Here is a 461,373-nt window from a genome sequence, read left to right on the forward strand (position 1 = left end):
GTATGCGACATAAGAAAAGAAAATTCAAAATAAACGGGTATGTATTATTTAGTGCGTTAATCCTCATTGTTCTTGTTTTCATTCAAACGTTCCTATTAACTCAACCCAAGATAACAAGTAAAAATGATGATACTACGCAGACATCGACTAAAAATTCAACTGCAAAAAAAGATTCCCCGACCAAGTTAGAAAAGGAATCAACACACATGACTATTTCATCAAAAAAATATGCTTACTCAGCAGACAAAATCAGAAAATATATAACTGGAGAAGAACCTTACAAAGGTGAAAAATTAGTATTCTTAACCTTTGATGATGGCGTTAATAATCAAATAACCCCACAAGTCCTAGATGCATTAAAAAAGTATAACGTCCACGCAACTTTTTTTCTTGTAGGAAATACCCTAACTTCCGAAAATCAAAACATAGTGAAACGCGAAGTTGCAGAAGGACATTCAATAGGCTTTCATAGTTCAACTCATGATTATGCAACGTTATATCCAAACGGGATTGTCAACACTGAAGAAATACAAGCGGAAATAGCAACCATGAAAAACTCTCTTAAAAAAATATTGGGCGAAACATTTCAAACAACTCTCTGGCGATACCCAGGAGGTCATATGTCATGGGGAGGTACAGAAAAATCTGATGAATTATTCAAACAACTTGGCATCCATTGGATTGACTGGAATGCGATGGTTGGGGATGCGGAGCCGTTAGACAGACAGCCTACTACAGTCGCAGAAATGCTCGCTTTCCATCAACATTCACTTGAGGTTTATCCGGATTATAATATTAGAGTAGTCTTAATGCATGATTCAGTAGATAAGGAATTAACAAAACAAGCATTGCCACAATTAATAGAGTTTTATCAAGCAAATGGTTATCAATTTGGCGTGTTATATTAAAGCAACTCGGAGCACTAAAGGAAGCATTTCTGGTCTTAGCCAATGTTGATTTTTTGTTTAATTACACACAAAAACACCCTCTTGCTGAGCAAGAGGGTGTTCGTTTGTCGAATAGTAAAGATTAACGACGGATTTCTTTGATACGAGCTGCTTTTCCGTGTAATGCGCGTAAGTAGTAAAGTTTTGCACGACGTACTTTACCGTAGCGAACCACTTCAATTTGAGCAACACGTGGTGTGTGTAATGGGAATGTACGTTCCACACCAACACCATTTGAAACTTTACGTACTGTGTAAGTTTCGCTGATTCCAGCACCACGGCGTTTAATTACAACACCTTCGAATAACTGGATACGTTCACGAGTACCTTCGACTACTTTCGCATGAACGCGAACAGTGTCACCAGGGCGGAACGCAGGAATATCCGTACGTAATTGTTCTTGTGTTAATTCTTGAATTAATGGATTCATTTTATCCTTCTCCTTATTCCCAAATATTCTTATGGTCACTTCTGCCACAGCGGAATATTGTAATAGTTAGAGCGCATTGCACTCACCAAATTAGTTTACCACAGACAAAATAAGCTGTAAAGAGAATTTTCTTGAAAGTTCCCTTATTTTTGCTCTTCTTGTTTAATTTCCTCTAATAACTTCAACATTTCAGGCGTCATTTCTACTGATTCCAACATGTCAGGTCGACGTAAAAAGGTCCGTCGTAATGATTCTTTTAGTTGCCATTCTGCAATTAATTTATGGTTACCATTCGTTAGCACGGCAGGGACTTCCATATCGTTGAAAATAGCAGGTCTGGTATATTGTGGATGCTCTAATAAGCCAGTGGAATGTGAATCCGTTTGTGCAGAAAGATTGTTACCTAAGACATCAGGTAATAAACGGACTGTCGCATCAATCATGACCATTGCGCCTAATTCGCCCCCTGTTAAAACGTAATCCCCCAATGAAACTTCATCTGTAACCATCGTGCGAATTCGCTCATCATAGCCTTCATAATGTCCACAAATAAAAACTAAATGTTCTTCTTGTGAAAATTCCTCGGCCATTTTTTGATTAAACGGTTTTCCTGCTGGATCTAATAAGATGACCCGTTTTGGTTGCTGGTTTGTCTCTTCTTCAATTGCTTTTAGGTTATCATAGATCGGTTGTACTTTTAAAAGCATCCCCGCGCCACCGCCATACGGATAATCATCGACCGTTTGGTGTTTGTTATCTGAAAAATCGCGAAAATTAGAGACATTCAATTCTAATAACTGCTTTTCCCGAGCTTTCCCAATAATTGATTCCCCCATTGGTCCTTCAAACATTCTAGGAAAAAGAGTTAATACATCAATTCTCATCGTCAATCAATCCTTCTGGAATGTCCACATCAATCCGTTGATTTTCGACATCGACTTTTGTAACAACGCCTTCAATATACGGTAAAAGTAAATCTTTTTTCTTTGGTCGTTGGACGACCCACACATCATTCGCACCAGGAGATAAAATTTCTTTAATTTTTCCCAGTTCACTACCGGTTTCATCATAAACAGTGGCACCAATGATTTGGTGATAATAAAATTCGTCCTCTGCCAATTCAGCGAGATTGTCTTTTTCAACTTTTAAAATACCGTCACGATATTTTTCAACATCGTTGATATTTGGATGTCCTTCAAAGCTTAAAATGTCAAAATTCTTATGCTTGCGGTGGGACTTCACGACCAATTCAATTGGTGCTTTTTTCTCTTGAAATAGCAGTAACGTTGCCCCTTTTTGATAACGTTCTTCTGGAAAATCCGTTTTCGAAATGACCCGAACTTCCCCTTTGATTCCTTGTGTGTTCACAATTTTTCCTACATTTAAATAATCTGTCACGTGAAAGCCTCTCTTCCTTGTATTTCATCTTTCCTATTCTACCATTTCTTACGCGCAAATTCTATGAAAAAACAAAGGCCAACTTTTCCAGTCAGCCTTTGTTTTTATTAATTCGTTAAACCAGTTAATGTGCCATAAATTAAAAATAAATTCAATAACGTCAAGGCAATAGCAATAATCCAAGCTAAAAATTTCACCCACGCTGGATTCGCAAATTGGCCCATTAATTTTTTATCACTTGTATACATCGTTAAAGGAATAATCGACACTGGCAAAGCAATACTTAGGAAAACTTGCGTATAAAGTAACAAGTCTTCAACAGCCGTTTCGCTACCGCCATAAATAATGACACAGATAATGACTGGCACAATTGCTAACAAACGAGTTAACACTCGTCGTGCCCACAACGGCATTTTTAAATGGATAAAGCCTTCCATTACAATTTGTCCTGACAGCGTACCTGTAATCGTTGAATTTTGACCCGAAGCCAGTAAAGCAATTGCAAAAAGAATACTTAACACTGGGCTAGCAATATTACCAACAATATCTGGATTTTTCAGAGCATCAAATAAATCAACAAATTTACCTAATTCACTGTTGGTTCCATAAAATAATGCTCCTCCTAAAATTAACAACAAACAATTTACGACAAAAGCGACAGTTAATTGAATATTTGAATCCCAAGTAGTGAAACGAATTGCTTTGGCTTTCTCAGCATCATCGTTACGATCAAATTTCCGTGCTTGCGCAATGGAAGAATGCAAATATAAGTTATGAGGCATGACTGTCGCTCCAACGATCCCCAAGGCTAAAAATAACATGGATTTATCTGTCGCTATTTTTGTGTCTGGAATAAAACCTCGTAATACTTCACCAACATTTGGATCTGCTAATGCCACTTCATAAGCAAAAACAAAAAAGATAACTGCAATTAAACAAGAAACAATTGCTTCGATTTTGCGAAAGCCTAACTTTGTCAGTAGCAAAAGTAATAAAACATCAAACGTTGTTATCAACACACCAATTAATAATGGAAAACCAAATAATAATTGCAAAGCAACGGCACCACCAATTACCTCAGCGATATCTGTTGCCATTATGGCTAACTCCGTCACCACCCACAAGGCAACGCCCGTTCGTTTACTTGTATGCTCTCTAGTCGCTTGGGCTAAATCCATTCCTGTCACGATTCCTAAGCGCGCAGCCATACTTTGTAGTAACATGGCAACTAAACTAGAAAGCAAAATCACACTAAGTAACGTGTACTTATATTCCGCTCCGCCAGCAATTGACGTAATCCAATTTCCTGGATCCATATAACCAACAGCCACTAAAGCGCCAGGTCCGCTATAGGCTAACAAAGTTCGCCAAAAGCTTGCGTTTTTAGGTACCTCGACGGTATTATTTATCTCTTCTAAACTAGGTCCATTTGCATAATTAAGCATTTTTTCCGTTTTCTTTTCTTTCATCCAACATCCCTCAATCTATCTTGTTCAAACATTTCACTTTTAGGTACACCTAAAACTAGTTAACATAATTATAGTCTTCTTATTCTTCGTTGTAAACTGTTACATTTTAATTTTTTAAGCACTTTCGCTATAAATCGTTTGGTTTTTACCAAAAAATCCCTTACACTTATTTTATCATAGATCGGAGGTTATGAGGATGAAGTTAGATATGGTCGGTATTATCGTCAACGATATGACACAAGCACTCTCTTTTTACCAAACGCTAGGTTTTAACGTGCTGGGAGAAGCTTCGCCCGATTACACAGAATTACAAAACAATGGCGTCAGGATTTCTTTAAATTCACTACAAATGATTACTGGTGTCTATGGGTTTGCGCCTAGTCAGCAAGGCGATAAAATCGAACTTGCTTTTCTTTGTGAAACGGCCGCAGAAGTTGATAACACCGTGAAAAAAATGAGCCAAGCTGGTTACATTGTTTTTAAAGAACCTTGGAATGCACCTTGGGGCCAACGATACGCAATCATTAAAGACGTGGATGCAAATTTAATTTCACTCTTTGCCCCTCTATAATATTACTAAAAGATGCGCCACTTTCGTTTCTTTTACTCTCTTTCGAAAGATCAGTGCAGAATGGGTCTTAAGTAGGATGTCTTTTCTGTCTCTTTTTTTGTATAATAAACTTATCAAATGATGCGTATCTTACAACTTTGTTCGTTTGCAGAAAGAACAAACGATGTTTTTTATTGATGAAAAGTTATATACTAAAAGTACGATGAGTATAACTAAAGGAGATGAGAAATGTGAGTGTTACCCTATCTAGAAAAATTGTTAATATTATTTCCATTTTGGGCATTGTTGCAACCATAATTGCAACCATCTATTTTATCCGATTAGGTGTCTTCAAGGACATCAATGCACTAAGAGGACTAGTAGGGCAATCTGTCATTCTCGGTCCGATTATTTTCATGTTAATTCAGATTATTCAAGTGGTTATTCCGATTATTCCTGGTGGTGTTAGCTGTGCTGCAGGGGTCTTGATTTTCGGGCCAACAATGGGCTTCGTCTATAATTACGTTGGTATTGCACTTGGCTCTATTATCATTTTCTTATTAGGTCGTAATTATGGGAAACCATTCATTATGAGCCTTGTCAGTGATAAAACATATAACAAGTATATCGGTTGGTTAGACAATGAAAAACGTTTTGAACGATTGTTTGCTTTAGCAATTTTCTTCCCGATTGCACCAGATGATGCGCTTTGTTTAATGGCCGGTTTAACAAAAATGTCTGTGAAAAAATTTACTCTGATTATTTTATTAGCAAAACCTGCTTCTATCTATTTATATAGTCTTGCGTTAATTTATGGCGGTACATTTTTAACTAGCTTACTGGGAATGTAAAATAAATAAAAAAGCGAACGGACTAAATCAAAACTCTGCCTGTGTCAGTTTGATTTAGTCCTTTTATTATGGAATTTTGGTAGAAACTGGGGGACTTTTGATGTTTAGTTATTTTAAAAATAGTATTGTGAATACGCTAGATTTTCTTAAAGGGACAACGGCGTATTTTCGCGATGTGCTCTTGATGCACGGATTTATGTTATTCGTTCTATTGCCTTTATTGACAAGTTTGTCCAAATTGGTACTCAAAGAAGGTGGGATTGATTATATTTCCTACGATAACTTAGGGGCAATTGCTACGCAACATCCCTATGTCCTTTTGACTTTTCTACTAATTGGGCTGTTAATTTTACTGGCGCTCTTTTTTGAATTTACCTTTTTATTGCTTAGTGTTTATTTTATTAAGAAAAAGCAACCAATTACTCTAACGCAATTATTGCACGGCACCTTGCTTCAGATAAAAAAAGTTCGAGGAATTACCTTTCTGTTTTTCCTAGCATATTTCTTTTTGATTTTACCATTAAGTGGGTTAACCTTCCGCTCTTATTTATTAACAAGAGTTAAGATTCCAGCCTTTATCTTAGATTTTATTTTTGCAAATCGCGTCATTATTATTATTGGTTTCGTATTGTTAGAACTGATTATCTTATATTTAGCGATTCGACTTGCTTTTGCCCTTCCAGAGTTGATTTTACGTGATGTTGGTTTTCGTGAGTCTTTAAAACGTAGTTGGCAAATTACAAAGCGACGCTTTTTCCAGATTTTAGGACAATTTATTATCATTGGTGGAACTGTTTTAGGGATTTTTACGGCTGGCTATTTCTTGATATTTTTAGGTCAAACCGCAGTCGAAACGTTTAAACCTGAGTGGTCTTTACCTAGCGCTGTCATCGCTATGACGCTCCTTCAGGTTATGATGCTCTTAAACTTGGTGTTGTCTAGTGTTGCTATTTTTTACATTATTGTTGATGATATGGAGGATGAAGGGATTTTGCCTGACACGCCAGAATGGTTCACCCCGAAATCAGAGGTTCGGGTAGAATGGACCACCTTCAGAGTCGTTCTTTTTTGTTTGATTGCAATCATCTTCGGAATTGGTGTAGGCACCTATAATACGAATTACCTAAGTCATACACCTGACCGAAAACCGGTTACCATCTCCCATCGTGGTGTTAATGGTAACAATGGCGTTCAAAACACCTTGGACTCTTTAATCGAGACCAATAAGGCAAAACCTGATTATGTTGAAATGGATATTCAAGAAACCAAAGACCATCAATTTATTGTCATGCACGATTTTAATTTACGGGCGTTAATGGGTGTTAATAAACGACCAAATCAATTAACACTTAAAGAATTAACGAACATGAATGTCACAGAAAATGGTCAAACTGCTAAAATGGTTTCTTTTGATGATTATTTAGCCAAAGCCAATCAATTAAAACAACGTTTATTAATTGAAATCAAAACCACGCCTCAGGATAGCCCTGATTTAGTACAGCGCTTTGTCAAACAATACCGTGAAAATATTTTAGAAAACGGCCATATCCTTCATACCTTAACCTATGATACGGCGATGGCCTTAAAGAAAGAAGAACCACGCTTTTATGTAGGCTACGTTATTCCTTTCAACATTGTGGGACCGCCTAAAATGCCAGTTGACTTTTTTACTATGGAATACAGTACAATGAATCGTAACTTTGTAAATGCCGCTCATCATGATGGGAAAAAGGTTTATGCTTGGACAGCAAATGATGAAGATGTTATGACGCGAATGATTTTTTATGGCGTCGATGGTATCATTACCGATCAGCTCAGTCTACTGAATGAAACAATGAAAACCGATTTAGAAAACCCAACATACTCCGATAAACTGTTGAATTTCGCTATTGGAATGGGTTAAAAAAAGAGCGTGGGACAAAAATCACTTTGGATTTTTGCTCCACGCTCAAAAACTGATAAACGGCGGGAACAGAAGCAACTCCTTCGGAAATAAGCCGGAATTATCCAAAAATTAAAGAACAATTTTCGGAAATTCCTTCTTATTTCTCGGAGTTAAACGCTTCTGTCCCGACCTCTTTTACGTTCATGTTAGTTGTTTTTACCAAAAATTCTTAAGAAAGCTAAGAATAAGTTGATGAAGTCAAGGTATAATTGTAATGCGAAGAAAACGGCCATCCCAGTACCTGCTTGATCACCTGTTTGCGCATAGACTTGGCGTATACGTTGGTTATCGTAAGCAGTAATCCCTGAGAAAATTAGGACCATTAAAATGGAAATAAAGAATTCTACAGCATTACTGTGTAAAAGGAACATATTTAGCAACATCGCAATGATAATTCCGATTAAGGCACTATAAGCGGCATGACCAACTGCTGATAGGTCTTTCTTCGTAAAGACACCTACTAATGACATCGCGCCAAAGGTAGCTGCTGCACTTAAAAATGCGCCGGCCACTGTTCCACCAGTATACATTAATAACGTCACGGATAAAGTGACACCATTTAATAATGCATACGCAACAAATCCTGCAATCGCAATAGTTGGATTCTTCTGTGCTTTTGCGCCTAGATATAAAACTAAGCCAATTTCAACAAGCCAAATCATCCAAAAAGCTAAGCTTGATTGGAATAAAGTAGCTAGAACAGGTGAAAAGACAGTTGTCATTGCATAAGCCATGATTGCGCTAATACCAATTCCTAACGCTAAAAATCCGTAAATTTTGGCATAAAATTTATTCAAACCTGTGCCAGTTTGGATATATTCTTGATTATTCATAAGTTAAAGTCCCTTCTTTCTCTGTTAGTTCATCAATCGTCACTTGGGGTGGTTGAACCATCACCACTGCATCTAACACGCGATTTTCTTGCTCATTAACAGCCTCAACTGAAATGGTAATCACATCTTTCATTTTGTCAACTTTGATTACTTCTAATTGGAAAGTTAATGTTTCGTAATGAAAAACGGGTTCCACAAAGTTCACAGAGAAATTAACAACATGTGAACCTGGTCCTGGTAAATGTTTTGAAATCGCACTAGTGATAATTCCCATCAGCATAATTGATGGTACGATTGGTTTTTCATATTCTGTTTTTTGGGCATAATCATGTTGGATATATAAAGGATTCGCATCATTGGTCAAGCCCAAGTAAAGTAATAAGTCCTTGTCTTCAATTGACTCTGTCAAGGACAACGAATCTCCCTCTTCGATATCTTCGATGGTTTTGCCTAATTTTCTCGGTTTTCCGATATTCAAATTAGTACACCTCCGTTATTGATAAGATAATTGTACCAAAATGTACTTAAAAGGCAAGCTAAAAAGTAGTCCTTAAAGGATGTTTAAACAAAACCAACTTATCTACCATGTTAGCATTCTAAAAACAAACAACGGAACAGGAGCAGCTTCTTATTTTTTGAAGCCAGATACCCCTGTCCCGATTTTTTTTATGTTCTCTTATAAAACGTTTCTAGTTGTGTTACTTAGTAATGTTTCGTAGGCTTGTTCAAATTTCTGAACGTCGCCAGCGCCCATAAAGACAACCACTGCATTTTCAAAATCTAGTAAAGGCGACACATTATCTTCGGTAATTACTTGTCCACCTTTTTGAATTTTTTCACCTAAATCTTCAATGCGTACCTCGCCTTGTGTTTCACGCGCAGAGCCAAAAATATTACATAAGAATACTTCATCTGCTAAATCCAGTGCTTCAGCAAATTCATCCATTAAGGCAATTGTTCGTGTAAATGTATGTGGCTGGAAGACAGCAATAATTTCTTTATCAGGATATTTTTGACGAGCGCCATCAATCGTTGCTTTAATTTCAGCTGGATGGTGCGCATAATCATCAACAATAATCATGTCACTGACTTTTTTCTCGCTAAAACGACGTTTTACACCTTTAAAACTTAGCATTTCTTCTGCGACTTTTTGCATATCAAGTTTTTCAAAATAAGCCACAGCAATCACACCTAGCGCATTCATGATATTGTGATGGCCAAATGCTGGTAAGACAAAATGACCTACAAAATCATCCTTGTGATAAACATCAAAAGATGAGCCTTCCGTTGTTCGTTGAATATTTCGGGCTTGGATATCATCCTCTTCGCTGACGCCATAATAATAAACTGGCACTTCTGATTCTAACTGACGAAGATACTTATCATCACCATAAGCAAAAATTCCTTTTTTGACTTGATGAGCCATTGTTTGGAACGCTGAAAAAACGTCCTCAATGCTCTTGTAGTAATCTGGATGATCAAAATCGATATTCGTCATAATCGCATAATCTGGTGAATAAGCCAAGAAATGACGGCGATATTCACACGCTTCAAATGCAAAGAAATCAGCATCTGGTTCGCCGTGGCCAGTGCCATCCCCTATTAAATAACTAGTTGGATTGATACCACTTAATACATGTGCTAGCAAACCAGTCGTACTTGTTTTCCCGTGTGACCCTGTTACAGCAATGCTTGTATACGGTTCGATAAAACGAGCAATGAAATCGTGGTAACGAATTACTTCTGCGCCTAATTCGATGGCGCGGGCGATTTCCTCATGGGTATCTGGAAAAGCATTTCCAGCAATAACAATCATGTCTTTATCAATATTATCTGCATTAAATGGTAAAATAGGGACACCTGATTTTTCAAGATCCCGTTGTGTAAAGAAATACTCTTCTACGTCTGATCCTTGAACGTTGTAGCCTTTTTGGTGTAAGACCAACGCTAATGAGCTCATGCCAGAACCTTTGATTCCGACAAAATGGTATAATTTGTTCTCTTGATTTCCCATTATAATCCTCTTCTCTGTCACTATATAAAACATACCTTTTTTAAAAAAATTTCAATCATACGAGATTCATTATCGTATAAAACAAAAAAATAATCAACTATTAAAACAGAATAAAAAACTTACATGTTTCAATTCCACATGCAAGTTTCATCTCTTAACTAAAATATTTACTGTTTTCTAATACAGAACTTGAATCTTCTAGCATCCCACTTAATGGTTTATCCAAGATACCCTTTTTCTTTTCTTCTGTCACAGGTGCTTCCGGCTCCACTTGAGCATTCGCTTTAGCTAATTTTTTCCCATAAGCCGTTTGACTTTTAGCATTTTTCTTTGCGGCATTCAAACGGGAACGCGAACGTAAATCCAACGCATCTTCGCCAAAACGTTCTAAGTCTGGTTTGATTTGTTGATATTGTCGTCTAGTTAAAGGAATCTCAGGTTCTGAGGTTGGAATATTAAACTTCCGCACCGTTGGATCTTCTTCCGTATCTTTCACTTGAAAAGCCGTTGGTTCATCATCAAGAATGACATATGAACGCCGATCTTTTTTCATTGCTTTTAGCAACTCTTCTTCAGTAAAACTAGGTTCCTGTTCCTCAGGAATCACAGAAGCCGGGATATATTTAGGAACAAAATAAGAAGGTGTCGTTTTCTGCACTAATGGTGATGCGGCAGGTCTACTTGGTTTCGCTACGACTTCTTTTTTTTTATACGTTTGTGTCCAGCCATTTCCTTTTGGCGTCCCAAAAAGGCTATTATTTTTTTTCGTTGCTTGTTTATTTTTCGTTGCTTTACTAGCATGTTTTGTGTAGTCTGGCAAATTAGAACGATGACGTGCTAATTGCTCTTGTTGTGCTGCTGTTAATTGTTGTGTTTGTTTATTTGTAGTTGATTGATTCGTTGTTGGTTGTTGGACGGATGGTGTGCTTTGTCTGGTATCTTCGGCAGATGTTGCAGTTCTTCTGCTACCTGACATTGCTTTACCAATCAGATCATCTTGAAATAAGTTACGTTCATTATCTGTTGGTAATTTTACGCCCTGTTCATCATCATATGCTGGAAAACGGAAATGTTTTCTCTTCACTTGAGCATTATCCATTGCGGTCATTCCTTTTATTTTTCTTTCTCATTAGTTTAACACATTCTCAATGAATACTAAAGAACTTGCCTGAATTTTTAAGAGAACAAAAAAAGAAACCTCCGTTTAAAAAGGTTTCTTTTTTGTTTATTTATCTAGTTGTAATTTGGCAAAGTCCGCTTTGACTTGAATGAATGACTGAAACAATTGTAAAAACTGAAAGAGTCGCGCCCGATTTTCAAATTCACTCCTTGTTTGCGGCAATGGTTTTGTGCGATAGGTTTCATAAACGGTCTTAATTCGATTCATAATTTCTTGTCCATCATTATTCTCTGCAAATGTTTCTGCCGTATATTCCAACAATTGTTGAATATAACGAACTTGTTGCGCATCAACAGTAATATCTTCTAATAATTCCAACATGTTTTTTAGAATATTACTTTGCATTTTTCTCATCGCAAAGTATTCTAAATAATACGTATTGGTAGACAGCAATTGATTCTCGGCATGATTTTTGGCCCACGTCTCGCCTGTGCGAATAAAGGTTTTTAAATCTGCACAATGCATGACCAAATTTCGCTCTCCTGCAGCGTTGTTTAAATGTAGCGCCATTTCCCTTAAAATTTTACGAAACATTGTTTCAATGACTTCTTGGTCTTCTCTTAAACGTTTTTCTGTATCAGGCATATAAGAATTAGCTAATAACGCTAGTCCCACACCAATACTCATTAATAAAAACTCATTTCCAATAATCGCCCAAGAAAGATTTTTTTCGACTAAATAATGAGTTACCAAAACGGAACTCACAACAATCCCATCAGATAATTGAAAATACACAGCTGCTGGAATAAATAATAACAAAAAAATACCAAAAGCAATCGCTGTAAAACCTAAAAAAGTAAAACAAATATACGCTAAAATAGTTGCTAAAGCTAAGGATAACAAACGATAAATTCCTGTCATGACAGATGTTTTTTTCGTGCTAGTAACACTTAAAACTGAAATAATCCCTGCCGAAGGGGCATAAAGTAATCCCAGTTTTTCCGCAATAATCATTGCTAATGCAGCGCTAATGGCTGTCTTGACTGTTCGTAAACCAATTTTCATGCATACTCCCCTTAAAAAATAATAATTCTTCACTTTTCTCTAGTAATTTTACCTCTATTTCGGTTATCATTAAAGAGAAAAGTTATTTAGGAGCGAATATTTATGATAGTGGGTCGATTTCGTTTAGGCATGCGAACGTTAAAAACAGCAATTGCTGTCATGCTGTGTATTCTTTTATTTCAATTTTTCCATCGTGGCTCACCTATGATTGCCTGTTTAGCAGCTGTTTTTTCATTAAGACAAGATTTAAATACCAGTTTGTCTTTTGGAAAATCGCGCATTATTGGAAACACATTGGGTGGCTTTTTAGCTTTGCTTTATGTATTAGCACAAGATTATTTTCCTAATCAACACTTAGTAGAATTACTGCTACTACCACTTTTAGTCATTATCGTCATCGTTGTTTCTGATGGGATTAATAACAATGCTGGGATCATTTCTGCAACTGCGACACTTTTAATGATTTCTTTAAGTATTCCGCAAAGCGATTCCTTTCAATATGCAATGGAACGTGTGTTGGATACATTCATTGGGACCTTTATAGCGATTGGTTTAAACGTCTTTTTACAACCTAAGCCAGCAGAAGAAGCCCATGAAATTTCTGAAGATTTAGCTGAATTAGAAAAGAAAGAAAAAGAACTAGAAGCTTTACGCCAACAAGTTCGAGCGCGGATTGCTGCAGAAGAAAACACTGACGACAAGGCAAATAAATAAAGAAACAGCCGATTGAAGAGAATAACAATCGGCTGTTTCTTTATAGTTCCCAATTCGTTTTTGCTTGAAAGTTGGCGGCTGCACCAATCAAGTTGGCATCATTTTGATAATGGCAGGTCACGATTTCTGGAACAAAATCTTTTAATTCAAAGGTCTGTAAATGCGTTAGCATCCGGCGATTAATCTCTGCTAATAAGCCTTCTTTAGCAGAAACACCGCCTCCAAGTACAATCATTTCAGGATCATAAGAAAACTGTAAGCCGAATAATCCTTGTGTTAAATAATCATAAAAATTATTGACTTCTTCGCGAGCAACCTCATCCCCTCGTTGTGCCAGTTCAAAAACTTCTTCTCCTGTCACCGCCTGTTTTTCGACTCCAATTCGTTCACAATAGCGCTGAGCCATTTTGACAGCTGTGCCAATTTCACTGAATGTTTGGCCATTACTTAAAAAGTTCAGTCCAAACTCGCCTCCATATAAATGAGCGCCTTTGTACAATTCGCCATTGCGAAAAATCGCTCCGCCAATTCCTGTCCCAATAACGACAAAAAGCACTTCTTTTTTCCCTTTCGCCGCGCCTTCATATATCTCAGCTAAACCAGCACAATTCGCATCATTTTCGATAGTCACTGGTAACCCAAACAACGCTTCTAATTCTTCATAAATGTTAAAATGATGAATATATGGAATGGCGGAAATCCCTAAAATCTGTTGACTTTTTTCGTCAACTACTCCAGGTGAACTAAAAGCAACACCACTAATCGACTCATTTCTTTTGTCTGCATAAACCGAATATAAATGCGCTTTCATTTCTTCCCAAGAGCCAGGTGTTGGAAAGCTCCCTTGATTTGTTAATTCTTTGCCTGTCCAAACGCCGTATTTCACGGAAGAACCGCCAAGATCAAATGCTAAAATTGCCATATTTATCCATCCTTTTCTACTTCTGTTTTCTTATTTCTTCGATACGTATACGGTCCATGATAGGTCTTATCAGGATTTTTCGTCAAGCGAAATTTCAACGGAACATAGTCAATGCCGCCTTTAACAAAAGGATGACATCGTAAAATCCGTGCTACCCCCATCGTTGTTCCTTTGACACTTCCATGTGTATGAATTGCATCAATCATATATTGTGAACACGTTGGGTAATAGCGACAACGTGCAGGCAATCCTGGAGAAATAAATCGTTGATAAAAACGAACACCGCCGATTAACGGATTTTTCATAAAGTGCCTTCTTTCTAACTAATTCTTACTAAAGAATAGCTTGTTTTTTCATGTTTGGCAAGTCTTAGTTACGAGAAATTACACCAGGTGCACCTATGACGAATTCTTACATTTCTGTTGCTATCCAAATGAAAAAAAACGTGCTACACTATAAAAAAAGGAATGGAGGCTTAGTAAATGGGATTAAAATTTGAACGTTCCAATGACTTAGATAAACTCTTCGATTCTTTCGCCGTTGATCCATTAAAGAAAGAAGTACCTCTTGAAGAACTGGCAAAACAACGACAAGAAGTAAAAAAAGAAGAAGCAAAAAAACAAGCAAAAGAGTAATTTTGCTTGTTTTTTTCTATAGAAATTTTTCAATTGCTGTCCAAGCTGCTTCTTTTCCTTCTTTTGTTTCAGAAGAGAAAATAATAAAGTCATCTTGTTTATCAAAATTCAAGGCTTTTTTGATGACACTCTCGTGTTTGTTCCATTTGCCCCGCGGAATTTTGTCTGCCTTAGTTGCCACAATAATAACTGGCAAATCATAGTATTTCAAAAATTCATACATTTGGATATCATCTTGGGTCGGCGGATGACGTAAATCAATTAAAGAAACGACTGCACGTAATTGCTCACGTTGCGTAATATACGTTTCAATCATTTTTCCCCACTTTGCACGTTCTGTTTTAGAAACTTTGGCATAACCATAGCCAGGAACATCCACAAAGTGTAAGGCGTCCTCAATTAAATAAAAGTTTAGCGTTTGCGTTTTACCAGGTTTGCCTGAAGTTCTTGCTAAATTTTTACGATTAATCAAGGTATTAATAAAAGATGATTTCCCAACGTTCGAACGTCCAGCTAAAGCAATCTCCGGTAACTGAGATTCAGGGTATTGTTTAGGGGATACCGCACTAATCACGATTTCTGCATTATGTACGTTCATTGTTTTCCTCCGTTCTTCTATTCAGTCTTTCATTCAAAAGCTTAACAAAAACAGCTCTTTCGGAGATCCGCCGAAAGAGCTGTTTTCAGCTTCAATCTTATACAGCTTCTTTATCTTTTTTGTTATAAATAATTGTTGGTTTACCGGTACCTTCAGCGGCCATTTTAGTAATGATAACTTTTTCAATGCTTTCATCTGAAGGAACATCAAACATTACGTCCATCATAATTTCTTCAATGATTGAACGAAGTCCGCGTGCGCCTGTATTACGTTCAATGGCTTTGGCTGCAATGGCTTTTAATGCTTCTGGTTCAAATTCTAATTTAGTGTCATCAAGAGACAATAATTTTTGATATTGTTTCACCAAGGCATTCTTCGGTTCTGTTAAAATTCGAACCAAATCATCATTCGTTAATTTATCAAGCGCAGCCATTACAGGTAAGCGTCCAATAAATTCTGGAATTAAACCAAATTTCAATAAATCTTCCGGAATAATATGTTGCATGATGCTTTCTTCTTCATTTAAAGCAGAATTAGTTTTACCAAAACCAATAGTTTTTTCGCCTAAGCGGTTTTTAACAATGGTTTCAATTCCATCAAATGCTCCACCAACGATGAAGAGAACATTCGTTGTGTCAATTTGGATAAATTCTTGATGTGGATGTTTGCGGCCCCCTTGTGGTGGTACACTTGCAACTGTTCCTTCAAGAATTTTTAGTAAGGCTTGTTGAACACCCTCACCTGAAACATCTCGAGTAATCGAAACATTTTCACTCTTACGGGCAATTTTATCAATCTCATCAATATAGATAATGCCCTTTTCCGCACGTTCAACATTATAGTCAGCAGATTGTAGTAATTTTAAAAGGATGTTTTCAACATCTTCCCCTACATAACCTGCTTCTGTTAAACTGGTCGCATCAGCGATTGCAAAAGGTACATTTAATGTTTTTGCTAACGTTTGAGCCAAGAAAGTTTTACCTGAACCTGTTGGTCCAATTAAACAAATGTTACTTTTTTGCAATTCAACGTCATCTTGAGTTGCAGCTGTTTCTGATTGATTCACACGTTTATAGTGATTGTAAACAGCAACAGAAAGTGTGCGTTTTGCACGTTCTTGTCCAATAACATATTCATTTAAAACATTTAAAATTTCTTGGGGTTTTGGCACATCCGTTAATTCTCGGACTGCTTCATCATAAAATTCTTCATCAATAATCTCTTTACATAGATCAATACATTCATTACAAATATAGACACCCGGACCAGCAACAATTTTTTTTACTTCTTCTTGTGTTTTCCCACAAAATGAACAACGAACGGTCCCGTTATTATCCGTATTGTCGTACATGTTCGTCACCCCTCTAAAAATCAAAAAATGACTGTCATCACAGTCTCTCATCATAATAGCACAAACCACTTTAAAATGCGAACATCTCAGATAGAAAGTTTTATTGTTCTTAGACTTCTTATGGTATACTACATTATATAAAAGCACTTTCATAAAAAGTGATTGTGTTGAAACAAATTGGAGGAATTGTGATGTTAGAACAAATTTTACTAGGTACCTATACTCGAAGAGCCAGCCAAGGCATTTATAAAATTGCATTAGATACGACACAAGGTCGTTTAACAGAAGCGACACTTTTGTTAGAAGAAACGAGTCCTACCTATCTTGCTCTGAGTCAAAAGGGCGAACTTTTTAGCGTCACTAGTGTTGACGGTGAAGGTGGCACTGCCGCTTATCAACCAGAAATGGACCATTTTAACTTATTGAATAAAGTAACTGAGGAAGGTGCGCCGCCATGTTATGTAGCTGTTGACGAAAACCGACAACTTGTCTATGCAGCAAATTATCACCAAGGTATCGTTCACGTGTATCGTATCTTAGAAGATGGTTCTTTGGAAGATGCTGACAAAGTGATTCATACAGAGCCAACTGGTCCTCATGAAAACCAAAACAATGCCCATGTTCATTACACAGATTTGACGCCTGATCAACGCTTAGTCGTCTGTGATCTAGGAACCGATCGTGTGTATACGTATAATGTTAGCTTAGATGGAAAGCTTTCTGAAATCGCTCAATTCGTGACTGAGCCAGGGACTGGTCCACGTCATTTAGTGTTCCACCCAACAAAATCATTGGCTTATTTATTTGGTGAATTAGATAGCACTGTTTCAGTTCTTTCATATGATGAAACAGATGGTTCTTTCACTGAATTACAAAAAGTTTCTACTTTACCTGCTGATTATGATGCGTTTAATGGTGGTGCTGCGATTCGTATTTCTTCTGATGGCCGTTTCCTTTATGCTTCAAACCGTGGCCATAACTCGATTGCTGTCTATGCTGTTTCAGAAAACGGCGAAGCGATTGAACGAATTCAATTAATTTCAACAGAAGGCGATATTCCAAGAGATTTCGATTTAGATTCTTCTGAAGATTTCGTTGTTGTCGCTAATCAAGACTCTGATAACTTAACACTTTATCGTCGGAACCAAGAAACTGGCTTATTAGAAATGATTCAAAAAGATGTTGCCGTTCCCGAATGTGTTTGTGTTTTATTTGTATAATTAAGTTGACTATTTCCTTGGAAAATAACAGGAGGTCGGGACAGAAACGTTTAACTCCGAGAAATAAGAAGGAATTTCCGAAAATTGTTCTTTAATTTTTGGAGAATTTCGGCTTATTTCCGAAGGAGTTGCTTCTGTTCCCGCCGTTTATCAGTTTTTGAGCGTGGAGCAAAAATCCAAAGTGATTTTTGTCCCACGCTCCCTGTTTTCTTATTTTAAACGATGGATTAGTTCTCCAATTCTTTAACGTATAAATAAAAAGAGCCAAAGTCTAAGCGATTCATTTGTAAAGATTCATGAATTTTTGTGAACCCTTTACTTTCGAAAAATCGAATCATTCTATGGTTTGTATGATTAGTTTGAGCATACATTTTACGTCTTCCTTCCCAGACTGCTCGTTTCTCCAATTCATGGAACAACAAACTGCCATAACCCTTGGCAATATAATTAGGCGAAGTTGCAAAGCGCTTTAACCAAACAAAGTCTTGTTCCTGCTCCATACATAACGTTGCCATTGAAAAAATCATTTCTTCGTGCACTAGCAAATACAATCGTTTTTTTGTAATGTCTTCTTGGATATCTCCTTGAGAAGGATAGTCCTTTGTCCACTGTGTAATGCCCACAACATCCATGTATGCCTTTACTTCTGTTAAAAATTGAAGAATCATCGGTAACTCTTTCTCATCAGCCACTCTAATTTTCATTGTTTATTCTCTTAATAAGGTAACAATAGAATCGACAAGATAATCACACTAATAATGCCAATGATGGTCGGTACACTCGTCCGTTTTAAAATTCTGATGGGACTAACTCCTACTGTTGATGCGACAATCATGACAACTGCTGCTACAGGAGAAATCGTTCTAGTTAAATTCGCGATCATCTGCATTGGCAAGGAAATTAAAATACCATCAATCCCAGCTTTTTCGGCAATCCCAGGGATTAGTTCGATAACCGCATAAAACATTGCCAGACCACCACCGCTTAAAATTCCAAAAAGGGTCGTTGCACCGCTGAAAATTAAGGTCGTAACGATTCCTGCTGAACTTGACGCTTCGACAGATGCCATAATACTATCAATAATTCCTAACGTTTGAATCGCAGACGTGAATAATGAACCGCCTACGACAAGCATCACAACTTGACTAAACCCTTGCCCCATTCCTTTAAACATCTCGACAGCCGTATCTTGAACCTTTTTAAAAGATTTCAAGCGAAGCGTCTCAACCAATACAGCAATGAAGAAAGAAATAAATGTAAGAACAAAAATATCCATCGTTATTCCTTTAATAAACATTCCTGCGATTCCCACTCCAACAATTAATAATAGCGGTAATATTGGCAATATTGCATAAAATTTAGGAACATCAAATTCTTTTTGTTTGCTTAAGCCCTCTTCATTTAATGAAACATAGGCAGCCTCACCTTCTTTTTTATCGCAGTATTTTTGCCAGAAGTACTGTGCAACCGCAATGATTAATAACGATGGCAGCGAAATTTTGGCATTCCATACAACATAATTTAACACATCATAACCAAGGGTATTTGCGGCGATTACGTTATCCGCGCCTAAAGGTGTTGGCATGATAGTTGCCGTCATTGCAATCACACCTGCAGCAGTTAATGATGAAATCCCCATGCTGGCTAGCATCGGATATAATATAGACATTAAAATAATCGCTAAGCTTGATGCACTAGGAACTACTAGTGACATTAAATTTCCAATTAAAAAGACCACAGGGACAAATAACGATTTACGTTTAATCTTCATTAATGGTTTCACCAAAAAGTTGACAGCCATCTGATTGGCCCCGATTGCATTCATATAGCCTGAATAACCAAAAAGAATCATAATTACAATTCCTGCTGAACTCACTTGTGCAATAATTGTATCTTTAAACTTCAAGAAAATATCAAATAATCCAAAACCGGTTCCTTCTCCTGCAGGATAAATGGGATGTCCTAACATCCATGCACATGCAAGTAGAACAAGCGCACCAATAATTAAACTGAGTGCGGGATGATAATTTTTTACAATCAAATAGGCTACAACAACTAAAACGACCAATACCAATAAACTTTCAATCATACTTATCCTCCTTCAGTTAATTAACCGCTTTCATTTTTTCGACAACCCATTTTTGAAAAGCTTCAACATTTACATCTATACAGGCAACGGCATTCACGTTTTTATGATACTTCATTTTTAAGTCCGCAACAGTAGCTCCCGCAGCTGGACCTTCCAAAGCAACTTCAATGAACGTTTCAGTTGTCTCAAATAATTCTGGTGAAGTTAAATAGGCAATCGCACAGACATCATGCATTTTCAAACCTGTAGTTAGACTGCCGCCTCTATAATGACGGAAAAGACCATAAAACATTTCCCCCACTCTGCCAAGCGCTCTGATGGCTGTTACTTCATGATTCGTTAACACAGCTTGACTTGTAACATCTAATCCTACCATTGTTAGCGGGACACCTGATTGGAAAACAATTTGTGCAGCGTGTGGATCGACATACGTATTAAATTCGGCACTTGTATTTGTATTTCCCCTTGCTAATGAGCCACCCATCATGACGATTTCTGCAATATTTTCTTTGACTTCTGGATAGAGGGTCAGTAACAAAGCAATATTCGTTAATGCAGCAATTGGAACAATGGTCAAAGGAACATCACTAGACAGAATTTCTTTTCGCATAGCTTCCACTGCATGAATATCTAAACACGTAGAGATAGGTTGCGGAAACTCAAAGCCATCCATGCCAGTCTCCCCATGAATCTCAGCAGAATCTTCCAATTGAATAAGTAACGGACAATTACACCCCTTGGCTACAGGAACCTTTTTCCCAAAAAAATCGACAAGTTTCAAGGCATTATTTGTTGTTTTTTCTACATCTACATTCCCTGCAACCGTCGTTATTAAGCGAACTTCTAGGTTAGGATGATTCAGTGCAATCGCTAAAGCTACAGCATCATCAATTCCTGGGTCCGTATCAATAATGATCGGTCTTTTCTTTGTATCCATTTTTCTTCCTCCATTCACATTTAGGAAAAACATTTCCGGAAACGTTTTCTTAATTTGAGATTAACAGCGCTTTCATTAAAAGTCAAGCAGAATTTCTAAATAATAAATAATTAGGCTTTTTCTTGACTTTCTGCTTTTAGAATGCTTACTATAAAAAAGAGTTCAGTGAAAGGACGAAAATGATGAATATTAAAGATATTGCAAAATTAGCTGGCGTTTCCGCTTCAACTGTATCCAAAATTATAAATAATAAAGATCAAACTATTAGTAAAGAAACCCGTGAGCGTGTCTTAAAAATCGTTCGAGATTACAACTACACACCTTACTCAGCAAATCTCGTCACAAATAGTACTACAAAAACCTTCGTGTTATTATTAAATAGCCATGAAACTTTTGAGGCTTGGGTTACGAGCTTTATTGATAAAGCTCAAGAAAATGGCTATAACTGCTTGATTTTAAATAGTCACGGTAGTTTAGAACAAGAACTGAAAAATATTACCTCGCCAACTTTAAAACAAGCCAGTGGCATTATTTGGGACCCAATCAATGAAAACAGTAAACAATACGCGAAATTTATAGAAGAATTAACGATTCCTTACTATTTCGTCAATCACTCAACTAACGAATTGCCTTCTCTAGCGAGGCTTTATGAAGAAGCTAGTTATGTTTTAACCCGAGAATTATTACAGAATAACCATAAAAAAATTAGTTATTTCGTCACTAACCAAAAATATAAAGAAGCAATTATTGCAGGCTATAAAAAAGCCTTATTTGATGTCAATTTACCCTTTAGTAAAGAAAATATTTTAACTACTATCCCTGCTGATTTCAGTAATCAGCTTATCACAGATGGGATTACGGGTATCCTTACTGATGACTATACCCAGGCTGTTTTTTTGGAACAGCTTTTAAAGCAGAGCGGTTTGCGAACCCCTGATAATTACTCTTTACTCGCAATTAAGCGAAAAATTGATCGTTCATTTTTACCTGATCATATTTCTTCCGTTTTATTAGATACAGAGACGTTTGGCAGCCAGTTAGCCTTATTATTGCTTAACAAACGCAAAGAAAAAACAGCCTTGATTAATGAGGCTGAAAAATTGGTGCTAGATCACAAAAATACATTAGGCATGTCTAGTGTTAATCCACATAGCAAAATGATTGTAGTGGGTAGTTTAAACGTTGATAATTATCTGTATTCAACAAATTTACCACATAACGGCAAAACAAATTTTTTGTCTAGCTATGCTAAATTCCCCGGCGGAAAAGGATTAAATCAAGCTGTTGGCTTAACCAAACTGGGCCATCAGGCCACCTTAATTGGTTGTTTAGGCTCAGACACAGATGCGAATTACTTATATAAAGAATTAGAAAAATACCACGTTACGACAGATGGTATCACACGTATTCAAGATACTGAGACTGGTCAAGCTTATATTTATGTTGAGACAAGCGGCGACTCCATGATTTCAATCTTACCTGGTGCAAACACAGCGCTTACGCCTAAAAAAATCGCACAGCAAAAACACCTATTTATGGATGCCAGTTTTTGTCTCATTCAAACAGAAATTCCTTTGTCTGCTGTAGAGAAAGCTTGTGAAATCGCCCAACATTCAGGCGTACCGATTATTTTAAAACCAGCTGCTATTCATCATATTCCAGTGAATATACTAGAAAAGGTTGATTTTTTCATTCCCAATGAAGATGAATTATTGGAACTTCAACCAGATACTGGTACATTAGAAGAGAAAGCGGCGTACTTCTTAGAAATGGGCGTAAAAAATGTCATTGTTACTTTAGGAAAAAAAGGCGTGTTATTAAAAACACCCCAAGTATGCCACTATTTCCCTGCAACAGAAAATATAGCTGTGGATAGTACTGGTGCCAGTGACAGCTTTATCAGCGCGCTCGCCTCCTATCTTTCGAAAGGTTATCCGACTGAAGCAGCCATTCAAATAGCAATTCAGGCTGCAGGATTTTCAGTTTCTAAAGAAGGGGTGATTGATTCTTTAGTTGATCATGTCACTTTGGAAAATTATTTGATAAAAAAAGAACCCACTCTTTTTGCTCATCGTAACACCTGTGTCGACTGACACAGGTGTTTTCCTGCTGAATATCTTGTTATTTTCTCATAAACCAATGAGAATTGTTCTTTTTTATTACAATTTATTAGGTGAACTATTATAATAAAAGAGAAGTTATTACTAAGGAGTGAGTCTCATCAAAACACAAGATGCCATAAAAACATTTTTACTTTCAAAGAAAACACAAAAAAAATTGGCTGTCTTTTTATACTTAGCAAAACAAACGAACCTTGATTTATCTAGTGTTGCCCGAAAATTCGATCTTTCTACTAAAAATTTATCAATTTATCTTCGTGAAATTCAAGAAGACTTAGCAACCCTTCCTGAAAATACCTTAGAGATTCAGATCCATCACGGAAAAATTTCATTACATACGACTTCCAATGATTTTCTTTCCCACTATTTTTTATTATTTAATTATTACTGTGTCCATTCTACTGACTTCATTCTTTTTCAAGCAATTATCAAAAAAGAAAACAATTCTGTCTGGAAAGTGAGTCAAGAAACTAATTTTAGCTCATCTTACATTTACAAACGGTTAAATAACATTAATAAACTATTTGGTTTGTATGGAATTTCCGTCCATTTTTCCCCCTCCGCGAGTAAAGTGATTACAGGTTCTGAATTTCAAGTCCTATATGCTTTTCTTGATGTCTACTGGACCATCTTTTTAAATACCTTAGCCTTACCACGTTATACCTCTACTTATTTTGAAGATATACTGACGCAACATATTAAACCAGAAATTCTTGAACGCTTGGAACACGCTTCTCTACTAAAATTAAATTTACTTTTACACATCGCAAAATATCGCTTTCCATATACTTGTGAAGATGATCTCCAAAAAGAATTTGAAGAACATCCTTATTTAAGGCTTTTCTCAGACTCAAAACAAACTATTTTTTGTTCCCAATCAAATTTTTCAGAAGATCAACAGTGGGTTGTAGATATCATTGCACCCATTGCTATTGATAATTTTGATTCAGCAAAACGAGCCAAAGATTTACTGGCTGCTCTAAATGAAATTTCTTGCCCAGAATATTTCTACGTTGATTCTTTATTAACCAATTTTTGCGAAGTTTTTCAAATTCCAAAAATGCGTGAATTTGATCGTCATTACTTCTTACTTATTTTATTTAAAAATATTATCTATAACCAATTATTTATTTCACAGCAACCAAATACCGCAATTCTAGATTTTTTAGTCAATAAAAATAGTACTTATCAAAAAGATTTACAGAAAGAAATTTATGCTTTTTATCAAAACTTTTCAGCGCATTCCCCTTATCAGTTAAGATTTAAGGATCAGGAGAACCCAATTTGGACATGTGAATTGTTGTTACGAATTTATAAGCACTATAGTCCCCGCAAAAAAATTAAAATTGGTGTTGCATATTCTCGCGATTTTTACATTGCTAGCTTTATTATGATGAAAATCAAGCAAGCATTTAGTGAGGATATTATTTTTGAACGAACCGATTTTTCTAGTTGTGATATTGTGATTACTGACTATCCCTTATTTGATTTACCAAAAGAAATAGACCGAATTTACATTTTAGAAGAAGAATTAACCCGAGAAGATTGGGAACTAATTTTCAGTAAAATAAGTATCGCCATTTTTGATTTGCAATATTAAAACAAACATCAAGCGCCAACCTGTCTCACCAGCCATAATGAAAACAAGCAACCTACAAACCACTTCTGCCAGTTTTAGTCTGACAGAAAATAGTTTGTAGGTCGCTTGTATATTGCTGTTCTTTTCTATGTTACCTTCAAAGACAATCTAGTAACGTACTTCAGTCCTTAAAGTGCTACGCTTCCACCGCTGATCAGTTTTTAAGCCTGAGACGAAGATCCAAAGTGTTTTTTGTCTCAGGCTCTTACATTTTTTCAACAAAGGTATTGCTAGGCGCTACTTGAAGCTGAAAACTATTTTCTCTATCGAGATTCCTCATCAGTAGACTCAAATTTAAAACTTTTTTCTATAAAAGCGACTTCTTTTGCGTATGTTTTTACAAAAGAAGAATAGTCTTTGGAATCTTTGACCTTTTCCAATTGGTCAACAGAGACTTCTAATTCAAATCCTGTTCCATCTTTAAAGAGATAATATTTTGAGATGTCTGTATATCCTTGATTCCGTTTTAAAATATAGCCGGTTTGTACATCAGCAATTTTATCAATTGGATATGCTTTGATAAACTCTTTACTTGTATCTAAATAATCAGAAAGACTGTTGATAAGATTGCCAGAAAGGTACATACCTGCCGATGTATAATAGTCTCTTTTTTCATAAAAACTGATATTGCCTAGATATTTTGTATCTGGATACTCCTCTGTAGAAGGTAAAATTAAAAAGTTCTTTCCGCCACTGGTTTCAATATCGGCATCGCCGATAATTTCTATTTGGTAGCCTTGATTAAATAAAAGTTTATTTTCTTCTATTGTGACTTTTAGTGGTTTTTCTAAATCAACAGGTCCAGTTGTGGTAAGTCCAGCTTCTTTTAAAGGATAAACATCTTCTGATGAAGCGGAGTAATCCCAATAATCATCTTTCTCCGCAAGATCAATATATACTATAAAGCCAATTGCTACAGCAATGCCTATCCAAATAATTTTTTTGTTCTTTTTTTGTTTTTTCTTTTTTTTCGTCTGTGGTTTTACCACTTTTTTATTGGGGTTAGGAAGTTGCTTTACTGTGTCTGTTCTTGTGACAGGAAAAAACGACCATTTTGGCTTTTGAAAAAGCGCATCATATGTATCATAAAAATTCTTTTGTTTAGCCATTTTTTCTCTCCACTAATTTTTTTGATAAGGCAATTTCCTCAGATGCTTCGGAGACTAATTTTTCGTAATCATCTGTGATACTTTCCGACAACACTCTTATGGTACTTAAGATACCATTGGTTGCAAGTGTTATTTCTTCTGTTGACAATTTATCTTCTTTAATGCTTAAAAACCGTTCTGATGCTCGTAAAATCTCTGGTACCTTATGATATAAAAAATCACTAAAATGAGTAATTGCTTCAGGATACTTCACTAAGTGTTTAAAGATGCCCTTAGCGGAAGCAACACCCAGTTCTACTTGTTCAATTTTTTTTAAATTTCGTGACTTATTCGTTAGTTCGTTTAAATAAATAATTTGTTTTTTTAATTCGTCCATAATTCTTTGGTACATCTCTAGGTCACTGTCCGTTAGATGGTGCGTCGTTTGATATTTTTTTAGATTTTTTTTATAACGGAAATACGTACGACCATTTCTATAAATAACCCAACCAATGTACCCAGTCCCCACTAACAAAACCATTATCCCATTCAAATCATGTACTCCTTTTTAAATTAGTATATATTACTGAACACATTGTCCAGATTAAAATTGACAAATAAGTATGAAATGTTACTCCCCCACTTACTTGTGCACTTTTATTGTATCATATAGGAAAATTGTTCCGTTCCGCATTTAGACAAATTGTCTAAATGTCTAACGAAATCTTTTTTGGTTTAATATGTAGCAAAAAACACTTGCAAGAATTGATTACTTCTCACAAGCGTTTTTTATTGTCTAAAACAACTATTTACATTTCATTTTATTAAATAGTGAATAAATAAATTACTGCAGCTAATGAAGCACCTAAGATAGGTCCCACAATTGGCACCCAAGAATAAGCCCAATCAGAATCACCTTTTGTTTTCACAGGAATAATTTGGTGCGCTAAACGAGGTCCTAAATCACGTGCAGGGTTAATTGCATAACCTGTAGGTCCGCCTAATGATAGACCTAGTCCTAAGACCAAAATCCCAACAAGCATTGGGTTAATGCCAGCCGCTAAGTCGTTTTGAGAAAAGGCTAGTAAACCAAAAACCAAGACAAATGTGCCGATAATTTCTGTTAAAACATTGGCTGGATAGTTACGGACAGCTGGACCAGTGGCGAAGGTTCCTAAAATAGCACCTTTGTCTTCTGTAATGTTCCAATGGGGTAAATAAGCTAACCAGACAACTAAACCACCAATAAAACCGCCTAGGACTTGAGCTACGATATAAGGTAAAACCATGCCCCATTCAAAGTTTCCAGTAATTGCCATCGCAACTGTTACAGCAGGATTTAAATGCGCTGGACTCATATACCCAGACATGTAAACAGCTAATGTAACAGCAGCGCCCCAACCTAAAGCAATAACGACCCAACCAGAAGCAAAGGCTTTGCTTTTCTTCAAGTTAACTGCGGCACAGACGCCATCCCCTAGTAAAACTAAAATCATCGTTCCGAAAAATTCACCGAATAATTGTGTCATCATCGAAGTTCCCATTTTTTCTTCACCCTACTTTCAAATTTTTTAAATCTGATTCTTCAATTACTTTTTCTAATGTTTCAATGTGTCGTGCTCTTTCTTCCGCTGTCCATTGATAATGCTGTGCCATTTCTTCAATGACTCCCGCTTTCACTTGGTCCAAACGATCACGCATAAATAATAAGTGGTTGGTCCGTCGCAATAAAAAGTCGACGGGTGTTAAAGCCATTTCTTCTTCCATCGCATAGTTTAAAGAGACAGTTTCTGTTAAGGTTAAACCAGGAATTACTTTGGCATCATCAATCATTTCAAAAACAGTTGGTACGTTGGAGCCATATAAATGAGCTAAGTATAGTGCATCCTTTTCACTTAACCCTTTAGATACGCCATGTTTTGCCAACGCTTCTAATTCTTCGTCTACCGTTGCAGGGTTCAATTTCCCGCCTGAAACTGGATAGTTTTTAGAATCAATTAAGGTGAATTCTTTCTGGTATTCTTCTGCTAAGATGGTTTGAATCATTTTCATCGCACCTTCTGCCATTTTACGATAATCTGTTAATTTCCCACCAGCCAAAGTGAGCAAGCCATCCGCTGATCTTTCCAATGAGCTGCCTCGAGAGACAGCTGAAGGATTGACTTTATTTTCCACCAAACTGTCTTCTAGATGGTTTAGGACTTCTTCAATTTCTCGTTTATCTGTTTGATTTTTTTGGTATCTGTCAACTACATCAATGACTTCATCAATACTTTTATCTGAAAGTTTGCCATTGTTTCCCCCGTTATAATCTGAGCCACCGTTAGCAGAAATTAAAGGTCGTAAGCCAGCCCAGCTGGCTTCAATATCATCAATTGTCAATTGTACCTCTGGATAACGATTATTGACTACTTCCAATAGGTAATCCACATCACTTTGTTCTACTGTTGGATGTTGAAAGTCTCCATGGTAATCTGTATCCGTCGTCCCAAAATATGTTTTTTCTTCTCTTGGAACAACGAAGACCATGCGGCCATCTTGTTTACCTGTATCAAAATACGTTGGTTGAGGAACATTTAAACGGCTTTTGTCGACAACTAAATGAACCCCTTTGGTTGGACGCATTTGTGGTGTAAATGAATCATTTTTGTCTAAGCCTCTTAATTTATCTGACCAAGGACCAGTAGTATTAATCACAACATCTGCGTGAATCTCAAACTGTTCGTCAGTTAGTAGGTCCTTTGCTTGAATGCCAGTAATTTTACCTTCATCATTGTATAAAAAGCCCACCGCTTGAACCCGACTCACAGCATGTGCCCCGTCAGCTACTGCTTGTTTAATATTTTCAATAACTAAACGAGCATCATTATTTCGGTAATCTAAATAAACACCGCCACCTTGTAGACCTTCACTTTTTAGTTGTGGCTCACGTGCCAAAACCTCGTCTTTTGTCAACAGATAGTTGGCGTACTTGGTACCTGTTACATCAGCTAACTGATCATATAAATCCATTGCTATTTTGACAGAAAATAGATTAAATGTTGCATTTGGCTCATCATAAATCGGCAATAACATGGGATCCGCTTTAGGGATGTGTGGCGCAATGGATTGAACGACGGCTCGTTCTTTCACTGTATCTGCCACCACCTCCACGTCAAACGTTTTCAAATAGCGGATACCACCATGAACTAATTTGGTTGATCGTGAAGAGGTGCCCTCTGCGAAATCCTGCATTTCAATTAACCCTGTCTTCATTTTAGCGGCACTGGCTTGCAGGGCAACGCCTGCGCCAGTAATGCCACCACCAATAATTAAGACATCTAAGTGTTGTGTTTTTAAAGCGTCGATTGATTGTCGGCGTGTTTCTATTGAGAAAGTCATAGAAAATTCCCCTTTTCCATTTACTTATTTTTACGTTTGAATTGTTGGGTAGCTGCTACTGCTTGTTGCCAACCTTCATATAAATCTTCTCGTTCTTCTTCCGCCATAATTGGTTCAAATTGTTGTCCTTCTTCTTGGAATGCTTTGATTTCTTCTAAGTCTTTCCAGAAGCCAACCGCTAAGCCCGCCAAGAAAGCTGCGCCTAAGGCCGTTGTTTCTAAGTTATGGGCTCTTTGAACAGCAGTGTTTAAAATATCTGCTTGGAATTGCATCAAGAAATCATTGTTTGCTGCTCCACCGTCTACTTTTAAGACAGGAATGTCTATGCCTGTATCTTCTTTCATCGTGTCAATAATGTCACGAACTTGATACGCAACTGCTTGAAGTGTCGCTTTGACAAAATCTTCTCTCGTGGTACCGCGTGTTAATCCAAAGACAGCCCCACGCGCTTGTGAATCCCAATATGGTGCGCCCAAACCAGTGAATGCCGGAACCACATAAACTTCATTGTGCCCTGTTGACGCTTTGGCTACTGCTTCAGATTCAGCAGCCGTTTGCAACATTTTTAAGCCATCTCGTAACCATTGAATCGCTGAACCAGCCACGAAGATACTTCCTTCCAAGGCATAATATACTTTGCCGTTAATGCCATAGCCAATAGTGGTAAGCAGATTATTTTTAGAAAGTTGAGGTTCTTCGCCAGTGTTCATGACAATAAATGAGCCTGTTCCATAGGTATTTTTAACCATCCCAGGTTCAAAGGCCATTTGACCAAATAAAGCGGCTTGTTGGTCACCAGCCATCCCAGCGATAGGAACTTCACTTCCGTAAAAATGGTAATTTTTTGTTAATCCATACACTTCAGAGTTCGAAACGACTTTCGGTAACATCACTCGTGGGATATTTAAAAGATCCAAAATTTCTTGATCCCAATCTAAATCATGGATATTAAACAACATCGTCCGGCTTGCATTTGAATAATCAGTGACATGAGTATCTCCCGTTAATTTCCAAACGAGCCAAGTGTCAATTGTTCCAAACATCAATTCTCCATTTTCTGCACGTTCTTGCGCACCTTCTACGTGATCTAAGATCCAACGAACCTTCGTTGCTGAGAAATAAGCATCAATGATTAACCCAGTTTTTTCATGAATCATTTCGCTGTAGCCATCTTCTTTTAGTTGATCAGCAATAGGTGTCGTTTGGCGTGATTGCCAAACAATTGCGTTATAAATGGGTAACCCAGTTGCTTTGTCCCAAACAACGGTTGTTTCCCGTTGGTTTGTAATCCCAATTCCGGCAATATCCGTTGGTTTCACTCCTGACTCAATTAGAGAACCTGCAATAACGGATTGAACAGAATTCCAAATTTCATTGGCATTATGTTCCACCCAGCCTGCATTAGGAAAATATTGAGTAAATTCCTTTTGTGAACTACCAATTTTGTTTCCTTTTTTATCAAAAATAATTGCACGAGAACTAGTCGTTCCTTGATCAATCGCCATAATGTATTTTTCTTCTGCCATGATAATTCCTCCTAAACGTTTTTGAAATCGTTTTCTTTATGTCCCTATCTTACAAACAAAAGACTAACTAAACATGTCAAAAACTTTTTTTATTTTAAAAAAATTGAAAGGATTTCTACTAAAACCAACAAAGACAACGCTTTCAATAATACTTTTATTATCTCTAATTTTTCAATAAAAAGAAACATTTTTGTTTAAAAAAGCCTAATTTTCGACTTTTAGTTGTAAAAAGGCAGGTGCGAGGATCAGACAATTTCCGTCACACCAACCTTTTGTTTATTTCTCCCGCAAGGTGCGTATTTTCTTTTTTAATTGTTGCACATCATAGGTCGAACTTAATTCTGACAAAACATAGACTTCCGGTGTTCCTTGATAGCTCGTTTGCTGATAATTGGTCACAATTAAATCATATGTTTGTTCAGGCTGATACCTCTCCACCAGCGTGCCATTCATATTTTTAAGACTAAGCATTAATACTTGTGTTAACGCCGCTTGATAAAGAGCATCCATTGCTAAATGAATTCCAATTTTTATTTCACCAATCATTTTAAATTCAATTAATGCCAACACGCTTAAATATTTGACCAGAGAAAGTTCATGCAAACTATCTCCTGGTTGATACGTTTCATCAAAACAAGCTAAAGCTTTTTCTAATAACGTTGTTGAAAAAGAAGCTAATTCCCGACTAGATAATTGCTGTTCTTTTTCCCAGATATGGGCCCGATCAAAGACTTCCAATTCTCCTTTAAAAAAATACAGTTTTCCATGAATTTGTGAAAAATAGTAAGCCATGGTTTTCTCAAGAGTAGGTTCAAATTTATGGGGCCGATAATACAAGACCACATTTTCCAAGATAAACGTATCAGCTAAAGAAACAGCGGAACGACGTCCCCGAATTAAGGAATATTCATCAAAAGCTGATTCTGGTATGACCGACATTGTGATTAGAAAAACAAAATGAATCATGCTTTCTCCTTCGTCTAATTCTAATGAATAGCGACTAGAAAAACGGAAAAACAATTGTCGAACTTGCTTAAATAACGGATCTTCTTTAAAATCAATCATTTTCTTTCTCAATTGTTGATATTTTTTTGAAGTGACCGCTAGGCGCTTTTTCGTAATACTCAACCAAAGGCTAACTTTTAACGCATTATGTTCATTAAAAGTAAAACCTAAGCCAGTCTCAATCCCTTCAATTATCCGTTTATTTAACGGGGACATCGTTTTTTTCTGGTGTGTTTCATAGGGAGTAATATACCAATACAACTGAAAGTAAAAGTAACGAATCTGCAATTCTTCGCCCTGTAGTTGTCCATTTTTTATTTGCAAATCAAAGGCGGCTAACAATTGATTGAGTTCCTTAATCTTTCGAAATAAAGAAGACTCACTAATCATAAATTTAGTCGTTAATTGAGCAATAGAAAACTCTTTATTACGATATAAATAATCTAAAAGTTGAAATTTAAGAGACTCTTTTACAAATGCTTCAATTAAATGATTCAACGAAAAAAAATCCGATAAGGTGATTGATAGCTGTTGGCCATCATAAGTAAGCTGACAATCCTGTCCAAAAGGTTTCAAAAAATAATGTAAATCCTCTAAGTCTTTTTCAAAGGAAGCTTTTGTGACCGCTAAGAATGCTGTTAAATCAGAGACTGAGCAGGTGCCGCCTGCTAAGATGGTTTGTTGCACCGTTAATAATTGTCGCATCGCTTTCTTTTCTAATAACGTCTCAACTTTCATCGTTCTCTCTCCAATAAGCCGAAGCACCCATCAAATTTGTAATATCATAAATATTGGTTAAGGAAGGTTGATAAAAATAATCTTTTTGTAATAGGTCTGTCAGTGTCTGACCTGTTTGGATACTTAATGCTAACGTATTTATTTTTTCTAAACAATTGTTTTTTGAACAAAGCTGTGCCCCAAGGACCCGTTGCGTCACTTTATCATAGATTAATTTGCCTAAAATTTCTGTCCCATGTTGTAGAGGCGGCGCTGGCTGTCTAACAATTACGGAAGCAAGTGTTTGCGGAAAAAATAAACCTTCCGTTTCGGTTAGACCTGTACTAGCAAGGTAATAGTCCCCCACTTTTGTTCCCATTGTTCGTAAAGAACCAATGAATCGGTGCGTTTTTTCTTCTAAATTGTTGGCGACTACTAAGCCAGTTCGTACCGCATTGTTCACTAACGGAGCATAAAAAGTTTCCGCGACTGGTTCATTCATAACTGAAATGCAATCACCGATGGCAAAAACATTCGGCACTGAAGTTTGTAAATAAGCATTCACCGCGATTGTCTGATCCAGATTCCGTTGAATTTTTTTATCTAAATAGGCTAATTGAGGATGTAAGTTTAAAGCAAAAATCCCACTGTCACAAGAAATTTTCTGTTCACTAGTTTCAAGAACAATACCATTTGCTGTTTCTTCAATTCCTAGGACCGTTTCTTCAAAATGGAAAATTACTGCTTGTTTTTCCAAAGATTTTTGAACTTCTGCGACCATTTCTTTATCAAAATATTTAGGCAATAGATTTTCTAAACTTTCAAAGACATGGACAGTTTTCTTCATTTTCACAAGAAAATCAATTGCTTCTACTCCAATGGGGCCTGCACCAATGACAGCTACTGTCTGGCTTTTTTCCAGTAATGGAACAGCCGCTAAAGCACCTGATAAAAATTTATATTTGAGTAATTTTTCTGTTTGACTACCACGAATTTGCGTGGAAAATTGGCTCGCGCCTGTCGCTAAAATCAATTTATCATAAGAATACCACTGTTGTTCTTCCTTTTGCGTCCAAGCAATCAATTGGTTCTCAACATCCATTGCCACGACTTCTCTATTTAAAAGCAACTGAATCTTTTGACGACGTAATTCCTCTTCCGTTATGTAACGTGCTTCGTGTAATTCATTGATGGTATGATTAAAATACGCACTTAAGCCACCAGATAAATACCCCACTGTTGCTTGTTTGTCAATTAAAGAAATTTCTGCTTGGGGATATTTTTTCCTTGAAGCAATTGCTGCGGAAATACCTGCGAATGATGCACCAATAATCACAATTTTCATTTGTTTCCTCCTCTGTCAGGACCTACTATACTTCTCTCAGTTTATCATGATTAAAAAGAATGCTAAAGCAACAACTATAGTTTTCCCTTAAAATAATTATTTTTGCTGAGCGCATTGCTTTTCAAGCACTTTCATTTTCATTTATAATAAATGTTACTACTGTTTGAGGAGGAGTTTTCATGTCTGCAACAAAAGAGCAATTGGAACTATTTTTATTTTATTTATCTGAAACCCATACAAAAAGTTTATCTTTACATGACTTAGTTACAAGTCGACCACGCCCAGAAGAAGCGCGTATTTTATTAAATATTAACGAGGTTTTTACTTACTATCATAGCGCTCGTGTTCTCTACACAAGTGTTCCTGCTCTTGAAAACAACAAGTCTGAGCCTTTTTTCCAAGCCTTCGAAAATTTTTATTTTGAATTAAAACAACATTTTTTCAATGAAGAAGATGAAACCAATCAATTGAATGAACGTCTAGAGGAAATGAAAGTTGCCTTTGAACAATTGACGGATGACTACAATGTTCTATAATAGAAGAGAACAATTCGTTGAGAAGGGGTCCTTATGAAGCAAGAAGAAGTGATTGAACGTTTAAAAGAAGAACTAAATTTGCCATTTTTTAATGGTACGCTAGAAGAAAAGAACTATTCTGAAGCAGATTATCAACAAATCAAGAAAGAGTTAATTCAATACTTTGATGATTATGTGCGAAATGTTGAAAATTAACAAGCTAAAACAACCTTTGATTTTAATAAAATCAAAGGTTGTTTTATTATCAAAATAAAAAAATAACAAAAAAACCACCGGCAGTTTTGCCGATGGAAAAGGAGTATTTACTCAATAAGAGTAAAATGAAAAATAAAAAGGTTGTTGTTGGTATGAATTAATAATACAATACACTTTCTCTTTTGTCCATAAAAAAGACATGAAAAAAATATTAAATTCGTTAGTTATTTTTATTAGTTTTTTATTTTTTCAAAAGAATGTTGCTCATTCGCGTAATGGCAAAGGTTAATTCATCCGTTGCTTGATCCTGCTTTTCCTCTGAAGTATTAAATAAATCTGCATCAATACCTGTTTCTGGATCTGTTGCTAAAATCATTTCATTGCATCCTGCTACATATTCTGTATAAGCATGTTGAAATTTTTTGTGAATACCAAGTACTTGTGGTGTTGGTTTTAATGTTCCGACTTTTTTGAGCATTAATTCATATTTTTCAGTACCTTCTTTAAATTTTGCTTGAATTTCTGCAATTCGTTCGGCTGTTAAATCATTCACTTTATTCTTATCGATCGCTTGACGAACTTCTTCGTAATATGGATTCATGACTTCGCCAATGTCTTCTGTTGTTTTAACGATATCATTAATTGTTTGAACGTAAAATCCTAAATTTGGTCTCATAACCATCCCTCTTTTCCCTTTTCTCTTTCACTCCATTTTACACTTTTTCTATTCCATCTGACAAGTGGCACTTTTTCAGTCTTCATTCTTTTGATTTTTAACAGAGAAAACATAGTGAGGCATCGTTTTGCCACGGTATGTTTTAATGTATCGATCCCTAACAAGCATCTGGTTTCGAATAGCGACATTCATAGAGGCTAAGTTCGTATCACGAATCGTTGAAATAACTTCTGGAAAATTTAATACATCGAATGCGTACTGTTTTGCCGCTGCGGCAGCTTCAATCGCATACCCTTTGTGCCATTCTTTCACACATAAATGATAACCAATTTCTGGATAGCTCTTACCTTTTACTAATTGATTGGTGAGACCACACTCGCCGATGACTTCGCCTGTTCGCTTCTTCTCTAACGCCCATAAGCCGTAGCCGTATTCTTGATAGGACTGTAAGTTCCACTTTAGCCAGTTTGCGACCTCTTCATCAGAAAAAGCGTGTTCATAAGCATACATCACATTTTCATCTTGCAAAAATTTTTTCAATTCCACTTCATCTTCCGACTGCCATTCTCTGACAATAAGTCGTTGTGTTTCGAAAATAATTTTCCGTTTCAAGCCCTTTCACTCCTTACATAAAGAAAAATTGACTGGTTTAAGTACCAGCCAATTTTCTTTTCTTATTTATTAAGCACCTTTACCTGCTTTACGTTGGAAGAACTTCACAATTTCCACAATTGGGATGATAGCAAAAGAAGTACCTGCTACAATTGCCCATTGATATGCATCTAAATGTGTGACGCTGAATAAATCATTAAATCCTGGAATAACAATCGTTGCAGCTAATAGCAAGAACGAAACAAGAATCCCATAGTTAAATGATTTGTTGCGGAATAAGCCAACTTTGAAAATTGATTGATAAATCGACTTCACATTAAAGGCATGGAACAATTGAATTAATCCCAAAGTAGCGAAGGCCATGGTTAAAGCATCGCCGTGTTGTAAATCATACAACGCTTGCGCCGATAAGTTTGTGTTAGCTGCGGTATGTGCTGGGAACATAATTGACATTTTGTACACAATCAAAGTCAATGCCCCTTGCGTAATCCCTTGATAAACAACACTGCTTAAAACGCCGCCAGAGAAGAAGTTCGATTTTTTACCACGAGGTTCATGGCTCATCACATCACGTTCTGCTGGTTCCACACCTAACGCAATCGCTGGGAAAGTATCTGTTACTAAGTTAATCCACAATAAGTGAACAGGTAACAAGGTATCCCAATTGAGCATTGTTGCAATAAACAAGGTTAATACTTCCCCTAAGTTAGCTGAAAGTAAATATTGAATCGTTTTTTGGATATTTGAGAAGACTTTACGTCCTTCTTCTACCGCTACAATAATTGTTGAAAAGTTATCATCGGCAAGTACCATATCTGAAGCACCTTTTGATACTTCTGTTCCGGTAATTCCCATACCAATCCCGATGTCAGCAGCTTTTAAGGCTGGGGCATCATTTACGCCATCACCAGTCATAGCAACCACTTTTCCTTCTTGTTGCCACGCTTTAACAATCCGAACCTTGTGTTCTGGTGAAACACGAGCATAGACAGAGTAGTGTCCCACGACTTGTGCGAATTTTTCATCTGACAATTCATTTAATTCAGCGCCTGTAATGACTGCATCGTCGTCGCCTTCTTTGATGATGCCTAAACGTGCCGCAATTGCTTCTGCTGTATCACGGTGGTCACCCGTAATCATAATTGGACGAATACCCGCTTCTTTCGCGACTTTTACAGCATCTGCAGCTTCTTTTCTTTCTGGGTCAATCATACCGACTAAACCAGCAAATGTTAAATCTTTTTCCACAAGTTCAGAACTCATTTCGGCTGGAATCGTCTCAACATATTTATAAGCCATTCCTAAAACACGTAAGGCTTGTTTCGCTAATGAGGTGTTTGTTTTCAAAATTTCTTGACGTTTTGTTTCATCTAATGGACTTGTTTCTCCATTTGATAAGATTTCCGTACAACGTTTCAATAATTCATCTGGTGCACCTTTGACAGAAACTAGGAAGCCACCTGTTTTTAATTCATGAACAGTAGTCATTAATTTACGATCAGAGTCAAAAGGAATCTCTGCCACACGAGGTTCAGCTGCTACTTTTTCGGTTACATTAAACGCATGATCTAAACCAAATTGTACTAAGGCAGTTTCTGTTGGGTCACCAATTAATGAACCATCTTGAGCGATTTTTGTATCATTCGTAAAGTTCATGATTTTTAAAGCCATATTATCGGCAGGGATTTCTGTGGAAGCAGATAAAACTTGACCATCTGTATACAACGCTTCAACGGTCATTTGATTTAAGGTTAACGTACCTGTTTTATCTGAACAGATAATATCTGTACTTCCTAATGTTTCAACGGCTGGTAACTTACGGACAATCGCATTTTTCTTGGCCATTTTTTGGGTACCTAAAGCCAAAATAATCGTGACAATCGCTGGTAATCCTTCTGGAATTGCCGCTACAGCTAACGAAATTGACGTTAATAACATGTCAATCCATGAACGACCATTCATCATTCCTACCACAAACATCACCGCTGCAATGACTAAAATGGCAATTGTTAACATTTTACCCAATTGGTTTAAGTTTTGTTTTAAAGGCGTTTCCGTTTCTTGTTCGCTTGCTAGCATGCCAGCAATTTTACCGACTTCTGTATTCATTCCTGTGCCAACCACAACGCCAAGACCACGTCCATACGTCACATTACTATTGGAATAAGCCATATTGATTCGGTCACCGATACCAATATCGGTTCCCTCTAAGATGGTTACTTCTTTTTCAACTGGAACAGATTCACCGGTTAACGCTGCTTCTTCAATTTTTAAGCTATTCGCTTCCAATAAACGTAAATCAGCTGGAACGACATCCCCTGCTTCTAATAAAACAATGTCGCCTGGTACTAATTCATCACTTTTAACAGTAATGACGTGTCCATCACGGCGAACATTCGCATTTGGTGAAGACATTTCTTTTAATGCTTCAATGGCTTGTTCCGCTTTGGCTTCTTGAATGACCCCAAAGATGGCGTTCAAGATAACAACCACTAAGATGATAATCGAGTCTACCACATCATGGGAAAAGACGGCTGAAATGACCGCTGCCGCTAATAAAACAATAATCATAAAATCTTTGAATTGCTCAAAGAATTTCACGGCAAGTGATTTTTTCTTCCCTTCATCTAGCACATTTTCCCCGTACGTTTCTAAACGCTTTTGAGCCTCCTGTGCACTTAATCCATCAGTTGTTGTGTTCATTTTCTCCAAAACAACTGTGTCGTCTTGTGCGTAAAACGCTTCAGACAATTGTGTTTTCTTTTCTTCTGACATGTTCTTCCTCCTCTATTTTTTGCAGCATCCTTCAAGTACTATTTTACATTTCATCAAAAATAAATGAAAAAAAATAGACTTGTGTATGCTACTTCGTCGAACATACATAAGTCTCACCGTTTAAGACAACACCAGAAATTGCTTTCGGAGTTGGTGATGTTGTCACAGCATAAATACTGTCAGTTACTCCCTCATGAAAAAACTATTTAACATTGATTGGAGAACCAATGTTATGAATAATTACTTAATTAGTATACCGTTTTCCACTCTTTTTTTCAAATAAAAGTTCTGCTCATTTGAAAAAAACTGAAATCCTTTCATTCGGATTCCAGTTTCTTGATTTGTATTCGTAAAATACGCTGTTGTCCCCGCTTTCTCGACCAACTAATAACCCAAGAAAGTAAGAAAAGACTAATCACGGTTCCTTCACGAACAAAAATCGGCAAATGATAACTAATGGACAATCCTAGTGCTAAACTGACACAAAAAATATCAACTAAATAACGATAAACCTGAAAACTATAGCGCGTTCTTTCAGAAATAAGTGTACAAAATTTTTCAATGGGAAATTGCAAAACACCTAGCGCAACTACCTGTCCTGTCCCAATTCCTGCTATGATTGTCCCTAAAATAAATAGAACAATTTTAACCAAATAATTTTGAAAAACAAGCGAACCAAATAATTGATATAAGAAAAAATTAATGACAAAACCAAAGCCAATTAACGCCACCAAAATAATCAAATAGTCCTGAATTTTACGCTGCTGATCTAACAACCAACACGTGCCTAAAAAAGCGAAATTAATAGCTGTGGTAACCGTCCCGACTTTTAAATGAGTAAGTGTTGCAAAGGTCACATTAAACGCATTAAAACTGCTAACCCCGATGCCTGCTTGAATTGTCAAACTGATGCCCAATGCACTAATTAAATAAAAAAGAAACGATAGCACAATTTTTTTCTTCCACATTATAAAAACTCCTCTACTCTTGATACGTCTATTATGTGCTACAATAGAAGAAACAAATAGGAGATATCTCCTATTATAAGGAGAAAAAAATGCTTAAAACAGCCTACCAACAATCACCGAAACAAGAATTAGCTAAAAATACGCCTTTTTTTAATGAAACTGATTTAAAACACAGTTTTATTATCGATTTTGAAAATCAAGAATTCATTCATCATCAAGCAGAGCCATTAAATTATCTTTTTTATTTAATCAAAGGAAAAGCGAAAATTTTAAAAACAGAACGCAATGGCCGCCAATCCATTGTTCAGTTTTTAACGACAGGTGATTTAATTGGCGATTTAACATTAGTTCAAGCGGAAACGATAACCAAGGACGTTATCGCCTTAGGTGAAACCTGTTGTTTGGCTATTCCTTTAGCTTACGCAGAAACTGTTTTAAAAAACAAGGTGCTTTTTATGCAGCAACTCAGCCATTATCTAGGGAAAAAAATGCTCCAACGGGTGGACCACTTTACAACGAATCAGACCTATGAACTAAGTTATCGGCTAGCGGAATTGCTATTGGTTGCCGCTAATCACGAAGATGTTTATAAAGAAAAACATACTGAGATTGCCGAATACTTAGGGGTTAGTTATCGCCATCTTATTTATACCTTCAAACAATTTCGAGAGCGCGGCTTTATTCAAAAACAAGGAACTGCTTATCACATCAACCGCTTAGCGTTACATTCTTTTGTGCAAAAAATGAAGAGTTAAAGTGGTGGATTGTTGACAAATAGTGCGCTTCCCGCTACCCTATTCTTATTAATAAGAAAGAAGGGACAGCAATGGAGCAAGCATCATTTACTGTATCTAGTTGGCAAGAACAACCGATTGACAATCTTAATGAAAATTTCCCAGTGAATCAAGCGAGCGCTACTTATCAATTGTCAGGCGCCTTATCTGGGACAGCTTCTGTGGAATACTTAATGACTTATCAAGGCTCTTCAATGGCTGATGGGCTTGAAGCTGTGGCTCAAGTGGTCGGTTTCCTACATTTCGAAGGAACTTATTTAGGAAAAAAAGGCACCTTTACTGCTTGCGAAAAAGGGACGTTTACACAGGGTCTTTTAGACTGCCCAGGTGAACTATTTCAAGCATCAGGTGAGCTTGCCGGTTTATCCGGTCGCTACACTTATGAATTTAGTCAAGAAGAAGCGCTTCTTCATTTAGACTTTGTATAATAAAAAATTTCAAGGAAAGTTGGTGACATTATTTTACTTATTTTAAATTTGGCGGTTGTAAAAGACAATGGGTGTTTTTGATTAGATTAAACTTTTAAGGAGAAAAATCATGAAAAACACCCGAAACACCGTCCCATCATTACTAATTATTATTTTGCTTGTGGGATTTCCACAAATCAGCGAGTCGATTTTCACACCTATTTTGCCAGCGCTTAGTTCTGCTTTTAACATTCACGATAGCGTGGCACAATTAACCATGAGTATTTATTTTGTTGCCTTTGCCGTTGGCGTTTTATTCTGGGGAATTCTATCCGATACGATTGGACGTCGCCCAGCTATGTTATTAGGAATTTTATGCTATTTAATTGGAAATATTGGCCTTTTTTTGAGTCCGACATTTCCTTGGCTGTTATTCTTCCGTTTAATTCAAGCATTTGGTGCAAGCGTTGGTTCTGTTATTACCCAATCAATGATGCGGGAAAGCTTTAACGATCTTCAAAGAGGGAAAATTTTTGCTCAAACAAGCGCTGCCCTATCGCTATCTCCTGCCATCGGACCCTTAGTCGGCGGACTTGTTCAAACCTATTTTGGCTATCAGCATGTCTTTAGCACCTTAATTGTCATGGCTGTTCTATTACTTTTCTATAGTTTTTATCGTTTACCAGAAACCTTTCACTTAGGAAATGCCTTAACGAAAGCGCCTTTTTGGTCCGTGGCGAAACGCCTTTCCTTCGACTCGAAAGTTTGGTGCTACGGCTTATTGATTGGGGGCATTAATGGTTTATTGTTTAGCTACTATGCAGAAGCTCCGTTTATTTTCATCAATCACTTTGGCTTTAGCAGTGTCCAATATGGCTTTCTTGGTTTAGTTTTAGCTGTGTCTAGTATTCTTGCTGCGGTTCTTATCAATTGGTTGCTAGGATATTGGTCAGCGGAAAAAATTGCCTTTGCTGGTTTGCTGCTAAGTATCTTTGCGGCTTGCTGTTTATTAATAATGACACAATTTGAAACAATCATTGGCCTTATTTTGTTTATTTTTCTCTTTTTCTTAGGGATTAATATTACTTTGCCCAATGCCTTAAGTATGGCCTTAAAAGGCTATGAATCTGTAATTGGTACTGCCAGTGGAATTTTTAGTTTTGTCTATTACTTGTTTGTTAGTTTCTTTACCTATTTGATTAGTTACTTTCACAATGGTACCATTTGGGTCTTACCGCTTTACTTTTTAAGTTTTGCTTGTCTGTTAGCTTTCAGCTATTATGTCATTGTTTATCGTAAAACTTTAAAATAAAAATCAAAAACACACGAATATTTCGTGTGTTTTTTTTAGCTAAAAAATTGATTTTCTAAACTATATTGCTTCCCTGAAACAATATCATATTGAATCAGTCGGTATTCCTCATATAGTTGTTCTTGCTTTATATTCATTTCTACTGTTTTTTTCCATTCCCCACCGAGATAGTAATTACCCTTTTCAAAAGCAGGCAATTGTTCTTGTACCTCATTTAACATAGCGTAAAATCCCGATTGCGGTAAGCCGCTTTGTTGGAAAAGTGAGGGAGCAAAATAAAATGGACTAATGGTTGCTTGATGCTGATTTTTTTCTGTTAACTGGTTCGCCGTATCATACATTAGAAATTCTGTCTGGTGAAGGGCTGCCCCTTCATTCAACGCTTGAATGTTTTCATCATAAATACTTGGTAAGTGATCTCCCCAAAAAACGACTAATGTGCGTTTGGGCATTTTTTCGATTTCTTGTAGGAAATTTTTCAAAGCTTCGCTACTGTAGGCAATATCTTGCAAGTAATTATTGAGCGCGACTTGATTGCCGTTTCCTTGAGAAAAATAATTGGACGTTGTGTATTTATTTTCATAGGGCATATGTGTTTGCATAGTAACTAAATGAATGAATTGCGGTTGCTCTTTTTCTTTAAGCAGTGTCGTCACTTCCTGATACGCTGCTTGATCTGAAATGTAAGGATTATTTTCTAGTTTATCCGTATAGTTCATTGTTTTTTCATTGATAAATTGATCAAAACCTAAAATTTTATACACATCTTTTCGTTTATACATAGATGTATTGTACGGATGAATAGCCGTTGTTTGGTACTTTTGTTCCTTAAGTAATGAAACAATGGAAGGCAATTCCGTCATCTTAGGAATCATCATTGTATAAGGTGTAGTCATTTGGGCATTCATTAATTCCATCGAAAAACTTGTTAGGGCTTCAAATTCAATATTCGCAGTTCCGCCCCCGTAGTTTTGTGAAAGCATCTGGCCACTGTAAGTTTTATCAGCGATTTGCTGATAATCAGCTAAAGGATTACCAATAATGGACAAGCCTTTCAGATGATCTGGATTTGAAAAACTTTCACTCATGACAAACACAATATTGGGTTGCTCATTGCTCGGCACTGTTTTCGCCTCGGCCAACTTTTGATACTTCTGAGTAATTTCTGAAATAGCTTCTTTTGAATAACCCTTTGGTTGGTCCATAGCCTCTACTTTTAAATTATATAGAAAACCACCAATAAATCCCGTATTGTAGTAATTCATTTTTTGGCTGTAAGGAATCCATAACGCGGTTTTATTATAGGCTTTACGTAACAAATTTTGCGGATTGTTAAAATCACCAATATATGAAAATAGACCAATCGAAAGAACAAGACTTAACACACGAATCGTTTGTTTTTTCTTCGATAAAAAGAAACTTTTATAAAAGGCTTTTCCTAAGAAAAAAAGTGCTACACAACATAACGCTACCACAAAAATAAACGGCCATAAACCAACCATTTCTTTTAATAAACTAACTTCTGTAATCATTTTTAAGTCGTCTGGGTAAATAGGTTCGACACGATAAAACATCTTTTGATAGTCCGCAAATCCTAAAACACCTATTATGACACTATATAAAAGAGCGCCAACTCCTAATGAACCTGCCAAACTACATAAAAAAAGTAAAAAAACACTTAGCACAAAACAACCTAAGAAAAACTTTTCCGTATGCCACGAAAAAGCAAACTTGAAGGCTAAATCAACAGACAAGTTATTCTGACACCATTGCAGATATAAATTACTAAAAATAATTAATAAGATGACCCCGATTCCATACAAAAGGTAGCGGTAGGGCCATCGTCTAAATTTCTCAACTCTCTTTTTCACATCGATCTCCTATTCAAAAACTAGTAATGTATTTATTTTATGCTTCTTGAAAAAGAATGTAAAGAAGTAGCTAGCAAAGAAGTCTAAGGAATGGTAAAGAAAAAATGTTATTTGTTGCAAAAATAATTTTCCAGTGGTATAGTAACAATGGAATTTCGTTATCAGTTATCGTCGCCTTTTTAGAGTACTTTATGAAAGGAGAATAACTATGACTTACAAAGTAAAAAACATTCAATACCGTATTCAATTAGACACAGACAAAAATATTTTCATTGTTTTTGATGCAAAAAATGAAAGTAAAACAGCAACTGGTCACACAATTGAAGAAGCAATTGCACACTTAAAACAATTAAACTAAGGAGTGACAAACATTTCCATGCAAGACCCTTTAGGTAGTTATTTAAGCTAAAAGCCGTTTAGTAAAGAAAAAATACTAGACGGTTTTTTTGTATCCTCTTCGCCTTTTATTTTTTACATAGTATACTGAAACAAACGGAGGTGTTTTTAGATGACCATCATTGCAAACTATATACGCCAGCAATCCCAACATCAAACACAGTTAACAGAAATCTACCAAGCAATTTTAGCGGTTGTTCCTCAGGAGACTACTGAAAAAATTGCTTATGGAATGCCGACCTTTTACTTAAATGGCAATTTAGTGCATTTTGCGGCGGCCAAGCAACATTTAGGTTTCTATCCTACGCCATCAGCCATCCAACGTTTCAGCAAAGAATTACGCCCTTTTAAAACCTCGAAAGGTGCCATTCAATTTCCCTACACGCAAGAGTTACCTCTTTCGTTAATACAGGAAATAGTTAAATTCCGTGTACAAGAAAACATGAAGAGCGTGGGACAAAAATCACTTTGAATTTTTGTCCCACGCTCAAAAACTGATAAACGGCGGGAACAGAAGCAACTCCTTCGGAAATAAACCGAAATTCTCCAAAAATTAAAGAACAATTTTCGGAAATTCCTTCTTATTTCTCGGAGTTAAACACTTCTGTCCCGACCTCTTCATGTTCTTAAAATTTTTTCCATCGCTTTTCCCTTGGCCAATTCGTCGATTAATTTATCTAGGTAACGGATTTTTTGCATTAAAGGATCTTCAATTTCTTCCACGCGATAGCCACAAATTACGCCTTTGATCAATTGGGCGTTTTCATTAAAATTGGGTGCTTCTTCAAAAAATGTTTCCATCGTTACTTTTTGAGCCAATTGTTGTTGCAAGCCTTTTTCATCATAACCAGTTAACCAATAAATAATTTCGTCAACCTCCGCTTGCGTTCGATTTTTACGTTCTGCTTTTTGGATATATAGCGGGTAAACACTGGCAAAGGTCATTGTATAGATTTTCGGTTTTGTCATTGGTTTTCCTACTTTCTGAAGTATTCTCTCTTCAGTCTACCATAGGCTTGCTGGAAAAAGAGGCTATTTTGTCTTAGTAATCAAATTGACGATAATAACGACGAATCTCTAATGGGTGACAATTTAATTTTTCTACATGCGCATCAATTCGTTGCGTTACCGCATGCATTAGGAGAAATGAAACAACTCGACCACGATATTTTTCACTAATTCCTGGAAGTTCATACGCTTTCGAATCAATAATTGTATAATTGGCACAGATTTTCGGCAATAATTTTGCTACTCGTTCTGCCAATGGTCGCTGCTCGTCTTCTCCAATAAACAACGTTACTGGCGTAGTTTCATCTACAATTTCTAGCGTTCCATGTAAGAACTCTGCTGCATGAATTGATTTTGAACGAAGCCAACTTTGCTCTTCCCAATAGCACATTGCATAAGAATAGACCGCTCCCCATTGGTTTCCTGCGCCAATAAAATAGTGAATGCTATCATGACGATGTTTTTCCGCAAAAGCTAAGCCAAACGCATCGGCACTTTTTTCGGCTTCAGCTAAACCTGTAGGCAAATATTCTTCCAATTCTTGGTAATAATTTTCGTAATCTGTAAATTCGTTGTTTTTTTGCATTAAACGATCAGCTACCATAAAGAACTTGATTTGCTCAGTTCCTGGGGCTGGATAAGTCACCACATAATCACATAAATCTGCTAAAAGACTATCTTTTGCATCAATAAAACCAAATAGCGTTGCGCCGACCTTTTTGATTTCTTGAACGGCTTGCACCACTTCTTGTGTTGTCCCAGTAACGGAAGACAAGATGACGAATGATTTTTCTGTTAAACGTTTATTGCCTGTTGTGTAATACTCAGCAGCATGTTGAACATAGATTGGTAAATTACTTTTTCCATTCGCATAAGTAACTGCTTGCATGGCTGAAGCATAAGTACCGCCGATTCCTAAATAATAAACCGCATCAAATCCTTTCGTCCAAACTTGATCAACAACTTTTTCAACATCTGAACGCAAGGCTAAGGCACCTCGTATGTCTTTGATTTGTTGTTCTTCATTAAATTTTAACATGGCTGATTTCCCTCTTTCTTTGCTATTTTACTTTTTAGGACACAATCAAAATCATCAAAAATCCGTTGAGATAAATCAATTCCTTTACTTGTAGCTACTTGATACGCCAAATATTGAAATGGAATAACTAACAATAAAGGACTAATTTTTTCTTCGACATCACTTGCTAAACCTAACGTATTTGATGCTCGCGTTGAACGCGTTGTAATTGTGTAACATTGGCCAACATAACTGGCTAGATAATTTTTCAAGGCTTGGCTACGTGCTTGAATAGGACTTTGATTCTCAATAAAAAACAAAAGATGTGTAGTATCCGCTTCAAGATAAGGCCCATGCATATAGGCTTCGACTTCAAATCCTTGGGAAGGTAAGCGAACTGTTTCTGTAAACTTCGTATCAAACTCTTTCGCCGTACCAATATTGGGCCCATAACCAATTGCGATAAATCGTGTCCCCTCTGTTAATTCTTTTTTCGTTTTTTGCCAAAATTGTTCGGTTTTATAAATCACCGAATCGATTTCCTGAATTGCTTTGGCAAGTTTTGCTAATTCTTCTTCAACCTCTACTTTTGTTAATTGATGCTTTTGATAGCCCAGTTTCAAACCAAATAGAAATAAATTTAAAAGTGTTGCCGTATAGCCTTTTGTGACAAAACCAACTGTTTCAAGCCCCATTTTTAAATCCAGGACTTCATCCACAACCTCCGTAATCGGGCTGGTGACATCACTTGTCAAGGCCACTGTTTTTACAGACGTTTGGTTTTTAATTTTTGCAATGGCATCAATTGTTGAAGCACTTTTACCACTTTGCGAAACCGCTACGACCAGATCAAACCGATCATCCACTTTGCCATAATGAGCAAAATTGAACGGCTCTTGGATTTCCACATAAATAGGCGCCACTTCTTCAAGGTAAACTTTAGCCGCCTGACAAGCATTATGTGACGAGCCAGTTGCTAAAATTAGACAGTGCGTGACCTTTGAAAAGTCTGTATCAGTTAATTGAAATTGGTTAAGAATCTGAGTTAGGGCTGCTTGCTCCTCATTTATATAATCCAGCATCGTTTTCATATTTTGCCTCCTAAAATAGACCAATTAATGAGCCAAGAATTCCGACAATTGCCATGCCACCTAAAATCGCTAAAGGTTTTACTTCTTTTTTCAATAAATAAAAAACAAAACCAAAGGATGCAAGCGGTAATAATTTAGGCATGATATCGTCAAAGATACTTTGAACCGTGACTGCATTTTTGCCACTTCCGCTGATTGTAATCGGGATAGTTAAATCAATCATGGAGGCGGTCATAGCACCTACCACCATCAAGCCAATTATTGAAGCGCCTAATGTGAGACTTTCCATCATGCCATTTGCTTGAATTTTTTTGAGAAAACCAGTTCCTAATTTATAGCCCCAACGATTCAGTAAATAACGAACAATCACATGAGGAACGTTAAAAATGAGTAAAAATAGAATTGGCCCTAACACATTCCCTTGTAAAGCTAACGAAGTTCCAACACCTGTTGCAATCAAGCGTAAGGTTCCCCAGAAAAAGGAATCACCTAAACCAGCTAAAGGTCCCATTAACGAGGTTTTAATACTATCGATTGTTCCAACTTCAAAATTTTCGTCCAGAACATTTTCTTCTTCCATTGCAGCATTAATTCCTAAAATAAACGTCACGATATGCGGCGTAGTATTAAAGAAAGCAAGATGCCGTTTTAAAGCTGCCGCCATCTCTTCTTTTTGAGGATATAATTTCTTTAAAATAGGGATCATGGCATAGACATAAGCCATATTCATCTGACGTTCATAATTCCATGAAAATTCCATTTGAAATGAACGCCAAAAGACTTGATTAAGTTCTTTTTTTGTAATTAAGTTTTCTGTCTTAGTTTTAGAAGTCTTCGTCATCATCAATTACCTCCCCACTTGTTGTTTGTATTGTTTCATTCTTTCCTTTGGCATAATTCATGATATTCACAACAATTACTGCTGTAATGGCACCCAAAATTGCTACTCCTGTTACAGGTAACTTAAAGTAAGCCATTAAGACAAAGCCTAAAAAGAAATATGGCGCCACTTGTTTGTTAATCAGTAAGCGTGCAAGCATCGCAAATCCTAGCGCTGGAATAATCCCCGTTGCAACAGACAACCCATGTTGAATAAATTCAGGGATCAGATCAAGTAAGCTTTTAATGGTGTTACTGCCCACGGCAAATGAAATAGTTACAATGAGCGCTAGCATGAACGATAAGCCAAAGCCTGCAAGTAAATGCATGCGCTCCACCCCTTTATATGCTCCTTCTTCAGCATACTGATCAGCTTTTTGACTCATGATTGGGATGAGCAAACCCAAATAAATATTTTTAAGAATCAACGTTAACGTTGCGATTGGCAAGCCTAAGACTAAGGCTGTTTCTGTTCCTGCGCCAGCAGTAATAGCAAACGCTGTACCAAGAATCCCACCAGTCACTACATCAGGTGGGATTGAGGCGCCCACTGAAAAAGAACCGATGAAAGCTAACTCTAAGGTTGCGCCCATGATTACGCCCGTTTTGACATCACCTAATACAATTCCGACAAATAAACCGGTTACAATTGGTCTTGAAAGCAACGAGGTACCTAAAGCATATTCCGACTGCGCAATAAAAGCGATGCAACCTAAAAGAATCGCTTGTCCTATCATTTGTATTTCTCCTTTCTACAAGACATTTAATGCTGCTACTTTTTTGTCATTTGGGACTTGTCGAATTTCAACTTCACAACCATTTGCGACCAATTCTTTAACCATTTTTTCTTCATCCGGTGTGATATTAATTGCTTTAGAAATGTTTCGAGTATTTTCCCTTACTTTCATCCCTCCTAAGTTAATTTCTTTTATTTCTGGACAAGCAGTAGCCAATCGATAAGCATCCTCCACACTCTCAACTACAATAAAAAGTTTGTATTTTTCTGTAACACCACTTTTTAGTGCGGCAATCGCATCTTCAATCGTTTTAATGACCAGTTTTACTCCTGCTGGTTTAGCTAGCTTAATGGTTGTTTTTCGAATATCATTTTTAGGTACGTCATCATTTGCGATTAAAATACAATCGGCGCCTAAGCCTTGGGTCCATGAAAAAGCCACTTGACCATGTAACAAGCGATGATCGACTCTTAACAATTTAATCATTTCATTTCCTCCTAAAATTCTTCTTCTAAAATTTCTTTACTAGATAACTCATTACAATAACAAAGACTTTCTTGTCCGTTTTCAACGGCACGTTTTACTAAATCAACTAATGAATCAACAGTATTTATTTGGGTATATATTTCAATTAATGTTGCTAAATTTAATCCTGAAATTAAATGCATTGCTTGTTTCCCCACATAATTAAAGAATTCGTTATTCACGCTTCCGCCAAATAGGTCTGTAATCACAATTAATTCATTTTGTTGATTGTTCTTTAAAATGTCTTTGACCGTCTTGGCTAAATCATAAGGTTGTTCCATATAAGCGCAAAGACATTCCACATTCTTTGTTTCACCACAAATTAAAGCTAATGATGTCTGAATCCCTGCAGCGAAATTACCATGTGTTGCCAGAATAATTTTACGTTCCATTTTCTTCACCTCACTTACTTCTTTATATAGCAAAAAGAGTGCCAAAAAAGTGGCACTCCCTCCTTTTTATTTTAAAAATCGCTTTCTGCGTTGTTAAACTCCGTTTTTCCAAACAACACATCATAGACATAAAAAAGCTCCGATTCAGGTATATTGACACTATAAACTTTTTCAATGACACTAAACGCCTCTTTTAACTCTTGCAAGACCGTTCTTTGACACTGCTTTAGTTGTTCGGCGCCATTATAATTTTCAATAGGTTCATTCCGGATTAATCGTTCAATTAAACAACTGACATGGACATATACCGCTAATTTACGATCATTTTGAATTGTTTGTTGCCACCGCTCTTCTAATTGAATTAAAAAGACTTCTACTTGTCGAATAATTTTTTCTGTATCTAAAATCGTCACTGATTGAATGACCCGATCTAATGAAAAGTTCCGAATCAACTCATGATTTACATAAGACAGCATATCTTTAGTTAATTCTCTCTTTGTCCATTCTAAAAGGGTCGTAATTCCTTTTCCTGCAATCAACTCTTCTAAAGAGATGTACGGGAGGTCATTTGAAGACGGGTTGTTTGTACCGATGATGCCGACAATCTCATATTCTGGAAAACTTTCTTTGATCGACTCTGCATTACGTAATTGATTATATTCACAAGGAATAATCTTTAATTGTGCTTCCGCAGGTAAACTTTTTTCAAGTAAATCTCTAATTTTAACGGCTGTGCCAATTCCGGTACTACACGTTGTTAAAATGACACGTTCCGTTTTATTTTCAGGTAATATGATTTCCCATTCATTTGGATGAACCGTTAACGCTTTTTGGGGCAATTCTTCAAAAGAAACTTCGTCTTTAATGGCTTCTCCTATAGATAGAGCCAAGCTTGTTGTCACATTATTCATTAATAAAAAAGGACCTTCTTCTTCTGCCGGAAAATACTGATAAATTTCTTTCAATGAACCCATATCAAAAAGAATTACTAAACCATTCCTCGTTTCTTGACGTTCCATATAGTGAATTAAGTGTTCGGAAATTTTTTTGGGAGTAACATCTAACGGCATGTCAAACGATTGAAAAATTGGCACATTTAACAGCCGATTTGCAACATTCGCAATACTACTTGCTGTGGCATATCCGTGGGCAACAATCACCGCTTTCGGATAGTGACTTTCCTTTACTGAACCCGAATAGTGAAGATAAATGGTGACAATAATTCGATCCATCTGGGATAGTTCAATATCTAATGAACGTTTCACTAAAGTTAACAGTTGTTCAGCGTAGCCATAACTAGTTGCTAATTTAGTTTGAACTTCTGTTAAAAGTTCGTCAATGACTGTTGTAGGTTCTTTTTCTGGAAACCAATCAATACATCTTCGTTGAAACAGATAGGTGCTTAATGCATAGACTAAACTGCCATTAAACCGAATTTGATAAGACGATTCAATCGTTTCCAATAATTGACGGATATTTTGCGTAATAAACAATAGCATTTCGTGATTTTTCTCTCGCTTCTTTTCAAATAATAAATCATCGAATAAGCGTTCAATTTCTTTCGAGATGTCGTTATTGGCAGTGGAAAGATGATGATGGTGAGAGACATAAAGACGAAGGATTCGTTCATAACTCTGGATAATTCTTCTTTGCGCAAGCTCTGTTTCCTCTAACAAACTAATCAGATTTGTTTGCTCATCTAAACGAATAGGCAATTCATTTTCATTAGGAGCTAGTTTGATTGATTGATCCAGAAATTCTTTCGGTAGATCGTGTAAAGTGATTGGAATAACACGTTTATCAAGATTGGCGGCAAAGCTGCGTGCAGTAATAATTTTTATATTATTTCTTAATTCACCTACATTGCCTACATAATGGTGGTTTTCTAAAAGTTGGATAACTTGTGGCGTGATAGTAACTGCTTTTTGAATAGCTTGCTGTTCCTCATAAAATGCTCGCATAATTAATTGTTTTCTTTCCGCTTGAGTGCGTTCAGCAAGACTTGGGATTTTAATTTGAATAGGAATTCGTCTTAAAAATGTCGTTAAAAAGGTGCTAGAAATTTCTTCAGTTGTGGCAAAGCACAACCGACACGTAACAGGAATGGGCCGATTGGTTTCACCCATCCGATAAATAATACCCTGATCTAAAAATGTAAACAATTTTTCCTGCCCTTCAGGACTCAAACGATGAACTTCATCTAAAAATAAAACGCCCCCTTCTGCACTTTGAAAGGCTCCAATTTTATCGGAATCTGCTCCCGTAAAAGCGCCTTTAAGATGCCCAAATAATTGACTAGTTAAAAGCTCTGGATTGTTGGCATATTGCGCACAATTAACTGTCACAAAAGGTGCTGAATCGTCAAGTAGTTCTTTTGAAAGACAAAACTGATAATATAAGGATGCTAAAAAACTTTTACCCGTACCACTTTCACCTGTAATTAAGACAGGCAATCCACCGCCAGGATAAAGCGCTGCCATTTTTAATTGTTCGATGGTCTGGGCTAAACTACCTCGATAACCAATGACCGACTGAAAAAAATCACTTTTGCGATCAAAAACAGGCTGTTCATCGATCATTTCTTGGAAACTTTGATAAACAGTTCTTTTTAAAAGATAGTTTTGTTGTTGAAACGCTTCTTTATGAAAAAAGTAAACTGGTCGTGTATTGATCTTAACTAGAATCCCTTCTTCGTTTAACTGATTTAAATAGTGACTAGCTGTATTTCGTTTGATAGAAAATGTCGTTGCAATATTGCTTGCTGTGAAAATTTCACTGACTAAAGATGGTTCAAAAAAAGCTGTTTGATTGCGTAAATAATCAACAATTTGCATTTTTAACATAAAATCACCTCTCATTTATCATAACGTACCTAAAAAAAACGTCAATATTCAAAATTTCTTTTGTTATTTTTCTTTATATAAGGAGCCCATTTTTTATGTTATTTAATCACAGGAACCTGATTCTATCATTGCAGAATAGGTTTTCATTCAGTATACTGTAAATAGAGGAACAAGAAACGAATTGGATAATTAGGCACTGAAAGAACGCACCACCGTTCTGAATGTTTCGAAACACACAACAGGTTATCGAAATGGCCATTGGAGAAAAATTCCTTTTTCTCCGAGGTTAGCGATTGTGACATGTTGCAATCGTTTTTTGTCCTTAAAATGTTGAGAAAAAGAAAAAAGGCACTTTGCATGTCAGCACCACCTGACAAACAAAGCCCTTCATAGACAGCACAACCTATCTATTCCAGTTGCCTTTTTTGCTAGTTACACTAGCTAATTTTAGTGTACCCGATTTTCAGTGAAATTACTAGCATCTTTAAAATTTTTACTGAAACGATCAGCCTGTGCAATGAACTAGTTTTCTTCAGCGGCGGCAACCACTGAGAAGCTTTTTCTCAAATTTTAAGTGAATAATGTATCATAAACTTTTTTGGCATATCCATCCGTCATATTACATACAAAATCTACCGCCATTTTCAAACGATAATAGTCTTTTTCTGCTTCTGTAGCGTTCTTTGCTTCTCTTCTATACAACGCTTTCGCGCTTTCCGAAATATTATTAAAGATTCGCTCCTCATACTTATTCATGGAAACTTTTTCGTATTTTAGTACGACTGGAACAAATTCATCTAGTAAACGATTGATGATATTGAAGCCCAATACCTCTTGATCCAAAATTGTTTTTGTTTGAAAAACATAGGCTCTAGAAAAGTTTTTTAATGCCTGAAAGCATTTCACTTCATCACAATCTTCAATGATAATTTCATTTTGATAGATACCACTCATAATTAAGTCATAATGATTAGCAAAATTTTTCGCTACGCTTTGACAAACAGCTCTTTGTGTCTTTCTCAAAAATTCTTGTAAGGTAGCTTCTTCTGTTTTATCTTTTTCTAACATTAAAATTTTTTTTGTTCCTGTTTGCCCATCAACAAACTGCTTTAAATCTTGATAGCTGTATAAACCATAATTATAGGCATCTTCGATATCTGAAAAAGTATAGGCGATATCATCTGAAGCTTCTAACAAAAAGACTAATGGGTGTCGCTTATTTTGTGTTCCTGTCGCAAATTTAATGGCGTTAAAGACTTGTTTTTCCGAGTAAAAATAGCCAACTTTTTTAGACAAAAGCTGTTGCTTATTTAATTGATCTGAAGATGCCGTATATTTGATAACTGTGTCTAATGTCGTGGCGGTTAGTTTCATTCCTGCTTTAGAAGTCCCATTATCATGATGCAGTTTTGTTAAAAGTCGGATGGTTTGAGCGTTGCCTTCAAAGTTAAGAAAATCATTTTGTTGTTGCTCCGAAAAATCAGACCAACAAGCATACAAAGGACCATTTTTTTCAAACCAAATACGAATGGCTTCTTCTCCAAAATGTCCAAAAGGGGGATTGCCGATATCATGGATTAATGCAGCTGTTTCTAACAACCGATAGCATTCTGATAATTCCATAACCTCAATGTTTCGTTCGTTCAACTGTGAAATAACTAATCTAAGTATATCCCTGCTATGCATTGCCACTTCTAAGCTATGTGTTAAACGTGTTCTTACAAAATCATTACGTTCTAAAGGAAAAACTTGTGTTTTGTCTTGTAAGCGTCTAAATGCATCACTTTTAATTACTCTACGATAGTCACTATCAAAAGATTTACGAAGTTCTGTGGCTAAATCAACTTGCTTATTTAACCAGTCATTTTGATATTGTTTACCATTATCAGAAATACGATATGTACCAACCAACTGACGCCAATTCATTTTCATTTATTACCTCCTCCAATTACTCTACCTTCTCTAAATAAGAGACGTAAATATTTTTACATTTACCAATATCACTGAATTCCCGATTGTTATACGCCTTATCCTTTTTCAATTTAAACCGCACTTTTTCGCCTTCTTGAAAAGTTCCCCACGTAAGAAAAAAGAATAGCCAATGGCTTTCATCCTCTGATAGCGTGTCTAAACCTAAACTTTTAGGCTCAATTAAGTTAGGTAATTTAAAACAGTCATACACCCCTTTTGCTGTGCCATACACAGGACGATGAGTGCTAAGAATCGTTTCAAAATATCCCTTTTCATCAGGTTTTAAATAACTTGCTTGCCGAATCAGTTGTGTCAGTTTATTTTGGAATGGCTGAATATTTTTCTCAACGTTTAGTTCAAAATCTGGCTCAGCTTGTACATCTGTGTCATGAGATAACTTTTTTAATAAGCAGTTTATTTCATTAGTACTTGTCTTATCATTAAACGCAATCGCCAAACGCTCACTACTAATAACACCTTTCATATCTTTCATAGAAAAATTATTTAACGCAATTGGATAGTGTTTATCTGATAGCATCCAAGAAGCACCCATTTCGTTTAAACATGGAATACTCTGATAATAATGATCAGATAAAAAATACAGCATGACAGGTTGATTGGTTAGCTCCCTTTTAATCGTGTCAAAAATTAATTCTCCTGGCTGTACACCTGTTTCAATAGTGGAACTATAAAAAATATCCTGTGTTCGAAACCCAAACTTTTTCAATAATTGGATAAACGCATCCACATATTCTTGATCCTTTGAACTATGACTAATAAAAATCTTTTTCCCGTTGCTCACTACTCAACATCCTCCAAGTTAAATTTGTGTTTTCATTTTTTTGTGAAATTCTATACTATTTCTTTAAGCGTACAGCGTTATCTGAAACCAGTCAATACTAAAATTATAAAATAACAATTATTTTGTTTTATTAACTTTTTATATAATGTTGTTTTGTTAATGTTTTGTTATTTTTAAACAAGTGATTATAGAGCGATGTACGGTTGAAGTTATTTCTAATCTATTTTTTTCAATATTTTTATAAATATAAAAAAAAACACGCCTTTCTTTGCAGAAAGGCGTGTTTTTACGTCCGAGTATAAGGAGAATTGGTTCATTAACCAATTGTCCCTTTAAGCGTTATTCATTAAATGAATTATTTGTTTTTTAAGTTGTAGAAAGATTTTAAGCCTTTGTATTCAGCTACATCGCCTAATTGATCTTCAATACGTAATAATTGGTTGTATTTAGCAATACGGTCAGTACGGCTTAATGAACCAGTTTTGATTTGGCCAGCGTTTGTTGCAACAGCGATATCAGAGATTGTTGAATCTTCTGTTTCACCAGAACGGTGAGATACAACTGCAGTGTAGCCAGCTTCTTTAGCCATTTCGATTGCTTCAAATGTTTCAGTTAAAGTACCGATTTGGTTAACTTTGATTAGGATTGAGTTAGCGATACCTTTTTCGATACCTTCAGCTAATTTAGTTGTGTTTGTTACGAATAAATCGTCACCAACTAATTGAACTTTATCGCCTAATACTTCAGTTAATTTTTTGAATCCGTCCCAGTCGTTTTCGTCTAAACCGTCTTCGATTGAAATGATTGGGTATTTAGAAACTAATTCTTCGTAGAACGCGATCATTTCTTCAGTTGTTTTTTCGCCTTCGCCTGAGTCAGCTAAAACGTAAACGCCTTTTTCTTTGTCGTAGAATTCTGAAGAAGCAGCATCCATAGCAAGAACAACGTCTTTACCAGGAACATAGCCAGCTTTTTCGATAGCTTCGATGATTACTTCGAAACCTTCTTCGTTTGAACCTAAGTTAGGAGCGAAACCACCTTCGTCACCTACTGAAGTAGCTAAGCCGCGACCTTTTAAGATTGAAGCTAATGCGTGGAATACTTCTGCACCCATACGTAAAGCTTCTTTGAATGTAGGCGCACCTACAGGCATGATCATGAATTCTTGGAAATCAATACTGTTGTCAGCATGTGATCCACCGTTGATGATGTTCATCATTGGAGTTGGTAATACTTTTGTATTGAATCCGCCTAAGTAGTGATATAAAGGCACTTCTAGGTAATCAGCAGCAGCACGAGCTACGGCGATAGACACACCAAGAATAGCGTTAGCACCTAATTTACCTTTGTTAGGAGTTCCATCTAAATCGATCATTGCTTTATCGATAGCCATTTGATCGCGTACATCGTAACCGATGATTGCTTCAGCAATGATGTTGTTTACGTTATCTACAGCTTTAGTAACACCTTTACCTAAGTAACGAGCTTTGTCGCCATCACGTAATTCAACTGCTTCGTATTCACCAGTTGAAGCTCCTGAAGGAACCATTCCACGGCCGAAAGCTCCGCTTTCAGTGTAAACTTCTACTTCGATTGTTGGGTTACCGCGTGAGTCTAAGACTTCGCGTGCGTAAATATCAGTAATAATTGACATGTTTTGTCTCTCCTTTGAGTTTGTATTTATACTAAGGGGATTCCCTCATGTATGATTGTAGTTAATTCTCGCAAACTATGCAAACATTTTTTTGCAAAAGTCATTGAGAAAACGTTACCGTTAGTGATTTCTTATTTTACAGCATCTAATAAAGCTAGGAATGAGTCTGCTTCTAAGCTTGCGCCGCCGACTAAAGCACCGTCAACGTTTTCTTTTGCCATATATTCAGCGATGTTTTCTGGTTTAACAGAACCACCGTATTGAATACGAACAGCTTCAGAAACTTCTTTGCCGTATAATTTTTCAACTGTTGAACGAACAACACCACAGATTTCATCTGCAATATTAGCATCTGCAGATTTACCAGTTCCGATTGCCCAGATTGGTTCGTAAGCGATAACCATTGAAGCAACTTGTTCGTTTGATAAACCAACTAAGCCGTTAGTGATTTGACCTTCGATCCATTCCGCTGTTTTACCAGCTTCATACGTTTCTAAAGTTTCACCACAACAGAAGATTGGTGTCATACCATTTGCAAAGATTGCTTTGGCTTTTTTATTGATATCTTCATCTGTTTCGTGGAAATATTCGCGACGTTCAGAGTGTCCGATAATCACATAGTTTACGCCTAAATCTGCAATTGCAGCTGGTGAGTTTTCACCAGTGAAGGCACCAGCGTTTTCCCAGTAGCAGTTTTGTGCAGCTAATTTCACTTCAGAATCTTTTAGGTTCCAAGCTAAAGGAGCTAAGAATAATGCTGGAGATCCAATCACAGCGTCAACAACGTCGTTTGATGGAACAGCATTTTTTACTGCTTCTGCAAAGCTTTGTGCTTCGCTTAAAGTTTTGTTCATTTTCCAGTTACCAGCGATAATTGGTTTGCGCATGAAAAGCACATCCTTTTCTTTTTTTAAAAATATTGTCTTTTAAACTGATTATTTATCGTTAATAGAAGCTAAACCTGGTAAAGTTTTGCCTTCTAATAATTCTAAACTTGCTCCGCCACCTGTTGAGATGTGAGAGAATTTGTTTTCGTATCCTAATTGAATTGCTGCAGCAGCAGAGTCCCCGCCACCGATGATTGTTGTTGCGTCTTCTAAATTAGCAATCGCTTCACAAACACCAATTGTTCCTTTGGCAAAGTTACTCATTTCAAATACGCCCATTGGTCCATTCCAAACAACTGTTTTCGCACCTTGTAATTCGTTAGCAAATAATTCAATTGTTTTTTCACCGATATCCAAGCCTTCTTCATCATCTGGGATTTCAGTTGAAGGAACCGTGTGGAAAGGAGCGTCATTGCTGAACTCTTTAGAGACAACTGTATCAACCGGTAAAACTAATTTGTCGCCAGCTTTTTCCATTAAGCTTTTCGCTAAGTCCACTTTATCTTCTTCAAGTAAAGATAAACCAACACTATAGCCTTGTGCTTTCATGAATGTGTAAGCCATACCGCCACCGATTAAAATTTTGTCGGCTTTTTCAATTAGGTTTTCAATGACAGCAATTTTGTCAGAAACTTTTGCGCCACCCAAGATTGCTACGAATGGACGTTTTGGATTTTCAACAGCTTCGCCGATGAATTTAATTTCTTTTTCCATTAAGAAACCAGCAACTGTTGGGATACCAGTTGAAGCAATTCCAACGTTTGAGGCATGTGCACGGTGTGCAGTACCAAAAGCATCATTGACAAATACATCGCCTAAAGAAGCCCAGTATTTACCCAATTCAGCGTCATTGCCGCTTTCTTTTTTGCCGTCAACATCTTCAAAACGAGTGTTTTCAAATACTAAAACGTCGCCATCTTTCATATTGTTAACAGCGTCTTCTAATTCTTTACCACGTGTTTCTGGAACAAAAGTAACTGGTTGACCTAGTAATTCGCTTAAACGTTCAGCCACTGGTTTTAATGATTTGCCAGCTTTGTCTTCTTCTGTTTTTACACGACCTAAATGAGAGAAAAGAATTGCTTTTCCGCCATTTTCAATTACGTATTTGATTGTTGGTAAAGCCGCTACGATACGATTATCGTTTGTGATCACGCCATCTTTTAACGGAACGTTAAAGTCAACACGGACAAGGACTTTTTTGTCTTTTAAATCTACATCTTTAATTGTCTTTTTAGCCATGAGTAGACCTCCTGTATTGTCAATTTTAGGATTTTTCTTTTTTAAAAAAAGAAAGCGGAGAAGCGCGTTGCTTCCCCGCTTATTATTTCACAATTGTTCAAATTTCACTAATGATAAGAATGAATCTTATAAGTTAGCGAAGTATTCTAAAGTACGAACTAATTGAGCAGTGTATGACATTTCGTTGTCATACCAAGCAACAGTTTTAACTAATTGTTTGTCGCCAACTGTCATAACTTTTGTTTGAGTTGCATCGAATAATGAACCGTAAGTCATACCTACGATATCAGAAGAAACGATTTCGTCTGTGTTATAACCATAAGATTCGTTAGCAGCTTTTTCCATTACTGCATTCACTTCATCAACAGTAACTTCTTTGTCTAATACAGTAACTAATTCAGTTAATGAACCAGTAGCTACAGGAACACGTTGAGCAGCGCCATCTAATTTACCGTTCAATTCTGGGATTACTAAGCCGATTGCTTTAGCAGCACCAGTTGAGTTAGGTACGATGTTTGCAGCAGCAGCGCGCGCACGACGGAAGTCGCCTTTAGGATGTGGTCCGTCTAATGTCATTTGGTCACCTGTGTAAGCGTGGATAGTTGTCATTAAACCTTCAACAACACCAAAGTTGTCATGTAAAGCTTTAGCCATTGGAGCTAAGCAGTTTGTAGTACAAGAAGCGCCTGAAATTACAGTTTCTTCTCCAGTTAATGTTTCATGGTTTGTGTTGTAAACGATTGTTGGTACATCGTTACCACCAGGAGCTGAAATAACTACACGTTTTGCACCAGCAGTTAAATGTTTTTCAGCAGCTTCTTTAGAAGTAAAGAAACCAGTACATTCTAAAACGATGTCTACGCCTAATTCGCCCCATGGTAATTCTTCAGGGTTACGGTTAGCTAAAACTTTGATTTCTTTGCCGTTAACGTTGAATGAACCTTCGTGAACTTCAACTGTACCGTTGAAACGGCCTTGAGTTGTGTCATATTTTAACAAGTGTGCTAACATTTTAGCATCTGTTAAGTCGTTGATTGCAACTACTTCGATTCCTTCTACATCTTGGATACGACGGAAAGCTAAGCGTCCGATACGTCCAAATCCATTAATACCTACTTTAACTGTCATTAAAGATTTCCTCCTTATGAAAATCAAAAATTTTTTATTTTAAAGGGTTACCCCTTTTAAAATCTCGTTTGCAGCAGCTTCATCTGTGATGAGCCACGTTTGTTTTGGTGCATTTTTCATATATGCGCGAATGGCTTTGGCTTTCGTTTTGCCGCCCGCAATTGCGACGACATAGGGAATTTCTTGTAAGTTTTTTAATTGAAGGCCAATTCGTGGAATTTTATAGACCACTTTTCCTTCTTCATCAAAGAAATAACCAAACGATTCTGCCACGGCATTTTTTTGTTTGAGCATAACCATTTCGTCATCAGACATTTTTCGGCGTGCCGCCATGTGCAACGCTCGACCAATACTGTGCACCACACAGTTGGCATGACTAATTAACGTAAGAACTTCTTGAATCGAGGGTTCTTGTAATAAACTATTATACGTTTCACGACTCAATTGTTCTGGGACATATAACGCCCGGTAGTTACCACCCGTTTTGTTGGCCATTACAGCACTAATTGAATTGGCTTGGACAGAAACTGCTTCACCAATCCCTCCTCTGGCTGGAACAAACAAATTATGACGTTTTTCAGTTTCTAATGATCCCATATTTTCGGCCACCATGGCCATTGTTGTCCCACCCATAACCGCAATTGTATTCTCACCATTTGGTAAGAGTAAATTCAGCGTATTGGTTAAGACATCTCCAAAGTCCGAAAGAACTTTCTTTTGGATATCACTATCTCCTGCAACAACGATACAACGTTGAATGCCAAAGTACTGTGTCATTTCTTTTTCGATTTGGTGCATGCCAAGCAATTGATTCATGACTAATTCTAAGCCTTGGTAGACTTCCAAACCGCGTTCTGTTAATGTCATTCCGCTTTTTGAAGGTTCAATCAGGTTGAGCTGCTTCAAAACATCTGTTTCTGTACGCAAGACTCGCTCTGTAATTCCCATCGTTTCTGATAAACTTCTACGTCCAATAGGTTGCATCCAATAAATATTGCGAAGAATTTGGAATCTTTCTTGTAATACATCGAGCATATCTGGAGCAACTGCTTCAATCATTTTAAATTCTTTTAACATGATGCGCTCCTTTTGTGGGTCGAAATATGTCCAAGTAAGACTGAAAACGACCTATGAACTTTAAAAAAATAGAATTGATGTTCGTTTTTCCTACTATTTATTCATAACAGTATTAAAAGTACTTATCAATTACACACTTAGTGTACCAGTTTTTTTAGGTCTTTTCAATAAAAATGATTCTTTTTTCATCGTTTTCTTTCAAATCCAAACAAAGCATTCGTTTGCGAGAAACAATAGCGACTTATTTCCGAATAATTAGATTTAATTAAACCAAAAGCAAAGGAATTCACGAACGTCTTTCAATTAACTTCTTGTTTAAATGGGAATTTCAGGTCCTCACACAAAGCATTTTTTTACTTATTTTTCAAAAAAAGCAACGAAAGAATAGACACAGCCATTCTCTCGTTGCTTCATATCCTTTTATTTGTAATCTTCTTCGTAAAAACGTCCTAAAATTTTAACATTATCTGAGATGCTGACAAAGGCATTCGGATCGCTTTCTTTCATGGCTGCTTCTAAACTTGGCAACTCAAAGCGTGTCACAATAGTTAGCAAAACAGTTTGGCGGTCGTGGCGATATGCCCCTTCCGCTTCATGAATAATTGTAATACCACGGCGCATTTTCTTTTGAATCTCATCCACGACTCGATCTGGGTTTTTAGTGACAATCATAACTTGCATTTTCTTTTGCTTAGTATAAACAGCATCTGTGACCTTCCCACTTACAAAAATTGATAACGCACTGTAGAACATGTACTGCCAGCCAAATAAATAACCTGCAACGAAGACAATTAGTGCGTTAAAATAAATTGAAATCGAGCCAACTGAACGCCCCGTTTTTTTCCGAATGGTAATGCTTAGAATATCTAAGCCCCCAGAAGAAACCCCGTTTTTTAAGACAAAACCAATTCCTGATCCAGAAATCGCCCCACCAAAAATAGCACAGATAATTGGATCTTGGGTCATCACCGTTTGCGGAACAATATGCATAAATAATGAAGTTAAAGTCACGGTAATGAAAGTAAAAATTGTAAACTTCTTACCTATTTTTTTCCACGCAATAAAGAATAACGGCACGTTTAAAAGATACAATGTAATGGAGACAGGCACATTAAAACCGACAATTTTTGTTGAGAGGGTTGTTAAAATTTGTGCCAAGCCTGTTAAGCCACTGGAATAAATATTTCCTGGTTGATAGAAAAAGTTCATGGCAATTGATGCAAGAATAGCATAGACAATCGACACAGAAAATTTTGTTGTATAGTCATGAACTGGCAGTCCGTCATAAATTTTTTTCATAAATAATAGCCTCGTTTCAGGTTTTCAATAAATTACATTTCTTTTCATATTATACGTGGTTTACCGAGAGAAAAAAAGAGATTCCTATAATAATTACGGAAGATTCATCAAATGTTTATAGAAATGAAAAAAGAACGAAATCTTAACGATTTCGTTCTTGGGTTGTTTCATAATGGGCTCTTGGTCCACCAATATATTTAGGACGAGAATATAATGCTGTAACATGGGCCGCACCTAACGTTCGAATGCTCAAGCGAAGAGGAACTTGCACATGTTTTACATGCATACCGATAGATGTATCGCCAATGTCAATCCCTGCTTGAGCAACAATATGTTCAACTTCCACAGGTTCATCAAATTTTTCAAAGGCAGCCACTGAACAAGAACCGCCAGCATGTAATTGCGGTACTACCGAGACAATTTCAAAGCCTTTTTCTTCAGCCACACGACGTTCCATCGCTAAAGCACGATTAATATGTTCGCATCCCTGGACAGCCAAAGAGATGCCTTTTTTATCTAATTGTTCAATTAAGGTTGAGACAATCCATTGTCCTACTTCGGCACTGGAATTTTTACCAATGACGCCACCTACTACCTCGCTGGTGGTACAACCTAAAACAAATAGGTCCCCTTTTTGTAAATTTCCTGCTGTAATGACTTCTTCTGTAATTGTCACTAACTGTTCTTTTAACATTTTTTCATCGATAGTCATTTGTTCATCCTTCTTTCTTCTAAACGACCATTTTTTGGTAACACACGTTTTAATGTTTGACTAAGAGGCAATGCTACAATCACCCCAAATAAGGATTGAATGATATTCCCTGGTAAAGAGGCAATCCCCGCACCCACGCCGTAAAGCCAGCTAGTCGCTAAAGCATACCCGCTAATCATGAGGAGACTGGCTAAAAGTAATCCTAGCGTTTGCATCTTTTTATTTTTATTAAAGAAGTGCCCTGCTAACCAACCTTGTCCGCCATGAATCAATAACGAAAAAACGAACCATTGTGGATAGCCTGACAATAAATCAATTAAACCACCGCTTAAAGCTCCGACTGTCAAGCCACCAATCGGACCAAAAAGTAAACTAGCAATGTAAATCCCTGCATCCGCCAATGTAACAAAGCCATTTGTTGCTGGGACGGGGATAATAAAGACCATTGACACAGCCACTGTTAAAGCGGTAATTACTGCATATAGACTAATTTTTCTTGTCATTATCCGCCACACCTCCTGCTAGTAATCCTTCATGCCACACACTTCCAAAAGCTGCATTTAGCTGAACCCCAGAAACAATGGCTTCATGAACGTATGTTTTTGCTAAATCAACTGCTTCAATTAAAGGATGTCCCTTAACTAAGTTCGCACCAATTGCAGAGGCAAAAGAACAACCGGCACCATCAATAGTGTGGGCCATTACTTTTTCTTTGACCAATTGAATATGTTGTTGTCCATCATAAAAAAAGTCACGTGCTTCTTGGCCAAGCCAACGATTACCGCCTTTAATCACCACCGTTGCCGCTCCTAAAGAGTTTAACTCTTCCGCCGCTTGTTGAACTTCTTCGACGGTTGTTAATTTTCTGCCAATGAGTAATTCTGCTTCTTTTAAATTAGGCGTTATAATCGTTGCGAATGGAAAAAGTTTTTCAATCAATAACTGCATGTATCTTTTTTCATAAACTGAAGTCGTTTCTTTAAAAGCCAAGACAGGATCCAACACCACCGGCAGACCTGCGTGCTTTTTCAAAAAGGTTGCAATTTGTAGCATACTTTCTTCACTGTGAATCAAGCCAATCTTGATGCCGTCTAAACTCCCGGCAGGTATGGAAGCGAGTTGCTCTTTCACCAAAGAAGTCTCAAGGTCATGAATCTGAAAATGATTCTTGGGGGCTGTAGCAAGGCAAGTTAAAGTTGATAAGCCAAAGACTTGATGATTTTCAAACGTTTTTAAATCTGTTTGAATCCCGCCACCTGAAAAAGGATCGGAACCGCCAATTGTTAAAATTATTTTTGTCATTTGTTTCGCTCCTTTATACACTCAGTTATCATACAAAGTTTTCTAAAAAGAAAAAACAGCCAATTGGCAGATTTTTATCTCAGCCACTTTTTAAGTCTTTCGTTATCTTTTTCCTTTCCAAAAAAAGAGTGACCTCATCCGTCAATGAAGTCACTCTTTCTTTGGATTTAACACTTATTCGTCAATGGCTGTTACATCAATGTTTAATTCAAACAATTGTAATGGAGAAACTAAACTTGGTGCGTTGTTCATTGGGTCAATTGCTTTCCCGTTTTTAGGGAAGGCAATCACTTCACGAATATTTTCTTCCCCAGCCAATAGCATTGCTAAGCGGTCTAGCCCTAAAGCAATCCCTCCATGTGGCGGGAAGCCGTAATCTAATGCGTCTAGCAAGAAACCAAATTGGTCTTGTGCTTCTTCTTTTGTAAAACCTAACGTTTCAAACATTTTTTCTTGTAATTCTCGTGTATGGATCCGTAATGAGCCACCGCCTAATTCGTAGCCGTTTAAGACAACATCGTAAGCTTCCGCATACACAGAGGCTGGGTCTGTTGCTAAGCGGGCCACATCCTCTGCTTTTGGTTGTGTAAATGGATGATGAGCAGAAACATAGCGACCAGCTTCTTCATCATATTCAAACAACGGCCAATCCACAATCCACAAGAAATTGAATTTCGATTCATCAATTAAACCTAATTCTTTACCTAAACGTGTACGTACCGCCCCTAAAGCAGCGGCTACGATTTCAGGTTTATCGGCACCAAACATTAAAATATCACCGACTTCTGCATTGGTAGCAGCAATTAATTCATCACTAACTTCTGTTAAGAATTTAGCAATTGGTCCTTTTAAGCCATCTTCTTCAACTTTTAACCAAGCTAAGCCTTTTGCGCCAAATTGACTCACATACTTACCTAAGTTATCCATATCTTTACGAGAATACTTATCTGCGGCGCCTTTTGCATTCAAAGCCTTCACATGTCCGCCATTTTCCAACGCTGCTTGGAAAACTTTGAAGTCTACGTCTTTCACTACATCTGCAACATCAATTAATTCCATAGCAAAACGAGTGTCGGGTTTATCGCTACCATAGCGTGCCATCGCTTCGTCATAGCTCATTCGTGGAAACGGAACAGAAATCTCAATTCCTTTTGTCTCTTTCATCACTTCAGCCAACATATTTTCTGTATATGTTTGAATTTCTTCTGGTGTTAAAAAGGTCGTTTCGATATCGATTTGTGTAAATTCTGGCTGACGGTCGCCTCGTAAATCTTCATCACGGAAACAGCGAACGATTTGGTAATAGCGATCGAAGCCTGCTCCCATTAATAATTGTTTAAAGAGTTGTGGTGATTGTGGCAAAGCATAAAAATGACCGGCATGGACACGAGAAGGAACCAAATAATCGCGAGCGCCTTCTGGTGTTGATTTGCCTAAATAAGGAGTTTCAATGTCTAAAAAGTCATGATTATCTAAATAGTGACGGATTGTTTTCGTTACTTGGTGACGTAATTTAATGTTGTTTGTCATTGATGGACGACGTAAATCTAAATAACGATATTTCATGCGCAATTCGTCATTAACGTTATTGTCATCTTCAATGGTAAATGGCGTTGTTTTAGCAGTATTTAAAATCGTAATGTCAGTCGCCATCACTTCAAACTCGCCAGTTTTCATTTTGGGATTAATCGCTTCTTTATCACGATAAACGACTTGACCTTTAACTTCGATGACGTATTCACTACGACATTTATCAGCAATTTCCCATGCTTCTTTTGACTTTTCTGGGTTAAAGACCACTTGGACGATTCCTTCACGGTCACGTAAATCAATAAAGATAACGCCTCCTAAGTCACGACGTTTTTGAACCCATCCTTTTAATACAACTTCTTTTTCAATAAATTCGGCAGATACATTGCCGCAATAGGTTGTGCGTTTTGCCATTTCTCAATCTCTCCTTTTTATTCTTCAATCATTTTTGTCATCATTTCGTCATACACTTCATCAAATGAATCATGGATAGCACTTAACGGGAAGGCTTTTTCTTCGCGTGTTGCCATTGATTTTACGTTGACAATGCCTTCATTCAATTCATTTTCACCGATTGTTAAAACTAATTTTGCTTGTAATTTATCGGCCGTTTTAAATTGCGCTTTTGGTTTGCGATTCATATAATCACGATCAGCTGAGAAACCAAAGTTACGAATGCTTTGAACAAGTTGCAAAGCTGCGACGTTGGTTTCTGAACCAATGCCAACCACATATGCGTCTAATTCAGATAACGCTGGAATCACAACTTCTTCAGCTTCCATTGTTAACAACACTCGCTCAATGCCCATACCAAAACCAAAACCTGGTGTGTCTGGGCCGCCTAATTCTTCAACTAAACCATTGTATCGGCCCCCTGCACAAATTGTTGATTGCGCACCCATTTTAGGCGCTTCACTCATAATTTCAAAAATTGTGTGTGTGTAATAATCCAGGCCGCGAACCATATTACTATCAATTTCATAAGGAATTTCTAGTAAATCTAACATATCAGTTACTGCTTCAAAATGTGCTTTAGATGGTTCATTTAAATACTCTAAAATGGAGGGCGCTTCTGCGACAATTACCTTGTCTTTTTTATCTTTGCTGTCTAACACCCGCAATGGATTTTCATGTAAGCGACGCTGTGAATCCTCGCTTAATTCTGCCATATGGGGCTCTAAATAATCGATTAATGCTTGACGGTACGTAGCACGTGTTTCTTTATCCCCCAAGGAATTAATAACTAATTTGATTTGTTGGATGCCTAATTGTTTGAAGAAGTCCAAAGCCATAGCCATGATTTCAACATCCAATGCTGGGTTTTCACTACCAAATGCTTCCACACCAATTTGATGGAATTGACGCAAACGACCAGCTTGTGGGCGTTCATAGCGGAACATCGGCCCCATGTAATAGGTTTTATATGGTTTCGTATATTCCGGACCATATAATTTATTTTCAACGAAGGCCCGAACAATTGGCGCTGTCCCCTCAGGACGTAGCGTCACGTGACGATCTCCTTTATCATAAAAATCATACATTTCTTTTGAAACAATATCTGTAGTATCGCCAACACTGCGAGATATTACTTCATAATGTTCAAAAATCGGGGTTCTGATTTCTTGGTATTGATAATCTTTAAAAATCAAACGAGCTGTTTCTTCCACAAATTGCCATTTTTCAGAAGTTCCTGGCAAAATATCGTTTGTTCCTTTTGGTTTTTGATAACTCATTGTCTTTCTCTCCTTCTATCATTCCACAAAAATGTGTGCGCCATTTTCTTTTTTCTAAAAATGAAAAAAGCCCTTGTATGTTGAACATACAAGGGCGTAAAAGTCTCTTTTACACGGTACCACCTAGTTTTGAAAGATTTTACTCTTTCCTCAACGATTAACGCTCGTAACGGGACGGCTTTTCTTCCGTCCATCTCCAGAATGTCTTTCACTTTCACTGTTGAAGTTGCTCTCAGCCACGGCAACTCTCTCTTCGCAGACAGATGAAACTTACTCGTTCCTTCGTAGATTTTTAATATTATCTATAAACTACTAAAGTTCTCTTAGAAAGTCAAGGGGTTCCGACAGGAAAATCAATTATTTTTCTCGTGTATCAATCACAATGGTCACTGGACCATCATTGGTCAACGACACTTGCATATCCGCGCCAAATTCTCCTGTGGCTACCGCTATTCCTTCTGCTTCTAATTGTTGATTAAATAATTCATACAAAGGAATCGCCACATCTGGACGAGCCGCTTCAATAAAACTGGGACGATTGCCTTTTTTAGTTTTTGCATAGAGGGTAAATTGAGAGATACTCAAAATTGATCCTTCAATCTCTTGAATACTGCGATTCATTTTTCCTTCGTCATCTTCAAAAACACGTAATTTACTGATTTTGCCAACAACATAAGCCACATCTTCTGGCGTGTCTTCTTGATGGATGCCCACCAGCACCATGAAGCCTTGTTTGATTTGTCCCACTATCTGCTCTTCTATCGCAACTTGTGCTTGACTGACTCTTTGAATAACTACTTTCATCTTTTTTGCCTCACTTTTAACACTTACCCATTGGTTCGACGAACACTATAAACATCTGGTACACTTTTAATTTTGTCAACGATGGTTTTTAAATGAGAAAGGTTTTGAATTTTCACAGTGACATGAATCTGGGCCATCTTATCTTTGGATGGACGAGCTTCAACGCCAACTAAATTTTTTGTCATCGAACTAATGACTTGTAAAACATCACTTAGTAAGCCACTACGATCATAGCCGTAAATCTCCAAATCGGCAGCGTATTCTTTGCGACTGTGCTCGGTATCTTCCCATTCAACTTCAATTAGACGTTGTGCTAATTCTTCTTGATGTTGTACGTTAGGACAGTCCGCACGATGAATTGAAACGCCCCGTCCTTTGGTAATGTAACCAACGATTTCATCACCAGGCACTGGATTACAACAGCGGCTTAAACGAATCAATAGGTTGTCCACCCCTTGAATCACGATGCCACCTTCATGACGAACTTTCATTTTTTCTGATTCTTTTTTAGCTGGCTGATTTAGCAACTCTTCCGCTTCTTGACGTTGGCGTTCCAACTCTTGTTCGCGGCGTTCTTTTTCTGTTAAACGATTGCACACTACTTGCGCACTTACTTCGCCATAACCTACTGCCGCAAATAAATCATCTTCCGATTGAAATTTAAATTTATCTAAAACTTCCGCCATTTTATTCTTCGTTAAAAATTCTTTTGGTGTAAAGCCGATTTCTGTCATGTATTTAATGACAGCATCATGCCCTTTAATAATATTATCTTCACGGTCTTGTTCTTTAAAGAAACGTTTGATTTTATTTTTAGCTTTACTTGTTTTAACCATTTTCAGCCAGTCGCGACTAGGTCCGAAAGAATTCGGTGATGTTAGGACTTCAATAATATCCCCATTTTTTAGGACATAGTCTAACTGTACCATTTTGCCGTTGACCTTCGCACCGGTTGTTTTATTCCCAATTTCAGTATGAATGCTGTAGGCAAAATCTAGTGGTCCGGAGCCTTTTGGCAGTTCGGTTACATCTCCACTTGGCGTAAAGACATAGACTTTGTCGCTAAAAATGTCTTCTTTCACACCTTGCATAAATTCAGAAGCATCATAGCTTTCATCTTGTAATTCAATAATTTCATGGAACCAATCGACTTGCTTCGTCAGTTCATCTGTTTCAATTTTTTCCGCTTTGCCTTCTTTATAGGCCCAGTGAGCCGCCACCCCAAATTCGGCGATTTGGTGCATCTCATGGGTTCGAATTTGGACCTCTACTGGATTCCCTTTTGGCCCAATAACTGTCGTATGGATAGATTGATACATATTCGCTTTTGGCATAGCAATATAATCTTTAAAGCGACCCGGCATTGGTGTCCAACGTGTATGAATCGCCCCTAACACGGCATAGCAATCTTTAATGGAATCGACAATAACACGAATGGCTAATAAGTCATAGATTTCATTAAATTGTTTCTTTTGGTCCTTCATTTTACGATAAATTGAATAAATATGTTTTGGTCGACCATATATTTCTGCGTAAATTTCTAAATCTTCCGTAGCTAAACGAATATCTTCGACTGCTTCTGCCACATAAGCTTCACGTTCATCGCGTTTGCTTTGCATCAAATTAACAATTCGATAGTATTGGTTGGGGTTAATATAACGTAAGGCCGTATCTTCTAATTCCCATTTAATTCGACTAATCCCTAAGCGATGTGCTAAAGGCGCATAAATTTCTAAAGTTTCTTGTGCAATCCGTCGTTGCTTATCTTCACGTAAATGTTTTAATGTGCGCATATTGTGCAAACGATCGGCTAGTTTCACCATAATGACCCGTAAATCTTGCGCCATTGCCAATAACATTTTCCGATGGTTTTCGGCTAATTGTTCTTCATGAGATTTATATTTAATTTTTCCTAGTTTCGTCACGCCATCGACTAACATCGCGATGTCTTCGCCAAATTCTTCTTTTAAATCGTCCAGTGTTACGTCCGTATCTTCGACAACATCATGTAAAAATCCTGTTGCTACAGTATGGGGATCCATATGTAATTCAGCCAGAATGCCTGCCACTTGAATCGGATGGATGATGTAAGGTTCACCTGATTGTCGGACTTGACCTTCGTGTGCTTTTTCAGCATAAGTTAATGCTTTTTGAACCAACTCAACATGTTCTGGTCCCATATAGGTACTTACAATTTTGATGACCGCTGGGCCTGTCAGTATTTCTTCTTTTGGCATGGTATTCACTCCTCTATGAAGGTGACCTTTGGATAAAGAACACTTCGTTCACTTTTTATCTATTTTAATAAAAAAGAAAAGTACCACTTGAAACAGTAGCACTTTCAACAACTCTATTATACTAAATTTCCCTTAAATTTCAATCACTGTCGCTTTTTTACTCTCTGTTTATTCAAAGAGAATGCCTACAAGAATTTTACAGGCGGGCTTTCGTTTAATTTAAAAGTTCCATTTGGTAGCTAACTGCACTTAAAAGATACAACGGTGCTGTTTCTGCTCGTAAAATTCTCGGACCCAACCCACAAAGTTTCGCCCCAGCCTGCAGAAATTGTTCAATTTCTTGCGGTGCAAAGCCACCTTCAGGTCCAAAGAGCACACACAAACGTGCGCCTGGCTGGCAAGTGGATAATACTTGTGCTAATTGACTTTTTTCTCCTTGTTTTGCTGATTCTTCATACGCAACCAAGACTGTGTCATATGAGTCAAATTGCGCAATGATTTCTTGTGTTTTTTCCACCAAAGAAACACTTGGTGTCTGCTGCCGATGCGATTGCTCCGCCGCTTCTGTGGCAATTTTTTGTAATCTTTTTTCTTTGGCTGCTCTTTTTTTGTGGTCCCATTTGACAACGGAAGTTTTCGCAGGAAAGCCGATAAACTGATTGCCACCTAGCTCCGTGCCTTTTTGAACAATCCATTCTAACTTGTCCCCTTTTGGTAACCCACACGCAATCGTCACTTCAATTGGCAATTCTTTGTCCATTTCTTCTTTACTAATTTCTTTAAAGTAAACAGATGTTGAATCAATTTCCACAATCTCAGCTAAAATGGCAGTTTTATTTTGAAATACTAAATAACAACGATCATTCGGCGTCATTCGCATAACTCGCACAATATGATGATAGTTTTCATCTGCGACTTTATACAAATCTTTTTCTTGATAATCTTCTTTCATGAAATACCGTTGCATTTTACTCTTCCTCTGGTTTCTTCAAGATAATCGCATACCAATCGCCTTGATTAAAGAGTTGGTCCACCACAAAACCGACTTTCGTTAGTGCTTCTAAAACCATTGCTTTTTTATCTTCAATAATTCCAGAAATAATGAAGGTACCGTCTTGTTTTAGCAAACGCCAAGCATCTTCAATCATTAACACAATAATATCTGCCAAAATATTTGCGACGATTACATCAGCAGAATGGTCAATCCCTTTTAGTAAATCATTGGCTGACACATGAACATCGGCCGCAATGGGATTTAAATCCATATTTTCTTTTGCCGCTGCAACTGCTACTTCATCTAAATCATATGCGTAGACGTCTTTAGCCCCTAAATAGCGACTTGCAATACTCAAAACACCAGAACCCGTTCCTACATCTAGAACTGTTTCGCCACCACGTAAAACAGTTTCTAAAGCTTGCAAGGTTAAACGAGTCGTTGGATGCGTGCCTGTACCGAACGCCATCCCCGGATCCAATGTGATAATTTTTTCTGCTTCATCTTGTGCGTGATAGGCTTCCCAACTTGGCACAATCGTTAAGAATCGTGTGACACGGACAGGATGATAATATTTTTTCCAAGCAGTTGCCCAGTCGCTTTCTGCTACTTCACTAATTGTCATTTCGTTTTTACCAATGGATAAGCCGTACTCTGGCAAGCGCAAAATATTTTCTTTCATAAATGGTAAAATTTCTGGTAAGAAGGTTGTTTCAGGAAAATAAGCCATCACAATCGCCCCTTCTTTAATGTGGGTGAATTGCTCTTTATCTAAAATTTCCCCATACAGATCACTTTCAAAATTTTCAATGTCCAACGCATCTTCAATGGCCACACCACTTGCGCCAGCTTCCATCATAATGTTTGAAATTGCTTCAACTGCTTCGCTAGCCGTTTCTACTTTTACTTCTGTCCACTTCATGTTCTCACCTCTAAATTAATAACTTGGATACGCAATCCATTGTTCTTTTTCTGTTTCTGCCACTTTTTTAATCATCGCTTCAAAATCTGCTGGCTCCCAATGCAATTCAAAAACTTCCGCTGTTTCATCTGATAAAAAGTCTAACAAATCACTTTGCCCTTCATCTAAAACCACTTTTAAATAGTGAATGAATCCGTCTAAAACTGCTTTACGTAGCCCTTTTTTTCCTTCATAAGGAATTGTGACTAAATACTCTTCGTCATCAACGACTGACTTTTGCGGATTGTAAAATAACAAGCCATCTTCAAATTCAATAAATTCTTCTTCTGAAAGCGTACCATCAACATCATCAATCGCCACTTGCTCATTGTTTTCTGCATATAAACGAACAATGACTTCGATGGTATGGTTTTTGCGATCCCAATCAAGGCCTACTTCGTAATCTCCTAAGTGTTTTTCAAGTTGTTCCTCTAAGTATGTGAGCATTGTTGCTTTTTTCATTTTCTTCATCCTTCCAGCCAAAATCTATTTGGTCTACTGCTGTTCTTTTTTGTTTAGAAATATATGGATTGCCAGCCACGACGTATCTTAAAGGCAACTCTGTCCAACGACCTTTATTGGGAATCCCAATTCGTGGTAGTGCCTCAATTTTTTTCGGAAATTTTCGTTTTTCTGGCACGAGCCGTAACGAACTAGAAAAAATCGACTGCCCATATAATTGCTTATCAATTCCTAAGGCTGCAACTAATTTACCTGGTCCATTGGTCAATTCCACGCCTTGACGTCCTTGGCGATTTTCAATCATTTTATCGACACCTTCAACAGGTTCAATCGCGCGGATCATCACCCCTTGTGGTTTGCCTTGTTCTTGTGTCACCATATTTAAAATTAAATGCGTGTGCATAGTATATAAATAAATCGTGCCTGGTTTGTCATACATGGCTTGTAAGCGTGGCGTTTTTCTCAAGCCAAAGCTATGGGCCGCTTCATCATCAGGACCTAAATAAGCTTCTGCATCCACAATGTACCCACCTAAAACGCCTGTTGCTGTTTCGTGCTCTAAATACATCCCTAACAAGTATTGTGCCACTTCTTCAGTTGTTTTTGTGTTAAAGATATTTATCGTTTCTTTCATTTCTTTCACCACTCCCTATCATACACGAAACCTTCCGCTATATCCATCTAAAACCCAAAAAACCACCAAAAAGCGAATGTACGTTCTTTATGTTATAATAAGATGATTATGAAAAAGGAGGTCCTTTTATGCAACAACCTTTAGCCTATCGAATGCGACCTCGTCACTTAGACGAAGTAGTTGGTCAACAACATTTAGTCGGCCCTGGTAAAATTATTCGTCGGATGGTCGAAGCCAAAATGCTTTCATCGATGATTCTTTATGGGCCGCCTGGCACTGGAAAAACCAGTATTGCCAGCGCAATCGCTGGTTCAACAAATTATGCCTTTCGCATGTTGAACGCGGCCACAGACACCAAAAAAGATTTACAAATCGTTGCTGAAGAAGCCAAAATGAGTGGCACAGTGATTTTACTGCTTGATGAAATTCACCGATTAGATAAAACAAAACAAGATTTTTTGCTCCCTCATTTAGAAAACGGACGAATTATTATGATTGGAGCCACTACCGAAAATCCATATATTACAATTAACCCTGCGATTCGTAGTCGCACGCAAATTTTTGAAGTAAAGCCCTTAACAGAAACAGACATTCAGCAAGCGATTCAAGAAGCCTTAACCGATAGCACACGTGGCTTAGGCGATTATCCCGTCCACTTAGAAGAAAAAGCATTACAACATTTGACACGCGCAACGAACGGTGACTTACGTAGTGCGCTAAATGGACTAGAATTAGCTGTTAAATCAACACCCAAAAATGAACAAGGCGAAATTAAGATCACCTTACCGATTATTGAAGAGTGCGTGCAACGAAAAGCCTTAACCCATGATAAAGATGGCGATGCCCATTATGACGTGATTTCCGCTTTCCAAAAGTCGATCCGAGGAAGCGATGTAGATGCTGCACTTCATTATTTGAGTCGCTTAGTTGAAGCAGGTGATTTACCGATTATTTGTCGTCGTTTAATGGTCATTGCTTACGAGGATATCGGTCTTGGGAATCCTGCGGCCGCCGCTCGGACAGTCACCGCTGTTCAAGCCGCCGAAAAGCTAGGGTTTCCAGAAGCTAGGATTCCTCTAGCTAGTGTCGTCATTGATTTATGTTTATCGCCAAAATCAAATTCTGCAGTCACAGCGATTGATGCTGCTTTGGCAGATATTCGACAAGGCTCTGTGGGAGATGTTCCTGATCATTTACGTGATGCCCACTATGCTGGAGCCAAAGAATTAAACCGTGGCATTGGTTATCAATACCCACATAATTTTGAAAACGGTTGGGTCAATCAGCAATACTTACCTGACAAATTAAAAGAGGCACGTTATTACGAACCGATTGATATTGGTAAATATGAACAAGCCTTACATCAGCAACTCAAGCGTATCCAAGAATGGAAACAGAAAAAATAACAAAATAATACGCTTTCAAAAAAAGAAACAATCTCGTTGCCGATTTTGAGAGAGTATGCTATTATAAAGATGGTAAATCTGTGATGTACGCGTTGTCCTTTCACTGTGTTGACCGAACATTTTTATTGATATCTAGGGATCCTGCTTGTATCAAAGTTGGTAACATGCCTTTTCTTTTGGTAGTTCAATACTGCGATCGAGGAACCCACCTGCTTATCTTGCGGGTTCAATACTCTAGGACGATTACCGGCATCGACGGATTTTACCATTTTTATGAAGATCTCTAAACAATTTGCTCTGGCAAGTTGTTTTTTTTTGGAGGACAAGATGATTCGTATACTCGTACTATTACTCGCCGTTGTCACAGGCGTAGCCAGTTATTATTTGATGAAGAAAAGTGCAGCTTTTTTACCACTCTTAAAAAAAGAAACTGCAACAGAAAGTCAACAGTTTATCGAACGTTTTGGGCGTTATTACTTGATTATCGCCATTCTAGGTGTTCTAGCGGCTATTTTTAATCGCCCGTTATTGTCAATTGGTTTTATCTTTTTTGTTTTATTACTTTCAACGTTGTTTAGTTTAACTTTTGCAAAAAAAATGTCATAAAAGACGATGAATTTAAAACTTCGTTCAAAAAGATTTTTTTGAACGAAGTTTTTTTTACAAAAAAATGCCAATATTCAGAAAAAAAAGAAGCGGTTTCAGTTTCTTTTTTTCTTTGTTTGTTTTACAATTATTATAGAAACAATTAATGATTTTTTTTACGCTGAAAGGAGCGGTTATTATGTTACAACAATATCAAAAAATTATGATAGCAATCGATGGTTCTGACGAAGCAGACTTAGCCTTTAAAAAAGCGGTCAACGTCGCTAAACGAAACGATGCTGAATTACTATTAGCACATGTTGTTGATACGCGCTCTTTCCAATCAGTGTCCTCTTTTGATGGTGCGCTAGCAGAAGAAGCAATGTCAATGGCAAAAGAAACCTTAGACACCTACCAACAACAAGCGGTGGATATGGGACAAACAAAAGTCTCTAGCGTTCTAGCCTATGGTTCTCCTAAGAACATTATTGCCAAAGAATTACCAAAAGAATACAACATTGATTTAATTATGTTAGGAGCAACTGGATTAAATGCCGTTGAGCGTTTATTTATTGGCTCTGTCTCTGAATCAGTTATCCGTAACGCTAGCTGCGATGTTCTCGTTGTACGGACGGATTTAGACAACAAATTACCAAAAAATGAAGAAAAATAAAGAATAAAAAGAAACTGAGCCAACTATCACTTTTGATAGTTGGCTCAGTTTCTCTTTATTGACCTATTAAGCACACCTTGTGAGAGCGTCTCACAAGGTGTGTTCGTTTAATTATTTTAGACGTTCTACGTCACGGGCAATCATTAACTCTTCGTCAGTTGGTACTAATAGAAGCTTGATTTTTGAATCATCAGTTGAGATAACTGCTTCTTCACCGTGTACATTATTTTTGTCATCATCGATTTCACAACCAAACCAAGTCATACCATCAATAATATCTTTACGAACACCAACAGCATTTTCACCGATTCCAGCAGTAAAGACAATCGCATCAACGCCATTCATAACAGTGACATAGCTACCAATGTATTTACGAATACGATCGATAAAAATGTTGTATGCTGTTTGAACTTCAGGTTTATCTAGATTTGATTGAATATCGCGCATGTCGCTTGATAAACCATTTGTTAAACCTAATAAACCAGATTTTTTGTTTAAAATATCAACCATGTCTTGTACATCAGTCAAGCCAAGTTTTGTCATTAAATAAGGCAATAGTGACGCATCAACATCCCCTGAACGAGTCCCCATTGTAACGCCAGCAAGAGGAGTGAAGCCCATTGATGTATCGACTGATTTACCACCATCAACTGCAGTGATTGAAGCACCATTTCCTAAGTGACAAGTGATAATTTTCAAGTCTTCAATTGGACGACCTAGCATTTCTGCAGCACGTTGAGAGACATAACGATGACTTGTTCCATGTGCCCCATATTTACGAGCAGCAAATTTTTCATAGTATTCACGCGGTACACTATATAAATAGTTGTGTTCTGGCATTGTTGTGTGGAACGACGTATCAAAGACTGCCACGCTAATGATTTCTGGTAAGATATGTTTAAATGCTTTAATCCCCATTGCATTCGCTGGATTGTGTAAAGGTGCTAATTCAGATAAAGCTTCAATTTTTTCTAATACTTCGTCTGTAATAACAACAGAATCTTTAAATTCTTCTCCACCAGCAACTACACGGTGACCAACACCAGTAATTTCATCATAAGAACCTAAAATGTTTAAGTCGATTAATTGGTCTAGTAACATTTTTACTGCCACTTCATGGTTATCAATATCAACAATTACTTCATATTTTTGTCCTTCACCATATTTAATTGTGAAGATAGAATCTTTTAAGCCAATACGTTCAACGATTCCTTTAGCGATCACTTCTTCATTTGGCATTTGGTATAATTGCCATTTTAAACTTGAACTACCTGCATTAATTGCAATTGTTTTAGACATAATTTTCTCCTCTTCGTTACTATTTTATTTTAAATTTGAAGCTTTCCAAGCTTCAAATTGTTTAAAGAACTCCGTTACTTTATTGATATCTTTCAAAGAGGCAAGTTTTGCTAACAAAACTTCCTTCACTTGCTCAGCATCTGCACCCTTGTTTTGAACAAGCAAGATACTTTTACGTGATTGTTCTGACTTAAACAATTCATCAGGTAACTGTATCATTCCTTGTAAATAGACATTTTTTGTCAACCAATTTTTAAAGAATTCACTTTGCTCAGTCTCTAAAATATTGGTCGGGATTAAGAATAAGCCAAACCCTGCTGGCTTCACGTATTTCATGGCTTGTTCCATTAATAAATGATGCGCATAACTATGGCCTTCCTCCGCAGCAGCAGCAAATCCCTTTGCTCGCTCATCATTTGGATAATAGCCAATCGGCAAGTCACTTAATGCTAAATCAACTGGATCCAATAACAAATCTTGCAATCCGTCTTGATGGAACAACTGAATATTGGCTTGTGACCAAGCATTGTTCACAGAAGATACTGCCAAAAGTGTTTCATCGATATCCACACCATAACCAGAAACTTTGTAACCAGCTGTTTCAAGGTTCAGCAGAACCGTTAACAGTAAATTTCCCATTCCTGAAGCAGGATCTAAAATTTTTAATGGCTCTGATTTATTTGTTAATTGTTCTACTAAATAAACAAACAAAAAGCCAATACCGTCTGGCGTCAATTGATGATTTGCTTGAAGCTGCTCTTTTCTCGTTCCTTTTAACAAAAGTAATTGGGACAAGCGTCGCACATCTTCAGGAGCTAAATCAATTTTTTTAATCGTATGATACAGCGTTTCTAATTGTTTCACTGTCTCTGGATTAGGTACTCCGTCAAGTACTCGTACTTGAAAATCATCTAAAATATTTTCACCATTTTCAATATACGCATCTAAAAAAGAAGTATCCAATGACTGTTGCAATAACTGGATTGCTTGTTCCATTGGCTCGAAAGCCTCTTCAATTTTTTCTGGGAACAAATTAGCACCTCTATTCTATTCAAAATGTAACAACTTCCATACCTGTTTTATTTTAACGAAAAAAGAAAGAATAATCAATGCCTTTACTGTCTTTCTTCTAAAATCTAATAATTTGTAGAAAAACAACGCTATTCCAGTATTGTTTCCGCTTTTTTTTGATGAGAAACTCTCTCTTGATATTGGTATTTTCGACCAGATTTGTTTAATAAAACAGTTATTCTTAATTGTTCATTTTTGTATGTATAATCGAGGGTTACTTGCGCGTATACGAGCCTTTCTTCTGTTTTTAACTTTCGTCTATTTTGTTTAACATCTGCAAGAAATAAATGAAGGATACTTTTCCCTGCATAGTATTCCTGGGTAGCTTGCGTAAATTTTTGTGTTAACTGACGTTCTTCTAGTAACTGAAGGGCGAGAAAACTCATCAAATAAACAAATGCCATGGCCGTGAACAATAAGTTTCCTGAATATTTTTGCCTCATTAAAATTCTCCCTTTATCGGAAAAAAACTATCAAATGTTTTTCCAGAAGTAAAAGTAACTTCCAAAGTAAACGATTGTCCTTCATTTTTAAACTGTCCATTTTTGATACCAATTAACAGCGGTTGATAGCCTTTACCATTGACTCGCTTAATAATTTTATCTTCTTTGATTTGAATTGAAATAGTCTTGTTTGTTTCTGAGTCGAGGAAAGAAATCTCTTGAGCAGAGCCTGTTTGGAAAACGAGCTTTTGACATTCTTTTTCTAATTGAATTAAAAAAATATGCCAGGATTTCGAATCATTGTTTTTCAAATATTGATTTCCGATAAAACTTTGTTGAATCATCAACTGAAACAATTGACACATACAACTTAAAACGACTAGTGCCACTAAACACTCTAACATTGTAAAACCCGTATATTTTTTATTGACCAATCAAAATCGCTCCTCTTGAATCTGTGACTTTTAGTATCCTTCTTCCCTCGTTCTCCATCAAAGAAAATCGGTAAGTTTCTCCTTGATATATCCGCTCTTTGAAACGTAAATCACCCGTCTGCTCTAAAAATAAAATTGCTTCGTATCCTAGACGAGTGCGCGTTAATTCTTGCTCCCGTTGATAATTTTGCTGAATTAATTGTGTAATAGTCAGGGAGAATATCCCTGCTATCATACATACAATACTAAAACTAACGAGACTCTCTAATAAAATAAAACCGCTATAAATAGTTAATTTTCTTCGTATATTTGCCACTCCCCATCTGAAATTGTAAAATAAGTTGCTGTTTCTTTTCAGTCCAAGTAAAAATATATTTCACTAAACGGCCATTGTTCCCTGACGAATGAAGAAAACTGAGTTTGCTTGGGCCACTCACTGTCATTTTTTCAGGTACAGCTAGCGAAGTCCTTCGAGCTGATTGGTTCAATTTATCAGGAAATGAAAAGCTTTGTTGTTCTTCAAAAAACCAAACTTCTTGTGTTTCCTCTAAAACAATTGCTTGCTGTTGCGCAAAACGAAGTTGTTTTTCTACCGTAGCAAGAAACTGTTCAATTTTTAATGTTTCTTGCCAGCGGTGAATAGCGAGTGTTGGGAGCATAGTCATAAAGCAAACAATCGTCAAACTAGCAAGTGTTTCCATTAATGTGAATCCTGCTGACTTGTTCATTGCTTTTCTGCTGTATATTTATCTAACTGCTCTTTAGTAATGTAGCCTTCGTTGACTAATTCATTTAAGGAAGGCGTCTTATTTTTTTCTAGTGTGTAGAGCTCGATTTGTGATTCTACAATTTTTACGATTGCTTCATTGCCTTTTTTATCAACTGTTTCTTTATGTTTCGCTAAGTTAGGAACAAAAAGTAAAATCAATACGGAAATAATCAATAAGACAATCAACATTTCTAATAATGTAAACCCTGCGTATTTTTGTTTCTTTTTCATTATAAAACTCCTTCCATATTGCCATAAATAGGCAACAACATTGCCCCATAAACACCGATAATTAAACAAGCAATTATGATAAAAATAAGTGGTTGAACGAGAGTAATGACTCGTTCAATTTTTTTGAAAAAACCTTGGAAACAGACATTACTATAAACCATCAACTCCTTGCCTAATTTTCCTTTTACTTCTCCTTGTTGAATCATTAAACCCAATGCTTTTGTAAAAAAAGGATAAGCAGCTAATTGTCTATGTAAGGTTTCACCAACTAGCAGTCCTTCACTAATTGCTCCAGCTAATTCTTACATTAAGGGGTAATTGGTTGTATGGCGCATCAAATCGATGACCTCTTTCATTTCTAATCCTTGCGCAAGCAACTTCCCCCATTCTAGTGCAAAAAAAGCACTGACGTATTCCCGATAAAGGCCACGGATAATTGGCAGTTTCAGATATACGAAGGCCCGCTGAATAGCAGACTGATGCTTCAAATAACGGTTTAAAATGAAGAAACTAAATGAGAGGACAAAAACTAAGGTAACCAGAATGTATGGACTGTAAACAATCAGAAGAATCCCAATATTTTTAGAATAACTATTGGCATCATTTTCCATTAATTGGGGCAATAAAAATTGCCGGATACCAACAATGACGAGAATCAAAAAAACAATCAGGAGCAGCGGGTAACTAATTATTTTATAGAACTGTTGCCGATATTTTTCCGTTTGAAAAAAATGTTCGGAAATCGCTTGTAGTGTCCCTACCAAATCCCCGTGTGCAGTAGCAAACGACAATTGTGCCGAGACCATTGTTGAAAACCCTAATTCTTCGACTAAAGCTTGTAAGGCAATGCCTGAGGAAAAGCCTTCAACTAAAAAAGTTATACTGTGCTGAGGTAAGGCGTTTGATTTTTTCATGAAGGAAAAACTTTCTTGTATATTAAAACCATTTGCAAGCAAATCCGCTAATAGTTTCAGAAAAAGCTGCTGTTGTTTTTTCGTTAATTTATTCGATGGCTTGAAAATACGTTTTTTCTGTAATAAACCCATACGCCCACGCCTTTCTTAGATTCTTTTGCCAACTACTCTTTATAACAGCTTCCTTAAAGAAGAAATAATCATAAAGAATTCCCGCTACTTGTTCCTTATTAATCGTGGTTGTCAAAATCTGTTGATAAATGATACCTTGCAAGCATTCAGCCAATTCATGCTCTGGGCCACCTAATTCTATCAAACGCCGTTGCACCCCCAATAAGTTACGGGCGTGAATTGTCGCAAAAATAGTATGACCCGTTAAGGCGGCTCGAATAACTGCTTGAGCCGTCTCGCCATCACGAATTTCACCAATAATCAAAATATCAGGATGATGGCGTAAGCAAACTTTTATCAAGGCTTCGTACGTTAACTGAATTTTTTCATTTGTTTGCAACTGTAAAAACTGCTTTTCCTCAATTTCAACAGGATCCTCAATCGCTATCACTTGTTGTTCGCCACTTCTTTGTTTAGCCACACGATACATGGTTGTTGTTTTCCCAGAACCAACTGGCCCACTGAATAAATAAAGTCCTCGTTTCTGACAAGATGCTTCAATTTCATTCAGCTGGTGGGGAAAGAAAAAATGTTCAGCTTGTTCACCAAATCGGTGCAAAAAACGAATTACCAAGCTCTCTCGATTCTGAAAATCTCCCACAGATGATAAACGCAAGCGTTGCTTCGCCTCGCCAATTAGATAAGTTGTCGCACCTAATTGTGCTTTTCGTCTTTCTCCGACATCCATGCCGCCTATAAATTTAAAGTGGAAAATTAACTTTTCGCCTATTTCTGCGGAAACTTGTGTGTAAAGTGTCCGTTGCATCCCTGTCCGAAAAGAGATAGCTATTTCGGTATCATTGGGTAAAAAATAAACGTCTTGCGCCCCATGAAGGACGCCCCATTCAATTAATTGATGAGCCAATTTTTTTACATTTTCAGTCATTCATTTCCTCCTCTCACTAATAAACTACGCATTTATTTTATGATTTCAGCAAAAAAAAAGAACCTTCACCAATAAGATGAAGGTTCTTTTTTTGAAGTTTGCGCTGTCCATCTATCTTCCCCAAAATAGTGGAACTCCTAGACACTTAATATTATACTAAAAAAATCTTGCGTTTCGTTTTCAAAAATTTCTCTGAATCACAAAATTTTTGAGAAAAACTATGATAATCCGATTGGATCGTTTACGTTTTTGGCTTCGTTTTTTGTTTATTAACTAAATAAACTGGAATTCCTAAAAGCGTAATCCCTATACCAATCAATGCTAGAATAGGCTGTGTAATACTCGTTGTAACCAAGATAAAGATACCACCTAGACTTGCGATAATTGGAATAATTGGATAGCCAGGAACTTTATACGGTCGTTTTAATTCAGGTTCTCGTTTTCTTAAAATAAAAACAGCTAAGAAAATTAATAGATTAAACAGCCACATAACAAAAACTAACATATCCGTCAATAAATCGAAGGTTCCGAAAAACATCATGATAATGGCTACTGCTAACTGGAAAATTCCAGCAACGTAAGGAACAACAAAGCGTTTAGACAACTTTTGAAACTGACGACTAAAAGGCATCAGATTATCTAAGGCTAAGGCATAAGGAATCCGAATCCCTGTCATTGTGTAGCCGTTTAACGCACCATATACAGAGATTAAAATCCCAATAGTTACGATTTTGCCGCCAATTGGTCCAAAAATAGCCACAGAAGCATCCGAAGCTGCATTCAAATTCCCAGCGATTTGCTCAATTGGTAATGTTTTTAGAAATACAAAATTAATTAAAGCATAAATTAAAGTAATCAATAACAAACCAAAAATAATGGCTTTAGGCAAGTCTCTTTCTGGTCGCTTCATTTCACCAGCCACGTTACCCACACCTAGCCAGCCATCATAAGCAAACATGGTGGCGACTAAGGCGCCACTAAAAGCAACTAAAAAGCCAGTATTCGCTGTTGTTTCAACAGGAAAAAGTGAAACAGCTACCTGTCCTGGAGTAAATAATCCTACTAAAGAAATCAAGGCAATTGGAATCAGTTTTACCACCAATGTCGTTGATTGGACCAAAGAAGCAATTTTTGTTCCTAATAAATTAATTATCGTGATACTGGTTCCCGCAAGAATGGCAATTGGAATCAATAAATTTGCCGATAGATGAAACAAATTGATTAGTTGTGTACTAAAAATAATGGATAACGCCGAAATGTTGGCAGGATAATAAATGATACTTTGTGCCCACCCTAAAAGAAAACCAGCTAATTTACCATATGTATATTCAATATACTTCACTGCGCCACCTGTTTCAGGGATTGCTGTAGCAAGTTCGGCGCTGGTTAATCCTGCACAAATGGTTAAGGCACCACCTAACACCCAAGCAAAAATAGCTAAACTAGCTGACTGTGCGTGTCCAACGACACTCGCAGCTTTAAAGAAAACACCAGCGCCAATCACCGTACCCATTACCGTGGATAACGCACCAAACGTTGTGATCTCTCTTTTTAATTGCTTTTTCTCCATAGACTCCCTCATTTCATTTAAACTAAACAAGCGTAACAAAATTTCCACTTTTTTGAAAAGATAACGAAAATAATAGCTGTTTTCATGAAAAATTCTGTAACGATCTCTTTTCAGTATAGCTATTTCTTTTAGAATTTCAAGTTTGAAAACCACAAAAAGAAAATTTGTCATAAAAGTTTTAGAGCATTCATCTTTTGTTTATAAACAAGAATTGAGAAATTTACGATTTTTCATTAAGTAAATATCCACCCGCATAGCGGGTGGCTTTTTAATAGCCCTAGAAGGGCTCGCTACCTGCTGCTCCCTTTAAGGGAGCTTTTTTTAGAGACCGCCAACCGCTACCATTCTATTCTTATCTAGTTGTTACTTCCTAAATGGATCTTTATACTCTCTTTTGTTTATACTATCCCTTACTCGATCTTCTGCTTCTTGTTCTCGTATATACTTAGCTATCGTTTTTTGGTTCAATCCTACAGTGCTCACATAATAGCCTTTTGACCAAAAGGATCGATTTCCATAATTGTATTTTAAATTCGCATGACGTTCATGAATGATTACTGCACTTCTTCCTTTTAAGAAACCCATAAAACCTGATACACTCAACTTCGGCGGAATTCTTACCAACATATGGATATGGTCGGGCATTGCATGTGCTTCAATGATCTCGACTTCTTTCATCTCACACAATTTCCTTAGTATTTTCCCTATATCTCGCCTCAATTTACCATAGATTACTTTTCTTCTATATTTTGGTGTAAACACAAGATGATACTTACAATTCCAACGAGTATGTGCTAAACTTTTATCGTCGTTCGACATTCAAAAACTCCTTTCGATTTGATAACGGTTGGTAGCCTTTATCTATTATATCGAAAGGAGTTTTTATCGCTAAAGCTCTGGCCTCCACGCGCAGTACGCGTGGTTTTTTTGTCGAAATCTCTTTAGAGATTTCAACTGACTAAAGTCATAAATAAAAAATCGAATCAAAAAGAAACCTTTCTGATCCGATTTTAACTACGTTATTGGTTTTTGACTTTTTCTTTTTTCATTTGTTTGCTGCGTAATTGTCCGCAAGCCGCATCAATATCTGTTCCGTGTTCTTTACGAATAACACAATTGATGCCATTCTTTTTGAGTACATCATAAAATTTTAAAACCGCTTCTTTAGAGCTTCTGCTATATTGATCGTGTTCACTCACTGGGTTATACGGAATCAGATTAACATAAGAAAGTTTTTTCTTATTCCGTAGTAAATCTGCTAATTGTTGAGCATGTTCTGGTCGGTCGTTCACTTGACTCAACATAATATATTCAAATGTAACACGTCGGTTGGTTTTTTCAATGTATTCATCAATTGCTGCCATTAATTTTTCAATTGGAAAACTACGATTAATCCGCATAATTGATGTACGAACTTCGTTGTTAGGAGCATGTAATGAGATTGCTAAGTTTACTTGTAGTCCACTGTCTGCAAATTCACGAATTTTTGGCACTAAACCACTTGTTGAAACTGTAATATGACGGGCACCAATGGCCAAACCTTTATCATCATTAATCGTTCGTAAAAAGTTCATGACATTGGCATAATTATCAAATGGTTCACCAATTCCCATCACAACGACATGGCTAACACGTTCATCCAACCCACGTTCATCGAAATAATGTTGCACCCACATAATTTGGGCAACAATCTCGCCAGCAGTTAAATCTCTTTGTTTTTTTAATAGCCCACTAGCACAAAATGTACACCCAATATTGCAGCCAACTTGAGTGGTCACACAAACAGATAATCCATATTCTTGACGCATTAAGACTGTTTCAATCATATTTTTATCTGGTAATTCAAATAAATATTTCACGGTACCATCTTGCGCTTCTTGCACAATGACTTGTTTTAATGGATTTAATGAAAAATTTTCTTCTAATAAAGTCATCAACGATTTAGAAATGTTCGACATTTCACTAAATGAAGCAACACGTTTTGTATACAACCATTCCCACACTTGTGTTGCGCGAAATTTCTTCTCGCCATGGGCTAAAAACCAGTCCACAAGCTGTTCTCTCGTCAGTCCATAAATGGATTCTTTCTGCATTTCTTTTCCTCATTTCTGCTATTACATTCGCTTCATAACTATAACGTATTCTCACTTTGAATGCAATATCACGAAGAGCCTCAAAAAAAATCGTTAAGCGTGCATGCTTAACGATTTTTTATAATTAATCTTTCACTAAGTGATAAACTTTTTTGAAGTAGAACGTTCTGGCAATTAAATAGTAAACGACCTGAATCAATAAGAAAACGCCTAAAACTTCCCAGCCAGCTAATTGCATTGGCTGATCTAAGACAGCGTACATTGCTTTCAAAGCAACAGCTCCATGAATAAATGAAACAACAATTGGGGTAAAGAATAAAATACCTACTTGTTGGTAAATCATTTTCTTCAATTCTTTTTTCGTCAAACCAAGTTTGTAAATCATCTTGAATTTTTCAACGTCCGTATTCATATCACTGTATAAACGGAAGTATAAGAAACTACCCGCCGAAACAAAGAACACGATACCGATAAATAGTCCGACAAATAGAACTGGCGTATAATATTGCGTAATGGCTGCCGACATTGCAGCTGTTCCTACTAACATGGGATACTTGTCACCAATAATATTTTCTGCTTTTATCAATTCTTCACGATTGGTTCCTGCTTTGGGCTGCCAAATTGTTTCTGTTTCCGCTTTGATTCCATCTGTTGAGGTACTATCTGGGATAACAACCACACCGCCAAAAGTCGGTAATACATTGGTTTCTTCTGTTTTATCAATGTTTAAAACTTGATCATTTCCCAATTGAACAGATTTGACATCTACTGATGCAGCAGAAGGAGCATCTTTTTGTGATAAATTAACTACTTTCTCACCTGTTAAAGTTGGTTCATCTATAAATTTTGCGAGTTTATTATATTCAGATGTTTTGATTAATTGGATACCGGCACTTGTTTTGTACATTGTGTAATCAATCTGATCAAACTGAATATTTTTTTCTTGGAATGTTTTTGTCGCAAATTGTTTCATTTCTTGATTTTCTGGGTTGGTCGAATCAGACAATGTCAGTTCGTACGGTACAGAACTTATTCCTTTAAAAATCATCTCGTTCACGCCGTATAACGTTCCAATGGCAGCAAAAGCGACCGTTGATATCACCGAAACCAAGAAGAACGAACGTGCATTATCTTTCATGCGGAATGCTAAATCTGATAAAACGACCATATTGGTTTTTTTCCAAAAGATTTTTGGTTTCCGTTTTAAACGTTCAATGACAGAAACACTCAATTGGTCAAATAAGAATTTTGTCCCTAAAATAACTAAGAAAATTACTGGGAACATCACCATTAAAACTAACTGTCCCTTAGCAACTAAAGCAATTCCGTAACCGACAACTAAAAGCATCACGGCTAAGAAAGATTTAACTTTAGAGCTTTTGATTTCACCTTTACCCATTTCCCCTGCTTTTAATAGCTCTTGAAGTGTCGCTTTTGGCAAGCGGAATTGAATAAAGAAAGAAATTACTAAGAACAAGACCGCAAATGAAATGACAGTAATGATAAACGGCATCACTGGCAAATAAAAACCTAAACCTAGATGCATCAATAAATTGCTAATCCATAAAATAAACTGTGAAAATCCAACACCTAAAATGCTACCAAAAATTGTAGCAAAGAAACCAATCACTAAGTTTTCAATAAAAATCATTTTCTTTAACTGTTTTGGACTCATCCCTTGAATCATCAAGGTTCCAAACTCTTTTTTCCGAGATTGGATAAAGACATCCATCGAGTATAAAACGAATAAGAAAGAGAAACCATAGATTATAATAGCCGCAGCCGTCATTCCCATTTGTGCTTTAGGATTTAAACCATTAGCTAAGGCTGGGTGAAAGACAAAACCAGTGAACGTAAAAAAGATCATCACAGAAAACATTGTACTTAGGAAATAAGCCAAGTATAAATGCTTATTTCGAATCGTGTTTCTTATAACAAACTGATTAAAATTCATTATCGACACCTTCAATCTCAGCCAGTTTCACCATGATTAAATCGTAGAACTCTTTTTGATTGCCATTTTGGACAATTTCATCAATTAATTCACCATCTTTAATAAAGACGATGCGCTTGCAATAACTTGCGGCTAGCGGATCATGGGTCACCATTAAAATAGTCGCCGCTTCTTCTTCGTTTAATTGTTGTAACAAGCCCATCACATCCTTAGATGATTTCGTATCTAAGTTTCCTGTTGGTTCATCAGCCAATAATAATTGTGGATGATGAATCATTGCCCGAGCAACGGCGACCCGTTGTGCTTGTCCACCAGAAATTTCTGCAATTCGTTTTTTCAACAGATGATTGATACCTAAACGCTCACTTAATTCTGCTAATTGTCGTTTCATTACAGAGACTTTTTCTCCATCAAGTGTCAATGGCAAAATAATATTTTCTTCAACAGTTAATGTTGGCATTAAATTAAAGCTTTGAAAAACAAATCCTAATTCTGTACGACGGAATTTAGCAATTTGTTCTTGATTCAAATTGTTTGGATTTTTTCCATTTAAAAGTATTTCACCGTCTGTTGGACTATCGATTGTTGCCAATAAATTTAAAAGTGTACTTTTCCCACTTCCAGAAGGTCCCATAATACCAATAAATTCACCATCTTGGACAGTTAAATTAATCCCTTTTAAAGCTTCATATTTAATTTCGTTTCCGTAAACTTTTTTCAAATTTTGTACTTCTAACATATTTTCCACTCCTATTCTTCTCACTCATTTAGTGTATCGAAAACGAAAAAAAACGACAATAGAAAAGAATAACAATGAACTTACATTACTGTAAGTGCACTGTTATTCTTTTAAAAGTTATGCTTCATATTCAATCACATAAGGATGAATCTTCGTATTATAAATAGCTTCTGAATATTCTACGCAACGACCTGTTGGGCTTAACGAACGCCGAATTCTTTTTAAGCCCGTTGTTTCAGTTGTTTGCAACATCTTTTGCTCTGCTTCTGTCAAAGTTGCAACTTCAAAACGGTCTTCAAATTTATAAATTTCAATGGCATGTCGATCCATCAAACGATACAAGGATTCTTCTTTGTATTCAGTCAATGATACGTCTTTCATGGCAGCTGGCAAATAGTAATTAAAATAAATATAGGGTTGTTCATCGATTAGATATAACCGTGAAAGGTGAACCACTTCTTCTCCTAAAAATTGATAAGCCGGCATCTCTTTTGACAACGTCAAGTTTTCAACTTGTAAAACTTTTTTGGTTACTTTCTGACCTGATTCATTCAAAAATTCAGTGAATGTCCCTGCTTTTGATAGTTTATTATAGGGACGATTGCTTAATACAGTTGTGCCTCGGCCACTTTTTTTCTCAACAAATTCTTCTGTTGCTAACATTTCGATTGCCCGCCGAATCGTAATTTTACTAACGTTAAACATCTCTTCCAATTCTGTTTCTGTTGGTAAAAACGTTCCTACTGGATACTTGCCACTCAAAATATCTTCTTTAATCTGATCTGCTACTTCTAAATAAAGCACGCTCTTTCTTCTCATGATACGCTCCCTCCCAACCGCACTATTCCTTTCTATTTTACCAGAAAATGATGATTATAACATGATGCTTTGCTGAAATTATAAAAAAAGAACAAAAATAGATAAATTTATCTATTTTTGTTCTTTTTGTTTATTGTTCTGGCGTCTCAGTTGCTGCCTCTTCTGATTCCGCTTGTAGAAAGACTTTTCTTGGTTTACTACCTTCTGATGGTCCAATAACTCCGTGTGCTTCCAATTCATCTACTAAGCGAGCCGCACGATTATAGCCAATTCTAAAACGTCTTTGTAGCAATGAAATACTAGCTGTTTGCATTTCAACCACCAAGTTTTTCACTTCTTCAAACAACTCATCTTGAGGAGCTTCGCCACCGCCTGAAGTGGTCGGTTCATCTGTTGGCATCATGCTTTCTTGATATTCAGCTTCTTGTTGGTCCGTTACAAACGCAACCACTCGTTCGACTTCTTGATCAGAGATAAAGGCCCCTTGGATACGAATTGGTTTATTTTCTCCCATTGGTAAGAAGAGCATATCGCCTCGACCTAATAGTTTCTCCGCCCCGTTGGTATCAATAATGGTACGCGAGTCTGTCCCACTTGAGACCGCAAAAGCCATTCGAGAAGGGACATTTGCTTTGATGATTCCTGTAATGACATCCACACTTGGCCGTTGTGTCGCTAAAATCATATGAATGCCCGCTGCCCGTGCCATTTGGGCTAAGCGGATAATCGCATCTTCTACTTCGTTACTTGCCACCATCATTAAATCAGCTAACTCATCAACAATGACAACAATAAATGGCAGAATCGGACGATTTTCGCCATCTTCCGCATTTTTCTGTTGAATTAGTTGATTGTAACCAGTAATATTTCGGACGCCTGTTGCTGCAAATTTTTCATAACGAAATTCCATTTCTTGAACTACTTTTTGCAGGGCTTGGGCCGCTTTTCTCGGATTAGTAACCACTGGCGTTAATAAATGAGGAATCCCGTTATACACATTCAATTCTACCATTTTCGGGTCAATCATCATTAATTTTACTTCATGGGGTTTCGCTTGCATCAAAATACCTGTGATGATGCCATTGATAGCAACCGATTTCCCACTCCCTGTCGATCCCGCAATTAATAAATGCGGCATTTTTGATAGATCCGCAGTTTGAACCATCCCTGAAATATCTCGACCTAAAGGTACTTCTAATAGTTTATCTGGATGACTTGGTTGTGCCTCAACAATATCTCTAAAGGATACTGTACTAATTGCACTATTAGGAACTTCAATCCCGATTAGTGATTTCCCAGGAATCGGGGCCTCCATACGAACATCTTTGGCTGCAAGCGCTAAAGCAATGTCATCCGTCAAGTTAACAATTTTGCTAACTTTTACCCCAACAGCGGGTTGAACTTCAAATTTTGTGACAGATGGTCCTAAACTAGCTTTGACTACTTTAGCATCAACACCAAAACTCTTGAAGGTTTGTTCTAAGACGCCAATATTTTTTTCGATTTTTTCATATTCACCACTTTGATCCGTTGCTTGAATTGTATCTAACAAATCAGTTGGTGGTAGTTGGTAATCACGATCTTCCGCTTCTTCAGAAATTTCAAATTCGAGAACACCAGCTTCATCTGACGCCTCTTCTTCCTGCTCTCGTTGCGGTTTTGTTGCTGCAATTGGTGGTACAGGCATCGCCTGATTTTGCTGTTGAAACGAATCAATTTGAACAGGCGTTGGTGCGGCCGGTTTTTCCACCATTGGTTGGTGGGTTTCAACTGGTGTTTTTGTTAAGCGCTCGGCTGCCGCTTGTTCCATGCGTTCCCGCTCTTGTAATTTTTGTTGGGCAGCAGCTTCAATTTTTGCTTGGCGTTCTGCAGCTTTGGCTTCTTTCTTCGCTGCTCGCTTCGCCTCTTTTTCTTCTTGTCGCGCCTGTGATTTTGCCGAAACATGACTTAGGCGATCTTGAATACTTTGGAAATGATCAACAATTTGCTGAAAATCCCACATACTCATCAAGAAAATACCCGCTAACAGTAGCAATGTAGCAATTAAATAGCTGCCAAATTGTGCCACCAAAAAGTACGTTCCTTGATAAAGCAGCGCGCCAATCATACCGCCCCCTACGTTTTGCGTCACTTGGTTGGCTTTTAAATCACTTTGCAAAAACTCCCAAGTGTTACCTAAAATATCTGGTTGACTGCCACTAACATTTCGAAACATAAAGGCATGGAAAAATAACAAAACACTAATATAAATCAGAACAGCCCCAAAAATAGGGCGCCCTCTTTTTAACGGAAAATCTTTCCCATAAATCATGACTAATAAGCCATACAGGATTAGTAAAATCGCTGCAAATGGAAAGGTATTACCTACAACTAAGCGTAAACAATTCGCTAATAACGTGCCTAAAAACCCTAAGCGAAAGAGTCCAAAGACACCGAATAAAATAAAAATCAGGCCAAGAAACATATAATTTAAACGTTCTTGTTGTTGCTGTTGTTTTTTAGTCTTTTTCTTTGTCGTACTTTTTTTCTTATTTGTTGCTCTTTTTTGTGCCATTTAACTTCCCTCTTTCCATCACTTCTCATTATACATAAAAATGGAATCGAACAAAAGTGCCCACCTCATTTTACTTGAAAAATCATGGAAATTTTTTAAAAACTTTCATTTAAGAAAAATGAGCGTGGGACAAAAATCACTTTGGATTTTTGCTCCATGCTCAAAAACTGATAAACGGCGGGAACAGAACCAACTCCTTCGGAAATAAGCCGAAATTCTCCAAAAATTAAAGAGCAATTTTCGGAAATTTCTTCTTATTTCTCGGAGCTAAACGGTTCTGTCCCGACCTCATTATTTCTTATTTTGCTGATTCTTAATGGTATAAGTCGAAACGACCTTTAGCCATCATTTCTTTGGTACCACCTGTTTCAAAGAGCGCTTTGTTCATGATAATTTTTTTCATGAATGAAGCTGGGTATCCTTTAATGTCTGTTTTACCAACAATTCCTAAAGCACGTGTATTTCCGACAGAACAAACAGAACCTTGTGATTTAAAGCTGAAAGGTTTAGTTGCTTCCCCTTTCAATTGTGCTTGAATATTTTTAGCAGCATGAGCGCCCATCTTCAAGGCGATTTGTGCTGTTGTTGGGTAAGGTCGATTGGTTTCTGTATCCATAACTGCTGAGCAATCACCAATAATATAGACGTTGCTATGGTTCGCATCTGTTAAATCTGGTTGAACCATGACACGACCACGACGAGCTTCAAAGCCAGAATCGCCTACAACGTGGCTTCCACTAACACCCGTTGTCCAAATAATTGTTTTGGCAGAAAGTTCTGCCAAGTCGCCTGCTTCGTTATCTTGATAAACAACTGCGCCTGGTTTGATTTCTTTAATCGGTTTACCTAATAATAAATGAATAGCTGAATCTTTTAATAATTGCACACCATAGTTCGCAAGTTTTTCGTTAAACATCGGCAATAGGCGAGTAACTGCTTCGACACAATAAATTTGGATTTGATCTGCTGAGACACCTGCGATTTCAGCAAATTTTGGTTTGTTTTCAACAAGAGAACCTAATAATTCAATCCCTGTAAAGCCTGCTCCGCAGACAACAATTTTTAAGAATTCTTCGTTTTGAGTTGCTTTGTATTGACGCATTTGTTCTTGGATATGTTCATACACGTTTAAAGCCGTTTTCACATCTACCATTTGTAGAGCATGTTCTTGCACACCAGGGATACCAAATGATTCTGATTCAAACCCAAGAGAAACAACTAAGTAATCATAATTGATTGTTTGACCATCTTCTAAAGCAACTGTTTGTGTTGCAGCATCAATTGTTTTAACTGTTCCTTGGATAAAGGTTGTCATTTTTTCATCGACAACATCCATAATATTGTATGTGATTTTTTCAGCTGGTTGTGTTCCAGCAGCAACTTCATGCAAGTCCGTTGCTTCGTAGTGATAGTTGTTACGATCCACTAAAGTAATTTCGACGTCTTTGGCGCCTTTTTGTAATTCGCGTAATGTTTTTAGGCCTGCATAACCAGCACCTAAAATAACAACATGTTTCTTATTCATTTTGATTCCCTTCCACTCTATAAAAAATTTACAGCCACCACAAACCTATGGCAAAAAATAGCACTTGTGCAGTTGCTCCCACAGCTAAGATCTTCACAGCACAAACAAATGTTTTACTCTTCACTTGTTCCTTCAATAAGGCTTGGGTTTGTTTCCGTACAAAAGGTAAAGTTAAAAGCATGAGTAACATTGTTGGCGGGGTTAATCCTAAACCGACAGCTAACAAAATGGCTAACATTGCTATTGTATTTAATCCGACGAATAATTTCAAAGAACTTGCTTTGCCAAGGTAATGAACTAATGTATATCTCTTGTTATTTTCATCTTCCTCTAAGTCACAGATATTATTTGCTAACATTAAGTTAGCAATGTAACAAGTGTTAGGTAAGGCGACTAAGAAAATCCCCCATAAATTAGCTGCTGACCAATTGAAAACTTCAAACGTATTAATGTAGACACAAATAAGGGTAATCATGAACCCCATTGTAAATCCTGAGAAAACTTCCCCTAATGGTAGACTGGACAAAGGTTTCGGTCCCGATGAATAAAAAATACCAATTAAGTAACAATAAAGACCCATAATTAATAGCGGCCAGCCGACAATGAATGACAACCCAATCCCCATCAAAGCAGAAACGAGAATCATCCAAAAAATCATTTTGCGTATTAATGGCAAAGATAAATTTTCTCGACCGATAATATTCGTTTTTTCCTTATAATCATGAACTTCTGTGGCATGATGGTAATCATTATAATTATCTAAAATATCGACCGCCATATTAAAAATAAACATCGCAATGAAAAAAATTAAAACATAACCAACATGGAGCCGCCCATATTGGTACCAACTAAAACAAATTCCTAACAAAAATGGCAAAACACTCGCTGTTTTTGCTTTTAATTCTACTAATTCAAAAAATATTTCTCGATTCAAACTATCCCTCCGCTACTTTTTTACAAACTTTGTTACTTTTAAAACTTAATTACTGTATTTCTGTCGCCAATTCGTATACAATCAAATAGTATTGAACCACTGAAAGGATCGTAGTATATTTATGAACACATTTTGGAAGTCGTTTCCTGACGTTGAACGTTCTTTAACGGAAACATGTGAATTAATTGAACAAACGTTGCATACACGCAACGAAGACATTGAAGAAGCCTTAGTAACTTTGGCTCGTTCTGGCGGCAAATTATTACGCCCCGCTTTTTTCTTTCTTTTTGCTCAACTGGGTGATGAAGAAAAACAAGAGAAACAACAACTATTAAAAATAGCTGCATCTTTGGAAATCCTACATATGGCTACGTTGATTCACGATGACATTATTGACGATTCTCCATTGCGCCGAGGCGCTGTGACTATTCAATCACAATATGGTAAAGACGTGGCTGTTTACACAGGTGATTTACTATTCACTGAATTCTTTACTTTGATTGCAGATGCCATGAATGGCTCTGAATTTATGAAAATCAATGCACAAGGAATGAAACGGTTATTACTTGGTGAACTCGATCAAATGAGTCATCGATTTGACCGCCGCATGTCGATTCCTGCTTATTTAAGAAGTGTCAACGGCAAAACAGCCGAACTTTTTTCACTAAGCTGTCTTGAAGGGGCCTATTTCGGTCATAGTTCAAAAGAAGTCCAACGTTTAGCTAAACGAATTGGCCGTCATATTGGCATTGCTTTTCAAGTCTATGATGATATTTTAGATTATACTGCCGACACGGAAACCTTGAAAAAGCCCGCTTTAGAAGACTTGTCACAAGGTGTTTATACGTTACCTCTTCTCTTCGCTTATCAAGCAGCACCTGACGTATTCAGCCCTTATTTGGATAAAGGACGTGCCATTACCTTAGAAGAGGCAGCTGAAGTTGCGGCGCTAGTCAATGACTATCATGGCGTTACAGAAGCACAAGCTTTTGCTAAAAAAGTAACCAACAAAGCAATCACTGATATTCAACAATTGCCTGATGGCACAGCAAAAGAAACCTTACTTTCCTTAACTGAGCTCTTATTACATCGTTCATTTTAAACGTTTTATAGAAGAATTGCCATTAATTGAAATAGAAAAACGACTGATTGTTTGCTTTAATCAACAACCAGTCGTTTTTTTATTCCTCGAAAGAACTAATGCCACGATCAATTCGGTAAAGTTTCTGATAATGCGCATTGGTTGCAAGTAATTCTTCTGGCGTACCACTCATCTCTAATTGGCCATCTTCAATAAAGATCACTTGATCCATCAAAGTTACGCCTTGCAAATGGTGGGTAATCCAGATGACGGTTTTATCTTTTAATGCCTCAAAAAAGGTTTCCAGCAATTGCTGTTCTGTAATTGGATCTAAACCAGTAGTTGGTTCGTCTAATAACACAATCGGTGTATCTTGCAAAAGAATCCGCGCTAGTGCCAAGCGATGTCGTTCGCCACCAGAAAAACGCAAACCTGCTTCATCCACCATTGTTTGTAAACCTTCTGGTAATTGGGTAACCATTTCTTTTAAGCCAACTTTTTCTAAAACTGCCCAAACTTCTGCTTCGCTTGCTTCTTCTCTACCAATCCGAATATTATTTAAAATGGTTGTTCGAAATAGGTACGGTGCTTGGTGCATAACCCCAATATATTCAGTCATCGTCTCACCAAATGCCTCAGTTGGGATATTTCCTAAAAGGATTTCTCCCGAAGTAGGCCGTAAATCACCACGAATGAGCGAAGCCAACGTACTCTTTCCGGAACCACTGCGCCCTAAAATCGCTAATTTTTGTTTTTCAGGAATTGTTAACGATAAGTCATTTAATACCTTTTTCTCTTGATTTTCATATGCAAAAGACAAATGTTCTATCGATAAACTGGTGCCATTTGGCTGAACAGGCGCTTCTGTTGAGTCATCTTCCCCTTCAGGAAGCTCATTAAAACGACGAATGGAATCCTTATAAATCGTTGTTTCCTGTGCTGCAGCAGGTAGCGGAGCAAAAGCATCAATTAACGGAAAAACGGTTAAAACAAAGGCCCCAATCCAATTGGCTGCGCCCCCATGATTACCTGGAAACCGCACACTTGTCCAAGCTAAGACAGCAATCGCAATCACACCAAACAGAAGTTGTAAAACAAAGTCTCGGCCACGGTTAAATTGCTTCATTTTTTCATCTAATGCACGAACGTTTGCTTCATCTGTTTCATAACGAGCAACGAATTCAGAGCCACGTTGACTAAATACCCAATCAGACACACCTAGAATATTGTCGGTTAGTGTTTGATATAACTCATTTTTGGCATATTTATGTTTTTCTTGACGCGCACCATTCACTAGAACTGAAACAAGTGGTAATAGAAAAACAACCACTCCTAACATCAGTAACATGCATAAAGCAAACCACCAAGAAAAGAAACCTAATGCAATCACTAAAAAGATATACAAAATCCAAGCAATAACGGTTGGGAAAATCGTTCGTAAATACAAGTTTTGGATATGATTAATATCCTCCGAAAGCAAACCTAAGATATCCCCAGTGCGATATTTTGTCTTAAAGAAAATCGCATCTTTTTCTAGTACATTATAAAGTTTCAAGCGCAGATCAGAGGTCATTTTTAACACCCAGTTATGACTCGTTAGACGCTCCACATAACGAAAAACAGGACGGCCAATCCCGAATGCTCTTGTTAAAACAATGGGAATATAAATTAATAAAATATTCTCTGGTAAGGAAGCCGCACGACTGATTAAGTAACCAGACGTAAACATTAATGCCCCTGCGCTAAAGAACGTCAAGAAGCCTAAAAGTAAGGCAAAATACAAGGTTTTTTTATAGCGTTTTAAGAAAGGACGAACCCATTGATCGTTTTTCCAAACGTCTTTCGTTGTCGGCTGTTTTTCCATCATTGGCGTCCTCCTCTCATTTGCTTCATTAATTGAACATAGTAGCCATCTTTTTCAATCAACTCTGCTAGCGTTCCTTGTTCCACTAATTGACCTTTTTCCATCACTAAAATGTAATCCATTTCTTCCATCCAATGCAGACGATGTGTCGCAAAGAAGACAAGATGATTGTTCATTAATGGCAACATGCGCTCTTTCATTTCAACTTCTGTTTCAATATCCAAATGCGCTGTCGGCTCATCAAACAGCAAGACGTGGCGTTTTTGATCGACAAAGGCGCGGGCCAACGCTACTCGTTGCGCTTGTCCCCCACTTAACATTCGACCACTTTCCCCAATCAAGGTATGAATTCCTTCAGGAAGATCTTTAACCAGATCGTCTAAGCCAACTAACTGAATCGCTTGCTGAATCGCCTCATCTGTTGCTTCAGGTGTATAAAAGCGAATATTGTTTGCCAAAGTATCCTGGAAAATATATGGCGCTTGCGGAATATAAAGGATTTGTTTTTGCCAGTCTTTTTGTAAAAAATGTGGAATCGTTTGGCCATTTATCGCCAATTGACTCGTTTCTTCTGTTGGTAATAAAAAGCCACTTAATAAATTAATTAACGTTGACTTACCAGAACCACTCGCCCCGATAATTCCAATCTTTTTACGACCATCAACAGAGAATTGTAACGATTGAATCGCTTCTTGCGTTGCATCTTCATAGGAAAAATTTAACGCTGTGACTGACAACTGACTTTCTTGATGCCAATCATCTAACGTGAGCACATCGGTTTGTTCTGCTTCTGGCAATGCTAATACCGCTTGGATCGCTTGAAAAGAGTTTTTTCCATCTAAGGTTGCGTGATAATCACTTGAAAAATCACGAATCGGTAAAAAGAACTCAGGTGCTAAAATTAAAGTAACCAAGGCAGGAAATAATAAAATCGTGCCGTTTAATAAACTTAATCCAAGGAAAACTGCCACAACAGCTACCGATAATGTCGTAAAAAAGTCTAACGCAAAGGTTGATAAAATAGCAATTTTCAACGTACTCATGGTCGCTTTTCTGAATCGTTCACTTGTATGGTAAATACTCCCAGCATATTTTTTACTCAACCCAAACAGTTTCAGTGTGTCAATTCCTCGCAAGGAATCAATAAAATGATTGGAAAGCATTTGAAACGCCGCATATTGCTTGTCCGCTTTACTTTGTGCTGCATAACCTAACACAATCATAAAAATAATAATAATCGGAAAAACAATCAACAATGTTACGCCTGAACGAATATCTTGTGTAAAAACAAAGGCCAAAATAATCCAAGGAATAATCATCATATTCATCATTTTTGTCAAAATCAATTGTAAATAATTTTCGGTTTGACTGATGCCTTCTAAAGCCATGGTAACCATATTTCCAGTTCCATTTTTTTGAACAACATTTGGCCCCAAACGGAAAATTTTGGTTAATAATTGTTCGCGTAATTCTTTCGAGCGTTCATAACTAAATGTATCGAGCATTCTCTCACGAAAATACGTAATAACATGTCGACCAAGATAAAAAATAAAAAAGAGTAAAATACTCTGTAGTTGTTGGTTAAGATGCCCGCCACTCCAAAGGCCGACAATGGCTTTTGAAAGAAAAAAAGCTTGCCCAATTATAAAGACTGCTTGCAGGAAAGAAAAACCTGCAAGCAAGACAAGAATTTTTTTGATTTTAGGCATCTGTAAGATGTCTTTATCAATCATAGATTTAATACCCCTCTGGTACGGCTGTCTGTGAAATACGTTTTCTGAAAATATAATAGGACCAAGCAGTATAAGCTAACACGAATGGTAAAATGCTTAAAGAAATCCACGTCATAATTTTTAGTGTATATGGTGTGCTTGTTGCATCTTTAATCAACAAATCAAAACCTTCACTACCAATCATAACACGTGGGAACAAGCCACTGAACAAGAGAGCAACTAGTACAACTAATGTTAAACCACTCGCTAGAAAAGCTAACATCTCTTTGCGTTTAAACACCCCAACATTAGCAATGACCGTTAAGACCACAATTGCTAACGTTAAAATTAAAGTGACCGCAAAGTTCTTTTCATAAAAGTCCGTTTTGAAGTACATCAACACTGCAAAAACAACTAAACCGACATATAAAACGCCGTATAAGATTTCTGCATAATTTCGAGCACGTTCACGAATTGGGCCTTCTGTTTTTAAAGCAATATAGTTCATGCCGTGTAAGTAGCAAAGTAATGTTAAGGCTACTCCACCAACAATTGAAAACAGATTAAAATAATCCGTAAATTGCGCATGCATATTGCCGTTTGCATCTAAAGGCATCCCTTGGACTAAGCTGATAAACAAAATACCAAAGAAGAACGGTACAAGGAAACTACCAATTGATAGCGTCCAGTTCCACATCCGACGACGTTTACCTTCCGGCATGTTGTGGCGGAATTCAAAGGAAACTCCGCGAATAATTAAGCCAAATAAAATCGTAAATAGAATTAAATAGTAGCCACTAAATAATGAAGCATACCAATATGGGAAAGAGGCAAACATTGCGCCGCCCGCTGTTAATAGCCAAACTTCGTTTCCGTCCCAAACAGGTCCAATTGTTGCAACGACTTGATCTTTTTCGTCGTCATTGTGTGCCAACGTTTGAACGGCCATTCCAACACCAAAGTCAAATCCTTCTAAGAAGAAGAAACCTGAGAACAAGACGCCGATAAGGACAAACCATAATAATTGTAGTGTACTCATTCGCCAAATACCCCCTTATCAAATGGATCCAACGCTGGTTCATTTTCTTTCGCTAATTTTTTCGCTTCATAGTCTGGTCCTTTACGTAATTCTAAAATAACCAAGTAAACCATGACACTACCTAAACCAGCAAATAATAAGAAATAAATGACATTTGACGTAATTAATGAAGCAACCGATACATTTGGTGAAACACTTTGTTCAATCGTAAATAGTCCATAGACAGTCCACGGATAACGACCTAATTCAGTGACTAACCAACCTGTTGTATTCGCAAGGAATGGTGCGAACGTACATAAAGCAACAACCCACAGCATCCATTTCTTCTCGTACAGCGATGGTTTTTTCTTCCTTGTAAAGAATAGTCCTAAGGCAGCAACCAATAACATTAAGGCACCAAAACCAGCCATGATACGGAAGCTCCAGAATAAAGTGTTAACTGGTGGATAATAATTTTTATCATCCCCATATTTTTCTACCAAGCGCTTGTTGACTGTATCCATCCCATCAACCGAACCTGATAATTTGTTATACGATAAAATACTTAGCATATATGGAATATCGATACCAAAAACTTGTTTATGTTCTCGTTCATCTGCCCAAGCAATCAATGTCCAAGCAGCAGGATCATCAGAGTCTTCATAGGCCCCCTCCATCGCCGCAAATTTCATTGGTTGTCCTTCAATTAGAGCTTTCATTTGCAAGTCGCCAGCTAATAAAACGCCGATTGAACCGAACAAAGTAACCCATAAGCCAATGCGCATAGATGCTTTGTGGAATGAAATATCCCGTTTTTTCAACAATTGGAAAGCAGCCATACCAGCTACTGCCATGCCGCCCAATGTAAAGGCGCCCATGATAACGTGTGAAAATTCATACCAAACTTTTGGATTGCTGATGACAGCTACAAAGTCCACCATTTCAGCACGGCCATTATTGATGACATAACCTACTGGATGTTGCATAAAACTATTAGCAACTAAAATCCAGAAAGCAGACATCATCGAACCGAATACGACTAACCAGATAAAGGTTACGTGAACTTTCGGATTCATTTTATCCCAAGTAAAGATCCATAAACCTAAGAATGTTGACTCTAAGAAGAAAGCTAAGAGCGCTTCTACCGCCAACGGTGCCCCAAAAATATCTCCGACGAATCGAGAATAATCAGACCAGTTCATCCCAAACTGAAATTCTTGAATAATCCCGGTTACAACCCCAACAGCGAAGCTTAATAGGAATATATTTCCCCAAAACTTGGCCATTTTACGATAACGTTCCTCTTTTTTCACAACGTACATTGTTTCCATAATTGCTACAACAAGTGCTAATCCTATTGAAAACGGTACGAAGAAAAAGTGGAAAACTGTTGTCATCGCAAATTGGATTCTCGCCAATGTTACAATATCAAACATATTATTTCCTCCCTGATTTGCCTCCACACAAAGAAACAAGCTTACCTGAATTGTTCATTTCCATTAGCGATGACTCCTTTTATCTACGAAACTAAAAGAAAATTCAAGTGAACTTTTCCAAAAAGTGTGAAAATGCATGTAATATAGAATAATTCCAATCTAAGTATACAACTTTCTGAGGCAGAAACCAAACAATACAGAAGCATTTCTCACAATTTTTTTAGGTGCTACCAAGATTTCTTCCCTTTCTTCTATCAATAAAAAAAGCCCTTCCTAAAAAAAGGAAGAACTAATCTCAATCTATCAACATTTTGACTTATCACTTGATTAGTTTTCGAAAATCGAAGCAGCTCGTCTTTGATGATAAAAATTCTAATCTTGTGATAAAAATTACGGATTGCTTGTGGTGATAGTTTGTTTTTTAACAACATGGCTCTAAAACATCCACCGGTTCCCGCAGTCCCCACTTTAGGTATTGGTACCATTCTAAACAACATGACTCTAAAACCTCGGAGAATTATTTTTTTCTCCATGATTCCGTATTCGCATCACTTATCCATAGCTAGATTTCAGTTTAGAAGGTCTGAATTTTTTCTTCACGTTTATTATACCAAACTTTCTCCTTCTTGGCGGAAAAACCCACCATTATTCAATGGTGGGTTTTCTTTATTTAGTAGCTGTAACAGCGAGCCAGATTTCACTATACTTAGCTTCTGCTGGTCCTTGATATTGCGTAAACGAAATTTCTGGTGCTGCAACGACTTGGTAACCAGATGAAGGCAACCATTCAGAGAATATCCTTGCCCAGGTTTCTTGTAAAGTTTGTGGGAAAGGACCTTCATTTGGAAAAACCGCCCATGTATGAGCAGGTACGCTTAGTTGCTCCAAATCTTCATAGGTATTTTCTTGCGAAGTGGCAAAGCCAATCATGTGTGTCATTTCTCCACCTTCTGTTGTTCGTCCCTCTTGAAAGTCAAAAGAAGCATTTACTACTTGATGAGGATATACATCATCAAATGTATGCATTTCCGCTCGTTGTTGTGGTGTAATGCGCTGTGCTAATTCCATGATTGCTTGATTTTCCCCTTGATACTGCAAGGGAACCTTCTGACTAACTCCGACTATTTGAAACGCTGGTTTTTCAATCAATTTAACATCCATTGATTGTCCTCCTTTAATATCAATATAGAAAGAGAATTTAGGGAACGTTTTTTGGATTTGTGTTTTCATTACTTCAGAAGGGGCTTGTCCTGACCAATCGCGAAAGGCTCTTGAGAATCCTTCAATACTTTGATAACCATATTTAAAAGCTACATCTGTCACTTTTTCACCAGCAAGTAATGCTAAATTTGCTTCCGCCAAACGTCTCTTTTTAATATACTCAGCCAGACTCATCCCCGCAACAAACGAAAAAGTTCGTTTAAAATGGTAAACAGAAATCCCTGTCTTTTTTGCCAATTCATCGAAGGATACTTCTTCCGTTAAATGTTCTTCAATATAATCCATTGCTTGATTTAAATTTGCGAGCATCCGTGTCCCTCTCTTTCTATTTGAAAGTTTACTAAAGACCAACAAGGATGACTTGATTATTTAGAGCCAACATTCGTCAAATCGCTACTCTTGGTTCATAGCGGCTTTTAAGGCCTGTGCTAAAGCACTTTCTTCTGGTTCGTCTGGTTGTGAATATTTTTTCATCAAACGACGTTCTTCATGTTTAGTCATTTTTTGTTTTCGTTCTTTTTTATCGGGAATTTTTTCAGTAATCGAACAGAATTTACATTTGAAAGAACGACCATTTTTTCCTTCTATGATGACCATTTTTTTATGGCATTGTGGGCAACGGTGATTGGATACTTTAGGATCTTTTCGCCGACGATAAGAACATTCTTGGTTTGTACAAACGTAAATCTTCCCATCTTTCGTATTTTTTTCCCGTAAGTTTGAGCCACAATCTGGACATTTTTTTTGCGTAATGGAAAAATCTTGATATTTTTTCTCGCTTTGTTTAATTTCACGGACTAATTTTTTCGTATCCTCTTCAATATCCTTTAAGAAAAGTTGACTCTTTTGTTGACCCGAAGCGATTGCTTCGAGCGACTTTTCCCATTTTTCCGTTAGTTCAGGTGTCACAAGTGATGGATTCACCAAGTCTAATAGTTGCTTTCCTTTGGCAGAGACACTTAAACCGCTATTGGTTCGTTCCATCAATTCTGATTTAATCAGTTTTTCAATGATTTCAGCTCGCGTTGCCGGTGTGCCTAAACTGTGTTTCTCCATTTTTCCTAACAACGTTCCTTCGGTTAATGGTTTTGGCGGCGACGTTAATTCTTTGTTAATGGTAAAGTTTGGCGCAACGGTCATGCCTTTTTGCCATCGGACAGTGGATAGCGGCTGTTCGGCTGTTGTTTTCCAGCCAGCAACAACTACTTTATTTTGATGAAAGACAAATGTTTCTTTTCCAAAAGCGACTGTAACTTTTGTTTGTTTGGTTTGATTTGGCTCAGCAAACAAACCTAAGAATCGTTGAACAATCATTTGATAGATTTTTTGTTCATCATTACTTAGTTTTTCATAACGAGGACGTTGTTCAGTTGGAATCAACCCATGGTGATCCGTGACTTTTGCATTTTGGAAAACTTTTTGTTGTTTAACAACAGCCCCATTTTTAAGGTAGCCTTTCACTTCTGGTGAAAAATCAGCAATAGCTTGAAGGCGCTCTTTCATCGTTCTTTTCATATCCGTCGTTAGATATTTGCTGTCAGTTCGAGGATAGGAAACAATTTTATGGGTTTCGTATAAACTTTGTACAAGAGATAACGTTTTCTTTGCAGAAAATTGGAATCGCTGATTGGCTTCACGCTGGATTTCGGTTAAATCAAATGGTAATGGCGCATTTTCTGTTTTAACTTTTTCTTGGATATCGGTAACTAAGCCCTTTTGTTTTGAGAGTTCTTTGACTAATTGTTCTGCTTCCTGCCGTTCTTTCAAAGCGTATGGATTTTTTTGGGTCATCTTTGCTTTTTCTGATTCAACAGTTAACGAGATAGTAAAATAAGTTTGAGGCTTAAATTGTTCAATCGTTTTTTCTTGTTGGCGCACCATTGCTAAAGTTGGTGTTTGAACACGACCTGCGGATAAGTTATCTTGATATTTCACTGTCAAGGCCCGTGTGACGTTTAGCCCAACTAACCAGTCAGCTTTTGCGCGCGCCAAGGCAGAGTAATACAAATTATCGTAGTCTTTCGCTGGGCGAATTTTCTTAAACCCGTCTTTAATGGCTTTGTCTGTTTGAGATGAAATCCATAAGCGTTTGACTGGTTTGTTAAAACGGACATATTCTAAAATCCAGCGGGCTACTAATTCACCTTCACGACCAGCATCGGTGGCAATCACGGCTTCAGAAACATCTTTACGATTAGCTAATTGTTTAATCGCTTTTAATTGATGTCCCGTTTTCGGTAACGGTTTAATCCCTAAATTCTTAGGAATCATCGGTAAAGTTTCCATTTGCCACGTTTGCCATTCTTTGTTTAAATCTTCTGGCATTTTTAGTCCTAAGAGATGGCCTAAAGCCCAGGTGACAATCACGTTGGGTCCTTCATAATAATTCTTATTTTTTTGATTTGCTCCTAAAACGCGGCTTAAATCTTTTGCTACGCTAGGTTTTTCAGCAATAATTAATTGTTTTGCAACCACTAGTTTCGCTCCTTTTTGAGTGCTATCTTTTCGTATTATACCAAATATTAGCTCGATTTTCTCTAAATTCCGAGAATAGAAAAAGAGTTTAAAGAAAATTCCCTGAGGTTTTTCTTTAAACTCATGCGTTTCAAATAACTTTCCGTTTGCAGAATTTTGTTTTGCCAAAATGATTGGATATTGTGGTAAACTCAGCTTTATTTTCAAAAGTAACTGCATGATGATTTTCTAGTAATGCTAAACCGAAGTATTGTTGTAAATCTTCATCGCATTCTTCACACCAGCGTTCTTCCCCATCATTCCAGAAAGCCGTTAAATAATTAGGCTTTGTGTTGACGTATGTATAATTCTGAGAAAGTTTTTGCCAAACTTCCACATAATATGTCTCTGCATCGGTCAAGTTATCGAAGGTTTTTTCTTGAACAATGTCCTCTTGCCAATCATCAAAAAACCACCAAGGTTCATTGTCGCCATACATTGTAATTACTTGATACATTGAACCGCTCCTTTTTTTGCTACTGTAGGTATCATAGTCACTTTCTGAAAAAGTTGCAAGGATTTGGTTTCGGACTGAGAAATTTTTGAAATTTATTTTATCTTGCCACTTCTAAAGAAGCAATAAAATCTTCAATCATGCGACGATAACTTTCTTCCGGCGTGGCTTCTTCGCGTTGAAAATAACCTAAAAAACGTAAGGTAATATAGCCATGGATTAAACTACGTAATTCTCGGCTTTTATGCAGTCGTTCTTCATTATTAAATGGATAAAAAGCTAAAAGTTGTAAGATAATTTGATTGGTTTCATGGATGCCTTCAATTAATTGTTGGTTTTGCGTTTTCGGCACACTGATAAGTAATTCATAGACTGCAGAATTTTCAAAAGCAAATTGTTGGTACGTTTCAGCATATATCCGAATTGCTTCTGCGCCACTCTTACCCACTAAGGCTCTTCTCAATGCATCATTTAATTCTTGAATTAACAAGTCCACTAGAGCATTTTTTACTTCAGCAATATTTTTAAAGTGATTATAGAGTGAAGGATACTTGATGCCTAAATCAACGGCTAAATTTTGAAAGGTTAATTGTTGAACGCCCAATTCTTCCGCTAGGTTGCGGGCACTTTCAAGGATTTTGGCTTTCGTTAAATTCCGTTTTTTTGCCATCTTTCTGACGCCTCCAATTCTTAAATTTTGGACAAGTATTAGTTTATCATATCTATTGACTCTTTTTAAACTATAAATTATAGTTTATAATAATAATTTGTAAACATTATTTTTGAAAGAAGGCTGTTTGGCATGCATATTACCAACCGTTCTCATTTGGCCGATCGTTATGGCAAACGAACCAGTGCAGAATTTTTATTACACGAACGTCCTATTTTATCTTTTCCTATTTCTTTAGCGGCCATTCCTAAAGAAGCCCGTTATTTATCCTGGGAATTAATTGATTATGACACGATTCCTCTAATCGGTTTCCCTTTTATTCATTGGTTAGCTGCCAATGTTCCTGTAACCAATGAGATTCCTGAAGACTTTAGTCGAACAGCACTCAAGCCTACCATTCAAGGAAAAAATAGTCTTGCTTCTCCTTTGGGGAAACAGATGATTCCTGCGCTTGCCACTGAAACGTTACCTGAGTTAACCGAACGTTATCTGGGGTTAAGCCCTCGCTCTGGTGTGCACACCTATACGTTATATGTGTACGCTACAAAAAATCCACTAAATTTAAAAGAAGGCTTTTTTGCGAATGAATTGCATCAAGCATTGAATGATCAACTACTCGCCAAAGCCAAATTTGAATTTCTTTACTAGAAAGTGAGGAAATAGAATGTATGAATTAATTAAAAGTAAAATTTTCCGTCCAAGACAACCTTGGGAAAAAAATCTGCTCGTTTTATGGTTTGGCACATTTATGGCTGGTATTGGCTTTAGCTTAGTGATGCCATTTATGCCTCTTTATATCAACACATTAGGTACTTTTACCCACCAACAATTGAATTTTTGGAGCGGAATCACGTTCTCCTCCACTTTTTTAGTCACGACCATTGTTTCTCCTTGGTGGGGCCGTTTAGCCGACCGAAAAGGACGCAAGTTAATGTTATTACGCGCTTCATTAGGGATGGCTATCGTCATTAGTTTAATGGGCGCAGTCACAAGTGTTTATCAATTGATTGGCTTACGCTTATTACAAGGTGTTTTTTCTGGTTATATCAGTAATGCGACTGCGTTAGTTGCTACAGGCACACCTAAGGAAAAAAGCGGTCAAGTGCTTGGTACTTTAGCCACTGGTTCTGTTACCGGCACGTTGCTTGGTCCTCTTTTGGGCGGTGTCACTGCGTCTATTTTCGGTTATCGGCCAACCTTTTTCATTACTGGTACGATTTTATTACTCGTTTTTGTTTTGAGTCTCGTCTTTGTCCATGAAGAGTTTGTGCCAATTGAAAAAAATCAAGCCGCATCTGGGAAACAAATTTTAAAAAAACTAGAACATCCCCACGTGATTCTTGGAATGTTTATTACGACATTAATCATTCAAGCTTCCAATAATTCAATTAGTCCCATCATCAGTTTATATATTCAACAATTGTTGGGTGGTCACGGAAATGTCACCTTAATTAGCGGAGTCATTGCTTCTATTCCAGGGATTGCAACGTTAATAGCCGCCCCACGTTTCGGCCGGTTAGGCGATCGTATTGGCAGTGAACGCATCTTGACAATTGGTTTAATTTTAGCCATTTTCGTTTACCTACCAATGGCCTTTGTTCAAAATGTCTGGCAGCTTGCCATGCTTCGTTTCTTAGTTGGGATTTCCGATGCCTGTTTACTACCAGCTGTTCAAACGTTGATCACTCGTTATTCCCCAAGTGACGCTGCAGGTCGTATTTTCAGTTACAATCAATCTTTCCAAGCGACAGGAAATGTGATTGGTCCTATGATTGGTTCAAGCGTATCTGCCGCTTTCGGTTATCGTGGGGTCTTTATTTCCACTTCTTGTCTGGTTCTCATTAACCTTCTATGGGTTCGTCGAAGCACCGCCGAATTAAAAAAAGAGAAAAATGATGACTAAGTTATACACAGAAAAGTTATCCACAATTTGAATTTTTAATTTTTCTCTTTCTCTTATTTTAAAAAAAATAGGCATATAAAATAAAAAAGAAAAGCGGATATTTACTGGTTTTATGACCAGCATATCCGCTTTTCTTTTGGTTAACTATACGCTTTTTGTTTCACAACTCGTGAAACTTTTTAGACGTATTGTAGTTCTTTTTCATCTTGGTAGGCGCGATCAATTAAGCCGCCCCCTAAGCATTCCATTCCATCATAAAAAACAACAGCTTGACCTGGAGTGACTGCACGCGCTGGTTCCTTAAACGTAACGGTTGCTTTTGTGCCATCTTCAGATAAGGAAACATGCACTGGAATATCTGCTTGACGATAACGGAATTTAGCCGTACAGTCAAACTCTTTTGGCATTGGTGTATCAACAGTAAAATGAACCTCACTGGCTTCTAAATGTGTTGCATATAGTTTTTCATGGTGAAATCCTTGTCCCACATATAATGTATTGGTGGTTAAATCTTTCCCAATCACAAACCATGGTTCTTGTGTTTTACCGCCGCCACCAATTCCTAAGCCTTGGCGTTGACCGATAGTATAATACATCAGACCATCATGTTGTCCTTTGATTTCGCCATCTTCTGTCACCATGTTGCCTTTTTTAGCTGGTAAATAATTACTCAAAAATTCTTTGAAATTCTTTTCACCAATAAAACAAACGCCCGTTGAGTCTTTTTTCTTGGCTGTGGCTAATCCAGCACGTTCAGCAATTGCACGAACTTCTGATTTTTCCATGCCACCCAATGGAAACATTGTTTTTGCCAATTGGGCTTGTGATAATTGGCTTAAAAAATAAGTTTGGTCTTTATTATTGTCAATTCCACGTAACATATGCACTACGCCATTTTCATCTGTTTCTACTTGCGCATAGTGGCCAGTTGCAACATAGTCAGCGCCTAGTTGCATAGCATAATCTAGGAATGCTTTAAATTTAATTTCTTTATTACACATGACATCTGGATTTGGTGTCCGTCCTAACCGATATTCTGCTAAAAAATATTCAAACACACGGTCCCAATATTCTTTTTCAAAATTGACCGAATAATACGGAATCCCAATTTGATCCGCTACTTTTGCGACATCTTTATAGTCCTCAGTTGCGGTACAGACACCATTTTCGTCTGTATCGTCCCAATTTTTCATAAAGATCCCAATTACATCATAGCCTTGCTCTTTTAAAAGCAACGCTGTGACAGATGAATCGACACCGCCACTCATGCCTACCACGACACGCGTTTTGCTGTTATCTGCCATTTTATCACCATCATTTCAATTAGATTCTGAAATCATCCACGATTTGAAGGTCGTAACTTTTCAGTGCTTTTCATTATACTATTTTTTTGAAATAAGTAAAGCAAGCCGGGCGTATAATGAGAAAATACTTGGAACAAAGACACAGCCAACAAGCTGTTGCTTTCAAATAAACAGAAAACCTGAAGGAACAAGCTACTTTCACTTGTTTCTTCAGGTTTCTCTAAGTTATTCTACTTTCTCTAATACACCACGGCTAATTAAGCCATCCATTAAGAAAAAGTATTTTTCTTTACTCATTTCATGTTGTTCATTCTTGAAAATATTCATTGGTTTTAAACCATTTGCCGTTGTAATGGACATTTTCAACTCTTTTAGATCAGCAGTGATCGTAATTTTCAATTTGAAGCCTTCATTTCTCTGAGGCGTTGGATCTAAGGAACGAATCAATTGAAAGTTCCCTGATTTTGTTTCAGTAAAGCCGTTATCTTTTAATGTATAGCGTTTTGCACTAGGATGTACTTTGTAAAAAACTGTTGAGCCTTCAACAGCAGCCGTTGTTGTAAATGCCATGGGTTCCACCTCGTTATTTTCATTGTTATCTTCATTATAGCGAAAACCTGTAGCTGCCGCAATCAGATTATTTTTTCAATTGTTGAATCACTGCAACTAGTACTTCAGAAAAAGTCGCAATTTCTTCTGGTGTGTTCCCGTAGCCAAAACTAATCCGGATTGATTCTTTAATAGCTGAGGAATTTTCTCCATACATCGCTGTCAACACGTGCGAAGGATCCACAGTTCCCGCTGTACAAGCCGAGCCTGTTGAAATCGCAATACCTCTTAAGTCCAAATGCATTAAGAGCAAATCACTGGGAATTCCTTTTAAATGAAGATTTAAGACATGCGCTAAACGATTCGTTGGTTCACCATTAATTGAAAAATCAATATTGGCTTCTTCTAACGCTTTTAAAATAATCGTTTGAAAACTTTGATAGGCTGTTTTTCTTGCTTGCTTTTCTGTAGAAGTTAGTAACGAAACGGCAGTACCCATGCCAATAATTCCAGCTAAGTTTTCCGTGCCCGCACGTCGTTTTTCTTCTTGTTCCCCACCATGTAAAAGAGGTGGTAATTGGATTGCATCGCTTTTAAATAAAAAGCCTACGCCTTTTGGACCATTGATTTTATGAGCGGAAATACTTAATAAGTCGATCCCCAATTCATGAGGTAAAATGACTTCACTTCCATAAGCTTGGACGGCATCTGTATGAAAAATCGCCGAATGATTTTTAAGAATTGCACCAACTTCAGCAATCGGTAATCGATTTCCAATTTCATTATTGCCATACATCATTGAAACCAAGATCGTTTCTTCGCGTAAAGACTTTTTGAATTGATCCATTGAAATCTGACCATTTTCATTCACAGGTAAGTAAGTCACTTCAAAGCCTAACGTTTCTAAGTATTCCATCGTTCGTAACACAGCGGGATGTTCAATTGCCGTAGTAATAATATGTTTTCCTTCCTTTTGACGAGAAAAAGCAACTGCCAAGATGGCTGTGTTATCCCCTTCTGTGCCACCACTATTAAAAATAATTTCGTGGGGTTTGGCTTGTAAGCTCTCGGCAATCGTTTGACGCACTTCTTCCAGAAGACCGTGTGCCTTTCGTCCAAACTGATGAATACTTGATGGATTGCCAAAAGTCGTTTGCATATTTTCAGTCATCGCTTGAATGACCGTTGGATGAAGCGGCGTTGTTGCCGCATGATCTAAATAAATGGGTTCCAAATGACTCGTCCCTTTCCTTATGTTCTGGCGTTATTCTAGCATAAAAAGCTTAAAACACAAAATCAGAATACTTTCTCTTCTATTTATTAAAGAGATAAGAAAAATAGGCCCAACACTATTAAAGTTGTTAGACCTATTTCTAGTTTAAGGAATCACTTATTCTCCTTTTGGTTCTAAACGGAATAATGGACTCATTGGTTTATTTTCATGAATACGAAGTAACGCTTCCCCCATTAATTCAGCGCAAGAAATAATATTCAAGGTTGCTGGTTGGCGGTCTGCTGTCGTATAAACAGAGTCAGTAATACTAATTTCCTTAATTGGCGCATTTTCTAAGGTTGCTTTTGCGCCTTCTGATAACAAACCATGCGAGGCGCAAGCATACACTTCTTGCGCACCATTTTTCATTAAAACTTCCGCCGCTGTGGCTAACGTTTGACCAGTATTCAAAATGTCATCAACAAGAATACATTTTTTCCCAGCGACATTCCCAATAACGTAACCTTCTTGACGCACCCCATCAATCTCTTCATGGTCGACAATTGCTAAGGTCGCATCTAAGTACTCCGATAAACTACGCGCGCGTTGAACGCCACTGTTTTTAGGCGAAACAATCACAATTTCTTCCCCTACTAATGCTTGTTGACGATAATAATGAGCAAACAAAGGCATTGTAAATAAATTATCTACTGGGATATCAAAAAATCCTTGGACTTGAACAGTATGCAAGTCTAATGTTAACAAACGTGTTGCGCCTGCCTCTACCAACATATTAGCAACTAATTTCGCAGTAATGGGTTCTCTTGGTTTCGCTGTGCGGTCTTGGCGAGCATAACCATAGTAAGGCAAAATAACATTAATTGTTTTTGCGCTAGCACGTTTTAATGCATCAATTAAAATAAGCAATTCCATCAAATGATCATTTACAGGAGCATTCGTTGCTTGGATGATGTAGACATGATCGCCACGAATACTTTCTTCAATATTAATTTGAATTTCGCCATCACTAAATTGGCGCACGGTGCTTTTTCCTAATTCTGTTCCTACTGATGCTGCGATTTTTTCAGCAAGTGGTCGATTTGCATTTAAACTGAAGATGCGTAAGGTGTCATCTTGATAGTTTTCGGTCATGATATCCTCCGTCAATATAAAATAATAGTCGTTTTCATTCATATTCTACCATTTTTTGTCATAAAAATCATGGGATCCTCCTTAATTTATTGAAAGAAACGGTTTTCTTTGTGAAAAAAGCGCTTGTATTTAGGTGCGCCTAAAAATTATTTGCATTTTCTTAAACTATCCCTTATACTGATTTTAAGGCAAACCTAAAAAGGAGGAATTTCATGAGAAAAAGCTTTAACTTAGCTGTTCAAGCGTTAACCGTTCAATATCAAGGACGGACCGCTTTAAATAATATCCACGTTACTATTCCCTCCGGTAAAATTACTGGAATTATCGGACCAAATGGTGCTGGAAAGTCAACATTTATTAAAGGGTTATTAGGCTTGATTAAAACAAAGGAACGTGATGTTTTGTTAAATAATCAAGCGATTGACCAACAAAAAACAACCATTGCCTATGTAGAACAACGTAGCGCCTTGGATCTTAGTTTCCCAATTAGCGTTTTTGAAACGGTCTTGCTAGGAACCTATCCAAACTTGGGACTATTAAAACGCCCAGGAAAGAAAGAAAAGCAAGCAGCCATGGCTGCATTAAAAATGGTGCAATTAGAAGACTATGCGCAACGCCAGATTGGCGAACTTTCTGGTGGCCAATTACAACGTGTGTTTATCGCCCGTGTTTTGGCCCAAGGTGCTGAGGTGATTTTTTTAGATGAACCTTTCGTCGGCATTGATATGTCTAGTGAAAAAGTGATTATGGATATTCTCAAATCATTAAAAAATCAAGGTAAAATGATTATCATTGTTCACCATGATTTGCACAAAGTGTCCCACTATTTTGATGAATTAATCGTTTTGAAAAACCGGCTAATTGCTGCGGGTCCTGTTGAACAAACATTTACTGCAGAAACGCTCCAAGAAGCATACGGTGATTTGTTAGGTGATTTATTAATACAGGGGGTTGCAAAATGATTGCTGCATTTATTGATGGTTTATTCCGTTATCAATTTTTACAAAATGCCCTTTTGACGTCTGTAATTGTCGGACTCATTTCAGGGGTAATTGGTTCATTCATTATTTTACGTGGGATGTCTTTGATGGGTGATGCGATTTCACATGCTGTTTTACCAGGGGTCGCTGTTTCTTATATGTTTGGTTTCAATTATATTTTTGGCGCTTCTATTTTTGGCTTATTAGCTGCATTATCAATCGGCTTTATTACCCAAAAAAGTCCACTAAAAAATGATACTGCCATTGGTGTTGTCTTTAGTTCTTTTTTTGCTTTAGGGATTATTTTTATCTCTTTTGCAAAAAGTTCCACCGATTTATATCATATTCTGTTTGGAAATGTATTAGCGGTCGCAGATACCGATATTTTAATTACTTGTGTCGTCGGCGTGATTGTTTTGATTTTTGTGGCATTGTTTTATAAAGAGTTGCAACTCACTTCTTTTGATCCCACAATGGCTCAGGCCTATGGTTTAAATATTCAATTTTTCCACTATGCATTGATGTTTTTACTAACATTAGTCGCTGTTTCTTCTTTGCAAACCGTCGGAACTATTTTAGTCATTGCCATGCTGATTACGCCAGCGGCAACAGCTTATCTATTAACAAATCACTTACCGACAATGATTGGCTTAGCCTCTACTTTTGGGATTTTAAGTTCAGTGATTGGCCTATTCTTTAGTTATTCTTATAACTTAGCTTCTGGTGCGACGATTGTTTTAACCGCCGCCTTATTCTTTTTATTGGCTTTCTTTTTCTCACCAAAGAAAGGCCTAGTATTTGTAAACCGTGAGAAAGAAATGGAGGAATCAACGAATGAAAAAATTTAGTTTATTTTTTTTAACACTTTTAGCAGGGTTAACGTTAGCTGCTTGCGGGAATCAAGCCGCTGAAAAGAAAGAAAAATTAGCAATTGTGACAACGAACTCGATCTTATCCGATTTAGTGAAAAATGTTGGGCAAGACAAAATTGAGCTGCATAGTATTGTGCCAATTGGGACAGACCCTCACGAATATGAACCGTTACCAGAAGACATTGCGAAAGCTTCTGAAGCGGACATTTTATTCTTTAACGGCTTGAACTTAGAAACAGGCGGAAATGGCTGGTTTAACAAATTAATGAAAACGGCCAAAAAAGTTGAGAATAAAGATTACTTTTCTACAAGCAAAAATGTTACGCCACAATATTTAACAAGTGCCGGTCAAGAACAAACAGAAGATCCGCATGCTTGGTTAGACATTGAAAATGGCATTAAATATGTAGAAAACATTCGTGACGTGTTAGTAGAAAAAGATCCAAAAAATAAAGATTTCTATACAGAAAACGCGAAAAATTATACCGAAAAACTTAGCAAACTACATGAGGAAGCCAAAGCTAAATTCGCTGATATTCCTGATGATAAAAAATTATTAGTTACAAGTGAAGGTGCCTTTAAATATTTCTCCAAAGCTTATGATTTAAATGCCGCTTATATTTGGGAAATTAACACAGAAAGTCAAGGAACACCTGAACAAATGACCACGATTATTGATACCATTAAGAAATCAAAAGTACCTGTGTTATTTGTTGAAACCAGTGTCGATAAACGTAGTATGGAACGGGTCTCAAAAGAAGTGAAACGACCAATTTACGATACACTTTTCACAGACTCTCTTGCCAAAGAAGGAACAGAAGGCGATACGTACTACAGCATGATGAACTGGAATTTAACAAAAATCCATGATGGCTTAATGAGTAAATAAATAATAAAGAAGAAAGAACCAAGTTGACTCCCCCTCAGCTTGGTTCTTTCTTCTTTATTTAACTAATTCCTCAATATCAATTACTCGATCCACAATTTCCTCATAAAAATCTGCTTCATGGGAAACCAGAAAAACCGTTCCTGGGTAAACGTGAATTGCTTCTTGTAAACTTTTTTTGGCCGCTTCATCAATATGATTGGTTGGCTCATCTAAAAATAACAGATTACTAGTTTGCATCATTAGTTCCGCTAGTTTTACTTTTGTTTGCTCACCACCACTTAACAGGGCTAACGACTGCATTGCTAACTTATCTGGTAAACCTGCTCTAGCCAAATGACTTCTTCGCTCTTTAATCGTTGTATCTGGAAAACGATCTGATAAATAGTCTAGCGGCGTTAACTGCTCATTAGGCCACGCTAAGTCTTGGGTAAAATAAGCAATTTTTGTATTCAGCGGATAATGAAATTCTCCATCTAATGAAGGAATCACTTTCGTCAACGTTTTAATTAATGTTGATTTGCCAATCCCATTAAAGCCTTTCAATGCGACTTTTTCACCGACATGAACCATTAAATCTAACGGTTCTAACAAAGGTTCCCGATAGCCGACAACTAACTTCTGAGTCGTTAGTGCTTGCGTTGCAACTAACCCTTGATAAGGAAATTCAATCGCCGGCTTAGTCAAGGAACCAGGCGGAGTCAATCGTTCCAACCGGTCCAATTGTTTTTGTCGACTTTTAGCCATCGTTGCTCGATTTCCAGCTTTGTATTTACGAATGTAGGCTTCCATTTTTTCAATTTTTTCTTGTTGGGCCTGATACTGTTTCAAATAGGTTTGTTTATTCTGCTCTTTTTGCGCAAAAGATTTTTCTACATTTCCAGTATATTTGGTTAACTTGCCAAACTCAATGTCTGCGATGCAATTCGTCACTTCATTTAAAAATTGATAATCATGGGAGACTAATAGAAAGCTTCCTTCAAAATTATTCAGATAGCGAACAAGCCATTGAATATGCGTATCATCTAAATAGTTGGTGGGTTCATCTAAAAGTAACACATCAGGGGCCTCTAACAATAATTTTGCTAAAATCACTTTTGAACGTTGACCACCGCTTAGCTCCCCTAACTTTTTATCCAAACCAATTGCTTGTAGTCCTAACCCATTGGCTAAATCCTGAATAATCGTGTCGATTTGGTAAAAATTACTTTCATCTAAATCTGTTTGTAATTTGCCTGCTTGTTCTAAAAGTTTTTCCGAAGCCGTTTGACTGTATTCTTCATAAAGCTTTGTCAGTTTCGCTTCTTTATCAAAAAGTTCTTGAAAGGCTTGTTTCAAAAAATCAACCATCGTTAGTGATTGTTCTACAGAAACGTACTGATCCAAGTACCCAATCTTACAATTTTTTTGCCACTGAATCGTTCCTTCGTCTGGCAATACTTCCCCCGTTAAAATTTTAATTAAGGTGGATTTGCCGACACCATTTTGGCCAGTTAAGCCTAAATGATCCCCTTTATTCACTTGCAATGAAGCCTCTTCATACAAGACCTTTTCGCCAAACCGATGCGTTAAATGTTCAATAGTTAAAATACTCATTTTCGTCACTTCTTTCTTGTTAACTGATTATTTTGGGACAACAAAAAAAGAACCACGTCTGCACGTCGTTCATCCTGACAGAAATCCCGACAACCGCTTGTACGTACACTCAAATAAGACTAGCTTTTCTAGTCAAAAAATGTGCTATCAAGCGATGAAGAAATTAATTGCTCGGCTCCACAACAGTGCTTCATCTGTTCTTAAACTATCGGGAGCTACTTTTCTTGTTAATTTATCAGTTAAAACAAAAAACATGTGAATCACCTTTCTTATGCTTGTATTCTATCATAGTATGACAAGAAAGCAAGCCACGTTGGTTTATAACGAAAGGAGCCCACAAACAATCATTTTGTCGGCTCCCTATCCCTATTATTCTGATAAATAATTTAATGCATAGCGTACGTGGTACTCTGCTGCTAAAAGTAAGGCACGTTCATCAATATCAAATTGTTCATGATGGTGTCCAAAATGAGTAGCAGGATTTTCAGGGTTTCGTGAACCGACCCGTCCATAGATACCAGGAATTACCGCTAAGTAATCAGCAAAATCATCCGCCCCTAAACTTTTAGGATGATCGGTCACAACATTTTCAAAACCAACAATTTCACTGGCTACCTGCTGTGCACGGTTGGTTGCTTGTTCTTCATTAATTAATGGATTCGCTGCCGCATAAACAGAAAAATCAGCAATTTCTGTGCGATGAGACTGGGCAATTTCATGGGCAATTTCTTCGACTCGTTGTAAAACAAATTGGCGCGTTTCCTGACTAAATGTTCGAACAGTACCTTCAATGGTTGCCTGGTTTGCTACAATATTATAGCGTGTTCCTGCTTGTAAAACGCCAATTCCTACTACGACAGAATCTAAAGGATCAATCTCGCGAGCTACAATTTTTTGTAATTCCACAACGATACTGGCCGCTGCTAAAACAGCATCCCGGCCATTCTGTGGTTGGGCGACGTGACTACTTTGACCACTGACTTCAATTTTAAAAATATCACAAGAGGCGTTGGTGGCGCCTTTGGTAGCGACTAATTTTCCGACCGGCACACTGGAATCTAAATGAATCCCAAACACTTGGTCGATTGCTTCTAAATAATTTCCTTCCACAAATTGTCGCGCGCCTGCACCAATTTCTTCAGCTGGCTGGAAGGCCAGTTTAACCGTTCCTGAAAAGGTATCCTGATGTTTTTTGAGCACTTTAGCTGCACCTAGCAATGCTGCCGCATGACCATCGTGTCCACAAGCATGATTGAGTCCTGGATTTTTAGAAGCATAGGCAGCACCTGTTGAATCTGGCAATTCCAACGCATCAATATCTGCACGTAACAAAATCGTTTTGCCAGCGCCAAGACCTCCTTCAATGGTTGCTAAAACACCCGTTTCCCCTACTTCTACAAAAGGAATAGCTAAGGCTAGTAGTTCTTCTTTAATTCGCTTAATCGTTTCATATTCTTTTAAACTTGCTTCAGGGTATTGATGAAAATGACGTCTTAAATGGATTATCCATTCCTTTTCTGTAGCAATAGCTTCTTGGATTGTTTGAATCGTTGTTGTACTCATTATAAATGCCTCCTTTATTTTTTACCAAATGTTTCCCAGGCTGGAACATTGGCGCCTTTTGATGTTTCTGCAATGACCTTTTTCGTTTCTTCTTGTTGATATTCTTCTACAACTTTTTGATAAAGTTTATTCTCTTGATCTTCTTCTCGGGCCACGACAATGTTCACATAAGGTTTCGCTTTTTCGTTTACAGGTTCTAAGAAAATAGCATCTTTATCTGGTGTATACCCAGCATCGACAGCCATGCCGCTATTAATCACTGAAGCATCGACATCTTGTAAAGCGCGCGCTGTTTGCGTAGCATCTAATTCAGTTATTTTCAATTGGCGTTTATTTTCAGTAATATCACTGACAGTCGGTAGTTGCTGTTTCGCAGGATCAACTTTTATCAGTCCTGCAGTTTGTAATAAAATTAACGCCCGCCCACCATTCGTTGGGTCATTAGGAATAGCAATTTCTCCGCCGTCTTTAATTTTCGTGATATCTTTCAATTTATTGGCGTAAATTCCCAATGGTGCATTGACTGTATTGCCAATTGATACTAATTTCGTCCCATGTTCTTTATTGTAATTGTCTAAAAAGATTTGATGCTGAAAGGCATTTAAATCAATTTCTTTTTCTGCTAATGCTGCATTGGGTTGCGTATAGTCTGTAAATTCTACCAATTGTAGATCAATATTTTTCTTTTTCAAACGGTCTTTGACCGATTCCCATTCATCATTTTTTGTTCCTACAACCCCTAGTTTAACGGTTTCTGTCTTAGTATCCTTCGCAGACCCCGATGCACAACCTGCAATCGTAAAAGCTAATACCCCAATAAGTCCAATTAATTTACTAAATTTTTTCATTTGTCATTTCTCCTTTTTTCTAATGTGATGTTTTTTTGATTAATTGATTACTAATGGCTTGACTGATAAATACCATAATTAAAATAATTAACGTGGCCATAAATGTCACATCGGTTTGAAACCGATTGTATCCTCGAGTAATCGCTAAGTTGCCCAGACCACCGGCTCCAATCGCTCCTGCCATGGCTGTTAATCCAATCAAATTAATAATTGTCACCGCTGAAACACGAATAATACTTGGTAACCCTTCAATTAGATAAACCCGAAAAATAATCCCTAAGGGACTCGTCCCCATGGCTTCTGCCGCTTCAATAACGCCAGGATCCACTTCTAATAACGCATTTTCAATTTGGCGCGCGAAGAACGGGATTACGCCAATAACTAATGGGACTAACGCTGCGGTTGTACCAATTGTTGTTCCTGCCAAAATTCGTGTTAACGGTTGAATCAGTGCGAGCATAATAATGAAAGGAATAGAGCGGCAAACATTAATAATTTTTTCTAAGACACTATACAGGGGTGGATTTTTCAAAACACCACTGGGGCCAGTACTGACAAGCACGACACCCAACAAGACTCCTAACACACCAGCAATCAAGGCTGTCCAAAAAACCATGTATACTGTTTCCCATGTACTTTGAAGAAACTCTTGTTTTAATTGGACAACATTCGGAAAATATTTCTCAAATAATTGATACATTCTCAGTTCACTCCTTTTTTAAATCACCTGTAAGTTCTGCTTTTGCTTCGTTTGCTGATAGGTTTTCAAAACATTGGTTCGCACGCCTTGTTTCGCTAAATAAGTAAGGGCTTGTTGACGCTGGGCCTCATCACCAGAAAGCACCACAATTAAATGGCCAATAGGAACGTTTTGAACAATTTCGACATTGCCATAAAGGATATTTGTATATACCTGATATTGGCTATACAATTGTGCAATTAATGGCTCGTTCGTTTGATCTCCCACATAAGAAAATTCAATTAATTCTTGATTTTTATCTAAATCAGCTAATTTAGGATGTTCAAGAATCGTGGTTAATGCTTGGTCGATATGAGTTGCTGTCCGGATAAAATCTTTGGTTAAAGGTTGTTGGGGTTGACTAAAAATCGAAACAATATCGTTTGATTCGACAACGCAGCCATTTTCCATCACCGCGACTTTATTACAAATTTCTTTAACCACTTGCATTTCATGGGTGATTAAGACAATCGTCAAGTTCAGTTCTTGATTTAACTTTTTTAACAAGGCTAAAATCTGTCCCGTTGTTTTTGGATCTAACGCACTCGTCGCTTCATCACAAAGTAAAATTTCAGGATCATTTGCTAAAGCGCGGGCAATCGCAACCCGCTGTTTTTGCCCTCCTGATAGTTGACTGGGGTAAGCGTCCCGTTTTTCACTTAGTCCAACTAGCTCTAATAAATGGCTGATTTTTTGACGCCGTTCACTTTTACTTAGCCCAGAATATTTTAATGAAAAATCGATATTACTAAATATGGTCCGCTCTTTCATCAAATTAAAATGTTGAAAAATCATTCCAATCTTTTTTCGTTGTTGTCGTAATTCCTTTTTAGAAAAAGTTAAAATATTTTCTTTGTTAATAATAACGGTGCCCGCTGTTGGTCGTTGCAATAAATTAATTACCCGTACTAGCGTACTTTTTCCAGCACCGGAATAACCAACAATTCCGTAGATATCCCCTTTATCAATTGTCAAAGAAACATCTTGGACAGCCTGAATTTCTTGTTTTTTTTGTTGAAATGTCACACTGATATTTTTTAGTTCAATCATTCTTTATCCCCCTTCATTCTTACCAACCTGCATTTTTTCATAAAAAAGAAAAAAGCATCCTCAACGACACAACTCAAGTTGTATCGTTGAGGACGCTTTTTTGCGTGTTACCACCTCATGTTCAGAATTTGCTCACACAAATTCCCTTTTCAAGTACGGAACAATATGTTCGATACCCTAGCTCGATAACGGGAGCCCCCGTCGCCGCCTTGTGTTTAACACTCGGAGCGCTTGCTCAATAGCCATTTTCCAAAACGTCTTTGTCACCTATTCTCAGCTACCTAGGCTCTCTGTTAAACAAATCAAGTCTTGTACTTACTATATCACTGCTTTTTTATTTCTATTCATTCTAAACTGATTTTCATCTGTTTTCAAAATTAAACAGACTAGAGTTACTACCCCTTCAAGCATCGAGTAATCGCAGATAATAGCTACTCTCTCTCTTTGCATCAGTCGTAGTGCTCAACAGGATTTGACTGTGACGAGAATCGTAGGAACACTTTCGTGCAAATGATACAACCTGCCCTTCGGTCATCTTGTACTGTTCATCACTTACAATGGCCATACTGCGTCGAGTAATCGCAGACAGCATCTACTCTGTCGCTTCGCGCCAGTCGTAGTGCTCAACAGGATTTAACTGTGACGAGAATCGCAGCTTTGGCGAGAATCGTAGGAACACTTTCGTGCAAATGACACAACTTGCCCTTCGGTCACCTTGTACTGTTCATCATCTACTCTGTCGCTTCGCGCCAGTCGTAGTGATTCACAGCAAAAAGCCCTTCACTAGCGTTTTGCTAGTAAAGGGCGAATGATTCGCGGTACCACCTTTTTTCGAAATATAACTGATTCTTTATATCTCATCTCTTATCCAAGTCTTTATTAACTTGGTGCACATGGTAACGGGTGCTTAGCCGAAATTGCTTACTTATCAGCAATTTATTCTCAGAGACCATCTTCAACTTTTCTGAACCTTGTCCCTTTTCACCAATCAGGACTCTCTTTTGAAGGTCATCAAAATTTACTCTTCTCTTCAACGAATGAATAGTTATCTGTGATGTTGATTTACACTTTACTAGAGAAAAAAGAGATTGTCAACAGTTTTTCTTAGAAAAAAATCATTTTTCTTTTTTTACGAAAGAGCAATTGACAAACTTTCGTCTATACGTTATTCTATTTCTTGTGCACGAGATTTGTACGATTTTTCAAAAGGAACTTTGACGATTACTCGTCGCAGTGTAGCCTTTGAAAATGAACTCTATGGGTTTCACTTCGTTGCAATCCTCGAGTTAGTTTAGCCTTTGAAAGTGCCGCCTTAGCTCAGTTGGTAGAGCACCACCATGGTAAGGTGGGGGTCGCCGGTTCAAGCCCGGCAGGTGGCTTTTTGGTAAAATCCCAACTCTTTAATAAAGAGTTGGGATTTTTTTGTTTTGCCTACCCTTAGTGTTCTGTCAAGATGAGAAAATAACAAAAGCAATTTCTTCATTCCACTCGTTATGGTATATTTTAATTGTTAAATAATTATTGGAGTGGAGTACAATGATGAAACAATTACCTACAGAATCAAAAAAATTTGATTTAAAGAATTGGTGTATTGAAAATAAAGCCTATCTTCTATTGATCATTTTAATTTATCAAGTGGCAGTTTTATCCATCGGCATTATCAATTTCCCTTACTTAGATGATAATGCTCGCCAAGTCGCTGGAATGACAGATTTTGGTACGACTTACGCACGTTGGGGCAGTGAATTTCTCTCATGGTTTGTTCAAGGAAGTCGTCATTTGACAGATCTGGGCTTGACCACACCTATTCTAACAGGTCTTATCTTATCTCTCACAAGCATACTGGCTATTTATATCATCAATGACCAAAAAATTAGCTGGGGTTCCTCTTTAGTAGCTACTTTAATTGGCCTCAATCCTTGGTTCCTCCAATGTCTTAGTTTCAGGTTTGATAGTCCCTATATGGCACTGAGTATTTTTTGTTCGTTTCTTCCTTTTTATTGGTGGCAGCGTAATTCTTTTACGTTTTTCTTGGTTTCTGTCTTTTCACTGTTTGTTATGTTTAATACTTACCAAGCCTCGTCAGGAATTTATATAGTTATCGTCTTATTCCTTACTTTCAAGCAGTTACTTGCTGGAGAAAATTTCATTGCTCTTTGTAAAAAAGTCGCACTTGCTGCTATCGCTTATCTACTTTCTATAGTCAGCTACCTTATCGAGTTAAAATTTGTACCTTCCGCAACAAACAACATTGGGGGCAGTCAGGCCTTACCAAGTTTGCACGATATTCCAAGTGTGGCTTATCAAAATAGTTACCATTATTTTTCAGAGCTATTGAACCAGAGTAATCGTTTATGGCTTTTATTACTGCTCCTACTGCTTGTTTTATTTTTTATTAGTCATCTATCAAATAGCAAAATCAACTTAGGCTTAAGTTTCCTTTATTGTATCTTGTATTTAGGACTTGCTTCTCTCTTAAGTTTTGGTATTTTTATTGTCTATTCAAGAAATATCGCAGGTGATGCGCCTCGCTATATTTATGGATTTGCTGTTTTCGTTACAATCAGCATGTTAAGTTTATTTAACAATCGACAAGTGAAAGCAATTTATCTAACTTCGTTACTTGTGGCCAGCTTGTTATCTTATTATATTTTATCGTTTGTTTTGGTGTATTCTTCCACATTAAACTATCAAAAAGAAGCATTCAATCGCCAAGCAGCTATTTTAACAGATGATTTAAAAAATGTTGTAACAAACGAACGAAAAAAAGTTTATTTAAATACGTTTTTCAAAAATTCAACTGTTTATGCTAATACAAGTCGAAACTACCCAATTCTTTCAAAAATCGTGCCACCAAATGACGGTCTATATTTCCCTAATTACGTTTGGTTCAATACTTCATCGAATTTAGGAGTAGAGATGGCACCACTGACCGATACGGATATGTCTAAAAATCAAAAAGTAGTAAGTAATCACTTTTATGACATTTATACAAACAACAAAGAAATATTTGTGTTTATGGAATAATTTGTTCCATCCAAAAACACTTCTTTTGCAATAAACGTGACTGTATGGTTTGATTAAGATGGATTAAGTATTCTTTCCGGGTACATTTAGTACTTCCTGAAACTTGCTTATTTCCCATTTTTCTTATGAAGTAACAAAATTTTTGAGAAAAAACAGCTCGTTTTCTATGTTATGATAGAGAAGTGAAAATCACCAGAAAGGTTGTTGCGGACTATGAGAACTCGTCAGAAAAAATTATTTTTATTTTCAATGATTTTATGGTTAGTTGAATTTTTAATTACACGGATTTCTGATTCTTTTCCAGGAGCAACGCCATTGTTCGTTGTGATTTGCTTGATTCAAGGAATTCTTTTTACTTATTTCTGTCTTGCTTTTTTCTATTATCCGCAATAATCAGTCAAGAAAAGCAATTAGAGCAGATTCAGCAAATTTCTGAAACCGAAAAAATGGCACGTCCTCGTTTTTAGGACGTGCCATTTTTTAAAGCATTATTTGTGTAAAAGCCGTTCGTATCGCCTGTTGAACTTTTTGAACAGCAGCGATTTGATGGCCTTTTGCTTCAGTCAATTCTTTTTCAATATATTCAGGATAGTAGGTTGCCAAATAACCCAAGACCCAGATAGTTGGATCTGAAATAACCGTCTCTGCTAATGGATACAAATAGGTAAGATGCAATCGAATTTCTTCTTCCAAATGCTGCAGCATAATTGGATCATCATTTTCTAAGCGATTCCTAAGTTCAGTATAAATTTCGGAATAGATTGGCGTATTTAACGGTCCAGTTTTTCCTTCTAGTAAGACTGTCTGAGGCTGATTGTCATACCAAAGAAAGGTCAGTGGTTCTGAAAATTGCAACAGTGCTAATTCTTCAATGAACCATTCCCGAGCAAAATAACTAAGTGCTTGGTTCATAACTAAATCTTTTGCGACTTCCACAAATACTGGTTTAGGCAAATATAAACTGGTTTTAATGTTCGCTAATTGTTGATAAACGGGCAATTGATCGCTTACTAACAAGTTCCTTTTAATTGCTTGAATTTGCTGCGTTTCTAATTGTTGATACGCCTCTTCCACTTGCATTAATTGCTGTTCTAACGTTTTTTGTTGTGCTAGCGTTATTTTTTTAGTTTGAAGTAATTGCTTCAATAAAATATACCCTTCAATAAAGCGACGACTTTGACTATAAATTTGCATATAAATTGCCGCTGTTTCAAGGTTCTCAAAATAAGTCTCTTGGAACGCTTCTGCCAATGCTAGTGCTTCGTCAGCTTCACCCATTTCCAACAATAATTGGACAATTTTTTGGTTTACTGGCGGCGTTTGTTGTAGCTGATAGGCTTGTTGAAAATTTTCTAAAGCGGCAATCTGATTATGTTCTACAAGTGCTTCTTCTCCTTGTGCAATAAAACGTTCATAGTTTTTTGGAAATTCATGAATGGTACTCATATCTAACCTCCTTTATTTCTTATAAAGCAGATGAGCCTGGGACAAAAATCACTTTGGATTTTTGCTCCAGGCTCAAAACCTGATAACCGGCGGGAACAGAACCAACACTACGCGTTGTTCGGAGCTAAACGGTTCTGTCCCGACCTCGATTTTAACTATTCAAACGGACTTTTTTAGTAAAGATTACGAATAATAATTGCCGTTTCTAGGTCGCCCTCAGCGTTCATTTTCTCCGCCTTTTCTTCTAAACTATACCCAGCAAAACTTTCGTTTGTTAAAACATCTGCTACTGTAAATTTAGCAACTTTTTCAATACTGACTGCATCTGGTGCTACTTCTTGCACGCTATCCCAGCCTGTATCAATAAAGACTTTTGTATCTTCTGTAATCGCTTCGTTTGCTTCTAACGCCTGCATAATTTCTTTTAACTGTGCATACGTCATAACCTCGACTTGATTTTCCATTTAAACGCCTCACTTTGCCATTCCTTTTTAAGGATTGGGTTTTAATTTTAGACTTTTTCTTTAATTGTTTTTAATGCGTGATATAAGGCATATTTCATTGGTTTGGCTTTCCATTGGAAATTGCCCATTAATTCTTCGACATGACCGCCAAAGGATTGTTTGAATTTAAGAACCCCATCACTTCCATCAAAGACACCGTCAACGCCATAAAAATTATATTTGGGAATGTTATTTTCTACTGTGTAAGTTAACATTTTATGTTGAATTAAATACGGTGCATAGTATTGTTTATATTTTTCATACGTACCACTAAACAAGTAAACAACTTCTTGTGGATGAACAATGAATAAGGCGCCTGCTAAAATTTCAGGTTCATCTGATGTTTTCATTTCTTTAGCCTCGTCAATCCGTTTGCGCACGGTACGAACTTCATCTTCAAATTCACGTTTCTGGTTATTTTTTTTACGGCTTTTAGGATTGGCAATTAACGCTTCATTGACTTCGTTGAGCGTCTCTTGTAATTTGCGTAATTTCTCATGAAGATTTTCTAAATAAGTAGCAAAGTTTAGTTCCGCTACCATAAATTTCGCTCGTTCACCAAACTCTTCATAAACAGCTTGGTAATAAGCTAAATCCTTATCTTCAAAATTACGTCGTGCACTTGTTTCTTCCGTTAATTTCTTAAAGAGAGGTAACTCTTCGTAACGAAGTTCTCGGGTTGTCACTCCATATTCCCATGTTTTCTTGATGTCATATTTAGCATCTTTTCCATAAGATTTCCAAAGATCTTCTTCTGTTAATCCAGCCATATCTTTGACAAACAGCCAACGTGGCGCGCCATCAAAATTGTGCACATCAAACCCTTGGTGTTCAAAACCAATTGATGTGAAATAGTCAAATGTTTCTTGATTGACCTTTTCAACTTCACCGCCATTAAAATCACGTAAACAAATTTGTTTATTGGGAGTAAAGGTTAAATAAAGGCCATCATTTTTTTTCACATATTTTTTTAAGCCTGTGAAAAAGGCTTCTACACATTTTTTATCTGTATAATCCATCAAAATTCCGCCGTCAATGTCGAAAGCATAACCAATTTTGACTTTTTTCTTGCTTAGGATACACGCAGCAATTAGTTGGCCTTCTCGTTTGACGCCAACGTATTCACAATGCCAGCCACGTCGTTCCAATAAATGTTTCATTTCGGGTGTTTCTAAAAAGTTACCTGCAGGATGTGTCATTGCAAAGGTAGTAAATTCTTGTTCAGTTAATGTACTAAACTGATCCATATCAAACAACTCACAATCTTTTTTTGTTAAATAAATTAGCACTTTTCAGCTTAACCTACTTTTTGCTTTCTTTCAAACAAAGTTACCTAACTGGCTAATTCTTATTTTTCGGTTCTTATTAATTATATCTAATTTTGCTAAAATGCAAACAGTTTTCAACGGAAAAAAAGAATTTCTTTGGAATCTTTCATTTTTGACTAAATATCTTTCTTTTATAAAAAATATCTGAGACAAAAATCTAAAGTGATTTTTGTCTCAGATATTAAAACTCATGAAAACCCGTTGAACATCTTTCTCTCAGGTTCTTGATTTACTCAACAGTTACACTTTTGGCTAAGTTCCTTGGTTTATCAACATCGTAGCCTCTTTGTAAGGTTGCATAGTACGCTAATAATTGACCTGGAACAATGCTAACTAAGGCAGAAAGTAACGGATGAACATCTGGAATAATCAGTTGGTCCTGTGGTTTTGCCAAGGATTCCAAGGCAATCACAATATTTCTTGCTCCACGACTTTCGACTTCCTTTAAATTGCCTCTTGTATGGGCTGCGACTTTGGCATCTGTCACAATCCCAATCACAGGTGTTCCTTCTTCAATTAAGGCAATCGTTCCATGCTTCAATTCACCTGCCGCAAAGCCTTCTGCTTGAATGTAGGAAATTTCTTTCAACTTCAAGGCCGCTTCCATCGACACATAATAGTCGACTCCTCGCCCGATATAGAAGGCATTTCGAGTATACGTCAGATAATCTTCCACTAAGGCTTTCATTTGTTGTTTTTCATCAATCAAGGTTTCCATGACAGCTGCTACCACGCTCAATTCGTGAGCCACATCAAATGAGACGGCTGCTAATGTTTGGCGTTCTTCGCCAATTGCTTTTGCTAAAATAGCTAAGACAGCGATTTGAGCAGTATAAGCTTTGGTGGAAGCGACAGCAATTTCTGGTCCTGCGTGTAATAACAAGGTATCGTCCGCTTCACGTGATAATGTTGAGCCAGCAACATTTGTTAATGTAAGTGATGGATGCCCTAATTCATTAACCTGTACCAGTACTTGGCGGCTATCTGCCGTTTCACCACTTTGACTTAAGAAAATGAAGAACGGTTTTTCAGATAAAATAGGCATGTTGTAGCCAAATTCGCTTGATAAATGAACTTCCACAGGAATACTGGCAATCGTTTCAATTAAAGATTTTCCGACCCAACCTGCATTATAACTTGTTCCACAAGCAATAATGTAAATTCGATCACATTGATTAATTTTTCCAAGTAACGCCTCATCTAAAGTCACTTTTTCACCTTGAGTATACGCTTGAACAATTTTGCGCATCACTGCAGGTTGTTCATCAATTTCTTTGAGCATATAAAACGGATATGTTCCTTTTTCAATGTCATTTAAATCTAATTGCGCTTCAAAAGGTTCTCGGTTGATTACTTGTCCTTCTGGCGTTTCGATTACTACTTTGTCCGCTGTAACAGTTACAATTTCACCATCAACAATCTCAACAAATTGATTGGTTTCTTTAATCATCGCCATCGCGTCACTACAAATAACATTAAAGCCTTCACCTAGACCGATAAGTAACGGGCTTTTATTTTTCGCTACGTAGATAGTATTGGGGTCCATTTTATCCATTAAAGCAAAAGCGTATGAACCTTTAATTTCGGCTAAAGCCGCTTTAAAAGCATCTTTTGTTGAAAAACCATTTTCAGCAAAATGAGCAATTAATTGAACGACGATTTCAGTATCTGTATCACCAATTAAGTGAGCACCACTTAAAAATTGTTCTTTTAATTCTTCAAAGTTTTCAATGACACCATTATGCACTAATGCAAAGCGTTGATCGCTTGAAACATGGGGATGTGCATTGGCGACAGTTGGTTCGCCATGAGTGGCCCAACGAGTATGACCAATACCAACTGTTCCATCGATTTCTGGCGTTAATTTTGCTGCTAAATCGGCAATGCCCCCAACTGCCTTAACTACATGGGGCTGTTGGCTTTGATCATTCACACAAATCCCAGCAGAATCATAACCTCTATATTCCAATTTTGTTAATCCTTGAATCAAACTTTCCGTGACATTTTCTTTTCCAATCATTCCGACAATTCCACACATAATGCTAATTCCTACTTTCCAATTGAAATTCTGTATTTACTAGGTCCTGTTTAACTAGCAAATCCCATTATATGTTTCTACCTGCGTGATAACCGCTTTGTTCTAACTTCACAATTAGTTTTTCTTTGTTATCTGTAGAGTGCAGTCCCTAGAGCCACCCGCCGAATCTTCGATAAGCTCTCTCCTCGTCACCTGAACGTTCAGGTCTGGCGCTATCCTATATTGGTCTATATACCTCCTTTGTAAATATATTCCGTAGAAACATAAACAATCATACAATTAAAAGTAGGTATTTGTCAACAAAAATCTAAAAAAACGAAAATTGGTCTAGTTCTTTAAAGTTGTAAAAAAAGAATCTAGTACACTCATAGTAAGAGAAAGTACTAGATTCTTAATAATAAAAAAATATCCGTTCTATTTATAGAACCTTATCAATTTGTTATTTATTGGAATGGATTATAAAACCGGCCACCATTCACATGGAACAACCAGAAACTGATTCCTAATAAGCATAAGGCAAGTATCATTACCGAAAAATCACGCAGATGAAAAGGTTGTTGCGCATACCACGTTCGATTTTTCTTTTGACCAAAACGCCTTAATTCCATAGCGGTACTCACAGTTTCAATTCGATCTAAACTAGATAGAATTAAGGGTAAAACGATTTGTGCTACGCCTTTGATTCGTTGGCCTAACCGTCCCTTTTTAGACATCTCATAGCCTCGCGCTTGTTGTGCTAAAGAAATATTAAAAAAATCTTCTTGGATATCGGGAATATAACGAATAGCCAGCGCTACTGCATAACTAATCCGATAACTCACACCAATTCGATTCAAGCTGGAGGCAAATTCACTAGGATTTGTTGTTAATAAAAAGATTAATGCCAACGGAATCGTACAGAAATATTTTAAAACTAAATTAAATTCATAAAATAATTCTTCTTGTGTCAAAGTAAACCGTCCGATTCCTTCCCAAATCACGGTACGTGACTGATATAAATCAACCCCATATTCAGGTGCAAAAAGGTAAACCGTTAAGATATTTAACAAAGAAAAAATAGCAATAAATTTAATAACAAAAGATATTTGATGCCATTTAATATTTGATAATTTTAACAAAACAAGCGAAACCACAGACATTCCTAACAGATAACGAGTATCATACGTGGTCATACAAGCCACAGAGACAACGATTAAAAAGACTAATTTGCTTGTGCCATTTAAGCGATGAATCCAGGTTGAATCAGGATGATAGCCTAACATTTGTCGTTCACTCATCCAAAACGCACCTCACGATCGTAAGCAACAAATTTTTCCGTAAATAGCAAGGGATTTTCCAAGCCTAACGCTTTAGCAAAGGTAAACAAGCTCGTTTCTTTTAAAGAAGCTGCTTGAATTAATTTTTCATCTGTTAAAACAGCAACTGGAGTCGCATCTGCTAGTAAACGTCCATCACAAACTACTAACGCACGTGTTGTATATTCCAACATTAAGTGCATATCGTGAGTGATCATTAAAATAGTCACACCTAAGCGGTTCAATTCTTCTAAAAATGTCATCATTTCTGTATAATGTTTAAAATCTTGTCCAGCTGTTGGTTCATCTAAAATTAATAATTCAGGTTCTAAAACTAAGATTGATGCAATAGTTACCCGTTTTTTCTGCCCAAAACTCAACGCAGAAATCGGCCAGTTCCGGAAGGGATACAGCCCACAAATATGTAAAATATTCTTCACACGTTCCTCAATTTCTGCTTGTGGCACATCTCGTAAAACTAATCCTAAAGCTACTTCTTCAAAAATCATTTTTTTAGAAATCATTTGATTGGGGTTTTGCATCACATAACCAATTTTATCTGCACGTTCTTTGATTGAATAATTGGAAAAATCCTGTCCTTCCCATAAAATCTTGCCCGATTGAGGCGTGATGAACCCGCAAATTATTTTAGAAAGTGTAGACTTCCCGGCACCATTTTTTCCTACAATGCTGATCATTTCTCCATGATGAATAGTTACTGAGAAGTCATCTAACACTTTTTCACCGTGACGATCATATTGATAGGACACTTGTTCCAAACGTAATAGTTCAGCTCCTTTGACTGCACTAACTGAACTAGGTTGGACAGACCACTGTGTCATTTTAGGCAAAACCGTTTCGCCTGATACTTCGGCTAATTTGTCTAAATGACTAACTTGTGTTAAATCAATCCCAGCATATTTCATGGCTGTAACGTACAAAGGTTCACGAATCCCTTGTTGGGTCAACGTATCTTGACGTAACAATTCATCTGGTGTTGTATCAGAAATAATTGCGCCCTCATTCATGACAATAATTCGATCAACTGATTCGCAAAGAACGTCCTCTAAGCGATGTTCTATTATTAAAACGGTCGCTTTTGTTTCTTGTTGAATGGTGTCAATCAAAGTCATTGTTTCTTGTCCCGCTCGTGGGTCAAGATTAGCCAAAGGTTCATCAAAAAGTAAAATTTTTGATTGGTTAATTAGAACGCCCGCCATAGATACACGTTGTTTTTGACCACCTGACAAATCTTGTGGACGGTGTTGCAATAACTGATTCAGCTCAACAATCTCGGACCATTTGTGGACCGCTTTTTTCATTTCTGCTTGTTCAACTGCATCGTTTTCTAAAGCAAAAGCAATATCCTCAGCAACCGTTAAACCGATAAACTGCCCATCGGTATCTTGCAAAACAGTTCCTACATCAAAAGACAAATCAAATAGACTTGTTTCTTGGATATTTTTACCAGCAACCGTAGCTGTTCCTTGAATCTCACCTTCATAAATATTGGGAATTAACCCGTTGATACATTGCGCCAATGTTGATTTACCACTACCACTAGGCCCAACGATTAAAACCTTTTCTCCTTCATAGATGGTTAATTGAATCCCCTTTAATGTCGGTTCAGATTGGCTATGATATTGAAAGGAAAAATTATTAAAAGTAATGATTGGTTTTTTCATTCGGCCTCACCTCAGTTTCTCCATAAAAGAAAGGGTCTGAGCATTAGCAAAGTAATTACTAGGGCAGACCCTTAACCATTTAAATTATTTCGACAGTTTCTTAATCTTTTGATAAACTGCCTTTCTTTGTTCTTGTTGATGCATAAGCTTTCATCAACAATGTTCCAATAATCCCCACAGCGACAATATTTGAAACAGTCGCGAATACTCCTTGTGTAAACACTTTACTTGCGGGTTCACTATAAATCAAAATATCCAAGCTAGGCGCGATTAAGCCCCAAACGACGATATTGCCAAAGGCTTGGAAAATATTGAAACGCACCATGTCATTTGTTGTAAATTCACCATGTTGAAGATCCATTTTACGACCAGCGAAGCCAAAAATAATACCAATAATTCCTGAACAAATAATCCAGCTCCACCAAGCGCTACCATACGTGGTAAAATCTTTTAATGTGTGACCAATCAAACCAATTAGCCCTCCAGCTACTGGTCCAAAAACAACTGACATTAAAGCAAGAAATGGATACGACGTTTCTAAGTTCGTATTAGGAATCCCAGTTGGAATCACAACGAATCGACCTAAAATAACAAAAACTGCAGAGCCAATTCCAATTGCTACAATTGTCTTGACGGACATTTTTTCTTTCATTTCGCTCCTCCATTCTATAACTCCATTGATTTACAGCCGCTCCCTTCTTGATTTTATCGAATAAAAAAAGAAGATACGCGGTGCATCTTACTTCTAAAATAGTACCCTTTTAACCGCTCTATGTCAATGATAGACGGAGCTTATTAGCTATTTTCTTTTTTTGATTTCCAACAAAGAAACCAGACACTTAACGCAAGCTAGCATTAAGTGTCTGGTTTCTAATTGGTTCTTATTCAACGCCGATTTCTGCACGTACTACTTCGGCAATTTTATCAACGTAATAATCAACTTTTTCTTGTGTTGGCGCTTCGGCCATCACACGTAACAATGGTTCTGTTCCAGAAGGACGAACTAAAATACGACCTTCGCCATTCATTTCTGCTTCTGCTTGTTCGACAACTGCTTTGATTGCCGGAACTTCCATTGCACCATTTTTATCTGTGACACGAATATTGACTAATTTTTGTGGATAAATCGTCACTTCATCCGCTAATTCAGATAATTTTTTGCCCGTTTGCTTCATAACATTCAACAATTGAATCCCTGAAAGCATGCCATCACCTGTTGTGTTGTAATCTAAAAAGATCATGTGACCAGATTGTTCGCCACCAAAATTGTAATCATTTTTACGCATTTCTTCTACAACATAGCGGTCACCCACTTGCGTTACCACATCTTTTAAGCCAATTTCTTCTACAGCTTTATGGAAACCTAGATTACTCATCACCGTTGTAACGATTGTATCTTTTTTCAAACGTTTTTTCTCAGCTAAATATTTAGCACAAATATACATGATTTTATCACCATCGATAATTCGTCCTAATTCATCGACTGCAATAATTCTATCACCGTCGCCATCGAAAGCCAAACCAGCATCTGCGCCTTTTTCAACAACCATTTCTGCCAAAGCTTCAGGATGAGTGGAACCCACACCATCATTGATATTCAATCCATTAGGACTTGTTCCCATTGTATAGAAATCTGTCTCTAAATCCGCGAAGACACGATTGACTGCTGTTGCAGTTGCTCCGTTGGCCGCATCTAAACAAACAGTCATATCTGCTAAATCGCCAGGAATACTTTGAACTAAAAATTGCGAATATTTTAGTAAGCCTTCTGGAAATTCATCTAATGAGCCTAAGCCTTCTGCAGAAGGTCTTGGTAAGGTGTCTTCTTCTGCGTCTAACAATGCTTCAATTTCTGCTTCTTGATCGTCTACTAATTTGAAGCCATCTGCCCCAAAAAACTTAATCCCATTGTCTTCCGCTGGATTATGTGAAGCTGAAATCATTACGCCAGCGGATGCTTTTTGTAAACGAGTAAGATATGCTACACCAGGTGTTGAAATCACCCCTAATTGGAAAACTTCAATCCCGACTGATAATAACCCAGCAATCAATGCTTGTTCCAACATCTCACCTGAAATACGTGTATCGCGGCCCACGAGAACACGAGGTTTTCTTGAACTATCTTCATGTTGACTCAACACATAACCACCGTAACGCCCTAATTTAAAAGCTAATTCAGGTGTTAACTCCTTATTTGCAATTCCTCTTACACCATCTGTTCCAAAATATTTACCCATTTTGATTCTCCTTAGTCACTTGATTCTCTGTATTTTCAGTTGAACCAGCAGTTGTACTTTCTACTGTTGATCCCTCACTTGTTGTTTCAGAAGTATTTGATTCTACTTGACTGGATGTACTTGGTTGTACTGCTTGGCTACCTGAGCCAACCGTTGTTGAACTTGCAGGTTCCCCTGAAGTTTCATTTGTATTTGATGACTGTTGTTGATTGTACACGGGGCTCAAAGAAACGTCAACCTCATCTGGTGTAACTACGTATTCTCCATCAACGGGAATAGTCACTGATTGTTTTGTTTCTTTGCGAATATCAGAAATATCTACCGGTACCTCAATTGATTCTAGCGTATCTAAAATTGATTGCGGGCCACTGACCCTAACTTGGTACGTTGATAAACTATAATTGTAATGAGCGATCCCAGCAGGTGGCGTACCTGTCATACTAACATTCAGTGGTACATCTTTCGTTGGCGCGGTTAAGCCTACTGTTACTTTGACTTGTGGTGCTGGATTTTCGATACTTAGGACTTGACCTTTGGCATCTAGCGCTTGGACATTTACCGTTTGTTTAATCGTATCAATTGTTTGTTTGGCACTTGAGACTGGCGCAATCACTTTGTCAATTGCTTTCGCTGTTTCTTCTCCAGTTGTTACTTCTACAGTTTTTGGATCTACAGAAATATTTTTTACTTTGTAGCCTTCTTTTTCAATGTTATCAGAAAGTTGTGCTTCTACATCGAATTTTTTTGTTACTCTCTTTTCAATCGTTACAGTCACTGTTTTCGGTTCAATTTCAGCTGTAACAGCTGAACTTAGTCCCCGAACTGTCAAAGGCACTTCCGAAGTCCCTAATGGCAATTTGGTTAAGTCTGCGACCACTTGGAAATTTCGTGTGTCAGCATTTGATTCCATGTTTAATTGAATGCGGTTCGCACTACGTAAATGAACATTTACACTCTCTTCAAATCCAGAGACATAATATTTGTCTTTATCGTATTGGACTTGGACAGGAATATTATTCAGTGTTTCACTATACGTTTGGCTTGAACCTGAATTGGAGGGATTATTGCCTGTTGCATTGGCATTAAAAAATAACAACAATGCAAACAGCAATGAAAGCAAACCATTAAACCAGCTTTTTTGGGAGGCTTTTCTCATTTGCGTTTAACCCCCTTTGTTACATCATCGATAAAATGCTGCAAAGCACTTTTTTTATCTTCCGATGATTCCGAAATTAACTCCTTACGCAAAATTGTTAAATACTCTTCTTGCGTTAGTCCAGGAATTAATTCATTGTTCAACGTCAAACTAACGTCACCAGTTTCTTCAGAAACAACAATCGTAATGGCGTCACTGACTTCACTGATACCGACTGCGGCTCTATGGCGCGTTCCAAATTCTTTTGGAATTAAATTGCTTTCTGATAGCGGTAAATACGCACTAGCAACAGCAATTTTTTCATTTTTGATAATCACTGCACCATCATGTAGTGGTGTATTTGGAATGAAAATATTAATCAGTAATTCACCAGTAATATCGGCATCCAAATCAATACCTGTCTCAATGTATTCATCTAAACCAGTATTGCGTTCAATGGTTATCAAAGCACCAATTTTCCGTTTTGACATGTACTGAATGGCTTTGTCAAAGGCCTGAATAATACGCTCATCTTCTTGTTGCGCACCTTTATTCGGGCGGAAAAACGAACTTCTCCCTAGATGTTCCAGCCCTCTTCGCACTTCTGGTTGAAAAATAACAACCGCGGCGATTACACCATACATGATGACTTGATTCATTAACCAAGATAATGTATGTAGACCAATTATCTCACTTAGAATGCGGATAATGATAAAAACAGCGACACCTTTTAATAGTTGAACTGCTTTTGTTCCACGAACAAGCATGATTAATTTGTAAACGAGGTACCATACGACTAGGATATCTATGATATTGATAACAAAATCCTTAGATAAGAAATCCGTTGAGATGACTTGCTGCCAATAATTCAAATCTAATAATTGATTCAATTGAAACGACATCATACCCCTCACTTCTCTCTCAAGATTTCCTAACAAGTATACCACATTATTTTCTTTCATCACAGAACGCAAGCGGAAACATCAAAAAAATTTAGGAACTTTTTCAAATAACCTGAAATTTTTCATCAAAAAATCGCATTTCTAACTAAAAAACGTGTCTAAGCAAAAAGCTCAGACACGTTTTTTTGACTTCTATTTAATCTTGCTCACGTTGTTTTCTCTTGGCTGCTCGTTCTGCGCGGCGGGCAGCCCTTCTTGCTTCCGCTTCCGGATCAACTACGCATTCTTTTTTCACTCGTGGCTTCTCGTTCTCTGGCGCAGTTATTTCTGGTTCACTTTGTTTTTCAAGTTTTGCTCGAATTTTTTCTTCTTGACCAGCTAAACGAGCATAATTATAGAACCGTCTCTTAGCATCATTAATTGTTTTATTAAATAACAATTCCGCTGTATCTGGTTGACTAGATTCTAAGGATGCAAAGCGAACTTGTTGGCGCATAAACTCTTTCATTAATGAAAAATCTGGTTTTTTGAAATCCAATGTCATTGGTTCTTTGCCTTTTTCTCGCAATAATGGATTATAGCGATATAAAGACCAGTAACCTGAATGAACTGCGTCTTTCGCTTCTTTCAACGTTTGACTCATCCCACCTGCTAAACCATGTGTAATACATGGTGTATAAGCAATAATAATCGATGGTCCAGGGAATTTTTCTGCTTCTTCAAAAGCTTTAATCGTCTGCATTTGGTTTGCACCTGAGGCAATTTGAGCGACATAGACATTTTCATAAGTCATTGCCATCATCCCTAAATCTTTTTTAGAGGCATATTTCCCACTGGCAGCAAATTTCGCAATCGCTGATGCCGGAGTTGCTTTGGAAGTTTGGCCACCTGTATTGGAATAGACTTCATTATCTAGAACTAACATATTTACATCCGCGCCACTAGCTAACACGTGGTCAATCCCGCCGTAGCCAATATCGTAAGCCCAGCCGTCCCCACCAATCATCCACTGACTTGGTTTAACAAAAAGATCTTGATCGTCATAAATTGCTTCCAATAAAGGTTGATTCGTTTTTTCTTCAAGCAAAGCTGCACGTAATTTAGCTGCACGTTGTTGCGTACCTTCACTTTCGGACAGATGTGCTATCCAATCTTCCATCAATAAACGTAAAGAATCACTGGCTACAGAAAAAGCTTTGGTCATTTTACTAGCTAAACGTTCGCGACGCGCTTGCGTTGCTAACAACATGCCGTAACCAAACTCGGCATTATCCTCTAAAAGAGAATTTGACCAAGCTGGACCTTGTCCTTGTTCATTAGTAGTGTAAGGTGTCACACCCGCTGCAGCACCCCAAATCGATGAGCAACCTGTTGCATTAGCAATCAGCATTCGGTCACCAAACATTTGCGTCAATAATTTAACATAAGGCGTTTCGCCGCAACCAGAACAAGCACCAGAAAACTCTAATAAAGGTTTATTAAATTGCGAACCTAAAACAGTATTCGGTTTTGCTGGGTTTTCCTTTTGACGTAACGTCATAGCAAACGCCCAGTTCATAGCCTGCTCTTTTTCTTCTTCATAAGGTTTCATTACTAAAGCTTTGCCTTTAGCTGGACAAGCTTCAACACAAAGTCCACAGCCAGTACAATCTTTGACTGAGACTTGGATACGATATTTCAAGCCGTCGGCACCACGTATATCACGCACAATGAATCCTTCTGGAGCTTCAGTCATTTCTTCTTCATCGGCTAAGAATGGTCGTATCGCCGCATGGGGACATACAAAGGCACACTCATTACACATGGTACACCGATCGCTAATCCATTCAGGTACTTCTAATGCCACCCCACGTTTTTCAACTGCCGCAGTTCCCAAAGGCATCCGCCCATCTGTCATCCCATTTTTCGCTAGTGTCGCAACAGATAACGCATTGCCTTCTTGACGATTAATCGGTTCAACAATTTCATGAACAAAATCACTAACATTTTCTGAACGTTTTCGCGGTTGAACTTCAAGCGTTCTCCACTCTGCTGGAACAGGTACCTGATGCAACAATTCAACGGTCTTATCGATTGCTTGAATATTTTTTTCGACAACTTTCATGGACTTATGACCATAACTTTTCAGTGCTTCTTCTTTTAAAATTGGCAACACTTGCTCAAAAGGCATAATTTCCGCTAATTTGAAGAAAGCTGTTTCCATTGCGGTATTAATTCGCCCGCCTAGTCCGACTTCACTAGCTAATTTTACTGCATTGATTGTATAAAACTGAATCTCATTTTCAGCTAGATACCGTTTTAATTGATTTGGTAAAAATCGTGCTAGTTGTTCATCATTCCAAATGGTATTTAAGAGGAAAGTCCCGCCCTTTTTTAACCCTTTTACTAAATCATAGGTATGCAAATAAGCGGCTGTATGACAAGCCACAAAATCAGAATGTTCAATGAGGTACGTTGAACGAATAGGCGTCTCGCCAAAACGTAAATGAGAAACGGTCAACCCGCCTGATTTTTTTGAATCATAATAGAAAAAGCCTTGCGCATACTTGTCTGTATGATCACCGATAATCTTAATTGCTGACTTGTTCGCCCCTACTGTGCCATCAGAACCAAAGCCCCAAAATTTAGCTTGATAGGTTTTCGGATTCGTCAAATCAAGTGGTTTGCCAACTTCTAATGAAGTATAAGTTAAATCATCATCAATCCCAATTGTAAAACGCTTCTTCATGGCAGAACGTTCTTTCATTAATTCATCAAAAACCGCAACAATTTGATTTGGCAGTACATCTTTAGAACCTAAACCATAGCGTCCACCAATAATTGTTGGGCGAATGTCCGCTTCATACATCGCACTTTGGACATCCAATAATAACGGTTCGCCACCAGCACCGGGCTCTTTCGTCCGATCCAAAACAGCAATTGCTTTAACTGATTGTGGTATTTTTTCGAGAAATGTTTCAACTGGAAATGGTCGATAAAGATGGACATTAAGGAAGCCAACTTTTCTTCCTTGTTGTTGTAAATAATCAACAGTCTGTTCAATTGTTTGTGCAACTGAACCCATTGTGACAATCACTTCTTCTGCATCTTCTGCGCCATAATACGTCACCAAATCATAATTGGTTCCCCGTAACCGGTTAATTTCTGTCATATATTTTTGAACAATACCAGGTAATTTTTCATAATAAGGATTAATTGTTTCTCGTTGTTGAAAGTGAATATCTGGATTTTGGTTCATTCCACTAACGGAAGGGTGATTCGGGTTCATGCTCCGACGACGAAATTCGGCTAATTTCTCTTGGTTTACTAAGGGTGCTAATTCTTCATAGTCAAGAACTGCCACTTTTTGAATTTCATGACTTGTTCTAAAGCCATCAAAAAAGTTCATAAATGGAACACTCGCTTCAATCGAAGCCAAGTGAGCCACTGGTGCCAAATCCATCACTTCTTGCACACTGCTTTCTGACAACATAGCAAAGCCTGTTTGGCGTGCGGCCATTACGTCTCCTTGATCACCAAAAATATTTAAAGCATTCGTGGTTAAAGCTCGGCTCGCCACATGAAAAACAGATGGTAATAGTTCTCCAGCTATTTTGTACATATTAGGAATCATTAAAAGTAACCCTTGTGAAGCCGTATAGGTCGTGGTAAGCGCGCCTGTTTTTAAAGAGCCATGGACCACGCCGGCAGCACCAGCTTCCGATTGCATTTCGACTACTTTCACAGGTTGACCAAAGATATTTTTCTCACCTTCGGCCGACCACTGATCAACAAGTTCAGCCATCGTTGAACTTGGTGTTATTGGATAAATGGCTGCTAATTCTGTAAAAGCATAGGAAATATAAGCTGCTGCTGCATTCCCATCCATTGTTTTCATTTTCCGCATGTTTTTCTCATCCTTTATATCTAAAAAATAGAATAGTTGCACGCATATTCTTGTTTATTATAGCGTAAAAACCAAACATTTGAAACATTTTTCACAAACATTCTTTAGAGTTTCCTTTTCCAGTTACAAATTGTCTCTATGTTTTTATATATAATTAGTTTATAATAACAACTGAAAATAACGATCTACAGAAAGGGAGAATATGTTGAAAACTCTTCAAAAAAATAAATTTATTATCCTTGCTTTTTTACTACTAACCATCATTTTTTATTTTATCCCTTACGCTCACGATGAATGGATGTGGGGAAGTCAAGAAGGGCTTGATTTATTAAAAAACGGCTTTCAAGGATACAATGGACGCTACTTTGGGAATATCTTCGCTTTAATTATTACTCGTAGTGTTTTAATTAAAAGCTTGTTTATGAGCGGCACAATTCTATTATTACTTACAGTACTAACAAAATTCACTAACCTAAGTTTAGATAGAAAAACAACTACAAATAAAAAATTTCTTTTGATTTTTGGCTTAGCTCTACTTATATTAATTCCCACAAAACTTTTTCAACAAACTTATGGATGGCCGGCAGCCTTTGTGAACTTCGTTCCTCCTGTTATTAGTTTAGTGGTTTTTTTCATAATAGTGAATTACTTATTTACTAATGAAACAGCTAATTTAAAACACCCTGTTCTAACAGGTATTGTTTTAAGTCTCGGGACTCAATTTTTTTCTGAAAACATCAGCGTTTATATCACATTCCTTGCAATTGCTTTATGTATTTATTCATGGAAAACCAGAAAGATGATTGATTCGTTCTTACTTGCTTTTCTAGTTACAAGTTTCCTTAGTTTGATTATTATGCTAATTAATCCAGCTTACTTAAATGCTGCCAATAATACTGATGGCTATAAAAAAATTAATTTATCGCTTTCATATTTTTACTATAAAACAATAGGACCGATGGCAGAAAATATTTTTCATCAAAATCGTTTCATTAATCTTTGTATAGCAACGTTAACTTTATTAATCTCTAAAAAACAAGATAAAGATATTTTACAATCAAAGGCAACGCAGCTGATAAATAAAGGAGCTCTATTTTTTATAAGTACTTATACGGTTTTCTCTGTCTTTATTTATCCTTATTTCACAATATCCTATAATCGCAGTCAAGATTTCACTGCACTATTAGCTTTACTATACTACCTTTCAATATTTATATTTATACTCATTCAATTTAAAGGTAATTTAAAAGCAAAACTACTTTTCTTGTTCTTATCTATCGTATGTACAGCTGGGCCTCTTTTCATTGCTGAGCCCATCGGTCCCCGGTCATTTTATATTACGTATGTTTTTTGGATTATACTTATTCTGCAATTTATCGCTTATTATTTTAATTTACAAAGTGAAGAAGAAAACAACCATGAAATACTCTTTATAACGAAAATTCTTAAACAAGGAATTCTTGTCTTATTAATCTTTTATACCTTGATGTTTGCATACACCTACAGGGTAGAACAACAAAGAAAAGAAATTATTGACGAGGCAATCGCTAATAAAGAAACTTCCGTAAAATTACCTTTATTACCAAATGGAGAATACTTTTGGGAGAAAGGAACAACCTCAGAATATTGGATGCGCCGTTACAAAACATTTTATAACATTCCGCAAGAAATAACGATTACATTCGTACCGATGGAAACAAAATAAAAAAAGAGCCCTAGGGCTCTTTTTTTAGTACAACTCCAAATATTGTTCTCTTTCCCATTCAGAAACGGTTTGACGGAAGGCTGCCCATTCCATTCGTTTCGCTTCTACAAAATTGGCAAAAATATGACGACCTAATGCATCAATCATTACTTGATCTTTACGTAATTCTTTGATGGCATTGTGTAAGGTTGATGGCAAATCTTCAATTTGTGCATGTTGACGTTCTTCCTCATTCATCACATAAATGTTACGATCAACTGCTGGCGGTGGCGTAAGTTCATTACGAATACCATCCAAACCTGCTTGTAATAAGACAGCCATTGTTAAATACGGATTCGCTGAAGGATCGACAGAACGTAATTCTAAACGAGTCGATAAACCACGAGATTCAGGAACTCGAATGAGTGGTGAACGATTTCTGCCGCTCCAAGCTACATAAACAGGTGCTTCATAACCTGGTACCAAGCGTTTATAAGAGTTCACTGTTGGGTTACATACCGCAGTATAGGCACGGGCATGTTTTAATAAACCACCTAAGAAATGATACGCAGTTTGGCTTAAGCCCATCTCTCCTGACTCGTCATAAAAAACATTACCTTCTTCATTAAATAATGACATATTGCAGTGCATACCAGAACCATTAATTCCAAACAAAGGTTTTGGCATAAATGTTGCATGCAAGCCATGTTTACGCGCAATAGTTTTCACAACTAATTTGAACGTTTGAATATTGTCACAAGCATCAACTACATCAGCATATTTAAAGTCAATTTCATGTTGACCAGGTGCTACTTCATGATGTGAAGCTTCCACTTCAAAGCCTAAACTTTCTAACTCTAAAACAATATCACGGCGACAATTTTCACCTAAATCGGTTGGCGCAAAATCAAAATAGCCACCTTTATCATTCAAGTCAGTGGTAATTTCACCATTCTCATCTAATTTAAATAGGAAAAATTCTGGTTCTGGTCCTAAGTTAAAAGAAGTAAAGCCTAATTCTTTCATATCTGCTAAGGCGCGTTTTAAATTACCGCGGGGATCTCCGGCAAAAGGGGTACCATCAGGATTGTAAATATCACAAATTAAGCGCGCAACTTTTCCATGGTCGCTTTCCCACGGAAAAATCATCCATGTAGATAGATCAGGGTATAAATACATGTCACTTTCTTCGATACGAACGAATCCTTCAATGGATGACCCATCAAACATCATTTTATTATCTAATACTTTATCTAGCTGACTCACAGGAACTTCAACATTTTTAATTGTTCCCATAATGTCGGTAAACATTAGTCGTAAAAAACGTACGTTTTCTTCTTCTGCAATATGTTTAATCTCTTCTGCCGTTTTGGCTTTTCTTGTCATCGGTCTGATCCCCATCCTTCATTTTTATTGGCTGCTGAAACGTTAAAGCCTTGGTACATTCGATTGGAACGGATTTTGCTGAGTAAGTCCTCCTTGCGAAAGGATTTCGTCGTATAAAATCTGACGAACATCTGCATCGGTTAACGGACGAGTTGCCTCGGCGGTGTTTTTTTGTTCCTCTAATTTCATTTCATACACACGCTTAATCCCTGCCATGTTCAATCCATCAGATAAATAATCTTTAATTTCTAACAAAACATCAATATCATTTAAAGAATACATGCGTCGGTTGCCCTCACTACGTTCTGGATGAATCAATCCCTGTTCTTCATAGTAGCGAATTTGTCGAGCGGTCAAATCCGTTAGTTTCATAACTGTACCAATTGGAAAAACTGACATGGAACGGCGTAACTCTTTTTCTCTCATCTCCATCCTCCTCTCTTAGTTATTTCTTAGAATAACAATAGAATGACAAATTGTCAAGAACTTATGTTAGATTTTCTAACATAAAACAAAAAACCTGATAAATATGGACTTTTCCATCTTTTCACGGCTGATTTTCTCCTACTAATCAAAAAAATAGAAATGATTTGTTTTTACAAATCATTTCTAATCAACTTACCATTTTTTATTCTTTTTCGGATTCAACCAACCATTTAGACTCTTTTTTCGCAAAGCCTTTCACGATATACCGATTTTCATTTTCAGCATATTCTTCTGAAACCATTAGTGTCATCCGGCGAAGTTCACTTAATAGTTGTCCGTCAGTTGGGCTAATTTCTAATTGATAAGGCTCGAGTAATTCCATCATTTGGGCACGGATAGCTTGAACCAGTCGTTCTTTATCTTCAGGAATTTTAGTCGAGATCAATACATTGGGAAATAAGGTTGGGACAAATTCTTTACTGTCCACTTGATCTCTTTTATTATAAACCGTCAAGCACGGAATATTTTCCAACGCTAATTCTTTCATCAATGTTTGAACTGTGCGTTCATGTTGTAAACGATCTGGCGCACTTGCATCCACCACATGGAGCAGTAAATCCATCGTCCGACTTTCTTCCAATGTCGACTGAAAGGCTTCGATCAGTTGTGTTGGTAAATCTTGAATGAAGCCAACCGTATCTGTCAGAGTAACTTCCATGCCTTGAGGCAATTGCCATTTTTTGGTTAAAGGATCTAACGTTGCAAACAATTGATCCTCTGAATAAGTTCCTGCTGTTGTCAACATGTTGAGAATGGTTGATTTGCCAGCATTGGTATAACCAATCAAGCCAATTTGAAATAGTTCTGAATTTTGTCTTTTCTGGCGGCTTCGTTCACGATGAGCAGTGACTTCTTTTAACTCACGACGGATGCCTAAGATTTTATTCCGAATGTGTCGGCGGTCCGACTCTAATTTCGTTTCACCAGGCCCGCGTGTCCCAATACCTCCTCCAAGTCGGGACAACTGTTTTCCTTGACCAGCCAAGCGAGGCAATAAATAATCCAATTGTGCTAATTCAACTTGTAACTTTCCTTCTTTGGAGCGCGCACGCAAAGCAAAGATATCCAAAATTAATTGTACACGATCAATTACTCGCACAGCTAACGCTTCAGATAACAGTTGATTTTGACGCGGTGTGAGCTCATGATTAAAAATCACAAGATCCGCTTCATAGGCATCTGTTAATTGAATTAATTCTTCCAATTTCCCCTTACCAATTACGGTTTGTCGATCGACTTGTGGTCGTTTTTGTGTTAAAACAAACACCACTTCTCCATTAGCGGTTTCCGTTAAATTCGCCAGTTCTTCCATTGATGCAGAAAATGTCTGATAATTTTTTTCCGTCTCAACTCCTACTAAAATAACTTTTTCATGAGTGGTCATCGCCTACTCACTCTCCTTCTGTTGTAGCCATTCCGCTACTTCTTTTTCCAACTTGGGCAAATCTGTTGGCTGCTGAACCAAATCCCACCAATGCGCAGCCATTCGATTTCTAAACCAAGTCAATTGACGTTTGGCATATCGCCGCGATTGCTGTTTGACTGTTTCAACCGCCATCTCTAATGATTGTTCACCGGAAAAATACGGGAAAAATTCTTTATAGCCAATACCTTGAGCTGCTTGTGCATGTGGTTGCTGAAACATCTGTTTTGCTTCTTCCAACAGCCCTTCTGTCATCATTTGATCCACCCGCTGATTAATACGTTCATATAATAAAGCGCGATCTGTTTCCAAACCTAACAAATAATAATCATAGAGACGAGCTGGTTTTTCCTTTGGGGTCAAAATACTATAACCGGTTTTGTCAAAGACCTCTAACGCACGAATCACTTTTTTGCGATTATTAAAATGAATGCTGTTAGCCGCTAGAGGATCTTTTTGTTGTAATAACTGCCATAAGGCTTGATTCCCTTTTTCTTCCGCAAATAAATTGTACGTTTCTCTAATTTCAGGCGAGTCATCTATCTCACGACTTCCTAGTTGAAAATCATAAAGAAGTGATTGAATATACAACCCTGTTCCTCCAACGATAATTGGCAGTTTCCCTTTTTCAGTAATTTCTTTGATTTTTTGACGACCCTCTTTCTGAAAATCAGCGGCAGAATATGTTTCGCTGACTTCACGGCAATCAATTAAATAGTGAGGAATTCCTTCTTTTTCTGTTTCTGTGACTTTAGCGGTGCCAATGTCTAACGAGCGATAAACTTGCATGGAGTCACCGCTAATAATTTCACCATTAAATTTTTTTGCTAAAGCAATACTTAATGCTGTTTTCCCCACCGCGGTGGGTCCTACAATAACTAATACTTTCTCCAATTATGTTTCTCCTTCTTCTTGCCAATTTTGACGAGCAAATTTTGCTTCCTCAGGAAAATCAGTATGAACACCCGCCAATTTTAGCTGAAAACAATTTTCCATTTCTTCCATCCGATTAACAGTCCACGGCCGCAGCGGTTTGCCAATTGTGATAAGTTCTTTTTCATGAGCCAACACCCAAGACATTTTTGGATGTAAACTATCGACAAGCGCGAATGCCGGTCCCGCTTGACTTAAATCCTCTGCAGATTCATAAATAAAGGCAATTTCTGTCTTAGGATCAGCTTTTTTTAATTTAACTAAACTTGGAAAATAAAAACTGGAATATAAATAACGAAACGGCCAGTTTTTTTGCTTCATTTGTTGGACGACTTTTTTCTCAATTCCTTCATAATGGATAATATCGGTTTTAAGTTCAATATTCAAAAAACCATTGAATTGTTCTTCTACAAGACAATTTAAAACATCTTCCAATGTTGGAACACATTGAACAGAAGGATTTTTCTGAAACCAGCTTCCAGCATCTAGTTGTTTTAATTCGTTTAATGTTAACTGTTGGATTTCACCATGACCATCTGTCGTACGATCCACTGTTTCATCATGCATAACGATTAAATAACCATCTTTAGATAGGTGAACGTCTAATTCAATTCCTTCAGCACCAACACGAACAGCCTCTCTGAAAGCAATACACGTATTTTCAGGATGGGTGCCCTTACTTCCTCGATGTGCAATAATATCTGTCATTCTCTCACTCCAATCTTGTTTATTGTACCATTGGAGTGAAGTGGGTTCAAATATAGGAAAAACGAGATACAGTCATTCGACTACTACCTCGTTTTTTATAAGTAAAATGAATATATTCATTAATCAATCTCTTTTAACTCTGATTCTTTAGTCTCATTTTTCTTTGGCAAACTGTATATATTTTCTACAAAATACAAGGGACGTTTCTTAGTCTCTAAAAATACACGGCCAACATACTCCCCTAAAATCCCTACAGAAATCAATTGGCAGCCACCTAAAAATAATATCATAATCATTAATGAAGGGAAGCCTGAAGTATCCGCACCAAATATCAATGTTTTAATTAATACATATATCATGTAAATAAACGCAACAAAAGAAACTAAAAAGCCAAAATACATTGAAATTTTTAAAGGAGCCGTTGTATAAGAAGTAATTCCTTCAATTGCCAATTTCAATAATGCGCCAAAACTCCATTTTGTTTCACCATGTAATCTCTCATCCGCATCAAATTCAATTGCAACCTTTTTGAAGCCTACCCAATTATATAACCCCTTCGTATAACGTTGAGATTCTCTCATTTGCTTCAGCGCCTCTACTACCTTGCGATCAAGTAACCGGTAATCTCCTGCATCTGGTAAAACAGGCGTATTGGCTAGTTTTCCTAATACTTTATAAAACCATTTAGAGGATGTTTTTTTGAACCATGACTCCCCTTTGCGTTGATTTCTTTTAGCATAGACATCTTCATAACCTTGCTGCCAAAGATCAATCATATCAATAATTGTAGCTGGCGGATGTTGTAAATCAGCGTCCATTGTAATAACAGCATCATGTGTAGAATAATCAAAGCCCGCACTCATTGCTATCTCTTTTCCATAATTTCTGGACAAATCAATTAAAGAAACATTATCCGTTTGTTCAATTAATGATAAAACTTCACTCACAGTGTTATCTTTGCTTCCATCATTAATAAATAATATTTCAAAATCAACTTCGTTTCTTTTTTTTTCTAAAGTTTCATTTAATTTTTTATATAGAGGACGTATATTATTTGCTTCATTATACGCGGGTATTGAAATTAAAATTTTCTTTTTCACAGGTTAAATCCCCCAAATTTAATACTTGCATACAAATTTTAGCATACCATATTAAACTTTTTTTATCTATGACTACTTCGTACAAATTACTTGAAAACTTCTTGAGAACTATCAGCTCTCAAGAAGTTTTATTTATTCTTTTAATTCATAATTAACATATTTATCCAAACCGGACTGAATACTATATTTCGGTTCATAACCAATGGCACGTAATTTAGATATATCCGCTAAGGAATCTTTGATGTCCCCAGCTCGCGCTTCTTTATATTCAACTGGCAAAGCGACTTTCATAATATCATTTAAAGAAGAAATTAACTCATTTAAATCGGTTGCTTTCCCTGTTCCGACATTATACACTTCCCCAAGTGATTGGTCAGAATGAGCGACAAGATTCAATGCTTGAACCACGTCCTCAACAAAGACAAAATCACGGGATTGTTTTCCATCACCAAAGATATTGAATGTCACTTCTTGATTGGCTAATAAGCGTTTGTAAGAGTCCATCACAATCGAAATAACGCCAGAATAAGGCGAATTAGGATTTTGGTTTGGTCCATAAACGTTAAAGAAGCGAACAGCGCTTGTTGGAACATCATATAAATGACAATAGTTTAAAACATATTTTTCAGAAGCAAATTTATCCACAGCATAAGGCGTTAACGGACGAATTACTGATTCTTCCTGTTTTGGTAAAGTTGGCTCATCGCCGTAAACCGCTGCAGAAGAAGCAAACACCAAACGTTTTAAATCTTTCTGGTATTTCCGAATTAATTCCAGTAATTGTAACACACTCTCAAAATTCACTTGGTGTGTTTCCACTGGACGTGCTACTGAGTCTGCTACACTAGCAATCGCGGCTAAGTGAAAAATGTAATCGAACTGATACTCTTGTAATACTTTTTCCATTAATTGTTGATCAGTCACGCTACCTTCAATGAACGTGATGTTTTCAGATGCGTTTAAATTTTCAGTTTGGCCCATTGATAAATCATCAATGACCACAACTTGATTGTCTTTACTATAATAATTTGCTAAGGTTGAGCCGATAAAGCCGGCACCGCCTGTGATTAGAAATGATTCCACTTTATTAATAACTCCTTACTATCTTAGTTAAATATACCCAATAGTTTTATTATTTAATTAAAATTGATACACCATCAAACAATTCGACAGTTCTGCTGATTTAATAACTTTTGCTTGTTGGTTGGCATATTTAGATCTTCAACCTAATTTTACCACATTTTCTATTGTCTTTGATGGTTTTAAATATATGACATGCTGTTTTTTACTTATTTGAAATTTTAATAACAGCTATCTTGTTTTCTTTTTTCAAATTTGCTGTATACAAAGCTTCGTTTAACCCTCATTTGTCCATCCAACCTAATATTTTACTGTTAACCATTATTTTTGGCACGCTCTAAACAACTACTCGTATATTTACCCTACGTTTGATTTTCACTGATCAGTTATAGTTATGCGACTCAAGGATTATGTCGTAGTTAAGAGCGCTATTCCCATTTGCAACACTCCCCATATAATCAGCTTTAACATTAAAAAGCGCTCCATTCATTCCATGCTATATAAATAGCTAATATCATTTTTGCTTTGCACCTGGCTCATAAAGATAGCTATCCTTATGGGCCTCACCCTAGATGTGAAGGAGAAAGTATTGTTTGAGTAAGTCAAAGTGGTTGGAAATAGTGTATAACATTAAAGTATTCCCTAGCTTTCAACTGATTCACAAAAGTGATTGAGTTATTCGCTAACTGTCCATCATTCATAGTAGTATATTCTGCATCGTTTGCCATAATCGTATCTTTAAATTACTGCATCTACAAAGCAGTTTACTTCTCGAGTGGCTTGGCTCTGATTAGCAAATACACTAAAATAATATCCAGAAATCTCTATTCTAACTTCTTGTGCATTTTTTATTTGTGTTGAAGCAGTTTCTCTCACAATAATTATTCCTTTGGTTAATCTTAACAGCCCACTCCTTCTTCACACTATATTTCTTCATAGTTTGCAGTTAAATATATGTTCCGTGGATACATATCGACAAAATTTTGGGTGGTTTATTAGTCCTGTTACATTAATTAGCCCCATAAGTACATCTTTCTATTCATTTGAAGAGTTTCCTAAACTTGAAAGCTCTTCAGATATAAACAAAGTTTCGGTAGTTTTTTCAATGGCTGTTAACAATTTGTTATCACTTAAATTTGTTTCTTTCATTTCAGTCGTTGTAACTTCTTAGTACGGTTCTACGTAATTATCTGCTGATGTAGCTCACTTGAATTCTCAGTAGTTTATGAAAAATTTATTTTTATAACTGTTGAATGTTCTATCTCTTTTTTATGGACTTACGGAAATCAGCAATACGAGTATTTGAAAACAGAGCTCCTACCATTAATAATGTGTTCATTGACAGATTTTTTATTTAAGTAAATATCTTTGTATCTTTCTACTCCGTAATTTTGATTTCTTTTTTATACCTATTGTTACTATAGTGATTTTCTAACACTTTTATCGAACGGTCAAGAACTAGTATATTTTATTTATTCAAATTCATTACTTTATTTAAAAAAAAATGAAAAATTTTTCTATTAAATCAGAAAAATTCTCCATTTTCTCAAATTATTTTTTTCGCTTAATTATTTTTATGAATTGTTCGATAAAATTTGAAACAATATCTTTGTTAAAAAACATTAATGCAATAAACATTATAAATTCAATAACCATTAATAATACAGCATCGACTAAAAACAACAAAATAAATTGAATAAGTAAAATCACATGATTGCCTATTAACCTTGACCAATCGATTTTTATATGAACAAATGAACGAGTATCATAAATTCTTACCATCCAGCCAGCGAAGAGACTGATGGCTGATGCTATCCCGATACCCATTAAGCCAAATGCTGAAATAAAAATATAATTACAAATAATACTTAAGATACCTGATATTATAGATGTATTCATTAGACCTTTTGTTTTTTTCTCGGCAACGTAAAATTGACCATAAAATCCAATGAATCCTGAATAAATAGCAGATAATAATAGTAAAGGCGTTACTTGCCAACTATCATAATAAGCTTTAGCAACTAAATTGGCTGTAAAAAATTTTAAAAAGACAAGAATTCCTGAAGCCACTGTAAATAGCAGAAATGAATATACCTTAAATATTTGTCCGTGAAATTCGTGTTTATTTTTAGAATCTTTTTCTTCCACTAATGAAATTTGCCATGCCTGAGAAAAAACAGATTGAATCATAGAAATTAGAGAGGGAATTTTGTTAGCTACAGCGTAAAGACCATTTGCACCTGCACCTAAAAAAAACAAAATAAAATATCTGCTTGAGCTGTTAACAAACCACCAAAGAACATCATTTGGAATAGTAGGCAATGAAAAAATCAACATATCTTTCATATACGTAAAATCTACAGCTGATAATTTTAAATAACTAAAATAAGGTGTTGTTATTAACAGATATATTAAAGAAACAATTTCTGCCACTACTAAAGCAAGTAAATACCCTTGCAAGCCCATATGAAAATTAACTAAAAAGAGAATGTTAGTAACGCCAATAACTGCTGTCTTTAACATTCCGTTGAATGCAAATACTTTTACTTGTCCATTTCCTCTAGCAAACTGAGCTAAAATCTGTGTTAAAATTTGTAGAGATAATAATAAAACAAAATAGATTAACGCATTTTCCAAAACATTAAAAAAAGACAATGCAACATATAAAGCAAAGGATAAGACGATTCCTATTAATGAAATCACAGCTGAGTTTGACACTACAATACTTTTATTTGCATTCTTATCTAAAGTAAATCGTAAAACTGCTACAGCAATTCCACCAGAAACAATTGGCAGTAACAAGCTAGTCGTCGTTGTAACCAAATCTACAATTCCATACTCTGTAGTAGTTAAATAGTATGTGTATAGAGGAACCAAGATAAATGAAATCATCTTACTTCCTAAATTACCTGCAGCAAAAACAACTGAGTTCCCAGCAAGCTTCTTATATTTTCCCATAGCAATCAATGCCTCCATTATAGAAAGGAATAGCTACCTTGTTGAACTACCCCTAAATAATACCTTTATTTAAATTCTTTTGATAGATAGACAATTCTTCCTAAAAATAACCAGAATATTAAGGAACCGATGGAGTTTACTAAAATAATGTCATTTAAAAACATTCCTGAAACTGCCACAGCTAAAACACTTAATACATAGGTAGCATACCCTTGTTGAAAGAAATTATTAACTTTACTAAAAGAAAAAGCTACAATTTCAATAATTCTCGATACAAAAAAGCTAACAAAAGTTACAACTCCTAAAGATCCAGTAGATGCCAACAAATTAATATATGAATTATGTGTATATTTTTGTGTTTTAGCAATAAACGTTTGTGGCAACATATCTGATGCGTAAGGTAACATGTTCCTAGGAGAAACCCCTACTAACCAACTTGATTTAAATAATTCGATACCACTTTTCCAAAGTGCCAAACGCCCATTCGAAATATCATCGTTATTTTCAACATCTGGACGAGTTAAATCAACTGGTTTTTCTTTGACTGGATTTTTTGTTTTCACTTCCTTAAATAGTTCAGGAATATAAGAAAGAATCCATTTAAACAAATCAACAGATAAATAGATTATTCCACAACCTACTAAAGATAACAAAATTGCACATAAAAATTTCACAAGAACATGCTGCTTGTTTATTCTTTTAGAATAAAAAACTTTAAAGAAGGAATAAACGAAGAAAACAGATATTAAGACTAACACTCCAGTCCTAGATCCTGACAACACAATATATAAGAACTGTAAAATAATATTTATTTTCAGTAATAAACCAAGCCATTTATTTCCATAACTTTTTCTGACTAGATATGCAAAAGAGAGTATAATAACAACCACACAAACAGTTGAACCAAAGTTAGGGTCTTCAAAAACCCCAAACAGTCGGCCTTCATAGAAACCTATACGTAGGAAACGAGATCTTGTTTGTAGTTGAACAGTATAACTATATTGAAAGAAAAACATTATTAAAGAAACTAACGCTAAGACAAACCATGCACTTGTTAGTAAACCAGTGAATTTTTTGATTAATCTTGGAAAAATTTCGTTGTCTTGTGCGACTTCGTAAACAACTAAAAAATAAATAGATTGCCAAACTAACAATTTAATATTTCCTGTAATTCCATATCTTCTATTAACAATTGAAGAAATAAATATTACAACCAAAAAACCAATTAACCACCAATTATAATTCCACTTCTTTTTACCACGTACAATGTTGACTAAATCAATTAATATTATAATACTACCAAAAATTGCACCCGCAGCATATAAAAGATTATCAACAATAGATGGCAATAAACTGTATGGCCCTATTGCTCTGAACATCAACAGAATTAACATAAAAAGAATATAATACTCTTTGCTTAACTGATTAAACCTTTGCACATTTGATTTCATTAAATTTCCCCCTATCATTTCACTTGATCAATTTCTTGAAGGATTCGATCCCCTATATCTTGACTTGCATGACCAGTTTCAAAAACATTATATATTTTTTTGAAGCGTTCAACTTTTTCAAGATAATCACTATTAGAAAATTTATAAACTTGGTTTATTAATTCTTCTTGATTTGTTGAAACTGGAAAAGGTAAATTATCCAAATCAATCAGTAAGCCTCTATCTTTAGAGTACTCTTTATAGTCATACGCATAAATAAAACATTTTTTTTCTGAAATCAGTGCTTCTCCTGAGCTAGAAGAATAATCAGTTATTAATGTATCTGTAGCACATAAAAGTTCCTGCATATCTTCATAATCAGATGCATCGATAATATTTTGAGGAAGGCTTCCCCCTAAAATTCTTTCTTTATTTTTTGTGTCGTTGGGATGTAAACGCACTAGCATTACATAGGAATTTTTAAATCTCTTTTCAAAAGTTTGCGTTAGTCGTTCCAAAAATGTTATGTCCACTTCTAAATCATATCCTTGACGAAATGTCGGTGCGTACATCACAATTTTTTTATGATAATCTATATTGTAGTGATCATAGACTTTACGGACCAGTCTCTCATCATAGTTAATAAATATATCACCACGTGGTGTACCATTTCTAAACATTTCACCTTCATACCAGAAATTATACGGAACATCCGAAATCGTATTGGCACTTTCAAAAATCAATAAATCACACATCTTAGAATCTTTTTTTGCTCGTTTGACATATTTAGGTGGTAGTTTATCCTCCACTAAACGTTCCATCATTTTCAGAGAGAAACTTGCATGCCATGTTTGAATATAAAACTGATTCTTTCTCTTTTTAGGATATATATTTTTACGACAATTATCTATCCAGATTTTTGCTGTATGTAGCTCATACAATGCTCTAAATGAAGTCAAGGATACCAACCGTATAGAAGATGGAAAAGCTTGCGCGTTCTTCACCCGTTTTTCATCAATAAGCCATACAATATCTAATGCTTCGTTTTGACTAAGTAAATATTCACAAATGTACTTTGGATTGTCTCCATACCCCTGTCCGTTAAAATTACTAACAACAATTTTATTTCTTTTTATTGGAACAAAAAACAAAACAGGATAACAGATATAAAAAAAGGTTGTCCTAATAATTCTGGGAATTACTCTTTTCCGCCAGTAGTTTATTTCATTTTTATACTTTTGTTTCATTTTAGCACTCCAGTTCTTTGCTATCGGATGAAATAACAAGATTCCTTATTTAAAATCTTTTAGTTCTTTTTTTATTTGAGTAGTTGAAATCTCAGGAGTTCTTTCTAAATAAGCAACTTCAACACCCGTTTCTTCAGCTAAATAGTCAAATTTACCTTCCCAGTCGTTCCCCATTACAAAGGTATCAATATCATATAACTTCATATCTTTTACTTTTTGATCCCAGTTTTCTTCTGGAATAACTAAGTCAACGTAACGGATGCCTTCTAGTATAGATTTCCGTTCTTCATAGGAAAAATAACAGACTTTGTCTTTACTATTGAGATTAAATTCATCTGTAGACAAACCAACAATCAAATAATCTCCTTTTGACTTAGCTCTCTTTAAAAGATTTACGTGCCCGTAATGCAATAAATCAAATGTCCCATATGTTATTACTCTTTTCATAATCTATTCTCCTCTATTCTATTCTCAGTTATTTTTTCATTTCTAATAAAATACGATTTCCTATATCTTGACTCGCATGTCCCGTCTCATAAATGTTATGTTCTTTTTTAAAATCACGGACTTTTTTTACATAATCAGAGGCCGAAAAATCTTTGATAGATTTAAGCAACTCTTTTTCTGTTAAAGCAAACGGAAAGGGCAGCTCTTTAAAATCCATCAACAATCCCCGATCCTTTAGATATTCTTCATAGTCATAGGCATAAATAAAACATTTTTTTTCCATAATCAACATTTCTCCTAAAGTTGAAGAATAATCTGTCACCAATGTATCTGTTGCACATAATAATTCTTGCATATCATCATACGAAGAAGCATCTATCATTCCTGTAGGAAGTCCTTCGCCAATTATACGATTTTTGTTTACTGTATCATTTGGATGCAAGCGAATCAACATTACAGCATCTTGATTAAATGTTTTAGAATAGACTTGAATAATTTTAGAAAGTAATTCATTATTCATTTCTAAATCATACTCTTGCCTAAAAGTAGGTGCATACATAATTATTTTTTTTGAAGAATCAATATTAAAATAGCTATATACTTTTTCGATAATGAGCTTATCATAGTTTACTAACAAATCGTTTCTAGGAAGACCGTTTCTAAAAGTCTCTCCCTCATACCAAAATGTATCCTGTACATCAGGAATCATATTAGAAGTTTCAAATAATAGTAAGTCACACATTTGAGAATCTTTTTTTGCTGTTTTTACGTACCTTGATGGCAATTTAGTTTCAACATATTTTTCAATTTGTTTTAATGTAAAGCCAGCATGCCAGGTCTGAATATAAAACTGATTCGCTCTTTTTGGGGGATAAAAACTTTTTCGACAATTGTCAATCCAAATTTTTGCAGTAAACATTTCAAATAATGCTTGAAATGATCGAACATGAACAGTACGAACACTATTTGGACAACCACCGTTTTCTTTAACCCAATGTTTGTCAATTAACCATACTATATCAACCGGTGCCTTAGCTTCCAACAAATAATTACATATATACTTTGCATTATCCCCATAGCCTTTACCATTAAAGTTACTGACTACAATTTTATTCTTTTTAATTGGAAAAAAAATTAAAATCGGATACAGTAAATAGAATATACTATTTGCAAATATTCTTGAAAAGACCCTTGTTTTCAAATAAAGCCACTTATCCTTTAATTTTAAGACCACTTATTAAATCCACCTCTCAGTATAGCTACTTATTAACCTTTCTTAAATACCTCTGTTGCATTTTAGGAAAAACTTTATAAAGCATTGGGTGTATTCGAAGAAATGTTAAACTTAATTTTCTATTTTTAGTAAAATAGGGGTTAGCATAAATAAACTTTTGATTTTCTTTTAAAAAGCCTACTATTCTTTTAGTTATCTCAGGGTATTCTGACTCACTGTCTGATTTCATCATCTTGTCCAAAACATAAAAATTAGCCGCACATACACGTTTGAATGCAAGGTCGCTATATTCTGGCATAATTTCTTGAATAGTATGCCATGCTTGTTCCCAAGAATCAATACTTTCTAAGTCTCGAATATTAAACTTAGAAGCGGTAATGCTTCCTTCTCTATGAACGTAAAAATAATAACTAGCAGTATCTACAACTACCTTTTTACATTGATTTAAAACATCCATAATTACATAAACGTCTTCGTGGGCCTTACCAACTGGATATCTTAAGTCATCAAATATATTCCTCTTATATAGTTTAGCCACCGCATAAACAGATGCTTGTTTACCGATTAAAATCATTTTAGTTGCTTCTTTTTGGGTAACTACATATTTTTCAGAAGGAGTTATCTCAGGCTCTTGACCAGAATAAACACTTGTTACCCCCACAATGGATAAATCAGCATCTTCCTGTATCATATTTTTGTACAATACTTCTAGCATATGTGTATCAATATAGTCATCACTATCTACAAAAGTTAGATACTTCCCTTTAGCAACATCAATCCCTGCATTTCGTGCAGAACTTAATCCACCATTTTCTTTATGAATTACTTTTATCCGCTCATCTAATCTCTTTAATTCGTCACACATTTCTCCTGATGAATCTGTAGAACCATCATCTACTAATAATAATTCAAAATCAGTAAAGGTTTGTGAAAGTATTGATTCAACACATTTTTTCAAATAATTTTCGACATTATAAACAGGAACAATTATACTAATTTCTGACATCTTTAACTCCTTACTTCCCTAAAATTTTTCGATACATAAAATTATATAATGGACCATTTACTAAATATAGAAGTAAACCCATTTTTTTGGCACTACTTGTTTTAGTATTTTTCATTAACTCAACGAGATTTTTTCTAATCCTTTTTCTAGAAAAATCCAGATATTTTTTATTGATTTCCCCTCTAGGTTTACTTGTTATTTTAAATCCTGTAGATAAATATCCATCTAATACTTTATCTAAAGCTAGTGACGATAAAGCAGGATACTCCTCTACTATTTTATTTAACAAAATCTCCCGTTGAGTAACATTATCGTATTGTTTCTCGTTAAATTTTTGATGTACTATACTCGAATGATTTTGGTAATAATAAATCCCTGGCATGGCTAAGTAATTAACGGCTTTGGCTCGTTTCATAACCTCATAGGTAGGCACTATGTCTTCATATAATTTACCTTCAGGAAAACGTACTTCATCAAAAAGGTGATTGCGGTATATCTTATTCCAAGCGTAAAAATCTATTCCTTTATCAACAAAGAGAGAGCGGATGATTGCCTCTTTGTCAGTAATTATTTGCTCTTTAGGAATCAAAGAAATTTCTTTGGTTTCGTTACCCTTTATCAGACCAAACACTACTACATCTATTTCAGGAGAATCAAAAGCTTGGACCGCTTTATCTAAAATGCTTGGTAAAAAATAATCATCACTATCTAAAAAGGCAATAAGGGTACCTTCGGCATACTTCAAACCATAGTTCCTTGCAGAAGCAAGTCCACCGTTTTTTTTATGGTACACTTTTATATTTTTATGTTCTTCTGCTAATTTTTCAGCTAATTTGCCACTGTCATCAGAAGAACCATCATTAACCAAAATTATTTCATAAGGAACTGATAAATCTTGGTTCAAAACGCTAGTTACTGCACGAGTTAACGTGGTCATCACATTATATACTGGAATAACCACGCTTAACTTTAAATTTTCTTTTTCCACACTTTTCCCTCATTTTATTAATATATTTTAACGTTCTCATGCTCAAGGAAATTTACATGTACAAAATGATTGAGCACAATAGATCTTTAAAATATCTCTATAGATATTTCAAGCTCGTCTAATTGTATTATATTTATTAGCTGATATTGAATTCTCTCATGATATAAATAGATAGTTCCTAATTAATTGCATAAACTTTATAATCTTCTTTAGTAACATAAGCCAAGATACATAGCATCTGTTTTTGACTTCTGGTATATGGTATAGTCATAGTAATTCCTTATAACTGTCAAACAGCCTATAAAATTAATTTTTAATAAATCTTATAGCTTTCTTTTAATAATCGCGGGCCAGCTTTATGTCCTTCTCCATTGACTATGGAACACGCTGTACCAGAAAAATTAAGTTTTTATTCTTGCATCAACGTTATCTGGAATGTTTATTTTTCGGGATACTAAACATCATCACTATAAGAAAAGCAACACATTCTATAGTAGCTTTTTTCAACTCTATAATTCCTTATTTTTACAATCCCTAGATTTTTATTATTCTTTATCAACTTGATATGCTTATTTTTTTAATGTACTTGTTAGTAACAAAAATCAATCGATCTCTACTACCATTCTCATTAACTATTAATTTCCAATTTTTATAAGTTTGCTTTCCGATACTTTCTATCGCATTCAAGATATATATTGGAATTATAAACAGGCATAATAGCTGATACAAGTATCTTTTCCATCCATTCACCCCTGCTCTTACTTTATTGCTTACTAGGTAAATAACACCCCATATTATCTCATACGCATACATATATTTCAATTAATCTTTTATAATGATTATCCACAGTTTTATCTCTCTGTAATAAAAACATACTAAGATTAGAGGGGAAATGCATTGACGGATGAATTTCCCCTCTATTGCTCTTTTAAGCGTAGAGTTGTAAGTGAAAGGATGACCGAACATAACCAGTCCCACACAAAAAAACAGTCTCCTTCACTAGAACAATTAAGCAAAAAGTATTCTAGGAATTAGTAAACTCTCTGCAGGACTCATTATTGGTGTATTAGGAGACATTCGCCGTTTTTTTCTCACAAATAACTAAACGCTCTTACCAACTTCTTCACTTTTACGGATTTTTATCCGTTCGTCATGTGTCTGATGCCATGAGTTTCCTCATTTTTAATGGGCAAACAAGAAAATTATTTGATATTGTTGAAAACCGACAACTGCCTTGCTTAGAACGTTATTTTAATCGTTTTCCACTGTCTGTGCGGGAAAACGTTCAAATAGAAAAGATCCAGAGGATTTTATCCTCTGGATTTGACATGATTCTATAATTCCTCTTTCCCGATATTATTTGACAAAGAGTCTTTTTAAGTTACTTAACTAATTCACTTTTTGTACATAACGTTTATTTGAAGTGATATACCCTTGTGGTGTTTTTAATCTTGGATAACCATTTTTACTATATTCAATTCCTTGCACTCTAATAGTAGTTCCTTTTTTTACTGGAGATCCAGGTGTTTTAAATTCTAAATCAGTATAATAACGATCATTGACAAGCATCACAATTTTTACTGGATTTTCTGTATAGTAGTTGTCAATATTACTGATTGCTGCTGAAACGATATCTTTTCTTGCCGTTAAATATCCCTTTCTTGTTACCAAGCGGGGATATCCATTAGATGAATATTCAATTCCTTGCACTTCTACTAGTGTATTCTTTTTCACTGCGGCACCTTTGCTTGTAAAGTCGGCGTTGTTATAAAATGTTTCATCTTTCATTACTACTACTCGACCTGGATTAACTGTGTAATACTTATCAATATTACTGATTGCTGCTAAAACGATATCTTTTCTTGCTGTCAAATATCCTTGAGGTGTCACTAACCGAGGGTACCCAGTTGATGAATATTCAATTCCTTGCACTTCTACTAGTGTATTCTTTTTCACTGCGGCACCTTTGCTTGTAAAGTCGGCGTTGTTATAAAATGTTTCATCTTTCATTACTACTACTCGACCTGGATTAGCTGTGTAATACTTATCAATATTACTGATTGCCGCTAAAACGATATCTTTTCTCGCTGTCAAATATCCTTGAGGTGTTACCAAACGAGGGTACCCAGTTGATGAATATTCAATTCCTTGCACTTCTACTAGTGTATTCTTTTTCACTGCGGCACCTTTGCTTGTAAAATCGGCGTTGTTATAAAATGTTTCATCTTTCATTACCACTACTCGACCTGGATTAGCTGTGTAATACTTATCAATATTACTGATTGCTGCTAAAACGATATCTTTTCTTGCTGTCAAATATCCTTGAGGTGTCACTAACCGAGGGTACCCAGTTGATGAATATTCAATTCCTTGTACTTCTACTAGTGTATTCTTTTTCACTGCGGCACCTTTGCTTGTAAAGTCGGCGTTGTTATAAAATGTTTCATCTTTCATTACTACTACTCGACCTGGATTAACTGTGTAATACTTATCAATATTACTGATTGCTGCTAAAACGATATCTTTTCTTGCTGTCAAATATCCTTGAGGTGTCACTAACCGAGGGTACCCAGTTGATGAATATTCAATTCCTTGTACTTCTACTAGTGTATTCTTTTTCACTGCGGCACCTTTGCTTGTAAAGTCAGCGTTGTTATAAAATGTTTCATCTTTCATTACTACTACTCGACCTGGATTAGTTGTGTAATACTTACTTAAGTCAGGTCCGCTACTACTATTACCCATATCTAAAAAATTACTATAGGTCATGGAAATATCAAATGGACGCCCTTCATAGTTAGCTAAGCCAGGGAAATACATTTGCGAAGACCATTGCCAAGCACCATGGTCATTATTCCACTGCATGGAACTATCTGGAGTATATGGATATTGCGCTACCCATACTCTGTCTCTTCCGAAGGCGGAAGTATCGATATAACCAGCAGTTAACCACCATTTGCCGACATACAACGCATCATTTTTATACCCCAGTGCCTTTAATTGCTGGTTAAACGCAACAGAATTAGCATGGGCGTTTCGCCCATTGTTTGTGAGCGTTGGATCTTCCGCATCATTAAACATTATGGTATTTTTATCTAAGCCAGAGTTAGCCGCCGCCTGAGCAAAATATCTTGCTTCATCTTGTGCTGTCGCAGCAGAGACATACATACTATAGTGATATGCTGAAACTTTTAAGCCCGCAGCTTTGGCATTTCTAATTTGGCCCGCAGCATATGGATTAACATACCAAGTTCCTTCTGTCAATTTAACCGAAACACCTGTTACACCATAGCTTTTAATTTTTTGATATTCAGCTACTGAAATGTCTCCATTCCAACTAGAAACGTCAATAAAATTCTTGCCAGGCAAATTAGGATCATTCGCATAGACGTTCGCAACTGTTGCTCGCGCTACCCTAGAAGAAATGCCGTTTTTCATAGCATATGTTCCTTTTTTATGGTTCGTTCCTTCACGTGCTGCTTCTTGATAATCCGCTTCATCTTGGTCAATGGTCTTTTTTTCTACTTCAGAGCTTTGTGATGCTTCTGTTTTACTATCTGTTGTGTTTGTTTCTGAAACAGAAGAATGTTCTTCCGTTGTACTATTTGTTGAAGAATCAAGAGACTCTTCTTTTGTGCTTGAAGCAGAACTATCTCTTTCAGAGGTATTTTCTTCTGTAACAGAAGATGTATCCTCCGTTGAATTAGTCGTTGTTTCTGACGTAGCTTGAGTGACCAAGCCAGTCTCCCCCGTTGTTTCTGTTTTTACAAGCTCTTCTCCTGATGCAATCACACTAAAACTATTTAATAATACGGTACAAATTAACATACCTGAAATGATTTTTTTCATGAAACTCTCCTTATATATATAGTAATATGTATCTTTCTTAAACACTTGCCATTCGCTCTTAAAAAATGTGTATCCTATAACCTCCAACTAATTGTTTTCACATTTTAAAACTAACACCAATTATTATCTCATACCTTTATTTCAAATTCAATTACGCTTTTTTAACATTCCTATATCAATTTTTTACTTTTAAATGGTAAAAAGATGAAAACAGATCTTTAATCGATTGTTTTCATCTTTTATTTATTTTTTAAGATATTCTGTGTACGATTTTTTAGTATCAACAATTAGTGCTTCATGATGGGGTTGGCGATCTTCCTCTGGTGGGCAATTGCATATAATCCCCAAAAACCTCTGTTAAGTAGCGCTTGTAGCCCACTGGTATTGGCATTTTTGTATCTTCAAACGGAACAAAAATAGCAGATTTAAAATCTTCTATTTGTTCCACTTTTCCTTTTCCTCCCTATTCATTCTTTGCATATTTAAATGTTGTATAGAATAAAAAACGCATTAAGTAAAATGAACTTTTAATAACTGAAAACTGTTCATTTTGACGCAAAATTTTCCAAACCCAACTGATTGTATTCCATTTGTTAGAAGATGTAGAGGTGGTTAGCTTACGATAAATGGCTAATTTTTCGTTAATAAAATAGACCGTATTTATTTCTTTCAAAATGTTTAACCAAGTAGCATAGTCTTCATGTTTTAAATCCGGCATTAAATGGCGTTTAAGCAGATTAGATTCGACTACGACCGTTAAACAGCCGATAGTATTTGTTTTTAAAAGATCTTGATAGGTTTGTGGTCCCTCACTAAAATTACGCTCATGCGTAATGTTGCCATTTTCATTACATACAAAATAAGAACTACATGTAAATAAAAGTTTTTTTTCTTCCATCCACTTGATTTGAACTTCTAATTTATTAGGAAGCCATAAATCATCACTATCTAAAAAGGCAATATATTGTCCCTTTGAAGCTTCAATTCCTTTATTTCTGGTCTTTGCAATGCCCATGTTCTGTTCATTTTTCAGTAAAAAGATTCTTGAATCTTTTTCCATAAAGGCAAGTGCAATATCAATAGAATCATCTTTACTTCCATCATCAATGAGTAATAATTCCCAATTCTGGTAAGTTTGTTCCAGAACGCTTTCAATAGATTTTGATAAAAATTTGCCTGCATTGTACATGGGCATAATAATTGAAACAAGTGCTGTTTTCATTTGTTCACTCCTCGTTGCATTTTATGTAAGAATGTAACAATTTATATTATCGCATAGCTCTTTTATTATTTCAACGTTCCTTATTTCCAAAAAAAGTTTGAGACATAAGCTTAAATAACTTATGTCTCAAACTTTTAACGGTAAATTCTAATAGCATTCTCTTTACAATAATCCATCGTCAATTCTTCACGTTCTTCAGACTCATCCAATCCTCTTGATGATACTTTATCAAAGAGAATTTTGATGGTTTGAAGCAGAATTTTCATATCCAATAGTAATGAATAATTCTTGATGTACAGTAAATCAAAGTTCAATTTACTATTGTAGTCAGAAGCATACTTCCCATAAACTTGGGCATAGCCGGTAATCCCCGCACGTACATTGTGACGTAAATAGTAATTCGGGTTTTCCTGATTAAATTGATCAACAAAGAATGGTCGTTCAGGACGTGGTCCGACAATGGACATATCCCCGCGAATAACATTGATTAGTTGCGGCAACTCATCAATACGTAAAGCGCGCAAGTATTTACCAACTGTAGTGACGCGACTGTCGTTACTTGTAGATAAGACTGGACCTGATTTTGCTTCTGCTGTTGCCGACATCGTTCTAAATTTTAAAATCGAGAACTCACGTTGATCTAATGTAATCCGAGTTTGTTTGTAAATCACTGGTCCCGGTGAGGTTGCTTTGACTAAAATCGCTGCAATAAGCATTAAGGGGGAGGTAATCACAAATAGGCAAACAGAGACTAAAATATCGAATAAACGTTTAATAAAATTCTCTTCTGGTTGAATTTCAAAATTTGAGACTTCGATAATACTTTCATCTTCAAAGTTCATCATGTTTGGTTTTAACATAATTAGATTTTCAAAACTTGTATCTAAAAAGATTTTTTTCTTGTGTTTGACAATTAATTGATACAATTTTACTTTTTCGTTCTCATCAACATTACTTGAAATATAAACAATATCGATTTCATCGATAATTTTTTTTAAGTTTTCATAGTAATTGCTGACAACAACGCTCGTTACTTTATGCTTGTTATTTTTATCAGACATAAAGTTTTGAATTGAACGCATGACTTGATTTTCTTTACCTAGCAAAACAACTTTTCGCTCATTGCTGACCTTTAAGTATAAATAATAAACAAGAATTCGCCAAAGACTTAGAACAATAATTCCGATTATAAAGGAATATCCTAAAACAGAACGTGGGAACGTAAACCAACGTCCGGCAAATGTCACAATCATAATCGTTAAAGTCATTAAAACTTGACCAATCACCGTGACAAAAATGATGTCACTAATTTTGCGATTATAAAAAATATACGCACCTAACAATAAATTCAAAAAGATAAAAAAGATTGAAATGTAAATTGCAGATTTTTCATAAGCCACAAAGTTAAATGAAGGAATTTCTCGGCCAAATTTCACCATAAACCCTAAGATGATTGATAAATTATAGAGCAAAACGTCTGCTAAAATAATTACAATCCGTCTTGCATTACTCCATTCACTTTTTGATGTCATTAAAAACTTCCTCTCTTCACTTCCAGTAATTACATTATTTGTAATAACATGCAACCCCTATATTACCATAATGTCAGCGGACAAGAAAGTTCTATAGGATGAAAATTATCTGCGATGTCTTTGGACACGACTTAATTCTTCAGGTTGGTCCCAGCCCTCTTCGTCAACAGGTGCTATCGGGCGCTCTTCATTGCTAACAGGACTTGTTTGTTTCATTCGTTTTCTTCTTTTAGGCGTCGTTGGTCTTTCATGTCTTCCTCGTTTTTTCTCTGGCCGGAAGTAGAAGGCTAGCCCAAGGAAACTATAAACAATCGGCATCCAATGAGGCGCTAATAAAATATCTTCCATAAATGAATGAATCCAGATTAAAAGGAAGCCTAAAAGTAAACTAACTTGCAAACGATCCAATGTTTTTTTGCGGAAACCAATCAATAAAATCATACTGACTAAAAAACCAAATAAAATCAGATAGCCGATGACACCAAAATTACTTAACGTAAATAGAAAAGCATTATGTGTCCCCAGCGGTTTCCATGAGGCCACAAAAGGCTCCATACCGACTTTAATATGTTGAGGATCAGATAACCATTTAGCAAAAAACTCATGCCAAATTCGTTCTCTTCCTGTAAATAAATCAACAGTATCCGATTCCGCACATAAGTAAAATAACAATGGTCCCAATGCAGCTACTCCGACAAAACCAAACAGCCAAACTTTCGAACGTTGCAAGAAACGTTTTGGTAAAAGATTATCCACCAGAATAAAACCAACTAAAATGGCAAAAGAGGTTTTGGATTGACTGACCCATGTACCTAAAACACCACCAATGTATACAGGTAAAAGCAGCAGGTTAAAAACCTTATTTCTATATGCTTTGATCAAACTACTGGCCATCATTGTTGAAAACATCAATGTTGCACCAATCGTATTGGTATTAATCCAAATACTTTCTAGTTTATTTGATTCTTTAAAAATTTCGTCTGCTGGAATCAACTGAGGCAACTCCACGGACATCCGATACAAAGTCGCACTCAAAGCAACTAAAGAGACAATTAATAAAAGCGTTTGATCCATACGGTCAAAGACACAAACTTTAAAACAAAGGACCAACAAAATAATTAAAGGAATCATTGTATCTGTTTGCATTGTGCTATGACGGATTGATTCCGTAAAGTGAAACAAGAGCCAGGTGGCTAGCGCCAACGCTACGGTCAGCCAGTCAATAAATTTTAATTTCGTACAATTTAATAGCAGTACAAGTATTACTGCTATTAATAATAAAATTGAACTATTGGCATACATATATTTTGTGACTGGCGCATCAATTCCTACGACCCACATCGTATACGAGCCGATCATTGTTACTAATAAAATAAGTCGACCGATTCTATTCAATACTTTTCCCATATTCAAACCTCATTCCATGAATGAATCACTAGTCGTTTATTCGATAAATATATGCCCCGTTCTGATCAGGTCCATATAATTTTTCAAAATGAATCGTTGGTGTGTCTAACGGTTCTAATGGTTTATAAACGACCGCATATTTAATCCCATATTCTTTTAATTTTTCTGGAGATAAACGAGCAATAATCGCATCTTTTTGCATCAACTCTAAAACAGGGGTCTGATTTCCTACTTCAACATTGATGTGCGCATAGCGATTATAAATAAATGTGTCTTTTCCTTTTGGATCTAATGGTTTCCAAGCCTCTAAGTCAGGTGTAAAAGCAACACCGTTAAATGTATGCACACCTAACATTGGCAAATAGCCATACATCAAGCGTTCGCCCACCCACAATTGGTTGGGGTCTTTTTTGTTAATTTCTTCCACTTCTACCGCTAATTTTTTACCATAGACAGCAGAAACGCCTCGAGAAATTGGATTAACAAAGGCACCAGAAACCATAATGATTCCTAATAAGACAAGGACAAATAACGTGCGCCAACGTTTAAATAAAGCAACAATTAAAACGGTAGCGACAACTAAGACACCAATGATGTCCATTCGTGTAACGTATAACCGTAAATTGCCCGTATATAAAACAAAGAAATACAGAACAACATTTAATCCTAGCGCCCCTAACCAGGCCATCATTGGAATTTTTGCTTGGCGATTCCATAAATAATCGATGAACCATAAACTCAATAACACAGCGGCAAACCCAAAGGATAACATCGCCCGTTGTTCTGGCACATAAGACCACAATGTCAACTTAGCAAAAATTGTTGGAAATTGAACGCTCATCCAAACTAAGTTAAATAAACAATACACGAATAAGACAAAACCGTAAATGTTTTCTTTGATTTTTTTATAAAAAATAAATGGTGAGAGCGGCAAAATAACAAAAAATAATTGATAAAAACTACTGATTTCCGAATTATTTGAATATGGAACATCTTGAAACGGCATTTTCCAATTTGTTAAAAATAACAAAATATCGCGTTTAGGCATATCGCCACCTAAACTTACCCGTTTTCCTGGATAAGCGGTATCCATTACTGCTTTTAAGGAATCCAATGAGCCATATAGCGATCCGCCAACAATAATCGCCGTCATCAAGAGTGCCCCACCTATCAGGACCCCATCCCACTTATCCAACTTAATTTTTTTACGAAATTCTAAAAAGAATAAAATTAAAAATAATAAAATCAAATAACCAAGTGGTACTTGTAACGCAGGATAAATAACTAAAACAAATCCTGAGGCCATAATAACAGCCGTTATCGCACAAATGACACGACGTCGAACACTACTATGATAATAGAAATAATTATAAATTCCCACTAAAAAACCTAAGCCAAAAAATACTAAATCTCCAACTGGCGAGACAAACCACCATTGAAGGGCCGAAGAAAACGGAATCCAAACACTTGCTAACAAAGCTAAATATTTATTCCGCCGTGTGACGATCAAGCCAATTTCAAAAGAAAATAAAATTAAGCCAATTAATTTAAGATTCCAATACCACGATAAGCCATATTCTTTGCCTAATAGTACATAGCCCCACGTAAAAGGTTTCGCTAACGTGGCCAAATTCCACGCTGGTGAATTATAGCCTACCACCATGTCTTGCCCATTTAACGTAATCACATCATTATGTGTTTTCAAACCTGTTTGTGTTTGTGAGAGGCTAAATGGGGTTTGAACGAGCCATTCATCCGAGCGAACACCTCTTGGTTCACCAGCAATTAATGAACTTTTTTGACCATCCGCATATTCAGAAACATACGCATCCCACATGTTTAATGAACTACCATGGACTTTAAAGGCTACCAGTAAAATAAAAATGACTGCCGCTAGCAGATAGCGCCAGCGTAACAAATGATCAACCAAGCGAGCGCTCTGCTCAGCTTGGTTGCGTAATGGTTGTTTTTCTTTTCTTGTAGTTAGTTGTTGTTCCATCTTTTCGCTCCATTTCGTCATCCGCAATTGCATCTAGTCAATTCGTAATGAAAAGTTGGGAATATCCCTTGTCAGATTAGGATTATAAAATGGATCATTTTCAATTAAAGGTCCCCATTTTTCTTCCATCATCACTTTTTCTTGTTCAAAACGTTTTTTCTTTTTGCCTTTATCATCATATCCACGAGTTTGAGATTCAAAATGATAAAGCTCTGCTTCATGAAGCCAGACATTGTCACGTCCTAAAGCTTGGACTTTCAAGCATAAATCAACATCATTGAAAGCTACGGTAAACGCTTCTTCAAAACCACCAACTGCATCAAAATCTGCTTTTTTCATAAGTAAGCATGCGGCAGTTACTGCTGAATAATTAACATTAATAGCTAACCGACCAAAATAGCCTAAGTCACCATGGGGATAACCATAATGACCATGTCCAGCGACACCACCTAATCCTAAAATAACGCCTGCGTGTTGGACCGTATTATTTGGATACAATAATTTCGCACCTACACAGCCAATCCGTTCTTGCTGAGCAAATGAAACCATCAAAGTTAACCAATTCTCTGTAATCACTTCGGTATCATTATTTAAAAATAATAAATACTCTCCGTGCGCTTTTTTCGCTGCACGATTGTTAATAGTTGAGAAATTGAATGGAATATCGATTGATTCAACGAAAAAGCGGCCAGGTAATTGTTGTTCAAATTCTGCATACAATTCGTGCATTTTTGGATCTGTACTTCCATTATCAGCCATAATAATCTCGTAATTTTGGTAGGTTGTTTTTTCAATAATCGATGAAACACAACGTTGTACGTCTTTATAGCCATTTTTAGTTGGAATAATAATTGAGACTAACTTTTCAGATTCAATGTCATAATAAACATCGTATAAGCCATTCGCCGCCCCATGCGTTGCATGACCATTAATACCTCGACGAACGAGCGCATCTTGCACGGCTCTTAGCCCCGCTTCAAAAGCATAACCTTTTGAGCCCTGATCCACTGCTGTTGAGGTTGGCAGCATCCGCCAATAGTAAAGAACTTTTGGAATATGTTTGATGCGTTCTTTTGTCGTTTTTTCAGTAAATCTTAAGACTAAATCGTAGTCTTGAGAACCTTCGTAACCTTTTCGAAAGCCGCCAATTTCTTCTAGAATACTCCGACGATACACGCCTAAATGCGAAATGTAATTCGTTCCTAAAAGTAAATCAGGTGACCAATCTGGTTTAAAGGCTGGATCAGAACGATTTCCATCCATGTCAATCTTATCTTCATCACTATAAATTAAGTCCAGTTCTGGGTTTTCATTCAGCACTTTAACCACTTCATAAAAAGCATTGATTGCTAATTCATCATCGTTGTCTAGTAAGGCGACAAATTCTCCTGTAGCAATCGCTAAAGCAGAGTTGGTCGCTTCGGAAATATGACCATTTTGTTCACGAAAGACGACCCGAATTCGCTCATCCAATTGTTGGTACTCTGTTAAAATCTTTTTGACATTGGGATCTGTTGAGGCGTCATCGGCCATACATAATTCCCAATTAGTATAGACTTGATTCAAAATAGAATCAATGCACAACCGAAGCCATTTTTCTTCAACATTATACACTGGCATCGCAATGGAAATTTTAGGTTGATAATGAAATGTTGCGATTTCTTGCGTCATCGCTTCTATGTCTAGTACTTCATTTCTAGCTAACCAGTTAGGATACGAAGCTTGATTTCTTAGTTTCTCAATTTTCGCTCGTTGAATGGTATGAGAAATACCATTTTTAGCCATATACTTAAATCCTTTTTTGGCTTTTATCCAGAGACGAGTCACTTTATCTTCTGTCCCTGGAATCACTGGATATTTTTTATTCAAGGGAAAATCCACCGTTACAACATGTGCTGATGATTGAAAATGAAAAGGGAGTACTTTTTTTTGTTTAATTCCTTCAAGTGTAACAACAAAGCCAGCTTCAATCGCAGGCTCTGTTTGATAAATTTGATTAACATCTTCACGTAAAACGCGCTGAATGTTATAAGCGGACACTTGGTTTTCATTATTAATTGTGAAAGTTGGGCTTTCTTTAGTGATTGTATCCAACGCCCAACCTGTAATGGTTAAATTATTTGTTGTTTTGTCGCGATAGATACTATCAAAGATCACCTTAATGTCTTCATTCATGTGCATTCTCCTTATAGATGTTTCGGATTTCGGTAGGGATCAACTAAAGCTTCCGCGGTCCATTTTTCCGCAAGTTCTTTATAAGATCCTTTTTTATCATGGTTTTGCATTTTTTCGTCTGCTTTCAAAATTGCATAGGACACATATACATTTCGTTTACCAGCGCTAGCAAATTGTAACGATAAATCGACACCCATCCATTCTTTTCCTAAGCTTTCGTTAATTCCTTCTAAATTTAGGTAAAGTTGTTTGTTGAATAGTAAGCAGTCTTCAGTTGCTGCTTGAATATTTCTTGGTAAAGCAATTCTGTAATAGTAACCTAAGCTTTTACCAGGGGTGCCTTTTTCAGGATAAAGTAATCGACCTTTGTCTGTATCAACTGATACTCCCACTGTTTCCACGCGATAGCGTGCGTCAACTACGCGGCCAGTCACTAAACCAGAGGTCTCTTGTTGACCAATGTTCATTAACTCTTTTAACCAATCATTTTTCGTTGGTACCAATCCAGCATTTAATAAAGCCACATATTCTCCCTTAGCAGCTTGAATCATGCCATGACGAGTTTCTGTTGAAACATAACGAAGACGGTCATTTTGGATATTTATTTGATTCTCGAAGCGTGCAGGCAATAGAATTTCATAATTTGTATAGGCAGTTTTTTCTAATAATTGACGTAAGTAACTACTCATATTCTCTGTATCATTCGTAATAATCAATGATACCATCGGCACATGATCATAAAGATAGTTAATTTTATAGGAACCATAAAATTCGGCAATCTCTACTTGTGCTTTTAAGCCACGGCGTTCCGTTGCCGCTTGGACCGCTTTTTGACCAGCTACATAGGCGTAACCTTTGCTTTCAGGGTTTAGAGCAGTCGATGATTCAATGGCACGCCAATGATACATCATACCAGGAATATGCTTGATTTTCGTTGCTTGTTCCGTTGCTCGCAATACGAAATCATAGTCTTGAGCGCCGTTATATGCTGAATTCAATCCGCCTACTTTTTCTAATAAATCACGTTTCACAACAACAAAGTGTGTAATGTAATTATGGTTTAAAATCAGTTCTGGATTCCAGTCTGATTTGTAAAACGCGTTGAAGCGACGACCATTTTCTGTAATTTTATCTTCATCAGTATAAAGAAAATCAATCGTTGGGTCTGTATTTAAAGCTTTGACCACTTCATATAATGCTTGTGGCGCTAATTCATCATCGTTATCCATGAAACCAACAAAATCGCCAGTAGCAATCGACAAAGCTGAGTTAGTTGCTTCTGAAATATGTCCGTTTTCTTCGCGATAAATAACTTTGATTCGTTGATCTAGTTCTTTATATTTTTCTAGCATGGGCTTAATATGTTCGCTTGGCGATGCATCATCTGCTAAACATAACTCCCAATTTTCATAGTACTGATTTTGTAAAGAAGAGACACATGCTGCAAGCCATTTTTCTTCGACATTATAAACAGGCACAGCGACAGAAATTTTAGGCTGAAATTGGAACGTTTTAATTTCCGCTAAAACTGCTTCCACGTCAACAGGGGCTTCTGCTTTTTCTTGTCGTTTAAAGTACCACTTCACTGAGCCCATGAAACCACGTGTCTGAATCGAACGCCATGCTCGATCAAATTTCGTGCCTGGTTGAACCATGTTTGGACGCTCCACCACGTATTGAACCTTCTGGCCTGATTTGGTGTCAATGTTTAGCGTGTAGGCTGGTAAATCTTCTGGATCTTTAATCGTAATGACAAAACCATAATCTTGATCGCCTTCTAATTCAAACATATCAATAACATCCCGACGATATTCTGTTTCCACCGTATAAGTGACTGATTCACTAGCTTCTGCAATGCTGAATCTTAGCGGATAATTTGTTTGTTTGTCATACGCCCACCCTCTGATAACAGAAACGTTATTCTCTACATCGCGAGCAATATCATCGATGGTTAAATTAATCATTTTATCAAATTTAGTTAACGTGATTCGTTTATATTTTCCAGTAGGCATAGGGGCAGTCTCCGTCTGTTTATTCATTTCTTCTAAAAATTGATTTCTTTCATCTAACAGTGCATGAATAAAGGTATTTTCACGTTCTGAATAGTTGCCTTCAAAGAAATAATCAATGTCTACTGTCAGGTCTTTGCCTGCCATTTGTGCATCGGTTACTTCGATTACAGGGACTTGCGTATCTAAGAAATAATAGATATTCTCTTGTACCAGAAAAGCATTCGTGGCTGCGACTGGGACTGTCTCCCCGTCTATCGTCATGGATAATTTGACAATTGCCCCCGTTAAACTTGGGAATAATTTTATCAGTTGGACGTCTTCTGGTATCTTCAGTTGGAACTGTTTTGTTTCAGGTTTTTGTAAATCAACCGGTTGATCCAACTCAGTCTCTTTTTCTTCGCCGCAATTAATTAAAATATGAACGTTTTTTTCATTGTATGAATTTACTGGTGTCACTCGCTCTGGCTGTTCTACCGGTTCAGCAGTCAAGGCAAAAAAGTACTGATACACTTCACCAAAGGGACGCGCTTTAAAAGCTGCTTGCACTTCTACAGGTAACGCTTCATATGTCGTAGGAATTTCGTTGTAGCCAACTTGATTAAATGTAAAATCTTCTTTGGCAATGTATAAACCAACTTCTGCAAAAACTTTTTCAAATCCTTCTTGTAAATAGAATGATTTATGCGTAGCATCCAACAGCCCAGTTTCATTCCACGTTAAACGATTATTAAATAAATCAATTAAGACCGAATTATGCGCCAAATTAGGGAACGTGATTAAAATTTGACCGCCTGGTTTTAAAAATGGTTTAACTTTTGCTAAGGCGCTTTGAGGATTCATTAAATGTTCCAACACATCCGCAAAAACGATATAATCAAACGTCTTACCAGCAAAGTATTCGACCCAATCATTTTCATCAATATTGCCATAAAAGGCATCTGTTGAAAATTGACTGACATGATCATAAAGTTCTTTGTCTAATTCAACAATTGAGACCTGGCACTTTTTTTCTTCCATCAAATAGCTAGTCATTCGCCCATTACCTGGACCAAATTCCAAGACATCACTATTTTCTTTGATTTGTGCTACGATTTTCCCAACACTGGTACTCTCGTCTGTTTCCATTTCAAAATCATACTTCATCTTTTGTCGTATCCTTCCATTTATGATCTAAGATGACAATTCCTTCTCCGGCATAACGACCGGTAATAAACATCGTCACGTATTTTGTTTTGTAGACTAATGGGACTGTTGCATGTTCCTCAAAGAAAGCAATATCAAAATAATATTCACCTGTTAATAATGACATTTTTTCATATTCTAAATAAAAAACATTCCGTCCTTTTTTCCAAGGAATTTGCACGCCATCTAATAACGTATTTAAGCCACAGACATAATGGTTGTCCACTGTTCGAATAGCGACCCCACAAACAGGCTTCTTAATTTGGTCGTTTTTGACAGTATATTCAATTTTTACAATCACTTTTTCATCTTGCGTTACCATTTCTAATGGTTCATAATCCGCATTTAAAAGTTCCGCATGATCCACTTCAATAATATCTGGTGTTGGGGTTTCATCTTTCATGGTCGCTTCGCGGTCAACCGTTTTAATTGATTTCTTTTTCAAAAAGTTTTCGTAGTTGGTCGTCACGTCCATCGTATCTCCATATTCAACGACTTTCCCGTGTTGCAACCAAAAAGTTCTGTCACAAAAACGACGAATGGAGTTTACATCGTGAGAAACAAATAAAATTGTTTTACCAGAATTTTTAATTTCCGTAAATTTTTCCATACATTTTAATTGAAACTCTAAATCCCCGACTGCCAACGCTTCATCGACAATTAAAATATCGGGATCCACGTTAATAGCTACCGCAAATGCCAAGCGGACAAACATACCACTAGAGTACGTTTTAACTGGTTGATACAAATGATCGCCGATGTCAGCAAAATCAATGACATCTTGGACACGCTCTTCCATCTCTTCTCGGGAAAAACCTAGGACCATTCCATTTAAGAAAATATTTTCATATCCTGAATATTCAGGGTTAAAACCTGAACCTAATTCAAGCAACGCTGAAATTTTCCCATTAATCACCATGGACCCGGAGGTTGGCGTTAATACCCCTGTAATAATTTTTAACATGGTTGATTTCCCAGAGCCATTTTCGCCGACAAAGCCAATCATCTCGCCTTTTTTAATTTGCATCGTGACATCGTCTAACGCATAAAACAAATCGTGGTAGGATTTTTTTGTTGGACTAAGCGCTTCTTTAAACCGATCGGACGGCTTTTTATACATGTTGTATGTTTTGGTAATATGTTGGATATCGATTGCATATTCTGACATGTCGTTCTCTCCTTATAGTACATCTGAAAAATGTGGTTTTAAGCGTCTAAACACGGTTGAGCCAATTAATAGTAAAACAATAGTAACTCCCCAGAAATATAAGCTATATTGCCAATGTTCCCAGAACCATGCACCGCCTAAATAAGATTCGCGGTATCCTTGAACAATATAATATAATGGATTGATTTTTAAGATTGTCGCAATCATTCCAGTTGGTTGCCATAAAATTGGCAATGTCCACATAACTGTTTGCATAATGATATTGATAAATTGCATAATATCAGGTAAAAATGGTTGTGTTGAAGCAGTAATCCACGTAATTGCTGTTAAAAAGACTAATAAACAAGCTAAGTAGTAAATTAATTGCAAACTGTACAGACTTGGGTAATAACCGTTAGCTGTAGTAATTACAAAACCAATTAGAATGAAAAACAAGTGGGTGTACAAGTTCGATAAAATTTTAGACGTTGGTAAAATTTGTACATTAAACACAACTTTTTTAACTAAATAACTATATTCACGAAACACATTCGTGGCTGATAATAACGAATCTGAAAAGAAGAACCAAGGTACCATCCCTGTTACTAAATAGACAATGAATGGCATATTGTCGCCAGCTCTAGAACGAAGGCCTACAGAAAAGACAAACCAATACGTCAAAACAGTTACTAATGGCGTTAAAAACGCCCAGACAATTCCTAGTGCTGAACCAGCATACTTGGCCTTAAAATCATTAAATGAAAATTGTAATAACAATTTTTTGTTCTGAAAAATATTCTTGAAAATTGAAAATGTTTCTTTAAACATATACTTATTCCTTCCATAATAAACTATTTTTATCTAAAATTTTTGGATACAAAAATGCCATTTTAAACAACATTTCTATTTTATCGATAAACGCCTAGCTTTTCAATAGTAGACCCCTTTTTATAAAGAAAAATTTAACTGATTTCGCTATATTAAAAAATCTTGTCCAATTTTTAGGAGATTATGCTACAATAATGGAGGTCTTGCATTTTTTGCACGGAAACTATTTTTGAGAGAAGGGAAATTATGGTTCTTTTTATTATTTACGTATTTCTGTCTTCTGCTGGTCTGGTCTTATTTAAACTAGGTTCTAGCAGTTTGAACATCCAACTCCAACAAACAATCTTTTCAATGAATATCTCACTTATATCTTTATTAGGTTTATTTTGTTATTTAATTAGTTTTATTTTATGGATGTTAATTATTAGTCGTTCCGATGTTTCTTACATTGTTCCCTTAGGCGTTGCCTGTACAAACATCGCTATTTTAATTGCTTCAAATCTTATTCTAAAAGAGACAATTACAACGAATGCCCTTATTGGTGCTGTGGTTATTATTGTCGGCATTGTGATTATGAATCTTAAATAAAAAAGATCGCTATTCATTGAGCTGACCCTTAAAAATTAGACTTTCAGGTCCAACTTTTAAGGGTCACTACACATTAGCGATCTTTTTTATTTTCTTCAGATTTCATGATAGATAATTCCTGCAATAATGTTTTAATGCGATTTTCGTGTTTTGAAATCAACACAGAATTTTTAATTTCCATAATTAAAAGGACAATCACCGCAGCTGATAATAAGAAGTTTGATGTTGTTTCAAACCCAAAGGCCATTGCTAACCATTCTGCCACATGCGGGAAAATAGCAAAAATAATTAAGACAATTGAGATTAATAACCAAATCAAAGCATTTTTTAGGAGAAAAATATTTTTATTAATCCCTCGAATAATGTATAAGAAAAAGCCAATTGCAAATAAAAATAAAGCTAGCCATAACACGGTTGGTAGCATTAATCTCCCTCCTTCATAAAGGCAGCAATCAGAATTGCTGAGCCGACTTCCAGCATATACTTCACAGAAGCCAAGGCACGAATCGAAGAAACACCACCAAGCCGTTCCATCATATTGACAGGTCTTTCAACAATCACAAAGCGTTTTTTAATTAAGTGAACAATCGATTCTGGCTCGGGATAATTTGTCGGATAACGCTTTGCAAAAAAAGCAATCACTTTCCGATTTCCTGCTCGATAACCAGAAGTCACATCATAAATTGTTTTACCAGAAGCCATTCGAATACAAAAGGATAACAAACGAATACCAAAACGGCGCATTTTCGTACTTTGAAAAGCCGCTTCGTTTCCAGGAATGAAACGAGAGCCAATCGAAAAATCACATTTACCCTCTGCTAATGGTTCCAGTAAAATAGGTAAACTATTGATATCATGCTGACCATCACCATCAAACTGAACCGCCACATCATACTCATTTTCTAAGGCATATTTATAGCCGGTCTGTACCGCCCCGCCAATACCTAAATTCAACACTAAATGAATGGCATTAATTTGGTTGGCTTCTAAAATTTGTTTGGTTCCATCTGTCGAGCCATCATTAATTACCACATAATCCAATTCATGTTGAAAATGCGTAACTTCCTGTTTAAATGTTTCAATGGAAGCAATCGTCCGCAAAATGTTTTCTTCCTCATTGTAAGCAGGAATGATTAAAAGTACCTTCATAAAGAGAAACACCTTTCCACTTTTTCTCTAACAAAACCCCTCACTTACACAAAACAATTTATTGTTGAACATTTTCTAACATTTGTGCTAAGGCTTCTTGCCAAGTAGGAATTTTAAAGCCTAACGCTTCTGTTTTACTTAAATCCATGACAGAATATTGTGGTCTTTGCGCCTTTTGTGGAAATTGAGTTGAATCCACTGGCAGTACTTCCACTTCAGTATCTTTTAAAATTTCTTTAGCAAACTGATACCAGCTACAGCTGTTTTCATTAGACAAATGATAAACACCAAATGGCGCTTTTTCTGCAATAACAAATGCCATAAATTCGGCTAACGTTCTTGTCCAAGTTGGGCGGCCAAACTGATCGTCCACTACCGTTAGTTGGTCTCTTGTTTCCGCTAATTTTTGCATGGTAAAGACAAAGTTATGACCGTATTGACCAAATACCCATGATGTTCGAATAATATAATAGTCGTCCAGGATTTCTTGGACCGCTTGTTCACCTAATAACTTCGTCCGACCATACTCATTTAAAGGATTCGGTTGATCATCAATCGCATAGACGCCTTCTTTTTTAGTTCCATCAAAAATATAATCTGTACTTACGTAAACAAGTGTCGCCCCCACTGCTTTAGCAGCTTCTGCAACATGACGTGTGCCATCTACATTCACTTTTTCATCTAATTCCTTGCCTTCGTCTTCTGCTTTATCAACAGCTGTATAAGCAGCACAATGATAAATGACGCTTGGTTGAATTTCTTTCACTTTTGCCAACGTACTATCCGCATCAGTAATATCTAATTCTGTGGAATCCGTTGAAACATACTCAATTCCTTGTTCGTCTAATAGGTGACGTAATTCTGTGCCCAATTGGCCATTTCCACCAGTAATTAAAATCATTTTTTTCGCTCCTTCTTGAAAAAAAGGCAGGGCAAAGTAGCTTTTGTACTTTGCCATCGCCTTTCGACTGTTATCTCACATGTCAGAAAAAATTACTGACCATTTTGTGCATATTTTGCTTCAACAGCTTCTTTATCTGCACGCCACCAGTCTTCATTTTCTGTATACCACTTGATTGTTTCTGCCAAGCCTTCACGGAAATTCGTGAATTCTGGTTCCCAACCTAATTCTTCGCGTAATCTGGTTGAATCAATCGCATAACGTAAGTCATGTCCTGCACGATCGTTGACATGCTCATAGGCATCAACAGGTTGTCCCATTAATTCTAAAATTAATTCCATCACTGTTTTATTGTCTTCTTCACCATCGGCTCCAATTAAATACGTTTCGCCAATTTGTCCTTTTGTTAAAATTGCCCAAACAGCCGAAGAATGGTCGTTTGTATGAATCCAGTCACGAACATTTTTACCAGCACCATAAAGTTTTGGTGTAATGCCACTTAAGACATTGGTAATTTGACGAGGAATAAATTTTTCAATATGTTGATATGGCCCATAGTTATTTGAACAATTTGAAATTGTTGCTTGTAAGTTGAAAGAACGAACCCACGCTTTGACTAACAAGTCAGAGCCTGCTTTTGTTGAAGAATAAGGACTTGAAGGATTGTAAGGCGTTTCGGCAGTGAATTTTTCCCCTTCGCCTTCTCCATGTCCTGGTAAATCTTCTCTTAAAGGTAAATCGCCATAAACTTCATCAGTCGATACATGGTGGTAACGAACATTGTTTTTACGACAAGCTTCGATCAATGTGTACGTCCCAATCAGATTGGTTTGTACAAATGGGAATGGGTCGTTTAATGAGTTGTCGTTATGCGATTCAGCAGCATAGTGAACAACCGCATCTGTTTCAGCGACTAAACGATTAACTAATTCAGCATCAGCGATATCTCCTACGACTAATTCCACGCGATCACTCGGTAGACCTTCAAGATTTTTTTCATTTCCTGCATACGTTAATTTATCTAATACAGTTACATGAACTTCTGGATGATTCTTTACAACATAATGAACAAAATTTGAGCCGATAAAACCAGCTCCACCTGTTACGATGATTTTTTTCATAATTGAAACTCTCCTACTTTTTTCTTAAATTTCGCCATAGATAAACGGATTTTCCGCTTCAAATTCTTTTAAGGTTGGATGTTTTTGATCCTTTTCTGACGTAATCGCTTTTTCTGGCGCAATTGGCCAATCAATAGCTAACGCTGGATCGTTAAAATCAATACCGCCGTCTGCTGCCGCATTGTAGTAATTGTCACACTTGTACATAAAATTCACGTTCGGTGTCAAGGTGACAAAACCATGAGCAAAACCTTTTGGTACTAAAAGCTGACGGTGATTATGTTCTGATAAAATGTAGCCTTCCCATTGACCATAGGTTGGACTCCCTTTACGAATATCAACAATCACATCTAATACCGCACCTGTTACAACGCGAATTAGTTTTGTTTGCGCAGCTTCGCCTTTTTGAAAATGCAATCCACGCAAGACACCTGCTTCTGTTGATAATGAATGATTATCTTGGACAAAGTCAAAGTCTAATCCATGTTCTGCAAATTTAGCTTTGGAATAACTTTCTGTAAAAAAGCCACGATGATCACCGAAAACATCCATTTCGATAATTTTGACATCTTGTAATTTTGTATCAATAACTTTCACGTTTCTTCGCTCCTATTCTGCTGCTAAACGTAGCAAGTATTGGCCGTAGCCATTTTTCTTCAATGGTTGTGCCAATTCTACCAATTGTTCTTTTGTAATATAGCCCATTCGATAAGCAATTTCTTCCAAACAAGCGACTTTTAAATTTTGACGTTTTTCAATTGTTTCAATAAATGTTGACGCTTCTAATAAGGATTCGTGTGTGCCTGTATCTAACCAAGCAAAGCCACGGCCCATTACCTCAACAGAAAGTTTATTTTTTTCAAGGTAGACTTTATTAACGTCTGTTATTTCTAATTCCCCACGTTCTGACGGTTTGATCCCTTTCGCAATTTCAACCACTTCATTGTCGTAAAAATACAAACCTGTCACTGCGTAATTTGACTTCGGTTGTGCTGGTTTTTCTTCAATAGAAAGCGCCCGCATCTCTTCATCAAATTCTACCACGCCGAAACGCTCTGGATCATTTACATGGTAACCAAAGACTGTTGCCCCTGACTCTTTAGAAGCCGCTCGTTGCAACATTTTTGATAAGCCACCACCATAATAAATATTGTCCCCTAAAACTAAGCAGACACTATCATCACCAATGAATTCTTCACCAATAATAAATGCTTGCGCCAAACCATCTGGGCTTTCTTGCACCGCGTATTCGATATGAATGCCTAAATCATGGCCATCACCGAATAAGCTTTCAAAACGTGGTGTATCTTCTGGTGTAGAGATAATCAAAATTTCATTAATTCCCGCCAACATTAACGTTGACATTGGGTAATAAATCATTGGTTTGTCGTAAATTGGCATTAATTGTTTTGATGTTGCTTTTGTTAACGGATATAAGCGTGTCCCGCTTCCGCCTGCTAAAATAATTCCTTTCATGAACAATCTCCTTAAATACTTCTATTTTTAGTTTCTATAAAACCAAATATCCTTCCCTATTATCGCATTAAGCATAGGGTTTGTCATGTTTTTTACGTAAATTTTACAAATCTGTAAAAGTTTAGCGTTGTTCCTTTAAACGCTGATGTAAAGCTTTTAATAAATTCACACGCCAATTTAATTTTTGTTGGAAACTTGTTTTGGTAATAATAGGGCTGACATTCGCTCCATGTCTTCGGTAAAGCACTAATGGTTCTTTAATGAGACCCGTTTGCTTCTTCCGTGCAGCTAATAAGCCAATCCACATATCATGCATAGGAACTTCTGGCGGAATGGGTAAAATGACGTTTTTCATCTCTTGACGAAAGGCCATACCTGCCCCAATATAGCCACTTTTTATCGCATTTCGCCAAAACCCTGGTTTGACTTTTCGAAACTTAAAATAAGAGGGATTGGTAACTTGTAAATCCGCATCAACAATTTTCAAGTCACTAATAACCACTTGGATGTCAGGGTGCGTTTCAAAATATTCTGTCACTGTCGTTACTTTATTTGGCAACCAAACGTCATCTTGATCTGCTAAAAATATTACTTCACCTTTCGTATGCGTAAGCGCAAATGCAAAATTAGCAATCACTCCTTGCCCTGGACCTTGTAACAATTGAATTTGGGGATAATTCGCTGCATACGTTCTCAAAATTTCCAACGTATGATCAGTAGAACCATCATCTGAAATAATTAGTTCATCTTCTTCACTGACTTGTAAAAGAATACTATCTAATTGTTCCGCGAGATATTTTTCTCCATTATATGTCGCAATACAAACTGAGATCATAGATTATCCTTTCATTAACTTGAGAAATTCTGCCAATGTTTGCCGCCAAATTTGGCGATTTTTGACAGTTAAAAATTGCTTACTACTGCGTAAAAATAAATGGCGTCGATGATGGGAAAACTTTTCTTGATCATATCGACGATAAAATAACGTTTCTGCTTCAATAATAGAGCGATAACGTTGAGGACTCATTGTACGATAATCTAAAACAGACAATTCTTGTTTTAGGTGGATTGGTAAGACTTCAATCTTTTTATTGGCTTGATTCAATTGATAAAAGAACCAATGATCTAAATAGTCCAAAGGAAATTCTTCCGAAAATCCTTCCAACCAGCGCAGTGTTTCTGCCGTAATGACTGTACCAGAATTGATAGCCATCAACGATTGGTTGGCTATCCCTGCTGTTGGCTTTGCTCCTTTAAGTCCAACATATTGATCACTATAAACTGGCGAAATTTGTTGTCCATTTGCTTCTACAATTGGAACATAGACTGCCACAGTCGGATCTAACGGCATGATGATCAACGTATCAAAATAAGAAGCTGGCACTTCTGTGTCTTGGTCAAGGAGCAACAATAATTCACATTGATTCGTTTGACTAAAAGCAATCGCTTCATTATAAGCGGTCGCTAGGCCTGGATTATCAGGATTATGTCGATAAGTAACATTTTGTTGTAAAAATAATGCATCTTCTTGAGGAAGTGGACTGTTGTCATAAATAAATAAGTGCAATTGGGGATGATTTACCACTTCTTTTAATAACAAATAATTCGGCGTATCAGCCATTTTCATTTGATATAAGACGATGACTACCGCTAATCTTTGACTCATTAAAAGAACCTCCAGCCCCATTTGTTAAAAAATTTCCCCATTGATTGCATAAAGATTTTAAACAATTTACGACTTTTATGGGCGCCCTTTTCATACATGTGAACAACCGTTTCAAAAGGCGTATAGAGAATCCGATAGCCTGCTTTGCCAAAGCGTAAACATAAATCGTTGTCTTCGAAGTACATGAAGAAACGTTCATCGAACCCACCAATTTCAACGAATTTTTCACGATCAATCAACATAAAACAGCCTGAGCCCATTTTAATATCCGTTGTTTCTGTATCCGACAAATCGCGACATTCATAAATACTCAAACGTTTATCAAAAATTTTCTTTACAAATTGAAAGGGAATAAAACGTAACATATAATCGAAGACATCTAATTTTTGACGAACTAAATATTGCGTCGTGCCATCTTCATTTAACACTTTAGGGCTAACGACTGCAATGTTCTTATCTATTTTGATACGGTCTAATAGACGATCAAGCACGTCTTTAGTAACCAAAACATCGGGATTAAAAATAATTGCATACTTTGTCGAAGCATTGAATAACACTTGATTATGACCATGACCAAACCCTTGATTTTCTTCAGCGCGATGGATAGTAATAAATGGTTCATATGTTGTTAATTTTTCAAGATACGCTGTTTCAGAATGATTGTCATAGATATGAATATCATAGATACTATTAGTACCTAGTTCGGCTTTTAATTGGTCTAATACATTAAAAATGTAACGACTATTATAAGTGACAATCGAGATTGTTACCATTTCTTGCATGCTCATTTCTCCTTACTACTGAAACATCGTCTTAAAAAAAAAGCATATGTTTCACACATATACTTTTTTAAGTTTAATGGAATTATATCATAGGTTTACGCTCTCGCAAAGCAACCTAAAGATTTCTTTACTTTCTCTTAGAATGCTTGCCAAGTCGCTTTTTCATTTGCTCCTGACGATATTCACGATTCCCTAAAATCCGTAACAAATACATCAACGGTTGATGTCCTTCGCCAACTAGACCGATTAGTTCAATGAATAGTTCTAAGCCAATTAAACAAAAGACAATTAATAAAATTGATGCTACTGTACTTGAATAGCTGAACAATAAAGAGACAAAGGAAAAAACTAACGCCAATGCATAAATAGTCATGACCGCCCCTTTATGGGTAAAACCTAAAGATAACAAGCGGTGATGCAAATGCATTTTATCTGCTGAGGAAATGGGCTTCTTGTTCAATAGCCGTCGAATAATTGCATAAACCGTATCCGTAATTGGCACACCTAAAATCACCATTGGCGTAATTACCGTAATAAACGTAGCATTTTTCAATCCCTGTAACGACATTACTGCAATCATAAACCCGAGGAATAACGCCCCGGTATCTCCTAGAAATATTTTAGCTGGATAAAAATTGTATGGGAAAAATCCCGCAATGCTCGCAACTAAAATAAAAATAACAATTGGAATATAGACCGTTTTAGCATGTAGGAAAAAATACCCTGTAATACCAATCGTGGTTAATCCAATAATGGATACGCCTGATGCTAAACCATCCAAACCATCAATTAAATTTACTGCATTCGTAATCGCTAAAATCCACAATAAAGTTAGTGGTAAACTAAACCAGCGTAAATCAATCATTCCAACGACTGGCAACGTCACAAAATCTATCCGAATTCCAGCAACAAAATAAATAACTAATGCTGCTAACAAAATACCGATTGTTTTTTTCATTGGAGTAATCTCTTTAATATCATCAATGAGGCCTGTCAAAACAACCATTCCACCAGCCAAAATAATCGGCCAAATATAATCTTGTGGGATAATCGAACGAAAAATCAATAAACATGAACTAGCAAAAGCAATATAGATTGCAAGTCCTCCTGCTGTAGGCATATTTTTGGTATTGATTCGTCGCTCTCCTGGTGCATCATAGGCGCCAATCCGAAACGCTAGAAGCTTAACAAGTGGTGTTAATAGCAAAGATAAGATAAATGTCATAAATAAACGTATCAAAACTTCATAAATAAATAGTGACATAGTCGAACCCACTTTCTTCTCGTTCAGGGTATATTATACCGTAAACTGAAGCATTTACAAGCTGAAACATGTGTTCTGGCAACGGTTTAGACTTTTTTAAAGAAATCCATTTATTTTTTCTTTTTAAACCATCTAAACAAGCGTTGTTCAAAACTTGGTTGTTTTTTTTCTTTATCTCCAGATAAGTATTCATCAACGACAGCGTTGACAATTGCTCCTAAAATAATAATCGTGGCAGCAAAATTCAACCATAACATCAAGATGATAAAACTCCCGATGATTTGATAACTTGCGATTCTAGAACTAAAATATTTTACGTACAAACCAAAAATTTGTGATAATAGCATCCAACCGACTGTCGAAAAAATAGCCCCTGGCAAAATAGAACGTAACGATAATTTCCGATTAGGAACGACCGCATAAATCAAACACATAATCACTAATAAAACAACGGTCGTTAACGGCCATTTTAACGCTTGGAAAGTATCGATCACAGATGTTGAGTAATGGAAAATTGGTTGCAGTAATTCAATAATGTACTGACCCAGACCTAAAATTACTACTACACCGACAATCGCTACCATAAATAACAAAATAACTAAAAATGAAACCACTCTTACGAGAATAAAATTTTTCCTTTGTTCGACACCAAAAGCTTTATTCATCGCATTTTGTAGTGCATTAATACTTTGACTGGCACTCCAAAATGCTGCTAAAGCGGAAACAGAAAGCAACCCGCCTGAACGTTGAGTCAATAGTGAACGAATCGCTGGTTCTAAGTTCTTATAAACATCTTTTGGAATCGCCTCTGCAATATAAGGCAACACAGAATTAGGGTCGATTCTTAAATAAGGTAAGACATTACCTACCGCAATCAGTAATGGAAACAGCGAGAGTAATAAATAATAGGCAACAACCACTGAGCTGTTGCCTATTTCGGCTGTGACCATGTGACTTTGCGTTGTCTCAATAAAACGCATCAAAGATTGATTCTTTTTGATGTTGTCGAGAAACTTCATCACACACTCTCCTTATTAATAAGTCAATTCTTCGCCTTGTGACGTTAAGATTCTTGGACCTTCTTTCGTAATCGCTAATGAATGTTCATATTGACAACTTAGACCGCCATCTTCAGTATAAGCAGTCCAACCATTTGGGTCCATTTTCATGCGCCAAGTTCCTGTGTTAACCATTGGCTCAATGGTAATAACCATTCCCTCTTTTAAACGTAGTCCTTTACCTGCTTTACCATAGTGAGGGATCATTGGACTTTCATGAATAGTTGGGCCAATGCCATGACCTACAAAGTCGCGAACTACCCCGTAGCCTTCTCCTTCTACATACGTTTGAATTGCATGACCAATGTCGCCAATTCTATTTCCTACTTGTGCTTGTTCAATCCCAAGATATAGCGCTTTTTTGGTTACTTCCATCAAGCGATCAATTTCAGGTGTTGATTCACCCACGACATAAGACCAGCATGAATCAGAGATTGCGCCCTTTAAGTCGACACACATATCTACTTTGATTAGGTCGCCATCTTTTAATACTTTTTTACGAGGAAATCCGTGGCAAATTTCATCGTTGATACTACAACAAGTAGCATATTTGTAACCTTCATAGCCAATTTGAGCCGCCACGCCACCATGACTTTCAATAAAGTCTCTCACAAATACTTCAATATCCCAGCTTGTAATGCCAGGTTTAATAAACGTCCGTAAATGACGGTGAACATCCGCTAATAATTCCCCTGATTCATCCATCATTTCAATTTCTCGTGGTGATTTTAATGTAATCATACTATCTCTCCTAAACTTGTTTCATTCAAATTATTTTATCACATTTTTTGCAAAAAAGATTGTTCAAACACCAATTTTCAAAAAGTCCCTTAATAAAAGCACTCGCTAGTCTTTTATAAGAAATGCGCATCTGCTATAATAAGTGACAGAATTGTATGAGGGGGAAGAAAGTTTATGACGTTAGCTAAAATTGTGTATGCAAGCATGACTGGGAATACAGAAGAAATTGCCGACATTGTTGCAGAAGCATTTGAAGATTTAGAATTAGAGGTCGAAATTGATGAGTGTACGCAAGTCGATGCCGCTGATTTTGAAGAGGCCGATATCTGTGTAGTAGCTACATATACGTATGGCGATGGCGATTTACCTGATGAAATTGTCGACTTTTATGAAGACTTACAAGAGATTGATTTATCAGGAAAAATCTTCGGCGTTTGTGGTTCAGGAGACACGTTTTATGATGATTTTTGTAAATCGGTGGACGACTTCGAAGCAGTCTTTACTCAAATTGGGGCAAAAAAAGGCGCCGACAGCGTTAAAGTTGATCTAGCCGCTGAAGAAGACGACATCCAACGTTTAGAAGAATTTGCGAAAAAATTAGCAACTGCCGCAGAATAACTACGTTGAAATAAATAAAATAAACACCAGAGAAAAATGGCTAGTTCCCATTTTTCTCTGGTGTTTTGATATTCCTAATTTAAAAATAAAATACTGTAATTTAAAGCTGCCGCAAAAGTAACCCAAAGAATATAAGGAATCATCAACCAGCCACGCGTTATTAATTTATAACGCAAGTAGTCCCACTGTTGAACTATTAATAATAGCCATAACAATGAGATATCAATCACAGATAATAAATTATTTTGTAAAGAAAAAAAGAAAAATGTCCAGAAAAAGTTCGCAATAAATTGTAAAATAAATAGCGTAATCATCCGTTTTTTCTGTTGTTTATTTGGATGAACTAAGATGAAATAAAAAGTAATGCCCATAAAAATATACAACACCAACCACACCGGTCCAAATAACCAGCCTGGCGGAGCAAAACTTGGTAATCTCAACGCTTGATAATATTCTCTCGCATTTACTGAAAATAAGCCCGACAAGAGCCCTAGTCCGGTAATTCCTACAATACTTAGCCATAAACGCTTATCTTTCACTCGGTTCATGTTTTTTGCCCCTTTCTATTTCTCTTCTTTACTGTAGCATGGTTGCGAATAATCTACCATTAATACACTTAACAAAAAAAGACCGTTCTTTTAAGAAACAGTCTTTTGCTGTAACCTCACAGAAGCTATCAGCATGAGGTTACACTTTTTTTTAATTTTTATAGGTCAATATCAATTGGTTCATCTCGTTCAAGAATTGCTTCAATACTATCTTTCATTAAATGAATGATTTGTTCTTCTGAAGGATGGATAATTCCAGAAGTCATCAATGCAGCCACACCAGTAGCGACCACCCATGTTCCCATGTGTAAAGAGTCAATTTGAACATCGTTTAAATTAGCATACTCAGGATCAGCTTTTACCGCTTCAGTAAAATAGTGATAAGAGAATTCTTGCATTTTTTTGCCGCCACCATATTCTTCTAAATAAAGCGCACGGTATAACTTACTTTCACTTGTCGCAAAATGAATATAGTTTAAAGCCAAATCAACAATTGTATTCCCGGTATGTTTTACTGGAAATACTTCTTTCGCTAAGTATTTATGAATTTTTTGGAATAAAGCATCGCGTAAATCATCCATGTTTTTAAATTCCAAATAAATCGGTTGGGTGGAACATTTCATTTTATTAGCAATATTACGTGCAGTGAACTTCGAAAATCCTTCAGTGGCGACTACTTCATAGGCAGCTGTTAAAATCTGCTCTTTCGTAATGGTTTTTTTTCTTGCCATAATTCCCTATCCCCTTTATTCATTCATATACAACGCTTCCAAATAAATGCTTATGGTTATTGTAACACGATTTTTCTATTATGCAAAATTAGAACAACTCTTTGTACAAAAGTTCACTGAGCGGGAGCACGACAACTTTTACCCCAACTTAAAATAACAGTTGATAAAGGCTTTATTTCGTTGAGTTCCCTGCTCTTCCGTGTTATGATATGAGCAGTCATTACCCATCAAAATGAAGGAGGAATCACGAATGACCTTAGAGAATTTTAATGAAAATCTAAAGAAATATGCACGTTTAATTGCTGAAACGGGTGTCAATGTCCAGGACAAGCATACGGTTGTTTTACAAATCAGTGTCGATCAAGCGCCCCTTGCCCGCTTAATTACGGAAGAAGCTTATCGCTTAGGCGCGGCCGAAGTAATTGTTCAATGGAGCGACGAAACCATTCAACGTGAATTTTTAGCTCATGCTGCAACTGATCGTATTGAAAATGTTCCTCAATATAAAATTGATCAAACCGATGATTGGATTGCCAAAGGCGCAAGCCGAATTAGCGTGGTTTCTTCTAATCCTGATGCATTAGCTGGCGTGGATGCACAACGTGTAGCAGCTTTCCAAGCGGCTAATGGGAAAGCATTGGTCAACCTACGAAAAGCAACGCAAGCCAACAAAGTAAGTTGGACTGTTGTAGCTGCTGCTAGTGAAGGCTGGGCAGCTAAAGTCTTTCCAGAATTAGCAACAAGTGAAGAACAAGTTGATGCACTTTGGAATGAAATTTTCAAAACAACACGAATTTATGAAGAAAACCCAGTCATTGCTTGGGATATCCATGATAAAAAATTACAAGAAAAAGCGGCTGAATTAAACGAACAACAATTTACTGCTTTACACTACACAGCTCCTGGGACAGATTTAACGATTGGTTTGCCTAAAAACCATTTATGGGAAGGCGCTGGTAGTTATAACGCTCGTGGGGAAGAATTCATGGCTAATATGCCAACAGAAGAAGTTTTCACCGCCCCAGATAGTCGCCGCGTTGATGGTTATGTTTCTAGTACAAAACCACTAAGTTATGCTGGGACAATCATTTCGGGAATGAAATTTACATTTAAAGATGGAAAAGTTGTTGACTTCTCAGCTGAACAAGGCGAAGAAGCATTGAAAAATCTCTTAGCTATTGATGAAGGTGCCAAACACTTAGGAGAAGTTGCTTTAGTACCAGACCCTTCACCAATTTCACAATCCGGTTTGATTTTTTATAATACATTGTTTGATGAAAATGCCTCTAATCATTTAGCCTTTGGTTCGGCCTATGCCTTCAACTTACAAGGCGGCACGGAGATGAGCGAAGAAGAATTAGCTGAAGCTGGTTTAAATCGTAGCCAAACACATGTGGACTTTATGGTAGGATCTGACAAAATGAATATTGACGGCATTAAGGAAGACGGGACGATTGTTCCAGTTTTTAGAAATGGCGATTGGGCATAAATTTAAAAAGAAGCAAGCCGTAAAAATAACGGCTTGCTTCTTTTTATTTCAAATAAAAAAAGGCTTCTCAGCCTTGATACGTTCCTTATTCAATCAGACACATGGCGGCACTTGCTTAGTGCTGCTTCCTTCCGGATCTGACACAATTCACTAGCCCGCCATTGTCCTAGCCTTTCGGCAAAACCTAGTATAACGTATTTTTATTCTTTTGACTAGTCTTTCTTTCGATTTTTTAAAAGTTTCTCTTCTTTTTTCTTTGCCCGTAACTTTTTAAAGAACTGAACTAACAATAAGCGACACTCTTCTTCTAAAACGCCTGCTTCGACATAGGCCACATGATTGAAGCGTTCATCTTCTAATAAATTCATCAATGTGCCAGCAGTGCCTGCTTTAGGATCAGTTGCGCCATAATAAACTTCTGGAATTCGTGCTAAAAGCATCGCCCCACTACACATTGGACAAGGTTCTAAAGTTACAAATAATTGGGTTTCTTCTAGACGCCAATTTTCTATCCCGCGACACGCTTCTTGGATTGCATACATTTCTGCATGCGCCGTTGCTTCTTGCCGTGCTTCTCTCAGATTATGCCCGCGGCCAATAATTTCCCCTTGCCGAACTATCACAGCTCCAATAGGCACCTCAGCCAAACCTTCTGCTTTTTTCGCTTCTGCAATGGCTTCTCGCATAAAAAATTCTTTTTCTTCTTGTGTTAACGTTGTTTCTTTTTTTCCCAATTAATTTCCACCTTTCGGCTTTTTCCTACTAAACTTCTGTCTTGCTTCATGGTACAATAAATCAGTGAGGTGTGTCTATGATTATTGAAAATTTATCTCAGCTTTATCCCAAAGGCTATTTATCAAAAACAATTGGTTCCGAAGCCACCTATTCAATTCCTGTTGACGACCAATTTTTCATTGTGAATAAAGCTTTCTTAAGTATTAAAGAACAGCATTTGTTGGAAGCGCTTTTCCCAATTTCTGAAAACCCAACAATTACTGGTAACCATCCTTGGTTCAGTTACTTATTTCAACAGGCAAAATTACCTGCCGAAGGGACCTTTCGTATGTTGCAAATTCAAACGAATGTCACAAAAGAATTACAAGCTGAATGGCAATTTAATTTAACAAAGATGTTTCCAGATACAGTTGATTGTTTCAGTCCAAGTAATAATATGTATATTTTAGTTGAAGAACAGTCAAAAAATACCTTTCAACAAGAAGAAATTCAAGGGATTTTTTTAACATTAGATACAGACTTTGATTGCACTAGTGCTGTATTTGTTGGCAATTTTTATTCCTCTGAAGACATTCTCCGGCGTTGTTTCCATGAAGAACAACGTATTTTTTCAGAAGAACTTAATTCCTCTAGTCGGACGACTGTTTTTAGTTTAACTGATGTTGCCCTCCACTATTTTACCAAGGAAGCCATGAGCCAAAATGTACTTGTTGAGTACTATCGTCGTTTATTAAATAAAGACACCGATATTCAGCCAATCATCAGCGCTTTGTGGAAAAATCAAGGCAATATCAGCTCCACTGCAAAAGATTTATTTATGCATCGAAATACTTTACACTATCGGTTGGAAAAGTTTTTTGAACAAACTGGCTTATCTTTAAAAAAAATGGATGATTTAATCTTTTGTTATTTGTTATTAAGAAAGTAGTACGTCCATTTTTTACTCGTATGTTTTTTATTCCCAATTAGAAAGTAGGCGTTCCAATGAAAATTACCGCATATGTCGCTAGTGCATTTAGTAAAAACCACGAAGGTGGCAACAAAGCAGGCGTTGTTTTTATGACACAGCCCTTAACGAGAACCCAAAAAATGGCCATCGCCAAAGAACTAGGATTTGCAGAAACTGCTTTTATTTCAGACTCAAAGATTGCTGATTTCCGCCTTGAATATTTTACACCAAAAGAAGAAGTCGACTTATGTGGCCACGCGACAATTGGCGCTTTCACCATCATGAAGCACTTAAATAAATTATTGCAAACAGAATATACAATCGAAACGAACAGCGGTTTGCTCGCAATCACGGCGAACGGTGAACAACTATTTATGGAACAAACTGTCCCAACTTTTTATGATACGCTCACTTTAGAAGAATTGAGCGGCTGCTTTGATTTAAACGCAGTGGCAACTGCTTTTCCTATCCAGATTGTGTCAACGGGCCTAAAAGATATTTTGGTTCCCATTAAAAATGCGCAATTATTACAGGATTTACAACCAAACTTTGAAAAAATTAAGTTACTTAGTCAAAAGTATGGAGTTATTGGGATGCATCTTTTTGCTTTGTCTGAAGAAAATATCATTTGTAGGAATTTTGCACCCCTTTATGACATCGATGAAGAAGCCGCTACTGGTACATCAAATGGTGCGTTAGCTTGTTATCTGTACCATCACCAAATTTTACAAAAAACCAATTACACCTTTGCCCAAGGTTATACCTTAAACGCTCCTTCAGAAGTCTTAGTGCGTTTGAACACTACATCCCAAAAGACAATTGATCAAGTTCTAGTTGGTGGCAGAGGCTATTATGTTGAAACAAAAGAATTATTTTTATAAAAAAAAGATGGCCTAGGCCATCTTTTTTACTTCATTGCATCTTCAATAAATGTGAAAAAGCGTTCTTTTAAAGAATCTGTATTGTCTTTAACTTTTTCGCCATATTCAGCTAATTTTGAACCGCCATCTTTCACACGATCCACAACATTTAAAACAGAATCTAATTCATCATCGGATAAATCATCGACAATCGATAATAATTTTTGGTTTCCATCAAATTTATCGTCTACAAACTTTTTAACTTTATAACGATTGGAAACATGAGATACCTTCTTAATAATTTTTTCAGAAGCGATGACTGCAACAGAGACACTTGCAACTGCAGCAATGCTTAAACCGATACCAATTTTTGTTGATGCTTTCATTTCCTTCAGCTCCTCTGTTATTTTCTATTTTAATCATAACATATTATTACTTTTATGCGTAATAGAAAGACCTTTGCTGGCACTTAGTCTCGGCGGTTGTTGCCACCAAATAAAATAACCAAACGTAAAAGTTGTAAAAAGGTCGAAAGCGCAGCTGCTACGTAGGTAAGTGCAGCTGCAAAAAGAACTTTTCTGGCCATTGGGACTTCTTCTTCTGTTAATAACCCACCTTCAGAAAGAATACTTAATGCACGTCTAGACGCATTAAACTCCACCGGTAAAGTCACCAATTGAAAAATCAAGGCTAATGAAAAAGCCAAAATTCCAATGTTGATTAATGTTTGATTCCAACTAAATAAAACACCAATCAAAATTAGTGGAAAGGAGATGGTTGAACCGATGTTGGCAACTGGAACAATAGCTGCACGAAGACGTAAAGGCACATAGTTCGTATGATCTTGTACCGCATGTCCGCATTCATGAGCCGCCACGCCAATAGCCGCGACCGATGTCGATTGAGCAGTGGCTTCGGATAAGCTCAACATTTTGTTTCCAGAATTATAATTGTCAGTTAAATCACCAGCAATTTGCTGAACTCCAACATCATTAATTTGTTCTTTTTGTAAAATATATTGTGCTGCCTGCGTGCCTGTAACATGTTTACTGCTTCGTACTTGATCATATTTACGAAAGGTACTGTTAACATATGCGGAGGCCGCACCAGAAATCGCAATTCCGATAATTACCAATATATAGGTTGGATCGATTCCAAAATAAAAGGGCATCATTGTCCTCTACCTCCATCTTTTTTTCTTTATTGTAGCATGATAGTGAAAAAAAGGGAGCGACAAACGTTGTCTTTTGTTTAAAAAAATGATGAATTTTTCAAGAAAGTGCCGAAACTAACAAAATTGTCACTCAATTAACGGAAAAAAATATGGCAAATTTCCTAAAAAAAAGGCATACTATTCCTTGAGGTGAGGAAAATGAAAACATTACTAAAAATATTAATTCCCATAGTCATTTTAGCAGGTGGTAGCTGGGGCGTTTATAATTACTATTACGGTGGAGAAGCCTATTATACACAAATCACAACATCTGGTGAAAAGAAAGATGAAAAAACAAATTCTGGTGAAGCAATGACCATTTATTACTATCAACAACCTGCGTTTAATAAAAACGGTGAAGAAAAAACCGTGGAATTAAACGAATCCCGTGATCAACCTTTGCGTATGAAAGTCTATCTAAAATTGAAAGTTAATCCCCGTAAAGGCGTGATCAGCTGGAATGAAGTGACAGAAAAAGAAGTCCCTGAAAAAGCTTTAGAAAAATTAAAATAAAGAAAAAACCGTTGGCAAGCGACCAACGGTTTTTTCTTTATAATTGATTACTAATTTTTTCGATATTTTTTAGCATGATGGACACTGTACCATCTGGATTATTAACAAATTCAATTAAATCGCCATTGCGGTAAACATCTAACGGAACAATTAATTCAATACCGTTATCCATTTTTAACTTTTGTTTGCCAAATTTCTTTTCAGAAATTTCGCGAGATTCTCTGACTGGCGGTGTTTTGTCGACAAACTTCGACTCATTCACTTCTTCTTGGTAAGCTAATTTAGCTGATACATTTTCTTTAAACACTTGCTCAGCAATCTGCTCATTGTCAATCGTCCCCGTTTCCTCAATGCTATCATACACCGCTTCTTTTACAGAAGCCATTAGTTCAAACTCATCTTCGTTAAATTTCTTTCCAATGCGTTTGACTGCCTTTTTAATTTCTTTGATATTTTCTTCCATGGAAGGTGCCGCTTGCGTCTCAATCACTTTTTCAGAGAAATACCAGATTTTTTCTCCTGAAAATTCATATCTTTTCTCTAGTAATTCAAACGCTAATGTATCTAAGTCAACCGTAATCCCTTCATCTGGTTTTTGTGATTTTGAAGACAAAATTGCTCGGTTGATAATCAGTTTGTTATAAACGGATTCTTCTTCATAGTCGACGTAATGCGTGTAACTTTCTTTATAGTTTAATTTAATCATTGCGACATGTAACACCGTATCTAATTCATATAAAATGAACAAAATATCAGCACTAGGCGCATCTTCGCTTCCTGAATAAACATCATACCAATGTTGGGTAACTTCTTGGCTTTTCTTTATAAAATCACTAGGAATCCCACGTAACGTGTCAACAAAGGAACTATTTTCCGCCAATGTTCCAGTCTTTGTTTGTGCAGTCGAAAGTTTTGAAATTTTTGCAGTTAAATACGTTCGAATATACTCGGTCGTTAAATCTAGTTCCTTTTCAGAGAAAACCGGCGTCCCAGTTTCTCGATCAATAATGTGTAAAATTGCTTTTTTTAAATAAATATCCATTTTTACGCTCTCCTTTTCTCAACCTTTTTAGTCTAACTGAAAGAGAGAAAAAAGCCAATAGTTTCTATAAAAAGAAGAAGAATTCGTAGACAAATGTCTACGAATTCTTCTTAACTTCAAAAAGCGATTACCCTTCTTCGCTGTATAACATCCCTGTTGCTTCATCAACTGGATCGACTTTATTAAAGATGCCTTTCTTTCTGAAAATATAAGTTAAGCCCATTGGTACGATAATCGCAATCACCATTGCGACTAAAAACGGCAAGTAATATTGTGGCACAATAGATAAAATTCCTGGCAAGCCACCGACGCCGATACTTGTCGCACGAACGCCCATTAAAGTGGCAAACATTCCGGCCATTGCCGAACCAATCATGCCCGCAACAAATGGATAAACATATTTTAAGTTGATCCCAAACATCGCTGGTTCAGTCACACCTAAGTAACAAGAAATCATCGCTGGAATCGAAACTTGTTCTTCTTTTTTGTTTCCACGATGCATAAAGATAACTGCTAAAACCGCTGAACCTTGTGCAATATTTGATAGAGCAATCATTGGCCATAAGTTGGTTGACTGAAAGTCAGCAATCAACTGTAAATCAATCGCATTACTCATATGATGCAACCCAGTGATGACTAATGGTGCGTACATAAAGCCAAAGACGGCGCCAAATAACCAATTAAATGTTGACGTTAATCCTGCGTTTACGATATCAGAAACCCAACTACCAATCGTCCAACCGATTGGTCCTAAAATGACATGTGCAGCCAATACTGTTGGTACTAAAGCAAACAATGGGACAAAAATCATTGAAATTGCTTGAGGAATCACTTTTCTAAAGAAAATTTCAAGATAGGCAAGCAAGAAGCCGGCTAACATAGCTGGGATAACTTGCGCTTGATAACCAATCATGTTAACTTGAGCAAACCCAAAATCCCAGAAAGGAATTTCTGCTGCTTTAGTCGTCGCAACTGAATAAGCATTCAGAAGTTGTGGTGAGACTAATGTAATCCCTAGGACAATCCCCAAAATTTGTGTGGTTCCCATTTTCTTCGTAATACTCCACGTAATCCCAACTGGCAAGAAGTGGAAAATTGCTTCGCCGATTAACCATAAGAATGAATTGACTCCATTCCAAAATTGAGAAACTTCCACGATTGTTTGACCATCAAGAAAGCCAAATGGAACCCCTTCCAAAATATTGCGGAACCCTAAAATCAATCCCCCGATAACAAGTGCAGGAATCAATGGTGTAAAAATCTCAGCTAAAACAGAAACAACTCGTTGAACAGGACTCAAATTACTTTTGGCAGCTGCTTTCCCTTCTTCTTTTGAAACCCCTTCTAAACCGGAAATTGCAGAAAAATCATTATAAAATTGTGGGACTTCATTCCCAATAATTACTTGAAACTGTCCAGCATTTGTAAAGGTTCCTTTTACAGAAGGAATATCTTCAATCACAGGTACATCCGCTTTTTTTGGATCTTTTAATACAAAACGCATTCGAGTTGCACAATGAGAAACAGCTGAAATATTTTCTTTGCCTCCTACTGCTTTCAACAACTGTTGTGCATCGCTTTGAAACTTACCCATTTTACATTCTCCTCTCAAACTTGTATATACAATTAAGTTGTATATACATCATACTTGATTATTCTTTTTTTGGCAAGCGCTTTCTTTCAAAAAAATAATTTTATTTTTTTGAAATTCCCTTGTCTTTTCTTAAAGAGTCAAACAGAACGCTTTTTTAGCTGCTTCTTTATTGCTATACTACAGAGGGAAAAAACGAAAAGGAGTATGAAAAATGTTTTTTAAAGAAATTCATCATGTGGCAATCAATGCCTCAAATTATCAAGCAACTAAAAATTTTTATGTCGAAAAGCTGGGCTTTGAAGTTCTTCGCGAAAATCATCGTCCCGAAAAAAACGATATTAAATTAGATTTAAAATTAGGCAGCCAAGAATTAGAAATTTTCATTTCTGATCAATTTCCCGCTCGCCCCTCTTATCCTGAAGCTTTAGGATTACGTCATTTAGCTTTTAAAGTTGAACATATTGAAGAAGTGATTGCTTTTTTAAATGAGCAAGGAATTGAAACAGAACCGCTACGAGTAGATGATTTTACGGGTGAAAAAATGACCTTCTTTTTTGATCCAGATGGACTACCTTTAGAACTTCACGAATAATAAATAAAGGAGAGAAACAACATGAAAGATACCTTTCGCTTAGAAAACCAGACGATTTATTTTGGTACAGAACGGGCAATTTCAGCCAGCCCTCAAACGATTTGGCGCTACCTCACTGAGACAGACAAGCTAAAACAATGGTTTCCAGAATTAGAGATTGGTGAATTAGGTGTTAACGGGTTTTGGCGGTTTATTCTGCCCGATTTTGAAGAAACAATGCCTTTCACTGATTATGCAGAGGAAAAATATCTGGGCGTGACTTGGGATACTGGTATCATCTATTTTGACTTAAAAGAACAAGCACCTCATCAGACCCTGTTAGTCTTTTCAGAATCTCTCCCAGAAAATTTTACAACACCTCGCCATAAAGATATCGCTGGTTGGTCAATTGTTCTCAACCGCTTGAAGCAAGTAGTTGAAACCCCTGATGCAGCAACAGAAAAAATAGATTTTCCGCAAATAGAAAATCATTACTTGGAAAAATTAACGAATTTAGAAAATTAAAAAGTGTGGCACAACGGGTAAATCACCCTCTGTGCCACACTTTTTAAAAACGTAAAATACGCTGATAAACAAATAAACCTAAATCAATTAAGCAAACAACAAAAATTGCCAATAATACAAAAGAGACCCGCAACTCTGCGGCGTACATCCCTCGTAAACTAATTGTTGCCAAACATAACCCAAAAATCGTTGCCATTGTCACTTGTAACACGGTTCCTGGTTTTAGGGCATAAACAAAAATGCCAATCAAACTAGAAACAATGAGGTGTGTCAGTGGCAATTGAAGCCAATTGACAACAAACAGACTAAGGAAACATCCTAAAAGAGTCCCCCAAAAACGTGTCTTAATACGCGTGTTCATTTCTGCTTTCACTGGATGCAAGAGTAGAAAAACATTCATCGGAATCCAAATTATTTTAATGCCTCCTACACTCCACATTAAAATAAAACTCAGTGTAATGGTGAAACTCATACGAATAGCTAAACGAAATCGTTGCACCCTTTCGTCAGGACTTTCTAAAAATTGTTTGAAACTTGTAATCCCAAAAAAAATCTGTTGTAAGTCGTGCCAGAAATTAATAACTGCCAATTTTTGTTGCTTCATATTTAATTGAATGCTTTTAAAAAAACGAACATGGCCCCTACTCTTTAAGCTAGTTAGCTGACGTAATCCTGTTTGCCACCAAGCGTTTAATGTTAAAGCCAATAAAAAAAGACCAATTAAAAAGGCCACAACTTGAGATTGCATCAAAAATGTATTTCCTTTAACCTGGATTAACTGACAAAACGTAAACATCATCAAATAACTATGATACCGCATCGGTGTCGCAGATGAATAAAATAAATAAACAATTAAAAATGTCACACTACTATTTAAAATAATAGACCAGCTAAAGGAACTACTAGCTATAAATGCTAAAAAACTGATCACAAATTGCCTGATACTCATTTTGAGCAGCGCTACAAACGAATAATCTTTTTTATAGTTAATTTTAAACATAATAGTAAATACAGGCACCATAATTAAATAGCTTGGGGAAAATAAAAAATCCAATGTATAAAAACTAACCAAAAAAAAGGCGATGACTGGGAAAATGGCCCAAACATACGCAAAAAATTGCTGACTTTTTGTACTAAAAAAATAAATAACAATCACTCCAATATCGATTCCTTATCCATTGTAACATGCTTGTCAATTCCCTCTTCAAATTGAATATACCAATTCGTTAAAAATAAATAAAAAAGCGAATAAATACGCTTTCATTTCTTGTTTTTTGTGCTATAATCAGCATATATGATATATCATTTAAAACAAAGGAGCTACTTTCATGAATATTCAAGCGATTGATACGCGACACGGAACTGCCAACCAACATAGTTTTTCAAATGGAAATTGTCTACCCTATACTGGCGTGCCATTTGGGATGAACTTTTACGCCCCGCAAACAACTGACCAAAAAGGCAGCTGGTGGTTTCATCCAGAAGATCGAACATTTCAAGGCTATCGAGTAACGCATCAACCAAGTCCTTGGATGGGTGATTTTAGTCATTTATTAATGACCCCTGTCAGTGGTTCATTGTCGGAACTTTCTTTATTCCATGCCCAAAGTTCTTATCGTCCAGAAGAAAGCCTTTTTTCTCCTGTCGAAATTAACTTAACTCAATTACGCTATCAAATAACTTCTCAATTAATCCCAAGCATGTATGGTGGTATCTTAACCATTGATTATCAACAAAAAGACAATCACTTACTACTAACTCTGCCTGGACGTTATCAAGTAAAACAATTAGATGACCATCAAGTGGCTGTAAAAGTCATCAACTATTCTGGTTGTGAAGATCCAGATTTTAGTTTTTATTTTGTGCTTCATTTTGAACAGCCTTTAACCAAATGGTTTGCCCCTTCTTCAGGTGAAGATGGCAAAATCCTTCTTTCTTTTGGAAATATTGCTCAACAAGTTGTTCATTTTAGTAGTTCATTTATTTCTGAAAAACAAGCGCAGTTAAATTTAGCGCGAGAAATCTCTTTGCGTTCTACTGAGATGCTGCAACAAGGAATCGCAGATTGGCATAATTATTTCGATCGCCTTAAAGTAACGCATGAAAATCCTGAACATACTAAAACGTTTTATCATACACTGTATCGAACATTCCTATTTCCGCAAACCTTTTATGAATTGGACGAAAATCAGCAGCCGATTCATTATGATACGTTCTCGCAAACGGTTCGTCCTGGTGTACTATATACCAATAATGGCTTTTGGGATACTTATAAAACGGTCTACCCATTGTTCTCACTAATTGCTCAAGAAAAATACGAAGAGATGCTAGAAGGCTTTTTAAATAGTTACAACGAAACAGGTTTCTTGCCAAAATGGTTATCTCCAGATGAGCGTGGTTTAATGCCTGGCACCTTGATTGACGCTGTCATTGCTGATGCCGCCGTGAAAAAGATTCGTCCTGACTTGATGCCTCAGTTCCTAGAAGCGATGAAAAAAGGCGCTACACAACAAAGCGAACGAGAAAATTATGGACGTCAAGGAACTCTGGATTATCTAAAATATGGCTATGTTCCTTCAACCTATCATGAATCTGTCAATCATACCTTAGACTATGCGTACAGTGATTTCTGTATTTCGCAAGTTGCAAAAACATTGAATGATTCAGAGACTGCAACGTTTTATCGTCAACAAGCCTTGAATTATCAACAACTTTTTAATCCTGAAACTGGCTTTATGCAAGCAAAGGATACTGAAGGCAATTTCCGTCCTGACTTTTTAGATATTCGTTGGGGCAAAGATTACGCCGAAGGAAGTGCTTGGCAATCAAGTTTTGCGGTTTATCAAGATTTTGCAGGTTTGATTAAGCTATATGGTAGCGAGTTAGCTTTCGAAAAAAAATTAATTCAGCTATGCAATCAAGCGCCTAACTTTAACGTTGAAGGCTATGGTTTTGAAATTCATGAAATGAGTGAAATGGCGGCAATTGATTTTGGTCAATTAGCCATCTCAAATCAACCAAGTTTCCATTATCCGTTTCTATTCAGCTACATCGGCAAACCAGAGATGGCTCAACCACTTTTAAAACAACTAATGCAAACATTTGATGCTTCACCAACTGGCTATCCAGGTGATGAAGACAATGGTAGCATGTCTGCTTGGTATATTTTTAATAGCTTAGGCTTTTATCCCGTCACACCAGGAACTGGTGAATATGTAATCGGGATGCCTTTAGTCCAGACGGCGGAAGTAAAACTGTCAAATGGTAAACAATTAACCATTCAGACATCACCAAACAAAGTCCAACAACAATTTATTCATGAAATTCAGTTAAACCAAGAAAAACATACTGCGCCTTATTTTACTCATCAAGAACTATTAAATGGCGGGACTTTAGATTATCAATTAGGGATCGTCCCGAATCCACAAAACACAGCAGAACGACCGTTTTCATTAAGTACGGAAAAATAATAAAAAGAAAGATGTTCATAAAAATTGAACATCTTTCTTTTTATTCTTCGACACCTGCGTAATTTGATTGGTATTGCTCTCGAAATTCTTTTGGCGTAATTCCATTTAATTTTTTAAACATTTTTGAAAAATAGTTGGTATTGTTAAATCCTACTTTTTCTGAAATTTCGTTGATTGTATCATCCGTGTACAATAATAATTTCTGGGCATGCTTGGTACGCACTTGATTCAAATATTGAGAAAAACTCCGCTTGGTTTCTTTTTTAAAAATTTGGCCTAAATAACTAGGGTTCAAATGAAGCTCATCCGCCACCGTTTTTAAGTTTAATTCTTCTAAATAGCCTTGTTCAATTCTTTCTACAGCTTGGCTAACACTTTCTGAATATTTTTTTATTTTAGGTTTATTTTTCACTTCTGCCAAGACTTGCTGCATTAACGCATACAGTGTATTAAGATTGTTGCTGGCTCGAATTTCTTCCACGATTTTTTCATAGTTTTCTTCTAACACAGTTGGATACTGACGCGAAATATCTGAAAAAAGTAAGAAGACTACATAGCGTACATATTCTGGCGTAGCGTGTTGTTGACTTAACTGATTGAAAATAGCATCTAATTCCCGTTGAATGGTCTGCATATCCCCAATCATCAAGGCTTGGTTAAACGCTAGAAAAGTAAAATCTTCTGCCGAACGATTCATTTGTTCTTTTTGATTATTTGGCAGAAATTCTTGATAAAACGTTTCAATTGCTTGCAACTGTTTTACTTTCTCATAACTTTCATAAACCGTTTCCCATTCATTGACAGATTCCCCTACAAAAATCTGACCTTGACCAGCTAGAATCGCTTCAATTTCACGAATAAATAAGAACGCTTCTTGTCTGGCCCCTTTATAGATAAGTAACAATTGGTGGTACGTACTCATCCAACTTTCAATGAATAACAGTTGGCCTTTTTTCATAAATAGTTCCTTGATTGTTTCTAAAAATGGCATCTCAGCTTCAACCAATAAAACGGTAAAATCACCTGGTTTTATAGTCGTAAATTGCTGCATTAACTCTTCGTATTCCCCTTCGCTGATTTCATCATTAAGCCAACGCATCAAGCCATTTTCTAGATATAGACGCACGCGGGCATGGGATTTTTTTTGTTGGTCCAATTCTATTTTAATTCTCTGGATATTGGCTAATAGTTCTTGTTTATTGACTGGTTTCAAAAGATAATCTTGGACCTGCAAAGCCATGCCTTTTTTGACGTAATCAAACTCTTGATAACCTGATAAAATTAAACTAATAAATTGATGTCCTTTTTTCTTTGCTTGCTCAATTAATTCGATCCCGCTCATTTCTGGCATCGTAATATCTGTTAATAAAACATCAATGGATTCTGTTTCTAAAAAAGCCAATGCTTCTTGCGCACTACGCGCTGTTTTAACAATTTCAAAGCCTAACTCTTGCCAAGGAATAATCCATTTTAAGCCTTCTAAAATCATATATTCATCATCAACAAACATCACTCGATACATCTTTTCACCCCTTATGCTACAAACGAAAGACGAATTGTCGTCCCTTCTCCTTCTTTCCCTTCAATGGTTAAACCATAACTCTCCCCAAAAAAGCGTTGTAAACGTTCATGAACATTTCTTAATCCAATGGATTGTTCCGTTTCTATTTCTGTTTGATTTAAACGTTCGCGAATTTCCTCTAACCGATTGGCGGTAATTCCTTTTCCATTATCTACAACAGCCACAATAATTTTTTCGCCTTCTCGGTAGGCGTGGACCTTAATAGCATTGTCTTGTCGTTGATAGTCAATTCCATGCACAAAATAATTTTCGACAAGCGGCTGAATGATAAACTTAGGAATTTCGACATCAGCAATTGTTTCTTCTATTTCGAACTTATAGGCAAATTGGTCGGGATAACGCATTTGATACAAATACACATACTTTTCACAAAATGAGATTTCCTCTGCCAAGGTCGTGGTTTTTTCTTGGTTAATATTATTCCTAAGTAGCGTTGAAAAAGCATAGACAACATCAGCTAGTTCTTCTTGTTGCCGACTCAAAGCATACATGCGAATATATTCCAACGTATTATAAAGAAAATGAGGATTAATTTGCGACTGTAATGCTCTCATGTGAGCATCGCGTTGCTTAATTTCTAAAGTATAAATATCGTGAATGTATTGATCTAAACTGTCTACCATAAAATTAATCGCGGAAGCAATATCATTCAATTCTTCCTGAACTTGATTCGTGTCAATTCGTTCTTTTAAATTGCCATCGCCAATGGCTCGTGTCGCTTCTAAAATTAATTGGACTTGTTGAGAATAGCGTTTAAACAGGCGGTTTAAGCCCACTAATAAAATAACAATCAAAAGTAACCCAATCCCTAAAATGGCCGCATAATTCATAAACAATTGTCGAAATAAGACTCGGCGGCTTGTTAATAAGAGAATGGTACTCCGGCCACTGCTTTCTATTTCCGCAATATCGTAGCGATTATGAAAAACCTGTTGAATGTCACTATCGGTGTGCATTCTTTTATCTAGTTGCCGCTCTTCTTCTTTGGTAAATTGTGCTTTTTCAGAAAAAATTTGATTTCCAGCACTATCATAGATAAACGCATTAATACCTGATTTTTTCAATAAGTCTGCTTGGTTGCCTAGCAACTCTTGACTTGAAAACACAGTGTACAACTCTCCCAGCGGTTGTCCTGTATAAGGATCGGAGATAATTCGCATTAGTTGAAAGCCATGTTTTTTAATTGATGACATATCCATTTTTTTCCCATTTGTAGCTGTGCGATTGGCGAACAAAACCTGATCAAATTCATCTAAGCGAATAATCACTTCTTCTAAGTCAGGAAAGGTGCTAAATAATGTACTTAAATTATTTCCAAAGTGGGTACTGACCCGATCTTCCGACCATTGGCTGTAAGTATAGTCAAAATACTCAGGAGGAGAAAGTTCCATATATTTTCGCATGTTTTCAATTTTACTTGCAGAGCCAGCTAATTCATTAATCATATTCGTCGCCGCATTATTTTTATTCGTTACATAGCTGTCAATTTGGGAAACGGCGTTATTTTTTTGTGAATCAATTGATAAGTTAATTGTATAAGTAACATAAACGCACAAAGCAGCCACCGTTAACAAAATAATACTTGTTAACAGTAGACTGTATTTTTGTAATAATCGATTTAATAAATATTTTTTTTTAAACAGTTTTTTGAAGATTCGCTTCATTTTGTTCCAACTTTCCATCAATAAACTGGCGATTTTTACGCGTGACATAGGCACACCACATCATAATTAAGGCAAACGAAGCAAATAGTAGCAGTCCTTTCATTTTCCAAGTTAAAGCAACGATACTAATTACACCGAATAAGACTTTAAAAAATACACCGAGGTTTAAAAAGATACTGATAAATGAAAGCTTCATTAAATCAATAGTTGAGATAAAATAGCTTCCTTCATATAGTAGCATATAAATGTAAAAAATAACGAGTATTAGGGAAACAAAAAATAAAATAAATGTAATAATTAACCACATTATTCCGGTAAATTGAACGGCTAAATAAATATTATAAAAAACAAATCCTAAAGTGAAGAGAAAAAGTAAAAAATAACAGTTACTTCTTTTAAAATGTGCTTTCCATGATTCAAATGCTCGTTTAACGGTAATTGCTTGATAATTCATACCCTCTTCCAAAATGAAATCAGTCATCATTTGGAGTGCTGGACCAACACCAAAAATAATCCCTCCAGCTAAACTAAATAAAACAAACAGTAAATTTAGTTTGATTACTGTCCAGGAAAGGTAAAACAACCGCTGAATCCCTGTACTTTCCATCTTCCTCTTCCTTTCTATTATGTAAAAGGCTGAGCCAAAAGCGCTCAGCTAATGCCTCAGCCTCCTGTGATTATTTTTGAGATTGGATATATTCGTCTAACTGTGTTTGCATTTCTTTTTGAACTTTATCCCAGCCAGCTGTTTTTAGGTCATCCATTAATTTTGGAAGTGTTTCTTCTGGATCAACAGTTCCTGTATTTAAGCTTGCTGCGTAACGGTTCATAACTGTAGCAACGTTAGTGATTTCAGTTTTCACTTTATCATTTACAAAAGTAAAACCAAGAATTGGTGAATCTTTTGCTTCTTCGATGCTCTTATCACGTTCTTTAACCATTTCTTCAGTGACAGATTCTTCTGGCCAAATGATTAAGTTGTTTCCTGTGTTCCAAGCACTCAAATGAGTTGTTGGTGTGTAATCTTTCAATAATTTCACGCGATCATCGCCAACTTTTTCATATTGTTTGCCTTCTTCACCATAAACAAGTCCGTTTAACAATTCTGGATTGCTGTTCAATAAACCTAACAATTCAACAGATTTTTCTTTGTTTTTAGACGTGTTTGCAACAACATAGTTAGCCATTTGCGCTTGAGCTGTTGTTTTTAATGGTTCTGTTAGTGGACGAGAAACAAGTGGTTTGCCAGCAGCTTGTGTTAAGATTGTATCACCATAATCCATAGGTCCTTGTGTTTCTTGACGCATGAACCAAGTATTGGTATTTAAGTCATATGGTGTTGTACTTGTAGCAGCATCTGTTGGAATCAAGCCATCTTTATACCATTGATGTAAGACTTTTAAGTTATTAATCATGTCTTTGTCGGCATATTGGTTAATAATTTTTGGTGAGCCAGTATCAGTTGTTTTTACTGCAAATGGATATTGGTTACCAATAGGGAAGTCATAATTACCTGTTGCAAAGAATGTTTGACCGATAGCAAAAGCAGCAATATTTGGTTCTTTTTTATGGAATTCTTTTAGAACTTCCGTTGCACTTTCATAACTACCATCGACTTTACTAATATCTAAATTGTATTTATCGACATATTCTTTATTAAAAGTTAAAACTTGTTGACCGTAAGAGTTACCTAAAATTGGGAACGCATACAGTTTTCCATTGATCGTATTTCCTTTAATATAGTTATCTGGTAATTGATCATAGGCTTCTTTGGCATATTTAGGTGCTAAATCAGTTAAATCAGCATAGGCGCCTTTTTGTGCATTCGTTGCATAATTTTGTGCTAATGAAATATCATAGCTTTCACCAGAAGCAACGATTGTTGACATTTTTTGGTCCCAATCGCCCCAACCAACAAATTCCATTTTTAATTTTGCCCCAATTTTTTTCTCGATAATTTTATTCGCATTATCGATTAATTGGTCATAATTATCTGGTTTGTCCCCAACACGATACATTAATAACGTTGGTGTACTATCATCACCTTTTGACGCTGCATCTTTTGAAGATTTACCGCACGCGCTTAATCCTACAGCTAAAGCTGCTGCGCCAGCTACGGCTAATCCTTTTTGCCATTTTTTCATTCCTTATTTCCTCCTGTACAATTTTATTCTTTCACGCCGCCGATTGTTAAACCACCCACGAAATATTTTTGGAAAAATGGGTAAGTTAACGCAATTGGTAACGTAGATAAGACAACAATCGCCATTCGAGCCGATTCACTTGGTAGAACGCCTAACCCTTCTTGTGCTGCTGCACCCATATCCGTACTTCTTGATAAGAACTCTAAGTTGTTTTGAATTTTCATCAATAAATACTGTAATGGTACCAAGGTATCTTTTTGAATGTAAAGTAACGCATTGAACCAATCGTTCCAATAACCTAAAGCCGCAAATAAACTAATTGTGGCAATCCCTGGAACGGCTAGTGGTAACACAATGCTGACAAAAATGCGCATTTCACTTGCGCCATCAATACGTGCCGATTCAATAATACTGTCAGGCACGGTTTTCTTGAAAAACGTTCGCATCACTAAAATATTAAATGGTCCTAAAGCTAAAGGCAAAATTAACGCCCAAATTGTATCTTTCAATTGCAATAAGTTTGTCATTACTAAATAGTTCGCAACCATCCCTGGTGAAAATAACATTGTAATTAACGCAAACAATGTAAAGAATTTTTTAAATGGAAAGTTGGAACGAGAAATGACATAGGCATATAATGACGTCATTGTTGCATTGACAATCGTCCCTGTCACCGTAATGAAGACCGTTACCCCTAAGGCATGAATAATGCGTTGACTCATTGCCCCTTGGAAAATGTAACGATAGGCCTCCAATGAAAATTCTTTTGGCCAAAACCGGTAGCCGTTTGCTGCTAATGATCCTTCACTTGTCAATGAAATCATAATAACAAAGAAAAACGGAACCACACAGGAAATAGCAAAAATCGCAATGACAATATTGAAAATCAAATTCGCTGTCGGGTTGAAGGATCGAACGTTAACGCTAGTGACTTTTTTCTTTTTCATAATCCTTCCTCCTAAAATAGTGCTGAATCTGGTTCAATTCGACGAACAACTAAATTCGCAATTAATAACAAACATGCCCCAACGACAGATTGATATAACGCTGCAGCTGCCGTCATGCCTACATCACCAGTAGCCGTTAAGCCATTGTAAATATAGGTATCTAACACACTTGTCACGTTGTAAAGCGCACCTGAATTTCTTGGTACGATGTAGAACAAACCAAAGTCTGCTCTGAAGATACCGCCGATGTTTAAAATTAATAAAACAGACATCATTGGTAAAATTTGTGGAATCGTAACATTTTTTATTTGTTGCCATTTGTTGGCACCATCTACCATCGCTGCTTCATAGTATGTCGGATCAATCCCCATCACAGAAGCATAGTAGATAATACTGTTGTAGCCTAGACTCTTCCAAACATTTAGGAAGACAAAAATTACTGGCCACCAACGTGGATCTGCATACCAGTTAATCATTGTGCCGCCATTACCAGTAATCCATTGATTCAAAATCCCTTTGTCTGGACTTAAAAAGGCATAAACAAAATAGTTAATAACCATCCAAGATAAGAAATATGGTAGCAATGACATCGTGTGATAAACTTTAACTAAGCGACGATTTCTTAATTCACTCATAATAATAGCAAAAGCAATCGCGAAGAATAAGTTAAAGGCTAAAAAGACGACATTGTACAAAATGGTGTTTCTAGTAATTAACCAAGCATCTTTTGACGCAAATAAAAATTTAAAGTTTTCAAAACCAACCCAAGGACTTTCTCTTAGACTAGCTAAGAAACCATCTGGTGAAATATGAAAATCTTTAAATGCGACCACATTGGCTAAGACTGGTATATAGAAGAAAAATATAAACCAGATAAATCCTGGTAACGCCATAAGGATTAAGGCCTTATAACGCCATACATTTTGAAAAAACCCGTTTTTCTTCTTCATTCGTTTCGCTCCTTTCATAAATATAATAGCGTTTTCATAATATCTTTTTAAGGAACAAATTATAGGATTTGAGAAACAAATTATAGATTTTGTGTCATTTTAAGCTAAAAATTTACCGAATTGACCGTTCTTTGTGAAAACGTTTATCTAATATTTTTTTTATAACCTCTTAAGAACATTAAAAATAATTGGATAAATTCCACTCATAAAGCGGTTTCACTTGTGCGTATTTGTTGTATAAAAGCTGAGAACTTGTTATTTTCACAAAGGATATTATCTAATTATTTTTGAGGAGGACTATTTTTGAATTTTATCCGTAAAAACACTAGAGCAATTAGTTTAATTGTGGTATATTTTTTCACAGTTTTAATGCAAGCTGGTTCTTTATTATTATTAGCTATTTCACTGTTATTTGATAATAATTTAGTAGAATCATCTTTTGCAAATCTCGTAACAGGTTTAACTATTACTGCTATTGTGGGAATAGTTTTATTTTGGAAAGAAATCGTTGCTGGGTTCGACTATTTTAAAGAAGAGACTCTTTGGCGTATTTTTAGCATTTTCTTATGGGTGGGGCTGATTTTTTTAGTCGATGTTATTATTCAAAAAATCATGAGTAATAATCTAATTGCTAATCAACAAGATGTTCTCTCATTTGGTGCACAAGTCCCATTGCTTGTTACTCTATTTTTCTTAGCAATCGTGGGGCCAATTGCTGAAGAACTAGTTTTTCGGCAAGTATTAATGAATTGTTTATCGGAAACAATTGGTATAGCCTGTGCAACTATGATTTCAATTTTTTTATTCACCTTTATGCACACACAACAGCCCCTTGATTTTCTCATTTATCTGCCAGGAGCTATTTTATTATCTGCAGCTTACTTAAAATCAAATCGTTCGCTTGTATTTGTTATGGCTATTCACATTGTTAATAATATGTTGGGTTTCTTGTTATAAATAAAAAAAGGAACTAGCTTAGCTACATTTGCTATTGCTAGTTCCTTCTTTGTTTCAATTACTTCACTTTTCCCCTAAAATTTCAATCCAACCATAATAATATTCAATATATTGGTTTTCCTCTTCTAGTTGTGTCAAGATATGTTCCCCGACAACGATGCCTGTTTCAAATCCTTGTTTTGCTAAACGCTTTTTTACTTCTTCGATATTATTCAAACGGGTATCTTGTGTATTGACTTTTAAAATAAAGCCTTTGTATTGGCTACTTGATTCTTTGAGCCAAATCACTTTATCTAAACTTTTTTTATTCACATGATTTGCCAAACAAATCCCATACGTCAGTTCATTGGATTCACTTAAATCCCCGTAAATACCTAAAGTTGAAATGTGTTCCATGTAAACTTTCATCTCTTCTGGATCCTCAATATCAACAACAACAATTTTATCAAAAGGAATTGGTTCATCTGAAAAAACCAATGTTTCTAAATCAATTAACGCATGTAAATGTAATTTTCTTTTCTTGATTTCTTTGTATTTATGTTGAAGCCTTTTTATTTCTTGCCCCAGTTGTTCTTCTGTTGCTTCCATGGTGGCATAGAGATCGGTAGGTGTCTTTTTATATAAATTCAACATATCTTTGATAGGAATCCCCATTTTTCGATAAAAATCAATATCATATATTTTGAACAAATCTTCTAAATCAAAGGTTCGATATCCGTTTTCTTCATTGCGTGTTGTACTAATCAACCCTTGCTCGTCCCAATAACGAATCGTGGACTTAGGGATATTTAACAACTCAGAAACATCTTTTATTGTGTAATTTTTTTCCATCCTGTTCCCTCCATCAAAAAGTTTAGCATTTCTACTGTTGACATTCAAGTTACTTGAACGTGTACAATGACTCTTTGTAACAGCTAAAACGGTATTGTTTAAGGAGGAAATTTCATGAAATTAATGAAAGAGTTTATTAAAGAAAATAAATGGATTGTTCTTGCGACAACTTTAACCATCTGTTTGCAAATCGCAGGAACCCTTGGCGTCCCTAAATTAGTTGGCAAGTTGATTGATGTGGGCATCGTTAGCGGTGACCAACAAGTAATTAAAACGATTGGCATACAAATGTTTCTTGTGGCATTCATTGGAACAATTGCCGCAATTATTTCTAGCTATTTGTCTGCTTTAGTAGCTGCTAAATTTGGTTTTCAAGTTAGAGGATTGTTCTTTAAAAAATTTCAACAATTCTCGATGAAAAATATTGATAAGTTTGGTTCAAATTCTTTGCTAACTAGAATGACCAACGATGTAGATAATGTTCAAACAATGATTGTGCTATTTTGCCAATTAATCTTTCCAGCGCCTATTATTAGTTTATTTGCCTTAGTGATGACATTTTCTTATTCAGTTTCACTCGCTTGGGTAACATTGGCTTCCATCGTATTTTACTTAGTCGTTGTTTATTTTTTAATGAAAAAAGGTACCCCTTTATCTTTAAAAATTCAACCAAAAATGGATCGAATTACTACGACTTTACGAGAGTTCTTTACTGGAATTAATATGATTCGTGCGTTCAATAATCAAGACTTTGAAGAGCAGCGAACCAATCAAACATTTAAAAATTATGCTGAACGCATGAGTAAAGTGAATCAAATCTTTGCTTGGATTACTCCCGTTGCCTTTTTATTAATGGGCGTTGTGTACGCCTCTATTTTGTGGTTTGGCGGTAATTTAGTTGCAATAGGCACCCTACAAATTGGCACCGTTACAGCTGTGATTGAATATACCCTTCTAACTTTGGCCTACTTAATGATCGCGGCTATGGTATTAGTTGTCATTCCACGGTCCGTTGCTTCCTTGAATCGCTTGCAAGAAGTTTTGTCAGAAGAAATTGAAATTAGCGATCCTCACACTGAAGCAACCATTGCTTATCATCCTGAGAAAGCCTTGATTTGCTTCGATCACGTCACGTTTCAATACACAGAAACAGCTGATCCTGTTTTAGAAAATGTTAGTTTTGTTATTCCTAAAGGAAAAACAACGGCGATTGTTGGTGCAACTGGCGCTGGTAAAAGTACTTTAGTTAAGTTACTTTTACGAATAAATGATGTCACAGCCGGCACGATTAGCTATTCTGGCACAGATATCCGCTCATTATCTCAGCAAACGATTCGCCAAGTCATCAGTTATGTGCCACAAAAAGCCTTTCTTTTCAGTGGGACAATCTTATCAAACTTATTAATGGGAAATGCCAAAGCAACTACAGAAGAAATAAGAACGGCACTAGAAATTTCACAATCTTCTGAATTTATCGATTCCTTACCGCAAGGGATTGAAAGTTTCGTAGCACAAGGCGGGTCCAACTATTCTGGTGGTCAAAAACAAAGAATGTGTATTGCACGAGCCTTAATCAAACCGGCAGACGTTTATATTTTCGATGATAGCTTTTCCGCATTAGATTACAAAACTGACGCCGCTCTACGTGCCGCTTTACATGCACAAATGTCGGACAAAACTTTACTCATTGTTGCTCAACGGTTAAGTACAATCATGAACGCTGACAACATTATCGTCCTAGATGAAGGAAGGATTGTTGGTCAAGGCACCCACGCTGATTTACTTACCACTAATAGCTATTACCAAGACTTTGCTAAATCGCAAGGTATCTTACCCAAGTAATTAAAGAAAGGATGTGACTGCTTGAAAGAAAGTTTTCTTTTCAAGCCATACAATGAAAAAAACAATGAATCTTCAAAGCTTTAAACGTTTCTGGAAAATGATTAAACCTGAGCATCCAATCTTTTATGGTCTAATGATCTGCAGTTTAATTGGAAACTTATTAATTGTTGCCATGACCTATATTATGGCAATCGGGATTGATAACCTCTTAGAAGCTATCAAGCGTGTCGGGCTCAAAGGTATGACACTTCCTTTAGTTGAAGAAGCGCTCTTAGGTCCCGTCTTACTTTTAATTCTCTTTTCAATCATTAGTAGTATCACTTCTTTTATTCAGGAACGAGCAATGGCTTCTTTAAGCGAACGGGTTACTTTAAGAATTAGAAAAGAAGTGACAAAAAAGTTTAAAACTTTACCAATGGCCTTCTTTGACAATCACCAAGTGGGCGATATCATTAGTCGTTCAACAACTGGCTTAAACCAATTGTCACAAGTTCTTTTAACAGGCATCAACCAATTTTTCACTTCCGTCGTGACTATCCTTTTTGCAGGAATCATGTTGTTCTATATTGATGCAAAATTAACCATTTTAGTGTTGCTGCTAATTGGCGGCAGTACTTTCATGACGACAAAAATTGCGAATAAAAACAAGGTGTTTGCTGATCAAAGTCAAGCTGAATTAGGTCAATTAAATAATAAGATGGAAGAATATTTAGCAGGAAATTTGGTCACAAAAACCTTTAATCAACAGCAAAATGCTGAAAAAACAATTGATGCTGTTAATCAACAACATTATCGTGCCTTTAAAAAAGCACAGTTTCTAAATTTTGCGATTTATCCAGCTATTCGTTTTATTAATCAGTTGGCTTTTATTATCAGTGCTATCTTAGGCGCAATGCTCGTTTTATCTGGTGGTATTACGATTGGTTTCTTGCAAGCGTATTTGCAATATATCAACCAAATTTCTGAGCCGATTTCTACCGCTTCTTATGTCATTAACTCAATTCAAGCAGCGATGGCTTCCATTGATCGGATTTTTGTTATCTTAGATGAAGCTGATGAACAGCCAGAAGCAACTCATTTAGAAACTATTTCTTCTCCTAAAGGAGCCATTGAATTTAAAAATGTTCAATTTGGCTACACACCAGAAAAAATTTTAATGAAGAATGTTGATTTTTCTGTTCAACCGAAAAAAACAGTGGCCATTGTAGGACCCACCGGCGCTGGTAAAACAACATTAGTCAACTTATTAATGCGTTTCTATGAAATAAATCAAGGTGCCATTACTTTTGATGGGATTGATATTACGAAACTTTCTCGACAAAATCTAAGAAATTTATTTGGCATGGTTTTACAAAACACTTGGCTATTTGAAGGAACCGTAGCAGATAATATTGCCTATGGAAAAAAAGATGCTTCTCGTGAAGAAATAATTGAAGCAGCTAAAATTGCTCAATGTGATCATTTTATTCGGACCCTTCCTCAAGGATATGACACAATTATTTCTAGCGAAAATGGTGCATTATCACAAGGGCAACAACAGTTATTAACCATCGCCCGAATCATTTTAGCAAATCCGCCCGTTGTTATTCTCGATGAAGCAACTTCGAGTGTGGACACACGAACAGAAGCCCATATTCAAAAAGCGATGGAAACTGTCACAGAAAATCGAACAAGCTTCGTTATCGCTCATCGATTATCCACAATTGAAAATGCTGATTTAATTTTAGTGATGAAAAATGGCGATATTATTGAAAAAGGAACGCATCAGGAACTATTACAAGCTCCGACTCTTTACGCCAGCTTATATAATAGTCAATTTCAAACCACTTAAAAAGAACTGGAACAAGTCATTCTTCTTTTGACTTGTTCCAGTTCTTTTATTGCTTAGAAATATTGAATTCCCATCGCTTTTTTGACTTCTGTTAAGGTTTGTGCTGCCACTTTTTCAGCAGCAAGACTTCCTTTATGCAACATTTCCATAATCGCTTCTGGATTTTTAGCCAGCTCTTCACGACGTCGACGAATCGGTGCGAGTTCTTCTTCTAGGACATCAATTAAGTAACGTTTAATTTTCACATCTCCTAAACCGCCATGACGATAGTGCTCTTTTAATTCTTCAATATATTCTTTCTCTTTCCCAAAGACATCCAAGTAAGTAAAGACCATATTTCCTTCAACTTGTCCTGGGTCCTCTATACGAATATGATTTGGATCGGTATACATACTCATTACTTTTTTCTGTACCACTTCAGCTGGATCTGAAAGATAAATACCATTGCCTAAAGACTTACTCATTTTTCCGTTGCCATCAATTCCTGGCAAGCGTCCCATGCCTTTTGGTGGTAACACAGCTTCCGGTCTAACTAAAACTTCACCGTACGTCTGATTAAAACTATGCACAATTTCTTGCGCTTGTTCCAACATTGGTTTTTGGTCTTCCCCAACTGGGACTAAGTTCGCTTGAAAGGCAGTAATATCAGCAGCTTGTGAAACGGGATAAATAAAGAATCCTGTCGGAACACCTTCCCCAAATTTTTTTTGCTCAATTTCTGCTTTGACCGTTGGATTCCGACGAACACGTGACGTGGTCACTAAATTTAGATAGTACATTGTTAATTCAGCTAACTGTGGAATTTGCGATTGGATAAAAATTGTTGTTTTCGTAGGGTCTAAACCAACTGCTAAATAGTCCAAAGCAACTTCTAAAACATTGGCTGAAACTTTTTCGGGATTTTTTGCATTATCTGTCAATGCTTGTAAATCTGCAATCATGACAAATAATTGATTTGTAGGGTCTGCTTGCATTTCTACTCGTTTTTTTAAGGAACCTACGTAATGTCCTAGGTGCAATTTACCAGTTGGACGATCACCTGTTAAGATAGTATTCATTGTCTACACACCTTTATCGTTTACTTTCATTTATTATTTTACCTTGTTTTAAAAAGAATGAATAGTAGGCAATAGAATATTTATTGATTCTAGATAATCGAAGAGACTAGAAAGATTGCAAGGTACAGCAATTCTTGTTCCAATCTCTTCAAACAGTTCGTTTATTTTGTGACTTTAATTGAAAATTGTGCAGTCACTACCGGTAAAACTTTGCTTGTTACTTTGATTTGATAATTTCCTGCAGCAGTCGTTGCTTCTGTCCTAATCAGACCGTTTTCATCTACACTTACTGTATTGCCAGCATCTGGTGTAACCAACTCATACGTTACTTGCGAGCTCCAAGCATCCGTTTCTGTGTGCGGCGCTTGACCAATCACTTTAGATTGAATTTGATAATTTTCGCCTGATTTTATAGTGGCTGTTTCTGTAGCAAATTGAATTCTTTCAGGAATCGCATGAGTTTGCACGACTTGGAAGATTTTTCGTTCATCGGGATTCGCAATTCCTATTTTTTCTTCTACTGCAGCAGGGAACTGGTAAGTACCTGGCGGGCTACTTGGCGAATAATTACTAACATCGTCATCCCAAGAAATAACCTTCAATTTCGTTTCGCTACCATCATCTAATTTTGCAATTACTTCAGTTGGCAAATTCAGTTCGCCTCGCGAGGTGCCTGTTAGTCGATCCAGCGTAGGCAATTCCTTGAATCCAACAATATGTTTAGCGGTGACTTTTACATTGGCAATAATTGGCATTGAGACACCTGCTGCTCGTCCTACAACAGTGAATGTTCCTTCTTTTTGATAAGAAGATGCTGGAACTTCTGACCAATTGACAGTCACTTCTCGTTGTGAACCATCCGAATAAAAAATAGTTGTTTTTTCTGGTAGATTAGGGGCTTGACCCGCTTCTGTCGTGACCTCAATCGACTCATGTTTGACTTCGAAAACATTCGATAAAACAATTTTAGGAGCTAAACTATCCTCTGTTAGCTGTTGACCAGTTGGCAAGGTCAATTTGCCTGCTAAAAAGTCTTGATAGGCCTTTTGTGCGCCTTCTTTTGAAAAAGCATCAAACCCAGCATTATCAGAATCATAACCAGGCAAACGACTGTCTGTAATCGCTAATAAGAAACTTAACTTGGCTGGAATTTTCTCACCACTTTGAATTAGCTTCCGTAGATAGTTACTAATATCGATAGAGATTGTATTTTGATTATTCATAATTGAACTATTTGTAAAAGATTGTCGAGCAATAAATTCTTCATTTGGTACATTTAAATTATTTGGGCCATTGTTCCAAGTAATGGTGTTACTCATCCAATTAGTATCTGTTCCATAAACATCTACTTGGAACTGCGTATTTTTCAAACGTTCATCATTTGTATTTCCAGCACCATTCCACGCATCATAACGCATCACATTTAATTCTAAATTGGCACTTTTTAGTGATTGATAGTTCTTCAATTCTTGTGTATCAATTTCAACGTAAATCCGGCGATTATACCCCGCAGAACTAGCATTTTTTAATTTTAATGCGTAATTGCCCGTATAGTTTACTCCATAAGGATATTTATAGGCGTCTCCTGAACTAATGGCAGCAGTACCGCCTGCTATAGCAGAGTATGCTCGGTTACCATCACTCTTTTGAACATAGGCAGTTTGAGCTGTTTTTAGTTTAACGGTATCTTTTCCTTCACCAAGTTCACCCTCAAAAGAGACCTTGGCTGTTACTTTGACAGCATCTATCGGTAAGCCGATAACTGTTGCTGCAACTTCAACTGTGCCTGCTGTATTAATTTTTTCTTGAGGGATTGCTTCCCATTGTAACTTAAATTCTTTTTTGCCTGTCGCAACCACTTCTTCATTAACGACTTCTTCGTACGTTAATTCAACTTGCTCTGGCAAATTAGGATACACACCTGTTGCCGAACTAATTTCTAACACTTGATTTTGATAACGAATACTTTTTTCAATTGTGGATGCTTGTTGCGCACCAATATCTAAAACTTTATTTTTCAAGCTATTTCCAAAGAAGTCTTCGGCCGCACTGTTCACTTCCGACAAGCCTTTACCAATCGCTGGAGAGGTTTCTTTTAACTGGAACATTTGTGCTCGCTGACGTAAGCGTTCTTTAGAAGTAAATTCAACCACATTATCTTTTGTTGGTTTCAATGTCGTAAATTCTTGCTCTGCCAACTCTTTCACTTTTTCAGGGTTATCTGTGATTTCTAATTGTGGTTTTTCAAAAATGTTTCCACTTGATACTAATTTTTCAACAGTTGCACCACTTTTTTCTGTAGCAATTTCTTTTGGCCAAATAACATTATTTTTGAAATATTTTTCTGGATTATCGACCATTTTACGTTCAATTGGTTGTGTCCCATTTGTTGGATAATTAGATAAGAATTTTAATTGTCCGGTACCTTCTTTGTATAAAATATTATTGTAAAAATTGGCTACTGTACCACTGTTGTCAGAACTATTTCCTTCACCAAATAATGATGTTGAAATGCCGTCGCCAACATAAATCGTATTATTGTGGATAGTTGGCATTGCCGCTCCATCATTTTTCACCCAATAATGGAAAATACTTTGTTCTTTATAATTGTAGCCACCAGCTCCGCCTGGATTGTCTTTACCTGTTCCTCGGTTACCACCGCCGTCATTAGCTGAGATATTGTACCGAATAACCGAATTTTTTTGATCAGACATAAGCAATAAAAAGCCGCCAGTATTATGATGTGAATAGTTATATTGATAAATAACATTGTTTGACTGCATGTCCACATCATAAGCTTCGGCATCGTTAAATCCATATTTGATTCCGTATACTTCGTTATATTGGAACAGTCCGTCATCTACAGACATTGCCCAAACGCCCGCGTAATTTTGTGTACCATAATCGGCATTGCACATTCGGACAGCAACATTTCCTTCGACGACACCGCCACTTTTGGATTCTGACAAGACAATTCCGTCGCCAGCAATATCTTCTAAATAGTTATTACGAATCGTAATATTAGAAAACGTTTTGTAGAAAGTGTTGCCTCTTGAGGTATCTGAATCAGCTTTTGTTCGAATTCCTTCAAGTCCCACTCGTTGAATCACATTATTTTCAATCAAAATATCATTAAATCCAGTCGTTGTTCGATGATCATTGGCTGCTGTTACTACATTGCCATTCTCATCAAACCAACTTCCTAAAACAATAATTCCACCTACCGCTTTTAATCGTTTGGTTGCAGTATTCCCACTTAGATTCAAATAATATTCTGTTTGAACATCATGAACATAGTTATTCCTTATCGTGACACTATTGAACGTTCGATTTTGTTCATATCCTAGGACTAATATCCCCGCTCTTTGAGCATCTCCTGGTTTCTTATAGCCTTCGAGATTATCTAGCTCTGGTGTATTTGTCACTTCTAAGTTTGAAATATCCCAATATTCTTGGTTCACTAACTGCACAGCCCCTGAGATTGCACGTTTGAAAGTCCCTGTGCTGTAGGTGCCACCACCGTTAATAATCGGACGCCGTGTTGTTTCAAAAATGGTTTCTCCTTTGTCATTCGTATCATAAAAATCAATGACAATCTTTTGTGCCGCTGTCCCATTCCCTTTTGGATGCAACAATTGGTTATTCCAGGTACTTTGCGCATTCAGCAGAAGATGGTCGCCTGGCTGAAACTCCGTCTGATTCACTTTTTCAAAATCACGCCAAGCACTGGCTGGAGACTGCCCATCATTGGCATTATTTCCTCCTTCCCCATCCACATAGTAGGTCGTCCCATTTTGAGCGACACCTACTGAACGAAAAAGTAACGGTTGATCACTCACTGTTTCCCCATAAGCAGGAAGACTAAATAATTGAAGCTGGGAAAAAACAAACAAAATAGAAAGGAAAATGGTTACACTTTTAAAATACGCTTTTTTTCTCATTTTCTGCTCCTTAACTGTTTTTATTTTGATAATTTTGAAAAAACTTTTCTCTGTCTTTCTCCAACAAGTCTACTTTGGTTGCTTGTTGATACGTAGCTAATTTCTCTTTGTAGCATGTGTTGATATAGGCATTTTTGCCAAATTGTGGTGCTTCTTCAAACTGTAAAAGTTGCCCTCCTTCCTTATTAAAAATATAAAAGTATTGGTTTTCGTGGTATCCTTTCACCACGGTACCAACAGCTTTTTCACTAAGAATCTCCCCAACAGACAACGAATAAATATCCTCTTTTTGGATTTCTGCACTCTTCAATTGATACGATTCAATAACAAGATTAGGTAATTTATTTTGCCACTCCAATAACGTCTCCTCATAAGATAGATTCGGAGAGATTGCTTCGGTTATTTTTTCTAATTCTGCTTGCTTACCTGAAAAAGTTGGAATTTCAATTGCTTCAACAAAGTAATCGGTCTTTTTATATTTATCATCCAATTGCTCAAAGGCCTGCCGCAATTCTTTTTGCGTTGGCTTTTCTTTCTCCATTAATTTCTCTTTTATTTGGTCCTGTAATTGTTGATCTTTTGCATCTAAAAATTGCCAGAGCGTTAAACTGCTCTTTTGGTCTTGCCATTCTTTTTTTTCTTGCCCAAATGTTTGTGAGTGGGCTATTTCTAACTCCGTTGCCAGCTGTTTAATCATTTTATGTTGTACTAAATCCTCCGTTGCAACCTTCAGTAGTTCCTGAGTGGGTGATTTTCCGTTATACGTTTTGCGCCAGAAGTTTTTCCCAAACGAAGTTAAATTATTCTGATCAGAGAATTGCTTCGCTACACGATTCATATTTTTATCGCCATAAACAATTAATTCTTCGACTTGGATTGCTTCGTTATTAATCATACTTTGCTGGCTGGTAGTAAAAATAACGAGCACAAAAATAGCACCTATCAAAAAGCTACTTAAAATAATTATTTTTTTCTTCATTCGTTCGCTCCCTCCACTTTAATACACAAGGCAAGAACAAAATAAGCAACCCCACCTTCATTCATTTTCCTGAAAATCGAGATTACTTATTAGGTAAAAATTATTTATTCTTTTTTTGCTTTTCATGCAATTTCCCAGTATTTAAATAAATAATCCCTAGGAAAAGGACAGGGGTTACAACAAACCCAAACTGTGGCTTCAAAAACATCATTGCAAACATTGAGAATAGTAAAAAAACATTTAGACAGCTGACATACCATTTCCGCAGTCCATAGTAAACAGAAATCCGAAACACATCTTTAAAAGAAGCTTGCGGGTTTCGTACTTGAAAATACCAAGCATTCAGCATAATAGCTAACCCAAAAATTAACAGGAGGACCATCAATGGAATAAACCATTTACCAATCGTTGTTTTGGCAAAAAAGAATATATCTGTCACACTGATGATGCTACTTCCTAAGCCTAGCAAGCTGATAAGAAAGCCTCTTAACCCAAACTGACGAAACTTTTGGAAAAAAGTTTTAAATGGATCCAGCTCCTTTTCTTCTTTAAAAGTATCGATTAAGCCTAAAAGTGCAATCATCCCTGCCCCCATCGGCAGCAACGTTACTACAAAAAGTGGGAGGTTTCGTGGATCAATGTCTAAGCTAATCACCGCTATGAAAAAAGGAATGTTCACTAAGAGAAGCCCTAGATTACCGATAAATAAAATGTAAAGCCAGCGAAAAATTTTCATATAAATATTATTATCAAAGGTTTGCTTAGTAAACATTCAAACTTCCTCCTAATTCTTCATTCCAGATGTAGCAATACCTTCAACAAAGTATTTTTGCATTGCTAAAAAGACAATCCCTACTGGTAAAATAGAAACCACTGATGCGGCCATGATTAAGGCATATTCAGCATCAAATAAACCGACGAACATTTTCAAACCTAACTGAATCGTTTTATTCTCAGTAGAAGATAAATAAATGAAAGGTCCCATATAGTCATTCCATGTATTCACAAAAGTAATAATCGTGAGACTGGCTAAAGCTGGTTTGGTTAATGGTAAAATAATTTTCCAATAAATTCCCCACTCACTTAACCCATCAATCCGCGCACTTTCACATAGTGAATCTGGAATACTACTGTAATATTGTTTCAGTAAAAAGACTCCAAATGCATTAAATGCTTGTAATAAAACAAGTGACCATAACGTGTCAGTCAAACCTAATTGACGCATCATAATAAATTGTGGAATCATATACGATTGCCAAGGAATAGCAATTGTTGCGATGTACGTAATAAAAAGTGTATCTCTTCCTCTAAAATTCATTTTTGAAAAGCCATATGCTGCAAAACTTGAAGTAAATAGTTGAATAATCGTAATCACAATACTTAAAAATAACGTATTTTTAAAGAAAGTTAACAATGGAATGCGTTCCCAAATAACGGAATAGTTTTCTGGATGCCAACTTTTAGGAATCCATTGAATTGGAATGGTGAAAACTTCATTGTTTGTTTTAAATGATGCTGAAACCATCCAAATGAAAGGCACCAAAGTAATTAACGCAAGTAAAGTTAAGAGAATGATTACAAGGATCCCACCAGGTGTGACTTTTTCTGCTTTTTTCGTTTTTGCTTTTCGAGTATTTTCTTTTTTTGAAAAAGTTGCTTCCATCTTTTCTCCTCCTAAACTTTCTCTTGATGTTGATTCCATTTAAATTGAGCCACAGTAATCGCTAGAACGATGATGAATAAGACCATCGCAATGGCTGATGCATAACCAAAATTAAATTTGACAAAGGCTTCATTGTAAATTTCATAAACTAACACATTCGTTGCACGTCCTGGTCCACCACCAGTCATAACTTGAACTAAGTCAAAAACTTTGAAACAGTTAATTACAAGCATGATAGTCACGAAAAAGGTCGTTGGTCGTAATGAAGGTAAGGTAACATTTAAAAATTGATTCCATTTACCCGCGCCATCCATTGACGCTGCTTCATATAATTCTCTTGGCACACTTTGTAAACCAGCTAAATACAAAATCATATAATACCCCATAAAGCGCCACACACTAACGATGATAATTGCTGGTAAAGCCCAAGTAGAACTAGATGTCCAGCCAGGAGGATTTTCAATAAATAATTTCAAAAATTGATTAATTGGTCCCATTGTTGGATGAAATAGCATATTCCAAACGACCGCAATCGCAACTAATGACGTTACATAAGGAAAGAAAAAAGCCGTTCTAAAAAATTTCATCCCTCTAATTTTACGATTCAACAAAATCGCTAGTCCTAATGAGCAAATCAATGTTAACGGAACAACACCAATCGTATAGATAAACGTTTGTTTTAACGAAATCCAAAACGTATCATCATGAATCATTTTGGTGAAATTTTTCATTCCGACAAATTCAGGGGTTGAAAAAGAATCCCAACTCATAAAAGCTAAAATCAGTGAACAGATAACCGGGATTAAAGTGAAGAGGAAAAAGCCAATAAAGTTTGGTGCGATAAAAGATAACGCAGTCCACGTATTTTTTCGTCTCAATTTATTTGCTGTTTTTGTTTTTGAAGTAATTTCCATAATTGTATTCTGTTAAGTGAACTTAACAGGCCCTCCTTCCAAACTCAAGCTACATTCTTTATTTAAAAAAATAAGCTGAAATTCATTGTAGGTTACTCATTTCAGCTTATTTTTTTCATCAATCTTTTGTGTTTTTGCTGGAAATAATAATTAGTCTATCTCTGCTTTGACACGTTTTTCCATGTTAGCAATACCATCTTTTGGTTTTTCGTCGCCGACCATAATTAAATCATGTTCTTCTTGTAATACTTTATCAATTGCGGCACCGTTTTTATCAGATGGGAATTCTAAATTAATTGTATCTGGGTTAAAGGCTTTTTGTGAGACTTCATCTGAAGGCATTCCTTTTCTTGCAAAGTAGATTTTATCAATTTCATCTGTTTTATAAGAAGGAACCACTCCTACTTCTGCTAAAAGTTTTGCACCTTCTTTACCTGAAGCAAAGTCTAAGAATTTTTGAGCAGCTTTTTGTTTTTTACTGTTTTTATTAATTGCAAAACTTGTCGGTGAGCCAAAGGTAGTTGCTTTACCTTTTTCTTGTTGTGGTATTTCGGCAATCCCCCATTCGACATTTGTTTTGCCATCATCAATGTTGGTTAATAAAGTCCCCATGTACCAGCTACCCATGTACATCATCGCCGCTTTTGAATTTTCAAATTGTGATTGATACGTTACTTTTGTTGATTTTGCTGTTCCAAAATCCATTTGTGATTGATCTTTTTGCATTCTCAATGCGCGATCATAATAAGTTTCCATATAATTGTATTTTGGTTCAATCAAATTGGCATTGTTTTGAGCAGCAGCAATCGCTTGAACGGTTGAGCGCCAAGTATGTTGATAGGCACCATATACTTGTTCTTCTGGTTTAGATAATTTTTTCGCTAACGCTTCATATTCGTCCCAAGTTAAGTTATCGGGATAGGCAATTCCGGCTTCATCAAACATTTTTTTATTGTAATACAATACCCAGAAATCTGTACGGTAAGGCTGAGCATAGGTTTTACCATCGATTTCATACATCTCGTAACTTGCTTTGGCAGGTTCGATATCTAAATCTTTAACGTGATCGGTTAAATCCACCAATTGATTGCGTAGCGCGTAATTAGAATATGAAAGTAAGTTTTTCATGGTTAAAATATCCGTCGTATCTCCTGATGAAAGCATCGTTGTTACTTTTGTGTCATAATCATCTGAAGCAATGTCCACCGGTTCAATAGTGATATCAGGATTTTCCGCTTCAAAAGCTCTGAATAATTTCTCAAATTCTGGGGTCGTGTCATAATTCCAAGTAGTTACTGTTAATTTTGTTTTGCCATCTTCACTCTTTTCAGTTGCTTTCTTTTCACTTGAACCACCACATGCTGTTAAAGTTACTGCCGCCACTGCTAACAGCGCTGCCGCTGTTAAGCCTTTTTTCCAAAATTTCATTTGTACTACCTCCGCTATTTATTATTTTTTAGGAGTTTTCCTCCATGAATTACCAAAAAGAATACCAGCTTTTCGCTAAACGAGTTAACGCTTCCAAATAAAAGTAGTCGCCCCAAATCATGCATTCATCGACTCCTGTATTTGTTTTTTTATCATAGACACCATGAAGCAATAGGCCGTTCGACTCTGGTTGTAAAACCGTTGTATACTTTTCCGCTAATGCTTGTAATAGTTCTAGCGCAACCTTTTCATAATAGCCATGTTTTTCATCATTTAATGGAAGCTGACGAGATAATTCTAGTAAGCCACATGCGGCAATTGCAGCAGATGAGCTATCACGTTCTTCTTCACTCCCTTCATTGAAAATTAAATCCCAGTAACAGATTTTGTCCTCTGGTAATTCTTGAATAAAGTAATCAGCAACATTTTTTGCTGTTTCCAGAAAACTACTATCTCCTGTATATAAATAACTTAACGTAAAGCCGTAAATTCCCCAGGCTTGGCCGCGAGCCCAACAAGAATCATCTGAGTATCCTTGCTGTGTCTTTCCGTACAAGGCTTCGCCTGTTTCCGTATCAAAATAATACGTATGGAACGTAGTGTGATTTTCTCGCACAATATATTTTTGTGTTTGTTTCGCATGATTGTAGGCAGCTTCATAATACTCTTGCTTGCCAGTCATTTTTGCTGCAAAGTATAATAATGGTAAGTTCATTAAACAATCAATAATCATTCTACCTCGTTGCTCTGGATCGTCTAAATTCCCCCAAGCTTGAATAATCTTGGCTTTTGGTGAATAACGTTTCATTAATAAGTCCGCAGCTTGCAAGGCCATTTCTTTTGAGGCCTCATGACCATTGACTTGATAATCAGCAATGGCTGTTAAAATATACAAAAAGCCTATATCATGTGTTTCCAGCTCAATTTGTTCATCCAAGCGATGTTGAAAAGAAGCCATCTGTGTGGCAATCACCTCATCGAACTCTGTTGAATTTGTTAATTCCTTTGCTAAAAATAACATTCCTGGCCAAAAGCTGGCCGTCCAGTCAATATTTTCTTCAGGATAATAAATTTGATTTAAACTTGCCGCGGGTGGAACTAATTCTTTAAATGTCTCTAAATTTCCTCGAACTTTGTTTAAAGCAAAACTGATTTGCTTCGGCAACCACTCAATCTGTCCATTTTCTGTCATTGTGTATTTCTCCCCCTAATTCCCCAAAATTACAACTTTTTCTTCAACTAAAAGCTGATTTTCTTTTAACCTAACTTTAACTGGCTCAATTTGTTCATTCGGTAGTACGCCTGTCACCAATGAAATTAAAAGATGTTTCCCTTTCGACAAGTTTGCTTTCAAATATGGCAACTCCGTTAACGGATAAAGTAAATTTGTATTCGGTTCTGTTCGAATAATCGCAGCTTCAGAAAAGCCGTTGATATTTTCTACTTTTGACACACCTTTTGCATTTTTTACCTCAGCCATTTGATCAGAAACGCAAGTGACCTTTTCATCGAAGAGCGGGATTGAGAAGCCACCTTCATAAGCCACTAATGCACGTTGTGTCTCAATTTCGTGGATCCGTAAATGCTGGCCTTCTAATGGTACAATTGTCGTTTTGATTGCTACATCGGACCAAGGATGCCATTGATGAATGATACGATCATCAAGAATTTCGTACTGATCATCTAATCCTTTCGTGCGGAAATAGTGGTCGTCTTCAGCTAAAGCCAAGCAATTATCATAAGCACCTTCGTAATACCAATAATCACTCTTTATAGTACTGAAACCAAAATGGGAAGAATAAACAAATTTACTATATTTATCATGTGCATGAGCTTGATAATTAATAAATTGTCCCGCTGGAAACATTAAACCATGTGTCCCTGCATCATTTACTTGATAGTAGTTCCGACTTTCTGGTGAAGGTAAGTGTTTTTCTGGAAAGCTAATAGGCTGTGTTTCTGCTTGCCAATAAGGATGATCTTTTGGAACCGCTAACAAAATGAATGTTTTAAAGGCCCAATAAGGTGAACCAGGACCATTATAGCCTTCGGCAAAGACCATATTTTGATAATCATAACCTACCGACAATAATCCATCTGTTGTAAAAATATCTTTGTTCATCCATTGATGAAGATGTCGGCTGATTAGACCTTTAATCTCACCCCACGGCAATGCTTCAACATCTGCAAAAACTAAAGCACTAAAAAATGACACTTGAGCAAAACGATACGTTAAGCTACGTCCAAAGGGAATCGCTTCTCCTGGCTGAGTAAACCAATATTTAAACTCTTGCGCGAACAAAGTTGCTCGTTCCTTCATAATAGCCACTCTTGCGGTATCTTCCGGGGCAAAACGACAATACAATAAACTATAATAATGAATAGCGAAAGAAACATAATAATCAACTTGTGTCTCGACTCCGTCATAATACCAACCATTACCGACATAAAAACGATCAATTACAGCCAAATCAACAGCGATCTGTTCTTTTGAATACGGCATTTCACAATGTTTCATCGCTAAATTCAGCAACACTCTAAAGAAATGCCAATTATTTGGCGGAATAATGTTTTCATTGGCTTGTATCAGCCAACTGTGTAAATTGTTTTGCTGTTCTTTTGTTAATTGGTCCCACGTTTTTTCTTTGTTTAACAAAAGAAATGTACTTAATGCTGCCATCTCAACAATCAATTGATCATAATCTTTTGTTTTTCCCCAATAAGATGAACTCTCAGGATCGGTTCCTTCGATAATTCCCGTTAGAAAGTCATTCAAATACTCACTTTCATTTTGCGTTACATAAGGACCTAGTCCCCATAATGGTCGTAAAAATGCCTCCGCATCACGTGTCCCTTTAGAATAAACCGTTCCGTGTGTCCCTAAATCCAGATGACCTTGATACTCTCGATCAAAAAACAATTCCAGTGGCGCTAATAAATCTTCAAATCCTTCTGCAACCTCTTCGTATGTTTCAAAAGGATTCTGTCTAATTCGTGGCTGAATCATGATTCTCCTCACTTTCAATTAATGTCCCTTTCAAAAAGCCGTAATATTCTCCGTAAACTGTCACTTCGTCACCAATTTTCAATTTTTTCTTTTGCTCATTAAAAACTTGATATTTACTAGAACCACTTTTCAAAATAAAACGATCACCTTTTTTTATTAAACTAGAACGACTGTCGCTCTCAACAATCTCCCCTTTCAAAGAAATATATTCATTTAAACGAACGTCACCATTTTGTAATTCTGTTTCTGAATAAGACTGTGCCGTTTCCTTTAGATTTTGAAGAGATTCTTCATCAAATTCTTTTTCACCGGATTTACAACCTGTTAAAGCAAGTAAAATTAGTAAAAAAAGTGAAAATCTTTTCACTAAACCACCTTCTCCATCGAATTAAAGCGCTTTCTTTGACTTTATAGTATATTTTTTTAGTCAAAAAATCAATAGTTTTTGCTAAAAAAAAGTAAAAAAAGCTTTTTCTTGCTTTTTTTTACTAAAAAGAAATATACTATATGCTATAATAGTACTTGAGAAGGAGGCATTTAGAATGGCAACTATCACAGATATCGCAAAAGTCGCGAATGTTTCAATTTCAACTGTATCGCGAGTTCTGAACTATGATCCAAACTTATCCGTTACAGAGGAAACCAAGCGAAAAATTTTTGAAGCAGCAGAAACCCTGAATTATACGAAATATAAAACTAAAAATAAAAACAAACAGCAGGAGCAACTGACACCTAACCTTTCCGTACAAACAGCTCCGCAAGAGCCTTCGATTGCCGTCGTTCAGTGGCGTTCAGATGACGAAGAACTAACGGATATTTACTATATGTCGATTCGTTTAGGCGCTGAAAAACGGGCCGAAGAGTTAGGTTACAATATTCTAAAAGTTTCTCAATTGGAACAACATAACCTTCAAGGGATTGATGGCATTTTGGCAATTGGTAAATTCACTCAAAAGACGTTACAAGAGTTGCAGCAACTGCATCCAAACCTTTGTGTAATTGGCAGTAATTTCCCACTGGAAGAATTTGATTCTGTAAATACTGATTTTTATCAAGCAACCGAGATTGCCTTAACCCATCTTTTGGAATTGGGCCACGAAAAAATTGCCTTTATTGGTGCCGAAGAAAGCGAAAACATGTATGGTTTCCGTCGCTATAAAACGCCGACAACCAATGCTTATCTTGACATTATGCAGCATTATCACTTGTTTAACGAAGATTATTTTATCTTAAAAGAAAATGGCATGTTGGATGTCAAAACGGGGGAACAATTGACAGAAGAAGCGTTAGAGAAATGGGGAAATGATTTACCTACTGCGATTCTTGCTTATAATGACGCCTTTGCAATCGGTGTGATACATACGTTAGCCGCACACGGTATAAAGGTTCCTGAAGAAATTAGTGTCATGGGGATCAATGATATCTCTATTTCTCAATATGTCTCACCACCGCTATCCTCTGTCCATGCCTTTACTGAAGAAATGGGCGAGACAGGCATTAATTTATTGCACAAACGAATTCAAATGCCTAGCATTCCTCGTAGAGTCCTGTTAAACACAGAATTGGTTGTCCGCCAATCAACAACTAGCCCACGCCAGAAATAAAAAATAAGGACCGCTCCTATAAAGGAACCGTCCTTATTTTTTATTTGTTTTGACCAAATAATTCAATTTGTGTTAATGCTGGAAATGGTGATGGTTCATCTGCTTGAATTAACTCTGTTAGTATCACCCACTCCGCTGCCCGTTTCGCAAAGGTAAAGCTCTGGCGTTGCTCAGTCTTAACAGTTTTAAAGACCTCATGTGTACCGTCGGAAAATTTTAAAGTCACTTGTTGCCAATAATTATCATGAGGAAAGTCCGCTCGTAATGTTAAGATCACTTTATCCAACAAGACTTCACGCCCAAATTCAATTTTTAATGCGGCATCTAACTGCTGATTAATCCCCCATGATTGATAAGGATACGGCCCATGATAAAGATTAGCAAAGGTACCGTCAATCGCATTGCAAGCAAAAAAAGTAGCATCATTTCGCGTTTCCACGTTGGCAGATGCATGAGGATACGCACCAGTAAAATGTTGTAAATCATGTGGATTTAACGCCCAATTACGATAACTCTTAATTTCTTCTTTCGTGGCAACACGCACACTTATATAAGGTTTCTTGGTTTCAAAACGATACGCTGCTCGCGCTTCGATAGCGTTTTCATTTTTTTGTGATTGGAAATGTCCATTTTTGTTCTGGAACATAAATTAAACTGCTATCAAGCGTAGCATCTAACTTCACCATTAAATAAGTATTGGGCGTATCTAAACAAACTTGAATCACATCGCCGTCTTGTAATTGACAATCCCAAGCAGCTAAACAAACAAAATCTTTCCCTGTAATAGTTAACTCTTTCAAAGAATCTGAATCATCTATCTTAGCTTTTCTAATTTCTTGTTCTTGATTTAAAATCGATAATGAAATACACGTCATATGCTTCCCTCCTAGTTTTACCTTTATTATATATTATTTTAGTAAATTAATCTATTTTTTACTAAAATAATAACTAATTAAAGCATAAATGTTTAGATTAAAAAAATAAAAAGGATTTTCTTAAAAGTCTTCTTTTGTTCAAACTGATTATCTTTAAGATTTAAAAAGTGGGACATAAGTTGAGCCGACCCCCAAAAGTTAGATTTCTAGGTCTAACTTTTTGGAGTCGGCTCAAGTCGAAATGACTAATGTCCCACTTTCAATAAAAAAAGAATAAATTTATGGTTGTTTCTGATTATCTTCATGACTTATATTACAACAAACATTTTCACTTAACCAAGCTTATTTTAGATAAGTAAAGAATTATTATATATTATTTTGTTAACTTTTCAATAAATATCTTTTCATTTTTATTGATTTTAATAACAAACTCCTTATAAGACTCCACATCATTTGGAATAGTTAGTCCACATTTGATAATTTTGATATCTTCTCGCGGAAAAACATTTTTCTCATATGTTATTCCCTGATTCATTTTTAGCTGAACATTATTTTCTTTGCTTTCATCTGGATATAAGTAAAAGCCTTTTCTTGCCTCAAATCTAAACATATACGCAAGAACTTGTAAATAATCCTTATTTCCAATATTCCCTCTTGGTTTATATTTGGCATCAGCAATTACTCTATTAGCAGAATTCTTGCTAATAAAATCTGGATAAATCAAACCAATCTTCCTGGAGTTAGACGAAAATAGTCGTTGAGCTCCCTGACCACCTTTATTCATAGGATGATAAAAATCAGGATGAATCAAGGAATTTACATACTCTTCCCATAGCCAAGCACCGTCGAAAAGGACTCCATGAACTTGGCTCATTCCAGACCCAAGTTCATGTCTCTCTTCTTGTAAAATCAAGATACACAGTCTTTGTAAAGCTCGATACTCATGATAATATGCATGAATTATTGGTTTTTTCTTGTTCTGTTGGATAATCTTTCTCTTGTCTTGTATAGTATACTTCCCGGTTGCTGCAACAACAGAACTCACCTCGTCTTTTACCTTTCTAAGTAGCATATTTCCATAAGGCTTACGTTTAATAAACTCAATTGTATGTCGGAGTAGTTCCATCACGTAGTTATCATAAGAAAATTCACGCTGTTTATATGAAATATTCCCAATAAATGGTGTATTTTTCTTAATATGTCGTGAAATATTAATTGTTCCTTTAATATGGTCATCATTGTATTCGTTACAAGTATATTTTTTGAAAGTACCTTTTCTCATTGCTTTTTTTAAATAATATGGAAATAAGTATAATAATAAATTCAGCAAACGTTTCTCTTTATTTACATTTGTGCTAAGTTTTAATACATTAGGAAAATCCAGTACTTTTTCAAGCATATATTGTATGAAGTAATCTTGCTGATTAGAATTAAAACGAGACTCAATAACTAATCTCTCATTTCCATATCCTAAAAAACCCATTACATTAGTCATAGCGTAGTAATCATTGATACTCCGTAGTACCATCTGATCCTCTGTGATGTCTGTTGCTTCTTTCAATAATTCAGGAAATATAAATACTCCTTCTTTTTCAAGTTGTTCCAATGTTTTATCAGCAATTAGATTCACAATATTCTTTACAGGTGCAAAGTCTTCTTTCAGATTCATTGTATTATCTTTAACTGTCAATATGTTCATTTTTATCACCTACCGTTGACAAGTATCCATACGCTTGCGCAAATTTTTTCAAGATACGTTCTTCATCATATATCCCACGAATATAGTCTTGAAGTAATGGTGATAAATAGTCTGTCCATAATTGATCAAAGCTTATTTTTTTGATTTTCAAGAAATATGATGCTCCAATGTAATAATTTTCATTTAGTTCAGCTACTTCAGAAATTGCAGTATTCAGTGATTCCATCCGCTTAATGGATTCTTTCTTAAGTTCTTCACCTAAACTTTCCAACATTTCTAATCTATCTTCTGCTCTAATTTCAATAAAACGAAAGCGACGACGCATAGCAAAATCAAAGGTATCAACCGAGCGATCGATATCATTCATAGTTCCTATAATATATACATTATCAGGAATTGAAAATTTTTCATCCGGATTCTCATGTAGATTTGCATATTGGGTCGCAACTTCTCCCACACTTCCTCTATAACCAGGATCGATCGCAAAGAAAAGCTCACCAAAGATTTTAGAGACCTCTCCTCGATTAATTTCATCAATGATAAAGATAAAAGGTTTTAGTTCCTCGTGTTCGACAACTACTTTTTTTGCTTTAAAATTTCTTGCCTTTAAATCCCTAAATATTGCCAAATCGTAAGAGTACCCCTGCGTTCCATTCTGTTTATTGAAAAAAGCAGTAACATCTCTAACCTTATTAAAATTTTTCCCTGATTCAAGCATTTCAAGTAATTCATTTTTATTGAGTTTTAGGGACTTAACTGTTGGATTATCTGGAATAGAAATCTGAATATGCGTTTCATTAACATTCATGATATAAAATTTAGTCCCACGAGTGGTATTTAATTCCTCTATACCAAATTCAATATCTGACAGATAATCATTCAGAAGTTCCAAAGCTGATGCTTGTTTTGCAATTAACTCTATATTTTTCTTTGAGTTATTAAAGTTTTTTTGCGCTTTTTTTATAAACTTAGTAAAAATTCCATCTTCCAACTGAAAATTCATTGAACCATCTTCGTTTGGTTTAGGACGTAATCCTTCAACAAAATCAGAATAATCATAACTTGGATGGAATTGAACAAATTCAATTTGCTTTTTTTGCTCATCGTTCAATAACGTATAATCACAAAAATAACCATTACTTATAATATCTGTAGCAATTTCTTTAGCAAGATATGATTTACCTGTCCCTGGTGCACCACGAAAAATCACATTTTTTGATTCAATTAGAGCATTTGAATATGAGCTATGATAATCTTTAGATTTTTGCTTTACTTCAATAGATTCTATCTGTTGTTCATTTTCTATTTGTTCTTTTTCTTGATATATGAGCACAAATTTATCATCCTTCTTACCAAAACGTTTTAAACATTCCTGAACGAATAAAATAGTAGAAAAAATATTCCAAGAATAAAAAACAAACTTTTTTTCTTCAGAAACATTATAAATCAAATATTCAATGGAATTTCGATGTTGCTTAAATACATCAACACTCGGAAAAATACCACGAATTATTTCAGAATCCCATTTATACTGGCAAATCGGAAAACTTTCTTTTTCATCTGTAGATAGCCTTGTTAACTGACTTTCAAACACCTGACAAGCAATTCGAGGTAACGTTTGATTGGAGCTATTTCGCTCCTTTTTCTCACGTTTACGGATAATTTTTTTGCCATTCGCTTTTTGAAAATATACATCCAATGGTTTATAATTATCACCTATATATAAATTATTCATTGTAAATCTTTCATCAGTAGATATTACATTTTCTGAACTAATAACTAATTCAAACTTTTTTTGTTTCTGATTAATCATGAAATTTAATCTCCTCAAATAATTTTTTCACACAATAACAGACAAACGTAATGACTCTCTTTTACTTTCTTCTCTTACTTTACAAAATACATTATATCATGAAATATACGTTTAAATATGAACTATAATGTAAGTCAAATATTCCTATAAAACCTCACACAAAATCTTTTTTTAATACTAAACTAAATAGGAGGATAAACTTTATAAGTTTATCCTCCTACTTTAGTATTTTTTTAATAGGTCTATAATCCTTCCAAGATAATAATTTTTTTGCTCAATCCACAAATAATCACACTATGCTAAAAAATATCATCTTAGACAATAGTTACATTTCAATCAATACACATATTATTCTTATTTTTTCTGATCATCTTCATCCATTTTCAGAACTGCCATAAAGGCTTCTTGAGGAACTTCCACGGACCCAATTTGTTTCATCCGTTTCTTCCCTTCTTTTTGTTTCTCTAACAATTTACGTTTACGAGAAACATCGCCACCATAGCATTTAGCCAGTACGTTTTTGCGTAAGGCTTTAATATCTGAACGAGCCACAATTTTTTGACCAATCGCCGCTTGAACTGGGACTTCAAACTGTTGACGTGGAATTAGTTTTTTCAATTTCTCAACAATCGCTTTCCCACGCTCAAATGCGAAATCTCGGTGAACAATAAAGCTTAACGCATCCACTTTTTCAGCATTTAATAGAATATCCATTTTCACTAGACGGCTGGTGCGATAGCCAGCCATTTCGTAATCTAAGGATGCATAGCCTTTTGTACTTGATTTCAATTTATCGAAAAAGTCAAACACGATTTCAGATAACGGAATTTCATAAACTACGTTTACACGATAATCGTCTAAGTAATCCATTGTAATGAATTCGCCACGTTTACGTTGTGATAATTCCATTACTGCTCCTACATAATCGTTTGGCACCATGATTTGCGCTTTAACATAAGGTTCTTCCACAGATTCAATCGTTACTGGTTCTGGAAATTCAGCTGGGTTATCAACAACAACGGTTGTTCCGTCAGTTTTATTAACGTGATAGATTACAGACGGTGCTGTTGTAATTAACTCTAAATTAAATTCTCGTTCCAAACGTTCCTGAACAACATCCATGTGCAGCAAACCTAAGAAACCACAACGGAAACCAAACCCTAAAGCTTGCGATGTTTCTGGTTCAAATTGTAACGCCGCATCATTTAATTGTAATTTTTCTAATGCTTCCCGTAAATCATTGTAGCGCGACGTATCAATTGGATATAAGCCACAATAAACCATTGGATTCATTTTGCGGTAGCCTGGTAGTGCTTCTGCTGCTGGATTGTCAGCCAAAGTCACTGTATCCCCAACCCGTGTATCTTGAACCGTTTTAATGCTAGCGGTGATATAGCCCACATCACCAACCATTAAATAATCACGAGCAATTGGTTTCGGTGAAAAAACGCCGACTTCTGTTACATCAAACGTTTTACCGTTACTCATCATTTGGATTTTATCTCCAGGACGAACGACACCGTCAATTACACGAATGTTTAAAACAACTCCTCGATAGCTATCGTAAATAGAGTCAAAAATCAAAGCCTTTAAAGGAGCCTCAATATCGCCTGATGGAGCTGGTACATACTCCACCACTTGTTCTAAAATATCTTCAATCCCAATTCCTGCTTTTGCACTTGCTAAAACAGCTTCCGATGCATCAATTCCAATTACGTCTTCAATCTCTGTCCGAACACGCTCTGGATCAGCGGCGGGTAAATCAATTTTATTAATAACAGGTAAAATTTCTAAGTCATTATCCAATGCCAAATAGACATTTGCTAGCGTTTGCGCTTCAATTCCTTGCGCCGCATCAACAACTAGAACAGCCCCTTCACAAGCTGCCAAGCTACGAGAAACTTCATAGGTGAAATCGACGTGTCCTGGTGTGTCAATCAAATGGAAAGTATAGGTTTCACCATCTTTGGCTGTATAGTTTAATTCAATTGCGTTTAATTTGATGGTAATGCCGCGTTCTCTCTCTAAATCCATTGAATCAAGTAATTGATCTTGCATTTCTCGACTGCTAACTGTATTTGTTTTTTCCAAAATCCGGTCGGCTAAAGTTGACTTCCCATGGTCAATGTGGGCAATAATCGAGAAATTACGAATTTTCTCTTGTCTTGCTTTCATTTCTTTATTGTTCATTTTTTGCCTCATTTCTTTTAAGAAAAGCTAGCTCCCTGCTAGCTTCATTAATCAATTGTTATATTTTAGTTGCCTTTTTTATCAAATTATCATGTTTAAAGGTCTAGGATAATCAGCACTTTTCATTATACCAATTTTTGAAGAAGATTTAAAGCACTTCCCTTTTATTCTTTTGGTTTCGAAAGGCTAACAGAGTTTCGAAAAATTTGGTATACTAAAAACAGTAAATTTATTGGAGATGGAAAAATGGATGAACAAGAATTTCGAAAGCAACTGACCTTAAAGCCTGTTGAGGAAGAACACATTGATCAATTTAATGAACTTCTTTCCTATGTTTTTCAAGTGACTGAAGCAGATATTGAAGAAAGTGGTTTTGAAAACAAACGCGCATTTATCAAATCAAAACAACCGATTTTAGAACTTTCAAAAGTATTTGGCTGGTTTCACGAAAATCAATTAATTTCACAAATTGCTATCTATCCATGCGAAGTCAATATCCATGGCGCTTTGTATAAAATGGGCGGCGTTACTGGTGTCGGTACCTATCCTGAATATGCCAACCACGGTTTAATGAAAGACTTGATTCAAACAGCATTAGAAGAAATGCGCCAAGATAAACAGTGGATTTCTTATCTTTTCCCTTACAACATCCCTTATTACCGACGTAAAGGTTGGGAAATTATGTCCGACAAGTTATCTTTTAAAATTCGGGATACGCAATTACCAAAAACCGTTCCTGTTCCAGGAATGATTGAACGGTTAGCTGTCGATCACCCAGATGTCTTTGATGTCTATGCGCGATTCGCTCGTCAAAATCACGGCGCGCTCATTCGTAGTGCCTTCAACTGGGAAGAATATTGGCGTTTCGAAAACGAGGAAGAACGGACTGCTGCTGTCTATTATGGTGCCAATCAAGAACCTTTAGGAGTACTTTTCTATTGGGTGGCCGATGAGGTATTTCATATTAAGGAAATGTTTTACTTGAACCAAGAAGCCCGAAATGGCTTGTGGAATTTTATTACTGCGCATTTTTCGATGGTTTATTGGGTCAAGGGCGATATCTATAAAAACGAACCACTAGCCTTTCTTTTAGAAGACAGCCAAATTAAAGAAAGCATTGAGCCCTATTATATGGCTCGAATTGTTGATGTCAAAGCCTTTTTAGAAAACTTTCCTTTTGAAAGTACGGCTAAGCCCTTCCATTTTGTCGTTAAAGATCCTGTTGCTGAGTGGAATAATGGTATTTTTGGCTTAATTTGGGATGAAAATGATCAAGTAACCATTACGGATGAACCTCTAGGCACCGCCGTTCACTTAGATATTCAAACACTAACTTGTTTAGTCATGAATTACCGACGCCCTTCGTACTTACATCGAATTGAGCGCATTGATACAGATAAAGAAACTTTAAATTCTTTGGAACGGATTTTTCCTGACCAAGAAGCTTATTTCAGTGATTATTTCTAAACCCTTGGATTGGAGACAGACAAATGACAAAAATTTATTTTGCAGGACCTTTATTTTCGCAAGCTGACTTACGTTATAATGCCTATTTAGTCGAACAAATTCGACAATTGGATAAAACAATCGATCTTTATTTACCACAAGAAAATGCGGCGATTAACGACAAATCTGCTTATGCCGATAGTAAAATGATTGCCTTAGCAGATACAGAAAACGTCCTTGCTAGCGACTTATTGGTTGCTTTATTAGACGGTCCAACCATTGATGCGGGCGTAGCTTCCGAAATTGGTGTTGCTTATGCCAAAGGAATTCCGGTGGTTGCCCTTTACACAGACAGCCGCCAACAAGGTGCTGATAATCACCAAAAGCTTGATGCTTTGAACGAAGTCGCTGAAAATCAATTCCATTATTTAAACCTTTACACAGTTGGTTTGATTAAATTGAATGGTCGGGTTGTTTCTTCAGAAGAGGATTTGTTGGAAGAAATTAAGCAACGATTGTCATAATAAAAAAGAACGAGCGAATTCGCTCGTTCTTTTTTTATACTTCTTCTATTGGTTCATTTTCAAAAACTAATTGATTGTCTAATAGACTAATCGTGACTTTTGTTTTTGGCATTACTCGACCAGAAACAATTTCTTTTGCTAATGGTGTTTCGACTTCACGAGTAATGAAACGTTTTAACGGACGAGCTCCATAAGCTGGCTCATACCCATTTTCAGCAATCCATGTTTTAGCTTCATCAGTGATTTCCAACACAATTTCTTGTTGCTCTAAACGATGAGCAAGTTGCGCGGTCATTTTACCAATGATTCCTTTCACATTATCCAAGCTTAATGGTGTAAATAAAATAGTATCATCAATTCTGTTTAAGAACTCTGGTTTAAAGTGTCCTTTTAGAATATTCATGACTTGATTTTCAACTTCTTCTGGAATTGTTCCTTCAGGTGTCACACCTTCCAATAAAAGCTGAGAGCCGATGTTGCTTGTCATAATTAAAACCGTATTTTTAAAATCAACGACCCGACCTTTAGAATCTGTCAAACGACCATCATCTAAAACTTGTAATAAGATATTAAAGACATCTGGGTGCGCTTTTTCAATTTCGTCTAATAAGACAATTGTATAAGGGTTTCGACGAACAGCTTCTGTTAACTGGCCACCTTCTTCATAACCAATATAGCCTGGAGGGGCACCAACCAAACGAGACACGGCATGTTTTTCCATGTATTCACTCATGTCAATCCGTACCATATGATCTTCAGAATCAAACAAATCTTCAGCTAAAGCTTTAGCAAGTTCTGTTTTACCAACACCAGTTGGTCCTAGGAAAAGGAACGAACCAAGTGGGCGATTTGGATCTTGTAAGCCTGCTCTTGAACGAATCACCGCATCACTAACAGCATCGACGGCTTCATCTTGACCAATCACACGTTTGTGTAATGTTTCATTCAGTTTCATTAATTTTTCTCGTTCGCCTTCAACTAATTTTGTCACAGGAATGCCGGTTAAACGACCGACCACTTGCGCAATTTCGTTTTCAGTAACCGATTCTTGTACCATTTTGACGTTATCTTTAGCGTTCTTTTCTTCCAATTCTTTCAATTCATGTTCTAATTGCGGAATTGTTCCATGACGCAAAACAGCAGCTCGTTCTAAATCATAATTATTTTCAGCATCTTCTAATTCGTGTTTTGCTTTATCAATCTCTGCACGTTTGTTGGAAACCGCATTAACTTCTTCTTTTTCCGTTTCCCATTGCATTTTCATTGAGTTGGCTTCTTCACGCAAATCTGCTAATTCTTCTTGCAAGTTGGCTAACCGTTTTTTACTTGCATCATCTGATTCTTTTTTCAAGGCCGCTTCTTCAATTTCTAGTTGCATTAACCGACGTGTTACTTGATCGAGCTCTGTTGGCATCGAATTCATTTCCACTCGAATCGTTGCGCTTGCTTCATCGACTAAGTCAATCGCTTTATCTGGTAAGAAACGATCAGTAATATAGCGATCGGATAAAGTAGCGGCAGCAACTAAAGCATTGTCATGAATATTCACGCCGTGGTGAATTTCAAATCGTTCTTTTAAGCCACGCAAAATAGAAATTGTATCTTCTACTGTTGGTTCTTTGACTAATACTTTTTGGAAACGACGTTCTAAGGCTTTATCTTTTTCCATATATTGGCGATATTCATCAAGCGTTGTGGCACCGATTAAATGCAATTCACCACGTGCTAGCATCGGTTTTAATAAATTCCCAGCGTCCATACTGCCTTCAGTTTTACCAGCTCCGACGATATTATGAATTTCATCAATGAATAAAATGATTTTGCCATCACTTTTTTTCACTTCTTTTAAAACAGCTTTTAACCGTTCTTCAAATTCGCCACGGAATTTTGCTCCCGCAATTAAGGCACCCATATCTAAAGAAAAAATGGTTTTATCTTTTAAGTTTTCGGGAACATCTTTACGAACGATTCGTTGTGCTAATCCTTCAACAATCGCTGTTTTACCAACACCTGGTTCACCAATTAAGACTGGATTATTTTTAGTTTTTCTTGATAAAATCCGAATAACGTCACGAATTTCTTCGTCACGACCAATGATTGGATCTTGTTTTCCTGCTTTTACTTGTTGTACTAAGTCAACACCGTATTTTTCTAGTGCTTTATATTGTTCTTCCTGGTTTTGAGAAGTCACACGATCTCCTCCTCTCATCTCTTCAATATTTTTTCTTAACTCTTTTTCCGTAATGCCTTGTTGCATTAAATATTTTGTTAAACGATAATTTTTCAATTTCATTAAAGCTAAAAGTACAATTTCGGTTGATAAAAATTCATCTTGGAATTCTTCTCGAAGTGAATCAGCTTCTTGCAATAAATGGAACAAATTTTGACTTAAATTTTGACCATATTGCACATTACCGCCCGCCACACTTGGATATTCATCTAACGCGTTATCTACTTCTCGTTCAAATGCGTCAACATCTAAACCAGCATCTGTGTAAAAATTACGTCCAAAATGGTTTGGTTGAAGAAAAATTTTCCATAAATGTGCGATATCAATTTCTTGATGTTGCCGTGTCACCGCAACTTTTTGAGCTTCAGCAATCGCCTCTTGAAGCGTGGTTGTCATTTTTTCAATATTCATAAACGATCCCTCCCGTTTATTATTTTGTCTTTTTTATTTTAACATTCTTTACAATTATTATTATCCGACTTTTGATGGATTTCTTCAAAAGTTAAGGTATTCGTAAACCTTATAAATTTATTATACCCCATTGGTCAGTAAAGGTCAATAAATAAATTGACCTTTTTTGACCTTTTTTGATAAAAAAAACCTAAAACAACTAAATATCACTGTTTTAGGGCTTTTTTCGCAATCACAACTAGTTTGACCAACTCTTTATTGCTTTGATTTATTAAAAATAAAGTTTTAACGTAAGATACTTTTTATCGGCATAGCTAACCAAAATAGCCAAACTGGTTATCGCTAAAAATAATTCGTACTCATAACCACTAAAACCACTTGCCAAACCAAAAGAAAAAATAGCTCCGACTAAAACTGCTATGAATCCTACTGATACCAAAGGAATTAAAAAGCCAATAATCATAAATAATCCACCAATTAATTCAATTGCTGCTACACCATAAACAAAAAGACTTGGCAAACCAATACTACCAAAAAACGCTAAAGTATCTTCCAATGACGTTACTTTCATCACTCCATGAATTAGCATCGTCACCCCTAGCCAAATTCTAATCACTTGAATGCCTCGCTGTTGTTTATCCATACTTCTCCTCCTTTGTTTGCATTAAATAGTTAATGTAACTATTTAAGTTACATTATAAAGGATAAATCGAAAAAAGTATAGAAAAAAACAAACGTATTTAACAATACGTTTGTTTTTTAATGTTACTGTAAAACTTATATTTTTTCTTCGGAAACATTTTTTCTTAATACAATTAACTTTCCTTTCAAGTGAAACATACTAAGATTAGACTACATCGTCCAATGACCAGGTTACTGTAGATTGATATACTTTTGATATTTCTCCTACATTTGCAGGCACAGTTAATTTTATCTCTTCAAAAGGAAAATATAGTTGCCAAGTTCCACTTCCTTGCGTTCCAGTTGCTGTTATTATTGATTGGGCTGTTGCACCCGATCGAAAAGCTTGAGAACCTAACGTCGGTCCATTGGTAAAACTATTAGTTACTGATTCCACAGCTGTATTAGCATATTGAACTTTTTGAAGTTGAGTGTTCGCAAAGTTCAAGGTAATCCCTTCTCCTTATGGTAAAGATGTACCAGTACTATCTTTAAATTCAGATAAACTAACGTTTAATTTCCAACCTGTGCTGATTGGTCGATTATCTTCTAGACGTAACTTAAAACCAGCTTGTTGTAATTCGGGACTTCCTACATAGTTTGCTGAATTTAATCCGTAATTTTTTGCCATTGGCGAAATAGTTTGTTTGCCAAAATCAAACGTACTTGGTGTCCCCATCAATACGGGTCGTTGCCCACTCCATTTCGCATATAACGTTACAGTCCCATTGTTAGTAGCAGTTAATGTCGAAATTATTTGTTTATCCGTATATACAACTGCACTTGTCCGTGTCTTCGACCACCCAAGGAACGTATTACTCTCTTTTGTAAAGGTGTTGGCTGGTAATGGTTTGCCTGTTCCATAAATAAAGCTAGCGTTAGGCATGGTACCCGTTCCCCCATTCGCATCAAACTTTACGGTATACGCATTCCCCTTCCAAACAGCATAATAGGTCTTAGCTGAGGCATAATTAACAAGAGGGTTTGTTGTAATATTTGGGGTTGCGGCGTTGGCTGTTGCAGCCCAACCTTGGAAAGTGTAACCCGTCCTTGTTGGCTTCGCAACAGTACTTAAATTAATCACTGTACCAAAAGTATATGCTTTAGCTGCTGTACCACCCGAGCCCCCATTGGCATTAAAAGTCACATTCACTGAGATAGGTTTCCAAATAGCTTTCAGTGTTATTTTTGTAGTAGTTGAAGTAGACGTAAAGCTGATCGTTGCACCAGGTTGATATTTTTTGGTTGCCGTTGCAACATCTTGCCATTCTACAAAAGTATAACCACTAAGCGTTGGTTTTGTTGTTGGAATGACAATTTTTCCTGCATCATTCACATCTAACTGAATCGTTTGCGGAGAAGGTAGACCTTTCACACCACTTCCTGGCACGATAACGTTTGGTAAATTTTGTTCATATGCTACTTGAGCAAACTCCGTACTAAAGGTAATTTTGTTACTGACTGCCGTTAAAGTTGCTCCCGCTTTGGCTTCTTTGGCAGAATATTGAAATTGGTTAATCGCTTTTTGATTTTCCGCTTCCGGCACTAAAAAGTTCATAATCGCATCTAATGTCTCACCTGGTTTGATTGTAGTGGCTCCAAAATCGACATAGATTGCTGTGATTAAAGCAGAGTTAGCGGGTTTGGTTGTTGTGAAACCTAAACTAGTTAATTTAGTGGCATTCCATGCTTGTAAATCATTGTTAGTATAACTAGGTAATTGTGAGACAGGCTTAGTTGTATAGTAAATTTTGGCTGTTCCACTATTATTGGTCAAATTTGTAAAACCGATACTTCCTGTTGAACCACGACCATCACTAGCAGAAGGTAATATGTTATATAATCGAACGCTTGTGAAATTGGTATTTCCTGAATTTTTAATCACTGTTTGCATTTGCGGTGTTCCTTTACTTTCCACCGCAAAAATATTACTACTAGACCAAGATTGCGTTGCTGATCCACGAGCGTTTGTTGCGCTATCCAGTTTTGAAGCGTCAACAACGGAGAAGCCGGTGTTACTAGTAGCAGATGAATTCATTACGTAGCTATTTTCATTCGTGTTGTCTAAACCAATTTTCTTAGCCTCTGTAGCATCTAACTGAGTAGGTACACGATTAAAGAAATCCGTTGTCTTAGGGCTGCTATAAGCGACATAAGGAATCTGATAGCTTCCGGAAGCGGTTGAACTATCCACGACAAATTCTAAAGGAATCCTGAATATACTACTCTCTCTTGCTACTTTAGATTTATAAGCCGTGCTGGATGTCTTAAAACGATAATAATTGTAAGTTGTATCATTTATAGGTAACGTTTCAACAGTCACCGAAGCTGGATAGGTAACTTGATTACTCTCATCAATAAAATCTTTTTTCGTAGTAGCTTTTAATCGTAACTGTTTGGGCACTTTAATTGTAATAATTGGATTCTCCCAATCCCCTGAAGAAGTGTTTGTATAGTAGCTATTATTTTTCCCAATTATTTCATAGTTAATCGTGTCCCCAGGCAGTTTATTTTGACTATTGGCACTGGTCAAATTGGCAGAAACATTTAGCGACACGCCTTTATTATAATACGCTTTTTTATCGCTTAATTTAAACTCTGTGGGAGTACCAGTTGCATCTTGGTACTGCATGGTGGCTCCAAAGGTAATTGGATTCGACTTCTTAGAAAGCGCGGTTCCATCTGGCCACTTTCCATTAGGCCAACTTTTGATCTGATATCTGAATCCCATCCCATTACCTGGAGGTAGTGAATTGGCGGTTTTGCCATCGGTTCCCATGGGAATAATATTAATGGTGGCAATATACTCATTGGTTGCTAAAGTCGGCAAAGCGGGACTAAAGCTACTAGCCTTAGCTGGCGTACTACTCCAAACAGAACGACTCGTTCCAGTTACAGCATTTTTTATCTGAAACCAAGGTCGGTAATAGGCTGGTGCGTTCACTCCATCAGTAAAACAAAAAATATAGAAATTAGCAAAGTTTCCTTTAGCTGAACCTGCAGTTAATTCTTGTAATTTGTATGTTAGCCCTTCAATTGCTTTAGCTCCAGTATTCTTAATAGTACTAGATCGATTAAATGAAGAATAGCCAAAAGCGTAAAAATATCCAGCTGTCGCTAAATTGTCTAAGTTATTAACTGTGTCAGTCGAACCTACAATAGTTGAATGGATACCATCTCCTGACAATTGAAAATCTGGTCTAGAACGCTTTATATAACTTTTCGTAGTTGTGAGAGTATTTATTTTCCCATTCATAAATTTTACCTTCATTCCAAAATTTATGGAAAAAGCACTACCTTCTGCATAAGTTTTATTCAAAGTAACCCTTGTATCAAGATAGACTAAATCAACAAGCGTTGCTGGGTTTTCTAAAACATTTGGTGAGAGAGTTACTAATTTCTGATAGTACCGAGTAAAACCTACTGGCACACTAGGATCTTGTGCATTTGTGACCCCTGTTTTTAATAATCGATTGGCTAAAGTTCCCTTTAATGTAGCTCCTGTTGGAATTTCAACATACACTTGATGATCATAACTAGGATCTAAATTCGCTCTAGCTAAATAATAAAACCGATAAGAATGTGCCAAAACAATATCACCATCAAAATAATTGTTGTTACTAGGAACTGCGTAACTAGAACTGATATATGCAGCAAGAGAACCCACATCAGCTTTTACGGTTTTATTCGCCGCTGAGCTTGCGATTTGTGTACCTGTATTATCAAATACCTTCGCTTGGAGATTATTCCACACGATTTGTCCAGATGGAATTTTGGCATTATAGACGTTATTAAATTTAAAACGTAAATTAATCGTCTCTAATGTTGTCTTGGTTTGTTTCAAACGAATAATCAACTTTTTATTGGTCGTGTCATTTACATACGACGCCACAATTGAATTAGCGCTAGGCGTACTAGGTGTTACCAACGAAAAAATGGGTGCTGTATTATCAAAGTTTTTAAAAACGGGGTCGCTTTTACTTGGATAAAAGCCATAAGGAAGCTCAATCGAAGTACCAATGAGTCCCGCTTGACTGATGGAAACTGGCATAGAAATCGTTAAGTAATCTGGTGCTGTTCCTGTCGTAGAGTCGGTATACGTGCGATAAGTGGCAGGAGCAGTCAAACCGACCGTAATCCCATTCGCTTTGGCGTCAATGTTTTTAGACTTATCGTCGGGGTTGCTTTTTTTATTTTCCTTCGTTTGCTTCTGCTCACTATGCTCCTGTGGCTTTTGAGGCTCTGGTATTGGTTCTTTAGCAACCGTCACTTCTAAATTATTAGCCAATTCTTTTTGATTTTTGTCTTTGACTGACAAGCTGAAAGTTCCTGCTTTTGTTGTCGTTAACAGCAAGTAGCTCTCCCCCAACTGAGCTAAGTCTCTTAAAACCAAGCTGTGTTGTTCTTGATTATAGGAACTATGCTCCTTCAATTGTTGATTTTTTTGGGGATTATATTGAATTTCCTGAGGTAATTGTATTTCCGCCCAGGTTACATTGCTAGTTATTTTTAGATAAAAATCCGATCCGGCAGCTACTTGCCGTTCTGATTCTTGTTGTGACCAAGTAAAAGAAACAGTTTCTACTTTTTTCGTTGCTTCAGTAGCTTGTGTTTTTTCAGATGAAGAATCTGTTGTTTCTGTCGTTTTTTTTGGTGGCTCTGATAGCTTAGGTAATGACTCTTCAACAATTTGTTGCATTTCACTCGTTACTGTTGTCGACTTAGATCCCTCAGCTAAGCCATTAATTGGTAAAATCATCGTGCCTAACAATATAACTATGACACAAATAAGAGAAATCATTTTCTTATTCATAACCAACACCTTCTTTTCCTTTTTATTCCTTTATTTTGTTCTACCCTTTCTAAAATAAAAATAAACGCTAATTGTAACAAGACACAATGCGCTAAGACCTATTAACAAAAGCGGTTGCTTTTTTGCTGAAGCTGTACTAGCCGACCATTGTTTTATTTGCGTTTGTGTGAGCATAAAATCTTTTCGCCACTGCCATTCTTGATTACCAACACTTACTTGGCTGTGAACAGTATAAGTTCCCGCTGGCAGGACAACTTCATTCAAAGGTAGATCCATAGCTAATAATGAATTAGGTGCCACTGACACATCTGCTTGTACTTTTTTTAGTAACTCTTTTGGCTGATCTTTTTTGGTTAACCAGTTGGTAATTGTCGCTCCTTTCATAACTTTTGGTTGTCGATTTTGGAATGTTGCTTGAACAACAGGTAGGCCACCGCTGATCGTTGTATCAACTTTTTTTAGTTTCAATTCTGCTCCTTCATCAAATGGCTGTTTATCTTCTGTCAGCATGATTGAAATAGTATAAGCATAGGTTGATGTAAATTGATTAGTTGTTAATGATTCATCCTCTAGTTGTTTGACAAATCGTAATGCACCTAATTTAACTCCCGAAAATGGCTCTTTAGGCGTTCTAATTTCATAATTTACTATTTTTTCTTCAAAGTTTTTTACAGTGACCGTAGCTTCCTTATTTTGCAAATGAACAATTTGTGTGATGGAATTCGTCAAACTAGAATCTAGTTTGGGGCTCGTCTGCGTATAATCAATCTGTCCATCCGTTCCGTTCACTGCATCATGAATACTTAAAGCGACAGTTACGGACTCTTTTTGCAAACTTCTGATTTTCACTTGAACAATCTGCTGACTACTTGGCTGAACACCTAAATAAAAATAAGTTTGATTCTTATCTAGCTGATTATCTGGTATCACACTTTCAACCGTGAAACCCGCTAGCGGCTTTGACTCAGGTTGTTGAGCTAAAGCAACTTCGAAATGCAAAAAGATTAAATAATAGCTAATTATAAAACAGAGATAACTAAACACTTTTATTCCATTCCCTGTCGTTTTGTTTGGAACTTGTGACAAATTCATTTCAACCACCTTTTTCTCCTTGCCTTAATAATTATCGTTAATGAATTCAGTATAGCCGAAGATACAAAAAAAATAATTTTAAATTTTTAAACCAATTAATTGAAAAATAACTTTTTCTTCCCCTGTAAAGGTTTAATAGTGCTTTTTGCCTATGAAAATGCTTAAATTTCATTATTTTATGAAAATAACTCCTTTAAAATTCAAAGTACAACTAGTAAAATAGCAAACAAACATCAAAAGGTAAGTGAATGTCACTTACCTTTTGATGTTTGTTTGCTAAAATTTAATGATTTTTTTACTATTTTCTACTGAATAATTTTCAATTATTTTTCTGAAAATAACTAAGAGAAAAGCGAGAAGAAGCACTCTTCTTCTCGCTTTCTTTTTATCCTAAACCAACACGTTCAAAAATCGTGTCAACATTTTTTAAATGATAATGGTAATCAAAGGCATCATCTAGCTCTTCTTTTGATAAGACAGATGTAATTTTTTCATCCGCATCTAGCAACGGACGGAACGCCGTTTGATGATCCCATGCGTAAGCTGTTTTTGGTTGGACCAGATCATACGCTTCTTCACGTGTCATGCCATGGTCAATCAATTTTAACAAGACACGTTGGCTATAAATTAGTCCATAGGTCGCATCCATGTTACGCTTCATATTTTCTGGGAAGACCGTTAAGTTTTTGACAATATTACCAAAACGATTCAACATGTAATTTAGCAAAATCGTCGTATCGGGAATAATAATCCGTTCAGCAGACGAGTGAGAAATATCTCGTTCATGCCATAAACTCACATTTTCAAAGGCAGTAATGACATGACCACGAATCACACGTGCCAAACCAGTCATATTTTCAGAACCAATTGGATTCCGTTTATGCGGCATTGCCGAAGATCCTTTTTGTCCTTTTGCAAAAAATTCTTCTACTTCACGTGTTTCTGATTTTTGTAGACCACGAATTTCTGTCGCAAATTTTTCAATACTTGTCGCAATTAATGCCATGGCAGAAACATATTCTGCATGTAAATCACGTGGTAAAACTTGTGTCGAAATCTCTTGAGCACGGATCCCCAAATGTTCGCAAACATATTCTTCAACAAATGGTGAAATATTGGCAAAGGTACCTACGGCTCCACTGATTTTACCCGCTTCGACACCTTTGGCTGCATGTTCAAAACGTTCAATGTTGCGTTTCATTTCAGAATACCACAACGCTAATTTCAAACCAAATGTAGTCGGTTCTGCATGAACACCATGCGTTCTTCCCATCATGACCGTATGTTTATACTCTTTGGCTTTGGCTCCGACAATCTCCGTAAATGTTTGTAAATCTTTCCGTAAAATATCATTCGCCTGTTTCAATAGATAACCATAGGCAGTATCCACAACATCTGTGCTGGTTAACCCATAGTGTACCCATTTTCGCTCTTCACCAAGCGTTTCTGAAACGGCACGAGTAAAAGCGACAACATCATGACGTGTTTCTGCTTCAATTTCTAAAATACGTGCAACATCAAATGATGCATTTTCTCGGATTTTTTGTACATCTTCTTTAGGAATCTCGCCAAGTTCTGCCCAAGCTTCATCCGCCAAAATTTCAACTTCTAGCCATGCCTTGTAGCGGTTCTCATCTGTCCAAATTGCGCCCATTTCGGGTCTTGTATAACGATCAATCATTGTACCTTATCCCCTCTTTACTCCTCAATTTTTGAAAAATAATTACGACCAAATCTTTGTTTCTTTAATTTCTTCCAGTGTTTCATCGATTTCTTTGGTTAATATAGTAATATGCCCCATCGCTCGTTGCGCTTTTGCTTCACTGTGGCCATAATAGTGGAAATGCCAATCTGGATGTTCATTAATAATGTCCATCGTTTCATAGGCCTCATTTCCAAGCACATTGACCGTGACTGCTTCAGACAACAGTTGAATCGTTGGCATTGGCCAATTACATAAACCACGAATATGCGTATCATATTGGCTAAAAGAACAAGCATCTATAGAAAAATTCCCAGCATCTTCTGGACGAGGTAAAATTTTATTTACATAAATCCCGCCTGTTTCTGTATAAAACATTTCAATTGAAAGGGTGCCGACTAAACCAACTGCTTTAGCAATCACCTTAGCAATTCGTTGCAACTCACCACTGACTTCGTCATCAATTCGGGCTGGTGCAATCGTTTCATGTAGCTTACGCTCTTTTTTAATTGTTTCCACAACTGGAAATGTCGCAAATTCGCCACGACCATTACCAGAAATAAGAACAGATAATTCTTTTTCGTAAGGAATCCAAGCTTCCAAAACACAGGTTCCTTCTCTTAGAAGATTCATGGATGGCGCTAAGTCTGAAGTACTATGTAGTACATAACGACCTTCCCCTCGCGTATTCTTCAAGATACACGGATAACCAATGCCATCAATTGCTTCTTGAATATCAGTCGGACTAACAATCGTTGCATAAGGGGCAATCACAATATTATTATCTTCCAAGAAACTTTTTTCCATTAAGCGATCTTGCGTAATCGCTAAAATGTCTGTTCCTTGCGGTATATTCGCCAAATGTTGAATCGCTGTTAACGCATCAACATCTGCATGTTCAAATTCATACGTAATCACTTGGGCACGTTTTGCCAATTTCTCTAACGCTTCAGGATCATTATATGCTCCTAATAATTGCCAATCGGCAACTTGTGCAGCAGGACAATCAATTTGTGGATCTAGCACACCCACTCGAAACCCCATTTCTCTTGCACTAAGGGCCATCATTTTTGCTAAATGTCCGCCACCAATGATACCAATCACTTGACCAGGTAATAGTGGTTTATCCAAGTTCATCACAACTTTCCATCACAGTTTTATCCTTAAAATCCTTCTGCGGTTTCTCGTCGCAGTCTAGCCTTTAAGAGTGCTCTTTTTACATGATACAAGGAAAAAGGCTCAACTTCAAGTGCCAGCAGTGTTTCCATTAGGTTTTCTCATCAGAATTTATTAACATACTTTAGGATAAAACAGCGGTAACTTACTACTCGTCTCTTTGTAACCAAGCTTTTTTCTCTTTTTCTCTTCAGATTGATGAAAACATTAAATTTTTCTAAACGATGATTAGGTCAAAAAAGTATGAAAGAAAAGCCACCTGACCTTATCTATCATACTTTTTTGAAACTATTCGTTACTTTCTGAGGTTTCTTTTAAACCATTGAATAAAAGATTTAAAATAATTGCGGTAATGCTGCTCATGACAATTCCATTACCAGTAAACATGCTAACAGTTTCTGGTACTTTATTAAAGAGCGTCGGCATAATATTAAAGCCTAAACCAAAGCCAATCGAGATGGCAATAATTAATAAATTTTTGTCATTTGAGTAGTCAACTTTTGACAACATGCGCATTCCTTGGACAGCCACCATTCCAAACATAACCAGCATTCCGCCGCCTAAAACTGGCTCTGGGATAATTTGGGCCATCGCACCAATTTTTGGTAATAAGCCTAAAATAATTAAGAAAAAAGCAGAAAAATAAATTGGTCGACGTGTTTTGATCCCAGATAATTGAACTAACCCGACATTTTGAGAGAAACCTGTATAAGGAAACGTATTAAAAATCCCCCCTAAAATGACGGCTAAACCTTCTGCATGATACCCACGACGTAAATCATCTTCGCCAATTTTCTTCCCTGTAATATCTCCTAAGGCAAAATAAACACCTGTTGATTCAACCATACTAACAATTGAAATAATAATCATCAACACAATAGAAGAAAGATCAAACGTTGGTTTGCCAAAATAAAATGGCTGTGGAAAATGAAACCACGTAGCTTGACCAACAGGAGATAAGTCCACTAATCCCAGAAACGCAGCTAAAATTGTGCCGCCGACTAGGCCGATTAACACGGCAATTGACTTGATAAAGCCACGTCCCCAAACTTGCACAACAATGATTAAGGCAATTGTTACAAATGCGAGGAGCAAGTTTTTAGGATCACCAAAACTTTTGTCCGTTGCTAAGCCGCCACCCATTTTTTCAACAGCAACAGGAATTAAGGTCAAACCAATAACTGTAATGACTGTGCCGGTGACTAAAGGCGGAAATAGACGTTTAATTTTTGAGAAAAATCCTGCAATAAGAACGACAAAAATGCCCGAAGCAATAATTGAACCGTAAATTGCACCAACCCCTTTGTTCGTACCAATCATGATTAAAGGTGCAACTGCTTGAATGGCACAACCTAAAACGACTGGCAAGCCAATCCCAAAAAACTTATTCACCGTTAATTGTAAAAGTGTCGCAACGCCGCACATAAAAATATCGATTGAAATCAAATACGTCATTTGTTGCGAATCAAAATTCAAGCCGGTTCCGATTAATAAAGGTACGGCAACTGCTCCAGCATACATCGCTAATAAATGTTGCAATCCTAAAACGGCGGCTTTCCCATTTGGTGTTTCCGTCTGTTGTGGTGTATTCAATTGTTTTGTTTCCAAGATTATGCATCCTCCTCTAAAAACGTCACCGTTCCTTCACTTAATGAAGCAATACGTGCTAAAGAGACTACATTTAAGCCCATGTCTTCTAATAACTGACGACCATCTTGGAATGATTTTTCAATTACGATACCAATTCCTTCAACCTTTGCACCAGCCTGTTGGCATAATTCTACCAATCCTTTGGCAGCTTGTCCGTTAGCTAAAAAGTCATCAATAATCAACACTTTATCAGCATCAGATAAAAATTTTCTTGAAATGGAAATTTGACTTGTCACTTGTTTTGTAAATGAATAAACTGAAGCCGTTAAAAGCTCTTCATCCATGGTTAAACTTTTTGCCTTACGAGCGAAGATCATTGGCACGCCTAATTTTTGCGCTGCGTATAAGGCAGGAGCGATTCCTGATGCTTCAATTGTAATTACTTTGGTAATGCCTGCTTCTGCGAAAACCTCAGCAAAACGATTACCCATAGCCTCCATTAATTCTGGATCCACTTGGTGCGTAATAAAACTATCTACTTTTAAAACACCTTCACCTAATACACGGCCATCATTTTTAATACGTTCGACTAATTCCTTCACAATATGAACTCCTTTACTTATTTTTCGATAGATGCTTTGTTCTCATCCTGAGGAAAGGACGGTTCGTTAAAAACGAACGAAATAAAACAAAGTGCTATTTATATTCGTGTTCTAACAAAAGAAAAAAGCCCATTTTGCCAAAGCAAAAAAGGGCTATCCGCTCTTCTTCACTTATAGACCAGCATTTACGGTGCTGGGTAGAGACGGTCAACCGTATTTTGACCTTATACAAGCTTCTATGTTTCTCTAGGATAGTACAAAAATCTCTAACTTTCAATGGTTTAACAACTTTTTTTCATTAGAATTTTCAAATAATTGGTTCATTCTTCCATTGTTCCGTAAAAGCGAACATTAAATAGCCAAAAACGCTTTGGCAGGATAGACTGCCAAAGCGTTTTTTATTCTTCATCGGTTGCTTTTTCTTGTTCACGATATTTTTTCATTTTTTTGCTGAATAATTCACCGTTACTAGGGGGCGTATATGTAATAGCATTCGCTCCGGCGATAATGGTTTCATGAATACTCGATTCAGTTGGTCCTCCTGTTGCAATAATCGGTAATTCTGGATACTTGCCACGGAAATAGCGTACGGTGGCTGCAGTGTCTTTTCCTGCACTGATATTAATCATATCCACGCCAGCCGCAAGTTTTTCATCAATTGGCGTATGAATAGAAGTTACTGTACTGATAATAGGAATATCGATTGCTTCATCCACCATTTTAATTGTTTCAATTGGTGTAGGACCATTCAAAACGACACCCATTGAGCCTTGTGCTTCTGCAAATAAACTCATATAAGCAGAACGCATGCCTTGCGTTAAACCGCCGCCGACTCCTGAAAAGACAGGAATATCCGCTGCTTCAATAATGCCTTTTGTAATCGCTGGATGCGGTGTAAAAGGGTATACAGCAATCACTGCCTGTGCATCCGTATTGCGGATAATCGCAATATCTGTCGTAAAAATAATTGATTTTATTTTACGGCCAAAAATTTTAATGCCACTGGCTTGCCGAATAATCTCTGGCATTTTTACAATATCTTGTTTCAGCGGCGTCATAATTTCTGGAATCCACTTTTCGCTCATTGTCATCGTTCCTCCATGCTTAACGGTCGTATTTATTTAAATTGTATTCTTCAATTACATGAATGATCTTATCAGCGTATGTAGGATCCGTTGCGTATCCAGCATCTTGAAGCGCTTGTGCAGCCTCTTTATAATTTTTGGCTAACAAGACTTTTTCATATAAATTTGGATCCCAATCGACCCCATCAACAAATAACTTGGTATGATCTCGCATGGATTCTTCCCAATTGTCATAAACTCGAAAATCACCCTGAATCGTAATCCAGACCTCATTGACATACTCTTTTGTTTCTAAATTGACTTTTGGTTGATTGCCATATGCTTTAATCCCAAAAAGATTGTTATATTTCGATGCTAATTGACTTTGTCCAAAATTAGATTCTAAAACTGCTTGCCCCATAATAATACTTGGTAATACCCCGTAAGATTCTTGTAATTCACGTGCATACGGTGTGATTTCAGCAACAAATTCTTCTTTTGAGATGTTTTCATTTTGGCGATTGACTGACTCGCTTTGTCCCTTATCTGAATCAGAAAGGACAGATAACGAAAAGACAAAGGCCAAACCGACGACAACTACGCCTAAGAATAACTTTGGCAAATTCAGCTGCTTTTTTCTTTTTTTCTGATAGTTGCTCACTTCATTAATTCCCCACTTCATCTTTTATTTTCCGATAAAATGTTTCACTATCTTTCACTTTCGTGATTGATTTCATTTGTTACTATAACCGAATAATTGTATCATTTTCACAGAAAATTATCAACTTTCATCACTGCTTACGCTCGTGATTTCAGTACTTGATTCAGTGGTAGCAGTTGAAGAAACTGTACTACTTTCAGAAATTTTAGTGGATGATTTCACTGTTGTTTCAGTTGATGTGTGAACAGATTCTTCAACTGGCTTTTTGCCAAAAAAGACAAAAATTACCGCACCAAACATAATAATCACAGATAAAATCCCAGCAATTGTGTATTTCAAAAGACCATCCTTCCTATTCGTTATTCACCTACGTAAGTATCCATCAGATTTTCATTGACCCAATCTAATAATTCAACTTTTGAACCTTCCAATTGTCGTTGAATCGTAGCTGGTAACCGGAATGTAATAATATCATCAAAACCCCATTCGCCATAGGCCAGCGTCACTTTCAAATCAATATAACCAGCAGCAATTTCTTGTTCCTGTTTATTATTAGGAATCAATTCTACAACGCCCAAATCAGATTGTAACCATTTTTTGGCAATTGTTGTTTTTAACCGTTTATATTCCGAAACAGCTAGGTTACGTTTTTCCGGAAATAAGATGGTTTGGCGGAGTATTTTTTGAGTCAGCATCCACTCATAATCCGTAAATAAATTCTTAATTTTTTGCATGACTTCATTGTCCAAACCAAATTGGCCTTCTTTCCAAGCTTGCCAATCGGCTGCTTGAATTTGATAAGCGGAGTAAAAATTTTCTTCTGTTTGGTACTGTTCAATAATTGCGTCAACAATAATATCTACATAAACTTGATGCATAATCATTCGCCTCCATTTTCTATTTTACTGAAATTCTCTAAAAAAAGCATCTTTTTATCTCTGGATTTTATCATATTTACAAAATTGTCCTTGTTTTCTAATTTCTCTTGTTTACAGTATAATAAATAATGAAGAAGATTTGAAGAAATTGCATAGATTAGGAGGACTTCTTTTGACAAAAAAATTATATCAATGGGGCATCGTAGGATTAGGTGGGATTGCCCACGAATTTGCTTCAACGTTTAAACAAGAAACTAGCCAACTTGCAGCTGTTGCTTCACGGACATTGACTAAAGCAGAACAATTTGCCGCTGATTATTCAATCCCTAAAGCCTATGGTTCTTATGAAGAATTGCTAGCAGATGAAACGATCGATGTTGTCTATATAGCAGTGCCAAATAAACAACATGCTGAACACATTTTAAAAGCGCTCCAGGCCGGAAAACATGTGTTGTGTGAAAAAGCTATTACGATGAACGCGGCAGAATTAAAACAAGCCTTGGCAGTTGCAGAAAAAAATGACCTTATTTTAGCAGAGGCCATGACTATTTTTAACATGCCACTATACGACGAATTACGTCGCTTGATGGATGCTGGCAAATTTGGTCAGTTAAAAATGATTCAAGCACCATTTGGAAGTTACAAAGAACCCGATCCTAAAAATCGCTTTTTTAATCCTGACTTAGCAGGCGGCGCATTGTTAGATATTGGTACTTATGCGGTTTCGTTTGCTTGTTGGTTTCTCAGCTCACAACCTGACGTTTTAGCTTCTAGCATGGTTCCCTTCTCTACTGGCGTTGATGAACAATCGGTGACATTGCTTCGGAATAAAGAAAATGAGTTGGCTACTATTTCATTAACATTCCAAGCAAAAATGCCAAAGCAAGGAATTGTTGCTTTTGAAGATGCCTATATTACCATTACAGATTATCCACGCGCAGATGAAGCGATTGTTCACTACAACGACGGTACGGTTGAGACCATCGTTTCTGGGTATTCAGCTGAAGCCATGAATTACGAAATCTACAATATGGTTGAAGCAATCAAAGGTACACAACCCAACCGCTCCTTATTTTTCACGACAGAAGTCATTGATATTTTGGACCAGATGCAAAAATTATGGCAGGCGTAAGGGAATCAAAAAGAGCGTGGGACAAAAATCACTTTGGATTTTTGCTCCACGCTCAAAAACTGATACACGGCGAGAACAGAAGCAACCCCTTCGGCTTATTTCTCGGAGTTAAACACTTCTGTCCCGACCTCTTTTTGTTTTACTGCTTAATTATTTTTACTAGTTTGAGATATATCCCTAACAGTATCATAAATACTGCACTAACTCTTAACTCTGTATTATACTCATAAAGCCAAGTAGCTTGTGAAAAGACAAGAAATACTAAAAAAATAATTGGTATACAAAATAATCTATTCTCTTTTTCTGTCAAAAAAATGATTGACAGTGATAATAAAAATAACGGAATAAACATAAATTGTAAAAATATGTTCGATAAGACAACTATGTAATTCTTAAATAAGACTGGATTGATCCAGATAATTGCAACAATAGTCAATACAAAATATCTAATGATACTTTCCGTCCTGATGGCATATAACAGTCCTAGGAAAGCCAACAGGCTACCAATTATATCTTCATAGGCAAATAGATGTGTACTGATCATCGCTTCTGTTCACCTCCTTTAATAATAAAAGCTTAATTCAGTTTTTCTCTTTCTTTCCTACTTCTTCTCAGTTAAGTTTTGTAACAATAAATAACAAAAATAGACCACTACGATCAACTGAATCATTAACCAACTAGGCGTTACTTCACTTAACACTGTTTCTCCATAACTACTCCCTAACAACGCAAAAGTCAAAACCAAAAGTGCCTCTGGAATAAATGAGCGTGTTTTTTTGTAGAAACTTTCGATTAAAAGAACCACACCTGTCATTATAAAAAATAACGGTACAACCAAAATGTCATATATCAGATAAAAAAATCCACTATCATTTATAGAATAGCTAATTAGTTTAAATATGAATAAATTTTTCCATGTTACAGCTAAAATAATCCATAAAACGTATTTCATTGTATAGCGATCAGAGACAAATAAAATTACCGAAAGCAGAAAAATAAATAAAAAACCAAAGAAAACCATCTTTTTTACTCCCTTAACATTACTAATTGGTGAATATCAATTTAAGCTTTATCGCATCAAATAAAACTGGAAGTTCAAGCTAAACGCTTAAACTTCCAGTTTCCATTTTTCTCTATGGATAAATACGGTTTAACATACGTGGGAACGGAATCGCTTCACGAATATGTTCATTACCAGTAATGAACGTAACAGCACGTTCTAAACCTAATCCGAAGCCAGAATGTGGCACAGAACCGTATTTACGTAAATCTAAATACCAGCTGTATTCTTCTTCAGATAAGCCAAACTCAGCTACTTTTTCTTTCAAATAATCATAATCAGTTGCACGCTCTGAACCACCGATAATTTCACCATAACCTTCTGGTGCAATTAAATCGGCACAAATTACAACATCTTCACGTGTTGGATGTGGTTTCATATAGAAGGCTTTAATTGCTTTTGGATAATTTAAAATGAATGTTGGAACGCCATAGTAATTTGAAATAAAGGTTTCATGTGGGCTACCAAAGTCTTCGCCCCATTCAATGTGATCATAATCATTGTTTGCTTCTTCTTTTTGTAATAACTCAATCGCATCATCGTAAGTAATACGTTTGAATGGTTCCGAAACATATTTCTCTAGTAACGCTGTATCACGTTCTAAAACATCCAATGGATATTGTTGATTTTTCAATACCGATTTAATTAAATGTTTTACATAGGCTTCTTGAATATCTAGTGATTCTTCATGAGTTGTGTATGCCATTTCTGGTTCAATCATCCAGAATTCCGTTAAGTGACGACGAGTTTTGGATTTTTCCGCACGGAAAGTTGGTCCAAAAGTAAAGACTTTTCCAAATGCCATCGCACCAGCTTCTGCATATAATTGACCTGTTTGTGATAAGAATGCTGGTTGTCCGAAGTAATCTGTTTCAAATAATTCTGTTGTGCCTTCTGGTGCTGAGCCTGTTAAAATTGGGCTATCAATTTTAATGAATCCTTGTTCGTTAAAGAACTCGTAAGTAGCACGAATAATTTCGTTACGAACTAACATGATTGCATGTTGTTTGCTTGAACGTAACCATAAATGACGATGATCCATTAAGAAATCTGTGCCGTGTTCTTTCGGCGTAATTGGGTAATCTTCTGAAGCGCCAACGACTTCTAAATCAGTGATATCCATTTCATAGCCGAATTTAGAACGGCTATCTTCTTTGATAACACCAGTAACCATGACTGCTGTTTCTTGTGATAAATGTTTAATTTCTTGGAATTTTTCTGTACCAGCTTCTTCACCAAAGGCTCCAATGAAGTTTGGTTTGAACACGACACCTTGGAAAAAGGCTGTCCCGTCACGTAATTGTAAAAAGGCAATTTTTCCGCTTGAGCGTTTGTTAGCAATCCAAGCGCCAATTTTTACTGTTTCTCCAACATGTTTGTTTGAATCAATAATTTGAATTTGTTCCACGTTTGTCTCTCCGTTCATTTCTTAGTTTATTCTTTTAGGCGTTGTGCTGAATTCGTTTCTTTTCTATAAAGTCGTTCATTCGCTCAATCGCTTTTTCTAACGTCATTAAATCTGTCGCATAGCTCATCCGCACATGTTCTGGTGCACCAAAGCCCTCTCCCGTTACCAGAGCAACATGCGCTTCTTGTAATAAATCTTCCACCCAGTTAGTCACGTTATCATACCCACAAATTTCTAACGTTTTTTTGACATTCGGGAATAGATAAAAGGCGCCTTCAGGTTTTATTAGCGAAACGCCTGGCAAAGCTGCTACTTTTGGATAGATATGATTCAGGCGTTTTTCAAAGGCCTGACGCATGTCTTCAACTGTCGACTGTTCACCTGTTAAAGCCTCAATTGCCGCATATTGGCTAACCGCGACTGGATTACTGGTGGATTGTGAAGCGAGTTGTGTCATTGCTTGAATAATTTTTTCATCACCGACTGCAAAACCAATGCGCCAGCCTGTCATTGCATATGTTTTGGAAACACCATTAATAATGATTGTCTGTTGACGAATTGCTTCTGAGATGGTTGCAATTGGTGTGAACCGATGTCCATTGTACACCAAACGGCCATAAATATCATCTGCAATAATGAGGATATTATGAGCAACTGCCCATTCACCAATTTGGCGTAATTCTTCTTCCGTATAAATAACACCAGTTGGGTTAGATGGTGAATTTAAAATGATTGCTTTCGTTTTGTCTGTTCGTACAGCTTCTAATTGTGCGACTGATACTTTAAATGATTGCTCTTGCGTGCTTGATACAAATACTGGCTTGCCTTCTGCTAACTTGACTTGTTCACCATAACTTACCCAATAAGGGACAGGGATAATCACTTCGTCCCCAACGTTCAAAATGGCTTGAAATAATAGATATAGCGCATATTTGGCACCATCTGTCACAATAACTTGCTTGGGTTGATAACAAAGTTGATATTCTCGTTCCACATAAGAAACAATCGCTTGCTTTAATTCAGGAATACCGCCAGAAGGAGTGTAATAACTTGCTCTTCCATCCTCAATTGAAGCAATTGCTGCTTTTTGAATATTTTTCGGGGTTACAAAATCTGGTTCCCCAACCGTTAAGCTTAAAACATCTACACCTTTTGCTTTTAATGCTTTCGCTTTGGCGGCAGCTGCTAATGTAACAGAAGGAGTCAATTGCTGTGCTCGATTTGATACGTTCATACACCTTTCACTCCCACTTTCATCAAAACCTATCTAAATTAAATATCTTTGACAACGTTGATCTCTTCACCTTTATCAAAGCTCATCAGATAATACGTCAGTACTCCTTGATCATTTTCGGTGACCACTTCCCATGCAGGGCGCTTATCATAAAGCCCTAACGTAGCTTTCATCACCGATTCATCGGGATGGGCTTTAGCAACAATGTCTGTTATTTGTTGTTCAGTTTGACCATCTTTTTGATTTAAGACCGTGACTTTTTCTCCCGATTTAGGGACAATCACGACAATCTCTGTGCCTTTATCATTTTTGCCGGTTAAAGTAAAATACGTATTTTTGCGTGTAAACCAGTAAAATTTATCAACTGTTTCTAAATTAGCAGAAGTTTTGGCAATTGCGGTTGCTTCTTTTTTGGCTTGAGCCATTGGTTGATTGGTTCGTACAAAAAAGATAATTATTGTTACAAGAATTGCTAAAAGGATTGCCAATAGGGTTAAAAGGACAGTAATCCGTTTCTTCTCTTTCTTTTCTTCTAATTCCTCCAAAAATCCTTCCATCCTCTCTAAACTTACTGGGTCTTATTATAGCAGAAAAATAGCGGCCTTTCACAAATATGACCTAAAAATAATCAATTATTTGTTTAAAAATTCCTTTAATTCTTCTAAAATTTCAGGCATGGGCGCTTCTTTTACTGAGAGTCCCTTGGGAAACGCTTTGATTAATCGTTTGCCATATTTTGCAGTGACTAAACGACGATCCAGAATCAGCAATGCCCCTCTGTCTTCTTCAGAACGGATTAAACGGCCCAGTGCTTGTCGTAAACGTAAGGCTGCTTTTGGTACCGCTTCTTGAGCAAATGGTTGTATCCCTTCTGCTTCTAAATACGCATATTTTGCTTGCACAAGTGGTCGTTTCGGGTTTTCAAAAGGTAAACGCGTGACTATCAATAACTGTAAAGCTGTTCCTGGTAAGTCCACACCTTCCCAAAAGCTATCGGCTCCTAGCAAGACATTCGGTTTTCCATTAGAGAACCGTTTAAGAATTTTTTCACGACTGCCGCTAATCCCTTGGGCGAGGACCTCTTGTCCTTTTTCCAATAATCTTGGCTGGACTTGATGATACACGGTGGACAATAATTCATGCGAAGTAAAAAGAACCAACATCGAACGTTCCTCTTGCGCCATCAATTTTTCAATGGTATCTGAAATGTATTGACCCATTTCATAGGAAGAGGCATTTTGAATGGCTACTGCTTCTTCCGGTACATAGACTCGCGCATTTTCTGCATAGTTATATGGCGTTGGCAGGGTTTTGAACGTCACCTCTGTTAAACCTAACCGTTGCGGTAAATACTTTTTATTGTTGCCAAACTTCAATGTGCCGCTTGTATAAATAATTCGTTCATACCGCGGATACCACTTTGTTTCAGGAAGCAAACTAGCTTCTAAGTCATGAATTTCAATCAAGCCATGGTCATCATTTTGTGGTAAATATTCTTTTACCCAACGTGGACGCCAATCATCAAGATAAATGGTAAAACAGTGATGAATACGTTCAATTTCATCAAAAAATTGAAACAAGCGAACAAAAACGATGCGATCAGCCAAACTAAAGGTTTCCAACTGACTCATAATTGTTTGCTGTAACTTACTTTGAATAGTCAACAGCTCCTGCAGTAAAAGCTGGAGCGTTTGACTATGTTTTTCTCCCGCAGCAGATAAATAATCAATACGTTCTTTGGTTAAAAGCAACTCCTGATGGTCTATTCGCTTCTGCGTTTTACTAAATAAACGATGCAATTCAAAAAGAAAATCTTGCCATTCATCCACAAAATCCAGTAAACCTTGCTGATAAATTTTTACAAGCCGCTGCTCTTCAGAAAACTGTTGAAAAATTTGCTGTAAAGCAACAAAAAGTTGCTCTTTTTCAATAAAATGCGTGACTTGTTTTTTTAGTATCACACTGTTTACTCGTTCGCTCGCCATCCGACTAGCGATGTCTGGTAAATGATGTGCTTCATCAATAATTAGCCACGGACTTTCAGGTAATAACGGTTGTTTTCTTAGCGACTCTTGCGCCAAAAATGCATGATTAACAATCAACACGTTACTTTGAGCGACTTTTTTATACAGATGTCTTAAAAAGTCAACTTCATAAAGTTCATCTTTTTTTGAAAGAAAATCCAATCCGCGATGTGTAACTTCTTTCCAGAATAAATGATTTAAATTCGTCAATTGTAGTTCATCTAAATCGCCCGTTTCTGTTTCTAGCAACCAGACGAGAACGCCCATTTGATAAAGAGCGTATTGTTTTTGCGGAGTTGGCTGATTCAACGTTGCCTTAAAGCGTTGTAAATCAAGATAGTGTCGATGGCTTTTAATAACAATGCCTCGTAATTTCCCTTGGCAGATTTGATTGGCTAATGGTAAATCTTTTTCCACTAATTGATTTTGTAAAACAATCGAAACTGTTGAAATGATGACTGGTTTTTCTGGCGTTGCTAAATAGCTCATCGGCAACAGATAGCCTAATGTTTTTCCCGTTCCAGTCGCTGCTTCAATAAATAAATCTTTTGTCGTTCCTTCTGTAAAATGATCATAGACTAAATTCATCATCCGACTCTGTTCCGCACGATAAGCGAAACGTTCGCCAAACAGTTTTTCTTTGGCTTTTTTAGTTTTGGGATACGTGCTAGTCTGATAGAACGTTTCTTCAAAAAGAGGAACTTCTTTTTTGCGTAAAGCAATGCCACTGACCACTTGATAAGCTGGATTTAATGGTGTGACTTGTTTTTTCATTTGTTCATACGTTTGTTGAATAAAAGTACTGGTTTCCCGCGCTGTCTGTTGACTTAATTCCGCAATTTTTTCCATAGTGACTAATGGTAAAGATTTCATTTTTTCTTGAATTAATAACAAAAGTTCGGCTGTAACCTGCGCATCACTATCTGCTTGATGGGGATTCTCATGAGACAAACCTAAGCTTTCCGACAAATCACTTAAACGGAAACTTTTTTCTGTCGGTAAAAAAATCTGTGCCAATTCCACTGTATCAATGGCTGGAATGGTAAGTGGCGGCGTGCCACACCGTACCAGTTCACGAGCTAAAAAATTATAATCAAAGTGGACGTTATGCGCCACAAAAATAGTATCTTCCAGATAATGATAAATTGTATGTGCTACATCTTCAAAATAAGGCGCTTTTTGAACTTGCGTATTACTAATCCCCGTTAAACTTTGAATTTGTTTTGGTACTGCTTGATTGGGATTCACATCTGTCGCAAAGTTCGCAATAATCTTTCCATCTTGAACGAGAACGCATCCAAACTGAATGATCCGATCACTTGTAGGATCTGTTCCAGTCGTTTCAAGGTCAACTACTGCATACACTTGTTTGTCTTTCAATGACTTCACGCCTTTCATTCATCTTTGAAAATTATACTACAATTTATAGGATTTTCACTAGTATTTCAAAAATTCTCTTGAAATCTTTTCCAGAGATAATAAGAAAGAGCCTGAAACAAAAATCTAAAGTGATTTTTGTTTCAGGCTTAAAAGCTGATAAACTGAACGGTTTTGTCTTACCTTCTCCTAAATAAACGATTAATAACAGTCAAGGATTTTCTGCATATACTGGTTTAATTGCCCATAGCCTTCCAATTCTCTGATTACTGGGAGCGGACAACGAACCTTTTTATTAAATAGGGTCCGCTTTTCAACATATTCTGTAACTTCATCTAAAAATTTATCTAATCCTTTTTCTAATTTCATACAACTTAACTGATTGCAAATTCGCACGTCTCCTGCTTTTTTCTTTTGAACTTGTTTAAATGATTGTGAGAATGCTTTTGCTTCAAACATTTGTGCTTCTAACTGTCTTTTTTCAATCGTTATTTTTGGTACTGCTTGATTTCCATCAGTATCCTCTAACTGGCGACTCATAAAGCGACGATAAATTTCCTCTTCTAATTCGTCCAATTGTCGTTGAAAGTCTGCAGGAATTGTCCGACTTGATGAACTTTCTTCTTCACTTTCCATAGAGGCAGCTTCTTTTTCTGGCTTCTGCTCCTCTTCTTTTTCGGCAGCCTTATCCACTGAATTTAGCGAGCTTTTTTCTGTTTCTTGTGGAAAAGTAAATAAAGGTTTTGCCGCGGTACTATGCTGGTTTTCTTGTTTTTTTTCTGGCAGCGCTTCTTTAATTGGCACTGCTTCACTTGTTGCTACAGTTGTTTTACCTTCTTGATTTTCCAGATTATCAGGCGAGAGATTGACGTCTGGTTGTTCCGGATTAGTATCCTCTGATATTTTCAGCGATGCCTGTTCTGCGGCTATCACAGGAGAAGCTCTTTTCAAATGGATCGTTTTTATTTGTCTAGAAATGACGGGATTTCTCGTTTGATTAACGGCTTCATTTAAGGAAACTAAATTTTCTTTTAAAAGTGTCAACATTTCACGTAAGACAGCAATTTCACCAGCTAATTCCGTTAATTGATTTTCTTGCGGCACTACTTGCACATTGGTTACATTCATACGGACTGTTTTTTTATTTTTAGTTGTCGGTATTTCATACATCCATTGTTTCAATGCGAATCGTAAGTCACGAGTGGTCGGCTCAAAGCTTCCAAAATAAACAGTGTAGTACATTAACTCCGTTTCAACATAGACATAAATCTTTTTAACAATTAACTCTTCAAACTGTTCTGATTCATCCCAACTTTCACATAAAGCCTCAAAAAATTGTTCCCCTTCTGCTAAATTTTGGTACTCTTTCGCTAAATAAAGCTTGCGAATTAAGTAAAAATTATACGGTGTTTCAACATTATCCGCATAAATTTCTCGTCCTAAAAAATCTGGATTCGTTTCTTTACAAAGAAAGACCGTTTTCTCTTCTGGTTGTGTTTCAAGTGTTTTAGTCATGAGGTTCACTTCCTTTTCTCCGTTAATAACCATTTTTTAATGATAGATACCTTTAGTATACAGGAGAAATTCTTCTGATTTTCTCATATTTTTAAGAGACAATAGAAATTTTAGAGAAAAATCGACAGAAAAAAACGTGAGATAAACAGTCCTATTGACCATTTATCTCACGCAAAATACTTAAACTGACTATTTTATCCTTGAAACATGCAACCAATTATTCTGCTGAATCAATTGGCAAAATCGTGTCTTTTTTCTCGCGACGTGCAATTGCTGGTAAAATCATTCCTAATAGAATTAAGACGATTGGTGTCACAATGTTAGAAGCTAATTGGAACAACCAGCCTTGAGGGTCTGAGGCATACTCGAATTTAGGCACCATTCCTAGGATACAAGCAAAGGCTGTAAATAGGAAACACCAAAGACCAAACACAAAACCAATTTTAGGATTTTTAACAAATTTATATTCTGAATTAAATTGTTTGTATGCTTTGTTTAGAAGCATATAGGCAAAGAAGACCCACAAGTAACGCATTGGCATAACTACAGAATTTAAGTTAGTTAGCCATTTAACCACTTCGTTCATGTCCTTCAACCCAAACATCGGTAAAGCGATAATAATACTTACTAAAATACCTGTTAATAGGTAACCATTAATTAACGTACCTTTTTTCGTACGTTTACGTAACCAACTTGGAACAAATTCTGGATCTGCTTCAGCTAAAAGAATTTTCAGTGGAGCATCAATTGAAAAGGCTAACGCAGCCACTTGACCCACTGTATTCGTCAAAGCATAAACAATCATTAAGAGATTACCGACACCATAATATGCGCCTAATTTTTGGAAGGCACTGTAGGCACCATTTGCCATTAAATCTTTAGGAATATTGTCACTTGAGAATAACATGCCCATTGCAAATGAACCTAAAACAGCCGATAAACCAACCATTGCTGCTAGGAAAATCATTCCTTTAGGGAACTCTTTGGCTGGATTTTTAGTTGCATTTACGTAAGGAGAAATTTTTTCAGCGCCACCTACCGCAAAAACTAACATCGATACGGTTGTAAAATAACTAAAGTCAAATTTAGGAATATAGGTGCTGACTTGTGACATGTTTGGCGTCGCAAATTCAACCGTTGAATTAATAAATGGAGCGCCTACCGCTAATAAAATGAATAAAATAGACATCACAAACATGGCGGTTCCAGCTAAACCACCAATAACTTTTAAGGTGGTTAACCCTTTTGTTGATAATAACAAGAAAACCAAGAAAATTATTAATGAAATAAATGATACCGTTACAATTGGCATCGTATTGACTAAGTTTCCATTCCCTTGAACTGCCCAACCTAAGGCAATTAAAATTGCTTGTGGTTTTTGTGCCAAGTAAGGAATGTGCACTACCCAATAAGTCCATGCTGCATAATAGGCTAGACGTTTAGTACTGGTGTTTTGCACCCACGAACTAACTCCACCATTGCTGTCTTTAAATGTTGAACCTAACTGTCCTACGATTAACGCATAGGGAATAAAATATAAAACTAAAATCAAAAGCCATGAAGTGACCACTGAAATCCCTTGTTGTGCATAATTATTCACAACATTTCCAAGACCCCAGACCATGTTAAAGGCAATTAACCCGACGGTGAACCATCGTAATTGCTTTTTGTCCATATAACCAATTCCTTTCTTATTAAAAAAAATAAAGCTCTTCATTTATCATAAGCATTTTACTTTTTATGCACAAGCTCAACATAATTAAATAAAGATGGCTTTTTAATAAGTAATTAAAACGCTTCTAGCAATGATTTTCTAATTTATTTGATGACTAAAAAAGGCCGGTGAATAAGTTGCTTCACCAGCCTTTTTCTAAGAGATTTTTCTTTTATAACATATCAAATAATGATAATTGGTTTTCATCTGGCAAGTCTTTTAAGACACCATTTTCATTCATGTATTCAATTAACGTTTTAGAAACTTTGCCTCGTGTTGCCAAATCTTCTTTCGATAAGAACGGTTGCTCTTCTCGCGCAGCAACAATGGCTTTCGCTACGTTGAGTCCTAAACTTGGCACTGCTCGGAAAGGTGCAATCAAGGTATCCCCTTCAATCACAAAATTTTCAGCATCCGATTTGTACAAATCAATCATGCCAAATTTATAGCCCCGTTCCAGCATTTCATTACATAATTCTAAAACCGTTAATAAGTTTTTCTCTTTAGTGGAGGCATCCATCCCTTTGTCCGTAATTTCTTTCATTCGTGCTTTCACAGCTTCTTTTCCTTGTGACATTGCCACTAAGTCAAAGTCATCCGCCCGAACGGAGAAAAATGCACAGTAATATAAGATTGGGAAATAAACTTTAAAGTAAGCGACCCGCAATGCCATTAATACGTATGCTGCCGCATGGGCTTTCGGGAACATATATTTAATCTTAGAACAAGAATCAATATACCAGTCAGGGACGTTGTTTTCCTTCATCGCATTTAAATACGTATCCCGTAGTTCATCAGGAATCTTATTCCATTGTCCTTTACGTACCGTTTCCATAATCTTAAAGGCCATCCCACTGTCCAAACCAGCATGAATTAAATAAACCATGATATCATCCCGACAACCAATTACTTCAGCAAGATTGGCTTCGCCACGACGAATCAATTCTTCTGCATTCCCTAGCCACACATCGGTTCCGTGAGACAGTCCAGAAATTTGAAGTAATTCTGCAAAAGTTGATGGATGGGTCTGTTCTAACATACCTCGAACGAAACGTGTCCCAAATTCAGGAATTCCTAAAGTTCCTGTTTTAGAATAAATTTGCTCTGCATCCACACCTAGAACATCAGGTCCTTCAAAAATACGCATCACTTCTGGATCGTCTGTTGGGATTGTTTTTGGCTCAATCCCAGATAAATCTTGTAACATCCGAATCACGGTTGGATCATCATGTCCCAGAATATCAAGTTTTAAAATATTATCGTGAATAGAATGGAAATCAAAGTGCGTCGTTTTCCATTCTGCCTCTTGATCATCTGCAGGGTATTGGATTGGCGTAAAATCATAAACATCCATGTAATCAGGAATTACAATAATACCGCCGGGATGCTGCCCAGTCGTCCGTTTAACCCCTGTTGAACCTTTAGCTAAGCGATCAATTTCAGCGCCGCGCAAATGTAAATTATGATCTCTTTCATATCCTTTAACAAAGCCATACGCTGTTTTGTCGGCTACTGTACCAATGGTTCCTGCCCGGTAGACATATTCTTCACCAAAAAGAACTTTCGTGTAGTTATGGGCTTCGGCTTGATAATCGCCAGAAAAGTTCAAATCGATATCGGGAACTTTGTCGCCATGGAACCCTAAGAACGTTTCAAAAGGAATGTCGTGACCATCTTTAAACAATCGAGCACCACATTTTGGACAGGCTTTTTCAGGCATATCAAACCCTGAACCATAGGAACCATCTTCATAGAACTCAGAATATTGACACTCAGGACAATAATAATGTGGCGCTAAAGGATTTACTTCAGTAATCCCTGTCATTGTCGCAACAAAACTCGAACCGACAGAGCCCCGTGAACCGACTAAATAGCCGTCTTCATTACTTTTATGCACCAGTTTTTGAGAAATTAAATAAATGACCGAGAAACCATTCCCGTTAATCGAATTCAGTTCCTTTTCTAACCGTTTTTCGACAATTTCTGGTAAAGGATCGCCATACAATTCGCGCGCACGATTGTAGCTTAAATCAGTGATCTCTTGTTCAGACCCAGGAATTTTTGGCGTATACAAATCGTCTTTTACTGGAATAACTTCTTCACATAAATCAGCGACTTTGTTGGGATTTTCTACTACAATTCGCTTAGCGACGTCTTGTCCTAAAAATTGAAATTCCGTTAACATTTCATCGGTGGTTCTGAAATGAACCTTTGGTAAACTATGGCGATTTAACGGATTAGCGCCACCCATAGACCCGACTAAAATTTTCCGATAGATGGCATCTTCTTCATTTAAATAATGAACATTTCCAGTGGCGACAACCAGCTTGCCAAGTTCGTCACCGATTTTCACTAGATTACTAATAATTTCTTCCAAATCTGCTTCATTTTTCACCAATTCTTGTTCAATTAATGGCGCGTAAACTGGTTTGGGCATAACTTCAATATAATCGTAGAATTTGGCACGATTTTTTGCTTCTTCGACACCTTTTTGCATCATTGCTTCAAAAATTTCGCCGTTTGAACATGCGGAACCGATTAAAAGTCCTTCTCTTAACTTCGATAATTGCGAACGAGGAATCCGTGGTACTCGGAAAAAATAATCTACATTGGACATGGAAATTAATTTAAAAAGATTTTTTAATCCTGCTTGAGTTGTTGCTAAAATCGTTGCATGGAAAGGTCGAGCTCGTTTGTATGAGTCTCCTTCGCCAATATGACGATTCAAATCATCATGGAAATGCATATCATGATTCTCTTTCGCTTCTTTTAAGAAAATCCAGCACAAATGACCTGTTGATTCCGAGTCATAGATGGCGCGGTGATGTTGTTCTAAGTTGACGCCAAATTTTTTCGATAAGGTATTTAGACGATGGCTTTTGAAATGTGGATACAAGAATCTGGATAATTCTAATGTATCGATGACGGGATTAGCCGCTTCAGGTATTCCATGTTTGCCATAACTTGTATTTAAGAACCCCATATCAAAAGAAGCGTTGTGGGCCACTAAAATAGTTCCTTCTGAAAACTCTTTAAACATGCGTAAAACTTCTTCTTCGGATTTTGAACCGCGCACCATTTCATCTGTAATCCCAGTTAAATTGATTGTCGTTTGAGATAATGGATGGCCAGGATCAATAAACTGCTCAAAAGTCTCAATGACATTTCCTTTGTGCATTTTGACTGCGGCCAATTCAATAATTGTATCATAAACAGCGGAAAGCCCCGTTGTTTCCACGTCAAAGACCACATAGGTAGCATCTGTTAATTCAATATGTTCTTCGTTGTAAGCAATGGGTACACCATCATCAACAATATTGGCTTCCACGCCGTATAAAATTTTAACGCCTGCTTTTTTACCTGCAGCATGGGCATCAGGAAACGCTTGGGCGCCGCCATGATCCGTAATTGCGATGGCCTTATGACCCCATTTCCCCGCTTGCGCCACCAAGTCACCGACTTTATTGGTCGCATCCATTGTACTCATATTACTATGCATGTGTAATTCTACACGTTTTTCACCTTCTGGCGCGTAGTCTTTTCTTGGCGCATGGGCGACTTCCATCAAATCTTGAGCATTCATGACTAAATCACGCATGAAGGTATCTTCTTGTACACTACCACGAACACGAATCCAACTTTGCGGTTGAATCGCATCAAAAACTTGTTCATCTTTTTCCCCATTCGAAAATTTCTTCACCACGAAAGAGGAAGTATAATCAGTTATTTTCAAAATTAAAATTTTTCGTTTAGAACGCAATTCACGCACTTCTTTATCAAAAATAAAGCCTTCAATCGTTATCCGACGTTCTTCTTCCAGTATATTTCCCATTGGCATAACGGGTTCATCATTGGGAATATTCCGACCTAAACGAATTGGACCATCAAACGCAGGCGCTTGTTGTTGTTTTTCTTTTTTCATTTGTTCATGTTTAACAAGCGATTCAGCAGCTTGTTGTTGAAAGGCTGCGGCTTGTTCTAATTTTTGCTCTTCAAACTTTTTCAGCACTTCTGCAGCTTGCTGTTGATCCATTTTTGGTTCAATATGAAATTTAGGAAACCCGTAAGAGAAATAAAGTTCCTCAATAATTGGTAAATATTGTTGCTTCAAATAAGGAATAACTGCTTCATTATCAACAGGTAAGATAATTTTCCGATCTTCAAATTGTGGTGTCTGTGTTTTTAAGACTTTCTGAACTAACGGTGTATTGCATTGACTATTTAACAAGGCCAATTGCCAATAATCCGTTAATTGTTCCTCAGTAAATGTTGTCTGATTTGTGGTTATTTGAACGGAAACCTGCGCAATTTGTTGAAAAGCTAGTTCCAATTGTTGCATAAATGTTTGATATAGCATCACTGGCATCAATTCATCAAAACTTAAATGAAATTCCCATAAGCGACTTTGTTGGTGAACAATGACCTTGTCAATCCGGCCATTTTGAATTAAGGGATGTTCTTTCGCTGTGTCATCTAACTGAATTTGCGTCATCAGTTTATCAAATAAATCGCGTGCTTTTTCTGTCACAAAATGAACCTCCTTCTATCATTGAAAAAAGGCCCTCAGACAAATCTGTCAAGTGCCTTTTTTCGGTTTCTCTGCATTCGCTTCTCTATTAAGTATACTCGTTTTTTGTAAAAAAACAATCTTGTTTCTTTTCTAAAAAGAGCTAAGAAGAGCTTGAAGCAAAAATCACTTTAGATTTTTGCTTCAAGCTTAAACGCTGATAAGTGGCGGAAACAGTTTATCCTAATCATTCTGTCCGCCCTTTTCATTATTATTCCGCTTCTGATGTTGTGTTCATCAAAATAGAAAGTGTACTTTCTAATTCTTCTTTGCGTACTTCCAACATTTCACCAGTACGTTTGATTTTGACTTCTACCACACCATCGACTGCTTTTTTCCCGACTGTGATACGGATTGGACAACCAATTAAATCAGCATCAGCAAATTTTACGCCTGCGCGCTCGTTGCGGTCATCAACTAATACTTCGTAGCCCGCTTCGGTCATCATTGCTTCAACTTCTTGTGATAGTTTTGTTTGATACTCATCTTTCACATTCATTTGGACCACGTGTAAATCAAATGGCGCAATTCCTGTTGGCCAATTAATACCACGCTCGTCTGCATTTTGTTCAACGATTGCTGAAAGTAAACGACTAACGCCGATGCCATAGCAACCCATGATCACTGATTTTTCACGACCGTTTTCATCTAAAACTGTTGCGCCCATAGCATCACTGTAACGCGTTCCTAATTTAAAGATATGACCAATTTCGATTCCTTTAGTAAAGGCTAATACACCATTGCCATCAGGAGAAGGATCGCCTTCTTGAACAAAGCGTAAATCTTCGTAACTAATTGGTTGGAAGTCACGATCTGGATTTACATTTGTCAAATGATAGCCATCTTCGTTAGCTCCAACAATGGCGTTGGCTAAATCTTGAACAGCTAAATCTGCATAAATTTTAACATCTTCGGAAACATTGACTGGACCAATTGAACCAAAGCCCGCTCCTAAGACACGGCGAGCATCTTCTTCTGTTGCTTCATCTAAGAAATCAGCGCCTAAGAAGTTTTTCAATTTGACATCATTGACATCATGATCGCCACGAACCAAGACCATTACTGGCTCTTCATCGGCAATAAATAGTACTGATTTAATAATTCGTTGTGGCTCAACTTCAAAGAAGTTTGCCACTTCGGCAATTGTACCCACTTCTGGTGTTGCAATTTTTTCTAAATCTAATTGTGTTTCATGTGATTTTTTCGGCGTATAAAGACTTGTTGCCATTTCTAAATTGGCAGCATAATCACTTTCTGTTGAATAACAAATAGTATCTTCCCCAATTTCAGAAATCGCCATAAATTCTTTAGAATCTTTACCACCCATGGCACCACCGTCCCCAATAATGGCACGGAATTCTAGTCCACAGCGTTCAAAAATGCGTGAGTAAGCTTTTTCGTAATCACGGTATGATTGATCTAAACTAGCTTCATCGGCATGGAAAGAATAGCCATCTTTCATGATAAATTCACGGCCTCTTAATAAGCCAGAACGTGGGCGTTTTTCATCACGATATTTTGTTTGAATTTGGTATAAATTCAAAGGTAATCGTTTGTAAGAATTGATTTCATCACGAATTAATTCTGTGAAGGTTTCTTCATGCGTTGGGCCTAAGATATAGTCACGGTCATTGCGATCTTTTAAGCGATACAAGTTAGGTCCATAAGTTTCATAACGGCCTGATTCTTTCCAAAGTTCTGCGGGTAATAACGCAGGCATTAACATTTCAACTGCATCAATTTTCTCAAATTCTTCTCGCATAATCGTTTTTAATTTTTCTAAAACACGATTGGCTAAAGGTAAATAAGAATAGATCCCTGCAGCGACTTGACGAATATAGCCTGCGCGCAACAGAATTTGATGACTTAAGACTTCTGCATCATTTGGTACTTCTCTTAACGTTGGAATTAACATTTTTGACTGTTTCATTAAAACTCTCCTCTATTTTAAAATCAACTATTTTTGATTTCTTTACACACTTTTTTACTTAAGCTTTCTCCTTAAAAGAAAAAGCGTTGAATATCGTTCCAAGTAACTAACACCATTAACACCATGACAAACCCAAAGCCAATTAACGTAATGATGCCTTCTTTTTCAGGACTAATTGGTTTTCCACGTACACCTTCAATAATGTTTAAGACAATTTTCCCGCCATCTAAAGCTGGGATTGGCAACAAATTAATAATCCCTAAGTTCATTGACAACATGGCCATTAAGAATACAACTGTACTTACTCCAGCATTGGATGCTTCTTCCGATAATTTAAACATCATGACTGGCCCACCTAGTTTGTTTAAACTAAAGCCTGTGAATAGTGAGCCGAGTGCTTTAAAAATCTGTGTCGTACTATTCAAAGTATCCTGAATACCACCCATCAATTTTGACGGTAAATCGGTTTTCATATAAGGATAAACGCCGACTTTACCAATCGTTTGTTTTTCCACTTTTTGTTTTTCTGGTGTCACTGTTAGTTGCTCTTCTTTGCCGTTACGCTCAACTATGAACGTCAACGGCTTTTCGGGGTTCTTCTGCACAATGGTTGTAAAATCTTCGTATTTTTTGATTTTTTGATTATTAATCGATAAGACTTTATCGTTTTCTTTCAACCCAGCTTCTGCCGCCGGGCCATTAGGAATCACTTGTCCAATTTGGTTCGTGTTTAAATCAGTGACGCCTCCTTGTAGAAAGACCGCTAACGTAAACAGAATAAACCCTAAGATAAAGTTATTCATGGGTCCCGCAAAGTTCGTTAAAATGCGTTGCGATAATTTCGCTGATTGAAATTGAACGTCAAGTGGCGCAATCCGCACCTCGGTTCCATCACTTTCAATAATCGTTGCATCATGGTCAACTTTATAAACGGTTTCTTCTTCCTCGTTTCCATTGACATAGCCCTTGATGAATAATTCTTTTTCAAGATCAAAATCAACGACTTCCATCGGAATACTATGAGGTAATTGTACTTTTTTACTTGTATTAATTTTAACCACATTACCCACGGCATTTAACTCAACAGATAGAGGCATACCTGGTGTGATTTCTGTCATGTCTTCGCCCATCCCAGCCATTCGCACATAGCCACCAATTGGCAATAAGCGAATCGTATAAGTGGTGCCATCTTTTCCACGATGCGCAAAAATCTTTGGTCCCATTCCGATTGCAAACTCACGAACTAAAATACCCGCTCGTTTTGCAAAATAAAAGTGGCCAAATTCATGTACGAGGACAAGAATACCGAAGACAATAATGAATGTGATAATTGTTTTCATAGATGTCCTTCTTCCTTCATTCACTGACGTTCAGTGCTTTTTATTATTACATGGGAAAGTCTCGTAAAACTTGCTCTGTTCCCTTCCCGATAAACCAGTGCAACTGTTTACTGAGAACAGTCGCCACTGTTAGTGAACAAATCTTTCCTTATGTAAGACAAGTTTTATTTTAGCATATTCACTCATAAATAACCATTGGACTTGACCACTTCGCCTAGATATTTTGTGTTTTTTTAGAAAACTCTATAAATGAGAGGAATTGATTACTACGACCAGTATTTTTTTAAAGACCTTCAACAATAGTAGCTAACTTTAGACCATAAACTTTTCCGACAGTTTGTCGTATTTTATCAACACGCTGATTGACATGTGCTACCATGAAAGTATTAATAGTAATTTTAGGGGGAATGAATCAATGTATGGAGAATTACATGGTAAAGTGGCCGTTGTCACTGGTGCAGCTACGGGTTTAGGATTATTTATTACTCTGCGTTATATCTTAGAAGGTATGAATGTTGTTGCTGACTATGTCGGTGAGCTGCCTAAAGAATTTGAAGATGTTCAAGCCAAGCACGCAGACCGCGTAAAATTCGTGAAGGCTGATGTCTCTAATGAAGAAGATATTAAAGCGTTAGCTGAAACCGCTTTAAAAGAGTTTGGTCATGTTGACATTTGGGTAAATAACGCCGGTGTGGAGGCTTCTTTTCCGACAATTGATATGCCATTAAAAGAATGGCAACGTGTCATTGATGTCAATTTAAACGGTGTCTTTTTGGGTTCTAGAGAGGCACTCCGAATATTTAGAGATCAAAAAATCAAAGGGTCAATCATTAATATGTCCTCCGTTCACCAAAGAATTCCTTGGCCAACGTTCGCCCACTATGCGGCAAGTAAAGGCGCAACCGAAATGTTCACGAAAACAATCGCTTTGGAATATGCGGAATATGGTATTCGTGCCAACTGTATTGCACCTGGAGCGATTAACACACCTATTAATGCTGAAAAATTTTCCGATCCCGAACAGTTAAAACAAACAACGAGCATGGTTCCTATGGGCATTATTGGTAAACCAAATCAAGTAGCTGCTGCGGCCGCTTGGTTAGCTTCTGATGAATCCTCATACGTAACCGGAACAACACTCTTTGTAGATGGTGGGATGTCTCTATACCCTTCGTTCCAACACGGAGCTGGTTAAAAAGTAGTCTGCAACAAAAATTCTCTATGAATTTTTGTTGCAGACTTTGTACTATCACACACAAAATCTATTCAGGAGGCTTATCATGAAACTAGTCAAAAATGTTCTTTTAATTTTAATTGGTTTAGTTATTATCGGGATTGGCGCATCCACTTTAAGAGTGGCAGGTTTAGGAGTTGATCCTTTCACTGCTATGAATATCGGACTTTCTTCAATGTTTGGTATGCAATTAGGCATTTTTCAAATTATTGTCAATGCGTTTATTCTATTCTATGTCTATTTAAAAAACAAAAAAGCCATTGGTCTAGGAACTATTTTAAATATGCTTTTAGTAGGGATTTTGATTCAACAGATTTCTACTTGGCTTCAACCTTACGCCAATAGTTTAGGAGGCTCAACAATTGGCAAACTACTTTCTTTATTCGTCGGAGTCCTGATTTTTACATTTGGCTGCGCCTTATACATGGCTACAGATCAAGGTGAATCCCCCTATGATGCGATTGCGCCAACCATCTGTCAACAAACCAACAAACCTTACGCTTCTGTTCGAAAAGCACAAGATTTGTTGGTCCTATTAATTGGCTTTATTGCTGGTGGTCCAATTGGGATTGGGACAATCATTTGTGCATTTGGTGCTGGCCCACTCATTAGTTTCTGGAACAAGTTACTTCAACCTTTAGTAAAATGATTTTTTAACTAAAATATAAGAAAAAGCGATGACTCGAGAAGAAAATCTCTATGGAGTCATCGCTTTTTCTATTTGTGCTTTCTTTGAAGAAGCATGATTAGTATGTTTCTTGTCTGGCTTTCCGTTGTTATTTTGGTTGATTATTTGTTGGTAGAGTGAAAAACTATCCTACTGACCCTTCCATCTCATAACTAATCAAGCGATTCAACTCAACCGCATATTCCATCGGTAATTCTTTCGTAAATGGTTCAACAAAGCCCATAACAATCATTTCTGTCGCTTCGGCTTCAGATAAGCCGCGACTCATTAGATAATATAATTGTTCTTCAGAAATTTTTGAAACTTTGGCTTCATGTTCCAAGGACACTTGGCTGTTATGGATTTCGTTAAATGGAATTGTATCTGATTTTGATTTTTCGTCCATGATAATCGTGTCGCATTCGATGTGGGAAATCGAACCTGCGCTGTCTTTTCCAAAAGTCACTTGGCCACGGTAGTTAACTTCGCCGCCGTCTTTAGCAATTGATTTTGAAACAATTGAGCTAGAGGTATTCGGCGCATTGTGAATCATTTTGGCCCCAGTATCTTGGATTTGGTTAGCACCAGCAAAGGCAATCGATAACATCGTGCCACGGGCACCTTTGCCATCTAAGTAAACGCTTGGGTATTTCATGGTTGTTTTAGCTCCTAGGTTCCCATCAATCCATTCGACAGTGGCACCTTCGTAAGCTTTAGCACGTTTGGTTACTAGGTTGTAGACGTTATCTGACCAGTTTTGAATAGTGGTATAACGACAATAAGCATCTTTTCTAGTGAAAATTTCTACGATGGCCGCATGCAAGCTGTTACTTGAATACGTGGGTGCCGTACAACCTTCAACATAGTGAACGCTGGCCCCTTCATCGACAATAATCAAGGTCCGTTCAAATTGGCCGGTATTTTCAGCGTTGATTCGGAAATATGTTTGTAATGGTACATCAACTCGAACGCCTTTTGGTACATAAATAAAGGTTCCGCCTGACCAAACAGCTGAGTTTAAAGCGGCCAATTTATTATCTGTTGGCGGCACAAGTTTTGAAAAATACTCTTTGAATAGGTCAGGATATTCTTTTAAAGCAGAGTCAGTATCTGTAAAAATGATGCCTAATTTTTCAAATTCTTCTTTCATGTTGTGGTAAACAACTTCTGATTCATATTGAGCAGAAGCCCCAGCTAGATAAGCACGCTCAGCTTCGGGAATCCCAATTTTTTCAAAGGTTTCTTTGATTTTATCAGGTACATCATCCCAATCGCGTGCGGGTTTGTCACTCGGTTTTTGGTAATATTTAATTTTACTAAAGTCAATATCTGACAGGTCTGGACCCCATTCTTGCATGGGCATTTTATTGAATTGTTCTAACGATTTTAAACGGAAGTCAAGCATCCATTCTGGTTCGCCTTTCACGCGAGAAATTTCGCGAACGACGTCTTCTGTTAGACCGTCTCCGGTACTAAAGACTGGTTCCACATCGTCGTGAAAGCCAAATTTATATTCTTCTAATTCAGGTACTGTACTCAATTCGTCGTCACCCTTTCTTTATTTTTCACAATGTAAATGACCGGCTTCGCCTTGGCCGTTATTAGCAACAGCCTGCTCTAAGGCTTTCCAAGCCAAGGTTGCACATTTAATCCGAGCTGGAAATTTAGCTACGCCGCTTAACATTGCTGCATCGCCTAATTTTTCATCTTCGGCCACTTCATTTCCTTGAACAAGTTGAGAGAAATCCTCTGCTAAGGCCGTTGCTTCGGCGATTGTTTTTCCTAAGACTGCATCAGTCATCATACTAGCACTTGCTGTACTGATGGAACAGCCACTTCCTTGAAAGGCGATATCTTTAATCACACCGTCTTCAATGACCACATCCAGTTCAATCACGTCTCCACAAGTAGGATTATTCAGTTCAATTGTTTGGCTAGACGCATCTAGCGTTCCGTGGTGATGTGGGTGGCTAGAATGGTCCAAAATGACTTGGCGATATAAGTTATCTAATTTAGAAAGTGCCATGCTGGAAAAACTCCTTTGTCGCTTTAATCGCTTCAACTAAGCGATCTGCGTCTTCTTTGGTATTGTATAAATAAAAACTTGCCCGTGCGGTTGCTGGCACGCTCAAATAGTTTAATAACGGTTGCGCGCAATGGTGACCCGCTCTGACAGCGACCCCTTCCATATCTAACGCCGTAGCCACATCATGTGGATGTAAACCTTCAATATTAAAAGCAATCACACCTGTGTGGTCTTTTGGATTCTGTGGACCATAAATCGTCAAGCCCTCGATAGCTTGCAACTTCGGCAAAACATAGTGAACAAGGGCTGCTTCATGTTGATGAATGGCCTCCAAACCAATTTCTGTTAAATAATCAATGGCGGCACCTAAGGCAATTGCCCCAGCAATATTAGGTGTGCCAGCTTCAAATTTCCATGGAAGCTCTTTCCAAGTACTTTCTTGAAGATGAACAAAGTCAATCATTTCGCCACCAAATTCCACAGGTTCCATTTGTTCCAATAAATGACGTTTGCCATAAAGGACACCAATTCCAGTTGGTCCACACATTTTGTGACCACTAAATGCATAAAAATCAGCATCGATGGCTTGAACGTCCACAGGCATATGAGGAACTGCTTGCGCGCCGTCTACCACCATCACAGCGCCATTTTGATGAGCTAATTGTGTTAATTCTTCGATTGGATTAATGACCCCTAACACATTTGAAACATGAGCAATCGAAACAATTTTCGTTTTTTCTGTAATTTGTTGACGTGCACTTGCCATGTCTAAAAAGCCGTCTTCAGTGACGTCTATATACTTCAAAATGGCTCCTGTACGTTGGGCTAATTGTTGCCAGGGAATAATGTTTGAATGATGTTCCATGTAAGATATGACGATTTCATCCCCGGCTGTAACTGCCAAGTCACCATAACTTTTGGCAATCCAATTCAAACTGGTTGTTGTTCCTCGTGTAAATAAAACTTCCGCTGTTTCTTTGGCATGGATAAATTGGCGAACCTTTTCGCGGGAGGCCTCATGGTCCTTCGTTGCTCGTTCGGCTAACGTGTGCACCCCACGATGAACATTGGCATTATCGGTTTCATAATAATGTCGTAAAACATCTAACACTGCCGTTGGTTTTTGGGTTGTTGCAGCATTGTCTAAATAAACTAGCGGTTCATCATTAACTTCTTGAAATAAAATAGGAAACGATTGACGAATGGTTGCTGCATCCATCATGCGTTTAACTTCCCTTCAATTACTTCTACAAATTCATTTTGTACTTCTTTAACTGGAATTGCTGTAATGACAGAACCTAGGAAGCCACGAATCACCAAACGTTCCGCTTCTTCTTTACGCAAGCCGCGGCTCATTAAATAATACATTTCTTCTGGATCTACTCGACCAACACTGGCTGCGTGTCCGGCAGTCACTTCATTTTCATCAATTAAAAGAATTGGATTGGCATCACCACGAGCTTTATCAGACAGCATTAAAACACGACTTTCTTGCTGTGCGTCGGCTCCTTTTGCTCCTTTTAAAATGTGGCCAATTCCGTTAAACGTTAAAGTACCACGTTCACGAATAACTCCATGTTGTAAAATATGACCAATTGAATGTGGCGCTTTGTTTGTCACTCGTGTGTCGATGCCTTGTGTTTGTTTACCTGCACTAATTGCAACGACTTTAACTTCTGAATGAGCGCCTTCGCCAACTAAATCAGAATCAAAATCAGCCACAACATCGCCATCATTCATGACGCCTAGAGCCCAATCAACAGAGGCATCCCGCATAATATAGCCACGACGATTCATATAAGTCGTTACAGTTTGCCCTAATTGATCCACGGCTGAGTATTTAACTTTTGCGCCATCTTTCGCAATCACTTCCACAACAATATTTCCAGAAGCTTTCTCTGCGTGATGACCAGTGGATTGAAAACGTTCTAAATAACTGAATTCACTATGATTATCTGCAACGATTAAAACATGTTTAAAGAAAGGTTGGTTGCTATCTGAATCCTGAATAAACAAAGATTCAATGGGCTCTTCAATCACTACGTTTTTAGGAACGTATAAGAAAACGCCACTATTCATGAAAGCTGCATGAGCTGCTGTCAGCTTATCTTCTTCTGGTAATACGGCTTTAGTCATATAGTATTCTTTAACTAATTCTGGGTGCTCTTGTAAAGCAGTAAAGATGTCTGTAAAAATTACCCCTTGTTCCGCTAATGAGACTGGCAATTGCTCAAAAGCATGAAAAGATCCTTGTTGAACAATTAAAGGATTGTCTTTCATTTGATCAAAACTTGCGACATTTCCTTCAGAAGGCACATAACTTTCCATGTGAACATTTAATAAAGGCCAACGATGAAATTTCACACGATCAATATGTGGTAACTCACTTTCGTCAGCGTTTTTTAAAGCCGTTGTTCGCAATTCAGTCATCCAAGCTGGTTCTTCATGTTCTAGTGAAAAAGCGGTGACTTCGTCAAGATAATCCATTAGATTTACTTTTTTCATTTATCTTGTCCTCCTTACGCTTCTTCTTTGTAATCAATACCTAATTCTTGGCTGATACCAGCATAGCCTTCTGTTTCTAAACGTTTTGCCAAATCAGCCCCACCGGTTTTCACAACGCGGCCTTCCATCATGATATGAACAACATCTGGCGTGATATAGTTCAATAAGCGTTGATAATGGGTAATAATTAACGCACCAAAGTTCTCGCCGCGCATTTCATTAACCCCTTTAGAAACTACTTTTAACGCATCGATATCTAGGCCTGAATCAATTTCATCTAAAATGGCAAACGTAGGCTCTAACATCAATAATTGTAAAATTTCATTTCGTTTTTTCTCGCCGCCAGAAAAACCTTCGTTTAAGTAACGCTCAGCCATTTCTTCAGGCATATTTAATAATTCCATTTTGCTATCTAATTTTTTTAAGAACTGCATGACTGACATTTTGTTGTCTTCGTCACGTTTTGCATTGATTGCTGCACGCATGAATTCAGCATTGGTAATCCCTGGAATTTCACTTGGGTATTGCATTGCTAAGAATAAGCCTAGGCGAGCGCGTTCGTCTACTTCTAAATCTAAAACGTTCACGCCGTCAAATAGAATTTCTCCTTCTGTGACTTCATAGTTAGGATTTCCCATAATTGCTGCTGATAAAGTAGATTTACCAGTCCCATTAGGTCCCATAATTGCATGGATTTCTCCAGTATTAATTGTTAAATCGACCCCTTTTAGAATCTTTTTATCTTCAATTGATACGTGTAAATTTTTGATTTCTAACACAGACATGTACAATTCCCTCCAACTTGTTTTAATCGTTTTTCCGTTCTCACTCATTTTAGCCTAATTGAGAATGAATCGCAAATTACAATTGCTAAAAATAACAACTCTTATCATCAAATTTTAGGATTCAATTTGTGAAGGAAAATTTTAAAAGGCTGATATTTCAAAGTTTCTCTATATTTTTAAGTGATCCTCTCTACACAAAGAAAAAAATTCTGGTAGAATAAAAAAATTTATTTAAGAAAGCGTTTTCTTAAATAATTACTTTAGAATGACTTTCGCAAAGAGAGCTTTGAGATACGCCTTCCTCATCTATACAAAAAAATCCAGAGCATTTGCTTCTCTGGATTCAATAATTTTTATTAGTGATTGGTTTTATACTTCTAAAAGTTCTTGTTCTTTTTCCGCAGTAATCGCATCGATATTTTTGATGCTATCATCTGTTAATTTTTGAACATCTTTTTCAAATGAACGTAATTCATCTTCAGTGATATCGCCATTTTTTTGAGCTTTTTTCAATTCATCCATTGCATCACGACGAACGTTACGGACAGCAACTTTTGAGTTTTCCGCTTCTTTTTTCACGTCTTTGGCTAATTCTTTCCGACGTTCTTCCGTTAATTGTGGAATCACTAAACGGATGACATTTCCATCATTGGTTGGGCTAATGCCGATATCACTCATTTGAATAGCTTTTTCAATGTCAGCGATAGAATTTTTGTCAAACGGTGTAATCATTAATACACGAGCTTCTGGGATATTGATACTTGCTAATTGGTTAACTGGTGTTGGTGCACCATAATATTCTACTTGAATACGGTCTAATAGACTTGCGTTCGCACGACCAGCACGAATTTGACCTAATTCACGGCGTAAGCTTTCTTCCGCTTTTGTCATTTTTTCTTTGGCTGTTGCTAAAACTTCTTTAGACATTCTTTATTTCCCCCTTACAGTTGTTCCGATATTTTCACCAAGGATGGCACGACGGATATTTCCTGCTTCATTTAGGTTAAAGACAACTAAAGGAATATCGTTATCCATACTTAATGAGCTTGCTGTTGAATCCATTACTTGCAGCCCTTTAGAAATAACATCTAAATGTGTTAGTTCTTCAAATTTTGTCGCTGTTTCATCCACACGTGGATCCGCAGAATAAACACCATCAACATTGTTCTTCGCCATTAAGATGACGTCCGCATCTACTTCTGCAGCTCGTAACGCAGCCGTTGTATCTGTCGAGAAGTAAGGATTTCCTGTTCCTCCGGCAAAAATAACAACGCGGCCTTTTTCTAAATGACGTTCTGCACGACGACGAATGTATGGTTCTGCAATTTGACGCATTTCAATTGATGTTTGAACACGTGTAGGCACACCAAGATTTTCTAATGTATCTTGCAATGCTAAGGCATTCATCACAGTAGCTAACATGCCCATATAATCTGCTTGTGCACGTTCCATGCCCATTTGAGCACCAATTTGTCCACGCCAGATGTTTCCGCCGCCAACCACGATGGCCATTTCGATACCTAATTCATGGACCTCTTTAATTTCTTGGACGATTTCTTTAATGACTGGTGGTTTAATGCCAAAACCGTCTTCTCCGGCTAGCGCTTCTCCACTTAACTTTAATACGACACGTTGATACTTAGGTTTAACCATCATAATTCCCTCCAAGATTCTCTAAAAATCATTCAATTCCTCATTTAGATGACTTTTCACCAAAATGATTTTTTAGACCAAGCAGTGCGATCCACTGGTTTTGCCTAAAAAAAGGGAGCGCATATCAAAGTTATGCGTTCCCAAATGGCTGAAAGACTGCCTTGAATCAAGCAGTAATCAATTTATGCAGCTTCCTTTGGGGATCGCTGTCTGTTTAGATACTTATGATTCACGGCTTTTCAACCGAGCGTTTGATGCTCTTAGTTTTTCATTTGGCTCATTACTTCATCCGCAAAGTTATCTTCACGTTTTTCGATACCTTCGCCAACTTCAAAACGTACGAATGATTTCACTTCGCCGCCTTTAGAAGCAACAAATTTTTCGACAGTCATATCTGGATCTTTAACAAATGGTTGGTCAACCAAAGCGATTTCTGCTTTGAATTTTTGTAGACGACCAACAACCATTTTTTCAACGATATTTGCTGGTTTACCTTCGTTTAATGCTTGTTCAGTTAACACAGCTTTTTCGTGTTCTAATTCTTCTTGAGGAATTTGAGATTCGTTGACATAGCGAGGGTTGATTGCCGCGATGTGCATAGCAACATCTTTCGCTACTTCTTCGTCAGTTGTGCCATCGATAACTGTTAATACAGCAATACGGCCACCCATGTGTAAGTAAGCGCCAAATGCAGCATTGTCAGCTTTTTCGACAACTTCAAAACGACGGAAACTGATTTTTTCACCGATAACAGTTGTTGCTTCGATTAAATCAGATTCGATTGTGCCTTTTTCAGTTTTAATAGCCATTGCTTCTTCCATCGTAGCTGGTTTGTTTTCAGCAACTTTAGTCGCAATATCTTTAACTAAATCTTGGAACATTTCGTTTTTAGAAACGAAGTCAGTTTCTGAGTTTACTTCAACGATTGCTGCAACGTTACCTACAGTTGCTACGTTTGCTAAACCTTCAGCCGCAATGCGGTCATTTTTCTTCGCTGCTTTAGCCATACCATTTTCACGTAAAAAGTCTACGGCTTTTTCCATGTCGCCTTCTACTTTTACTAATGCTTTTTTAGCGTCCATCATTCCAACGCCAGTCATATCGCGTAATTCTTTTACCATTTTAGCTGTAACGTCTGCCATTATTTGTGTCCTCCTCGGATATTATCAATTCTTTTTAAAAAAGCTATCTCAAAGGAGAATCAGGCTTTTTGTCGCCTAGCCTTTGAGACAGCTCCGTAATCATTATTATTCAGCTGATTCGTTGTTTCCTTCAACAACATCAACGATTTCTTCGATTGAAGTTGCTTCTGGTGTTTCTTCAACGAATAACTCTTCAGTTGCTTGGTCTTCCCCTTGGTTACCTTCGATGAAAGCGTCAGCCATTTTAGCAGTGATTAATTTCACAGCGCGGATTGCATCATCATTTGAAGGGATTACAACATCAATCTCATCAGGATCACAGTTTGTATCAACCATTGCAACGATTGGAATGTTTAATTTGTGTGCTTCTTGAACAGCAATGCGTTCTTTACGTGGGTCAACGATGTACATTACATCTGGAATTCTTGGCATATCAGCGATACCACCTAAGAATTTTTCTAAACGTTCACGTTCTTTGTTTAAGCCAGCAACTTCTTTCTTAGGTAAAACTTCGAAAGTGCCGTCTTCTTCCATTGCATTGATTTTTTTCAAGCGAGCAATACGTTTTTGGATTGTATCCCAGTTAGTTAACGTACCACCTAACCAACGATGGTTTACATAGTATTGACCAGCGCGGATTGCTTCATCTTTGATTGCTTCTTGTGCTTGTTTTTTAGTTCCTACGAATAAAGCAACGCCGCCTTCTTCTGCAACGTTTTTCATGTAATCGTAAGCTGCATCTACTAATTTCACTGTTTTTTGTAAATCAATGATGTAGATACCGTTTCTTTCTGTGAAGATATATTTCTTCATTTTTGGGTTCCAGCGACGAGTTTGGTGACCAAAGTGTACGCCGGCTTCTAGTAATTGTTTCATAGAAATTACTGCCATGTTGTGTTTCCTCCAGTTTGGTTTTTATTTTCCTCTTCTTTTCGTCAACTCCTTGAAGAACTACCGTAGTAGCACCACTTCGCAGATGGAAAAGAATGTGGATTTCGTGTGTGAAAATCACACCTTTAACAGTATAAGATATTTTCAGAAAAATAGCAAGCCTTAAAACTAGAAATGTCGCTCCTACTGCGCTTGCCAAACAAGATGACATTCTTCGTTTCCTGTTTCATCGATGGTTCGCTTTTGTTGGACAAAGCCTTGTTTTTGATAAAAGGCGTACGCTGCTTGATTTTCCCTGTAAACAGCCAAAGATAAGATGTCCTGTTCTTCTTTTGCTACTTGCAGTAATTTCTGACCGATGCCCTTCCCTTGAAACACTTTTTTTATAAAAATTCCTGCGATATAGTTATCCATTAAGCCTAAAAACCCAATTATCTGACCCTCTTCTTCTGCTAAGATCAGTGTTGCTTTTGGTAACGCAGCGCGGACAAATGCCTTATTTTCTTGCCAATAAGTTGGTGCGACAAATGGATGAGCTTCTAGATTCGTTTGCAGCCAAATAGCCATAATGGTTTCTAATTCTTTTTCTGTTAACTGGGTTGTCTTTTTGATAGTCAGCATTTTTTGACACTCGTTTCTGTTATTTATTATTTTCAAAATAAAACATTAACACGCCCGCTGCGATAGCGACATTCAATGATTCTGCTTGACCTTTCATTGGAATATAAAGATTTTTCGTGGTTTCTGCTAACAATTCTGGCGAAACCCCGCTACCTTCATTGCCTAAAATCAACGCATAATTTTCCACTGCCTCTTGTTCATAATAAGCAATCGCAGCTTCATTTAGTTCTGTACCGAAAACTGGTAGACCTTGCTTCTTGAATGCCTGAACCACTTCAGTCAACTCTCGTTGGAGAACTGGTAAATGATAGTGGCTTCCCTGCATTGAGCGCAACACTTTTGTATTGTAAATATCTGCTGTGCCCTTACCTAAAATCACGCCTGCTAAACCTGCTGCATCAGCTGTGCGAATCATCGTACCAACATTGCCAGGGTCTTGGATATTATCTAAAAGTAACCAACCACCTTTAAAAGAAAGCGACTGCTCTTGTTGCGTTTCCAAGGTGACAATTGCCAAAATTCCTTGTGAAGTTGGCAGCTCCGACAAGCTATTTAAAACCTCATCACTTACAAAAATTAATTTTTCTGTTTCTTGTTCAGCTAACCAAGTTCCCCATTCTTGTTGACCTCTTTGGTTAAACAAAATCCACTGGACATCGGCATTGGCCTTCACCGCTTCTTCAACTAAATGAAATCCTTCTATTATATATTGGTTCAGTTCTTCTCGGTACTTCTTTTTGTGTAATTTTTTCCATTCTTTTAATTGGTTATTTTTCGTTGATGTAATTTCTTTCATAAGTCACCTCGCCTTTGTATTATAGCATGCTTCTAGCTTGCTTGGATACTTGCTAGAACCAAGAAAAATCGCTATCATAAAGAAAAAAGCAAAGGAAGTGTCTCTCATGGAAAAACTAAGAATGAATGTACAAGGGCGTGTCCAAGGTGTTGGCTTCCGCTACATGACCAAAATGGTGGCAGATCAATTAGGTGTCACTGGTTCAGTGAGAAACGAAGACGACGGGTCCGTTTCAATCACAGCAATTGCACCTGAAGACATAATGGAAACATTTATCAAAAAAATCAAAGATTCCCCCAGTCCAGCGGGACGTGTAACGTATGTTGATATTCAAGAAGACCCTTTGTTAGAAGAAACGGAACAATTTAAAGTAATCCAATAAACTTACTTTCTAACGATTGATTTCTTCGGAAAGAAGCCTTGAACAGCAAGTAGTTCCTGCTTTTTATTGATTTTTGTAAGAGCTTCTTTTCGATTTTGATTGAAAAAGAGCGCTGTTTCAAGTATAGTTAACCATGTAAAAATTTTTTAGAAAAGGACCGAATTACATGCGTAAATTAAACCGATGGCTTTACGGCTCTGGCTTACTATTTTTAGTAATGTTTTTATCAGGCTGTGTGAAAACAGGAGCAGATGGACAACCAACTGGTGAAGGTTTTGTCTATAACTTCCTTGTTTTACCGATGAGTAATGCAATTACTTATCTTGTCGATAACTTTAATTGGAACTATGGTTGGGCGATTATTTTTATCACCATTATTGTACGGATCATTATTTTACCGTTAGGCTTACATCAATCGAAAAAAAGCTTTATCCAAACGGAAAAAATGCAAGCAATCAAACCCCAAGTGGATGTTGCACAAGCAAAAATGAAACAAGCAAGTACGCGTGAAGAACAAATGGCCGCACAAGCAGAACTACAAAAGATTTATAAAGAAAACAATGTGAGTATGGTTGGCGGAATTGGTTGTTTGCCTTTATTAATTCAAATGCCTATTTTCTCTTCTCTGTTCTTTGCTGCTCGTTATACAAAAGGTATTGCCACGGCAAGCTTCTTAGGAATGAATTTAGGGCAACCAAATATGATTTTAGTGGCATTAGCTGGTTTAGCCTATTTAGCTCAAGGCTATATTTCAATGATTGGTATTCCTGAAGAACAAAAGAAAACAATGAAATCAATGCTGATTGTTTCACCATTAATGATTGTTTTCATGTCCTTTAGCTCACCTGCAGGCGTAGCGCTTTACTGGGTAGTTGGTGGTATTTTCACATGTATTCAATCTGCCATCACAAATATCCTCTTACGTCCAAGAATTAAAAAACAAGTACAAGAAGAATTGAAAAATAACCCACCAAAACAAGTGGTTACTCCTATTAAGGATGTGACACCAAAAGAAACAAACAAAGCAACGCAAAAAACGAACCAACCAAAAGCAAACGGCAATAAAGGTCGCAATGCTGGAAAACAAAAACGTAAATAAAAAAAGGATCGCCTCTAAACGGCGATCCTTTTTTTACTTCAATTCTTTCCCAGTCATCTCTTCAATAGTTCGAATAGACTTTGGACCAAAGCCATGCAACGAAAGTAATGCTTCTCGGCCTCGTGCGTAGAGTTCATCCACACTGTCGATTTTTTCATTCGTTAGCGCACGAACAGCTGGCTTTGATAATTGTGTTAAAATTTGTTCAAATGTTGTTTCTAGCATGCTACCAGTTCCTCCTTAGCGGTCGAAAAGCAGCGCTTTTTATTTTACAATTAATAAGTCTAAGCTAGCAATTGATAACGCCATTTTAGCAATTTGCATTAATTGTTTTAATCGGTTTTGTTTGACTTTTTCATCCTCAACCATAACCATCGTTTCATTGAAGTACGCATCAATTAACGGACGTAGATTTACTAGTGCTTCATAGTTTTCTGCAATCGTGCGTGTCGCAAATGCTTCAGATAAATCGTTAACTGCTTGATACAGTTCTTTTTCTGCCTTATTTTCAAACAGACTTGGATCAATCCCTTCTTCAGTATCACCTAAAAGTTCTTGACCTTTTTTCGCTAAATTAATAACACGCGTTAAGGCTTCCATTGATGGTTTAAAATCTTGATCTTCAAAACGGCTTTTTAAAATATTCGCTGAAGCAAATAATTTCGATAAATCGGCTTGCTCAGCAGACACCACTGCATCGATAATGTCATGGCGAACATTTTTCGTCATTAATAATTGACGTAAGCGAGCTTTCACAAATTCAACGACTTCTGCTTGTCCTTCGTTTAGTAAAACGCCATATTTCTCAACATCTTGATTCACTGCTTCATCAACTTCTGTTTGTAATTGGACTAATGGGAAGGTCCAGCCTTTATCTTCAATAATTCGGATAACGCCATAGGTTTGACGACGAAGTGCATAAGGATCGTTAGAACCTGTTGGAATCATACCAACTGAGAAGAATGAAAAGACGCTGTCAAGCTTATCGGCTAAGGCTAAAACAGCCCCGATTGCTGTTTCTGGCAATTCACCTTCACTGGAAGTTGGTAGATAATGTTCTCGAATAGCCGTTGCTACGGCTGGTTTTTCGCCTTGTAATAAGGCATATTTTTCTCCCATAATTCCTTGTAATTCTGGGAATTCACCAACCATATTTGTTACTAAGTCAAATTTATAAATTTCAGAGGCACGTTTTAAATCTTCCAATTCCTCCTCAGATAAGCCAACTTTTCGACCAATGATTTGTGCAATTAAAGCAACCCGTTGCATTTTTTCATAAATTGAACCAATCTTTTCATGGAAAGTCACATTTTTTAGTTTTTCAACACATGCTTCAATCGTTAATTTTTTATCTTCATTGTAAAAGAATTCTGCATCTTCTAAACGAGCAATTAACACTTTTTCATTTCCTTTAATCACGTTTTCAAGGTGAACATTATCCCCATTGCGAACAGCGATAAAATGCGGCATTAATAAGCCTTGGTCGTTACGAACTTCAAAGTAACGTTGGTGTTCTTTCATAGAAGTCACTAATACTTCATCTGGAACAGATAAATATTTTTCATCAAAACTGCCTACAAATGCAGTTGGATATTCCACTAAATTCGTAACTTCTTCCAATAACTCTTCATCTAAAGCTAACTGCCAATTTTTTTCTGCAGCGAGTGCGTTCGCTTGATCAACAATCATTTGTTTCCGTTCATTCGGTTGAACCACTACAAATTGTTCTTTTAATTTTGCTTCATATTCATTAGCATGTTGGAACGTCACATCGTCTCCCAAGAAACGGTGGCCACGAGAAGTTTGCCCTGTCGTCACGTCTAACACTTTGAAAGGAATTACTTCATCATCAAGTAGTGCCACAATCCAATGAATTGGACGAATATATTCGAAATCATAGTTTGCCCAGTGCATTGTTACCGGGAAAGTTAGACTTGTAATCACGTCATTTAATTTTGTTAATACCTCTTTGGCACTTTGGCCTTTGGTAAACTTCGTCACATAGACATATTCGACACCATTTAATTCTTTGAAAACAATGTCCTCAGTTGTAACTCCTTGGCCGCGTACAAAACCTTGTGCAGCTTTTGACCAATTTCCTTCAGCATCTAAAGCAATTTTTTTCGCTGGACCTTTTACTTCTTCTTCAACATCCGCTTGTTTTTCAGGAATCGCAGTTACTTTCACGGCTAAGCGACGAGGTGTGGCAAAGGATTGCACTGTTTCATAGTCTAAATGATGTTCATCTAAAAATTTGATTACTTTTTCTTCAAGTTGGATACGGCTTGGTGTGACAACATGTGCGGGCATTTCTTCTAAGCCAATTTCTAATAATAAATCTTTTGCCATGTTATTCTGCCTCCTTGGATACACTTTGATCTTTATTTAATAATGGGAACCCTAATTTTTCACGTTCAGCCACAAAAATTTTCGCTACGGAACGAGCCATATTCCGAATGCGGGCTAAATATCCTGCACGTTCCGTTACAGAGACAGCGCCGCGAGCATCCAATAAATTGAATGTATGGCTACATTTTAAAATATAATCATAGGCTGGGTGAACTAAGCTTTCTTCAATACAGCGTTTAGCTTCTTTTTCAAATTTGTCAAAGTTTTCTAAAAGCATTTCTTGGTTACTAATTTCAAAGGAATATTTTGAATGTTCATATTCAGGTTGCACAAAAATTTCACCATATTTAACGCCTTGTGTCCATTCTAAATCATAGACACTTTCGACTTCTTGGATATATGATGCCAAGCGTTCTAACCCGTAAGTAATTTCAGAAGTGACAGGATGACATTGTAAGCCGCCGACTTGTTGGAAATACGTAAATTGGGTAATTTCCATGCCATCTAACCAAACTTCCCAACCTAAACCAGCACAACCCATTGAGGGATTTTCCCAGTTATCTTCTACAAAACGAATGTCATGTTCTAATGGATCAATTCCTAATAATTTCAAACTTTCTAGATAAAGTTCTTGGATATTTTCAGGAGAAGGCTTCATTACAACTTGGAATTGATGATGTTGGTATAGACGGTTCGGATTTTCACCATAGCGCCCATCAGCTGGACGACGAGAAGGTTCTACGTAGGCAGCATTCCATGGTTCAGGTCCAATGGCACGTAAAAACGTGTAAGGACTCATGGTGCCGGCTCCCTTTTCTGTATCATAGGCTTGCATTAACATACAGCCATTAGATGACCAAAATTTTTGCAAGGTTAAAATCATTTCTTGTACGGTTAACTTGTTTTTCATTGTTTTCCTCCTTGGAATATTTTTTATAGACATAGGGATTGACTTTGCTTCGGGAATGTAAATTTAAAAAGGGCTACAGAAAAACAATTTTGTAGAATGGGATAATTTTTATGCTGTTCATCATCTACTCTGTCGCCTTTGCGCCAATTGAGCTTTTTTGAATAAACGTTACTATTTTTTCTTTTGGTGTTAACTGTTTGCTTTTTTTATTCGGTTACAACGTTCCCTTTGGTCACCTTGTACTGTTCATCATCTACTCCATGTTTTTGGCTAAGCAGTTTGTTTTAACACAGAGGAGACAACGTTCCTTTCAGTCACCTTGTGCTGTTCCACATCTGCTCTGACACTTTGTGTCAGTCGCAGTGAGGAACATGCAAAAAGTCCCCATGCCTATTAATAGACATAGGGACGAATAATTATCGCGGTTCCACCCTACTTCCGATGTGTTCATCGGCAGCTTCGTTTGTCGTACTCCAAAGTGCCTTTCAAAAGTTCCGTGTTTCTGGCTCCCACTCTCCCAGATTCGCTTAACAGAGGGTTCTTTTTACTTCTCTTTTTCTTCGTACGTATTTAACTTCTCTATCATAATACGGTGTCTGAGGGAAGTTGTCAATTTTTTTTTTTAGAAAAACGACTGCTTGTTTATGTTTCTTTTTCTTCCTTCTTTCGTGGTGGAATTTTTAACGTATTTTCCCACGTTTTCATTTGATCAATAAATTTTTTACTTTTTAAGTGCAAACCAACATATTCATCGTATAACATATCAATCGTTTCTCGAATACTCTTCTTAGTTTCTTCTTTTACTTGAATGTTTTGGACTTTTTCATAGGAGACTTGCGAAAATAAGCGAATAAAATGAATTGCTCTAGGATCTGCATGGTAGCGCTGTTCATCTAAATGCCAATGTTTTTCACAAAGCACACCGCTATATTTTGAGGAATAATCAAATTTCCCTTGTGTTTCGCCACAAGCCACACAATGATGCCATTCTGGTCGTACACCAAACCGTTCTAACAATTGAATTTCAAAAATATTTGTAATGATTTCCGGATCTTTTTGCTCATTTAAAGCGGATAATGCCATGTGGGTAAATTGAAATAAATTAGGGTCATAGTGCTGATCTTCAATTGCTGCATCGACTAAGTTTAAAATATATGTTCCATATGCGTTAATAAATATGTCTTGTTGAATGTTTCGAAAAGGTTGAACTTCTTTGCTGCTATTGAGAAAAGATAAGCCTTCTTCTCTAAAATTTCCGATGTAGACGGCTTCTGTAAATGGCAGAATCGCTGGCAAAAGAGGATTATTTTTTCGATGCGCGCCTTTCACAAAAAACATCAATTTTCCATAGGATTCTGTAAAAATTTTGACGAGTTTATCCTTCTCTTTAAAATCCTTCGTAAATAAAATAATGCCTTTGGTCTCCCCTAATGCCATTCAATTCACTTCCATTTCTTATGTAAATTAGTGTAGTGTTTGGAAAGTTCGTTTATACACTCGCTTCCCAAACACTACTTTCTTAATATTCTTCTTTGCGATAACCAAAATCTTGTAAATAGATTTTTTTGTCACGCCAGTCTTTTTGGACTTTTACCCACAGCTCCAAATACACTTTGTCATCTAATAAATATTCAATATCTTGACGCGCCTTGGTACCAATTTGTTTCAGCATTTTTCCGCCTTTGCCAATAATGATACCTTTTTGACTGTCCCGTTCTACAATAATGGTTGCTTGGACATGGACTTTATCGTTTTCATCCCGTTTCATTGAGTCCACAACGACAGCGACAGAATGAGGAATCTCATCTCTTGTTAAAAGTAACACCTTTTCACGAATTAATTCGGAAACGATAAAATATTCTGGATGATCCGTAATTTGGTCATCAGGGAAATACTGTGGTCCTTCTGGCATTTGCTCAACGAGAACATCCATTAAATGCTCAAAATTATTTCCTTCAGTGGCAGAAATGGGAATAATTTCTTTAAAGTCCATTTGTTTCGAATAGTCTTCAATAATACTCAATAAATCATCTGGATGGACTTTGTCAATTTTATTAATAATCAAGTAGACTGGACTATTATTATTTTTCAATCGTTCAATAATAAAGTCGTCACCTTTCCCGCGTTTTTGATCAGCACTTACCATAAATAAAGTAGCATCTACTTCACGCATCGCATTGTAGGCACTTTCCACCATGAAATCGCCTAAGCGGTGTTTAGGTTTGTGAATCCCTGGAGTATCGATAAAAACAATTTGTGCTTCAGGAATTGTATAAATTCCTTGAATCTTATTACGAGTTGTTTGTGCTTTGTCACTCATAATTGCAATTTTTTGGCCGACAATTCGATTTAACAATGTTGATTTTCCAACATTTGGTCTGCCGACAATGGCTACGAAACCAGATTTATGTTCAGTTGTCATTGTATTTCTCCTCTTATTTCCACATTTGAATGATTTGTAAAATTTTTGGTACAAATAGAATTAGTCCTACTAGCACTGCGAAACCGGCTGTTAATAAAACAGCTCCTGCGGCCATGTCTTTAACTTTTTTTCCGATTGGATGAAAGTGAAAATCCGTAAACATATCTACGACATTTTCAAAAATTGTGTTGATAATTTCTGCCAACCAGACAAGAAAAACGGCCAATAACAACCACAGCCATTCAGCAAGTGTTAAGGAAAACAAGAAACCAAATACAATGGCCGTGACACCAAACGCCACATGTTTGCGCATATTACGTTCTTCTCGAAAAACTGTTTTGATTCCTTGCCAGGCAAATTCTAATGAATTAATAAAATGTTTATTTTTTCCTGTTTGCTCATCTTTTAAGGCCATACGCATCTAAAATCTCTTTCTGTAAACCAAACATTTCTTTTTCATCTTCAGGTTCCATATGATCGTACCCATTCAAATGTAAAAAGCCATGTACTGCCAAAAAGCCCATTTCTCGCTCCAATGTGTGCCCATATTCAACTGCTTGTTCTGCTGCTCGCTCTGTTGAAATAATTAAATCACCTAGATTACGTGGTAGCTCTGCCAACTCTTCATCATCAAAAATAATTGGCAATTCGTCTTCCCCTTCATCCTCTAAAGCAAAACTGATGACATCTGTAGGCATATCTTTGCCCCGATAGTCACGATTAATCACTTGGATACCTGCGTTATCTGTAAAAGTCACCGACATCTCCGTATCTTCGGCAATTTCTAGAAAACCCGCTGCAAATTGCAGCAAGTTTTCGATTTCTTTGATTTCTTCTGTTGGTACTTTCTCGGTTTTATCAATGAAAGTAATATCCATTAGTCATCTCTCTTTTCTTGTTCATCTTTCATTTCTTCTGCTTCAGCTTTCATTTTTGGATACTTAATCCGTGAATGGAAGGTACTGCATAATCCATTAATTAATGATTTTTCAATGATGCGAATCTCTTTCATCGTTAACCCACATTCATCTAATTGGCCATCTGAAATTCTATCTTGAATCACATTATGCACAAAGGCTTGAATTTTTTCGTTGGTGGGATGATCCATCGCCCGCACAGCAGCCTCACAAGTATCAGCAATACTCACAATCCCTGCTTCTCGTGTTTGTGGACGTGGCCCAGGATAACGGAAGTCGGATTCTTTAATTTCAGGATTGCGTTCTTTTGCTTTCACATAGAAAAATTTCATCAATGTTGTGCCATGATGTTGACGACAAATGTCAATCACCATTTGCGGCATATTGTACTCTTCTAAAATTTTGGCGCCATCAATTACGTGGCCAAAAATAATTTGTTTACTATCTTCTGGCAATAAAAAGTTATGTGGATTTTCTGCGCCAGCAGGTAAGTTTTCCACAAAGAAATTGGCGTGTTTAATTTTGCCAATGTCATGGTAATAACAAGCAACTCGTGTTAATAGCGACCGCCCGCCAATCTCAGCAACAGCGTTAGCGCTCAAACTAGCCACCATCATGCTATGATGATAGGTACCTGGCGCTTCTTCTAACAGTTGTTTTAACAACGGATGGTTCGGATTACTTAATTCATTCAAGACAATCATACTATCATCGGTCACTAATAATTCGATATACGGATGCAAGCCCATTGTTGCTAAAAATGAAAGTACCGTTCCTGCACTTGCACAAATTAAAGCTGTCCACGTTTTACCATCTGTTAAACTCATTCCTTGATAAATCATTAAGACAACCGCCATGAAAACAGGAAAGACCACTACCCACATTAAAGCTGGGAAAACTTGCTCACTCATCCGTTTCCGTTTAACAACTGTTGCTAGAAATCCTGAGAATAAGTACATAATCAGAATAACCGTCAACGAGTTTGTGCCAATAGAATTATAAAAGATAAATAAAGCAAAAACGACTTGGAAAATGGCAGCGATTATCCCTGAACGACGATTCACAAAATGATTTAGAATCAGCGGCGCAAAGGCTGCTGGATAGAACAAGGGAATATACATCAACTGCTCTGTTTGGAAAATCTGGAAGAATTTCATTAAAATAACACTGATTAGCATAGCACCCGTGTAAAAGATAATAAACGAGCGTTGTCGCGAAGGCTCAGTCACTTGTTTTGTAAAGAAAATCAACACTTCAACTTGAAGTAAAATAGCTAGTGCTAATGCCACCATCGGAAAAATAGAGGTATTTTGACTAGTCATTCCTAGTAACTCAAGTTTTTCGACCGCTTTTGCATCAATTTGAGTACCTTCACGAACAATAATTTCGCCTTGATAAATCATTGCGGGTTGAACAGCATTCATCGCTTTTTGGCGTAGCTCTTCTGTTCGTTTTTCATTGGCAATATCGTTTACCACAATCCCTTGGTTAACAATGTAACGAATGACTTGTTGCATGGTACTCGTAATATCTAAGTATTGAATTTTACCGTTAGCTTCTTGGCGAATTTTATCCAAATCAGATTCTCGAACGTGATTTTGCATTGCGTCATCCACCAACATCAAACTTTCTGAACGAACCTTATCTAATTGCTCAGAGGTTAATGTAAAGATTGTTTGATAAAAAACATTAGGAAAACTTTGATAAAACGTAACTTCATCTTGCGGTAAAGATTCAAACAATGACTTTAAGCTAGCTACTCGTTCTTCCACGGTCGGCGCAGGAATCGTTTCTTCCTTTTTGGCCTTCGCTTGCTTATTGCTGTACTCTTTGTCTACTTTTTCATTCGCAGAATCAATCAATTTAAATAATTTATCAATACGATTATGTTGGACAGATGCCGTATCTTCTTGATAAATATATTCGGGTGTGACAGCTTCTGCTGCCAATTTTTTTCTTTGTTCTGTTTCGTAGGTATTCTCGATATTTTTATTTGCACGAATGGTTTTCTCGGCCAGTTGACCTTCTTTAATTTCTACTCTTTTCTGATGGACACTGCCAAACATAATCATAAATAAAAGAAGAGAAAAAACGGCTAATAAAATAGGTAAATAGGCTTTACCTAAACGATCCCCTAACTTTGTAAGTACTTTTTTCAAAAGGTACTTTCACTCCTTCCCTAACTGCTTAGGAATGCTTTTGTTGTTCTTTTTCATAGGCTTGAATAATTTGTGCTACAACCGGATGACGCACAACGTCACTGGCTTCAAAATTTACAAAGGCAATTTTTTCAATGTCTTTTAACGTACGCTCGGCGTTAACTAAACCACTTGTTACACCACGTGGCAAGTCAATCTGACTAGTATCTCCATTAACAATCATTTTTGAACTAAACCCTAAACGAGTTAAAAACATTTTCATTTGGGCAACCGTGGTATTTTGTGCTTCATCTAGAATGACAAAAGCATCATCCAATGTACGACCACGCATATAAGCAAGCGGGGCAATTTCAATAACGCCGCGTTCCATTAAACGATTTGTATGATCCATACCAAAAATTTGATACAAGGCATCGTAAACTGGACGTAAATAAGGATCGACTTTTTCTTTTAAGTCACCTGGTAAAAAGCCCAAGCTTTCGCCAGCTTCCACCGCTGGACGAGTTAAAATAATTTTTTGTACTTCGCCTTTTTTCAAGGCTGCTACTGCCATCACCACGGCTAAAAAGGTTTTTCCTGTTCCCGCAGGTCCCACCCCGAAAATGACGTCATGAGTTTTAACTGCATCGATATATTTTTTTTGACCAACATTCTTAATTCGGATGGCCCGACCATGATGGTCCTTCATAATTTCTTCTTCATACATGGCAATAAACGCCTCTAAATTTCCAGCTTTGGCCATTTTTAAAGCAGAAACGACATCTGGCGTATGCACTTTGATGCCTCGTTGAATTAATGTTTGTAGCGCTCTTAACACGGAAGCGACTAACTCTACCTCTGATGATTCGCCAATTAACTGAATAACTTCGCCACGACTATTAATCGTTACGTGGGTATTCTCTTCTAAAAATTTGATATGTTTATCATGTGTTCCTAAAAGCATGTGTGCATCATCAGAATCAGTAAGTATTAATTCCAAAGATTTTGACTGATTATCTGTCAAAAAACGTCCATCTCCTTTATTATATAGTCCTTTACAATGATACCACATTCTTATCTGTTTAAAAAGAAGTCGTACCTGATTTGACTTTGAAAGTCAAAAAAGAGAAAACCGTAAAAAGCTACCGGTTTTCTCTTTGCATAAAAAAACTAGGACAGTATCCTGTCCTAGTTTCGATAACGCTCTTAGTTTTCTTGTAATAATTCTTTCACAATTGCGTTAACTTGGTTGCCATCGGCTTTGCCTTTGACTTTCGGCATCATAGCGCCCATCACTTTACCAAAATCTTTTGGTGAAGTGGCGCCAGTTTGCGTCATTACCTCTTGAACTAGTTGACGAATTTCTTCCTCCGTTAGTTGTTGAGGCATATATTTTTCAACAATTGCTATTTCAACTTTTACTTTTTCAACAAGATCGTCGCGTCCCGCCTTTTCAAACTCTGATAAAGAATCTTTTCTCTGTTTCATCTCACGAGACAATACAGTGAGTTCTTCTTCTCCGTTCAATTCACGGCCCGCTTTAATCTGATCATTTTGAATGGCAGTCTTTAACATACGAAGTACGGCTAAAGTTTCTTTGTCTTTAGCTTTCATCGCTGTTTTAATGTCGTCATTCAATGTGGTTAGCAATGACATACCACCAACTCCAATTCATTCAAAACTAGAATTTTTTACGTTTTCTAGCTGCTTCAGATTTTTTCTTACGCTTTACACTTGGTTTTTCGTAGAATTCACGTTTACGTGATTCTTGTAAAGTACCCGCTTTTGAAACGGAACGTTTGAAGCGACGAAGAGCATCATCAAGAGATTCGTTTTTACGAACGACTGTTTTTGACATGTTATTCCCTCCCTCCGAGCTTAAAAAGTAACCGTTTTTCTTATTTGTGGGAAAAACCCACAAATTAAAATACTGTCCTTGTTATATTATAGCTAAAGCATAAATAACCGTCAACCACTCTACTGATAAAATACGAAATTTTTGTTTGATTTTTCGTCTTATTCGCTATTTTTCGCAACAATCGGCACAACGACCAAGTATTTCAAAGCGATGTCCTTCAATTGAACAACCTTTTAACTGTTCTTCAAAAAAATTCATAGGACACATGTGAATTTCTTCCGTTTTGCCACAAACCGTACAAATAAAGTGATGATGATGTTCCACCTCTTGGCAACAACGGAAACGAAACTTTTGCTCGCCATTTAATTCTGTTTTTTCCAGCAATTCTAAGCGCTCAAAGTCATGCAAGTTACGATAAACCGTATCATAACTGACTCCTTTAAAGGTTTCATTCATAAATTCATACACTTCACGTGCAGAAACATACCGATTTCGCTTAATCAAATAGCTCATCAGTAATTCTCGTTTTTTAGTATATTTTAATCCACTGGCTTTCATGGTTTCTAAGGCTTGTTCAATATTGGTTTTTACTGGTGCCATCGCCATTTCCTCCCTCACCAACCTAAATCAGAATCATTACGAAATAGATTCTGGACTTATGGTATAATAAAATTATTAAAAATGCAAGAAAGGACTTACCCTCTATGACTATTTCTGAAGAAAAAAAATGTGTGACGATTTTTGTCATCTCAGATTCTGCTGGCGAGACCGCTTCAAAATTGGCGGCTGCTTCAATGGCCCAGTACCCCACTGTTGATTTTACTTTGATTAGACGAACATTCGTTAAAGACGAAGATAAACTGGTGCAAGCCTTAGAAGATGCCAAAAAAGCAGAAGCCATGGTACTTCATACTATTATTAATGATCATCTCGTGGCGATTGCTAATCAATTTTTCAATGAGCATCAATTGTTCCATTTTGACATTTTGACACCACCAGTTGCGGAAATCGAACGATTAACAGGTGTCGCGCCCATGCGGGAACCAGGTGCCTTACATCATCTGAATGAAAATTATTTTAAACGAATTGAAGCAATGGAATTTGCTGTCAAATATGACGATGGCAAGGACCCACGAGGCTTTTTAGAAGCGGATGTGTTACTTCTTGGCGTTTCCCGAACTTCTAAAACACCGCTAAGTCTCTTTTTAGCCAACAAAAACTTAAAAGTTGCTAATTTGCCACTAATTCCTGAAGCACATTTACCGAAACAATTATTCGAAATGGACCCTAAAAAAATTGTTGGCTTAACCAACGATCCCAATGTTTTAAACGGGATTCGTAAAGAACGAATGCGCGCATATGGATTGCCTGAAAATACTTCTTATTCAGATATTGAAAAAATTCGGCGAGAACTGGCTTTTGCTAATGATCTTTATCAAAAATTAGGTTGTATCGTTATTGATGTCGCTTCTCTTTCAATTGAAGAAACTGCCTCAATGATTCTTAATGCTTTGAACTTAGAAGACCATAGCTATTATTCCACGGAAACAGCCGAGGATTAAAAAAAAAAACGAGAAAAAATCACTAGTGATTTTTTCTCGTTTTTTTTAAAAGACTTGAACGCCTTCTTGATCAATATTGAAAATTTGGATGCTCGCTTTGGTAGATAATTTCTCCAAGCTTTGAACAATTTCGTTGGTTCGTTCTTCTGGCGACAAGATTAGCACAGTAGGACCAGCACCGCTTAAGAAAGAGCCATAAGCACCTTTTTGCTGAGTTAAACGACGAATTTCTTTTAAATGAGGAACCAATGAACGACGATACGTTTCATGCCATTTATCTTGTTCCATCATTTTGCCTGCTAAAGGTAAATCCCCGTTTAAAATTGCGGCAATCATAACATTGGCAATTGAGCTGGCCGCGACTGCTTCTTTATAAGCCAATTTTTCGGGCAAAACAGCGCGACTTTTTTCGGTAAATAACGGTTTCTCTGGAATAAATGCAACGACATCACACATTGGAAAGTGATGTTTGACATGGTAGACTTGGTTTTCTACATGGCTAGCTACCACGAAATCTCCTAAAATAGCTGGGGCCACATTATCCGGATGTCCTTCCATCTCTGTGGCCAAACGGACCTTTTCTTTAGGGGACAAATTTAAATGTGCTAGTCGGTTAGCTAATTCAATGCCTGCTACAATCACACTTGAGCTACTGCCTAGTCCTCTTGCAAGGGGAATGTCAGAAACCATCCGAATAACTTTTGGTGTTAATTCTGGTGCAATTTTCAATGCCGTTTGAATTAATAAATTCTCTTCATTAGTAGGAATCTCTTCTCCCAAAGTATGTTGAATTTCCCAAAATTCACTTTCACCTAAAACGTTGATTGTTAAATAAGCGGATAATGCAATGCCACATGAGTCAAAGCCAGGTCCTAAGTTGGCACTAGTGGCAGGTACTCTTATTTTCATAGTGTTGCGACTCCTTTTCGTAAGTGCAGACGCATTTCTTCCACGTCACTCATTTTTGAAATAGCTACTTCTGTCTCCATTGCTGTATCAGGATCTTTCAATCCGTTACCAGTAAAGACTGCCACGACGGTTTCACCTGTTTTGATTTTACCGCTTTTAACATGTTGAATAACTCCAGCTAATGAAGCAGCCGAACCAGGTTCAATGAAAACCCCATCTTGAGCAGCAATTTTTCGGTAAGCCGTTAAAATTTCTTGATCTGTCACGGCATCAATGAAACCACCGGATTCATCCCGTGCCTGTTCTGCTAGTTGCCAACTAGCAGGATTTCCAATCCGGATCGCTGTTGCCACGGTTTCAGGTTGCTCAATCACTTGGCCTTTCACGATCGCTGCGGCACCTTCTGCTTCAAAACCATGCATTCTTGGTAAAGTTGTTCCTTGTTTTTCATGCCATTCTTTAAAGCCTTTCCAGTAAGCGGAAATATTGCCGGCATTTCCAACTGGAATCGCTAAGACATCGGGCGCTTGACCTAATTGTTCACAAACTTCAAAAGCTGCTGTCTTTTGCCCTTCTAAGCGATAAGGATTCACTGAATTAACTAGCGCAACTGCCTCAGTTTTCGCAATCTCTCGCACCGCTTTTAATGCTTCATCAAAGTTACCTGGAATCGAAATAATGTCCGCCCCATACATAATAGCTTGCGCCAATTTTCCCAGTGCGATTTTCCCTTCTGGAATCACTACATACGCTTTAATGCCTGCTCTTGTGGCATACGCAGCAGCGGCGGCACTAGTATTTCCTGTAGAAGCACAAACAATCGCTTTGGCACCTTCTTCTACCGCTTTTGCTACAGCCATCACCATCCCGCGATCTTTGAATGAGCCGGTGGGATTTAAGCCTTCGTATTTTCCATATAATTGAATACCTAATTCTTTGGATAAATTAGGTAAAGGAATCAGTGGCGTATTTCCTTCGGCTAAAGAAATCATTGGTGTTTTTTCTGTTACGGGCAAATACGCTTGATACTGTTTTAACAAACCTTCATACATGTTTACTCATCTCCTATAACCTTCATTACATTTAATAACTGAAAGGCTTCCGTATTTTGAATAGCTGTCACAACTTGTTGCATTTGTGCTTTTGATATCTGGTGTGTAATGGCAACAATTCTTGCTCGCTGTCCATCTGATTTCTGTTGAACTAATTGATCAAAGCTGACTTCTGCTTTAGTCATTAATTGCGTCAACTGCAAAAATTGTCCTGGCGTATCTGGAACATCTAACGAAAAATAGTACTGTCCAAATACATTTTCGGAACGCGTCAATTGGGTTTTATGTTGATACGAATTGAACATATGGCCAGTCGTTGCCAAGCGAATGTTTTTAGCAATCGTAATTAAATCACTGACCACACTGGTTGCTGTCGGTTTAGCGCCAGCTCCTGGACCGTAATACATTGATTCGCCCACACCTGCACTTTTTATAAATACTGCATTGTACTCATTCCGAACAGATGCAATAGGGTGCTTTTGATTGACTAGCATAGGCGCTACTTCCACCGAGATACTATGCTCATTTTGTTCAGCAGAGCCAATCAATTTGATTTCATACCCCAGTTGTTTAGCCATAGCGATATCATCTAAAGACAATCCGCGAATTCCACGAATATCAACTTGTGGTAATGAAACATTCATCCCAAAAGCAAATTGACTTAAAATAACCATTTTATAGGCTGCGTCAATTCCATCGACATCATTTGTCGGATCCGCTTCAGCAAATCCCAACGCTTGCGCTTCTGCTAAAGCTTCTTCATAACTTTTATCAGCAGAAACCATTTGCGTAAGCATATAATTCGTCGTACCGTTCACAATCCCTAAAACTTGTTGAATATTGTCTGCCGCTAAGCTATTAGCAATTGTTCTTAAAATTGGAATCCCGCCAGCAACACTTGCTTCGTAATATAAATCACAATGATGTTTTTGGGCTAACGCTACTAATTCACTCCCATGTTGCGCCAGTAAATCTTTATTGGCAGTCACAATATGTTTGCCCTTTTCTAAAGCTTTCATGATATAGGTTTTGGCTGGTTCAATGGTTCCCATTAATTCCACAACGATTTGAATCTCTTTATCTTCTAAAATATCATCAATTGAAGTTGTTAAAGAAAGACCGTATTCTTCCGCTTGTGCTTGTTTCGTTTCAAGATTTCGGACAAATGCTTTTTCAATGACTACATTCATTCCTGTCACTTGTGAAATTTTCTCTTGATGTTCTTTCAAGAGAGTTAAAACGCCAGTGCCTACAGTCCCTAATCCTAGTAACCCGATCTTTAAGGTATCCTTCATTTTTACCTCCATCAACAGCGCTATTCTAGTTACGCTATTTTTTCCTACTTTTTATCGATGTTCAATATGCTCAAAGGTCTGATTTAAAATATCTATTACATGATGATCATCCAATGTATAAAAAATCGTTTTTCCTTCGCGACGTGCCTTGACAACCCGGCTATCTCTTAATAATTTTAGTTGATGAGAAACGGCGGACTGTTCCATTCCCAATTGTTCACTAATCGCCGTTACGTTATGCTCGCCTTCTTTTAAAAGTAGCAAAATTCTTAAACGTGTTGGATCACTTAATACTTTATATAATTGACTTACTTGTTTGATTTCTTCCATTTGTTTCATTATAGTCGCCTCACTTTGCACTCATTATAACACAGAGTTTTTTAAAATAAGAACTGCGATTGTTCTTTCCTACGAAAAATATGGCACAAAGAAAGTTGGAAAAATGACAAACTTGTCGATTTTCCAACTTTCTTCATCTATTCGTGGTTGGCTTGCTGAACTGCATCCATCACGGCATAACGGAAGCCATTTTTTTCTAAAGCTACGACACCGCGAATCGTACTTCCTCCTGGAGAAGTCACTTCATCTTTCAATGCTCCTGGATGTTTTTTCGTGTCTAAGGCTAAGGTCGCCGTTCCTTTTATCATTTGAGCGACAATTTCATAAGATAAGTCTCTTGGTAACCCTTCTAAGACTGCTGCATCTCCCAATGCTTCCATAAAGATATCAACAAAAGCTGGACTGCAACCAGCCACAGTACCAAAAGTTTCCAGTTGCGCTTCACGAATTTCTTTGACTAACCCTAAAGTAGCAAGAAGTTCCATTACCAGGTCCTTCGTTTGACCTTCAATTGTTGGTGCCAAGGCTACGCCAATCACGCCTTGATTCACGCTAACTGGTGTATTAGGAATGGCATGAACAACTTTGGCTTCTTTATTGCCAAGAGCCATTTGTGCTTCTTGTATGGTATGACCTGTTGCAACAGAAATCAATAGACTTTCGTTGGAAAAATGAGGGGCTAATTCCTGAAGGACAGGTAACACGACCTTTGCTCCTGTCGCAATAAAAATAACCTTACATTCTTGGAAAAGTGCATAATCTGTGACAAGTTGAAAGCCCCACTCTTTTTGAAGTGCTTCTGCTGTTCCACTTGAGCCGCCTTTCACATATAAATGTTCCTTCTTGACTGCCTCAGCTTTCAGTAACCCTTTAATCATGGCACCGCCCATACTGCCAGCACCGATAAAGCCAATTTTCATAGCATTCCCTCCTTAGTTAAATAAAGTGTTTGTGTCAAAAGTCAATTAGCTTTTGACACAAACACTAACATTCGTACTTTTTTCCGTACAGCCTGTTTCGTTTATTTTATTTTGTTAATTCATTAACGACTGTTTCAAACGCAGCAATTTTTTCAGAAGCTTCTGAACTACTTGTTGCTTTTGTTGCTAGATAGAATTTAATTTTTGGTTCTGTTCCTGATGGTCGGATAGCAATCCAACTGCCATCTTCTAAATGATATTTCAACACATCAGAAGGAGGCGTTTGTAATTGTTCTGTTTGACCATCTGCAAAAGTGCGTGTTAATTCTTTAAAATCTTCCGTTTGAGCAACTTGAATCCCGGCAAACTCAGTTGGCGCTTGTTCACGACATTTTGCCATTAAAGCTTTGATTTTACCGCTGCCTTCAATTCCGCTCATTGTTACGGAAATAGTTTTTTCTTCAAAGTAACCAAATTCTTCAAAGATATCTTGTAAGCCATCGTATAACGTTTTTCCTTGTTTTTTATAAAAAGCCGCTACTTCTGCTAATAAAACTAACGCTTGAATCGCATCTTTATCACGAACAAAAGGTTTCACTAAGTAACCATAACTTTCTTCAAAACCAAACATAAACGTTTGACTGTGGTCTTCTTCGTATTGTTGAATTTTTTCAGCAATAAATTTGAAACCTGTTAAAACATTAAACATCTTCGTATTATATTTCTCAGCAATCGCTGTAGCAAGTTCACTAGAAACGATTGATTTTAGAACCGCAGCATTTTGAGGTAACGTGCCTGCTTGTTGATGGGCTTCTAAAATATAATGAATCATAATTGAACCTAATTGATTTCCTGTTAATACTTGGTAGTCTCCGTTTGGCATCCGCACAGCGGCACCTAAACGATCAGCATCTGGATCTGTTGCAATCAATAAATCAGCGCCTTCTTTTTCCCCTAAACGAATCGCGTATTCGAAAGCTGAATGTTCTTCAGGGTTTGGTGACTTAACTGTAGTAAAGTCAGGATCAGCAACAGCTTGCTCAGGTACTAAAACAAATTTTTCAAAGCCGGCTTGTTTTAATGCCTTTTCTCCTAACATTTTCCCAGTTCCATGCAAGGGAGTGTAAACTAATTTTAATTCTTTACCCATTTCGTTAATTAATTCTTGATTAATCGTAACTGTTTTAATTTCTTTCAAATACGCGTTATCGACTTCTTCACCAACAATGTTAATTAAACCGCTGTGGGCAACTTCTTCATCTGATAAGACATCAATTTTCAAAGGATTTTCGATACTACGAACATATTTAGTTAATGCATCTGCATCAGCTGGCGGCATTTGACCACCGTCTTCACCATAGACTTTGTAGCCATTATAGGCAGCTGGATTGTGAGAAGCCGTAATCATGATTCCCGCAAAAGCTTTAAAGTAACGGACCGCAAAAGATAATTCTGGTGTTGGTCGTAAGCTTTCAAACACAAAAGAAGGAATATCATGTTTAGCTAATGTTTTAGCTGCTTCCATTGCAAATTCTGGAGACATATGACGTGAATCATAGGCAATGGCTACACCGCGACGTTTTGTTTCAGGATCTTGCGTATCCATAAAACGTGCAAGCCCTTCTGTCGCTTGACGAACCGTAAAGATATTCATCCGATTAATACCGGCGCCTAAAATCCCGCGCATCCCGGCAGTCCCAAATTCTAATGGTGCATAAAATGCATCTTCACATTTTTCAGGGTCTGTATTTAAGTCCTTTAATTCATTTTTTAAATTTTCTGGAATATTTTCTTCATTTAACCATTGTTGGTAAACTTGTTCCCAAGACATGGAAAACACCTCATTTGTTTTTTTGTTTTTACTTTTTAAGTATAGCATTGGATATTCGTTTAGAAAAGGGAAGTTGTAGCGTTTTCTCTCAGCAAATGATTTTTATAAGAAAAATCTTACTTAGTGTTCTATTTTTGTTTGTCTATTTTCAGAAAGTTGTCGTGTAATCCGTCCCATTCGCTCACAAAAAAGAGGAATTTCTTCTGGTGAAATTCGGGAACAGTTCAAACGAATACTTCCACGTTTTTCACTAAAAGCTACACTTGGTGCTACCAAAACACCTTCTCGTAAAAACACCTGCCACTCTTCTGGCTTAAGTGCCCCTTGACGCCAATGTGCCCATAAATAAAAGCCGCCTTTTACTGGCGAAACTTCCCATTCTGGCAACGATTTAAATACTTGATACACATCTGTTGCTCGTTGTTCCACTTGTTTATTTAATAACGTAATTTTTTCAGAAAAAGAAGGATCTTCAATCGCCATTTTAGCGAGCATCTGCGGAAAAATACTCAACGAAACATCCATCATTTTTCTGGCTTCTGCAATTTGTTTCGTCACGGAGGCGGGCGCACTTAACCAACCAATTTTCGTGGTCGAACCTAAAATTTTTGACAACGAACCGATATACAAGACATTGTCTGGATCTAATTTTTTTAAAGGAGGAATTTCTGTTTTCGGGATAAAACTTAGCTGCCCAAAAACATCATCTTCTAAAATAGGAACTTGATACGTTTGACAAACTTTCACGAGCTGTTCTCTTTTTCTTAAAGGCATCACTGTCCCAGTGGGATTTTGAAAGGAAGGATTAACCATAACCATTTTGATGCGATGTTGTCGGATTGTTTGTTCTAGCGCTTCAAGATCAATCCCTTCCTCTGTCATGGGCACACCAAATAAGCGCACACCAGCAGCTTGGAAAATTGGTAAGGCATAGAAGAAAGATGGATCTTCTACGGCAACACTATCTCCTTGTCTCAATAAAACTTGCAAAACTAAAAAAAGTGCTTGTTGCGCACCTGAAGTAAGCAATAAACTTTCACTTGGTAAATGAAGCTGATATTCCGTTGCTGTAATGGCTTGGATTTCTTTTCTTAACGGCAAATAACCTAATTCATCTTGTGCTTCCTCTTTTAAAAATTGTTTCCAATTTAATGCTGGAAAATCGAAACTGGGAATTAAGTCTAACGGCAACTCGCCTGTATACATATCTAAGTCAGTCGGCAAATTTTGTTTAGCTCGTAACTCAATCTCTGCCACCAAGGGATGAACTTGTTTGAACACATTTTGTTCTAAATAACGATGCCAATCCGTTCGTGGTGTCATCATTACCCCCCATTTCCCTTCGTTGACAATCGTTCCACTCCCTCTTTTTCGCACAATCCAGCCTAAGTCCACCAGTTCATCTAATGCATGAACAACGGTTGAACGATTGACAGACAAGTATTCTGCCAGTTTACGTTCCGAAGGGATTTTTTCGCCTGGTAATAATTCGCCTGTTTGAATCTTTTGAACAATCATTTCCATAATACTGCGATAAATGGGAACATTTTGTTCTTTTTTAAGTTGCCACATAGCAATCACCTCAATAATTGGATGAGTTAAAAGTAATCCAGTTCAATGCTTTTGTCAATCGAAAATACAAGAAAAGTGGGACAGACGTTTTGACGAATGTCCCACTTTTCTGTTTTACTATTAACAGGTTTGTCTCAATGTTTGTGTAAAAATGCTTGGATGGTGTTATAAAAGATTCCTGCGAACATAAAGATTAACCAACTAAACCGCCAATCCCCTAAAACAAAACTAATAAATAGATAGAGTGCCACAACTAAGGGACAATAAACGGATGCAATAATTGCACCGACAGGATTTCCCACAGGTCCTTCCTCTGTTTTTGTTTGTTGAGGGGCAAAATCAGGATGACCAACATGTTCTGAATAAAAATAAGTTTCATTCAACAATTTATTAAAACTTCCTTTAATTACTCCACCAAATATAAACAAGAAGACGCCAACCGATACTAAAAAGAAGAGCCAACTAATCCCCATCGTTCCATTATAATATTGTCCGCCCATCATTTGATGCATGGAACGGCGCATCATCAGATGAAGGCCACTACTAAAGACAACAACTGGGATTAAACCCAAAATACAAAAAACGACGCCCGCTGCCATACAAAAAATAAATGATCGTTGAAAACTTTGTTCTCTTTGTGCAACTTCTTTTTTTAACTTAATCGGAATCAATCGTTGCCCCAGTTGTTTGTCCATTGCAACAAACCGATTACCAGCAACAATAAATAATGGAACGCCAATTGCCACACCTATGAAAAGACCAACTAAACCAAGACCGTTAGAAAGAACACCACGCATACCAACCAGCAAGCCAACACCCACCATGATTGCAACAACACCAAGACCAATTTGAATCGCACCTTTACGTTGGACAGCTAAATAGTCAAGTCCTTCCTCCACTGAAATTTCTGGCAAACCGTTCATTGAATCGTTTGTTTCATCCACTTGTTTATTTTCTAAATTCAATTCTTCCATTAATTCATCAATAGTACCAAATTCAGAAATAATTGTACCAATTGCTTCATTTTCCGATTTTCCTTGGCTGAGCAAATCTTCATAACGATCCTCAGCATTTGCTAATAAGTCCGCCTTTAATTGTTTTGTTTCAGATGTTTCAACAACGCCTGAAAATAAGCTATCAATAAATTCTTCTATAATTTTCATTTTCCCATCTCCTTTACAAATGCTTCGACGACGTCTTTTGTTACTTCCCATTCTAGTAACTTTTCCTCTAAATAACGCTCTCCTGCATGGGTTATTTGATAATAGGTCCGCTTTTTGCCATGCGTTATTTCTCCTGGAAATGATTCAATGTAGCCATTTTTCTCTAAACGTGTAAAAGCAGAATAAAGTGTCGTTTCTTTAATCGAATATTGTTCTTTAGAAATTTCACGAATGCGTTTAGAAATCGCATAACCATATGAAGCGCCGGATTGTAAGATTGAGAGAATAAAGGTATCGTTGTATCCTCGAATTGCATCACTACCAATCACATAAATTCCTCCCTCAAGTACTTCAACTATCGTACTACGTCTGTCGTTGTAATTATCTTAACACGATTACTACGATAGGTAAAGTAAAAAAAGCACGTAATGCAGAAATCATTTTAATTTCTGCACTACGTGTTGTCTTCTTTTCAGTCTATAGTTGAATGTTAAATGGTATCACCATTAAAAATAGAATTTTTTACAATCACATAATCAACTTTACGAATCGCTTCTAAATCGCGACCTCCCGCGTATGAAATGGAAGATTGTAAATCTTGTTGCATTTCGACTAAAGTATCTGCCAACTTCCCTTTATGGCGTAACCAGATTTTTTTGCCTTCAACGTTTTTCTTTTCGCCTTTTTGGAATTCAGAGGCGCTACCAAAGTATTCTTTGTAAACAACACCATCTTCCACTTTTGTTTCACCTGGTGATTCTTCATGTCCAGCAAATAATGAACCAATCATGACCATAGTTGCCCCAAAACGCACAGATTTTGCAATGTCTCCATGGGTCCGAATTCCACCATCTGCAATAATTGGTTTCCGAGCAGCTTTGGCACACCAACGTAAAGCCGCTAGCTGCCAGCCACCTGTTCCAAAGCCAGTCTTAATTTTAGTAATACAAACTTTTCCTGGTCCAATCCCCACTTTGGTGGCATCGGCCCCAGCGTTTTCTAATTCGCGAACGGCTTCTGGTGTTCCAACATTGCCCGCAATAACGAACGTTTCTGGTAAAAATTTTTTTAAGTGTTGAATCATATTAATCACCGCATTTGAGTGACCATGTGCGATATCAATTGTCACGTAGTCAGGAACTAAACCTTCTCGGGCTAACGTTTCAACAAAAGCGTATTCCCCTTCTTTCACACCCACACTAATTGACGTGATCAAGCCTTTTTTTTGCATTTTTTTAATAAATGGCACTCGCGCCTCTTCATCAAACCGATGCATGATATAAAAATAACCATTTTCAGCAAGGGTTTCCGCAATCGTTTCATCAATAATTGTTTGCATGTTCGCTGGAACGACAGGCATTTTAAACGAATGTTTTCCTAAAGTTACTGTAGTATCACATTCAGAACGACTATTCACGATACATTTATTGGGAATTAATTGGACATCTTCATAATCAAAAACTTTCATACTTACTGCCTCCTAGTTATTTACAAAAATAACGTAAAAACCGAACATTCGGTCATTTAACGTTCGTGTTTACAAACACCATTGTTAATTTACACTATTTATCGCCACTTGTCAAAGGCGTTTTAACGAAAATTAATCTTTTTACCCTTCTTGAACGTTTGGTAAAATGGCCTGCAATAAAATAGCAACAATTGAGGCAGTTGCCACGGGTGAACTAAATAAATATTGTAAAAATTGTGGTAAAGTTTCCAAAAATTCTTTTGGTAACAATGTCAACGCTAACGTCATAATAATCGGAACGGCAATTACATACATCTCTTTTTCATGAATCGTTACATCACTCATAACTTTCATCCCACTTACAGAAATGATGCCACAAACAACCACAAAAACGCCGCCGATAACTGGTGCCGGAATGGCCGAAATCAAGGTGGAAAGTTTTCCAGATAAGCCAAATAAGACAAACCACGCACCTGCAGCCACAAAAACCTTGCGACTAGCAACTCCAGTGATTGAAATAATCCCAGCATTTGTAGAGTAACTAGTTACTGGCGTGCCGCCAATGAATGAAGAAACTAAGCAACCTAAGCCTTCACCAATTACGCCGCGATTAACTTTTTCTTCGGTCAAAGGTTCAGCGACAACATGACTCACAGCAAACCAAGTGCCTGTTGTTTCCGCTATTAAAACCAGATAAATAACTAACATCGTGGCAATGGCTGACCAATCAAATTGGAAAGAAAAGTTAACTAATGGTAACTGAGGCAAACTAAACCAAGCCGCTTCACTAACGGCCGATAAATCAAGTACCCCTAATAATTGTGCCGCGATGCTCCCAAATAATAATGCCAAAATGACAGAAGAAACGCGGAAAATCCGCCCTTTTTTCAAAGCAGAACCTAAGAGTGCAAAGAAAATCAACGTACCCGCTGCTATAAATGCTAATAAAATATTTTGTCCTAATTCCCCTTTTGCGTGGTAAATATTATCCGATAAAGCGACTGGCATTAACGAAAGCCCCACCACAAAAATAATTGTTCCTCCCACAATTGGTGGAACAAATTTAGTGATTAAACGATTAAAAATACCAGTAAATCCTAATATAATAACAACAATTGCCCCCACTAAACTAGCACCTAAAACTGCGCCCCAGCCATTTCCTTGTTGGTTATTGGCAAAATAAATTCCTGCAATTGCCCCGATTGGAATAAATGAAGGGCCTTGCGCAACTGGTAATCTCATACAAAAATGAGATTGAATAATCGTGGCAAGTCCTGCTGCTATGAATGTTGCTTGAATTAAAGAAGACGTTTGTGCTGTGCTAATCCCAATAATTGAAGCAATGATTACAGGTACGACGTACACGTCCATTGCTAAGACATGCTGAATCCCTAACATAGTGGCCTGCCCAAAAGATACTGAATCTTCTGGCCCCACTGTTAAATGAAGATTATTTTGTTTCTTTTCACTCATTTTTTATACTCCTTTAGTTGCTGACATTAAATTTCTATCATGTACTTTTTCACCTTGTACCCAGACTTCTCGAATATTTTCTGGTCGTGCTAAATATAAGATTTTTTGAAAAATATCAAGCAATGATTCCCCTGGATTTTTAGGGATTCGTGCTTGTGACAAGCTTGTATTAATAATTTGAACATCCCAAGCATACCCTTTTTCTAATTTTCCAATTGGCAAACTTAGCGCTTGACCACCACCAGCAGTAGCTAAATAAAACGCTTCATTTACGGTAATCCGTGCTGTTTTAACACCTCGTACTTCTGTTTTTTTTGTAGCATCGACACCATCTTCTAACATTCTAGAAGAAATAACCGCTTGCTTTAAATTGTCAAAAAGACTTGGTGAAAAACCACCTGAAAGATCACTACCTAAACCAACTTCTACTTGATGTTGATGTACTAATTTTGCAATCGGTGTTACTGCATTGCCAAAATAAGCATTAGAGATTGGGCAGTGCGCCACAGCCGTCCCTGTTTCATGGAATAAATTCATATCTGCTTCTTCTAAAAAGCCTGCATGTGCCATCACTGCTTTTTCTGTTAATAAACCAAAATCATTCAATGCTTGGGCATCATTTTTTCCAAAACGTTCTTGAACAAATTGATGTTCCCAATCACTCTCACTACAATGACTTTGAACATGGACTTGATATTTCGCTGCTAATTCTCCTAATCCTTTAAGTGCTTCCTCTGTACAACTAGGAATGAAACGCGGAGTTACAACGGGATATACGCCTTGTTTTGTTTGCTGCGCTAATGTTTGAATTTCTTGAATAAACCGTTCCGTTTCTTCTAATGCTTGTTGCGTTGTTTGATCACGATAGTATTCAGGATTCTCATTAAGATCATCCATTACAACTTTACCAATTAAGCCACGCTGCCCTTTTTCCGCACAAATCTCTGCCAAACGACGGCTAGCTTCATAATGAATGGTTGCAAAATAAAGGGCTGTTGTTGTCCCATTAGCTAACAATTGGGTTACCAATTCATCATAGACTTGTTGGGCAAATGTTAAATCTGCAAATTTGGACTCCAAAGGAAACGTGTACGTATTCAGCCATTCATACAATGGAATATCCAAGGCGGTCCCAGATTGTGCCCACTGAGGTGCATGGACATGTAAATCAACAAAGCCGGGTAAAAGATAAGAATCTTGGGGCAATTCTTGAAAACGTTGCGCCTCTTTTTGTTCTGCTAGCACAGTTTCATACGCTTCAGCATCTGGTTCAATTATTTCCTGAATTACTCCGGCCTCATCTATACAAAAAAGTGTCTCTTCATAAACTTTAATCTCTTGCAAATTTTTACTAGAAAAACCTGTTCCTTTTATTACAAAATGAAACATTTAATATTCCTCCTTACTATCACATGAAGATTATACATAAACTTTCGCTTAATAACTATAAAAATGTGATTTTTTTAAAAAAAATACGTGTTAAAACAAGCAAAAAACGAACATTCTAAGAATGATTTATTTTTTCTTTGGATAAACAAGAAAACTTTCTATTCTTAAGATTCTTCGGTATACTTGAAGAGAATCGTTAGAACTTTAGGAGGTCCTGAGATGATACAGATCGAACAAATTAGAACAGGTGTTATTCAAGAAAACTGTTATCTTGTTTATAATGAAGAAGCATTATTAATTATTGATCCAGGTGCAGAAGGAGCAAAACTAATTCAAGAAATTACCCGTTTAGGGAAGAAACCAGCCGCTATTTTATTAACACATACTCACTATGATCATATTGGTGCGGTAGAAGAATTGCGCCATCATTATCAAATCCCTGTTTATGTTAGTCCATTAGAACAAGCGTGGCTTTCCAATCCTATTTTGAATCTTTCAGGATTAGGCAGACATGATGATATAGCAAATATTATTGTTCAACCCGCCGAACATGAATTTAAACTAACCGATTATGAAATTGGCGGCATGAAATTTTCCGTAGTCCCAACACCTGGTCATTCAATTGGTAGCGTCAGCTTTGTCTTTGATGATTTTGTTGTTGTTGGGGATGCATTGTTTAAAGGTAGTATTGGTCGTACCGATTTACACACTGGTGATATGCAACAATTATTACACAGCATTACGACCTATCTATTCACTTTACCAGAAGAATTTCCTGTTTATCCAGGCCATGGTGATGCCACGACCATTCAACATGAAAAAGCCACAAACCCATTTTTTAATTAGAGATTTATTCACTATTTAAAGAAACTTAGGAGGAGTAGCAATGACTGAAGCAACGACACTTTATATTATTCGTCACGGAAAAACGATGTTTAATACGATTGGCCGAACCCAAGGCTGGTCAGATACCCCCTTAACCAAACAAGGAGAAGAAGGCATTTATCATTTAGGCTTAGGTCTTAGAGACATAGACTTTAGGGAAGCTTATAGTAGTGATAGTGGTCGTGCCATGCAAACCGCTCAGATTATTTTACAAGAACATCAAAACCACCAAAAGATTCCTTACCTAACCGATAAACGGATTCGTGAGTGGTGTTTTGGTTCTTTAGATGGTGGCTATGATGGTGAACTTTGGGGTGTGGTGCCACGCATTTTAGCTTTTAAAAGTTATGAGGACATGATGACCACGAAGATTACCTATCGCGAGTTAGCAAATGCTATTATTGAAGCCGATACGGCTGACTGGGCGGAGCCTTATGAAGTTATTCGTGATCGTGTTTGGTCTGGTTTCGAAGATATCGCTCATCATCGAGAAAAAAATGGTGGCGGCAAAGTCATGGTGGTTTCCCATGGACTAACAATTTCCTTTTTACTTTCCTTAATTGATGCAAGTTTGCCTATGCAGATGGCGCTGGAGAATGGTAGCGTGACGACCTTAACTTACGAAAAAGGAACATTTACCATTCAAGGAATTAATGATATTTCTTATATTGAAAAGGGAAAAAAGATCGCTGAAAAGCGCCGTTTGTTGTAAAAAAAGAGAAGGTTATCTGTCAAAATGACAGATAACCTTCTCTTTTTATTTATTCTTTTAAACGTTCTACATTTTTTCTTGAGATTTGAATTTTTTCTAAGGTTTCCTTATAGTTTTTTGCTGCATAAGCAAAAAATAAAACATCGACTACATACAATTGTGCCACCAAGGAAACAGTAGCCGCACTTCTCAATGGCACGTCTTCCCCACTAGAGGTTTGAAGGACGATATCACTTTTTTCACCAATCACTGATTTTTCATCTTGTGTGATACTAATAATAGGAATCCCTTGCTGCTTCGCTAAATCAGCTAAAGTACTTGCTTCTTTATTCGTTCCAGAATTAGAAATAACAATAAAAACACTAGGCTTTTCTGTTGAGCCTAACATAGAAGCAAATAAATGATGGTCCAATGTTGTAAATACCGTTCGGCCTAAGCGCGTAAACTTTTGATAAATATCTTGAGCAACCAACGAAGAGGCACCTAATCCATAGACAAAAATTACTTCTGTTTTTTCCAACAAATCAACGGCTTCATTCACTGCGACATCCTCTAATGTCTGACCGCTTCGCTCAACCACATGAACAAAGCGCGCCTGTAACTTTTGTTTAATATCAGCTGTTGATTCCCCTTTAGTAACTTCAGTATACATTTGCTGCTTCATTTGGCCAAGATTTGCAGATAATAAAAGTTTCAACTCTGTAAAGCCATTCACATCCATAGAATGACAAAAGCGAATAATTGCCGCTGGACTTGATCCTGCTTGTTTCGCTAGCTCTTGCGCATTCATTGAAATAACTGTTTCTGTATTTTTTAAAATATATTCTGCGATTTTTCGTTCTGATTTTGGTAATTGTTGTAGACGATCTTGGATAGATAAAACAATATTTTGTTGCATAAACATCCCTCCTGATACACCATTTCCTACGCAATTAAATTTTAACAAAGAAAAAGGGAGAAACCAAGTTCTCCTTTTTCTATTTATTATTTAGTTGTTTGCATATCTTTAGGAATTCCAAAGAATAACGTTGCTACAAAACCACCTGCGTAAGCGGCCAATAACCCTAATACATAAGCAAGCCACTGGTTGTTGGCAATTAATGGAATTAAAGCCACCCCACTTGGTCCAATAGCAATCGCACCAACATTACCGAAGGCCCCAATCACCGCACCACCAATACCACCGCCGATACAAGCAGTAATGAATGGACGTCCTAATGGTAAAGTAACTCCGTAGATTAATGGTTCACCAATACCTAAAATTCCAACTGGCAAGGCACCTTTAATCATTTCAACTAATTTTTTATCTGATTTACAACGAATCCATAATGCTAAAGCTGCACCGACTTGTCCCGCACCAGCCATGGCCAGAATTGGTAATAACAAAGTCATCCCTGTTTGATTAATCATTTCAATGTGGATTGGCGTCAAAATTTGATGTAAACCAAACATTACCATTGGCAAGAAGGTTAAACCAAGAGTAAAGCCAGCAACCATGCCACCTTTTTCTAAGACAACATTGATAATACCAACTAAGCCATTAGAAATAGCTCCGGCTACAGGCATGATTAAGAAAATAGTTGCTAAGCCAATCACTAAAAGTGAAATGGTTGGCGTTACGATAATATCAATTGATTCTGGGACAATTTTATGCAATTGTTTTTCTAACAATGATAATAACCATACGGCAAAAATAACACCGATAATTCCGCCTTGTCCTGCAGATAATGTTCCCCCAGTGAAAATATTACTGATTGGTGCATCTGGATTCATTCCTGTCAACATTGTGACTGCCCCAATAACACCACCCAACGCTGGCGTTGCACCAAAAACGCTGGCACTGTTAATCCCAGTGTAAAGAGCTAAATAAGCAAAAATCCCATTTTTAATAATATTTAAGACATCAATATATTGTTGCCATGAAGCTGCAATATCACCAGCAACAACTAAGTTAGACATAACAGCTGCAATCCCGCCAATAATACCAGCCCCAACAAAGGCAGGAATCATCGGAACAAAGATACTAGAAATGGCTTTTAACACTTTTTTAAATGGTGAAGTGTTATTTTGTTTCGCTTTTTGTTGTGCTTTCATTTGAGCGGCTTTTTCTTCTACTAAATCTTTTCCAGATTTGCCTGCTGAAGCATCAGTTGCGGCGTCATGATTAAATGGTTCTCCCAATTTGACACCTGCTTGATCTACCATTTCTTGTGCAACCTTGTTAACAGTCCCTGGACCAACAACTACTTGCAACGTATCATCTTCTACGACGCCCATAACGCCATCAATTTTTTTCAATCCTTCAATATCCACTTTGTCATAATCGCGGATATCCATACGAACACGAGTCATACAATGAATGACTTTGTCCACGTTTTCTTGACCACCAACTTCTTTATAAATCCCATCAGCAATGCGTTTAATTCTTTCTTCTGCCATGTTAAAACACCCTCCTAATTCCTTAATTTAATGTATTCTTGATAAATTGATTCCCGTCAATTAATTTTTGTGTTGCTTCTTCTTTAGTACTATCAGTTAAAATCATTACAATTGCTAACTTCACATTTTCTTCTGCTTCTACAAATTTTAGTTCGGAAATTTCATAACTACAACCCGTTGCTTCCATAATAATCCGTTTGGAACGCTCCACTAATTTTTCATTGGTTGGTTTTACATCAACCATTAAGTTATTGTAGACTTTCCCAATACCAATCATGGAAATAGTTGATAACATATTTAAAATTAATTTTTGAGCTGTCCCAGATTTCAAGCGAGTCGAACCTGTTAAAAATTCAGGTCCTGCATCTACTTCAATAGGCATTTGTGCATACTTACTAATTTCAGCATCTTTATTACATGCCACAGTTGCGGTAGCTGCTCCCACCGTTGTAGCATATTCTAAACCGCCAATTACATAAGGCGTCCGACCACTGGCTGCAATCCCAACAACAATGTCATTTGCTGATAATTTTAGATCAACTAAATCTTGACGACCTAGTTCTTTTGAATCTTCAGCACCTTCTACTGCGACAGTCATTGCTTTTTGACCACCAGCGATGAGGCCTTGAACCATCTCTGGCTCGACGCCAAAAGTTGGTACGCATTCGGCTGCATCTAAGACACCTAACCGACCACTCGTACCAGCGCCCATGTAGATCAAGCGGCCGCCTTGATTGAAGCTTTTGATGATGGCTTCTACCACTGGTTCAATGGCTGCTAATTCTTGACCCACTGCCATTGCAACTTTTTGGTCTTCTTGATTCATTTTTTGTAACGCTTCTTTGACACTCATCTCATCTAAGCCCATTGTATTTTCATTTCTACGTTCAGTTGTTAAGTTTTCTAAATTCATTTTCTATCGTTCCTTCCGTGACTAGCGTAAATTGATTGCCTGCCTTGATTAACGGCAATATCGTTTGATCTTTTTCAATAATTCGTGTAATCGTATTGACTTTTTCATCTTTCGGCAAGTCCACAAGTGTGACTTGAATTTCTCCCATATAGCGACCATATTTTTCATTATCAATCGTTACGGTTCCCACTGGACGGGCTTCAGTCTGCTCTGACTCAATCGTTGCAATTTCATCTTTTCTGAACATTTCACTCGTTCTTGATAATTCACTTCGCAAAACATCTCTTGCAGCATCTAAACGATTGGTATGACTCCCAAGTATTCGCTTCAAATAGCGGCTCTTGCTAGGTGCTACTTCTAACAGAAATTGATTGGTTTGGTGATAATAACCAAATTGAGCCATGGTTCGCTCACTAATTGTAGGATCACCAATATAAACAGCATCGACATAAGGATCAGCCATCAAACCAACGGCAGCGGCGAAAGGATTTTGCCCCCGATGTTTTTCTAATGTTGGTAAACCAGCAAAAATTGGGCCTCTTGTTTGCCCATCTCCTGGCACAAAAGTAAAAACTTGTAAGCCTAATTCTTTAAGCCAGCGGTTCTTTTCATTAAAAAATGTTGTTCCAATGCCGGTTTCAGGTCTTGGATAATAATTATGCCAAGCTTCTAAGCGAGAAAAGTCCGCTTGGTGAGCCTTTAACTCAGCCACTTCTTCCAGTGTAATGGTACTAGCATTCAATCCTATATCAATCTTATGTGAAGCATGAGCCATTTGTTCTATCGTAATGCCGTAGTCCATCCGGAGGCCAGTTACGCCCAACTCGATTAAAGGCTCTAATTCATCGAAAGAAAAACCCGCTCTTTTTAACGCTTCACCTGAAATATCTACCATAATTTTCATTTTTTCTGCCTTAGCAATTGCCCCTAAATCAGTCAAGCGTTGGCGATAAAGAGAAGTATCATCTTCTGGAATGTGTAAAGAAGTGAAAATACCATCAAATCCAAGCGCTTTCATCTTTTTGATATAAATAATTGTATCGTTTGTAATCTCTTCACCAAGAAAAACTGAAATACCATACATCTTTTTAGCTCCTCTCTAATACGCTTTCATTATAACTTGCTTGAAATAAAATTTCAACTATTTTTCTAAATATTTTTTAATTCCAAAATAAAATTTTATTTATGTTCAAAAAAAACAGATATTCCTTTATAGAAATATCTGTCTAATTCATTAATTGGCTGTGGCAGAGCCAACTGGTGTACCAGCTGTAACCACGCCAGTTTTCTCTAACGAAAATTGTGTTACTTTATCCATGTTGGTAATAATGACAACCATTTCAGTTCCTTTACCAGCTGCTTTAATTGCTTCTAAATCAGCAATTGCGACCACCGTATCTGCAGTCACTTGGTCGCCTTCTTTCACTTTAATAGTGAACGGTGCCCCGTTTAACTCTACCGTATCGATACCCATGTGTAATAAAATTTCAAGACCGTTTGTCATTTTTAAACCAATGGCATGTTTTGTTTGGAAAACGCTTAAAACTTCTCCTTCAATAGGTGCATAAATTTCACCATTTTCTGGAACTACTGCATAGCCATCTCCCATCATTTTTTGTGAAAAAACAGGATCATTCACTTCACTAATTGGGATAACGGTTCCATTGGCAACGGCATACATTGTATTATTTTCGACAACTTCATTCTTTTTCTTCAAAAATCCAAACATTTCTCTTCCCCCATTTTTTAAAGTATCACTAGTATAGAAAAAAGTTTCATGAATTACAAGTGGCACCTTTGTATAATTCTAAAATTTATTTTAAAATAAGAATTTGCATTGGCATTTACTTTGTCAGCGGGTATACTTATACTTGATGTATTTTGCATTTATTTCAGAAAGGAATGGTGACATGCTTTTTGCTAACCTATGGAAAGCAATTATTCTTGGTATTATCGAAGGAATTACCGAGTGGCTTCCAATTAGTAGTACCGGACATTTAATTTTAGTGGATGAGTTTATTAAACTCGATCTAAGTAAAGATTTTATGGAAATGTTCAACGTCGTTATCCAATTGGGAGCGATTATGGCGGTTGTTATTTTATACTTCCACAAATTGAATCCTTTCTCACCAAAGAAAAATGGCGAAGAGAAAAAAGATACTTGGATTCTTTGGTCTAAAGTCTTAGTCGCTTGTTTACCAGCGGCAGTTATTGGTCTAAAATTTGATGATTATTTAGATGCACATTTTTATAACTTTTTAACAGTATCGATTATGTTAATTGTTTATGGGATTGCTTTTATTATCATTGAAAAACGAAATAAAAATGTTGCACCGAAGTGTACTAATCTAAAAGACTTCACTTATAAAGCCGCTTTAATCGTTGGTGCTTTCCAAGTACTGGCATTAATTCCAGGAACTTCACGTTCAGGAGCGACCATTTTAGGGGCAATCTTAATTGGGGCCTCACGTTTCGTTGCAACAGAGTTTTCATTTTTCTTAGGAATTCCAGTAATGTTTGGAGCAAGTTTTTTAAAAATCTTTAAATTCTTGGCCAAAGGAAATACGTTTGGATCAGAAGAAATCATTATTTTATTAACTGGCTCTATTGTTGCCTTCGTTGTTTCCATCATTGCGATTAAATTCTTATTGAATTACTTGAAGAAAAACGATTTTACAGTTTTCGGTTGGTATCGTGTAATTTTAGGTGCGATTTTAATTGGCTACTGGTTATTCTCATAAAAATAAAACCGTTGCTTTCACTGTTGAAAGCAACGGTTTTATTTTTTTAAATCGCCAAACGTTATTCGCTCAATCCCCTGTTCTTCAAACCACTGACGAACACGAGGATCACAAATTGTTGCTAATTCTTTGCAGCGTAAAGTGGTATATGAAGAATTATCTAACACAAATTGATCCAAATACCCAACATCAAAATGCATCTCAGCAATTGCCGATTCCGGCATCCATAATAAACCAAAGTCATCTTCTAAAAAATTCTCCACTGATACGCCTTCGTGAATATAAGATAACGCGCCAGACTCTAACAAATGTGTTACCTGGAAATAACCTTGTTGCGGTGGATATTCTTTTTCCCCACTATATTTCAGGGTTGTATGAAGTCCGTACTCTTCTGCTAATTCTAAAAATACTTGATCAACCACTTCATCCCCAATCGAGTGGCAATCAAAATGTTCAGGATAATGTCCAGTTAGTTCCTTAAAGCACGTCAATTGCGCAATCGTTTCAAGTCGTACTTCTTCATATACGAAGGTTACTTGCTTTTGTTGACGATAATAAGAAGAGCGATGAAAATTGCCTTGTTCATCTACCAGTGAAGGAATCATACATGGGTCCGCACAAGGTTTCCCTAATAAAAAATTCGTATGCTGACCTACAAATAAGCCTGGATAATTTTTTGCTAACGCAACGGCGTGTTCTGCTGTTGGTAAATTGGGCATCAAAAGTGTCGACGTTGTTAAACCATCGACATAACTTTTGATAATGCCATGATTAATCGCTTCTGACATCCCAAAATCATCAGCATCAACAATTACTTTAACCAACAGCTCCCCCTCTTTTCTTTACGTATTTTTGATGACAATTCCGACAATAATATTAACAGCTGATTCACAATCATTAATCGTGCGCTCAAGCTGATCATAAACATCTTTCCACTTGATAACTTTTAATAAATCTTTTTCGTTAGTCATCAAATCTTTCATGGCGCTACTGTATAATTTATCGCCTTGAGATTCAATCGTATTCACTTCATCAATCAATGAAACTAACGTTTTGGAATTCTTAAATTTTGCAAATTCCTTCGTTGCTGATTTAACGCCTTCTGTCGCTTTAACAATATAAGCAGTTAATTCTAGCGCGGGCGCAATCATTTCTTCGACAACTAAATGATCAAGTAAATAAGACAAACTATTAATGCTATCGATAATGTTATCTAAGTGATCCGTAATATCGACAATATCTTCTCGATCAATCGGCGTAATAAAGGAAATATAGAGTTCATTTAAAATTTTGCGAACAATTTCATCATTCTCTTTTTCCAATTGATGAATCGCTTCTGATTTTTTTACTAAGTTTTCTAATGAATAATTGTCTACAATTTCTTGCAAAACCTTTGCCGCTTCATAAGCATTTGTTGCTAACTGGTTTAATTCTCCAAAATAATCAAATTGTTTTTTACGTGCCATGTTTTTCTCTCCTTAAAAAATTGCAATAAATAATTTTGACATCACATAAGCGATCAGCCCACATCCTGGGAAAGTTAAAATCCATGCTATCAGCATTTCTTTCACGATACGCCAGTCAACACTTGAGATTCGCTTAGAAGCACCTACTCCCATAATCGCTGTCGTTTTTGTATGAGTAGTTGAAACTGGAATCCCAAAAGCCGATGCTAAAAATAAACAAATAGCCGTGCTTAAATCTGCAGTGAAGCCTTGATAGCGTTCGAGTTTTACCATATCCATCCCGACTGATTTAATGATTCTCATGCCGCCCACAGAAGTTCCAATGCCCATTGTAATGGAACACAGAACCATAACCCATAACGGAATCACAAAACCGCCACCTGTTTTTTCGACTAAATTATTATAAAAAAGCACTAACATGAACACGCCCATAAATTTTTGCCCATCTTGCGCACCATGTAAAAAAGCATTAGCTCCTGCACCAAAGGCTTGTCCAACTGTAAAAAATTTGTTGGCTTTTCTTCTAGGCACAGCCGAGAAAGCTTTCACAACAAGTTTGGCAATCAAATATCCGCCGCCAAAGCCCATTACGGTAGAAACAACTAGACCAACAAGCACTTTGATCCATTCCGAGCCATTGACTGCACCCAAACCACCTAATGCCATTGCCGAACCAGTCAAGCCGGCAATTAACGCATGGCTTTCACTTGTGGGAATACCAAAATACCACGCAGCAACTGCCCAAACCACAATTGAAAAAAGCGAAGCAGCCAAAGCCACCTGTGAAGCGTTTCCATTTGCGTCAAAACTAACAATGTTGCTAATCGTTTCAGCTACTTGGGCATTAAAAAAGGTCATGACTAATGCACCTAAAAAGTTCATCACAACAGCCATCCAAATTGCGACATTCGGTTTTAACACCCGAGTCGAGACAGCGGTTGCAATTGCGTTCGGCGCATCCGTCCAACCGTTAACAAAAATTACACCCATTACCAAAGTAATCGTTACCAATAATGCAATACTCACAAAGACACCACCATTTTTCATTTATCTATTTTATCATAGCATGTTTTAAAAAAAATGTATGCTTTTTTCTTAAGGCTCTGGCAAATTTTCTTATTTTTTTCTTGAAATTGTCTGTTAAGGAAAAAAACTTGTCGTCTTTTATTGCAATGGAACAATGGATTAGGTATAATGATTACTGTTGAATTACATTGGCTGACCAGTGTAAAACCTAAATCATCGGAGGTGAAACAAATGCCAAATATCGAATCTGCAATCAAACGCGTACGTACAAGTGCTAACGCGAATGCGAAAAATTCATCTCAAACAAACGCAATGCGTACAGCAATCAAGAAATTTGAAGAAGCTGTAGCTGCTGGAGCTGATAACGTCGATGCTTTATACAACGAAGCTGTTAAAGCTGTTGATATGGCTGCAACTAAAGGTTTAATCCATAAAAACAAAGCTAACCGCGATAAAATTCGTTTAAGCAAATTAGCTAAATAATGTGAGATAGAAGTTAGCATTCATGTTAGCTTCTTTTTTCATCAAAAAATGTCCAAGTCTGTTTTCACAAAGACTCGGACATTTTTTTATAAAGGTGAATCAATCCACGGTAAATCTGTTGTGAGATGTTGACTAAATAATTTAGTCTCTTCTCGCAAAGCTAAACGTTGTTGTCGTCTCGTTTCATAATTGGAACAAATCAACTTTTCTTCTGCAGTTTCTGGGACGACTGCCGCTAATTGGAAGTCACTTTCAGGATTTATATGAGACGGAATGGCTACAAAAGTTGTAAAACAAGTCGCCGCTAAATAACGCTCTCCAGTTGTTAAATCTTCTCCTACAACTTTAACAAATACTTCCATCGATTTATGATGCACGCCAGAAACAAACGTTTCAACACACACTGAGTGATTTTCTTTTAAAGGTTTTAAAAAATTCAAGTTATCTAAAGATGCTGTAACTGCCCCTCTCCGACAATGTCGTGAAACGGAAATGGATGCGGCGTCATCAATTAAAGACATTAATTTCCCACCAAATAGTGCACCAAAGGGATTTAAATCAAAGGGAAATACACGATGTGTTTGAATCACTCGTGATTCTCGACAAAATTTTTCTTTCGTCATTAACGATTCCTCTACTTTCATTTATAAACTTTTCCACGCTTTACTTTAGCTTACTTTACCATTTGATGCAATCCTTACTTTTTAGGAAACATTTAAAAAATAACAAATTTGCAAGTCCCATTTATTCATTTTTAGGAAAGTTGCTGTATAATAATAACGGTTAAAGAACTTTTAAGGAGATGGATACACATGAAAATTGCAATTGCTGGTGCCGGCGCTATGGGCAGCCGTTTAGGAATTATGTTGCATCAAGGCGGAAATGATGTAACTTTAATCGATCAATGGCCCGCGCACATTGAAGCCATTCGTAAAAATGGTTTAATCGCTGATTTTAATGGAGAAGAAGTTGTCGCAAAACTACCAATCTTCTCACCAGAAGAAATTGACCATCAAAATGAACAAGTTGATTTAATTATTGCTTTAACCAAAGCACAACAATTAGATGCAATGTTTAAAGCGATTCAACCAATGATTACTGAAAAAACGTATGTACTATGTTTATTAAATGGCTTAGGTCATGAAGATGTACTAGAAAAATATGTGCCAAAAGAAAACATCTTGGTTGGCATTACCATGTGGACAGCTGGTTTAGAAGGACCGGGACGTGTTAAACTTTTAGGTGATGGCGAAATTGAATTAGAAAATATTGATCCTTCTGGTAAAGAATTTGCTTTAGAAGTCGTTGATGTCTTCCAACAAGCTGGTTTAAATCCAAGCTATAGTAGCAATGTTCGCTACTCTATTTGGCGGAAAGCCTGTGTCAATGGCACGCTAAATGGTTTGTGTACAATCCTTGATTGTAATATTGCCGAATTTGGTGCACTACCTGTTAGTGAATCCCTTGTTAAAACATTAATCAGTGAATTTGCAGCAGTCGCAGAAAAAGAAGCCATTCATTTAGATCAAGCAGAAGTCTATACACATATTGCTCAAACTTATGATCCAAACGGTATTGGCTTGCACTATCCGTCTATGTATCAAGATTTAATTAAAAATCATCGTCTCACAGAAATTGATTACATCAATGGTGCCGTTTGGCGCAAAGGACAAAAATACAACGTAGCAACACCTTTCTGTGCCATGTTGACACAGCTTGTTCACGGAAAAGAAGAACTATTAGGAGCTAAATAATAAGAAAGTGCCAGAGGCAATCGTTGTACAACGATTGCCTCTGGCATTTTCTTATTTTGCTTGTGCAGTCAATTTTAAAATAAATAATTGGAATAGTAATTCTTTATCCATTTGGCCCGTTTTCATGCGATAATCATTTTCAACTAATTCATCATAAAGTCTTTCTAATCGAGACAATTCAAATCGTCGGACTTGTTGTAACGCTAACTTGACTCGATAAGGATGAACCTTTAATGTATCAGCGATATTCGCTTGTTGATAGCCCATCTTAGCCAAAATTTTTGTTTGTAGAAAAAGGCGAATCTGATTCAATAAGATTGCATTTAACTTAATGGTTTCTTCTCCTTGTAAAAGTAAATCTTCATACAATTGAACAGCTTTTTCACTGTTTCCAGAAAGTACTTCGTTGGTTAAGTCAAAAACATTATGTTCCAAAGACTTAGGGACTAATTCTTGAACCGCACCTCGTGTAATTGTCTTCGTTTCAAGGGCATATAAATACAGCTTCTGTAATTCTCCCATAATTTTTGATAAGTTCAAGTCTGTCAATTGAAGTAATAAATCAAAAGCATCGGAGCGAATAGTGTACCCTTCGCTCTCAATCGTTTGAGAAATGTACTGACGAATAGCCTTTTCATCCATTGGATTGACGTCAACCACTGTGGCATTTTTTTTCAATGCTTTGGTAATTTTTTTGCGTTCATCTAATTTTTCATAAGAGGCCATAAAAACAAGAACAGTTGTTGGTGATGGACTTTCCAAATAATTCAATAAAAGATTGACATCATGTTCCACACCGTTTGTTTTTCTTTCGGCAGTTAAAAAGTAAGGATTTTCCACAAAGACAAGGCGATAATCACCAAAAAACGGAATTGTTTCCGCTTCAGCAATCGCTGCACTTAAAGGTGTTTCCTCCATATCAAATGAGAAAAAATTAAATTGATCATCCTCTTCCGTCAACAATTCTTTCATCAATGTTGTTTTAAATAATTCAGTTAAATAAAGTTCTGTTCCTATTAATAAATACACTGGAGCGATTTTTTGCTCTCGCACTTCTTTCAAAGCTTTTTGTAACTCCATTGGCTCGCTCCTTTTCTCGTTTCTCTTGTTTATCCTATCATGTTACTTCTGGAAATACTAGTCTTGTTCTTTAACAAATTTGGCTTTAGAAAGCCCTTGCCAAGGTAACCATTGATAATAAATCATTCCTTGAAGATCGGTCCGATAATAATTTATTTTTTGCTCCTCCAGCGTCGCTAATGTCTCCTGATGAGGATGTTTAAAACGATTATTCAGTCCAGCTGAAATCAATGCTTCTCGCGGATTAAGCTGTTTGATAAATCTTTTAGTAGACGACGTTTTACTACCATGATGACCGACTTTCAAGATGTCGATTTTCAACTGGGGATAGCGAGCCAACACTTGTTCTTCTCCTTCGGCTTCCAAGTCACCAGTAAATAAAAAATGTCGTCCGCCTAATTGTGTGGAAAACACTATCGAGTCATTATTGCCCCCAATACTGCTCTTATTTGGTGATAAAATTTGAAAAGAAACGGGCCCATTAATTCGCTTGGGCGCTAAAATTGGCCGACAGTCTGTCCCGCTTTTTTGGAGTTGTTTCAAGACTTGGCGAAACGAAAAATTGGCTTCAGCTGCTCCTTTAGGAAAATAAAGAACAGAAATTGGAACCTTCTGCGCAATGGCTAATAAATCGCCAAAATGGTCTTCATGTGCGTGTGTGATGATCACTTCATCTAAACGTTTGACTCCTTGACTTTTGAGAAAAGGAATCACTGAATATTCCGCTCCTGATCGACTATTTTTCCGTTGCTGCCAAGCTTCTTTGTCAAAAGACAACCGACCACCTGTATCAATCAGTGTATTTTTTCTGTGAAAAGGCGCTTGGATAAACAAACTATCCCCTTGGCCTACATCGATCATTGCAACAATGCCAATTGGCGAAAGGTATTTACTATTTATCAAAACAATTAGTAGTCCGATTGAGAAAAAAATTTTTTTAGACTTGTCTGCTAAATAAATCATTGAAAGTCCGATTAGTAATAGCAAACTAATTTGTATCCAAGTATTTAAATAGCCGATGGTCAGCTTCGGATTTAAGTGAACTAGCACCCACTCAAATAAGCCATTCATTGTTAAAAATAGCGGTTCGAGCAAGGCTGCTAAATAGCGTGCTGGCATAATAATCACTAGAAAAAAGCTCAACGTCAAAAGCGGTAACAAGAACCGTTCAAAAATTGGTAACAAGAGAAATGTTAAGAAACTTCCTAACAAGGGCCATTCATAAAATGATTGGACTAAAATAGGTAAGGAAGCCACAGCCAATAGGAAAGAGCCTAAACAATTTTTAATGAAAGGCGAAGAATAACCAACCAATGTTTGCTCTAAAAACAGCAGAACAAAGGAAAGTAAGTAACTAAATTGACCGCCGACTGAAAAAAAGAGGGTTGGCTGAACAATCAAGTGCACTAAGAGAGTTAAACTCCAACAATCGAGGGCCGGAACCTGCCAATTAAACCGTCGATTGAACGTATTGAGGTTTGTTTGTAAAAGCGCCCGCATGACACTGACTGAGAATCCTGTTAAACCAGCATATATCAGTGAAAAACCGCATTGCCACAAAAAATAACTTTCTTGCGTTCGGCGAGCAATTCTTAGCATTAGCAAGCGAAATAAACGAAGGAAAAAAGAAACATGCATCCCTGACAAACTAAAAAGATGCAAAATGCCTAATGCTGAAAATTTATCGCTTATTTCAGCAAATTCTTCATTACGAAAACCTAAGAGCAACGCATTCATATACATTGCACTAGTCTCACCAAAATTTTTCTGAATATGTACCATCGCCCACTTCCGCCAGCCGCTAATGATTTCTTTAAACCGCCAAGAAAAAAAGGAACGCTGTTGTCCTATCTCCTCAATGAATAAAATAGCTTCGATTCCTTGATTCTTTAAAAATAGTTGATAATTGAAGCCATTTTTGTTGGTTTGACCTTGGGGCGAGTCTAAAATACCTACAGCGGTTGCCTGAATGGTCGTGGTTAGTTGTTGCCATTGCTGTTTTTCTTTCACACTTTTTAATTGATAAAATGCCATCACTTTCTGCCTTTTGCCTTTTACGATCCAATTGGCAGGAAATTTTACTTGATCACCATCGACTTGTATTTCATCTGGCAATATCGTTAGCTGTCCTGACAAGCGGACATCTTTAGGCAACAAAGAGACTGGCTTTAACCACTGGAAAATCAATATGCCCCCTACTATTAAAAAACTGCACAAAAAACCTCCCAATATAACAGGAAAACTTTTTGTACAGACAATACGGATAACAGTGATAGAAAAAAGAAGAGCTCCTAATAGACTAGGTGCGAAAAAACACCACAGCCCACAACTAGTCAGCAGAGCTATGAAGAACCAATTATTCCTCAGCTGAGGAAGGATTGTCCTCAAGTGTGGCAAATTCTTCTCCCCATTGTAATTCGGCAAAATATTTTGGTACTAAAGTCACTTTTTCAACCGTGGCTCCTACTTGTTCAATTAAATTTAGGGCGTACGCATCATTACGGTAATCCTTTAAATAATAAATCTTTTTAATCCCTGCTTGTAAAATCATCTTTGTACATTGCAGGCAAGGGAAATGTGTCACATAAATTTCTGCCCCTTCTGTAGGGACGCCAAACTTCGCACATTGTAAAATTGCATTCATTTCTGCGTGGATTGTTCGAACGCAATGATTATCAACAACATAGCATCCTTCATCAATACAATGCGTTCCGCCACTGACTGAACCATTGTAACCTCCTGCAATAATTCGTTTGTCGCGAACAATGGTTGCTCCGACAGTTAACCGTGTGCAAGTACTTCTTAATGATAATAAGACGCTTTGTCCCATAAAATATTGGTCCCATGGAATTCGTTCCATAATAAACCTCCTTTATTTTTAATGACTCCTGTGTTCGATTTGCCAAATCATTTAATCTTATTACAAATAGTATGTTATCCGCATCCCATAGTCAAGAATTCTCAGGAATTTTCTGTTAAAAGTTAGCCAGTCACTGTCAACATGTCTTTTAAACGTTCTACTGTTTTCTCTCCAATACCTGGAACATTTTTCAGTTCCTCGACGGTTTTAAACGGTCCTTGTTCGTCACGAAAGCGAATAATCTCTTGTGCTTTTTTCGCACCGATTCCTGAAATCGTTTGTAGCTCTGCTTCTGTTGCCCTATTAAGGTTGATTTTTTCCTCCTGATTTTGCTGAGCAGGTGCTGATTCCTGCAGCGTTTCTAATGACTGTGGCACTGCTTCTCCTTTTTTGGGCACATAAATAATCATTTGATCTTTTACTTTTTGAGCGTAATTGACCTGGGCAGTATCAGCTTCCTCGCTCACTCCTCCAGCTAAAGCTAAAGCATCCCAAATCCGCTGCTGATTTTTTAGTTGATAGATTCCTGGTACTTTCACTGCGCCTTTAATATCAACATAGATCATTGTTTCTGCCCTTTCTTTTGTGGCATCTGTGGCGACCTCTGCCGTAGTGGTCAGACTTGTCTCCTCCCACATTGTGGTGTCTACTCGTGGCTCCTTATTAACCATCAAATAAATGCCCACTAATAGAGTTATCAAAATAACTATAGACGCGCCACTACCTAGCAATAGCCACTTTTTGGGTAACTGTTTCAACCAATCCATCGTTTGTCCTCCCTTCAAAATATAATTACGCATTTTTTAACAAAAAAATGCGCCTGGACCAAAAATCACTAGTAATTTTTGGCCCAGGCACACTTTTATTTTAATTTTTCTAGATAGTTCAAGGCATCTTGAACCGTTTTTACTGGGACAATTTTCATTTTTGTCCCAATTTTTTTCGCAGCTTCTTGTGCTTCTTGATAATTCGATTTGATTTTCGGTTCAACTTTTTTCATTTCTGAAGTTATTTCATCATCGGGTGCAAAGAAAATTTCTGCACCGTTCTCACTGGCTGTTACAACTTTTTTGTCAATACCACCGATTCTACCAACGATTCCTTGACTGTTCATCGTACCTGTTCCAGCAATTTCATGACCTTTACGTAAATCTTTATGACTTAATTGTTCATAGGTCTGCAAAGTAAACATTAACCCAGCCGATGGCCCACCAATATCACCCGCTTCAATAGATACTGGGATAGAAGAATCAATTTCTGTATGATCGGTCAAACCAATACCAATCCCCGCTTTTTTATCTGTTGGCAATTCAATTAATTTGCCGGTCGCTTCTTTTGCTTTGCCATCTTGAATAAATTGAACAGTGACTTTTTGATTCACTTTTTGTGCTTTAATGTAATTCATTAATTCTTCACTGCTTTTAAAAGATTTGCCATCCACGCCTGTCACGGTATCGCCAACTTCAATTTTTCCTTTAAAACTTGAGTTGTCTTCCATCGCTAACACATAGACGCCTTTAAATTTCATCTCATATGGAACCTTCGCTAATTTTAAGGCTTGCTCAATTGCGGCGTTTTTTGAGGAATCCATATAGTATTGTTGAATTCGATTATATTCGCTATTACTACTATCTCCCATTAATTCTTTTTTTGACATGACTTCTTGAAAATCCGAAAAGTTTGCTTTTATGGCAGAAAAAATAGTGGCCGAACGAATGCCCACCGTTGTTAAATAAAAAGCACCTGACTGCGTATCTTTTTTTCCATCAACAGTTACAAACTCTTTTAAATTTTCTGTCGTTCCTGGTCCTTCAATATAATAAGGAATTGGGACGATAAACAAACCAATTAGCAGCAATGCCAATACCATTGGAATGAGTGATTTAAACGAAAATTTTTCTGTTTTTTTATTCATTATTTTAGCTCCAGTCATTCTTCTTTTGTTTTAACGCATGATAAATATTGGGAGGAAGATAGTCAGACACATCGCCTCCAAAACGTAAAACTTCTTTTAGTAAACTGGAGCTTACATGTGCATATGGTTCTTCTGCTAATAGAAAAACCGTTTCAATTTCTGGCGCCAGATGTTGATTCATTTTAGCAATGTCTTTCTCGTACTCGTAGTCTTTGACGTTTCTAATGCCACGAATCAAAAAATTAGCCCCTAATGATTTTGCACTTTCCACAGTTAACTGGGTTTCTTGCATGATAACACGCACATTTGGCATTTCTTTAGTTGCTTCTTCAATTAAATATTTTTTCTCTTCTGGCGTAAATAATGTTTGCTTACTTGTATTTATAAAAACGCCAATGATGACTTCGTCAAATAACTTCGCACTGCGTTCAATCAAATTTAAATGACCATTTGTCATCGGATCAAAACTTCCGGGAAATAGAGCAATTTTACGCATCTTACGCCTCCTGACGATAAATCGTTACTTGAGTGATTCCGTAAACGGTTTCTCTTGTTTTTTCTAGTGTACCAATCGTTTCCGGTAATTTGACAGTTTTATCTGTTTCACAAACGATAACGGCTTCGTTTGTTAATAACTGCCGTTCTAACATCTTTTCTAATTGTGAAACAATTTTTTGTTTGGCATAGGGCGGATCCAATAAGACCAAATCAAATTGTAGCTTCTCTTCATAAAACTGTTCTAAGGCACGATTAGCATCCATTTTTCTAACTTCAAATTTTTCTGGTTCTTTTGTAATCGCAATATTTTCTTTAATTACTTTTAGTGCAGCAAAATTCTTTTCAATACAAATACTTTTGTCCATTCCACGAGAAACGGCTTCAATCGCTAACCCGCCACTTCCTGAATATAAATCCAGCGCCATTCCACCATCGAAATATGGACCAATCATATTAAAAATAGATTCTTTTACTTTATCTGTTGTAGGCCTAGTATTGTCGCCATCTAACGCTTTCAGGCGCCGGCCACCATATTCTCCAGAAATAACACGCATTGTTTCGACTCCTTTATCAATCATTCTTTTATAATTCATTATAACAAAAAGAGTGAAAAATGTTTGAAATTTCTCATAACATTTCTCACTCTTTTGCATTAGACATTCTCTGCTAAGCGAATCTCTGTAGATAATTCCTCTACTACATAGCCGTCGTCTTCTTGTTCTTGATAAGCCGCTTTGGTACCAATTTTTTCAGCAAAATTCATTTCGACATCTGGTCGATACGATTTATCGACACTACGAACAAAATGTAACTGATTAATTTTTTCCATGTTACTTTCAATATTTTCTTCATTCATGTAAATCACCACATATTTCATTTTTCGTGAAACATAGTGAATCAGTCCATATCGGCGTAACTGTTTTAACGGTTTTAATGTGTATACCCAAACAATTAGGCAACGACGCTCTTGAAGCGTAAATTCTTTTTCTTCTTTAGCTTGCATGGCAGCTTCCTCCACAACCTGAATGTTTCTTTCCTCGTTCAAAGAAAGGATTTCCAGCATCTACTTTAATATCTTCAGAAATTAGTTGCGCAATCTTTAAACCAATTGTATCTAGCAACGTTTGAACGTTTGTCTCAGCAAAACGATAATTTGCAACGATTTCATTTAAATCAAGCGCCCGCTTCGCTTTACGTAGGGCTCGTTGTTTCTCCCGAAAATCGGGTGCATGAATTCCATAAGTTTCTACTCGTTCAAAGGCTGACTTAGCTTCTAAAAATGCTTTTTGTAACTGAGCAACTTCCGCCGAAGCATACATAGCTTTTTTTGTTTCTTTATAGTTTTGAACAGCATCACTTTCTAAAAGTGCTGAAATTAAGCATTCTGTTTGATCTTCAATTGCAAATAAATGTTCTGTCACAATCATAACTTTTCACTACTCTCCGTGATTTGCCTATTTTCTGGTCGTTTCTCTAATAAGACTAACACACCTTCATTGGAAAAGGCAACGCCCAATTCTGTCGTTTCTGACTCAGCAAAATAGCTATCATATTGCGGGTCCGAAAACCATGACAAAATAGTAAAGGTACTATCATAAACAGGTTCTTGGAAAATACCTGCTGGTTCTCTCAACGAAAGTTTGCTCGTTTTAACTAATAAAGAAAATTCGTCCTTAGTCAAATGAAAGGGATGAATGGCTGTATGTTCCTCTCTCGTTTGTAACAATTCTGCTTGTCGATTTGCCGACAAAATTGTTGGTGTATGGTTAGCCAGCGTTTGATACAATGTTTGGGCATCTTTTTGACTTTGTGTAGAGACTGAAAAAGCAGCTTGATTTTCTTGCTGTTTAACCAGATTCATGACATAAATCGCTTGGTTACTTTGAACAGGATCGAAGGTCATTGACTGCGTTATATCAACTGGCAAAGGAGAACCTTCATTTAATTGATACGGCATTTCCGTGAGCAACGTTTCTTTATTGACATAATTAACTGCCATTAAACCGCCTGTCCGCTGATTAAAAAATAACACCGCAAAACTGCCATTATCAAAAGCAACCAGTGGTCGATAGTTCATATCTTCTTCCATCAGCTCGACATCGTAAGCTTCATGATGAAAATTAAATGCAAAATTCGAATAAATCGTCATTAAATCAGACAAGTCAGCAAGCTTCATATCTATTTTAAACGGTTCTATCATTTTGTCATTGTTAAAGGCCTTAATTGCGATGACTTTATTTTCTCGAACGTTGACTTCTAAGTAATCATTCATCGTCAAACCGAACGTCCATAATTCATACGTACGACCTGTTTTAATTTTTTCTTTAGGATTGCCAAACTGGCGGATAAAGGTTTCCACATCTTTCCCTATGTATGCTGCGTAGCCAGAAGCTGGCAATTCTTCATGAGGAACAGCGGTGTGAGCGCTAGATAAGCGCCCACTTTGAGCTGTTTCGGTTGGTTTTTCAGCAGGGAAAAAAACTGGCTCTAAATATCCGATGAGTAGAACTGTTAAAAAAACAGCAGTAAAGGCCCAAAATCGCTTCATTTTTTCCCCTCTCATCTTATTTTTCTTTTACTTCTAATAACAAATCACCTGAGCTGATTGCTTCGCCTTCTTCAACATAAATGTGATCTACCGTGCCCGCAAAACGTGCTTCGATAGTCGTTTCCATTTTCATGGCTTCTGTAATCAGCAACGGCTGACCTTTTTCTACTTTATCGCCACGTTTGACCAATACTTGTAGAACAGAACCAGACATCGTTGCGCCGATTTGTTCTTTATTAGTTGGTTCCGCCTTTTGTTTTACTTGAACAGCAGACTTAATGGAGGCATCTTTAACTAAAACCTCACGACGTTGCCCATTCAAATTGAAGAACAAGACACGGTTTCCGTCAATATCAGGTTCGCCAATTTCATCTAAACGAATAATTAACGTTTTTCCTCGTTCAATTTGAACTTCCAATGTCTCTCCTTGACGAATACCATTAAAGAATGTTGGCGTATCTAATAAGGTTATATCTCCAAAGGTTTCGTATTTTTGACGATACTCTAAAAATACTTGTGGATACATTAAATAACTTAAAACTTCTTCCAATTTAGGTTGATACCCAATTTTTTCGGCTAATTCTTCTTGTACTTTTGCAAAATCAACAGGTGCTGCTAAGTCACCTGGCCGCTCTGTGAAGGCTGGTCGACCTTTTAGAATAATTCGTTGGAGCTCTTTCGGGAACCCACCAACTGGTTGACCTAAATCACCTTGGAAAAAAGTCACAACGGATTCAGGAAAACTTAGTTCTTCACCACGCGCATAAACATCTTGTTCTGTCAGATTATTTTGAACCATGAAGAGTGCCATGTCTCCCACGACTTTTGAAGATGGCGTCACTTTTACAATATCGCCAAACATCAAATTCACTGTGTGATACATTTTTTTGATTTCATCCCAACGGTGCCCTAAGCCTACCGCTTTTGCTTGCTGCTGTAGATTAGAGTATTGACCACCAGGCATTTCATGCATATAGACTTCTGTTTGCGGGGCATTTAACCCATTTTCAAATGGTTGATAATACATGCGCACATCTTCCCAATAATGATTGATTTTCTGTGCATTATCAATGTTAATAGTTGGCGTCCGTTCACCATTGACTAAAGCATAATATAGACTGTTCATACTTGGCTGGCTAGTTGCGCCACTCATCGCACTCATTGCGACGTCAACAATATCAACGCCCGCTTTAGTAGCTGCTGAATAAGTGATGATCCCATTGCCACTAGTGTCGTGAGTGTGGAGATGAATTGGTAAATCCGTGGCTGCCTTTAATTCACTAATTAAACGATAAGCAGCTTGTGGTTTCAATAAGCCAGCCATATCTTTAATCGCAATGATTTGTGCCCCTAAATTTTCCAATTCTTTAGCCATATCAAGGTAATATTGAACATTATATTTTGCTCGGGCTGGATCATTGATGTCCCCAGTATAACAAATTGCTGCTTCCGCAATTTTTCCGGTATCCCGAACGACTTGAATACTTTTTTCCATTTGAGGAATCCAGTTTAAGCTATCAAAGATTCGGAAAACATCGACTCCTTGGCGAGCGGATTCTTTAATAAATTCTTCAATAACATTATCAGGATAATTTTGATAGCCTACCGCATTAGATCCTCTGAACAGCATTTGTAAAAGTGTGTTTGGCATCAACTGACGAATTTTTCTTAAACGTTGCCATGGGTCTTCGGTTAAGAAGCGATAGGCAACATCGAACGTAGCGCCACCCCACATTTCACTAGAAAACAGCTCAGGCAGGGCTGCATCAGTTAGACCAGCAATTGCTTTAAAATCTTGTGTTCTCACACGAGTAGCTAATAAACTTTGATGCGCATCACGGAACGTGGTATCTGTCATTAACACACTTTCTTGATTCTTAATCCAATCGATGACGGCGGTTGCTCCTTGAGCGTCTAGAATATTTTTAGCTGTGATCACTTTTTCTGGAACTTCAATATCTGTCGGCACGCGCGGAGCTTCAAAATATTTTTTCTCCGTTCGTTCAATGCCAGGGAACCCATTGACCGTTACTTCTCCAATGTATTTCATCGTTTTATTGCCACGATCGCGCATACGAGGAAATTCAAATAATTCAGGTGTATTATCAATAAAGGTTGTTTTGGCTTCGCCAGATTGAAACGCTGGATAGCTCACAACATTTTGTAAAAACGGAATATTTGTTTTCACGCCACGAATCCGAAATTCTTTTAAGCAGCGTTGCATTTTACTGATTGCCTGTTCAAAAGAGAAACCATGCGTACAGACTTTAACCAATAAAGAATCAAAGTAGGGCGTCACAGCGTAGCCAGAATAAGCATTCCCTACATCTAAACGCACACCAAAACCACCTGGTGAACGATACGTATCGATTTTCCCTGTATCTGGCATAAACTGGTTCAGTGGATCTTCAGTCGTAATCCGACATTGAATAGCCGCGCCTTTTAATGTCAATTCGTTTTGTTCTGGCAAATGCATATCTTTATGCAAATCAAGCCCTTGCGCAATTTGTAATTGAGAGATCACAATATCAATATCTGTAATCATTTCTGTGATAGTATGTTCTACCTGAACACGAGGATTCACTTCAATAAAATAAAACTGATCCCCTTCTACTAAAAACTCAACCGTTCCCGCATTCACGTAGCCGACATGCGCCATTAACTGCACAGCAGCCGAACAAATGGCTGCTCGTTGTTCTTCATTCATTGATACACATGGTGCGACTTCTACCACTTTTTGGTGGCGCCGTTGAACGGAACAATCACGTTCAAATAAATGCAAGACGTTCCCATGATGATCGCCTAAAATTTGTACTTCGATATGTTTAGGATTAGAAATATACTTTTCAACATAAACCTCGTCAGAACCAAAGGCTGCTTTCGCTTCACTTTTTGCTCTTTCGTAACCTTCTCGTGCTTCTTTGGCATCGTGGGCAACGCGCATCCCGCGACCGCCGCCACCTAAAGCAGCTTTAATCATGATAGGAAAGCCATGCGTTTCACCAAAAGCTACGACCTCTTCCACCGTTGCTACTGGCCCGTCTGAGCCTGGAATCGAAGCAATCCCCGCAGCTACAGCTGCTTCTTTCGCTTTAATTTTATCGCCAAAAATATCTAAATGATGTGTTTTAGGTCCAACAAAAATGATTCCTTCTTCTTCACAACGTTCGGCGAAGCGTAAGTTCTCTGATAAAAAGCCATAACCAGGATGAATGGCATCTGCTCCCGATTTTTTGGCAATTTGGATAATATTTTCAATGTCTAAATAGGCTTCAATTGGTTTTTTCCCCTTACCAACTAAATACGCTTCATCTGCTTTGAAACGATGAACAGAATACTCATCTTCTGCAGCATAAATCGCTACTGTACGGATATCTAATTCTGTACAAGCTCTAAAAATTCGAATCGCAATTTCGCCACGATTGGCAACTAATACCTTTTTCATAACGTCACTCCTACCATCAATTTCCTTCAAATTTATTGGTTCTGTTCTAAAGATAAATAGTACTCATTTTCTAATTTCTGACGTGTTTCATCTGCACTGATATTCAGGACAAAGGCCACAGCAATCGAAATAATCAGCAAACTATTCCCACCTTGACTCAAGAACGGGAAAGTAATTCCTGTTAATGGAATAATCCCAGTAATCCCACCAACATTAATAAAGACTTGAATTAATAACATTGTACCAATTCCAATACACATTAGTGAATTAAAAGGTTTCTTCGAGCGTACACCGACTAAAATAATTCGCGCAATCATAAACATCAACAATCCTAAAATCGCTAGACCGCCGATAATGCCTAACTCTTCTAAAGTAATCGCAAAGATAAAGTCCGTATGTGCTTCTGGTAAAAAGCCTTTTTTCTGAACACTATTCCCTAGACCTTTGCCAAACCAGCCGCCATTACTGATTGCATAATAAGAATTAGCTAACTGATGGCCTAAGTTCCGTTCATCTAAAAATGGATTTTTAAAAACAGCAAAACGATTATAAATATATTGATAACGTGCTGGGAAAATTTTTCCTTTAGACATAATTAATAACTGAATAGCCGTGATACTACCTAAAATGCCCAAGCCACCGACCAAGTAGGTATACATATAATTAATCCCACTTGCTAAAACCATCACGATGGTAATTAATGTTAGAATAGCCGCATTCCCGAAGTCAGGCTGGATTGCAACTAGAGCAATTAATACAAAAACGAGCATCAACGGGCGCCCGGCAGCTTGTTTAAATTGATCCATGCCTCCATTAATTGTCTTTTGTCGCCGTGCTAAAATATAAGACAGATACCAGACAACCATGATTTTTAAATACTCAGCTGGTTGCATCGAAAATCCACCAATCTCAATCCAACCACGTGCGCCATTAATTTCTTTCCCAATACCAGGAATCCGAACGGCTAAAACCATAACCGTAATTACTGCAATGGCAAACATGATAAAACTTCGATTCTGGAAAACGGATGTTTTCATCTTATAAATAAAAAACATTGCAACTAACCCTACTACCCAAAAGGCAACCTGGTTAATAACGAATGAGGTAGGTGAAAAACCTTTCATTACTTGTAATGCGGATGTGGAACTATATACCATAATCAATCCCACGATACTTAAAATTAAATATGGAATAAAAATACTATAGTCTAGCAAATGCCGTTTCTTTACTTTGTTTGGCAAAGCTTAACCCTCCTTGCCAATCTCGTTTTTTTCTTGTGTTTCTTCATAAACATCTGTATATAATTGATTCAATTCGCGTTCTAAATCACTTAGTAAGCGATGTCCTTCATCATTAGTTAAAATCCCCAAACGGGTCGCATAGGTCACTTGTCTTGAAAAACCATACATTTGTGTATCCACCACTTCTTCAAATGCTTTACATTGAGAAATGCACAAACTGTTTTTTTGATTACGAATAAGCATTTTAATGCGTTCTGCATCGTCTTCTAATAATTGAATGGCAAATTTCTTTGAAATTCCTTCGTCCATTTGTACAGAACCTCCCTATCTTAATTAAATAATTATAACATAATTCTCAGTTAGATACATGATGATTTCAGAAAATTTACTTTAAGAAATTTTCTGAAACCAAGCGATATATTAAGTAAGAAATCTCTTTATATAACAAGCTTATTTTATCAATACAACAACAAATACATTAAAAGACTTTTTTCTTATTTTCTGCTTTTAATTTTAAATAAAATAACAAACTATATCATTTTTTTGTCTCTTGATATTCTTTAATTACTTCTAAAAAGGCGGTGCCATATTTATCTAATTTATTTTGGCCGACCCCTTTTATTTGCAATAATTGAATCGTTGTTTGCGGTAATTTTTCACACATTTCTTTAAGTGTACTATCGGAAAAGACTACATATGGCGGCACGCCTGCCTCTTGAGCCATGTCCATACGTAATTCGCGTAATCGTTCAAACAAGGCATCATCCACTGCTACTTTTCGAACTTTTTGGTCTTCTTTTCGGAAGACTTTACGTTCCCCTAAAAGCACCTGAACACCTTCTGTCGAGACTGATAACAACGGAAATTGCCCATCAGAAGGAATTAAATAACGTTCTGCTGTCAAATAATCAATCAGCTGTGTGACTTCTTTTTGCGTGCGACCTTTCATTAGTCCGTATGTTGGCAAACGATCAAAATGCCATTGATCAATTTTTTGATCTTTTGAGCCAGTCAAGACTTTACCAACTAAGCCCTTACCGAAACGTTCTCCCATACGTTTTACACAAGACAAGACTTTTTGGGCATCGACCGTAATATCGACTAATTCTCGATTATCCAGACAATTCGAGCAGCGACCACAGTCCGTCCCTTCTTCACCAAAATAGCGTAAAATATATTTTTGTAAACACATTTGTGCATTCGCATATTGTGACATTTCCCGTAATTTCAAGTACTCTTTCTGCTTATAATCAATGGTCATTTCAGATTGTTCAATAAAGTATTGTTGAATTTGCAAGTCTTGTGGAGCAAACATTAACACAGCATCACTAGGCAGACCGTCACGACCAGCTCGGCCGGCTTCTTGGTAATAAGATTCAATATTCCCTGGTACTTGTGCGTGAATGACAAAACGAACATTACTCTTATTAATCCCCATACCAAAGGCATTTGTTGCTACCATCACTTGCACTTGATCATACAAGAATGCTTCTTGATTTTCACTACGTAACTGTTCACTCATGCCCCCATGATACATCCCAGCCGCAATTTTTTTATTTTCTAATAAATGATAAATTCGTTCAACTTCCTTCCGCGTGCTTGCATAGATAATACCTGATTGCCCAGTATTCATCTTTAAATATTCCAAAAGAAAAACGTCTCTGTTTTGATCTTTCACGACTTGAAAAGATAAGTTTTCTCGAGCAAATCCTGTTTTGATTTCATTTTCTGATGGAATTCTTAATTGCTTGACAATATCCTCCGCTACTTGTGGCGTTGCTGTAGCTGTTAGTGCAATCACAGTTGGTTGCTGTTGAAATTGATCAATAATCTCCGCTAAACGCAAATAGCTCGGACGAAAATCATGCCCCCATTGTGAAATACAGTGTGCCTCATCTACTGCCAATAAATCAATTGGTACATGTGTCAGCATCTGTTGAAAATCATAAGATTCTAATCGCTCTGGCGCAACATACAATAGCTTGACTTCTTTGTTAACCGCTAATTGAATACGATGATTCATTTCTTGATAGGAAATGGTACTATTGATATATGTAGCTGGAATCCCCATTAAATTCAGGGCATCTACTTGATCTTTCATTAAAGAAATTAATGGTGAAATCACCAATGTTAAATTATCCAGAAGTAAGGCTGGCAACTGATAACAAATCGATTTGCCTCCACCTGTTGGCATAATGCCTAAGACATTTTCTTGTCGCAATACATGACGAATAATCGTTTCTTGTCCTGGCCGAAAATCATCATAGCCAAATGTATCTTTTAATAATTCTTGTAATGCACTCATTTATTGCGCTCCAATCTTTGTTCTACAAGTCATTTTAACACGCTAATCTAACAGGAACAAGGTGTGTTAAAACAAGACACAATCGTGAAACACCAGTTAACGTGAAACATCAAAAAGAATGAAAAATTGTGAAAGCTTGCTATCAAAAGCTTTCAAAAATAGCGGCATTTGCTTGTTGTGGATAACGAGTAGTTATCCACACATAAAAAAATAACCTTATCTTAAAATACGCATTAATCCGTTTTTGCCATCAAAAAAACCAACTATTTTCGTAGTAAAACGAGCATAGTTGGTTTAAATGTTTATTTGTCGAAAAATTATTCAGCTTTTTTCTTTTTCTTGCTTGCTTTTTCGCGTTCGTTTTTGTTAAGAATTTGTTTTCTTAAACGGATGCTTTCTGGTGTTACTTCACAGTATTCATCTTCATTCAAGAATTCTAATGATTCTTCTAACGTTAATTTTTTCGGTTTTTTAATGACTGATGTTTGGTCTTTCGTTGCCGAACGAACGTTAGTCATTTGTTTAGCTTTTGTGATGTTCACAGTTAAATCGTTGTCGCGGTTGTTTTCCCCAACAATCATTCCTTCGTAAACTTCTGTCGTTGGTTCAACGAAAACTGTACCACGTTCTTCAATACTCATGATTGAGTAAGTCGTTGCTTTACCAGTATCGATTGAAACTAGCGCACCTTGATGACGGCCGCCAATCGTTCCTTGAATCATTGGTAAGTATTGATCGAAGGTGTGGTTCATAATACCATAACCACGAGTCATTGATAAGAATTCTGTTGAATAACCAATTAAGCCACGAGCTGGTGCTAAGAAGATTAAACGCATTTGTCCGTTACCGGCATTAATCATATCTTGCATTTCGCCTTTACGTAAACTTAGGGATTCAATCACGCTACCCATGTATTCTTCAGGTGTGTCAATTTGAACACGTTCAAATGGTTCACATTTAACCCCATCAATTTCACGCTCAATAACTTCTGGACGAGAAACTTGTAATTCATAGCCTTCACGACGCATGTTTTCAATTAAAATTGATAAATGCAATTCGCCACGGCCTGATACAGTCCAAGAATCTGGGCCAATTGGATCAACACGTAAAGATACGTCTGTTTGTAATTCAGCCATTAAACGTTCTTCGATTTTACGAGCGGTGATGTATTTCCCTTCACGTCCCGCAAATGGAGAATTGTTAACTAAGAAAGTCATTTGTAAGGTTGGCTCATCAATGTGTAGAATTGGTAATGCTTCTTGATTGTGAACATCTACAACTGTTTCCCCAACGAAAATGTCTTCCATTCCGGAAACGGCAATTAAATCGCCCGCTTTTGCTTCATCAATTTCCACACGTTGTAAGCCAAAGAAACCTAAAATTTTCGTTACACGGAAATTTTTCACGCTGCCATCTAATTTCATCAACGCAACTTGGTCGCCGACTTTCATTGTGCCACGGAACACACGGCCAATCCCAATACGTCCAACGTAATCGTTGTAGTCTAGTAATGAGACTTGGAATTGAAGTGGCTCGTCTGAATTATCAACTGGAGCTGGCACATGTTCAATAATTTTATCAAAAATTGGGGCCATTGTTGGCTCTTGATCTGCTGGATCATCTGATTCACTTGAAGTTCCGTTTAAAGCAGAAGCATAAACAACTGGGAAATCTAATTGATCGTCGTCTGCACCTAATTCGATGAATAACTCTAAAACTTCATCTACTACGTGTTCAGGACGAGCAGAAGGTTTGTCAATTTTGTTAACAACCACGATTGGTGTTACTTTTTGTTCTAATGCTTTTTTCAATACGAAACGTGTTTGAGGCATTGTTCCTTCATACGCATCGACAACTAAAACAACACCGTCTACCATTTTCATGATACGTTCTACTTCACCACCGAAGTCCGCGTGTCCTGGTGTATCTAGAATGTTGATACGTGTACCGTTATAATCTACGGCTGTATTTTTTGCTAAGATAGTAATTCCACGTTCACTTTCAAGTGCATTGGAATCCATTGCACGTTCTTGTAATTGTGTGTGTCCATCTAAAGTGTCAGATTGTTTTAAAAGTTCATCTACTAAGGTTGTTTTACCATGGTCAACGTGGGCGATAATTGCCACGTTACGAATATCATCTCTGTATTTCAATTTAATTGCTCCTTATCTATATACGCTTATGTTACTTAAGTCCATAAAAGCCGACTGCTTATTATAGCAAACTTTTTTCATTAAAAAAAGGCTTTCGCCTGCAAAAATAATGAAAGTTTTAGAAATTATTCGGCTTTTTCTGAAAACAAGGACATTTTTTTTACAAACTTTTCTCTTTTAAAAGAGGAAGAGCCTTACCTTTCAGCAACGCTCTTCTTTGATTATTCCGATTCATTTAAATACTGGGTAAATACTTCATCATAGGTTTCAGGCGTTGCTGCAATAAAGTATTCACGACCCGCAAAAGTTAATGGTTTTCCTGTAATACCAGAGTATTTAAACCCAAATTCTTCCAAAAGTACTAAGCCTGCTGCATAATCCCAAGGACTTAGATTAGATAAATAGCCATGATGGTTGCCTTTTAACATGGCGATAATTTCCAAGCCTGCACAACCGCTAATACGCACGCCCATGCTTGCTTGTCCGATTTCCGTTGCGTGATGAATATTTTTTCCATGCATGTAAGCATTCATGCCCCATAATCCATCTGCCAAGGCTTTCATAGTAGGCGCTTTTAATAATTGATTATTCCGATAAACGCCAAGCCCTTTGCCGCCCCAATAAAGTTCTTCTCGCATCACATCATAGATAAAACCTAATTTACCAATGCCGTCTTCATAAACAGCTAACATAATACAAAAATTTTCTCTTTCCATCACGAAATTCATTGTGCCATCAATCGGATCGATGATCCACACGCGACCAGCAAAACTTTTTAAAGTATTGTAGCCTTTTTCTTCCCCTAAAATTTGATCTTCGGGAAAATTTGTTTGAATTTTATTCATTAAAAATTCTTGGGTTTGTTCATCCATATTTGTCACTAAATCGGTGCGGCCATTTTTCTGTTGAACGGTTAACTCTGATTCCAAGTTCATTCGAATAACATCGGCTGCTTCAAAAAGCCAACTTTGAATTGTTTGAATAAATTTTTGCGTTTCAGTCATCTAATCATCCCCCAGCTTTAATTTACCGCTTCCCTGTTTTTTAGCTTGTTGAAGCGTACGATATAACGAATATCCTGAAGCATTTTCAAATTCACGACCTAAGCGTTTTTCTTCGCCGATACTTTTAACGACCGTTTTAAATTGTTGATAAGTTGTTAAAAATTTGTCAACAGGCAAGCCTGTTTCGTTGGCTTGCTCAACTGCTGTCCACATATTAGTGACAATCACCATTTCCTCTGTCGTCCAATCTAAATCTAATGGATATTGATAGTCTTTCATGTCTTCACCTCATCTTCTCTAGTTTAGCATATTTTCATAAAAAAACATCTTATTTACGTCGATTTTTTAATGCATTAAAGAGAGGATATTCTGCTGTTCCTTTGCGATACAAACTTTGTTGCGAAGCATAAATACCGCTATTTCCTGAACACATAAAACTGATTAAGCAGACCATGAAAAAATAGACTGCCGCTTCACTACCAAATAGTTCAATGCCCATAATGAAACAAGCAATCGGCGTATTCGTGGCGCCAGAAAAAACACCAATAAATCCTAAACCTGCTAAAAAAGGAATTGACAGATGTAACAAAGGGGCCAAAGAACTACCTAACGTAGCCCCAATTTCAAACAATGGCGTCACTTCTCCTCCTTGGAATCCGGCACCCAAGGATAACACCGTAAAGAATAATTTCCCAACAAAATCAAAAGGCTGCGCATTGCCTGCAAATGCATCTTCTAATAAAGGTAAACTCAAGCCTAAATAACGTTGGTTGTTTAAGACGAGCACAAACAGAACGACAATGGACGCCCCAAGAAACGCACGAAGGTAGACATTAGCAAACCAATTTGCATAGGTCTTTTTTAAAAAGACAATGGAACGACTAAAAACCCAACCTGCCAAACCAAAACAAATCGATGCCAAAAATAATTTTACAAATAGTTCAACCGACCAAGTCGGAATTTTGCCCATCGGATAATGCGTATGTGTTACACCAAAACTTTCAGTCACAAAATTAGCAAATAAGCCTGCAAAAAAACTTGGGAAAAGTGCCTCTGCACGAACTTTTCCAATCGCCAAAACTTCTAATCCGAAAACCGTTCCCGCTAATGGTGTGCCAAAAACAGAACTAAAACCTGCACTAATTCCGCTAATAATAATTACTTGTCGTTCCAAAGCGGACAGTTTAAAGACTTTTCCTACAGCATTTGCGATTGCGCCCCCCATTTGCACCGCCGTCCCTTCACGACCAACAGAACCACCAAATAAGTGCGTAGTAATCGTGCCAAACAACGTTAAAGGAATTAAGCGCAAGGGAATATCTTCTTCCCCGCCATTGCCTTGTTCAATCACTAAGTTATTTCCTCGGCTAGCATTTTTCCCAAAACGCGTATAGAAATACGTAAAAACGACACCGCTAATAGGGAGGATAAAGAGTAACCAAGGATTTGCTAAACGAACATCTGTTACATAGGTAAGACTCTTTAAGAAAAAGGCGGATAACGCCCCCATAAATAAACCAATAATTGCGGTAATGAGCAACCATTTTGCCATATAACCGCCGATTGATAGTAGTTGCTTTGTTTCTTTTTTCACTTTACATGCTCCTTTACAATTTTCTTATCGCCAATCCTAGCGTACAGAAAAAGCCTACCAAAGGGTACACTTCTCCCGTTTGGTAGGCGTCATTAATTTATTCGTCCGATAAATAGTTCGTGGTGAACACCATCACCATGTTGCTATTAAACTATTAAAAATAATACCACGCAACTCTGGAAAGTGCAATAGAAGAATAACTCATTACCTTTAACAACCTTCACGTGTCTTTTTAGACACTAGCTCATCAAAAAAAATAACCATGATTTCTTCGCTTTCCAGATCTAACAACTTAGAAATCAATTTAATATCTGAAGCTTTAAATACAACCTCTCCTTTTAATTTCTTATAAATTGTTGAAGCTGAGATTGGTTGACCTGCAGCGGTCATTTCACTTGCTAACCATTCAACATTTTTCCCTTTTAATTTCAATTTTGAATGAATTAAATTTGATTCCATTTTACTCCCCCTTTTCACCCCTTTTAGTGTCTTATTAGACACTGGAAGTATATCATTTTGTGAAAAAACCGTCAATATATGCCTATTCAATAGTTATTTATCACTCTATGTATAGAGTAAAACATGTTTCTTTTGCGACACTTTTTGTGCTAGAATGTTTTTACGGAGGTGGTTTTTTTGAAAGAAAATTTTTTGAAGCAAAAAAGGATGGAGAAAAATCTTACATTAGAACAAGTTGGAAATTTTGTTGGTGTTGGAAAAAGTACCGTCAGGAAATGGGAAACTGGAATGATTGAAAATATGGGGAGGGATAAAATTGTCGCCTTATCTAAAGTTTTAGATGTATCACCTCTTGAAATCTTAGGTATTCCTGAAACGGAAGAAACGCCATTTGTTGTCCCGACCAATATTATGAATGTTTACAAACAATTGACAACTGAAAATCAAGAAGCAGTCTATCGATATGCTCAAAAGAAATTAACAGAACAAAATTACTTTTAATATTTATTTTAAATAGATGAATGTTAGACTTTTTAGTCAACGTTAAACAAAAAAAGCTTATCCTTCCGGATAAGCTTTTTTTAGATTGACTGTTGGCCAAAATACTGACGCCATTTGGTTTTCATGGCTGTCGTCATCGGCAACGCCGCTTCTTTGACAGCACAATATTTGTCAACAAAGGTTACAATGTAACTTTCTTTGTATTTTGGTGGTGCAATAGTTGCGCCCCACATATGTTTAATAATAATGTCTCGTTCTAAATCAGACAACTCTGTAATTTTTTCAGCATTTTTGGCTGCAATTCGTGGATGAACATAGGCATGAGAGCCTTCGTCAAACTTTGTTGTGCGCCAATCATAGTAAAACAAATCATGCAATAAACCAGCACGAGCTGTTGCACGAGCATTGCCGTTCCAACGCTTTGCTAATTTATAGCTATGATAGGAAACACTAATTGAATGTTCTAAACGAGTTGAATGCATATGTTGTGTGTATTCTGCTAATTTTTGGACTTCTTCGGTTGCTAATAAATCTTCTACATAAGAAAGATATTCTTCGTCTTCACGCCATTTTTCTGTCATATAATTGGGTGCCACCTTTTCTAATCCTTTTATAACTTGACTCGAGTATAGCACCCCAGCTATTTAATTACTATGAATTTCTCAATCTGTAACTTAACTTTAATATTTGCTTAATAAGTTTAGCGTTCAGCGTAGCAAAATTTTCACAAAAACTTCTACATTTCTTCTGGTGCATGTAATCCTAGTAAACGTAAATCTTCTTTTAAAACAGTAGCTACTGCATAAACTAACGCTAAGCGTGCCTCTTTTTGATCATCTTCATCCAAAATCCGAACATGGGCATAATATTTATTGAACGCTTGTGCTAAATGAATGCTATGTTTCGCAATAACAGATGGTTCATATTTTTCAGCAGCTTGCATCACAGTTTCAGGGAATTTTTGTAACAACTTCACGACTTCCCAGCTATCCTTGTCATTTAGTGCATAACGTTGTGTAGCGTCTGGTGTAAAGTTTGCTTTACGTAAAATACTCATCGCACGAGCATGCGTATATTGAACATATGGCCCAGTTTCGCCTTCAAAACGAACAACTTCATCTAATACAAAATCGAAATTATTTAGACGATCATTTTTAAGATCATGGAAAATAACTGCACCTACACCTACTTGTTTCGCCACTTCATCACGATTTGCTAAGTCTGGATTTTTCTCGTTAATTTGATTTCCTGCTAAAGTAACGGCTTCATTCAATACTTCTTCTAATAAAACGATTTTCCCTTTACGTGTGGATAATTTTTTACCGCCTTGAGTAATTAAACCAAACGGAATGTGTTCCATATCATCTGACCAGTCAAACCCTAGTTCTTTCAAGACTGCTTTTAATTGTTTGAAGTGATTGCTTTGTTCGTTGCCGACTACATAAAGCGATTTGGCAAAATCATACGTCCGTTTACGGTAAAGCGCAGCAGCTAAATCCCGTGTGATATATAAGGTCGCACCATCTGATTTACGAATAAGTGCTGGATTTAAATTATATTCTGTCAAATCAACAATTTCTGCACCTTGATTTTCTGTTAATAAATGTTTTTCTTCTAATAAAGTAACAATTTCATCCATTTTATCATTATAAAAGGCTTCGCCATTGTATGAATCAAATTCAACTTCTAACATGGAATAGATTTTATCAAATTCTTTTAGAGACTCGCTACGGAACCATTTCCATAATTCATTGGCTTCTTGGTCTCCTTCTTCTAATTTTTTAAACCAAGCACGTGCTTCGTCTTCTAATTCTGGTTTTTCTTCTGCTTCTTCATGAAATTGCACATATAAGCGCAATAATTCATTAATTGGCTGTTGGCGGACTGCTTCTTCAGAACCCCATTTTTTATAAGCTACAATTAACTTACCAAACTGTGTACCCCAGTCACCTAAGTGGTTAATCCGAATTGGCTGATACCCAATTTTTTCTAAAATAAAGGCAATTGAATTCCCGATTACCGTAGAACGTAAGTGTCCCATAGAAATTGGTTTAGCAATGTTTGGTGAAGACATATCAATAGGAACATTGCCATTATTGCCAAAGGTACTGTTTCCGTAGTTATTTTTTTCTTTGACTACTTCGCCAATAACAGCTTGACTGACTGCTTCTTTATTCATGAAAAAGTTTAAATAAGGTCCTACCACTTCAATTTTTTCAAAATTCGTGCCATCAATTTTTTCTGCTAATTCTGCTGCAATTTGTTGTGGTGCTTTACGATAAATTTTAGCTAATGAAAAGGCTGGAAAAGCCACATCTCCATGATCAACAGATTTAGGATTTTCCAATAATTGTTCGATTTGATCCATCGTTAATTCTTCATTTAAAACATCATGTAACGCTTTTGCTACGATTTCTTTGTTGTTCATAAGAACCCTCCTGATTAATTTGTAAGTATTAAAAAAACAAAAACGTCTCTGACAAAACAAAATATTTTGTTTTGTCAGAGACGAGAATTTACCCGCGGTACCACTCTAATTGTCTATACTACTTGGATAGACCTGCTTCATCGATAACGGTGATTGCCGTCTGCTTTCAGCAGAATTCTAAAAGTGCGCTTCCTCATTCCGATCACTCTTGGCTCCCACCTTCCCAAGATCGCTAAGCTGACGTTGAAATAAGTACTCTCTTTATCATCGAATGTCATTGTTAAACTGGCTTCATTATAGCAAATTTTTGTCTAGCTGGCTAGCCTTCTTCACTAATTGTCATAAAACTAACGCCAGGTTCTGCATTTAAGTTATACGAAGCAAAATGATTCTTTTCAGCTTCGATAAAAGCGGCAGCGCCAATCATCGCCGCGTTATCCCCACAAAGTTTTAATGGCGGAATAAGTAATTTTACTGCTGGTAATTGTTCACTGATTGCATGTCTCATTGCTTCTCGTAATCCTTGATTCGCAGCAACGCCCCCAGCGATTAGCAATTGCTTAACAGGATATTCTTGACAAGCACGAATGGTTTTAGTCACTAATACTTCTACCACACTAGCCTGAAAACTTGCGGCTAAATCCTTTGTAGACAGTGCTTCACCACGTTGCTCTGCATTATGAACCGTGTTAATAAACGCACTTTTTAAGCCACTAAAACTAAAGTCATAGTTATCCTCTTTTAGCATCGCCCGTGGAAATTGATAGGTATCTGTGCCTTCATGGGCCAAAGCATCAATCTCTTTGCCACTAGGATAAGGCAACCCTAACACCCGTCCGACTTTATCATACGCTTCACCAGCTGCATCATCACGTGTTTCACCAACAATTTCGAAAGAGCCATCTTCTTTCATGTAGACCAATTCCGTATGTCCCCCACTAACAAGTAAGGCCATCAATGGAAATTCGAGCGGTGCTACAAAACGGGCAGCATAAATGTGTCCAGCCATATGATTGACCGGAATAAGTGGTAATTGGTGCGCCCAAGCAAATGCTTTTGCTGCAGAAAGTCCTATTAATAAAGCACCGACTAACCCAGGCCCATAGGTCACAGCAACGCCACTAAGCTCTTCTGGGGTGACTTTTGCTTCTGTTAATGCTTCTTCAATACAGATCGTCACTTGTTCAACATGATGACGACTCGCAACTTCTGGAACGACTCCGCCAAAACGTTGATGGCTCTTAATTTGCGAAGCTACGATATTGGAAAGAATTTTGTCGCCATCTTCAATGACAGCCACACTTGTTTCATCACAGCTACTTTCCACAGCTAATAATAATTTACGTTCTTTTGTAAAAATTGTCATTGGGCTTCCTTCCTTAATTTCGCACACATTACAAAGGCATTTTCTTGAGGTTCTTTATAATAATTTTTTCGAACAGCTACTTTCCGAAAACCTGTTTTCTCATAAAGTTTTTGAGCTAGTGTATTCGATTCTCTGACCTCTAAGAAAATTTGTGTAATGTTACGACTTTTAACATATTCTTTAAAAGCTTTCATTAATTGACAACCAATTCCTTGGTGTTGTCTCTGACCATTCACAACAACGTGACTAATTTCTGCTTCATCTAAAATAAAATGATAGGCAATATAGCCTAACCACTGGCCATTTTCAACTAAAAAAAGATATTCGCTATTTTCCTGAGCAAAATCTTCCGCGAATTGTGTTTCTGTCCAAGGGGAGCCAGTTGTATAAGAAGAATTACTGAAACGCCATAATTCTTCACCAATATTTGCTACAGATATTTCTTTTTTTGTTACTAACATTTTTTCTTCACTCTTCTTTTAAATCAATTATCATTTCTAGTGCGTCTTCATTATTTTCGTCATAATAGCCTTTTTTCACTGTTTGTGAGGCAAAGCCAATTTTCCGATACAAACGTTGGGCTTTAACATTACTCATTCGTACTTCTAGCGATAAGGTTTCACAACGATTTTTCTTGGCAAAAATTCGCGTTTCTTCTATTAAAGAACGACCTAAACCTAAGCCTTGGTATGCTGTATGGACAGCGACATTCGTAATGTGTGCATCCGTTCCTTGAATCCGACAACCAATAAAGCCAACTGTTTTTCCGTTAATTGCCGCTAACAAATAGAGATGCGGCGCTTTTGAGCCAAGTTCTGCCATGAAAGCAGACATCGTCCAAGGAAGTTCCCCAGCATAAACTTCACGTTCAATTGCTAGTAAATCCTTAATATCTTGGTAGGTGATTTCACGCAATTGAAATTCTTGCTGGTTCATTGCAATGGTTTTAGTTATATACCGTTGCCGTCTTTTTGTAAAGTATTTTGTCACAAAATTAAAGTTTTTCCACATAGCTTTCTCCATTAGGCGTGTGTGTCTTCAACCAATTTTCTTCCGCTTCTACTTTTTTCAAATACGCAGGTAAGAACCCATGAACATTTTCAACAGGTTCAGCCACACTACCTAACGCAGCCAAAACTGCGGCATTAGGAATTTGCCATTGTGGAACATCACAAATTTCTCCATGAGGAATGATTTGAGCTATTTCTTCAGTGAATTTTTCAACATCTTCACCAACAAAAAAAAGATTTGGTTCATCTTTTAGTAGTTCTAATAACTCCCGCAGGGAAATATGTTGGTCCGGTAACTCATTTTGCCACACGCCATCGACAAACCGGTAAGCACCAGCATAGACGTTTTTACGACGCGCATCAAAAAGAGGCACAACTAAACCGGTTTGCCCAACACAATTAGCAGCTAGCGTTTGTAGACTGGAAATACCTACTAGCTCTTTCTTTAAAGTATAGGCCAATGTTTTGGCAGTCGTCACGCCTAAACGTAAGCCAGTGTATGATCCAGGTCCTTCTGCTACGACAAAACGATCAATTGCCGTTGGCGCCAAGTTCAATTGACTCATCAAATAGTCAATTGCCGGCATTAATGTTAAGCTATGATTTCTTTTAACCGTTGCTGTATAACTTCCCAGAATTTTTTGATTTTCACACACAGCAATACTCAATGTTTGGTTAGATGTATCTATTGCTAAAATTCGCACACGAATCCCTTTCCTTCTACAATTTAGTCGCTTCATTGTAGCACACTTTCCTTTTTCTAAAAAGGGAAAACGAGGTTTCTTTTTACAGAAACCTCGTTTCGTTCATTTTCTCTTTTTATTTAATGGTTGCTTCTAAGTAATCAATTAATGGTTTACTGATATCTGTTGCAGAACCATTTTCTCCTGAATTTTCAACCATAATCATTGTTAAGAATTTATTGTTACTACGATCTAACGTTAGAAGGAAACTGTTTTCTTTGCCATCTGTATCTTGTTTATCTTTTATTTCAGCTGTTCCTGTTTTAGCAGCCAATGAGAAGTTCGGATTGTACATATTATAAACATAACCTGAAGGATCTTCCACACTACCTAAAAGATCTGTGGCAATTGTATTCGCTGCGTTGGCGCTGATTACATTGTCTTTTTTCTTCGTTTCTTTGTCTAAAACTAATTTTGGATAGACTAATGTTCCATTATTTTGGAAAACACTATACATGGTAGCTTGTTGGATTGGTGAAATTAACAATTGGCCTTGACCGTAGCCCGTATCTGCTAAAAGAATTTCAGAATTAAATTTATCTTCATTTGAAATTTGAGCAGGCGTCATGGCAATTGGTAAATCTAGTTCCTCACCGAAAATGAATTTATTAAGACCCGCTCTAAATTTGTCTTCTCCCATCCGTAATGTTTGTTGGGCAAAATAAATATTATCTGAATTAACTAAAGCGGTACGCAGATTGACTGGACTTGCTTCTTTTACACGTGTCGCAAAATAGCCGCCCCAAGATTTATCTTTTTGCCATTTCAAGCCATTAATTTCTAGCTCTTCATCTGGCTTCAATGTCCCTGCATCTAAACCAATGGCACCGGTAATTGTTTTAAAGGTAGAGCCTGGTGCATAGCCTGTCGCAAAACGTGCTGTGAATGGTAAATCTTTGTTGTTATTGTAAGCATCATATTCTTTTTGAGAAATGCCATTGGCCATTTTATTAGGATCATACGAAGGTGAACTAACCGTTGCTAATAAATCGCCTTTTTGAGGATCGGTAATGACCGCACTACCAGGGCGTTTGTCAAATATAGCGAAGGCTTGTTGTTGTACGCCACTGTCAATCGTTAATTTAATCGTTTGACCATCTTTTTTCTCTTTGGTTTGTAAAGCTTTTTTGACATTCTCTTTGTCATCTAAAATAACTAGTGAGCCACCATCTTGCCCTCTTAATTCTTTATCAAACGCTCGTTCTAAGCCAGTTTTACCAATTACGCCCGTACTACTTAACTCTGGATTTTTTTCAATATCTTCTGCAGTAATGGTGCCCGTATACCCGATTAATTGCGCAGCTGCTTCCCCCAGCGGATAATAACGTGACTCTGTGTCTTTTGTCGCAGCCCCTGTTGGTAATTCTGTCACTGGTTCAGAAGCAACTGTGATTGGTACAAAGGAGTCTGCTTGGACCCATCCTTGGCTTAACTTTTGATTGATTTCATCAACAGAAACGCCGAACTTATCACTAAAAGCTTTGATATTGGCTGTTTTTTCTGCGCCAGAACCAAGTTTGCCAGGCACTACGCCCACTTCGTCAAACACTTTGTTAATTGCTAGCCCACTACCATTACGATCGACAATTTCTCCACGTTTGGCATTATCTACTTGAATCGAAATTTTATCATTTCCTGACATATCTGGAAAAATTAAAGACGGCTTCCAAGCGATTTGGTAGGTATCGCCTTTCTTGGCGATACTTGATTGATAAGACAAATCTTTCATTTCGCCTAAAGGAGTGCTCATCGATAATTTATAGGTAAATGTGTATTGATTGTCTTTCGCCTTTTTGACTTGAACATCACTAGCTTTAACTCCTTCTGCTTGAATCCCTGAATAAATTGCTTGGTATTTTTCAACAACAGATTTAGTATCATAGCCATTTTTCTTTAAGCTAGCTTCTTGAACAACGGACGGTAACTTATCAAATTCCTGTTTTGACAATACGTTTAAAAATGTAGTAGCTGTTTTCTTCGCTTCGGCTAATTCTTGTTTGGCTTGCCATTGACTATAAGCATAATACCCGCCACCGGCAGCAGCGATTAGAACCAAGGCAGAAACACCAAGAATAAGTGGTTTTTTTGAAGATTTTTTATTACGATTGCTTCGTTCCATTCAATAATCCCCTAACTATATAATATGTCTTTTCTTCTATTATACGTAACTTTTTTTAAAATGCTTGTGTTTCACCTATACTTTTTTTAATTTCTTAATAAAGTTTGATCAATTTTTTCCATTTCATCAGGCTTTCGTTGGATTTCTCTGCATTCATTGTGTGGTATACTAGCTTTAACAATTAGTTTTTTATTAGGAGGAATGAACATGGGACTTATTAAAGCAGCAACAAGTTCAGTTGGCGGTGGCTTGGCCGATCAATGGCTAGAGGTTATTGAACCTGATAATATGGGGGACACAACCGTCATGACAAAAGGTGTTTTTGTACGTAAAGATGATAAACGTGGTTCTAATCGTAAAGGAACGGACGATGTTTTAACAGATGGTTCTGTTGTACATGTCTATCCCAACATGATGATGCTTCTTGTCGATGGTGGCAAAATCATCGATTACACTGCTGAAGAAGGCTATTATACAGTCAAAAATGATTCTGCGCCTTCAATGTTTAACGGTTCTTTAAAAGATGCGATTGCAGAGACCTTCAGTCGTTTCAAATTTGGTGGCGTAACTCCACAAAAACAACAAGTTTTTTATATTAACTTGCAAGAAATTAAAGGCATTAAATTTGGAACACCTGCGCCATTAAACTATTTTGATAATTTTTATAATGCCGAACTTTTCTTACGTGCACACGGAAATTACTCAATTAAAATTACAGATCCTTTACTATTTTATACTAATGCGATTCCTAAAAATCAAACGCAAGTAGATATTAATGATATTAATGAACAATATTTGGCAGAGTTCATTACAGCATTGCAAGCAGCAATCAATCAAATGTCTGCTGATGGGCAACGTATTTCTTATGTTCCCTCAAAAAGTGTTGAATTAAGCAAATATATGCAAACTGCACTTGATGAGGATTGGCGCACCAATCGCGGCATGGAAATTGTTTCTGTAGCAGTTGCGAGCATTTCTTATACAGATGATTCAACTAAATTAATTAACATGCGAAATGAAGGAGCTATGCTCAGCGATCCAGGTGTTCGCGAAGGCTATGTTCAAGGTTCCTTGGCTCGTGGTATGGAGGCTGCTGGTAAAAATGAAGGTGGCGCTATGAGCGGCTTTATGGGCGTTGGTATGGGCATGAATGCGAATGGCAACTACTTTGCGCAAGCGTCTCAAACAAACCAACAACAAATGCAAGAAAAACAAAACCAGCAAAACGCACAAGGGGCTACAGACACTTGGACTTGCCCACAATGTGGGACTGAAAACACTGGGAAGTTTTGTTCAAACTGTGGTACACCAAAACCAACAAACGAAAAACCAAAATTAGAAATGAAATGTAGTGAATGTAGCGAAATTGTTGACTTAAGTAATGGTATTCCTAAGTTCTGTCCACATTGTGGTAAACCATTCCAAGGGGTTCCTTTATAAGCAAGTAGTGAACAATTAAAGAAAAGGGTCAGGCACAAGTCTACCCTTTTTCTTTGAATCAGATTCCTGTTATTTACTCACTCTATTAGAAAGGACGGTTGCAATGGAAACAACATTTACCCATAAATGCCCCAACTGTGGCGGCCCGCTCTTATTTAATCCCAAAGATCAAAAATTTCATTGTGAATATTGTTTAAATATTTACACGGAAGAAGAAGTGACTCGTTATGAGCAACAGCAACATGAGGCGCATTTAGAGAATCCCTCAACAACGACTGCCGAGGAAAATTTGACTTTCACAGCGGAAGAAGAATCCTCCACTACGCAACAAACAGAGACCACTGAGAATGAAACAACTGCAGATGCAGGCACAATGGAAATTTTTAATTGTCCAAGCTGTGGCGCTCAAATTGTCACCGATGCAACAACGGCAGCCACATACTGTTATTATTGCCATAATCCAGTTGTCTTAGCTGGTCGATTAAGTGGCGAATTTTTACCAGAAAACGTCTTACCCTTTACAATTGAAAAAGACGAAGCGATTGAAAAATTTCTCGCTTGGACCAAGAAAAAATGGTTCATTCCCCGAGATTTTTTCAGCAAAAATCAAATCGATAAATTAACAGGGGTTTACTTCCCCTATTGGGTCGTTGATGCAGAAGTCGACGGACAACTGCAAGCTACTGGCACAAGTATTCGCATTTGGCGCGTAGGTGATATTGAATACACCGAAACAAAACGTTTCAATGTGGGACGTTCAGGAAAATTATCGTTTAAAGAATTAGTTAAAAATGCCTTGTCAAAAAACGTCCAACAAAAAATGGTGGAAGGCGTTCAACCATTTTTAATTGATCAAGCAGTGCCTTTCAAAAGCCAATACCTAGCAGGTTTCCAAGCAGAAAAACGCGATATTGAATATGAAGCAATCAAAAAACACGTCCAACAAGAATTACAAGATTATTCGGAATCATTGTTACGGGACTCTGCTTCTGGTTATACTACGTTGACAAATGTTCGCACGGATATTTCTCTAAACCAAGAAAATAATCACTATATGCTTTTGCCAATTTGGTTAGTCACCTATCGCAGTCAGGAACAATCAAAAAAAGTTTATTATTATGCCATGAATGGACAAACAGGTAAAGTAAGCGGTGTACTTCCAATTAGTTACACTCGTTTAGGACTAGTAACGTTAGGCATTTTCGCTGGACTCTTAGCACTCTTTTTATTAGGAGGTTATTTCCTATGAAAAAACGACTTTTACCTATTTTTTTCCTAATACTTCTTACCTTTGGCCTTGCCCTACCCGTTTCGGCGGCTGAAAATTCAATTGATGATGGCGCACAATTACTGACACCTGATCAAATCAACCAACTAAAGCAAGAGATACAACCTTTAGAAGAAAAAACAAAAGCCTCTGTCTTTATTGTGACCACAAATAATAATACCTATGGCGATGAACAAGAATATGCAGATCATTATCTTTTAAATAAAGTTGGCAAGGATCAAAATGCGATTCTTTTTCTCATTGATATGGACTTACGGAAAGTCTACATCTCTACTTCTGGAAACATGATTGATTATATGACGGATGCACGAATTGATGATACCTTAGATAAAGTAATGGATGGGATGAGTCAAGGAAATTATTTTGCGGCTGCTCAAACCTTTGTTCAGGAAACTCAAGCATTTGTTGATAAAGGGGTTCCTGGGGGTCACTATCGTGTGGACAGCGAAACAGGTAAAATCACTCGTTATAAAGTCATTACCCCGTTGGAAATGGTAATTGCTTTTGCTGCTGCGCTGATACTCAGTTTGGTTTTCTTAGGCATTAATATTTCTAAATATCAATTAAAATTTTCAAGTTATCAATATCCCTTTAGGGAAAAAACAACTTTAAACTTAACCTCCCGCACAGATCAGTTAACCAACTCTTTCATCACTACGCGTCGTATTCCTAAAAACAATGGCGGCAGTGGCGGAATGGGCGGTGGTGGCAGCACCACCCACTCAACTGGCGGCGGCACATTCGGTGGCGGCGGTCGAAGTTTTTAGATTTTTCGCAGAAATACCAACTCCTATAAAGAGTGATAAAAACCAACCGATTGAACCAAAACTATTTGATTCACAAAAAAACTCACCTAGCACTATTGAAGACGTAATGGCTTAGTTAAGAAATTTAAAACTGTTAGTTGATGAAGGAATTCTAACAGAAGAAGAATTTCAACAAAAGAAACGGCAATTGCTTCAATTAGATTAATAAAAAAATCCTGAAAAGACTCGTCATCTTTTCAGGATTTTTTTCTTCTTGGTATTTTCCCATAATTCTTGATAAGGTATTTCATGGATATCACGAAAATAAGCTACTTCAAACTTTTCAAAATCAGTTGACTGACAGTTGCCTGTTAAAACACCAATTCCCGCTTTACCATGACAAGTTCCCATGAAAACATCCACGAGCGAATCACCTACCATAATTACTTCTGTCGCCTTTAATTGACATGACTGACAAAAGGCTTGGAGCATGTCCGCATCTGGTTTCGGTAAGTAACGATCTCCTGTCGCAATAAAATCAAACATTTCTGTTAAACCAAGATATTCCATAATCAACATAGTCGCTGGCAAAGTATCTGAAGTTGCTAATCCAATTTTATAGTTCTTCCGTTTTAGCTCAAGAAATAACTGTTTTAAATCACCAATTGGTTCAATCTTTTTCAGATTTTTTCGTAAATAATCATAAAAAAATTGTTCCAGCCATCGACTGCTGATTCCCTGTTCGACTAATTCCTCAAAATGCGCCAATTCCTGATAAAGTTCCTGATAAAGGACTTCATCAAGTAAATGTTTTTGCAAAAAACGTTGCTCCTGAATAGCTAATATCTTTTTTATTTCTGCTGAATGATGAGGGTCTAACATACTTAGTGTTTCAAAACAAGCTTTCAAACCTGCTTGCCAAAGAGTGTCAAAACGAATACACGTACCATCTTTATCAAATAAAATTCCTCGATTTTCCATGAAAGAACACCTCAAAACGTTTGCTTTGCTTACTATTTGTTTCTTCAAGTATACTAATCATTTATTTGATTTTGATATTCTTTTTGTATCATTTGTGTAAAAAAATATAAAAAAGCAACGAATTTAGAAAAATTCGTTGCTTTTTTATTAATCAATCACTTTTTTCACTTTGAATTCTTTTGTTTCAGCAGACGGTTCTGTTTGATCAGCTAATTCAAATAAAATATGGGTACCATTTTCTTCATCTTCAACGATAATCAGTTTTCCTGGAATCTTTCGAGTATCTTTCGCAATTTGGGCTTCTTTAATTAATTCTTTTTGATCTCTTTTTGAAGCAAGGGCATTTCCTAAATTAAAAAAGACAGTTTCTTCCATAATTAACCACTCACTTTCTCTACTTTTCTTAAGTTAATTATAGCATATCCCTAGAAAAAGTGGCAGCTTGTGTCCTTTTACTTTCATTTAAGCATCAATAATCAAGGAATAAGCATAAGGACTTTCATAAATTCCTGAAGCATAATAATTGAGCCTCTTTTTAAATAGCGGGCCGTCAATTACCAACGTATGGTACTCCCCGTTTTCTCCGCAAATATCTAATTGATGCTCTTTAAGGTACGTGATAAATGTTTCATCTAACGGTTCTCCTAAAAATTTTATTGGAATACCTGCCTCTTTGCTGACCGTTTTGATAATTGCTGTGTACCCTTTTGCCAAGAATTCTTTGACAAGTGCTTCGCGATTCTCCTGCCAAAGAGGTAATTGTGGCTCAAGCCCAGCACTTAATGCAACTTGGCGATCCCAAGCACCATTTTGTTCAATATCTATATCGCCAAAACAAACCGTTTCTGCACCCAATTTTTTAGTTTCATGCAGTGCCTCAACCACTTTTTCTGTGTAATTTGTTTCATTGTTATGTGATATAACAAGTGGTAAATCTAACGCTTCGGCCGCTGCTTCTAAGACGGAGATTGGTATGCCGTGAAACCAAGAACGATTAATTTCATCACTTAATGTTGTCACTAACGCAACTGGCTGATTTCCTGCTTGTACCAATCGATCCATCGCCAATAAACAATCTTTACCAGAGCTATAACTTAAACAAAATTTTTTCATAAACGTTCCCTCTTTTCTCTATGACTATACCTCAAAACAATACATCCGTATACATATTTATTATTTAAGTATAACTAATACTGAATAGTTATTTGAATCAAAACATGGTATAAAATAGAGGTAAAGCAAGCTTTATTCACTTCTTTATATCTCTTTTCAACGGATGATCAGCTGGCGGAAACCAGCTGATCTTTTTTTCAAAAAACACAGCTATCTTTTGCAGTTTTCTTTTCCTCATGTTATAAAGAGATAGTAGGAAGCATTTATTCACTTCTTTACAAATCTATCTTAATCTTAGACAGTCGGCGGAAAACGGCTGTCTATTTATCTGGAAAAATTATGAACTCGTCAGCTAGTGGTCAGTTGACGAGTTTTATGTTATAATAATTAGAACACGAAAAATATTTTTAAACGAACCATTCAATTGTTTTGATGATTTTATTCAAAACTGGCGTGTCTAGAGAGATACAAGGATGTATTAGAGGTAGGGAATACATCGCTTAAATGAAAAATACTTGAATACTAGAAATAGTCTGATCCAACTTTAAAATAATAATATTGATTCGTTAGATAGCCTTCTCTTTAAAGAGAAGGCTATTGTCAATTAAAGAGTAAAACCACCGTATTCTTGTCAGTATACGGTGGTTTTACTTCTTCACATGTTACATATAATCAACAAATTTACTTCTGAACTTAACATGTAAATGAGCCCCTACGATAAATATTACTAATGTTGTTAGCCAAAAAACAACAAGTTGGGGCTTATCTTCAAAAAACCATCTTTTATAGAAAAATGTATCTCGAAATCCATTAATAATATATGCGTAAGGATTCAACATAAGAATTTTTGATAACCAAGACGGTAAATTCTTTGTACTTAAATCCCAAAAGACCCCTGACATATACATTAATACTTGGATAATAGAATTCAAGAAAATTTGATAATCCCTAATTAATGCAGCAATCGTTGAATTAATCAGACTAAAACTATATAAAAAGATAATCATCGCTACAATATAGTAAGGTAGCTGAATCCAATAAATAGAAATCTTTTCGCCTGTCGAGATTGACACAATTGCTGCTAACGTAGTGAACGCAAAATAACTTGGTAACTCAGAAAATATTTTAACCATTGGCAAAATACTTATTGGAAACTTCATTCTAGAAACCATGCCAACTTGCATATAAACAGAACTAGAAGCTTGTTTCGTTACTGTACTTAAAAAAATCCATGTACTTAATCCTACCATCAACCAAGCGATATAGGATACTCCTCCTTTTACGGTTCGAGCACCACCAAGGGCAATACCAAAAGCAAAATAATAGACACCTAACTGAATTAAAGGACTTAAAATTTGCCATAAATTTCCTAAGATGTGGCTTTGATATAATGCTTTATTACTGTATTTAGCAATTCGTTGTGCAACGCCTAAATATGAAAACTGTTCAGCTAAAATTAATTTTACCTCGCGCATTATTCAGTCACCTCTTTCAATTTCAACACTTGTCCAGGATAAATAGGTACCTCAATGATTTCTGGATTCAAAGTTTGAAGTTGTTCTATAGTGAGTCCGTGATTTTCAGCAATCAAACTGACTGAATCTCCAACTTCCACTGTATATGTCGACACAGCTTGTTCACTATTATTATTTTCTGGTACGTTCGTTGAACTAGACTGTACTTCCTCCTGCTGGATAGATTCTTTTGTTGAAGTTGGTTTAGTTTTAGACGTTTTCACAGCGCTTGAATCCTTACCTGCTACTTTCTCAGGAACAAATATACGTTGAATTGTTTCTGCTGGATGAATAAAAGCTGTTGTTAATGAAATACCTTTTACAAAGGTAAGACTTACATAAAAAATCATACAAAGTAGCAAAATTAACAAGCTCTTCGTACCAAGAGTCATTTTATCTCCAATTTTATTTTTAGTAGTAAATTTTATGACTTCTTTAGTCGTCCGGCGACTGCCTACTTGTTGATTGGCTTTTTCAAGAATTGTTTCTTGAAGTTGTTCCAAAGAAAAATTTCTCTGTTTGGCCTTGCCATCTCTCTGATACGATTCTTTTTGCGGTTCAGTGAAATGATTATAACGGTGCAAGAAAGCACGATATTCCTTTAAAATATGCTTAGTTTCACCAAATGCACGTAGGTCACCATAATGCATCCAAGCTACACGATCACAAATTTGCTCTACTTGTTGAATAGAATGAGAGACAAAAAAGATAGTTTTGCCTTGCTCTTTAAATGCAAGCATTTTTTTTAAGCCTTTATTATAGAAGGTTTGATCTCCTACAGATAACGCTTCATCGATTACTAAAATATCTGGATTTTGATGAACCGCAATTGAAAAACCAAGTTTAGCACGCATACCGCTAGAGTAAGTTTTAACAGGCTGATCGATAAAAACACCCAATTCTGAGAATTCAATAATATCATCGATTTTGGCATCAATTTCTTTATTTTTTTCCCCCAACATTAAACATTTCATTCGAATGTTTTCTCGTCCTGTCAAATTATTATTTAGTCCTGCACCAATCGAAATAATTGACACTTCACCATTTATTTCAAGTTCTCCTGATGTTTGAGGGGTGATGCCTGAAATAATATTTGATAAAGTGGATTTGCCTGAACCATTTAAACCAATAATACCAATTGTTTCTCCAGAATATACGTCGAGGCTAACACCTTTTAACGCCCAAAATGTGGGAACTTTGTTTTGAAAAATACTAAAAAGTGTCTTCAATTTGTCAATACGTGTTTGCGCTAAACTGTATTCTTTGGTAAGTAATTTTGTTCTAACTTTCAGTTCTTTTTCCATTTGTTCCTCCGAGTCTAACCCTTCACTAGTTGGCCATTTCACCAAATTCTTTAGCGACTGCTTTCAAAGCTGCTCCGAAAACTTGGTCCATATCATAGTATTGATAATTGGCTAAACGTCCACCAAAAATAACTTTTTCTTGAGCGTTTGCTTTTTCTTTGTATTTTCTAAACAAAAGCGAATTTTTCTCATCATTAACAGGATAATACGCTTCTTTTGAACGATCCCAATCTTGTGGGTATTCTTTCGTCAAAATTGTTTTGTTTTCATCGGCCTGTTGATCAAAATGTCGCCATTCCATTATCCGTGTATAGGGAGTTTCCGCATCTGTATAATTAATTACGGCATTACCTTGTGCATTGTTTGAATCTACTGTTTCATTTTCAAAACGTACTGAACGATATTCTAGTTCGCCACAAGAATAATCAAAGAATGCATCAATCATCCCTGTATAAACAATTTTTGGAAACTCTGATAAGTAAGTTTCTTTCTCTGCCAAAAAGTCTTTATTCAATTGAATATCAATTAATTCACTCTCTAACAATTTATCAAACATAGCTGTATAACCGTCGACAGGTACGCCTTGATAGCGATGGTTAAAGTAATTATTATCAAAAGTAAAACGAGTTGGCAAACGACGAATAATAAAACTTGGTAATTCCGTAGCCTTACGTCCCCACTGTTTTTCTGTATAGCCTTTAATTAATTTTTCATAGATGTCCGTTCCTATCAAACGAATCGCTTGTTCTTCTAAATTTTTTGGAGCTCCTTTAATCCCAGCTGCCTCCCGTTGCTCTGAAATTTTTGCTTGTGCTTCAGCTGGCGTTTTTATCCCCCACATTTGGTAGAACGTGTTCATATTGAATGGCAGGTTGTAGAGCTCTCCTTTGTAATTAGCAACTACTTGATTGATGTAGCCATTGAATTCCGTCAATTGATTGACATAAGACCATACTTCTTTATTGTCAGTATGAAAAATATGAGCACCATAGTCATGGACATTAATGCCATTTTCTTTATGTGTATACATATTGCCACCAATATGAGCACGTTTCTCAATAACTAATACTTTTTTTCCTCGTTTAGCTGCTTCACATGCAAACGTTGCCCCAAAAGGTCCTGAACCAACAATTAAATAGTCATAATTTTTCGTATTGTATTTCATTAACTAACTTCTCCTAACAAAGTTACTTTCAATTTATTTCAAACACTAAATGCATTATTTATTTTTTCACTAAAGTAGCCAGTACCTTTTTACCAACGCCTTCTTTTGTGTAAGAATATAAGTTGATTTTTTCGTTATCTTTTTCTATTTTATAAACTACAAGTGATTTCAAATTTTTTCCCTTTAAAATCACAATATTATCATTTGTAGTGGAAACATCATAAATACGTTTGCCATCCAATGTCCACACATTATCTTTAACAACTAATGTTTTCCAATCCCAATTAGCTGTTACTTGATACTCTCCATTTGTAATCAAAGGTTGTTCTGAATTAGTACTTTTGGAAATAGTTGTCTCTTGGTTTTCTGAATATTTTTTACTGATGTAATATCCTGACCAAAAACCACAACCGATACCAATTGCTAAAGACACAATTATCGTGATTATTTTTTTCATGTCACACACTCCTCCGTTTATTTAAAAGTTAAACTTGCTTCCCACATATTTGCACCTAAAATTCTCACTTCTGGTTTTAATAAAAATCCAGAAAATTCATAAACTTTTGCAATAATTAAATAAATTAATGCTTCATAGTCTTGAGCAGAGGCTTGTTCAACATTGATAAAGAAACCTGGATGTTTTTCAGATACTTTTACTCCGCCAATTCTAGTACCAACTAAGCCAGCTTGTTGAATTAATCGAGGCGCCCGTCCCCAAGTAAAAGTTGACCCATGATTTGGATGTGTTAGTGGGTGCATCCTTTCTCTAATTTCGACAGTTCCTACCATGTCATTTACCATGTTTTCTAAATTACCTTCTGAAATCTGTAATTTAGTTTCTAGAATAATCCACTCAGGATGATCCATAAATGAACTATAGCGATGACTAAATTGAACATCTTCTTTATTTAAAACTTTAATTTCTCCATTTTCATCTACGATTGTAGCTTCAAGAAACATACTATTAATATCCTTAACTGTCCCAGCATTCATATAAACTGCGCCACCAATGGTTCCTGGAATATTATCTGCCCATTCTAAACCGCATTTCAAGTGTTCTAGTAGATAATAAGATGTTTCAATTAAGCTTGCACCTGCCGAAACTGTTAAAACATTCCCCGTAATTTTACGATAATTCAAGGCAGTCATATTTAAAGTAATCCCACGGATACCACCATCACGGACTAAAATATTTGAACCTTTACCGATAACAGTTAAAGGAATCTGATTATTTTTAGCATATTTTACAATTAAAGCAACTTCTTCTATCCTTTTTGGAAAAATTAAAAGGTCTGCTGGACCACCAACGAAATTTGAAGCATATTCTTTTAATTCACGACCTACAAATAATTCCAAATCTGGTAGTTCTTCTAAAAGATCTTGTTTCCACGAACGAATTCTCTCATTTTGTACAATTTTCATGATTAATTGTTTTCTTGTTAAAAGATTCTCTGGAATTGCTAATGCTTTCTTTTCTGTGCCTTGTTTCGGTTTAGTCTTAGGTTTTTGTATCGGATGCAAATACATAACATGTTCGATTTTTTCATCTTTCACATATTTACCGACGATTCTAAAAGGACTGAACGTTTCCTTTCCCTTAAATTTTTCACGATTAAATCTTGTAGTGACTTCACGATGATTATTCATAAAAATTAATTCTTTATCTGTTAGCTTCCAAAAGCTTTCATTAGGATTGGAATTTTTTATCGTACCATTTGGCGATAAAACAATTGCTGCGGAAATCGGAACAGTTGTTTTAGCTCGATAAAAATCCAAAGGTTTATTGATAATATATCGTCTAAATTCATCATATACTTCGTCTTCATCTGGGCTAAATTTACTTGTCAACGCATCGGTTAACCACTTATCTGAAATCTCTTTTTCTCTAGCAATCTTTCCAGCGGTCTTTTGATAGTCAAGTGCTAAACTAATATTTTTATTTTCTTCAATTTCTTGTTTTGTGTTTTGCTCATAGACACGTCTAGTTTCGCCAAGCTCAAACAGGTTCATCAAGCTATTAAAGCGGTCAATTCCACGTTGTTCATTATAGAAAATTGAAAACGGTTTTTGGAAAATAGTCGCAAAAACAGTGCCATGAAACGAATCAGTAATAATATATTTTGCTTCTCGATAAACAGATAAGAAATTTTCTGGTGTATCTTCAGAAACATATTCTACTGTATTAGGAAACGTTTTTTTCGCTAGTTCACGTCCTTTTAAAGGATTAGGCAAGACCACTAATTTCAGTCCCAATTTTTCTGCGATCGCTAGTGCTACACGAACTTTTTCCTTGTTAATATCCAAGAAAAAGACAGCCATATAATCTCCTGATTCTTGTCGTTTAAACGTAGCTTGATCAGCTAAAGAATCATATTCACTTCTTTCAACAAGATAGGTTGGATCCAAAGCCTGAATAACTTCTTCTTGAAAAATATCTTTCATAATTTGTACAGAAAAATCTTCTCTCATAGAAACATGATTAAACTGTGTAATATCTTTTTTGCGGTTTGCAACCCATTTGGGATCATATTTACTTGTATCTGCTTTTCCTAATGAAACAGAATAAGCAATTGTTTTATTACGAGGATAAACAAAATCTAAGAAATCATCGTCGTCTACCCAACCATTCCACGGATTCCACATTTGATCAGAGCCTAAAATAAAGGTATCTAGATTTTCTAAATCGTTCAATGTCGGTAACGTTTCTTTTGTTAATTGCTCAGTATAGGGCATATTATTTTTCTTAAAAAAATTATACGCTAAAGGCATCCATGCTCGAAAGTTACTTCTGTTTTTATAACCTAGTGGTCCATCAATCATTACCGTCTCGTACCCTTTATTCTGTACATATTTGTTTAGAGCATAGTATGTTAAGATTGATCCATAATTTTGGTTATACCACCAGCCCATAATTGCTGCTTTTTTCATTTTTCCGCTCCTACTTTCTCTGTTAATTACTTATTATTCGTTCATGTTTAAGAATCTTTTTTACATGTTATTTCAACAACCCTTTTGCTTTTTTAAGACTTTTTGATACAGCTTTTTTAATTGTTGTAGGTTCATTTCCTTCAATTTTATTGATAGGTGTTAATTCGTTACCAATACTTGTCATTGTATCTTGGATATAGCCTTGGTTTTGTCGAACGACACTAAAATGTGTTTCCCCTTCTCGAGAAGTCAAAATTCGAACATTGTAATCAAATGCTGCATATTTTTGAGTATAGCCCGCCCAAATTGTAAAAACATTGTCTACGAAAGTATAATACATATTTTCTTGTAGTAAGGTATAGCCTTTTTCCCACTCGGCTTGTAAAACAATCGATTTTAAAGTAGTACCTTCTTTTTTAATTAATAAAGATACTAATAAACTATCATGAATTATTTTTGTATTGTCACCCATATAAACGAAATCAATCACTCCGCTGGCATTGCTTGTATCATTATCTGCAATAATAATTGAAAACATTTCAATTGCCGTCCCATTCCCCTGGGTCTTCTCTTGTCCAAAAATTACTTTACCTCCACGCTCTTGAATATGAACATTCGGAATAATGAAGGTTTTTTTCATCCCAAAATCTTTATAAATATTTTGATATATTTCTAGATTGTATTGTAAAATATTTTGGATTCGTGTGATACGCTCTACTTGTTCTGGATCATTAGAATATTTTTCTTTTTTCACTAAGTCTAGCCCTAGCTGTTGGATGTATTTCTCTTTTAATTCTTGATAGAAACGTTCTTTAAATGCTTGATCAACACGATTCATGTCAAAAATAAACCAGTTTAATGTATTAATAATTTTTAACCGATATGCTTCAATTCGATTTGGAGCATGTTGTTTTAAGTACTCCAACATTTTGTCATGTAAATTGAACTCATCACGATAATTCATTCCATACGTAGACATCAAGCCATCTTGTCTAACAATTCGAGTCAGCAAATATTTGTTTAGTGCAACAATTTTTTCGGTACCTAATAATGCTGTATAAGTGAAATAAGCATCCTCGCCAACAAATTGTTCTAAGTTTACCAAGTTATTTTCTTTGATGTATTCTAATAAAAATAATTTATCATATAAATAAGGGGTTACTTCATCCAATGAAATTTCTTCACCAGACATACGTCCGCCATTAGTTAGTAATGGATTGTGAACAACGTGCACTTCTCCATTTGGTAATTTTTCTTTCATACCAAATAAAAGAATATCTGTTGCACTATCATATGCACGATAATAAGCGTCTTGTAATAAATTCACTTCAAAATGATCATCTGCATCTAAAAATTGTAAATACCGGCCTCGTGCCATCGAAATGCCCACATTTCTTGCGTGTCCAGGATTACTTTTGCCAATAGAAATCCCCGTAATTCTCGGATCTTTTACTGCAAATTCGTTAATAATATCCATGGTATTATCTGTAGAGCCATTCTCTACTAAAATGATTTCAATCTCACGTAAAGACTGCTCACAAACAGTTTCTAATGTTTGTCTTAAATATTTTGAAGCATTGTGAATCGGCATGACAACACTAACTTTATACAGATTTTTCAAGTAGTCCTCATAATAAGCTGCTGAATCATTTGCAATTTGATAAAATTGTTTGATGTATTCAAAATCGATATCATTCAGCTGGTCTATTTCTAAAGCTTGTCTAAAATCTACTGCCACCTTTTGAATCACTTCATAAACCGACTCGTCACGTAAATGGGTTAATTTTTCAATCGCCCAAAAGTATTTTTCGAACATTTGTTTATAAAAATAACCTTTGTAGCGTTCAAATTTATTTTGTTCAATTAAGTTTGAACGAATTAGTTTAAATTGTTGAAACAAGAAAGGAACCTTTGTTGCCACATTATTTACTGTCGAATTTGGGTTGTCTTGTCTATAAAAATACAAACAATCTTTAATAAAAATAACATTCTGAGATGCTGAATTGATTTTCCAAAATAGACCAGTGTCCCCATAACTTTTAATTTCCTCATCCCAAGTTACGTTTTCTTTCTCAATCATACTTTTTTTATAAATGGCATTCCATGGATAAACTTGTACAATTAAATCCGTCGTTTTTAAGTCAATCAATTGATTGTATTTATCGGGATATTGCCATAATATATCTCGCTCAACCTCTTCTTCAGAAGAAAATTCAACCCAATTACAACGGACAACATCTGCATGGTGACTTTTAGCCGTATTGTATAAACGCTCATAGGCATGCAATGCTACATAATCGTCACTTTCAAATTCAGCAATATACTCACCTTTTGCTTCTGAAACACCCAAGTTAAAGGCTTTTCCAATTCCCCCATTTTTAACATTGAAAACGCGAAAACGTGGATCATCTTGTGCAATTTCTTCAATAATTTTTTGACTATTATCAGTAGAGCCATCATTAATAATTAAGAATTCAATTTCTTTCAATGTTTGGTTTTTCAAACTCATTAATGCCTCTTCTAAATAGGTTTCTACGTTATAGACGGGTACAATGACTGACACTTTCACATTTTCCATAAAACAAATTTCCCTCACTTATCATTTATAGTTGTATACTCAAAATATCCTGATTTAAACGGACAAAATTTAAGCAAAAAACTTACTAAAATCTTTAACCCCAATTTCTAAATAATTATCAAAAACTATCGTAAATCTACTTTCTTTATTTGAAAATTTTTCTGGCAACTCTACCTGATAACTAGTTTCACTAATTTTTTTAAACGCCAGCCTCTGTCTTGTTTCAAAAGGATTTTTCAGCTCTTTTATTTCAAATCCTGTAATTTTTTGGTGTGTATACACATTTAAAGAAAGCATATTGCCTTCACGTTGCGTTGCTTCTGCATAAGCATTCATGCGAACTGCTGGGAATCGTTTCAATAATCTTGGATAATAATAACTTCTCTCTGTTTTTGAAACATAACCAAAGCGATTGACTAACACCCAACGAATGGACTGACATTGAATAAACCAATACAAACCATCAATATCGTTAGTTTGTAAAAATGTCCAAATGATTTGGCGCACATCACTTCTAAAATACGGACTAGGATCAAAACTCAATTCATCACCTAAATACTGATCCATCTGTACTTTAAAGTCTTGTAATCGCTTTTTACTGAATGGATACCCAGTATCCCTCCGAATACAAAAGTCATAAATTAGCCATTCTAAACGGCGTGCTAGCATCCGTTCTTTAGACAAATCATCTGGAAACTGTTGATTGATATAACTTAACGCACGCAACCAAGAAAGCATAAATGTCCGATTAATTGATTTGCTTAAACTTTCATTATCTGCATCTCGATTTAAATAAGTCGTTAACCTTTCCCCTTGTGTAATGGTTTTTGAAAATCGCATGGCTTCATAAAAGAACAGCACATCATCAGCCACCCGTTGATTAACAAAGTGTAAATTATTATTGTGTATCAGTGAAGTTCTTAACATGATAGCTTGCGGTCCTAACCAACCATAAAATTCAGCTGGCAATTCTTGGATAGACCGATTTTTAAATGACCCATCCACATAATATGGCTTACTTTTTAACATTAAATGGCCATCCGTACTCTGTATTAGACCAGAAACAGCAAAATCATCGTGAGAGTCATCTAGTAGGTCTGATAAATATTTCAATGCATTTAAATCATACCAATCATCTGCATCTAAGAAGACACTATACTCACCACGTGCATTTACAATCCCTACGTTTCTTGGGCCGTGAGCACCTCCAGTGTTTTCAAGTAGCTGATAAATTTCAATATTTGGATATCTTTCAAGATATGGCTCTATTACTTTTAACGAATGATCTGTGGAACAATCATCAATAAACATCACTTGCAATTGCTCGATCCCAATGGTTTGTTGAACAAGAGAATCCATCATCTTTTTAAGATATGGTGCATTATTGTAATTAGCAATAATGATTGAGACTTTAGGATTTTTTGATATTTTTTCTGAAGAGGACAGCTTAAATTGACTTAACTCCTTTTTCCACGTTTCAGTATCTAACATATATTGATACTCTTCATATTCTTTTTGGACTTCTTTTTGATTTTCCAACCTACACCCTCCGGCTTTTTATCTCTTTAAAATTTCTGAAATCAGCTGTCTAGTGGCATCCTGATTTTCAAGGCAAAATTCACGAAAAAACTGCATATATAAACGTTGTTCCTGTTCCGTTTTAGAAAACAATACGTTTTTTACAGACGTTACTAGGCTATCCGTGTCTGTCACAATTTTTCCAGGCAAAATTGCTGTTGGATCAAAATAGAATCCCCTTGTACTATTTTGATACTTTTCCTTATCATACATAAAAAATAGCATCGGTTTTTTTGTTAATGCAAAATCAAACATAACCGATGAATAATCTGTAATTAATAAGTCAGCGATTAAATAAAGTTGATTGATATCTGGATAAGAAGAAACATCGATTACACGTGAACCAAATGCACTTATATCAAAACTTTCTGCAATTAAATAATGTAGTCGTGTAAGTATAACAACAGAAGAATCAATTGCTAAAAGTTGTTCAACTGGCAAATGATTGGTAAAACGATAGGCTCCTTTTCGAATAGACTCATCATCACGCCACGTGGGGGCATAAAGAATAATTTTTTGATTGGCTGAAAGGCCTAACTGATTGCGAACAGAAAAAGCTATTTTGTCCTTATTTTCACAAACTAACAAATCATTTCGCGGATATCCTACTTCTAATATTTCCCCTCCATAATGAAAGGCCTGTCGAAATACTCTCGTACTATATGCATTAGGTGAGATGAGATAATCCCAACGATTTGCTTCTTGAAGGACTTCTAGTTTATAGCTCTCTGTTTCATGCTCTGGCATTTTGACTATTTCAATATCTAAGCCCAGTTTCTTTAGAGGGGTCCCATGCCACGTCTGTATATAGATTGTTGTTTGATTCTTATACATCCAAGCTGGCATCCGCGTGTTAAAAACCCAATACTGAGCTCTTGGCATCAACCATAGCCATCTCCAACTTAATCGTTTGACGAAAGGAACATTCTCTTCCACAAAAGGCATCTCATATCCTTTTTTGACTGCCCAAATACATTGATATTCAGGACAGTTATCTCTTATGTACTCAAAAATTGCACGTGGATTATCACTATACTGTCTTCCATGAAAACTTTCAAAAATAAATAACTTCTTTTTAGGTAGTTTACCTAAAAAGAAAAAACAAGCTTTTACGGCTCGGTGCATACTATTCTCTAAAAATTTTTTCATTGAATTAATCCTTTACATTAGATTATCAAAAATATAATCCTAATCTATAACCTTGTATGAAGAACGCGTTCACAAATCTATAAATTATCTTCTCTTTACTTGTTTAAATTTATGAATAACTCTCACCACGATTGAACAAGCTTATAAAATACATTATTTTGCTTTTCTTCTTTTAAGTATAAATTTATCTATGCTAAACGTCAATGGCTTTATTGAAATAAACATTCCAGTGTTATTCGATTGTTATAATTTAATTTTTAACAATCGAATTTCCCTCTAAATGTTCAGATATTTAACATCCGATCACCTATTTAATTTTTAGAAACTTTAGTCGCCTTTATACAATTACTCTTAGAAATTAAATAACTCACAAGTTACCTAAACTAACCCTATAAACAGCAAAAATCCAGAAGAGAGACTCTTCTGGATTTTTGCTTATTTGACGATACTTTTTTAAATTTTGTTAATCAATTTAAAATAATCCACATAAGTGCATAATTGGGAAAACAAATAATAAACTATCAAAACGATCTAAAATACCACCATGTCCTGGCAAGATGTTACCAGAGTCTTTCACGCCATAATGACGTTTGATAGAAGATTCAACCAAATCACCGAATTGCCCTACTATAGAAAATAGAACCGTCAATACGAGCATCACCGGCATTGGATAAGGAAATAGCCCTTTATTAGCTGTGAAAACTAAAAACAACGCTGCTACAACCACGGCTGATAAAATACCACCAAGTGCACCTTCTATTGTCTTGTTGGGTGAAACATCTGGCATCAATTTATGACGACCAAATCGGCGTCCAAATAGATATGCACCAATATCCGTTGCCCAGACAATGAATAAAGCAAATAACAAGACTTCAAAACCTGCGGAACGGGCACTAATAAAGTTCTGGAACCCCATCCCTACATATAAACTGACAATAACTGGAAAGCCAGCTTCTTCAATCGTATATGTATTTTTAGAAATTACCGAAGCACCTAACAACAACATTACAGTGACATAAAATAAAATGAAATTTGTTTGCATTTCCGGCAAAAAGTTTAACCATTTAATTGTCGGGATAACTAAAAAAACGGCCCCTAATGCTGATAAAACACCTTCAAAACTTAATAACGTTAATCCTTTCATACGGAATAACTCGTACACGCCGACTACTGCCAAAGCAACAGCGGCAATCTCAATTGCAAAACCACCATACCAGATAATTGGAATAAAGATGATTAATGCGACGATAGCTGTGATGACACGTTGTCTCACTGCGGATCGCTCCCTTCTGTTTCTGTAGTTTCTTTTAGACCTCCAAAACGACGATTACGATTTTGGAAAGAAGCAATCGCGGTTTCTAAAGTGTCCCCTGAAAAATCAGGCCATAATGCTTTTGTAAAAAACAACTCGCTATAAGCAATTTGCCATAGCAAGAAATTACTAATTCTCTCTTCCCCACTTGTTCGAATCAACAATTCTGGATCACGAAGTTCCGTGGGTAAAAAGCCAGTCATTAAGTGATCTGCGATCGTTTCTTCTGTAATCTCATCTGCCGTATATGTTTTTTCTGAAACCTCTGCAGCAATCTGTTTCATGGCAGTTAGTAGCTCCGCACGCGCCCCATAATTTAAAGCAAAGTTCAAAACCATGCCCGTATTGTCCTTGGTTTGCTCAATGGCCCGCTTAACAGCATCTTGCGTATGGCTTGGTAGAAACTCTTGGTAGCCCATTACATTGACTTTAACATTTTCCTTAATTAATTCAGGCACGAATGTATCAAAAAAATCAACAGGCAATTGCATTAAGAAATTGACTTCATCTGTTGGTCTCTTCCAATTTTCCGTTGAAAATGCATAAAGTGTTAAAACTTTAACGCCTAAATGACTAGCATGCTTCGTTATTTTTTTAACCGTATCCATGCCTTCTTTATGTCCAGCAATTCTCGGCAGTCTTCGATTCTGTGCCCACCGTCCATTTCCGTCCATAATAATGGCAATGTGCTGCGGAATTTGGCCTTCTTTATCAAAGGCATACTGGCTTGCTTCTTCTACATATTTATTTTTTTGCGGAAAAAAACGTAACATCTTTTTCCCTCCATTCCAAAAAATCTATCTTAATTATTATAACAATAACTAATGCAAATGCCTATGCATAGTCCCTGAATTTTCCTGATAATTAAGAAATTCCTTGTAACTTTATCATTTATGGTCCTTTTTTAAAAGAAAAAAACTTAGACTTGGCAAGTAAATCAACATGATGTATCTGCCTAGCCCTAAAATTTTAGATAAACAACGGGACAGGAGCAGCTTCTTCGGAAATAAGCTGAACGTCCTTGAGAGACAAAAAGCATCTTTCAGAACTTTCTTCTTATTTCTTGAAGCTTAACACGCCTGTCCCGACCTCAAGTTTTTATTCTATTGTCTTTTTCTCTTTATTCATTGACTGGAACAATAGCGCCGTTCCATTTTTTCGTAATCCAATCTTGGACTTCTTTGCTACGTAACACTTTGACTAATTTTTTTACATTTTCGTTGTTTTCGTCTTCTTTACGAACCGCAATAATATTGGCATAAGGTGAACTTTCTTTTTCTAAGGCAATCGCATCTTTTTTCGGATTTAATCCTTGATCCACGGCAAAGTTTGAGTTAATTAAAACCGCAGCCCCTTCTTCATTGTCATAAAGAGTGGTCATGATTGCTGGATCACTTTCATGATTGAATTTCAACTTTTTAGTATTTTTATCAATATCATCGAAAGTAGCAGTTGTCCGGTCTACCCCTTCTTTCAGCGTGATTAAACCAGCATCTTCTAAAATCGTTAAAACACGTGGCCAATCTGAAACGGAAGAGCTAACGTAAATCGTTGAACCATCAGGAATTTCTTGTAACGATTTGTATTTTTTCGAGTAAAGCCCAACTGGTTCTAAATGAATCGCACCTGCATTCACAAAGTCATAATCATTTTCTTTAACCGCTTCATTAAAGAACGGCACATGTTGGAAATAGTTGGCATCGATATCGCCACTTTCCAACGCCTTGTTAGGTAGCACGTAATCTGTATAAGTCGTCACTTCTAGTTTTACGCCTTCTTTTTCTAATAAAGGTTTTACATGTTCTAAAATCTCTGCATGCGGAACCGGTGAAGCTCCAACTTTCAAGACCGAGTCATCACTCTTTTTATTGCCGCAAGCCCCTAAAATTAAGACAGCTACTGCTACAGTAATTACTGACCATAATGTACGTTTTTTCATCTTATTCCCTCCATTTATCGTTTATCTATTTTTTTAGCGACTGTATCCCCAATCCATTGAATCGCAAAGACAATAATTAAGATACAAATCGTTGCTACTAAGGTAACTGTATTTTGACCACGTTGGAAGCCATCTTGATACGCCAAACTTCCTAAACCGCCCGCTCCAATAGCAGCTGCCATTGCAGTATAGCCCACTAAGGAAATGGTTGTAACGGTTAAGCCAGAAACAAGCGCTGGCAGACTTTCTGGTAATAGAACTTTCCAAATTATTTGGAAACGATTGGCCCCCATTGCTTTGGCTGCTTCAATCACGCCTTTATCGACTTCACGAAAAGCAATTTCGACCATGCGAGCATAAAAAGGTGCTGCGGAAATAATCAATGCTGGTAAGGAACCTTTGACACCAGACATACTCCCTAAAATAATTTTTGTAAAAGGAATTAACAGAACGATTAAGATAATAAACGGAATCGAACGGAAAATATTTACAAAAATGGCCACTAGCCAATACAGTAATCGGCTCAAAATCCCTTTTCTGCCTGACGTTTCAAAAAGTAGTAGTCCTAAAATCAACCCTAAAATGGCGACCACTATGATTGAAATCCCTGTCATATAAAGTGTTTCAATCGTTTTTTCTTGTAGTTTACTTATATCAATTTGGGAAAAATCAAAGAAACTTGCTAAGCCACGATTATTCATTTCCAATCACCTCTGTTTCTACACGAAGTTTACGTAATCCTTCAATGGCTGCTAGAATATTTTGCTCTTCGCCTAATAATTGAATATAAAGAGAACCCACTGCACCCTGCTTTGTTTGCTGAATGTTCCCTTGAATAATACTGACTTCTACTTGATATTCTTGGACAATATGCGAGATAATTGGCAATTTCGCTTGTTCGCCGTGGAAAAGTAGGCGAACAATTTTTCCATTCGGATATTGTTCCAACATTTCTTCAACAACCAGTTCCGTTTCTTCAATGTTTTTATCCGCTTCTTGTTGGATAAAGCGTTTCGCAATTTCTGTTTGAGGCTTTTTGAAAATATCGATTACTTTACCTTCTTCAACAATTTCACCATATTCCATCACGGCTACGCGATTACAGATTTTACGAATCACGTGCATTTCATGGGTAATTAATACAACCGTTAAATTTAATTCTTGGTTGATTTTTAGTAGTAATTCTAGCACTTCATCGGTTGTCTGCGGATCCAAAGCACTCGTTGCTTCATCACAAAGCAAAATATCAGGATTGTTAGCTAAGGCACGGGCAATCCCCACTCGTTGCTTTTGCCCACCAGAGAGTTGACTTGGGTAGGCGGTTTCCCGTCCTTCTAAACCAACCAACTTGATTAACTCTTCTGCGCGGCTTTTCCGATTTTGTTTTGGAACGCCAGCAATTTCCAATGGGAGCATGATATTTTCTAGGACCGTCCGTGACCATAATAAATTAAAATGTTGAAAGATCATCCCAATTTTTTTACGGAAGTTTCGTAGTTCTTTATTTGGCAACAATGCAATATCTTGTCCTTGAATTTCTACTTCACCTTCTGTAGGTGTTTCAAGTCCATTCAATAGGCGAACCAACGTACTTTTTCCTGCACCTGAATAGCCAATAATGCCATAAATATCACCTGATTCAACCGTTAAATCAATATCTTTTAAAGCCGTGACTTTACCCGCTTTACCGGAAAACTCTTTTTTTACATGACGTAATTCAATTAATGCCATTTTGTTCTCCTCTTCTTTCTGTTCTACTTTCTTATTTTGAAGGTTTCGCACTTTTTATGAAACGAATTTGCTTAATAAAAACAAAAAAACTTCCATCCTTTTGCTATTACAGCAAAAAGGACGAAAGTTTGTCATTTCGTGATACCACCTTAATTCGCTATTATTTCTCAATAATAACCTCATACGGTACTTGATTCTTCGCATACCGTTGGCTGTAACGGGCGCCCCGTAGTAAGTTCACTGCTTCGCTCACTTACTCTGCTCAAAGACCATCTTCCATCTTAAATCTGTTACCCATTCTCAGCAAACAGGGCTCTCTTCAAACGTCCTTAACATGTACTCTTCTTTTCAAAGCTTTCTTTTGATTAGATTGAGAAAATTATAGCAATAAACATTGGCCTTGTCAACGTAAGACTAAAGATTTTCAAATTCTGTTGGTTCAACATCTGCTAAAACAGCAATCCAGGCATTTTCTTCATCTAACGCACTTGGCTCTTGATCAGCCGCTTCATTAATCGCGACTACTTTACCAGATAATGGACTACTGAATTCACTGACTGCTTTTTCTGCTTCTAATTCAATTAAAGAGTCACCTTTAGCTAATGTTTGTCCGACTTTGGGAAATGTTGCAAAAGTAATCTTCCCTAAATCCTCTTGGGCTTCGGCGGTTAAACCAATTTTATAACCTGCTTCTGTTGGTAAGATCCATAATTGATCGATTTGTTTCATTTCACTCATTTTCCAAGCACTCCTTCGTAATCTGCTTCTTTAAAACCATTGGTTAGAAATGTATTGTCTTTTAAGAGAATTGGACGCTTAATCAACATGCCATCCGCAGCTAAACGCTGACTTGCTTCTTCAATAGAAAAACTGTCAACAAGATCTTTTAAACCTTGTTCTCTATATAAAACCCCACTTGTGTTAAAAAAACGACGAACAGGCAAGCCGGTTTCTTTCATCCATTTTGCTAATTGTTCACTACTAGGCGGTGTCGCTTTAATATCAATTGCTTGGTATTTAACGCCTTGTTGATCTAACCACGTTTTCGCTTTTTTACAAGTTGAGCATTTAGGATATTCATAAAGTGTGTACATTTCTACCCCTTCTTTCTTCTTTCTTTAACGACCACTTCTGGTACGAACCGTTTCTTGTTGGTAACGCATGGACATAATTAAGCCCACCCCAATCATGTTACCTAAAATGGAAGAACCACCTTGACTAATAAACGGTAATGGAATCCCAGTTAATGGTAGTAAACCAATATTCGCTCCAATGTTTTCAAAAACATGGAACAAAATCATCATGATAATTCCTGTGGCAATGTAGGCATAGAATTCATTATTTGTATCAAAACAAACGCGAATCATGCGGTAGATTAAAATAAAATACAACAAAATAATGAAACAGCCACCAATAAAGCCAAAGTTTTCACCAACAACTGTAAAAATCATATCTGACTCACGAACAGGGACATACACATCACTCACGTTAAAGCCTTTTCCGAAAAGGCCCCCAGAACCAATTGCTGTTAATGCTAACGCTGGTTGGAATGAGCGATCTGGATCTGTATGGAAAGGATTTAGCCATAAATCAATCCGATCAAATTGATAAGCTTTAATGCCAATTTTAGACAATAAGTCTCTTCCTGTTTCTGTTGTTACCAAGTAGATGGTTCCAGCTCCGACTAGAGCAGCTATGATAAAGGCGGGCACAATAATTTTCCAAGTAATGCCAGACATTAAGAAAACTCCCCCAAAAATGGCTAAGAAAACTAACATCGTCCCGAAGTCTTTTTGTAAAAGTACTAAAACAATTACCGGAATCGCCACTAATAGCATTTTAGCGATTAGCCAAAAGTCGCTTTTGAGTGTTCGGTCCACATATTTAACATTATGCATGGTCACTATATAGGCCAACATCAAAATAAACGCAATCTTCATCAATTCCGATGGTTGGAATGTGGTGCCACCAAAGCGAATCCAGTTTTTAGAACCTGTTTGCTCTGCTAGTACGGGGTCATAGAATTTCAGTAGTAATCCCATTAATACTAATCCAAGTGCATAAAAAACGGGCGTTAACCGCCAGAGTAATTTTGAGCTAAAATGCATAATAATGACAATACTTAATCCTCCGACTAAATACCACAGTCCTTGTTTCATTAACAAGCTACCAATTTTAGGTTTGCTTGGATCATTGTAAAGCGCTACGTAAAGCGATAGCATACCAATTAGTGATAAAAGAAAAACTGGTAATATCACGCCGTAATCAATTCGACTATCTAAATTTGTTTTCTCTTTTCTATTCATTCGTCATCCCTTTTCCTTTGTTCATACGTTTTTTATTATATCTTTCTCACAGAAGAAAAGAAAGGAATTCTACTATATTTGAGAAAAACTTTAGAGAATTCAATAAAAATTTTTCTTTTCGATCGCCATTTATTCATGCTTAATTTTTCTACAAAAATTACGTTTCTTCCACTTCAGATAGGTATAGATTGCTTTCTTTCCAAAATAGCTATTGATTGGCTTTCGTATTTGCTTCTGAAAATTGAATGGACCAACTTCCTTCTGCTTTAATTTCTAAAATATACGTATCTGCGTCTTTAGGAATTTGAGCCATTGTTTTTCCAATGTAATTTCCTTGCGTATCAATTAACTTTGCAATTTCTTGTCCATCACTGTCCACGATCCGAACAACTATTTTTTCCGTTCCTTTGAAAGTAATATTTGCTATAACTGGCCCCTTTTTAAAAGCTAAGTTTGTAAATACATCATCACCGCTTCCTTTTTTTGAAAACATTGTTCCAGCTAGCTTATCATCTACTTCATTAATACTAGTACTTGCCTGGGTTGTCTCACCGTAATTATCATCTCTGGCAGATTGTGGACTATTAATGTTAATTTTACAACCAGTCAAAATTAATAATGCCAGTACAGATAACCAGATATTTTTTTTCATTTTCTCACATCCTCACAATGACACAACTAGTTAGAATCAACAATAATATGACTGAGACGAGACTAATTTTTAAAAATTTTTCCATAAAAATACACTCCTTTTTCTTTTTTAAATGAGAATTATCGGAAATAAAAACTCATCTATTTTTAATTATATCGATATTTTTTTTGATTCTCAATTCTTACTCGTAAAAAACGAGTGTGGAACAAAAATCCCTTTGGATTTTTGTTCCACACTCAAAACCTGATAAACGGCGGGAATAGCATCAACACTACACGCTTCGATATTTCTCTGTAAAATACGAACAGATAAAATCAGCGTACAACTTGGTCCTCGAAGCTAAACAATTCTGTCCCGCCCTCGTCTGTTATTCGCTTTTTCTTTGTTTTGTTTGTTGTAGCTCTTTATTAATTCGGACAATTTCGTTGCCAAAATTTTGCCAGTCACTGGCTCGCGGGGGCGCTAGCCAAATTAAACATTTTACTGAAAATAACGTTTTTGGTAAATAATCCGAAACTACTAAATCAGTATCTGGTCGAATCGCTGAATGAAAGTGAATGCTGAAAGATTCGAATATTTTGATTTGTTCTTTGATAAACTGAGTATATTTTTCTCCTTGCGTAAAATTCACATAAAGATTGATCGTGCTTTTTTCATTCCTTTGGTCATAAAGACGGGATAACACTAATAGCAAATCAAAAAATAAAGAAAGCTTACTAAACTCAAACGCCGAGCAATCCAACGCAAATAAAAACTGACGACAGCTATTAAAAACAATTGGGTAGCGTTCCTGAAAAAATTCTAAATCCATAATTCGTAAGGTGATATCGATGAACGGCGTAATAAAACGATGTTGATAAATAATCGGAACAATTTCTTGATAAAATTCTTCGTCCGAAATTGTAAACGGCATATAAGAAAAGAATAATGTTTTCGTAGCCGTAATTGCCTCATTGTGAGAACTCAGCAAATGTTCCGAAATAAGTTCACTTTGATAGACCGATAAATTGCCGATAATTCCTTGAATTTCTGCGTTTTTCTCTGCATGAGTCGCCTTCATCACTTCGTTGATCCAACTTTGAATTTCTTGATAAATCGAACTTTCTTCATCAAAAGCGAATGGATTTTCTTCTTGGGATAAAAAATAATTAGCTTTTCTTTGCGTTCGTTCTAACGCCACCAATACATAATGTTTAAATAAATGAAAATTAGTGATATTTTCATAAGAGCCTTTCAATTGAGCCAATAATTGGTTCACTGCGCGAAGATCTGTTTGATTATATAATTCTTCAGAATCTTTGTAAATTCGGTAATAAAGCATAGTAAAATATTGTCTAATCGCCATTTCATTGCCGCTAAGTTGTAAATTTTTGGATAACTTAATACCGTATTGACCTAATTCTTTCCGGATATGGTCAACAATTTTATATACAACCGTTCGACTCATCCCGTGCTTTTCACCGTATTTTTTGATTGAGGTAAACTGATGAAAGAAAATCGTTTTTAATAGATTAAATTCTAACGAGTCTTTTAAATAATATTCTTCAATAATACTTGAAGAAATACGAAGGCTTTGAGATAACAAAATTTCATTATTTTTTTCACTGATTTCCATCTCATTAATCAGACCAAAGCGTTGCAAATCTGCATTGATTTCTGTTATGTTCCGTTCTAGCAAATAAGGAGAAATAGCTAATTGCTTACATAAACGATCTTTTCGTTCAGAAAATGAATATTGTTGCTCTAACTTTCTAATAATCGCTAATTTTAAATTTTCCCGATCATCTAATAACAAGAATTCCATTTAAACTCTCCTTGTTCCATACAAAAGTGAGCCTGACAGGAAGCTTAAAGTGGTGCCAAATTGAGAGGACCCACTTGCCGCTCCTCCAGTAATTTCCACTGGGGCTATCGTATCTATTTTTTTCAACAACTCATCATTTAACAGCACCTTTTTATTTACTCGTTCCTGTTCAATTTTATTTTTCTTTTTCTCCTGTTTTGTTTGTTGCTCCTTGTCCTGTCTCGAGGCAATAATTGATCTTTCTGGGCCAATCATTGCTTGACTATAAGGAAGCTCTGCAAGCATATTCCCCTCTGCAGCAAAATTAGTAGGGTTGACATACACCTTCGCAATAGAAAGGTATGACTCGTAACGGAAGGTTACAAAATAAAGGCCTACTTTTTGAGTATTTACATTATTTTCTATAATTACATTTTCTAAATTTAAAGGGCGACCCTCTTTATCTTTTAGAAAAACGACATTGTCTAATGGTGACCATGCTTGATTAACTCCTAAAAACGTGTCTTTTAATTTAAGTTCCGTTTGATTTTCTTTGACCGTAATGGTTGCTGTTTCAATTTTGCCATCCACTTCATAAGTCACGGTGTATTTGCCTGGTGTTGTCGCTTCGTTTGCATAGCTATTCACTGAAGCAATCAACATTCCTGAAGAAAGAAATAAGGCTGTGCCGATACTACCATAATAAATAGTTCGCTGGTTCATCTCGTTTATTATTCCTCCAAACTATTTCATAAAAATAACTATCTTAACAGAAAAACCTGCTAATAGGTGTTCTTAAAATAAAAGTCACTTGTAAAACTTCCTATTTTCCAAGGAAACAGCTACCCTCATTCATGCACTTATTCATCTTTTAAGCGTGGAACAAAAGTTACTTTAAACTTTTGCCCCACGCTCATTTAATTATTTTCGTTTCTTCTTGATGACTATACCACTAATAATCACAATAAGTAATACAACAAGTCCTAGCACACGATATAGACCATTAGTTTGTTCTCCCGTTTTGGGATAACGTCCTTGCTTGTCAGGTTTCACAATGTGTGTGACATACTGACTACTTTTTATCGTGGTTTGATTCGTTGAAGAACTAGTCTGGTTGTTCTCATTTTTATCTGGTAGCGGTGTAGGATTACGATCAATCACATGAACAGTTGCTACTGTCGTTAATTGACGAGGTGTTTCGTTTGAAAACATTGAGAAAAGTCGTGACTGCACAGCTGGTTTGGTTTCATTAACTGGCTCAGTGGTATAGGAAATCTGGTACTCTCCTGTTTTCTTTGTATCAACTTCCCCTTTTACTTGAACCTTATCAAAGGATATAGCATGACCATCACGATCTGTCGCTGAAACGAAATTATCTTCTGGTTTCCACGAATCACCAACATAAATCGTTGTATCTTTAACCTCTAACTTAGATTGGTCGGGTTTGACGGTCACATGGGCTGTTTCTTCTTTACCTTCGTAACTGTATACGATTGGATAAACGCCTGCTTTGCTAGTATCAACTTGACCTGAAACAGTGATTTTTTCGAATGGGACATCTTGACCTGTTTTATCTGTTGCTGAAACGAAGTTATCTTCTGCTTCCCATTTATCACCCACATAAATTGTTGTATCTTTGACCTGTAAACGACTGTCATCACGAACATGAACGATTGCTTTCGCTTCTTTTGTGCCATTTTTATAGACAATTTCATAATCGCCTATTTTATCAACATTCACTGTTCCCTGAACATCAATTTTTTCAAACGGAACGTCTTGACCTGTTTTGTCTGTCGCGGAAACGAAGTTATCTTCTGCTTCCCATTTATCACCCACATAAATTGTTGTATCTTTGACCTCTAACTGACTGTCATCACGGACATGAACGATTGCTTTCGCTTCTTTTGTGCCATTTTTATAGACAATTTCATAATCGCCTATTTTATCAACATTCACTGTTCCCTGAACGTCAATTTTTTCAAACGGGACATCTTGACCTGTTTTGTCTGTTGCTGAAACGAAATTATCTTCTGGTTCCCATTTATCGCCCACATAAATCGTTGTATCTTTAACCTCTAACTTAGATTGGTCGGGTTTGACAGTCACATTAGCTGTTTCTTCTTTACCTTCGTAACTGTAAACGATTGGATAAACGCCTGCTTTGCTAGTATCAACTTGACCTGAAACAGTGATTTTTTCAAACGGAACGTCTTGGCCTGTTTTGTCTGTTGCTGAAACGAAATTATCTTCTGGTTTCCACGAATCACCAACATAAATCGTTGTATCTTTAACCTCTAACTGACTGTCATCACGGACATGAACGATTGCTTTCGCTTCTTTTTTGCCATTTTTATAGACAATTTCATAATCGCCTATTTTATCAACATTCACTGTTCCCTGAACATCAATTTTTTCAAACGGAACGTCTTGACCTGTTTTGTCTGTCGCTGAAACGAAATTATCTTCTGGTTTCCACGAATCACCAACATAAATCGTTGTATCTTTGACCTCTAACTTAGATTGGTCGGGTTTGACGGTCACATGGGCTGTTTCTTCTTTACCTTCGTAACTGTATACGATTGGATAAACGCCTGCTTTGGTGTTATCAACTTGACCTGAAACAGTGATTTTTTCGAAGGGAACGTCTTGACCTGTTTTATCTGTCGCTGAAACAAAGTTCTCTTCTGGTTCCCATGAATCGCCGACATAAATCGTTGAATCTTTGACTTGTAAGCGACTGTGATCAATTGTTTTCGTTAATGGAATTTTTAGTTGGTTGTCTCCTTTGACCAGCTTAATGGCTTTGCCTGTCAAATACTCTTCATCCACGGAATATTCCTGCGGTACATTCGTTACTCGCAAAGTATAATCACCTGTCATGATGGCATCAAAGGAGTATTGACCTTTTTCATCTGTTGTAAATTCGGTTGCTGTATGCGTGACATTATCAATTAGTTCAAAAGAAACCTTCGCAATTGCTTGGTTTTCATCCTCTATGTTATGCGTATAGAATGTGGCAGTTGCTAAATAAACAATACCTTCCGCATCGCCTTCTGAGAATTTCAATGTGATTGGTGCAGTGGTGACTTTTTTCTTGTTAGCAGACATCTGGTCCAATGTTTCAGAGTCGATTGTTGTTTCTGTATAGATTTGGCCAGCGTTTGCAGAGACAGTATTGTATTCAATCGTAATGTTTTCTGTCAATGTATAGTCTTTAAAAATAATTTTCGCACCGTTTGTAGTCTTCTCTAATGAATAAGCATCTTCTGGCATGCCTTTCACGGTAATAGAATTCAAATCGATTTGAGCATTGGTTGTGCCTTTTGGTGTTAATTCAATCGTTGGATTTTTCACACGATGTGTTTTATTATCAATATTTTTTGTTGTTACTGTTGTTTTTGTTACATTTTTTAATGTTGGATTCGCCGCTTGTGTTGCACTCAAAATGTCTAACGCTTCATTTTGAACAGAAACCGAAGCAGACATTTCATTATTATTCGATTGTGGTTCTTTCGCTGTCCCTGTTATATAAAGAGTTGGCACGTCGATCCAGCCATTGGCGTTTTTATACTCAATAATGTAACGTTTGTTGGTTTTTCCAAAATCAAACGTGTAACTATTGGTATTTTCGTCAAAAGTAATCGTTGGATATCCAGGGCTGTTTGGTGTCATTGGTTTATCAAAGTATTGACCGCGGTCCCAGTATTGTGGATAAATTGAATCTACCTGATCGTTTGAAACATCATAAATGTCAAAAAGAACATCGGCGCCAGCTGGAATTTTTGTACGGACGCTTAGTGAGTCAAAAGAATCATTTCGTGCATTGACAAGGAATTGATTTTTACTACTTTGAAGTGTTCGTTCAGAACCACGCTTACTATTAGTAGTTACTGTCGTGTCAACTGGAGTTAAACCTTCAGCACTCATTGTTATCGGTATCGTATCGACTGGGATACTTTTATCTTTTGGCAAACTATCTGGCACATAATTAAAACCTATTGGAATTTGGATTTCATTGGTTATTGGCGTAGTGAACTTAATAACTGAGCCATCTGACGTTGGCGTTACTGTATAATCCGTTCCTAACTTGTAATAAAAATAAATTTCTTTTGTAGCTCGTAATGAAAGATAGTTAGGATGCTTTACTTTAATTTCTAAATTTTGAATCGGTGTCTCTTTGCTTCCCATAACTGAGACAGTTGTTCTTGATGAATAGGCACCATTTTGATCATAATTACCCCAAGCAGTTTCAGCATTCAAAGGATTAACAACACTAATTGGTTCAATATATTGATCAGATACTAATTGAATGGCTTTATTGGGACCAATTACAGGTGTACTTAATGATAGATTGATATCTTTCTTGTCAAAATCCATTGTTAAATCAGAAATATTTATTCTTAAATAGCTATCTTTTGTGGCCGTTAAAGTGAGCTTGCCACCTTCAGTTTTAATATCAAAATAGTCTTCCAATTTTACATTTTCATATAAAGGACCATACGCCGTAAATTTAGGATTCTTAATTTCTTGACCATTTGTACTTTCTAATACGATTTGTTGACCCACTTTTGTTTCTGTTAACGTGCCATAAATTGTTACATAATATTTCCCTTTGCTTTGAAAACTGATATAGGACATACTACGCATTTCACGATCAGCAATTACTTTACTTGTTTGACTCGTCTTAGCAGTAAAATCGGTTGTTTGTTTAGTTCCTGTCGTACTTTTCAAAGAAATTGACCCAATTTTTGTGGTTGGATACTGCTGCGAATATAAGTAGTTATAGTCCGAAGCACTCTCTAAATAAATTGTCCGATTAATCGATAAGGAATAGGCTTTTTGTTGATTCATGTTTGGAACAGTTACAGCAATCCGCCCGAGTGAATTATCGCTTAATGTATAATCTTTGCCAGGTGTTAACAAGGTTTGCGTTTCTGGTAAAATTTGACCATTAATGTCGACATCGTAACTGAAAACTTGAGGTTCCAAGTTATCTTGTTTTCCAAAGACAGCGCCTGGCGTCTCTGTTGTTAATAATTCTAATGTTTGATTGCCAGTTAACGTCCGGTCTAAATTATAAAAAATTTCGCCATCTAACCCCGTCGTTCTGGTTCGTTCGTTATATTGAATTGGTTCCACTTGTTCATATAAATCAAACGAGTAGGTTTTTTTATTTTTTCCTGGAGTTTCAATTTTGATTAATGGTTCCGCCTCTGTTGTTAGATAACTTTTTAGTTCTACTTTAAAGGAAGTATCTGAAACTCGTTGATTAAACGTAATACTTAATGTTTTGGTTGCCGCATCGACTGCCCAAGTTGCGCCAATGCCTGTCACATCTCCGCTAACAGTTGAATAACCTAAATGTTCTGGTAATTGAACTGCATAAACTGATCCAGGTGCATAACCTGTGTTTCCAACAGCAAATTGGAACGTAGCGGTTACCGGTGTTGTATTTAATTCGCGGTGAACCTCTGTTTGGCTGTATTCTGTTCCACCAATCGGCGCAAGACTCATACTGTCAAGTAGTTCATCTGTAATTGGCGCTTGAACATCTGGTAGGGCTTTTTCATTAAGCGAGGTATCCTTTTCCTCCGTTGTTTGTTGTTCAGATGGTGTAGCAGCATCACTGGAAGCTGTTGTGCTCGCCTCTGTGGTTTGCGATTCAGTTGTTGCAGTTGGTTGATTCATTTCTGAAGTATTCGTTGTTGCTAAAGGTAAAGCTGGTGTTGTGCTCGATAACTCTGCCTCTTTTTTTGCTGTATCAGTGGTCTCTGTTTGTGCTTCTGTCGTTGTTACAGCATAGGCATTTACGGCAAACCCGAAATTTTGTGCGAGAAGTATACTCAACATCACAAAAGAAAAAGTTTTTTTCTTCATACTAATCCCCTTTCAATAAAATTCATATAACCTAATAATAGCTTGTTAAAAATGAAACAATTGATTAATTTTTTTTGAATCTTCGAAAAAAAAAAACAGCTTTCCATAAAAAAATACTTGGAAAATCAGCCACAATCACTGTTTTTCCAAGTATTTTTTTATTAATATTTGTAAATTATCGTTTCTTTTGACGAAAAACGACCACGAAATAAACTGCAATAAACAATAACACTAAGAGCGAGTTACTATTTTTAATGAAAGTTAAAAATTGACTTGTTTGCGTTGAAATACCTTTGCCGCCAGTCAATTCTAATAAAAATTGTGTCGTGCCACCTTTGCCTACTACAGTGACTAACATAAGCGCCATCAAAATAAATTGATGGAATAAACTCCCTTTTGTTTGTGTTGTATATTTGATAAGGATGCGGCTATCTTTTGGCAAATCTGTCTCTTGATAATATCGCCTAGCTAAAAAGCTATTCAATGTGCTTTTGAAAAAACTCAAGAGAAACAGGCCTAAAATAGTCCACGAGGTAAGAAGTAATATTCCCAAACTTCCCGCCAGACCAATCATTGGTATGTTGTTTGACCATTGTTTCGTTTTACTAGCTACAATCATTGCAAAAATCATCCCTAAAACATAAGGTAAATAGAGATAGATGCCCATATGAGCTCTGCCGTAAACCCCTGCAACATAAATGGAACCAAATAAAAATAAATAGTTCCCGACAATCCCGTTAATCAAGGTCGCAAGATTCATTTCTAATGATACTTTATACGCACCGCGTTTGCCATAATGACTAACGAAAAGGACAGCCACCACAAAGAAACAGCAGGCGCCAACAATCGCATAATCAAATTCCACCGCATTCGTTAATAAGCGACCACTTCTTAATAAAAGTAATAACACAAAAAAGATAACAAACAGAATTAATTCTTTTCGTGAAACTTCTGCTGATTCTTCTTCTAGCTCGTTTAATGAAACAGGATAGCTCTTGATTGCTACTAAAGCAACCAGAAAATAGAGCGCGTACACCAATAACGCCAGTCCAATCTCAGTCGCTTTAAAAAATAAAGCGCCAAATAAAACAGCGGTCAATAAGACTGTCGTTAAAAGATTACTATGACTGATTTTTTGACCTTCTTCTTTCAAGAAAAAGCGAATTGTTTGATTACTTGGTGGCAACAACGCCCCACTAAGTCCTAATAACATTCCTGAAATACTATAAAGTGGGAAAGAATAAGCGCCGGCGATCCCAATTAAGGAGCCTGCCAAGCCTAACAATAGAGAAATCTTTAGTAGACCTAGACTAGTTAAAGACAAATTAATTCCTCGAACTAGAAAAATGCCTGTCATACGCAATGTATAAAATAAGACAAATGGTAAAATTGTTAGAAGGTTGTGTCCATCACTCAATTGAATGTAAAGTAAATAAGGCACAACAATAATCGTATTACTTAGTAAACTTAATGCTGTATTACCAAGACTTTCAATTTTTTTATTCATTTTGACCTCTTCTTTTATCTTTCATTTTCTATTATTTTTAGGGTAGCATTGTTTACTTTTTTTGTCCATAAAATAACAGATGCAGCAATTTTCTAATGTTTATTTTCCACTGTTACGTATAATAGTTAATGACGACTGCTTGGACTTTCTCTGTTCCGTCATTTATATACGTGTGTACTTGATTAGCATCAAAATACATAGCGGCGTCTTTTGGAAGAAGGTATCTCTGACCGCCCACTTCAAGAGCTAATGCTCCTTGAATAACCATGACATATTCTGTCGAACGTTTTGAATGCCCAACAGCTTGATACTTTTTCCCTGGATCTAATTCAAACTGAAAGAGTTCAAAGTTTCTTTCCTGGTTGTCCGAGTAGTAATTAAAGACTCGATAGGAGTGATCTTCAGAATGTTGTGTTACCGTCTCAGTTTTTTTAACCACGGGATTTTCTTTAACATAGTCATCTTCTAATAAATACGTATATGGAACATTGAGTCCATTACTTATTTTCCAAATTGTATTTATGGTAGGATTGGTGGTTCCTTTTTCAATCTGCGAAAGCATCCCTTTACTCACTCCGGTTATCCCAGCTAGTTCATCTAACGTAAGTTTTTTTTCTTGTCTAATTTTTTTTAAATTATTGCCAATAATTGTATTAATCTCCAAAATAGTTGCTCCTTCTGTTTCTTTTTATCATCCAAAAGTTTAATATATTGAACAAAAGTATTCTTTATTGTATTATACAATATATATCTTAGTTGTTCAAAAGGAGTGGTTAATAATGAAAACGCTCATTCGCTCGTTGTGTCTCATTATCGAAGGTCTAGATTTTCATACACACGTGTTTAAATTTTATACAGAAAGAAGGAAAAAAAGAGAATGAACCACCAATTAGATGCACGCACTGGCATTCGTGAAGCCTTGCCAACGGTTTTTGGCTATATTGGTATTGGCATTGCTTTTGGTATCGTAGGACAAGCAGCAGGTTTTTCCCCTCTTATTGTTAGTGCGATGTCGTTTTTTATTTTTGCAGGATCTGCTCAGTTTGTAACAGTTAGTATGTTGACTGGCGGCAGCCCTATCTTATCTATTGTGTTAGCGACTTTCTTAGTAAATGCGCGTATGATTCTTATGGGAATGACCATTGCGCCTTACTTTAAAGCCGAATCTCTCGGTAAAAATCTCTGGTTGGGAACCTTACTGACGGATGAAAGTTTTGCACTAGGAATGAATAAATTAAACCACACCAAAGGACGTTTAAGTTTTGAGTGGTTTAATGCTGCCAATTTGATTTCCTATGCGACTTGGTTTTTTTCGACGATCATCGGTGCCTATCTAGGGCGCTTTATTGCAAATCCTCAAGCATTAGGTCTTGAGTTTGCGGTCGTGGCTATGTTCATTGGTTTACTCTATCTGCAGATAATTAGTGATCGTTCCATGAAAATTGCTTTACAACTCATCATGGTCCTGATTACTTTTGGGTTGATGTCTATTGGTCTAATTTTTATTCCCAGTAATTTAATTGTCTTAGTTGTCACGTTAATCGGTTGTGGAATAGGAGTGATGATAAAACATGCCTTCTTCTGAGTATCTCTTTTTAACAATTTTAGGCTGTACCGTTGCAACCTGGCTTTCAAGAATACTGCCATTTTTACTTTTAAAAAAAATCAGTCTGCCGCAGAAATTATTAGAATATCTAAGTTTTGTTCCCATTGTGATTATGTCCGCCTTATGGTTTAGTAGCTTATTTGAACAAAGAATAGGGCATTTACCAAGCCTCAATCTTCCTTATTTATTCGCTTCATTTCCTACCATTTTAGCCGCAATACTCTCTAAAAACTTATTGATTATTGTACTGGTAGGCATTGCTTCATTTGCACTAATCCAAAATTTCATCTAAAAAAACAGACAGGCACTACCAGATGGTAGTGCCTGTCTGTTTTTTAGATGCCAGCTGCAGGGATCGAACCTGTGACCTACGCGTTACGAGTGCGTTGCTCTACCAACTGAGCTAAGCTGGCCTGAAACAAATCTATTATAGGACTTTCTACTTTATTTGTAAAGTCTGTTTGTTATTTATTTATACAAAATCTCTTTAAAATAAGCCAAATAGCGACTTTACAAACTTTTTTCTGAAAATGTGGTATAATAGAGATATCAAGAAAGGATGGTTTTTTGTATGTCAAATTTTAATGGTATGGTTACTCCTGTTGTTCCATCGGATGCTGGTAAGGATTTCGCCGTTGACACCCATGTTACTTTTCTTGTTCACGGACAGCCACAAACAGGCGTTGTTACGAAACAATTAAAAAATGCCGCTGTCGTCGAAATTGACGAAACGCAAAAAAACAATCACTTAATGGTGCATAGCAATGGTGTGATTGTTATTAATTACAAACAATTGAAAAAGATTTAATTCTTCAAGCGTGGGAAATTTCCCCCGCTCTTTTTTATGTACAGAATTGGAATACTTTCCAATTCGTCGGAAACTATAATGCTGTAATAAAAGCAAAAAAACCAAAAATAATTCCGGGAACATTAGCAAAAATAATGGACTTATCTCGTGTTTCTCCATCGTCTCCATATAACCCATGAATCGTCCAAAAAATACAATTAATCATTGCCACTAATGGTTGCGTCGGATTGCCTTTTTCCCCATGTAAATTTCCATAAATTTGTGGAATATATGAAACATACATCAAAACTGACATCACACTAGCAATCACAGCGATAGCGTGTAAGACTTTTTTATTCTTTTTCATAGCTCCTCCTTTGTTTTTTTATTTTTTATTATACACCTAGAAAAGTTCTTTAAGCAAAAGAAAACCGTTAGTAACCATAATCGGTTATCTAACGGTTTTTTGTTATTATTTTGTTCCGAATAAACGGTCACCAGCATCCCCTAAACCAGGAACGATATAGCCGTCTTCGTTTAAGCGCTCATCTAAAGCTGCTGTATAAATATCTACATCTGGGTGCGCTTCTTGTAAAGCTTTCACACCTTCTGGAACGGCCACTAGACATACAAATTTAATGTTGCTAGCACCACGTTCTTTTAATGAATCGATGGCCATAATTGCGGAACCACCTGTTGCTAGCATTGGGTCAACAACAAATAATTGACGACTTGCAATGTCTTCAGGTAATTTCACGAAGTATTCATGTGGTTGCAACGTTTCTTCATCACGGTAAAGTCCAACGTGTCCAACTTTCGCTGCTGGAATTAATTCTAAAATCCCATCAACCATGCCAATGCCGGCACGTAAAATAGGAATGATTGCTACTTTTTTCCCTGAAAGTGTTTTTTGTGTTGATTTACCCATCGGTGTTTCGATGACAACATCCTCTAAAGGCATATCCCGTGATACTTCATAAGCCATTAACATAGCAATTTCGTTGACAACTTCGCGGAAAACCTTTGTCCCACAGTTCTTTTCGCGAATCATTGTTAGTTTGTGTTGAATTAGCGGATGATCAATTACTTGAAATTTTCCCATATCTATTCTCCTTCATTATTTTATTCTTTCTTATTGTAAAACAAAAGAGCCTAGGACACAAGTTGAATTCCTTAAATCCTAAGCTCCGACTCTTATTTGTACAGAGAATCGCGCTTCAGCTATCCCTGATGTTAGTTATATAATGGATATTTTTTAGTTAGCGCTGCTACAGCTGCTTTGACTTCATCATGAACTGCTGTATTTTCTGGATCTTTTAAGACTTGAACGATTAATTTAGCAACTTCTACCGCATCTTCTTCTTTAAAACCACGTGAAGTAATCGCAGGCGTTCCAATACGGATACCACTTGTTTTAAATGGACTTAATTGTTCAAACGGAATTGAATTTTTATTGACAGTAATATTTACACTATCTAAAATAGCTTCTGCTTCTTTTCCATTTAAACCAAAACCTGTCACTTCAATCAGTAATAAGTGGTTGTCTGTTGCCCCACTAATTAAACGAGCTTCTGGCGCTTGATTGAAAACTTTCGTCATCGCTTGCGCATTTGCAATCACTTGCTGACTATATTCAGCAAAACTTGGATCCAATGCTTCTTTAAAAGCTGCGGCTTTTCCGGCAATCACATGTTCCAACGGGCCACCTTGAATGCCTGGGAAAATACTACTATTTACTTTTTTCGCCAATTCTTCGCTATTTGTCAAAATTAAACCGCCACGAGGACCACGCAATGTTTTATGGGTCGTACTTGTTACGATATCAGCATACGGAACTGGATTTGGGTGCAACCCTGAAGCTACCAAGCCTGCAATATGCGCCATATCAACCATTAACTTGGCATCTACTTCATCAGCGATTTCACGGAAACGTTTGAAGTCAATCGTTCGTGAATACGCACTTGCGCCTGCAACGATTAGTTTTGGACGATGTTCTCTTGCTAAAATTCGCACGACATCGTAATCGATTACTTCTGTTGAAGGATCCACTCCATAACTGACAAAATTATAGGTTTTGCCACTAAAGTTAACGGGCGAACCATGTGTTAAGTGACCACCAGCTGATAAATCCATCCCCAAAATGGTATCACCTGGTTCAACCAATGAAAGGTATGCCGCTGTATTGGCTTGAGAACCTGAATGGGCTTGTACATTCGCGAATTTTGCACCAAATAATTCTTTGGCACGATCGATAGCTAAATTTTCTACGATATCGATAAATTCACAACCACCATAGTACCGTTTGCCAGGGTAACCTTCTGCGTATTTATTCGTTAAAATACTTCCTTGGGCAGCCATAACTGCTTTTGACACAACATTCTCAGATGCGATTAGTTCCAAGTTATTTTCTTGGCGCTCTTCTTCTCTTGCAATTGCATTCCATAAATCTGGGTCATACGTTTTGTAATCCATTCAAACAACACTCCATTTTGTTTTCTTTTGTCTGATTGTATCATACTTCTGTGTCAGCTTCGTTACAAATACCTCTTATTTTTCAAAAAATTTTTGATTGGCTGATTTTTTCAAGCGATTCATGTAAGCAGTGCCTAAACCAGTTTCTGCAAATCCTTGTGCAAAAATCGTGGTAGCTCCTTGCTCATCTAACGCTCTTAACCCTGCAAATAGTTCTTTTGTGGCATTTTCAACCGTTTCTGCACCATAAGAATAAACAAACGCATTTTCTGTATCTAGTTGTGCTGCCTGTTCATCACTTAAAAATAAGCCGATTTTTTCCTGTTGTTCTTTTGCTTGCTGAATCGCCGCTTGCCATTCTGCTGTTTGACCGCTTATAATCCAAACTTCCGCATCAGGAGAATAGTGTTTGTATTTCATCCCTGGCGCTTTGGGTGCTGCAGTTTCACTAATCAAATGTGTATCGATTTTCACTTGAGGAATAATGCTTTCCAACTGCTCTTTGGTAATTGCTCCTGGTCGTAAAATAACTGGCACACCATCTTCCGCCGTTAAATCCAAGACCGTTGATTCCACCCCAATCTGCGTTGGGCCATCATCTAATATGGCAGCAATTTTCCCCTGCAAATCATGATAAACATGCTCTGCAGATGTTGGACTAGGCTTGCCAGAAGTGTTCGCACTTGGTCCGACCAACGGAACATTGGCTTGTTCAATCAAAGCTAAGGTCGCTTGGTTATCTGGCATACGAAAAGCGACTGTCTCTAAACCACCTGTTACTGTTTTAGAAAATGTATCGCTAGGCACATTAAAAATTAAAGTTAATGGTCCCGGCCAAAAGGCAGACACCAATTTTGTAGCGACTTCTGGTAAGGTCGCCACGTATTTTTTGACCATCTCAACGTTGTTCACATGAACAATCAATGGATTATCACTGGGGCGGCCTTTTACTTGGTAAACTTTTTTTACTGCCGCTTCATTTAAGGCATCGGCACCTAAGCCATAAACAGTTTCTGTTGGAAAAGCCACTAGCTCGCCTGCTTGAATGGCTGCTGCTGCTTGGGCTATTTCTTGTTTGGTTAATTTTTTTGTTTCCATTGCAAATCGCTCCTTCTAGAAAAGTGGCGACGAAGAACCTTAGTTACTCGGCTATCGCGAGGCGATCGTTGCCAGATAAATCTTTTTCAATTTTAATTGTTTTTTGTGGATAGGCGGCGCTCAATAATTCTTGGAGGGCCGCGCCTTGTTGAAACCCTATTTCAAAATAAATTTTACCGTCTGCTTTAAGCATCGTTTGACTTTCATGAATTAATTGTTGGTATAAAGCCAAACCGTTATTTTCAGCGAATAAAGCGGTTTTAGGTTCATACGTTCGGACACTTGCATCCATTAAATACCATTCTTGTTCACTAATATAGGGCGGATTAGAAATAAGCAGATCAATTTTTTCAGAAGCAACTGGCTGTAAGCCATTCCCATGATAAAATTCGATGCCAGCACCTAATGCTTGCGCGTTTTGTTTAGCGACAGTCAACGCTTCCTCTGAAAGATCAATGGCAATAACTCGCCAGTTGGGCCGTGCCAGTTTCAAGCTAACCGCAATGGCACCTGTCCCTGTTCCGACATCCACGACCGTCAAAGGAGTATCTGGATTGGCTTTTAAGCAACGCTCGACTAATTCTTCTGTTTCTGGCCTAGGAATCAAAGTATGTTCATTAACAATAAAGGAATGTCCATAAAATTCAGCTTGTCCTAGTAAATATTGTGCTGGGTAATCTGTCAATAATTGGGCTAAATCCGTTTTTAATTGTTCCTCTTCTTCTTGGGGCATTTCTTCTTGCATATGCAGGAGCCACTGCGTTTTATCCCAACCTTTACGTTCTAAAAAAACATAGTGAATAGCGTAGCCTTCTTTGCCTTGCGCCTCTAAAAAAGAAGAAGCCCAGTTAAGGACTTCAAAGTAACGTTTAGCCATTTTGCATCTCTTCTAATTTCGATGTTTGATCATATAAGACTAATGCATCAATGATTTCATCTAATTTGCCAGCAAGAATCTGGTCTAGTTTTTGGATGGTTAAACCGATACGATGATCCGTTACTCGATTTTGCGGGAAGTTATACGTTCTGATTCGTTCTGAACGATCTCCGGTCCCCACCGCCGATTTACGGTTAGCATCATATTCACTTTGTGCTTCTTGTTGAATTTGGTCATACACACGAGCACGCAAAACTTTCATTGCTTTTTCACGGTTTTTTAGCTGTGAACGTTCATCTTGCATTGCGACTACGATTCCTGTTGGTAAATGGGTTAATCGAACAGCCGAAGCGGTTTTATTGACGTGCTGTCCACCAGCGCCACTTGCATGATAAATATCGACACGGATATCTTTATCAGCTAATTCGATTTCGACTTCTTCCGCTTCCGGCATAACTACAACGGTTGCTGTCGATGTATGAATCCGTCCTTGTGATTCTGTTGAAGGAACTCGTTGCACGCGGTGAGCGCCACTTTCATATTTTAATTTTGAAAAGACGTTATCTCCTGAAATCATCATAATTACTTCTTTATATCCACCGATTCCAGTGACGTTCGCTTCTAAAACTTCCGCTTTCCACCCTTGTGTTTCTGCATATTTTTGGTACATATTAAATAAGTCGCCAGCAAAAAGTGCGGCTTCATCGCCACCGGCTGCACCACGGATTTCCATGATGATGTTTTTATCATCATTTGGATCTTTTGGTAATAATAAAATTTTAATGCGGTCTTCTAACACTTCTTTTTCTTTTTTCAAATCAGAAAGTTCTTCTTTCGCCATTTCGGCCATTTCCGCATCTAAGTTTTCACTTAAAAGTTCTTCGGCATCGCTAATCCCTTCAACAACTTGTTTATATCGGCGATAAACCTCAACCGTCTCACGTGTATTAGCTTCTTCCTTCGATAATTCCATGAAACGTTTTGTATCACTAATGACTGCTGGGTCACTTAATAATTCGCCCAATTCCTCATAGCGATCTTCAATAGATTGTAATTGATCGTACATAGTGTCTCTCCTTACTGTTCTTCATTCACTGTTTTTGGATGAAAATAATGTTTGCGACAAACAGGATAGTAGGCTTCATTCCCACCAATTTGGACTTGATCCCCTTCATAAACGGGTTTGCCATCAATATAGTGCAAGTTCATAGTTGCTTTTTTATGACAGAACCAGCAAATCGTTTTTAATTCTTCTAATTTGTCTGCATATAAAAGTAAATACTTTGAGCCTTCAAATAATTCATTTCTAAAATCATTCTTTAGCCCAAATGCCATTACTGGAATATCTAATTCGTCAACAATTCGTGCAAATTCAATGACATGATGCTTGTTTAAAAATTGACATTCATCGACTAATACGCAAAAAGGTTTGTAAGACAAATCATTAATCAAGTCAAAGACATTGGTTTCTTCAAAAATTGGAATAGCATCTCTGCGTAATCCGATGCGACTGGATACTTTCCCAACACCATCACGTGTATCTAGTCCACTGGTCATCAAAACAACTGGTTTGTCTTGTTCTTCGTAATTGTGTGCTACTTTTAAGATTTCAATGGTTTTACCACTGTTCATTGCGCCATACTTGAAAAATAATTGAGCCATGTTCACTACACCTTTCCGTTAGTTCCTTACGTATTTTACTATATTTTCAGCAAAAAAGCAGTATTTTTAGCTAAAATGGTCGTGCATTTTTCTGAAAAAAACAGAATCTACGCCAAAGTCATTTTAGTAGGGCTATTTATACTCCAACTAATGATCCTGCTAGTATGCAATAAAAAAGCCCGAAATTGTAGTTATTTGACTACAATTTCAGACTTTTTAATGCTAGTTATTTTTGAGCAGAGGCAAATTCTGCTGATTGCGTACCTGCTTGACGACCATAAATGATAATATCGGCGATTGCATTGCCTCCGATACGGTTTTGACCATGTAAGCCACCTGTTAATTCACCAGCAGCATATAGACCTTTAATTGGTGTGCCATCTTCACGTAAAACTTCTGTTTTCGTGTTGATTTTCACGCCACCCATTGTGTGGTGAATCCCTGGTGCAATTTTAATTGCGTAGTAAGGGGCTGTGCTTAAGTCAGCTTCCATTCCAGTTGTCCGGCCAAATTGTTTGTCATCTTTGGCATTAACATCTTGGTTCCAAGTATCAATCGTTGCTTTCAATGTATCGGCAGGCATGCCAATTTTTTCAGCTAATTCTTCAATCGTTTCACCTTTTTCCACGAAACCTTTTTGATCATAGAAATCAATGGCTTTTGCACGGTCGCGAACGCCTTGGTCAAAGACTAAATAAGCTGATTTTTCTGGTAAGGCATTGATTGCTGCAGAAACTTTGTCGCGTGTATCTAACTCATTAACAAAACGTTCTCCTTTTTGAGAAGCCAAGATTGCGCCTTCTCCACGAACTGCTTCACCAATTAAGAAAGCATCGCTTTGTTGAACAGTTGGGTGAATTTGAATTTCTTTCATATCCACTAACGCACCGCCAACTTTTTGAATCATTTGGATACCGTCACCTGTTGTGCCTTCTTGGTTCGTTGTAACATAGTTTTTCAATTCTGGTTTGTATTGTGTAATTAATTTTTCGTTGGCACCGAAACCACCTGTTGTGACAACGACTGCTTTTGCTTTAACTGTTTTTTCTTTATCATCTTTCATTTTCACTTTTACGCCATCGATTTGACCGTTTTCTTCAACTAAGTCTGTGACGTCAGCATCAACAAACAATGGAATTTTTTCTTCGCGAACGTTACGTACTAAACCGTCAACTAGATAGCCCCCAATTGCTGATCCGTCAGCAGGTCGGTGTGTGCGTTTTTCGCTCATTCCACCTGTAATCGTTAAATTGCTCAATGTAATTCCTTTTGTATCTAACCAATCAATTGCTTCAGCTGAATGATCAACAAAATAACGTAGTAATTCTTGATCGTTGGTTCCTTTACCGCCTTTTAGTGTTTCTTCAAAGAATTTATCGTTGCTATCTTTAATGCCTTCTTTTTCTTGGAATTTTGTTTGTGAAGCATTCATTCCTGAAGACGATTTAATTGTATTCCCACCTGCAACAGGCATTTTTTCTAAAATAACTGGATTCATGCCAGCTTCTTTGGCTTGTAATGCAGCGGTCATCCCCGCACCACCTGAACCAACAATAACAACATCATAACTGTCTTTTAGTTCACTTGGATCTGTATAACCATTAGCAGAGGCACCAGATGTTGCTTCTGTTTTTTCAGAAGACGCTTTTGTTTTACCAGCGGCTTTTTCTTGATCGCTTGTACAACCTGTTGCTGCACCTAATAATAACCCTAGGGAAAGAACTCCCATTAACACTTTTTTCATTGTTTTCCCACCTTATAAACTATTGATTTCTACCAACACAATTTCTTATTTTTCATTTGAATAAAAATAACAGTTTGTTACATAAAGTGAACACATTCACATATCAACCGAAATAAAAAAGCTACCACTACTTTTTAAAGTTGTATCGTTAGACAAACTGACCAATTATTAATAAGTTGTTTGGGGAACAACCTATTTTTCTATTCTTTCATAAAATATCATGTTCTCGCTTGTTTGTGGATGTTTTCCAATTATTTCTAACGAATTTCTTATTTTTATTTGTCATTTCAAGGATTTTCTGGCAGAATTATTCGTTTGAGGCGAAAAGTTTTGGTATACTTAGTTTAATTAGAATTGGGAGGTTATCTAGTGAACCATACACGTTTGCTGTGGCTGGCACAGCGAAAAAGCGATCGATTTATTCGCAAAAATTTTTCATCTATTCAAATCATCGTCGCTTATTACATATTAATGACGGTTATTTCTTATTTATTGTTTTGCCTCCCTATTTTCAGAGAACCTGACTCGCATGTTCCTTTTATTGATTTATTTTTCTTAGCAATCAGTACAGTCAGTGTTACTGGACTCACCACAGTCGATATTAATTCGGTTTTTAATGATCGTGGGATCGTCTTATTGGAGGTTCTTTTCCAAGTTGGTGGCTTAGGGATTATGATGATTTCAACGGTCTTTTTTATTTTATCAAAACGGCGAATCACATTAAAGCAACGTCAGTTAATTATGACTGACATGAATCAGCCGCGACTGAGCGGAATTGTTCGACTGATCCGCACCACTTTTTTGATTTTAATTTGGTTCCAAGTAATCTTCGGCTCGCTCTTTTCGCTTTATTTTTATATAAGTGGTTATTATACGAACTGGCGAGATGCGATATTTTATGGATTTTATCAAGCTATTTCTGCAGTGACTAATTCAGGCTTTGATATTTCAGGTGATTCAATTATTCCTTTTGCTCATGATTATCTCTTTTTACTGGCAATTATGTTCTTGATTTTTATCGGCGGGATTGGATTTCCCGTTTTACTGGAAATTCATGAGTGGTTACATTTTAAGAAAAAGAACTTTCGTAAGAAGAAACGAGGCTTGCCTTTCCGCTTCTCATTGTTTAGTAAAATTGCTTTGCTAGCGTTTATTGTTCTGTTTATTGGTGGGACTATTTTGATTTACTTATTAGAAAAAGATCACCTATTTTTGACAATGAATGAAAGTGGCCGTTGGGTAAGTTCGATGTTTTATTCGATGACTACACGAAACGCTGGCCTCCAAATTAATGATTTAGGGGACTTCCAAATTACAACGTTGATTATTTTCTCTGTGTTAATGTTTATTGGTTGTAGTCCTAGCTCTGTTGGTGGTGGTGTTCGAACAACGACTGTTGCGATTATTGGCTTGTATTTGTTAGCCTTTTTAAAAAGTGAAGATGATATTAGCGTCTTTAGCCGTAAAATAGATGACGATGATGTCAAAAAATCGATTGTCGTCTTCATGTTATCTTTGATTATGTGCTTTTTCGCTGTCGTCTTTTTGTCAGCCACTGAAAATCTGCCCTTGATTTCAATCATTGTGGAAGTCGCTTCTGCCTTTGGGACAACCGGTCTTTCTTTGGGCATTACAGACGATTTAACAACAGTAGGTAAATTAATGATTGCCTTATTAATGTTTATTGGACGTATTGGTATGCTTTATACCTTAATGATTTTTGTACCAAAAGAAACACGTGACTTAGGCTACGAATACCCTTCAGAAAAAATTATTATTGGATAAAAAAACAAAGCCTCTCAAGTAAGAGGCTTTGTTTTTTATTTTTTCATGTGTGTGACTAGTTTGTTATAACTTTCAGAGCGTTCAATTGCATCTTCTTTAGTTTTATCAAGTAAATGTTCGACTACTTCTTGATTCTGTTTAATTGTATGCAACGCAGAGTAACGTGTTTGTTTTTCAAGGAAATCACGCATTTTGTCAAAATCTGTTTTCTTGTAGTCAATGACCATCGGATCTTTGCCTTTCTTAACTAACTCTGGATTATAGCGATAAAGTGGCCAATAGCCAGATTCAACGGCTTCTTTGGCTTGATCTAACGTCCGAACCATTCCGCCTTTGACCCCGTGATTAATACATGGGGTATAACCGATGATAATTGATGGGCCTGGGTACCGCTCCGCTTCGTCAATTGCTTTAATCGTTTGCATTGAGTTTGCGCCTAAAGCCACTTGTGCAACATAGACATTCCCATAAGTGATTGCCATCATCCCTAAATCTTTTTTAGAGGTATGTTTCCCACCCGCTGAGAATTTGGCAATGGCTGAAGCTGGTGTAGCTTTAGATGTTTGTCCGCCTGTATTGGCATACACTTCGTTATCCATAACAAAAATATTAACATCTTCCCCACTGGCAAGAACATGATCAATGCCGCTAAACCCGATATCATAGGCCCAACCATCGCCGCCGACAATCCATTGACTCGTTTTCACTAGTAAATCTTTTTGTTCGTAAATTTTTGTTAAAAGTGGATCTTCATCGGCTTCTTCACTTAATGCTGCCGCTAGTTTGGTGGCTCGCTGTTGTGTTCCTTCCCCTTCAGCCATGTGTTCCAACCAATCATTTAACAAGGCTTGAAGTGAATCTGATCCGACGTTTTTAGCAAGACTTTCTTCAACCAGACTAGCTAAATGTTGACGTTTCGTTCGATTGGCAATATACATACCATAACCATATTCCGCATTATCTTCAAACAGCGAATTACTCCAAGCTGGTCCTTGGCCACATTCGTTCGTTGTATAAGGCGTCACCGGTGACGAACCACCCCAAATTGATGAACAGCCTGTTGCGTTAGCAATCATCATTCGATCACCAAATAATTGCGTCAACAACTTAATATAAGGTGTTTCGCCACAGCCTTCACAAGCACCTGAAAATTCCATCAATGGCTGGTTAAATTGGGAACCTTTAACAGAAAGTTTTTTGACTGGGTTGGTTTTTTGTTTAAGAGTCATCGCAAAGGCCCAATTCATCGCTTGCTCTTTCTGAGTTTCATAAGGTTTCATTAAAATCGCCTTGTCTTTCACGGGACATGCCTGAACACAAAGACCACAACCTGTACAGTCTTCTAAAGAAACTTGGATACGATACATCAACCCATCTGTGCCACGCATTTCGCGCATGGCAAAACCTGCAGGTGCTTCTTTCAGTTCTTCTTCATCCGCTAAAAACGGTCGAATAGCCGCATGTGGACAAACAAAGGCACATTCATTACACATCGTACACTTATCCATTTGCCACTCAGGCACTTCTAACGCAATGCCACGTTTTTCATAAGCCGCAGTGCCCATAGGAATGGCACCGCCCTTCATTCCGTTTTCAATCAAATCTGAAACGGTCAGCTGATCCCCTTCTTGACGATTGATTGGTTCTAAAATATTTGTCACAAAAGCTGGAGCTTCCGACTCTTGATTTTCTGGCTCTAAAACAATGGTTGCCCAATCTTCTGGAACTACAATTTCTTGCAGCGATTCAAAGGTAGCATCAATCGCTTGGTAATTTTTTTCAACAATTTCCATTGATTTTTTTCCATAAGTCTTTTTCACTTCTTCTTTAAGTAACGGTAAATATTGCTCTTTCGTTAAAATATCTGTTACTTCAAAAAAGGCAGTAGACATCACTGTATTGATCCGACGGCCTAAGCCTACTTTGCGAGCTAACTCAACCGCATTGATAATATAAAATTTGATTTGGTGCTCCCCAATATATTTTTTTAACTTAGCCGGTAATAAACGATGAATCTTTTCTTGATCCCAAATAGTATTCAGTAAAAACGTTCCGCCATCTTTTAAACCTTTTAACAGGTCGTATTTATGCAAATAGGAAGCATTATGACAAGCGATGAAATCTGCTTGTTCAATTAAATACGTGGAAGTAATTGGCTCTTTACCAAAACGCAGATGCGAAACGGTTAAACCGCCTGATTTTTTAGAATCATAACTAAAGTAAGCTTGTGCATAAAGGTCGGTATGATCTCCGATAATTTTAATCGCTTGCTTGTTTGCTCCCACAGTTCCGTCAGAACCAAAGCCCCAAAATTTTGCTTGGAAGGTAGTATCTGGCGTTAAATCTAAAGTAGGTTCTTCTGGCAATGATTGATAGGTTACATCGTCAACGATCCCTACCGTAAAGCGTTGTTTTAATTCTTTAAATGGCAATAACAAATGATCATAGATCGCTTTAATTTGATTAGGCGCTACGTCTTTAGAGCCTAACCCATAACGTCCACCAATCACAATTGGTCGATTTTCATGTTGATAAAGAGCGCTTTGAACATCTAGCAATAACGGTTCCCCTTCGGCTCCTGATTCTTTTGTTCGATCTAGAACAGCAACCTTTTCTACTGTAGCTGGTAATTTTTCAAGAAGATTTTCGGTAGGAAATGGACGATATAAATGAATATTGATAAAACCAACTTTGCGTCCTTGTTGATTGAGATAATCGACTGTTTGTTTGATTACTGGTGAAGCCGACCCCATTGAAATAATGACTTCTGTTGCATCTTCAACCCCATAATAATCGGTTAAATCATACGTTGTTCCACGAAGATTGTTAATTTTTTTCATGTATTTTTGAACAATTTTTGGCATTTCTTCGTAATTTTTATTGACTGTTTCTCTTTGTTGAAAATGAATGTCAGGATTTTGAGCGGTCCCTGAAACAGTGGGATGATTAGGATTCATGCCTCCCATTCTAAAACGAGTTACAGCTTCCTGATTCACCATTTCTTTCAGGTCATCATAATCAATCACTTCGATTTTTTGTAGTTCATGGCTCGTTCTAAAACCATCAAAAAAGTTTACAAAAGGTAAACTACCTTCTAAGCTAGCTAAATGAGCAACTGCCGACAAATCCATTACTTCTTGGACACTCGATTCTGCTAACATACAAAAACCTGTTTGGCGGGTAGCCATCACATCGCCATGATCACCAAAAATACTCAACGCACTTGTCGTTACTGCCCGAGCCGCTACGTGGAACACAGAAGGCAGCAATTCTCCTGCGATTTTATACATATTGGGAATCATCAACAGTAAACCTTGTGAAGCAGTATAAGTAGTGGTTAACGCACCTGTTTTTAACGAACCATGAACTACTCCCGCTGCCCCAGCTTCTGATTGCATTTCAATAACTTGAACTTTTTGACCATAAATATTTTTTAAACCACTTTCCGCCCATTCATCTACCAACTCAGCCATTGTTGAACTTGGTGTGATAGGATAAATAGCGGCAACTTCTGTAAACGCATATGAAATATAAGCCGCTGCGGTGTTTCCATCCATTGTTTTTTTCATTTTTTCACCTTTTATCTTTCCTAAACATTGCTTGTGACTGTTGTTTTTTGTGTTTTGACATACTGATCAATTGCATTAGCTGCGATTTTCCCAGCGCCCATCGCTAAAATAACGGTGGCAGCACCTGTGACTATGTCGCCCCCAGCAAAAATGCCAGGTATTGAGGTTGCTCCTGTTTTAGGATCAGCCTGAATGTACCCCCATTGATTTAGTTCTATTTCTGAATATGTTGATAACAAGACTCGATTTGCCCCTTGGCCAATTGCCTCGATTACTGCATCAGCAGGAATGGTAAACGTGCTGTTTGGAATTGGTTCTGGCCGTCGTCTTCCAGACGCATCTGGTTCACCTAAAACCATTTTGACACATTCAACACCGGCTAGATTTCCTTGTTGGTCATCTAAATAAGCAATTGGATTCGTTAACCAATAATAGTTAATTCCTTCTTCAAGGGAATGGTGGTATTCTTCAATTCTTGCTGGTAATTCTTCTAACGAACGACGATACACAATGTTCACATTTTCAGCGCCTAATCGTTTGGCTGAACGAGCGGCATCCATTGCAACATTCCCGCCGCCAATCACAACAACATTTTTAGCACGTTTAATCGGTGTATCATATTCTGGAAACTCATAGCTATGCATTAAATTGATTCGTGTTAAAAATTCACTAGAAGAATAAACCCCATTTAAGCTAGTCCCTGGGATTCCCATAAAGTTTGGTGCCCCTGCACCAACCGATAGATAACAGGCATCAAACTCTGTCATTATTTCTTCCATCGTAATCGTTTTACCTACTACCACATTGGTTTCTATTGTTACACCTAAGGCTTCAATACTCGCAATTTCCTGTTTAACAATTTTTTTCGGTAATCGAAATTCAGGTATACCATAGGTTAATACGCCGCCAGCTTCATGAAGCGCTTCAAAAATAATTACTTCGTAACCGAGCTTTGCCAAATCCCCCGCAACCGTTAACCCAGAAGGACCAGAACCGACCACTGCGATTTTCCCTTTTGTTGGTTCCGCTGTTTTTTTAGGAAACATGTGATTTTCTAATGCCCAATCGGCAACTAAACGTTCTAATTTGCCAATTGCCACTGGTTCAAAGTTTTTGGCTTTCCCTAATTTACAAACTTGTTCACATTGTTTCTCTTGCGGACAAACGCGTCCACAAATAGCAGGTAAATTCGTATATTTACTTAAAATATTGGCTGCTTGTTCCATGTTTCCTTCACGAATAGCTAAAATAAATCCAGGAATATCAATCATCACGGGGCATTTAGCAATACAAGGTGCATTTTTACATTGTAAACAGCGAATCGCTTCTTCTTGCCCTTCTGCTAATGTATAGCCTAAGCAAACCTCTTCAAAATTATTCTTTCTGATAGTAGGTGCTTGTTCCGCAATCGGTGTTTTTATACGACTTTTTCTAGCCATTTTTCTTCACCTGCTCTTTCAAACGATCTGTAAAGCAAACTGCTTCTTCTTCCTGATATTGCTTCATTCGATTAATGAATTCATCCCAATTTACTTCATTGCCTTTAAACTCAGGTCCATCAACACAGGCAAATTTCATAGTGCCATCAACAGTGACCCGACAACCGCCACACATGCCTGTTCCGTCAATCATAATAGGATTCAAGGAAACATAAATTGGTAATTGATGTTTTTCAGCTGTCAAGGTACAAAATTTCATCATGATGCTGGGCCCAATCGCCCAACTGCACGCTACAGATTCACGTGCAATAACTTCTTCCATCGCTTCTGTTACTAAGCCCTTTTTACCTAATGAACCATCATCCGTTGTAATGATTAGTTCATCCGAATAACGACGGCATTCTTCTTGTAACAGAACTAACTGAGCTGTTCGTGCCCCCAAAATCGTAATCACTCGGTTGCCTACTTCTTTTAAAGCCTTGATAATTGGATAAATAGCCGCGATACCAACCCCGCCACCGACAACCATCACCGTTCCATATTGCTTCACTTCTGTGGGCATACCTAAAGGTCCAGTGATATCCAACAAAGAGTCGGAAGTTTTAAGTTGGGAAAGTGCAGCTGTTGTCTTACCAATTACTTGGAAAATAATTCGAATACTGCCTGCTTGTGGATTTGTCTCCGCAATCGTTAAGGGGATCCGTTCTCCCTTTTCGTCAATTCTTAAAATAACAAACTGTCCAGCCTGAGCATGTGTCGCTATTCTTGGCGCTTCCAGCCAAAAATCAAATGTATTACTAGATAATTGAGTCGATTGAAGAATATTAAACATTGAAATACCTACCTTCATCATTCCTTTTCATTCTGACTCCTACTTTCTTAAACCCTTAGGCAACGCTATCAGATAAAGTTGTGGCGACACTTTTAACAAATGTTTTTAGCATTTCGATGTCTTCTTCTTCTGCATTGTTTTCAATTTCAACTGTTTCAGCTACTTTTTTAGCACCAGCTTTTTCAAAAGCTCCTACAAAATCATGCGCTGATTTACAGAAAAATTCACCATATTCACGATCACCAGAGCCAACAACACCAAATGGCTTACCTGCTAAATCCTTTTCAGTTAATTCATCAAAGAAATCTTCAAATTCAAAAGGCAGTTCCCCATCACCATAAGTATACGTTGCGATAATACAAGCATCTGCATCATCAAAGAAGTCTACATCAACTTCTGAACACTCTTCACGTTCTACTTCAACTCCAGCTTCTTGAAACTGTTCTTCCAAAATCTCGGAAATTTCTTCTGTGTTTCCAGTCATACTTGCATAAACAATTTTTACTAGTGCCATCTTCATTCATTTCCTTTCTTTTTCCTAAATATTTCAATGCATTCAAATGCAATTGTAACCCCTTACATTAATTCTTAAAAAAATAACTTTTACAAATGATTTTATTCACAAACTAATCTAACTAAGTATGTACTCTTCCCCTTTCGAGATAGAGTATTTTTTACTACGTCTTTACTATACCACATTCCAAATCTTTTTAACAATATTTTTAAGGTAAAAAAAATATTATTTAGGTTCTTTTTTATAAAACGTTTTTTCTTCTTCCAATCATAAAAATTGCTTCTAAAACCGCTCCCCCTAATGCACGAGCTTTGTCGGAGATCGTCAAGCAATCGACTTTCTCAACTGGTCGAGGATCTACATCTGCACACTTCAACCCTTGATAACAGGTTACCTTTTCTGAAATCAATCCTCTCAAAGTCCCTGTCAGAGGCGAATAAACTGGAACCTGATCGATAAAGAATAATGCTTCCCCTTTCAACACGAGATCCCCTATGTTTTTAAGGTGGGTAACTTGTCCTGAAGCAGGGGCATGGACAACTCGTTCCGCACTTTTTCCGCCAATTTCACCTGGAATACCTGTATTAGGTAAAGCTGTTCCTTCAAAGTATAAACGTCCCAACCTATGGCCACGCATTGTCTCAATCACAACATCGACATCTTGCGGTGCTGAAAAGCCTGGTCCTAAAGCAATCGTAATCGGTGCCATGCCTCGATGCGTACCTAAATTTTTCTTAGCCAAAATCGCATCGATAACAATCAGTGGTTTCAATTGTTGAATAGCACTTGCTGTTTGATCGACAAAAACAGGCAGCTTATTTTGCTGCCAACATTTCGCGCAATCCTTTAATGAAGTAATTCGAACAGCAACCAAATCTTCCACTCTTTGTTCTTTCTGGAAAATAGCATCACAAACTGAAACAGTCCGCCGAATGGCCAAAGGACATTCTGTTTCTAATACTAGTATTTTAAAGCCAACGTGCCATAATTTTTGGATAACACCTGTCGCTAGATCGCCTCCTCCGCGAACAATCACTAATTTTTCTTGGATGTTTTGACTGATTTCTCCCATAAAATAAGTCCTTTCTCTAATTCCATATTGCAAGCAATAATTTTGTCTAATTTTTCAAAACAGCTTTTGGGTAATTGAAGACAGACATTCATCGCTTGAACGAACTCTCTTCGCGTATGGGTTTGATTTAAACACAGAATTCGTTTTCCTTGGCTCTCTTTAAACAATCCTTTTGGATGAGCAATCAGTTGAGCTAACAATGTTTCTGTGATTGGTTCTTGTTGTTGCGCATCGGTTAATTCCAAAAAAAGCGGCAACCGATGAATGGTCGTTTCATCTATCTTTTGACCAATCACAGAAATCGGAAGCACACCAATTGTGGTGGTTGTTTCTTTTAATATCACGGGTTCATAAGAGGACCAGCCTTTCAAAGGTCGTTGTTTGGACCCATCCGCTTCTAAAAAAACTTTCGTGAAGTACTGAAACAATGTTTGAAACGAGGTCATTGCAGGCATCGTTAGTTTTGTTTGGTTGTTGATAGCGGTTCCTGCTAAAGTGATTCCGCAGATATTCGGCGTTATTTTTTCAAAATGGTTTGTATAAAAATAATCATACAATTGACGTTGGGGAAACCCAATTTTTGTGGTTGTACTAACCAGAACAGCTTCTTTTCGATATGTTTTTGCTAGCGCCCACATTAAGCTTGTTTTCCCACCACTACCAACAATCGACACAATTTCCTTCCCTTGTAAATCAAAACACTTTTTTAAGGACTCCACAGTTGGTACCTCCTTTCCCCAAGGTCATTTTTCACAGAAAAAATAGAGGCTACGCGTACTTTTGCTTCTTCTAAAAAACATACACTGTGAGTTATTTCCGCTTCATTAATGAGTAAACCGATCCCACAGCCATCCGTCAATGATGGTGGCAAAGTAAAGACGCGAACAGCCACCTTTCTTGCCAACAGTACTTGTTCTGCCAGAACAGCATAATGTGTATTCGGAAAGGTTAGCAAATACTCCATCTTTTCACCTTCTTTTTTTGTTAAAGCGTAATTACTTTAGCCGCTTGATTCATTGTTTCAACAATTTCGTACATATTAGTAATAGAGCCGATAGCTAAGGTGTCTGTTAAATGATAAAAATCTAAACAGGCCCCACACGTTTGAATCGTGGTTCCCTTCTCCGCTAATTGTTGCAAATCAGCTAAGGTATTCGCTGCTTGATTCGTTAAAAACGCCCCTCGATTAAAGAATAATAGCTGTGTAGGAACAGTTTCTGCTTCTGATAATGATTGAAGATAACTTTTCATTAATAGTCGTCCTAGCTGCTCGTCTCCAGTACCTAATTGATCGGAGCCAATCGTAATTACTAAATCTGTTGCTGACTGACTTGTTTGTTGAGTCGCTTCTTCAGGTACCGTAATTTTGACAGAGAAAACCGTGGCTTCTATCTGCTTCGCAGTCAAAGTGGCCTGTTTTTTAGTAGCTAATTTTTTTAAATTTTCAATGGCTACTTCGTTATCGACTAATACCTCGATAGTGCCTCCAGCTAAACCTAACTCCGCCAAAGCTTTTTTTGTTTCAATCACAGGTATTGGGCAAGGTTTCCCCAATGCATCTACTAATTTCATATTTGGCCCTCCTCTCTATAAAAGTACTACTGCTTGTTGTTCTTTTGGCAGAACCTCGCCAATAATTTTGGCAACAGGGTCCTCTTTTTGAATAGCTGCTAAACAGGCTGCCGCTTCGTCAGCAGCGACACTAATTAACAGTCCGCCAGAAGTTTGTGGATCAAACAAAAGTTCTTGCATTTCCATAGAAATTTTTGAATAATCGATTGTCGTTCCGATTGTTTGGCGGTTTCTTTGCCCAGCTGCAGTGACTAAACATTCTGCGGCGTAGGCCAACGCTCCTGTAATGGTTGGTAATGCTTCTGTATCAATCAGTAATGTTACCTGATTATCAGCCATTTCTTTTGCATGAATTAATAGACCAAACCCAGTCACGTCAGTACAAGCATGTACTGCGTAGGATCGAGCATTCGCAGCGGCATATTTATTTAAACGTTCCATCGAATCTTGTGCGATTTTTTGTTCCGTCTGCTTCGCCAATTGCCCCCGAACAGCCGCTTGAATAATTCCTACACCTAATGCTTTAGTTAAAATCAAGACATCCCCCACCTGTGGCGTATTATTATGCCACAAATTTTCTGGATGAACTTCTCCGGTTACCGCTAGACCATACTTGGGTTCATGGTCATAAATCGAATGGCCTCCCGCCAGTAAAGCACCCGCTTCCTTTAATTTTAAGCTGCCACCCAAGAGCATTTGTTCCAACCATTCTTTTGACATCTTTTGTGGAAAACAAACAAGATTTAGCGCATAAAGGACTGTTCCGCCCATGGCATAGACATCACTTAAAGCATTAGCGACCGCAATTTTTCCAAATGATAACGGATCATTGACCATTGGTGAAAAAAAATCTACCGTTGAAATCAAAGCTTTTTCAGACGTTATTTGGTAAACAGCGGCGTCGTCGGCATGTTCAAATCCGACGAGTAGCCGCTCATTTGCCGGTGTTTCGGGTAAGTGTTGCAACAATTGGTTCAGTACACGGGATTCAATTTTTGCCCCACAGCCACCTGATGTACATTGTGATAAAAAATCCATGCTGTCCGCTCCTTCTCAAATTAGTAGTTCTTGTAAAGCGTGAATTGTCCAAGTAATTTCTTCAGGCGTTGTCTGCCAACCAAAGCTAAAACGTAAGGTGCCAGTTGCTAAAGTCCCAGCTGTTTGATGGGCTAATGGTGCACAATGCAAACCTGCGCGCGTCATAATGCCATATTGTTCTGCTAGTTGCTGTGCCACTATTGTTTCTTCCTGATTCCACAGTGTGATAGAAACAACAGGGACAGTTTGTGCCACGTCCTTGGTTCCTAAAATTGTGACAGGTACCCCTGATAAACCATTTAAAAAATTCTGCATTAAGGTTCGTTCATGCTTTTGAATCGCTGCTAAACCAATTTTATTCAACTCTTTAATAGAACTATTTAAGCTTAGAATACCTAAACTGTTTAACGTACCAGCTTCAAATTTATCTGGTAAAAAAGAGGGTTGATCAAAGGAATTAGAATGGCTACCAGTGCCGCCCGCCATCAGTGGTTTGACCGCTTCAGCCCCTCGCTCACTAAAAGCTAACCCACCAATACCTGCTAATCCATATAAGCTTTTATGTCCAGTAAAGGCTAACACATCAATGGCCATCTGGGTCATTTTTATTGGTAGAAAGCCCGCCGTTTGAGCCGCATCCAAAACGGTTAATAATCCTTTCTGTTGGGCCCATTGAAAACATTTTTCAATGGGTAAAATGGTGCCTAAGACATTGGATGCGTGTGTCATTACCAAGGCTTTTGTATTCGTTCGCCAAGCTCGCTGAATATCTTCTACATCTAACAGGCCAGTTTTTTGACAAGCAACATACGTCACTGAAATGCCTCGTTCTTTCTCAAGTAAGTGAAGAGGTCTGGCTACTGCATGATGTTCTAACATAGTCGTAATCACATGGTCGCCAGGTTGTAAAATCCCTGCTAATGCAAGATTTAAGGAAGTTGTTGCGTTATTCGTAAACGTAATCTGAGCCGCACTGGGTGCCTGAAAAAAGTCTGCTAACAATTGACGTGTCTCTAAAAGAGGAAGCCCCTCTCTAAGCAAAGGGGCATTTCTTCCGTAATTCATGAACTGATTTTCTGCTAAATAGGCAGTCAAAGCCTCAATGGTTGCTGGAAATTTTTTATAGGAAGTCGCTGCATAATTTAAATAAACCAAATCCTTCATACGATTTTCCTCTCTAACTATTGGTTTCTTGAATTAATTTTCTGTACTCTTCTGGCGTATCGATATCTTTTAAACGGCCAGGAGTCGCTATTCTCAGCATCTGAACTGCTTCTGGAAAGCGTTCATAAATCATGCGTCCGCCTTTTTCACCAGTCAATGTTAATAGTTCTTGTCGAAATTGATTACCGAATAATACTGGACTACTAGGACAGCCATCTTTTTGTAATGGCACTACAATTTTATTTCTCTGACATTTATCTAACACGGGTTGTAGCATTTTAGGTGTTAACAATGGTTGATCACTAGGCAAGTATAAATAGCCAGCTCCCCGAGCTTGTTCGGTTCCTAAACGAATACTGCTACTTTGCCCTTCTTGCCATTGATGATTGAGAATCAACTGAATGTTCTTAGGTAAAGGAAACGCTGGCTGATTCTCAGGCGAAACAACTAAAATCCGTTCTAATACGTCTAATTGATTCACTAAGGTTAACGTGTGCTCTAAAAATGTTTTTCCTTGATATTTTAAGAACAATTTATTTTGGCCCATCCGTTGTGAATTGCCCGATGCTAGAATAATGACACTAACGAGTGACATGAGTTGTCTCCTTTTATCTTTTTTTCTTTTGATAAGGGGTATTTTCTAAAGGCAGACTTGGTCGGAGCTGACCATCCAAGGCAAAATATGCGCCTGCTAAAGCTGGTGCGGTAGGGATCGTTGCTAACTCACCTACGCCTTTAATTCCATAAGCTAAACCTTCGTGAAGATTGTCAGCATGAACCAAAATTGTTTCGATTGGTGGTACTTGAGTGGCGTTCACTAATCCTAGCGTTGCATATTTTGCTTTAACATAGCCTTCTTCTAAGGCAAATTTTTCAGTTAAAGCATACCCCATGCCCATCGCAATCCCACCTTCAATTTGACCTTCAGCAGCTCGTGGATTCACCACTTGCCCCATATCATACGCAGCCACAAATTTAGCTACTTTTCCTTTGTCATCTAGAATCGCTACTTCAGCAGCATAACCATAGCCAGCATGACTAACTGGACTTTTTTTATCATTAATTAACGGATCCGTTTTCGCTGAATATTCCCCATAAAATTCTTCGCCTTCCAAATCACTTAAAGCACGTCCCATATCAAGCTCATACCGTAATTGCATTGCCGCTCTTCTAGTAGCTTCTCCTGTGAAGAGTGACTGCCTCGAAGCCGTTGTTGTTCCTGAATTCGGCGTTCTTCTCGTATCAGGTGCTTCCGCAACAATCATTTCTGGTGGTAAATTTAATGTTTCACAGGCAATTTGCGTCGTAACGGTTGCCATCCCTTGACCGATACAAGCAGCACTTGTGCGGACATGTATTTTTCCTTCTTCAACAGAAATAATACAACGCCCTGTATCAGGTAGCCCCACACCCACGCCACTATTTTTAAAGAAACTAGAAATTCCAGCAACTTCCGCTTGTTCATAGACATCTTTAACCGCTAACAAGGCTTCTTTTAACGCCGCATTTTTCGAGACCAATTGTCCATTCGGTAAAGTATCTCCTGGAGCGACGGCATTTTTAAAGCGTATTTCCCATGGTGATAGTCCGACTTTTTCTGCTAACAAGTTTAAATTACTTTCAATTGCAAAAGCCGTTTGGCAAACACCAAATCCGCGAAATGCACCTGCTGGCGGATTATTAGTATATACAGCAAACCCTTCCACATCAATCGTTTGATACTTGTAGGGACCTGCCGCATGTGTACAAGCCCGTTGCAATACCGGTCCTCCTAAAGAAGCATAGGCCCCAGTATCCGCATAAATCACTGCTTTCATTGCAGTTAAATTGCCTTCTTCATCACAGCCGGTCGTAAAGTCCATTTCCATGCCATGGCGTTTGGGATGAACCATCAAACTTTCTTCACGGCTTAGCAGTACTTTTACTGGTTTCTTCAATAACCAAGCGGCTAAGGATGCATGATGCTGAACACTCATGTCTTCTTTTCCACCAAAACCGCCACCAACAAGTTTTGATTGAACATGAATTTTTTCCTTGTCCAGTCCTAACATCCGAGCCACTTCCCGTTGTTCATCATAGATACTTTGACCCGCACTAAAGAGTAAAATGCCCTCACCTTCAGGCTGTGCAATCGCACACTCGGGTTCCATAAAGGCATGTTCGTTAATTGGTACGGAATAATGTTCTGTCACTACAAACGCAGAATTTGCTAATACTTCCTCTGCATTGCCACGTACCAAGTGTTCATGAGACAAGATATTGCCCTTTTCATGAATAGCTGGTGCACCTTCTGCTAAAGCAGCTTCACAAGAAGTAAGCGGTATCATTTCTTCGTAATCAACTTCCACTAAATTTTTTATCTCTGGTAAGGTTTCTTTTCTTTTTGAAACAACGAGTGCTACTGCATCCCCAACATACCGTGTTATTTCTCCTTCTGGAATCATTACATCCCAATCGGAAATAAATTCTAAATGACCAATTTTATTATTTCCTGGAACGTCTTTAGCTGTGAACACAGCCACACAGTCAGGATGCGCCAATGCTTGGGTACTATCGATTGATAGAACTTTTGCGCGAGGATAGGCACTCCGCAAAGCAGATGCATGAAGCATTCCTTCTATGTCAATGTCATCTACATAAATCCCTGTTCCTAATGTTTTCTCCACTGCATCGACCCGTTGGAAGTCTTCCCCTAATTTACCATTTGAATGTTCTTCCGGAATGCTCGTTTCTTCACAAAACATTTTAGCAGCTAACTGAATGGCTTCTATTATTTTCACATATCCTGTACAACGACAAATGTTTCCTCGTATAGCTTTCTGAATGTCTTCTTTTGTGGGTTCGGGTTTCTTGTTCAATAATCCTTGTGCCGAAATAACCATCCCAGGGATGCAATACCCGCACTGAACTGCACCCGTTTTTGCGAACGCATAGGCATAGACATCTTTTTGCCGTTGGCTTAAACCTTCGATTGTCATGACTTCTTTACCAGCTAATTTTTCTAGAGTAAACAAACATGCTTTGGAAGCCTTTCCATTTACTAACACCGTACATGCACCGCAAGAGCCTTGGTTACAGCCATCTTTTGTTCCAGTTAGGCCCAGATCCTCCCGCAAAAAGTCCATTAATTTTTTGTTTGTTTCACAGGTTTCACTTTGACCATTTACAATAATTGAATACATTTCTTGCACCTCGATTTCTGATATAGTTTAGTGTTCAATCACCTAGATTATACCACAAATCTTCGTTCTAAAAATTATTTTTTAGCAAAAAAAGTTTTTTATTTAATTTAAAGGTCCTCATTATTGATAGCGCTGTTGAATTAATTCTCCCGCGATGCTAATCGCTAACTCTTCTGGTGTTTCGGCTGCAATATCTAAGCCAATTGGCATGAAAATTCTTTCAATTTCAGTCATTGTATAACCGACCTCTTTTAACCGTCGAACTTGTGAAGCAATTTTGTGTTTGCTCCCCATCACACCAATATATTTGGCTGGTGTTTCCAATAACTGTTTGGCAACGATGAAATCAAAATTGTGTCCTCTGGTAATTACTATACCATAATCATCCGCCGTTATTTCAATAAACGCAGCTAAATTTTCTAAAGGAATCACCCGTAGTTCCTTAGCTTGTGGAAAAGCTTGTGCCGTCAAAAATTCTGGACGATCGTCCACTACAACGCAATAAAACGATAAATAGTTTAAAATAGGTACCAATGCGCGTGCGACATGACCACTTCCAAAAATATACACTTTCCCTACTTGGAGGATCGCTTCTGTTAAAAAAATTATGTCCTCTTTTTGCTCACAATGGATACCTTTAGGTAGCAAACTTAATTCCCCCTCCCAAGAAGTGGAACCAATCAATTCGCCTGTTTCACTATAAAAGGATACTTTTCCTAAATTGTTTTGATCTAGTTCAGTCATTAACCAACCTTGTTGATTATTTTGAAAATGCGTTTCTATGGACTCACACAACTCTTTTAAAAATGGCGTTTCCCATGAAAGATAATGGAAAAAAATCGTGACATTCCCGCCACAGACCATGCCTAAATCAGCAATATTATTCGGGGCTAAAATAAATTGACGTTGTGCATTTTCTTTCTCAAAAAGTAGCTTTTTTGCCACTTGTTCAGCCTGAAATTCAACCGCCCCACCACCAACAGTTCCGGCTATTCTACCTTCGGCGGAAACCAGCATTCTAGCCCCTTGACTTCGTGGTGTAGATCCTGAACTTGTACCAATCGTTAATAACATCGTGTCTTGCTTTTCCAATATTGCCTGTTTCAAACGCTGAAATACTTCTCTCATTTCAGTTCCTCCGATACTACATCCTGTTCTTTAAATATTTCTTCAAAGCATGCCTCTACCTGTTGATACACTTTTTTCTCAAATAAAAGATATTGATCAATCAACTCTTTTCCTTGGTCCGTAACAATTGACCCGCCACCATTACAACCACCAACACTTTTGATAATTAATGGAAAAGATAGCTCTTCTTCAGCTACCCGCACAATCCGCCATGCCTTATTATAAGACATTTTCATCTCTTTTGCCGCTAAGTTTAGTGACCCAGTTTGCTGAATTTTTTGTAAAACTTCGACAACGCCAGGACCAAAAAAGTTCCGATCTGTTTTTAATTTTAAGTTTAGGGAATACGTAAACATCTTCTCCTCCTTTATTCGTTCATTTTTTTATAGATAACGTAAGGGAAAAAGGATACGAAAGCTTACTCACTTTCGTATCAAAAAAAGCAATCTTCACTCAAGTGCTACGCGCTTTTTTGGTTTTAAAATGACATTTAAAAGGACTGCTACCAAAGTGGTTAAGATAACTTCCGAATTACCGAAAATCGTTGTTACCCAAGTTGGAAAACCAGCTAAGCTTCCAGTAGACAATGTGACACCAATTCCAAATGCTAGAGCTGTTCCGACAACCCCAGTATTTCGAGGAGTCATTTCCTGCGAAGCAATCATCCGAATACCTGTCATAGAAATAGAAGCAAAAACTGAAATCGTTGCGCCACCAATTACTGCGTAAGGAATCGTAGTTAATAATGCAGCTACTTTCGGAACAAAACCAGCAATTAATAATATAACTGAAGCGAAAACCAGAACATACTTATTAATCACTTTTGTTACCGTAACCAGACCAACATTTTGTCCAAAAGTTGCCACTGGGATTGATCCAAATAAACTGCCAATAAAGTTAGTGAAACCACTCCCCATAATTCCGCCAGATAATTCTTCATCCGTTGCATCCCGATCCATTGCCCCAACCGTTGTTGCTGTAAATTGACCGATGGCTTGAACAGCATCAACAATAAACATTACCACCAGCGTAAAGATAGGTACCAGTTGAAAATCCAGTCCAAAATGAAACGGGGTAATTAGCTGAACGATTTTAGCATTTTGAACTGGCTCAAAACTAACCATCCCTAAAGCTAAAGAAATCAAATAACCAATAACCATTCCGTTTAAAATTGCTGATAACTTCAAAAATCCTTTTGCAAAATAATTGAAGTAAAAGACAATCGCAAAGGTTAATAATGCAACTAACCAATTCCGGGCTGAACCAAAATCAGCACTACCAGCTCCTCCTGCCATATACTTAATCGCAACTGGAAACAGGGATAGCCCAATACTTAAAATAACCGTTCCTGTTACTAAAGGCGGAAACAACACACGGATTTTTTTAATGAACAAACCAACAATAATAACAAGAATACTGCCAACTAATTGGGAACCAAAAATTGCTGCAATCCCAAAATCAGCTCCGATGGCCATCAAAATCGGTACATACGCAAAACTTGCCCCCATCATAACTGGTAACCGTGAACCCACTTTTCCAAAAATAGGGAAAAGTTGAATTAACGTTGCAACTGCTGAAAAAATCAATGATGTTTGAATCAAAATAGTCGTATCACTAGGACTTAATTGGCAAACTTTGGCAATCATAATTCCCGGTGTGACAATCCCTACTACTGCTGCGACAACGTGTTGCAATCCCATCGGAATTGCTTCAGAAATTGATAGTTTCGCATCATATTCAAATAATGCTTGCTCTTTTTTTTCATTCATAGGATCGTTTCCTTCTTCTTTTTATTCTAAAAGGATTGTTCCCCTTAATCAGTAAAGAATGCAATCCTTTTTCCCTCAGAAACATCTTAAAAATTATCCTTTGACAGCAACTGCTTCAATTTCAAATAAACCATCTTTTGGCAACTTGGCTACTTCTACACAAGAACGTGCAGGCAAAACTTCTGAAAAGTAATTCCCATAGATTTCGTTAATTTTGCTAAAATCAGACATATGTTGTAAAAACACCGTTGTTTTCACAACATTATCATAGGTCATCTCGACCTCTTTTAAAATCGAACCTAAATTGATAAAAGCTTGTTTTGCTTGTTCTTCCACTGTAGTCTTCATTTCGCCCGATTGCGGATCTAATCCTAGTTGTCCAGAAATGTACAACGTATTTCCCGCTAAGACAGAATGTGAATAAGGTCCTACAGCAGCTGGTGCCTGTGCAGAATTAATCATTTTGTTTGTCATCGTTTTCCTCCATTCTATGATTCTTTATTTTCAATTAAAGTCCCTGTTTTTCCAGATAATCCTTCTTTGGCTTTTTCTAATAACGTAATCAATGTTTTTCGACCTGGCTTAGATTCAGCAAACTTAATCGCTGCTTCAACTTTTGGTAACATTGAACCTGGAGCAAACTGACCTTCTTGCGCATATTGTTTCATTTTTTCTGTTGAAACATTCCCTAAGGCTTCTTGATTTTCTTTACCAAAATTAATACAAACTTTTTCAACTGCTGTTAAAATCACGAGCAGATCAGCATCTACTTGTTCAGCTAGTCGTTCACTACAAAAATCTTTGTCGATGACTGCATTGACACCTTTTAGTCGGTTCCCTTCTTGAATAACTGGGATGCCACCACCGCCGCCAGCAATGACTGTTTGGCCAGCATCAACCAATGTTTGAATCGTGAGAAGTTCGACAATATTTTTTGGTTTAGGAGAAGCGACGACTTGGCGATAACCACGGCCAGCATCTTCCATCACTTGTATATTTTTTTCTTTGACTAATTGTTCTGCTTCTTCTTTTGTCATGAAGCGACCAATTGGTTTCGTTGGTTTTTTGAACGCCGGATCATTTTCATCCACGACCACTTGAGTGACTATGGTGGTGACGGCTTTACTTATATTTCGCTGACGCAACTCTTCTTGTAGCGCATTCTCTAAATCATAGCCAATGTAACTTTGACTCATGGCTACGCACATGGATAACGGAACAACTGGATATTGTGGATTATTAAAGGAAAATTCTTCCATAGCTAATTGAATCATCCCTACTTGAGGACCATTGCCATGAGATAAAATAACTTCATATCCTGCTTCAATCAAATCTGCAATCGCTTTGGAAGTCTGTTTTACGGCAGTCATCTGCTCCGTCAAATTATTTCCTAAAGCATTGCCACCTAAAGCTACTACGACGCGTTTGCCCATTGCTTCACCTCATTTTCTGTTTTATAAAAAGGACGATGCTTTTTCTTTTTCACAACGAGTTTTCGTATTAACTGTCTGTTGTCGTTGCATGAAGTCAACGCACATGACTAAGCGTTCTTGACTCGAGACAATCACACATTCATGAATAGACTTGGGAAGGTCTTATTTGTTCATGTTGAAGAGGCAACTTCTAATGATTCATTGTGTAAAGAAAAAGCATCTGTCTTCATGCCAAATTCATTATTTTACTTCTCTTGGTGTCGCTTTATCCGCTAAGTCTGTTAAGGTTTTTTGCGGATTTTTTACTTTACTTAAGAAAATCATAGCCGCAATAACATACGGTTTGTAGCTAGCTTCTTTGTAAAGTTCGACCCGATAACGATCGAAAACAGAAGCTTCCACTTCGCCTTCTTCACAACTAACGCCAGTAATATCAGCTGGTAGACAATGCATATACAAAGCTTTGCCGTCTTTTGTTGTTTTCATCAATTCTTCTGTACATTCCCAATCTTTGTGCTTTTTATTTTGAGAAAGTAATTCTTGTTCTAATTGATCAATTCCTGCTTGGTCATCATTGCCATATAATTCAGTTCGCTTTTCCATTGCCGCAAAAGGTGCCCAGCTTTTCGGATAAACAACATCCGCATCTTTGAATGCTTCTGCCATACTATTCGTTTTAGTAAAGTTTCCACCAAATTCTGCTGCATTTTTCTTCGCAACTTCTTCTACTTCTGGCATAATTTCATAACCTTCTGGATGTGCTAAGACGACATCCATTCCTAAACGGGTCATTAGACCAACAATTCCTTGAGGAACAGATAATGGTTTTCCATAAGATGGTGAATACGCCCAAGTCATGGCAACTTTTTTCCCTTTCAGGTTTTCAATGCCACCAAATTCATGAATTAAATGCAACGCATCTGCCATTGCTTGCGTCGGATGGTCAATATCACATTGTAAATTCACTAACGTTGGGCGTTGTTCTAATACCCCATCTTTATATCCTTCTTGGACAGATTCTGATACTTCGTGCATGTAAGCATTGCCTTTACCAATGTACATGTCATCACGAATACCAATGATATCAGCCATAAAAGAAATCATGTTTGCTGTCTCACGAACAGTTTCTCCGTGAGAAATTTGACTTTTTCCTTCGTCTAAATCTTGAACTTCTAAGCCCAAAAGATTACACGCTGAAGCGAAACTAAAACGTGTTCTTGTAGAGTTGTCGCGGAATAAAGAAATCCCCAAGCCACTATCAAAGATTTTAGTTGAAATATTATTTTCTCTTAAATAACGTAATGTATCGGCAACTGTGAAAACAGCTTCTAATTCATCTCTTGTTTTTTCCCAAGTTAGGAAAAAGTCATTTTCGTACATTTTTTCAAATTCTAATTTATCTAATTTCTCAATATATTCTTTAAACGTTTCCATTCCATCTGCTCCTTTTTGCTTATCTAATAATCCTTTACTTAACCACAATAGACCGTTGGTAATGCCGCATAAACGGCTGCACAACGAACCAAATCATCTTTCCAAGTTTTTTCATTTGGTGCATGTGCTTGTGCTTCCGCCCCTGGCCCGAAACCAATACAAGGAATGCCATTACGTCCCATAATTGAAACGCCATTTGTTGAGAAGGTCCACTTATCTAACAATGGGCGCTCTTCACGCATTTCCACTGTTTCTACAGAGCCTTTCCGTGTTTCTCCATAGAGATTTTTATGCGTTTCCATCAAGGCTTTTGTTACATCATGATTTTCTGGAATTACCCATGTTGGGAAATAACATTCAATTTCATAAGTTAAATCAGTATAAGAAGGACGATCATAGTTGTACATTGAAACCGTCACATCATCTCCATATTTTTTAACAGCTGGTAAATTGCGAATTTCTTCCAAACAACTTTCCCAAGTTTCTCCAGCAGTCATTCGACGGTCTAGTGAAACGGTACAGCCATCCGCAACAGCACACCGACTTGGTGAAGAATGGAAAATTTGCGAAACAGTCACCGTACCACGTCCTAAGAAACGGGCTTCTTGCCACTCTGGATTGTACTTAGGATCTAACATACGAACTAAACCACGAATCGCTGTGCTTTCTGTATCTCCATTGTTGTTTAAGGCACGAACATCTTGTAAGATATCCGCCATTTTGTAAATGGCATTATCTCCACGTTCTGGAGCTGAGCCATGACACGAAACGCCTTTGACATCAACTTTAATTTCCATTCGGCCTCGTTGACCACGATAAATCCCACCATCTGTTGGCTCTGTTGAAACAACAAATTCTGGACGGATACCGTCTTCTTTGATAATGTATTGCCAGCATAAACCGTCACAGTCTTCTTCTTGGACAGTAACTGTTACTAAAGCAGTATATTTTTCTGATAATAGACCTAAATCTTTCATGATTTTAGCGCCATAAATAGCCGAAACAATCCCGCCCTCTTGGTCAGACGTACCGCGACCACCGATCTCAGTTTCTGTTTCATAGCCATCGTAAGGATCAAATTTCCAGTTACTCATTTCACCAATTCCGACAGTATCCATGTGCCCATCAAAAGCAATTAATTTTTCACCAGACCCCATATAACCAAGTAAATTTCCTTGAGGATCAATGTCAATTTTATCGAAACCTAATTTTTCCATTTCGGCTTTTGCTCGCGCAATTTTGTTGCCTTCTTCTGCACTTTCTCCTGGAATTTTGACAAGGTCTCTTAAAAATTTGACCATATCTTCTCTGTAACCTTCTGCTGCTGCATTTACTGCATTAAAATCCATTCCTTTTACCTCCATAAAATTTTTTTATAATTGTCTGGATCAGTGTCCCCTTCGGTAGAAAACATTAAAACGTTTGACGTCTCATCCAGTTGCAATGCCTCACGTAATTCTTGATAGTCGGGATCTTGCATCACTGTAGCTACTAAGCCCATTGCTACTGCCCCAGATTCGCCTGATACAACTTGCGGATCCCCTTTTAATGGCGCGCCCAACATACGCATTCCTTTTTCAGAAACCCAATCTGGCGCTGAAACAAAGAAGGATGTATGATTTTTTAGAATATCAAAAGAAATCGTATTAGGTTCTCCACATGCTAGGCCAGCCATAATTGTCTGTAAATCACCATCGACAAAGCGAATTTCTCCGTCTTTTTTAATTGCTGATTGATATAAACAATCAGCCGCCTGTGCCTCAACAACGACCATAATCGGTGGGTTTTCTGGAAAAGCATTAGCAAAATAACCAATCACTGCACCAGCTAAACTGCCGACACCAGCTTGAACAAAAACATGACTAGGTCGTTCAGAGCCAAATTTTCTTAATTGTTGAGAGGCTTCTAACGCCATCGTTCCATATCCTTGCATAATCCAAGTTGGAATTTTTTCATATCCGTCCCAAGCTGTATCTTGAACCATGACACCGTTTTCAGTTTCTTCGGCCATTTTATTAGCCATTCGTACACATTCATCGTAATTAACTTCTTCAATTGTGACGGTTGCGCCTTCTTTTTCAATATTTTCTTTTCTCGTCTGTGTTGAACCCTTCGGCATGAGTACAACTGATTTTTGGCCTAATTTATTCGCAGCCCAAGCGACTCCTCGTCCATGGTTACCATCAGTTGCTGTAAAAAACGTAGCTTGTCCAAAAGCTGATCGTAATTGATCAGAAGTTAATTCATCATATGTTAGTTCCGAAACATCTTTCTTTAATTTTTCGGCAATATAGTTAGCCATGGCAAACGAACCACCTAAGACTTTAAAAGCATTTAAACCAAAGCGATAAGATTCATCTTTAACAAAGAAATCATTTAACCCCAGATAAGCGGCCATATGATTCAATTCTGCTAATGGTGTTTCTGAATACTGTGGAAAACTTTTGTGAAAAGCCAAAGCTTTCTCAATTTTTTCTTTAGACATCAGAGGTAAGTACTTATCCTCCGTCTTCGGCATTTCATTTACTGTCCATTTAATTTTTTCCAAAAATACTTCTCCTCCTTCTATTTTTAAGTTGCTTTACGAAAAACAAATTTTCCTTGATTTGCCAAGATGACTTGCCCAGCTTCAGCAACTTTTTGACCTCTTAAATAAACCATTCGAGCCTGTCCTTGTGTTTCAAATCCTTCATACGGCGTATAATCGACATTTTGTAACTGCGTTCTCGCAGCAATCACGCCGGTTGTTCTAGGATCCCAAACAACTAAATCGGCATCACTGCCTTCTTGCACCACACCTTTTTGTGGATACATCGAGAATTGTTTAGCAATATTTTCAGAAAGCAGAGCAACCATTTTTTCCAAGGTGATTCGGCCCTTCGCCACACCTTCCGTGTAAATTAATTCTGGTCTCGTTTCAACACCTGGCATCCCATTGGGAATTTTACTAAAATCATCTTTGCCAACTGTTTTTTGTCCGTGAAAATTAAAACTACAGTGATCTGTCGATATTGTATTGATTGCCCCCTCTTTAATCCCTTGCCACAAAGCCTGTTGATCCTCTCGTTTGCGTAGTGGCGGTGAGCAGACATATTTTGCTGCTTCAAAATTAGGCGCATCGTACAAGTGATCATCTAGTAAAAGATATTGAGGGCAAGTTTCTACATAAACTGATTGTCCTCTTTGACGAGCCCGTTCCACCGCTTCTAACGATCGTTTTGTGCTTAAATGCACAATATTAACCGGCAAATCAGCCATTTCCGCTATCATCAAATATCTTGCTACCGCTTCTGCTTCAACAGCCGCCGGTCTTGATAACGGATGATAGTGCGGGGTTAGCTTTCCTTGAGAAACATATGATTGGATTAATTCATCTACTAAATCACCATTTTCACAATGAACGCCTAACATTCCATTAACTTTTTTTATTTCCTTCATCGCTTCAAAAATTTCCGCATCTGTGGTCCGCAAGTTATCATAAGCCATATACATTTTGAAGGAAGTAATACCTGCAGCAATCATTTCCTGAATTTCAGCAGCTATCGTTGGTTTCCATTCAATCATGGACATATGGTAAGTATAATCACATGAACTCTTGCCTTCAGCCAATTGATTCCAAGTAGCTAAACAGTCTTTCAATGAGCCGCCTTTATTAGGTGTAGCCATATCAATAACCGTAGTCGTACCTTTGGCCACCGCCGCTTGGCTGCCAGTAGTAAAGTTATCCGCCGTACTTAACGAACCTTTGCCATTATTTAATTCCAGATGCGTGTGCGCATCAATAAAGCCTGGTAATACATAACACCCCGTAACATCCTCAATCTGAGAATTTTCTACTGGTAAATTTGCCCCCATCTCTACAATTTGCTCGCCGTCAATTCGAATATCCAATTGACGACGATTATATGCAGATACGACGGTTCCACCTTTGAGCAGAATAGACATCTATTTATCCCCCAGTCGTAAATTTCCTTTTATGCTTGCATACAATAAGCATATTCTTCAATCATAGTTACCATTAATGCGATTAAATCTTCTGGTACATCTAATCCTTGATCCGTTAATTGAATTGTTGACACCGTTCCCCATAAACGCAGTAAACAAATTTTATCCACAGGATTTTGAACATAGAAACCTGAATTAGTACTGTCATAAAAATCAGCTTCACTGTTAAATAAGGTAAATTTGTCTTTGTAAGGGGCACTTGCATAAGGGCAAAATGTTTCACAGTTACCACATTCGTTACACATCCGATCAACATGGACAATTTGTGGTTTTCCTTCGACATACACAACAATATTTGCTCGGTTTGGACAGACATCCATACAAGATTCACAAATTGTGGAGCATTCTAAGCAACGACTAGCTTGACTACAAGACATCTCGTCTGTCACAAGGATACCTCGTTTGTTTCTAACAAATGCAACATCACTATTTAAATTATCTTTTTCATAGTGATGATTGTGGACAAGACAAATATTATTTGCCGCTTTTGTTGCATCAGCGATTGCTTCAACTATTGTGGCTGGTCCTAAATTAGCGTCACCAATGACATAGACGCCTGGTATATTTGTTTCCAATGTTTCTTGATTTGAAACGACTTTCCCATAGGTGTCCGTGTGAATGCCTAATGCTTGGTAAAACTCTGTATCTACTTTTTCACCAACAGCGGCAATCACTGTATCAGCAGGAATATCAATCATTTCTCCTGTACCAATTGGACGACGGCGTCCAGAAGCATCTCGTTCACCTAGGACCATTTTTTCACAAGTTAATTGTTGATTTTCATGTTTAATTGGCGAAAGTAATTCTAAAAAGTCAACGCCATCTTCTAAGGCTAAATAAAGTTCTTCTTCATCTGCTGACATATTGCGTTTATTCCGACGATAAACCACTGAGACTTTTTTAACACCAGGTAATGTTGTGGCTGCACGAGCACAGTCCATAGCTGTATTTCCGCCACCAACGACGACAATCTGTTCTCCATAAGGATTAATTGTTGGATTTTCTCGGTTTGCTTTTAAAAATTCTAACGAATTCAATGCTCGACCAGATTCTAAACGAAGGACCCCATGTTTCCATGCACCAATGGCATAAATAACATTCGTATAGCCTTGGTTTTTCAATTCTGCCAATGATGGCGCCTCTTGTCCTGTACGGAATTCGGCTCCCATAAATTCCGCTAACTGAACGTCTTTTTGAACAGATTCCATAGAAATTCGAAATTCTGGTACAATCTGGCTACAAACGCCCCCAATTGTCTCGGATTTTTCAAACACAGTAACAGGCATGCCTTCACGTGCTAATAAATACCCAGCAGAGATCCCTGCAGGGCCTCCACCCACAACAGCTGTTTTAGGTGCATTTTCTTTTGGCTGTGGCTTTTCTAGTGTCGTCAATAATTCATCATAAGCATGTTCAGCTGCTTCTAACTTCACTTCCCGAATATGAATAGATTCTTCATAAAATTGACGTGTACATTTAGTCATACAAGGATGTGCACAAATGGTTCCAGTAATAAAAGGCAATGGATTTTTATCGACAATTACTTGCAAGGCCTTTAAATAATTACCTTCACTTACATAACGAAGGTAAGCAGGAATATCCTGATTGATTGGACAACCACCGTCACTTCGACAAGGAGCGATATAACAATCTGTTAGTGGAACTGTTTTTCTTAGTTTGGTACTTTCTGGTAATTTAATTGATTTTTGGTAACGTGCTTGTGTTTTAGCTTTCTCAACAACTTGAGCTAATTTATCCAAGTTGACATGAACCATCTGAGGATATTCTGCTGCGCCCAATACATTAGCAACTTGATTCATTCGTTGATAGCCACCAGGTTTCAACAGCGTCGTTGCCATAGTGATTGGCCAAATCCCAGCATCAAATATTTCTTTACTATTGAAAATATCTGCACCGCCAGAATAAGAAATTTGTAGTTTCCCATCAAATGCTTCTGATAATTTTTGTGCCAATGAAATACTAAGAGGAAATAGCGAACGTCCTGACATGTACATTTCATCACCAGGTAATTCATTTGCTGCAATCGTTACTGGGAAAGTGTTCGTAATTTTAACTCCGAAGCTTAGATTTTTACTATTAGCTAATAATTGCAGACGTTGTAACATCGGTACTGCTTCTTCAAATTGTAAATCTTCTTTAAAATGGTGATCGTCAAAAACCATATAATCAAACCCTAGCTCATCCATCGTTTGACGCGCATATTCATAACCTAACATGGTTGGATTACATTTAATAAAAGAATGGAGCCCTTTTTCACTTAATAAATAGGCCGCAATTCGTTCAATTTCGTCTGATGGACAACCGTGTAAAGTCGACAGCGTAATAGAATGACAGACTTTAGGACTAATTGCTTCGATATATAAGTCATCTACTTTTTTAAAATAAGATAGATATTTTTTGGCAGCTGCTTGGCATTCCGCCCAAATCGGCGTTCCTTCTGCGTTCTGCATTTCGTTAATATAACGATCAATTTTTGGTGATTGAATCCCTGCCAAATCATAGCCAACACTCATATTAAAAATGAAACCATTCGGGTCACCTAGCTCGAACTCTTTACTAAGTAACTTCAAAACGAACCATGCTTTGACGTATTCATCATAAGCTTGGGGAACGCGCAATTCTGTGGACCACTCAACGTTGTAACATTCATCTGCTGCTGCGATACATGGTTTACTCACAGGTAAATCTTCTCCATCCAGTATCTGGACTGTCTTAACTTCAAAAAAACGAGAACCTGTTAAATAGGCCACAATAATATTTTGTGCTAATTGTGTATGAGGACCTGCTGCTGGACCACAAGGGGTTTCCATTTTTTCTCCAAATAACGAAATCGTTTTTGTAGGATCCGCATGATAAAATTTACGAATGCCAAAAATTGTGCCATCTTGTTGATACTCACTAAAAATCCAATTTAATAAAGCCTCAATTGAGATGGGATGCATAATATCACTCATTAACGTCACTCCTTTTATTTATAATGAAAGCTATTGATTTACTCGTTTCCAGAAAGATTGTGCTTGCGTTTGCGCATCATGCCAAACTTTCTCTTCATCAATTCCTTGAACTTCACGATTACGCATCCGAATTTCTCCATTAATCACCGTGTCAGTGACCATCCCACCATTCATGCCGAATAAAATGTGCATGTTATAATTCTCTTTTGTCATTGGTGTCGGGCCATGATAATCAACAATAATGACGTCTGCTGCTGCATTAGGTTCTAAAACGCCTAGCTTTGTTTTAAAATAGCGATTAGCCATTTGCGGATTATTATCAAACAGCATTGTGGGAATTTCTGCCCAAGCCGCATTTGGATCAGCTAAATGATGTTTGTGGATAACATTTCCTACCTTATAGGATTCCGTCACATCATTCGTATAACCATCTGTGCCAAGACCCATCAAAATACCATACTCATTAAACATGCGCATCGCAGGTGGGCAACCGACCGCATTCCCCATATTCGACTCTGGATTCGTGACCACCATTGTGTCTGTATCTCTTAGTAATTCCATCTCATGAGGTCCAATATGGATGCAATGGCCTGCCATTGTCTGTTTTCCTAAAATCCCTAAATCAAATAATCGGTTCACAATCGGCTTCCCATATTTTTTCAAAGAATCATGAACATCGGCTAAATCCTCTGCAATATGAATATGATAACCAATCCCATCTGGCGTATTGGCTGCACATAATTCTAAAGAAGCATCTGATAAAGTAAATGCTGCATGCATACCCATCATCGCTTTTTGCATATCATCATTTCTTAAGGAACTGGCTTTAATAAAGGCGGCATTTTCTTGAACTGCTTCCCGCATTTTCTGCTCACCATCGCGATCAGAAACTTCATAACAAAGGCAGGTTCGAATCCCTAACTCGTCCGCTGCATTAGATAATTGGGTTAAACTCCCTGTAATTTCTCCGTAACTAGCATGATGATCAAAGACAGTTGTAACGCCGTTGCGAATACTATCTAAATAAGCAACCTTACCACTTTGATAAGTGTCTTCTAATGTCAAGGCACGATCAATTCGCCACCATTGATCTACCAAAATATCCATGAAATTTTTAGGATGATAATTCGTTAAACTTAACCCACGTGCAAAGGTACTATAAATATGATTGTGCATGTTAATAAAGCCTGGCATAATCACTCCACCTTTAGCATCAATAAATGTCGCTTCTGGATAAGCTTGTTTTAATTCTTCTGTCGTTCCGACTTGTTTCACAACTTGACCATCAATCGCCACACACCCATTTTCAAAAAAATGATTCTGCGCATCCCGAGTGATTAAACGCCCATTTCCAATTAATAACATGTATTCTCCTCCTATTTTCCAACCTATTCCCCACATGTAGCAAACGCTTACAAATCAATCGCTCAATCATTCACGAATATAGCTTGTCTAGCTTTTCTAATCTATATTTCCTACGAAAAGCATTTGAAGCGCTTGCATTTTTTTACTAACGAACTCATTAACTTGATTAAAGTATATCACCTTACCTTAAAAAAAACAATGCTACCTAAAAAATATTTTTTAGAATTTTGACAGCCGTTATCTTGTATTATTATTTTTATCATGCTATCATTATTTTTCAGAACAGGTAGTACGCGACATTAAAGGATTTAGCCCTGCCTATTCCATTTAAAAATATTATGTTAAATTTGACACAATCTTATAAAAACTGTTTGTGCCAGGCACATTAGAAAGGAGCTTATTTATGTTATCCGACGAAAAACTTACTTTTTTAACACAAATTGCTAAAGGTTTAGCTGGTCAATTTGGGGAAAACTGCGAAGTCGTTATCCACCAAATCAATGAAGACAATATTAACAACTCTATTGTTTCCATCGAAAATGGTCATGTCTCTTCTCGTCATCTGGGCGATGGACCTTCTCAAGTAGTCTTAGAAGCCTTAAAAAAAGACCCTAGTGAGTTGAATGATCATATTAACTATCTGACCCGCACCCATGATGGTCGTATTTTAAAATCTAGTACAATGTATTTTAAAGATGAGAATGGTCAACTCGATGGTATTTTTGCTATTAACTACGACATCACTACATTGATCGCTGCAGAGTCAAACTTAAAATCTTTGATTTCCACTGCAGAACCTGAAGAAGATAAAGACCCTGATTACATTCCTCAGGATGTTAATGAGTTGTTAGACGATTTAATTCATGAATCAGTCAAATTAGTTGGCAAGCCGGTTCCATTAATGACGAAGGACGATAAAATCAAGTGTATTCAATTTTTAAACAATAAAGGCGCCTTCTTAGTCACTAAATCTGGGGACAAAGTTTCTAACTTCTTCAATATTTCTAAATATACGCTATACAGTTATATTGATGCGAAATAAAAATGGAAATCGATGGACGATTTGTTGTTAAGACAAGTCGTCTATTCTCTTTTTTCCTTCACTATTCTACTTTTTCTAAAAGACTTTTTAAATAATAGTAAGAAAAAGTAAAAGGAATTAATTTTTTATTTTAGTTATGGTATGATAGATTGAGTTTAATTTAAAATAACGAAAAATTAAAGATATAGAAATTGGGGGACAACAAATGGGGATTCGAAGTCATTTAGCAATTGCTGCAGGAAAAACTTCGCAATGGGTTTTACAAACATTTTTTAAAGGCGGCAGTAGCTACCCAGGGAAATTAGCCCTAAAAATCGATCCTAAAATTTTAGATACATTGGCAAAAGACTATGAAATTGTCGTAGTCACTGGAACGAACGGCAAAACATTGACAACTGCTTTAACTGTTAACATTTTACGCCAAGAATTTGATGAGGTATTAACAAATCCAACGGGTGCTAACATGGAGCAAGGAATTGTCTCTACTTTTTTAAATGCCAAGGCGAAAAAAGGACAAAAGAAATTTGCGGTGTTAGAAATTGATGAAGCAAGTTTAAGCCGCGTCACTAAATATATTCAACCAAAATTATTTGTTTTTACGAATATTTTCCGCGACCAAATGGATCGCTATGGTGAAATTTATACGACGTATCGCTTAATTATGGAAGGCGCCGCTGCTGCTCCTGAAGCAACTATTTTGTGCAATGGTGATTCGCCAATTTTTAATTCAAAAGAAACTGTAAATCCTCGCAAATACTATGGATTTAATCATTTACCACCGAAAGAGCAATTGGCTCATTACAATACAGATGGGGTTTTATGTCCAAAATGTAATCATATTCTTCATTATAAAATGATTACGTATGCTAATTTAGGTGATTACTATTGCCCAAATTGTGGCTTCAAACGCCCTGAATTGGATGTGCAGTTAACGGAAATGGTCCGGATGGATAATACATCTGCTGATTTTGTGATTGATGGCGAAGAATATGGCATTGCTGTTGGTGGGATGTATAATGTTTATAATGCGCTAGCGGCCACAGCGGTAGCAGAATACTATCAGGTGGCACCAGATAAAATCCGAGCAGGCTTAGCTTATGATGAAAAAGTTTTTGGGCGTCAAGAAACTATTAAAGTTGGCGATAAAGAATGTACGTTAGTTTTAGTAAAAAATCCCGTTGGTTTAAATCAGGTCATTGATATGATGGGCTTAGCCCCTTACTCTTTCTCGCTGGTTTCATTATTAAATGCCAATTATGCAGATGGAATTGATGTCAGTTGGATTTGGGATGGTAATCATGAAGCCTTTGCTGATATGGACATTCCAAAAGTAATTGCTGGCGGTGATCGCCATGAAGATATGGCCTTGCGTTTAAAAGTTGCGGGTATTCCTGAAGAAAAATTACTAGAAATTCCTGATTTGGAGCAAGTAATTTCAGAAATTAAAACGTTGCCGACAGATCATGTCTATATTTTGGCAACCTATACTGCTGTTTTGCAATTAAGAAAATCATTAACAGCCCAAGGGTATATTCAAGGGGGAATGAATGGTGTCTAAAGAATTAGTCGTTTGTCATTTATATGGCAACTTATTAAATACTTACGGAGATAACGGAAATTTATTGATGCTTAAATATTTAACCGAAAAAATGGGCGTTACCTTCCGATCAGAAATTATAAGTATCTACGAACCGTTTGATCCCGAAAAATATGATTTAGTCTTTGTTGGTGGCGGTCAAGACTTCGAGCAATTGATCATCTCAGAAGACATTCAGAATAAAAAAGAAGCTTTGACTTCTTATATTGAAAATGACGGCGTCTTGTTAGCTATCTGTGGTGGTTATCAACTTCTAGGACATTACTATGTCGGCGCACAAGGCGAAAAAATTAAAGGAATCGGTGCGTTAGATCATTACACTTTGAGCCAAGACAACAATCGTTTCATTGGTGATATTGAAATTTATAATGAAGAATTTGATGAAACGTATTATGGTTTTGAGAATCATAACGGCATGACTTTTTTAGGCGAAGGTGAACGACCTTTAGGAACAGTCAAACAAGGCAAAGGCAATAACGGTCAAGATAATGGCGAAGGCGTTGTCTATAAAAATGTGTTTGGCTCCTACTTCCACGGTCCAATCTTAGCACGCAACAAAAATCTAGGGATTCGGTTAATTCGGACCGCTTTAGAGAAAAAATATGGTGAACCGATCGCTATTCCTGAAACGCTTTATAAATAAAAGAAGAATCTAGTTCCTACATATAGGGCTAGATTCTTTTTCATTTCTCCGACAACTATTTACATCTTTACAAAATATAGTAAGATAAAGAGGTGCATTTAAAATCGAGAATTTCTCGGACTGGTTCGGAAACTTCCCAGAATAAAAAACTAAGTATCTCTCAATACTAACTCAAGTCATAGCTTTTTTAACAAGAGTTATCATTTGCAGTTAACGAAAAAGGAGGATTGGAAAAAATGCAAAAAGTAATTATTGATTGTGATCCTGGAATTGATGACACGCTTGCTCTCTTGTATGCACTTGCTTCACCAGAGCTAGATGTCCAAGCGATTACAGTTGTTTGCGGAAATGTCCCTGTGGAGATTGGCGTGGAAAATGTTTTTAAATGTTTAGAAAAAGTTAATCGCTTAGATATTCCTGTCTACCAAGGGGCTGCTAGCCCTTTAAAACGGCCATTTGTTAGTGCACAAGATACACATGGCATGGATGGTTTAGGTGAAACATATTTCCCCAGAACTAGCAAAATCCAAGCACAAGCGCTTTCCGCTGCTGACTATTTAGCACAAACCTTTCAACAAGCTACCGATTGCTCAATCATTGCCCTTGGTCCTTTAACAAACATTGCGTTGGCTTTAAAAAAAGAACCTCTTCTGGGACGAAATCTTCAACGTTTTGTCTCAATGGGTGGTACCTTTAAAAGCCACGGCAATTGCTCTCCTGTTGCAGAATTTAATTATTGGTGTGATCCTGATGCAGCAGCTTGGGTTTTTGAGAAATTAGGTGCAAAAATCGAAATGGTCGGCTTAGATGTCACACGAGAAATTGTTTTTACACCAACAATTCTCAATTATTGCCAACGACTCAACCCCAAAATGGGGAATTACCTCGCTGAGATTACTCAATTTTATTTTGATTTTCATTGGAAATATGAACGTATTTTAGGGTGTGTTATCAACGATCCCTTAGCGGTTGCTTATTTTATTGATCCTGCGCTCTGCCAAGGCTTTTCCAGTTACGGACAAATTGTTCCTGACGGCATTGCTATGGGGCAATCAATGATCGATCAGTATCATTTCCAGCAGCAACCAGCTAATTGTCATGTCTTGACTACGGTTGATAGTCAACAGTTTTTCGTGAAGTTTCTATCCATTCTTTTAAATGTACAAATAGATGAGATCGAAAGAGATTTCAAAAATTTAAGGATGGGATAACCATGAAAAAAATAACACCACGAATCATTACAATTATCGCTTTTAGTGTTGCTTTAAATTACCTTGGCAGTACCATTGCATTGCTCCTTCGCTTACCAATCTATCTTGATAGCGTGGGAACTATTTTTACAGGTGCGTTATTAGGCCCACTCTTTGGTGCACTGACAGGTATTTTAACAAGTCTATTAACTGGATTGACAACGGATATCTTTTCTCTGTATTATTCACCTGTCCAACTCTGCACAGGAATTTTAGCAGGCTTGCTCCTTCATCAGCAGTTAAAAGTAACCAAATTACCATTTAAAACGTTGTGGTTAACGATACCAGGAACAGTGATTTCTTCCTTAATCACAGTTTGTTTATTTGGTGGAATTACTTCTGCTGGCTCCAGCATAATTGTCCAATTTTTATATGGTTTAGGCTTAAATCAGTTAGCAAGCGTCCTGTTGGTTCAATTGATAACAGATTACGGGGATCGTCTGCTATCAGTCATCATCGTCACAGCTGTTATCGCTGCCTTACCTAAACGTTCCTTTATAACAAAATAAACTGTTTTAATGCCAAAAAATGAGGAAATCATCTGTTGATGATCTCCTCATTTTTTTAGCGACTGCCAGGTTCTGAAGCTATAATCGTTAAATCACCTTCAAAACGCCAGCTCGGAATATCTGTTGGAAAGATAAAGCTATCGCCTTTTTTCAAATCAAAAGTAGCTACATCTGCTTTTGCAGCATCTTCTGTAATCAATCGACCCACACCTTCAATAACTGTTGCTAATGTATAAGGTGCTTGTTTTTTGACTTTTAGAATCCCACTGACACGCCACTCATAGACATTAAAGAAATCTGTTTTTACATAAGTAACAATGCTTGATTGTCCTTGATTTTCTTGTTGAATAGAGAGGTCAGGATCCTTTGCCGGAACGGTTGTCACATCAATGGATTGTTGAATATGCAATTCCCGGGTCTTTCCTTGATCATCTGTTCGATCATAATCATAAACCCGATACGTAGTATCACTGCTTTGTTGCGTTTCTAAAATTAAAATACCCGAGCCGATGGCATGAATAGTGCCGCTTGGTACATAATAAAAATCGCCTTTTTTCACTGGTACTTTTCTTAAAAGATCGTCCCAACGACCTTCTTCAATCATTTCAGCTAGTTCTTCTTTTGTTTTCGCGTGATGTCCATAAATGATTTCAGCGCCAGGTTCTGCATCAATAATGTACCAACATTCAGTTTTGCCTAGCTCGCCTTCATGTTTTTGGCCATATGCATCATCGGGATGAACTTGCACGGATAAATCATCTTCAGCATCTAAAATTTTCGTTAATAATGGAAAGACAGCGCCACCTGCATGGCCGAATAACTCTTGATGGTCTGCCCACAATTCATCTAATTTTTTTCCTTTAAATTCGCCATTTAAAACAGTACTAACGCCATGTGGATGTGCACTGATTGCCCAATCTTCACCAATTTTATCGCTCGGTAAATCGAAACCAAATAGCGTGTGTAGACGATTGCCGCCCCAAATTTTTTCTTGAAAAACAGGTTGTAAAAATAATGGTTCTTGCATTGACTGTGACCTCCCAAATTGAATTCGCTCTCATTATATCACTAAAAACTAGTCATTTCATCTGAAACTGATGATTTCTCTTTTAAATAGGTTGCCAACAACTGATCTCTTTCTTCGATATAAGTGTTCCGGTGGTCCTCTGGATGGACTCGATTAGATAAAAAGATAAACGCTGATTGTTGTTGCACATCAATTAGCAAAAAAGTGCCTGTATAGCCTGTATGGAATAATAATGGCCGTTGCGTAGCTACATCATATTTAAAATCCCAGCCTAGAGAACGTGGTTTATCTGCAGCTGGCACTTGGTTAACTAGTAACAAATCAATCGTCTCTTTTTTTAAGAATTGGAGATTGTGATAACTGCCTCGATTTAAATACATTCGAACAAATTTTGTTAAATCATAGACATTGCTAAACAAGCCAGCATTCCCTGCATGTTCCCGTAAAACAAATGCCTTAGGATCATGGGTTGCACCTCGAATCAACCCTCGTTGTTCATGTAATTCTGTTGGCACACAGTTTAAAGGATTCTTTGGTAGAAACGTACTTTCGTTCATCCCTAAAGGAAGCAATACTCGCTCAGATAAAATTTCTATCATTGATTGTTGGAACATTTCTTCTAACATAAAGCCTAATAAAATAGTCCCTGCATCTGTATAGACGACTTTTTTACCTATTGCTTTGCCTGCGTGAAATGAATGATTGTAGGCGTCTTTTAATTCTTGAGCATTCAGCTGATCACGATTAGGAATATAGCCTTGTAAATCTGCCGTATGTGTCAACAAATGCCGGATTGTAATATTAGGATCTTGAAAAGAGGGATAATAGGTTTGTAATGATTGATCTAGAATAATTTTTCCTTCTTCCACTAATTGTAAAATAACGGTGGTGGTGCCGACTACTTTGGTTAAAGAAGCCACATCAAACAGCATGGCCGAGGTTAATTGTTCTTTGGTGGGTTTTACTTGTGCGAGTCCCCAACAATTGCTCTCCTCTTTTTCACCTTCAATGAAACAAAAACTAGCCCCCGAAAAAACACCTTTTTTCATCATATTTTGAATTTTCCACTTTGTTTTTTCGTACATTTTTTCACCTACTATTTTTAATATTAAAGGAAAAGTCTAGAATAAGTCCCGAACAAAAGCAGCGTTAAACTTTTATTCCGACTTTATTCCAGACTTGCTAAAACAAGCTTATTTTGTCTGTCTAAGCGTTTATTTTAAGACAAACCACCATTCCAAGCCAATTGGATCAAACACAGTGACAATCGCTTTTTTCTGGTCAATAAAGAACTCTTGATTTTTTGCCGTTAATTGTTGCTCCATTGCTAAAATATGTTCTTGATCAGAGAGCTTAATGGTAAAGAAATCTAAACCTAAGTGTGGATCAGGTAATTGATCCACTTCACTTGTTTCAGGTTTTTGGAATCCAATAGTTGCTTTGCCATCTTCTAAAACAAATTGATCTTTTTCATTGCGTTTTAAACCCAGAACTTCCTCATAGTATGCTTTTATTTCTTTTTGATTGTTTGTTTTTAATTGCACATGCGCTAAATATGACCCAGCGGCTAACCCTTGATGTGGCTCTAAGTCCTCACTGATAAGATCTTTAAGCACAATTGGTTGCTTTTCAGAAGTCGAATTTGCTGTTGCTTCATCGTGAAAAATCTCAAATTGATTGCCTTCAAGATCAGTAATGAACATGCTTTGACGTGTGCCAATTTGGAAACTTTCATCAATTGGGTAGTCTTGTTCAAGCACTCGTTGAGCAATTTGTAAAAATTCTTTTTCCGTAGGAACTTTAATTGAAAAATAAGCCATTTGCTTTTCTTCATTATGAAAATCTTCGGCTTTTCTAGTTTCTTCTAAAATTAATAATTGCGTTCCTGCTTCACGTGTACCCCAGATAGACAGGTTATTTTCTTCTGACTTTAAAACAAAACCCATTACTTTTTTATAAAAGTCGACCATTTCGCCAACTTTTTTCGCACGAATGGCAATTGTTTTTAATGTCGCAGCTTTTTCTAATTGAAATTCAGTCATTTTTTCTGTTACCTCCATTTTCTTCTCTCCCATTTTATACATCTCTTGCTATTTCATCAAGTAATATCCTGTTTTTCTCAAAAGAAAATAGAAATTTTTCAATTTCGCTAACTTTTTGTTAAAAAATAAGGCTTCAGGAACCAGTCTTTACGACTATGGTTCCTGACGCCTCATCATGAATTAATATTTTTTTGCTTCGCCTTTTAGGCTACTTCTTCTGAAAACTGACTGTTATATAAGTCAGCATAAAAACCGTTTTTCGCCATTAATTCATCGTGGGTTCCTGTTTCCACAATTGAACCTTCTGCCATAACGATAATCGTATCGGCATCACGGATAGTCGACAAGCGATGAGCAACTACAAAGCTGGTCCGATTTTCCAATAAACGATTCATTGCTGCTTGAATCAGTATTTCTGTTCGAGTGTCCACACTTGAGGTGGCTTCATCCAAAATTAAAACGTCTGGATTTGCTAAGAATGCTCGTGCAATTGTAATTAATTGTCGTTGACCTTGAGAAATATTGCTGGCTTCTTCATTTAGAATCGTTTGATAGCCTTCTGGTAATTTTCTGACAAAATCATCCACATGGGCTGCTTTCGCCGCACGGATCACTTCTTCTTCGCTCGCTTGCTCATTACCATAATGAATATTGTCATAGATACTTCCAGTGAACAACCAAGTATCTTGAAGAACCATTGAAAAGTGTGCTCGCAACTCTTCGCGAGATAAATCGCGCGTATCTACGCCATCATATTTGATGCTGCCGCTACTAATATCATAGAAGCGTTCCAATAAGTTAATTAGGGTTGTTTTCCCAGCACCTGTTGGGCCCACGATTGCGACCATTTCCCCAGGTTTAACATTTAAATTGAAATCTTTCATTAATAATTTCTCTGGTGAATAGCCAAAAGCAACATGTTCAAAAGAAACACGATAAGGACTATCTGTTTCCACTGGTATGCCAGAAGGTTCATCCACCATTTCTTCTTCATCTAATACTTCAAAGACACGTTCTGCCGAAGCCACCGTAGCTTGGATTGTATTCATTAAATTAGCGATTTGAGTAATCGGTTGTGAAAATTGATTGGTATATTGAAGAAATGCTTGGACATCCCCTAAATCCATCATACCATTCGCTACTTTTACGCCACCAAGGACTGCAACAAACACGTAGCCTAGATTTTTGATAAAGTTCATTAAAGGCATAATGATCGCTGAAATAAATTGTGCTTTGCGACCAGCATGATATAATTTTTCATTTTCTTTTTCAAATACTTCTTGATCACTTTCTTCGTGGTTGAAACTTTTTACTACTACGTGACCACCGTAGGTTTCTTCGACTTGGTTATTCAATAATCCTAAGCTTTTTTGTTGAGCCGCAAAATGTTTTTGCGAGCGAGGCGCCACAACCATCACAACAATTAAACTTAATGGCACTGTTGCTAAGGCAATTAGTGTTAACTGCCAGCTAATGGTCAGCATCATCCAAAGTACACCCACAAATGTCACGATACTGGTAATTAATTGGGTTAAGTTTTGCTGTAAAGTACTCGCAATATTATCCATGTCGTTAATTGCCCGTGACATAATGTCCCCATTACTATGAGTATCATAATAGGAAATTGGAACTTTGTTCATTTTCGCTTCTAATTCTTGACGTAATTCATAAACTGTTCGCTGTGAAACACGTGTCATAATTACTTGCTGCAAGAAATTAAAGACAGCAGAAATAAGGTACATGGCAATAACAATTAATAAAATTTGACCAATTTTGTCAAAATCAATTGGAAAAGATGTTATTTTTAAGCCTTGTTTCATTTCAGCAGCGCCTTTCATGACGCCTTTAAAAATTTCAGTTGTTGCCTGTCCTAATACTTTTGGTGTTTGAATTTGGAAAACGACGGCTGCAATTGCTAATACTAAGACAGCAATAATTGACAGCATTCGTTTAGACATGTATCGAAATAAACGTTTCACTGTTTTCCAGAAATTTTTTGGTTTTGGCCCTTTTGCGCCAATGTTGCGTCCTGGTCCACCGCCCATTGGTCCGCCTTTTGGTCGACTACTCATGCAAGGTCCTCCTCTCTCAATTGAGAATGTACAATTTCTTGATACGTTTGGTTATTCGCTAATAACTCTTCATGCGTTCCTTTACCAACTAATTTCCCTTCGTCTAATACTAAAATTGTCGATGCTTCCATAACCGTACTTACACGTTGGGCTACTAAAACGACAATTGCATCCGTCATCTGCTCTTTTAAGGCTTTTCTTAAATTAGCATCTGTTTTGAAATCCAATGCAGAAAAGGAATCATCAAAAACATAGACATCTGCTGGTTTTACTAAAGCACGAGCAATAGCCAACCGCTGGCGTTGTCCGCCAGAGAAATTACCGCCGCCTTGTTCGACATGACTATCCAAACCTTCTGCCAATTCTGAAACAAACGCCTTCGCCTGCGCAATTTCTAAGGCTTGCCAAATTTCTTCATCGGTCGCATTTGGGGCGCCGTATTGCATATTTTCACGAATCGTTCCTGTAAATAAAACAGCCTTTTGCGGTACAAAGCCAATCATTTCTCGTAAATTATGCTGTGACGTATCTTTAATGTTTTTACCATTTAGCAAAATCTTGCCAGATTCAACATCATAAAAGCGTGGTAAAAGATTAACCAGCGTTGTTTTCCCAGAACCAGTCCCACCAATAATCGCGACCGTCTCCCCAGATTTTGCTGAAAAATCTATATCTTCCAGTGCTAAGTTTTCAGCATGCTGGTAACGATAATTAACATGTTCAAACGCCAATGTTGCTTTGTCGCCTTTTAGAGAGAGTAGTTCTGGATTGGGTACATCTTTGATTTCTGAATCAGTATTTAGCACCTCATTAATCCGATCAGCAGAAGCTTGCGCCCGCGGTACCATGACAAAAATCATGGATAACATCATGAAACTCATCAGAATTTGCATGGCATAAGTCATAAAGGCAATTAAGTTACCTACCTCTAGTTGCATTTCCGCAATATAATGACCGCCAAACCAGGTGATTGCAATATTGGTACCACTCATAATGAGTGTCATTAAAGGAATCATCAAAGCGACAATCGTATTCACTTTAATCGCCGTTTGTGTATAATCCTTATTGGCTTCATCAAAACGTTGTTCTTCATAGTTTGCTTTGCCAAAGGCCCGAATCACACGAACTCCTGTCAGTCCTTCACGAAAAACTAAATTTAAACGGTCTGTTTTCTTTTGCATGCTTTTAAATAACGGAACCGCTAAAAACATGATACCTCCCACTAAAACAGCCATAATTGGTAAAACATATAGAAAAATTTTCGTTAATTGTGGGTCCTTGTTATACGCCATAAAACTTGCACCAATTAACGTTAAAGGTGCGTTAATCATTAAACGTAAAAACATTTGCATAACCATTTGAATCTGATTGACATCATTGGTTGTTCGTGTAATTAGCGAAGCTGTCCCAAATTTATCAAATTCATTATTAGAAAAATTTTCAACTTTTCGATAAATATCAGTCCGTAATTTTTTTCCTAAACTTTGTGATTCTTTGGTGGCAAAAAAGGTATTTCCAATAGAAGCGACAATGCTAATCAAAGAAAAGCCTAACATGACAACTCCTGTACTCCAAATATAGTTAATATCTCCTTTAGCGACACCGTCATTAATGATATTAGATGTTAATGTGGGCAGATATAAATCTGCGATAATTTGTACGATCATAAATACAACCGCTGCAAAGACCGACCATAATGACATCCGTTTGACTAGTTTAATCAACTAACTTCTCCTCCTTTTTGCTACTTATAAGCGCCATTTTTCAACCAACTTAATTTCATTTTTAATTGTTTGACTGCTTCAGTTGAATCATAGGCAGTATTTTCTCTTTGTTGACGATACCCATCAACAATTGTTGAGAAAACGGCATGCATCGCCGTCTGCATGAACCATGTGAATTCTTTTGGCGTTTCAATGGTTAATTTCGAATGATCAATTATTTGATAAAGATGTTCTGCATAGGCAGCATGGCCTTTTCTTCCTCTATGCTTATGACAGTGCTGTTTCCTATTTTTTTCCTCTTCCCCAGTCGCTAAATTATCCGTCACCCGACGTGAAGCACGATAGTCCATGTTGACAAATAAATTCCGATAGAAAGAAGCATTCTCTCCAGTTAGCACTTCGACAATCATTTTGGAGAAATAGACATCCATGGCTTCGATTAAATCACCATTTTCCGCAATAATTTGTTTCTCTAAATCTCGTTCACTATTTTTTCTTAATGTCGCAAAGTAATAAAAATACAAATCTTCTTTGTTCTCAAAATATTGATAAAAGCTACCGCGCGGAATTCCCGCTAATTTAACAATATTTGCAATTGACGCTTCTTGTAAAGAATGGCGCGAAAATTCAATTTGCGCAGCATCTAATAAGCGTTGTTGCTTTTCTTCTGGCAAATGAAAAAACGTATTCGTAGGCATATTTGTGTTCCTCCCTTTTATGACACATTGTCATATGACACCATGTCATTATAGCACTCTCTATTCAGAATGCAAGTTTTTTACAAAAAAAATCAAGCACCTAGCAAGACAAAATTGATGTTAGATTCTGTCTCACCAGTTGCTTGATTAATAATAGTGTTTGATGCATTCTTGTAACAAGCCAGCGACCTCTTTTATAGGTCCATTGGCATCTATTCGTTGATAATTAGGATATTGTTCCAATTGGTTTTTGATAAGAATTTCTTGATCATAAAGGTTTAAACGTTCTTCAATAATTTTAGGATCAGATTCTCGTTGTTTTAAACGTTGATAAATATTTTCTTTTGAAACGTCAAAAAAAACTGGAATGACGGACTCGCCGAAACGCTCAAAGACCGCTTGAAAGCCTGGAAAAGTTAACGCATTATAGGCTGGATGCTCTTTCGTTGTTTCAACGATGGCAGCTACACCGACACCGTAATAGTTTCCATGGTAAAAATCATACTCCACTAACTGATTGGTTTCAATCAAGGCTTGAAAACTTGCTTTTGTTTCAAAATAGTAATCCACGCCATCCACTTCATCCAATCGTTTTTTCCTCGTAGTATGCGAGATAACTTTATAGTTTTTCGGAAAAACCTTACTTGTAATTGCGGTCTTGCCAGAACCACTCGGACCCATAATAACAAAAAATGGATGTTGTAATTGCTTAATCATTAGAAACGCTCCTCTCAGTTGTTTCTATTATAACGTATTGTGCACTATTTTGAAAAATTGACAAAAAAGAGCTTGGGCCAAAAATCACTTTAGATTTTTGGTCCAAGCTTAAAAATTAATAAACAGCGGAAACAGAAGCAACAACCTACTACGCTTATCTTGTTTTGTTTAATTACAATAACTAGTCTAAGTTTTGTCCATTAGTTTCAATAACTTGTTTGTACCAATTAAACGATTTTTTTTCATAACGGTTTTTAGTACCATTTCCTTCATCGTCTAAATCAACGTAAATAAACCCATACCGTTTACTCATTTCACCTGTGGAAGCACTGACTAAATCGATACAGCCCCACGGCGTATAGCCCATTAAATCGACGCCGTCTGCAACTGCTTCTGCCATTGCTTCAATATGACGACGTAAATAATCAATCCGATAGTCGTCTGCCACATAGAAATTTTCGTCTACTTTATCAATTGCACCTAAGCCGTTTTCCACAATAAATAAAGGTTTTTGATAACGATTATATAATTCATTTAGGGCGATTCGTAAGCCTTCGGGATCAATTTGCCAACCCCATTCACTTGCTTCTAAGAAGGGATTTTTAACGCCGCCTAAAAGATTCCCATTTGCTGTATCGTTGGTAGTACCAGTAACATCGACAGCAGTCGACATATAATAACTAAAGCCAATGTAATCCACTGGGTATTCTTTTAATAATTCTAAATCTCCTTCTTCAATAACTAAGTCTTTCACAGCATATTTTTGATACATGCGTTCTGCGTATGCTGGATATTCACCACGAACTTGAACATCTGTACAATAATAATTAAACTCTTGGTTTTCAATCATTGTAGCAACTTGATTGACTGGATTCGAATCAATGCCATACGTTGTGGCATAAATAATCATACATCCAATTTGTAATTCTGGATTTAATTCATGGCCAATTTTTACAGCTTTACTACTTGCAACAAATTGATTATGCCATGCTTGGAAAATGTTTTGATAATCATTGGCTCCATTGCTTTTTACCAATCCTTGACTAAGCGCTGGGAAATGAAAAGCTGAATTAATTTCATTGAATGTCATCCAATAGTTAACTTTTTGGTGGTAACGTGTTAAAACAGTTTCCGCAAAACGTTCATAAAAGTCAACTAATTGACGATTTTTCCACCCGCCGTATTCTTTCGCTAAATGCAGTGGCATTTCATAATGAGAAATCGTAATTACTGGTTCAATGTTATAGCTTAAACATTCATCGATAACCGCATCATAAAATTTCAAGCCGGCTTCATTCGGTTGTGTTTCATCTCCTTGTGGAAAAATACGCGACCACGCAATTGAAAAGCGATAACATTTGAAGCCCATTTTAGCAAACAACGCAATGTCCTCTTTAAAGCGATCATAGTGATCAATTCCTGTATGATTAGGGTAGCGATATTTCGTTTCGTCAATCGTCCAATCAAACGCTTCATCTCCTAAAATAGCGAAACGTTGTTTTCCTCCCGGCATCGCATCTGCCACAGATAACCCTTTACCATCGGCTAAGTAAGCCCCTTCTAATTGATTGGCTGCGGTCGCACCGCCCCATAAAAATCCTTTTGGAAATTTTGTCGTTGTTGTCATACTTGTTCCTCCTCCAATTGTCTTTTATTTAATAATGGCTAAAAAGTCTTCACCATGTAACACGTCTGTTTGGTTCATATCCAAAACATCTAAATAATCATTCGTATTCGTTACCACAATCGGTGTAACTACCGGATAACCAGCTTCTTTAATGGCAGCAATATCAAAAGTAACTAGCAAATCTCCTTTTTTAACAGAATCACCTTGTTTCACTGATAATTCAAAGCCTTTACCATCTAATTCGACCGTATCCATGCCAATATGCATTAATAATTCAACGCCCTCTGTTGTCGTCAAGCCAACAGCATGTCCTGTCGGAAATAATGTGGTGATTTCACCATCTGCGGGTGCATACAGTTTGCCTTCAGTCGGCTCAATTGCAACACCTTTTCCTAAAGCACCTGAAGCAAAAACAGGGTCTTGTACTTTTTCTAGCGGTAAAATTTCACCTTGAAGTGGACTTGCTAAAATAATTTTGTCTTCTTGATTCGTTTTTACAGGTGCCACCATCTTATCAGTTTCTGTTTTTTCAGTTGCTGTTTCTGGATTAGGTTGATCTTCAAAACGTAAGACAAACGTTAAGACAAACGCAATGATAAAGGCAATTCCGGCACCAATTGCACCAGTAATCATCGGTGCAGTATCTTTTGTCTCTGCAGGAATAAAGCCAGGCAAGCTCAACATACTAACCAAGCCAAACGTAAAGTTTTTCACGTGATTCATAGCCACAAATGCACCACCGATACCGCCACCAATACAAGCTGCAATAAATGGTTTTTTCAATGGTAAAGTCACGCCATATACAGTTGGTTCAGTAATTCCAAAAATAGTCGTAATACTTGAAGACAAAGCCAAACCTTTTAGTTTCACATTTTTTGTTAGGAAAAAGACAGCTAAAGCAGCCCCGCCTTGTGCAATAACGGCTGGTAATAACATCGGTACCATCGTATCGCCACCTTGTGTTAAGTTTAACATCATAATTGGTACAAAGCCCCAATGCATACCAAACATTACCAAGACTTGCCACAACGAACCCATTAATAACCCTGCGATAATTGGACTAAAAGCGTAAATTGCGTTGTATCCTTGTCCCAACCAATCGCCGATGACCGTCCCGATAGGACCAATAGCTAAGAAGGTAACAGGTGCCATAATAAGGAAAACAGCTAACGGAACGCAGATAATTTGTAGAAAACTCGGAATTACTTTTTTGAAGAAACGTTCTACATAACTTTGTGCAAAAACAGCCAAAATAATTGGTAAAACCGAAGAAGTATAGCCACTTGGCCCAATAATCACTGGAAGACCAGCAAAGCTAATTGTTTTGCCTGCTAAAGCAGTAATGCTGGGATGAACCAAGGCCATCGCCAAAGCAACCGCTAAAAAGGGATTAGTATTGAATTTTTTAGCAGCCGTAAACGCTAACATAATTGGTAAGAAAGTAAATAAACCATCTGCAATCGAAAAGAGAACAAGATATACGCCTGAAGTGTCAGCTAACCAGCCCATAGTTACAGCCAATGTTAAGAAGCCTTTTAGAACCCCAGCGCCGGCCATTGCACCTAAAAACGGTGTAAAAATAGAAGAAATAATATCAATTAAACGGTTAAAGATATTTCCGCCACTTTCTTTTTCTCTATTATCAGAATCATTACCTAGTCCACTGTTGGCCATCAAATCCTTATAGACATCACTAACGTGACTGCCAATAACCACTTGATATTGTCCTGCACTTTGAACTACCTGAATAACATCTGGGTCAGCATTCAATGCAGCTGTATCTGCTTTATTTTCATCTTTTAATTTAAAACGTAAGCGTGTAGCACAGTGAACAACACTATTAACGTTGCCTTCGCCCCCAACAGCTTTTAACACACGTGCTGCAATTTCTTGATTTTTACTCATCTCTAGATCCTCATTTCCATTAATTTTTAATATCAAAAAAACCTACATTGAAAAAGAGCCAGATCCTTCTCTTCACAGCTGCGCAGTCTGCGAAAATCGTTATCGGTTTTTTCAATCTAGGTTTTGCCTGCATTATCAGTAACAATCCGCGATTATTGGTTGTTATGCTTTTTTATCATTGACCACTCTTTGGATATGAATGGTTAAATAAATCATTTCCGCTTGATCAATTGGTCGATCATAGCTTTTTAATAAATACTCATTAATACGTTGGACCGCTTGAAACGCCTTAGGATACTTTCCTTGGACCAATGCAAAAAGAAATTCGTCCTCCTCATCATGCGCTTCTTGTTTTAAATAACGTTGCGCAAAATATTGAAGATGTGTAACAATTCGTTGATAGTTCAATGAATCTTCATCAAACACCTGTCCAAAGTAGCGACTAATAATCGTTAAAATATCACGAACCATCTTGGTTGCTTCCATGGTAACTTCCATATTGCCATTTCCTTGTTCAGCATTCACAATATGAAAAGCAATGAAGCCCGCTTCATTTTCTGAAAATTGAACCTCTAGCTTTTCAGCAATAATCGCTAATGCTTGCTTTGCGATTTCAAATTCTTTAGGATAAAATTTGCGTGTTTCGAATACAAGAGGATTCGGAATATCAATTCCTTCTTTGGCTCGAAGTAACGCATAGTGAATATGATCCGTTAAAGTTAAATAAATATTTGATGAAAGCTCAATCGCTAGCGTTGTTTCTGCTAAATCAACGATTTGTTTGACGACTTCTACTTCTTTGGTGGGGACGTCTTCAAACAGCTGCTGGAATTGCCCTGCCATAGCGGAGTCCTTTAACACGAATTCCTTTTCAACATAATCTGGATTGATCGTGTCTCCAATCTTCTTTTGAAAGGCTAAGCCGCGTCCCATATAAACAATTTCTTCGCCTTGCTCATTTCTTGAAAGCACGACATTATTATTTAAAACTTTTTCAATCCTCATGATGAATGCAACCTCACTTTTTTATAAAAAAAGCCCAGAATCCCTCCACTGATTGTGTTAATGGAAGACTCTGGTTTTGCCTGCAAAGCAGTAACAATCCTTATTTACAAAGTAATAATAGCATGCTTTTTTTTAATATGCAAGCCTTTCCAAAAAAATATTTTTATTTATTTTTTACTCTTTTGATCCATTTTAAAAAAAAGTTTACTAAAAGTAAAAAAAAGACTTGCTTTCTCTTACTTTTTATTAGTAAAATAGAGATGTTGAATTTTTAAACTATTTATTTTAAGGAGATTACACAATGTCAAAATTATTAGTTGTTAAAGCACATCCATTAACAAAAGAAGAATCACGCTCAGTTCGTGCGTTAGAAACATTTTTAGCTTCATACCGTGAAACAAATCCATCAGACGAAATCGAAATTTTAGATGTTTATGCACCAGAAACAAACATGCCGGAAATCGATGAAGAATTATTATCTGCTTGGGGTGCACTTCGCGCTGGCGCAGCATTTGAAACATTAAGCGAAAACCAACAACAAAAAGTGGCTCGTTTTAATGAATTAACTGATCAATTTTTATCTGCCGACAAAGTAGTAATTGCTAATCCAATGTGGAACTTAAACGTACCGACACGCTTAAAAGCTTGGGTAGATACAATCAACGTTGCTGGAAAAACATTCCAATATACTGCAGAAGGACCAAAACCTCTAACAAGTGGTAAAAAAGCCTTACACATCCAATCAAATGGCGGCTTCTACGAAGGAAAAGATTTTGCTTCTCAATACATTAAAGCGATTCTAAACTTTATTGGTGTTGAGCAAGTTGACGGATTATTCATCGAAGGAATCGATCATTTCCCTGATCGCGCGGAAGAACTTTTAAATACTGCCATGACCAAAGCAACTGAATACGGTAAAACATTCTAAATTTTCCGAGTGATTTACATCAAAAAGAGACAAGCAGTTCGTTCACTGCTTGTCTCTTTTGTTACGTAGATTCTTGTTGATCTGGCTTATCTTCATCATACAAACCGGAAACAATTTGGTACCACTCAAAAATGTGTGTAATTATCACCTTAGCTGCGGCATAAACAGGAATTCCTAAAATCACCCCGACAATCCCAAATAGTTTACCAGACGTTAATAAAACAACCAAAATGGTGACTGGATGAATGGATAACTGACTGCCTAGGACAAGTGGTGAAATAAACCGACCTTCGACCGTTTGCTCAATGGCAAAAACAATCAAGACTTTAATTAACAAAGCTGGCCCACTGACAATTCCTAAAAAGACTGCTGGAATCATGGCTAAAAATGACCCTAAATAAGGGATTAAATTTAAAAAGCCTGCTGCAATACCTAAAGTGACTGCATAATCTAAGCCAATGACAGAAAAACCAATCATAAACATAATTGCCACTGCGAAAGCGACAGTTAACTGTCCTCTAATATAAGAAGAGACTTGATCATTGACTTCTGCAAGAACTTTTAAGGTTGGTTTACGCATCTTCACTGGTAAAAACTTCATTAAATATGGCGCTAAGTTTTTGCCATCTTTCAGTAAATAAAATAGAATAAACGGCATCGTAATGATGGCGACAAAGATCGTAGCCACCGCCCCAAAGAAATTACCAATTCCTTGTACTGTGAACGTTGAGACGTTTTTAATGATGGTACCTAACGAACTGACAACTTTATCGCCTGCCGCTTCAAGTTGTTCTCTAAATTGCGCAAAAAGTGGATCACTTAATATTTCCTGCGATTTTTGATCAATTGTATCAATATATTGAGGAAAATGATTCACAAAGCTGACAGATTGCTCACGAATTTTAGGAACGATTACAATACCACCCCAAATGAGTAGTGCCACAATTAAAATAAATAGGCCGATAATACTCCAGACACGCGAGATTTGTTTTTTCTCTAAATAATCGACAATCGGATTTAATAAATAATATAAAATCCCCGCCATAATTACTGGTAAGCCGACAACGCCGAAAAACTGCCAGACGGGCTTAAATAAATAAGAAACTTTCGTAAAAGTTAGAATAATTAACAGCACCAATAAGACAATCAGTAAGGCTGTTACTACTTGATTATTTAAAAACCAACGCCAAAACCAAGACAGGCGTTTATCAGTCGTTTGTTTTTTATCCATTGATTCACGCTCCATTTACTAAATAATCAATTGTTGTTCCAATGGTTATCTTTGGTAACTGATGGGGCGTTAAATAAACACCATTTCGGATAACATCATCCTCATCGGTTGGTGCATCAGCAAAGATTAAAGTGCTGTGAGCGATACTTTGCAAGTTACTATTGGCAAAAGAACCCACTTTTGTGATTGTATAATTTGTATCGCCAATTTTCAGATGATCTCCTTCTGCCAAGGTAACTTGGTCTTTTTCTGGGAATGATTGAATAACTGCATGTTGCTTCAAGGTATCGGTAGCAGTTTCTCCAAAAAGAATAATCATTTTTTCTGAATCATCGATTGCATGTTTGCCTATTTCTGTTACGGTTGCTTGCATCTTCCATCCCACTCCTTCATTATCTTACTTCTATTATTATAGCATAGAATAAAATAGATATTCAGGAAAAAGAAAAGGCGGTGAACAATCGTCAATTGACTTTTGTTCACCGCCTTAAAATAAGTTTTTATTTAAAGAAGTTCATAATATGAGTCCAAATTTTTTCATCAAAGACATCCATTGGATTCCCATTTCCAATCAAACCATAACCAATCATTGTTCCCACAACAAATAAGATAATGACTAACGAAATGACCACTAGAATTTTCAATAATGTTACTAAAATATAACGAAATGAACTCATACGTTTGACTCCTTTAGATTACTGTCGTTGCTTGTTTTTCTTCAATTTTTTCATCATTGACACGTTCAACGTTCGCGCCTAATTTTTGAAGTTTTTTATGGAACTCATAATAGCCACGATCTAAATATTTCAAATTAGAGACACGTGTAATGCCATTTGCACGTAACCCTACTAAAATCAATGCGGCAGCTGCCCGTAAATCAGTGGCTTCCACTGCTGCTCCTTGTAACTCGTTGCCACCATTAATAACGGCAATGTTGCCGTCAATTTTTAAGTCAGCGTTCATTCGACGCATTTCCTCTAAGTGTTGGTAACGATTTTCAAAGACTGTTTCTGTCACGATGCTTGTTCCTTCAGCAAACATTTGGATCGCTGTCATTTGCGCTTGCATGTCTGTTGGGAAACCAGGATGCGGCATTGTCTTAACATCTGTTGGTTTTAGATGTTTTGGTCCAATTACACGGATGCCGTTTTCTTCTTCTTCAATGATTGCACCCATTTCAGTTAATTTAGAAATTAGCGGACGATTATGTTCAGAAATTGCTTCTTCAATTAAAACATTGCCCTCAGTCATTGCTGCAGCTACCATGAACGTACCTGCTTCAATTCGATCTTGAACGATTGAATGCTCTACGGCATGTAATTTATCGACGCCTTCGATACGCATCGTTTCTGTTCCAGCACCGATAACATTGGCACCCATTTTGTTTAAAATGTTTGCTAAGTCAACGATTTCAGGTTCACGAGCAACGTTTTCAATGATGGTTGTTCCTTTCGCACGAACAGCAGCCATCATAATGTTTTGCGTAGCGCCGACACTTGGGAAGTCTAAGTAAATAGTGTTACCGATTAGTTCATCCGCAATTGCTTCAATATAACCATTTTTTTGGATGATTTTTGCACCTAATGCTTGGAAGCCTTTTAAGTGTAAATCAATTGGTCGTTTCCCAATGGCACAGCCACCTGGCATTGCCACTTTGGCATGGCCATTACGAGCCAATAAAGGTCCCATTACAACGATAGAAGCACGCATTTTACTAACGTACTCATAGTTTGCTTCGATCCCTAAAGGTTGTGTTGCGTCTATTGTTACTTCATTCGCGTCTTCATCAAAATCAATGGCTACATTCAAATGTTTAATTACTTGATTCATTGTAAATACATCAGATAAAATTGGTACATTTTTTAAAGTAGTAACGCCTTCTTCAGCTAAAAGAGTAGCTGCTAAAATTGGTAAAACAGCGTTTTTGGCGCCTTCAATTTTTACAGTTCCTTCTAATTTTGTATTACCACCATGAACAATAATTTGTTCCATTTTGTTCCCCCCAAAAAAATGAGAATAGGTATTCCTATTCAAAATCTTTACTATTATACCATTATTCAACTAAAAATTGTACCTTTTTTTATTTTTCAATTTTTAAGGAAAATACACAATGAAAAGATTTCGACAAAGCGCAATCAATTCTAAAGCAAACGAGCTAACTGTGTATCCGATAGCGATGGCGAAAAATACCATCAACATTCTGATTTGCGGTGTAAATTGGGTTTTGAAAAATTGCTCAATACGCAATGATTGCAACGCCCAAAAACTTATGTAAATGAACATAAGATGACTAACGATTCGAACAATAGCATCTACTCCATAGTATTGCATAAGGAGCCTCCTTTTTTCTAACGTAGGAACATTTTATCACAAAATAATAAAAACCGATAATTAATCCACTTGAAATGCCAAAATTTGACACTATTTATTAAAAAATACGAAGAAATAGAGTTTAAGGCACCTGACTCAATAGCAAGCGCCTTAAACTCTACAAAAGTGACTGAATCCTTCAGCCTTTTTTACCCATGTTTCGATACGTTGATCCGGTTGATTGCACGATGCAAAGCAACAGTCGCACGACGTAGTTGATCGCGGTCGTCTTTTGCTTTGGCTTCTTCAATTAAACGTTCTGCTCGTTGTTTTGCTCGTTCAGCACGAGGTACATCGATATCTCGTTCACGTTCGGCACTATCGGCAATAATAGAAACGACATTATCACGGACTTCCATGATACCACCATTTACAGCTACCCAGTCAACATGTGTATCTGAATCGGTCCGTTTGATGCGGACTTCATCAATCGCTAGCGGAACGATGATTGGCGCATGTTTTGGTAAAATACCAATTTCACCATCTGTTGTTTTCGCCACAACGATTTTTGCATGGTGGTCATAAACTAGACCATTAGGCGTTACTACATTCACAGTAAGACTATCCATTGTGTTTGCCGCCTTTCTAGTAGTTTAATTGTTTCGCTTTTTCGATGGCATCTTCAATTTTACCGACACTACGGAAGGCTTCTTCTGGCAGATTGTCATGTTTACCTTCAAGAATTTCTTTAAAGCCACGAACTGTTTCCGCAACTGGTACATAAGAACCAGGTTGACCTGTAAATTGTTCAGCAACGTTAAAGTTTTGAGATAAGAAGAATTGAACACGGCGTGCGCGACCAACAAGTACTTTTTCGTCATCTGATAATTCGTCCATCCCTAAAATAGCGATGATATCTTGTAATTCACGGTAACGTTGTAAAATATGTTGCACTTCGGTAGCCACTTCGTAGTGTTCTTCTCCAACAATTTCAGGAGCCAAGGCACTAGAAGATGAAGCTAACGGATCTACCGCTGGATAAATCCCTTGTTCGGTTAATTTACGTTCCAAGTTAGTTGTTGCATCCAAATGGGCAAACGCTGTTGCTGGCGCTGGATCGGTATAGTCATCGGCTGGAACATAGATTGCTTGAATAGAGGTAATTGATCCTTTTTTCGTTGAAGTAATCCGTTCTTGTAATTGTCCCATTTCAGTCGCTAAGGTTGGTTGGTAACCAACGGCTGACGGCATCCGACCTAAAAGGGCAGAAACTTCTGAACCGGCTTGGGTGAAACGGAAAATGTTATCAATAAATAATAGCACGTCTTGTCCTTCCACATCACGGAAATATTCAGCAATCGTTAACCCAGTTAAGGCCACACGCATCCGTGCACCTGGTGGTTCGTTCATTTGACCAAAAACCATGGCTGTTTTTTCAATAACGCCTGAATCTTTCATTTCATAGTACAGGTCGTTCCCTTCACGTGTCCGTTCACCAACACCAGTAAAGACGGAAATCCCTCCATGTTCTTGGGCAATATTATGAATTAATTCTTGAATTAAGACGGTTTTACCAACACCGGCACCACCGAAAAGTCCGACTTTACCACCTTTTAGATAAGGTGCTAATAAGTCAATAACTTTAATCCCTGTTTCTAAAATTTCATTACTGGTACTTAATTCATCAAATGCTGGCGCTTTTTTATGAATCCCACTACGTTCAGCATCTGCAGGAAATGGCGCTTCTAAGTCAATTGTGTCTCCTAAAACGTTAAACACACGACCCAATGTATCTTTACCAACAGGAACTGAAATTGATTTTCCTGTATCGATAACTTCCATTCCACGTTGTAAACCATCTGTCGATTCCATGGCGATAGAACGAATCACTCCATCACCTAGTTCTAAAGCGACTTCAAGTACTACTTTTTGTTTTGCTTCGCCATTTTTATAAACGACTAAAGCGTTGTTAATATCGGGTAAGGATTGATCTAATGAAAATTCCACGTCAACAACGGGACCGATTACTTGAACAATCTTTCCTGAACTCATAATTTCTTTCCTCCAGTCTTCATAAAGTCACACGCTTTGAACGTTTTTATAAACGTTCAAACGTAAGACTAGATTATTCTAGTGCAGCTGCACCAGCAACAATTTCTGTAATTTCTTGGGTAATCGCCCCTTGACGAGCACGGTTATAAGAAATTGTTAAATCGCTAATAATATTTTGCGCATTGTCAGTGGCTGTTTTCATGGCGGTCATCCCAGCAGCATGTTCTGCTGTTTTCGCATCAATGATCGCCCCATAAATTAAGCTTTCTGCATATTGTGGTAATAATTGATCCAAGATTGCTTCAGGTGAAGGCTCTAAAAGATATTCTTGTTCGTAAGAGGTCGCCTCTGATGGATCTAAATCAGTAATTGGCAACATTTTTTCCACACGAAACTGACTCGTTAGTGAGTTAACGTGGTGATTATAACAAACATACAATTCATCAAACACTTCGTTTTGGTACATAGTCGTTGCCGTTGTCACAATCTTACGGACTTCTTCAAACGTTGGTTGATCCGTTAAGCCTCTTAGCTCATAGGAAACATCGATTCCGCGTGCTTTAAAGAAATCCGCCCCTGTACCACCAATGGCGATTAAGGCATATTCTTTATTAGAATCATGGTCTTCTTGAATCATACTCATGGTTTGTTTTAAGATTGAGCTATTGTAGCCACCAACTAACCCTTTGTCAGAAGTGATAACGATATAGCCTGTTTTTTTGACAGGTCGTTGTGCTAACATCACATGATAGTTCCCTTCACTAAGAGAAGATTGTTCTGTTTCACGTAATTCACTTAACTGAGCAGCTACTAAATGCGTAACGACACTACGAATTTTTGAAGAATATTCTTGAAAGCTTTTAGAGGCGCCTTCTGACTTGGTCAATTTGGCTGCAGAAACCATTTGCATCGCTTTGGTAATTTGGCTTGTCTTTTTTGTTGATGCAATGCGTTGTTTGATTTCGTTTAATGAAGCACCCAATGTCGCTCACCTCTCTTATGCGTTATCGATTTTTTCTAAAGCTTCTTTGGCTGAATCTCCGCTATTGTTTGCCGCTGCAAACATTTCAGAAAACTCTGTAATCGCTGCATCTAATGCATCAGTATCTGGTAAGTCTTTCGTTGTACGAATGGTTTCCAGTAAGTCTGCATGTTTGCCATCAAAATAATCGAATAAATCTTGTTCAAAGTGTAAAATTTTATCCACGCTCACGCTATCTAAAAAGCCGTGTGTTAACGCATATAAAATTAAGACTTGTTTTTCTACAGGCAGTGGCGCATGTAGTTTTTGTTTTAAAATTTCTACCGTACGACGACCACGGTTTAATTTAGCTTGTGTTGCCGCATCTAAATCAGAGCCAAATTGTGTAAAGGCTTCTAACTCACGGTAACTAGCTAAGTCTAAACGAAGCGTTCCGGCAACTTTTTTCATTGCTTTGATTTGCGCTGATCCTCCGACACGAGAAACAGATAACCCAGCATCAACGGCTGGACGAGTGCCTGCATAGAACAAGTCGCTTTCTAAGAAAATTTGTCCATCAGTGATTGAAATAACGTTTGTTGGAATATAAGCAGAAATATCGCCTGCTTGTGTTTCAACGAATGGTAAGGCTGTCATTGAACCGCCACCTAATTCATCACTTAATTTAGCTGCACGTTCTAATAAACGTGAGTGTAAATAGAAGACATCCCCTGGATAAGCTTCACGACCTGGTGGACGGCGTAATAGTAGAGAAAGTTCACGATAAGCCACGGCTTGTTTTGATAAGTCATCAAAAATAATTAAGACATGTTTGCCGTTATACATGAATTCTTCACCCATTGCAGTTCCTGCATATGGTGCAATGTAAAGTAATGGTGCTGGTTGTGAAGCCCCTGCAGTCACAACGATTGTATAATCTAAGGCACCAAATTTACGAAGTGTTTCTACTTGGTTACGAACAGTAGATTCTTTTTGACCAATCGCTACATAAATACAAATTACATCTTGTCCTTTTTGGTTAATAATTGTATCAATTGCAATCGATGTTTTCCCTGTTTTACGGTCTCCAATAACTAATTCCCGTTGTCCACGACCAATTGGTACTAGGGCATCAATGGCTTTTAAGCCAGTTTGCATTGGTTCAGCAACAGATTGACGTTGCATAACACCGGGAGCTGTTGCTTCCACAGGACGTGTTTTGTCTGTTTTAATTTCGCCTAAACCATCTAATGGTTGACCTAATGGATTAACAACACGGCCAATCAAAGCTTCCCCAACGGGTACTTCCATGATTTTGCCTGTGCGTTGTACTTTATCTCCTTCACGAATGGTTTCAAAATCGCCAAGGATAATAATCCCTACATCATTTGTTTCTAAGTTTTGTGCCATTCCGTATGAACCGTTTGAAAACTCAACAAGTTCTCCACTCATGGCATTTTCTAAACCGTGGGCGCGGGCAATTCCGTCACCGACGTAAGTGACTGTTCCAACTTCTTCAACAGCAAGCTGTTGTTGATAGTTTTCGATTTGTTCTTTAATCAAGGCACTGATTTCTTCTGCTTTGATAGCCATTCAATTCACCTCTTTGTAGTCCTAAAGATTATTTTAATAACTTCTGCTGCATATGTTCTAATTGTTTGCGGATGCTGCCATCGATTACTTGATGGTTTGCTTCAATAACCACTCCGCCGACAATTGACGGGTCAATTAAATTGACTAAATGCGCTTGTTCATACCCTAATAATTGGGCAGCTTTTTCTTCCATTGCTTGATGTTGTTCTTTTGATAAAGGAATGGCTGTTGTCACTGAACCCAAAATTAGTCCTTGGTGCTCATCATAACGTCGTTCATATTCATCAATCATCAAGAGCAGATCGTACATGCGACGATATTCGTAAACCACTCGCAAAAAGTTTTGCATCATTTCACTAAAACCTGTTACTAGTTTTTCCATGATGCTGTCTTTTTCATAAGGTTCTAAGCGATCATCACTTAAAATATCGCCAATACCAGGTACTTGGTGATAGACTTCGCGAAGCGTCAATAATTCTTGATAAATTGCTTCAGCTTGGTTCTTTTCAACTGCCAACTCAAACAAAGCCTTGCCGTAGCGTTTACCAACTGTATATTTATCTAGTTTCATTTGCTTTACCTAAACTTTCAATATAAGAATCAATCAATGCTTCATGTGCATCTGGTGTTAATTCTTTATTTAAAATTTTGGCTGCAATTTGAAGAGAAAGATCTGCCACTTCATTTTTTACTGAAGACAATGCTTCTTCACGTTCTTGAGAAATATCTGTCCGAGCTTTTTCGCGTAGGCGAGTAACTTCCGCAGTTGTTTCTTTTAATGTTTTTTGGCGAGTCTGTTCTCCACTTTCTTTCGCGTTTTTAATAATTTCAGCTGCTTCTGATCTGGAAGAAAGTAATTGTTGTTGACGTTCTTTTTCCATTTTCGCTGCTGCTACGCGAGATTGTTCTGCAGAGTCTAAATCGTTGGCAATTTTTTCTTCACGTTGTGTCAAAATATCTACGATTGCTCCCCATGCATATTTCTTTAATAAGAGCATCAAGATTAAAAATGCACCACTGACAACAATCATCGTGCCTAGTGTGGTACTAGGAGCCGTTTCACCGACTACCAATGTAGTAAGTAGCATGAAGTCTCAACTTCCTTTCCTGCAAAAATCGATTTAGCTTCTTCAACTGCTTTATCACCAGCTATTGAAAAGGCTAAAGATAGAAGAAAGCAGTGACGGTCCCGATAATAATCAGCGTCCTGCCTCCATTTTATTGCTTATCTGAATAAAAGTAATAAAGAAACAACGACACCTAAAATTGGCACAGCTTCGATTAAAGCGACCCCGATAAACATTGTTGTTCTTAATTGACCAGACATTTCTGGTTGACGAGTCATTGACTCGATTGTTTTTGAAATAACTTGTCCGTTACCGATAGCGGCTCCGATAGCTGAACCGAAAATTGCAATTGCTGCTGCGATAAAATTTAATCCTTCCATTGTGTAAAATCCTCCTAAAAGATAATTTTTGTCCTTCGTATTTCTTGATTATTCTTCTGTTTCAATTTTGTGTGACATATAAACCATTGAAAGTGTCACAAAGATAAACGCTTGGATACATCCAATAAAGATTGAGAATGCTACCCAAATCATTTCTAGCGGAATTGCTAGTGGGATAACCCATAATCCGACGCTTGCTACGGTTCCAGCAATTAAGCCCAATAGAACTTCGCCAGCAAAAATGTTTCCGTACAAACGCAAGCCTAATGTTAATAGATTCGTGAATTCTTCCATTAATTTTACCGGTAGTAAGAAACCAACGGGTCTTAAATAACTATTAACTAGATAGCCTTTAAAACCAAAGCGTTTCATACCAAAGAAGTGTGTTAAGACAATCATCATCATCGCTAACGTTAAGGTTACGATTGGATCGGCGGTTGGACTTTTCCAAACGCTGAGATCGTCGCCCACAACGATTTTTGTAACGAGACCCAAGATGTTTGAAACAAGTACAAACATGAAGAGGGTAAACGCCATTAAATGAAAATTGCTCACTTCTTTACGAGGTAAATTGTCTGTAATGATTCCACGAATAAAATCCACTAACCATTCGATGACCGTTTGTTTGCCTTTAGGTCGTAGCTTCATATTTCTCGTACAAGCATAGACAAAGGCGAAAACAATGATACACGTCAACAGCACCATCAAAACAATGGTTCCATCAAACCAAATTGGTCCGATATTGAAGAGTAATTTCTTCTCTTCCAAATCAATTCACCTCTTTTCCAACAATCTTTCAGAAGTTTCATCCTACTCCTGAGTGATAATCCCTGGCAAAGCTATCGTACCACCACTTGTTGATAATTTACAAATAGTTTACTTTTAAAATTTCATGTGTTGAAAATTGGTTGGAAAACCTTTTCCATAAACCAATCTAATGCAGGGTGGTACTGCTTTCCGAAGCGATTAAAAAATGAATCATTTACATTCATTTACTCAACACTTACCAGATTTTACACCTAATCCGAAGAAAGGCAAGCAAATATGCGAAAAAGAATAAATTTACATTTTTAACGTCGGTTATTTTTTAATGTTCGGCTGATTTGTCGGTCAACTTCCTTACGTTTCAAGTCTTCACGCTTGTCGTACTGCTTTTTCCCTTTAGCTAAACCAATCAAAACTTTGGCATAGCCGTCTTTAATATAGACCTTTAAAGGTACTAATGTGATACCTGTATTTTTGGTTTCGCCGATTAACTTATTAATTTGTTTTTTGTGTAATAATAATTTTCTGGTACGTAATGGGTCATGATTAAAAATATTGCCTTGTTCATATGGACTAATATGAACATTATACAAAAAGGCTTCTCCGTTTCGAATTCGTGCAAAACCATCTTTTAAATTGATACGACCATTACGAATAGATTTGATTTCTGTTCCTTGTAAAACAAGACCGGCTTCAACCGTATCGATAATTGAATAATCATGTCTAGCTTTGCGGTTTTGTGCGATTAATTTTCCTTCCCCTTTTGGCATAAGCGACCTCCTCTACTTCTTCTTTTTCCCTTTTTTATTTTTTTGTTTCATTGCTTCTTTATAAAAAGGTTGTTTTTTGCCTTTGCCTTTTTTCTTATTTTTCTTTTTCTTACCATCAAATGATTCATCTTTTTTATTTCTTCGTTGATTATTTGAACGAGTTGAAGAATTGGCTTTGCCTTTTTTACGTCCTTTTGGTCCTTCGACTGGCGCAACTTCTTCAGCTGAAATCAATTCAAAATCAACTTCTCTTGTTTCTGGATCAGCTTTTTCAACACGGAT

General features: G+C 37.0%; 405 protein-coding genes, 2 tRNA genes, 2 other RNA genes, 5 pseudogenes, 3 riboswitches and 4 other annotated features (1 of these 421 running past the window's edge). Of the genes and pseudogenes, 71 read left to right on the plus strand and 343 right to left on the minus strand.

Annotation, left to right across the window (positions count from 1 at the left end):
- Positions 1–2 precede the first annotated feature (2 nt).
- A complete protein-coding gene (locus tag IGJ03_RS07550) occupies positions 3–908 on the plus strand; it encodes a polysaccharide deacetylase family protein (RefSeq protein ID WP_109537953.1) in 906 nt (301 codons plus the stop codon).
- A 121-nt stretch (positions 909–1,029) separates the two neighbouring features.
- On the opposite strand, the gene rplS is transcribed toward IGJ03_RS07550, so the two are convergent.
- The 4 genes from rplS to IGJ03_RS07570 form a co-directional block, all read right to left on the minus strand.
- Positions 1,030–1,377: a 50S ribosomal protein L19 gene (gene rplS, locus IGJ03_RS07555; protein WP_002357176.1), complete on the minus strand. Its 348-nt coding sequence runs from the start codon at positions 1,375–1,377 to the stop codon at positions 1,030–1,032.
- A 143-nt stretch (positions 1,378–1,520) separates the two neighbouring features.
- A complete protein-coding gene (trmD, locus tag IGJ03_RS07560; protein WP_002381776.1) occupies positions 1,521–2,261 on the minus strand; it encodes a tRNA (guanosine(37)-N1)-methyltransferase TrmD in 741 nt (246 codons plus the stop codon).
- A complete protein-coding gene (rimM, locus tag IGJ03_RS07565; protein ID WP_002362017.1) occupies positions 2,251–2,775 on the minus strand; it encodes a ribosome maturation factor RimM in 525 nt (174 codons plus the stop codon). Before rimM ends, trmD begins: the two co-directional genes overlap by 11 nt.
- Before the next feature lie 107 nt (positions 2,776–2,882).
- Complete coding sequence (locus tag IGJ03_RS07570) at positions 2,883–4,244, minus strand: Nramp family divalent metal transporter (protein WP_002360069.1); 1,362 nt, start codon at positions 4,242–4,244, stop codon at positions 2,883–2,885.
- 196 nt (positions 4,245–4,440) lie between these two features.
- Here IGJ03_RS07570 and IGJ03_RS07575 point away from each other — a divergent pair, with 196 nt between their 5' ends.
- The 3 genes from IGJ03_RS07575 to IGJ03_RS07585 all read left to right on the plus strand — a co-directional run bounded on the left by IGJ03_RS07575 (position 4,441) and on the right by IGJ03_RS07585 (position 7,548).
- Positions 4,441–4,815, plus strand: a complete 375-nt coding sequence (locus tag IGJ03_RS07575; RefSeq protein WP_002381774.1) for a VOC family protein — start codon at positions 4,441–4,443, stop codon at positions 4,813–4,815.
- Positions 4,816–5,036: 221 nt separating this feature from the next.
- Positions 5,037–5,645 (plus strand): TVP38/TMEM64 family protein, encoded by a 609-nt coding sequence (locus IGJ03_RS07580; RefSeq protein WP_002383106.1) that lies wholly within the window; start codon positions 5,037–5,039, stop codon positions 5,643–5,645.
- Positions 5,646–5,745: 100 nt separating this feature from the next.
- Positions 5,746–7,548, plus strand: a complete 1,803-nt coding sequence (locus tag IGJ03_RS07585) for a glycerophosphoryl diester phosphodiesterase membrane domain-containing protein (protein ID WP_438711103.1) — start codon at positions 5,746–5,748, stop codon at positions 7,546–7,548.
- A 188-nt stretch (positions 7,549–7,736) separates the two neighbouring features.
- On the opposite strand, the gene IGJ03_RS07590 is transcribed toward IGJ03_RS07585, so the two are convergent.
- The 5 genes from IGJ03_RS07590 to IGJ03_RS07610 all read right to left on the minus strand — a co-directional run bounded on the left by IGJ03_RS07590 (position 7,737) and on the right by IGJ03_RS07610 (position 12,622).
- Complete coding sequence (locus IGJ03_RS07590; protein ID WP_010777778.1) at positions 7,737–8,423, minus strand: Bax inhibitor-1/YccA family protein; 687 nt, start codon at positions 8,421–8,423, stop codon at positions 7,737–7,739.
- Complete coding sequence (locus IGJ03_RS07595; protein WP_002357164.1) at positions 8,416–8,901, minus strand: MaoC/PaaZ C-terminal domain-containing protein; 486 nt, start codon at positions 8,899–8,901, stop codon at positions 8,416–8,418. Before IGJ03_RS07595 ends, IGJ03_RS07590 begins: the two co-directional genes overlap by 8 nt.
- Positions 8,902–9,099: 198 nt before the next feature.
- Positions 9,100–10,437 (minus strand): UDP-N-acetylmuramate--L-alanine ligase, encoded by a 1,338-nt coding sequence (gene murC, locus IGJ03_RS07600; RefSeq protein WP_002357163.1) that lies wholly within the window; start codon positions 10,435–10,437, stop codon positions 9,100–9,102.
- 154 nt (positions 10,438–10,591) lie between these two features.
- Positions 10,592–11,545, minus strand: a complete 954-nt coding sequence (locus IGJ03_RS07605) for a hypothetical protein (RefSeq protein ID WP_002360064.1) — start codon at positions 11,543–11,545, stop codon at positions 10,592–10,594.
- 117 nt (positions 11,546–11,662) lie between these two features.
- A complete protein-coding gene (locus IGJ03_RS07610) occupies positions 11,663–12,622 on the minus strand; it encodes an aromatic acid exporter family protein (protein ID WP_002360063.1) in 960 nt (319 codons plus the stop codon).
- A gap of 102 nt (positions 12,623–12,724) precedes the next feature.
- On the opposite strand from IGJ03_RS07610, the gene IGJ03_RS07615 reads away from it, so the two are divergent.
- Entirely contained in the window at positions 12,725–13,336 is a 612-nt protein-coding gene (locus IGJ03_RS07615; protein ID WP_438711106.1) for an FUSC family protein, read from the plus strand.
- A 40-nt stretch (positions 13,337–13,376) separates the two neighbouring features.
- Here IGJ03_RS07615 and IGJ03_RS07620 read toward each other — a convergent pair whose 3' ends face one another.
- Both IGJ03_RS07620 and yidD read right to left on the minus strand, forming a co-directional pair.
- Positions 13,377–14,258, minus strand: a complete 882-nt coding sequence (locus IGJ03_RS07620; protein WP_002365792.1) for an ROK family protein — start codon at positions 14,256–14,258, stop codon at positions 13,377–13,379.
- Positions 14,259–14,260: 2 nt separating this feature from the next.
- Positions 14,261–14,563: a membrane protein insertion efficiency factor YidD gene (yidD, locus tag IGJ03_RS07625; protein WP_024041453.1), complete on the minus strand. Its 303-nt coding sequence runs from the start codon at positions 14,561–14,563 to the stop codon at positions 14,261–14,263.
- A 177-nt stretch (positions 14,564–14,740) separates the two neighbouring features.
- Here yidD and IGJ03_RS07630 point away from each other — a divergent pair, with 177 nt between their 5' ends.
- The gene (locus IGJ03_RS07630) at positions 14,741–14,893 is read left to right on the plus strand and encodes an SPJ_0845 family protein (RefSeq protein WP_002357156.1); all 153 of its coding nucleotides are present in this window, start codon (positions 14,741–14,743) and stop codon (positions 14,891–14,893) included.
- Positions 14,894–14,909: 16 nt separating this feature from the next.
- On the opposite strand, the gene yihA is transcribed toward IGJ03_RS07630, so the two are convergent.
- Both yihA and clpX read right to left on the minus strand, forming a co-directional pair.
- Complete coding sequence (yihA, locus tag IGJ03_RS07635; RefSeq protein ID WP_002357155.1) at positions 14,910–15,491, minus strand: ribosome biogenesis GTP-binding protein YihA/YsxC; 582 nt, start codon at positions 15,489–15,491, stop codon at positions 14,910–14,912.
- Positions 15,492–15,588: 97 nt separating this feature from the next.
- On the minus strand, positions 15,589–16,842 hold the full coding sequence (clpX, locus tag IGJ03_RS07640; protein WP_002357154.1) for an ATP-dependent Clp protease ATP-binding subunit ClpX: 1,254 nt from the start codon (positions 16,840–16,842) through the stop codon (positions 15,589–15,591).
- 191 nt (positions 16,843–17,033) lie between these two features.
- Between clpX and IGJ03_RS07645 the strand changes: the two genes are divergently transcribed.
- Positions 17,034–18,062 (plus strand): lactonase family protein, encoded by a 1,029-nt coding sequence (locus IGJ03_RS07645; RefSeq protein WP_425135867.1) that lies wholly within the window; start codon positions 17,034–17,036, stop codon positions 18,060–18,062.
- Between the two features lie 227 nt (positions 18,063–18,289).
- Here IGJ03_RS07645 and IGJ03_RS07650 read toward each other — a convergent pair whose 3' ends face one another.
- Genes IGJ03_RS07650 through rihC form a run of 3 tightly spaced genes read right to left on the minus strand, consistent with a single transcriptional unit; the run spans position 18,290 to position 21,121 of the window.
- Complete coding sequence (locus IGJ03_RS07650) at positions 18,290–18,766, minus strand: GNAT family N-acetyltransferase (protein ID WP_002360059.1); 477 nt, start codon at positions 18,764–18,766, stop codon at positions 18,290–18,292.
- A gap of 11 nt (positions 18,767–18,777) precedes the next feature.
- Positions 18,778–20,151 carry a C4-dicarboxylate transporter DcuC gene (gene dcuC, locus IGJ03_RS07655; protein WP_174090253.1) on the minus strand — a complete coding sequence of 458 codons (1,374 nt, stop codon included), beginning with the start codon at positions 20,149–20,151 and terminating at the stop codon, positions 18,778–18,780.
- Between the two features lie 16 nt (positions 20,152–20,167).
- Positions 20,168–21,121: a ribonucleoside hydrolase RihC gene (rihC, locus tag IGJ03_RS07660; RefSeq protein ID WP_025189971.1), complete on the minus strand. Its 954-nt coding sequence runs from the start codon at positions 21,119–21,121 to the stop codon at positions 20,168–20,170.
- A gap of 146 nt (positions 21,122–21,267) precedes the next feature.
- On the opposite strand from rihC, the gene IGJ03_RS07665 reads away from it, so the two are divergent.
- Both IGJ03_RS07665 and IGJ03_RS07670 read left to right on the plus strand, forming a co-directional pair.
- A complete protein-coding gene (locus IGJ03_RS07665; protein ID WP_375804625.1) occupies positions 21,268–23,181 on the plus strand; it encodes a PfkB family carbohydrate kinase in 1,914 nt (637 codons plus the stop codon).
- Between the two features lie 118 nt (positions 23,182–23,299).
- Entirely contained in the window at positions 23,300–24,808 is a 1,509-nt protein-coding gene (locus tag IGJ03_RS07670) for a helix-turn-helix domain-containing protein (protein WP_375804624.1), read from the plus strand.
- Between the two features lie 302 nt (positions 24,809–25,110).
- On the opposite strand, the gene IGJ03_RS07675 is transcribed toward IGJ03_RS07670, so the two are convergent.
- From IGJ03_RS07675 to IGJ03_RS07705, 7 genes are all read right to left on the minus strand, one after another.
- Complete coding sequence (locus IGJ03_RS07675; protein WP_010822943.1) at positions 25,111–25,956, minus strand: hypothetical protein; 846 nt, start codon at positions 25,954–25,956, stop codon at positions 25,111–25,113.
- On the minus strand, positions 25,949–26,476 hold the full coding sequence (locus IGJ03_RS07680; protein WP_002393600.1) for a 5-bromo-4-chloroindolyl phosphate hydrolysis family protein: 528 nt from the start codon (positions 26,474–26,476) through the stop codon (positions 25,949–25,951). Before IGJ03_RS07680 ends, IGJ03_RS07675 begins: the two co-directional genes overlap by 8 nt.
- A 283-nt stretch (positions 26,477–26,759) precedes the next feature.
- Entirely contained in the window at positions 26,760–27,479 is a 720-nt protein-coding gene (locus tag IGJ03_RS07685; protein ID WP_002357140.1) for an MIP/aquaporin family protein, read from the minus strand.
- Positions 27,480–27,486: 7 nt separating this feature from the next.
- Positions 27,487–29,316, minus strand: a complete 1,830-nt coding sequence (glpO, locus tag IGJ03_RS07690) for a type 1 glycerol-3-phosphate oxidase (protein WP_002379559.1) — start codon at positions 29,314–29,316, stop codon at positions 27,487–27,489.
- Between the two features lie 20 nt (positions 29,317–29,336).
- A complete protein-coding gene (gene glpK / locus IGJ03_RS07695) occupies positions 29,337–30,842 on the minus strand; it encodes a glycerol kinase GlpK (protein ID WP_002357138.1) in 1,506 nt (501 codons plus the stop codon).
- Between the two features lie 276 nt (positions 30,843–31,118).
- The gene (locus IGJ03_RS07700; RefSeq protein ID WP_438711108.1) at positions 31,119–32,585 is read right to left on the minus strand and encodes a helix-turn-helix domain-containing protein; all 1,467 of its coding nucleotides are present in this window, start codon (positions 32,583–32,585) and stop codon (positions 31,119–31,121) included.
- Positions 32,575–33,909 carry an FAD-dependent oxidoreductase gene (locus tag IGJ03_RS07705; protein WP_375804620.1) on the minus strand — a complete coding sequence of 445 codons (1,335 nt, stop codon included), beginning with the start codon at positions 33,907–33,909 and terminating at the stop codon, positions 32,575–32,577. Before IGJ03_RS07705 ends, IGJ03_RS07700 begins: the two co-directional genes overlap by 11 nt.
- A gap of 179 nt (positions 33,910–34,088) precedes the next feature.
- Here IGJ03_RS07705 and IGJ03_RS07710 point away from each other — a divergent pair, with 179 nt between their 5' ends.
- A complete protein-coding gene (locus IGJ03_RS07710) occupies positions 34,089–34,445 on the plus strand; it encodes a hypothetical protein (protein ID WP_048949294.1) in 357 nt (118 codons plus the stop codon).
- A gap of 33 nt (positions 34,446–34,478) precedes the next feature.
- Positions 34,479–34,640, plus strand: coding sequence for a hypothetical protein (locus tag IGJ03_RS07715; protein ID WP_002357133.1), 162 nt, complete (start codon positions 34,479–34,481; stop codon positions 34,638–34,640).
- A 241-nt stretch (positions 34,641–34,881) separates the two neighbouring features.
- On the opposite strand, the gene IGJ03_RS07720 is transcribed toward IGJ03_RS07715, so the two are convergent.
- The 4 genes from IGJ03_RS07720 to IGJ03_RS07735 all read right to left on the minus strand — a co-directional run bounded on the left by IGJ03_RS07720 (position 34,882) and on the right by IGJ03_RS07735 (position 39,671).
- Entirely contained in the window at positions 34,882–35,322 is a 441-nt protein-coding gene (locus IGJ03_RS07720) for a hypothetical protein (RefSeq protein WP_016615209.1), read from the minus strand.
- Positions 35,323–35,391: 69 nt separating this feature from the next.
- Positions 35,392–35,928, minus strand: coding sequence for a GNAT family N-acetyltransferase (locus IGJ03_RS07725; protein ID WP_002364151.1), 537 nt, complete (start codon positions 35,926–35,928; stop codon positions 35,392–35,394).
- Between the two features lie 69 nt (positions 35,929–35,997).
- Positions 35,998–38,703, minus strand: a complete 2,706-nt coding sequence (locus tag IGJ03_RS07730; protein ID WP_002377094.1) for a cation-translocating P-type ATPase — start codon at positions 38,701–38,703, stop codon at positions 35,998–36,000.
- Between the two features lie 317 nt (positions 38,704–39,020).
- Positions 39,021–39,671: a YczE/YyaS/YitT family protein gene (locus tag IGJ03_RS07735; RefSeq protein WP_002366868.1), complete on the minus strand. Its 651-nt coding sequence runs from the start codon at positions 39,669–39,671 to the stop codon at positions 39,021–39,023.
- Between the two features lie 89 nt (positions 39,672–39,760).
- Between IGJ03_RS07735 and yeiL the strand changes: the two genes are divergently transcribed.
- The 3 genes from yeiL (at position 39,761) to IGJ03_RS07750 (ending at position 42,184) form a co-directional block, all read left to right on the plus strand.
- Positions 39,761–40,426: a transcriptional regulator YeiL gene (gene yeiL, locus IGJ03_RS07740; RefSeq protein ID WP_002360048.1), complete on the plus strand. Its 666-nt coding sequence runs from the start codon at positions 39,761–39,763 to the stop codon at positions 40,424–40,426.
- A 71-nt stretch (positions 40,427–40,497) separates the two neighbouring features.
- Positions 40,498–40,893 carry a DUF3224 domain-containing protein gene (locus IGJ03_RS07745; RefSeq protein WP_002362038.1) on the plus strand — a complete coding sequence of 132 codons (396 nt, stop codon included), beginning with the start codon at positions 40,498–40,500 and terminating at the stop codon, positions 40,891–40,893.
- A 109-nt stretch (positions 40,894–41,002) separates the two neighbouring features.
- Positions 41,003–42,184 carry a multidrug effflux MFS transporter gene (locus tag IGJ03_RS07750; RefSeq protein ID WP_016627652.1) on the plus strand — a complete coding sequence of 394 codons (1,182 nt, stop codon included), beginning with the start codon at positions 41,003–41,005 and terminating at the stop codon, positions 42,182–42,184.
- A gap of 35 nt (positions 42,185–42,219) precedes the next feature.
- Here the strand turns inward: IGJ03_RS07750 and IGJ03_RS07755 are convergent, their stop codons facing one another.
- Positions 42,220–44,055, minus strand: a complete 1,836-nt coding sequence (locus IGJ03_RS07755) for an LTA synthase family protein (protein ID WP_375804619.1) — start codon at positions 44,053–44,055, stop codon at positions 42,220–42,222.
- A 208-nt stretch (positions 44,056–44,263) separates the two neighbouring features.
- On the opposite strand from IGJ03_RS07755, the gene IGJ03_RS07760 reads away from it, so the two are divergent.
- Positions 44,264–44,413 carry a hypothetical protein gene (locus IGJ03_RS07760; protein WP_002357118.1) on the plus strand — a complete coding sequence of 50 codons (150 nt, stop codon included), beginning with the start codon at positions 44,264–44,266 and terminating at the stop codon, positions 44,411–44,413.
- Positions 44,414–44,563: 150 nt separating this feature from the next.
- Complete coding sequence (locus tag IGJ03_RS07765; protein WP_002400669.1) at positions 44,564–44,923, plus strand: iron chaperone; 360 nt, start codon at positions 44,564–44,566, stop codon at positions 44,921–44,923.
- A gap of 146 nt (positions 44,924–45,069) precedes the next feature.
- Here IGJ03_RS07765 and IGJ03_RS07770 read toward each other — a convergent pair whose 3' ends face one another.
- The 29 genes from IGJ03_RS07770 to IGJ03_RS07910 form a co-directional block, all read right to left on the minus strand.
- Positions 45,070–45,420, minus strand: coding sequence for a DUF2200 domain-containing protein (locus IGJ03_RS07770; protein ID WP_002360043.1), 351 nt, complete (start codon positions 45,418–45,420; stop codon positions 45,070–45,072).
- A gap of 73 nt (positions 45,421–45,493) precedes the next feature.
- The gene (locus tag IGJ03_RS07775) at positions 45,494–46,498 is read right to left on the minus strand and encodes an SIS domain-containing protein (RefSeq protein WP_002369188.1); all 1,005 of its coding nucleotides are present in this window, start codon (positions 46,496–46,498) and stop codon (positions 45,494–45,496) included.
- Entirely contained in the window at positions 46,492–47,568 is a 1,077-nt protein-coding gene (locus tag IGJ03_RS07780; protein WP_375804618.1) for an SIS domain-containing protein, read from the minus strand. Before IGJ03_RS07780 ends, IGJ03_RS07775 begins: the two co-directional genes overlap by 7 nt.
- Before the next feature lie 10 nt (positions 47,569–47,578).
- Positions 47,579–48,412 (minus strand): PTS system mannose/fructose/sorbose family transporter subunit IID, encoded by an 834-nt coding sequence (locus IGJ03_RS07785; protein ID WP_002384383.1) that lies wholly within the window; start codon positions 48,410–48,412, stop codon positions 47,579–47,581.
- A complete protein-coding gene (locus IGJ03_RS07790; RefSeq protein WP_002395205.1) occupies positions 48,393–49,184 on the minus strand; it encodes a PTS mannose/fructose/sorbose/N-acetylgalactosamine transporter subunit IIC in 792 nt (263 codons plus the stop codon). The genes IGJ03_RS07785 and IGJ03_RS07790 overlap by 20 nt, the downstream gene beginning before the upstream one ends.
- Before the next feature lie 15 nt (positions 49,185–49,199).
- Positions 49,200–49,670 carry a PTS sugar transporter subunit IIB gene (locus tag IGJ03_RS07795; protein WP_002395206.1) on the minus strand — a complete coding sequence of 157 codons (471 nt, stop codon included), beginning with the start codon at positions 49,668–49,670 and terminating at the stop codon, positions 49,200–49,202.
- Positions 49,671–49,681: 11 nt separating this feature from the next.
- The gene (locus tag IGJ03_RS07800) at positions 49,682–50,101 is read right to left on the minus strand and encodes a PTS sugar transporter subunit IIA (RefSeq protein WP_002389037.1); all 420 of its coding nucleotides are present in this window, start codon (positions 50,099–50,101) and stop codon (positions 49,682–49,684) included.
- Between the two features lie 71 nt (positions 50,102–50,172).
- Positions 50,173–52,944, minus strand: coding sequence for a sigma 54-interacting transcriptional regulator (locus IGJ03_RS07805; RefSeq protein WP_049095681.1), 2,772 nt, complete (start codon positions 52,942–52,944; stop codon positions 50,173–50,175).
- Positions 52,945–53,087: 143 nt separating this feature from the next.
- Complete coding sequence (locus tag IGJ03_RS07810) at positions 53,088–53,303, minus strand: hypothetical protein (protein ID WP_002357102.1); 216 nt, start codon at positions 53,301–53,303, stop codon at positions 53,088–53,090.
- A gap of 211 nt (positions 53,304–53,514) precedes the next feature.
- A complete protein-coding gene (locus IGJ03_RS07815; RefSeq protein WP_375804617.1) occupies positions 53,515–54,876 on the minus strand; it encodes a deoxyguanosinetriphosphate triphosphohydrolase in 1,362 nt (453 codons plus the stop codon).
- A 16-nt stretch (positions 54,877–54,892) separates the two neighbouring features.
- Positions 54,893–55,717, minus strand: coding sequence for a toll/interleukin-1 receptor domain-containing protein (locus IGJ03_RS07820; RefSeq protein WP_375804616.1), 825 nt, complete (start codon positions 55,715–55,717; stop codon positions 54,893–54,895).
- A gap of 355 nt (positions 55,718–56,072) precedes the next feature.
- A complete protein-coding gene (eno, locus tag IGJ03_RS07825; protein WP_002357098.1) occupies positions 56,073–57,371 on the minus strand; it encodes a phosphopyruvate hydratase in 1,299 nt (432 codons plus the stop codon).
- A gap of 131 nt (positions 57,372–57,502) precedes the next feature.
- On the minus strand, positions 57,503–58,258 hold the full coding sequence (tpiA, locus tag IGJ03_RS07830; RefSeq protein ID WP_002362045.1) for a triose-phosphate isomerase: 756 nt from the start codon (positions 58,256–58,258) through the stop codon (positions 57,503–57,505).
- Positions 58,259–58,306: 48 nt separating this feature from the next.
- Complete coding sequence (locus tag IGJ03_RS07835; RefSeq protein WP_002357094.1) at positions 58,307–59,500, minus strand: phosphoglycerate kinase; 1,194 nt, start codon at positions 59,498–59,500, stop codon at positions 58,307–58,309.
- A 126-nt stretch (positions 59,501–59,626) separates the two neighbouring features.
- Positions 59,627–60,628, minus strand: a complete 1,002-nt coding sequence (gene gap / locus IGJ03_RS07840; protein ID WP_002357093.1) for a type I glyceraldehyde-3-phosphate dehydrogenase — start codon at positions 60,626–60,628, stop codon at positions 59,627–59,629.
- Positions 60,629–60,667: 39 nt separating this feature from the next.
- The gene (locus IGJ03_RS07845; protein ID WP_002357092.1) at positions 60,668–61,705 is read right to left on the minus strand and encodes a sugar-binding transcriptional regulator; all 1,038 of its coding nucleotides are present in this window, start codon (positions 61,703–61,705) and stop codon (positions 60,668–60,670) included.
- Between the two features lie 420 nt (positions 61,706–62,125).
- Complete coding sequence (locus tag IGJ03_RS07850) at positions 62,126–63,004, minus strand: YitT family protein (protein WP_002357090.1); 879 nt, start codon at positions 63,002–63,004, stop codon at positions 62,126–62,128.
- Between the two features lie 142 nt (positions 63,005–63,146).
- On the minus strand, positions 63,147–63,716 hold the full coding sequence (locus IGJ03_RS07855) for a TIGR01440 family protein (RefSeq protein WP_002365825.1): 570 nt from the start codon (positions 63,714–63,716) through the stop codon (positions 63,147–63,149).
- The gene (locus IGJ03_RS07860; protein ID WP_002357086.1) at positions 63,713–64,219 is read right to left on the minus strand and encodes an ECF transporter S component; all 507 of its coding nucleotides are present in this window, start codon (positions 64,217–64,219) and stop codon (positions 63,713–63,715) included. The genes IGJ03_RS07855 and IGJ03_RS07860 overlap by 4 nt, the downstream gene beginning before the upstream one ends.
- On the minus strand, positions 64,203–65,039 hold the full coding sequence (locus tag IGJ03_RS07865) for a bifunctional hydroxymethylpyrimidine kinase/phosphomethylpyrimidine kinase (protein ID WP_375804615.1): 837 nt from the start codon (positions 65,037–65,039) through the stop codon (positions 64,203–64,205). Before IGJ03_RS07865 ends, IGJ03_RS07860 begins: the two co-directional genes overlap by 17 nt.
- A gap of 153 nt (positions 65,040–65,192) precedes the next feature.
- Positions 65,193–66,962: an aspartate--tRNA ligase gene (gene aspS / locus IGJ03_RS07870; RefSeq protein WP_002360034.1), complete on the minus strand. Its 1,770-nt coding sequence runs from the start codon at positions 66,960–66,962 to the stop codon at positions 65,193–65,195.
- A gap of 17 nt (positions 66,963–66,979) precedes the next feature.
- Positions 66,980–68,281 (minus strand): histidine--tRNA ligase, encoded by a 1,302-nt coding sequence (gene hisS / locus IGJ03_RS07875; RefSeq protein WP_002365827.1) that lies wholly within the window; start codon positions 68,279–68,281, stop codon positions 66,980–66,982.
- Positions 68,278–68,499: a hypothetical protein gene (locus tag IGJ03_RS07880; protein ID WP_002383130.1), complete on the minus strand. Its 222-nt coding sequence runs from the start codon at positions 68,497–68,499 to the stop codon at positions 68,278–68,280. The genes hisS and IGJ03_RS07880 overlap by 4 nt, the downstream gene beginning before the upstream one ends.
- A 139-nt stretch (positions 68,500–68,638) precedes the next feature.
- Complete coding sequence (dtd, locus tag IGJ03_RS07885) at positions 68,639–69,085, minus strand: D-aminoacyl-tRNA deacylase (protein WP_002357080.1); 447 nt, start codon at positions 69,083–69,085, stop codon at positions 68,639–68,641.
- Positions 69,086–69,108: 23 nt separating this feature from the next.
- Positions 69,109–71,322, minus strand: a complete 2,214-nt coding sequence (locus IGJ03_RS07890; protein ID WP_095725416.1) for a RelA/SpoT family protein — start codon at positions 71,320–71,322, stop codon at positions 69,109–69,111.
- 214 nt (positions 71,323–71,536) lie between these two features.
- Positions 71,537–72,289, minus strand: a complete 753-nt coding sequence (locus IGJ03_RS07895; RefSeq protein WP_002357078.1) for a 16S rRNA (uracil(1498)-N(3))-methyltransferase — start codon at positions 72,287–72,289, stop codon at positions 71,537–71,539.
- A gap of 1 nt (position 72,290) precedes the next feature.
- Positions 72,291–73,238, minus strand: coding sequence for a 50S ribosomal protein L11 methyltransferase (gene prmA, locus IGJ03_RS07900; protein ID WP_002357075.1), 948 nt, complete (start codon positions 73,236–73,238; stop codon positions 72,291–72,293).
- A gap of 15 nt (positions 73,239–73,253) precedes the next feature.
- Positions 73,254–73,739 carry a DUF3013 family protein gene (locus IGJ03_RS07905; protein ID WP_002388170.1) on the minus strand — a complete coding sequence of 162 codons (486 nt, stop codon included), beginning with the start codon at positions 73,737–73,739 and terminating at the stop codon, positions 73,254–73,256.
- Complete coding sequence (locus tag IGJ03_RS07910; protein WP_002364174.1) at positions 73,696–74,373, minus strand: DNA-3-methyladenine glycosylase; 678 nt, start codon at positions 74,371–74,373, stop codon at positions 73,696–73,698. The genes IGJ03_RS07905 and IGJ03_RS07910 overlap by 44 nt, the downstream gene beginning before the upstream one ends.
- A gap of 128 nt (positions 74,374–74,501) precedes the next feature.
- On the opposite strand from IGJ03_RS07910, the gene IGJ03_RS07915 reads away from it, so the two are divergent.
- The 4 genes from IGJ03_RS07915 to IGJ03_RS07930 all read left to right on the plus strand — a co-directional run bounded on the left by IGJ03_RS07915 (position 74,502) and on the right by IGJ03_RS07930 (position 77,037).
- On the plus strand, positions 74,502–75,779 hold the full coding sequence (locus IGJ03_RS07915) for a replication-associated recombination protein A (RefSeq protein ID WP_010775952.1): 1,278 nt from the start codon (positions 74,502–74,504) through the stop codon (positions 75,777–75,779).
- A gap of 72 nt (positions 75,780–75,851) precedes the next feature.
- Positions 75,852–76,045: non-coding RNA, 6S RNA (gene ssrS / locus IGJ03_RS07920), on the plus strand.
- Between the two features lie 7 nt (positions 76,046–76,052).
- Positions 76,053–76,385, plus strand: coding sequence for a hypothetical protein (locus tag IGJ03_RS07925; protein ID WP_002357068.1), 333 nt, complete (start codon positions 76,053–76,055; stop codon positions 76,383–76,385).
- 178 nt (positions 76,386–76,563) lie between these two features.
- Positions 76,564–77,037: a universal stress protein gene (locus tag IGJ03_RS07930; RefSeq protein ID WP_002357065.1), complete on the plus strand. Its 474-nt coding sequence runs from the start codon at positions 76,564–76,566 to the stop codon at positions 77,035–77,037.
- A gap of 111 nt (positions 77,038–77,148) precedes the next feature.
- Here IGJ03_RS07930 and IGJ03_RS07935 read toward each other — a convergent pair whose 3' ends face one another.
- The 18 genes and pseudogenes from IGJ03_RS07935 to IGJ03_RS08020 form a co-directional block, all read right to left on the minus strand.
- Entirely contained in the window at positions 77,149–78,336 is a 1,188-nt protein-coding gene (locus IGJ03_RS07935; protein ID WP_002357064.1) for an acetate/propionate family kinase, read from the minus strand.
- A 24-nt stretch (positions 78,337–78,360) separates the two neighbouring features.
- Positions 78,361–79,368, minus strand: coding sequence for a class I SAM-dependent methyltransferase (locus tag IGJ03_RS07940; RefSeq protein WP_002357063.1), 1,008 nt, complete (start codon positions 79,366–79,368; stop codon positions 78,361–78,363).
- A 128-nt stretch (positions 79,369–79,496) separates the two neighbouring features.
- Entirely contained in the window at positions 79,497–79,850 is a 354-nt protein-coding gene (comGG, locus tag IGJ03_RS07945) for a competence type IV pilus minor pilin ComGG (protein ID WP_002360027.1), read from the minus strand.
- Entirely contained in the window at positions 79,850–80,284 is a 435-nt protein-coding gene (gene comGF / locus IGJ03_RS07950; RefSeq protein WP_375804614.1) for a competence type IV pilus minor pilin ComGF, read from the minus strand. Before comGF ends, comGG begins: the two co-directional genes overlap by 1 nt.
- A complete protein-coding gene (locus tag IGJ03_RS07955; RefSeq protein ID WP_289867487.1) occupies positions 80,274–80,600 on the minus strand; it encodes a type II secretion system protein in 327 nt (108 codons plus the stop codon). The genes comGF and IGJ03_RS07955 overlap by 11 nt, the downstream gene beginning before the upstream one ends.
- Positions 80,566–81,012 carry a competence type IV pilus minor pilin ComGD gene (gene comGD / locus IGJ03_RS07960; protein WP_002366895.1) on the minus strand — a complete coding sequence of 149 codons (447 nt, stop codon included), beginning with the start codon at positions 81,010–81,012 and terminating at the stop codon, positions 80,566–80,568. The genes IGJ03_RS07955 and comGD overlap by 35 nt, the downstream gene beginning before the upstream one ends.
- On the minus strand, positions 81,009–81,284 hold the full coding sequence (gene comGC, locus IGJ03_RS07965; protein WP_002356991.1) for a competence type IV pilus major pilin ComGC: 276 nt from the start codon (positions 81,282–81,284) through the stop codon (positions 81,009–81,011). Before comGC ends, comGD begins: the two co-directional genes overlap by 4 nt.
- Positions 81,284–82,330, minus strand: a pseudogene (gene comGB / locus IGJ03_RS07970) (competence type IV pilus assembly protein ComGB). The gene comGC and the pseudogene comGB overlap by 1 nt, the downstream one beginning before the upstream one ends.
- Positions 82,287–83,255 (minus strand): competence type IV pilus ATPase ComGA, encoded by a 969-nt coding sequence (gene comGA, locus IGJ03_RS07975; RefSeq protein ID WP_174114176.1) that lies wholly within the window; start codon positions 83,253–83,255, stop codon positions 82,287–82,289. The pseudogene comGB and the gene comGA overlap by 44 nt, the downstream one beginning before the upstream one ends.
- A 241-nt stretch (positions 83,256–83,496) precedes the next feature.
- A complete protein-coding gene (locus IGJ03_RS07980) occupies positions 83,497–84,825 on the minus strand; it encodes an APC family permease (RefSeq protein ID WP_002362058.1) in 1,329 nt (442 codons plus the stop codon).
- Positions 84,826–85,188: 363 nt separating this feature from the next.
- On the minus strand, positions 85,189–85,644 hold the full coding sequence (tnpA, locus tag IGJ03_RS07985) for an IS200/IS605 family transposase (protein WP_010712524.1): 456 nt from the start codon (positions 85,642–85,644) through the stop codon (positions 85,189–85,191).
- A 200-nt stretch (positions 85,645–85,844) separates the two neighbouring features.
- Entirely contained in the window at positions 85,845–86,918 is a 1,074-nt protein-coding gene (rlmN, locus tag IGJ03_RS07990) for a 23S rRNA (adenine(2503)-C(2))-methyltransferase RlmN (RefSeq protein ID WP_002356987.1), read from the minus strand.
- A 124-nt stretch (positions 86,919–87,042) separates the two neighbouring features.
- A complete protein-coding gene (locus IGJ03_RS07995; RefSeq protein ID WP_425136039.1) occupies positions 87,043–88,872 on the minus strand; it encodes an ABC transporter permease in 1,830 nt (609 codons plus the stop codon).
- On the minus strand, positions 88,862–89,611 hold the full coding sequence (locus tag IGJ03_RS08000) for an ABC transporter ATP-binding protein (RefSeq protein ID WP_002381711.1): 750 nt from the start codon (positions 89,609–89,611) through the stop codon (positions 88,862–88,864). The genes IGJ03_RS07995 and IGJ03_RS08000 overlap by 11 nt, the downstream gene beginning before the upstream one ends.
- Before the next feature lie 117 nt (positions 89,612–89,728).
- Positions 89,729–90,430 (minus strand): GntR family transcriptional regulator, encoded by a 702-nt coding sequence (locus IGJ03_RS08005; RefSeq protein ID WP_002356983.1) that lies wholly within the window; start codon positions 90,428–90,430, stop codon positions 89,729–89,731.
- Between the two features lie 130 nt (positions 90,431–90,560).
- Positions 90,561–92,984 (minus strand): DNA translocase FtsK, encoded by a 2,424-nt coding sequence (locus IGJ03_RS08010; protein ID WP_375804876.1) that lies wholly within the window; start codon positions 92,982–92,984, stop codon positions 90,561–90,563.
- 313 nt (positions 92,985–93,297) lie between these two features.
- Positions 93,298–94,509 carry an NAD(P)/FAD-dependent oxidoreductase gene (locus IGJ03_RS08015; RefSeq protein WP_002360017.1) on the minus strand — a complete coding sequence of 404 codons (1,212 nt, stop codon included), beginning with the start codon at positions 94,507–94,509 and terminating at the stop codon, positions 93,298–93,300.
- A gap of 28 nt (positions 94,510–94,537) precedes the next feature.
- The gene (locus IGJ03_RS08020) at positions 94,538–95,443 is read right to left on the minus strand and encodes a prenyltransferase (protein ID WP_002360016.1); all 906 of its coding nucleotides are present in this window, start codon (positions 95,441–95,443) and stop codon (positions 94,538–94,540) included.
- A 121-nt stretch (positions 95,444–95,564) separates the two neighbouring features.
- Here IGJ03_RS08020 and IGJ03_RS08025 point away from each other — a divergent pair, with 121 nt between their 5' ends.
- On the plus strand, positions 95,565–96,545 hold the full coding sequence (locus IGJ03_RS08025; protein WP_002360015.1) for a polyprenyl synthetase family protein: 981 nt from the start codon (positions 95,565–95,567) through the stop codon (positions 96,543–96,545).
- Between the two features lie 79 nt (positions 96,546–96,624).
- Here the strand turns inward: IGJ03_RS08025 and cydC are convergent, their stop codons facing one another.
- The 8 genes from cydC to IGJ03_RS08065 all read right to left on the minus strand — a co-directional run bounded on the left by cydC (position 96,625) and on the right by IGJ03_RS08065 (position 107,413).
- Positions 96,625–98,391: a thiol reductant ABC exporter subunit CydC gene (gene cydC, locus IGJ03_RS08030; protein ID WP_016627602.1), complete on the minus strand. Its 1,767-nt coding sequence runs from the start codon at positions 98,389–98,391 to the stop codon at positions 96,625–96,627.
- Positions 98,388–100,121 (minus strand): thiol reductant ABC exporter subunit CydD, encoded by a 1,734-nt coding sequence (gene cydD, locus IGJ03_RS08035; RefSeq protein WP_010777798.1) that lies wholly within the window; start codon positions 100,119–100,121, stop codon positions 98,388–98,390. Before cydD ends, cydC begins: the two co-directional genes overlap by 4 nt.
- Positions 100,122–100,125: 4 nt before the next feature.
- The gene (cydB, locus tag IGJ03_RS08040; RefSeq protein WP_002356976.1) at positions 100,126–101,139 is read right to left on the minus strand and encodes a cytochrome d ubiquinol oxidase subunit II; all 1,014 of its coding nucleotides are present in this window, start codon (positions 101,137–101,139) and stop codon (positions 100,126–100,128) included.
- On the minus strand, positions 101,136–102,554 hold the full coding sequence (locus IGJ03_RS08045) for a cytochrome ubiquinol oxidase subunit I (protein WP_010707351.1): 1,419 nt from the start codon (positions 102,552–102,554) through the stop codon (positions 101,136–101,138). Before IGJ03_RS08045 ends, cydB begins: the two co-directional genes overlap by 4 nt.
- Positions 102,555–103,220: 666 nt before the next feature.
- On the minus strand, positions 103,221–104,084 hold the full coding sequence (locus IGJ03_RS08050; RefSeq protein ID WP_002384334.1) for an AraC family transcriptional regulator: 864 nt from the start codon (positions 104,082–104,084) through the stop codon (positions 103,221–103,223).
- A gap of 84 nt (positions 104,085–104,168) precedes the next feature.
- Positions 104,169–106,250 (minus strand): DNA topoisomerase III, encoded by a 2,082-nt coding sequence (locus IGJ03_RS08055; protein ID WP_425136041.1) that lies wholly within the window; start codon positions 106,248–106,250, stop codon positions 104,169–104,171.
- A 130-nt stretch (positions 106,251–106,380) separates the two neighbouring features.
- Positions 106,381–106,746 (minus strand): DUF1033 family protein, encoded by a 366-nt coding sequence (locus IGJ03_RS08060; protein WP_002356966.1) that lies wholly within the window; start codon positions 106,744–106,746, stop codon positions 106,381–106,383.
- A gap of 97 nt (positions 106,747–106,843) precedes the next feature.
- On the minus strand, positions 106,844–107,413 hold the full coding sequence (locus IGJ03_RS08065) for a TetR/AcrR family transcriptional regulator (RefSeq protein WP_002364252.1): 570 nt from the start codon (positions 107,411–107,413) through the stop codon (positions 106,844–106,846).
- 132 nt (positions 107,414–107,545) lie between these two features.
- Between IGJ03_RS08065 and IGJ03_RS08070 the strand changes: the two genes are divergently transcribed.
- Both IGJ03_RS08070 and IGJ03_RS08075 read left to right on the plus strand, forming a co-directional pair.
- Positions 107,546–108,061 (plus strand): YbhB/YbcL family Raf kinase inhibitor-like protein, encoded by a 516-nt coding sequence (locus IGJ03_RS08070; protein WP_002356963.1) that lies wholly within the window; start codon positions 107,546–107,548, stop codon positions 108,059–108,061.
- 16 nt (positions 108,062–108,077) lie between these two features.
- The gene (locus IGJ03_RS08075; protein ID WP_002356962.1) at positions 108,078–109,316 is read left to right on the plus strand and encodes a multidrug efflux MFS transporter; all 1,239 of its coding nucleotides are present in this window, start codon (positions 108,078–108,080) and stop codon (positions 109,314–109,316) included.
- Between the two features lie 179 nt (positions 109,317–109,495).
- Here the strand turns inward: IGJ03_RS08075 and mnmA are convergent, their stop codons facing one another.
- From mnmA to IGJ03_RS08095, 4 genes are all read right to left on the minus strand, one after another.
- On the minus strand, positions 109,496–110,620 hold the full coding sequence (mnmA, locus tag IGJ03_RS08080; RefSeq protein ID WP_002362075.1) for a tRNA 2-thiouridine(34) synthase MnmA: 1,125 nt from the start codon (positions 110,618–110,620) through the stop codon (positions 109,496–109,498).
- A 225-nt stretch (positions 110,621–110,845) separates the two neighbouring features.
- A complete protein-coding gene (locus IGJ03_RS08085) occupies positions 110,846–111,190 on the minus strand; it encodes a DUF1831 domain-containing protein (RefSeq protein ID WP_002356959.1) in 345 nt (114 codons plus the stop codon).
- 67 nt (positions 111,191–111,257) lie between these two features.
- On the minus strand, positions 111,258–112,403 hold the full coding sequence (locus tag IGJ03_RS08090; RefSeq protein WP_002366913.1) for a cysteine desulfurase family protein: 1,146 nt from the start codon (positions 112,401–112,403) through the stop codon (positions 111,258–111,260).
- A 156-nt stretch (positions 112,404–112,559) separates the two neighbouring features.
- Entirely contained in the window at positions 112,560–113,534 is a 975-nt protein-coding gene (locus IGJ03_RS08095; protein WP_002362076.1) for a ribose-phosphate diphosphokinase, read from the minus strand.
- A gap of 212 nt (positions 113,535–113,746) precedes the next feature.
- On the opposite strand from IGJ03_RS08095, the gene IGJ03_RS08100 reads away from it, so the two are divergent.
- Genes IGJ03_RS08100 through IGJ03_RS08110 form a run of 3 tightly spaced genes read left to right on the plus strand, consistent with a single transcriptional unit; the run spans position 113,747 to position 116,275 of the window.
- Positions 113,747–114,496 (plus strand): metal ABC transporter ATP-binding protein, encoded by a 750-nt coding sequence (locus IGJ03_RS08100; RefSeq protein WP_002360005.1) that lies wholly within the window; start codon positions 113,747–113,749, stop codon positions 114,494–114,496.
- Entirely contained in the window at positions 114,493–115,362 is an 870-nt protein-coding gene (locus tag IGJ03_RS08105) for a metal ABC transporter permease (RefSeq protein ID WP_002369145.1), read from the plus strand. Before IGJ03_RS08100 ends, IGJ03_RS08105 begins: the two co-directional genes overlap by 4 nt.
- Positions 115,349–116,275 (plus strand): metal ABC transporter substrate-binding protein, encoded by a 927-nt coding sequence (locus tag IGJ03_RS08110; protein ID WP_131750512.1) that lies wholly within the window; start codon positions 115,349–115,351, stop codon positions 116,273–116,275. The genes IGJ03_RS08105 and IGJ03_RS08110 overlap by 14 nt, the downstream gene beginning before the upstream one ends.
- A gap of 54 nt (positions 116,276–116,329) precedes the next feature.
- Here IGJ03_RS08110 and IGJ03_RS08115 read toward each other — a convergent pair whose 3' ends face one another.
- The 5 genes from IGJ03_RS08115 to IGJ03_RS08135 all read right to left on the minus strand — a co-directional run bounded on the left by IGJ03_RS08115 (position 116,330) and on the right by IGJ03_RS08135 (position 122,068).
- Positions 116,330–117,868, minus strand: coding sequence for an ABC-F family ATP-binding cassette domain-containing protein (locus IGJ03_RS08115; RefSeq protein WP_425136042.1), 1,539 nt, complete (start codon positions 117,866–117,868; stop codon positions 116,330–116,332).
- A 369-nt stretch (positions 117,869–118,237) separates the two neighbouring features.
- A complete protein-coding gene (locus tag IGJ03_RS08120; protein WP_129193835.1) occupies positions 118,238–119,431 on the minus strand; it encodes an amidohydrolase in 1,194 nt (397 codons plus the stop codon).
- Positions 119,432–119,445: 14 nt separating this feature from the next.
- The gene (locus IGJ03_RS08125) at positions 119,446–120,279 is read right to left on the minus strand and encodes a MetQ/NlpA family ABC transporter substrate-binding protein (RefSeq protein ID WP_002366917.1); all 834 of its coding nucleotides are present in this window, start codon (positions 120,277–120,279) and stop codon (positions 119,446–119,448) included.
- A gap of 19 nt (positions 120,280–120,298) precedes the next feature.
- Entirely contained in the window at positions 120,299–120,979 is a 681-nt protein-coding gene (locus tag IGJ03_RS08130) for a methionine ABC transporter permease (RefSeq protein ID WP_002366918.1), read from the minus strand.
- Between the two features lie 18 nt (positions 120,980–120,997).
- On the minus strand, positions 120,998–122,068 hold the full coding sequence (locus IGJ03_RS08135; RefSeq protein ID WP_002356948.1) for a methionine ABC transporter ATP-binding protein: 1,071 nt from the start codon (positions 122,066–122,068) through the stop codon (positions 120,998–121,000).
- Positions 122,069–122,153: 85 nt separating this feature from the next.
- Positions 122,154–122,404: a binding site (T-box leader), on the minus strand.
- Between the two features lie 461 nt (positions 122,405–122,865).
- Positions 122,866–123,111 (minus strand) — a binding site (T-box leader).
- Positions 123,112–123,374: 263 nt separating this feature from the next.
- Here IGJ03_RS08135 and IGJ03_RS08140 point away from each other — a divergent pair.
- The 3 genes from IGJ03_RS08140 to IGJ03_RS08150 all read left to right on the plus strand — a co-directional run bounded on the left by IGJ03_RS08140 (position 123,375) and on the right by IGJ03_RS08150 (position 125,488).
- A tRNA-Thr gene (locus tag IGJ03_RS08140) sits at positions 123,375–123,447 on the plus strand.
- Positions 123,448–123,604: 157 nt separating this feature from the next.
- Entirely contained in the window at positions 123,605–125,095 is a 1,491-nt protein-coding gene (locus IGJ03_RS08145; RefSeq protein ID WP_375804874.1) for a glucosyltransferase domain-containing protein, read from the plus strand.
- A 213-nt stretch (positions 125,096–125,308) separates the two neighbouring features.
- Positions 125,309–125,488 (plus strand): hypothetical protein, encoded by a 180-nt coding sequence (locus IGJ03_RS08150; RefSeq protein ID WP_002383739.1) that lies wholly within the window; start codon positions 125,309–125,311, stop codon positions 125,486–125,488.
- A gap of 87 nt (positions 125,489–125,575) precedes the next feature.
- Here IGJ03_RS08150 and IGJ03_RS08155 read toward each other — a convergent pair whose 3' ends face one another.
- From IGJ03_RS08155 to nifJ (IGJ03_RS08205), 11 genes are all read right to left on the minus strand, one after another.
- Positions 125,576–126,541, minus strand: a complete 966-nt coding sequence (locus IGJ03_RS08155) for a hypothetical protein (RefSeq protein ID WP_202522599.1) — start codon at positions 126,539–126,541, stop codon at positions 125,576–125,578.
- Positions 126,542–126,714: 173 nt separating this feature from the next.
- The gene (locus IGJ03_RS08160; protein ID WP_002359936.1) at positions 126,715–127,005 is read right to left on the minus strand and encodes a hypothetical protein; all 291 of its coding nucleotides are present in this window, start codon (positions 127,003–127,005) and stop codon (positions 126,715–126,717) included.
- A gap of 47 nt (positions 127,006–127,052) precedes the next feature.
- The gene (locus tag IGJ03_RS08165) at positions 127,053–128,291 is read right to left on the minus strand and encodes an aminoacyltransferase (RefSeq protein ID WP_002359935.1); all 1,239 of its coding nucleotides are present in this window, start codon (positions 128,289–128,291) and stop codon (positions 127,053–127,055) included.
- 310 nt (positions 128,292–128,601) lie between these two features.
- A complete protein-coding gene (gene glmS, locus IGJ03_RS08170) occupies positions 128,602–130,410 on the minus strand; it encodes a glutamine--fructose-6-phosphate transaminase (isomerizing) (protein WP_002419725.1) in 1,809 nt (602 codons plus the stop codon).
- A gap of 443 nt (positions 130,411–130,853) precedes the next feature.
- The gene (locus IGJ03_RS08175; RefSeq protein ID WP_002356939.1) at positions 130,854–131,687 is read right to left on the minus strand and encodes an energy-coupling factor transporter transmembrane component T family protein; all 834 of its coding nucleotides are present in this window, start codon (positions 131,685–131,687) and stop codon (positions 130,854–130,856) included.
- Complete coding sequence (locus tag IGJ03_RS08180) at positions 131,684–133,390, minus strand: ABC transporter ATP-binding protein (protein ID WP_438711110.1); 1,707 nt, start codon at positions 133,388–133,390, stop codon at positions 131,684–131,686. The genes IGJ03_RS08175 and IGJ03_RS08180 overlap by 4 nt, the downstream gene beginning before the upstream one ends.
- A gap of 100 nt (positions 133,391–133,490) precedes the next feature.
- Positions 133,491–134,042: an ECF-type riboflavin transporter substrate-binding protein gene (locus tag IGJ03_RS08185; RefSeq protein WP_002356937.1), complete on the minus strand. Its 552-nt coding sequence runs from the start codon at positions 134,040–134,042 to the stop codon at positions 133,491–133,493.
- A gap of 229 nt (positions 134,043–134,271) precedes the next feature.
- Positions 134,272–135,627: a phosphoglucosamine mutase gene (gene glmM / locus IGJ03_RS08190; RefSeq protein WP_002356936.1), complete on the minus strand. Its 1,356-nt coding sequence runs from the start codon at positions 135,625–135,627 to the stop codon at positions 134,272–134,274.
- Complete coding sequence (locus IGJ03_RS08195) at positions 135,620–136,783, minus strand: CdaR family protein (RefSeq protein ID WP_002377002.1); 1,164 nt, start codon at positions 136,781–136,783, stop codon at positions 135,620–135,622. The genes glmM and IGJ03_RS08195 overlap by 8 nt, the downstream gene beginning before the upstream one ends.
- Positions 136,780–137,664 carry a diadenylate cyclase CdaA gene (gene cdaA / locus IGJ03_RS08200; protein ID WP_002389035.1) on the minus strand — a complete coding sequence of 295 codons (885 nt, stop codon included), beginning with the start codon at positions 137,662–137,664 and terminating at the stop codon, positions 136,780–136,782. Before cdaA ends, IGJ03_RS08195 begins: the two co-directional genes overlap by 4 nt.
- Positions 137,665–137,860: 196 nt before the next feature.
- The gene (gene nifJ, locus IGJ03_RS08205; protein ID WP_429861477.1) at positions 137,861–141,592 is read right to left on the minus strand and encodes a pyruvate:ferredoxin (flavodoxin) oxidoreductase; all 3,732 of its coding nucleotides are present in this window, start codon (positions 141,590–141,592) and stop codon (positions 137,861–137,863) included.
- A 160-nt stretch (positions 141,593–141,752) separates the two neighbouring features.
- Here nifJ (IGJ03_RS08205) and IGJ03_RS08210 point away from each other — a divergent pair, with 160 nt between their 5' ends.
- Complete coding sequence (locus IGJ03_RS08210; RefSeq protein WP_002376990.1) at positions 141,753–143,255, plus strand: DUF6056 family protein; 1,503 nt, start codon at positions 141,753–141,755, stop codon at positions 143,253–143,255.
- Between the two features lie 24 nt (positions 143,256–143,279).
- On the opposite strand, the gene glnA is transcribed toward IGJ03_RS08210, so the two are convergent.
- From glnA to IGJ03_RS08330, 24 genes and pseudogenes are all read right to left on the minus strand, one after another.
- On the minus strand, positions 143,280–144,620 hold the full coding sequence (gene glnA, locus IGJ03_RS08215; RefSeq protein WP_002356929.1) for a type I glutamate--ammonia ligase: 1,341 nt from the start codon (positions 144,618–144,620) through the stop codon (positions 143,280–143,282).
- A gap of 42 nt (positions 144,621–144,662) precedes the next feature.
- Complete coding sequence (locus tag IGJ03_RS08220; protein WP_002388239.1) at positions 144,663–145,046, minus strand: MerR family transcriptional regulator; 384 nt, start codon at positions 145,044–145,046, stop codon at positions 144,663–144,665.
- Positions 145,047–145,248: 202 nt separating this feature from the next.
- Positions 145,249–146,490 carry a GTPase HflX gene (gene hflX, locus IGJ03_RS08225; protein WP_375804871.1) on the minus strand — a complete coding sequence of 414 codons (1,242 nt, stop codon included), beginning with the start codon at positions 146,488–146,490 and terminating at the stop codon, positions 145,249–145,251.
- A gap of 3 nt (positions 146,491–146,493) precedes the next feature.
- Positions 146,494–147,423, minus strand: coding sequence for a tRNA (adenosine(37)-N6)-dimethylallyltransferase MiaA (gene miaA, locus IGJ03_RS08230; protein WP_002395447.1), 930 nt, complete (start codon positions 147,421–147,423; stop codon positions 146,494–146,496).
- A complete protein-coding gene (locus IGJ03_RS08235; RefSeq protein WP_002374486.1) occupies positions 147,424–148,170 on the minus strand; it encodes a glycerophosphodiester phosphodiesterase in 747 nt (248 codons plus the stop codon).
- A 119-nt stretch (positions 148,171–148,289) separates the two neighbouring features.
- Positions 148,290–149,270 (minus strand): glycosyltransferase family 2 protein, encoded by a 981-nt coding sequence (locus IGJ03_RS08240; protein ID WP_002356923.1) that lies wholly within the window; start codon positions 149,268–149,270, stop codon positions 148,290–148,292.
- Between the two features lie 132 nt (positions 149,271–149,402).
- Positions 149,403–150,353 carry a GDP-mannose 4,6-dehydratase gene (locus IGJ03_RS08245; protein ID WP_375804870.1) on the minus strand — a complete coding sequence of 317 codons (951 nt, stop codon included), beginning with the start codon at positions 150,351–150,353 and terminating at the stop codon, positions 149,403–149,405.
- 1,548 nt (positions 150,354–151,901) lie between these two features.
- Complete coding sequence (locus IGJ03_RS08250) at positions 151,902–153,326, minus strand: lipopolysaccharide biosynthesis protein (protein ID WP_077932599.1); 1,425 nt, start codon at positions 153,324–153,326, stop codon at positions 151,902–151,904.
- Positions 153,327–153,373: 47 nt separating this feature from the next.
- Entirely contained in the window at positions 153,374–154,759 is a 1,386-nt protein-coding gene (locus IGJ03_RS08255; RefSeq protein ID WP_375804869.1) for an O-antigen ligase family protein, read from the minus strand.
- A gap of 14 nt (positions 154,760–154,773) precedes the next feature.
- Positions 154,774–155,985, minus strand: coding sequence for a CDP-glycerol glycerophosphotransferase family protein (locus IGJ03_RS08260; RefSeq protein ID WP_002385799.1), 1,212 nt, complete (start codon positions 155,983–155,985; stop codon positions 154,774–154,776).
- Positions 155,986–156,030: 45 nt separating this feature from the next.
- The gene (tagD, locus tag IGJ03_RS08265) at positions 156,031–156,432 is read right to left on the minus strand and encodes a glycerol-3-phosphate cytidylyltransferase (RefSeq protein WP_002356917.1); all 402 of its coding nucleotides are present in this window, start codon (positions 156,430–156,432) and stop codon (positions 156,031–156,033) included.
- Between the two features lie 28 nt (positions 156,433–156,460).
- A complete protein-coding gene (locus IGJ03_RS08270; protein ID WP_002398063.1) occupies positions 156,461–157,666 on the minus strand; it encodes a CDP-glycerol glycerophosphotransferase family protein in 1,206 nt (401 codons plus the stop codon).
- A 25-nt stretch (positions 157,667–157,691) separates the two neighbouring features.
- Positions 157,692–158,672 (minus strand): glycosyltransferase family 2 protein, encoded by a 981-nt coding sequence (locus IGJ03_RS08275; RefSeq protein ID WP_002398062.1) that lies wholly within the window; start codon positions 158,670–158,672, stop codon positions 157,692–157,694.
- Positions 158,673–158,682: 10 nt separating this feature from the next.
- On the minus strand, positions 158,683–159,660 hold the full coding sequence (locus IGJ03_RS08280; protein WP_002398061.1) for a glycosyltransferase family 2 protein: 978 nt from the start codon (positions 159,658–159,660) through the stop codon (positions 158,683–158,685).
- Between the two features lie 1,389 nt (positions 159,661–161,049).
- Complete coding sequence (locus tag IGJ03_RS08285) at positions 161,050–163,509, minus strand: DUF5776 domain-containing protein (protein WP_438711112.1); 2,460 nt, start codon at positions 163,507–163,509, stop codon at positions 161,050–161,052.
- A 243-nt stretch (positions 163,510–163,752) separates the two neighbouring features.
- Positions 163,753–163,948: pseudogene (locus IGJ03_RS08290) on the minus strand (LicD family protein); the annotation flags it as partial.
- Positions 163,949–163,972: 24 nt separating this feature from the next.
- Positions 163,973–164,731: a glycosyltransferase family 2 protein gene (locus tag IGJ03_RS08295; protein WP_375804610.1), complete on the minus strand. Its 759-nt coding sequence runs from the start codon at positions 164,729–164,731 to the stop codon at positions 163,973–163,975.
- A gap of 134 nt (positions 164,732–164,865) precedes the next feature.
- Complete coding sequence (locus IGJ03_RS08300) at positions 164,866–166,263, minus strand: sugar transferase (protein WP_375804609.1); 1,398 nt, start codon at positions 166,261–166,263, stop codon at positions 164,866–164,868.
- A 105-nt stretch (positions 166,264–166,368) separates the two neighbouring features.
- Positions 166,369–167,670, minus strand: coding sequence for an EpaQ family protein (locus IGJ03_RS08305; protein ID WP_016631008.1), 1,302 nt, complete (start codon positions 167,668–167,670; stop codon positions 166,369–166,371).
- Between the two features lie 28 nt (positions 167,671–167,698).
- Entirely contained in the window at positions 167,699–169,702 is a 2,004-nt protein-coding gene (locus IGJ03_RS08310; protein WP_002383759.1) for a DUF7657 domain-containing protein, read from the minus strand.
- Entirely contained in the window at positions 169,703–171,844 is a 2,142-nt protein-coding gene (locus IGJ03_RS08315) for a glycosyltransferase family 2 protein (protein ID WP_010709669.1), read from the minus strand.
- Between the two features lie 11 nt (positions 171,845–171,855).
- On the minus strand, positions 171,856–174,999 hold the full coding sequence (locus tag IGJ03_RS08320) for a glycosyltransferase (RefSeq protein WP_010824796.1): 3,144 nt from the start codon (positions 174,997–174,999) through the stop codon (positions 171,856–171,858).
- Entirely contained in the window at positions 174,989–176,206 is a 1,218-nt protein-coding gene (locus IGJ03_RS08325) for an ABC transporter ATP-binding protein (protein ID WP_002356901.1), read from the minus strand. The genes IGJ03_RS08320 and IGJ03_RS08325 overlap by 11 nt, the downstream gene beginning before the upstream one ends.
- 12 nt (positions 176,207–176,218) lie before the next feature.
- Positions 176,219–177,013 (minus strand): ABC transporter permease, encoded by a 795-nt coding sequence (locus tag IGJ03_RS08330; RefSeq protein WP_002356900.1) that lies wholly within the window; start codon positions 177,011–177,013, stop codon positions 176,219–176,221.
- 246 nt (positions 177,014–177,259) lie between these two features.
- Here IGJ03_RS08330 and IGJ03_RS08335 point away from each other — a divergent pair, with 246 nt between their 5' ends.
- Positions 177,260–177,601 carry an EamA family transporter gene (locus IGJ03_RS08335; RefSeq protein ID WP_002356899.1) on the plus strand — a complete coding sequence of 114 codons (342 nt, stop codon included), beginning with the start codon at positions 177,260–177,262 and terminating at the stop codon, positions 177,599–177,601.
- A gap of 73 nt (positions 177,602–177,674) precedes the next feature.
- On the opposite strand, the gene IGJ03_RS08340 is transcribed toward IGJ03_RS08335, so the two are convergent.
- The 12 genes from IGJ03_RS08340 to map form a co-directional block, all read right to left on the minus strand.
- Positions 177,675–178,025, minus strand: a complete 351-nt coding sequence (locus IGJ03_RS08340) for a DUF2304 domain-containing protein (RefSeq protein WP_002356898.1) — start codon at positions 178,023–178,025, stop codon at positions 177,675–177,677.
- Positions 178,025–178,750 (minus strand): glycosyltransferase family 2 protein, encoded by a 726-nt coding sequence (locus tag IGJ03_RS08345; protein ID WP_002366952.1) that lies wholly within the window; start codon positions 178,748–178,750, stop codon positions 178,025–178,027. The genes IGJ03_RS08340 and IGJ03_RS08345 overlap by 1 nt, the downstream gene beginning before the upstream one ends.
- 58 nt (positions 178,751–178,808) lie before the next feature.
- Entirely contained in the window at positions 178,809–179,651 is an 843-nt protein-coding gene (rfbD, locus tag IGJ03_RS08350) for a dTDP-4-dehydrorhamnose reductase (RefSeq protein ID WP_002356895.1), read from the minus strand.
- Between the two features lie 92 nt (positions 179,652–179,743).
- The gene (rfbB, locus tag IGJ03_RS08355; protein ID WP_002359895.1) at positions 179,744–180,772 is read right to left on the minus strand and encodes a dTDP-glucose 4,6-dehydratase; all 1,029 of its coding nucleotides are present in this window, start codon (positions 180,770–180,772) and stop codon (positions 179,744–179,746) included.
- A 24-nt stretch (positions 180,773–180,796) separates the two neighbouring features.
- Entirely contained in the window at positions 180,797–181,369 is a 573-nt protein-coding gene (rfbC, locus tag IGJ03_RS08360) for a dTDP-4-dehydrorhamnose 3,5-epimerase (RefSeq protein WP_353973680.1), read from the minus strand.
- Between the two features lie 12 nt (positions 181,370–181,381).
- A complete protein-coding gene (rfbA, locus tag IGJ03_RS08365; protein WP_002364387.1) occupies positions 181,382–182,248 on the minus strand; it encodes a glucose-1-phosphate thymidylyltransferase RfbA in 867 nt (288 codons plus the stop codon).
- A 121-nt stretch (positions 182,249–182,369) separates the two neighbouring features.
- Complete coding sequence (locus tag IGJ03_RS08370) at positions 182,370–183,083, minus strand: glycosyltransferase family 2 protein (protein WP_002362119.1); 714 nt, start codon at positions 183,081–183,083, stop codon at positions 182,370–182,372.
- Between the two features lie 3 nt (positions 183,084–183,086).
- Positions 183,087–183,914: a glycosyltransferase gene (locus IGJ03_RS08375; RefSeq protein WP_282897035.1), complete on the minus strand. Its 828-nt coding sequence runs from the start codon at positions 183,912–183,914 to the stop codon at positions 183,087–183,089.
- Positions 183,914–184,702 carry a glycosyltransferase family 2 protein gene (locus IGJ03_RS08380; RefSeq protein ID WP_002419750.1) on the minus strand — a complete coding sequence of 263 codons (789 nt, stop codon included), beginning with the start codon at positions 184,700–184,702 and terminating at the stop codon, positions 183,914–183,916. Before IGJ03_RS08380 ends, IGJ03_RS08375 begins: the two co-directional genes overlap by 1 nt.
- A 121-nt stretch (positions 184,703–184,823) precedes the next feature.
- Positions 184,824–185,960, minus strand: coding sequence for an MraY family glycosyltransferase (locus tag IGJ03_RS08385; RefSeq protein ID WP_002366956.1), 1,137 nt, complete (start codon positions 185,958–185,960; stop codon positions 184,824–184,826).
- A 110-nt stretch (positions 185,961–186,070) separates the two neighbouring features.
- Positions 186,071–186,979, minus strand: coding sequence for a YihY/virulence factor BrkB family protein (locus tag IGJ03_RS08390; RefSeq protein ID WP_002383768.1), 909 nt, complete (start codon positions 186,977–186,979; stop codon positions 186,071–186,073).
- 15 nt (positions 186,980–186,994) lie between these two features.
- On the minus strand, positions 186,995–187,759 hold the full coding sequence (map, locus tag IGJ03_RS08395; RefSeq protein WP_438711114.1) for a type I methionyl aminopeptidase: 765 nt from the start codon (positions 187,757–187,759) through the stop codon (positions 186,995–186,997).
- A gap of 174 nt (positions 187,760–187,933) precedes the next feature.
- Here map and IGJ03_RS08400 point away from each other — a divergent pair, with 174 nt between their 5' ends.
- Entirely contained in the window at positions 187,934–188,377 is a 444-nt protein-coding gene (locus IGJ03_RS08400) for a flavodoxin (protein WP_002356885.1), read from the plus strand.
- Positions 188,378–188,451: 74 nt separating this feature from the next.
- Here IGJ03_RS08400 and IGJ03_RS08405 read toward each other — a convergent pair whose 3' ends face one another.
- Positions 188,452–188,925, minus strand: coding sequence for a TspO/MBR family protein (locus IGJ03_RS08405; RefSeq protein ID WP_002356884.1), 474 nt, complete (start codon positions 188,923–188,925; stop codon positions 188,452–188,454).
- A gap of 158 nt (positions 188,926–189,083) precedes the next feature.
- On the minus strand, positions 189,084–189,656 hold the full coding sequence (locus tag IGJ03_RS08410; protein WP_002356883.1) for a TetR/AcrR family transcriptional regulator: 573 nt from the start codon (positions 189,654–189,656) through the stop codon (positions 189,084–189,086).
- A gap of 250 nt (positions 189,657–189,906) precedes the next feature.
- On the opposite strand from IGJ03_RS08410, the gene IGJ03_RS08415 reads away from it, so the two are divergent.
- On the plus strand, positions 189,907–191,145 hold the full coding sequence (locus IGJ03_RS08415) for an aminopeptidase (RefSeq protein ID WP_425135988.1): 1,239 nt from the start codon (positions 189,907–189,909) through the stop codon (positions 191,143–191,145).
- An 86-nt stretch (positions 191,146–191,231) separates the two neighbouring features.
- Here the strand turns inward: IGJ03_RS08415 and ffs are convergent.
- Positions 191,232–191,318: signal recognition particle sRNA small type (gene ffs / locus IGJ03_RS08420), an RNA gene on the minus strand.
- Between the two features lie 39 nt (positions 191,319–191,357).
- On the minus strand, positions 191,358–191,879 hold the full coding sequence (gene tadA, locus IGJ03_RS08425; protein ID WP_425135989.1) for a tRNA adenosine(34) deaminase TadA: 522 nt from the start codon (positions 191,877–191,879) through the stop codon (positions 191,358–191,360).
- 77 nt (positions 191,880–191,956) lie between these two features.
- Between tadA and IGJ03_RS08430 the strand changes: the two genes are divergently transcribed.
- Both IGJ03_RS08430 and IGJ03_RS08435 read left to right on the plus strand, forming a co-directional pair.
- Positions 191,957–192,808, plus strand: a complete 852-nt coding sequence (locus IGJ03_RS08430; protein ID WP_002383772.1) for a PucR family transcriptional regulator — start codon at positions 191,957–191,959, stop codon at positions 192,806–192,808.
- A gap of 56 nt (positions 192,809–192,864) precedes the next feature.
- Positions 192,865–193,710, plus strand: a complete 846-nt coding sequence (locus IGJ03_RS08435) for a PhzF family phenazine biosynthesis protein (protein WP_010710597.1) — start codon at positions 192,865–192,867, stop codon at positions 193,708–193,710.
- Between the two features lie 26 nt (positions 193,711–193,736).
- On the opposite strand, the gene IGJ03_RS08440 is transcribed toward IGJ03_RS08435, so the two are convergent.
- Positions 193,737–194,075, minus strand: coding sequence for a hypothetical protein (locus IGJ03_RS08440; protein WP_002356871.1), 339 nt, complete (start codon positions 194,073–194,075; stop codon positions 193,737–193,739).
- 83 nt (positions 194,076–194,158) lie between these two features.
- Positions 194,159–194,863 carry a zinc metallopeptidase gene (locus tag IGJ03_RS08445; RefSeq protein ID WP_002384290.1) on the minus strand — a complete coding sequence of 235 codons (705 nt, stop codon included), beginning with the start codon at positions 194,861–194,863 and terminating at the stop codon, positions 194,159–194,161.
- Positions 194,864–195,061: 198 nt separating this feature from the next.
- On the opposite strand from IGJ03_RS08445, the gene IGJ03_RS08450 reads away from it, so the two are divergent.
- Positions 195,062–195,415, plus strand: coding sequence for a YxeA family protein (locus tag IGJ03_RS08450; protein ID WP_438711116.1), 354 nt, complete (start codon positions 195,062–195,064; stop codon positions 195,413–195,415).
- Positions 195,416–195,452: 37 nt separating this feature from the next.
- Here the strand turns inward: IGJ03_RS08450 and IGJ03_RS08455 are convergent, their stop codons facing one another.
- Positions 195,453–196,457 (minus strand): nucleoid-associated protein, encoded by a 1,005-nt coding sequence (locus IGJ03_RS08455; protein ID WP_002387246.1) that lies wholly within the window; start codon positions 196,455–196,457, stop codon positions 195,453–195,455.
- Between the two features lie 127 nt (positions 196,458–196,584).
- On the minus strand, positions 196,585–198,051 hold the full coding sequence (gene treP, locus IGJ03_RS08460; protein ID WP_002388267.1) for a PTS system trehalose-specific EIIBC component: 1,467 nt from the start codon (positions 198,049–198,051) through the stop codon (positions 196,585–196,587).
- Between the two features lie 211 nt (positions 198,052–198,262).
- Here treP and gloA2 point away from each other — a divergent pair, with 211 nt between their 5' ends.
- On the plus strand, positions 198,263–198,643 hold the full coding sequence (gene gloA2, locus IGJ03_RS08465) for an SMU1112c/YaeR family gloxylase I-like metalloprotein (protein ID WP_002356864.1): 381 nt from the start codon (positions 198,263–198,265) through the stop codon (positions 198,641–198,643).
- A 21-nt stretch (positions 198,644–198,664) separates the two neighbouring features.
- Positions 198,665–199,147 carry an SRPBCC domain-containing protein gene (locus IGJ03_RS08470; RefSeq protein ID WP_002407658.1) on the plus strand — a complete coding sequence of 161 codons (483 nt, stop codon included), beginning with the start codon at positions 198,665–198,667 and terminating at the stop codon, positions 199,145–199,147.
- A gap of 43 nt (positions 199,148–199,190) precedes the next feature.
- Here the strand turns inward: IGJ03_RS08470 and IGJ03_RS08475 are convergent, their stop codons facing one another.
- Positions 199,191–200,303, minus strand: coding sequence for an FUSC family protein (locus IGJ03_RS08475; RefSeq protein ID WP_002383778.1), 1,113 nt, complete (start codon positions 200,301–200,303; stop codon positions 199,191–199,193).
- Positions 200,304–200,475: 172 nt separating this feature from the next.
- On the opposite strand from IGJ03_RS08475, the gene IGJ03_RS08480 reads away from it, so the two are divergent.
- The gene (locus tag IGJ03_RS08480; protein ID WP_002374433.1) at positions 200,476–202,617 is read left to right on the plus strand and encodes a GH92 family glycosyl hydrolase; all 2,142 of its coding nucleotides are present in this window, start codon (positions 200,476–200,478) and stop codon (positions 202,615–202,617) included.
- Positions 202,618–202,657: 40 nt separating this feature from the next.
- Here IGJ03_RS08480 and IGJ03_RS08485 read toward each other — a convergent pair whose 3' ends face one another.
- From IGJ03_RS08485 to IGJ03_RS08510, 6 genes are all read right to left on the minus strand, one after another.
- Positions 202,658–204,139: a response regulator transcription factor gene (locus tag IGJ03_RS08485; RefSeq protein WP_002378518.1), complete on the minus strand. Its 1,482-nt coding sequence runs from the start codon at positions 204,137–204,139 to the stop codon at positions 202,658–202,660.
- A gap of 11 nt (positions 204,140–204,150) precedes the next feature.
- Positions 204,151–205,881 carry a sensor histidine kinase gene (locus tag IGJ03_RS08490; RefSeq protein WP_016633797.1) on the minus strand — a complete coding sequence of 577 codons (1,731 nt, stop codon included), beginning with the start codon at positions 205,879–205,881 and terminating at the stop codon, positions 204,151–204,153.
- The gene (locus IGJ03_RS08495; protein ID WP_002362905.1) at positions 205,835–206,470 is read right to left on the minus strand and encodes a YesL family protein; all 636 of its coding nucleotides are present in this window, start codon (positions 206,468–206,470) and stop codon (positions 205,835–205,837) included. The genes IGJ03_RS08490 and IGJ03_RS08495 overlap by 47 nt, the downstream gene beginning before the upstream one ends.
- Before the next feature lie 70 nt (positions 206,471–206,540).
- Positions 206,541–208,007: an ABC transporter substrate-binding protein gene (locus IGJ03_RS08500; RefSeq protein ID WP_002370392.1), complete on the minus strand. Its 1,467-nt coding sequence runs from the start codon at positions 208,005–208,007 to the stop codon at positions 206,541–206,543.
- A 23-nt stretch (positions 208,008–208,030) separates the two neighbouring features.
- Positions 208,031–208,954: a carbohydrate ABC transporter permease gene (locus tag IGJ03_RS08505; RefSeq protein ID WP_002359877.1), complete on the minus strand. Its 924-nt coding sequence runs from the start codon at positions 208,952–208,954 to the stop codon at positions 208,031–208,033.
- A gap of 11 nt (positions 208,955–208,965) precedes the next feature.
- Entirely contained in the window at positions 208,966–209,922 is a 957-nt protein-coding gene (locus tag IGJ03_RS08510; RefSeq protein ID WP_002356852.1) for an ABC transporter permease, read from the minus strand.
- A 351-nt stretch (positions 209,923–210,273) separates the two neighbouring features.
- On the opposite strand from IGJ03_RS08510, the gene IGJ03_RS08515 reads away from it, so the two are divergent.
- On the plus strand, positions 210,274–210,861 hold the full coding sequence (locus IGJ03_RS08515; protein ID WP_002400588.1) for a CPBP family intramembrane glutamic endopeptidase: 588 nt from the start codon (positions 210,274–210,276) through the stop codon (positions 210,859–210,861).
- A gap of 63 nt (positions 210,862–210,924) precedes the next feature.
- Here the strand turns inward: IGJ03_RS08515 and IGJ03_RS08520 are convergent, their stop codons facing one another.
- Positions 210,925–211,740, minus strand: a complete 816-nt coding sequence (locus IGJ03_RS08520; protein WP_025187256.1) for a MerR family transcriptional regulator — start codon at positions 211,738–211,740, stop codon at positions 210,925–210,927.
- A gap of 66 nt (positions 211,741–211,806) precedes the next feature.
- Here IGJ03_RS08520 and IGJ03_RS08525 point away from each other — a divergent pair, with 66 nt between their 5' ends.
- Positions 211,807–213,534, plus strand: a complete 1,728-nt coding sequence (locus tag IGJ03_RS08525) for an ABC transporter ATP-binding protein (protein ID WP_438711118.1) — start codon at positions 211,807–211,809, stop codon at positions 213,532–213,534.
- A 52-nt stretch (positions 213,535–213,586) separates the two neighbouring features.
- A complete protein-coding gene (locus IGJ03_RS08530; protein ID WP_002374418.1) occupies positions 213,587–215,365 on the plus strand; it encodes an ABC transporter ATP-binding protein in 1,779 nt (592 codons plus the stop codon).
- Between the two features lie 53 nt (positions 215,366–215,418).
- Here the strand turns inward: IGJ03_RS08530 and trpS are convergent, their stop codons facing one another.
- From trpS to IGJ03_RS08580, 10 genes are all read right to left on the minus strand, one after another.
- Entirely contained in the window at positions 215,419–216,423 is a 1,005-nt protein-coding gene (gene trpS / locus IGJ03_RS08535) for a tryptophan--tRNA ligase (protein WP_002356846.1), read from the minus strand.
- Between the two features lie 161 nt (positions 216,424–216,584).
- Positions 216,585–220,364, minus strand: a complete 3,780-nt coding sequence (locus IGJ03_RS08540; RefSeq protein WP_375804608.1) for an Ig-like domain-containing protein — start codon at positions 220,362–220,364, stop codon at positions 216,585–216,587.
- A 10-nt stretch (positions 220,365–220,374) separates the two neighbouring features.
- Positions 220,375–221,343, minus strand: a complete 969-nt coding sequence (locus IGJ03_RS08545; RefSeq protein WP_085444104.1) for a hypothetical protein — start codon at positions 221,341–221,343, stop codon at positions 220,375–220,377.
- Positions 221,344–221,443: 100 nt separating this feature from the next.
- Entirely contained in the window at positions 221,444–222,115 is a 672-nt protein-coding gene (locus IGJ03_RS08550) for a hypothetical protein (protein WP_002389246.1), read from the minus strand.
- 12 nt (positions 222,116–222,127) lie between these two features.
- Positions 222,128–223,045 (minus strand): carbohydrate ABC transporter permease, encoded by a 918-nt coding sequence (locus IGJ03_RS08555; RefSeq protein WP_002383582.1) that lies wholly within the window; start codon positions 223,043–223,045, stop codon positions 222,128–222,130.
- On the minus strand, positions 223,018–223,920 hold the full coding sequence (locus IGJ03_RS08560; RefSeq protein ID WP_002356840.1) for a carbohydrate ABC transporter permease: 903 nt from the start codon (positions 223,918–223,920) through the stop codon (positions 223,018–223,020). The genes IGJ03_RS08555 and IGJ03_RS08560 overlap by 28 nt, the downstream gene beginning before the upstream one ends.
- 150 nt (positions 223,921–224,070) lie before the next feature.
- Positions 224,071–225,348, minus strand: a complete 1,278-nt coding sequence (locus IGJ03_RS08565) for an ABC transporter substrate-binding protein (protein ID WP_002359868.1) — start codon at positions 225,346–225,348, stop codon at positions 224,071–224,073.
- A 49-nt stretch (positions 225,349–225,397) separates the two neighbouring features.
- A complete protein-coding gene (locus IGJ03_RS08570) occupies positions 225,398–226,540 on the minus strand; it encodes a glycoside hydrolase family 88 protein (RefSeq protein ID WP_002359867.1) in 1,143 nt (380 codons plus the stop codon).
- Between the two features lie 15 nt (positions 226,541–226,555).
- A complete protein-coding gene (locus IGJ03_RS08575; protein ID WP_002359866.1) occupies positions 226,556–228,355 on the minus strand; it encodes a DUF2264 domain-containing protein in 1,800 nt (599 codons plus the stop codon).
- Entirely contained in the window at positions 228,336–228,722 is a 387-nt protein-coding gene (locus IGJ03_RS08580) for a hypothetical protein (protein WP_002356835.1), read from the minus strand. Before IGJ03_RS08580 ends, IGJ03_RS08575 begins: the two co-directional genes overlap by 20 nt.
- A 175-nt stretch (positions 228,723–228,897) precedes the next feature.
- Between IGJ03_RS08580 and IGJ03_RS08585 the strand changes: the two genes are divergently transcribed.
- Positions 228,898–229,959, plus strand: a complete 1,062-nt coding sequence (locus IGJ03_RS08585) for a LacI family DNA-binding transcriptional regulator (protein ID WP_002356832.1) — start codon at positions 228,898–228,900, stop codon at positions 229,957–229,959.
- Between the two features lie 40 nt (positions 229,960–229,999).
- Here the strand turns inward: IGJ03_RS08585 and IGJ03_RS08590 are convergent.
- The 4 genes and pseudogenes from IGJ03_RS08590 to lepA all read right to left on the minus strand — a co-directional run bounded on the left by IGJ03_RS08590 (position 230,000) and on the right by lepA (position 236,536).
- Positions 230,000–230,834, minus strand: a pseudogene (locus tag IGJ03_RS08590) (hypothetical protein).
- A 373-nt stretch (positions 230,835–231,207) separates the two neighbouring features.
- A complete protein-coding gene (locus tag IGJ03_RS08595) occupies positions 231,208–232,533 on the minus strand; it encodes a 5-methylcytosine restriction system specificity protein McrC (protein ID WP_010824801.1) in 1,326 nt (441 codons plus the stop codon).
- Positions 232,514–234,346, minus strand: coding sequence for an AAA family ATPase (locus IGJ03_RS08600; protein ID WP_010824802.1), 1,833 nt, complete (start codon positions 234,344–234,346; stop codon positions 232,514–232,516). Before IGJ03_RS08600 ends, IGJ03_RS08595 begins: the two co-directional genes overlap by 20 nt.
- Before the next feature lie 354 nt (positions 234,347–234,700).
- Positions 234,701–236,536 carry a translation elongation factor 4 gene (gene lepA / locus IGJ03_RS08605; protein WP_002362155.1) on the minus strand — a complete coding sequence of 612 codons (1,836 nt, stop codon included), beginning with the start codon at positions 236,534–236,536 and terminating at the stop codon, positions 234,701–234,703.
- A gap of 246 nt (positions 236,537–236,782) precedes the next feature.
- Between lepA and IGJ03_RS08610 the strand changes: the two genes are divergently transcribed.
- Together IGJ03_RS08610 and IGJ03_RS08615 are read left to right on the plus strand one after the other, a co-directional pair.
- Positions 236,783–238,003, plus strand: a complete 1,221-nt coding sequence (locus IGJ03_RS08610) for a GNAT family N-acetyltransferase (RefSeq protein ID WP_002356813.1) — start codon at positions 236,783–236,785, stop codon at positions 238,001–238,003.
- A gap of 23 nt (positions 238,004–238,026) precedes the next feature.
- Entirely contained in the window at positions 238,027–238,506 is a 480-nt protein-coding gene (locus IGJ03_RS08615; protein WP_002362157.1) for a nucleoside 2-deoxyribosyltransferase, read from the plus strand.
- 34 nt (positions 238,507–238,540) lie between these two features.
- On the opposite strand, the gene clpB is transcribed toward IGJ03_RS08615, so the two are convergent.
- The 12 genes and pseudogenes from clpB to IGJ03_RS08675 form a co-directional block, all read right to left on the minus strand.
- Complete coding sequence (gene clpB, locus IGJ03_RS08620; RefSeq protein WP_002362158.1) at positions 238,541–241,147, minus strand: ATP-dependent chaperone ClpB; 2,607 nt, start codon at positions 241,145–241,147, stop codon at positions 238,541–238,543.
- Between the two features lie 271 nt (positions 241,148–241,418).
- Positions 241,419–241,790 (minus strand): DoxX family protein, encoded by a 372-nt coding sequence (locus tag IGJ03_RS08625; protein WP_002362881.1) that lies wholly within the window; start codon positions 241,788–241,790, stop codon positions 241,419–241,421.
- A gap of 204 nt (positions 241,791–241,994) precedes the next feature.
- Positions 241,995–246,641: pseudogene (locus tag IGJ03_RS08630) on the minus strand (WxL domain-containing protein).
- A 30-nt stretch (positions 246,642–246,671) separates the two neighbouring features.
- Positions 246,672–247,733, minus strand: a complete 1,062-nt coding sequence (locus IGJ03_RS08635) for a DUF916 and DUF3324 domain-containing protein (RefSeq protein ID WP_085444106.1) — start codon at positions 247,731–247,733, stop codon at positions 246,672–246,674.
- A gap of 385 nt (positions 247,734–248,118) precedes the next feature.
- Complete coding sequence (gene purB, locus IGJ03_RS08640; RefSeq protein ID WP_002356808.1) at positions 248,119–249,414, minus strand: adenylosuccinate lyase; 1,296 nt, start codon at positions 249,412–249,414, stop codon at positions 248,119–248,121.
- 42 nt (positions 249,415–249,456) lie between these two features.
- Positions 249,457–250,572, minus strand: coding sequence for a 5-(carboxyamino)imidazole ribonucleotide synthase (gene purK, locus IGJ03_RS08645; RefSeq protein WP_002382795.1), 1,116 nt, complete (start codon positions 250,570–250,572; stop codon positions 249,457–249,459).
- Between the two features lie 327 nt (positions 250,573–250,899).
- Positions 250,900–252,219: a nucleobase:cation symporter-2 family protein gene (locus tag IGJ03_RS08650; protein ID WP_002382793.1), complete on the minus strand. Its 1,320-nt coding sequence runs from the start codon at positions 252,217–252,219 to the stop codon at positions 250,900–250,902.
- 2 nt (positions 252,220–252,221) lie between these two features.
- Positions 252,222–252,803, minus strand: a complete 582-nt coding sequence (locus IGJ03_RS08655) for a xanthine phosphoribosyltransferase (RefSeq protein ID WP_002356804.1) — start codon at positions 252,801–252,803, stop codon at positions 252,222–252,224.
- 154 nt (positions 252,804–252,957) lie between these two features.
- Positions 252,958–253,055: riboswitch (purine riboswitch) on the minus strand.
- Between the two features lie 146 nt (positions 253,056–253,201).
- Entirely contained in the window at positions 253,202–253,888 is a 687-nt protein-coding gene (locus IGJ03_RS08660; protein ID WP_002356802.1) for a hydrolase, read from the minus strand.
- Between the two features lie 19 nt (positions 253,889–253,907).
- Positions 253,908–254,549, minus strand: coding sequence for a glycoside hydrolase family 73 protein (locus tag IGJ03_RS08665; RefSeq protein WP_002366997.1), 642 nt, complete (start codon positions 254,547–254,549; stop codon positions 253,908–253,910).
- Positions 254,550–254,648: 99 nt separating this feature from the next.
- Positions 254,649–254,828 (minus strand): hypothetical protein, encoded by a 180-nt coding sequence (locus tag IGJ03_RS08670; RefSeq protein WP_002384259.1) that lies wholly within the window; start codon positions 254,826–254,828, stop codon positions 254,649–254,651.
- 59 nt (positions 254,829–254,887) lie between these two features.
- Positions 254,888–255,412 (minus strand): hypothetical protein, encoded by a 525-nt coding sequence (locus IGJ03_RS08675; protein ID WP_002382789.1) that lies wholly within the window; start codon positions 255,410–255,412, stop codon positions 254,888–254,890.
- Positions 255,413–255,578: 166 nt separating this feature from the next.
- Between IGJ03_RS08675 and IGJ03_RS08680 the strand changes: the two genes are divergently transcribed.
- Positions 255,579–256,538 carry a Gfo/Idh/MocA family protein gene (locus tag IGJ03_RS08680; RefSeq protein ID WP_375804605.1) on the plus strand — a complete coding sequence of 320 codons (960 nt, stop codon included), beginning with the start codon at positions 255,579–255,581 and terminating at the stop codon, positions 256,536–256,538.
- A gap of 601 nt (positions 256,539–257,139) precedes the next feature.
- Here IGJ03_RS08680 and IGJ03_RS08685 read toward each other — a convergent pair.
- The 10 genes from IGJ03_RS08685 to rseP form a co-directional block, all read right to left on the minus strand.
- The gene (locus IGJ03_RS08685; RefSeq protein WP_002367000.1) at positions 257,140–257,559 is read right to left on the minus strand and encodes a hypothetical protein; all 420 of its coding nucleotides are present in this window, start codon (positions 257,557–257,559) and stop codon (positions 257,140–257,142) included.
- A gap of 112 nt (positions 257,560–257,671) precedes the next feature.
- Positions 257,672–259,024: an asparagine--tRNA ligase gene (asnS, locus tag IGJ03_RS08690; RefSeq protein WP_002384257.1), complete on the minus strand. Its 1,353-nt coding sequence runs from the start codon at positions 259,022–259,024 to the stop codon at positions 257,672–257,674.
- 16 nt (positions 259,025–259,040) lie between these two features.
- Positions 259,041–260,240, minus strand: coding sequence for a pyridoxal phosphate-dependent aminotransferase (locus tag IGJ03_RS08695; RefSeq protein ID WP_002384256.1), 1,200 nt, complete (start codon positions 260,238–260,240; stop codon positions 259,041–259,043).
- Positions 260,241–260,278: 38 nt separating this feature from the next.
- Positions 260,279–260,797: a cell wall elongation regulator TseB-like domain-containing protein gene (locus tag IGJ03_RS08700; protein ID WP_002382785.1), complete on the minus strand. Its 519-nt coding sequence runs from the start codon at positions 260,795–260,797 to the stop codon at positions 260,279–260,281.
- 75 nt (positions 260,798–260,872) lie between these two features.
- A complete protein-coding gene (locus IGJ03_RS08705) occupies positions 260,873–263,662 on the minus strand; it encodes an ATP-dependent DNA helicase DinG (RefSeq protein ID WP_375804604.1) in 2,790 nt (929 codons plus the stop codon).
- Positions 263,663–263,842: 180 nt separating this feature from the next.
- A complete protein-coding gene (locus IGJ03_RS08710; RefSeq protein WP_429861459.1) occupies positions 263,843–265,156 on the minus strand; it encodes a hypothetical protein in 1,314 nt (437 codons plus the stop codon).
- A gap of 217 nt (positions 265,157–265,373) precedes the next feature.
- Entirely contained in the window at positions 265,374–266,831 is a 1,458-nt protein-coding gene (locus IGJ03_RS08715; RefSeq protein ID WP_002356790.1) for an amino acid permease, read from the minus strand.
- Between the two features lie 211 nt (positions 266,832–267,042).
- Positions 267,043–271,398, minus strand: coding sequence for a PolC-type DNA polymerase III (locus IGJ03_RS08720; RefSeq protein WP_002384252.1), 4,356 nt, complete (start codon positions 271,396–271,398; stop codon positions 267,043–267,045).
- A 250-nt stretch (positions 271,399–271,648) separates the two neighbouring features.
- The gene (locus tag IGJ03_RS08725; RefSeq protein WP_002356780.1) at positions 271,649–273,367 is read right to left on the minus strand and encodes a proline--tRNA ligase; all 1,719 of its coding nucleotides are present in this window, start codon (positions 273,365–273,367) and stop codon (positions 271,649–271,651) included.
- A 71-nt stretch (positions 273,368–273,438) separates the two neighbouring features.
- Complete coding sequence (gene rseP / locus IGJ03_RS08730; protein ID WP_002408800.1) at positions 273,439–274,707, minus strand: RIP metalloprotease RseP; 1,269 nt, start codon at positions 274,705–274,707, stop codon at positions 273,439–273,441.
- Positions 274,708–275,122: 415 nt separating this feature from the next.
- Here rseP and IGJ03_RS08735 point away from each other — a divergent pair, with 415 nt between their 5' ends.
- Together IGJ03_RS08735 and IGJ03_RS08740 are read left to right on the plus strand one after the other, a co-directional pair.
- Positions 275,123–275,902 carry an SDR family oxidoreductase gene (locus IGJ03_RS08735; RefSeq protein ID WP_002359767.1) on the plus strand — a complete coding sequence of 260 codons (780 nt, stop codon included), beginning with the start codon at positions 275,123–275,125 and terminating at the stop codon, positions 275,900–275,902.
- Between the two features lie 85 nt (positions 275,903–275,987).
- Positions 275,988–276,590, plus strand: a complete 603-nt coding sequence (locus IGJ03_RS08740; RefSeq protein WP_002382778.1) for a YczE/YyaS/YitT family protein — start codon at positions 275,988–275,990, stop codon at positions 276,588–276,590.
- Positions 276,591–276,753: 163 nt separating this feature from the next.
- Here the strand turns inward: IGJ03_RS08740 and sufB are convergent, their stop codons facing one another.
- The 11 genes from sufB to IGJ03_RS08795 form a co-directional block, all read right to left on the minus strand.
- Positions 276,754–278,148 carry a Fe-S cluster assembly protein SufB gene (gene sufB / locus IGJ03_RS08745; RefSeq protein WP_002356769.1) on the minus strand — a complete coding sequence of 465 codons (1,395 nt, stop codon included), beginning with the start codon at positions 278,146–278,148 and terminating at the stop codon, positions 276,754–276,756.
- A gap of 18 nt (positions 278,149–278,166) precedes the next feature.
- On the minus strand, positions 278,167–278,634 hold the full coding sequence (gene sufU / locus IGJ03_RS08750; protein ID WP_010823040.1) for a Fe-S cluster assembly sulfur transfer protein SufU: 468 nt from the start codon (positions 278,632–278,634) through the stop codon (positions 278,167–278,169).
- A complete protein-coding gene (locus tag IGJ03_RS08755; RefSeq protein WP_085444236.1) occupies positions 278,621–279,856 on the minus strand; it encodes a cysteine desulfurase in 1,236 nt (411 codons plus the stop codon). Before IGJ03_RS08755 ends, sufU begins: the two co-directional genes overlap by 14 nt.
- Complete coding sequence (gene sufD, locus IGJ03_RS08760; RefSeq protein WP_010823041.1) at positions 279,853–281,139, minus strand: Fe-S cluster assembly protein SufD; 1,287 nt, start codon at positions 281,137–281,139, stop codon at positions 279,853–279,855. The genes IGJ03_RS08755 and sufD overlap by 4 nt, the downstream gene beginning before the upstream one ends.
- A gap of 14 nt (positions 281,140–281,153) precedes the next feature.
- Positions 281,154–281,924, minus strand: a complete 771-nt coding sequence (sufC, locus tag IGJ03_RS08765) for a Fe-S cluster assembly ATPase SufC (protein WP_002356763.1) — start codon at positions 281,922–281,924, stop codon at positions 281,154–281,156.
- Between the two features lie 369 nt (positions 281,925–282,293).
- Entirely contained in the window at positions 282,294–282,851 is a 558-nt protein-coding gene (frr, locus tag IGJ03_RS08770; RefSeq protein ID WP_002356762.1) for a ribosome recycling factor, read from the minus strand.
- A 3-nt stretch (positions 282,852–282,854) separates the two neighbouring features.
- Positions 282,855–283,577 carry a UMP kinase gene (pyrH, locus tag IGJ03_RS08775; RefSeq protein ID WP_002356761.1) on the minus strand — a complete coding sequence of 241 codons (723 nt, stop codon included), beginning with the start codon at positions 283,575–283,577 and terminating at the stop codon, positions 282,855–282,857.
- 260 nt (positions 283,578–283,837) lie between these two features.
- Positions 283,838–284,719, minus strand: a complete 882-nt coding sequence (tsf, locus tag IGJ03_RS08780; RefSeq protein ID WP_002356760.1) for a translation elongation factor Ts — start codon at positions 284,717–284,719, stop codon at positions 283,838–283,840.
- A gap of 105 nt (positions 284,720–284,824) precedes the next feature.
- The gene (gene rpsB, locus IGJ03_RS08785; RefSeq protein ID WP_002356759.1) at positions 284,825–285,610 is read right to left on the minus strand and encodes a 30S ribosomal protein S2; all 786 of its coding nucleotides are present in this window, start codon (positions 285,608–285,610) and stop codon (positions 284,825–284,827) included.
- Positions 285,611–285,793: 183 nt separating this feature from the next.
- A complete protein-coding gene (locus tag IGJ03_RS08790) occupies positions 285,794–286,231 on the minus strand; it encodes a GNAT family N-acetyltransferase (RefSeq protein ID WP_010815202.1) in 438 nt (145 codons plus the stop codon).
- A 19-nt stretch (positions 286,232–286,250) separates the two neighbouring features.
- Positions 286,251–287,027 (minus strand): TrmH family RNA methyltransferase, encoded by a 777-nt coding sequence (locus IGJ03_RS08795; RefSeq protein WP_002397152.1) that lies wholly within the window; start codon positions 287,025–287,027, stop codon positions 286,251–286,253.
- Between the two features lie 106 nt (positions 287,028–287,133).
- On the opposite strand from IGJ03_RS08795, the gene IGJ03_RS08800 reads away from it, so the two are divergent.
- Positions 287,134–287,409, plus strand: coding sequence for an acylphosphatase (locus IGJ03_RS08800; protein ID WP_010706543.1), 276 nt, complete (start codon positions 287,134–287,136; stop codon positions 287,407–287,409).
- A gap of 166 nt (positions 287,410–287,575) precedes the next feature.
- Positions 287,576–288,508: a membrane protein insertase YidC gene (yidC, locus tag IGJ03_RS08805; RefSeq protein ID WP_002384232.1), complete on the plus strand. Its 933-nt coding sequence runs from the start codon at positions 287,576–287,578 to the stop codon at positions 288,506–288,508.
- A gap of 33 nt (positions 288,509–288,541) precedes the next feature.
- Here yidC and IGJ03_RS08810 read toward each other — a convergent pair whose 3' ends face one another.
- From IGJ03_RS08810 to IGJ03_RS08865, 12 genes are all read right to left on the minus strand, one after another.
- On the minus strand, positions 288,542–288,733 hold the full coding sequence (locus tag IGJ03_RS08810; protein ID WP_002374345.1) for a DNA-directed RNA polymerase subunit alpha C-terminal domain-containing protein: 192 nt from the start codon (positions 288,731–288,733) through the stop codon (positions 288,542–288,544).
- A 39-nt stretch (positions 288,734–288,772) separates the two neighbouring features.
- Complete coding sequence (gene glyS / locus IGJ03_RS08815) at positions 288,773–290,857, minus strand: glycine--tRNA ligase subunit beta (RefSeq protein ID WP_002370425.1); 2,085 nt, start codon at positions 290,855–290,857, stop codon at positions 288,773–288,775.
- Position 290,858: 1 nt separating this feature from the next.
- The gene (gene glyQ, locus IGJ03_RS08820; protein WP_002379669.1) at positions 290,859–291,767 is read right to left on the minus strand and encodes a glycine--tRNA ligase subunit alpha; all 909 of its coding nucleotides are present in this window, start codon (positions 291,765–291,767) and stop codon (positions 290,859–290,861) included.
- Between the two features lie 642 nt (positions 291,768–292,409).
- On the minus strand, positions 292,410–293,204 hold the full coding sequence (gene recO, locus IGJ03_RS08825; protein ID WP_002374343.1) for a DNA repair protein RecO: 795 nt from the start codon (positions 293,202–293,204) through the stop codon (positions 292,410–292,412).
- 82 nt (positions 293,205–293,286) lie between these two features.
- Complete coding sequence (era, locus tag IGJ03_RS08830) at positions 293,287–294,189, minus strand: GTPase Era (RefSeq protein WP_002359745.1); 903 nt, start codon at positions 294,187–294,189, stop codon at positions 293,287–293,289.
- A gap of 13 nt (positions 294,190–294,202) precedes the next feature.
- Positions 294,203–294,604, minus strand: coding sequence for a diacylglycerol kinase family protein (locus IGJ03_RS08835; protein ID WP_002382764.1), 402 nt, complete (start codon positions 294,602–294,604; stop codon positions 294,203–294,205).
- A complete protein-coding gene (gene ybeY, locus IGJ03_RS08840) occupies positions 294,588–295,067 on the minus strand; it encodes an rRNA maturation RNase YbeY (protein ID WP_438711120.1) in 480 nt (159 codons plus the stop codon). Before ybeY ends, IGJ03_RS08835 begins: the two co-directional genes overlap by 17 nt.
- Complete coding sequence (locus IGJ03_RS08845; RefSeq protein ID WP_002356744.1) at positions 295,067–297,265, minus strand: HD family phosphohydrolase; 2,199 nt, start codon at positions 297,263–297,265, stop codon at positions 295,067–295,069. The genes ybeY and IGJ03_RS08845 overlap by 1 nt, the downstream gene beginning before the upstream one ends.
- Before the next feature lie 28 nt (positions 297,266–297,293).
- Positions 297,294–298,208 carry a PhoH family protein gene (locus IGJ03_RS08850; RefSeq protein ID WP_369810298.1) on the minus strand — a complete coding sequence of 305 codons (915 nt, stop codon included), beginning with the start codon at positions 298,206–298,208 and terminating at the stop codon, positions 297,294–297,296.
- 242 nt (positions 298,209–298,450) lie between these two features.
- Positions 298,451–298,900, minus strand: coding sequence for a GatB/YqeY domain-containing protein (locus IGJ03_RS08855; protein ID WP_002356741.1), 450 nt, complete (start codon positions 298,898–298,900; stop codon positions 298,451–298,453).
- Between the two features lie 25 nt (positions 298,901–298,925).
- The gene (rpsU, locus tag IGJ03_RS08860; RefSeq protein ID WP_002356740.1) at positions 298,926–299,102 is read right to left on the minus strand and encodes a 30S ribosomal protein S21; all 177 of its coding nucleotides are present in this window, start codon (positions 299,100–299,102) and stop codon (positions 298,926–298,928) included.
- Between the two features lie 165 nt (positions 299,103–299,267).
- The gene (locus tag IGJ03_RS08865; RefSeq protein WP_002387080.1) at positions 299,268–299,708 is read right to left on the minus strand and encodes a Fur family transcriptional regulator; all 441 of its coding nucleotides are present in this window, start codon (positions 299,706–299,708) and stop codon (positions 299,268–299,270) included.
- A 98-nt stretch (positions 299,709–299,806) separates the two neighbouring features.
- On the opposite strand from IGJ03_RS08865, the gene IGJ03_RS08870 reads away from it, so the two are divergent.
- Positions 299,807–300,664: a pyruvate, water dikinase regulatory protein gene (locus tag IGJ03_RS08870; protein ID WP_002389973.1), complete on the plus strand. Its 858-nt coding sequence runs from the start codon at positions 299,807–299,809 to the stop codon at positions 300,662–300,664.
- Positions 300,665–300,709: 45 nt separating this feature from the next.
- On the opposite strand, the gene thrB is transcribed toward IGJ03_RS08870, so the two are convergent.
- The 12 genes from thrB to guaD form a co-directional block, all read right to left on the minus strand.
- Positions 300,710–301,573, minus strand: coding sequence for a homoserine kinase (gene thrB / locus IGJ03_RS08875; RefSeq protein ID WP_202496295.1), 864 nt, complete (start codon positions 301,571–301,573; stop codon positions 300,710–300,712).
- Positions 301,570–302,625 (minus strand): threonine synthase, encoded by a 1,056-nt coding sequence (gene thrC, locus IGJ03_RS08880; RefSeq protein ID WP_002362683.1) that lies wholly within the window; start codon positions 302,623–302,625, stop codon positions 301,570–301,572. The genes thrB and thrC overlap by 4 nt, the downstream gene beginning before the upstream one ends.
- 2 nt (positions 302,626–302,627) lie before the next feature.
- The gene (locus tag IGJ03_RS08885) at positions 302,628–303,920 is read right to left on the minus strand and encodes a homoserine dehydrogenase (protein ID WP_429861460.1); all 1,293 of its coding nucleotides are present in this window, start codon (positions 303,918–303,920) and stop codon (positions 302,628–302,630) included.
- Between the two features lie 51 nt (positions 303,921–303,971).
- Positions 303,972–304,280: an ArsR/SmtB family transcription factor gene (locus IGJ03_RS08890; RefSeq protein ID WP_002356730.1), complete on the minus strand. Its 309-nt coding sequence runs from the start codon at positions 304,278–304,280 to the stop codon at positions 303,972–303,974.
- Between the two features lie 116 nt (positions 304,281–304,396).
- Positions 304,397–305,179 (minus strand): pyrroline-5-carboxylate reductase, encoded by a 783-nt coding sequence (gene proC, locus IGJ03_RS08895; RefSeq protein ID WP_002362189.1) that lies wholly within the window; start codon positions 305,177–305,179, stop codon positions 304,397–304,399.
- 106 nt (positions 305,180–305,285) lie between these two features.
- Positions 305,286–307,010 carry a phospho-sugar mutase gene (locus tag IGJ03_RS08900; RefSeq protein WP_174125824.1) on the minus strand — a complete coding sequence of 575 codons (1,725 nt, stop codon included), beginning with the start codon at positions 307,008–307,010 and terminating at the stop codon, positions 305,286–305,288.
- Positions 307,011–307,130: 120 nt separating this feature from the next.
- On the minus strand, positions 307,131–308,582 hold the full coding sequence (locus tag IGJ03_RS08905) for a PLP-dependent aminotransferase family protein (protein ID WP_174112805.1): 1,452 nt from the start codon (positions 308,580–308,582) through the stop codon (positions 307,131–307,133).
- Between the two features lie 134 nt (positions 308,583–308,716).
- Positions 308,717–309,745, minus strand: a complete 1,029-nt coding sequence (locus IGJ03_RS08910) for a permease prefix domain 1-containing protein (RefSeq protein WP_438711122.1) — start codon at positions 309,743–309,745, stop codon at positions 308,717–308,719.
- Positions 309,742–310,074 carry a PadR family transcriptional regulator gene (locus IGJ03_RS08915; RefSeq protein WP_033626763.1) on the minus strand — a complete coding sequence of 111 codons (333 nt, stop codon included), beginning with the start codon at positions 310,072–310,074 and terminating at the stop codon, positions 309,742–309,744. Before IGJ03_RS08915 ends, IGJ03_RS08910 begins: the two co-directional genes overlap by 4 nt.
- Before the next feature lie 161 nt (positions 310,075–310,235).
- The gene (guaC, locus tag IGJ03_RS08920; RefSeq protein ID WP_375804603.1) at positions 310,236–311,213 is read right to left on the minus strand and encodes a GMP reductase; all 978 of its coding nucleotides are present in this window, start codon (positions 311,211–311,213) and stop codon (positions 310,236–310,238) included.
- 141 nt (positions 311,214–311,354) lie between these two features.
- Positions 311,355–312,686, minus strand: coding sequence for a nucleobase:cation symporter-2 family protein (locus IGJ03_RS08925; protein WP_438711124.1), 1,332 nt, complete (start codon positions 312,684–312,686; stop codon positions 311,355–311,357).
- Positions 312,687–312,689: 3 nt separating this feature from the next.
- Entirely contained in the window at positions 312,690–314,075 is a 1,386-nt protein-coding gene (gene guaD, locus IGJ03_RS08930; RefSeq protein ID WP_375804601.1) for a guanine deaminase, read from the minus strand.
- A 219-nt stretch (positions 314,076–314,294) separates the two neighbouring features.
- Here guaD and IGJ03_RS08935 point away from each other — a divergent pair, with 219 nt between their 5' ends.
- Positions 314,295–314,921, plus strand: coding sequence for an MBL fold metallo-hydrolase (locus IGJ03_RS08935; RefSeq protein ID WP_002356716.1), 627 nt, complete (start codon positions 314,295–314,297; stop codon positions 314,919–314,921).
- 40 nt (positions 314,922–314,961) lie between these two features.
- On the plus strand, positions 314,962–315,672 hold the full coding sequence (locus IGJ03_RS08940; RefSeq protein WP_048737984.1) for a histidine phosphatase family protein: 711 nt from the start codon (positions 314,962–314,964) through the stop codon (positions 315,670–315,672).
- Positions 315,673–315,721: 49 nt separating this feature from the next.
- Here IGJ03_RS08940 and IGJ03_RS08945 read toward each other — a convergent pair whose 3' ends face one another.
- The 5 genes from IGJ03_RS08945 to IGJ03_RS08965 all read right to left on the minus strand — a co-directional run bounded on the left by IGJ03_RS08945 (position 315,722) and on the right by IGJ03_RS08965 (position 320,819).
- Positions 315,722–316,570 (minus strand): MurR/RpiR family transcriptional regulator, encoded by an 849-nt coding sequence (locus IGJ03_RS08945; protein ID WP_002382748.1) that lies wholly within the window; start codon positions 316,568–316,570, stop codon positions 315,722–315,724.
- A gap of 86 nt (positions 316,571–316,656) precedes the next feature.
- Positions 316,657–318,111 carry a PTS transporter subunit EIIC gene (locus tag IGJ03_RS08950; RefSeq protein ID WP_375804600.1) on the minus strand — a complete coding sequence of 485 codons (1,455 nt, stop codon included), beginning with the start codon at positions 318,109–318,111 and terminating at the stop codon, positions 316,657–316,659.
- 22 nt (positions 318,112–318,133) lie between these two features.
- On the minus strand, positions 318,134–319,024 hold the full coding sequence (gene murQ, locus IGJ03_RS08955) for an N-acetylmuramic acid 6-phosphate etherase (RefSeq protein ID WP_002384221.1): 891 nt from the start codon (positions 319,022–319,024) through the stop codon (positions 318,134–318,136).
- A complete protein-coding gene (locus IGJ03_RS08960; protein WP_002380596.1) occupies positions 318,999–320,108 on the minus strand; it encodes a DUF871 domain-containing protein in 1,110 nt (369 codons plus the stop codon). Before IGJ03_RS08960 ends, murQ begins: the two co-directional genes overlap by 26 nt.
- A 150-nt stretch (positions 320,109–320,258) precedes the next feature.
- Positions 320,259–320,819, minus strand: coding sequence for a PTS sugar transporter subunit IIA (locus IGJ03_RS08965; RefSeq protein WP_002389987.1), 561 nt, complete (start codon positions 320,817–320,819; stop codon positions 320,259–320,261).
- 115 nt (positions 320,820–320,934) lie between these two features.
- Between IGJ03_RS08965 and IGJ03_RS08970 the strand changes: the two genes are divergently transcribed.
- On the plus strand, positions 320,935–321,765 hold the full coding sequence (locus tag IGJ03_RS08970) for an undecaprenyl-diphosphate phosphatase (protein ID WP_002356708.1): 831 nt from the start codon (positions 320,935–320,937) through the stop codon (positions 321,763–321,765).
- Positions 321,766–321,803: 38 nt separating this feature from the next.
- On the opposite strand, the gene IGJ03_RS08975 is transcribed toward IGJ03_RS08970, so the two are convergent.
- Genes IGJ03_RS08975 through IGJ03_RS08985 form a run of 3 tightly spaced genes read right to left on the minus strand, consistent with a single transcriptional unit; the run spans position 321,804 to position 324,278 of the window.
- On the minus strand, positions 321,804–322,589 hold the full coding sequence (locus IGJ03_RS08975; protein ID WP_375804599.1) for a ChbG/HpnK family deacetylase: 786 nt from the start codon (positions 322,587–322,589) through the stop codon (positions 321,804–321,806).
- Positions 322,590–322,607: 18 nt separating this feature from the next.
- A complete protein-coding gene (locus IGJ03_RS08980; protein WP_002356705.1) occupies positions 322,608–323,231 on the minus strand; it encodes a DUF47 domain-containing protein in 624 nt (207 codons plus the stop codon).
- Between the two features lie 12 nt (positions 323,232–323,243).
- Complete coding sequence (locus IGJ03_RS08985; protein ID WP_002356704.1) at positions 323,244–324,278, minus strand: inorganic phosphate transporter; 1,035 nt, start codon at positions 324,276–324,278, stop codon at positions 323,244–323,246.
- A gap of 210 nt (positions 324,279–324,488) precedes the next feature.
- On the opposite strand from IGJ03_RS08985, the gene rpsT reads away from it, so the two are divergent.
- Positions 324,489–324,740, plus strand: a complete 252-nt coding sequence (rpsT, locus tag IGJ03_RS08990; protein WP_002356703.1) for a 30S ribosomal protein S20 — start codon at positions 324,489–324,491, stop codon at positions 324,738–324,740.
- A gap of 86 nt (positions 324,741–324,826) precedes the next feature.
- Here rpsT and IGJ03_RS08995 read toward each other — a convergent pair whose 3' ends face one another.
- Positions 324,827–325,384 carry an acyl-CoA thioesterase gene (locus IGJ03_RS08995; protein ID WP_375804598.1) on the minus strand — a complete coding sequence of 186 codons (558 nt, stop codon included), beginning with the start codon at positions 325,382–325,384 and terminating at the stop codon, positions 324,827–324,829.
- Between the two features lie 168 nt (positions 325,385–325,552).
- Between IGJ03_RS08995 and IGJ03_RS09000 the strand changes: the two genes are divergently transcribed.
- Complete coding sequence (locus tag IGJ03_RS09000) at positions 325,553–326,494, plus strand: 2-dehydropantoate 2-reductase (protein WP_002381566.1); 942 nt, start codon at positions 325,553–325,555, stop codon at positions 326,492–326,494.
- Positions 326,495–326,545: 51 nt separating this feature from the next.
- Here the strand turns inward: IGJ03_RS09000 and holA are convergent, their stop codons facing one another.
- From holA to IGJ03_RS09095, 19 genes are all read right to left on the minus strand, one after another.
- On the minus strand, positions 326,546–327,574 hold the full coding sequence (holA, locus tag IGJ03_RS09005) for a DNA polymerase III subunit delta (RefSeq protein ID WP_002362655.1): 1,029 nt from the start codon (positions 327,572–327,574) through the stop codon (positions 326,546–326,548).
- Positions 327,575–327,631: 57 nt separating this feature from the next.
- The gene (locus IGJ03_RS09010; protein WP_375804613.1) at positions 327,632–329,896 is read right to left on the minus strand and encodes a DNA internalization-related competence protein ComEC/Rec2; all 2,265 of its coding nucleotides are present in this window, start codon (positions 329,894–329,896) and stop codon (positions 327,632–327,634) included.
- A gap of 34 nt (positions 329,897–329,930) precedes the next feature.
- Positions 329,931–330,434, minus strand: coding sequence for a ComE operon protein 2 (locus IGJ03_RS09015; RefSeq protein WP_002356697.1), 504 nt, complete (start codon positions 330,432–330,434; stop codon positions 329,931–329,933).
- Positions 330,435–330,556: 122 nt separating this feature from the next.
- A complete protein-coding gene (locus IGJ03_RS09020) occupies positions 330,557–331,234 on the minus strand; it encodes a helix-hairpin-helix domain-containing protein (protein ID WP_033626116.1) in 678 nt (225 codons plus the stop codon).
- Positions 331,235–331,296: 62 nt separating this feature from the next.
- Positions 331,297–332,367 carry a SepM family pheromone-processing serine protease gene (locus tag IGJ03_RS09025; protein ID WP_002382735.1) on the minus strand — a complete coding sequence of 357 codons (1,071 nt, stop codon included), beginning with the start codon at positions 332,365–332,367 and terminating at the stop codon, positions 331,297–331,299.
- Positions 332,354–332,845: a pantetheine-phosphate adenylyltransferase gene (gene coaD / locus IGJ03_RS09030; protein WP_002356693.1), complete on the minus strand. Its 492-nt coding sequence runs from the start codon at positions 332,843–332,845 to the stop codon at positions 332,354–332,356. Before coaD ends, IGJ03_RS09025 begins: the two co-directional genes overlap by 14 nt.
- Before the next feature lies 1 nt (position 332,846).
- Positions 332,847–333,440, minus strand: a complete 594-nt coding sequence (rsmD, locus tag IGJ03_RS09035) for a 16S rRNA (guanine(966)-N(2))-methyltransferase RsmD (RefSeq protein WP_375804597.1) — start codon at positions 333,438–333,440, stop codon at positions 332,847–332,849.
- A 59-nt stretch (positions 333,441–333,499) separates the two neighbouring features.
- Positions 333,500–333,850, minus strand: a complete 351-nt coding sequence (locus IGJ03_RS09040; protein ID WP_002359714.1) for a YlbG family protein — start codon at positions 333,848–333,850, stop codon at positions 333,500–333,502.
- Positions 333,840–334,274 carry a YlbF family regulator gene (locus tag IGJ03_RS09045; RefSeq protein WP_375804596.1) on the minus strand — a complete coding sequence of 145 codons (435 nt, stop codon included), beginning with the start codon at positions 334,272–334,274 and terminating at the stop codon, positions 333,840–333,842. Before IGJ03_RS09045 ends, IGJ03_RS09040 begins: the two co-directional genes overlap by 11 nt.
- Positions 334,271–335,395 (minus strand): CAP-associated domain-containing protein, encoded by a 1,125-nt coding sequence (locus IGJ03_RS09050; protein WP_002362207.1) that lies wholly within the window; start codon positions 335,393–335,395, stop codon positions 334,271–334,273. Before IGJ03_RS09050 ends, IGJ03_RS09045 begins: the two co-directional genes overlap by 4 nt.
- A 16-nt stretch (positions 335,396–335,411) precedes the next feature.
- Positions 335,412–338,840: a pyruvate carboxylase gene (locus IGJ03_RS09055; protein WP_375804595.1), complete on the minus strand. Its 3,429-nt coding sequence runs from the start codon at positions 338,838–338,840 to the stop codon at positions 335,412–335,414.
- A 32-nt stretch (positions 338,841–338,872) separates the two neighbouring features.
- The gene (locus IGJ03_RS09060; RefSeq protein WP_002356686.1) at positions 338,873–340,081 is read right to left on the minus strand and encodes an FtsW/RodA/SpoVE family cell cycle protein; all 1,209 of its coding nucleotides are present in this window, start codon (positions 340,079–340,081) and stop codon (positions 338,873–338,875) included.
- 3 nt (positions 340,082–340,084) lie between these two features.
- Positions 340,085–340,390: a YlaN family protein gene (locus tag IGJ03_RS09065; protein ID WP_002356684.1), complete on the minus strand. Its 306-nt coding sequence runs from the start codon at positions 340,388–340,390 to the stop codon at positions 340,085–340,087.
- 226 nt (positions 340,391–340,616) lie between these two features.
- Complete coding sequence (gene recQ, locus IGJ03_RS09070; RefSeq protein ID WP_002368957.1) at positions 340,617–342,386, minus strand: DNA helicase RecQ; 1,770 nt, start codon at positions 342,384–342,386, stop codon at positions 340,617–340,619.
- 317 nt (positions 342,387–342,703) lie between these two features.
- On the minus strand, positions 342,704–344,539 hold the full coding sequence (gene typA / locus IGJ03_RS09075; RefSeq protein WP_002356682.1) for a translational GTPase TypA: 1,836 nt from the start codon (positions 344,537–344,539) through the stop codon (positions 342,704–342,706).
- A gap of 221 nt (positions 344,540–344,760) precedes the next feature.
- Positions 344,761–345,543: an inositol monophosphatase family protein gene (locus IGJ03_RS09080; protein WP_077932788.1), complete on the minus strand. Its 783-nt coding sequence runs from the start codon at positions 345,541–345,543 to the stop codon at positions 344,761–344,763.
- A complete protein-coding gene (locus IGJ03_RS09085) occupies positions 345,544–345,822 on the minus strand; it encodes a UPF0223 family protein (protein WP_002356679.1) in 279 nt (92 codons plus the stop codon). It lies immediately after the preceding gene.
- 49 nt (positions 345,823–345,871) lie between these two features.
- Entirely contained in the window at positions 345,872–347,137 is a 1,266-nt protein-coding gene (locus IGJ03_RS09090; RefSeq protein ID WP_002356676.1) for a voltage-gated chloride channel family protein, read from the minus strand.
- Between the two features lie 76 nt (positions 347,138–347,213).
- A riboswitch (Fluoride riboswitch) is annotated at positions 347,214–347,283 on the minus strand.
- Between the two features lie 64 nt (positions 347,284–347,347).
- Positions 347,348–347,671 (minus strand): hypothetical protein, encoded by a 324-nt coding sequence (locus tag IGJ03_RS09095; protein ID WP_016616133.1) that lies wholly within the window; start codon positions 347,669–347,671, stop codon positions 347,348–347,350.
- 93 nt (positions 347,672–347,764) lie between these two features.
- Between IGJ03_RS09095 and IGJ03_RS09100 the strand changes: the two genes are divergently transcribed.
- Complete coding sequence (locus tag IGJ03_RS09100) at positions 347,765–348,097, plus strand: helix-turn-helix domain-containing protein (RefSeq protein WP_002408770.1); 333 nt, start codon at positions 347,765–347,767, stop codon at positions 348,095–348,097.
- A gap of 80 nt (positions 348,098–348,177) precedes the next feature.
- Here the strand turns inward: IGJ03_RS09100 and IGJ03_RS09105 are convergent, their stop codons facing one another.
- From IGJ03_RS09105 to pbp4, 7 genes are all read right to left on the minus strand, one after another.
- Positions 348,178–348,678, minus strand: coding sequence for an HD domain-containing protein (locus IGJ03_RS09105; RefSeq protein WP_002356666.1), 501 nt, complete (start codon positions 348,676–348,678; stop codon positions 348,178–348,180).
- Between the two features lie 155 nt (positions 348,679–348,833).
- Positions 348,834–350,525, minus strand: a complete 1,692-nt coding sequence (argS, locus tag IGJ03_RS09110; protein ID WP_375804594.1) for an arginine--tRNA ligase — start codon at positions 350,523–350,525, stop codon at positions 348,834–348,836.
- Between the two features lie 73 nt (positions 350,526–350,598).
- Positions 350,599–350,802 (minus strand) — a binding site (T-box leader).
- A 42-nt stretch (positions 350,803–350,844) separates the two neighbouring features.
- Complete coding sequence (gene tsaD / locus IGJ03_RS09115) at positions 350,845–351,891, minus strand: tRNA (adenosine(37)-N6)-threonylcarbamoyltransferase complex transferase subunit TsaD (protein WP_010826609.1); 1,047 nt, start codon at positions 351,889–351,891, stop codon at positions 350,845–350,847.
- Positions 351,888–352,352, minus strand: a complete 465-nt coding sequence (gene rimI, locus IGJ03_RS09120; RefSeq protein ID WP_010826610.1) for a ribosomal protein S18-alanine N-acetyltransferase — start codon at positions 352,350–352,352, stop codon at positions 351,888–351,890. The genes tsaD and rimI (IGJ03_RS09120) overlap by 4 nt, the downstream gene beginning before the upstream one ends.
- Positions 352,353–352,359: 7 nt before the next feature.
- On the minus strand, positions 352,360–352,914 hold the full coding sequence (rimI, locus tag IGJ03_RS09125; RefSeq protein WP_002384199.1) for a ribosomal protein S18-alanine N-acetyltransferase: 555 nt from the start codon (positions 352,912–352,914) through the stop codon (positions 352,360–352,362).
- On the minus strand, positions 352,886–353,605 hold the full coding sequence (gene tsaB, locus IGJ03_RS09130) for a tRNA (adenosine(37)-N6)-threonylcarbamoyltransferase complex dimerization subunit type 1 TsaB (RefSeq protein ID WP_010826611.1): 720 nt from the start codon (positions 353,603–353,605) through the stop codon (positions 352,886–352,888). The genes rimI (IGJ03_RS09125) and tsaB overlap by 29 nt, the downstream gene beginning before the upstream one ends.
- 115 nt (positions 353,606–353,720) lie before the next feature.
- Positions 353,721–355,763, minus strand: coding sequence for a penicillin-binding protein PBP4(5) (gene pbp4, locus IGJ03_RS09135; protein ID WP_002356658.1), 2,043 nt, complete (start codon positions 355,761–355,763; stop codon positions 353,721–353,723).
- 207 nt (positions 355,764–355,970) lie between these two features.
- Here pbp4 and IGJ03_RS09140 point away from each other — a divergent pair, with 207 nt between their 5' ends.
- The 4 genes and pseudogenes from IGJ03_RS09140 to IGJ03_RS09155 all read left to right on the plus strand — a co-directional run.
- A complete protein-coding gene (locus IGJ03_RS09140; protein ID WP_002356656.1) occupies positions 355,971–357,203 on the plus strand; it encodes an SPFH domain-containing protein in 1,233 nt (410 codons plus the stop codon).
- A gap of 103 nt (positions 357,204–357,306) precedes the next feature.
- The gene (locus tag IGJ03_RS09145) at positions 357,307–358,452 is read left to right on the plus strand and encodes a TFIIB-type zinc ribbon-containing protein (RefSeq protein ID WP_375804593.1); all 1,146 of its coding nucleotides are present in this window, start codon (positions 357,307–357,309) and stop codon (positions 358,450–358,452) included.
- Positions 358,449–359,258 (plus strand): TPM domain-containing protein, encoded by an 810-nt coding sequence (locus IGJ03_RS09150; RefSeq protein WP_002359694.1) that lies wholly within the window; start codon positions 358,449–358,451, stop codon positions 359,256–359,258. Before IGJ03_RS09145 ends, IGJ03_RS09150 begins: the two co-directional genes overlap by 4 nt.
- A 10-nt stretch (positions 359,259–359,268) precedes the next feature.
- Positions 359,269–359,463: pseudogene (locus tag IGJ03_RS09155) on the plus strand (SHOCT domain-containing protein); the annotation flags it as partial.
- A gap of 23 nt (positions 359,464–359,486) precedes the next feature.
- On the opposite strand, the gene IGJ03_RS09160 reads toward IGJ03_RS09155, so the two are convergent.
- The 25 genes from IGJ03_RS09160 to IGJ03_RS09280 all read right to left on the minus strand — a co-directional run bounded on the left by IGJ03_RS09160 (position 359,487) and on the right by IGJ03_RS09280 (position 391,318).
- Positions 359,487–360,218 (minus strand): HAD family hydrolase, encoded by a 732-nt coding sequence (locus IGJ03_RS09160; RefSeq protein ID WP_375804592.1) that lies wholly within the window; start codon positions 360,216–360,218, stop codon positions 359,487–359,489.
- 147 nt (positions 360,219–360,365) lie between these two features.
- Entirely contained in the window at positions 360,366–360,593 is a 228-nt protein-coding gene (locus IGJ03_RS09165) for a hypothetical protein (protein WP_002362220.1), read from the minus strand.
- 87 nt (positions 360,594–360,680) lie between these two features.
- On the minus strand, positions 360,681–361,331 hold the full coding sequence (locus IGJ03_RS09170; RefSeq protein WP_002394076.1) for a diphthine--ammonia ligase: 651 nt from the start codon (positions 361,329–361,331) through the stop codon (positions 360,681–360,683).
- Between the two features lie 662 nt (positions 361,332–361,993).
- Positions 361,994–362,806: an ABC transporter permease gene (locus IGJ03_RS09175; protein ID WP_002362627.1), complete on the minus strand. Its 813-nt coding sequence runs from the start codon at positions 362,804–362,806 to the stop codon at positions 361,994–361,996.
- Positions 362,806–364,191, minus strand: coding sequence for an ATP-binding cassette domain-containing protein (locus tag IGJ03_RS09180; protein WP_025189573.1), 1,386 nt, complete (start codon positions 364,189–364,191; stop codon positions 362,806–362,808). Before IGJ03_RS09180 ends, IGJ03_RS09175 begins: the two co-directional genes overlap by 1 nt.
- On the minus strand, positions 364,175–365,314 hold the full coding sequence (gene glf / locus IGJ03_RS09185; protein ID WP_375804591.1) for a UDP-galactopyranose mutase: 1,140 nt from the start codon (positions 365,312–365,314) through the stop codon (positions 364,175–364,177). Before glf ends, IGJ03_RS09180 begins: the two co-directional genes overlap by 17 nt.
- A gap of 58 nt (positions 365,315–365,372) precedes the next feature.
- On the minus strand, positions 365,373–365,771 hold the full coding sequence (cpsH, locus tag IGJ03_RS09190) for a lipoprotein CpsH (protein ID WP_002387128.1): 399 nt from the start codon (positions 365,769–365,771) through the stop codon (positions 365,373–365,375).
- Positions 365,772–365,788: 17 nt separating this feature from the next.
- Positions 365,789–368,242: a UDP-N-acetylmuramate dehydrogenase gene (murB, locus tag IGJ03_RS09195; RefSeq protein ID WP_375804590.1), complete on the minus strand. Its 2,454-nt coding sequence runs from the start codon at positions 368,240–368,242 to the stop codon at positions 365,789–365,791.
- 67 nt (positions 368,243–368,309) lie between these two features.
- Entirely contained in the window at positions 368,310–370,820 is a 2,511-nt protein-coding gene (locus IGJ03_RS09200) for a glycosyltransferase family 2 protein (RefSeq protein ID WP_375804589.1), read from the minus strand.
- 69 nt (positions 370,821–370,889) lie between these two features.
- Positions 370,890–372,359 (minus strand): glycosyltransferase family A protein, encoded by a 1,470-nt coding sequence (locus IGJ03_RS09205; RefSeq protein ID WP_375804588.1) that lies wholly within the window; start codon positions 372,357–372,359, stop codon positions 370,890–370,892.
- A gap of 18 nt (positions 372,360–372,377) precedes the next feature.
- Positions 372,378–373,547, minus strand: a complete 1,170-nt coding sequence (locus tag IGJ03_RS09210) for a CDP-glycerol glycerophosphotransferase family protein (RefSeq protein ID WP_375804587.1) — start codon at positions 373,545–373,547, stop codon at positions 372,378–372,380.
- 472 nt (positions 373,548–374,019) lie between these two features.
- Positions 374,020–374,820 carry a phosphatidate cytidylyltransferase gene (locus tag IGJ03_RS09215; protein WP_002359680.1) on the minus strand — a complete coding sequence of 267 codons (801 nt, stop codon included), beginning with the start codon at positions 374,818–374,820 and terminating at the stop codon, positions 374,020–374,022.
- The gene (locus IGJ03_RS09220) at positions 374,817–375,632 is read right to left on the minus strand and encodes an isoprenyl transferase (RefSeq protein WP_002356646.1); all 816 of its coding nucleotides are present in this window, start codon (positions 375,630–375,632) and stop codon (positions 374,817–374,819) included. Before IGJ03_RS09220 ends, IGJ03_RS09215 begins: the two co-directional genes overlap by 4 nt.
- A gap of 347 nt (positions 375,633–375,979) precedes the next feature.
- Positions 375,980–376,798: a MetQ/NlpA family ABC transporter substrate-binding protein gene (locus IGJ03_RS09225; protein ID WP_016616121.1), complete on the minus strand. Its 819-nt coding sequence runs from the start codon at positions 376,796–376,798 to the stop codon at positions 375,980–375,982.
- A gap of 14 nt (positions 376,799–376,812) precedes the next feature.
- Positions 376,813–377,499 carry a methionine ABC transporter permease gene (locus IGJ03_RS09230; RefSeq protein ID WP_002362617.1) on the minus strand — a complete coding sequence of 229 codons (687 nt, stop codon included), beginning with the start codon at positions 377,497–377,499 and terminating at the stop codon, positions 376,813–376,815.
- Entirely contained in the window at positions 377,492–378,529 is a 1,038-nt protein-coding gene (locus IGJ03_RS09235) for a methionine ABC transporter ATP-binding protein (RefSeq protein WP_002356639.1), read from the minus strand. Before IGJ03_RS09235 ends, IGJ03_RS09230 begins: the two co-directional genes overlap by 8 nt.
- 113 nt (positions 378,530–378,642) lie before the next feature.
- Positions 378,643–378,890: a binding site (T-box leader), on the minus strand.
- 53 nt (positions 378,891–378,943) lie between these two features.
- Positions 378,944–379,258 (minus strand): glycine cleavage system protein H, encoded by a 315-nt coding sequence (locus IGJ03_RS09240; protein WP_011109554.1) that lies wholly within the window; start codon positions 379,256–379,258, stop codon positions 378,944–378,946.
- A 5-nt stretch (positions 379,259–379,263) separates the two neighbouring features.
- A complete protein-coding gene (locus IGJ03_RS09245; protein WP_002368937.1) occupies positions 379,264–379,623 on the minus strand; it encodes an arsenate reductase family protein in 360 nt (119 codons plus the stop codon).
- 24 nt (positions 379,624–379,647) lie between these two features.
- Positions 379,648–380,835: an FtsW/RodA/SpoVE family cell cycle protein gene (locus tag IGJ03_RS09250; RefSeq protein WP_002367107.1), complete on the minus strand. Its 1,188-nt coding sequence runs from the start codon at positions 380,833–380,835 to the stop codon at positions 379,648–379,650.
- Between the two features lie 208 nt (positions 380,836–381,043).
- Positions 381,044–381,487, minus strand: coding sequence for a hypothetical protein (locus IGJ03_RS09255; RefSeq protein ID WP_002381534.1), 444 nt, complete (start codon positions 381,485–381,487; stop codon positions 381,044–381,046).
- 367 nt (positions 381,488–381,854) lie between these two features.
- Positions 381,855–383,291: a helix-turn-helix domain-containing protein gene (locus IGJ03_RS09260; RefSeq protein ID WP_002356635.1), complete on the minus strand. Its 1,437-nt coding sequence runs from the start codon at positions 383,289–383,291 to the stop codon at positions 381,855–381,857.
- On the minus strand, positions 383,292–383,993 hold the full coding sequence (locus IGJ03_RS09265) for a bacterial Ig-like domain-containing protein (protein WP_002379695.1): 702 nt from the start codon (positions 383,991–383,993) through the stop codon (positions 383,292–383,294).
- Positions 383,994–384,191: 198 nt separating this feature from the next.
- Positions 384,192–389,147 (minus strand): fibrinogen-binding MSCRAMM adhesin Fss2, encoded by a 4,956-nt coding sequence (fss2, locus tag IGJ03_RS09270; RefSeq protein WP_375804586.1) that lies wholly within the window; start codon positions 389,145–389,147, stop codon positions 384,192–384,194.
- Between the two features lie 175 nt (positions 389,148–389,322).
- Positions 389,323–390,654: a hypothetical protein gene (locus IGJ03_RS09275; RefSeq protein ID WP_002398015.1), complete on the minus strand. Its 1,332-nt coding sequence runs from the start codon at positions 390,652–390,654 to the stop codon at positions 389,323–389,325.
- A gap of 112 nt (positions 390,655–390,766) precedes the next feature.
- On the minus strand, positions 390,767–391,318 hold the full coding sequence (locus tag IGJ03_RS09280) for a helix-turn-helix domain-containing protein (protein WP_002362234.1): 552 nt from the start codon (positions 391,316–391,318) through the stop codon (positions 390,767–390,769).
- Between the two features lie 213 nt (positions 391,319–391,531).
- Between IGJ03_RS09280 and IGJ03_RS09285 the strand changes: the two genes are divergently transcribed.
- Positions 391,532–392,239, plus strand: a complete 708-nt coding sequence (locus IGJ03_RS09285; RefSeq protein WP_002379698.1) for an AzlC family ABC transporter permease — start codon at positions 391,532–391,534, stop codon at positions 392,237–392,239.
- Positions 392,226–392,552 carry an AzlD domain-containing protein gene (locus IGJ03_RS09290; protein ID WP_002398013.1) on the plus strand — a complete coding sequence of 109 codons (327 nt, stop codon included), beginning with the start codon at positions 392,226–392,228 and terminating at the stop codon, positions 392,550–392,552. The genes IGJ03_RS09285 and IGJ03_RS09290 overlap by 14 nt, the downstream gene beginning before the upstream one ends.
- Positions 392,553–392,600: 48 nt before the next feature.
- Here the strand turns inward: IGJ03_RS09290 and IGJ03_RS09295 are convergent.
- Positions 392,601–392,673, minus strand: a tRNA-Thr gene (locus tag IGJ03_RS09295).
- Between the two features lie 158 nt (positions 392,674–392,831).
- On the opposite strand from IGJ03_RS09295, the gene IGJ03_RS09300 reads away from it, so the two are divergent.
- A complete protein-coding gene (locus tag IGJ03_RS09300) occupies positions 392,832–393,068 on the plus strand; it encodes a hypothetical protein (protein ID WP_002381528.1) in 237 nt (78 codons plus the stop codon).
- A gap of 73 nt (positions 393,069–393,141) precedes the next feature.
- Here IGJ03_RS09300 and IGJ03_RS09305 read toward each other — a convergent pair whose 3' ends face one another.
- The 8 genes from IGJ03_RS09305 to IGJ03_RS09340 all read right to left on the minus strand — a co-directional run bounded on the left by IGJ03_RS09305 (position 393,142) and on the right by IGJ03_RS09340 (position 400,900).
- Positions 393,142–393,414, minus strand: coding sequence for a membrane protein (locus IGJ03_RS09305; RefSeq protein WP_002356625.1), 273 nt, complete (start codon positions 393,412–393,414; stop codon positions 393,142–393,144).
- A 105-nt stretch (positions 393,415–393,519) separates the two neighbouring features.
- Complete coding sequence (gene upp, locus IGJ03_RS09310; protein ID WP_002356624.1) at positions 393,520–394,149, minus strand: uracil phosphoribosyltransferase; 630 nt, start codon at positions 394,147–394,149, stop codon at positions 393,520–393,522.
- Between the two features lie 131 nt (positions 394,150–394,280).
- The gene (glyA, locus tag IGJ03_RS09315) at positions 394,281–395,519 is read right to left on the minus strand and encodes a serine hydroxymethyltransferase (protein WP_002356623.1); all 1,239 of its coding nucleotides are present in this window, start codon (positions 395,517–395,519) and stop codon (positions 394,281–394,283) included.
- Positions 395,520–395,594: 75 nt separating this feature from the next.
- A complete protein-coding gene (locus IGJ03_RS09320; RefSeq protein ID WP_002356622.1) occupies positions 395,595–396,617 on the minus strand; it encodes an L-threonylcarbamoyladenylate synthase in 1,023 nt (340 codons plus the stop codon).
- Positions 396,618–396,660: 43 nt separating this feature from the next.
- A complete protein-coding gene (gene prmC / locus IGJ03_RS09325; protein ID WP_002379699.1) occupies positions 396,661–397,494 on the minus strand; it encodes a peptide chain release factor N(5)-glutamine methyltransferase in 834 nt (277 codons plus the stop codon).
- Entirely contained in the window at positions 397,487–398,560 is a 1,074-nt protein-coding gene (prfA, locus tag IGJ03_RS09330; protein WP_375804585.1) for a peptide chain release factor 1, read from the minus strand. Before prfA ends, prmC begins: the two co-directional genes overlap by 8 nt.
- Positions 398,561–398,571: 11 nt before the next feature.
- Positions 398,572–399,156, minus strand: coding sequence for a thymidine kinase (locus tag IGJ03_RS09335; RefSeq protein WP_002356618.1), 585 nt, complete (start codon positions 399,154–399,156; stop codon positions 398,572–398,574).
- 226 nt (positions 399,157–399,382) lie between these two features.
- Positions 399,383–400,900, minus strand: coding sequence for a flavocytochrome c (locus tag IGJ03_RS09340; RefSeq protein WP_002356617.1), 1,518 nt, complete (start codon positions 400,898–400,900; stop codon positions 399,383–399,385).
- Between the two features lie 369 nt (positions 400,901–401,269).
- Here IGJ03_RS09340 and IGJ03_RS09345 point away from each other — a divergent pair, with 369 nt between their 5' ends.
- A complete protein-coding gene (locus IGJ03_RS09345; RefSeq protein WP_002385738.1) occupies positions 401,270–402,685 on the plus strand; it encodes a Ktr system potassium uptake protein D in 1,416 nt (471 codons plus the stop codon).
- 35 nt (positions 402,686–402,720) lie between these two features.
- On the opposite strand, the gene nifJ (IGJ03_RS09350) is transcribed toward IGJ03_RS09345, so the two are convergent.
- The 23 genes from nifJ (IGJ03_RS09350) to ssnA form a co-directional block, all read right to left on the minus strand.
- Positions 402,721–406,254 (minus strand): pyruvate:ferredoxin (flavodoxin) oxidoreductase, encoded by a 3,534-nt coding sequence (gene nifJ / locus IGJ03_RS09350; protein WP_375804584.1) that lies wholly within the window; start codon positions 406,252–406,254, stop codon positions 402,721–402,723.
- A gap of 20 nt (positions 406,255–406,274) precedes the next feature.
- The gene (gene gltA, locus IGJ03_RS09355; RefSeq protein WP_002379701.1) at positions 406,275–407,693 is read right to left on the minus strand and encodes an NADPH-dependent glutamate synthase; all 1,419 of its coding nucleotides are present in this window, start codon (positions 407,691–407,693) and stop codon (positions 406,275–406,277) included.
- Positions 407,686–408,543: a sulfide/dihydroorotate dehydrogenase-like FAD/NAD-binding protein gene (locus tag IGJ03_RS09360; RefSeq protein ID WP_002379702.1), complete on the minus strand. Its 858-nt coding sequence runs from the start codon at positions 408,541–408,543 to the stop codon at positions 407,686–407,688. The genes gltA and IGJ03_RS09360 overlap by 8 nt, the downstream gene beginning before the upstream one ends.
- Positions 408,544–408,580: 37 nt before the next feature.
- Entirely contained in the window at positions 408,581–409,045 is a 465-nt protein-coding gene (locus tag IGJ03_RS09365) for a flavodoxin (RefSeq protein ID WP_002382673.1), read from the minus strand.
- A gap of 235 nt (positions 409,046–409,280) precedes the next feature.
- Complete coding sequence (yqeB, locus tag IGJ03_RS09370) at positions 409,281–410,111, minus strand: selenium-dependent molybdenum cofactor biosynthesis protein YqeB (protein WP_002379704.1); 831 nt, start codon at positions 410,109–410,111, stop codon at positions 409,281–409,283.
- On the minus strand, positions 410,075–410,830 hold the full coding sequence (gene yqeC, locus IGJ03_RS09375; protein ID WP_002379706.1) for a selenium cofactor biosynthesis protein YqeC: 756 nt from the start codon (positions 410,828–410,830) through the stop codon (positions 410,075–410,077). Before yqeC ends, yqeB begins: the two co-directional genes overlap by 37 nt.
- Entirely contained in the window at positions 410,818–411,075 is a 258-nt protein-coding gene (locus IGJ03_RS09380) for a DUF3343 domain-containing protein (protein WP_002356603.1), read from the minus strand. The genes yqeC and IGJ03_RS09380 overlap by 13 nt, the downstream gene beginning before the upstream one ends.
- A 20-nt stretch (positions 411,076–411,095) precedes the next feature.
- Positions 411,096–411,683, minus strand: coding sequence for a sulfurtransferase-like selenium metabolism protein YedF (gene yedF, locus IGJ03_RS09385; protein WP_002356602.1), 588 nt, complete (start codon positions 411,681–411,683; stop codon positions 411,096–411,098).
- Positions 411,684–411,698: 15 nt separating this feature from the next.
- Positions 411,699–412,721, minus strand: a complete 1,023-nt coding sequence (gene selD / locus IGJ03_RS09390) for a selenide, water dikinase SelD (protein WP_002359657.1) — start codon at positions 412,719–412,721, stop codon at positions 411,699–411,701.
- Between the two features lie 15 nt (positions 412,722–412,736).
- Positions 412,737–413,885 carry a selenocysteine lyase SclA gene (gene sclA / locus IGJ03_RS09395; RefSeq protein WP_375804583.1) on the minus strand — a complete coding sequence of 383 codons (1,149 nt, stop codon included), beginning with the start codon at positions 413,883–413,885 and terminating at the stop codon, positions 412,737–412,739.
- Positions 413,886–413,898: 13 nt separating this feature from the next.
- Positions 413,899–414,480 carry a molybdenum cofactor cytidylyltransferase gene (gene mocA, locus IGJ03_RS09400; protein ID WP_002356598.1) on the minus strand — a complete coding sequence of 194 codons (582 nt, stop codon included), beginning with the start codon at positions 414,478–414,480 and terminating at the stop codon, positions 413,899–413,901.
- 13 nt (positions 414,481–414,493) lie between these two features.
- The gene (gene xdh / locus IGJ03_RS09405) at positions 414,494–417,067 is read right to left on the minus strand and encodes a selenium-dependent xanthine dehydrogenase (protein ID WP_375804582.1); all 2,574 of its coding nucleotides are present in this window, start codon (positions 417,065–417,067) and stop codon (positions 414,494–414,496) included.
- Positions 417,068–417,187: 120 nt separating this feature from the next.
- On the minus strand, positions 417,188–418,195 hold the full coding sequence (locus IGJ03_RS09410; RefSeq protein ID WP_010712720.1) for an XdhC family protein: 1,008 nt from the start codon (positions 418,193–418,195) through the stop codon (positions 417,188–417,190).
- A complete protein-coding gene (locus IGJ03_RS09415; RefSeq protein WP_002356595.1) occupies positions 418,192–418,551 on the minus strand; it encodes a winged helix-turn-helix domain-containing protein in 360 nt (119 codons plus the stop codon). Before IGJ03_RS09415 ends, IGJ03_RS09410 begins: the two co-directional genes overlap by 4 nt.
- A gap of 93 nt (positions 418,552–418,644) precedes the next feature.
- Positions 418,645–419,964, minus strand: coding sequence for a nucleobase:cation symporter-2 family protein (locus IGJ03_RS09420; protein ID WP_010815215.1), 1,320 nt, complete (start codon positions 419,962–419,964; stop codon positions 418,645–418,647).
- Positions 419,965–420,057: 93 nt separating this feature from the next.
- Positions 420,058–420,438, minus strand: a complete 381-nt coding sequence (locus IGJ03_RS09425) for a RidA family protein (protein ID WP_002362244.1) — start codon at positions 420,436–420,438, stop codon at positions 420,058–420,060.
- 14 nt (positions 420,439–420,452) lie between these two features.
- Entirely contained in the window at positions 420,453–421,397 is a 945-nt protein-coding gene (gene arcC / locus IGJ03_RS09430) for a carbamate kinase (RefSeq protein WP_002362589.1), read from the minus strand.
- Positions 421,398–421,637: 240 nt separating this feature from the next.
- Positions 421,638–422,831 (minus strand): knotted carbamoyltransferase YgeW, encoded by a 1,194-nt coding sequence (gene ygeW / locus IGJ03_RS09435; RefSeq protein WP_010823076.1) that lies wholly within the window; start codon positions 422,829–422,831, stop codon positions 421,638–421,640.
- A gap of 38 nt (positions 422,832–422,869) precedes the next feature.
- The gene (locus tag IGJ03_RS09440) at positions 422,870–424,195 is read right to left on the minus strand and encodes a YgeY family selenium metabolism-linked hydrolase (RefSeq protein WP_002362247.1); all 1,326 of its coding nucleotides are present in this window, start codon (positions 424,193–424,195) and stop codon (positions 422,870–422,872) included.
- The gene (dpaL, locus tag IGJ03_RS09445; RefSeq protein ID WP_002362249.1) at positions 424,186–425,379 is read right to left on the minus strand and encodes a diaminopropionate ammonia-lyase; all 1,194 of its coding nucleotides are present in this window, start codon (positions 425,377–425,379) and stop codon (positions 424,186–424,188) included. The genes IGJ03_RS09440 and dpaL overlap by 10 nt, the downstream gene beginning before the upstream one ends.
- Positions 425,380–425,402: 23 nt before the next feature.
- A complete protein-coding gene (gene hydA / locus IGJ03_RS09450; RefSeq protein WP_002374254.1) occupies positions 425,403–426,776 on the minus strand; it encodes a dihydropyrimidinase in 1,374 nt (457 codons plus the stop codon).
- A gap of 29 nt (positions 426,777–426,805) precedes the next feature.
- Positions 426,806–429,811 (minus strand): putative selenate reductase subunit YgfK, encoded by a 3,006-nt coding sequence (gene ygfK, locus IGJ03_RS09455; protein ID WP_375804581.1) that lies wholly within the window; start codon positions 429,809–429,811, stop codon positions 426,806–426,808.
- Between the two features lie 30 nt (positions 429,812–429,841).
- The gene (gene ssnA, locus IGJ03_RS09460) at positions 429,842–431,176 is read right to left on the minus strand and encodes a putative aminohydrolase SsnA (protein ID WP_002359625.1); all 1,335 of its coding nucleotides are present in this window, start codon (positions 431,174–431,176) and stop codon (positions 429,842–429,844) included.
- 403 nt (positions 431,177–431,579) lie between these two features.
- Between ssnA and IGJ03_RS09465 the strand changes: the two genes are divergently transcribed.
- The 5 genes from IGJ03_RS09465 to IGJ03_RS09485 all read left to right on the plus strand — a co-directional run bounded on the left by IGJ03_RS09465 (position 431,580) and on the right by IGJ03_RS09485 (position 436,217).
- Entirely contained in the window at positions 431,580–432,218 is a 639-nt protein-coding gene (locus IGJ03_RS09465) for a helix-turn-helix transcriptional regulator (protein ID WP_002381503.1), read from the plus strand.
- A gap of 205 nt (positions 432,219–432,423) precedes the next feature.
- Positions 432,424–433,776: a Mur ligase family protein gene (locus tag IGJ03_RS09470; RefSeq protein WP_002362254.1), complete on the plus strand. Its 1,353-nt coding sequence runs from the start codon at positions 432,424–432,426 to the stop codon at positions 433,774–433,776.
- Positions 433,766–434,458 (plus strand): type 1 glutamine amidotransferase, encoded by a 693-nt coding sequence (locus IGJ03_RS09475; RefSeq protein WP_002356583.1) that lies wholly within the window; start codon positions 433,766–433,768, stop codon positions 434,456–434,458. The genes IGJ03_RS09470 and IGJ03_RS09475 overlap by 11 nt, the downstream gene beginning before the upstream one ends.
- A gap of 114 nt (positions 434,459–434,572) precedes the next feature.
- A riboswitch (PreQ1 riboswitch) is annotated at positions 434,573–434,617 on the plus strand.
- A gap of 77 nt (positions 434,618–434,694) precedes the next feature.
- Positions 434,695–435,669 (plus strand): nucleoside hydrolase, encoded by a 975-nt coding sequence (locus IGJ03_RS09480; RefSeq protein WP_010777863.1) that lies wholly within the window; start codon positions 434,695–434,697, stop codon positions 435,667–435,669.
- A 2-nt stretch (positions 435,670–435,671) separates the two neighbouring features.
- Positions 435,672–436,217 (plus strand): ECF transporter S component, encoded by a 546-nt coding sequence (locus tag IGJ03_RS09485; protein ID WP_002356581.1) that lies wholly within the window; start codon positions 435,672–435,674, stop codon positions 436,215–436,217.
- Between the two features lie 55 nt (positions 436,218–436,272).
- On the opposite strand, the gene manA is transcribed toward IGJ03_RS09485, so the two are convergent.
- The 10 genes from manA to licT all read right to left on the minus strand — a co-directional run bounded on the left by manA (position 436,273) and on the right by licT (position 449,034).
- The gene (gene manA, locus IGJ03_RS09490; protein ID WP_002356580.1) at positions 436,273–437,244 is read right to left on the minus strand and encodes a mannose-6-phosphate isomerase, class I; all 972 of its coding nucleotides are present in this window, start codon (positions 437,242–437,244) and stop codon (positions 436,273–436,275) included.
- A 41-nt stretch (positions 437,245–437,285) separates the two neighbouring features.
- Positions 437,286–438,329 (minus strand): serine hydrolase domain-containing protein, encoded by a 1,044-nt coding sequence (locus IGJ03_RS09495; RefSeq protein ID WP_010777864.1) that lies wholly within the window; start codon positions 438,327–438,329, stop codon positions 437,286–437,288.
- Positions 438,330–438,458: 129 nt separating this feature from the next.
- A complete protein-coding gene (locus IGJ03_RS09500; protein ID WP_002359617.1) occupies positions 438,459–439,328 on the minus strand; it encodes a VOC family protein in 870 nt (289 codons plus the stop codon).
- Positions 439,329–439,489: 161 nt separating this feature from the next.
- A complete protein-coding gene (locus tag IGJ03_RS09505; RefSeq protein ID WP_002359616.1) occupies positions 439,490–441,358 on the minus strand; it encodes an ABC transporter ATP-binding protein in 1,869 nt (622 codons plus the stop codon).
- On the minus strand, positions 441,355–443,082 hold the full coding sequence (locus IGJ03_RS09510; protein WP_002379719.1) for an ABC transporter ATP-binding protein: 1,728 nt from the start codon (positions 443,080–443,082) through the stop codon (positions 441,355–441,357). The genes IGJ03_RS09505 and IGJ03_RS09510 overlap by 4 nt, the downstream gene beginning before the upstream one ends.
- 20 nt (positions 443,083–443,102) lie before the next feature.
- Positions 443,103–443,780, minus strand: coding sequence for a TetR/AcrR family transcriptional regulator (locus IGJ03_RS09515; RefSeq protein WP_002379720.1), 678 nt, complete (start codon positions 443,778–443,780; stop codon positions 443,103–443,105).
- Positions 443,781–443,927: 147 nt separating this feature from the next.
- Positions 443,928–444,497, minus strand: coding sequence for a guanylate kinase (locus IGJ03_RS09520; protein ID WP_002387147.1), 570 nt, complete (start codon positions 444,495–444,497; stop codon positions 443,928–443,930).
- Between the two features lie 181 nt (positions 444,498–444,678).
- The gene (locus tag IGJ03_RS09525; RefSeq protein WP_002362575.1) at positions 444,679–446,124 is read right to left on the minus strand and encodes a glycoside hydrolase family 1 protein; all 1,446 of its coding nucleotides are present in this window, start codon (positions 446,122–446,124) and stop codon (positions 444,679–444,681) included.
- 24 nt (positions 446,125–446,148) lie between these two features.
- Entirely contained in the window at positions 446,149–448,029 is a 1,881-nt protein-coding gene (locus IGJ03_RS09530; RefSeq protein ID WP_002359609.1) for a beta-glucoside-specific PTS transporter subunit IIABC, read from the minus strand.
- Between the two features lie 162 nt (positions 448,030–448,191).
- On the minus strand, positions 448,192–449,034 hold the full coding sequence (licT, locus tag IGJ03_RS09535; RefSeq protein WP_002397991.1) for a BglG family transcription antiterminator LicT: 843 nt from the start codon (positions 449,032–449,034) through the stop codon (positions 448,192–448,194).
- Positions 449,035–449,335: 301 nt separating this feature from the next.
- Here licT and IGJ03_RS09540 point away from each other — a divergent pair, with 301 nt between their 5' ends.
- Positions 449,336–449,962 carry an FMN-dependent NADH-azoreductase gene (locus IGJ03_RS09540; RefSeq protein ID WP_002356569.1) on the plus strand — a complete coding sequence of 209 codons (627 nt, stop codon included), beginning with the start codon at positions 449,336–449,338 and terminating at the stop codon, positions 449,960–449,962.
- A gap of 61 nt (positions 449,963–450,023) precedes the next feature.
- Here the strand turns inward: IGJ03_RS09540 and IGJ03_RS09545 are convergent, their stop codons facing one another.
- From IGJ03_RS09545 to rnr, 15 genes are all read right to left on the minus strand, one after another.
- Positions 450,024–451,193 carry an AI-2E family transporter gene (locus IGJ03_RS09545; protein WP_002381494.1) on the minus strand — a complete coding sequence of 390 codons (1,170 nt, stop codon included), beginning with the start codon at positions 451,191–451,193 and terminating at the stop codon, positions 450,024–450,026.
- Positions 451,194–451,197: 4 nt separating this feature from the next.
- The gene (locus IGJ03_RS09550) at positions 451,198–451,566 is read right to left on the minus strand and encodes a PTS glucitol/sorbitol transporter subunit IIA (RefSeq protein ID WP_002356567.1); all 369 of its coding nucleotides are present in this window, start codon (positions 451,564–451,566) and stop codon (positions 451,198–451,200) included.
- A gap of 127 nt (positions 451,567–451,693) precedes the next feature.
- The gene (locus IGJ03_RS09555) at positions 451,694–451,870 is read right to left on the minus strand and encodes a DNA-directed RNA polymerase subunit beta (protein WP_002356564.1); all 177 of its coding nucleotides are present in this window, start codon (positions 451,868–451,870) and stop codon (positions 451,694–451,696) included.
- A 13-nt stretch (positions 451,871–451,883) separates the two neighbouring features.
- The gene (gene murA / locus IGJ03_RS09560) at positions 451,884–453,185 is read right to left on the minus strand and encodes a UDP-N-acetylglucosamine 1-carboxyvinyltransferase (RefSeq protein ID WP_002356562.1); all 1,302 of its coding nucleotides are present in this window, start codon (positions 453,183–453,185) and stop codon (positions 451,884–451,886) included.
- Between the two features lie 102 nt (positions 453,186–453,287).
- On the minus strand, positions 453,288–453,524 hold the full coding sequence (locus IGJ03_RS09565) for a DUF1146 family protein (protein WP_002356560.1): 237 nt from the start codon (positions 453,522–453,524) through the stop codon (positions 453,288–453,290).
- A gap of 188 nt (positions 453,525–453,712) precedes the next feature.
- Entirely contained in the window at positions 453,713–454,132 is a 420-nt protein-coding gene (locus tag IGJ03_RS09570; RefSeq protein WP_002356559.1) for a F0F1 ATP synthase subunit epsilon, read from the minus strand.
- Positions 454,133–454,148: 16 nt separating this feature from the next.
- Positions 454,149–455,555: a F0F1 ATP synthase subunit beta gene (atpD, locus tag IGJ03_RS09575; RefSeq protein ID WP_002356558.1), complete on the minus strand. Its 1,407-nt coding sequence runs from the start codon at positions 455,553–455,555 to the stop codon at positions 454,149–454,151.
- Positions 455,556–455,628: 73 nt separating this feature from the next.
- Positions 455,629–456,537, minus strand: coding sequence for a F0F1 ATP synthase subunit gamma (locus tag IGJ03_RS09580; RefSeq protein ID WP_002359606.1), 909 nt, complete (start codon positions 456,535–456,537; stop codon positions 455,629–455,631).
- 15 nt (positions 456,538–456,552) lie between these two features.
- Complete coding sequence (atpA, locus tag IGJ03_RS09585; RefSeq protein ID WP_002356555.1) at positions 456,553–458,109, minus strand: F0F1 ATP synthase subunit alpha; 1,557 nt, start codon at positions 458,107–458,109, stop codon at positions 456,553–456,555.
- Positions 458,110–458,137: 28 nt separating this feature from the next.
- Positions 458,138–458,680, minus strand: coding sequence for an ATP synthase F1 subunit delta (gene atpH, locus IGJ03_RS09590; RefSeq protein WP_002356554.1), 543 nt, complete (start codon positions 458,678–458,680; stop codon positions 458,138–458,140).
- A complete protein-coding gene (atpF, locus tag IGJ03_RS09595; RefSeq protein ID WP_002365031.1) occupies positions 458,667–459,197 on the minus strand; it encodes a F0F1 ATP synthase subunit B in 531 nt (176 codons plus the stop codon). Before atpF ends, atpH begins: the two co-directional genes overlap by 14 nt.
- Before the next feature lie 137 nt (positions 459,198–459,334).
- Positions 459,335–459,556 (minus strand): ATP synthase F0 subunit C, encoded by a 222-nt coding sequence (gene atpE, locus IGJ03_RS09600; protein WP_002356552.1) that lies wholly within the window; start codon positions 459,554–459,556, stop codon positions 459,335–459,337.
- A 48-nt stretch (positions 459,557–459,604) separates the two neighbouring features.
- Positions 459,605–460,324 carry a F0F1 ATP synthase subunit A gene (gene atpB, locus IGJ03_RS09605; protein WP_002356551.1) on the minus strand — a complete coding sequence of 240 codons (720 nt, stop codon included), beginning with the start codon at positions 460,322–460,324 and terminating at the stop codon, positions 459,605–459,607.
- A 302-nt stretch (positions 460,325–460,626) separates the two neighbouring features.
- Positions 460,627–461,091, minus strand: a complete 465-nt coding sequence (gene smpB, locus IGJ03_RS09610; RefSeq protein WP_002356550.1) for an SsrA-binding protein SmpB — start codon at positions 461,089–461,091, stop codon at positions 460,627–460,629.
- 12 nt (positions 461,092–461,103) lie between these two features.
- Positions 461,104–461,373, minus strand: partial view of a ribonuclease R gene (gene rnr, locus IGJ03_RS09615; RefSeq protein ID WP_375804580.1) — the end only. Its footprint extends 2,100 nt past the window's final position; the window shows 270 of its 2,370 coding nt (coding positions 2,101–2,370); the start codon falls outside the window, past its right edge; its stop codon occupies positions 461,104–461,106.

This window comes from Enterococcus sp. DIV1315a (assembly GCF_051712325.1).
Classification (GTDB): Bacteria; Bacillota; Bacilli; order Lactobacillales; family Enterococcaceae; genus Enterococcus; species Enterococcus faecalis.

Bases quoted from the DNA above. Each gene is read 5' to 3' on its own strand.
- IGJ03_RS07550 (WP_109537953.1), top strand. From the start codon at position 3: ATGCGACATAAGAAAAGAAAATTCAAAATAAACGGGTATGTATTATTT.
- rplS (WP_002357176.1), bottom strand. From the start codon at position 1,377: ATGAATCCATTAATTCAAGAATTAACACAAGAACAATTACGTACGGAT.
- trmD (WP_002381776.1), bottom strand. From the start codon at position 2,261: ATGAGAATTGATGTATTAACTCTTTTTCCTAGAATGTTTGAAGGACCA.
- IGJ03_RS07570 (WP_002360069.1), bottom strand. From the start codon at position 4,244: ATGAAAGAAAAGAAAACGGAAAAAATGCTTAATTATGCAAATGGACCT.
- IGJ03_RS07575 (WP_002381774.1), top strand. From the start codon at position 4,441: ATGAAGTTAGATATGGTCGGTATTATCGTCAACGATATGACACAAGCA.
- IGJ03_RS07580 (WP_002383106.1), top strand. From the start codon at position 5,037: ATGAGAAATGTGAGTGTTACCCTATCTAGAAAAATTGTTAATATTATT.
- IGJ03_RS07585 (WP_438711103.1), top strand. From the start codon at position 5,746: ATGTTTAGTTATTTTAAAAATAGTATTGTGAATACGCTAGATTTTCTT.
- IGJ03_RS07590 (WP_010777778.1), bottom strand. From the start codon at position 8,423: ATGAATAATCAAGAATATATCCAAACTGGCACAGGTTTGAATAAATTT.
- murC (WP_002357163.1), bottom strand. From the start codon at position 10,437: ATGGGAAATCAAGAGAACAAATTATACCATTTTGTCGGAATCAAAGGT.
- IGJ03_RS07605 (WP_002360064.1), bottom strand. From the start codon at position 11,545: ATGACCGCAATGGATAATGCTCAAGTGAAGAGAAAACATTTCCGTTTT.
- IGJ03_RS07610 (WP_002360063.1), bottom strand. From the start codon at position 12,622: ATGAAAATTGGTTTACGAACAGTCAAGACAGCCATTAGCGCTGCATTA.
- IGJ03_RS07615 (WP_438711106.1), top strand. From the start codon at position 12,725: ATGATAGTGGGTCGATTTCGTTTAGGCATGCGAACGTTAAAAACAGCA.
- IGJ03_RS07620 (WP_002365792.1), bottom strand. From the start codon at position 14,258: ATGGCAATTTTAGCATTTGATCTTGGCGGTTCTTCCGTGAAATACGGC.
- yidD (WP_024041453.1), bottom strand. From the start codon at position 14,563: ATGAAAAATCCGTTAATCGGCGGTGTTCGTTTTTATCAACGATTTATT.
- IGJ03_RS07630 (WP_002357156.1), top strand. From the start codon at position 14,741: ATGGGATTAAAATTTGAACGTTCCAATGACTTAGATAAACTCTTCGAT.
- yihA (WP_002357155.1), bottom strand. From the start codon at position 15,491: ATGAACGTACATAATGCAGAAATCGTGATTAGTGCGGTATCCCCTAAA.
- clpX (WP_002357154.1), bottom strand. From the start codon at position 16,842: ATGTACGACAATACGGATAATAACGGGACCGTTCGTTGTTCATTTTGT.
- IGJ03_RS07645 (WP_425135867.1), top strand. From the start codon at position 17,034: ATGTTAGAACAAATTTTACTAGGTACCTATACTCGAAGAGCCAGCCAA.
- IGJ03_RS07650 (WP_002360059.1), bottom strand. From the start codon at position 18,766: ATGAAAATTAGAGTGGCTGATGAGAAAGAGTTACCGATGATTCTTCAA.
- dcuC (WP_174090253.1), bottom strand. From the start codon at position 20,151: ATGATTGAAAGTTTATTGGTATTGGTCGTTTTAGTTGTTGTAGCCTAT.
- rihC (WP_025189971.1), bottom strand. From the start codon at position 21,121: ATGTTTTTCCTAAATGTGAATGGAGGAAGAAAAATGGATACAAAGAAA.
- IGJ03_RS07665 (WP_375804625.1), top strand. From the start codon at position 21,268: ATGATGAATATTAAAGATATTGCAAAATTAGCTGGCGTTTCCGCTTCA.
- IGJ03_RS07675 (WP_010822943.1), bottom strand. From the start codon at position 25,956: ATGGCTAAACAAAAGAATTTTTATGATACATATGATGCGCTTTTTCAA.
- IGJ03_RS07680 (WP_002393600.1), bottom strand. From the start codon at position 26,476: ATGGTTTTGTTAGTGGGGACTGGGTACATTGGTTGGGTTATTTATAGA.
- IGJ03_RS07685 (WP_002357140.1), bottom strand. From the start codon at position 27,479: ATGGGAACTTCGATGATGACACAATTATTCGGTGAATTTTTCGGAACG.
- glpO (WP_002379559.1), bottom strand. From the start codon at position 29,316: ATGACTTTCTCAATAGAAACACGCCGACAATCAATCGACGCTTTAAAA.
- glpK (WP_002357138.1), bottom strand. From the start codon at position 30,842: ATGGCAGAAGAAAAATACATTATGGCGATTGATCAAGGAACGACTAGT.
- IGJ03_RS07700 (WP_438711108.1), bottom strand. From the start codon at position 32,585: ATGAAAGTTGAGACGTTATTAGAAAAGAAAGCGATGCGACAATTATTA.
- IGJ03_RS07705 (WP_375804620.1), bottom strand. From the start codon at position 33,909: ATGAAAATTGTGATTATTGGTGCATCATTCGCAGGTATTTCCGCAGCA.
- IGJ03_RS07710 (WP_048949294.1), top strand. From the start codon at position 34,089: ATGTCTGCAACAAAAGAGCAATTGGAACTATTTTTATTTTATTTATCT.
- IGJ03_RS07715 (WP_002357133.1), top strand. From the start codon at position 34,479: ATGAAGCAAGAAGAAGTGATTGAACGTTTAAAAGAAGAACTAAATTTG.
- IGJ03_RS07720 (WP_016615209.1), bottom strand. From the start codon at position 35,322: ATGGTTATGAGACCAAATTTAGGATTTTACGTTCAAACAATTAATGAT.
- IGJ03_RS07730 (WP_002377094.1), bottom strand. From the start codon at position 38,703: ATGTCAGAAGAAAAGAAAACACAATTGTCTGAAGCGTTTTACGCACAA.
- IGJ03_RS07735 (WP_002366868.1), bottom strand. From the start codon at position 39,671: ATGTGGAAGAAAAAAATTGTGCTATCGTTTCTTTTTTATTTAATTAGT.
- yeiL (WP_002360048.1), top strand. From the start codon at position 39,761: ATGCTTAAAACAGCCTACCAACAATCACCGAAACAAGAATTAGCTAAA.
- IGJ03_RS07745 (WP_002362038.1), top strand. From the start codon at position 40,498: ATGGAGCAAGCATCATTTACTGTATCTAGTTGGCAAGAACAACCGATT.
- IGJ03_RS07750 (WP_016627652.1), top strand. From the start codon at position 41,003: ATGAAAAACACCCGAAACACCGTCCCATCATTACTAATTATTATTTTG.
- IGJ03_RS07760 (WP_002357118.1), top strand. From the start codon at position 44,264: ATGACTTACAAAGTAAAAAACATTCAATACCGTATTCAATTAGACACA.
- IGJ03_RS07765 (WP_002400669.1), top strand. From the start codon at position 44,564: ATGACCATCATTGCAAACTATATACGCCAGCAATCCCAACATCAAACA.
- IGJ03_RS07770 (WP_002360043.1), bottom strand. From the start codon at position 45,420: ATGACAAAACCGAAAATCTATACAATGACCTTTGCCAGTGTTTACCCG.
- IGJ03_RS07775 (WP_002369188.1), bottom strand. From the start codon at position 46,498: ATGTTAAAATTTAATGAAGAACAACAAATCAAAGACATACGAGGTGCC.
- IGJ03_RS07780 (WP_375804618.1), bottom strand. From the start codon at position 47,568: ATGAAAACGATGCTGGATTATATAAATGAGGAGCAAGCAGCCCTAACT.
- IGJ03_RS07785 (WP_002384383.1), bottom strand. From the start codon at position 48,412: ATGATGACGAAGACTTCTAAAACTAAGACAGAAAACTTAATTACAAAA.
- IGJ03_RS07790 (WP_002395205.1), bottom strand. From the start codon at position 49,184: ATGATAGGACAAGCGATTCTTTTAGGTTGCATCGCTTTTATTGCGCAG.
- IGJ03_RS07795 (WP_002395206.1), bottom strand. From the start codon at position 49,670: ATGATTAAATTGTTAAGAGTCGATCATCGCTTGTTACATGGTCAAGTG.
- IGJ03_RS07800 (WP_002389037.1), bottom strand. From the start codon at position 50,101: ATGGAACGTAAAATTATTCTGGCAACACATGGTAATTTCGCTGCAGGG.
- IGJ03_RS07805 (WP_049095681.1), bottom strand. From the start codon at position 52,944: ATGTTAAAAATGCAAATTGTTGATTATTTACGCAATCAAACAGCTTTT.
- IGJ03_RS07810 (WP_002357102.1), bottom strand. From the start codon at position 53,303: ATGCAAAGTGCCTTTTTTCTTTTTCTCAACATTTTAAGGACAAAAAAC.
- IGJ03_RS07815 (WP_375804617.1), bottom strand. From the start codon at position 54,876: ATGAAAATGAATTGGCGTCAGTTGGTTGGTACATATCGTATTTCTGAT.
- eno (WP_002357098.1), bottom strand. From the start codon at position 57,371: ATGTCAATTATTACTGATATTTACGCACGCGAAGTCTTAGACTCACGC.
- tpiA (WP_002362045.1), bottom strand. From the start codon at position 58,258: ATGCGCAAACCAATTATCGCTGGTAACTGGAAAATGAACAAAACTTTA.
- IGJ03_RS07835 (WP_002357094.1), bottom strand. From the start codon at position 59,500: ATGGCTAAAAAGACAATTAAAGATGTAGATTTAAAAGACAAAAAAGTC.
- gap (WP_002357093.1), bottom strand. From the start codon at position 60,628: ATGACAGTTAAAGTAGGTATTAATGGATTTGGACGTATCGGACGCTTA.
- IGJ03_RS07845 (WP_002357092.1), bottom strand. From the start codon at position 61,705: ATGTTAAAAGAATTTAAAATGATTGAAGCAGTTGCTCCAGATATGCTC.
- IGJ03_RS07850 (WP_002357090.1), bottom strand. From the start codon at position 63,004: ATGAAAAAAATTTATGACGGACTGCCAGTTCATGACTATACAACAAAA.
- IGJ03_RS07855 (WP_002365825.1), bottom strand. From the start codon at position 63,716: ATGACTATCGATGAAAAAATGTTAAAAGAACAGTTAGTGACAATTACA.
- IGJ03_RS07860 (WP_002357086.1), bottom strand. From the start codon at position 64,219: ATGACAAGAAAAATTAGTCTATATGCAGTAATTACCGCTTTAACAGTG.
- aspS (WP_002360034.1), bottom strand. From the start codon at position 66,962: ATGGCAAAACGCACAACCTATTGCGGCAATGTATCTGCCGAATTTATT.
- hisS (WP_002365827.1), bottom strand. From the start codon at position 68,281: ATGAGTTATCAAAAACCAAAAGGAACAAACGATATTTTGCCAGGAACT.
- dtd (WP_002357080.1), bottom strand. From the start codon at position 69,085: ATGAAAGTAGTTATTCAAAGAGTCAGTCAAGCACAAGTTGCGATAGAA.
- IGJ03_RS07890 (WP_095725416.1), bottom strand. From the start codon at position 71,322: ATGCCAAAAGAAGAAATACTGACAGGCCCAGCGGTCATCAAAATTGTA.
- IGJ03_RS07895 (WP_002357078.1), bottom strand. From the start codon at position 72,289: ATGCAACGGTATTTCATGAAAGAAGATTATCAAGAAAAAGATTTGTAT.
- prmA (WP_002357075.1), bottom strand. From the start codon at position 73,238: ATGAAGTGGACAGAAGTAAAAGTAGAAACGGCTAGCGAAGCAGTTGAA.
- IGJ03_RS07905 (WP_002388170.1), bottom strand. From the start codon at position 73,739: ATGAAAAAAGCAACAATGCTCACATACTTAGAGGAACAACTTGAAAAA.
- IGJ03_RS07910 (WP_002364174.1), bottom strand. From the start codon at position 74,373: ATGAAAGAAACGATAAATATCTTTAACACAAAAACAACTGAAGAAGTG.
- IGJ03_RS07915 (WP_010775952.1), top strand. From the start codon at position 74,502: ATGCAACAACCTTTAGCCTATCGAATGCGACCTCGTCACTTAGACGAA.
- IGJ03_RS07925 (WP_002357068.1), top strand. From the start codon at position 76,053: ATGAAGATCTCTAAACAATTTGCTCTGGCAAGTTGTTTTTTTTTGGAG.
- IGJ03_RS07930 (WP_002357065.1), top strand. From the start codon at position 76,564: ATGTTACAACAATATCAAAAAATTATGATAGCAATCGATGGTTCTGAC.
- IGJ03_RS07935 (WP_002357064.1), bottom strand. From the start codon at position 78,336: ATGTCTAAAACAATTGCAATTAATGCAGGTAGTTCAAGTTTAAAATGG.
- comGG (WP_002360027.1), bottom strand. From the start codon at position 79,850: ATGAGGCAAAAATATTCAGGAAACTTATTGTTCACGGCCATGGCATTT.
- comGD (WP_002366895.1), bottom strand. From the start codon at position 81,012: ATGAACAAGTCAGCAGGATTCACATTAATGGAAACACTTGCTAGTTTG.
- comGC (WP_002356991.1), bottom strand. From the start codon at position 81,284: ATGAAAAAGAAACAAAAATACGCAGGGTTTACATTATTAGAAATGTTG.
- comGA (WP_174114176.1), bottom strand. From the start codon at position 83,255: ATGACTGAAAATGTAAAAAAATTGGCTCATCAATTAATTGAATGGGGC.
- IGJ03_RS07980 (WP_002362058.1), bottom strand. From the start codon at position 84,825: ATGGAGAAAAAGCAATTAAAAAGAGAGATCACAACGTTTGGTGCGTTA.
- tnpA (WP_010712524.1), bottom strand. From the start codon at position 85,644: ATGTCGAACGACGATAAAAGTTTAGCACATACTCGTTGGAATTGTAAG.
- rlmN (WP_002356987.1), bottom strand. From the start codon at position 86,918: ATGCAGAAAGAATCCATTTATGGACTGACGAGAGAACAGCTTGTGGAC.
- IGJ03_RS07995 (WP_425136039.1), bottom strand. From the start codon at position 88,872: ATGAATTTTAATCAGTTTGTTATAAGAAACACGATTCGAAATAAGCAT.
- IGJ03_RS08000 (WP_002381711.1), bottom strand. From the start codon at position 89,611: ATGTTAGAAGTACAAAATTTGAAAAAAGTTTACGGAAACGAAATTAAA.
- IGJ03_RS08005 (WP_002356983.1), bottom strand. From the start codon at position 90,430: ATGAGAAGAAAGAGCGTGCTTTATTTAGAAGTAGCAGATCAGATTAAA.
- IGJ03_RS08010 (WP_375804876.1), bottom strand. From the start codon at position 92,984: ATGGCACAAAAAAGAGCAACAAATAAGAAAAAAAGTACGACAAAGAAA.
- IGJ03_RS08015 (WP_002360017.1), bottom strand. From the start codon at position 94,509: ATGAATAAGAAACATGTTGTTATTTTAGGTGCTGGTTATGCAGGCCTA.
- IGJ03_RS08025 (WP_002360015.1), top strand. From the start codon at position 95,565: ATGAACACATTTTGGAAGTCGTTTCCTGACGTTGAACGTTCTTTAACG.
- cydC (WP_016627602.1), bottom strand. From the start codon at position 98,391: ATGATGGAAAAACAGCCGACAACGAAAGACGTTTGGAAAAACGATCAA.
- cydD (WP_010777798.1), bottom strand. From the start codon at position 100,121: ATGATTGATAAAGACATCTTACAGATGCCTAAAATCAAAAAAATTCTT.
- cydB (WP_002356976.1), bottom strand. From the start codon at position 101,139: ATGAGTACACTACAATTATTATGGTTTGTCCTTATCGGCGTCTTGTTC.
- IGJ03_RS08045 (WP_010707351.1), bottom strand. From the start codon at position 102,554: ATGTTTGATATTGTAACATTGGCGAGAATCCAATTTGCGATGACAACA.
- IGJ03_RS08050 (WP_002384334.1), bottom strand. From the start codon at position 104,084: ATGCTCGCAAATTTAAATCAAGCAATGGATTATATTGAAGAACATTTA.
- IGJ03_RS08060 (WP_002356966.1), bottom strand. From the start codon at position 106,746: ATGTATCAAGTAATTACAATGTATGGCGACAATGAACCTTGGTGGTTT.
- IGJ03_RS08065 (WP_002364252.1), bottom strand. From the start codon at position 107,413: ATGGCAAAAAAACGGAATTTAACGAAAGCCAAAATCCTTGAAAGTGCC.
- IGJ03_RS08070 (WP_002356963.1), top strand. From the start codon at position 107,546: ATGCATATTACCAACCGTTCTCATTTGGCCGATCGTTATGGCAAACGA.
- IGJ03_RS08075 (WP_002356962.1), top strand. From the start codon at position 108,078: ATGTATGAATTAATTAAAAGTAAAATTTTCCGTCCAAGACAACCTTGG.
- mnmA (WP_002362075.1), bottom strand. From the start codon at position 110,620: ATGGCAGATAACAGCAAAACGCGTGTCGTGGTAGGCATGAGTGGCGGT.
- IGJ03_RS08085 (WP_002356959.1), bottom strand. From the start codon at position 111,190: ATGGCATTTACAACAACGGCTGCTGTTGAAGGCTCAACAGTTTTTTAC.
- IGJ03_RS08095 (WP_002362076.1), bottom strand. From the start codon at position 113,534: ATGACCGAAAACTATCAAGATGACACCTTACGCATCTTCAGTTTAAAT.
- IGJ03_RS08100 (WP_002360005.1), top strand. From the start codon at position 113,747: ATGAGAAAAAGCTTTAACTTAGCTGTTCAAGCGTTAACCGTTCAATAT.
- IGJ03_RS08105 (WP_002369145.1), top strand. From the start codon at position 114,493: ATGATTGCTGCATTTATTGATGGTTTATTCCGTTATCAATTTTTACAA.
- IGJ03_RS08110 (WP_131750512.1), top strand. From the start codon at position 115,349: ATGAAAAAATTTAGTTTATTTTTTTTAACACTTTTAGCAGGGTTAACG.
- IGJ03_RS08115 (WP_425136042.1), bottom strand. From the start codon at position 117,868: ATGAGTATTTTAACTATTGAACATTTAACGCATCGGTTTGGCGAAAAG.
- IGJ03_RS08120 (WP_129193835.1), bottom strand. From the start codon at position 119,431: ATGAGTACAACAACGATTCAAACAATCCAAGAAGCTATTGCTACAGAA.
- IGJ03_RS08125 (WP_002366917.1), bottom strand. From the start codon at position 120,279: ATGAAAAAATTTAGTAAATTAATTGGACTTATTGGGGTATTAGCTTTT.
- IGJ03_RS08130 (WP_002366918.1), bottom strand. From the start codon at position 120,979: ATGTATCAATTATTTGAGAAATATTTTCCGAATGTTGTCCAATTAAAA.
- IGJ03_RS08135 (WP_002356948.1), bottom strand. From the start codon at position 122,068: ATGATTGAACTAAAAAATATCAGTGTGACATTTCAACAAAAAAAACAA.
- IGJ03_RS08145 (WP_375804874.1), top strand. From the start codon at position 123,605: ATGATGAAACAATTACCTACAGAATCAAAAAAATTTGATTTAAAGAAT.
- IGJ03_RS08150 (WP_002383739.1), top strand. From the start codon at position 125,309: ATGAGAACTCGTCAGAAAAAATTATTTTTATTTTCAATGATTTTATGG.
- IGJ03_RS08155 (WP_202522599.1), bottom strand. From the start codon at position 126,541: ATGAGTACCATTCATGAATTTCCAAAAAACTATGAACGTTTTATTGCA.
- IGJ03_RS08160 (WP_002359936.1), bottom strand. From the start codon at position 127,005: ATGGAAAATCAAGTCGAGGTTATGACGTATGCACAGTTAAAAGAAATT.
- IGJ03_RS08165 (WP_002359935.1), bottom strand. From the start codon at position 128,291: ATGGATCAGTTTAGTACATTAACTGAACAAGAATTTACTACCTTTGCA.
- glmS (WP_002419725.1), bottom strand. From the start codon at position 130,410: ATGTGTGGAATTGTCGGAATGATTGGAAAAGAAAATGTCACGGAAAGT.
- IGJ03_RS08175 (WP_002356939.1), bottom strand. From the start codon at position 131,687: ATGAGTGAACGACAAATGTTAGGCTATCATCCTGATTCAACCTGGATT.
- IGJ03_RS08180 (WP_438711110.1), bottom strand. From the start codon at position 133,390: ATGAAAAAACCAATCATTACTTTTAATAATTTTTCCTTTCAATATCAT.
- IGJ03_RS08185 (WP_002356937.1), bottom strand. From the start codon at position 134,042: ATGAAAGAAAAAATGTCCGTCAAGACAATTGTAGCAATTGGAATTGGC.
- glmM (WP_002356936.1), bottom strand. From the start codon at position 135,627: ATGGGTAAATATTTTGGAACAGATGGTGTAAGAGGAATTGCAAATAAG.
- IGJ03_RS08195 (WP_002377002.1), bottom strand. From the start codon at position 136,783: ATGAGAAAAGCCTCCCAAAAAAGCTGGTTTAATGGTTTGCTTTCATTG.
- cdaA (WP_002389035.1), bottom strand. From the start codon at position 137,664: ATGTCGTTTCAATTGAATCAATTATTAGATTTGAATTATTGGCAGCAA.
- IGJ03_RS08210 (WP_002376990.1), top strand. From the start codon at position 141,753: ATGTTGAAAACTCTTCAAAAAAATAAATTTATTATCCTTGCTTTTTTA.
- glnA (WP_002356929.1), bottom strand. From the start codon at position 144,620: ATGACAAGAAAAGCCAAAACGGCAGAAGAGATTAAACATATTGCAGAA.
- IGJ03_RS08220 (WP_002388239.1), bottom strand. From the start codon at position 145,046: ATGAGAGAAAAAGAGTTACGCCGTTCCATGTCAGTTTTTCCAATTGGT.
- hflX (WP_375804871.1), bottom strand. From the start codon at position 146,490: ATGACCACTCATGAAAAAGTTATTTTAGTAGGAGTTGAGACGGAAAAA.
- IGJ03_RS08235 (WP_002374486.1), bottom strand. From the start codon at position 148,170: ATGACAGATATTATTGCACATCGAGGAAGTAAGGGCACCCATCCTGAA.
- IGJ03_RS08250 (WP_077932599.1), bottom strand. From the start codon at position 153,326: ATGGAGGCATTGATTGCTATGGGAAAATATAAGAAGCTTGCTGGGAAC.
- IGJ03_RS08255 (WP_375804869.1), bottom strand. From the start codon at position 154,759: ATGAAATCAAATGTGCAAAGGTTTAATCAGTTAAGCAAAGAGTATTAT.
- IGJ03_RS08260 (WP_002385799.1), bottom strand. From the start codon at position 155,985: ATGAAACAAAAGTATAAAAATGAAATAAACTACTGGCGGAAAAGAGTA.
- tagD (WP_002356917.1), bottom strand. From the start codon at position 156,432: ATGAAAAGAGTAATAACATATGGGACATTTGATTTATTGCATTACGGG.
- IGJ03_RS08275 (WP_002398062.1), bottom strand. From the start codon at position 158,672: ATGTCAGAAATTAGTATAATTGTTCCTGTTTATAATGTCGAAAATTAT.
- IGJ03_RS08285 (WP_438711112.1), bottom strand. From the start codon at position 163,509: ATGAAAAAAATCATTTCAGGTATGTTAATTTGTACCGTATTATTAAAT.
- IGJ03_RS08295 (WP_375804610.1), bottom strand. From the start codon at position 164,731: ATGAAAACAGCACTTGTTTCAATTATTATGCCCATGTACAATGCAGGC.
- IGJ03_RS08300 (WP_375804609.1), bottom strand. From the start codon at position 166,263: ATGACATCAAAAAGTGAATGGAGTAATGCAAGACGGATTGTAATTATT.
- IGJ03_RS08305 (WP_016631008.1), bottom strand. From the start codon at position 167,670: ATGGGAAAAGTATTGAATAGAATCGGTCGACTTATTTTATTAGTAACA.
- IGJ03_RS08310 (WP_002383759.1), bottom strand. From the start codon at position 169,702: ATGCAATTGCGGATGACGAAATGGAGCGAAAAGATGGAACAACAACTA.
- IGJ03_RS08315 (WP_010709669.1), bottom strand. From the start codon at position 171,844: ATGAATGAAGACATTAAGGTGATCTTTGATAGTATCTATCGCGACAAA.
- IGJ03_RS08320 (WP_010824796.1), bottom strand. From the start codon at position 174,999: ATGAAGTATGATTTTGAAATGGAAACAGACGAGAGTACCAGTGTTGGG.
- IGJ03_RS08325 (WP_002356901.1), bottom strand. From the start codon at position 176,206: ATGTCAGAATATGCAATCGATATCCAACATATTACCAAAACATACAAC.
- IGJ03_RS08330 (WP_002356900.1), bottom strand. From the start codon at position 177,013: ATGTTTAAAGAAACATTTTCAATTTTCAAGAATATTTTTCAGAACAAA.
- IGJ03_RS08335 (WP_002356899.1), top strand. From the start codon at position 177,260: ATGGTTCTTTTTATTATTTACGTATTTCTGTCTTCTGCTGGTCTGGTC.
- IGJ03_RS08340 (WP_002356898.1), bottom strand. From the start codon at position 178,025: ATGCTACCAACCGTGTTATGGCTAGCTTTATTTTTATTTGCAATTGGC.
- IGJ03_RS08345 (WP_002366952.1), bottom strand. From the start codon at position 178,750: ATGAAGGTACTTTTAATCATTCCTGCTTACAATGAGGAAGAAAACATT.
- rfbD (WP_002356895.1), bottom strand. From the start codon at position 179,651: ATGATTTTAATTACTGGTGGAAATGGCCAATTGGGCACAGAATTACGT.
- rfbB (WP_002359895.1), bottom strand. From the start codon at position 180,772: ATGAAAAAAATCATCGTAACAGGTGGAGCTGGTTTTATCGGCTCAAAT.
- rfbA (WP_002364387.1), bottom strand. From the start codon at position 182,248: ATGAAAGGAATTATTTTAGCAGGCGGAAGCGGGACACGCTTATATCCG.
- IGJ03_RS08370 (WP_002362119.1), bottom strand. From the start codon at position 183,083: ATGATCTCAGTTTGTATTGCGACATATAATGGAGAAAAATATCTCGCG.
- IGJ03_RS08375 (WP_282897035.1), bottom strand. From the start codon at position 183,914: ATGAGTCAAAGATTAGCGGTAGTCATCGTCTTATATCAAATGAAAATG.
- IGJ03_RS08380 (WP_002419750.1), bottom strand. From the start codon at position 184,702: ATGAGCATGCAAGAAATGGTAACAATCTCGATTGTCACTTATAATAGT.
- IGJ03_RS08385 (WP_002366956.1), bottom strand. From the start codon at position 185,960: ATGTCACTATTTATTTATGAAGTTTTGATACGTTTATTTATGACATTT.
- IGJ03_RS08390 (WP_002383768.1), bottom strand. From the start codon at position 186,979: ATGAAGTTTCTCGACAACATCAAAAAGAATCAATCTTTGATGCGTTTT.
- map (WP_438711114.1), bottom strand. From the start codon at position 187,759: ATGATTACATTAAAATCACCACGAGAAATTGAAATGATGGATGAATCA.
- IGJ03_RS08400 (WP_002356885.1), top strand. From the start codon at position 187,934: ATGACGTTAGCTAAAATTGTGTATGCAAGCATGACTGGGAATACAGAA.
- IGJ03_RS08405 (WP_002356884.1), bottom strand. From the start codon at position 188,925: ATGAACCGAGTGAAAGATAAGCGTTTATGGCTAAGTATTGTAGGAATT.
- IGJ03_RS08410 (WP_002356883.1), bottom strand. From the start codon at position 189,656: ATGGCAAGAAAAAAAACCATTACGAAAGAGCAGATTTTAACAGCTGCC.
- IGJ03_RS08415 (WP_425135988.1), top strand. From the start codon at position 189,907: ATGACCTTAGAGAATTTTAATGAAAATCTAAAGAAATATGCACGTTTA.
- IGJ03_RS08430 (WP_002383772.1), top strand. From the start codon at position 191,957: ATGATTATTGAAAATTTATCTCAGCTTTATCCCAAAGGCTATTTATCA.
- IGJ03_RS08435 (WP_010710597.1), top strand. From the start codon at position 192,865: ATGAAAATTACCGCATATGTCGCTAGTGCATTTAGTAAAAACCACGAA.
- IGJ03_RS08440 (WP_002356871.1), bottom strand. From the start codon at position 194,075: ATGAAAGCATCAACAAAAATTGGTATCGGTTTAAGCATTGCTGCAGTT.
- IGJ03_RS08445 (WP_002384290.1), bottom strand. From the start codon at position 194,863: ATGATGCCCTTTTATTTTGGAATCGATCCAACCTATATATTGGTAATT.
- IGJ03_RS08450 (WP_438711116.1), top strand. From the start codon at position 195,062: ATGAAAACATTACTAAAAATATTAATTCCCATAGTCATTTTAGCAGGT.
- IGJ03_RS08455 (WP_002387246.1), bottom strand. From the start codon at position 196,457: ATGGATATTTATTTAAAAAAAGCAATTTTACACATTATTGATCGAGAA.
- treP (WP_002388267.1), bottom strand. From the start codon at position 198,051: ATGGGTAAGTTTCAAAGCGATGCACAACAGTTGTTGAAAGCAGTAGGA.
- gloA2 (WP_002356864.1), top strand. From the start codon at position 198,263: ATGTTTTTTAAAGAAATTCATCATGTGGCAATCAATGCCTCAAATTAT.
- IGJ03_RS08470 (WP_002407658.1), top strand. From the start codon at position 198,665: ATGAAAGATACCTTTCGCTTAGAAAACCAGACGATTTATTTTGGTACA.
- IGJ03_RS08480 (WP_002374433.1), top strand. From the start codon at position 200,476: ATGAATATTCAAGCGATTGATACGCGACACGGAACTGCCAACCAACAT.
- IGJ03_RS08485 (WP_002378518.1), bottom strand. From the start codon at position 204,139: ATGTATCGAGTGATGTTTGTTGATGATGAATATATGATTTTAGAAGGC.
- IGJ03_RS08490 (WP_016633797.1), bottom strand. From the start codon at position 205,881: ATGGAAAGTTGGAACAAAATGAAGCGAATCTTCAAAAAACTGTTTAAA.
- IGJ03_RS08495 (WP_002362905.1), bottom strand. From the start codon at position 206,470: ATGGAAAGTACAGGGATTCAGCGGTTGTTTTACCTTTCCTGGACAGTA.
- IGJ03_RS08500 (WP_002370392.1), bottom strand. From the start codon at position 208,007: ATGAAAAAATGGCAAAAAGGATTAGCCGTAGCTGGCGCAGCAGCTTTA.
- IGJ03_RS08505 (WP_002359877.1), bottom strand. From the start codon at position 208,954: ATGAAAAAGAAAAAAGTCACTAGCGTTAACGTTCGATCCTTCAACCCG.
- IGJ03_RS08510 (WP_002356852.1), bottom strand. From the start codon at position 209,922: ATGAAAGGAGCGAAACGAATGAAGAAGAAAAACGGGTTTTTTCAAAAT.
- IGJ03_RS08515 (WP_002400588.1), top strand. From the start codon at position 210,274: ATGCAAGCTGGTTCTTTATTATTATTAGCTATTTCACTGTTATTTGAT.
- IGJ03_RS08525 (WP_438711118.1), top strand. From the start codon at position 211,807: ATGAAATTAATGAAAGAGTTTATTAAAGAAAATAAATGGATTGTTCTT.
- IGJ03_RS08530 (WP_002374418.1), top strand. From the start codon at position 213,587: ATGAAAAAAACAATGAATCTTCAAAGCTTTAAACGTTTCTGGAAAATG.
- trpS (WP_002356846.1), bottom strand. From the start codon at position 216,423: ATGAATACTATCTTAACAGGTGATCGTCCAACTGGTAAATTGCACCTA.
- IGJ03_RS08540 (WP_375804608.1), bottom strand. From the start codon at position 220,364: ATGAGAAAAAAAGCGTATTTTAAAAGTGTAACCATTTTCCTTTCTATT.
- IGJ03_RS08545 (WP_085444104.1), bottom strand. From the start codon at position 221,343: ATGAAGAAAAAAATAATTATTTTAAGTAGCTTTTTGATAGGTGCTATT.
- IGJ03_RS08550 (WP_002389246.1), bottom strand. From the start codon at position 222,115: ATGTTTACTAAGCAAACCTTTGATAATAATATTTATATGAAAATTTTT.
- IGJ03_RS08555 (WP_002383582.1), bottom strand. From the start codon at position 223,045: ATGGAATCAACATCAAGAGAAAGTTTAGGAGGAGAAAAGATGGAAGCA.
- IGJ03_RS08560 (WP_002356840.1), bottom strand. From the start codon at position 223,920: ATGGAAATTACTTCAAAAACAAAAACAGCAAATAAATTGAGACGAAAA.
- IGJ03_RS08565 (WP_002359868.1), bottom strand. From the start codon at position 225,348: ATGAAATTTTGGAAAAAAGGCTTAACAGCGGCAGCGCTGTTAGCAGTG.
- IGJ03_RS08570 (WP_002359867.1), bottom strand. From the start codon at position 226,540: ATGACAGAAAATGGACAGATTGAGTGGTTGCCGAAGCAAATCAGTTTT.
- IGJ03_RS08575 (WP_002359866.1), bottom strand. From the start codon at position 228,355: ATGATTCAGCCACGAATTAGACAGAATCCTTTTGAAACATACGAAGAG.
- IGJ03_RS08585 (WP_002356832.1), top strand. From the start codon at position 228,898: ATGGCAACTATCACAGATATCGCAAAAGTCGCGAATGTTTCAATTTCA.
- IGJ03_RS08595 (WP_010824801.1), bottom strand. From the start codon at position 232,533: ATGAACATATTGACAGTTAAAGATAATACAATGAATCTGAAAGAAGAC.
- IGJ03_RS08600 (WP_010824802.1), bottom strand. From the start codon at position 234,346: ATGATTAATCAGAAACAAAAAAAGTTTGAATTAGTTATTAGTTCAGAA.
- lepA (WP_002362155.1), bottom strand. From the start codon at position 236,536: ATGAACAATAAAGAAATGAAAGCAAGACAAGAGAAAATTCGTAATTTC.
- IGJ03_RS08610 (WP_002356813.1), top strand. From the start codon at position 236,783: ATGGATGAACAAGAATTTCGAAAGCAACTGACCTTAAAGCCTGTTGAG.
- IGJ03_RS08615 (WP_002362157.1), top strand. From the start codon at position 238,027: ATGACAAAAATTTATTTTGCAGGACCTTTATTTTCGCAAGCTGACTTA.
- clpB (WP_002362158.1), bottom strand. From the start codon at position 241,147: ATGAATATTGAAAAAATGACAACCACGCTTCAAGAGGCGATTGCTGAA.
- IGJ03_RS08625 (WP_002362881.1), bottom strand. From the start codon at position 241,790: ATGGATAAACAACAGCGAGGCATTCAAGTGATTAGAATTTGGCTAGGG.
- IGJ03_RS08635 (WP_085444106.1), bottom strand. From the start codon at position 247,733: ATGAATTTGTCACAAGTTCCAAACAAAACGACAGGGAATGGAATAAAA.
- purB (WP_002356808.1), bottom strand. From the start codon at position 249,414: ATGATTGATCGTTATACAAGACCCGAAATGGGCGCAATTTGGACAGAT.
- purK (WP_002382795.1), bottom strand. From the start codon at position 250,572: ATGAACTTGGATAAACCACTATTACCTGGTCAAGTGATTGGTATCATT.
- IGJ03_RS08660 (WP_002356802.1), bottom strand. From the start codon at position 253,888: ATGAGCGAAAAGTGGATTCCAGAAATTATGACGCCGCTGAAACAAGAT.
- IGJ03_RS08665 (WP_002366997.1), bottom strand. From the start codon at position 254,549: ATGAAGTGGGGAATTAATGAAGTGAGCAACTATCAGAAAAAAAGAAAA.
- IGJ03_RS08670 (WP_002384259.1), bottom strand. From the start codon at position 254,828: ATGTTTGGTGCGGTAATTTTTGTCTTTTTTGGCAAAAAGCCAGTTGAA.
- IGJ03_RS08675 (WP_002382789.1), bottom strand. From the start codon at position 255,412: ATGATTATGCATCAAGTTTATGTAGATATTATTGTTGACGCAATTATT.
- IGJ03_RS08685 (WP_002367000.1), bottom strand. From the start codon at position 257,559: ATGGTTTTCTTTGGTTTTTTATTTATTTTTCTGCTTTCGGTAATTTTA.
- asnS (WP_002384257.1), bottom strand. From the start codon at position 259,024: ATGAACGGAGAGACAAACGTGGAACAAATTCAAATTATTGATTCAAAC.
- IGJ03_RS08695 (WP_002384256.1), bottom strand. From the start codon at position 260,240: ATGAACGTATCAAATCGAGCACAGCAATTGACTCCTTCTGTTACATTA.
- IGJ03_RS08700 (WP_002382785.1), bottom strand. From the start codon at position 260,797: ATGGAAGGATTTTTGGAGGAATTAGAAGAAAAGAAAGAGAAGAAACGG.
- IGJ03_RS08705 (WP_375804604.1), bottom strand. From the start codon at position 263,662: ATGAAAGGCGTGAAGTCATTGAAAGACAAACAAGTGTATGCAGTAGTT.
- IGJ03_RS08710 (WP_429861459.1), bottom strand. From the start codon at position 265,156: ATGACTAAAACACTTGAAACACAACCAGAAGAGAAAACGGTCTTTCTT.
- IGJ03_RS08715 (WP_002356790.1), bottom strand. From the start codon at position 266,831: ATGGACAAAAAGCAATTACGATGGTTCACCGTCGGGTTAATTGCCTTT.
- IGJ03_RS08725 (WP_002356780.1), bottom strand. From the start codon at position 273,367: ATGAAACAGTCAAAAATGTTAATTCCAACGTTAAGAGAAGTACCAAAT.
- rseP (WP_002408800.1), bottom strand. From the start codon at position 274,707: ATGAAAACAATTATCACATTCATTATTGTCTTCGGTATTCTTGTCCTC.
- IGJ03_RS08735 (WP_002359767.1), top strand. From the start codon at position 275,123: ATGTATGGAGAATTACATGGTAAAGTGGCCGTTGTCACTGGTGCAGCT.
- IGJ03_RS08740 (WP_002382778.1), top strand. From the start codon at position 275,988: ATGAAACTAGTCAAAAATGTTCTTTTAATTTTAATTGGTTTAGTTATT.
- sufU (WP_010823040.1), bottom strand. From the start codon at position 278,634: ATGGCACTTTCTAAATTAGATAACTTATATCGCCAAGTCATTTTGGAC.
- IGJ03_RS08755 (WP_085444236.1), bottom strand. From the start codon at position 279,856: ATGATGGATGCAGCAACCATTCGTCAATCGTTTCCTATTTTATTTCAA.
- sufD (WP_010823041.1), bottom strand. From the start codon at position 281,139: ATGAAAAAAGTAAATCTAATGGATTATCTTGACGAAGTCACCGCTTTT.
- sufC (WP_002356763.1), bottom strand. From the start codon at position 281,924: ATGTCTGTGTTAGAAATCAAAAATTTACACGTATCAATTGAAGATAAA.
- frr (WP_002356762.1), bottom strand. From the start codon at position 282,851: ATGTCTAAAGAAGTTTTAGCAACAGCCAAAGAAAAAATGACAAAAGCG.
- pyrH (WP_002356761.1), bottom strand. From the start codon at position 283,577: ATGGTTAAACCTAAGTATCAACGTGTCGTATTAAAGTTAAGTGGAGAA.
- tsf (WP_002356760.1), bottom strand. From the start codon at position 284,719: ATGGCAGACGTTACAGCTAAAATGGTAAAAGAATTACGCGATATGACT.
- rpsB (WP_002356759.1), bottom strand. From the start codon at position 285,610: ATGGCAGTAATTTCTATGAAACAATTACTAGAAGCCGGCGTACACTTT.
- IGJ03_RS08790 (WP_010815202.1), bottom strand. From the start codon at position 286,231: ATGCTGACTATCAAAAAGACAACCCAGTTAACAGAAAAAGAATTAGAA.
- IGJ03_RS08795 (WP_002397152.1), bottom strand. From the start codon at position 287,027: ATGAAAGAAATTACATCAACGAAAAATAACCAATTAAAAGAATGGAAA.
- IGJ03_RS08800 (WP_010706543.1), top strand. From the start codon at position 287,134: ATGGAAAAACTAAGAATGAATGTACAAGGGCGTGTCCAAGGTGTTGGC.
- yidC (WP_002384232.1), top strand. From the start codon at position 287,576: ATGCGTAAATTAAACCGATGGCTTTACGGCTCTGGCTTACTATTTTTA.
- IGJ03_RS08810 (WP_002374345.1), bottom strand. From the start codon at position 288,733: ATGCTAGAAACAACATTTGAACAAATTTTAACACAATTATCAAAGCCA.
- glyS (WP_002370425.1), bottom strand. From the start codon at position 290,857: ATGGCAAAAGATTTATTATTAGAAATTGGCTTAGAAGAAATGCCCGCA.
- glyQ (WP_002379669.1), bottom strand. From the start codon at position 291,767: ATGAAAAACAAGTTAACCGTACAAGAAATGATTTTAACCTTGCAAAAA.
- recO (WP_002374343.1), bottom strand. From the start codon at position 293,204: ATGGCATTAGGGGAGACCAAAGGCATTATTTTATTTACGAAGGATTTT.
- era (WP_002359745.1), bottom strand. From the start codon at position 294,189: ATGACAACTGAACATAAATCTGGTTTCGTAGCCATTGTCGGCAGACCA.
- IGJ03_RS08835 (WP_002382764.1), bottom strand. From the start codon at position 294,604: ATGGCCTTAAAAGATGAGCAAACAGGAAAAAATAAACATTTTATTAAT.
- ybeY (WP_438711120.1), bottom strand. From the start codon at position 295,067: ATGGATATTACTTTCATTGATAAAACCGAGAAAGTACCAACAGAAGAA.
- IGJ03_RS08850 (WP_369810298.1), bottom strand. From the start codon at position 298,208: ATGCTTTTAGGAACACATGATAAACATATCAAATTTTTAGAAGAGAAT.
- IGJ03_RS08855 (WP_002356741.1), bottom strand. From the start codon at position 298,900: ATGTCATTGCTAACCACATTGAATGACGACATTAAAACAGCGATGAAA.
- rpsU (WP_002356740.1), bottom strand. From the start codon at position 299,102: ATGTCAAAAACAGTCGTTCGTAAAAACGAATCTCTTGATGATGCTCTT.
- IGJ03_RS08865 (WP_002387080.1), bottom strand. From the start codon at position 299,708: ATGGCGATGGCACCAGTAAAAACCAATATTGAACAAGCCTTAGAAACC.
- IGJ03_RS08870 (WP_002389973.1), top strand. From the start codon at position 299,807: ATGACTATTTCTGAAGAAAAAAAATGTGTGACGATTTTTGTCATCTCA.
- thrB (WP_202496295.1), bottom strand. From the start codon at position 301,573: ATGAAAATAAGAGTACCTGCCACTAGTGCCAACTTAGGACCTGGCTTT.
- thrC (WP_002362683.1), bottom strand. From the start codon at position 302,625: ATGTATGAAGGTTTGTTAAAACAGTATCAAGCGTATTTGCCCGTAACA.
- IGJ03_RS08885 (WP_429861460.1), bottom strand. From the start codon at position 303,920: ATGAAGGATACCTTAAAGATCGGGTTACTAGGATTAGGGACTGTAGGC.
- proC (WP_002362189.1), bottom strand. From the start codon at position 305,179: ATGAAAATTGGCTTTATCGGTGCTGGCAGTATGGGCGGTGCCATGATT.
- IGJ03_RS08900 (WP_174125824.1), bottom strand. From the start codon at position 307,010: ATGTCTTGGGAACAAGTTTACCAACAATGGTTAAATGAAGAAAATATT.
- IGJ03_RS08905 (WP_174112805.1), bottom strand. From the start codon at position 308,582: ATGTGGCAACTTAAAAAAGAACAAAATGTTCCCATTTATCGCAGTATT.
- IGJ03_RS08910 (WP_438711122.1), bottom strand. From the start codon at position 309,745: ATGAAAATTATAGAAGAATTTATTGATAGCTTATTTTCAGGCGTTGTT.
- guaC (WP_375804603.1), bottom strand. From the start codon at position 311,213: ATGAAAGTTTTTGATTATGAAGATGTCCAATTAATTCCCAATAAATGT.
- IGJ03_RS08925 (WP_438711124.1), bottom strand. From the start codon at position 312,686: ATGAGTGAAAAGAAACAAAATAATCTTCATTTAACAGTGGGGCCAGAA.
- guaD (WP_375804601.1), bottom strand. From the start codon at position 314,075: ATGTTTCATTTTGTAATAAAAGGAACAGGTTTTTCTAGTAAAAATTTG.
- IGJ03_RS08935 (WP_002356716.1), top strand. From the start codon at position 314,295: ATGATACAGATCGAACAAATTAGAACAGGTGTTATTCAAGAAAACTGT.
- IGJ03_RS08940 (WP_048737984.1), top strand. From the start codon at position 314,962: ATGACTGAAGCAACGACACTTTATATTATTCGTCACGGAAAAACGATG.
- IGJ03_RS08945 (WP_002382748.1), bottom strand. From the start codon at position 316,570: ATGCAACAAAATATTGTTTTATCTATCCAAGATCGTCTACAACAATTA.
- IGJ03_RS08950 (WP_375804600.1), bottom strand. From the start codon at position 318,111: ATGGCAGAAGAAAGAATTAAACGCATTGCTGATGGGATTTATAAAGAA.
- murQ (WP_002384221.1), bottom strand. From the start codon at position 319,024: ATGAATTTAGAAAACTTAACAACTGAACGTAGAAATGAAAATACAATG.
- IGJ03_RS08960 (WP_002380596.1), bottom strand. From the start codon at position 320,108: ATGTATGGTATTTCAGTTTTTCTTGGTGAAGAGATTACAAACGATACA.
- IGJ03_RS08970 (WP_002356708.1), top strand. From the start codon at position 320,935: ATGCTTTTTGCTAACCTATGGAAAGCAATTATTCTTGGTATTATCGAA.
- IGJ03_RS08980 (WP_002356705.1), bottom strand. From the start codon at position 323,231: ATGGCACGTAAAAAACAATTTGATTATTTTGGAGAATTAAACCAGTTA.
- IGJ03_RS08985 (WP_002356704.1), bottom strand. From the start codon at position 324,278: ATGAAAAATGGTGGTGTCTTTGTGAGTATTGCATTATTGGTAACGATT.
- rpsT (WP_002356703.1), top strand. From the start codon at position 324,489: ATGCCAAATATCGAATCTGCAATCAAACGCGTACGTACAAGTGCTAAC.
- IGJ03_RS08995 (WP_375804598.1), bottom strand. From the start codon at position 325,384: ATGAAAGTAGAGGAATCGTTAATGACGAAAGAAAAATTTTGTCGAGAA.
- IGJ03_RS09000 (WP_002381566.1), top strand. From the start codon at position 325,553: ATGAAAATTGCAATTGCTGGTGCCGGCGCTATGGGCAGCCGTTTAGGA.
- holA (WP_002362655.1), bottom strand. From the start codon at position 327,574: ATGGAGTTACAAAAAGCTTTGAAAGAAGTGCGAGAGCAAAAAATCGCT.
- IGJ03_RS09015 (WP_002356697.1), bottom strand. From the start codon at position 330,434: ATGGAACGAATTCCATGGGACCAATATTTTATGGGACAAAGCGTCTTA.
- IGJ03_RS09020 (WP_033626116.1), bottom strand. From the start codon at position 331,234: ATGCGTAATTATATTTTGAAGGGAGGACAAACGATGGATTGGTTGAAA.
- IGJ03_RS09025 (WP_002382735.1), bottom strand. From the start codon at position 332,367: ATGACTGGAGCTAAAATAATGAATAAAAAAACAGAAAAATTTTCGTTT.
- coaD (WP_002356693.1), bottom strand. From the start codon at position 332,845: ATGCGTAAAATTGCTCTATTTCCCGGAAGTTTTGATCCGATGACAAAT.
- rsmD (WP_375804597.1), bottom strand. From the start codon at position 333,440: ATGAATTATAAAAGAATGATTGATAAAGGAGTCGAAACAATGCGTGTT.
- IGJ03_RS09040 (WP_002359714.1), bottom strand. From the start codon at position 333,850: ATGCAAGCTAAAGAAGAAAAAGAATTTACGCTTCAAGAGCGTCGTTGC.
- IGJ03_RS09045 (WP_375804596.1), bottom strand. From the start codon at position 334,274: ATGATTGTGACAGAACATTTATTTGCAATTGAAGATCAAACAGAATGC.
- IGJ03_RS09050 (WP_002362207.1), bottom strand. From the start codon at position 335,395: ATGAAGCGATTTTGGGCCTTTACTGCTGTTTTTTTAACAGTTCTACTC.
- IGJ03_RS09055 (WP_375804595.1), bottom strand. From the start codon at position 338,840: ATGAAAAAGGTATTAGTTGCCAATCGTGGCGAAATTGCGATTCGAATT.
- IGJ03_RS09065 (WP_002356684.1), bottom strand. From the start codon at position 340,390: ATGGACGAAGGAATTTCAAAGAAATTTGCCATTCAATTATTAGAAGAC.
- recQ (WP_002368957.1), bottom strand. From the start codon at position 342,386: ATGAGTGCATTACAAGAATTATTAAAAGATACATTTGGCTATGATGAT.
- IGJ03_RS09080 (WP_077932788.1), bottom strand. From the start codon at position 345,543: ATGACTGAAACGCAAAAATTTATTCAAACAATTCAAAGTTGGCTTTTT.
- IGJ03_RS09085 (WP_002356679.1), bottom strand. From the start codon at position 345,822: ATGAAAGACTATCAATATCCATTAGATTTAGATTGGACGACAGAGGAA.
- IGJ03_RS09105 (WP_002356666.1), bottom strand. From the start codon at position 348,678: ATGACAGAAAAATGGCGTGAAGACGAAGAATATCTTTCTTATGTAGAA.
- argS (WP_375804594.1), bottom strand. From the start codon at position 350,525: ATGAACAACAAAGAAATCGTAGCAAAAGCGTTACATGATGTTTTAAAT.
- tsaD (WP_010826609.1), bottom strand. From the start codon at position 351,891: ATGACAATTTTTACAAAAGAACGTAAATTATTATTAGCTGTGGAAAGT.
- rimI (WP_010826610.1), bottom strand. From the start codon at position 352,352: ATGTTAGTAACAAAAAAAGAAATATCTGTAGCAAATATTGGTGAAGAA.
- rimI (WP_002384199.1), bottom strand. From the start codon at position 352,914: ATGGAGAAAGCTATGTGGAAAAACTTTAATTTTGTGACAAAATACTTT.
- pbp4 (WP_002356658.1), bottom strand. From the start codon at position 355,763: ATGGAACGAAGCAATCGTAATAAAAAATCTTCAAAAAAACCACTTATT.
- IGJ03_RS09140 (WP_002356656.1), top strand. From the start codon at position 355,971: ATGGGACTTATTAAAGCAGCAACAAGTTCAGTTGGCGGTGGCTTGGCC.
- IGJ03_RS09145 (WP_375804593.1), top strand. From the start codon at position 357,307: ATGGAAACAACATTTACCCATAAATGCCCCAACTGTGGCGGCCCGCTC.
- IGJ03_RS09150 (WP_002359694.1), top strand. From the start codon at position 358,449: ATGAAAAAACGACTTTTACCTATTTTTTTCCTAATACTTCTTACCTTT.
- IGJ03_RS09160 (WP_375804592.1), bottom strand. From the start codon at position 360,218: ATGGAAAATCGAGGAATTTTATTTGATAAAGATGGTACGTGTATTCGT.
- IGJ03_RS09165 (WP_002362220.1), bottom strand. From the start codon at position 360,593: ATGGAAGAAACTGTCTTTTTTAATTTAGGAAATGCCCTTGCTTCAAAA.
- IGJ03_RS09170 (WP_002394076.1), bottom strand. From the start codon at position 361,331: ATGAAAAAATTTTGTTTAAGTTATAGCTCTGGTAAAGATTGTTTATTG.
- IGJ03_RS09175 (WP_002362627.1), bottom strand. From the start codon at position 362,806: ATGCGCGAGGTAAAATTAATTTTAGCTGAACAGTTTTCATATTTAGGC.
- glf (WP_375804591.1), bottom strand. From the start codon at position 365,314: ATGAAATACAATACGAAAAATTATGACTATTTAATTGTTGGTTCAGGA.
- cpsH (WP_002387128.1), bottom strand. From the start codon at position 365,771: ATGAAAAAAATAATCACGATAATTGTGTCTTTAGCAATTGGTATCGGT.
- murB (WP_375804590.1), bottom strand. From the start codon at position 368,242: ATGAAAAAAGCAGCAATTATGGGCTGGTGGTATAACCAAAATTATGGA.
- IGJ03_RS09200 (WP_375804589.1), bottom strand. From the start codon at position 370,820: ATGGAAAATGTGAAAGTGTCAGTCATTGTACCCGTCTATAACGTAGAA.
- IGJ03_RS09210 (WP_375804587.1), bottom strand. From the start codon at position 373,547: ATGAAAAAATTTTTAGAGAATAGTATGCACCGAGCCGTAAAAGCTTGT.
- IGJ03_RS09220 (WP_002356646.1), bottom strand. From the start codon at position 375,632: ATGTTACGTTTTTTTCCGCAAAAAAATAAATATGTAGAAGAAGCAAGC.
- IGJ03_RS09225 (WP_016616121.1), bottom strand. From the start codon at position 376,798: ATGAAAAAACGTACATTATGGTCAGTAATTACTGTAGCAGTAGCTGTC.
- IGJ03_RS09230 (WP_002362617.1), bottom strand. From the start codon at position 377,499: ATGAATAATCGTGGCTTAGCAAGTTTCTTTGATTTTTCCCAAATTGAT.
- IGJ03_RS09235 (WP_002356639.1), bottom strand. From the start codon at position 378,529: ATGGCATTAATTGAATTACGTCATGTAAAAAAAGAGTTTTCCGGTAAA.
- IGJ03_RS09240 (WP_011109554.1), bottom strand. From the start codon at position 379,258: ATGAAACAAATCGATCAATTATGGATCTTACCAACAGAAGCAGGTTAT.
- IGJ03_RS09245 (WP_002368937.1), bottom strand. From the start codon at position 379,623: ATGTACACACTTTATGAATATCCTAAATGCTCAACTTGTAAAAAAGCG.
- IGJ03_RS09250 (WP_002367107.1), bottom strand. From the start codon at position 380,835: ATGAATAGAAAAGAGAAAACAAATTTAGATAGTCGAATTGATTACGGC.
- IGJ03_RS09255 (WP_002381534.1), bottom strand. From the start codon at position 381,487: ATGAAAAAAAATATCTGGTTATCTGTACTGGCATTATTAATTTTGACT.
- IGJ03_RS09260 (WP_002356635.1), bottom strand. From the start codon at position 383,291: ATGGAATTCTTGTTATTAGATGATCGGGAAAATTTAAAATTAGCGATT.
- IGJ03_RS09265 (WP_002379695.1), bottom strand. From the start codon at position 383,993: ATGAACCAGCGAACTATTTATTATGGTAGTATCGGCACAGCCTTATTT.
- fss2 (WP_375804586.1), bottom strand. From the start codon at position 389,147: ATGAAGAAAAAAACTTTTTCTTTTGTGATGTTGAGTATACTTCTCGCA.
- IGJ03_RS09275 (WP_002398015.1), bottom strand. From the start codon at position 390,654: ATGAATAAAAAAATTGAAAGTCTTGGTAATACAGCATTAAGTTTACTA.
- IGJ03_RS09285 (WP_002379698.1), top strand. From the start codon at position 391,532: ATGAACCACCAATTAGATGCACGCACTGGCATTCGTGAAGCCTTGCCA.
- IGJ03_RS09290 (WP_002398013.1), top strand. From the start codon at position 392,226: ATGCCTTCTTCTGAGTATCTCTTTTTAACAATTTTAGGCTGTACCGTT.
- IGJ03_RS09300 (WP_002381528.1), top strand. From the start codon at position 392,832: ATGTCAAATTTTAATGGTATGGTTACTCCTGTTGTTCCATCGGATGCT.
- IGJ03_RS09305 (WP_002356625.1), bottom strand. From the start codon at position 393,414: ATGAAAAAGAATAAAAAAGTCTTACACGCTATCGCTGTGATTGCTAGT.
- upp (WP_002356624.1), bottom strand. From the start codon at position 394,149: ATGGGAAAATTTCAAGTAATTGATCATCCGCTAATTCAACACAAACTA.
- glyA (WP_002356623.1), bottom strand. From the start codon at position 395,519: ATGGATTACAAAACGTATGACCCAGATTTATGGAATGCAATTGCAAGA.
- IGJ03_RS09320 (WP_002356622.1), bottom strand. From the start codon at position 396,617: ATGGAAACAAAAAAATTAACCAAACAAGAAATAGCCCAAGCAGCAGCA.
- prmC (WP_002379699.1), bottom strand. From the start codon at position 397,494: ATGGCTAAACGTTACTTTGAAGTCCTTAACTGGGCTTCTTCTTTTTTA.
- prfA (WP_375804585.1), bottom strand. From the start codon at position 398,560: ATGTACGATCAATTACAATCTATTGAAGATCGCTATGAGGAATTGGGC.
- IGJ03_RS09335 (WP_002356618.1), bottom strand. From the start codon at position 399,156: ATGGCTCAATTATTTTTCAAGTATGGCGCAATGAACAGTGGTAAAACC.
- IGJ03_RS09340 (WP_002356617.1), bottom strand. From the start codon at position 400,900: ATGAAAAAAGTGTTAATGGGAGTTCTTTCCCTAGGGTTATTATTAGGT.
- nifJ (WP_375804584.1), bottom strand. From the start codon at position 406,254: ATGAAAAAAACAATGGATGGAAACACCGCAGCGGCTTATATTTCATAT.
- gltA (WP_002379701.1), bottom strand. From the start codon at position 407,693: ATGGCTAGAAAAAGTCGTATAAAAACACCGATTGCGGAACAAGCACCT.
- IGJ03_RS09360 (WP_002379702.1), bottom strand. From the start codon at position 408,543: ATGAAGGTAGGTATTTCAATGTTTAATATTCTTCAATCGACTCAATTA.
- IGJ03_RS09365 (WP_002382673.1), bottom strand. From the start codon at position 409,045: ATGAAGATGGCACTAGTAAAAATTGTTTATGCAAGTATGACTGGAAAC.
- yqeB (WP_002379704.1), bottom strand. From the start codon at position 410,111: ATGGGAGAAATCAGTCAAAACATCCAAGAAAAATTAGTGATTGTTCGC.
- IGJ03_RS09380 (WP_002356603.1), bottom strand. From the start codon at position 411,075: ATGGAGTATTTGCTAACCTTTCCGAATACACATTATGCTGTTCTGGCA.
- yedF (WP_002356602.1), bottom strand. From the start codon at position 411,683: ATGAAATTAGTAGATGCATTGGGGAAACCTTGCCCAATACCTGTGATT.
- selD (WP_002359657.1), bottom strand. From the start codon at position 412,721: ATGGATTTTTTATCACAATGTACATCAGGTGGCTGTGGGGCAAAAATT.
- sclA (WP_375804583.1), bottom strand. From the start codon at position 413,885: ATGAAGGATTTGGTTTATTTAAATTATGCAGCGACTTCCTATAAAAAA.
- mocA (WP_002356598.1), bottom strand. From the start codon at position 414,480: ATGTCACTCGTTAGTGTCATTATTCTAGCATCGGGCAATTCACAACGG.
- xdh (WP_375804582.1), bottom strand. From the start codon at position 417,067: ATGTATTCAATTATTGTAAATGGTCAAAGTGAAACCTGTGAAACAAAC.
- IGJ03_RS09410 (WP_010712720.1), bottom strand. From the start codon at position 418,195: ATGAGAGAAGTATTTCAGCGTTTGAAACAGGCAATATTGGAAAAGCAA.
- IGJ03_RS09415 (WP_002356595.1), bottom strand. From the start codon at position 418,551: ATGTTTACGTATTCCCTAAACTTAAAATTAAAAACAGATCGGAACTTT.
- IGJ03_RS09420 (WP_010815215.1), bottom strand. From the start codon at position 419,964: ATGAATGAAAAAAAAGAGCAAGCATTATTTGAATATGATGCGAAACTA.
- IGJ03_RS09425 (WP_002362244.1), bottom strand. From the start codon at position 420,438: ATGACAAACAAAATGATTAATTCTGCACAGGCACCAGCTGCTGTAGGA.
- arcC (WP_002362589.1), bottom strand. From the start codon at position 421,397: ATGGGCAAACGCGTCGTAGTAGCTTTAGGTGGCAATGCTTTAGGAAAT.
- ygeW (WP_010823076.1), bottom strand. From the start codon at position 422,831: ATGGAAACGTTTAAAGAATATATTGAGAAATTAGATAAATTAGAATTT.
- IGJ03_RS09440 (WP_002362247.1), bottom strand. From the start codon at position 424,195: ATGGAGGTAAAAGGAATGGATTTTAATGCAGTAAATGCAGCAGCAGAA.
- hydA (WP_002374254.1), bottom strand. From the start codon at position 426,776: ATGTCTATTCTGCTCAAAGGTGGAACCGTCGTATCTGCATATAATCGT.
- ygfK (WP_375804581.1), bottom strand. From the start codon at position 429,811: ATGAGTGATATTATGCATCCCATCTCAATTGAGGCTTTATTAAATTGG.
- ssnA (WP_002359625.1), bottom strand. From the start codon at position 431,176: ATGTTATTAATTGGAAATGGGCGTTTAATCACTCGGGATGCGCAGAAT.
- IGJ03_RS09465 (WP_002381503.1), top strand. From the start codon at position 431,580: ATGTTATCCGACGAAAAACTTACTTTTTTAACACAAATTGCTAAAGGT.
- IGJ03_RS09470 (WP_002362254.1), top strand. From the start codon at position 432,424: ATGGGGATTCGAAGTCATTTAGCAATTGCTGCAGGAAAAACTTCGCAA.
- IGJ03_RS09475 (WP_002356583.1), top strand. From the start codon at position 433,766: ATGGTGTCTAAAGAATTAGTCGTTTGTCATTTATATGGCAACTTATTA.
- IGJ03_RS09480 (WP_010777863.1), top strand. From the start codon at position 434,695: ATGCAAAAAGTAATTATTGATTGTGATCCTGGAATTGATGACACGCTT.
- IGJ03_RS09485 (WP_002356581.1), top strand. From the start codon at position 435,672: ATGAAAAAAATAACACCACGAATCATTACAATTATCGCTTTTAGTGTT.
- manA (WP_002356580.1), bottom strand. From the start codon at position 437,244: ATGCAAGAACCATTATTTTTACAACCTGTTTTTCAAGAAAAAATTTGG.
- IGJ03_RS09495 (WP_010777864.1), bottom strand. From the start codon at position 438,329: ATGTACGAAAAAACAAAGTGGAAAATTCAAAATATGATGAAAAAAGGT.
- IGJ03_RS09500 (WP_002359617.1), bottom strand. From the start codon at position 439,328: ATGTATAAAATGGGAGAGAAGAAAATGGAGGTAACAGAAAAAATGACT.
- IGJ03_RS09505 (WP_002359616.1), bottom strand. From the start codon at position 441,358: ATGAGTAGTCGACCAAAAGGCGGACCAATGGGCGGTGGACCAGGACGC.
- IGJ03_RS09515 (WP_002379720.1), bottom strand. From the start codon at position 443,780: ATGCCTACGAATACGTTTTTTCATTTGCCAGAAGAAAAGCAACAACGC.
- IGJ03_RS09520 (WP_002387147.1), bottom strand. From the start codon at position 444,497: ATGATTAAGCAATTACAACATCCATTTTTTGTTATTATGGGTCCGAGT.
- IGJ03_RS09525 (WP_002362575.1), bottom strand. From the start codon at position 446,124: ATGACAACAACGACAAAATTTCCAAAAGGATTTTTATGGGGCGGTGCG.
- IGJ03_RS09530 (WP_002359609.1), bottom strand. From the start codon at position 448,029: ATGAGTAAAAATCAAGAAATTGCAGCACGTGTGTTAAAAGCTGTTGGG.
- licT (WP_002397991.1), bottom strand. From the start codon at position 449,034: ATGAGGATTGAAAAAGTTTTAAATAATAATGTCGTGCTTTCAAGAAAT.
- IGJ03_RS09540 (WP_002356569.1), top strand. From the start codon at position 449,336: ATGTCAAAATTATTAGTTGTTAAAGCACATCCATTAACAAAAGAAGAA.
- IGJ03_RS09545 (WP_002381494.1), bottom strand. From the start codon at position 451,193: ATGGATAAAAAACAAACGACTGATAAACGCCTGTCTTGGTTTTGGCGT.
- IGJ03_RS09550 (WP_002356567.1), bottom strand. From the start codon at position 451,566: ATGCAAGCAACCGTAACAGAAATAGGCAAACATGCAATCGATGATTCA.
- IGJ03_RS09555 (WP_002356564.1), bottom strand. From the start codon at position 451,870: ATGAGTTCATTTCGTTATATTTTAGTAACATTATTGAAAATTCTAGTG.
- murA (WP_002356562.1), bottom strand. From the start codon at position 453,185: ATGGAACAAATTATTGTTCATGGTGGTAATACAAAATTAGAAGGAACT.
- IGJ03_RS09565 (WP_002356560.1), bottom strand. From the start codon at position 453,524: ATGCAATACTATGGAGTAGATGCTATTGTTCGAATCGTTAGTCATCTT.
- IGJ03_RS09570 (WP_002356559.1), bottom strand. From the start codon at position 454,132: ATGGATAGTCTTACTGTGAATGTAGTAACGCCTAATGGTCTAGTTTAT.
- atpD (WP_002356558.1), bottom strand. From the start codon at position 455,555: ATGAGTTCAGGAAAGATTGTTCAAGTAATCGGTCCCGTTGTTGACGTG.
- atpA (WP_002356555.1), bottom strand. From the start codon at position 458,109: ATGGCTATCAAAGCAGAAGAAATCAGTGCCTTGATTAAAGAACAAATC.
- atpH (WP_002356554.1), bottom strand. From the start codon at position 458,680: ATGAAACTAGATAAATATACAGTTGGTAAACGCTACGGCAAGGCTTTG.
- atpF (WP_002365031.1), bottom strand. From the start codon at position 459,197: ATGCTACTTACTACATTGGTAGTCGGTGAAACGGCTCCTAGTACCACA.
- atpE (WP_002356552.1), bottom strand. From the start codon at position 459,556: ATGGAAGGATTAAATTTTATCGCAGCAGCAATTGCAATTTTCGGTTCA.
- smpB (WP_002356550.1), bottom strand. From the start codon at position 461,091: ATGCCAAAAGGGGAAGGAAAATTAATCGCACAAAACCGCAAAGCTAGA.